Source organism: Microbacterium sp. NPDC090014 (assembly GCF_044748285.1).
Lineage (GTDB): Bacteria > Actinomycetota > Actinomycetes > Actinomycetales > Microbacteriaceae > Microbacterium.
Genome location: NZ_JBIVFS010000001.1, coordinates 1,128,322 through 1,579,344, shown reverse-complemented (window position 1 = coordinate 1,579,344; position 451,023 = coordinate 1,128,322). Strand labels below are relative to the sequence as shown.

The 451,023-nt window shown below is 68.5% G+C and carries 412 protein-coding genes, 6 tRNA genes and 1 riboswitch (2 of these 419 cut by a window edge); of the genes, 169 read left to right on the top strand and 249 right to left on the bottom strand.

Annotated features, from left to right (window positions below; all coding sequences use genetic code 11):
* From ACIPV5_RS07435 to ACIPV5_RS07425, 3 genes are all read right to left on the bottom strand, one after another.
* Positions 1 to 1,511, bottom strand: partial view of a DUF222 domain-containing protein gene (locus ACIPV5_RS07435; protein ID WP_400340569.1) — the 5' portion only. The gene continues 31 nt to the left of window position 1, outside the view; only the first 1,511 of its 1,542 coding nucleotides appear in the window; it begins with the start codon at positions 1,509 to 1,511; its stop codon lies beyond the left edge, outside the window.
* A 293-nt stretch (positions 1,512 to 1,804) separates the two neighbouring features.
* A complete protein-coding gene (locus tag ACIPV5_RS07430) occupies positions 1,805 to 2,620 on the bottom strand; it encodes an SDR family NAD(P)-dependent oxidoreductase (RefSeq protein WP_053095450.1) in 816 nt (271 codons plus the stop codon).
* A 72-nt stretch (positions 2,621 to 2,692) separates the two neighbouring features.
* Complete coding sequence (locus ACIPV5_RS07425; RefSeq protein ID WP_400340567.1) at positions 2,693 to 3,439, bottom strand: SDR family NAD(P)-dependent oxidoreductase; 747 nt, start codon at positions 3,437 to 3,439, stop codon at positions 2,693 to 2,695.
* Positions 3,440 to 3,682: 243 nt separating this feature from the next.
* Here ACIPV5_RS07425 and ACIPV5_RS07420 point away from each other — a divergent pair, with 243 nt between their 5' ends.
* Genes ACIPV5_RS07420 through ACIPV5_RS07410 form a run of 3 tightly spaced genes read left to right on the top strand, consistent with a single transcriptional unit; the run spans position 3,683 to position 7,658 of the window.
* On the top strand, positions 3,683 to 5,140 hold the full coding sequence (locus tag ACIPV5_RS07420) for an APC family permease (protein ID WP_400340565.1): 1,458 nt from the start codon (positions 3,683 to 3,685) through the stop codon (positions 5,138 to 5,140).
* A gap of 33 nt (positions 5,141 to 5,173) precedes the next feature.
* A complete protein-coding gene (locus tag ACIPV5_RS07415; protein ID WP_400340563.1) occupies positions 5,174 to 6,013 on the top strand; it encodes a molybdenum cofactor biosynthesis F family protein in 840 nt (279 codons plus the stop codon).
* A 1-nt stretch (position 6,014) separates the two neighbouring features.
* Positions 6,015 to 7,658 (top strand): amidohydrolase, encoded by a 1,644-nt coding sequence (locus ACIPV5_RS07410; RefSeq protein ID WP_400340561.1) that lies wholly within the window; start codon positions 6,015 to 6,017, stop codon positions 7,656 to 7,658.
* 182 nt (positions 7,659 to 7,840) lie between these two features.
* Here the strand turns inward: ACIPV5_RS07410 and ACIPV5_RS07405 are convergent, their stop codons facing one another.
* The 3 genes from ACIPV5_RS07405 to ACIPV5_RS07395 form a co-directional block, all read right to left on the bottom strand.
* Positions 7,841 to 9,304, bottom strand: coding sequence for a GMC family oxidoreductase (locus tag ACIPV5_RS07405; protein WP_400340559.1), 1,464 nt, complete (start codon positions 9,302 to 9,304; stop codon positions 7,841 to 7,843).
* Positions 9,301 to 10,746, bottom strand: coding sequence for an aldehyde dehydrogenase family protein (locus ACIPV5_RS07400; protein ID WP_400340558.1), 1,446 nt, complete (start codon positions 10,744 to 10,746; stop codon positions 9,301 to 9,303). The genes ACIPV5_RS07405 and ACIPV5_RS07400 overlap by 4 nt, the downstream gene beginning before the upstream one ends.
* 134 nt (positions 10,747 to 10,880) lie before the next feature.
* Positions 10,881 to 11,318 carry an Lrp/AsnC family transcriptional regulator gene (locus tag ACIPV5_RS07395; RefSeq protein WP_187250130.1) on the bottom strand — a complete coding sequence of 146 codons (438 nt, stop codon included), beginning with the start codon at positions 11,316 to 11,318 and terminating at the stop codon, positions 10,881 to 10,883.
* 151 nt (positions 11,319 to 11,469) lie between these two features.
* Here ACIPV5_RS07395 and pdhA point away from each other — a divergent pair, with 151 nt between their 5' ends.
* The 4 genes from pdhA to ACIPV5_RS07375 all read left to right on the top strand — a co-directional run bounded on the left by pdhA (position 11,470) and on the right by ACIPV5_RS07375 (position 16,461).
* The gene (gene pdhA, locus ACIPV5_RS07390) at positions 11,470 to 12,570 is read left to right on the top strand and encodes a pyruvate dehydrogenase (acetyl-transferring) E1 component subunit alpha (protein ID WP_056277509.1); all 1,101 of its coding nucleotides are present in this window, start codon (positions 11,470 to 11,472) and stop codon (positions 12,568 to 12,570) included.
* Positions 12,567 to 13,595: an alpha-ketoacid dehydrogenase subunit beta gene (locus ACIPV5_RS07385; RefSeq protein WP_187250128.1), complete on the top strand. Its 1,029-nt coding sequence runs from the start codon at positions 12,567 to 12,569 to the stop codon at positions 13,593 to 13,595. The genes pdhA and ACIPV5_RS07385 overlap by 4 nt, the downstream gene beginning before the upstream one ends.
* Positions 13,592 to 14,992 carry a dihydrolipoamide acetyltransferase family protein gene (locus ACIPV5_RS07380; protein ID WP_400340556.1) on the top strand — a complete coding sequence of 467 codons (1,401 nt, stop codon included), beginning with the start codon at positions 13,592 to 13,594 and terminating at the stop codon, positions 14,990 to 14,992. Before ACIPV5_RS07385 ends, ACIPV5_RS07380 begins: the two co-directional genes overlap by 4 nt.
* A gap of 149 nt (positions 14,993 to 15,141) precedes the next feature.
* Positions 15,142 to 16,461, top strand: coding sequence for an MFS transporter (locus tag ACIPV5_RS07375; RefSeq protein ID WP_056277770.1), 1,320 nt, complete (start codon positions 15,142 to 15,144; stop codon positions 16,459 to 16,461).
* Positions 16,462 to 16,514: 53 nt separating this feature from the next.
* Here the strand turns inward: ACIPV5_RS07375 and ACIPV5_RS07370 are convergent, their stop codons facing one another.
* The 4 genes from ACIPV5_RS07370 to dhaK form a co-directional block, all read right to left on the bottom strand.
* A complete protein-coding gene (locus tag ACIPV5_RS07370; protein WP_400340554.1) occupies positions 16,515 to 17,804 on the bottom strand; it encodes a hypothetical protein in 1,290 nt (429 codons plus the stop codon).
* A gap of 145 nt (positions 17,805 to 17,949) precedes the next feature.
* A complete protein-coding gene (gene ptsP, locus ACIPV5_RS07365; protein WP_400340552.1) occupies positions 17,950 to 20,415 on the bottom strand; it encodes a phosphoenolpyruvate--protein phosphotransferase in 2,466 nt (821 codons plus the stop codon).
* The gene (dhaL, locus tag ACIPV5_RS07360; RefSeq protein WP_083569288.1) at positions 20,415 to 21,056 is read right to left on the bottom strand and encodes a dihydroxyacetone kinase subunit DhaL; all 642 of its coding nucleotides are present in this window, start codon (positions 21,054 to 21,056) and stop codon (positions 20,415 to 20,417) included. Before dhaL ends, ptsP begins: the two co-directional genes overlap by 1 nt.
* Positions 21,056 to 22,048, bottom strand: a complete 993-nt coding sequence (gene dhaK, locus ACIPV5_RS07355; protein WP_056277499.1) for a dihydroxyacetone kinase subunit DhaK — start codon at positions 22,046 to 22,048, stop codon at positions 21,056 to 21,058. Before dhaK ends, dhaL begins: the two co-directional genes overlap by 1 nt.
* Before the next feature lie 158 nt (positions 22,049 to 22,206).
* Between dhaK and ACIPV5_RS07350 the strand changes: the two genes are divergently transcribed.
* A complete protein-coding gene (locus ACIPV5_RS07350) occupies positions 22,207 to 22,974 on the top strand; it encodes an IclR family transcriptional regulator (RefSeq protein WP_053099028.1) in 768 nt (255 codons plus the stop codon).
* Between the two features lie 6 nt (positions 22,975 to 22,980).
* On the opposite strand, the gene ACIPV5_RS07345 is transcribed toward ACIPV5_RS07350, so the two are convergent.
* Positions 22,981 to 23,592, bottom strand: a complete 612-nt coding sequence (locus ACIPV5_RS07345; RefSeq protein WP_053095438.1) for a TetR/AcrR family transcriptional regulator — start codon at positions 23,590 to 23,592, stop codon at positions 22,981 to 22,983.
* Between the two features lie 111 nt (positions 23,593 to 23,703).
* Between ACIPV5_RS07345 and ACIPV5_RS07340 the strand changes: the two genes are divergently transcribed.
* From ACIPV5_RS07340 to paaK, 6 genes are read left to right on the top strand one after another with little or no spacing between them, the layout of a single operon-like run.
* On the top strand, positions 23,704 to 24,891 hold the full coding sequence (locus ACIPV5_RS07340; RefSeq protein WP_400340549.1) for a thiolase family protein: 1,188 nt from the start codon (positions 23,704 to 23,706) through the stop codon (positions 24,889 to 24,891).
* A complete protein-coding gene (locus ACIPV5_RS07335) occupies positions 24,888 to 25,616 on the top strand; it encodes an enoyl-CoA hydratase/isomerase family protein (RefSeq protein ID WP_363522028.1) in 729 nt (242 codons plus the stop codon). Before ACIPV5_RS07340 ends, ACIPV5_RS07335 begins: the two co-directional genes overlap by 4 nt.
* Positions 25,613 to 26,479 (top strand): 3-hydroxyacyl-CoA dehydrogenase family protein, encoded by an 867-nt coding sequence (locus ACIPV5_RS07330; protein ID WP_400340547.1) that lies wholly within the window; start codon positions 25,613 to 25,615, stop codon positions 26,477 to 26,479. The genes ACIPV5_RS07335 and ACIPV5_RS07330 overlap by 4 nt, the downstream gene beginning before the upstream one ends.
* A complete protein-coding gene (gene paaZ, locus ACIPV5_RS07325; RefSeq protein ID WP_400340545.1) occupies positions 26,476 to 28,557 on the top strand; it encodes a phenylacetic acid degradation bifunctional protein PaaZ in 2,082 nt (693 codons plus the stop codon). Before ACIPV5_RS07330 ends, paaZ begins: the two co-directional genes overlap by 4 nt.
* A gap of 5 nt (positions 28,558 to 28,562) precedes the next feature.
* Positions 28,563 to 28,946 carry a hydroxyphenylacetyl-CoA thioesterase PaaI gene (gene paaI, locus ACIPV5_RS07320; RefSeq protein WP_082297754.1) on the top strand — a complete coding sequence of 128 codons (384 nt, stop codon included), beginning with the start codon at positions 28,563 to 28,565 and terminating at the stop codon, positions 28,944 to 28,946.
* A 44-nt stretch (positions 28,947 to 28,990) separates the two neighbouring features.
* Positions 28,991 to 30,286, top strand: a complete 1,296-nt coding sequence (gene paaK / locus ACIPV5_RS07315) for a phenylacetate--CoA ligase PaaK (RefSeq protein ID WP_072590916.1) — start codon at positions 28,991 to 28,993, stop codon at positions 30,284 to 30,286.
* Between the two features lie 24 nt (positions 30,287 to 30,310).
* On the opposite strand, the gene ACIPV5_RS07310 is transcribed toward paaK, so the two are convergent.
* Positions 30,311 to 32,431, bottom strand: coding sequence for a RecQ family ATP-dependent DNA helicase (locus ACIPV5_RS07310; RefSeq protein WP_400340544.1), 2,121 nt, complete (start codon positions 32,429 to 32,431; stop codon positions 30,311 to 30,313).
* A 94-nt stretch (positions 32,432 to 32,525) separates the two neighbouring features.
* On the opposite strand from ACIPV5_RS07310, the gene ACIPV5_RS07305 reads away from it, so the two are divergent.
* The 8 genes from ACIPV5_RS07305 (at position 32,526) to ACIPV5_RS07270 (ending at position 39,250) form a co-directional block, all read left to right on the top strand.
* The gene (locus ACIPV5_RS07305) at positions 32,526 to 32,945 is read left to right on the top strand and encodes a pilus assembly protein CpaE (RefSeq protein WP_394195366.1); all 420 of its coding nucleotides are present in this window, start codon (positions 32,526 to 32,528) and stop codon (positions 32,943 to 32,945) included.
* Between the two features lie 122 nt (positions 32,946 to 33,067).
* Positions 33,068 to 34,045 (top strand): 1,2-phenylacetyl-CoA epoxidase subunit PaaA, encoded by a 978-nt coding sequence (paaA, locus tag ACIPV5_RS07300; protein WP_400340542.1) that lies wholly within the window; start codon positions 33,068 to 33,070, stop codon positions 34,043 to 34,045.
* Positions 34,045 to 34,350, top strand: a complete 306-nt coding sequence (paaB, locus tag ACIPV5_RS07295; protein WP_400340540.1) for a 1,2-phenylacetyl-CoA epoxidase subunit PaaB — start codon at positions 34,045 to 34,047, stop codon at positions 34,348 to 34,350. Before paaA ends, paaB begins: the two co-directional genes overlap by 1 nt.
* Positions 34,347 to 35,189, top strand: coding sequence for a 1,2-phenylacetyl-CoA epoxidase subunit PaaC (gene paaC, locus ACIPV5_RS07290; protein WP_400340539.1), 843 nt, complete (start codon positions 34,347 to 34,349; stop codon positions 35,187 to 35,189). Before paaB ends, paaC begins: the two co-directional genes overlap by 4 nt.
* Positions 35,183 to 35,689, top strand: coding sequence for a 1,2-phenylacetyl-CoA epoxidase subunit PaaD (gene paaD / locus ACIPV5_RS07285; protein ID WP_295102221.1), 507 nt, complete (start codon positions 35,183 to 35,185; stop codon positions 35,687 to 35,689). Before paaC ends, paaD begins: the two co-directional genes overlap by 7 nt.
* Positions 35,689 to 36,867, top strand: coding sequence for a 1,2-phenylacetyl-CoA epoxidase subunit PaaE (gene paaE, locus ACIPV5_RS07280; protein WP_053095426.1), 1,179 nt, complete (start codon positions 35,689 to 35,691; stop codon positions 36,865 to 36,867). Before paaD ends, paaE begins: the two co-directional genes overlap by 1 nt.
* Before the next feature lie 10 nt (positions 36,868 to 36,877).
* The gene (locus ACIPV5_RS07275; RefSeq protein ID WP_400340537.1) at positions 36,878 to 37,648 is read left to right on the top strand and encodes an enoyl-CoA hydratase/isomerase family protein; all 771 of its coding nucleotides are present in this window, start codon (positions 36,878 to 36,880) and stop codon (positions 37,646 to 37,648) included.
* Between the two features lie 78 nt (positions 37,649 to 37,726).
* On the top strand, positions 37,727 to 39,250 hold the full coding sequence (locus tag ACIPV5_RS07270; RefSeq protein WP_400340536.1) for an ATP-dependent DNA ligase: 1,524 nt from the start codon (positions 37,727 to 37,729) through the stop codon (positions 39,248 to 39,250).
* 6 nt (positions 39,251 to 39,256) lie between these two features.
* Here ACIPV5_RS07270 and ACIPV5_RS07265 read toward each other — a convergent pair whose 3' ends face one another.
* The 4 genes from ACIPV5_RS07265 to ACIPV5_RS07250 are packed head-to-tail and all read right to left on the bottom strand — an operon-like array spanning position 39,257 to position 43,271.
* Positions 39,257 to 39,766 (bottom strand): phosphoribosyltransferase, encoded by a 510-nt coding sequence (locus ACIPV5_RS07265; protein WP_053099026.1) that lies wholly within the window; start codon positions 39,764 to 39,766, stop codon positions 39,257 to 39,259.
* Between the two features lie 48 nt (positions 39,767 to 39,814).
* Positions 39,815 to 40,660 carry a transglutaminase family protein gene (locus tag ACIPV5_RS07260; RefSeq protein ID WP_053095423.1) on the bottom strand — a complete coding sequence of 282 codons (846 nt, stop codon included), beginning with the start codon at positions 40,658 to 40,660 and terminating at the stop codon, positions 39,815 to 39,817.
* Positions 40,657 to 41,583, bottom strand: coding sequence for an alpha-E domain-containing protein (locus tag ACIPV5_RS07255; RefSeq protein ID WP_053095422.1), 927 nt, complete (start codon positions 41,581 to 41,583; stop codon positions 40,657 to 40,659). Before ACIPV5_RS07255 ends, ACIPV5_RS07260 begins: the two co-directional genes overlap by 4 nt.
* On the bottom strand, positions 41,577 to 43,271 hold the full coding sequence (locus ACIPV5_RS07250; protein ID WP_400340534.1) for a circularly permuted type 2 ATP-grasp protein: 1,695 nt from the start codon (positions 43,269 to 43,271) through the stop codon (positions 41,577 to 41,579). Before ACIPV5_RS07250 ends, ACIPV5_RS07255 begins: the two co-directional genes overlap by 7 nt.
* 204 nt (positions 43,272 to 43,475) lie before the next feature.
* Here ACIPV5_RS07250 and ACIPV5_RS07245 point away from each other — a divergent pair, with 204 nt between their 5' ends.
* From ACIPV5_RS07245 to ACIPV5_RS07235, 3 genes are read left to right on the top strand one after another with little or no spacing between them, the layout of a single operon-like run.
* A complete protein-coding gene (locus tag ACIPV5_RS07245) occupies positions 43,476 to 45,239 on the top strand; it encodes a thiamine pyrophosphate-binding protein (RefSeq protein WP_400340532.1) in 1,764 nt (587 codons plus the stop codon).
* 27 nt (positions 45,240 to 45,266) lie between these two features.
* A complete protein-coding gene (locus tag ACIPV5_RS07240; RefSeq protein WP_400340531.1) occupies positions 45,267 to 46,121 on the top strand; it encodes a PhzF family phenazine biosynthesis protein in 855 nt (284 codons plus the stop codon).
* A gap of 52 nt (positions 46,122 to 46,173) precedes the next feature.
* Positions 46,174 to 46,614 carry an NUDIX hydrolase gene (locus ACIPV5_RS07235; RefSeq protein ID WP_187250114.1) on the top strand — a complete coding sequence of 147 codons (441 nt, stop codon included), beginning with the start codon at positions 46,174 to 46,176 and terminating at the stop codon, positions 46,612 to 46,614.
* A gap of 19 nt (positions 46,615 to 46,633) precedes the next feature.
* Here the strand turns inward: ACIPV5_RS07235 and ACIPV5_RS07230 are convergent, their stop codons facing one another.
* Positions 46,634 to 47,014 (bottom strand): VOC family protein, encoded by a 381-nt coding sequence (locus tag ACIPV5_RS07230; protein ID WP_053095417.1) that lies wholly within the window; start codon positions 47,012 to 47,014, stop codon positions 46,634 to 46,636.
* A 212-nt stretch (positions 47,015 to 47,226) separates the two neighbouring features.
* Positions 47,227 to 49,098 (bottom strand): FAD-dependent monooxygenase, encoded by a 1,872-nt coding sequence (locus ACIPV5_RS07225; protein WP_400340528.1) that lies wholly within the window; start codon positions 49,096 to 49,098, stop codon positions 47,227 to 47,229.
* A gap of 132 nt (positions 49,099 to 49,230) precedes the next feature.
* Between ACIPV5_RS07225 and ACIPV5_RS07220 the strand changes: the two genes are divergently transcribed.
* The gene (locus ACIPV5_RS07220) at positions 49,231 to 49,932 is read left to right on the top strand and encodes an IclR family transcriptional regulator (RefSeq protein ID WP_053095415.1); all 702 of its coding nucleotides are present in this window, start codon (positions 49,231 to 49,233) and stop codon (positions 49,930 to 49,932) included.
* A 92-nt stretch (positions 49,933 to 50,024) separates the two neighbouring features.
* Here the strand turns inward: ACIPV5_RS07220 and ACIPV5_RS07215 are convergent, their stop codons facing one another.
* The gene (locus ACIPV5_RS07215; RefSeq protein WP_053095414.1) at positions 50,025 to 51,404 is read right to left on the bottom strand and encodes an MFS transporter; all 1,380 of its coding nucleotides are present in this window, start codon (positions 51,402 to 51,404) and stop codon (positions 50,025 to 50,027) included.
* Between the two features lie 154 nt (positions 51,405 to 51,558).
* Here ACIPV5_RS07215 and ACIPV5_RS07210 point away from each other — a divergent pair, with 154 nt between their 5' ends.
* The 8 genes from ACIPV5_RS07210 to ACIPV5_RS07175 are packed head-to-tail and all read left to right on the top strand — an operon-like array spanning position 51,559 to position 60,041.
* Entirely contained in the window at positions 51,559 to 53,013 is a 1,455-nt protein-coding gene (locus ACIPV5_RS07210) for a fumarylacetoacetate hydrolase family protein (RefSeq protein WP_320491365.1), read from the top strand.
* Positions 53,010 to 53,696 (top strand): GntR family transcriptional regulator, encoded by a 687-nt coding sequence (locus ACIPV5_RS07205; protein ID WP_053095412.1) that lies wholly within the window; start codon positions 53,010 to 53,012, stop codon positions 53,694 to 53,696. Before ACIPV5_RS07210 ends, ACIPV5_RS07205 begins: the two co-directional genes overlap by 4 nt.
* The gene (gene hpaE / locus ACIPV5_RS07200) at positions 53,693 to 55,189 is read left to right on the top strand and encodes a 5-carboxymethyl-2-hydroxymuconate semialdehyde dehydrogenase (RefSeq protein WP_053095411.1); all 1,497 of its coding nucleotides are present in this window, start codon (positions 53,693 to 53,695) and stop codon (positions 55,187 to 55,189) included. The genes ACIPV5_RS07205 and hpaE overlap by 4 nt, the downstream gene beginning before the upstream one ends.
* A gap of 13 nt (positions 55,190 to 55,202) precedes the next feature.
* Positions 55,203 to 56,366, top strand: a complete 1,164-nt coding sequence (gene hpaD, locus ACIPV5_RS07195; RefSeq protein ID WP_053095410.1) for a 3,4-dihydroxyphenylacetate 2,3-dioxygenase — start codon at positions 55,203 to 55,205, stop codon at positions 56,364 to 56,366.
* A gap of 50 nt (positions 56,367 to 56,416) precedes the next feature.
* Positions 56,417 to 57,202, top strand: coding sequence for a fumarylacetoacetate hydrolase family protein (locus ACIPV5_RS07190; protein ID WP_295102880.1), 786 nt, complete (start codon positions 56,417 to 56,419; stop codon positions 57,200 to 57,202).
* Positions 57,187 to 57,990, top strand: a complete 804-nt coding sequence (locus ACIPV5_RS07185) for an HpcH/HpaI aldolase/citrate lyase family protein (protein ID WP_285363156.1) — start codon at positions 57,187 to 57,189, stop codon at positions 57,988 to 57,990. The genes ACIPV5_RS07190 and ACIPV5_RS07185 overlap by 16 nt, the downstream gene beginning before the upstream one ends.
* Positions 57,991 to 58,048: 58 nt before the next feature.
* Positions 58,049 to 59,296: an MFS transporter gene (locus tag ACIPV5_RS07180; RefSeq protein ID WP_400340524.1), complete on the top strand. Its 1,248-nt coding sequence runs from the start codon at positions 58,049 to 58,051 to the stop codon at positions 59,294 to 59,296.
* Positions 59,297 to 59,318: 22 nt separating this feature from the next.
* Entirely contained in the window at positions 59,319 to 60,041 is a 723-nt protein-coding gene (locus tag ACIPV5_RS07175) for a DUF6882 domain-containing protein (RefSeq protein WP_400340522.1), read from the top strand.
* Positions 60,042 to 60,061: 20 nt separating this feature from the next.
* Here ACIPV5_RS07175 and ACIPV5_RS07170 read toward each other — a convergent pair whose 3' ends face one another.
* On the bottom strand, positions 60,062 to 60,538 hold the full coding sequence (locus ACIPV5_RS07170) for a DUF4188 domain-containing protein (RefSeq protein WP_230101193.1): 477 nt from the start codon (positions 60,536 to 60,538) through the stop codon (positions 60,062 to 60,064).
* Positions 60,539 to 60,603: 65 nt separating this feature from the next.
* Here ACIPV5_RS07170 and ACIPV5_RS07165 point away from each other — a divergent pair, with 65 nt between their 5' ends.
* Together ACIPV5_RS07165 and ACIPV5_RS07160 are read left to right on the top strand one after the other, a co-directional pair.
* A complete protein-coding gene (locus ACIPV5_RS07165; RefSeq protein ID WP_261987829.1) occupies positions 60,604 to 61,164 on the top strand; it encodes a TetR/AcrR family transcriptional regulator in 561 nt (186 codons plus the stop codon).
* A 61-nt stretch (positions 61,165 to 61,225) separates the two neighbouring features.
* Entirely contained in the window at positions 61,226 to 61,780 is a 555-nt protein-coding gene (locus ACIPV5_RS07160; RefSeq protein WP_056277411.1) for a hypothetical protein, read from the top strand.
* Positions 61,781 to 61,882: 102 nt separating this feature from the next.
* On the opposite strand, the gene ACIPV5_RS07155 is transcribed toward ACIPV5_RS07160, so the two are convergent.
* Together ACIPV5_RS07155 and glyA are read right to left on the bottom strand one after the other, a co-directional pair.
* Positions 61,883 to 62,761, bottom strand: a complete 879-nt coding sequence (locus ACIPV5_RS07155; RefSeq protein WP_056277410.1) for a bifunctional methylenetetrahydrofolate dehydrogenase/methenyltetrahydrofolate cyclohydrolase — start codon at positions 62,759 to 62,761, stop codon at positions 61,883 to 61,885.
* A complete protein-coding gene (gene glyA, locus ACIPV5_RS07150; protein WP_053095402.1) occupies positions 62,758 to 64,032 on the bottom strand; it encodes a serine hydroxymethyltransferase in 1,275 nt (424 codons plus the stop codon). Before glyA ends, ACIPV5_RS07155 begins: the two co-directional genes overlap by 4 nt.
* Before the next feature lie 35 nt (positions 64,033 to 64,067).
* A riboswitch (ZMP/ZTP riboswitch) is annotated at positions 64,068 to 64,152 on the bottom strand.
* Positions 64,153 to 64,204: 52 nt separating this feature from the next.
* On the opposite strand from glyA, the gene ACIPV5_RS07145 reads away from it, so the two are divergent.
* From ACIPV5_RS07145 to ACIPV5_RS07120, 6 genes are all read left to right on the top strand, one after another.
* Entirely contained in the window at positions 64,205 to 65,734 is a 1,530-nt protein-coding gene (locus ACIPV5_RS07145; protein WP_400340519.1) for a family 20 glycosylhydrolase, read from the top strand.
* The gene (nagA, locus tag ACIPV5_RS07140; RefSeq protein WP_372984374.1) at positions 65,731 to 66,897 is read left to right on the top strand and encodes an N-acetylglucosamine-6-phosphate deacetylase; all 1,167 of its coding nucleotides are present in this window, start codon (positions 65,731 to 65,733) and stop codon (positions 66,895 to 66,897) included. The genes ACIPV5_RS07145 and nagA overlap by 4 nt, the downstream gene beginning before the upstream one ends.
* 428 nt (positions 66,898 to 67,325) lie before the next feature.
* Positions 67,326 to 69,590: a sigma-70 family RNA polymerase sigma factor gene (locus ACIPV5_RS07135; RefSeq protein ID WP_400340517.1), complete on the top strand. Its 2,265-nt coding sequence runs from the start codon at positions 67,326 to 67,328 to the stop codon at positions 69,588 to 69,590.
* Between the two features lie 30 nt (positions 69,591 to 69,620).
* A complete protein-coding gene (locus ACIPV5_RS07130) occupies positions 69,621 to 69,992 on the top strand; it encodes a YrdB family protein (RefSeq protein ID WP_053095398.1) in 372 nt (123 codons plus the stop codon).
* A complete protein-coding gene (locus ACIPV5_RS07125) occupies positions 69,989 to 71,353 on the top strand; it encodes an FAD-linked oxidase C-terminal domain-containing protein (RefSeq protein WP_320491164.1) in 1,365 nt (454 codons plus the stop codon). Before ACIPV5_RS07130 ends, ACIPV5_RS07125 begins: the two co-directional genes overlap by 4 nt.
* Positions 71,346 to 71,753 carry an NUDIX domain-containing protein gene (locus ACIPV5_RS07120; protein WP_187250104.1) on the top strand — a complete coding sequence of 136 codons (408 nt, stop codon included), beginning with the start codon at positions 71,346 to 71,348 and terminating at the stop codon, positions 71,751 to 71,753. Before ACIPV5_RS07125 ends, ACIPV5_RS07120 begins: the two co-directional genes overlap by 8 nt.
* Positions 71,754 to 71,765: 12 nt before the next feature.
* Here the strand turns inward: ACIPV5_RS07120 and nagB are convergent, their stop codons facing one another.
* The 5 genes from nagB to ACIPV5_RS07095 all read right to left on the bottom strand — a co-directional run bounded on the left by nagB (position 71,766) and on the right by ACIPV5_RS07095 (position 79,291).
* Positions 71,766 to 72,545, bottom strand: coding sequence for a glucosamine-6-phosphate deaminase (gene nagB / locus ACIPV5_RS07115; protein ID WP_053095395.1), 780 nt, complete (start codon positions 72,543 to 72,545; stop codon positions 71,766 to 71,768).
* On the bottom strand, positions 72,538 to 73,503 hold the full coding sequence (locus tag ACIPV5_RS07110) for an ROK family protein (RefSeq protein ID WP_171821895.1): 966 nt from the start codon (positions 73,501 to 73,503) through the stop codon (positions 72,538 to 72,540). The genes nagB and ACIPV5_RS07110 overlap by 8 nt, the downstream gene beginning before the upstream one ends.
* Before the next feature lie 58 nt (positions 73,504 to 73,561).
* Complete coding sequence (locus ACIPV5_RS07105; protein ID WP_056277392.1) at positions 73,562 to 74,749, bottom strand: ROK family transcriptional regulator; 1,188 nt, start codon at positions 74,747 to 74,749, stop codon at positions 73,562 to 73,564.
* Positions 74,750 to 74,828: 79 nt separating this feature from the next.
* Positions 74,829 to 78,083, bottom strand: coding sequence for a family 20 glycosylhydrolase (locus ACIPV5_RS07100; protein WP_400340513.1), 3,255 nt, complete (start codon positions 78,081 to 78,083; stop codon positions 74,829 to 74,831).
* Complete coding sequence (locus tag ACIPV5_RS07095; RefSeq protein WP_235567439.1) at positions 78,074 to 79,291, bottom strand: alanine racemase; 1,218 nt, start codon at positions 79,289 to 79,291, stop codon at positions 78,074 to 78,076. Before ACIPV5_RS07095 ends, ACIPV5_RS07100 begins: the two co-directional genes overlap by 10 nt.
* A 25-nt stretch (positions 79,292 to 79,316) precedes the next feature.
* Between ACIPV5_RS07095 and ACIPV5_RS07090 the strand changes: the two genes are divergently transcribed.
* Both ACIPV5_RS07090 and ACIPV5_RS07085 read left to right on the top strand, forming a co-directional pair.
* Positions 79,317 to 79,724, top strand: a complete 408-nt coding sequence (locus ACIPV5_RS07090) for a RidA family protein (protein ID WP_053095391.1) — start codon at positions 79,317 to 79,319, stop codon at positions 79,722 to 79,724.
* 100 nt (positions 79,725 to 79,824) lie between these two features.
* Positions 79,825 to 81,339 carry a L,D-transpeptidase family protein gene (locus tag ACIPV5_RS07085; RefSeq protein WP_400340510.1) on the top strand — a complete coding sequence of 505 codons (1,515 nt, stop codon included), beginning with the start codon at positions 79,825 to 79,827 and terminating at the stop codon, positions 81,337 to 81,339.
* Between the two features lie 116 nt (positions 81,340 to 81,455).
* Here the strand turns inward: ACIPV5_RS07085 and ACIPV5_RS07080 are convergent, their stop codons facing one another.
* Complete coding sequence (locus ACIPV5_RS07080) at positions 81,456 to 83,675, bottom strand: NADP-dependent isocitrate dehydrogenase (RefSeq protein WP_056277754.1); 2,220 nt, start codon at positions 83,673 to 83,675, stop codon at positions 81,456 to 81,458.
* 179 nt (positions 83,676 to 83,854) lie between these two features.
* Here ACIPV5_RS07080 and ACIPV5_RS07075 point away from each other — a divergent pair, with 179 nt between their 5' ends.
* The 7 genes from ACIPV5_RS07075 (at position 83,855) to ACIPV5_RS07045 (ending at position 92,544) form a co-directional block, all read left to right on the top strand.
* Positions 83,855 to 84,313 (top strand): GNAT family N-acetyltransferase, encoded by a 459-nt coding sequence (locus ACIPV5_RS07075; RefSeq protein ID WP_053099400.1) that lies wholly within the window; start codon positions 83,855 to 83,857, stop codon positions 84,311 to 84,313.
* A 211-nt stretch (positions 84,314 to 84,524) separates the two neighbouring features.
* The gene (locus tag ACIPV5_RS07070) at positions 84,525 to 85,538 is read left to right on the top strand and encodes a LacI family DNA-binding transcriptional regulator (protein WP_400340508.1); all 1,014 of its coding nucleotides are present in this window, start codon (positions 84,525 to 84,527) and stop codon (positions 85,536 to 85,538) included.
* Positions 85,539 to 85,661: 123 nt separating this feature from the next.
* Complete coding sequence (locus ACIPV5_RS07065; protein ID WP_295102591.1) at positions 85,662 to 86,969, top strand: ABC transporter substrate-binding protein; 1,308 nt, start codon at positions 85,662 to 85,664, stop codon at positions 86,967 to 86,969.
* 58 nt (positions 86,970 to 87,027) lie between these two features.
* On the top strand, positions 87,028 to 87,993 hold the full coding sequence (locus tag ACIPV5_RS07060; RefSeq protein WP_157538122.1) for a carbohydrate ABC transporter permease: 966 nt from the start codon (positions 87,028 to 87,030) through the stop codon (positions 87,991 to 87,993).
* Positions 87,993 to 88,880: a carbohydrate ABC transporter permease gene (locus ACIPV5_RS07055; protein WP_198032385.1), complete on the top strand. Its 888-nt coding sequence runs from the start codon at positions 87,993 to 87,995 to the stop codon at positions 88,878 to 88,880. The genes ACIPV5_RS07060 and ACIPV5_RS07055 overlap by 1 nt, the downstream gene beginning before the upstream one ends.
* Positions 88,880 to 91,114, top strand: coding sequence for an alpha-xylosidase (gene yicI, locus ACIPV5_RS07050; RefSeq protein ID WP_400340505.1), 2,235 nt, complete (start codon positions 88,880 to 88,882; stop codon positions 91,112 to 91,114). The genes ACIPV5_RS07055 and yicI overlap by 1 nt, the downstream gene beginning before the upstream one ends.
* On the top strand, positions 91,111 to 92,544 hold the full coding sequence (locus ACIPV5_RS07045; RefSeq protein WP_400340503.1) for a GH1 family beta-glucosidase: 1,434 nt from the start codon (positions 91,111 to 91,113) through the stop codon (positions 92,542 to 92,544). Before yicI ends, ACIPV5_RS07045 begins: the two co-directional genes overlap by 4 nt.
* A gap of 53 nt (positions 92,545 to 92,597) precedes the next feature.
* Here ACIPV5_RS07045 and ACIPV5_RS07040 read toward each other — a convergent pair whose 3' ends face one another.
* Positions 92,598 to 93,401 carry a hypothetical protein gene (locus tag ACIPV5_RS07040; RefSeq protein WP_320491146.1) on the bottom strand — a complete coding sequence of 268 codons (804 nt, stop codon included), beginning with the start codon at positions 93,399 to 93,401 and terminating at the stop codon, positions 92,598 to 92,600.
* Positions 93,402 to 93,700: 299 nt separating this feature from the next.
* On the opposite strand from ACIPV5_RS07040, the gene ACIPV5_RS07035 reads away from it, so the two are divergent.
* Positions 93,701 to 94,549 carry an endonuclease domain-containing protein gene (locus tag ACIPV5_RS07035; RefSeq protein ID WP_400340500.1) on the top strand — a complete coding sequence of 283 codons (849 nt, stop codon included), beginning with the start codon at positions 93,701 to 93,703 and terminating at the stop codon, positions 94,547 to 94,549.
* A 125-nt stretch (positions 94,550 to 94,674) separates the two neighbouring features.
* Here the strand turns inward: ACIPV5_RS07035 and ACIPV5_RS07030 are convergent, their stop codons facing one another.
* The 7 genes from ACIPV5_RS07030 to gabT form a co-directional block, all read right to left on the bottom strand.
* The gene (locus tag ACIPV5_RS07030; protein ID WP_053099015.1) at positions 94,675 to 96,489 is read right to left on the bottom strand and encodes an ABC transporter ATP-binding protein; all 1,815 of its coding nucleotides are present in this window, start codon (positions 96,487 to 96,489) and stop codon (positions 94,675 to 94,677) included.
* On the bottom strand, positions 96,486 to 98,417 hold the full coding sequence (locus ACIPV5_RS07025) for an ABC transporter ATP-binding protein (RefSeq protein WP_053099014.1): 1,932 nt from the start codon (positions 98,415 to 98,417) through the stop codon (positions 96,486 to 96,488). The genes ACIPV5_RS07030 and ACIPV5_RS07025 overlap by 4 nt, the downstream gene beginning before the upstream one ends.
* A gap of 271 nt (positions 98,418 to 98,688) precedes the next feature.
* Complete coding sequence (locus ACIPV5_RS07020; protein ID WP_400340497.1) at positions 98,689 to 99,186, bottom strand: methylated-DNA--[protein]-cysteine S-methyltransferase; 498 nt, start codon at positions 99,184 to 99,186, stop codon at positions 98,689 to 98,691.
* A complete protein-coding gene (locus ACIPV5_RS07015) occupies positions 99,183 to 100,682 on the bottom strand; it encodes a DNA-3-methyladenine glycosylase 2 family protein (protein WP_400340495.1) in 1,500 nt (499 codons plus the stop codon). Before ACIPV5_RS07015 ends, ACIPV5_RS07020 begins: the two co-directional genes overlap by 4 nt.
* A gap of 81 nt (positions 100,683 to 100,763) precedes the next feature.
* The gene (locus ACIPV5_RS07010; RefSeq protein ID WP_400340493.1) at positions 100,764 to 102,212 is read right to left on the bottom strand and encodes an aldehyde dehydrogenase family protein; all 1,449 of its coding nucleotides are present in this window, start codon (positions 102,210 to 102,212) and stop codon (positions 100,764 to 100,766) included.
* A complete protein-coding gene (locus tag ACIPV5_RS07005) occupies positions 102,209 to 103,393 on the bottom strand; it encodes an acyl-CoA dehydrogenase family protein (protein ID WP_400340491.1) in 1,185 nt (394 codons plus the stop codon). Before ACIPV5_RS07005 ends, ACIPV5_RS07010 begins: the two co-directional genes overlap by 4 nt.
* Entirely contained in the window at positions 103,390 to 104,715 is a 1,326-nt protein-coding gene (gene gabT, locus ACIPV5_RS07000; RefSeq protein ID WP_400340489.1) for a 4-aminobutyrate--2-oxoglutarate transaminase, read from the bottom strand. The genes ACIPV5_RS07005 and gabT overlap by 4 nt, the downstream gene beginning before the upstream one ends.
* Before the next feature lie 89 nt (positions 104,716 to 104,804).
* Between gabT and ACIPV5_RS06995 the strand changes: the two genes are divergently transcribed.
* Positions 104,805 to 106,154 (top strand): PucR family transcriptional regulator ligand-binding domain-containing protein, encoded by a 1,350-nt coding sequence (locus ACIPV5_RS06995; protein ID WP_400340488.1) that lies wholly within the window; start codon positions 104,805 to 104,807, stop codon positions 106,152 to 106,154.
* Here ACIPV5_RS06995 and ACIPV5_RS06990 read toward each other — a convergent pair.
* Both ACIPV5_RS06990 and ACIPV5_RS06985 read right to left on the bottom strand, forming a co-directional pair.
* Positions 106,151 to 107,302, bottom strand: coding sequence for a CaiB/BaiF CoA-transferase family protein (locus tag ACIPV5_RS06990; protein WP_222839402.1), 1,152 nt, complete (start codon positions 107,300 to 107,302; stop codon positions 106,151 to 106,153). The two genes, ACIPV5_RS06995 and ACIPV5_RS06990, sit on opposite strands and share 4 nt — an antisense overlap.
* Positions 107,299 to 108,318, bottom strand: a complete 1,020-nt coding sequence (locus ACIPV5_RS06985; protein ID WP_072590876.1) for a LacI family DNA-binding transcriptional regulator — start codon at positions 108,316 to 108,318, stop codon at positions 107,299 to 107,301. The genes ACIPV5_RS06990 and ACIPV5_RS06985 overlap by 4 nt, the downstream gene beginning before the upstream one ends.
* Before the next feature lie 141 nt (positions 108,319 to 108,459).
* Between ACIPV5_RS06985 and ACIPV5_RS06980 the strand changes: the two genes are divergently transcribed.
* Genes ACIPV5_RS06980 through ACIPV5_RS06935 form a run of 10 tightly spaced genes read left to right on the top strand, consistent with a single transcriptional unit; the run spans position 108,460 to position 119,041 of the window.
* Positions 108,460 to 110,487 carry a primary-amine oxidase gene (locus tag ACIPV5_RS06980; RefSeq protein WP_400340485.1) on the top strand — a complete coding sequence of 676 codons (2,028 nt, stop codon included), beginning with the start codon at positions 108,460 to 108,462 and terminating at the stop codon, positions 110,485 to 110,487.
* A gap of 37 nt (positions 110,488 to 110,524) precedes the next feature.
* Complete coding sequence (locus tag ACIPV5_RS06975; protein WP_400340484.1) at positions 110,525 to 112,135, top strand: ABC transporter substrate-binding protein; 1,611 nt, start codon at positions 110,525 to 110,527, stop codon at positions 112,133 to 112,135.
* A 1-nt stretch (position 112,136) separates the two neighbouring features.
* Complete coding sequence (locus ACIPV5_RS06970) at positions 112,137 to 113,102, top strand: ABC transporter permease (protein WP_187250087.1); 966 nt, start codon at positions 112,137 to 112,139, stop codon at positions 113,100 to 113,102.
* Complete coding sequence (locus ACIPV5_RS06965; protein WP_400340482.1) at positions 113,099 to 113,983, top strand: ABC transporter permease; 885 nt, start codon at positions 113,099 to 113,101, stop codon at positions 113,981 to 113,983. The genes ACIPV5_RS06970 and ACIPV5_RS06965 overlap by 4 nt, the downstream gene beginning before the upstream one ends.
* Entirely contained in the window at positions 113,980 to 114,975 is a 996-nt protein-coding gene (locus ACIPV5_RS06960; RefSeq protein ID WP_400340480.1) for an ABC transporter ATP-binding protein, read from the top strand. The genes ACIPV5_RS06965 and ACIPV5_RS06960 overlap by 4 nt, the downstream gene beginning before the upstream one ends.
* Positions 114,972 to 115,745, top strand: a complete 774-nt coding sequence (locus tag ACIPV5_RS06955) for a dipeptide/oligopeptide/nickel ABC transporter ATP-binding protein (RefSeq protein WP_072590872.1) — start codon at positions 114,972 to 114,974, stop codon at positions 115,743 to 115,745. Before ACIPV5_RS06960 ends, ACIPV5_RS06955 begins: the two co-directional genes overlap by 4 nt.
* Entirely contained in the window at positions 115,742 to 116,761 is a 1,020-nt protein-coding gene (locus ACIPV5_RS06950; RefSeq protein WP_400340478.1) for a P1 family peptidase, read from the top strand. The genes ACIPV5_RS06955 and ACIPV5_RS06950 overlap by 4 nt, the downstream gene beginning before the upstream one ends.
* Positions 116,731 to 117,408, top strand: coding sequence for an FMN-binding negative transcriptional regulator (locus tag ACIPV5_RS06945; RefSeq protein ID WP_187250083.1), 678 nt, complete (start codon positions 116,731 to 116,733; stop codon positions 117,406 to 117,408). The genes ACIPV5_RS06950 and ACIPV5_RS06945 overlap by 31 nt, the downstream gene beginning before the upstream one ends.
* Positions 117,405 to 118,505 (top strand): C45 family peptidase, encoded by a 1,101-nt coding sequence (locus tag ACIPV5_RS06940; RefSeq protein ID WP_187250082.1) that lies wholly within the window; start codon positions 117,405 to 117,407, stop codon positions 118,503 to 118,505. Before ACIPV5_RS06945 ends, ACIPV5_RS06940 begins: the two co-directional genes overlap by 4 nt.
* Positions 118,502 to 119,041: a hypothetical protein gene (locus tag ACIPV5_RS06935; RefSeq protein ID WP_394195330.1), complete on the top strand. Its 540-nt coding sequence runs from the start codon at positions 118,502 to 118,504 to the stop codon at positions 119,039 to 119,041. The genes ACIPV5_RS06940 and ACIPV5_RS06935 overlap by 4 nt, the downstream gene beginning before the upstream one ends.
* Before the next feature lie 29 nt (positions 119,042 to 119,070).
* Here the strand turns inward: ACIPV5_RS06935 and purH are convergent, their stop codons facing one another.
* The 3 genes from purH to ACIPV5_RS06920 are packed head-to-tail and all read right to left on the bottom strand — an operon-like array spanning position 119,071 to position 122,744.
* Positions 119,071 to 120,678 carry a bifunctional phosphoribosylaminoimidazolecarboxamide formyltransferase/IMP cyclohydrolase gene (gene purH, locus ACIPV5_RS06930; protein ID WP_053099011.1) on the bottom strand — a complete coding sequence of 536 codons (1,608 nt, stop codon included), beginning with the start codon at positions 120,676 to 120,678 and terminating at the stop codon, positions 119,071 to 119,073.
* Positions 120,679 to 120,718: 40 nt separating this feature from the next.
* Positions 120,719 to 121,306 carry a phosphoribosylglycinamide formyltransferase gene (purN, locus tag ACIPV5_RS06925; RefSeq protein WP_056277354.1) on the bottom strand — a complete coding sequence of 196 codons (588 nt, stop codon included), beginning with the start codon at positions 121,304 to 121,306 and terminating at the stop codon, positions 120,719 to 120,721.
* A 43-nt stretch (positions 121,307 to 121,349) separates the two neighbouring features.
* The gene (locus tag ACIPV5_RS06920; protein WP_400340474.1) at positions 121,350 to 122,744 is read right to left on the bottom strand and encodes a DUF6350 family protein; all 1,395 of its coding nucleotides are present in this window, start codon (positions 122,742 to 122,744) and stop codon (positions 121,350 to 121,352) included.
* A 91-nt stretch (positions 122,745 to 122,835) separates the two neighbouring features.
* Here ACIPV5_RS06920 and ACIPV5_RS06915 point away from each other — a divergent pair, with 91 nt between their 5' ends.
* Positions 122,836 to 124,293, top strand: coding sequence for an NCS2 family permease (locus tag ACIPV5_RS06915; RefSeq protein ID WP_053099008.1), 1,458 nt, complete (start codon positions 122,836 to 122,838; stop codon positions 124,291 to 124,293).
* A gap of 138 nt (positions 124,294 to 124,431) precedes the next feature.
* Here the strand turns inward: ACIPV5_RS06915 and sucD are convergent, their stop codons facing one another.
* Complete coding sequence (gene sucD / locus ACIPV5_RS06910) at positions 124,432 to 125,334, bottom strand: succinate--CoA ligase subunit alpha (RefSeq protein ID WP_400340473.1); 903 nt, start codon at positions 125,332 to 125,334, stop codon at positions 124,432 to 124,434.
* A gap of 27 nt (positions 125,335 to 125,361) precedes the next feature.
* Positions 125,362 to 126,528: an ADP-forming succinate--CoA ligase subunit beta gene (gene sucC / locus ACIPV5_RS06905; protein ID WP_400340472.1), complete on the bottom strand. Its 1,167-nt coding sequence runs from the start codon at positions 126,526 to 126,528 to the stop codon at positions 125,362 to 125,364.
* A 164-nt stretch (positions 126,529 to 126,692) separates the two neighbouring features.
* Here sucC and ACIPV5_RS06900 point away from each other — a divergent pair, with 164 nt between their 5' ends.
* The 8 genes from ACIPV5_RS06900 (at position 126,693) to ACIPV5_RS06865 (ending at position 131,935) form a co-directional block, all read left to right on the top strand.
* Positions 126,693 to 127,106: a YbaB/EbfC family nucleoid-associated protein gene (locus ACIPV5_RS06900; protein ID WP_056277348.1), complete on the top strand. Its 414-nt coding sequence runs from the start codon at positions 126,693 to 126,695 to the stop codon at positions 127,104 to 127,106.
* Positions 127,106 to 127,435, top strand: a complete 330-nt coding sequence (locus ACIPV5_RS06895) for a type VII secretion target (RefSeq protein WP_053099004.1) — start codon at positions 127,106 to 127,108, stop codon at positions 127,433 to 127,435. Before ACIPV5_RS06900 ends, ACIPV5_RS06895 begins: the two co-directional genes overlap by 1 nt.
* Positions 127,432 to 128,892, top strand: a complete 1,461-nt coding sequence (locus ACIPV5_RS06890) for a glycohydrolase toxin TNT-related protein (protein ID WP_285364889.1) — start codon at positions 127,432 to 127,434, stop codon at positions 128,890 to 128,892. Before ACIPV5_RS06895 ends, ACIPV5_RS06890 begins: the two co-directional genes overlap by 4 nt.
* Positions 128,889 to 129,173, top strand: coding sequence for a hypothetical protein (locus tag ACIPV5_RS06885; protein WP_056277343.1), 285 nt, complete (start codon positions 128,889 to 128,891; stop codon positions 129,171 to 129,173). Before ACIPV5_RS06890 ends, ACIPV5_RS06885 begins: the two co-directional genes overlap by 4 nt.
* The gene (locus ACIPV5_RS06880; protein ID WP_320491136.1) at positions 129,170 to 129,613 is read left to right on the top strand and encodes a hypothetical protein; all 444 of its coding nucleotides are present in this window, start codon (positions 129,170 to 129,172) and stop codon (positions 129,611 to 129,613) included. Before ACIPV5_RS06885 ends, ACIPV5_RS06880 begins: the two co-directional genes overlap by 4 nt.
* Entirely contained in the window at positions 129,610 to 129,870 is a 261-nt protein-coding gene (locus ACIPV5_RS06875) for a hypothetical protein (protein ID WP_053099000.1), read from the top strand. Before ACIPV5_RS06880 ends, ACIPV5_RS06875 begins: the two co-directional genes overlap by 4 nt.
* A gap of 91 nt (positions 129,871 to 129,961) precedes the next feature.
* Positions 129,962 to 130,624 (top strand): TetR/AcrR family transcriptional regulator, encoded by a 663-nt coding sequence (locus ACIPV5_RS06870; protein WP_053098999.1) that lies wholly within the window; start codon positions 129,962 to 129,964, stop codon positions 130,622 to 130,624.
* 75 nt (positions 130,625 to 130,699) lie between these two features.
* Positions 130,700 to 131,935 carry an acyl-CoA dehydrogenase family protein gene (locus ACIPV5_RS06865; protein WP_400340468.1) on the top strand — a complete coding sequence of 412 codons (1,236 nt, stop codon included), beginning with the start codon at positions 130,700 to 130,702 and terminating at the stop codon, positions 131,933 to 131,935.
* A gap of 30 nt (positions 131,936 to 131,965) precedes the next feature.
* Here ACIPV5_RS06865 and ACIPV5_RS06860 read toward each other — a convergent pair whose 3' ends face one another.
* Positions 131,966 to 132,451 carry a hypothetical protein gene (locus ACIPV5_RS06860; protein WP_053098997.1) on the bottom strand — a complete coding sequence of 162 codons (486 nt, stop codon included), beginning with the start codon at positions 132,449 to 132,451 and terminating at the stop codon, positions 131,966 to 131,968.
* Between the two features lie 41 nt (positions 132,452 to 132,492).
* On the opposite strand from ACIPV5_RS06860, the gene ACIPV5_RS06855 reads away from it, so the two are divergent.
* Both ACIPV5_RS06855 and ACIPV5_RS06850 read left to right on the top strand, forming a co-directional pair.
* Positions 132,493 to 133,944 (top strand): NAD(P)/FAD-dependent oxidoreductase, encoded by a 1,452-nt coding sequence (locus tag ACIPV5_RS06855; RefSeq protein WP_053098996.1) that lies wholly within the window; start codon positions 132,493 to 132,495, stop codon positions 133,942 to 133,944.
* Between the two features lie 50 nt (positions 133,945 to 133,994).
* The gene (locus ACIPV5_RS06850; protein WP_400340466.1) at positions 133,995 to 135,038 is read left to right on the top strand and encodes an ATP-dependent DNA ligase; all 1,044 of its coding nucleotides are present in this window, start codon (positions 133,995 to 133,997) and stop codon (positions 135,036 to 135,038) included.
* A gap of 3 nt (positions 135,039 to 135,041) precedes the next feature.
* Here ACIPV5_RS06850 and ligD read toward each other — a convergent pair whose 3' ends face one another.
* The 4 genes from ligD to ACIPV5_RS06830 form a co-directional block, all read right to left on the bottom strand.
* Positions 135,042 to 136,094: a non-homologous end-joining DNA ligase gene (gene ligD / locus ACIPV5_RS06845; protein WP_056277321.1), complete on the bottom strand. Its 1,053-nt coding sequence runs from the start codon at positions 136,092 to 136,094 to the stop codon at positions 135,042 to 135,044.
* Positions 136,095 to 136,135: 41 nt separating this feature from the next.
* Entirely contained in the window at positions 136,136 to 137,269 is a 1,134-nt protein-coding gene (locus ACIPV5_RS06840) for an SseB family protein (RefSeq protein WP_400340464.1), read from the bottom strand.
* A gap of 26 nt (positions 137,270 to 137,295) precedes the next feature.
* The gene (locus tag ACIPV5_RS06835; protein ID WP_400340462.1) at positions 137,296 to 139,758 is read right to left on the bottom strand and encodes an ATP-dependent helicase; all 2,463 of its coding nucleotides are present in this window, start codon (positions 139,756 to 139,758) and stop codon (positions 137,296 to 137,298) included.
* A 98-nt stretch (positions 139,759 to 139,856) separates the two neighbouring features.
* Entirely contained in the window at positions 139,857 to 142,700 is a 2,844-nt protein-coding gene (locus tag ACIPV5_RS06830; protein ID WP_400340460.1) for a lamin tail domain-containing protein, read from the bottom strand.
* Between the two features lie 165 nt (positions 142,701 to 142,865).
* Here ACIPV5_RS06830 and ACIPV5_RS06825 point away from each other — a divergent pair, with 165 nt between their 5' ends.
* Both ACIPV5_RS06825 and ACIPV5_RS06820 read left to right on the top strand, forming a co-directional pair.
* Positions 142,866 to 143,261 carry a YccF domain-containing protein gene (locus ACIPV5_RS06825; protein ID WP_053098990.1) on the top strand — a complete coding sequence of 132 codons (396 nt, stop codon included), beginning with the start codon at positions 142,866 to 142,868 and terminating at the stop codon, positions 143,259 to 143,261.
* Positions 143,262 to 143,290: 29 nt separating this feature from the next.
* On the top strand, positions 143,291 to 143,752 hold the full coding sequence (locus tag ACIPV5_RS06820; RefSeq protein WP_400340458.1) for a hemerythrin domain-containing protein: 462 nt from the start codon (positions 143,291 to 143,293) through the stop codon (positions 143,750 to 143,752).
* 6 nt (positions 143,753 to 143,758) lie between these two features.
* Here the strand turns inward: ACIPV5_RS06820 and ACIPV5_RS06815 are convergent, their stop codons facing one another.
* A complete protein-coding gene (locus ACIPV5_RS06815) occupies positions 143,759 to 144,745 on the bottom strand; it encodes a glycerophosphodiester phosphodiesterase family protein (RefSeq protein ID WP_056277746.1) in 987 nt (328 codons plus the stop codon).
* Positions 144,746 to 144,832: 87 nt separating this feature from the next.
* Between ACIPV5_RS06815 and ACIPV5_RS06810 the strand changes: the two genes are divergently transcribed.
* Both ACIPV5_RS06810 and ACIPV5_RS06805 read left to right on the top strand, forming a co-directional pair.
* Complete coding sequence (locus tag ACIPV5_RS06810) at positions 144,833 to 145,759, top strand: Bax inhibitor-1/YccA family protein (protein WP_053098988.1); 927 nt, start codon at positions 144,833 to 144,835, stop codon at positions 145,757 to 145,759.
* Positions 145,760 to 145,918: 159 nt separating this feature from the next.
* The gene (locus ACIPV5_RS06805) at positions 145,919 to 146,191 is read left to right on the top strand and encodes a GlsB/YeaQ/YmgE family stress response membrane protein (RefSeq protein WP_053098987.1); all 273 of its coding nucleotides are present in this window, start codon (positions 145,919 to 145,921) and stop codon (positions 146,189 to 146,191) included.
* A 77-nt stretch (positions 146,192 to 146,268) separates the two neighbouring features.
* Here the strand turns inward: ACIPV5_RS06805 and ACIPV5_RS06800 are convergent, their stop codons facing one another.
* The 11 genes from ACIPV5_RS06800 to ACIPV5_RS06750 all read right to left on the bottom strand — a co-directional run bounded on the left by ACIPV5_RS06800 (position 146,269) and on the right by ACIPV5_RS06750 (position 157,477).
* Positions 146,269 to 147,558, bottom strand: coding sequence for an RNA polymerase sigma factor (locus tag ACIPV5_RS06800; RefSeq protein ID WP_400340456.1), 1,290 nt, complete (start codon positions 147,556 to 147,558; stop codon positions 146,269 to 146,271).
* Between the two features lies 1 nt (position 147,559).
* Positions 147,560 to 147,988, bottom strand: a complete 429-nt coding sequence (locus tag ACIPV5_RS06795; protein ID WP_053098985.1) for a YciI family protein — start codon at positions 147,986 to 147,988, stop codon at positions 147,560 to 147,562.
* 113 nt (positions 147,989 to 148,101) lie between these two features.
* Positions 148,102 to 149,040 carry an L-lactate dehydrogenase gene (locus tag ACIPV5_RS06790; protein ID WP_400340453.1) on the bottom strand — a complete coding sequence of 313 codons (939 nt, stop codon included), beginning with the start codon at positions 149,038 to 149,040 and terminating at the stop codon, positions 148,102 to 148,104.
* A gap of 81 nt (positions 149,041 to 149,121) precedes the next feature.
* Positions 149,122 to 150,708 (bottom strand): glutamine-hydrolyzing GMP synthase, encoded by a 1,587-nt coding sequence (guaA, locus tag ACIPV5_RS06785; protein ID WP_072590861.1) that lies wholly within the window; start codon positions 150,706 to 150,708, stop codon positions 149,122 to 149,124.
* Positions 150,705 to 151,175: a DUF3817 domain-containing protein gene (locus ACIPV5_RS06780; RefSeq protein WP_053098982.1), complete on the bottom strand. Its 471-nt coding sequence runs from the start codon at positions 151,173 to 151,175 to the stop codon at positions 150,705 to 150,707. Before ACIPV5_RS06780 ends, guaA begins: the two co-directional genes overlap by 4 nt.
* Before the next feature lie 40 nt (positions 151,176 to 151,215).
* Positions 151,216 to 152,193 (bottom strand): class I mannose-6-phosphate isomerase, encoded by a 978-nt coding sequence (locus ACIPV5_RS06775; RefSeq protein WP_400340451.1) that lies wholly within the window; start codon positions 152,191 to 152,193, stop codon positions 151,216 to 151,218.
* Positions 152,190 to 153,386 carry an ADP-dependent glucokinase/phosphofructokinase gene (locus ACIPV5_RS06770; protein ID WP_400340450.1) on the bottom strand — a complete coding sequence of 399 codons (1,197 nt, stop codon included), beginning with the start codon at positions 153,384 to 153,386 and terminating at the stop codon, positions 152,190 to 152,192. Before ACIPV5_RS06770 ends, ACIPV5_RS06775 begins: the two co-directional genes overlap by 4 nt.
* A 30-nt stretch (positions 153,387 to 153,416) precedes the next feature.
* Entirely contained in the window at positions 153,417 to 154,280 is an 864-nt protein-coding gene (locus ACIPV5_RS06765; RefSeq protein ID WP_053098979.1) for a ketose-bisphosphate aldolase, read from the bottom strand.
* A 46-nt stretch (positions 154,281 to 154,326) separates the two neighbouring features.
* On the bottom strand, positions 154,327 to 155,172 hold the full coding sequence (locus tag ACIPV5_RS06760) for a carbohydrate ABC transporter permease (RefSeq protein WP_053098978.1): 846 nt from the start codon (positions 155,170 to 155,172) through the stop codon (positions 154,327 to 154,329).
* 2 nt (positions 155,173 to 155,174) lie between these two features.
* Positions 155,175 to 156,098: a carbohydrate ABC transporter permease gene (locus ACIPV5_RS06755; protein WP_053098977.1), complete on the bottom strand. Its 924-nt coding sequence runs from the start codon at positions 156,096 to 156,098 to the stop codon at positions 155,175 to 155,177.
* 83 nt (positions 156,099 to 156,181) lie between these two features.
* On the bottom strand, positions 156,182 to 157,477 hold the full coding sequence (locus tag ACIPV5_RS06750) for a sugar ABC transporter substrate-binding protein (RefSeq protein WP_056277298.1): 1,296 nt from the start codon (positions 157,475 to 157,477) through the stop codon (positions 156,182 to 156,184).
* Positions 157,478 to 157,726: 249 nt separating this feature from the next.
* Here ACIPV5_RS06750 and ACIPV5_RS06745 point away from each other — a divergent pair, with 249 nt between their 5' ends.
* Complete coding sequence (locus ACIPV5_RS06745) at positions 157,727 to 158,533, top strand: DeoR/GlpR family DNA-binding transcription regulator (RefSeq protein ID WP_053098975.1); 807 nt, start codon at positions 157,727 to 157,729, stop codon at positions 158,531 to 158,533.
* Between the two features lie 9 nt (positions 158,534 to 158,542).
* On the opposite strand, the gene ACIPV5_RS06740 is transcribed toward ACIPV5_RS06745, so the two are convergent.
* The 6 genes from ACIPV5_RS06740 to ACIPV5_RS06715 all read right to left on the bottom strand — a co-directional run bounded on the left by ACIPV5_RS06740 (position 158,543) and on the right by ACIPV5_RS06715 (position 166,176).
* Positions 158,543 to 158,893: a hypothetical protein gene (locus ACIPV5_RS06740; RefSeq protein ID WP_400340447.1), complete on the bottom strand. Its 351-nt coding sequence runs from the start codon at positions 158,891 to 158,893 to the stop codon at positions 158,543 to 158,545.
* Positions 158,890 to 159,030, bottom strand: a complete 141-nt coding sequence (locus ACIPV5_RS06735; RefSeq protein ID WP_162253849.1) for a hypothetical protein — start codon at positions 159,028 to 159,030, stop codon at positions 158,890 to 158,892. The genes ACIPV5_RS06740 and ACIPV5_RS06735 overlap by 4 nt, the downstream gene beginning before the upstream one ends.
* A complete protein-coding gene (locus ACIPV5_RS06730; RefSeq protein ID WP_400340444.1) occupies positions 159,027 to 159,236 on the bottom strand; it encodes a WXG100 family type VII secretion target in 210 nt (69 codons plus the stop codon). Before ACIPV5_RS06730 ends, ACIPV5_RS06735 begins: the two co-directional genes overlap by 4 nt.
* Before the next feature lie 128 nt (positions 159,237 to 159,364).
* Complete coding sequence (locus tag ACIPV5_RS06725; protein WP_400340442.1) at positions 159,365 to 163,999, bottom strand: ExeM/NucH family extracellular endonuclease; 4,635 nt, start codon at positions 163,997 to 163,999, stop codon at positions 159,365 to 159,367.
* A 245-nt stretch (positions 164,000 to 164,244) separates the two neighbouring features.
* A complete protein-coding gene (locus ACIPV5_RS06720; protein ID WP_400341248.1) occupies positions 164,245 to 165,003 on the bottom strand; it encodes an SURF1 family protein in 759 nt (252 codons plus the stop codon).
* Between the two features lie 57 nt (positions 165,004 to 165,060).
* A complete protein-coding gene (locus tag ACIPV5_RS06715; RefSeq protein ID WP_053098967.1) occupies positions 165,061 to 166,176 on the bottom strand; it encodes a GuaB3 family IMP dehydrogenase-related protein in 1,116 nt (371 codons plus the stop codon).
* Between the two features lie 76 nt (positions 166,177 to 166,252).
* Here ACIPV5_RS06715 and ACIPV5_RS06710 point away from each other — a divergent pair, with 76 nt between their 5' ends.
* Positions 166,253 to 167,332 carry an FAD-dependent oxidoreductase gene (locus ACIPV5_RS06710; protein WP_400340440.1) on the top strand — a complete coding sequence of 360 codons (1,080 nt, stop codon included), beginning with the start codon at positions 166,253 to 166,255 and terminating at the stop codon, positions 167,330 to 167,332.
* Between the two features lie 2 nt (positions 167,333 to 167,334).
* On the opposite strand, the gene ACIPV5_RS06705 is transcribed toward ACIPV5_RS06710, so the two are convergent.
* The 8 genes from ACIPV5_RS06705 to ACIPV5_RS06670 form a co-directional block, all read right to left on the bottom strand.
* A complete protein-coding gene (locus ACIPV5_RS06705) occupies positions 167,335 to 169,023 on the bottom strand; it encodes an ABC-F family ATP-binding cassette domain-containing protein (RefSeq protein WP_400340438.1) in 1,689 nt (562 codons plus the stop codon).
* A gap of 65 nt (positions 169,024 to 169,088) precedes the next feature.
* A complete protein-coding gene (locus tag ACIPV5_RS06700; protein ID WP_056277283.1) occupies positions 169,089 to 170,873 on the bottom strand; it encodes a cell wall metabolism sensor histidine kinase WalK in 1,785 nt (594 codons plus the stop codon).
* Complete coding sequence (locus tag ACIPV5_RS06695) at positions 170,870 to 171,217, bottom strand: response regulator transcription factor (RefSeq protein ID WP_053098963.1); 348 nt, start codon at positions 171,215 to 171,217, stop codon at positions 170,870 to 170,872. Before ACIPV5_RS06695 ends, ACIPV5_RS06700 begins: the two co-directional genes overlap by 4 nt.
* Positions 171,214 to 171,357 (bottom strand): hypothetical protein, encoded by a 144-nt coding sequence (locus tag ACIPV5_RS06690; RefSeq protein WP_171821987.1) that lies wholly within the window; start codon positions 171,355 to 171,357, stop codon positions 171,214 to 171,216. The genes ACIPV5_RS06695 and ACIPV5_RS06690 overlap by 4 nt, the downstream gene beginning before the upstream one ends.
* Entirely contained in the window at positions 171,354 to 172,841 is a 1,488-nt protein-coding gene (locus ACIPV5_RS06685; RefSeq protein ID WP_400340435.1) for a glycosyltransferase family 2 protein, read from the bottom strand. The genes ACIPV5_RS06690 and ACIPV5_RS06685 overlap by 4 nt, the downstream gene beginning before the upstream one ends.
* Positions 172,841 to 173,554: a PHP domain-containing protein gene (locus ACIPV5_RS06680; RefSeq protein WP_072590852.1), complete on the bottom strand. Its 714-nt coding sequence runs from the start codon at positions 173,552 to 173,554 to the stop codon at positions 172,841 to 172,843. Before ACIPV5_RS06680 ends, ACIPV5_RS06685 begins: the two co-directional genes overlap by 1 nt.
* Positions 173,551 to 174,540: an ATP-grasp domain-containing protein gene (locus tag ACIPV5_RS06675; RefSeq protein WP_400340433.1), complete on the bottom strand. Its 990-nt coding sequence runs from the start codon at positions 174,538 to 174,540 to the stop codon at positions 173,551 to 173,553. Before ACIPV5_RS06675 ends, ACIPV5_RS06680 begins: the two co-directional genes overlap by 4 nt.
* Positions 174,540 to 175,583 carry a response regulator gene (locus tag ACIPV5_RS06670; protein WP_053098960.1) on the bottom strand — a complete coding sequence of 348 codons (1,044 nt, stop codon included), beginning with the start codon at positions 175,581 to 175,583 and terminating at the stop codon, positions 174,540 to 174,542. Before ACIPV5_RS06670 ends, ACIPV5_RS06675 begins: the two co-directional genes overlap by 1 nt.
* A gap of 217 nt (positions 175,584 to 175,800) precedes the next feature.
* On the opposite strand from ACIPV5_RS06670, the gene ACIPV5_RS06665 reads away from it, so the two are divergent.
* Complete coding sequence (locus tag ACIPV5_RS06665; protein WP_400340431.1) at positions 175,801 to 176,214, top strand: hypothetical protein; 414 nt, start codon at positions 175,801 to 175,803, stop codon at positions 176,212 to 176,214.
* Between the two features lie 61 nt (positions 176,215 to 176,275).
* Here ACIPV5_RS06665 and guaB read toward each other — a convergent pair whose 3' ends face one another.
* Entirely contained in the window at positions 176,276 to 177,778 is a 1,503-nt protein-coding gene (gene guaB, locus ACIPV5_RS06660; RefSeq protein WP_053098958.1) for an IMP dehydrogenase, read from the bottom strand.
* 300 nt (positions 177,779 to 178,078) lie between these two features.
* Here guaB and ACIPV5_RS06655 point away from each other — a divergent pair, with 300 nt between their 5' ends.
* Genes ACIPV5_RS06655 through ACIPV5_RS06640 form a run of 4 tightly spaced genes read left to right on the top strand, consistent with a single transcriptional unit; the run spans position 178,079 to position 182,151 of the window.
* Entirely contained in the window at positions 178,079 to 179,395 is a 1,317-nt protein-coding gene (locus ACIPV5_RS06655; protein WP_042539449.1) for a branched-chain amino acid ABC transporter permease, read from the top strand.
* A 5-nt stretch (positions 179,396 to 179,400) separates the two neighbouring features.
* The gene (locus tag ACIPV5_RS06650; protein ID WP_053098957.1) at positions 179,401 to 180,378 is read left to right on the top strand and encodes a branched-chain amino acid ABC transporter permease; all 978 of its coding nucleotides are present in this window, start codon (positions 179,401 to 179,403) and stop codon (positions 180,376 to 180,378) included.
* 46 nt (positions 180,379 to 180,424) lie between these two features.
* Complete coding sequence (locus tag ACIPV5_RS06645; protein ID WP_400341246.1) at positions 180,425 to 181,390, top strand: ABC transporter ATP-binding protein; 966 nt, start codon at positions 180,425 to 180,427, stop codon at positions 181,388 to 181,390.
* The gene (locus ACIPV5_RS06640; RefSeq protein WP_053098956.1) at positions 181,387 to 182,151 is read left to right on the top strand and encodes an ABC transporter ATP-binding protein; all 765 of its coding nucleotides are present in this window, start codon (positions 181,387 to 181,389) and stop codon (positions 182,149 to 182,151) included. The genes ACIPV5_RS06645 and ACIPV5_RS06640 overlap by 4 nt, the downstream gene beginning before the upstream one ends.
* Before the next feature lie 141 nt (positions 182,152 to 182,292).
* On the opposite strand, the gene ACIPV5_RS06635 is transcribed toward ACIPV5_RS06640, so the two are convergent.
* The 3 genes from ACIPV5_RS06635 to groES form a co-directional block, all read right to left on the bottom strand.
* Positions 182,293 to 183,570 carry an ABC transporter substrate-binding protein gene (locus ACIPV5_RS06635; RefSeq protein WP_053098955.1) on the bottom strand — a complete coding sequence of 426 codons (1,278 nt, stop codon included), beginning with the start codon at positions 183,568 to 183,570 and terminating at the stop codon, positions 182,293 to 182,295.
* A 144-nt stretch (positions 183,571 to 183,714) separates the two neighbouring features.
* A complete protein-coding gene (gene rarD / locus ACIPV5_RS06630) occupies positions 183,715 to 184,653 on the bottom strand; it encodes an EamA family transporter RarD (protein ID WP_400340428.1) in 939 nt (312 codons plus the stop codon).
* Positions 184,654 to 184,796: 143 nt separating this feature from the next.
* On the bottom strand, positions 184,797 to 185,093 hold the full coding sequence (gene groES / locus ACIPV5_RS06625) for a co-chaperone GroES (protein ID WP_039394204.1): 297 nt from the start codon (positions 185,091 to 185,093) through the stop codon (positions 184,797 to 184,799).
* Between the two features lie 143 nt (positions 185,094 to 185,236).
* Here groES and ACIPV5_RS06620 point away from each other — a divergent pair, with 143 nt between their 5' ends.
* Positions 185,237 to 186,445 carry an SAM-dependent methyltransferase gene (locus ACIPV5_RS06620; RefSeq protein WP_400340426.1) on the top strand — a complete coding sequence of 403 codons (1,209 nt, stop codon included), beginning with the start codon at positions 185,237 to 185,239 and terminating at the stop codon, positions 186,443 to 186,445.
* 14 nt (positions 186,446 to 186,459) lie between these two features.
* Here the strand turns inward: ACIPV5_RS06620 and ACIPV5_RS06615 are convergent, their stop codons facing one another.
* From ACIPV5_RS06615 to coaA, 11 genes are all read right to left on the bottom strand, one after another.
* Positions 186,460 to 187,683: a hypothetical protein gene (locus ACIPV5_RS06615; protein ID WP_400340424.1), complete on the bottom strand. Its 1,224-nt coding sequence runs from the start codon at positions 187,681 to 187,683 to the stop codon at positions 186,460 to 186,462.
* Positions 187,667 to 188,728: a hypothetical protein gene (locus tag ACIPV5_RS06610; RefSeq protein WP_400340422.1), complete on the bottom strand. Its 1,062-nt coding sequence runs from the start codon at positions 188,726 to 188,728 to the stop codon at positions 187,667 to 187,669. The genes ACIPV5_RS06615 and ACIPV5_RS06610 overlap by 17 nt, the downstream gene beginning before the upstream one ends.
* A 3-nt stretch (positions 188,729 to 188,731) precedes the next feature.
* Positions 188,732 to 189,244, bottom strand: coding sequence for a hypothetical protein (locus tag ACIPV5_RS06605; RefSeq protein ID WP_400340420.1), 513 nt, complete (start codon positions 189,242 to 189,244; stop codon positions 188,732 to 188,734).
* Positions 189,244 to 190,314, bottom strand: coding sequence for a tRNA (adenosine(37)-N6)-threonylcarbamoyltransferase complex transferase subunit TsaD (gene tsaD, locus ACIPV5_RS06600; protein WP_053098949.1), 1,071 nt, complete (start codon positions 190,312 to 190,314; stop codon positions 189,244 to 189,246). Before tsaD ends, ACIPV5_RS06605 begins: the two co-directional genes overlap by 1 nt.
* Positions 190,311 to 190,817 (bottom strand): ribosomal protein S18-alanine N-acetyltransferase, encoded by a 507-nt coding sequence (gene rimI / locus ACIPV5_RS06595; RefSeq protein WP_053098948.1) that lies wholly within the window; start codon positions 190,815 to 190,817, stop codon positions 190,311 to 190,313. Before rimI ends, tsaD begins: the two co-directional genes overlap by 4 nt.
* Positions 190,814 to 191,437 carry a tRNA (adenosine(37)-N6)-threonylcarbamoyltransferase complex dimerization subunit type 1 TsaB gene (tsaB, locus tag ACIPV5_RS06590; protein WP_295104128.1) on the bottom strand — a complete coding sequence of 208 codons (624 nt, stop codon included), beginning with the start codon at positions 191,435 to 191,437 and terminating at the stop codon, positions 190,814 to 190,816. Before tsaB ends, rimI begins: the two co-directional genes overlap by 4 nt.
* A 20-nt stretch (positions 191,438 to 191,457) precedes the next feature.
* Entirely contained in the window at positions 191,458 to 191,955 is a 498-nt protein-coding gene (gene tsaE, locus ACIPV5_RS06585; protein WP_053098946.1) for a tRNA (adenosine(37)-N6)-threonylcarbamoyltransferase complex ATPase subunit type 1 TsaE, read from the bottom strand.
* Positions 191,952 to 193,058 carry an alanine racemase gene (alr, locus tag ACIPV5_RS06580; protein ID WP_295104133.1) on the bottom strand — a complete coding sequence of 369 codons (1,107 nt, stop codon included), beginning with the start codon at positions 193,056 to 193,058 and terminating at the stop codon, positions 191,952 to 191,954. Before alr ends, tsaE begins: the two co-directional genes overlap by 4 nt.
* Positions 193,055 to 193,414 carry a holo-ACP synthase gene (locus tag ACIPV5_RS06575; protein WP_053098944.1) on the bottom strand — a complete coding sequence of 120 codons (360 nt, stop codon included), beginning with the start codon at positions 193,412 to 193,414 and terminating at the stop codon, positions 193,055 to 193,057. The genes alr and ACIPV5_RS06575 overlap by 4 nt, the downstream gene beginning before the upstream one ends.
* A gap of 110 nt (positions 193,415 to 193,524) precedes the next feature.
* Positions 193,525 to 195,372, bottom strand: a complete 1,848-nt coding sequence (gene glmS / locus ACIPV5_RS06570; protein WP_053098943.1) for a glutamine--fructose-6-phosphate transaminase (isomerizing) — start codon at positions 195,370 to 195,372, stop codon at positions 193,525 to 193,527.
* Between the two features lie 56 nt (positions 195,373 to 195,428).
* A complete protein-coding gene (gene coaA / locus ACIPV5_RS06565) occupies positions 195,429 to 196,373 on the bottom strand; it encodes a type I pantothenate kinase (RefSeq protein WP_053098942.1) in 945 nt (314 codons plus the stop codon).
* A gap of 36 nt (positions 196,374 to 196,409) precedes the next feature.
* On the opposite strand from coaA, the gene ACIPV5_RS06560 reads away from it, so the two are divergent.
* Positions 196,410 to 197,354 carry a Ppx/GppA phosphatase family protein gene (locus tag ACIPV5_RS06560; protein WP_053098941.1) on the top strand — a complete coding sequence of 315 codons (945 nt, stop codon included), beginning with the start codon at positions 196,410 to 196,412 and terminating at the stop codon, positions 197,352 to 197,354.
* Between the two features lie 34 nt (positions 197,355 to 197,388).
* Here ACIPV5_RS06560 and glmM read toward each other — a convergent pair whose 3' ends face one another.
* The 8 genes from glmM to ACIPV5_RS06520 all read right to left on the bottom strand — a co-directional run bounded on the left by glmM (position 197,389) and on the right by ACIPV5_RS06520 (position 204,786).
* Positions 197,389 to 198,747 carry a phosphoglucosamine mutase gene (glmM, locus tag ACIPV5_RS06555; RefSeq protein ID WP_053098940.1) on the bottom strand — a complete coding sequence of 453 codons (1,359 nt, stop codon included), beginning with the start codon at positions 198,745 to 198,747 and terminating at the stop codon, positions 197,389 to 197,391.
* A gap of 14 nt (positions 198,748 to 198,761) precedes the next feature.
* Positions 198,762 to 199,247: a 30S ribosomal protein S9 gene (gene rpsI, locus ACIPV5_RS06550; protein ID WP_042539158.1), complete on the bottom strand. Its 486-nt coding sequence runs from the start codon at positions 199,245 to 199,247 to the stop codon at positions 198,762 to 198,764.
* Between the two features lie 27 nt (positions 199,248 to 199,274).
* Entirely contained in the window at positions 199,275 to 199,721 is a 447-nt protein-coding gene (gene rplM, locus ACIPV5_RS06545) for a 50S ribosomal protein L13 (RefSeq protein WP_045253410.1), read from the bottom strand.
* A gap of 177 nt (positions 199,722 to 199,898) precedes the next feature.
* Positions 199,899 to 200,567 (bottom strand): endonuclease/exonuclease/phosphatase family protein, encoded by a 669-nt coding sequence (locus ACIPV5_RS06540; protein ID WP_053098939.1) that lies wholly within the window; start codon positions 200,565 to 200,567, stop codon positions 199,899 to 199,901.
* A gap of 19 nt (positions 200,568 to 200,586) precedes the next feature.
* Positions 200,587 to 201,882 (bottom strand): hypothetical protein, encoded by a 1,296-nt coding sequence (locus ACIPV5_RS06535; RefSeq protein WP_400340414.1) that lies wholly within the window; start codon positions 201,880 to 201,882, stop codon positions 200,587 to 200,589.
* Complete coding sequence (gene truA, locus ACIPV5_RS06530; RefSeq protein ID WP_053098937.1) at positions 201,879 to 202,727, bottom strand: tRNA pseudouridine(38-40) synthase TruA; 849 nt, start codon at positions 202,725 to 202,727, stop codon at positions 201,879 to 201,881. Before truA ends, ACIPV5_RS06535 begins: the two co-directional genes overlap by 4 nt.
* 55 nt (positions 202,728 to 202,782) lie before the next feature.
* The gene (locus ACIPV5_RS06525) at positions 202,783 to 204,321 is read right to left on the bottom strand and encodes an APC family permease (protein WP_053098936.1); all 1,539 of its coding nucleotides are present in this window, start codon (positions 204,319 to 204,321) and stop codon (positions 202,783 to 202,785) included.
* 90 nt (positions 204,322 to 204,411) lie between these two features.
* On the bottom strand, positions 204,412 to 204,786 hold the full coding sequence (locus ACIPV5_RS06520; protein ID WP_053098935.1) for a helix-turn-helix domain-containing protein: 375 nt from the start codon (positions 204,784 to 204,786) through the stop codon (positions 204,412 to 204,414).
* Between the two features lie 94 nt (positions 204,787 to 204,880).
* On the opposite strand from ACIPV5_RS06520, the gene ACIPV5_RS06515 reads away from it, so the two are divergent.
* Positions 204,881 to 205,726 (top strand): SDR family oxidoreductase, encoded by an 846-nt coding sequence (locus tag ACIPV5_RS06515; RefSeq protein WP_320491044.1) that lies wholly within the window; start codon positions 204,881 to 204,883, stop codon positions 205,724 to 205,726.
* A gap of 85 nt (positions 205,727 to 205,811) precedes the next feature.
* On the opposite strand, the gene ACIPV5_RS06510 is transcribed toward ACIPV5_RS06515, so the two are convergent.
* The 7 genes from ACIPV5_RS06510 to ACIPV5_RS06480 all read right to left on the bottom strand — a co-directional run bounded on the left by ACIPV5_RS06510 (position 205,812) and on the right by ACIPV5_RS06480 (position 211,336).
* Positions 205,812 to 206,165, bottom strand: coding sequence for a hypothetical protein (locus tag ACIPV5_RS06510; RefSeq protein ID WP_187250043.1), 354 nt, complete (start codon positions 206,163 to 206,165; stop codon positions 205,812 to 205,814).
* Positions 206,162 to 206,785, bottom strand: coding sequence for an Asp23/Gls24 family envelope stress response protein (locus tag ACIPV5_RS06505; RefSeq protein ID WP_053098932.1), 624 nt, complete (start codon positions 206,783 to 206,785; stop codon positions 206,162 to 206,164). Before ACIPV5_RS06505 ends, ACIPV5_RS06510 begins: the two co-directional genes overlap by 4 nt.
* Positions 206,782 to 207,348: an RNA polymerase sigma factor gene (locus ACIPV5_RS06500; RefSeq protein ID WP_400340410.1), complete on the bottom strand. Its 567-nt coding sequence runs from the start codon at positions 207,346 to 207,348 to the stop codon at positions 206,782 to 206,784. The genes ACIPV5_RS06505 and ACIPV5_RS06500 overlap by 4 nt, the downstream gene beginning before the upstream one ends.
* A gap of 123 nt (positions 207,349 to 207,471) precedes the next feature.
* Positions 207,472 to 207,939 (bottom strand): Asp23/Gls24 family envelope stress response protein, encoded by a 468-nt coding sequence (locus tag ACIPV5_RS06495; protein WP_400340408.1) that lies wholly within the window; start codon positions 207,937 to 207,939, stop codon positions 207,472 to 207,474.
* A 159-nt stretch (positions 207,940 to 208,098) separates the two neighbouring features.
* Positions 208,099 to 209,292 carry a M20 family metallopeptidase gene (locus ACIPV5_RS06490; protein WP_400340406.1) on the bottom strand — a complete coding sequence of 398 codons (1,194 nt, stop codon included), beginning with the start codon at positions 209,290 to 209,292 and terminating at the stop codon, positions 208,099 to 208,101.
* Positions 209,289 to 210,731, bottom strand: a complete 1,443-nt coding sequence (locus ACIPV5_RS06485) for an MFS transporter (RefSeq protein WP_400340404.1) — start codon at positions 210,729 to 210,731, stop codon at positions 209,289 to 209,291. The genes ACIPV5_RS06490 and ACIPV5_RS06485 overlap by 4 nt, the downstream gene beginning before the upstream one ends.
* Entirely contained in the window at positions 210,728 to 211,336 is a 609-nt protein-coding gene (locus ACIPV5_RS06480; protein WP_400340402.1) for a TetR/AcrR family transcriptional regulator, read from the bottom strand. The genes ACIPV5_RS06485 and ACIPV5_RS06480 overlap by 4 nt, the downstream gene beginning before the upstream one ends.
* Positions 211,337 to 211,443: 107 nt before the next feature.
* Here ACIPV5_RS06480 and ACIPV5_RS06475 point away from each other — a divergent pair, with 107 nt between their 5' ends.
* Together ACIPV5_RS06475 and ACIPV5_RS06470 are read left to right on the top strand one after the other, a co-directional pair.
* Positions 211,444 to 212,055: a TetR/AcrR family transcriptional regulator gene (locus ACIPV5_RS06475; RefSeq protein WP_285364993.1), complete on the top strand. Its 612-nt coding sequence runs from the start codon at positions 211,444 to 211,446 to the stop codon at positions 212,053 to 212,055.
* The gene (locus ACIPV5_RS06470; RefSeq protein WP_187250040.1) at positions 212,056 to 213,735 is read left to right on the top strand and encodes an MDR family MFS transporter; all 1,680 of its coding nucleotides are present in this window, start codon (positions 212,056 to 212,058) and stop codon (positions 213,733 to 213,735) included.
* Positions 213,736 to 213,794: 59 nt separating this feature from the next.
* On the opposite strand, the gene ACIPV5_RS06465 is transcribed toward ACIPV5_RS06470, so the two are convergent.
* The 10 genes from ACIPV5_RS06465 to ACIPV5_RS06420 form a co-directional block, all read right to left on the bottom strand.
* Positions 213,795 to 213,977: a hypothetical protein gene (locus ACIPV5_RS06465; protein ID WP_053098926.1), complete on the bottom strand. Its 183-nt coding sequence runs from the start codon at positions 213,975 to 213,977 to the stop codon at positions 213,795 to 213,797.
* A gap of 198 nt (positions 213,978 to 214,175) precedes the next feature.
* Positions 214,176 to 214,249: transfer RNA gene (locus ACIPV5_RS06460), tRNA-Met, on the bottom strand.
* Positions 214,250 to 214,283: 34 nt separating this feature from the next.
* Positions 214,284 to 214,355 (bottom strand) — tRNA-Thr (locus tag ACIPV5_RS06455).
* Positions 214,356 to 214,422: 67 nt separating this feature from the next.
* On the bottom strand, positions 214,423 to 215,706 hold the full coding sequence (locus tag ACIPV5_RS06450; RefSeq protein WP_400340399.1) for a peptidoglycan DD-metalloendopeptidase family protein: 1,284 nt from the start codon (positions 215,704 to 215,706) through the stop codon (positions 214,423 to 214,425).
* Positions 215,707 to 215,829: 123 nt separating this feature from the next.
* Positions 215,830 to 216,624 carry an inositol monophosphatase family protein gene (locus ACIPV5_RS06445; protein WP_053098924.1) on the bottom strand — a complete coding sequence of 265 codons (795 nt, stop codon included), beginning with the start codon at positions 216,622 to 216,624 and terminating at the stop codon, positions 215,830 to 215,832.
* Positions 216,621 to 217,640, bottom strand: a complete 1,020-nt coding sequence (locus tag ACIPV5_RS06440) for a hypothetical protein (RefSeq protein ID WP_157538099.1) — start codon at positions 217,638 to 217,640, stop codon at positions 216,621 to 216,623. Before ACIPV5_RS06440 ends, ACIPV5_RS06445 begins: the two co-directional genes overlap by 4 nt.
* Before the next feature lie 78 nt (positions 217,641 to 217,718).
* Positions 217,719 to 218,513 carry an enoyl-CoA hydratase/isomerase family protein gene (locus tag ACIPV5_RS06435; protein ID WP_056277204.1) on the bottom strand — a complete coding sequence of 265 codons (795 nt, stop codon included), beginning with the start codon at positions 218,511 to 218,513 and terminating at the stop codon, positions 217,719 to 217,721.
* A gap of 45 nt (positions 218,514 to 218,558) precedes the next feature.
* Positions 218,559 to 219,050 carry an FBP domain-containing protein gene (locus tag ACIPV5_RS06430; protein ID WP_372984325.1) on the bottom strand — a complete coding sequence of 164 codons (492 nt, stop codon included), beginning with the start codon at positions 219,048 to 219,050 and terminating at the stop codon, positions 218,559 to 218,561.
* 261 nt (positions 219,051 to 219,311) lie between these two features.
* Positions 219,312 to 221,954: a LuxR C-terminal-related transcriptional regulator gene (locus tag ACIPV5_RS06425; RefSeq protein WP_400340396.1), complete on the bottom strand. Its 2,643-nt coding sequence runs from the start codon at positions 221,952 to 221,954 to the stop codon at positions 219,312 to 219,314.
* A gap of 120 nt (positions 221,955 to 222,074) precedes the next feature.
* Positions 222,075 to 222,782 (bottom strand): FadR/GntR family transcriptional regulator, encoded by a 708-nt coding sequence (locus ACIPV5_RS06420; RefSeq protein ID WP_400340394.1) that lies wholly within the window; start codon positions 222,780 to 222,782, stop codon positions 222,075 to 222,077.
* A 138-nt stretch (positions 222,783 to 222,920) separates the two neighbouring features.
* Here ACIPV5_RS06420 and ACIPV5_RS06415 point away from each other — a divergent pair, with 138 nt between their 5' ends.
* From ACIPV5_RS06415 to ACIPV5_RS06405, 3 genes are read left to right on the top strand one after another with little or no spacing between them, the layout of a single operon-like run.
* The gene (locus ACIPV5_RS06415) at positions 222,921 to 224,330 is read left to right on the top strand and encodes a GntP family permease (RefSeq protein ID WP_372984322.1); all 1,410 of its coding nucleotides are present in this window, start codon (positions 222,921 to 222,923) and stop codon (positions 224,328 to 224,330) included.
* Between the two features lie 10 nt (positions 224,331 to 224,340).
* Positions 224,341 to 224,856 (top strand): gluconokinase, encoded by a 516-nt coding sequence (locus ACIPV5_RS06410; RefSeq protein ID WP_372984381.1) that lies wholly within the window; start codon positions 224,341 to 224,343, stop codon positions 224,854 to 224,856.
* A gap of 31 nt (positions 224,857 to 224,887) precedes the next feature.
* Positions 224,888 to 225,388 carry a hypothetical protein gene (locus ACIPV5_RS06405; protein ID WP_400340393.1) on the top strand — a complete coding sequence of 167 codons (501 nt, stop codon included), beginning with the start codon at positions 224,888 to 224,890 and terminating at the stop codon, positions 225,386 to 225,388.
* On the opposite strand, the gene ACIPV5_RS06400 is transcribed toward ACIPV5_RS06405, so the two are convergent.
* Genes ACIPV5_RS06400 through ACIPV5_RS06390 form a run of 3 tightly spaced genes read right to left on the bottom strand, consistent with a single transcriptional unit; the run spans position 225,378 to position 227,020 of the window.
* On the bottom strand, positions 225,378 to 225,851 hold the full coding sequence (locus ACIPV5_RS06400) for a heme-binding protein (protein WP_400340391.1): 474 nt from the start codon (positions 225,849 to 225,851) through the stop codon (positions 225,378 to 225,380). The two genes, ACIPV5_RS06405 and ACIPV5_RS06400, sit on opposite strands and share 11 nt — an antisense overlap.
* Positions 225,852 to 225,877: 26 nt before the next feature.
* Positions 225,878 to 226,741, bottom strand: coding sequence for an FHA domain-containing protein (locus ACIPV5_RS06395; RefSeq protein ID WP_053098915.1), 864 nt, complete (start codon positions 226,739 to 226,741; stop codon positions 225,878 to 225,880).
* Positions 226,742 to 226,753: 12 nt separating this feature from the next.
* Positions 226,754 to 227,020 (bottom strand): hypothetical protein, encoded by a 267-nt coding sequence (locus ACIPV5_RS06390; protein ID WP_053098914.1) that lies wholly within the window; start codon positions 227,018 to 227,020, stop codon positions 226,754 to 226,756.
* Positions 227,021 to 227,238: 218 nt separating this feature from the next.
* Here ACIPV5_RS06390 and ACIPV5_RS06385 point away from each other — a divergent pair, with 218 nt between their 5' ends.
* Positions 227,239 to 227,832, top strand: coding sequence for a fasciclin domain-containing protein (locus ACIPV5_RS06385; RefSeq protein ID WP_056277191.1), 594 nt, complete (start codon positions 227,239 to 227,241; stop codon positions 227,830 to 227,832).
* Between the two features lie 380 nt (positions 227,833 to 228,212).
* Here ACIPV5_RS06385 and ACIPV5_RS06380 read toward each other — a convergent pair whose 3' ends face one another.
* The 7 genes from ACIPV5_RS06380 to ACIPV5_RS06350 form a co-directional block, all read right to left on the bottom strand.
* Positions 228,213 to 228,587: a hypothetical protein gene (locus ACIPV5_RS06380; protein ID WP_400340388.1), complete on the bottom strand. Its 375-nt coding sequence runs from the start codon at positions 228,585 to 228,587 to the stop codon at positions 228,213 to 228,215.
* A gap of 54 nt (positions 228,588 to 228,641) precedes the next feature.
* Positions 228,642 to 229,616 carry a hypothetical protein gene (locus tag ACIPV5_RS06375; RefSeq protein WP_400340386.1) on the bottom strand — a complete coding sequence of 325 codons (975 nt, stop codon included), beginning with the start codon at positions 229,614 to 229,616 and terminating at the stop codon, positions 228,642 to 228,644.
* Positions 229,613 to 230,221 carry an RNA polymerase sigma factor gene (locus ACIPV5_RS06370; RefSeq protein ID WP_400340384.1) on the bottom strand — a complete coding sequence of 203 codons (609 nt, stop codon included), beginning with the start codon at positions 230,219 to 230,221 and terminating at the stop codon, positions 229,613 to 229,615. The genes ACIPV5_RS06375 and ACIPV5_RS06370 overlap by 4 nt, the downstream gene beginning before the upstream one ends.
* A 26-nt stretch (positions 230,222 to 230,247) precedes the next feature.
* Positions 230,248 to 230,700 carry a hypothetical protein gene (locus ACIPV5_RS06365; RefSeq protein ID WP_150115158.1) on the bottom strand — a complete coding sequence of 151 codons (453 nt, stop codon included), beginning with the start codon at positions 230,698 to 230,700 and terminating at the stop codon, positions 230,248 to 230,250.
* Between the two features lie 343 nt (positions 230,701 to 231,043).
* Positions 231,044 to 231,262, bottom strand: coding sequence for a hypothetical protein (locus tag ACIPV5_RS06360; protein ID WP_400340382.1), 219 nt, complete (start codon positions 231,260 to 231,262; stop codon positions 231,044 to 231,046).
* Positions 231,263 to 231,546: 284 nt separating this feature from the next.
* Positions 231,547 to 231,631, bottom strand: a tRNA-Tyr gene (locus tag ACIPV5_RS06355).
* Between the two features lie 86 nt (positions 231,632 to 231,717).
* A complete protein-coding gene (locus ACIPV5_RS06350; RefSeq protein WP_400340380.1) occupies positions 231,718 to 232,647 on the bottom strand; it encodes a carbohydrate kinase family protein in 930 nt (309 codons plus the stop codon).
* Positions 232,648 to 232,732: 85 nt separating this feature from the next.
* Here ACIPV5_RS06350 and ACIPV5_RS06345 point away from each other — a divergent pair, with 85 nt between their 5' ends.
* Positions 232,733 to 233,323, top strand: coding sequence for a hypothetical protein (locus ACIPV5_RS06345; RefSeq protein WP_053098903.1), 591 nt, complete (start codon positions 232,733 to 232,735; stop codon positions 233,321 to 233,323).
* Between the two features lie 91 nt (positions 233,324 to 233,414).
* Here ACIPV5_RS06345 and rpoC read toward each other — a convergent pair whose 3' ends face one another.
* The 6 genes from rpoC to ACIPV5_RS06315 form a co-directional block, all read right to left on the bottom strand.
* The gene (gene rpoC, locus ACIPV5_RS06340; protein WP_053098902.1) at positions 233,415 to 237,290 is read right to left on the bottom strand and encodes a DNA-directed RNA polymerase subunit beta'; all 3,876 of its coding nucleotides are present in this window, start codon (positions 237,288 to 237,290) and stop codon (positions 233,415 to 233,417) included.
* A gap of 85 nt (positions 237,291 to 237,375) precedes the next feature.
* Complete coding sequence (locus tag ACIPV5_RS06335) at positions 237,376 to 240,879, bottom strand: DNA-directed RNA polymerase subunit beta (protein WP_053098901.1); 3,504 nt, start codon at positions 240,877 to 240,879, stop codon at positions 237,376 to 237,378.
* A gap of 268 nt (positions 240,880 to 241,147) precedes the next feature.
* A complete protein-coding gene (locus ACIPV5_RS06330) occupies positions 241,148 to 242,848 on the bottom strand; it encodes an ABC transporter ATP-binding protein (RefSeq protein ID WP_400340377.1) in 1,701 nt (566 codons plus the stop codon).
* The gene (locus ACIPV5_RS06325) at positions 242,845 to 243,810 is read right to left on the bottom strand and encodes an ABC transporter permease (RefSeq protein WP_053098899.1); all 966 of its coding nucleotides are present in this window, start codon (positions 243,808 to 243,810) and stop codon (positions 242,845 to 242,847) included. The genes ACIPV5_RS06330 and ACIPV5_RS06325 overlap by 4 nt, the downstream gene beginning before the upstream one ends.
* Positions 243,811 to 243,844: 34 nt before the next feature.
* A complete protein-coding gene (locus ACIPV5_RS06320; protein WP_053098898.1) occupies positions 243,845 to 244,849 on the bottom strand; it encodes an ABC transporter permease in 1,005 nt (334 codons plus the stop codon).
* A gap of 86 nt (positions 244,850 to 244,935) precedes the next feature.
* On the bottom strand, positions 244,936 to 246,609 hold the full coding sequence (locus ACIPV5_RS06315) for an ABC transporter substrate-binding protein (RefSeq protein WP_053098897.1): 1,674 nt from the start codon (positions 246,607 to 246,609) through the stop codon (positions 244,936 to 244,938).
* A gap of 169 nt (positions 246,610 to 246,778) precedes the next feature.
* Between ACIPV5_RS06315 and ACIPV5_RS06310 the strand changes: the two genes are divergently transcribed.
* A complete protein-coding gene (locus ACIPV5_RS06310; protein ID WP_400340374.1) occupies positions 246,779 to 247,699 on the top strand; it encodes a sugar kinase in 921 nt (306 codons plus the stop codon).
* Positions 247,700 to 247,768: 69 nt separating this feature from the next.
* On the opposite strand, the gene ACIPV5_RS06305 is transcribed toward ACIPV5_RS06310, so the two are convergent.
* Genes ACIPV5_RS06305 through ACIPV5_RS06285 form a run of 5 tightly spaced genes read right to left on the bottom strand, consistent with a single transcriptional unit; the run spans position 247,769 to position 253,272 of the window.
* Positions 247,769 to 248,635 (bottom strand): MurR/RpiR family transcriptional regulator, encoded by an 867-nt coding sequence (locus ACIPV5_RS06305; protein ID WP_053098895.1) that lies wholly within the window; start codon positions 248,633 to 248,635, stop codon positions 247,769 to 247,771.
* 14 nt (positions 248,636 to 248,649) lie between these two features.
* The gene (locus ACIPV5_RS06300) at positions 248,650 to 250,161 is read right to left on the bottom strand and encodes a glycoside hydrolase family 3 N-terminal domain-containing protein (RefSeq protein WP_400340372.1); all 1,512 of its coding nucleotides are present in this window, start codon (positions 250,159 to 250,161) and stop codon (positions 248,650 to 248,652) included.
* Positions 250,158 to 250,991: a carbohydrate ABC transporter permease gene (locus tag ACIPV5_RS06295; protein ID WP_053098893.1), complete on the bottom strand. Its 834-nt coding sequence runs from the start codon at positions 250,989 to 250,991 to the stop codon at positions 250,158 to 250,160. Before ACIPV5_RS06295 ends, ACIPV5_RS06300 begins: the two co-directional genes overlap by 4 nt.
* On the bottom strand, positions 250,988 to 251,965 hold the full coding sequence (locus ACIPV5_RS06290; protein WP_053098892.1) for a carbohydrate ABC transporter permease: 978 nt from the start codon (positions 251,963 to 251,965) through the stop codon (positions 250,988 to 250,990). Before ACIPV5_RS06290 ends, ACIPV5_RS06295 begins: the two co-directional genes overlap by 4 nt.
* A 14-nt stretch (positions 251,966 to 251,979) precedes the next feature.
* Positions 251,980 to 253,272 carry a sugar ABC transporter substrate-binding protein gene (locus ACIPV5_RS06285; protein WP_053098891.1) on the bottom strand — a complete coding sequence of 431 codons (1,293 nt, stop codon included), beginning with the start codon at positions 253,270 to 253,272 and terminating at the stop codon, positions 251,980 to 251,982.
* Positions 253,273 to 253,494: 222 nt separating this feature from the next.
* Between ACIPV5_RS06285 and ACIPV5_RS06280 the strand changes: the two genes are divergently transcribed.
* The 3 genes from ACIPV5_RS06280 (at position 253,495) to ACIPV5_RS06270 (ending at position 255,538) form a co-directional block, all read left to right on the top strand.
* The gene (locus tag ACIPV5_RS06280) at positions 253,495 to 254,355 is read left to right on the top strand and encodes a spermidine synthase (RefSeq protein WP_400340369.1); all 861 of its coding nucleotides are present in this window, start codon (positions 253,495 to 253,497) and stop codon (positions 254,353 to 254,355) included.
* Positions 254,356 to 254,455: 100 nt separating this feature from the next.
* The gene (locus ACIPV5_RS06275; RefSeq protein ID WP_056277172.1) at positions 254,456 to 254,983 is read left to right on the top strand and encodes a hypothetical protein; all 528 of its coding nucleotides are present in this window, start codon (positions 254,456 to 254,458) and stop codon (positions 254,981 to 254,983) included.
* A gap of 66 nt (positions 254,984 to 255,049) precedes the next feature.
* On the top strand, positions 255,050 to 255,538 hold the full coding sequence (locus tag ACIPV5_RS06270; protein ID WP_053098888.1) for a SprT-like domain-containing protein: 489 nt from the start codon (positions 255,050 to 255,052) through the stop codon (positions 255,536 to 255,538).
* A 51-nt stretch (positions 255,539 to 255,589) separates the two neighbouring features.
* On the opposite strand, the gene ACIPV5_RS06265 is transcribed toward ACIPV5_RS06270, so the two are convergent.
* The 11 genes from ACIPV5_RS06265 to ACIPV5_RS06215 form a co-directional block, all read right to left on the bottom strand.
* Positions 255,590 to 256,108 carry a DUF3054 domain-containing protein gene (locus ACIPV5_RS06265; protein WP_320491008.1) on the bottom strand — a complete coding sequence of 173 codons (519 nt, stop codon included), beginning with the start codon at positions 256,106 to 256,108 and terminating at the stop codon, positions 255,590 to 255,592.
* A gap of 137 nt (positions 256,109 to 256,245) precedes the next feature.
* Positions 256,246 to 256,902: a 2-phosphosulfolactate phosphatase gene (locus ACIPV5_RS06260; RefSeq protein ID WP_400340366.1), complete on the bottom strand. Its 657-nt coding sequence runs from the start codon at positions 256,900 to 256,902 to the stop codon at positions 256,246 to 256,248.
* Between the two features lie 80 nt (positions 256,903 to 256,982).
* Positions 256,983 to 258,455, bottom strand: a complete 1,473-nt coding sequence (locus ACIPV5_RS06255) for an FtsX-like permease family protein (protein WP_400340364.1) — start codon at positions 258,453 to 258,455, stop codon at positions 256,983 to 256,985.
* Positions 258,452 to 259,213: an ABC transporter ATP-binding protein gene (locus ACIPV5_RS06250; RefSeq protein ID WP_053098885.1), complete on the bottom strand. Its 762-nt coding sequence runs from the start codon at positions 259,211 to 259,213 to the stop codon at positions 258,452 to 258,454. The genes ACIPV5_RS06255 and ACIPV5_RS06250 overlap by 4 nt, the downstream gene beginning before the upstream one ends.
* Positions 259,214 to 259,307: 94 nt before the next feature.
* On the bottom strand, positions 259,308 to 259,943 hold the full coding sequence (locus ACIPV5_RS06245; RefSeq protein ID WP_053098884.1) for a response regulator transcription factor: 636 nt from the start codon (positions 259,941 to 259,943) through the stop codon (positions 259,308 to 259,310).
* On the bottom strand, positions 259,940 to 261,115 hold the full coding sequence (locus ACIPV5_RS06240; RefSeq protein WP_400340363.1) for a sensor histidine kinase: 1,176 nt from the start codon (positions 261,113 to 261,115) through the stop codon (positions 259,940 to 259,942). The genes ACIPV5_RS06245 and ACIPV5_RS06240 overlap by 4 nt, the downstream gene beginning before the upstream one ends.
* Positions 261,116 to 261,178: 63 nt before the next feature.
* Entirely contained in the window at positions 261,179 to 261,970 is a 792-nt protein-coding gene (locus tag ACIPV5_RS06235; protein ID WP_285365041.1) for a class I SAM-dependent methyltransferase, read from the bottom strand.
* A gap of 43 nt (positions 261,971 to 262,013) precedes the next feature.
* Entirely contained in the window at positions 262,014 to 263,174 is a 1,161-nt protein-coding gene (locus ACIPV5_RS06230; RefSeq protein WP_400340361.1) for an AMP-binding protein, read from the bottom strand.
* Between the two features lie 16 nt (positions 263,175 to 263,190).
* Positions 263,191 to 264,102 (bottom strand): 1,4-dihydroxy-2-naphthoyl-CoA synthase, encoded by a 912-nt coding sequence (locus ACIPV5_RS06225; protein WP_187250008.1) that lies wholly within the window; start codon positions 264,100 to 264,102, stop codon positions 263,191 to 263,193.
* A gap of 79 nt (positions 264,103 to 264,181) precedes the next feature.
* A complete protein-coding gene (locus tag ACIPV5_RS06220) occupies positions 264,182 to 265,141 on the bottom strand; it encodes a permease prefix domain 1-containing protein (protein WP_400340359.1) in 960 nt (319 codons plus the stop codon).
* A gap of 1 nt (position 265,142) precedes the next feature.
* Positions 265,143 to 265,475, bottom strand: a complete 333-nt coding sequence (locus tag ACIPV5_RS06215; RefSeq protein WP_082586537.1) for a PadR family transcriptional regulator — start codon at positions 265,473 to 265,475, stop codon at positions 265,143 to 265,145.
* Between the two features lie 78 nt (positions 265,476 to 265,553).
* Here ACIPV5_RS06215 and ACIPV5_RS06210 point away from each other — a divergent pair, with 78 nt between their 5' ends.
* Both ACIPV5_RS06210 and ACIPV5_RS06205 read left to right on the top strand, forming a co-directional pair.
* Entirely contained in the window at positions 265,554 to 266,573 is a 1,020-nt protein-coding gene (locus tag ACIPV5_RS06210; protein WP_053098877.1) for a GNAT family N-acetyltransferase, read from the top strand.
* Positions 266,574 to 266,631: 58 nt separating this feature from the next.
* The gene (locus tag ACIPV5_RS06205) at positions 266,632 to 267,609 is read left to right on the top strand and encodes an o-succinylbenzoate synthase (RefSeq protein ID WP_056277139.1); all 978 of its coding nucleotides are present in this window, start codon (positions 266,632 to 266,634) and stop codon (positions 267,607 to 267,609) included.
* Between the two features lie 19 nt (positions 267,610 to 267,628).
* Here the strand turns inward: ACIPV5_RS06205 and ACIPV5_RS06200 are convergent, their stop codons facing one another.
* Positions 267,629 to 268,252 (bottom strand): TetR/AcrR family transcriptional regulator, encoded by a 624-nt coding sequence (locus ACIPV5_RS06200; protein ID WP_053098875.1) that lies wholly within the window; start codon positions 268,250 to 268,252, stop codon positions 267,629 to 267,631.
* 121 nt (positions 268,253 to 268,373) lie between these two features.
* On the opposite strand from ACIPV5_RS06200, the gene ACIPV5_RS06195 reads away from it, so the two are divergent.
* The 3 genes from ACIPV5_RS06195 to ACIPV5_RS06185 all read left to right on the top strand — a co-directional run bounded on the left by ACIPV5_RS06195 (position 268,374) and on the right by ACIPV5_RS06185 (position 273,802).
* The gene (locus ACIPV5_RS06195) at positions 268,374 to 271,175 is read left to right on the top strand and encodes an MMPL family transporter (protein WP_400340356.1); all 2,802 of its coding nucleotides are present in this window, start codon (positions 268,374 to 268,376) and stop codon (positions 271,173 to 271,175) included.
* A complete protein-coding gene (locus ACIPV5_RS06190; RefSeq protein ID WP_400340354.1) occupies positions 271,172 to 273,055 on the top strand; it encodes a YhgE/Pip domain-containing protein in 1,884 nt (627 codons plus the stop codon). The genes ACIPV5_RS06195 and ACIPV5_RS06190 overlap by 4 nt, the downstream gene beginning before the upstream one ends.
* Positions 273,056 to 273,220: 165 nt before the next feature.
* Entirely contained in the window at positions 273,221 to 273,802 is a 582-nt protein-coding gene (locus tag ACIPV5_RS06185; RefSeq protein WP_083569431.1) for a 2'-5' RNA ligase family protein, read from the top strand.
* 15 nt (positions 273,803 to 273,817) lie between these two features.
* On the opposite strand, the gene ccsB is transcribed toward ACIPV5_RS06185, so the two are convergent.
* The 5 genes from ccsB to ACIPV5_RS06160 form a co-directional block, all read right to left on the bottom strand.
* Positions 273,818 to 274,804 carry a c-type cytochrome biogenesis protein CcsB gene (gene ccsB / locus ACIPV5_RS06180; protein ID WP_072590806.1) on the bottom strand — a complete coding sequence of 329 codons (987 nt, stop codon included), beginning with the start codon at positions 274,802 to 274,804 and terminating at the stop codon, positions 273,818 to 273,820.
* Positions 274,805 to 274,808: 4 nt separating this feature from the next.
* Positions 274,809 to 276,644 (bottom strand): cytochrome c biogenesis protein ResB, encoded by a 1,836-nt coding sequence (locus ACIPV5_RS06175; protein WP_400340352.1) that lies wholly within the window; start codon positions 276,642 to 276,644, stop codon positions 274,809 to 274,811.
* 28 nt (positions 276,645 to 276,672) lie between these two features.
* On the bottom strand, positions 276,673 to 277,452 hold the full coding sequence (locus tag ACIPV5_RS06170; protein ID WP_400340350.1) for a cytochrome c biogenesis CcdA family protein: 780 nt from the start codon (positions 277,450 to 277,452) through the stop codon (positions 276,673 to 276,675).
* A gap of 16 nt (positions 277,453 to 277,468) precedes the next feature.
* A complete protein-coding gene (locus ACIPV5_RS06165) occupies positions 277,469 to 278,122 on the bottom strand; it encodes a TlpA disulfide reductase family protein (protein WP_082297998.1) in 654 nt (217 codons plus the stop codon).
* Between the two features lie 64 nt (positions 278,123 to 278,186).
* Positions 278,187 to 278,591: a MerR family transcriptional regulator gene (locus tag ACIPV5_RS06160; RefSeq protein ID WP_400340348.1), complete on the bottom strand. Its 405-nt coding sequence runs from the start codon at positions 278,589 to 278,591 to the stop codon at positions 278,187 to 278,189.
* 61 nt (positions 278,592 to 278,652) lie between these two features.
* Here ACIPV5_RS06160 and ACIPV5_RS06155 point away from each other — a divergent pair, with 61 nt between their 5' ends.
* Positions 278,653 to 279,552 (top strand): NAD(P)/FAD-dependent oxidoreductase, encoded by a 900-nt coding sequence (locus ACIPV5_RS06155; protein ID WP_400340346.1) that lies wholly within the window; start codon positions 278,653 to 278,655, stop codon positions 279,550 to 279,552.
* A 30-nt stretch (positions 279,553 to 279,582) separates the two neighbouring features.
* On the opposite strand, the gene ACIPV5_RS06150 is transcribed toward ACIPV5_RS06155, so the two are convergent.
* Both ACIPV5_RS06150 and ACIPV5_RS06145 read right to left on the bottom strand, forming a co-directional pair.
* Positions 279,583 to 280,212 (bottom strand): histidine phosphatase family protein, encoded by a 630-nt coding sequence (locus tag ACIPV5_RS06150; protein ID WP_187249997.1) that lies wholly within the window; start codon positions 280,210 to 280,212, stop codon positions 279,583 to 279,585.
* A gap of 1 nt (position 280,213) precedes the next feature.
* Positions 280,214 to 280,588 (bottom strand): DUF5684 domain-containing protein, encoded by a 375-nt coding sequence (locus ACIPV5_RS06145; RefSeq protein WP_400340343.1) that lies wholly within the window; start codon positions 280,586 to 280,588, stop codon positions 280,214 to 280,216.
* A gap of 116 nt (positions 280,589 to 280,704) precedes the next feature.
* Between ACIPV5_RS06145 and aspS the strand changes: the two genes are divergently transcribed.
* On the top strand, positions 280,705 to 282,486 hold the full coding sequence (gene aspS, locus ACIPV5_RS06140) for an aspartate--tRNA ligase (protein WP_053098865.1): 1,782 nt from the start codon (positions 280,705 to 280,707) through the stop codon (positions 282,484 to 282,486).
* Positions 282,487 to 282,740: 254 nt separating this feature from the next.
* Here aspS and ACIPV5_RS06135 read toward each other — a convergent pair whose 3' ends face one another.
* Positions 282,741 to 283,568, bottom strand: a complete 828-nt coding sequence (locus ACIPV5_RS06135) for a TSUP family transporter (protein WP_056277117.1) — start codon at positions 283,566 to 283,568, stop codon at positions 282,741 to 282,743.
* Positions 283,569 to 283,737: 169 nt separating this feature from the next.
* Here ACIPV5_RS06135 and ACIPV5_RS06130 point away from each other — a divergent pair, with 169 nt between their 5' ends.
* From ACIPV5_RS06130 to ACIPV5_RS06110, 5 genes are all read left to right on the top strand, one after another.
* Positions 283,738 to 284,877 carry an ABC transporter substrate-binding protein gene (locus ACIPV5_RS06130; protein ID WP_053098863.1) on the top strand — a complete coding sequence of 380 codons (1,140 nt, stop codon included), beginning with the start codon at positions 283,738 to 283,740 and terminating at the stop codon, positions 284,875 to 284,877.
* Complete coding sequence (locus ACIPV5_RS06125; RefSeq protein ID WP_285365078.1) at positions 284,874 to 285,824, top strand: ABC transporter permease; 951 nt, start codon at positions 284,874 to 284,876, stop codon at positions 285,822 to 285,824. The genes ACIPV5_RS06130 and ACIPV5_RS06125 overlap by 4 nt, the downstream gene beginning before the upstream one ends.
* Positions 285,821 to 286,615 carry an ABC transporter permease gene (locus ACIPV5_RS06120; RefSeq protein ID WP_053098861.1) on the top strand — a complete coding sequence of 265 codons (795 nt, stop codon included), beginning with the start codon at positions 285,821 to 285,823 and terminating at the stop codon, positions 286,613 to 286,615. Before ACIPV5_RS06125 ends, ACIPV5_RS06120 begins: the two co-directional genes overlap by 4 nt.
* Positions 286,612 to 287,691: an ABC transporter ATP-binding protein gene (locus ACIPV5_RS06115; RefSeq protein ID WP_056277111.1), complete on the top strand. Its 1,080-nt coding sequence runs from the start codon at positions 286,612 to 286,614 to the stop codon at positions 287,689 to 287,691. Before ACIPV5_RS06120 ends, ACIPV5_RS06115 begins: the two co-directional genes overlap by 4 nt.
* Positions 287,692 to 287,777: 86 nt before the next feature.
* Positions 287,778 to 287,954, top strand: a complete 177-nt coding sequence (locus ACIPV5_RS06110) for a YegP family protein (protein ID WP_082297996.1) — start codon at positions 287,778 to 287,780, stop codon at positions 287,952 to 287,954.
* Positions 287,955 to 288,038: 84 nt separating this feature from the next.
* Here ACIPV5_RS06110 and ACIPV5_RS06105 read toward each other — a convergent pair whose 3' ends face one another.
* From ACIPV5_RS06105 to ACIPV5_RS06095, 3 genes are read right to left on the bottom strand one after another with little or no spacing between them, the layout of a single operon-like run.
* The gene (locus ACIPV5_RS06105) at positions 288,039 to 288,794 is read right to left on the bottom strand and encodes an amino acid ABC transporter ATP-binding protein (protein ID WP_053098859.1); all 756 of its coding nucleotides are present in this window, start codon (positions 288,792 to 288,794) and stop codon (positions 288,039 to 288,041) included.
* Positions 288,791 to 289,588 (bottom strand): amino acid ABC transporter permease, encoded by a 798-nt coding sequence (locus ACIPV5_RS06100; RefSeq protein WP_053098858.1) that lies wholly within the window; start codon positions 289,586 to 289,588, stop codon positions 288,791 to 288,793. The genes ACIPV5_RS06105 and ACIPV5_RS06100 overlap by 4 nt, the downstream gene beginning before the upstream one ends.
* A 34-nt stretch (positions 289,589 to 289,622) precedes the next feature.
* Positions 289,623 to 290,438, bottom strand: coding sequence for a transporter substrate-binding domain-containing protein (locus ACIPV5_RS06095; protein ID WP_053098857.1), 816 nt, complete (start codon positions 290,436 to 290,438; stop codon positions 289,623 to 289,625).
* A 239-nt stretch (positions 290,439 to 290,677) separates the two neighbouring features.
* On the opposite strand from ACIPV5_RS06095, the gene ACIPV5_RS06090 reads away from it, so the two are divergent.
* The 3 genes from ACIPV5_RS06090 to ACIPV5_RS06080 are packed head-to-tail and all read left to right on the top strand — an operon-like array spanning position 290,678 to position 296,542.
* Positions 290,678 to 291,325 (top strand): hypothetical protein, encoded by a 648-nt coding sequence (locus tag ACIPV5_RS06090; RefSeq protein ID WP_400340338.1) that lies wholly within the window; start codon positions 290,678 to 290,680, stop codon positions 291,323 to 291,325.
* Positions 291,315 to 295,244, top strand: a complete 3,930-nt coding sequence (locus tag ACIPV5_RS06085; protein ID WP_400340337.1) for a Pls/PosA family non-ribosomal peptide synthetase — start codon at positions 291,315 to 291,317, stop codon at positions 295,242 to 295,244. The genes ACIPV5_RS06090 and ACIPV5_RS06085 overlap by 11 nt, the downstream gene beginning before the upstream one ends.
* Complete coding sequence (locus ACIPV5_RS06080) at positions 295,241 to 296,542, top strand: M1 family metallopeptidase (protein WP_400340335.1); 1,302 nt, start codon at positions 295,241 to 295,243, stop codon at positions 296,540 to 296,542. Before ACIPV5_RS06085 ends, ACIPV5_RS06080 begins: the two co-directional genes overlap by 4 nt.
* A 12-nt stretch (positions 296,543 to 296,554) precedes the next feature.
* Here the strand turns inward: ACIPV5_RS06080 and ACIPV5_RS06075 are convergent, their stop codons facing one another.
* The 7 genes from ACIPV5_RS06075 to ACIPV5_RS06045 all read right to left on the bottom strand — a co-directional run bounded on the left by ACIPV5_RS06075 (position 296,555) and on the right by ACIPV5_RS06045 (position 299,360).
* Positions 296,555 to 297,199: a hypothetical protein gene (locus ACIPV5_RS06075; RefSeq protein WP_400340334.1), complete on the bottom strand. Its 645-nt coding sequence runs from the start codon at positions 297,197 to 297,199 to the stop codon at positions 296,555 to 296,557.
* A 26-nt stretch (positions 297,200 to 297,225) separates the two neighbouring features.
* Positions 297,226 to 297,525 (bottom strand): Dabb family protein, encoded by a 300-nt coding sequence (locus ACIPV5_RS06070; protein WP_053098852.1) that lies wholly within the window; start codon positions 297,523 to 297,525, stop codon positions 297,226 to 297,228.
* Complete coding sequence (locus ACIPV5_RS06065; protein ID WP_053098851.1) at positions 297,522 to 297,812, bottom strand: glutaredoxin family protein; 291 nt, start codon at positions 297,810 to 297,812, stop codon at positions 297,522 to 297,524. The genes ACIPV5_RS06070 and ACIPV5_RS06065 overlap by 4 nt, the downstream gene beginning before the upstream one ends.
* Complete coding sequence (locus tag ACIPV5_RS06060) at positions 297,809 to 298,111, bottom strand: rhodanese-like domain-containing protein (protein WP_053098850.1); 303 nt, start codon at positions 298,109 to 298,111, stop codon at positions 297,809 to 297,811. Before ACIPV5_RS06060 ends, ACIPV5_RS06065 begins: the two co-directional genes overlap by 4 nt.
* 81 nt (positions 298,112 to 298,192) lie before the next feature.
* The gene (locus ACIPV5_RS06055) at positions 298,193 to 298,291 is read right to left on the bottom strand and encodes a 30S ribosomal protein bS22 (protein ID WP_003792170.1); all 99 of its coding nucleotides are present in this window, start codon (positions 298,289 to 298,291) and stop codon (positions 298,193 to 298,195) included.
* A gap of 135 nt (positions 298,292 to 298,426) precedes the next feature.
* Positions 298,427 to 298,618 (bottom strand): helix-turn-helix domain-containing protein, encoded by a 192-nt coding sequence (locus ACIPV5_RS06050; RefSeq protein ID WP_053098849.1) that lies wholly within the window; start codon positions 298,616 to 298,618, stop codon positions 298,427 to 298,429.
* Positions 298,619 to 298,943: 325 nt separating this feature from the next.
* Entirely contained in the window at positions 298,944 to 299,360 is a 417-nt protein-coding gene (locus ACIPV5_RS06045; protein ID WP_053099390.1) for a helix-turn-helix transcriptional regulator, read from the bottom strand.
* 104 nt (positions 299,361 to 299,464) lie between these two features.
* Here ACIPV5_RS06045 and ACIPV5_RS06040 point away from each other — a divergent pair, with 104 nt between their 5' ends.
* Together ACIPV5_RS06040 and ACIPV5_RS06035 are read left to right on the top strand one after the other, a co-directional pair.
* The gene (locus ACIPV5_RS06040; protein ID WP_053098848.1) at positions 299,465 to 300,895 is read left to right on the top strand and encodes a TrkH family potassium uptake protein; all 1,431 of its coding nucleotides are present in this window, start codon (positions 299,465 to 299,467) and stop codon (positions 300,893 to 300,895) included.
* Entirely contained in the window at positions 300,888 to 301,559 is a 672-nt protein-coding gene (locus tag ACIPV5_RS06035; protein ID WP_047520565.1) for a TrkA family potassium uptake protein, read from the top strand. Before ACIPV5_RS06040 ends, ACIPV5_RS06035 begins: the two co-directional genes overlap by 8 nt.
* A 21-nt stretch (positions 301,560 to 301,580) precedes the next feature.
* Here the strand turns inward: ACIPV5_RS06035 and ACIPV5_RS06030 are convergent, their stop codons facing one another.
* Positions 301,581 to 301,868: a DUF1905 domain-containing protein gene (locus ACIPV5_RS06030; protein WP_053098847.1), complete on the bottom strand. Its 288-nt coding sequence runs from the start codon at positions 301,866 to 301,868 to the stop codon at positions 301,581 to 301,583.
* A 1-nt stretch (position 301,869) separates the two neighbouring features.
* Positions 301,870 to 302,709 carry a pyrroline-5-carboxylate reductase gene (gene proC, locus ACIPV5_RS06025; RefSeq protein WP_400340329.1) on the bottom strand — a complete coding sequence of 280 codons (840 nt, stop codon included), beginning with the start codon at positions 302,707 to 302,709 and terminating at the stop codon, positions 301,870 to 301,872.
* Positions 302,710 to 302,769: 60 nt separating this feature from the next.
* Here proC and ACIPV5_RS06020 point away from each other — a divergent pair, with 60 nt between their 5' ends.
* Complete coding sequence (locus tag ACIPV5_RS06020) at positions 302,770 to 303,741, top strand: cation diffusion facilitator family transporter (RefSeq protein WP_072590790.1); 972 nt, start codon at positions 302,770 to 302,772, stop codon at positions 303,739 to 303,741.
* A 23-nt stretch (positions 303,742 to 303,764) separates the two neighbouring features.
* On the opposite strand, the gene tadA is transcribed toward ACIPV5_RS06020, so the two are convergent.
* On the bottom strand, positions 303,765 to 304,220 hold the full coding sequence (gene tadA / locus ACIPV5_RS06015) for a tRNA adenosine(34) deaminase TadA (protein ID WP_056277087.1): 456 nt from the start codon (positions 304,218 to 304,220) through the stop codon (positions 303,765 to 303,767).
* A gap of 81 nt (positions 304,221 to 304,301) precedes the next feature.
* Between tadA and upp the strand changes: the two genes are divergently transcribed.
* Positions 304,302 to 304,934 (top strand): uracil phosphoribosyltransferase, encoded by a 633-nt coding sequence (gene upp / locus ACIPV5_RS06010; RefSeq protein ID WP_042538962.1) that lies wholly within the window; start codon positions 304,302 to 304,304, stop codon positions 304,932 to 304,934.
* Here upp and ACIPV5_RS06005 read toward each other — a convergent pair.
* Complete coding sequence (locus tag ACIPV5_RS06005) at positions 304,919 to 305,899, bottom strand: LysR family transcriptional regulator (RefSeq protein ID WP_056277084.1); 981 nt, start codon at positions 305,897 to 305,899, stop codon at positions 304,919 to 304,921. The two genes, upp and ACIPV5_RS06005, sit on opposite strands and share 16 nt — an antisense overlap.
* Positions 305,900 to 306,021: 122 nt before the next feature.
* Here ACIPV5_RS06005 and ACIPV5_RS06000 point away from each other — a divergent pair, with 122 nt between their 5' ends.
* The gene (locus ACIPV5_RS06000) at positions 306,022 to 307,029 is read left to right on the top strand and encodes a putative oxygenase MesX (RefSeq protein WP_400340326.1); all 1,008 of its coding nucleotides are present in this window, start codon (positions 306,022 to 306,024) and stop codon (positions 307,027 to 307,029) included.
* Positions 307,030 to 307,049: 20 nt separating this feature from the next.
* The gene (locus tag ACIPV5_RS05995; RefSeq protein ID WP_400340324.1) at positions 307,050 to 308,087 is read left to right on the top strand and encodes a methionine synthase; all 1,038 of its coding nucleotides are present in this window, start codon (positions 307,050 to 307,052) and stop codon (positions 308,085 to 308,087) included.
* A 28-nt stretch (positions 308,088 to 308,115) separates the two neighbouring features.
* Here ACIPV5_RS05995 and ACIPV5_RS05990 read toward each other — a convergent pair whose 3' ends face one another.
* From ACIPV5_RS05990 to nadE, 3 genes are all read right to left on the bottom strand, one after another.
* Positions 308,116 to 308,730, bottom strand: coding sequence for a hypothetical protein (locus ACIPV5_RS05990; protein ID WP_400340323.1), 615 nt, complete (start codon positions 308,728 to 308,730; stop codon positions 308,116 to 308,118).
* A 199-nt stretch (positions 308,731 to 308,929) separates the two neighbouring features.
* Entirely contained in the window at positions 308,930 to 312,400 is a 3,471-nt protein-coding gene (locus ACIPV5_RS05985; protein WP_400340321.1) for a TM0106 family RecB-like putative nuclease, read from the bottom strand.
* Between the two features lie 68 nt (positions 312,401 to 312,468).
* On the bottom strand, positions 312,469 to 313,287 hold the full coding sequence (nadE, locus tag ACIPV5_RS05980) for an ammonia-dependent NAD(+) synthetase (RefSeq protein WP_053098839.1): 819 nt from the start codon (positions 313,285 to 313,287) through the stop codon (positions 312,469 to 312,471).
* A gap of 112 nt (positions 313,288 to 313,399) precedes the next feature.
* Between nadE and ACIPV5_RS05975 the strand changes: the two genes are divergently transcribed.
* A complete protein-coding gene (locus ACIPV5_RS05975; RefSeq protein ID WP_400340319.1) occupies positions 313,400 to 313,957 on the top strand; it encodes a nucleoside phosphorylase in 558 nt (185 codons plus the stop codon).
* A 26-nt stretch (positions 313,958 to 313,983) separates the two neighbouring features.
* Here ACIPV5_RS05975 and ACIPV5_RS05970 read toward each other — a convergent pair whose 3' ends face one another.
* From ACIPV5_RS05970 to ACIPV5_RS05955, 4 genes are all read right to left on the bottom strand, one after another.
* Positions 313,984 to 316,980 (bottom strand): AAA family ATPase, encoded by a 2,997-nt coding sequence (locus tag ACIPV5_RS05970; protein ID WP_400340317.1) that lies wholly within the window; start codon positions 316,978 to 316,980, stop codon positions 313,984 to 313,986.
* A 51-nt stretch (positions 316,981 to 317,031) separates the two neighbouring features.
* Positions 317,032 to 318,186: an exonuclease SbcCD subunit D gene (locus ACIPV5_RS05965; protein WP_053098836.1), complete on the bottom strand. Its 1,155-nt coding sequence runs from the start codon at positions 318,184 to 318,186 to the stop codon at positions 317,032 to 317,034.
* Between the two features lie 109 nt (positions 318,187 to 318,295).
* Entirely contained in the window at positions 318,296 to 319,741 is a 1,446-nt protein-coding gene (locus ACIPV5_RS05960) for an MFS transporter (protein ID WP_056277063.1), read from the bottom strand.
* Positions 319,742 to 319,894: 153 nt separating this feature from the next.
* Positions 319,895 to 320,203 carry a GNAT family N-acetyltransferase gene (locus ACIPV5_RS05955; RefSeq protein WP_053099389.1) on the bottom strand — a complete coding sequence of 103 codons (309 nt, stop codon included), beginning with the start codon at positions 320,201 to 320,203 and terminating at the stop codon, positions 319,895 to 319,897.
* A 328-nt stretch (positions 320,204 to 320,531) separates the two neighbouring features.
* Between ACIPV5_RS05955 and ACIPV5_RS05950 the strand changes: the two genes are divergently transcribed.
* The 3 genes from ACIPV5_RS05950 to ACIPV5_RS05940 are packed head-to-tail and all read left to right on the top strand — an operon-like array spanning position 320,532 to position 322,463.
* Positions 320,532 to 321,233 (top strand): winged helix-turn-helix domain-containing protein, encoded by a 702-nt coding sequence (locus tag ACIPV5_RS05950; protein ID WP_053098834.1) that lies wholly within the window; start codon positions 320,532 to 320,534, stop codon positions 321,231 to 321,233.
* Between the two features lie 34 nt (positions 321,234 to 321,267).
* Entirely contained in the window at positions 321,268 to 322,227 is a 960-nt protein-coding gene (locus tag ACIPV5_RS05945; protein ID WP_056277061.1) for a DNA-3-methyladenine glycosylase, read from the top strand.
* Between the two features lie 38 nt (positions 322,228 to 322,265).
* A complete protein-coding gene (locus tag ACIPV5_RS05940; protein WP_053098832.1) occupies positions 322,266 to 322,463 on the top strand; it encodes a hypothetical protein in 198 nt (65 codons plus the stop codon).
* Positions 322,464 to 322,466: 3 nt separating this feature from the next.
* On the opposite strand, the gene ACIPV5_RS05935 is transcribed toward ACIPV5_RS05940, so the two are convergent.
* The 4 genes from ACIPV5_RS05935 to ACIPV5_RS05920 are packed head-to-tail and all read right to left on the bottom strand — an operon-like array spanning position 322,467 to position 326,280.
* A complete protein-coding gene (locus tag ACIPV5_RS05935; RefSeq protein WP_400340314.1) occupies positions 322,467 to 323,222 on the bottom strand; it encodes an ABC transporter ATP-binding protein in 756 nt (251 codons plus the stop codon).
* Positions 323,219 to 324,244, bottom strand: a complete 1,026-nt coding sequence (locus ACIPV5_RS05930; RefSeq protein WP_320490924.1) for an iron chelate uptake ABC transporter family permease subunit — start codon at positions 324,242 to 324,244, stop codon at positions 323,219 to 323,221. Before ACIPV5_RS05930 ends, ACIPV5_RS05935 begins: the two co-directional genes overlap by 4 nt.
* On the bottom strand, positions 324,237 to 325,235 hold the full coding sequence (locus ACIPV5_RS05925) for an iron chelate uptake ABC transporter family permease subunit (RefSeq protein ID WP_400340312.1): 999 nt from the start codon (positions 325,233 to 325,235) through the stop codon (positions 324,237 to 324,239). The genes ACIPV5_RS05930 and ACIPV5_RS05925 overlap by 8 nt, the downstream gene beginning before the upstream one ends.
* A 52-nt stretch (positions 325,236 to 325,287) precedes the next feature.
* Positions 325,288 to 326,280, bottom strand: a complete 993-nt coding sequence (locus tag ACIPV5_RS05920) for a siderophore ABC transporter substrate-binding protein (RefSeq protein WP_056277055.1) — start codon at positions 326,278 to 326,280, stop codon at positions 325,288 to 325,290.
* A 102-nt stretch (positions 326,281 to 326,382) separates the two neighbouring features.
* Between ACIPV5_RS05920 and ACIPV5_RS05915 the strand changes: the two genes are divergently transcribed.
* The 3 genes from ACIPV5_RS05915 to ACIPV5_RS05905 all read left to right on the top strand — a co-directional run bounded on the left by ACIPV5_RS05915 (position 326,383) and on the right by ACIPV5_RS05905 (position 327,993).
* A complete protein-coding gene (locus tag ACIPV5_RS05915; RefSeq protein ID WP_187249977.1) occupies positions 326,383 to 327,150 on the top strand; it encodes a siderophore-interacting protein in 768 nt (255 codons plus the stop codon).
* A gap of 33 nt (positions 327,151 to 327,183) precedes the next feature.
* Positions 327,184 to 327,588 (top strand): VOC family protein, encoded by a 405-nt coding sequence (locus ACIPV5_RS05910; RefSeq protein WP_400340309.1) that lies wholly within the window; start codon positions 327,184 to 327,186, stop codon positions 327,586 to 327,588.
* A gap of 147 nt (positions 327,589 to 327,735) precedes the next feature.
* The gene (locus ACIPV5_RS05905; protein WP_072592217.1) at positions 327,736 to 327,993 is read left to right on the top strand and encodes a hypothetical protein; all 258 of its coding nucleotides are present in this window, start codon (positions 327,736 to 327,738) and stop codon (positions 327,991 to 327,993) included.
* Positions 327,994 to 328,024: 31 nt separating this feature from the next.
* Here ACIPV5_RS05905 and ACIPV5_RS05900 read toward each other — a convergent pair whose 3' ends face one another.
* Positions 328,025 to 329,479: an MFS transporter gene (locus tag ACIPV5_RS05900; protein ID WP_400340307.1), complete on the bottom strand. Its 1,455-nt coding sequence runs from the start codon at positions 329,477 to 329,479 to the stop codon at positions 328,025 to 328,027.
* 58 nt (positions 329,480 to 329,537) lie between these two features.
* Entirely contained in the window at positions 329,538 to 330,881 is a 1,344-nt protein-coding gene (locus ACIPV5_RS05895; protein ID WP_053098825.1) for a M20/M25/M40 family metallo-hydrolase, read from the bottom strand.
* 87 nt (positions 330,882 to 330,968) lie between these two features.
* Here ACIPV5_RS05895 and ACIPV5_RS05890 point away from each other — a divergent pair, with 87 nt between their 5' ends.
* The 4 genes from ACIPV5_RS05890 to ACIPV5_RS05875 all read left to right on the top strand — a co-directional run bounded on the left by ACIPV5_RS05890 (position 330,969) and on the right by ACIPV5_RS05875 (position 333,252).
* Positions 330,969 to 331,979, top strand: a complete 1,011-nt coding sequence (locus ACIPV5_RS05890) for an FUSC family protein (protein ID WP_400340305.1) — start codon at positions 330,969 to 330,971, stop codon at positions 331,977 to 331,979.
* A 40-nt stretch (positions 331,980 to 332,019) separates the two neighbouring features.
* Positions 332,020 to 332,418 carry a DUF1801 domain-containing protein gene (locus ACIPV5_RS05885; RefSeq protein ID WP_053098823.1) on the top strand — a complete coding sequence of 133 codons (399 nt, stop codon included), beginning with the start codon at positions 332,020 to 332,022 and terminating at the stop codon, positions 332,416 to 332,418.
* 62 nt (positions 332,419 to 332,480) lie between these two features.
* On the top strand, positions 332,481 to 332,747 hold the full coding sequence (locus tag ACIPV5_RS05880) for a thioredoxin domain-containing protein (RefSeq protein ID WP_053098822.1): 267 nt from the start codon (positions 332,481 to 332,483) through the stop codon (positions 332,745 to 332,747).
* A 94-nt stretch (positions 332,748 to 332,841) separates the two neighbouring features.
* Positions 332,842 to 333,252, top strand: a complete 411-nt coding sequence (locus ACIPV5_RS05875) for a VOC family protein (protein WP_053098821.1) — start codon at positions 332,842 to 332,844, stop codon at positions 333,250 to 333,252.
* Positions 333,253 to 333,257: 5 nt separating this feature from the next.
* Here the strand turns inward: ACIPV5_RS05875 and thrC are convergent, their stop codons facing one another.
* A complete protein-coding gene (gene thrC / locus ACIPV5_RS05870) occupies positions 333,258 to 334,661 on the bottom strand; it encodes a threonine synthase (RefSeq protein WP_072592216.1) in 1,404 nt (467 codons plus the stop codon).
* Positions 334,662 to 334,839: 178 nt separating this feature from the next.
* Here thrC and ACIPV5_RS05865 point away from each other — a divergent pair, with 178 nt between their 5' ends.
* From ACIPV5_RS05865 to treZ, 4 genes are read left to right on the top strand one after another with little or no spacing between them, the layout of a single operon-like run.
* A complete protein-coding gene (locus ACIPV5_RS05865) occupies positions 334,840 to 335,124 on the top strand; it encodes a hypothetical protein (RefSeq protein ID WP_053098820.1) in 285 nt (94 codons plus the stop codon).
* Complete coding sequence (gene glgX / locus ACIPV5_RS05860; protein ID WP_400340302.1) at positions 335,121 to 337,331, top strand: glycogen debranching protein GlgX; 2,211 nt, start codon at positions 335,121 to 335,123, stop codon at positions 337,329 to 337,331. The genes ACIPV5_RS05865 and glgX overlap by 4 nt, the downstream gene beginning before the upstream one ends.
* Complete coding sequence (gene treY, locus ACIPV5_RS05855; protein WP_400340301.1) at positions 337,328 to 339,676, top strand: malto-oligosyltrehalose synthase; 2,349 nt, start codon at positions 337,328 to 337,330, stop codon at positions 339,674 to 339,676. Before glgX ends, treY begins: the two co-directional genes overlap by 4 nt.
* Positions 339,673 to 341,430 (top strand): malto-oligosyltrehalose trehalohydrolase, encoded by a 1,758-nt coding sequence (gene treZ, locus ACIPV5_RS05850; RefSeq protein ID WP_400340299.1) that lies wholly within the window; start codon positions 339,673 to 339,675, stop codon positions 341,428 to 341,430. The genes treY and treZ overlap by 4 nt, the downstream gene beginning before the upstream one ends.
* A 16-nt stretch (positions 341,431 to 341,446) precedes the next feature.
* Here treZ and ACIPV5_RS05845 read toward each other — a convergent pair whose 3' ends face one another.
* The gene (locus tag ACIPV5_RS05845; RefSeq protein ID WP_400340297.1) at positions 341,447 to 341,917 is read right to left on the bottom strand and encodes a GNAT family N-acetyltransferase; all 471 of its coding nucleotides are present in this window, start codon (positions 341,915 to 341,917) and stop codon (positions 341,447 to 341,449) included.
* A gap of 121 nt (positions 341,918 to 342,038) precedes the next feature.
* Here ACIPV5_RS05845 and ACIPV5_RS05840 point away from each other — a divergent pair, with 121 nt between their 5' ends.
* Both ACIPV5_RS05840 and ACIPV5_RS05835 read left to right on the top strand, forming a co-directional pair.
* The gene (locus ACIPV5_RS05840; RefSeq protein ID WP_053099385.1) at positions 342,039 to 342,374 is read left to right on the top strand and encodes a helix-turn-helix transcriptional regulator; all 336 of its coding nucleotides are present in this window, start codon (positions 342,039 to 342,041) and stop codon (positions 342,372 to 342,374) included.
* Positions 342,374 to 343,090: a cation transporter gene (locus tag ACIPV5_RS05835; RefSeq protein WP_400340295.1), complete on the top strand. Its 717-nt coding sequence runs from the start codon at positions 342,374 to 342,376 to the stop codon at positions 343,088 to 343,090. Before ACIPV5_RS05840 ends, ACIPV5_RS05835 begins: the two co-directional genes overlap by 1 nt.
* 206 nt (positions 343,091 to 343,296) lie before the next feature.
* On the opposite strand, the gene ACIPV5_RS05830 is transcribed toward ACIPV5_RS05835, so the two are convergent.
* Both ACIPV5_RS05830 and ACIPV5_RS05825 read right to left on the bottom strand, forming a co-directional pair.
* Positions 343,297 to 343,899 carry a response regulator transcription factor gene (locus ACIPV5_RS05830; RefSeq protein WP_053098815.1) on the bottom strand — a complete coding sequence of 201 codons (603 nt, stop codon included), beginning with the start codon at positions 343,897 to 343,899 and terminating at the stop codon, positions 343,297 to 343,299.
* Positions 343,896 to 345,116: a sensor histidine kinase gene (locus ACIPV5_RS05825; protein ID WP_295102089.1), complete on the bottom strand. Its 1,221-nt coding sequence runs from the start codon at positions 345,114 to 345,116 to the stop codon at positions 343,896 to 343,898. Before ACIPV5_RS05825 ends, ACIPV5_RS05830 begins: the two co-directional genes overlap by 4 nt.
* Before the next feature lie 154 nt (positions 345,117 to 345,270).
* On the opposite strand from ACIPV5_RS05825, the gene ACIPV5_RS05820 reads away from it, so the two are divergent.
* Positions 345,271 to 345,813 (top strand): hypothetical protein, encoded by a 543-nt coding sequence (locus ACIPV5_RS05820; protein WP_053098813.1) that lies wholly within the window; start codon positions 345,271 to 345,273, stop codon positions 345,811 to 345,813.
* Positions 345,814 to 345,879: 66 nt separating this feature from the next.
* Here the strand turns inward: ACIPV5_RS05820 and ACIPV5_RS05815 are convergent, their stop codons facing one another.
* The 4 genes from ACIPV5_RS05815 to ACIPV5_RS05800 form a co-directional block, all read right to left on the bottom strand.
* Positions 345,880 to 347,424 carry an Ig-like domain-containing protein gene (locus ACIPV5_RS05815; protein ID WP_400340293.1) on the bottom strand — a complete coding sequence of 515 codons (1,545 nt, stop codon included), beginning with the start codon at positions 347,422 to 347,424 and terminating at the stop codon, positions 345,880 to 345,882.
* A 250-nt stretch (positions 347,425 to 347,674) separates the two neighbouring features.
* Positions 347,675 to 348,361, bottom strand: coding sequence for a response regulator transcription factor (locus tag ACIPV5_RS05810; RefSeq protein ID WP_056277718.1), 687 nt, complete (start codon positions 348,359 to 348,361; stop codon positions 347,675 to 347,677).
* Positions 348,358 to 349,473: a sensor histidine kinase gene (locus tag ACIPV5_RS05805; protein WP_150115155.1), complete on the bottom strand. Its 1,116-nt coding sequence runs from the start codon at positions 349,471 to 349,473 to the stop codon at positions 348,358 to 348,360. The genes ACIPV5_RS05810 and ACIPV5_RS05805 overlap by 4 nt, the downstream gene beginning before the upstream one ends.
* Before the next feature lie 4 nt (positions 349,474 to 349,477).
* Positions 349,478 to 350,176, bottom strand: coding sequence for a DUF2306 domain-containing protein (locus ACIPV5_RS05800; protein WP_150115154.1), 699 nt, complete (start codon positions 350,174 to 350,176; stop codon positions 349,478 to 349,480).
* A gap of 131 nt (positions 350,177 to 350,307) precedes the next feature.
* Here ACIPV5_RS05800 and ACIPV5_RS05795 point away from each other — a divergent pair, with 131 nt between their 5' ends.
* Both ACIPV5_RS05795 and ACIPV5_RS05790 read left to right on the top strand, forming a co-directional pair.
* Entirely contained in the window at positions 350,308 to 351,324 is a 1,017-nt protein-coding gene (locus tag ACIPV5_RS05795; protein WP_400340290.1) for an NAD(P)-dependent alcohol dehydrogenase, read from the top strand.
* Between the two features lie 124 nt (positions 351,325 to 351,448).
* Positions 351,449 to 352,351 (top strand): PfkB family carbohydrate kinase, encoded by a 903-nt coding sequence (locus ACIPV5_RS05790; RefSeq protein WP_400340289.1) that lies wholly within the window; start codon positions 351,449 to 351,451, stop codon positions 352,349 to 352,351.
* Positions 352,352 to 352,368: 17 nt separating this feature from the next.
* Here ACIPV5_RS05790 and ACIPV5_RS05785 read toward each other — a convergent pair whose 3' ends face one another.
* Positions 352,369 to 353,952, bottom strand: a complete 1,584-nt coding sequence (locus ACIPV5_RS05785) for an SLC13 family permease (protein WP_400340287.1) — start codon at positions 353,950 to 353,952, stop codon at positions 352,369 to 352,371.
* Positions 353,953 to 354,260: 308 nt separating this feature from the next.
* Between ACIPV5_RS05785 and ACIPV5_RS05780 the strand changes: the two genes are divergently transcribed.
* The 3 genes from ACIPV5_RS05780 to hrpB all read left to right on the top strand — a co-directional run bounded on the left by ACIPV5_RS05780 (position 354,261) and on the right by hrpB (position 359,196).
* Positions 354,261 to 354,689, top strand: coding sequence for a MarR family winged helix-turn-helix transcriptional regulator (locus tag ACIPV5_RS05780; protein WP_053098809.1), 429 nt, complete (start codon positions 354,261 to 354,263; stop codon positions 354,687 to 354,689).
* A 249-nt stretch (positions 354,690 to 354,938) separates the two neighbouring features.
* Positions 354,939 to 356,540: an SPFH domain-containing protein gene (locus ACIPV5_RS05775; protein WP_053098808.1), complete on the top strand. Its 1,602-nt coding sequence runs from the start codon at positions 354,939 to 354,941 to the stop codon at positions 356,538 to 356,540.
* 103 nt (positions 356,541 to 356,643) lie between these two features.
* Positions 356,644 to 359,196 carry an ATP-dependent helicase HrpB gene (gene hrpB, locus ACIPV5_RS05770; protein WP_400340284.1) on the top strand — a complete coding sequence of 851 codons (2,553 nt, stop codon included), beginning with the start codon at positions 356,644 to 356,646 and terminating at the stop codon, positions 359,194 to 359,196.
* A gap of 7 nt (positions 359,197 to 359,203) precedes the next feature.
* Here hrpB and ACIPV5_RS05765 read toward each other — a convergent pair whose 3' ends face one another.
* From ACIPV5_RS05765 to ACIPV5_RS05745, 5 genes are all read right to left on the bottom strand, one after another.
* Entirely contained in the window at positions 359,204 to 359,938 is a 735-nt protein-coding gene (locus ACIPV5_RS05765) for an ABC transporter permease (RefSeq protein WP_400340282.1), read from the bottom strand.
* A complete protein-coding gene (locus ACIPV5_RS05760; protein ID WP_400340281.1) occupies positions 359,935 to 360,711 on the bottom strand; it encodes an ABC transporter ATP-binding protein in 777 nt (258 codons plus the stop codon). Before ACIPV5_RS05760 ends, ACIPV5_RS05765 begins: the two co-directional genes overlap by 4 nt.
* Before the next feature lie 95 nt (positions 360,712 to 360,806).
* Positions 360,807 to 361,403: a TetR family transcriptional regulator gene (locus tag ACIPV5_RS05755; protein WP_320490876.1), complete on the bottom strand. Its 597-nt coding sequence runs from the start codon at positions 361,401 to 361,403 to the stop codon at positions 360,807 to 360,809.
* Between the two features lie 34 nt (positions 361,404 to 361,437).
* A complete protein-coding gene (locus ACIPV5_RS05750; protein WP_056276942.1) occupies positions 361,438 to 362,190 on the bottom strand; it encodes an AAA family ATPase in 753 nt (250 codons plus the stop codon).
* Between the two features lie 52 nt (positions 362,191 to 362,242).
* Positions 362,243 to 363,736, bottom strand: coding sequence for an L-serine ammonia-lyase, iron-sulfur-dependent, subunit alpha (locus ACIPV5_RS05745; protein ID WP_400340279.1), 1,494 nt, complete (start codon positions 363,734 to 363,736; stop codon positions 362,243 to 362,245).
* A gap of 118 nt (positions 363,737 to 363,854) precedes the next feature.
* Here ACIPV5_RS05745 and ACIPV5_RS05740 point away from each other — a divergent pair, with 118 nt between their 5' ends.
* Positions 363,855 to 364,172, top strand: a complete 318-nt coding sequence (locus tag ACIPV5_RS05740) for a hypothetical protein (RefSeq protein WP_072592208.1) — start codon at positions 363,855 to 363,857, stop codon at positions 364,170 to 364,172.
* A 76-nt stretch (positions 364,173 to 364,248) separates the two neighbouring features.
* On the opposite strand, the gene ACIPV5_RS05735 is transcribed toward ACIPV5_RS05740, so the two are convergent.
* Positions 364,249 to 365,979, bottom strand: coding sequence for an FAD-binding protein (locus ACIPV5_RS05735; RefSeq protein WP_285365186.1), 1,731 nt, complete (start codon positions 365,977 to 365,979; stop codon positions 364,249 to 364,251).
* A gap of 71 nt (positions 365,980 to 366,050) precedes the next feature.
* Between ACIPV5_RS05735 and ACIPV5_RS05730 the strand changes: the two genes are divergently transcribed.
* On the top strand, positions 366,051 to 366,983 hold the full coding sequence (locus ACIPV5_RS05730; protein WP_056276933.1) for a LysR family transcriptional regulator: 933 nt from the start codon (positions 366,051 to 366,053) through the stop codon (positions 366,981 to 366,983).
* 6 nt (positions 366,984 to 366,989) lie between these two features.
* Here the strand turns inward: ACIPV5_RS05730 and ACIPV5_RS05725 are convergent, their stop codons facing one another.
* The 5 genes from ACIPV5_RS05725 to ACIPV5_RS05705 all read right to left on the bottom strand — a co-directional run bounded on the left by ACIPV5_RS05725 (position 366,990) and on the right by ACIPV5_RS05705 (position 373,842).
* Positions 366,990 to 368,036 carry a family 43 glycosylhydrolase gene (locus ACIPV5_RS05725; protein ID WP_400340277.1) on the bottom strand — a complete coding sequence of 349 codons (1,047 nt, stop codon included), beginning with the start codon at positions 368,034 to 368,036 and terminating at the stop codon, positions 366,990 to 366,992.
* Positions 368,033 to 370,657: a family 78 glycoside hydrolase catalytic domain gene (locus ACIPV5_RS05720; RefSeq protein WP_400340275.1), complete on the bottom strand. Its 2,625-nt coding sequence runs from the start codon at positions 370,655 to 370,657 to the stop codon at positions 368,033 to 368,035. The genes ACIPV5_RS05725 and ACIPV5_RS05720 overlap by 4 nt, the downstream gene beginning before the upstream one ends.
* 1 nt (position 370,658) lies before the next feature.
* Positions 370,659 to 371,564: a carbohydrate ABC transporter permease gene (locus ACIPV5_RS05715; RefSeq protein ID WP_230101259.1), complete on the bottom strand. Its 906-nt coding sequence runs from the start codon at positions 371,562 to 371,564 to the stop codon at positions 370,659 to 370,661.
* Positions 371,565 to 371,568: 4 nt separating this feature from the next.
* Entirely contained in the window at positions 371,569 to 372,453 is an 885-nt protein-coding gene (locus tag ACIPV5_RS05710) for a carbohydrate ABC transporter permease (protein WP_053098799.1), read from the bottom strand.
* A 63-nt stretch (positions 372,454 to 372,516) separates the two neighbouring features.
* Entirely contained in the window at positions 372,517 to 373,842 is a 1,326-nt protein-coding gene (locus ACIPV5_RS05705; RefSeq protein WP_400340274.1) for an ABC transporter substrate-binding protein, read from the bottom strand.
* Between the two features lie 168 nt (positions 373,843 to 374,010).
* On the opposite strand from ACIPV5_RS05705, the gene ACIPV5_RS05700 reads away from it, so the two are divergent.
* Positions 374,011 to 375,057: a LacI family DNA-binding transcriptional regulator gene (locus ACIPV5_RS05700; protein WP_315985304.1), complete on the top strand. Its 1,047-nt coding sequence runs from the start codon at positions 374,011 to 374,013 to the stop codon at positions 375,055 to 375,057.
* 218 nt (positions 375,058 to 375,275) lie between these two features.
* On the opposite strand, the gene ACIPV5_RS05695 is transcribed toward ACIPV5_RS05700, so the two are convergent.
* A tRNA-Arg gene (locus ACIPV5_RS05695) sits at positions 375,276 to 375,348 on the bottom strand.
* Between the two features lie 66 nt (positions 375,349 to 375,414).
* Positions 375,415 to 375,996, bottom strand: coding sequence for an asparagine synthase (locus ACIPV5_RS05690; RefSeq protein ID WP_072590748.1), 582 nt, complete (start codon positions 375,994 to 375,996; stop codon positions 375,415 to 375,417).
* 128 nt (positions 375,997 to 376,124) lie between these two features.
* Between ACIPV5_RS05690 and ACIPV5_RS05685 the strand changes: the two genes are divergently transcribed.
* Positions 376,125 to 376,964, top strand: a complete 840-nt coding sequence (locus tag ACIPV5_RS05685) for an SDR family oxidoreductase (RefSeq protein ID WP_187249955.1) — start codon at positions 376,125 to 376,127, stop codon at positions 376,962 to 376,964.
* A gap of 1 nt (position 376,965) precedes the next feature.
* On the opposite strand, the gene ACIPV5_RS05680 is transcribed toward ACIPV5_RS05685, so the two are convergent.
* The 8 genes from ACIPV5_RS05680 to ACIPV5_RS05645 form a co-directional block, all read right to left on the bottom strand.
* A complete protein-coding gene (locus tag ACIPV5_RS05680) occupies positions 376,966 to 377,829 on the bottom strand; it encodes a hypothetical protein (protein ID WP_400340272.1) in 864 nt (287 codons plus the stop codon).
* A gap of 10 nt (positions 377,830 to 377,839) precedes the next feature.
* Positions 377,840 to 378,085, bottom strand: a complete 246-nt coding sequence (locus ACIPV5_RS05675) for a hypothetical protein (RefSeq protein ID WP_072590746.1) — start codon at positions 378,083 to 378,085, stop codon at positions 377,840 to 377,842.
* 142 nt (positions 378,086 to 378,227) lie between these two features.
* Positions 378,228 to 378,887 (bottom strand): GntR family transcriptional regulator, encoded by a 660-nt coding sequence (locus ACIPV5_RS05670; RefSeq protein WP_400340271.1) that lies wholly within the window; start codon positions 378,885 to 378,887, stop codon positions 378,228 to 378,230.
* A gap of 138 nt (positions 378,888 to 379,025) precedes the next feature.
* The gene (locus ACIPV5_RS05665) at positions 379,026 to 379,667 is read right to left on the bottom strand and encodes an NAD(P)-binding domain-containing protein (RefSeq protein WP_285365206.1); all 642 of its coding nucleotides are present in this window, start codon (positions 379,665 to 379,667) and stop codon (positions 379,026 to 379,028) included.
* Between the two features lie 56 nt (positions 379,668 to 379,723).
* Positions 379,724 to 380,671: a GNAT family N-acetyltransferase gene (locus ACIPV5_RS05660; protein WP_400340269.1), complete on the bottom strand. Its 948-nt coding sequence runs from the start codon at positions 380,669 to 380,671 to the stop codon at positions 379,724 to 379,726.
* A 31-nt stretch (positions 380,672 to 380,702) separates the two neighbouring features.
* Positions 380,703 to 381,137, bottom strand: coding sequence for a Fe-S cluster assembly sulfur transfer protein SufU (gene sufU, locus ACIPV5_RS05655; RefSeq protein ID WP_056276906.1), 435 nt, complete (start codon positions 381,135 to 381,137; stop codon positions 380,703 to 380,705).
* Positions 381,134 to 382,456 carry a cysteine desulfurase gene (locus ACIPV5_RS05650; protein WP_400340267.1) on the bottom strand — a complete coding sequence of 441 codons (1,323 nt, stop codon included), beginning with the start codon at positions 382,454 to 382,456 and terminating at the stop codon, positions 381,134 to 381,136. The genes sufU and ACIPV5_RS05650 overlap by 4 nt, the downstream gene beginning before the upstream one ends.
* A gap of 56 nt (positions 382,457 to 382,512) precedes the next feature.
* Entirely contained in the window at positions 382,513 to 384,564 is a 2,052-nt protein-coding gene (locus tag ACIPV5_RS05645; RefSeq protein ID WP_400340265.1) for a sigma-70 family RNA polymerase sigma factor, read from the bottom strand.
* A 154-nt stretch (positions 384,565 to 384,718) separates the two neighbouring features.
* Between ACIPV5_RS05645 and ACIPV5_RS05640 the strand changes: the two genes are divergently transcribed.
* Positions 384,719 to 386,305, top strand: a complete 1,587-nt coding sequence (locus ACIPV5_RS05640) for a helix-turn-helix domain-containing protein (RefSeq protein WP_400340264.1) — start codon at positions 384,719 to 384,721, stop codon at positions 386,303 to 386,305.
* Between the two features lie 4 nt (positions 386,306 to 386,309).
* On the opposite strand, the gene ACIPV5_RS05635 is transcribed toward ACIPV5_RS05640, so the two are convergent.
* From ACIPV5_RS05635 to ACIPV5_RS05615, 5 genes are all read right to left on the bottom strand, one after another.
* Positions 386,310 to 388,214, bottom strand: coding sequence for a sigma-70 family RNA polymerase sigma factor (locus tag ACIPV5_RS05635; protein WP_400340262.1), 1,905 nt, complete (start codon positions 388,212 to 388,214; stop codon positions 386,310 to 386,312).
* Between the two features lie 259 nt (positions 388,215 to 388,473).
* The gene (locus tag ACIPV5_RS05630; RefSeq protein WP_053098786.1) at positions 388,474 to 389,067 is read right to left on the bottom strand and encodes a hypothetical protein; all 594 of its coding nucleotides are present in this window, start codon (positions 389,065 to 389,067) and stop codon (positions 388,474 to 388,476) included.
* Positions 389,064 to 390,026 (bottom strand): class C sortase, encoded by a 963-nt coding sequence (locus tag ACIPV5_RS05625; protein ID WP_056276889.1) that lies wholly within the window; start codon positions 390,024 to 390,026, stop codon positions 389,064 to 389,066. The genes ACIPV5_RS05630 and ACIPV5_RS05625 overlap by 4 nt, the downstream gene beginning before the upstream one ends.
* Positions 390,027 to 390,128: 102 nt before the next feature.
* Positions 390,129 to 391,610, bottom strand: a complete 1,482-nt coding sequence (locus ACIPV5_RS05620; protein ID WP_053098784.1) for a SpaH/EbpB family LPXTG-anchored major pilin — start codon at positions 391,608 to 391,610, stop codon at positions 390,129 to 390,131.
* Between the two features lie 67 nt (positions 391,611 to 391,677).
* On the bottom strand, positions 391,678 to 394,203 hold the full coding sequence (locus ACIPV5_RS05615) for a SpaA isopeptide-forming pilin-related protein (RefSeq protein WP_400340260.1): 2,526 nt from the start codon (positions 394,201 to 394,203) through the stop codon (positions 391,678 to 391,680).
* 210 nt (positions 394,204 to 394,413) lie between these two features.
* On the opposite strand from ACIPV5_RS05615, the gene ACIPV5_RS05610 reads away from it, so the two are divergent.
* A complete protein-coding gene (locus ACIPV5_RS05610) occupies positions 394,414 to 395,061 on the top strand; it encodes a LysE family translocator (protein ID WP_400340258.1) in 648 nt (215 codons plus the stop codon).
* 9 nt (positions 395,062 to 395,070) lie between these two features.
* On the opposite strand, the gene ACIPV5_RS05605 is transcribed toward ACIPV5_RS05610, so the two are convergent.
* The 4 genes from ACIPV5_RS05605 to ACIPV5_RS05590 all read right to left on the bottom strand — a co-directional run bounded on the left by ACIPV5_RS05605 (position 395,071) and on the right by ACIPV5_RS05590 (position 398,798).
* Positions 395,071 to 395,868, bottom strand: a complete 798-nt coding sequence (locus ACIPV5_RS05605; protein ID WP_053098781.1) for a DUF1206 domain-containing protein — start codon at positions 395,866 to 395,868, stop codon at positions 395,071 to 395,073.
* A 67-nt stretch (positions 395,869 to 395,935) separates the two neighbouring features.
* Complete coding sequence (locus tag ACIPV5_RS05600) at positions 395,936 to 396,568, bottom strand: GyrI-like domain-containing protein (protein ID WP_400340256.1); 633 nt, start codon at positions 396,566 to 396,568, stop codon at positions 395,936 to 395,938.
* Positions 396,569 to 396,675: 107 nt separating this feature from the next.
* Entirely contained in the window at positions 396,676 to 397,539 is an 864-nt protein-coding gene (locus ACIPV5_RS05595) for a GyrI-like domain-containing protein (RefSeq protein WP_400340254.1), read from the bottom strand.
* Positions 397,540 to 397,628: 89 nt separating this feature from the next.
* Positions 397,629 to 398,798 carry an ROK family protein gene (locus ACIPV5_RS05590; protein WP_400340252.1) on the bottom strand — a complete coding sequence of 390 codons (1,170 nt, stop codon included), beginning with the start codon at positions 398,796 to 398,798 and terminating at the stop codon, positions 397,629 to 397,631.
* An 86-nt stretch (positions 398,799 to 398,884) separates the two neighbouring features.
* Between ACIPV5_RS05590 and xylA the strand changes: the two genes are divergently transcribed.
* Both xylA and xylB read left to right on the top strand, forming a co-directional pair.
* Positions 398,885 to 400,072, top strand: a complete 1,188-nt coding sequence (xylA, locus tag ACIPV5_RS05585) for a xylose isomerase (protein ID WP_056276871.1) — start codon at positions 398,885 to 398,887, stop codon at positions 400,070 to 400,072.
* A gap of 5 nt (positions 400,073 to 400,077) precedes the next feature.
* Positions 400,078 to 401,364: a xylulokinase gene (gene xylB, locus ACIPV5_RS05580; protein WP_400340250.1), complete on the top strand. Its 1,287-nt coding sequence runs from the start codon at positions 400,078 to 400,080 to the stop codon at positions 401,362 to 401,364.
* Positions 401,365 to 401,549: 185 nt separating this feature from the next.
* On the opposite strand, the gene ACIPV5_RS05575 is transcribed toward xylB, so the two are convergent.
* Genes ACIPV5_RS05575 through ACIPV5_RS05565 form a run of 3 tightly spaced genes read right to left on the bottom strand, consistent with a single transcriptional unit; the run spans position 401,550 to position 404,466 of the window.
* The gene (locus tag ACIPV5_RS05575) at positions 401,550 to 402,611 is read right to left on the bottom strand and encodes a Gfo/Idh/MocA family protein (protein ID WP_400340248.1); all 1,062 of its coding nucleotides are present in this window, start codon (positions 402,609 to 402,611) and stop codon (positions 401,550 to 401,552) included.
* Positions 402,608 to 403,339 carry a cupin domain-containing protein gene (locus tag ACIPV5_RS05570; RefSeq protein ID WP_372983828.1) on the bottom strand — a complete coding sequence of 244 codons (732 nt, stop codon included), beginning with the start codon at positions 403,337 to 403,339 and terminating at the stop codon, positions 402,608 to 402,610. Before ACIPV5_RS05570 ends, ACIPV5_RS05575 begins: the two co-directional genes overlap by 4 nt.
* A complete protein-coding gene (locus tag ACIPV5_RS05565; RefSeq protein WP_400340246.1) occupies positions 403,336 to 404,466 on the bottom strand; it encodes a Gfo/Idh/MocA family protein in 1,131 nt (376 codons plus the stop codon). The genes ACIPV5_RS05570 and ACIPV5_RS05565 overlap by 4 nt, the downstream gene beginning before the upstream one ends.
* 99 nt (positions 404,467 to 404,565) lie before the next feature.
* On the opposite strand from ACIPV5_RS05565, the gene ACIPV5_RS05560 reads away from it, so the two are divergent.
* The 3 genes from ACIPV5_RS05560 to ACIPV5_RS05550 are packed head-to-tail and all read left to right on the top strand — an operon-like array spanning position 404,566 to position 406,941.
* A complete protein-coding gene (locus ACIPV5_RS05560) occupies positions 404,566 to 405,549 on the top strand; it encodes a LacI family DNA-binding transcriptional regulator (RefSeq protein ID WP_400340244.1) in 984 nt (327 codons plus the stop codon).
* 22 nt (positions 405,550 to 405,571) lie between these two features.
* Positions 405,572 to 406,507, top strand: a complete 936-nt coding sequence (locus ACIPV5_RS05555) for an NAD(P)-dependent oxidoreductase (protein WP_400340243.1) — start codon at positions 405,572 to 405,574, stop codon at positions 406,505 to 406,507.
* 38 nt (positions 406,508 to 406,545) lie between these two features.
* Entirely contained in the window at positions 406,546 to 406,941 is a 396-nt protein-coding gene (locus tag ACIPV5_RS05550) for a VOC family protein (RefSeq protein WP_053098770.1), read from the top strand.
* 9 nt (positions 406,942 to 406,950) lie between these two features.
* Here ACIPV5_RS05550 and ACIPV5_RS05545 read toward each other — a convergent pair whose 3' ends face one another.
* The 3 genes from ACIPV5_RS05545 to ACIPV5_RS05535 form a co-directional block, all read right to left on the bottom strand.
* Complete coding sequence (locus ACIPV5_RS05545) at positions 406,951 to 407,925, bottom strand: NAD-dependent epimerase/dehydratase family protein (protein ID WP_056276854.1); 975 nt, start codon at positions 407,923 to 407,925, stop codon at positions 406,951 to 406,953.
* 38 nt (positions 407,926 to 407,963) lie between these two features.
* Positions 407,964 to 408,620 (bottom strand): GntR family transcriptional regulator, encoded by a 657-nt coding sequence (locus ACIPV5_RS05540; protein WP_400340240.1) that lies wholly within the window; start codon positions 408,618 to 408,620, stop codon positions 407,964 to 407,966.
* Positions 408,621 to 408,719: 99 nt separating this feature from the next.
* On the bottom strand, positions 408,720 to 409,760 hold the full coding sequence (locus ACIPV5_RS05535) for an aldo/keto reductase (RefSeq protein WP_400340239.1): 1,041 nt from the start codon (positions 409,758 to 409,760) through the stop codon (positions 408,720 to 408,722).
* Between the two features lie 228 nt (positions 409,761 to 409,988).
* Between ACIPV5_RS05535 and ACIPV5_RS05530 the strand changes: the two genes are divergently transcribed.
* A complete protein-coding gene (locus tag ACIPV5_RS05530; protein WP_400340237.1) occupies positions 409,989 to 412,613 on the top strand; it encodes an excinuclease ABC subunit A in 2,625 nt (874 codons plus the stop codon).
* 37 nt (positions 412,614 to 412,650) lie between these two features.
* Here the strand turns inward: ACIPV5_RS05530 and ACIPV5_RS05525 are convergent.
* From ACIPV5_RS05525 to ACIPV5_RS05485, 9 genes are all read right to left on the bottom strand, one after another.
* A tRNA-Ser gene (locus tag ACIPV5_RS05525) sits at positions 412,651 to 412,739 on the bottom strand.
* Positions 412,740 to 412,942: 203 nt separating this feature from the next.
* Positions 412,943 to 413,944 (bottom strand): LacI family DNA-binding transcriptional regulator, encoded by a 1,002-nt coding sequence (locus ACIPV5_RS05520; RefSeq protein ID WP_056276845.1) that lies wholly within the window; start codon positions 413,942 to 413,944, stop codon positions 412,943 to 412,945.
* A 42-nt stretch (positions 413,945 to 413,986) separates the two neighbouring features.
* Complete coding sequence (locus ACIPV5_RS05515) at positions 413,987 to 414,664, bottom strand: hypothetical protein (RefSeq protein ID WP_400340235.1); 678 nt, start codon at positions 414,662 to 414,664, stop codon at positions 413,987 to 413,989.
* 2 nt (positions 414,665 to 414,666) lie between these two features.
* Positions 414,667 to 415,608: a carbohydrate ABC transporter permease gene (locus tag ACIPV5_RS05510; RefSeq protein ID WP_053098764.1), complete on the bottom strand. Its 942-nt coding sequence runs from the start codon at positions 415,606 to 415,608 to the stop codon at positions 414,667 to 414,669.
* The gene (locus ACIPV5_RS05505) at positions 415,605 to 416,606 is read right to left on the bottom strand and encodes a carbohydrate ABC transporter permease (RefSeq protein WP_053098763.1); all 1,002 of its coding nucleotides are present in this window, start codon (positions 416,604 to 416,606) and stop codon (positions 415,605 to 415,607) included. The genes ACIPV5_RS05510 and ACIPV5_RS05505 overlap by 4 nt, the downstream gene beginning before the upstream one ends.
* Positions 416,607 to 416,673: 67 nt before the next feature.
* Entirely contained in the window at positions 416,674 to 417,969 is a 1,296-nt protein-coding gene (locus ACIPV5_RS05500; protein ID WP_053098762.1) for an ABC transporter substrate-binding protein, read from the bottom strand.
* 163 nt (positions 417,970 to 418,132) lie between these two features.
* Positions 418,133 to 419,059 (bottom strand): hypothetical protein, encoded by a 927-nt coding sequence (locus ACIPV5_RS05495; protein WP_400340232.1) that lies wholly within the window; start codon positions 419,057 to 419,059, stop codon positions 418,133 to 418,135.
* The gene (locus ACIPV5_RS05490) at positions 419,056 to 420,147 is read right to left on the bottom strand and encodes a Gfo/Idh/MocA family protein (RefSeq protein WP_400340231.1); all 1,092 of its coding nucleotides are present in this window, start codon (positions 420,145 to 420,147) and stop codon (positions 419,056 to 419,058) included. The genes ACIPV5_RS05495 and ACIPV5_RS05490 overlap by 4 nt, the downstream gene beginning before the upstream one ends.
* Before the next feature lie 28 nt (positions 420,148 to 420,175).
* Positions 420,176 to 421,951, bottom strand: a complete 1,776-nt coding sequence (locus tag ACIPV5_RS05485) for an ABC transporter ATP-binding protein (RefSeq protein ID WP_320490808.1) — start codon at positions 421,949 to 421,951, stop codon at positions 420,176 to 420,178.
* A gap of 65 nt (positions 421,952 to 422,016) precedes the next feature.
* Between ACIPV5_RS05485 and ACIPV5_RS05480 the strand changes: the two genes are divergently transcribed.
* The 6 genes from ACIPV5_RS05480 to ACIPV5_RS05455 all read left to right on the top strand — a co-directional run bounded on the left by ACIPV5_RS05480 (position 422,017) and on the right by ACIPV5_RS05455 (position 428,990).
* Positions 422,017 to 422,982, top strand: coding sequence for a serine hydrolase domain-containing protein (locus ACIPV5_RS05480; RefSeq protein WP_285365260.1), 966 nt, complete (start codon positions 422,017 to 422,019; stop codon positions 422,980 to 422,982).
* A 95-nt stretch (positions 422,983 to 423,077) separates the two neighbouring features.
* On the top strand, positions 423,078 to 423,470 hold the full coding sequence (locus ACIPV5_RS05475; protein WP_053098757.1) for an L-rhamnose mutarotase: 393 nt from the start codon (positions 423,078 to 423,080) through the stop codon (positions 423,468 to 423,470).
* Entirely contained in the window at positions 423,467 to 424,633 is a 1,167-nt protein-coding gene (rhaI, locus tag ACIPV5_RS05470) for an L-rhamnose isomerase (RefSeq protein ID WP_400340228.1), read from the top strand. Before ACIPV5_RS05475 ends, rhaI begins: the two co-directional genes overlap by 4 nt.
* A gap of 75 nt (positions 424,634 to 424,708) precedes the next feature.
* On the top strand, positions 424,709 to 425,563 hold the full coding sequence (locus tag ACIPV5_RS05465) for an alpha/beta hydrolase (RefSeq protein ID WP_400340226.1): 855 nt from the start codon (positions 424,709 to 424,711) through the stop codon (positions 425,561 to 425,563).
* Entirely contained in the window at positions 425,560 to 427,596 is a 2,037-nt protein-coding gene (locus tag ACIPV5_RS05460; protein WP_400340225.1) for a bifunctional aldolase/short-chain dehydrogenase, read from the top strand. Before ACIPV5_RS05465 ends, ACIPV5_RS05460 begins: the two co-directional genes overlap by 4 nt.
* Positions 427,593 to 428,990: a rhamnulokinase family protein gene (locus ACIPV5_RS05455; RefSeq protein WP_400340224.1), complete on the top strand. Its 1,398-nt coding sequence runs from the start codon at positions 427,593 to 427,595 to the stop codon at positions 428,988 to 428,990. The genes ACIPV5_RS05460 and ACIPV5_RS05455 overlap by 4 nt, the downstream gene beginning before the upstream one ends.
* A 174-nt stretch (positions 428,991 to 429,164) precedes the next feature.
* Here ACIPV5_RS05455 and rhaS read toward each other — a convergent pair whose 3' ends face one another.
* From rhaS to ACIPV5_RS05435, 4 genes are read right to left on the bottom strand one after another with little or no spacing between them, the layout of a single operon-like run.
* Positions 429,165 to 430,208 (bottom strand): rhamnose ABC transporter substrate-binding protein, encoded by a 1,044-nt coding sequence (gene rhaS / locus ACIPV5_RS05450; protein WP_400340222.1) that lies wholly within the window; start codon positions 430,206 to 430,208, stop codon positions 429,165 to 429,167.
* A gap of 55 nt (positions 430,209 to 430,263) precedes the next feature.
* Positions 430,264 to 431,316 (bottom strand): ABC transporter permease, encoded by a 1,053-nt coding sequence (locus ACIPV5_RS05445; RefSeq protein ID WP_053098751.1) that lies wholly within the window; start codon positions 431,314 to 431,316, stop codon positions 430,264 to 430,266.
* A complete protein-coding gene (locus tag ACIPV5_RS05440; protein WP_053098750.1) occupies positions 431,313 to 432,344 on the bottom strand; it encodes an ABC transporter permease in 1,032 nt (343 codons plus the stop codon). The genes ACIPV5_RS05445 and ACIPV5_RS05440 overlap by 4 nt, the downstream gene beginning before the upstream one ends.
* On the bottom strand, positions 432,341 to 433,870 hold the full coding sequence (locus ACIPV5_RS05435) for a sugar ABC transporter ATP-binding protein (RefSeq protein ID WP_053098749.1): 1,530 nt from the start codon (positions 433,868 to 433,870) through the stop codon (positions 432,341 to 432,343). The genes ACIPV5_RS05440 and ACIPV5_RS05435 overlap by 4 nt, the downstream gene beginning before the upstream one ends.
* A gap of 150 nt (positions 433,871 to 434,020) precedes the next feature.
* Here ACIPV5_RS05435 and ACIPV5_RS05430 point away from each other — a divergent pair, with 150 nt between their 5' ends.
* On the top strand, positions 434,021 to 435,028 hold the full coding sequence (locus ACIPV5_RS05430) for a LacI family DNA-binding transcriptional regulator (protein ID WP_053098748.1): 1,008 nt from the start codon (positions 434,021 to 434,023) through the stop codon (positions 435,026 to 435,028).
* A gap of 92 nt (positions 435,029 to 435,120) precedes the next feature.
* Here ACIPV5_RS05430 and ACIPV5_RS05425 read toward each other — a convergent pair whose 3' ends face one another.
* Complete coding sequence (locus ACIPV5_RS05425) at positions 435,121 to 436,164, bottom strand: M24 family metallopeptidase (RefSeq protein ID WP_400340219.1); 1,044 nt, start codon at positions 436,162 to 436,164, stop codon at positions 435,121 to 435,123.
* Between the two features lie 74 nt (positions 436,165 to 436,238).
* On the opposite strand from ACIPV5_RS05425, the gene ACIPV5_RS05420 reads away from it, so the two are divergent.
* The 4 genes from ACIPV5_RS05420 to ACIPV5_RS05405 all read left to right on the top strand — a co-directional run bounded on the left by ACIPV5_RS05420 (position 436,239) and on the right by ACIPV5_RS05405 (position 440,650).
* Positions 436,239 to 437,243 (top strand): LacI family DNA-binding transcriptional regulator, encoded by a 1,005-nt coding sequence (locus ACIPV5_RS05420; protein WP_400340218.1) that lies wholly within the window; start codon positions 436,239 to 436,241, stop codon positions 437,241 to 437,243.
* Between the two features lie 85 nt (positions 437,244 to 437,328).
* Entirely contained in the window at positions 437,329 to 438,657 is a 1,329-nt protein-coding gene (locus tag ACIPV5_RS05415) for a Gfo/Idh/MocA family protein (protein ID WP_400340216.1), read from the top strand.
* Entirely contained in the window at positions 438,654 to 439,550 is an 897-nt protein-coding gene (locus tag ACIPV5_RS05410; protein ID WP_400340215.1) for an NAD-dependent epimerase/dehydratase family protein, read from the top strand. Before ACIPV5_RS05415 ends, ACIPV5_RS05410 begins: the two co-directional genes overlap by 4 nt.
* On the top strand, positions 439,547 to 440,650 hold the full coding sequence (locus ACIPV5_RS05405) for a mandelate racemase/muconate lactonizing enzyme family protein (RefSeq protein WP_400340214.1): 1,104 nt from the start codon (positions 439,547 to 439,549) through the stop codon (positions 440,648 to 440,650). The genes ACIPV5_RS05410 and ACIPV5_RS05405 overlap by 4 nt, the downstream gene beginning before the upstream one ends.
* A 23-nt stretch (positions 440,651 to 440,673) precedes the next feature.
* Here the strand turns inward: ACIPV5_RS05405 and ACIPV5_RS05400 are convergent, their stop codons facing one another.
* Positions 440,674 to 442,962, bottom strand: a complete 2,289-nt coding sequence (locus tag ACIPV5_RS05400) for a glycoside hydrolase family 3 C-terminal domain-containing protein (RefSeq protein ID WP_400340212.1) — start codon at positions 442,960 to 442,962, stop codon at positions 440,674 to 440,676.
* Between the two features lie 93 nt (positions 442,963 to 443,055).
* On the opposite strand from ACIPV5_RS05400, the gene ACIPV5_RS05395 reads away from it, so the two are divergent.
* The gene (locus ACIPV5_RS05395; RefSeq protein ID WP_400340210.1) at positions 443,056 to 443,652 is read left to right on the top strand and encodes a TetR/AcrR family transcriptional regulator; all 597 of its coding nucleotides are present in this window, start codon (positions 443,056 to 443,058) and stop codon (positions 443,650 to 443,652) included.
* Between the two features lie 68 nt (positions 443,653 to 443,720).
* On the opposite strand, the gene ACIPV5_RS05390 is transcribed toward ACIPV5_RS05395, so the two are convergent.
* From ACIPV5_RS05390 to serS, 4 genes are all read right to left on the bottom strand, one after another.
* Complete coding sequence (locus ACIPV5_RS05390) at positions 443,721 to 444,974, bottom strand: LCP family protein (protein ID WP_053098742.1); 1,254 nt, start codon at positions 444,972 to 444,974, stop codon at positions 443,721 to 443,723.
* Positions 444,975 to 445,024: 50 nt separating this feature from the next.
* A tRNA-Ser gene (locus ACIPV5_RS05385) sits at positions 445,025 to 445,109 on the bottom strand.
* A gap of 42 nt (positions 445,110 to 445,151) precedes the next feature.
* Positions 445,152 to 445,973 carry an HAD family hydrolase gene (locus ACIPV5_RS05380; RefSeq protein WP_053098741.1) on the bottom strand — a complete coding sequence of 274 codons (822 nt, stop codon included), beginning with the start codon at positions 445,971 to 445,973 and terminating at the stop codon, positions 445,152 to 445,154.
* Positions 445,970 to 447,253, bottom strand: a complete 1,284-nt coding sequence (gene serS, locus ACIPV5_RS05375; RefSeq protein WP_053098740.1) for a serine--tRNA ligase — start codon at positions 447,251 to 447,253, stop codon at positions 445,970 to 445,972. Before serS ends, ACIPV5_RS05380 begins: the two co-directional genes overlap by 4 nt.
* 74 nt (positions 447,254 to 447,327) lie before the next feature.
* Here serS and ACIPV5_RS05370 point away from each other — a divergent pair, with 74 nt between their 5' ends.
* A complete protein-coding gene (locus ACIPV5_RS05370) occupies positions 447,328 to 448,326 on the top strand; it encodes a diacylglycerol kinase family protein (RefSeq protein ID WP_363519593.1) in 999 nt (332 codons plus the stop codon).
* A gap of 28 nt (positions 448,327 to 448,354) precedes the next feature.
* On the opposite strand, the gene ACIPV5_RS05365 is transcribed toward ACIPV5_RS05370, so the two are convergent.
* From ACIPV5_RS05365 to ACIPV5_RS05355, 3 genes are all read right to left on the bottom strand, one after another.
* Entirely contained in the window at positions 448,355 to 449,095 is a 741-nt protein-coding gene (locus tag ACIPV5_RS05365) for a hypothetical protein (protein ID WP_053098738.1), read from the bottom strand.
* 51 nt (positions 449,096 to 449,146) lie between these two features.
* Positions 449,147 to 450,607, bottom strand: coding sequence for a cardiolipin synthase (cls, locus tag ACIPV5_RS05360; RefSeq protein ID WP_053098737.1), 1,461 nt, complete (start codon positions 450,605 to 450,607; stop codon positions 449,147 to 449,149).
* Between the two features lie 100 nt (positions 450,608 to 450,707).
* Positions 450,708 to 450,881: a hypothetical protein gene (locus ACIPV5_RS05355; RefSeq protein ID WP_171821981.1), complete on the bottom strand. Its 174-nt coding sequence runs from the start codon at positions 450,879 to 450,881 to the stop codon at positions 450,708 to 450,710.
* A gap of 120 nt (positions 450,882 to 451,001) precedes the next feature.
* Here ACIPV5_RS05355 and ACIPV5_RS05350 point away from each other — a divergent pair, with 120 nt between their 5' ends.
* Positions 451,002 to 451,023: the 5' end (the start) of a DUF4192 family protein gene (locus tag ACIPV5_RS05350; RefSeq protein WP_400340208.1), read on the top strand. Its footprint extends 1,097 nt past the window's final position; 22 of the gene's 1,119 nt are visible here — the first part of the coding sequence; its start codon is at positions 451,002 to 451,004; its stop codon lies beyond the right edge, outside the window.

Genomic DNA, 451,023 nt, shown 5'->3' with positions numbered 1-451,023 from the left:
GTGAGTCGCGCCACGCTGAGCCTCGGTGTGCGCCATCGTTCGTCGGGATCCCACCATCTCGGTCCTCGTACCTGCGGGACCCCGTCGTCCATGCGGATCTCCCACCCCGAGGTCCCGAGGGATCGGTGGTGCCACCAGCACAACGGGACCCCGTTATCCGTGTGAGTCGGACCACCCCTGGCATGCTCGACGACATGGTGGATCTCGCACCACGACGCGGGAACGTGGCACCCGGGAATGAGGCATTCTTTGTCGCGGGCGATGATCGCCCGGCGTTGGTGCACGGTGAAGACCCGGTCTGTGGTCGTGATCCCAATGATCCTGCCCTCATCGACCAGCACCCGTTGAATCGTCCCCGTGCATCCGACGTGCGCGGCGACGGAGACCGGGACGTGGGCACCGGATCCGGCGATCGTCGCCCACCCACCGTTTCCGCCCGCTCCGCCCATTCCGCCCTTTCCGCCCATTCCGCCCATTCCGCCCACGAGATCCCTCGCGTCGACGTTCACGACGAGGACCGGCGCCGCTCCACCGAGGGTGGGCATGTCGCTGTGTCGCGCGGCGATCCCGAACACCATCGCGAGAGCGTCGTGACGCTTCTGCGACGCGGTGCGGTCATCGAGCACACACCGCGGATCCGAGTTGAACGGATCCCTATCGTCACCGTCTGCACCAGCACCAGCACCCGCACCCGCTCCAGCGTGGGTGTCGGCGCCCTCGCTCGGGGCGAAGTGCACTCCGGGCATGGGCGCGCCGCCACCTTTGGGGTTGAGGATCGCGTCCAGGATCAGCTGCAACTGCGCCGCGACGTCCGGGGTCAGATACCCGCGGATCGCGTGCACGCCGTCCGTGAGACGACCGATCGTGATGCCCCGCCGGCGCCGGGAGTCCTCATCCTTGGGTTCTTCCCCGTCGGGGTCGAACATCGACGCGAGATCCTCGGCGAGAGCTTTCAAGTCCTGCGGGGTCGGCGCCGGACCCGGCTCATCAGTCTCCGGGCCGTCATCATCAGCGTCGACCACGACGCCGTGGCCGCGGGCACACCCCGCCAATGCGACATCCGCCGCCAACCGCTGATCCACCGTCAGCCGATCCCACACCTTCTCGATCGGCCCCGTCGCCGCAAGAAACCCGGCGACGCCGACCACCCCATCCAGCAACGCGAGACGCATCTCCGACCACCGGGCCGGCATCCTCTCCCCCGCCAGACTCACCGGACGCCGCACCAGATCGACGACCCTGTCGACCCGGGACGCGCCCCGCACATCCACCGACACCGCCCGCTGCAACAGCTCATTCAGGCCCCGACACCCCGCCGAATGCGGAAAGTCGGCGGCGTCGCCCGTCGCGATCGTCTCGACAATCACGGCCTCCGCGCGGCGGAAGACAGCACCCGCACCCTGCAGAACAGTCACCCGATCCGCATCCGACAACCCCGCGAGTGCGCCGTCGGACAGCACCGTGTCGAGGTCGGCGATGACCCGATCCAGAAGCTCCGCAGTGCTGTTCATACCCCCAGTCAACCCGGGGCCACCGACATTCGAGACCCGAAACCACCAAGAATTACCCCAGATCAGATCCGTATTCCAATCTCCCAGAATGGCACAGCGAGAGCGCCCAGATCGCACGCGGGATGGGGTGGAAATCGCCAGAGGCGCGACCGACAGGAGGAAGCGGGGAAGAGGCGAAAGACGGGATACGTGAGAACGGAGAACACAGCGGCGTCATCGGAGCGCTAACGACCGAACGGGAACGAGAGCGCCCATGCCGGGAACGACCGACCATGCACCCGAGCGACCGCCTCCTACATCCCCGCCCGGTCGAAGGCGATCGTCGGCACATCAACGACGTGTGACCCGCCATCCGCCACGATCACGGCACCGGTGACGTACGACGACTCCCCCGATCCCAGGAACCGCACGACCGACGCGATCTCCGCCGGCCGAGCCGGGCGCCGCAGCGGCACATCCGCCGTGACGGTCGCATACGCCTCTTCCCGCGAGCCCAGCCCGGCATGGGTGGCGAACTCGTCCATCTCGTCGTCGGCCATCGGCGTCTGCACCCACCCTGGGCACACCGCGTTGACGCGCACACCCTGCCTTCCGTAGTCGCGGGCGAGGGTCCGCGTCAGCCCGATCAGCGCGTGCTTGCCCACGGTGTATCCCGCCACCGACGGACCCGCGAAGAGACCTGCGAGAGACGACACGATCACGATCTGTCCTTTCGCCTCGATCAGCGCAGGCAACGCCTCTCGCGCCATGACGAACGCCGTGGTGAGGTTCGCCCGGATCGCCGCATCCCAGCTGTCGTCGTCGGTGTCGGCGACCGGCGAGAAGCCGTGTCCGCCGGCATTCGCCACCAGCACGTCGAGGCGCCCGAACGTCGCGAGCACCTCCGCCACCGCTGCCTGCGCCGATGCGGTGTCCGCGGCATCCGCGATGATCGGATGCGCGCCGACGGCGTCGGCCACGGCGCGCAGCGGCTCGGGCCGACGCCCCACGACCACGACGTGCGCACCTTCAGCGGCATACCGTTCGGCGATCGCCGCCCCGATGCCGGTACCTCCGCCGGTGATCACGATGACCCGCCCGGAGACCGTCGATCCCACTGCACTACCCATGTTCGCTCCTGTTCTCGCCGCGCTCACGCGCTCTCGCCGCGCTCATGCGCAGGTCCGTCGTCCCCGAGACCATCAGGCCGGGAATCCTGATCGGGCCGAGTACCCGAAATCACTGAGGATGGTCGTGCCGTTGATCGCTCTGCTGCGCGGCGACACGAGATACAGCACGTGTGAAGCGACGTCCTCGGGCGTCTGCACCTCGAAAGCCGGGGAGACGAACGCATACTCCCCGAGGTCTCCACGGCTCATCGGGGTGTCGACGATCGACGGCGCCACCGTGTTCACCCGGACATCAGAGCCGGCGAGATCCACCGACAACGATCGCCCCAGCTGCACGAGCGCGGCCTTCGATGCGCAATAGGGCGCCATGCCGGGTGACGACACGAACGCCGAGTCGCTCGCGAGCAGCACGACGGATGCCGAAGGCGACGCCCGCAACGCGGGAAGGACCTGCGCGAGAACCAGGAACGCCCCCGTGACATTGACCGCGAACACGGCGTTCCAGTCGTGAAGCGAGATCTGCTCGATCGTCGATCCGACCGGACCCGAGATCCCCGCGCAGCACACGACCGCATCCACCCCGCCGAGCTCCTCGACGGACGTGGAGACCGCCAGCGCGACCTGTGTCTCGTCGGTGACATCGACCACCCGGACCACAGCGTCACCGCATCCGCGTGCCGTCTCTGCGAGCGCAACGGCATCCCGATCGAGGAGCGCCACGCGCACCCCCTCCGCGGCGAGCGCGCGGGCGGTCGCGCGGCCGATACCGCTCGCGGCGCCGGTGATCAGCGCGGTCGTGCCCGTCAGCTGCAGGTCCATGATCTCCTCGAGACATCGCCGCGGCGCCGGCGGCGCTCCGCGAGGACGGCGGTGTCATCACCGTCATCCTGCTCCGCCGGATCCGGGCCGGGAACACGACCAGGACGGCTGTGCGCGCTGGCACCATCGTCCTTCGCTCAGGGTCAACCGCCGCGCTCCCGGCACGAGCAGACTCGCTGTATCGACGAACCCCTCGTCGTCGATGCCGTGCCGACACGGCCGTCACCGAGCAAAGGAGCCGACGTGGCAGACCCGATATCTGCGTCCACGACGCAGCAGGACCACACCTCTCTTCGACCCGGCGCGCTGGGCGTCGCCGGGATCGTCTTCCTCGTGCTCGCCGCCGTCGCACCACTGACCGGCATCGTCGTCGTCGCCTCGCTGGCGATCGCCCTCGGAAACGGCGGCGGCACGCCGATGGCCTTCTTCATCGTGGCCGCGATCCTGCTGCTGTTCGCCGTGGGATACGCGCAGATGTCGAAGCAGCTGGTCAACGCCGGCGGCTTCTACGCCTTCGTCGTGAAGGGCCTCGGTCGCACGGGCGGTCTGGTCGCCGGCCTCATCGCCACGCTCGGCTACAACTTCTTCGTCGTCGGCACGATCGGCACCAGCGGCTTCTTCATGCAGAACATCATCCGCGACCTCACCGGCCTCGACGTGCACTGGCTCATCTGGGGTCTGCTGTCGATCGTCGTGTGCTTCGTGCTCGCACGGGTCGGGGTGGACTTCTCGTCGAAGATCCTCGGTGTGTGCCTCGTGCTCGAGGTGCTGATGCTCGTGGTGTTCGACGTGTCGGTGCTCGTGCAGACCGGATACGACGTGGCCGCGTTCAGCCCGGAAGCCGTGTTCTCGGGGTCGCTGCCGATCGGCCTCCTCCTGGCCGCGACGGGCTTCCTCGGCTTCGAGGCGACCGCCCTGTTCAGCGAAGAGGCGAAGCAGCCGCTGCGCACGATCCCGCGGGCGACGTACACCTCGATCATCGCGATCGGCGTGATCCTCGGCGTCACCACCTGGGCGGTGGTGAGCGCGACCGGCGTCGCGCAGGCGCAGGCAACCGCTCTCGAGCACCTGCCGACGGGCGACCTGATCTTCATGCTGTCGCAGCAGTACCTCGGGGGCCCGCTGACGACCGTGATGATGATCCTGCTGCTGGTCAGTCTGTTCGCGGCGATGCTCGCGTTCCACAACTCCGCGACGCGCTATCTCTACTCCCTCGGGCGCTCGCGGATCCTGCCGCACGCTCTGGCCCGCACGCGCCGCAACGGCGCCCCGCAGCTGGCCGGGATCGTGCAGGCATCGTTCGCGGCGATCGTGGCGATCATCTTCGCGATCGCCGGTGCCGACCCCATCCTCACGCTCGTGCCGGCGATGCTCGGCTTCGGCACCCTGAGCGTGCTGATCCTGCAGGGGCTCGCCGCGATCTCGATCGTCGTGTACTTCCGCCGTGCCGGCGATCCACGATGGTGGAGCACGTTCATCGCACCCGGAATCGGATTCCTCGGCATCGCCACGATCTCGGTGCTGGCGATCGTGAACTTCAACATCGTCGCCGGATCCGAGGAGCTCGCCATCCGTCTCATGCCGCTGCTGCTCGTGGTGGCGCTGATCGGCGGCATCGTCTACGGCGCGTATCTCAAGCGCTCCCGGCCCGCCGTGTACGAGGGCCTCGCATCCGACCTCGAGCGCTTCAGCGACCGCTGACGCTCCCGCAACCCCACTCACCTGAGGAGAGACATGACGACCCTGAACCCCGCAGACACCTCCACCTGGCTCCCGCTCGAGGGCCTGGCTCCCGGCTTCGACGCGAACAAGGCTCCGCACACGACAGCGTTGAGCGGCCGGGAGATCACCGTCGTGGACGTCCGGGGAACCCGCATCTCGCACCGGTTCGCCGACACCACGGTCGCGTGGGACTACCGGCCCGGTGCCGACGACACGACAGCACCCGCCTCCGACACCGACGACTACGAGGCGTTCGAGGTCGACGACGACCTGTACTTCGTGCAGTTCCATCACGACTACCTGCCGAACGAAGCAGTGTCTCTGATAGTCGACCTGCGCCACGGCCGCGCCCTCGCCGTCATCTCGGTGATCCTGCCCGCGCCCGAGCAGGGACGCACCCGCGTGCAGCACGTCTTCGCGCCGAGCATCATCGACGGAGCGACCGTGACGGGTGCAGAGCCGGCGCCGACGACGACGCTCATCGGTCGCCGGGTCGAGTGGATCTACAGCGAGGAGCACGCCTACGAGCACGTGTACCTCTCGGAGCGCTGGTACTCATGGCAGTGTCTCGCCGGCCCCGAGCGCGGCCTCGCAGACACCGACGAGAACAGCGTGTGGGAGGTGCGCCCCGGGATCTACGTCTTCGCGTGGCGCGAGAAGGTCATCCCCTGCGCATCGGTCACGATCGCCGACCATCGCGACGCGAACGCGATCCGCTCGCACGGCGTGCTCTTCGGGCTCGACGAGTCGGGCGAGGTGCCCACGCACTTCACGTTCGGCGCTCACGGCCGACTGCTCTCGACGACCCATCACGCGAACGGCCTCGAGCCGGCGCTGTTCGGAACCCTCTGAGATGACGACGGCCGAGCTCATCGTGACGGGCTCGGTGATCCGCACGGCGGATCACCGAGCACCGACCGTCGAGGCGTTCGCGGTGCGCGACGGGCGGATCCTCGACGTCGGCACGCGGGCCGAGATGGACGCGTACCGCGGCCCGGACACGAGGATGCTGGATGTCGGCGATGCCGCGGTCTACCCCGGCTTCGTCGACGTGCACAACCACCACGCTCTCGCCGGGCGCACCGAGCTGTTCGAGCTCTCGCTGCCGCCCTCGCTGGGCCTCGACGACATCCTCGACCTCGTGCGCGAGAAGGCCAGCGCGCTGCCGCCCGACGCGTGGATCGTGGGCGGCCCGGTGTCGACCACTCTGCTGCCCAGCCTCGCGAACAGCGCGATCAGGCAGCGTCTCGATGAGGCGGCCGGCGGTCGCCCCGTCGTCCTGGTCGAGGACTCGAGGCACAACAGGTGGGCGAGCACGCGGGCGCTGCAGCTCGCCGGGATCACCGCCGACAGCATCCCCTCCGGCGGAGTCACCGTGCTCGATCCCGATGACGGCACGCCGACCGGGGTGCTGTTCGAGTCAGCGGGAATCCCGGTGCAGGAGGCCTACGATCGCAGCGGTGGGCTGACGGGCGAGCAGCACGTGGCCGCGTCGCGCCGCGGCGTCGAGATCCTCAACTCCTACGGCATCACGACCTTCCAGGACGCCGGAGTGTCGACCGACATCCTCGCCGCCCTCGCGACCCTCGACCGGTCGCACGAGCTCACGGCCTGGGTCGTCTCGTCGCTGCTGATCAACGATGAGATCTTCGGGTTCGATCCGATCGGCGCCCCACTCATCGACCTCGGTGAGCAGTTCCGCACCCCGCACCACCGGCCCGACTTCGTGAAGATCTTCCTCGACGGAGTACCACCCGCGCGCACGGCGTCGTTCCTCGAGCCGTATATCGCGGATGCCGTGCACGGTGCGCACTTCCACGGCGAGACGACGATGGACTTCGACGAGCTGCACACCTGGCTGCGGTCGGTGGCCGAGCGCGGACTCGGCGCCAAGGTGCACTGCACGGGAGACGGATCGGCGCGTCTCGTGCTCGACGTCGCCGAGCGCATCCGGTCCGACGGCTTCACCACCCCGATCCAGATCGCGCACGGCCAGTTCCTCGCCGACGACGACATCCCGCGCTTGCGAGCCCTCGATGTCTCGGCCGACATCTCGCCGTTCATCTGGTTCCCGGGTGTGATCCCGCAGGCGCTGGCCGAGGTCCTCGGCGACCGCGCCGAGCATTCGCAGCCCAACCGTGCCCTGCTCGACGCCGGCGCGCTCGTCGCCGGCGGCTCGGACTGGCCGGTGAGCGAATCGCCGAACACCCTCGAGGGGCTGCAGGGTCTCGTCACGCGCGCCGATCCTCTCGGCCGAGCGCCCGGCGTCCTCTGGCCCGAGCAGGCGATCACGGCGGAGGAGGCCCTGCAGGTCTTCACGATCAATGCCGCGACCGCGATGGGCCTCGGCGCGGAGACCGGCTCGATCACGCCAGGCAAATCGGCGGACTTCGTGGTGCTCGCTCGGGATGCGATCGCCGGCCCGGCCGACGAGATCGTGCACACTCCCGTGCGGTCGACGTGGTTCGCCGGTCGCGAGGTGTATTCCGCGGGCTGATCAGGTCGCATGCCGTGCGCGTCATTTCCCTGCGGGGTCGATGACGCACCGCTCAGGAGCGATTCGGATGCGTTGGTGACCCCGCATGCGGGACGACACGCAGGTTCGACCTCGCGCGCCGGATGAGACGCTGATGCCCCCTTCCACCTACTCGGCAGGAGGGGGCATCGCGAGCGTCGACGTCAGCGTCCGAGCAGGAACCTCGCCCCCAGCTCGCCGATCATCGCTGCGGGGGCGTTGGTGTTGCCCGTCGGAACGGTGGGGATCACCGACGCGTCGATCACGCTCAGCCCCTCGAGACCGCGCACCCGCAGCAGCGGGTCGACCACCGCCTCGGCATCCGATCCCATCCGGCAGGTGCCGACCTGGTGGTGGTAGGTGATGGCCGTGCGGCGCACCCAGTCGTCGATCCCGTCGTCCGACACGTCGGGGCCGGGGTACACCTCGGTCGCTCCCCATTCCTCGGCGAGCGCCGGCTGCGCGCCGATCCGGCGGCACTGACGAACCGATGCCGCGAGCGCTGCCACGTCCCTGTCGTCTTCGAGCGCGGCGAGGTCGATCAGAGGCGGGTCCGCGAGATCCGGACCGGACAGGGTGAGCCCACCGCGGCTGTACGGCGTCACGAGACCGGCCATGAGGGTGAATCCGTCATCCCCTCGAGGTTCGAGCTCGCCCCACATCGGCACCGAGAAGTGGATGGGCTGAGTGTCGGGCTCGGCGAGGTCGTCGCGGCTGCGCCAGAACAGGTGCGACTGCGTGACCGAGACGCCCGGCTGCGGCGGTCCGACCGGCCTCTCGGTGGTGAAGATGACCGGTGAGAGCAGATGGTCGTGCAGGTTCTTGCCGACGCCCGGTGCATCCAGCACGACGGGAATGCCGAGCGCGGCGAGCTCGTCGGCGGGGCCGATGCCTGAGCGCAGGAGGATCACGGGTGATCCGATCGCACCGGCCGACAGCACGACCTCGTCGGCGAAGACCTCCGCGGAGTCGGCGCCCGAGCCGAGTCGGACTCCGACGGCGCGGCCCTCCTCGACGATCACCGAATGCACCTCGCGCTCGGTGAGGATCGTGAGCCTGTCGACGACCGGCTGCGCGTAGGCCATCCACGTGTTCACCCGCCGGCCGTCGCGGATCGTCACCTGCTGCTGCGAGACGCCGTCGAGGGTGCCGCCGTTGTAGTCCGGGTTGCGGGGCAGCCCCTCTTCGACGGCTGCGCCGATGATCGAGGCCTGGATCGGCGAGAGCTCGTAGTCGTCGGTGACGGGCAGCACATCGTGCTCGAGCGCGGCGAAGACGGGTTCGACCGTGCTCCAGCCCCACCCCGTCGCGCCCGCGCGTTCCCAGGCGTCGTAGTCGGAGGCGGCGCCGCGCACCCAGATCATGGCGTTGAGCGCATGCGAGCCTCCGGTGACCTTCCCGCGCGGCAGGTGCAGTCGGCGTCCGCCGGCGTGCTTCTGCGGAACGGTGAAGAAGTCCCAGTCGTCGGCGGAGTGCCACAGCTCCCCCGCCCTCGACGGGTCGTGGATCGCCGGATTCGCGTCGTATCCTCCGGCTTCGATCAGCGTCACCTCGACGCCAGCGTCCACCAGGCGTCGCGCGACGATCGCGCCCGAGGTCCCGGCCCCGACGACGATCGCGGTTCTCATGCCTGCGCCTTGCGGCCCGGCCCCGACACGACCTGCGTCACGGCGACGGACTTGAGCCCCTCGACACCGAACTCCAGGCCGTAGCCCGAGCTCTTCACGCCGCCGAACGGCACCATCGGGTGCAGCCCGCCGTGCGAGTTGATCCACACCGTGCCGGACTCCATGCGCGTCGCGGCCTCGCGGGCGGCGTCCGGATCGCTCGACCACACCGATGCGCCGAGACCGACGTCGACCGAGTTGGCGAACGCGAACGCCTCGTCGACGTCGCTGTACCGGATCACCGGCAGCGCCGGGCCGAACTGCTCCTCCTGCACGAGGGCCGCGTCGTTGTCGATGTCGGCGACGATCGTGGGGCGATAGAAGAGCTCGCCGAGCTCAGGAGCCGCCTCGCCGCCCGTGACGACACGGGCGCCGCGTCCCTTCGCCTCGTCGACCAGGCGCGACACGATGTCGAACTGGGCGCGATTCTGCAGCGGACCCAGCACGTTGTCCTCGTCGAGCCCGTTGCCCATCGGGACGGATGCCGCGATCTCGGCGAGCGCGGTGACGACCTCGTCGTAGACGGAGTCGTGCACGTAGAGGCGCTTCATCGCGGCGCAGGTCTGACCGGTGTTGATGAAGGCGCCCCAGAAGAGGTCCTGCGCGATCGCCGACACATCGGTGCCCGGCAGCACGATCCCGGCGTCGTTCCCGCCGAGCTCGAGGGTGAGGCGGGCGAGGTTGCCTGCCGAGCTCTCGATGATGCGTCGCCCGGTGGCGGTGGATCCGGTGAACATGATCTTGTCGATGTCGGGGTGCGAGGCGAGGCGCGCACCCACCTCGCGATCGCCGGAGACACCGATCAGAACGTCGGCGGGCACCACGTCGTTCATCACCGCCAGCATCGCGAGGACGCTCAGGGGCGTGTACTCGCTCGGCTTCGCGACGACGGTGTTGCCCATCCGCAGCGACGGACCGATCTGCCAGATAGTGATCATGAGCGGCCAGTTCCACGGACCGATCGCGCCGACCACTCCGGCGGCCTTGTAGACGAGCTCGGCGTGCAGGGTCTCGTCGTCGACGAGCACCTGCGACTCGAGCGGGATCGACGCATTGGTGCGCAGCCAGGCCGAGCACGCACCCAGTTCGAAGCGCGCGTTGGGGCCGTTCAACGGCTTGCCCTGCTCGCGCGAGAGCAGGTGCGCGAGCGCCTCGGCGTTCGCGTCGATCGCATCGGCCGCAGCGATCAGCAGCTCGCTGCGCTTCGCGTGGCCGAGGGACTCCCAGCCGGGCTGAGCGGCTCGCGCTCGCGCGATCGCATCGTCGAGGTCGCTGACCGAGTGCTCGGGCGCACGACCCATGACCTCGCGTGTGGCGGCATCCGGGATGTCTCGCCCCGCGCCCTCCGGCGCCTGGATGCGGTCGAGCAGCGCGGCGGCTGCGGATGCGGCGGATTCGGACATCGGGACTCTCCTTCGAGCGGGACGCATGCCAAGGATCTGGCGGGTCGTCTCATTGTCGAACGCGATGCGACAACCCACTTGTCGCGGAGCGCGCCGCAGATGTCCGAGTGCGAAGGGATGACCTCCCCACCCGCTCAGATCAGGGTGAAGTCCTCGAAGATGAGGGTCGTGCGTGTGGAGCGGATCGAGGGGATCGCCTGGATGTCCTCCAAGACGATGCGGCGGAGGTCGCGCGCGTCGCTCGCCCGCACGAGCAGGATGACGTCGAAGTCACCGCCGACGAGCGCCATGTGCTCGATCTCGGGAATCATCCGCAGCCTGGCGCTGACCTCCTGCCAGGTGGCCTGCTCGATGGCGAGTGTCACGTAGGCGCTCGCATGGTGGCCGAGCAGCACGGGGTCGGTGCGCACCGAGTAGCCGGTGATGATGCCCGCATCGGTCAGCCGCTTGATCCGTGCGTGAGCGCCCGCTCTCGAGATGTGCACGGCCTCGGCGATGGCGGTCATCGACGCCCGGGCGTCGATGCGCAGCTGCTCGAGAATCGCGTGATCGGTGTCGTCCAGCGTGATCATGGAACCCCTTCGTCCTCTGCCTGAATTCTGACATTTCGTCACGGAGGTGAGCAAGTAGATCGCATTCGTCCACGATGCGCCGAATGTTCTTGGACGTCTGTCGCGAGGAGAGCATGCTGGCGTCATCGAGTTCGGCAAGGAGGGCGAACGGATGGAACACGCACACCTGCTCCCGCGCGACACGGCGGTGCAGCTCATCGACGCAGAGGGCCGTGTCGTCGACGACCCGCACTTCCCGCTGCCGGATACGGACACCCTGCTCGCCGCCTATCGCGGTCTCGTCGAGGGACGCCGCATCAACGATCAGGCCAGCGCTCTCGTCCGCCAGGGCCGCCTCGCCGTCTACCCGTCGTCGCACGGTCAGGAGGCGTGCCAGATCGGAGCGGCCCTCGCCCTCGACGCCGGCGACTGGCTCTTCCCCACGTATCGGGACTCGGTCGCGGTCATCGCCCGGGGTGTCGCACCGGCCGAGGCGATGGTGCTGCTGAAGGGCGACTGGCATTCGGGCTACGACGTGCGAGCGCACCACGTCGCGCCTCAGGCCACTCCGCTCGCCACACAGCTGCTGCACGCGGTCGGCTTCGCGTATGCCGCGAAGAAGCGCGGAGAGCAGACGGCCGTCCTGGCACTGTGCGGCGACGGTGCGACCAGTGAGGGCGACTTCCACGAGGCGCTGAACTTCGCCGCCGTCTTCCGTGTGCCGGTCGTCTTCCTCGTGCAGAACAACGAGTTCGCGATCTCGGTGCCGCTCAGCCGCCAGACCGCCGCGCCGTCGCTGGCCCACAAGGCGATCGGATACGGGATGCCGGGGCAGCGCGTCGACGGCAACGACGTCGCCGCCGTGCTGGCCGTTCTCGGCGAGGCCATCGCACATGCCCGCTCGGGCGACGGTCCGACGCTCATCGAGGCGCACACCTATCGGATGCAGGCGCACACGAACGCCGACGACGACACGCGCTATCGCGAGCGCGCCGAAGTCCAGGCGTGGGTCGAGCGCGACCCGCTGACGCGACTGCGAGCACACCTGACGAGCGCCGGCGTCCTCACGGCCGACCGTGAAGCCGAGTACGCGGCGGAGGCCGAGAAGACCGCCGCGGCGATGCGAGAGGCGCTCAACGTCGATGCCGAGATCGATCCCGAGGATCTGTTCCGCTTCGTCACAGAGACCCGCTCTCCGCAGCGCGAGGAGCAGTGGCAGATGCTGAGGGACGAGATCGCACGCAACCACGCAGCAGCCGGAGGTGCACGATGACCATCGCCCACGACGACATCCGGGTCGACACCGGCGCACTGTCCGTGTCGACCATGAGCATGGCCGCCGCGCTGAACCTCGCCCTCGCGGATGCGATCGAGAGCGATCCCGAGGTCGTCGTCTTCGGCGAGGACGTCGGAGCGCTCGGCGGCGTGTTCCGCATCACCGACGGACTCACGGCGCGGTTCGGCGAGGACCGCTGCTTCGACACCCCGCTCGCCGAATCCGGCATCGTCGGCACAGCCGTCGGCATGGCCATGAACGGTATGCGTCCCGTCGTCGAGCTGCAGTTCGACGCGTTCGCACTGCCGGCATTCGAGCAGATCGTCAGTCACGTCGCGAAGCTCGGCAACCGGACGCGCGGTGCGGTGCGGATGCCGCTCGTGATCCGCATCCCGTTCGGCGGCGGCATCGGCGGGGTCGAGCACCACTGCGACTCCTCCGAGGCGTACTACGCGCACACCCCGGGCCTCACCGTCGTGAGCCCGTCGACTCCCCAGGACGCCTATTCGCTGCTCCGGGCGGCGATCGCCTCGCCCGACCCGGTGATCTTCCTCGAGCCGAAGAAGCTGTATTGGACGAAGGGCGAGGTCGACACCTCCGTGACGGCGGACATCGGCTCCGCTCGCATCGCCCGCGAGGGCACCGACGTCACCCTGCTCGCCTACGGCGCCTCGGTGCCGCTCGCGCTCGAGGCCGCCGATGTGGCGGCATCCGAGGGGCGCAGCGTGCAGGTCGTCGACATCCGTTCGCTGTCGCCGTTCGACGACGCCACGGTCACCGCCGCCGTGCGCGCGACCGGACGAGCGGTCGTGATCGCCGAGGCTCCCGGATTCGCCAGCGTGGCCTCCGAGATCCAGGCGCGCGTCTTCGAGCGCTGCTTCGAGTACCTCGAGGCTCCGGTGCGCCGCGTCACCGGATTCGACACCCCCTACGCCCCGCCCAAGCTCGAGCACTGGTACCTGCCCGACGTCGACCGCGTGCTGGACGCGATCGACTCGCTGCACTGGGAGGACGAGTCATGACGGCGCTGACCACCCACGTCTTCCGGCTGCCGGACCTCGGCGAGGGACTCACCGAGGCCGGACTCGTGCAGTGGCTCGTCTCCGTCGGCGACACGATCGTCACCGACCAGGCGATCGCCGAGGTCGAGACGGCGAAGAGCGTGGTCGAGCTGCCGTCGCCCTTCGCCGGCGTCGTCACCGCACTGCACGGAGAACCGGGCGAGACCATCGACGTCGGAGCGCCGGTGCTCGAGGTCGCCGACGGCGCCTCTTCTTCTGCGGATCCTTCCTCGGCGGACGCTCCGGACACCCATGCGGGAGGAGATCTCCGTGCGGATGCCGGCGATCCGGAGCAGGAGGCGTACCGCGAAGAGGAGCGCGCAGGGTCCGGCAACGTCCTGATCGGCTATGGGACCTCGGAGCGCGGCGCGACCGGCCGACGGCGCCCGAAGGCGACGGCGGCATCCGAGATGCCACGCGAGAAGCCGGACCCGAATGCTTCGGAACGGCGGCCCGTGGCCGTCCGCTCTCCCCTGGTGCGACGACTCGCCCGCGACCTCGGACTCGACGTCCACGCCATCACCCCGACCGGCCATGACGGCGCCGTCACGCGCGCCGACGTGCTGGCGGCCGCTGTCGACGACGCCGTCGACGGGGCAGCGGCGCAGCATCGCCGCGATGATCACCAGCCGCAGTCCGCGAACGCCGAACGTCTCGATGGCCTCGCCGTCGTCTCCCGTGAGCGGATGTCCCCGCTGCGCAGGGCGGTCAGCGCACGACTGACCCGCAGCCGCTCCGAGATCCCCGAGGCCACGGTCTGGGTCGACGTCGATGCCACCGAGCTCTGGAATCTGCGCTCCGAGATGGTTCCGGCCGGCGGCAGGGCACCGTCGATCACTGCCCTCGTGGCACGCTTCGTCGTGCTCGCGCTCGCGGAGCATCCGGTGCTCGCCTCCCGCCTGAGCGACGACGGGTCGGAGATCATCTCCTTCGACGGCCTCAACCTCGGCGTCGCCGCCGACACCGAGCGCGGCCTCCTGGTGCCCGTCATCCCGCGGGCGCACGAGCTCACCGTCGAACAGCTCGATGTCGCGCTGCGCGAGCTGTCGGCGACGGCGCGTTCGGGGGCGATGCCTCCGGAGCGGCTGCGGGGGTCGACGTTCACCCTCAACAACTACGGCGGGCTCGGGGTCGACGGCTCGGCCGCGATCATCAACCACCCCGACGTCGCGATCCTCGGCATCGGTCGCATCATCGAGCGCCCGTGGGTGATCGACGGTCAGATCGTCGCCCGCCGCGTCGCTCAACTGTCACTGGTGTTCGATCACCGCGTGTGCGACGGCGGGTATGCGGCGAGCTTCCTCCGCCGCGTCACGGAGCTCATCGAGCATCCGCTGCGCGCGTTCGGCAAGGTGTGAGGGCGTCTGAGTCGCGCGGTCGCAGATGTGGGGCTTGGGTCGCCCGGCCACCGTGCGCTACTCTCGTCAATTACTGACCGATCATTCGGTAAGTAGCTCGGGGTGACGCAGCGTCGCTCCTCCGCACCCGCAGAACAATGGAGTTCTTCATGACGTCAGCAGTATCCGCGCGCACCTCGACGGCGCGAATGCCCGCCGAGGAGCGGCGAGTCCTCGCCAGCACCCTGGTCGGCACCTCGATCGAGTGGTACGACTTCTTCATCTACGCGCAAGCAGCCGGCCTCGTGCTCGCGCCGCTCTTCCTCGCCCCGATCGCTGAGGAGAACAAGGGGTTCGCGCAGATCCTCTCCTTCGCCACGATCGGGATCTCCTTCCTCTTCCGCCCCCTGGGAGCCATCGTCGCCGGGCACCTGGGCGACAAGCTGGGCCGCAAGAAGATGCTCGTCTTCACGCTCGTGATGATGGGACTCTCCACCTCGCTGATCGGCGTGCTGCCGACGTACGCCGCGATCGGCGTCGCCGCTCCGATCCTTCTCATCGTGCTCCGCATCCTGCAGGGGTTCTCGGCGGGCGGCGAGTGGGGCGGAGCGGCACTGATGGCCGTCGAGCACGCCCCCACGGCCCGCCGGGGGCTCTTCGGCGCCTTCCCGCAGATCGGCGTCCCGATCGGCATGATCCTCGCCACAGCCACGCTCTGGGTGCTGACGAGCTCGATGTCCCCCGAGGCGTTCCTCGAGTGGGGCTGGCGGATCCCGTTCCTGATGTCGATCGTGCTGATCGCCGTCGGCTACGTGATCAGGCGCGCCGTCGACGAGAGCCCCGTCTTCGAGGATCTCCGTCGTCGTCGTCAGGAGGCCTCCGCGCCGCTGGGTCGCCTGTTCCGCAAGAACACCAAGCAGGTCGTGCTCACTGCACTGATCTTCATCGGCAACAACGCCGCCGGGTACCTGCTCATCGCGTTCTTCGCGACCTACGCCGTCACCGCCCTCGGCATGGAGCGTCCTCCCGTGCTGCTGGCGACGACGCTCGCGTCGTTCGGCTGGCTCATCTTCACGCTCTGGGGCGGCCACCTCTCCGATCGTCTCGGACGCGTCCGCACCTTCCAGATCGGGTACATCGCGCTCGCGCTGTGGGCGGTGCCGATGTGGTTCCTGATCGACACGGCGAACATCTTCTGGTACTTCGTGGCGCTGTTCGTGATGACGTTCGCGCTCGGGCTCTCGTACGGCCCGCAGGCGGCTCTCTATGCCGAGATGTTCCCGGCCAACGTCCGCTACTCGGGCGTCTCGATCGGATACGCGCTGGGTGCCATCCTCGGCGGGGCGTTCGCACCGATGATCGCGGAGGCTCTGATGAACCAGTTCCAGGCGGCCTGGACGATCGGCGTCTACATCGCCATCACGGCGGTGATCTCCCTCATCGCCGTGTCGATGGTGAAGGAGACCAAGGGCGTGGATCTGCACGCCTGATCATCGTCTTCCCGGCATGCTGCGGGCCGGTCGGTCATCCGACCGGCCCGTCGTCAGCCGAAGACCAGCGGCGTGCGTGCCGTCGCGTCCTCGACCGTGATGCCGACGATCGTCGCCCCCTCCTCGAGCACCTCGCGATCGGCTTGGAAACGGAAGACCTGCCCGTCGCGCGTCGTGACGGCGTAGAAGTGATCGCTCGACGACACGACCTCGACCACGGTGCCTCCGGGGTATGCAGCCATCGCATCCGCCACGGGGGCGCCGAGGCGGATATCACCTCGCGACGGCAGCGCGGCTCCGTCACCGACGGTGTCGCCGAGGCTGCGGTCGCTCCCGACGGTGATCGACCCGACGGCATCGCCGGCCTCGACGGGGCGCACCAGGATCGTCCCCGCCTCCGGGGGGGCGATGAGGGTCCACGGGCCGCCGTCGTACTCGGGTTCGACGACCTGCGCGTCCTCGCCGGCGGCGGCGATCGCGGACTCGACCGAGTCGCCGAGTCGGAGCGGACCCACGCCGCCGACTCCGACCTGCCAGTCACTCCACGCGGTTCCGGGATCGCCGGAGGGGTCTGTCTCGGCGACGGGCGGGTTCTCGGTGAGCTCCTCGACCAGCCCGGACCGGGCCTCCTCGGCGCGTTCTCGAAGCAGCAGCGCCGCCGCCTCGGCGTCGAAGTCGCGATCGCCGCTGAAAGGCTGCCACAGCTGCACGATCACGTTCCCGGTCGAGGCGAACGCGCTGAACGACCGCCAGTCCAGCGCCGCATCGATCAGCGAGCCCGCGAAGACCCGGGTGTTCTCGGACGCTTCGGGGATCACGGCATCGAAGGAGACGGTTCCCTCTTTGACGAACTCGGCGCACTGCTCGGCCGCCTCGAGCAGCTGATCCATGCGGCCCTCGGCGTGAGCCTCGTCGGCGAACTGCATGATCGTCATCCGGCCGAAGCCGTTCGTGGGATCCGTCGGCACCTGCCACTCGATCGTCCTCGCCCCGACGCTGCCGAGTGACTGCTCGGCGTAGAGAGCGTCGCAGATCGGCGGATCCGCAGGGAGGCTTCCGCCGTCCGATATCTGTTCGAGCACCGGCGACGGATCGCCGACGTCGGTGGCGTCCGGAACGATCCCCACGATCTCCTCGGGGGCGAGCGCGAATGCGTCGAGCTCGTCGCCGACGAACACGATCGGTCCGGCATACGGCTCGGGCGCGGCGGTCGTCCGGGACGGCGATGGCGACGGAGGCGATGACGTCTGGGGACTCGGGGCGCAGGCGCTCACGGCGGCCACGGCACCGATCCCGATCAAGGCGAGCGTCACTCGCGCTCGACCCGTGATGAAGACAGCCATTGAATCCTCCGACCTCGTCATTTCGCCGATGCAGACGTCCCCTCCTGGAGCCTAGGCGCGCTGGGACGACCTCGACCAGGAGCCCGTACATGTCGAGATCAGAATGATGCCGGAGAGCGCATATGTCGTTGACGCGACGACCGCGTCACTCTCCGTTGAGTACGGCGGCTGCGGCGGCGCGGGCATCGACAGCCGTCGCTGCTCTCAGGACCGCTTGCGCAGCGGCATCGCACTGTTCGCCCGTGACGCCCGCGAGCGCCGCCGCGACTCGACCCAGCGCACGGGGTGTCATCGACAGCGACGTGACGCCGAGGCCCACGAGCACGGCGGCCAGAGCGGGATCGGCAGCGGCCTCGCCGCATACCCCCACCGGCAGGCCCCACCGGCGTCCGGCCGCACCCGCCTGCCTGATCAGTCGCAGCACGGCCGGCTGCCACGGATCGTTCAGATCGCCCAGCTCTCCGAGCAGTCGATCAGCCGCGAGCGCGTACTGGGCGAGGTCGTTGGTCCCGATGCTCACGAAGTCGACGACCTCGAGCATCTCCGACGCGAGGAGCGCGGCGGAGGGCGTCTCGATCATCACCCCCACAGTCTCCAGTCCGGCTTCTCGCGCACGCTCCGCGAAGTCGCGTGCCTCATCGACCGTGGCCACCATCGGAGCCATCACCTCGACGAGTGCCGACTCCGCCCCCGCGGCGAGCGCCAGTGCCCTGAGCTGATCGTCCAGCAGCTTCGGGGCCCGTCGCGCGATCCGGAGTCCCCGCACGCCGAGGGCGGGATTGTCCTCCGCGTCGGAGTTCGCGAAAGGCAGCGGTTTGTCACTGCCGGCATCGAGCGTGCGCACCACGACCCTCTGCCCCGGAAACGCGGCGAGGACACCTCGGTAGGCGTCGACCTGCTCGTCGATCGTCGGTGCGTCGGCGCGGTCGAGGAAGCAGAACTCGGTGCGGAAGAGACCGACGCCCTGGGCCTTCGAGGCAGCGGCCACGACGGCCTCGGCCGCTCCCCCGACATTGGCGAGGAGCGGGATGCGCCGTCCGTCGGCGAGCACCCCCTCGCCGTCGAACGGCACCACGAGCGACGCGGCCTTCGCCTCGGTGACTCGAGAGCTGCTCGGGTCGATCTCGACCGTGCCCCGATCGCCGTCGACGAGCACGACCGCACCGCGCGGGATCCCGGTCGCGCCGATGACTCCGACCACTGCGGGGATTCCGAGCGACCGGGCGATGATCGCCGTATGCGAGGTGGGGCCACCCTGCTCCGTCACGAGCGCGACGCAGTTGCCGCCTTCCAAGGCTGCCGTGTCCGCGGGGGCGAGATCCGACGCGACCAGCACGAAAGGCTCCTCACGCTCGGGAACGCCCGGCATCTCGACCTCGAGGATCTCCGCGATCATCCGATCACGGACGTCGCGGATGTCGGCCGCTCGCTCGGCCATCCGCCCACCGAGAGCCGCGAGTCCTCTCTCGTGCGCCGCCGATGTCTCCCAGATCGCCCGCGCGGCCGTTCGACCCCGCGACCGCACGAGGTCCGCCGCCTCGGCCACCAGTTCGGGGTCGGAGGCCAGCAGACGCGACGCGTCGAGGATCGCCCGAGCCTCGCCGGTCGCCGCCCTCGTGCGCGCCCGCAGCTGGTCTGCCACCGCCACTGCGGCCCACTCGATCGCAGATGCCTCGGCCTCCCGATCACCAGGCGCGACGACGGTGCTCTCGTCTGGCTCGCGCACGGGCGCGGCGAGGAGCACGGCCTCGGCGGCGACCCTGCCCGAGCTCACGCCGCGACCACGCAGCACGTCGCCTGCCCGGACGGGAGGGGAATCGGGGGCCGCCTCTGCAGCGTGCGCCCCGACCGACCCCGAGGCGACGGCGTCGACGTCCGTGCCTTCACCGAATCCGTCGTCGAACAGTGCCACCAGTCGGTCGAGCGCCCCCCCGGCGTCGCGCCCGAGTGCCGACAGCTCGATCCGGTCGCCCTGCCTGGCACCGAGGATCAGCAGGCGTGACAGGCTCGCACCCGACGCCTCAGCCCCGTCGGGCAGTCGACGCAGTCGCACATCGATGCCCGCAGATGCCTCGGCGATCAGAGCCGCCGGTCGCGCGTGGATACCGAGCGCATTGCGCACGACCACCGTCCGCGTCACGGCACCCGACCGGTCGGTCGATGCGGACTCGATCGGAGCGGCTTCCGTCGACGGGTCCTCGAGCTGGCTGCTCTTGGCGGCGAGCGCGATCGACGCCTCCCCCGCGACGACGTCCAGCGATGCGCCGGCAGCGGCCGACACGACGGCCGCCAGCAGCCCTTCCACGAACGGCGCGGGGGCGAGGCGCACCGGCACATCGCTCGTCCGCAGCTCCAGCGCGAGCTCGGCGCTCAGCACTGCGGAGCCGAGATCCATCAGCACCAGGACACCGTCGCAGTCGGCGGCCAGCTCGTCGATCGCCGCGGCGACAGCGACGGCATCCGTGCCGAGGACGGGCGCGCCGTCCGCATCCGTTCCGGCGCCTGCGGCGACTCTCACTCGCGCTCCCCCGCCCTGCACCATCTGCAGGGCGAGCTCCAGCGCCGCCTCCCCGAGTCGAGCACTGTGGGAGACGGCGACGATGCCGATCATCAGGAGGATTCCGCGGTCGCCTGGGCGAGGGACTCGAACAGCAGTGTCGTCGACGCCGCACCGGGGTCGAGATGGCCGGCGCTGCGTTCCCCGAGATAGCTCGCACGTCCCTTCCGGGCGACGAGCGGTTCGGTGGCATCCCGACCGGACGCGGCAGCCTCTGCGGCCGCCGCCGTCGCGGCAGACAGGTCTCCCCCTCCGGAGATCGCGGCGTCGAAGGCGTCCACCGCGGGCGCCATGGCGTCGAACATGGTCTTGTCGCCGGCCTCGGCCTTGCCGCGAGCGACGATGCCATCGAGGCCGGCACGCAGCGAGCCGCCGAGTCCGGCGCCATCGAGCTCGGTCACGGGCCCTGCAGCCATCCCCATCCGCAGGAACAGCGTGCCGTAGAGCGGCCCGCTGGCGCCTCCGACCGAGCTCACGAGAGTCATGCCGACGGTCTTGAGCAGCTCGTCGACCGTGTCGGGCACACCCGAGTCGAGCTTCGCCACGACCGCATCCATGCCACGGGCCATGTTCGCGCCGTGGTCGGCGTCTCCGATCGCCGAGTCCAGCTCGGTGAGCCATTCGCGCCTCTCGGCGATGACGTCGCGGAACCGCCGGATCCAGTCGGCCAGGGCCGCGGTGTCGATCGCCGCCATCATGCCCCCCACCGCAGTCCGGGGGTGTTGACGGGTGCGTCCCACAGCCTGAGCAGCTCGTCGTCGGCCTTCAGCACCGTGAGCGAGCAGCCGGCCATGTCGAGCGAGGTGATGTAGTCGCCGACCAGGTTGCGGGCGATCTGCACTCCCGCCTGCTCGAGCAGCGCGGCCACCTCGCCGTACATCAGATACAGCTCGATCAACGGGGATCCGCCCATGCCGTTGAGCATCACGATGGCGGGACCTGAGACGTCGAGATCGGCGAGGATCGGCTCCACGAGCTGCCGGGCGATCTCGGATGCCGGCGCCAGTGGCTCCCGGTGCCGACCGGGCTCGCCATGGATGCCGATGCCGATCTCCATCTGGTCCTCGGGCAGATCGAACGTCGGCTTGCCCGCTGCGGGAACCGTGCAGCTGGTGAGCGCCATGCCCATCGACCGCCCCTGTCCGTTGATGCGCTTCGCGAGGGCGACGACGGCATCGAGATCCTGCCCCTCCTCAGCCGCGGCGCCGACCAGCTTTTCGAGCAGCACCGTGAGTCCGACGCCACGACGCCCTGCCGTGTAGAGCGAGTCCTGCACGGCGACATCGTCATCGACGATCACGGTGCCGACCTCGATGCCCTCCATCGAGGCGAGCTCCGCCGCCATCTCGAAGTTGAGCACGTCTCCCGTGTAGTTCTTCACGATGTGCAGCACACCGGCCCCGCGATCGACGGCCTTCGTGGCGGCCTGCACTCGATCGGGGGTGGGCGAGGTGAAGACCTCGCCGGCGACGGCGGCGTCGAGCATGCCGAGGCCCACGTATCCCCCATGCAGCGGTTCGTGGCCGGACCCTCCACCCGAGACGATCGCGACCTTCCCCTCCGCCTTCGGCGTCGAGCGGGTGATCACGTGCGTCTCGAGGTCGACCGAGAGCTCCGGATGCGCGAGTGCGACGCCGCGCAGCGACTCGACCAGCACATCGGCGGGGTTGTTGATGAGCTTCTTCATCGTTCGATCTCCTTTGATCTCTACGGCGGCGCTCTTTCGCAATATTGGAAAGTTATTCGTCAATGTCGAATATGCTCGGGCGCAGTCGAGTTGTCAAGATCGACCTGACGACCGATGCGACCGCCCGGCTCGACGACGATCCGGAGAGAGGAGCCGCGATGATCCAAGCCATCGATCGCGCAGCGAAAGTGCTCGAGCTGCTGCAGGGTGCGCGCCATCTCGGCATCACGGATCTCGCGCTCGCCCTGAGCCTTCCCCCGTCGACCGTGCACGGGATCGTCAAGTCCCTGCGCGAGCACGGACTCGTCGCGAAGGAGCGTGGCGGGCAGCGCTACATGCTCGGTCCCACCCTGCTGCGGCTGAGCAACGTCTACCTCGACACCCTCGACGTCCGGGCCAGAGCCATGCGGTGGACGCAGGAGCTCGCACGCCGCACGAACCTGCCGGTGCGCCTCGGGGCGCCGCACTTCCACGAGGTGCTCGTGATCCACCACGACCTGCGTCCGGACGACAGCCAGCAGATGCTCGAGACCGGCGTGGCGATCCCCGCGCATGCCTCCGCGATGGGAAAGGTCCTGCTGGCGCACGACCTCGGCTTCCAGCGCACCGTCTTCGAGCGGCCGCTGCACAGCCTCACCGGGGACACGATCACCGACGTCGCCCGACTGCTGCTCGACCTGCCGGCCATCGCCGAGCGGGGCAGCGCCTCGGAGACCGATGAGGCCGTGCTCGGAGAGTCGTCCGTCGCCGCGCCGGTCGCCGACGCGTCGAACGACATCGTCGCCGCGGTCGCCGTCGTGATGCCCACATCGCAGGCGCCCGCCTCGGACGCGGTGCTCAACGCGCTGCGCGAGACGGCGCGCAACATCTCCCGCGAGCTCGGAGCGACCAGCTGGCCTCCCCGCGTGGCGCCGGCCGACGACTGAGCCCGCTCAGCGGGACTGCAGCCCGTCGAGGCTCACCCGCAGGATGTCCTCCCCCAGCTCGTCGGGATCGACGGGACCCCCGGGTCGATACCACTCGACGACCGAGTTGATCATTCCGAAGATGAGCCTGGTGGCGACCGCCGCATCGACGTCGTCACGGATCAGCCCCTCGGTCTGCGCTTCCGACACGATCGCGGTCACGCGCTGGTCGAACGCACGTCTGCGCACCAGCGCGGAGGTCTCGACATCGCCGTTCCCCCGCACGCGCAGCAGCAGCGTCACCGAGGGGAGCTTCTCGGTGAGCACCCGCACCGCGCCGCGGATGATCGCCCGCAGCCGGTCGGAGGCCAGCGAGTGCTGCGCGGTCGCATCATCGACGACGGCCTCGAGCGCATCGAGCGCATCGTTCAGCGCGAGCTCGAGGATCGCCGACTTCGATTCGAAGTGATGGTAGAGCGCCGACTTCGTCAGCCCCAGCGTCGCGCTGAGGTCGGCCACGCTCGTCGCGTCGTAGCCGTGCTCGTTGAAGACCTTGACGGCGACCGCGAGCACCTGCTCGCGGTCATAACCTGGCCGGCCGCGCTTGGGGGCCGGCGCCTGGATTCCGGGCTCTGCCATGGGCCCAGTCTGTCAGTCCGGATGAGTTGCCATTCGCGGAAGGATCTGAGATCGTATTCCTGACCGATCGGTCTGAAATTATCGCCAGCGTGGGCGTTCGAGAGGATGACGATGTCCGAGGCCTATCTCGTCGACGGGGTCCGCACCCCCGTCGGTCGCTACGGAGGCGCACTCGCCGGCATCCGTCCGGACGATCTGGCGGCCCTCGTCGTCGCCGCCACAGTCTCGCGAGCCACCATCCCCGCGGACGACATCGACGAGGTGATCCTCGGCGCCGCGAATCAGGCGGGCGAGGACAACCGCAACGTCGCACGGATGGCCGTGCTGCTCGCGGGCCTCCCCGATTCGATCCCCGGATTGACCGTCAACCGCCTCTGCGCCTCAGGGATGTCAGCCATCGCACTCGCCGCGAACGCCGTACGCGCAGGGGACGCCGACCTCATCGTCGCCGGTGGCGTCGAGTCCATGACACGCGCGCCCTGGGTGCAGGCGAAGCCCGAGCGGGCATGGGCCAAGCCCGGCGCGGCCTTCGACACATCGATCGGCTGGCGCTTCACGAACCCGCGGCTGAGCGCCCGCGACAAAGCCACGTTCTCGATGCCCGAGACCGCCGAAGAGATCGCACGCATCGACGGGATCACCAGAGCGGATGCCGACGCCTTCGCGCTCCTGAGCCATCAGCGCGCCATCTCGGCGATCGACGCGGGACGCCTCGCCCCGGAGATCGTGGGCGTCGAGACGGGCCGCGGACTCGTCGACACCGACGAAGGCCCGCGCCGGGACAGCACGCTCGACGCGCTGGCCGCACTCCGTCCGGTCGTCGCAGGCGGCCAGGTCGTCACGGCGGGCAACTCCAGTTCCTTGAACGACGGAGCCTCGGCGATCATCGTGGCGAGCGCCGAGGCGGTCGAGCGACATGGTCTTCGTCCGCGCGCACGGATCGTCGCCTCGGCGACCGCCGCGCTCGCCCCCGAGATCATGGGCCTGGGTCCCGTGCCGGCAACGCAGAAAGCGCTCGCGAAGGCGGGCCTGCAGGTCGGCGACCTCGGAGCCGTCGAGCTCAACGAGGCCTTCGCCACGCAGTCCCTCGCCTGCATCCGCCGCCTCGGACTCGACCCGTCGATCGTCAACGCCGACGGCGGAGCCATCGCACTCGGCCATCCCCTCGGCTCCAGCGGATCCCGCCTGATCGTCACACTGCTCGGCCGACTCGAGCGCGAGAACGCGCGCTACGGTCTGGCCACGATGTGCGTCGGCGTGGGTCAGGGCACCGCGATGATCGTGGAGCGTCTGACATGACTCTGCGCATCGAGGAGCATCGAGACCGGGTGATCGCCACGCTCGACCGGCCCGAGAAGCGCAACGCCATCGACCAGGCGACGATCGACGCGCTGCACGACCTCTGCGCGCTGCTCGAGCGGACGCCGCGCACGCTGATCATCACCGGCACCGACGGCGTCTTCGCGGCGGGCGCCGACATCGCCCAGCTGCGCGATCGCACCGCCGACGACGCCCGGCGCGCCATCAATGCGACCGCATTCATCCGCGTCCACGATCTCCCGATGCCGGTGATCGCCGCACTCGACGGATACGCGCTCGGGGGCGGAGCCGAACTCGCCTACGCCGCCGACATCCGCATCGCGACGCCGTCCCTCCGCATCGGTAACCCCGAGACCGGGCTCGGCATCATCGCCGCAGCCGGCGCGACCTGGCGCCTGCCCGAGATCGTCGGAGACGCGAGGGCGAGCGAGCTGCTCCTCACCGGCCGAGCTCTGGATGCCGAAGAGGCGCTGAGGTGGGGACTCGTGTCGTCGCTCCATCCGGCCGACGAGCTGCTCGCGGCCGCACACCGGATCGTCGATCGCATCGCGGCGAACGATCCCCTCGCGACGCGGCACACCAAACGCGCTCTGCGCACTCCGCGAGCAGGCCACCCGGCGATCGAGGTCGAACTTCAGGCCGAGCTGTTCGAGTCGCCCGAGAAGATCCGCCGCATGACCGACTTCCTGGAGAAGAGACGATGAGCGACATCGGCAGCGCCCCGAATCGGGTCGGCGTGCTCGGAGGCGGCCGCATGGGAGCCGGCATCGCACATGCGTTCCTGCTCGCCGGATCTCACGTCAGCGTGATCGAGCGCGATGCGGCGAGCGCCGAGGCGGCGCTGACCCGCATCGGCGGCAGCATCCGCAGATCCGTCGACCGCGACCCCTCTCTCGACGAGGCCGAATTGACCGCGCGCATCACGACCGGCGTCGATCCCGGAGCCTTCGCCGCGGTCGACCTCGCGATCGAGGCGGTTCCCGAAGACCGGGCCCTCAAGGAGGACGCACTGTCGCGGGCCGAAGCCGTGCTGCCCCCGTCGGCGGTTCTGGCGAGCAACACCTCGTCGATCTCGATCGACGATCTCGCTGCGGGCCGCAGGCATCCGGAGCGATTCCTCGGCCTGCACTTCTTCAATCCGGTGCCCGCGTCGGCCCTGGTCGAGGTCGTGCGCGGCGCAGCGACCGACCGGGCGGTCGTCGAGAGCGCCACCGCCTGGGTGGCCGCCCTCGGCAAGACGCCGATCGTCGTCAGCGACTCCCCGGGCTTCGCGTCGTCGCGGCTCGGCGTGATGCTGGGCCTCGAGGCGATCCGGATGCTCGAGGAGGGCGTCGCCTCGGCCGCCGACATCGATGCCGCGATGACGCTGGGGTATCGGCATCCGATGGGTCCGCTGCGCACCACCGACATCGTCGGGCTCGATGTGCGCCTCGGCATCGCCGAAGAGCTGGAGCGCACGCTCGGCGAGCGATTCGCTGCACCGGAACTGCTGCGCCGCATGGTCGCCGAGGGAAAGCTGGGCCGCAAGAGCGGCGAAGGGTTCTACGCATGGAACGAGGAGAGATGACCGAGTATCTGCCGAGCTACGTCCAGGGCGAGTGGTGGACGCCCTCGTCACCCACGCGATCCTCAGAGGTCCGCGATGCGTCCACCGGCGACGTCGTCGCCGTCGTGTCGACCGAGGGCCTCGACCTGGCCGGGTCACTGGAGTACGCCCGCTCGGTCGGGCAGAAGAGCCTCGGTGCGCTCACGTTCCACCAGCGGGCCGTGCTGCTGAAGCAGTTCGCTCTCGCTCTCACCGAGCGCAAGGACGAGCTGTATGCGCTGTCCGCCCGTACCGGCGCCACGAAGGCCGACTCGTGGGTCGACATCGACGGCGGCATCGGCGTGCTCTTCTCGTACTCGGGCAAGGGTCGCCGCGAGCTGCCGAACAGCCGCGTGCATGTCGACGGCCCCGTGGAGCCGCTGTCGAAGGACGGGTCGTTCCTGGGTCGTCACGTCTACACGACGCTCCCCGGGGTCGCTGTGCAGATCAACGCGTTCAACTTCCCGGTGTGGGGTTCGCTCGAGAAGTTCGCACCCGCGTTCCTCGCCGGCATGCCGACGCTCGTGAAGCCCGCGACGCCCACGGGCTACGTCGCCGAGGCGATGGTGCGCATCCTCGTCGAATCGGGACTGCTGCCCGACGGATCGCTGCAGCTCGTCAGCGGCAGCGTGCCTGACCTGTTCGAGAACCTGCGGCTCGGCGACATCGTCGGGTTCACCGGCAGCGCGTCGACCGCGGAGAGCCTCAAAGCCCACGCCGCAGTGCAGACCGGCGGCGTGCGGTTCACCGCCGAGACCGACTCGATCAACGCCTCGGTGCTCGGCACCGACGCGATCGAGGGCACCCCGGAGTTCGATGCCTACGTGCGCCAGCTCGTCACCGAGATGACGAGCAAGGCCGGCCAGAAGTGCACGGCCATCCGGCGTGCGATCGTGCCGGTGGGCTCGGCCGACGCGATCATCGGCGCCGTGCAGGCGCGCCTCGCTGAGAAGACCGTGCTGGGCGACCCCCGCGCCGAGGGCGTCACCATGGGTCCCCTGGCCTCGACGGGGCAGCGCGATGAGGTGCTGCGCCAGGTGGATCGCCTGCAGGCGGCGGGCGGGCAGGTCGTCGTCGGGACGACGGATGCTCCCGAGGTCCGTCGCGCAGACGGCAGCACCGGCACCGCACCCGACGGAGCCTTCGTGTCGCCGCTGCTGCTGCGCTTCGAGGACTCGCAGTCCGACGCGGCGCACTCGATCGAGGCCTTCGGCCCCGTGTCGTCGCTGCTCACCTACGACACCATCGCCGAGGCCGCAGCGCTCGTCGCCCGAGGTGGCGGCTCGCTGGTCACCAGCATCGCGACGCATGACCCGGCGCAGGCCGTCGAGCTCGCCACGCGCATCGCACCGTTCAACGGCCGGATGCTGCTGCTCGACCGCGACGATGCACGATCGTCGACCGGGCACGGATCGCCCCTGCCGAACCTCGTGCACGGCGGCCCCGGTCGAGCCGGCGGCGGCGAGGAGCTCGGCGGCATCCGTGCGGTGCTGCATCACATGCAGCGCACGGCGGTGCAAGGTTCACCCGAGATGCTGACTGCCTTGACGGGTGTCTGGCACGCGGGGGCCGCCGCGCGCAGCGACGGTCGGCATCCGTTCCGCAAGTCGCTCGCGGAACTCCGCATCGGCGACCAGATCGCCTCCGGCTCGCGCGAGGTGACCCTCGCCGACATCGAGACGTTCGCGCACTTCACGGGCGACACGTTCTACGCCCACATGGACGAGGCATCCGCCGCCGCGAACCCGTTCTTCCCCGGACGGGTCGCGCACGGCTACCTGCTCGTCTCGTGGGCCGCGGGTCTCTTCGTCGATCCGGAGCCCGGACCCGTGCTCGCGAACTACGGTCTGGAGAACCTGCGATTCATCACGCCGGTCTCCCCCGGCGACACGATCCGCGTCGAGCTGACCGCGAAGCAGATCACGCCGCGTGAGACGGACGAGTACGGAGAGGTGCGCTGGGACGCGGTGATCCGCAATCAGAGCGACGAGCTCGTCGCCACCTACGACGTGCTCACGCTGGTGAACAAGCAGCCGACACCCGAGGTCGTCGCCGCATGAGAGAGATGATGCAGCGCGATGCCGCATCGCAGATGCTCGGCATGACCGTCGAGGAGGACGCCCCCGGAGAGGCCGTCGTCTCGATGACCGTGCGCGACGACATGCTGAACGGGTTCGCCATCACGCATGGCGGACTGGTGTTCACCCTCGCCGACACCGCCTTCGCGATCGCCTGCAACGAGGACGATCGCGTCACGGTCGCGGGTGGTGCCGATATCACCTTCCTGAAATCCACGACCGCCGGCCAGAGACTGACAGCGCGCGCGGTGCGCCGTGTCGTCAGCGGACGCAACGGCCTGTACGACGTGACGGTGACCGACGAATCGGGCGATGTCGTCGCCGAGGTCCGCGGCCGCTCGCTCACGACGAACCGCTCGCACCCCGCCTGAGCGCACGCACGCTCACTGCTCTGCCCCCGACGAAGGAGTCGACGATGACCGCAACACATGCCGAGATCGGTGCCGAGGCCGAGCTGCATTCGCCTGAACGACTGGCGCGGCTGCAGCTGCAGCGCCTGCAGTGGACCGTCCGGCATGCCTACGAGAACGTGCCGACCTATCGCCGCAAGTTCGACGAGCACGGCGTGCACCCCGACGACGTGCGCACCCTCGACGACGTGCGGCGTCTGCCGTTCACCACCAAGGCCGACCTGCGCGAGAGCTATCCGTTCGGCATGTTCGCCGTGCCGATGGCCGACGTGCGACGCGTCCACGCGTCGTCGGGCACGACGGGGCGGCCGACGGTGGTCGGGTACACCGAAGGAGACCTCGACCGGTGGAGCGACCTGGTGGCGCGGTCGCTGCACGCCGCGGGCATCCGCGCGGGGATGAAGGTGCACAACGCTTACGGCTACGGGCTCTTCACCGGCGGACTCGGCGCGCATGCCGGGATCGAGCGTCTCGGAGCGACCGTGATCCCGGTGTCGGGAGGGCAGACCGCCCGGCAGGTGCAGCTGATCACGGATTTCGAACCGGATGCCATCCTCTGCACGCCGAGTTATCTGCTCACGATCGCTGACGCGATGGAAGCCTCGGGCATCGATCCGACGACCACGTCGCTGCGCGTCGCGGTGCTCGGCGCCGAGCCGTGGACGAACGAGATGCGTCGTGAGATCGAGCGGCGACTGAACATCGATGCCGTCGACATCTACGGGCTCAGCGAGGTGATGGGGCCGGGGGTCGCGAGCGAGAGCGTGCTCACGAAAGACGGCCCGCACATCTGGGAGGACCATTTCCTGCCCGAGATCATCGACGGAGAGACCGGGGAACGGCTGCCGGACGATGCGCTCGGCGAGCTCGTCTTCACGTCGCTGACCAAAGAGGCTTTTCCTGTGATCCGGTATCGCACGCGCGATCTGACGCGCCTGCTGCCGGGAACCACCTTTCCGGCGCTTCGACGCATGGAGAAGATCACCGGCCGCAACGACGACATGATCATCCTGCGCGGCGTGAACCTCTTCCCCACCCAGATCGAGGAGCTGGTGATGGGCATCGAGACGCTCACCCCGCACTTCGTGCTCGAGCTGCACCACGTCGGGCAGCTCGACACGATGACCGTGCGCATCGAGCGACACCCGTCGCTGAGTGCCGAGGACTGCGATGCCGCCGCTGCGGTGCTCACCCACCGCATCAAGATGCACATCGGCACCAGCGTCGACGTGACGGTCGAGGAGCCGGGCACGCTGCCCCGGAGCGAGGGCAAATACCAGCGGGTCTACGACCTGCGGTAGGGCTCGAGCCGGGTGTCCCCGCCGTCAGCCGCGCAGCGCGAGCACGAACGGGAGCACGTCGCTCACCCCCGCCTGGCGCAGCGTGCGCGCGGCGACCGTGAGCGTCCAGCGGCTGTCGGCGAGATCGTCGACGAGCAGCACGGGACCGGTCGGCACGTCGAGGCCCTGCGCGCTGAATCTGTCCCACAGACCTGCCAGCCGGAACACGCTGTTGCCACCGGGTTGGCCCGTCGGCCCGCCGTTCACGAGGTCGAGCGCACCGAGATACGGCAGGCGGCCGATCTCGGCGATCCCGCGGGCGAGCGAGTCGACGAGCAGCGGATGCGATCGCGACGGCATGGCGACGACCGCGACGGGGCGCTCGGCCCACCCCCAGTCGGCGAGCACGCGCACGCAGCCGCCGAGAACCTGGGGCGTCACCACCGCGTCAGGGGCGCCCGCCGCGAAGAGCTCGCGCAGCGTGCCGCCCCAGCCGAGGTCGGTGAGACGGGCGAGTGCGCGCCCTTCTCCGGCCTGCTCCCCCGCGGGGATGCGCCCCTTCACCGGCACGTCGAGCTTGTCGGCTCCGGTCGGCCAGGCGCGACGAGGCTCGACCGGGACACCGACGCGATCGAGCGATTCCGCGGCCTGCGTCGTCGCCGATTCGCCGATCTCGCTCGGGAACCAGATGCCGGCGCAGTTGTCGCATCTTCCGCAGGGCGCAGCCGTGTCGTCGTCGAGTGAGCGCTGGAGGAATTCCATGCGGCATCCGTTGGTCTGCTCGTAGTCGATCATGTGCTGCTGCTCGGCGCGACGCTCGGCCGCGATGCGCTCATAGCGCTCGGCGTCGTAGGCCCACGGCTGCCCCGTCGCGACCCACCCGCCCTGCACCCGGCGCACCGCGCCGTCGACGTCGAGAACCTTGAGCAGCAGTTCGAGCGGAGTACGCCGGATGTCGACCATCGCCTCGAGCGCGGGCGTCGAGATGGGCTGATCGCCGAGGGCGGCGATCACCCGCTCGGCGCGCTCCCGATCCGGCATCGACGCGGTCGCGAAGTAGTGCCAGATGTCGCGGTCTTCGACGCCGGGCAGCAGGAGCACGTCGGCGCTCTCGCTCGCACGACCGGCACGGCCGACCTGCTGGTAGTACGCGACCGGCGACGACGGCGCGCCGAGGTGCAGCACGAAACCGAGGTCCGGCTTGTCGAAGCCCATCCCGAGCGCGCTCGTGGCGACGAGGGCCTTGACCTCGTTGCGCTTCAGCATCCCTTCCGACTCGGTGCGCTCGTCGGTGTCGGTCTGTCCGGTGTACGCGCGCACGTCGTGCCCGTGATCGCGCAGCAGCCGGGCGGTGTCGACTGCGGCCGCGACCGTCAGGGTGTAGATGATGCCCGAACCGGGCAGGTCGTCGATATGACTGAGCAGCCATGCGAGCCGGCTGGCGGAGTCGCGCAGACGCAGGACGCCGAGACGCAGCGAGGTGCGCGCGAGCGGGCCGCGGATCGTGAGCACCTCGGAGCCGGCGGCATCCGACGCCCCTCCCGTGCCGAGCTGCTCGGCGACGTCGGCCACGACCCTGCTGTTCGCGGTCGCCGTCGTCGCGAGCACGGGCACCTCGGGCGGCATCTGCTCGATGAGGTCGCGCAATCGCCGGTAATCGGGGCGGAAGTCATGCCCCCAGTCGCTGATGCAGTGCGCCTCGTCGACCACCAGCATGCCGATCCGTCGAACGAGCGCCGGCAGCTGCTGCTCGCGGAACGCGGGATTGTTGAGTCGTTCGGGAGAGACGAGCAGCACATCGACCTCGTCTCGGTCGAGCTGCTCCATGACCTCCGACCACTCGTGCGCGTTGGTCGAGTTGATCGCCATCGCTCGAACGCCTGCCCGCTCGGCCGCGGCGATCTGATCGCGCATCAGCGCGAGAAGCGGCGAGACGAGGACGGTCGGCCCTGCCCCCTGGCGGCGCAGCAGCAGCGTCGCGACGAAGTACACAGCCGACTTGCCCCACCCGGTGCGCTGCACGACGAGCGCGCGGCGGCGCCCCTCGACCAGAGCCTCGATCGCCTCGTACTGACCGTCGTGGAAGTCGGCGTCCGGGCGGCCGACCAGCTCGCGCAGAGCCGAGAGCGCAGCAGTGCGGGTGTCGACAGAGGCGGGAGAAGTCATGTCTCCACTCTGCCCGATGCCTCCGACACCCGGTGCGCCACCATCCACAGGCGGATTCGAGCCGAGCCTCGGTGACGTCGTCTAGCGTGGGACGATGATCACCCGAGAACTGGCCGTATCCCTGCGCGACGCCGGACTCGTGTGGCATCCCGCCGAGGGCGACCGCTTTCAGCTCGATCTTCCGAACGATGTCGAGCTCGAGGCCGAAGCCGATGTCTTCACGGTCAGCGAGATGACGATCGAGGCCCGCCAGACCCCGAGCGGCACCGACCTCGCCTTCAACGGCACGACGGAGTGGGCGCTCGACGCCGTGACCCTCGCGGACGCGGTGTGGCTCCCCCGCGAGGATCAGCTGCGTGAGCTGCTGCGCGGCACCTTCCGGGCGCTGAGCCGCCTCTCCGACACCTTCGTGGTCGAGGTCGAGATCGCCGGCGAGACCCTGCGTTTCGAGCATCCGGATCCCGCCGAGGCGTACGGCAGAGCCCTCCTCGACCTCGTCTCCCGCTCGCGCTGAGCGACTCTCCGAGCATCTCGCCGAGCACCGCATCGGGGGTCTTCCTTGCGCCGCGACGACCTCCGTGTCAGAATTACCTAACGACCGGTCAGTAAAGCGGATCGGAAACCGAGGAGTCGATGATGACCAGCCCCGCAGATCTCTCCCTCGTCGACGGAGAGCTGTCCGACGACGAGCGCCTGTTCGACGAGCTCATCGCGAACGAGCAGCGCATCGAGCCTCGCGACTGGATGCCCGATGCCTATCGCAAGACGCTGATCCGTCAGATCTCGCAGCACGCGCACTCCGAGATCATCGGCATGCAGCCGGAGGGCAACTGGATCACCCGGGCGCCGAGCCTCAAGCGCAAGGCGATCCTGATGGCCAAGGTCCAGGACGAGGCGGGGCACGGACTCTATCTCTACTCCGCCGCACAGACGCTCGGCATCACGCGCGACGAGATGATGGATCAGCTCATCAGCGGCAAGGCCAAGTACTCGTCGATCTTCAACTACCCGACGCCCACCTGGGCTGACATGGGGGCGATCGGGTGGCTCGTCGACGGAGCCGCCATCTGCAACCAGGTGCCGCTGTGCCGCGCCTCCTACGGGCCCTACGGCCGCGCGATGGTGCGCGTCTGCAAGGAGGAGTCGTTCCATCAGCGCCAGGGATTCGAGATCCTGCTGTCGCTGATGCAGGGAACCGACGAGCAGAAGACGATGGCGCAGGATGCCGTGAACCGCTGGTACTGGCCGAGCCTGGCGATGTTCGGTCCGCCCGACGACCAGTCCCCCAACTCCGCGCAGTCGATGAAGTGGAAGATCAAGCGCTTCACGAACGACGAGCTGCGTCAGCGCTTCGTCAGCATGCTCGTGCCCCAGGCCGAGATCCTCGGCGTGACCCTGCCCGACCCTGATCTGCGCTTCGACGACGAGACCGGCCAGTACGTGATCGGCGAGATCGACTGGGACGAGTTCTTCGAGGTGCTGCGCGGCAACGGCCCGTGCAATGCCGAGCGTCTCGAACGCCGCCGCACGGCCCATGAGGACGGCGCGTGGGTGCGCGAGGCTGCGGCCGAGTACGCCCGCAAGCAGGCGCTGAAGACGAAGGCGGTGGCGTGATGGCGACGCCCGGTGCCGACGACCGCGAGCCCTGGCCGCTCTGGGAGGTCTTCGTCCGCGCGAACCGCGGCCTGAGCCACATCCACGTCGGGTCGCTGCACGCCCCGGATGCCGACATGGCCATCCGCAACGCCCGCGATCTCTACACGCGACGCGGCGAGGGCGTGTCGATCTGGGCGGTGCCCGCCGAGGCGATCACGACCAGCGACCCCGACGCGAAGGGCGCCTACTTCGAGAGCCCCGCCGGCAAGAACTATCGGCACGCCGTGTACTACACGGCGTCCGAGGGGGTGCCGCACCTGTGAGCCACATCCAGGGCGATATCCACGGCGACCCGCACGGGGACGTCTCGGTCGACGAGCTGCGGCTCGGTGACGAGCTCACCGGAACCGGCTCCGCGGCGGCATCCGCCGACATCGCCGAGTACGCGCTCTGGCTCGGCGACGATGCACTGATCCTGTCGCAGCAGCTCGGTGAGTGGATCTCCCGCGCGCCCGAACTCGAAGAGGACGTCGCCCTCGGCAACATCGCGCTCGACCTGCTCGGGCATGCCCGCTCGTTCCTGCACTTCGCGGGGTCTTTCGACGGACGCTCCGAAGACGATCTCGCGTACTTCCGCGACGAACCGGAGTTCCGCTGCGCCTGGATCGTCGAGCAGCCCAACGGCGACTTCGCGCAGACCATCGCCCGCCAGTTCGTCGTGTCGACCTACATGTTCGAGCTGTACTCGGCCGTGCGGGCGAGCAGCGACCCGACCCTCGCGGCGATCGCCGAGAAGTCCCTCAAAGAGGTCGACTACCACCGAGACCACGCGGTGCAGTGGGTGCTGCGGCTCGCCGGCGGCACCGACGAATCCCGGCGGCGGATGATCCGCGCGCTGGGCGACGTCTGGCCGTATGCCGACGAGCTCTTCCGCGACGAGCCCCTGATCGACCGCCTCGGGGACGCCGCGGCGCGTCCGTCGACGCTGCGAGCGGGCTTCGACGCCGTCGTCGCCGCCGTCTTCGCCGGGGCCGAGCTGACGCTTCCCGCCGTCGCGGCATCCTCGGCCGGAGGACGGCGAGGAGCGCACGCGAGTCCGTTCGGCCATGTCCTCGCGGAGATGCAGGTCCTGGCTCGACGGCATCCGGGAGCGTCATGGTGACCGGCACGCTGCAGACCGCGCCCCGGTCGACCGCCTGGCGGATCGCCGCGGCCGTGGCCGACCCCGAGGTGCCCGTGCTGACGATCGAGGACCTCGGCGTGCTGCGCGCGGTCAGCGTCGACGGCGACGTGGTGCGCGTCGACATCACCCCGACCTACAGCGGATGCCCGGCGATGGACACGATCCGCGACGACGTCATCCTCGCCCTGACCGCCGCGGGATATTCACAGGTCGAGGTCCGGCTCGTGCTCTCCCCCGCATGGACGACGGACTGGATGTCGGATGCCGGCAGGCAGAAGCTCGCCGAGTACGGCATCGCGCCTCCGACCGGGCGCTCGGCGATCTCGTCCGGCCCGATCCGCCTCGCGATCAGCGTGCGGTGCCCTCGGTGCGGCTCGCTGGACACCCGCGAGGTCTCGCGCTTCGGATCCACCTCGTGCAAGGCGCTGTTCGAATGCCGCGCCTGCCTCGAACCCTTCGACCACTTCAAGGTGCACTGATGTCGCTGTTCGCCCTCTCCGGTCCCGCGCCCGCGCCGTCGCCTCGTCGAGCCGCCGCGCCGACGAAGAAGCGCGCGCGCTTCCACACCCTCGCCGTCGAGGAGGTGCGGCCGCTGACCGACGACTCGGTCGAGGTGACCTTCTCGGTTCCCGCCGACCTCGCCGACGACTACGACCACCTGCCCGGCCAGTATGTCGCCCTGCGCACGTCGCTCGACGGCACGGAGGTGCGCCGGTCGTACTCGCTGTGCCGCGCACCCGAGCACCGCACGGCAGAGCAGATCTCCGCCGGTGTCCCGACCCGGCTCAGCGTCGCCGTGAAGCGCGACGAGGGCGGGCTCTTCTCGACCTGGGCGCAGACGGGCCTTCACCCCGGGTTCGAGATCGACGTGATGAGTCCGCAGGGCACGTTCACCTCCGGGCTCGACGATCTCGATCAGCGTCACGTCGTGGGCATCGCTGCCGGTTCCGGCATCACGCCGCTGATGGCTCTCGCCCACACCGTGCTGACGCGCTCCGACTCCTCCCGCTTCACCCTGCTCTACACGAACCGCTCGACGCTCGACGTGATGTTCCTCGAGGATCTCGCCGACCTCAAGGATCGCTACCCGACGCGCCTGACGCTGCACCATGTGCTGTCCCGCGAGCAGCGCACGGCCCCCGTGCTCTCCGGACGCATCGACGAGGAGAAGCTGCGCACCATCCTGCGAGCGCTCATCGATCCGACCGACGTCGACGAATGGTTCCTGTGCGGACCGCTCTCGCTGGTCGACCTGTGCCGAGAGGTGCTCGCCGACGTCGGTGTGCCGCGTGAGCACATCCGCTTCGAGCTCTTCACGACGGGTGACGAGCCGGCGCGCGCCGCCCGCCCTGTCGAGGTGCGCGCGGGCGAGAAGACGATCCGCATCGAGGTGAATCTCGACGGCGTCTCGTCGACCGTCGAGAGTCCGGTCGACGCGCACGAGTCCGTGCTCAACGCCGCTCTGCGGGTGCGACCCGATGCGCCGTTCGCGTGTGCGGGCGGCGTCTGCGGAACCTGCCGTGCGAGGGTCATCGAGGGCAGCGTGACGATGACGGAGAACTACGCGCTCGAGCCCGACGAGCTCGAGCGCGGCTACGTCCTCACCTGCCAATCCCACCCCACGAGCGACCGCATCGTGGTCGATTACGACGTCTGAGGAGCATCGGATGATCGATCTGACCGTCGCCGACGACGTCGCCACCGTCGTCCTGAATGCGCCGACGAAACGGAATTCACTCGACGAGCAGGCGCTCCGCGATCTCGGCCGCGCCTACGACGAGGCGGATGCCGCGGGAGTGCGCGCGCTGGTGCTGCGGGGCGAGGGCCGGGCCTTCTGCGCCGGTCGCGACATCTCGGGCGTCGACCCCCGTGACGACGACGTGATCGGGTATCTCGGCGGGCTCGTGACCCCGCTGCTGCAGCGGATGGCACGGTTCCCCGCCCCGACCTTCGCGGTGGCGCACGGCGCCTGTCTCGGCGTCGGCCTCGGACTCCTCATCGCCACCGACGTCGTGTACGTCGCAGAGTCGGCCAAGATCGGGTCACCGTTCGCCGCGCTCGGTGCCACTCTCGACTCCGGCGGCCACGCCCTCTTCGTCGAACGTCTCGGGGCGCACCGGGCACTCGACCTCATCTACACCGGTCGGCTGATGAGCGGCACCGAGGCCGTGTCGTCGGGGCTCTTCTCCCGGGTGCTGCCCGACGACGAGGTCGTGCAGGCGACGACGGATGCCGCAGCGACCGCTGCGCGTGGCGCCACCGCCGCCTTCCTGGCGAGCAAGCAGCTGGTCGCCAGGATCCGCGACGAGCGCCTGGCGCTGTGGGAGTCGATCGATCTCGAGAACGCCGCCCAGGCCGCCCTGTGCGACACCGACGACTACCGCGAGGGGTTCGCGGCGTTCCAGGAGAAACGCACGCCGGAGTTCCGCGGCCGCTGAGTCGCATCCGCTTACTGCGGCGGGACGGACGAACGCAAGGCCGTCGCCGATGTCGGATGCCGGTGCGAGACTGCCTGCATGTTGCTCTCGGAGCTCGTCTCCACCGCCGAAGAGGTCACCGCCACCGCATCGCGCCTGGCGAAGATCGACGCCGTGTCCCGGCTGCTCGCACGCGCTGACGCTGCCGACGTGCCCGCCCTCGTCGGGCTGCTGCTCGCGGCGCCGCGACAGGGACGGCTGGGTGTCGGCTGGCGCGGAGTGGCGGCGCTCGACGTGCAGCACGCTGCCGAGCCCTCGCTGTCGATCGGTGATGTCGATGACGCGTTCGAGGCCTTGACCGGCTCGTCAGGGTCGGGGTCGGCCGCGGCGCGTTCCGCGATCCTCTCGACTCTCGCGTCGCGAGCGACGGCTCCCGAATGGGACTTCCTGTCGCGGGCCATGCTCGGCGAGCTGCGCACGGGCGCGCTCGGCGGCGTCCTGCTCGATGCCATCGCCCGTGCCGCGGATCGCCCGGCGGCATCGGTGCGACGAGCAGCGATGCTCTCCGGCGACCTGGGCGAGACCGCCGTGCTCGCACTCACCGGCACGGAGGACGAACTCGATGCGGTCGGCCTGGTGGTCGGTCGCCCCGTGCTGCCGATGCTCGCATCGACCGCGGCCACCCCGACCGCCGCGCTCGACATCACCGGCACCGCGTCCGTCGAGTACAAGCTCGATGGCGCGCGCATCCAGGTGCATCGCCAGGGAGACGATGTGAGCGTCTACACCCGCAGCCTCGCCGACATCACCCACCGGGTGCCGGAGATCGTCGAGATCGTGCGCGCGCTCCCCGCACACGATCTGATCCTCGACGGTGAGACGCTGTCACTCGACGAAGACGGCGGCCCTCGGCCGTTCCAGCAGACGATGTCGCGGTTCGGGGCAGACGTCTCGCGCGAGCTCGTGCTGCGGCCCTGGTTCTTCGACATCCTGCACGTCGACGGACGCGATCTGCTCGACGAGCCCCTGTCCACCCGCCTGACCGAACTCGAGAGGGTCGTCGGCGAATGGCGTATGCCGGGCATCGTCACCGACGACGCCGAAGCGGCCGAGCAGCTGTCGCGCGAGGCTCTCGCCGCGGGCCACGAGGGGGTGCTCGTCAAAGGGATCGATGCGCCTTACTCGGCGGGACGCCGCGGCAAGTCCTGGGTCAAGGTCAAGCCCGTGCTCACCTACGACCTGGTCGTGCTCGCCGCCGAATGGGGGTCGGGTCGGCGCCAGGGGCTCCTGTCGAACCTGCACCTCGGCGCACTCGACCCGACCGGCGAGTTCGGCGAGCCCGGCGGTCTCGTCATGGTCGGCAAGACGTTCAAGGGGCTCACCGACGAGCTACTGCGCTGGCAGACGGAGAACTTCCCGCCGCTCGAGACGAGGCGCACGCAGGGCGCGGTGTTCCTGCGACCGGAGTTCGTGGTCGAGATCGCGATCGACGGCGTGCAGCGCTCGCCGCGATACCCCGGAGGCATCGCGTTGAGGTTCGCGAGAGTCAAGGGCTATCGACCCGACAAGAACCCCGCCGACGCCGACACGATCCAGACCCTGCGGGCGCTGCTGCGCGGGTGATTCCCGTCAGGCCGACGGAGCGAGACCGAGGTCCTCTTCGCGCACCGTGCCCTGGAACGACCAGGGGAAGTTGATCCACAGGTCGGTGTCCTTCCAGGCGTAGTCGGGCTGGATGATCGTCGACGGCTTGGTGTAGATCGTGACCGAGCGCACGTCGGCGCCCTTGTCCTTCAGCAGCTGCACGGCGAGGGCGAGCGTGCGACCCGAATCTGCGACGTCGTCGACCAGCAGCACGCGTCGACCGTCGAGATACGCCATGTCGAGTTCGGGCGGCAGCACCTCCGGCGCGTCGAGCACCGTGCCGATGCCGGTGTAGAACTCGACGTTGATCGCACCGCAGTTCTTCGCTCCGAGACCGTAGGCGATGGCACCGGCAGGCAGCAGACCGCCCCGCGCGATGGCCACCACCACCTCGGGCATGAAGCCGCTGTCCAGGATCCGGCGCGCGAGGTCTCGCGTCGCGGATCCGAAGCCGTCCCAGGTGAGCGTCTCGCGCTCGATCGATGCATCCGTCATCGTCTCATTCTCCTGCACCACCACTCGAACTCCCGCCACGCCGTCGCCTCAGCCGAGGCGCGTGACCTCGACCGAGACGAACAGCTCGGAGGCGCTGGGTCCCGCGTACACCCCGCGCAGCGGTGCGACATCGGCGTAGTCCCGACCGTGGCCGACATAGACGTGCGATTCGCCGATGTCGACGAGGTTGGTGGGGTCGTATCCGCGCCACTCGCCGGAGTACCACTCGACCCAGGCGTGCGACTCCCCCGTCACAGCCTGTCCGATCGCCGCCGTCGGATCGGGATGCAGGTACCCCGACACGTAGCGCGCCGGGATCCCCGCGGCGCGCAGCACGCCCAGCGCCACATGAGCGATGTCCTGGCAGACGCCGGACCGGGTGGGCCACGCGTCGCGGGCGGTCGAGCTCACGCCGGTGACGCCGCTGCGATACTCCATGGCCTCCCCGACGGTGCGGCAGATCTCCCGGGCCGTCTCGTCGACGCCACCACCCTCCGCTTCGATGTGCAGGGCGAGGTCGCGCATCTCGTCATCGGGAGCGGTGGCAGGCGTCTGCGCCACGCATTCCGCGAGTTCGAGCGATTGGGGTATCCGGGCTGCCAGTTCGTCCCAGTCGATGTCCGCCTCTCCCGTCGGCAGCGGCCTCACATCCACCACGCTCGTCGCGGTGACCGAGAGCATCTGATGCGGGGTCAGCAGCTCGAACGTCGAGACCCGGGTGTCCCAGTAGTCGGTGTACGAGTGCTGGGTCGCGGTCGGCGATATGTCGAGCGTCGCCTGCAGCACGAACTGTCCGTCCCGGGAGTGCGGCAGCATCCGCGCCTCGTTGTACGACGCCGTCGCCGGCTGCTCGTAGCGGAAGCCGGTGCGGTGAACGATCTTGAGCCGACTCACAGCGCCTCTCCGATCCACACCGGCATCGCGATCGAGGGGAAGTACCGCTCCCTGATCGCGTCACTCGCCACCGACATCCCCACCTGGACCTCCTCCATGCTCTCCGACAGCCGATGCACGGTGTCGCCGATCGGTCGGTATTCGAGCTCCGACCGCATGCGTCCCAAGACGCGATGCGCCCGATCGGGCACGCCGAACGCACCCGCCGGATCGATACCGCGCAGACACTCCTCGGCCTGGAGGATGCTCGAGAGCACCGATCGGGGGAACAGCCGGTCGATCAGGAGGAACTCCACGGCGGATGCTCCCGTGGGCACCGCCCGGTGGCTGCGCAGATGGGCTTCGTACGCCCCGCAGCTGCGCAGCAGCGTCGTCCAGCTCGGTCCGCCTGCCTCGGTCAGCGACCGCGTCGCCAGCAGCCGCGCCGTCATGTCCGCGCGCTCGATCGAGCGTCCGAGCACGAAGAAGTGCCAGGCCTCATCCCGGCTCGTCGAGGAGTCGACGACCCCGAAGGCCAGCGCCGACCGATCACGCACCCAGCGGAAGAACGGGTGCGTCTTGTCTGAGGCGATCCGCCGCGGCATCCGTGCGTTCGACTCGTTCAGCGTCTCCCAGAGGTCCGTCGAGATGATCTCGCGCGCTCGTCGAGCGTTCTCCCGCGCCGCCGCGATCGAATGAGCGATCGACGCGGAGTGCTCACGATCCAGCGCGAGCAGCCGCACGACGTCGTCCCGGCTCAGCACGGTGCCGGCATCCGCCGTCGTCCCCATCACCGACAGGAGCGCCCGACATGCGGTGTCCTCCTCGACCCAGGGATCCTCGAGCAGCAGCTGCAGGTGCACATCGAGGATGCGGGCGGTGCCGTCGGCCCGCTCGACGTAGCGGCCGATCCAGAACAGCGCCTCGGCGATGCGGCTCAGCATCCTGCGCCTCCCTGCTGCTGCTGCTGTTGCTGCTGTTGCTGCTGTTGCTGTTGGTGGTGACGCAGGTCCAGGTCTTCGTCCTGCGGAGACGAGAGGAAGGGCGGATGCGGTTCCTCGCGCGCCGGAGCGACCACGGCGATCGCCCCGGTCGCCAGCGACACCTCGTCTGCGGCGGCGTCCGGGTCGCCGTCCAGAGTCGACGTCGGCCCGGTGAAGAGCGACGGATCCAGCACCCAGGTGTCCTTCGACCCTCCGCCCTGGCTCGAGTTCACGACGAGCTGCCCCTCGGGCAGAGCGACGCGGGTGAGACCGCCGGGCAGCACCCAGATGTCGTGCCCGTCGTTCACGGCGAAGGGTCGCAGATCGACGTGTCTCGGGCGGAATCCGTCCTCCACGAGTGTCGGGATGGTCGAGAGCTGCACGACCGGCTGGGCGATCCAGCCCCGGGGATCCGCCCGCAGCGACCGACGCAGCTCGTCCAGCGTCTCGCGCGACGCGTCGGGGCCTACGACCAGCCCCTTCCCGCCGGATCCGTCGACGGGCTTCACCACCAGCTCGTCGAGCCTGTCGAGCACCTCCTCCAGCGCGTCCGGCTCCTCGAGCCGCCAGGTGTCGACGTTCGGGATCACCGGCTCCTCTCCCAGGTAGTAGCGGATCAGATCGGGGACGTACGTGTACACGAGCTTGTCGTCGGCCACGCCGTTGCCGACGGCGTTCGCGAGCGTCACGGTGCCGAGGCGCGCCGCGAGCATCAGCCCCGGCGCGCCCAGCACCGAGTCCGGACGGAACTGCTGCGGGTCGAGGAACTCGTCATCGACCCTGCGGTAGATCACGTCCACCCGCGTCGGCCCCGAGGTCGTGTGCATCCACACCCGACCGCCCGAGCAGAAGAGGTCGCGTCCTTCGACGAGCTCGATGCCCATCATGCGAGCGAGCAGGGTGTGCTCGTAGTACGCCGAGTTGTGCACCCCGGGGGTCAGCACGACGACGGTCGGATCATCGACGCCGTCCGGCGCCGCCGCACGCAGCGCCTGGAGCAGCCGCCCCGGGTAGTCGACGACGGGACGCACGCGCAGACTGGTGAACAGCTCGGGGAGCGTCTGCGCCATCACCCGGCGATTCGCGAGCACGTAGCTGACGCCGCTCGGCACGCGCACGTTGTCCTCGAGCACGCGCCAGGCTCCGAGCTCGTCGCGGATGACGTCGATCCCCGCGACATGGATGCGCACGCCGTTCGCTCCGACGATGCCGGCCGCCTGGCGGTGGAAGTGCGCGGAGGAGCTGATCAGCGACGAGGGGATCACTCCGTCCTGCACCGCGTGCTGCCGGCCGTAGACGTCGGCGAGGAAGGCCTCGAGCGCACGCACCCGCTGCTTCACCCCCGACTCGACATAGCGCCAGTCGTCGGCGGCGACCACGCGAGGCACCACGTCGAGCGGGAACGGACGCTCCTCCCCGGCGAAGTCGAACGTCACGCCCTGCGCGAGGTACGAGCTGGCGAGCGCGTCGGTCCGTGCCCTCAGCTCGGCGTCGTCCATGCTCGCGAGCGCGGGATACATGTCCTGATAGGGCAGGCGCACTCCCCCACCACCGGGCTGCGCATCGGCAGGGAACATCTCGTCCCACGGCGCGGCCCCCGCTCGCTGCGGCGACCGGCGCGAGGTGTATCCGTCGAACAGTGACTCCATGGCCGCATGTTTCCGTGTCGCGGTTTCGGCGGTGTTACGCGCGCAAGTCGGCGCCGCGTCGGCACGGGCGCGATAGGATCGACGCGTCCGGCGCTCTCCGACGCCGGTGCCTGAAAAAGAGGCACGAAGCTCCCCACGATGACGCGGGGGCGAGACACATACGGAATACGAACGTTCTCCGTCCCTGTCTCGAAAGGCTTTCGCATGCCCTCCGTCTCCGCGCACGTCGCACTCACTCTCGCCCAGCACATCGACGCCGTCTTCGGTGTGATGGGCAACGGCAACGCCTACTTCCTCGATGCGATCGAGACCCAGACGAATGCCGTCTTCACGGCCGTCCGTCATGAGCAGGGCGCAGTGGTCGCCGCCGATGCGCACTTCCGCGCGTCCGGCAGGATCGCCGCGGGCACCTCGACCTACGGCGCCGGTTTCACGAACACCCTCACAGCACTCCCCGAGGCCGTGCAGGCGCATGTCCCCCTCGTGCTGGTGGTGGGCGATGAGCCGACGTCCGGCCCTCGTCCATGGGATGTCGACCAGATCGCCCTGGCCTCGGCGGTCGGTGCCCGCACCTATACGGTCGGGCACGCGGATGCCGCAGCCACCACCGTCATCGCGATCGAGCACGCACTGACCTACCGCGTGCCCGTCGTGCTGGCGATCCCCTACGACGTGGCCTCACGCGAGGCCGGCCCGGTGCCCGAGGCTCCGCTGCCGCGCATCCCCGCGCCGCTCGCGCCGCGCGGCGAATTCGCCGAGGGCACGCTCGACGAGATCGCCCAGGCGCTTCACGGAGCATCGCGCCCCTTCCTGCTGGCGGGTCGCGGCGCCTGGCTCGCGGGGGCCGGTGCGGCGCTCGGCGAGCTGGCGTCCCTCACCGGCGCTCTGACGGCCTCCTCCGCGCTGGGGCGCGGCGTCTTCCCCGACACCCGGTTCGACCTCGGCGTCACGGGAGGATTCGGGGCCGACGGCGCCATGGAACTCGTGCGCACCGCCGATGTCGCCGTCGTGTTCGGCGCCTCGCTGAACCAGTTCACGATGCGATTCGGCGAACTCTTCGCACCGGGCACCAGGGTCTTCCAGATCGACATCGCGCCCGCAGCCACGCACCCGCACGTCGGCGGCTTCGTGCGTGCGGATGCTCGCGTGGCGGCCGAGGAGCTCGTCGCCCGGGTCGGCTCGCTCGGCTCCGGCGCCGCCCCTGAGAGCGGTTCTGCCGAGCACGGCCTCGGAGCGGAGGCACACCGCACCGAGACTCCGACTGTCCAGCACGGCGAGTCGCACCCGGCATCCGACGCTGTGCCCGCACAGCCGTGGCGCGAGACGGTCGACGTCGAGGCCGCACGCGCGTACGACGAGGGCGACGAGCTCGCTCCCGACGGACGCCTCGACCCCCGCTCCGCCGCGCGTCGCATCGCCGAGCTCCTGCCCCCCGATCGCGTCGTCGTCTCCGACGGCGGCCACTTCATCGGCTGGGCGAACATGTACTGGCCGGTCGAGGCCCCCGACCGCATGATGATGGTCGGCACCGCCTTCCAGTCGATCGGGCAGGGCTGGCCAAGTGTCGTCGGCGCAGCCCTCGCCCGCCGCGAGTCGACCGTCGTACTGACGTCGGGCGACGGCGGCGGACTCATGGCGATCGCCGACCTCGAGTCGGCAGTGCGCGCGGCAGCGGGTCGAGGCATCGCCGTGATCTGGAACGACGCCGCCTACGGTGCCGAGGTCAACCTCTACGGGCTCAAGGGGCTCGCCGAGGGCCCGATGCGCATCCCCGAGGTCGACTTCGCGGCGTTCGGCGCCGCGGTGGGCGCGGAGGGCGTCGTCGTGAAGACGCTCGCAGACCTCGATCGACTCGCCACATGGACGCAGGAGGATGCTGCGACGCGGCGGTTCCTGCTGCTCGACCTGCGCATCTCGGGTGACGTGATCGCGCCGTACCAGCAGGAGATCATCCGCGTGAATTCCTGACCTCGCCGAGTCGCTAGGCTCCTCGTCATGACCGAGAATTCCGGAGTCCTGCGATACAGCGCATTCGCCGCGACGCCCGATGGCGGCAATCCCGCGGGAGTCGTACTCGATGGCTCAGATCTGAGCGACGCGCAGATGCAGCGGATCGCCGTGGACGTCGGATTCTCCGAGACCGCCTTCCTCGTCGCACGCACCGATGGCGACGGTGTGCCGCGCTACCGGGCGCGTTACTGGTCACCGGCGGCTGAGGTGCCGTTCTGCGGACACGCGACCGTCGCGACGGCGGTCGCCCTCGCCGAGCGCGACGGGCCGGGCGATGTCGTGTTCGACACGAACGCGGGCGCCGTGACGCTGCGCTCGACGGTGGATCGGGATGGCGCGGTGACCGTGTCGTTCACGAGCGTCGAGCCGCAGGTGCGCGATCTCGACTCCGACGTGCTCGACCGGTTCCTCACGCTGCTCGGACTCACCCGGGCGGATCTCGATGAGCGCTTCCCCGCCAAGGAATCGTTCGCCGGCAACTGGCATCCGATCGTCGTGCTCCGTGATCGGGAGCTGTTCGACCAGTTCCGCTTCTCGCCCGCCGAGGTCGCCACGCTCATGCGCGAGCAGGGGTGGTTCGGCACCTCGACAGTGCTGCACGCGGCGAGCACCGCCGACTTCGATGCCCGCAACCTCTTCCCGGTGGGACGGATCACCGAGGACCCGGCGACGGGCTCGGCGGCTGCATCGGTCGGGGCGTATCTGCGCGACCTCGGACACCCGGCGACGACCGTCCGCATCCATCAGGGCGCTCACGTGCGTCGTCCGAGCCTCTTGACCGTGACGATCCCGCCGACCGGCGGCATCGAGGTCTCCGGCGGGGCGTCTCTCCTGACCTGAGCCCGTCCCTGACCTGAGCCCGTCGACGCACCCGCTGCGTTAGCCTTCCGAGATGCCTGCCATCCGCAACATCGCCGTCGGCCTGCCCGTCAAGGACGGACACCTGCTCGCGCTCGAAGGGCACGACGCCTCGCGCGGCCTGGACTTCCTCCGGGCGATCGGCGGCGGGATCGAATTCGGTGAGACCGCCGCAGAAGCTCTCGGTCGCGAGTTCATGGAGGAGCTCGGCGTCACTCTCGAGGGCGCCGAGCCACTCGGCGTCTTCGAGAACATCTTCACGTACGAAGGCGCGCCCGGTCACGAGATCGCCCATGTGTTCGCGGTGACATCCGCCCAGCTGGATGCGGTGCCCCTCGACGCCGAGCTTCACATCCTCGACGAGGGCAGCCCGGTTCGCTGGGTGCCGATCGACGACATCCGTGCCGGCACCCGCGTCCTGTTCCCCGAGGGCGCACCGGAAGCGCTGCTCACCCTCGTCGAGCGCGTCCGGTGAGCGTCCGGATCACAGCACGTCAGGACTGCGCGCCGTAGTCGGGAAGCTCCTGCAGTGTCCAGGTGTTGCCGTCGGGGTCGTCGAAGGTGACGAAACGGCCCCACGCCTGCTCATCCACCCCCTGCGCCTCAACGCCGAGGCCCGTCAGATGCGCCAGCGCCTCATCGGCATCCGGAACGACCACCTGGATCGTGTTCTGCTGCCCCGGCAGCAGTCCCTCGCCCAGGTTGGTGCCGAAGGCGATCGAGCAGGCCGACCCCGGCGGTGTCATCTGCACGAACCTCAGGCCCTCGTAGGGCACCTGATCATGATCGGCGTGGAAGCCGATCCTCTCGTAGAACTCCTTCGACCGGTCGACATCCGAGACCGGGACGAAGATCAATTCGATCTTCCACTCCATCGCGCACTCCTCCTGTCGGGGCGCCTTCGCCCATCGGCCCTCAGAGTACGCGGGGCCTCCGACACCCACCAGAGGCTCTCGCCCGACGCAGTCTGCGCTCGTCACTGACGCCCGATGGGGAGGAGATCTGCGATCGGGAGGGCGCCCTGCGCAGGAAGCACCTCCCGATCGCAGATCCCCTCCGGATCACAGATGCCCTCCGGATCGCAGGCTCAGGATGCCGGCAGCAGCGCCCCCTCGAAGAACGACGCCAGCTCGTCCGTCGCGTCGAGGGGCAGGATCGCGGCGACGTACTGATCGGGCCGCACCACGACGATGACGCCGTCGCGCGACAGCTCCCGCGCCTCGAAGATGTCGGTCTCGGTCCACTTCGACGGGCCGGCCGCGTAGACCTTCTCCCAGTCGGTGAGCCCGAGCGGACCGGTCTTCGGCTGGAACAGCGCAGGCGCCGAGGTGACCTCGACCTCCTCGTGCGGCTGCTGGTAGATCGCCTTGACGTCGAAGACGGCATCGGTGTCGGCATCCGCAGGCGTGAACCGGGAGAGCACCGGAGCCGCCGACTCGGCCCACGCGTCGAGCGTCGCCGCATCGCGACCCGCGAACGCGTAGACGCGCCAGCGCCCGTCCGCCTTGGCGTGGTGCCCGAGATGGATCGCGTTGCCGTCGCCCACCCGCACGACCTCGGCCGACTTGAAGCGCTTGCCGAGGGGGAAGCCGCCCGCGAGGGTCTGATGCTCGTCCGACCCGGTGATCATCGACGAGGTGTACTGCGTCATGAAGCCGGAGGGGAACTCCGCCGTCGCCAGGTAGTACGTCGCGAGGTCCGTGGGGTCGGTGATCTCCGACGGCTTGCGCGCCATCAGGGTCGACCACTCCCGATCGAAGTCGATGAGCTGCTGCGCGACGGGCCGACGCTCGGCGCCGTAGGTCGCGAGCAGCGCCTCGGGCGCCCGACCGGTCAGCACCGATCCGAGTTTCCAGCCGAGGTTGAACCCGTCCTGCATCGACACGTTCATGCCCTGGCCGGCCTTCGCGCTGTGGGTGTGGCAGGCATCGCCCGTGAGGAACACGTGCGGCGTGCGACCCGACCCGTCGATCACGTCGTCGAACCCGTCGGTGACCCGGTGGCCGACCTCGTAGACGCTGTGCCACGCGACCTCCTTCACGTCCAGCGTGTAGGGGCTCAGGATCGCGTTCGCCTTGGCGATGATGTCCTCGATGGGCGTCTGCCGCACGCGGTGGTCGTCGTCCTCGGCGACCTCGCCGAGGTCGATGTACATCCGGCTGAGGTACCCGCCCTCCCGCGGGATGTGCAGGATGTTGCCCGCCTCCGAGTTGATCGCGCACTTGGTGCGCCAGTCGGGGAAGTCGGTGTTCACGAGGACGTCCATGACACCCCAGGCATGCGCAGCGCTGCCGCCGACGTGCGTGCGGCCGATCGCCTGGCGCACGCCGCTGCGTGCGCCGTCGCAGCCGACGACGTACTTCGCGCGGATCGTGCGCTCTTCGCCGGTCCGCTCCCCTGCGACGTAGCGCAGGGAGACCTCGACCGGGTGCTCGCCCTCGTCGTGCACGGTGAGTCCGGCGAATTCGATGCCGTAGTCGGGCGCGATGCGGCCGGGACCGTTCGACGCCGCCTCGGCGAAGTAGTCGAGCACGCGTGCCTGGTTGACGATGAGGTGCGGGAACTCGCAGATGTCGTAGGCGTAGTCCGCCGTCCGCGACGTGCGGACGATCTCGTCGGGCTTCTCGGGATTCGGACCCCAGAAGTTCATCCAGCCGATGTTGTAGGCCTCGGCGATGATGCGCTCGGCGAATCCGAACGCCTGGAACGTCTCGACGCTGCGCGGCTGGATGCCGTCGGCCTGCCCGAGCACCAGACGGCCCTCGCGCTTCTCGATGATGCGCGTGGAGATGTCGGGATACTGCGACATCTGCGCCGCGAGCAGCATGCCGGCGGGACCCGAGCCGACGATCAGCACATCGATCTCGTCAGGGAGGTCGACGGGCCGGTCCGCGCCGAGCCCCGCGGCGTCCTTCACGCGGGGGTCACCGGAGACATAGCCGTGGTGGTGGAACTGCATCGTCGTCGATTCCTTCCGGACTTCTCTGTCAGGTATTGCCTTCGAACGGCACGTGTTCTATATTCGAACACGACGTTCTACTATTGAACACAGCTTAGGGACAGTCGTCTCGAAACGCAAGGGAGCGCACGCATGCCCGAAGGCACTCCGGCCTCGCAGACCCTGAGCCGCGGCATCCGCATCCTGGAGGTTCTCGCCGATGCGCGGATCCCCCTCACGATCGACGAGATCGCCGCGCGACTCGACGTGCATCGCTCGGTGGCGTATCGCCTGCTGCGCACCCTGGAAGACCACCGACTCATCGGAAGGGACGCCTCAGGCGCCGTGACCCTTGGACCGCGCATGGCCGCACTGGCAGCGGGCGTGGCTCACGATCTGCAGGCCGAGGCCATCCCCGAGCTGACCGCGATCGCCAACGAGCTCGGCATGACCTGCTTCCTCGGCGTGCTCGACGGCGATGACTGCATCACACTCGCGAGCATCGAACCCCGCCACGCGATCGCGAGCGTCGCCCAGCGACCGGGCGCCAGGCACTCCGTCACGGTCGGAGCGCCCGGCAAGGCGATCCTCACGCAGCTCCCGGTGTCCCAGTGGCCCGGAGAACCGGGGGCGACACTGCGCGCAGAGGTCGACCGGGCTCGCGCCCGCGGATATGCGACGAGCCATGACGAGGTCATCCCCACCGTGCAGTCCGTCGCCGTGCCCCTCGTGCTGCGCGGCCAGCGGCCCGCGGCGATCGCGGTCGTCCACGTCGCGACCGCCCTCGACGACGCCGAGATCGCGGACCGCCTGAGGCGCTCGGCATCCGCGATCCGCGACGCGCTCGACGGCTGAGCGCTCGGCGGCGGAGAACCGGACCGACGCTCTCCTGCACTCGCACGAACGCACGCCCGCCAGGCGGACGTGCGCTCGTGCGTGGATGCGGGTCAGGCCCTGGCGAGCCCGCGGATCGGGCTCACGGACTGCTCCTCCTCGTGATCCGGCCCCAGCGGGATGCCCGAGCGATCACGCAGCAGCAGCGTCGCCACGAGGCCGAGCAGCGTCATGCCGGCGAGATACCACGTGACGGCCTGCGTCGAGCCGGTCGCCTGCACGATGGCGGTCGCGATGGTCGGCGCGAACGCACCGCCGGCGATGGCGCCGATCGCATACGAGATCGAGACGCCCGAGAAGCGGATGCTGGCGGGGAAGAGCTCGGTGTAGAGCGCCGCCTGAGGCCCGTAGGTGAAGCCGAGACCGATCGTGAGGATCGCGAGGCCGGCGAACAGCAGTCCGACCTGGCCGGTGTTCACGAGCGGGAAGAGCGTGAACACACCGACGAGCTGCATCACCCAGCCGATGATGTAGGTCGTGCGCCGACCGATGCGGTCCGACAGCCACCCGGCGATGAGCGTCGTGATGAGCCAGGTGACGGCCGAGCCGGTGACCGCCCACAGCACCGGTCCGCGCTCGAGACCGATCGGGCCCTCGGGGTTGGTGGCGTAGCCCTGGATGTATCCGCCGGTCGTCATGTACCCGACCGCGTTGTTGCCGGCGAAGACGAGGGCGGCGACGATGACGAGCAGGAGGTGCTTGCGGAACAGCTGCACGATCGGCATGCTCGCCTTCTCCTTGCGCTCGGCGAGCTCGATGAACACCGGGCTCTCCTCGACCTTGCGGCGCACGTAGTAGCCGACCAGGATCAGGACGACGCTGAGCAGGAACGGGATGCGCCAGCCCCACTGGATGAACTGGTCTCCGGGGGCGATCGCCGTCATCAGCGCCATCACTCCCGACGCGAGCAGCAGACCGAGCGGCACACCGATCTGGGGCGATGCGCCGAAGATCCCGCGCTTCTTCTTCGGGGCGTGCTCGACGGCCATCAGCACCGCACCGCCCCACTCGCCTCCGGCCGAGATGCCCTGCAGGATGCGCAGCAGCACCAGCAGGATGGGTGCGGCGATCCCGATCGCGTCGTAGGTCGGCAGGACTCCGATGAGCGCGGTCGCCGCTCCCATCAGGATCAGCGTCCACATGAGAACGGTCTTGCGCCCGAGCTTGTCGCCGTAGTGTCCCGCGAGGAACGCTCCGAGCGGGCGGAAGAGGAAGCTGACGCCGACGGTGGCGAAGGCGATCAACGCGCTGTTCGCGCCGAGCGGCTCGAAGAAGAGCTGCCCGAAGACCAGCCCGACCGCCGTGGCGTAGATGAAGAAGTCGTACCACTCGACCGTGGTGCCGACGACGGTGGCGAACACGACCCGGCGCCGATCGGCCGGTGTCGCGATGGTTCCGGTGGGTGTGAACCCAGCCTGTGACTGCCCGCTCATAGGGGTGTCTCCTTTGATTGTGACCGCATTGTCACGGCTCGCGTCCGAGGTGTGTCGAGTTGCTTGCCGAGGGGTGACACGATGATATATGATTTCGAATACGACGCACAAGGCGTCGACGTGAAGCGCGAGGAGGCGCCCCGTGACGGCATCCATGACCCGCCCCGGCAAGATCATCGCGATCCATCTGAGCTACGCCTCCCGAGCCGATCAGCGCGGCCGGCGCCCCGCAGCCCCCTCCTACTTCTTCAAACCGGCGAGTTCCGTCGGCGTCTCCGGGGGCACGGTCGAGCGCCCGGCCGGCACCGAGCTGCTCGCCTTCGAGGGCGAGATCGCGCTCGTCATCGGCACCCCTGCCCGCCGCGTCTCGCTCGATGACGCGTGGAGCCATGTCGGCTGGGTCACCGCCTCGAACGACCTCGGCCTCTACGACCTGCGCGCCAACGACAAGGGATCCAACGTGCGCTCCAAGGGCGGCGACGGCTACACGCCTCTCGGCCCCGAGCTGATCGACGCGCGCGCAGTCGACCCCGCGGCCCTGCGCGTCCGGGCCTGGGTCAACGGAGACCTGCGTCAGGACGACACCACCGCCGGCCTCATCTTCCCCCTCGCCCAGCTGGTCGCCGACCTCTCTCAGCACTTCACGCTCGAACCCGGCGACGTCATCCTCACCGGCACGCCGGCGGGTTCCTCCGTGATCGTCCCCGGCGACGTGGTCGAGATCGAGGTGGATGCTCCGGATGCCGAGGGCTCCCCCTCCTCGGGACGCCTGGTGACCACCGTCACCCAGGGCGATGTGCCCTTCGACGCCGAGGTCGGCTCGCTTCCCGCCGTCGACGACCTGCAGCGCACCGAGGCATGGGGCTCCCGCGAAGACGCGGGTCTGCCGCCTGAGGCCACGTCCGCGCTGTCCCCCGAGCTCCGCGCCAAGCTGATGGAAGCTCCGACAGCCGGCCTCTCGTCGCAGCTGCGCAAGCGCGGACACCACTCGTGCTTCATCGATGGCGTCTCTGCGAACCTCCCCGGCAGCAAGATCGTCGGCACGGCCAAGACGCTGCGCTTCGTGCCGTTCAGAGAAGACCTGTTCGCGAGCCATGGCGGCGGATACAACGCCCAGAAGCGGGCGTTCGATGCCGTCGGCGAGGGCGAGATCATCGTGATCGAAGCGCGCGGCGACGCGACCACCGGAACACTGGGCGACATCCTCGCGCTCCGCGCCCGCGCCCGCGGCGCCGCCGGAGTCGTGACCGACGGCGGTGTGCGCGACTTCGACGCGGTCGCCGAGATCGGCCTCCCGGTCTTCTCGCAGGGCGCTCATCCCTCCGTCCTCGGACGCAGGCACGTGCCGTGGGACTCCGACGTCACCATCTCGTGCGGCGGCGCCACGGTCCAACCGGGCGACATCATCGTGGGCGACGGCGACGGCGTCATCGTGATCCCTCCCTCGCTCGCCGAGCAGGTCGCAGACGATGCTCTCGCGCAGGAGATCGAGGACGCGTGGATCGCCGAACAGGTCGCCGCCGGACATCCGGTCGACGGCCTCTTCCCGCTCAACGCCGCATGGCGGGAGAAGTACGAAGCCGCCACCGGCACCGGTGCCGGCTCATGACGACGGTGGCGAACTCCAGCAAGTCGGAGCAGGCGTACGCCTGGATCCGCTCGCGGATCTCGGGACACGTCTTCGGCCCCGGTTACCGTCTGGTGCTGGGATCGTTGGCGGAAGAGCTCGGGATGAGCGTCGTGCCGGTGCGTGAAGCGATCCGCCGGCTCGAAGCCGAGGGCCTCGTGACGTTCGAGCGCAACGTGGGCGCGCGGGTGACCCTCGTCGACGAGAGCGAATACGCGCACACGATGCAGACGCTCGGGCTGGTCGAAGGCTCGGCCACCGCCCTCTCCGCTCCCTTCCTCGACGCCGAGGCGCTCGACGCCGCGGAGGCGGTGAACGAGCGGATGATCCAGATGCTCGGTCATCTCGACGCCCACGCGTTCACCGAGCTCAACAGGCAGTTCCATTCGCTGCTCTTCGAACCCTGCCCGAATCCGCACCTGCTCGACCTCGTGCACCGCGGCTGGGCGCGGCTGTCCGGCATCCGGGATTCGACCTTCGCCTACGTGCCCGGCCGGGCTCAGCACTCGGTCGAGGAGCACGCGCAGATCCTCGAGCTGATCCGAACGGGCGCCGACCCGCTCGAGATCGAGCTCGCCGCCCGCAACCACCGCCTGCGCACGAGGGACGCCTTCCTCGACGCGCTGCACACCCGTTCTCACCACAACTCAGGAGACGAGTCATGACCGATTCCCGCATCCCCGCAGACCTGCCCGACCACATCCAGCACTACATCGACGGAGCGTTCGTCGACTCCGTCGACGGTGACACGTTCGATGTGCTCGATCCGGTGACGAACAAGACCTACACGACCGCAGCCGCCGGCAAGAAGGCCGACATCGAGCTCGCCGTCGCCGCTGCCACGCGCGCGTTCGACGAGGGCCCCTGGCCTCGGATGCTGCCGCGGGAGCGCTCGCGGGTGCTGCACAGGATCGCCGACATCGTCGAGTCGCGGGATGCCCGCCTCGCCGAGCTCGAGTCGTACGACTCCGGCCTGCCGATCACCCAGGCGCTCGGCCAGGCCCGCCGCGCGGCCGAGAACTTCCGCTTCTTCGCCGACCTGATCGTCGCCCAGTCCGATGACGCCTTCAAGGTTCCCGGCAAGCAGATGAACTACGTCAACCGCAAGCCGATCGGCGTCGCCGGGCTCATCACCCCGTGGAACACGCCGTTCATGCTCGAGTCGTGGAAGCTCGGCCCCGCACTCGCGACCGGCAACACCGTGGTGCTCAAGCCCGCCGAGTTCACGCCGCTCTCCGCCTCGCTCTGGGCGGGCATCTTCGAGGAGGCCGGGCTGCCGCAGGGCGTGTTCAACCTCGTGAACGGCCTCGGCGAAGACGCCGGAGACGCCCTCGTGAAGCACCCCGACGTGCCGCTCATCTCGTTCACGGGCGAGAGCTCGACCGGACAGCTGATCTTCGGCAACGCCGCACCGTTCCTCAAGGGCCTGTCGATGGAGCTCGGCGGCAAGTCCCCCGCCGTCGTCTTCGCCGATGCCGATATCGAGGCGGCGGTCGACGCGACGATCTTCGGCGTGTTCTCCCTCAACGGCGAGCGCTGCACCGCCGGCTCCCGCATCCTCGTCGAGCGCTCCATCTACGAGGAGTTCGTCGAGCGCTACGCCGCCCAGGCGAAGCGCGTGAAGGTCGGCTACCCGCACGACCCGGCCACCGAGGTCGGCGCGCTCGTGCACCCCGAGCACTACGACAAGGTGATGAGCTACGTCGAGATCGGCAAGACCGAGGGCCGCCTCGTCGCCGGCGGCGGCCGCCCCGAGGGCTTCGACGAGGGCAACTTCGTCGCGCCGACGGTGTTCGCCGACGTCTCCCCCGATGCCCGCATCTTCCAGGAGGAGATCTTCGGCCCCGTCGTCGCCATCACCCCGTTCGACTCCGACGACGAGGCGCTCTCGCTCGCGAACAACACGAAGTACGGCCTGGCCGCCTACATCTGGACGAACGACCTGAAGCGCGCCCACAACTTCGCGCAGTCCGTGGAGGCGGGCATGGTGTGGCTGAACAGCAACAACGTGCGCGACCTGCGCACCCCCTTCGGCGGCGTCAAGGCTTCGGGCCTGGGCCACGAGGGCGGCTACCGCTCGATCGACTTCTACACCGACCAGCAGAGCGTGCACATCACGCTCGGCGGCGCGCACAACCCGACCTTCGGCAAGAACTGAGCAAGGACCCGACATGACCGACAAGACTGCGAAGACGCTGACCTCCTCGGGCTACTACGTGAGCCAGGAGGCTCCGATCGAGACCGCCAACCCGATCGCGACGCCCGAGAGCACTCCCCCGGACGTGCTGCGCTGCGCCTACATGGAGCTGGTCGTCACCGACCTCGCGGCCTCGCGGGTGTTCTACGTCGACGTCCTGGGGCTGTATGTCACCGAAGAGGACGACGAGGCGATCTACCTCCGCTCGACCGAGGAGTTCATCCACCACAACCTCGTGCTGCGCAAGGGGCCGATCGCCGCTGTCGCCGCGTTCTCCTACCGCGTGCGCTCGGCTGAGGATCTCGACCTCGCCGTGGCGTTCTACACCGAGCTCGGCTGCGACGTGCGCCGCAACCCGGAGGGCTTCGTCAAGGGCGTCGGCGACTCGGTGCGCGTGGTCGACCCGCTGGGCTTCCCCATCGAGTTCTTCCACCAGTCCGACCACGTCGAGCGCATGTCGTGGCGCTACGACCTGCACATCCCGGGCGAGCTCGTTCGACTCGACCACTTCAACCAGGTCACCCCCGACGTGCCCCGCGCCGTGAAGTTCATGCAGGATCTGGGCTTCCGCGTCACGGAGGACATCCAGGACGACGAGGGCACCGTGTATGCGGCGTGGATGCGTCGCAAGCCCACCGTGCACGACACCGCGATGACCGGCGGCGACGGTCCGCGTATGCACCACGTCTGCTTCGCGACGCACGAGAAGCACAACATCTTGGCGATCTGCGACAAGCTCGGAGCCCTCCGCCGCTCCGACGCGATCGAGCGGGGCCCGGGCCGTCACGGCGTCTCGAACGCGTTCTACCTCTACCTCCGCGACCCCGACGGTCACCGTGTCGAGGTCTACACGCAGGACTACTACACGGGCGACCCCGACAACCCCGTCATCACCTGGGATGTGCACGACAACCAGCGCCGCGACTGGTGGGGCAACCCGGTCGTCCCGTCCTGGTACACCGAGGCCTCGCTCGTGCTCGACCTCGACGGCAACCCGCAGCCCGTCGTCGCCCGCACCGACGACTCCGAGATGGCCGTCACGATCGGCGCCGACGGCTTCTCGTACACGCGACCCGGCGACGACGAGGCCATGCCGGAATACAAGCAGGGCGAGTACAAGCTCGGCCACCAGCTCTGATCGATTCATCCGCAGGTTCGCACGCAGGTTCGCACACAGAGGAGAGACGGATGCTGTCACCTGACATCGTCGCGCAGATCGCCGGAGAGCTCGCCGAGGCCGACCGGACCCACTCGGTGATCCCCCGGATCACCGCCCGGTACCCGGACGCGACGGTCGAGGATTCGTACGCGATCCAGGGGGTCTGGCGCGACTCGCAGATCGCCGCAGGACGCCGTCTCGTCGGACGCAAGATCGGATTGACGTCGAAGGCGATGCAGCAGGCCACCGGCATCACCGAGCCCGACTACGGGGTGATGTTCGACGACACCGTCTACGAGTCGGGTGCCGAGATCCCGGTCGACCACTTCTCGAACGTGCGCATCGAGGTCGAGCTCGCGTTCGTGCTCAAGCATCCGCTCGAGGGGCCCGACTGCACGCTCGACGACGCCCTCGCCGCGATCGACTACGCCGTGCCGGCGCTCGAGGTGCTGAACTCGCACATCGAGCTCGAGGGCAGGACGATCGTCGACACGATCAGCGACAACGCCGCCTACGGGGCCATGGTCCTCGGCGATGTGCACAGGCGCCCGGACGAGATCGACCTGCGATGGGTGCCCGGCGTGCTCTCGCGCAACGGCGAGATCGAGGAGACCGGAGTCGCCGCCGGCGTGCTGGGCCACCCCGCCACCGGCGTCGCCTGGCTCGCGAACAAGTTCCACCAGCACGGCGCGCGTCTCGAGGCCGGCGAGGTCATCCTGGCAGGATCGTTCACACGCCCGATGTGGGTGTCTCGCGGCGATCAGGTGCTGTGCGACTACGGACCGATGGGAACGATCGAATGCCGCTTCATCTGAGCCCCTCCTTTCGCGAGCATCTCGCCGCCTCCGATCGCCCGCTCATCGGGATGTGGGCGTGCTCCGGCAGTTCTCTCGTGACCGAGGTGGCTGCGGGCTCGGGCCTCGACTGGCTGCTGATCGACATGGAGCATTCGGCCAACACGCTCGAGTCCACGCTGCTGCAGCTGCAGGTCGTCGCCGCCTATCCGATCACCCCGGTGGTGCGCGTGCCGTCCAACGACACCGTGGCGATCAAACAGGTCCTCGACCTCGGAGCACAGAACCTCATCGTCCCGATGGTCTCGTCGGCCGAGGAGGCACGCGCGGCCGTCTCGGCGACCCGCTATCCGCCAGAGGGTGTCCGAGGAGTCGGGAGCGCGCTCGCCCGCAGCGCCCGCTGGAACCGGGTCGACGGCTACCTGCGCGACTCGGCGCGGCACACCTCCCTCATCGTGCAGATCGAGACGGTCGCCGGGGTGGAGGCCGCCTCCGAGATCGCGGCGGTCGAGGGCGTGGACGCCGTGTTCGTGGGCCCGTCCGACCTCTCCGCGTCGATGGGCCTGCTCGGGCAGCAGACGCATCCGGATGTCGTCGCCGCCGTCGAGCAGGTGTTCGCCGCGGTCGCGGCCGCAGGCACGCCCGTCGGTGTGAACGCCTTCGATCCCTCCGCCGCCGATGCGTACACCGCCGCCGGCGCGGACTTCGTGGCGGTCGGTGCCGACGTGGCGATGCTGGCACGCGCATCCGAGGCTCTGGCCGCCCGCTTCATCCCGGCATCCGACGACACGACCCGCGCCAGCTACTGACGCCTGCCGCTGCCCTCGAGTGGCAGGATTGACGGATGCAGAGCAGCGACGAGCCGTCATGATCCGCGCCCTCGCAGCGATGCAGGACCGAGGATTCCGCTGGTTCTTCCTCGCCCGCGCCATCACTCTGATCGCAGGGTCGATGTCGTCGATCGCGCTGGCCTTCGCCGTGCTCGAGATCGACAACGACGCACGCTCGCTCTCCCTGGTCCTGGCCGCCTTCACCATCAGCAACATCGTCTTCCTGCTCTTCGGCGGCGTGATCGCCGACCGGCTGCCTCGCGCGCTGATCATCCAGTCCTGCTACGTCATCGACATCCTGACGGTGGGCGCGATGGCCGCCCTCCTGTTCAGCGGCACAGCCACGGTTCCCCTGCTCGCTCTGCTGTCGGTGGTGAACGGTGCGTCCACCGCGTTCGTCCTCCCCGCCATGCAGGGGATCATCCCGCAGCTGACCTCCCCCGAGCACCTGCAGCAGGCCAACGCGATGCTGTCGTTCGTGCGCTCGGCGACCACGATCGGCGGCCCGATCATCGCGGGCATCGTCGTGGCCGCGGCCGGCCCCGCCTGGGCCATGGTCGTGCAGGCGATCGGCTGGGTCATCGCGATCCCCGTCCTGGCGATGGTCCGACTGCCTCCGCCTGATCATGCGGGCGGAACCACGATGTTCCACGACCTCAGGATCGGGTGGCAGGAGTTCTGGAGTCGCACGTGGCTGTGGGTCATCGTTCTCGCCTTCATGGTCATGAACGCGATCCACATCGGCGCGTGGGGCGTCGTCGGTCCGTACATCGCCAAGAACGACGAACGGCTCGGCATCGCCGGCTGGGGGTGGGTCGTCAGCGCCGAAGGCGTCGGCATCCTGCTCATGACCCTCGTCCTGATGTGGTTCCCGCTGAAACGCCCCCTGCGCTACGGCATGATCGGCATGGCCGCGTTCGCGATCCCGCTCACCGTCCTCGGCGTGCACCCCGCGGTGGTGCTGCTCGCCATCGCCGCCTTCCTCGCCGGCGCCGGGGCCGAGGTGTTCAGCACCGGGTGGAACCTCGCGATGATGGAGAACATCCCGGGCGACAAGCTGTCCCGCGTCTCGAGCTACGACATGCTCGGCAGCTTCGTCGTGATGCCGATCGGCACCCTCGTCTACGGCTGGCTGATCACCCGCAGCGATGTCGAGACGGTGCTGGTCACCTCGGGGATCCTCTATGCCGTGCTCGCCGCCGTGACACTGGTGGTACCGAGTGTCTGGCGGATGGGCCGCCCCTCCGATGCACTGTCCCCGCGCTCGGAGTTGGCGGATTCATAGCAACCCGGGCGAGACTGTGGGCATGACCTTCGCCGCGCTCCAGCCGCTCGCAGACCGTGCCGCACTGTTCTCCGCCCTCCGTCAGGACTCCCTGGCCACCGCCCTCGAGGACCTCGGTGACAATCGATGGGATGCCGACATGGCGGCGGGCACCCTCACCTTCACCTCGAACGCCGATGCCACGCGCCGGCTCGTGGCCCGCGCCCACCTCGTCGCGACGATCGCCCCCGGTCCCCGCTCGCTGCTCTGGGCGTGGGCGCACCCGCAGGGCGACCCTGCCGGCATCGCCGGCCAGCTGCGCGATTACGGCAGGGAGCACGGCATCCCGGAGCTGAGCGAGCAGGAGCTCCCCTTCCCCGCGGACGCCGCCGGCGACGCCGACTGGATCACCGCAGCCGCCCACACGGTCGGCGCGGTCGCGGTCGAGCTCACCGGTCGAGCGCCCTACTACCTCGCGCCGGTCGGCGGCGGCACGTACGCCGTCTTCCTGCTCGATGCGCCGCTCCCCACCCTGACCGTCGCCGCAGCCTCCATCGCCCTTCCGCGGATCCTCTCGGGCCTGGCTCTGCCTGATGCCCGGACGGCGGTCTGGGACGCCGCCCGTCTCGCCGGGTGGAACCTCACGTGGACCGACGAGGCGTTCTCGGGGGCCACGGTCGCCGACGGCACGGGCACTGCGACCTTCCGCTTCGACGACCAGGCTCGCATCACGAACATCGAGAGCAGCCTGCACCCCCAGGGCTGAGCTCTGATGACGCCGGCGCGTCAGCGACCCATCCGCTGGCGCGCCGTCTTCATGCCCGGCCCCACGGGGACGTGCGCGGTCGCCGCCGCGAGTCCGAATGCCGGCATGTCGACGTAGACGGCCTCCAGATCCGCTGTCGGCACCTGATAGGTCTCATGCCACACGCCGACGCTCCCCGTTCCCTGCAGCGTGCGCATGAAGTCGCGCCAGGGCTGCAGATGGGGTGCGTCGCGGTCGGCGGCGAACCGCTGCAGATGCCCCGGACTCTCCCAGTACGACAGCAGGATCGTCGTGCGACCGAACCAGCTGTGCACTCCGAGCATCCCCGCCTCCGGGTGCGTCACGAGATGCTGCAACATCGGGGGCATCTTGCTGGCCGTCCGCCACACCCTGCCGAGCTGCCACCACCGATTGGCTCGCATCCCGATCAGGAAGACCGTCACATCCGATCGTTCCGGAGCGGCCGTGAACCTGCCGGGGAAGACGTGCTGAGTCATGCGCTCTCCTTGGAACATCGTTACGTAACTGCGTTATGCAACAACGTTACGATAAGATCGATCCCATGGCAAGACCTCCCCTGTACGACGACGCCCTGCGCGACCGCCTGCTCGACGCGACGGCCGAGATGGTCGACGACAAGGGACCCGAGCGGATCAGTCTCCGCGACATCGCACAGAACGCCGGCACCTCGACCTCAGCGGTCTACGCGCTGTTCGGCGGGAAGACCGAACTGCTCGTCGCGGTCATCGAGCACGGCTTCGCGTCGTTCGGCGAGGCGCAGGCCACGGCCGAACCGGAAGGGCTCCGCGCACTCGGATTCGCGTATCGGACGTGGGCTATGGAAAATCCCGCGCTCTACCGCCTCATGTTCGGCGGCGCAGTGGCGACCGAGGACTGCCGCCCCGATGACGCGACCATGAGCACGGCGATGGCGCCGCTCGTGCGCGCGCTCGCGGCCCGCGTCGACGAACCGCAGGTCATGGCCGCCGCTCTCACCGTCTGGGCGCAGGTGCATGGAGCCGTGAGCCTCGAACTCGCCGGGGTCACTCCCCCGCTCGTCCCGTGGGACTCCGTCTACGGCACCGTGGTCGATGCGGTCGAACGCGCGTTTCCCGCACGCTGATCCCCACCAGGCTCCGCACGGAGATGCCGCGGCATCCGAGAGTGTGTGGAATTCTGGTCAGATGAAGAACGGAATCGTCCGGTTCGCCGCACTCTACGTGTTCAACGTCGCGGTGCTGCTGCTCATCGGCCTGCTGTCGTCGGGTGTCTCTGTCGGGTTCACCGCGCTGTGGGCGGCCGTCATCCTGACGCTCGCGGCGCTCTTCGTGAAGCCGCTGCTCACCGCGGCGTTCCGCAACGCGGCGGCGAAGTCCGCGGCCGATCGCACGAGAACCGGCGAGAAGGTCGTCCAGTACGTCCTCGTCTATCTCGTCGAGCTGCTCATCTGGGTGGCCGTCGTCTGGCTGAGCGGCGTCCGAGCCTCGGGCTTCTGGAGCTACGCGCTCCCGCCGCTCTTCCTGCTGTTCGGCTGGATGATCTACGACCAGGTCGACGACAGGCTGCGGGCGAAGGCCGGCGAGCTGTACGACGCCGTGCAGGGCAAGGTGTCGCGCCGCAAGCCGGCGCCCGCAGCCTCCACGCCCGCCCCGGAGACGACCGCCGCCGCGGAGGCGCGGGAGGAGCTCCACGACGGTCTGACCCCGGAGCAGCGGCGGATGCTCGACGAGCTGGGCTGAACGCAGACGGTCCCGATCCCGGGCCTCACACCGATCCGCACGCGGATCGGAAGGGGAAGTCCACGGATCGGGACCGACGATGCAGATCGAGACCGGCGACGGTCAGACCAGGCGTTCCGCCGCCTCGACGACGTTGGTCATGAGCAGGGCGACGGTCATCGGACCGACTCCGCCCGGGTTCGGCGACACCCAGCCCGCGACCTCGGCGACATCCGGGTGCACGTCTCCGAAGACGAGGTTCTTGCCCGTCTCGGGGTCGGTCTCGCGGGTCACGCCGACGTCGAGCACGGCGGCCCCCGGCTTGACATCCTCGGCGCGGATGAGGTGCTTGACGCCCGCGGCGGCGACGATGACGTCGGCCTCCCGCAGGTACCGCGGCATGTCGACCGTGCCGGTGTGCGTGAGCGTGACCGTCGCGTTCAGGTCGCGTCGCGTCAGCAGCAGGCCGATCGAGCGACCGATCGTCACGCCTCGTCCGACGACCACGACGTGCTTGCCGGCGAAGTCGTAGCCGTTGCGCAGCAGCAGCTCGATGACACCGCGCGGCGTGCACGGCAGCGGGGTGTGGATCGGGTTGTTGACGTTGAGCACGAGTCGACCGAGGTTGGTCGGGTGCAGTCCGTCCGCATCCTTCGCCGGGTCGATCCGCTCGAGGATCGCGTCCGTGTCGATGTGCTTCGGCAGCGGCAGCTGCACGATGTATCCGTGGCAGTCCGGATCGGCGTTGAGCTCGTCGATCAGCGCCTCGACGTCGGCCTGGGTGGCATCGGCCGGCAGCTCGCGTTGGATCGAGTTCATCCCGATCGCCTCGGACTGACGGTGCTTCATACCGACGTAGAGCTGAGATGCCGGGTCGGCTCCGACGAGAACGGTCGCGATGCCGGGCACCACGCCCTTCGCCTTCAGCGCGGCGACCCGTTCGGTGAGCTCGGCCTTGATCGCGGCCGACGCCGCCTTGCCGTCGAGGATCTTCGCGGTCACTGCTGCAGGTCCGGGTAGAGCGGGAAGCCTGCGGCGAGCGCATCGACACGCGCACGGAGCGCCTCGACGTCGGCGCCGGGGAGCAGCGCGAGTGCGATCACGTCGGCGACCTCGGTGAACTCGGCGTCGCCGAAGCCGCGGGTGGCGAGTGCCGGCGTCCCGATGCGCAGACCCGAGGTGACCATCGGCGGGCGCGGGTCATTCGGCACCGCATTGCGGTTGACGGTGATGTGGATGTCGTGCAGCAGGTCCTCGGCCTGCTTGCCGTCGATCGCGGCGTCACGCAGGTCGACGAGCACCAGGTGCACGTCGGTGCCGCCGGAGCGCACTCCGATGCCGGCATCCTTCACATCCTGCTGCGAGAGACGCTCGGCGAGGATGGACGCTCCGCGCAACGTGCGCTCCTGGCGCTCCTTGAACTCCGGGGTGCCCGCGAGCTTGAACGCCGTCGCCTTCGCGGCGATCACGTGCATCAGGGGGCCGCCCTGCTGCCCCGGGAACACAGCCGTGTTGAGCTTCTTCGCGAGGTCGGCGTCGTTCGTCAGGATGAAGCCCGAACGGGGGCCGCCGATCGTCTTGTGCACGGTCGACGAGACGACGTGCGCGTGCGGCACCGGGTTCGGGTGGAGGCCGGCGGCGACGAGGCCGGCGAAGTGCGCCATGTCGACCCAGAGCAGCGCGCCGACCTCGTCGGCGATCGCACGGAAGGCGGCGAAGTCGAGCGTGCGCGGGTATGCCGACCAGCCGGCGATGATGACCTTCGGCTTGTGCTCGAGGGCGAGGCGACGCACCTCGTCCATGTCGATGGTCGAGGTCTCTGGGTCGACGCCGTAGGCGACGATGTCGTACAGGCGGCCGGAGAAGTTGATCTTCATGCCGTGAGTGAGGTGACCGCCCTGGTCGAGGGCGAGGCCGAGCAGCGTGTCGCCGGGCCGAGCGATCGCGTGCAGCACGGCGGCGTTCGCGGATGCTCCCGAGTGCGGCTGGACGTTGGCGAACTCCGCGCCGAACAGGTCCTTGGCGCGCTGGATCGCGAGCTCCTCCGCGACGTCGACCTCTTCGCAGCCGCCGTAGTAACGACGGCCGGGGTATCCCTCGGCGTACTTGTTCGTCAGCACCGAGCCCTGGGACTGGAGCACGGAGACGGGCACGAAGTTCTCGGATGCGATCATCTCGAGGAACGTCTGCTGCCGTGCGAGCTCTCGGTCGAGGACCTGTGCGATCTCGGGGTCGACCTCGGAGAGTGGGGCGTTGAAGTAACGGTCGGTCATGACATGCTCCTCTGACAACGGATTCGAAGGGTGTACCTATCGGCCCAGGCGCGCGGTCGAATTCCGTGGTCAGTCGCTCCCCGGTGGTAGTCCACCCAGACGCCAGTCGCGACGTGAGAAAGCATAGCGGATTTCCCTGTGCTGCCGACTCTGCGCACGGTAGGTTTTGTTCATGGTCCTTCCCCATTCCATGCCCCTTGTTCCTCTTCCCGCTTCCTCCATCGCCGTGGATGGTCGGCTGCCCGTCTCCGACGGCTTGCGAGTCATCGGCGCCTCCCCCGCGGCGGCCCAGCTGATCGACGCCGTCGCGCGCCGCAGCGGCATCCGGCTGTCGCACTCGACGGACAGCGACGGCGCCGGCGACGGCGTCGCGTCGACGATCGTCCTGCGGATCGACCCCACCACGGCGCCCGAAGGATACGGGCTCACAGTCGGCGACTCCGTCGAGATCGTGGGCGGCGACGAGGCAGGACTCTTCTACGGCATGCAGACGCTGCTGCAGCTGCTCCGCGAGGACGGCGAGGGATGGGCGTTCCTGCGCGCCGAGATCACCGACGCGCCACGATTCGCACGTCGCGGCGTCATGCTCGACGTCACGCGTCACTTCTTCGACGTCGATGAGGTCAAGAAGTTCATCGACAGCACCAGTGCCCTGAAGTTCAATCACCTGCACCTGCACCTCAGCGACGACCAGGGCTGGCGCATCCAGATCGACTCGTGGCCGAAGCTCACCGAGCTCGCCTCGTCCACGGCCTCCCTCGGCGACCCCGGCGGCTTCTACACGAAGGACGACTATCGCGAGATCGTCGCGTACGCCGCTGAGCGGCACATGGTCGTGATCCCTGAGATCGACCTCCCCGGTCACACGCACGCCATCGGCGTCGCGTATCCGGAGCTCGTCGAGGATCCGGTCATGAACGACAGCCTGATCGCCGAATCGGCGCGCCTGGGGCAGCCGCTCCCCGTCGCAGGCGAGCCCTATCTCGGGTGGGGCGTCGGGCACTCGAGCGTCCGCATCCATGACGAGCGCACCTACGAGTTCGTCCGTGACGTCGTGCGCGAGCTCGCCGAGATGACCCCGGGTCCGTACATCCACATCGGCGGCGACGAGTCCCTCGGCACCCCGCAGGCGGACTTCGATCTGTTCGTCGAGCGCGCCACCGCGATCGTGTTCGAAGAGGGCAAGATCCCCGTCGCCTGGCACGAGGTGGGCGCAGCGAAGGACATCGCCGAGGGGACGATCGGCCAGTACTGGGGCAAGACGACGCCCGAGGGATCGCACGCTGAGGAGGCGGCGCACTTCGTCGAGCGTGGCGGGGCGCTCATCATGTCGACCGCCGACGTCGCCTACCTCGACATGAAGTACACCGAGGATTTTCCGCTCGGACTCACCTGGGCCGCGATCATCGATGTCCGCAGGGCGTACGAATGGGAGCCGACCGCTGTGCTCGACGTCCCGGAGTCCGCGATCCTCGGCATCGAGGCTCCGCTGTGGAGCGAGACCACCCGCACCCTGAGCGAGGTCGAGCAGCTGGTCTTCCCGCGGGCCGCCGCTCAGGCGGAGGTCGCGTGGTCACCGCGCGACGCCGACGGCCGGGACTGGGAGTCGTTCCGCGGGCGACTCGGCGCACTCGCCCCGCTGTGGAAGGCTGAGGGCGTGGACTTCCACCCCGCAGACGAGATCCCCTGGAGCGAGCGATGACATCCGTTTCGACAGCGACGGGATCGGTCGTCATCCACTCGGCCCGACTGATCGACCACGGCGTCGAGGTCGCGGACGCCTGGGTTCGCATGGAACACGGGCGGGTCGCCGCTCTCGGCACCGGCCAGACGTGGGCCCCCGCCGATGAGGTCGTCGACGCGACCGTCGTCGCCGGGCCGGATGCCGTGCTCACACCCGGATTCATCGACATCCACTGCCACGGCGGCGCCGGAGCGTCGTTCGACGACGGGCCGGAGGCGATCCGCTCGGCTCGCGCTCTGCACCGCGCTCATGGCACGACACGATCGGTGATCTCCCTCGTCACCGCCCCCGTCGACGCCCTCGCTCGACGCGTGGCGCAGATCGCCGACCTGATGGAGTCGGATGCCGACATCCTCGGTTCGCATCTGGAAGGGCCGTTCCTCGACCCGGCGCACCACGGAGCTCACGAGCCGTCGCTGCTGCGCACTCCGACACGAGACGACGTCGCCCGCCTGCTCGACGCCGGCCGCGGGACGATCCGGCAGGTGACGATCGCACCGGAGCTCCCCGGCGGTCTCGAGGCGATCCGGATGATCGTGGACGCCGGCGCTGTCGCAGCGGTGGGACACACGAGTGCGGATGCCGCGACTGCGGACGCGGCATTCGAGACCGGCGCCTCCGTGCTGACCCACGCCTTCAACGCCATGCCCGGAATCCATCACCGAGCGCCGGGGCCGGTACTGGCGGCGGCGGCCGACCGCCGCGTGGTGCTCGAGGTGATCGCCGACGACATCCACCTCGACCCGCACGTGGTCAAGCTCGTGTTCGACTCGGCACCCGGTCGCGTCGCACTCATCACGGATGCCATGGCGGCTGCCGGCAGCGCCGACGGGCACTACGACCTGGGTGCGGTGAGCGTGACGGTCCTCGACGGCATCGCGCGCGCGGACGACACGGGATCGATCGCGGGGTCGACGCTCACCCTCGACGTGGCGCTGCGCAGGGCGACCGCGGCGGGCGCACCTCTCACGGAAGCCGTCCGGGCGCTCACCGAGACACCGGCGGGAGCGATCGGATACGGCGACCGGATCGGTCGCCTGGCGGTCGGGTTCGTCGCTGACGCGGTGCTGCTGAACGCACAGCTGCAGGTCGCTCGCGTGTGGATCGGCGACCGGCCGTAGCCCGGTGCGGGTGAGGGGCCGCCGTTCCCCAGATCGGCGACCCCGTCACAATTCCCCCCACGTTGCGAGAGCTGGCGGGCCGAGCGCTCCTCCCCCGAGGTGCCCGACCCACCATGCCGGTGCACTTACCCCTTGCACCAGCGCCTGAGCTCCGCCCCCCGGTGGAGCCCCATGGCTGTCTCTAGTGATGAGACGACGTCGACGCCGATTCATTACGCGATTTCTCAGATCTTTTTTCACGGTTCTTCCGCGCGCCCGACTGATCTGCCCGTGATCAGGTCTTTATTCGCCCCCGGTCTTCTGCGAGCACTTTTCGAGAAGGGGTGGCAAGCCTGAGAGATAGGAGAGAGAATGGAGATGACGCGTGATGAAAATGGGGTTCACGCGTCTCTTCATGTGGAGGCGCACTCGCGCTCCACGACAGATGGATGACAGTGGATCAGGACAGCACTTCACACGAGGAAACGATCGCCGACGCCGATCTCGTCCTGCGCACCCGCTCGGGTGACGCGGCGGCCTTCGGCGAACTGTGGAGGCGGCACTATCCCTCCGGCATGTCGGTCGCGCGATCGATCACGTCGTCGATCGACCCCGACGACCTCGTGCAGGAGTCCTACACCCGCATCTATCAGGCGATCATCAAGGGCGGCGGACCGAACGGATCGTTCCGCGCCTACCTGTTCACGAGCATCCGCAACACCGCCGCCGCCTGGGGCCGCTCTCGACGCGAGTCCGCCATCGACGAGCTCGACTCCGTCGCCGATCCCGACAGCACCGACCAGGCGGCCAACGAGGCCCTCGATCGCAGCCTGACCGCGCAGGCGTTCCGCAGCCTGCCCTCCCGCTGGCAGGAAGTGCTCTGGTACACAGAGATCGAGCAGATGAAGCCGCAGGAGGCCGCGACCCTGCTCGGTATGAAGTCCGGCGCCGTCTCGCAGCTGGCTTTCAGAGCGCGTGAAGGACTTCGCGAAGCGTGGATCCAGGCTCACCTCCGCAGCGCGGCCGAAGGTTCCGACTGCCGGTGGACCATCGAGCACCTGGGTGCCTACTCGCGCGGCAACCTCAGCACGCGAGACCACAACCGTCTCGAGCAGCACCTCGACCAGTGCGCACGCTGCATGATCGTCGCCGCTGAGGCGAAGGACGTCTCCAAGCGGCTGGCCCTCGTGCTGCTGCCCCTCGTCCTCGGAGTCACGGGTTCCGCAGGCTACCTCGCCACCCTCCAGGGTGGCGGTACGCCCATCGTCGCGCTCGCGGCCATGCCCTCGGGGATCACCGAGGGAGCTGTCGTGGCTGCGGGAGGCGGAGCAGCCGCCGCCGGATCGTCGAGCGGCACCGGTGGAGCCGGCGCGACCGGCGCAGGCACAGCGACCGGTGGCGGAGCCGGTGGCACGGCGACCGGAGGCATCTTCAGCGGAGTCGGTGCGCTCGTCAGCGCAGGATCGGCGGCCCTCGTGGTCGCCGGCGTCGTGGCGGCCGCCACAATCATCCCGAGCCTCACGGGCGCGACGCCCGCGGCATCGATGCCGAGCGCGGGCGACAGCGATTCCTCGTCGATCAGTGCAGACGTCGGGCCCGACGAGTCGATGTCCGACGACAAGACGCCGATCGTCGATGAAGCGGAGACCGAGCCCGAGCCCGTCACCCCGCCCGTCGAAGCACCCGTCACCCCCCAGCCCGCTGAGGACATCGCGCCGGCGATCGTCTCACCCCCGGCCCCGACCGAGTCGACCGCGCCGGCACTGCCCGAGTCCACGTCCCCTCCCGTGGACGAAGAGCCTGACGACGAGAACCCCGACGGCGAGAACCCCGATGGCGAGGTCCCGGGCGAGAACCCCGGAGAGACCCCCGGCGGCGAAACCCCCGGCGAGAACCCCGGAGAGACCCCCGGCGGCGAAACCCCCGGCGAGAACCCCGGAGAAACCCCCGGCGGCGAAACCCCCGGCGAGAACCCCGGAGAAACCCCCGGCGGCGAAACCCCCGGCGAGAACCCCGGAGAAACCCCGGGCGGCGAAACCCCCGGCGAGAACCCCACGGAACCGGCCGCGCCGACGACTCCGATCGAAGTGAGCCTCGCGAGCATCTGCCTCGACGCACGCGCTGTCACCTATGTGACCGTGAATGTGTCCGGCGAACCGGGCGCGGACATCGAAGCGCTGCTCGGCGGACGCCGCGGCGGCGTCGACGGCACATCGCTGAGTGACGCAGGGACCGGCACGATCGAGTTGCGCCCCGGTCTCGTCCAGATTCTCCTCGGCGCGCCCCTCGAGGTCCACTACGTGACGGCGTCCGGTCCGATGCTGCCGACGACCACGAGCCTCTCGGCTCTCGGGGTGACCCTCGGTTCCGTGGCCCTCGCTCCCTCGTGCGGAGGGCCGGCTGCGGATCCCGCCGAGACGGTACCCTCCGAGCCGACTCCGGACGACGCGATCGCGCCGATCCCCGAGCCGACGGACGAGGCAGCACCCGCTGCCCCGACCGAGTCCCCGGACGCCGAGGCGTCCCCTGAGACGCCGGCACCCGAGACGGAGGCCCCGGCCGCTCCCGTCGAGACCGCTCCTCCGGCAGAGCCCGTGACCGAGGACCAGACCGCCCTTCCGGCAGAGCCTGCCCCCGCTGACGACACCGCGCCCGCCGACGAGACCGCGCCGGTCGACCAGGTGGCCGCAGACGAGGCCGCGCCCGCGCTCTGACCCGCCATCGGCGGCGAATAGACTGGATCCATGTCCCAGGATCCCGCCTCCGTTCCCGGCGTCGACCGCCCCACCATCACCGCTCTCGACGTCGTCCGATCGGTCGTCCTGATCGTCGCAGTGGGCACCCTCGCTCTGTGGGGATTCGCCACCTGGCCCTTCCCGTACAACGTCATCCTCGGCATCGGGGCTCCGGTCGTCGTGATCCTGATCTGGGCGCTCTTCCTCTCGCCGCGACCCGTCCTGCGACTGCATCCGTTCCTTCGCGTCGTCGTCGAGCTGCTGATCTACGTCGGCGTCACGATCGCGTGGTGGCTGATGGACCAGCCCCTCATCGGCATCGCGTTCGCCGTGGTCGCCGTCGGCGCAGGCGTCGTGAGCGGCCGGCGTCGCATCCGATGAGCGCCCTCGACCTGCTCGTCGCCGCACTCGGCGACATCGTCGACACCGATGCGACGGTCCTCGAAGAAGCCCGCGCCGACAGATCGGGGCATGCGGCGCCCGGGCGGCCGCTCGCGGTCGTGCACGCCGAGACGGTCGAGCACGTCCAGACGGTGATGCGCATCGCGGCCGAGACGGCGACCCCTGTCGTGGTGCGTGGCGCCGGCACCGGTCTCGCCGGCGCGGCGAACGGCGGCGAGGGCGAGATCGTCCTGTCCACTCGCCGGATGACCGCGATCCACGAGATCCGGGCCGACGACCTGCTTGCCGTCGTCGAACCCGGAATCCTCAACGCCGACCTCAACGACGTGCTCGCGGAGCACGGACTCTGGTGGGCGCCGGATCCTGCGAGCCGCGCGATCTCGACGGTCGGCGGCAACATCGCCACCGGAGCGGGTGGGCTGCTCTGTGCGAAGTACGGCGTCGTGCGAGACGCGGTCCTCGGTGTCGATCTGGTTCTCGCCGACGGCCGACTGCTGCACCTCGGCCACCGCAGCGTCAAAGGCGTGACAGGACTCGACCTCACCTCGCTCGTGATCGGCTCCGAGGGCACGCTGGGCGTGGTCGTCGGCGCCACCCTCAAGCTGCGCCGACTGGTCGAGGGAACGACCTGCACCGTGACGGCCGTCTTCCCCGATGTGCGTGCCGCAGCGTCCGCCTCGGCCGCGGTCACCGCCTCGGGTGCGCAGCCGGCGATCATGGAGCTGATGGACTCCGCGAGCCTCGCCGCCGTCGCAGCCCTGCTCGACCTCCCCTCGCCCGTGGCCGGGAGCGCCCAGCTGACGATCCAGACCGATGGTCCGGCGGCAGTGGCCGAGGCGACGATGATCTCCGACATCCTGACGGCTCATCAGGGTGTGACCGAGGTCTCCCATGACCGCGAAGAAGGAGAGCGCCTCCTGGCCATCCGGCGTGCCATGCACCCCGCCATGTCGGCGCTCGGCACGACCCTCATCGAAGACGTGTCGGTGCCGCGCAGCGCCATGCCCGCCATGTTCGACGAGATCGCCCGCATCGAGAAGGCCTACTCGATGGCGATCCCCACGGTCGCTCACGCGGGCGACGGCAACCTGCATCCGAACTTCATCTTCGAGGGCGCAGAGCCTCCCGCTGAGGTCTGGGCGGCGGCGGACGAGCTGTTCCGGGCCGCGATCGCGCTCGGCGGCACGCTGACCGGAGAGCACGGCATCGGAACGCTGAAGAGCCGCTGGTTGGCCGACGAGCTCGGAGACGACCAGTGGGAGCTGCAGCGTCAGATCACTCGGGTGTTCGATCCGCTGGGAATCCTCAACCCCGGCAAGGTCTTCGCTCCCGATGCCTGACATCCACGTCAGCGCCGCGGTCATCGTCGATGACGCCGGCAGGGTGCTCGTCGTGCGCAAGCAGGGCACGACGCGCTTCATGCAACCCGGCGGCAAGCCCGAGCCCGGGGAGACCCCGTCGCAGACGCTGATCCGCGAGCTGCACGAAGAGCTCGGCCTTCGCCTGGATGAGGGCGATCTGGAGCCGCTCGGCACGTTCGTCTCCGAGGCGGCCAACGAGCCCGGTCACCGAGTCGTGGCCGACGCGTTCTCGGTGTCCATCGCCGCGGCGGAGGTCGTCGTCCAGGCGGAGCTCGCCGAGCTGCGATGGATCACACCCGCGGATGCCGAGACGCTGCCGCTGGCGCCGCTCAGCATCGAGCACCTGCTGCCGCTTGCGTGGCCGACGATTCGGCCCTGAGAGCCGACCGCGTCAGATCCCCTGCCAGCTCGGCTTGTTCGCGAAGGTGTAGCGGTAGTAGTCGGCGAGCTTCAGCCGGGACGCCGCGGCCTCGTCGACGACGACGGTCGCGTGCGGGTGCAGCTGGATCGCCGAACCCGGGAGGATGGCCGACAGCGGCCCCTCGACGGCATCCGCCACGGCCTGTGCCTTGCCCTCTCCGAAGGCGAGCAGCACGAGGTGCCGAGCGCGAAGGATCGTGCCGAGCCCCTGGGTGATGCAGTGCATGGGCACGTCGTCGATCGAGTCGAAGAAGCGGGCGTTGTCTTCGCGGGTCTGCTCGGTGAGGGTCTTCACGCGCGTGCGCGAGGCGAACGACGAGCCGGGTTCGTTGAAGCCGATATGTCCGTCGGTGCCGATGCCGAGGATCTGCAGATCCACTCCTCCGGCCGCGTCGATCGCGGTCTCGTAGTCGTCACCTGCGTGCTGGATGGTGGCCTGTGCGCCGTTGGGCACATGGATCCGTCGCGGGTCGAGCCCCAGCGGCTCGACGACCTCGCGGGTGATGACCGAGCGGTAGCTCTCGGGATGAGCGGGGTCGATCCCCACGTACTCGTCCAGGGCGAAACCGCGCACCTGCGAGACGTCGCGACCCGCGAGCCTGTCTCGCAACGCCTTGTAGACGGGGAGGGGCGTCGAACCGGTGGCGAGGCCGAGCACGGCATCCGCACGTCCGTCGATCAGCTCGACGATCTCGGCGGCGACGAGGGCGCCTGCCGCTTCTGCGTTCTCGACGATGACGACTTCAGCCATGGGAAACGGTCTCCTTAGAGGGGGTGGTTGCGCCGACGACCGCGGCCCCGAAGGCCGCGGCGGGAGAGCCGGCAGGGAGCAGTTCGATCCTGTCGTCCAGGTGGAGCGAGCGCATGAAGGGCGAGGCCTCGGCATCGGACCGGAGAGCGTCGCGGATGCCCGTGTAGAGCCTGTCGCCGAGCGAAGTGAGGCCGCCGCCGATGATCACGCGTTCGACGTCGGCGGAGAGCACGAGCGCACGCACCGCCGCGGCCCCGCCGTGGAAGAGATCGGCGCGGAGCGCGAGCGCCCGTTCGTCACCGGTGTCGGCTGCGTCGAAGATGTCGCGCACCGGGAGCGCACCGGGACGATCCCAGGCTCGGGCGAGCGCGCCTCCGCCGCAGAAGGTCTCGATGCAGCCGCGCTGTCCACAGCCGCAGAGACGGCCGTTCGGGTCGACCGAGAGGTGCCCGACCTCGCCGGCCGTGCCTCGCGCGCCACGCCAGATCGTGCCGTCGACGACGATCCCGGCAGCGACCCCGGTGCCGAGATTGAGATAGGCCATCGACCCGTCGACGCCGCGCAGCACCGCAGCGCCGAGGGCGGCCGCTTTCACGTCGTTCTCCACGCGGACGGGGATGCCCAGCTGTCGACCGGCGCGCCCGGCGAGATCCAGGGACTCGACGCCGAGATTCACGGCATGGAGCACCCGACCGGTGTCGGCGTCGACCAGCCCGGGGATCCCGACGCCCACCGATCTGACCGACGAGCGAGCGAATCCTCCCTCGTCGGCGAGCGCATCGACCGTCTCGAGGATGCTGACGACGACTGCCTCCTCACCCCAGCCGGTGGGTCGGCGCAGGCGCGCCAGAATGTCTCCGTCCGCGGACACCGCGACGGCATCGATCTTGGTTCCGCCGACGTCCAGGCCCACTCGTATGGGCCGACCGGACAGGTCGACGGCGAGCGCATCCGTCATCGGATGGTGCCCCTGCTCGTCTTCGGCTCGTGGACGCGGTCGCTCCCGCCGGTACGGATCACGAGACGCCCAGCTGGCTGGACAGCACCATCACGGCGGCACCGCGCAGGACGATGTCGTCCTGGTGTGTGCGGCGGATGAGCGCGTCCTCGAAGACGCCCTCGAGCGTGCGCGCGTGCAGGGTCTCGACCGCGGCGTCGATCAACACGCCGTCGAGCAGATCCTCAGGACCCGAGAGCACGACCTCGGACAGATCGAGTGCCGCGACGATCGGGGCGATCGCGATGCCCATGCGGGTGCCCGCATCGCGGAGGATCTCGTCGCGCGATCCGGGGGCGTCTGCGATGGCGGGACGCAGCCGCGTCTCACTCAGCCACGCTTCGAGGCAGCCGTCTTTGCCGCACGCGCAGCGGGGTCCACCGTCGGTGCCCACGACGACGTGGCCGATCTCGCCCGCTGCGAAACGACTGCCGAGCAGCGGCTGGCTGCCGGTGATGACGCCGGCTCCGACTCCGCGACCGATCTTGATGAGCATGAAGTCGGCCTTCGCCTCGCCGAACGTGTACTCGGCGAGCACCGCGGCGTTGGCGTCGTTGCGCACGAGGACCGGCAGATCGAGATCGACGCCCAGCTTCGCCTCGAGAGGGAGATTGCTCCACCCGAGGTTGGGCGAGCTGAGCACGACGCCGTCAGGACGCACGACACCGGGGCTGCCGATCCCGACGCCGAGGATGGGCTGCGTGGCCGTCTCGGCGAGCGCTCGGGCCAGCTCCAGCGTGGCGGCGTAGGCGGCGTCGCCGTCTGCGCTCTCGGGTCGCGGCACCTCACGGCGCTCGAGCACGTCGCCGTCGAGGCTGAGCAGAGCGCCGACGAAGGCATGGGGGCCGGAGAGATCGATCCCGATGATCTGGTGCCCGACTCGGTCGATGTCGATGAGGATCGGAGGCTTGCCCGGTCCGACCGTCTCGCGCACTCCCATCTCGACGACGATGCCGTCGGAGATGAACTCCGCGACGAGGTCGGAGATGGTGACCCGAGTGAGGCCGGTCTCGCGAGAGAGGTCCGCTCGACTCATCGCTCCCGAGTGATAGAGCGTCTGCAGCACGAGCGCGCGGTTGTGACCGCGAGCGTGTTCCGGGAGCACCTTCGAGCGAGAGCGCAGGTGGCGCCCCGGGCCGAAGGCGTGCGCGCTCGCGGCGACGTAATCTGGCGACGTCGAAGGACGCGATCCATCCGATACGGACATGTTTGTTAGTAGACCTTACGAACAAAAATTTCGCAACCCCTGCCACAGTTAGCACAGGGAGGGTTACGGAAACGTTACATTATGCCGAGAGTACTCCGGCGGCGGTGCCCGACGAGTCCGCCAGGCCTTCGACGAGGCCCGCGACTATCGCCTGCCGCGCCTCGCGTGTCAGAGGCTTCCCCGGCACTCCAGGACGCCTCTGCACGGGCGTCGGACCGTCGAGAGGACGATACCGCACACCGGACTCGGCGAGGCGTCTGAGATGGACGGGAAGACGTCGCGCGAACCCCTCATACGAGGGTGGTTCGCCGCCGTCCCACAGCCGTTCGGCGATCGCTGCGAGACGAGGGAACATCGCGAAGTCGACCCGATCTCTCGTCGGGAGGTGCTCGGTCCACACGTTGGCCTGTCCGCCGACCGCGCCGTCCTCGATGCGCAGCGTGTAGGCCTGCTCGATCGGCAGCGGCGGGCCGACCCGGATCGGCTCCTCCGCCGACTCCGACTGGGGGTAGTCGAGATACACCTCGAGGTCGGGGCACGCGATCACGGGGATGCCGCGCCTCAGCGCCTCGCGCATCGCGACGGGACCCCGCCACGCGAGGATCCGCACACCCTCGGGGACATCGCCCTCGAGCACCTCGTCCCATGCCAGGGCGATGCGCCCACGGCTGCGGAGGTGGGCGACGAAATGATCGGTGAACCAGGGCTGCACGTCGTGGGGAGTCGCGAGACCGAGCTCGCCCATCCGCTCGCGCGCAGCGGCGCTCTGCGCCCACTCGGTGACCGGCACCTCATCGCCGCCGATGCCGATCCACGCAGAGTCGAAGAGGTCGCACAGGGCGTCGATCGCCGCGCGCCCGAACGCGAGGGCGTCATCCGTCGGCGCGAGGGTGCGAGGGTTCACGCCGAAGCGCGACCACGGCGCGACAGAGCGCTCGCTCGCATCCGTATTGCCGAGCGCGGGGTACGCGGCGAGCGCCGCCTGGATGTGCCCGGGCAGTTCGACTTCCGGCACGACCGTCACGAATCGCTCCGCGGCGTAGGCGACCAGGTCGCGCAGCTCCGCATCCGTGTAATGACCCTCGTGCAGCCCCGGCACCACTGTGGCGTCCGGCCCGTGGCCCCGCTGTGTCTCCTCGCGGCGCGCGCCCACCTCTGTGAGCAGCGGATACCCCGGCACCTCGAAGCGCCAGCCCTGATCGTCGGTGAGGTGGAGGTGCAGCACCGTGAGATGGTGGTCGGCCATCAGATCGACGAGTCGCATCAGGTCCTCGACCGGGCGGAAGTGCCGCGCGACATCGAGCATGACCCCCCGCCAGGTGTGAGCCGGAGCAGACTGCCATGTTCCTGCGGGGATCCGAGCGCGATCGGAGCCGGGCTCGCGCAGCTGCCGGAGCAGCGTGACGCCCCGGAACACGCCCGCCGCACTCGCCCCCGCGACGTCGATTCCCTCGGCCGTCACCGTCACGCGGAATGCCTCGGCGCCGACACGCCCTCGAGCGAACGGCTCCCCCGCGAGAGACTCGTCGATCCTCAGCGTGATCGCGGGTGCCGCATTCGCGGTTTCGAGATGCTCGCCGAGACGGGATGCGCTCGCGACGAGGGCTTCCGGAGCCGACACCGGGGTGTGAACCGTCCACTCGAACGGCTCGGCAGCGGGATCGGTCACCGACGGGATGTTCGGGACCGGGGCACGATGCGCGGCGGGCGTCATTCGCAGCGCTCGACCCGGGGTCGCGCCGGACGCGTGCCCCGCCAGCACCACCGGCACACCGCCGACGAGCACCTCGTCGACGCCGATCGGCGCCTCGTGGGGAGCATCGAAGGTCGCCCCCGCCGTGATGGTCTCGGGATCGAACAGCACGAGGTCGGCCGTGGCTCCCTCGCGGATCACACCCCGCGGCGCATCACCCCGGTCGAGGCCCAGCCGCATCGCCGGCGTGCCGGACAGGTGCTGCACAGCCTGTTCGAGGGAGAGCACCCCGAGTTCTCGCACGTAGTGCCCGAGGTAGCGCGGGAAGGTCCCTCGGCCCCGCGGGTGCGGTCTGGCGCCGATCAGGATCCCGTCGCTGCCGCCGCTGTGCCGCGGGTGCCGCATGATCGTGCGGACGTTCTCCTCGTCGCCGATGTGCATCAGGATGCCGGTGGCCCCCGCATCCTCGAGGATCGTGTCCAGCACCACGTCGACCGAGCGCCTGCCGGACGACTCGGCGATCTCCGCGACGGTCCGTCCGACGAGGTCCGCGAGTTCGGGCGACGAGGTGCCGGAGATCTGGATGGCCGACCAGTCGGCACGCTCCCCGTGGAAACCGTCGCAGCCGATCTCCTCGAGCTCGACGCGGACGGTCTCGCGTCCGCTCTCATCGAGCGCAGCGAGGGTCGCGAGCAGGTCGCCGCTCTCGGCCAGTCGGCTCGGAAGCAGCGCCGCGAGCGTGGTGGCACCGGGAAGATAAGGGTAGGTGTCGAGGGTCACGTCGACGCCGTCGTCGAGGGCCTCATCGACCAGGGCGAGCAGCTCTGCCGCACGCCCGCGGTTCGGAGCGAAGTTCATGGTCGCATGCGTGAGATGGATCGGACACCCGGTGCGACGGCCGATGTCGAGCGCCTCCCGATAGGCGTCCAGGGCTCCCCCGCCGTAGCTTCGGGTGTGGGGCGCCCAGTAGCCGCCGCGTTCGGCGACGACTCGGCAGAGCGCTTCCAGCTCCGCCGTGTCGGCGTACATCCCCGGGGTGTAGGTCAATCCGCTCGACATGCCGAACGCGCCTGCGTCGAGCGCCGCGCCGAGGATGCCGGACATCGCTGCGATCTCCGCAGGTGTGGCCGCCCGGTTCTCGTGACCGACCACCATCATGCGCAGATTGCCCTGAGGCACCAGGACCGCCGCGTTGCCCACGGCGGCCGAGTCGATCGCAGCGAGCAGGTCATCCATCGAACGCCAGGGGACGGCGGGCGGCATGCCGTTCCAGCCCGCGATCTGAGCCGGGATCACCGCCGCCGTCGCGTCGTCGAGCGGGGCATAGCCGAGCCCGTCCTGGCCGAGCACCTCCGTCGTGACGCCCTGGAGGATCTTCGCGTCGTGGGCTGCTCCCTGCAGCACGGCCAGCTCGCTGTGCGCGTGCATGTCGATGAACCCGGGAGCCAGCACCCGCCCCGCCCCCGCGACCTCCACCGCATCCGCCGGCAGTTCCAGGACCCTCTCATCTCCGTCGCGGATCACCGCGACGATGCGGGCTCCTTCGACCGCGACGTCGGCCGCGAACCTCTCGGCTCCGGTGCCGTCGACCACGGTGACGCCTCGGTACACCCGCACGGGCTTCTCGGTGCTCAGAAGCATGTCGCGACCGCTCCGATCACCCGGGGGTCCGCCGCATCCGGGTCGTCGATGACCGCCACCACGCGCCATTTGTCGAAAGCCGTGCAGGGATGCGACAGCCCGAGACGCACGACGTCGCCGACGGAGACATCCGCCCCGTCTGCAAGAGCGAGGAAGGCGTGCTGGTCGTTCAGGGCCGTGATCCGCCCCTCGACCGATTGCGGGACCGGCAGGTCGAGGTCGAACGGCACATCTCGACGGCCCGCGTCCAGCAGTGCGAGTCCCTCTTCGGGCTGCGAGACGACGCGCGACCACGCGTGCATGGCGGAACGCAGCGGCGCCGTCGATGTCAGGGCGCCGAACGGCGACATGCGCGAGTAGAAGCCGTCGTCGTGAATCTGGAACGCACCCGACCGCAGCACGATGTCGGCATCCGCTCCGTGAGGGGCCAGGATCGCCGCTGCCCGGTCGGGGAAGGCGCTGCCTCCTGCGCTGAGCACGGGCCGAACGCCGGGCGGATACTCGAGGCGACGGTGCAGGTCGACGAGTGTGGACAGATAGGCGTCGACGGCGGCGACAGACGCCTCCGACCGGTCGGGACCGAACGGTCCTTCGTAGCCGGCGACTCCGGCGAGCCGCAGACCGGGGGCCGCGACGATCGCCTGGGAGATGCGCTCCCCCTCTTCCACGCTGCGTGCGCCCGTGCGCCCGCCCCGGCCACCGAGTTCGACGAGGACGTCGAGAGGACGCTCGGCGTCGTGAAGCGCGTCGGCGAGGATGCCGACGGTCTCGACGGAGTCCGCCCAGCAGAGGATCCGGAGATCGCCCGCCGCAGCGAGCAGAGCGCCGAGGTGGTGCGCGGCGCCACGATCCGTGACGGCGTTCGCGATGAGCACGGTGGAGACCCCTGCCTCCACCGCGACTTCGGCCTGCCACGGCGTCGCGACGGAGATCCCCCATGCGCCGGCATCGAGCAGCCGCTGCCAGAGCGCCGGCGCCATCGTCGTCTTGCCGTGCGGTGCGAGGACGACTCCCTGTTCCGCCGCCCAGGCGAAGACGGTCGATTCGTTGTGGGAGAGCGCCGCCTCGTGGACCGTCAGCACCGGCGTCACGAGATCGGACAGGTGCAGGCCCGCGTCGGGTACCTCCGACAGCCGCAGCCCCGCGGAACGCGGAGGGAAACCCTTCGCCCAGGTGCCGAGTACAGGATCCGGGATTTGTAGAGGCATCTAACAAGGCTACTAGGCTGGTCGCATGACCGCGAAGATCCGAGTGTCGACCGACGCCGCCCCCGCTCCCGCTCACACCTTCTCGCAGGGGATCCGAAAGGGCCCGATCGTGCAGGTCTCCGGGCAGGGCCCTGTCGACCCCCAGACGAGCGAATACCTCTTCCCCGGCGATGTCGCGGCTCAGACCACGCGGACGCTCGAGAACGTCAAGGCGATCGTCGAGGCATCCGGCGCGACATTCGACGATGTCGTGATGCTGCGCGTCTACCTGACCAAGCGCGAGGACTTCGCGATCATGAACGACGCGTATGGCGCGTTCGTGACAGCGCACACCACCAGCGGGGTCCTGCCTTCGCGCACGACCGTCTTCACGGGCCTCCCCCGCGAGGAGATGCTGGTCGAGATCGACGGCCTCGCCGTCATCAGCGACTGACGCATCGGGAATTTCCGCGGTCCACGGACCGTTGCCTCCTCGTTATCAGCGATCGCGTAGCATATCGCTAAGGACACGTGAGAAACCGGGGGGTGAGTTCGTGACCGATCTGATCTCAGCGCAGGATGCGAAGACCGAGAAGCTGACCGAGGCGACCGCCTCCGGCGACCAGCCGAATCCTGTCGCGCCCGCCGACTCCGGCAACGCACCCACCGACTCCCAGCCGCCGCGCAGCGGCGACCAGGAACTCGCCTGGGCGCCGATCGAACCGGCTCCCAAGAAGAAGCGCCTCGGCCTGTGGATCGGCCTCGGCGTGGGCGCGCTGGCCCTGGGCACAGCCGCCGCCTCGATGATCCTGATCGCGCCGGGCACCACGGTCGCCGGGATTCCCGTCGGCTGGCTCACGCCCGGTGCCGCGGCCGACACGATCCAGGCCCACGTCGCCGATGCAGAGGTCACTCTGACCGGAGCAGGCGGCGACACCGTGCTGACGGGAGCGGATCTCGGCGCCGAGATCGACGCGACCGCACTCGCGGACGCCGCTTTCGCGGAGCGTCCGCTCTGGAACGTGACCGCCTGGATGGGTGAACCCGTCGCCGGCGAGATCACTCTCGATCCCGCGACGGCCGAGGCCGCGTTGCGTGAGGCCGTGCCGTCGAGCTTCGAAGACGCGGTCGATGCCGGCGTCGTCTTCGACGCCGCAGGCGGTGGCTACGCGATCACCCCCTCAGCCACCGGGACGGCCGTCGACCTCGACGGTCTCACCGCCGCGATCGTCGACACGATCGCGGACGGTGGCACGAGCCTCGAGTTCTCCGGCGACCCGGCCGAAGCCGCGCCGGCGATCACTGATGAAGACGCCACGGCTTTCGCGACCTCACTGAACACGATGCTCGGCTCGATCGGCTTCTACATCGGCGAAGAGCGCACGGTGCCCGTCGACGCGGCGACCGCCTCGACCTGGATCTCCGTCGTCGACGACGGTGGCGAGCTCAGCGTGGTCGCCGACGAGGCTTCGATCCAGGCGACGATCGATGCTCTCCCTGCAGCCGTCGACCGGGCCCCGGTCAACGCGACGAACATCGTCGATTCGGCCGGCAAGATCCTCCGCACCGAGGCCGAGGGAGTGAGCGGTCGTGCGATCGGCGACACCTCTGCTCTCGCATCGGACGTCGCGACGAAGCTCGAGGCCGGCGAGGGCATCTTCCCCATCGAGGTCACCGAGACGCCGTTCGAGTCCGTCAACCTCGTGCGCAAGATCGATGTCGACCTCGGGTCGCAGACCGCGACCCTCATCGAGAACGGCGCGGTCGTGCGCTCCTGGGCGATCTCCTCGGGCAAGAGCGCGACACCCACCGACACCGGCAACTTCCGTGTCTACGCGCACGTGCGCGAGCAGACCATGAAGAGCCGCGAGCCGGACGGCTCGATCACCGAGACGCCCAACGTCCCCTGGGTCACCTACTTCAACGGCGACGAGGGCTTCCACGGCACGTACTGGCACAACGACTTCGGCAATCCCCGCAGCCACGGTTGCGTGAACATGCCGATCGATGTGGCTCGGTACGTCTACGAATGGTCGCCCGTGGGCCTCGAGGTCGCGGTCCACTACTGATCCCCGCTCTCACCGAGCAGATCCCCCGCACGCGACGCGTCGTCGATTCCGCGGAGGGATCACGCGAAGAAGGGGCCGGATGCTCTCGCATCCGGCCCCTTCTTCTGTGATCTGCGTCAGCTCAGCGCGTCGACGATGCCGTTCAGCGTGGTGGACGGGCGCATGACTGCGGTGACGAGCGCGTCGTCGGGGCGGTAGTACCCGCCGATCTCGACGGGCTTGCCCTGCACGGCGTTGAGCTCGGAGACGATCTTCTCCTCGTTCTCGGCGAGCGTGGCGGCGATCGGTGCGAAGGACGCGGCGAGCTCGGCATCCTTCGTCTGCTTCGCCAGCTCCTGCGCCCAGTACAGACCCAGGTAGAAGTGGCTGCCGCGGTTGTCGATCGTGCCGAGAGCGCGGCCCGGGGAGCGGTCCTCTTCGAGGAACGTTCCGGTCGCCGCATCGAGGGTCTCCGCGAGGACCCGGGCCTTCTCGTTCCCGGTGCGGTCGGCGAAGTGCTCGAGCGACGCGGCCAGCGCGAAGAACTCGCCCAGCGAGTCCCACCGCAGGTAGTTCTCCTCGACGAGCTGCTGCACGTGCTTGGGGGCCGATCCGCCGGCGCCCGTCTCGAAGAGGCCACCGCCGGCGAGCAGCGGGACGATCGACAGCATCTTCGCGCTGGTGCCGACCTCGAGGATCGGGAACAGGTCGGTCAGGTAGTCGCGCAGCACGTTGCCCGTCACCGAGATGGTGTCGAGGCCGTGGCGCATCCGCGCCAGCGTGTAGCGAGTGGCTTCCTCGGGAGCGAGGATCGTGATCGTGAGGCCCTTGGTGTCGAGCGTCGCGAGACCCTGGTGCACCTTGGCGATGATCTGCGCGTCGTGCGAGCGGTTGGCATCGAGCCAGAACACCGCGGGCACGCCCGTGGCGCGAGCGCGGGAGACGGCGAGCTTGACCCAGTCCATCACCGGGATGTGCTTCGTCTGCGTCGCACGCCAGATGTCACCCGCGCCGACCTCGTGCTCGATCAGCACTGTGCCCTCGCTGTCGAGCACCTGAACAGTGCCTGCGGCGGCGATCTCGAACGTCTTGTCGTGGCTGCCGTACTCCTCAGCCGCCTGCGCCATGAGGCCCACGTTCGGCACGGTGCCGATCGTGGCGGGGTCGAGCGGGCCGTTGGCGATCACATCGTCGATGACCGCCTGATAGACGCTCGCATACGAGGAGTCCGGGATCACCGCGAGCGTGTCGGCCTCCCCGCCGTCCTTGCCCCACAGCTTGCCGCCGTTGCGGACGAGCGCGGGCATGGAGGCGTCGACGATGACGTCGCTCGGGACGTGCAGGTTCGTGGTCCCCTTGTCGGAGTTCACGTACGAGAGACGCGGCCCCTCGGCGATGGCCCTGTCGAACGCTGCGGCGATCTCGTCGCCGTCGGCGATGTCACCGAGGCCCGAGAGGATCGAGCCGAGACCGTCGTTGGGGTTGAGTCCCGCGGCGGCCAGCTTGTCGCCGTACTGCGCGAACACGTCCTTGAAGAACACCCTCACGACGTGACCGAAGATGATCGGGTCGCTGACCTTCATCATGGTGGCCTTGAGGTGCACCGAGTAGAGGACGTCGTCGTTCTTCGCCGTCTCGAGCGTCTCGGCGAGGAAGGCGTCGAGGTGCGCGGCCGAGAGGAACGTCGCGTCGATGATCTCGCGCGGAAGGACCTTCAGCCCCTCCTTGAGGATCGTGACGGTGCCGTCTGCGGCGGTGTGGCGGAAGCTGAGGACGTCATCATGGGCCGCGACCCAGGAGCGCTCGTTGTGCTTGAAGTCGTCGTGACCGAGCGTCGCGACGCGGGTCTTCGATCCCTCGGCGAACGGCTTGTTGCGGTGCGGGTGCTTCTTCGCGTAGTTCTTCACGGCCAGAGGTGCCCGACGGTCGCTGTTCCCCTCGCGGAGCACAGGGTTCACCGCTGAGCCCTTGATGCGGTCGTAGCGGGCGCGGACGTCCTTCTCCTCGAGGGAGGTCGGCTCGTCCGGGAAGTCGGGGATGTCGTAGCCCTGGGCCTGCAGCTCGGCGATCGCGCCCTTGAGCTGCGGGATCGAGGCCGAGATGTTCGGCAGCTTTATGATGTTCGCCTCGGGGAGCGTGGCGAGGCCACCGAGCTCGGCGAGGGAATCACCGACCTGCTGCTCCGGGGTGAGCTTCTGCGGGAATGCCGCGAGGATGCGTCCGCCGAGCGAGATGTCGCGGGTCTCGACCTCGATGCCCGCCTGCCCCGTGTAGGCCTTGATGATCGGCAGGAAGGAAGCGGTGGCGAGAGCCGGAGCCTCGTCCGTGTAGGTGTAGATGATGGCGTCGTCGGTCACCAGGAGGTTCTCCGTTCGCGAGGGCATATTTGTCTCGATACCAAGATACCTGAGCCGCTCCCGACGCACGTTCGCCGGGAGGCGGGGTGCACATCGACTTCCGGCATTCCACAGAGCTGCACCCCTGACGAAAGTCGAGGTTTCTGCGCGGCGACCCGATGAGGGGCTAGCCTGTGATCATGTCCGAACTGCGCATGGTCGAACTCTCCGCTGCGACGATCGTCGCCGTGAACAACATGTCGCTCAAGCCCGGACAGGAGCAGTTCCTCGCTCCGGTGTCCTACGGCATCGCCGCGACCGTCATCAATCCCCAGACCTCCTGGCAGCGAGTCGTCCTCGACGACGACCAGGTCGTCGGTTTCGTCAGTGCGAACTTCGACGCCGACGCCCCGGAAGAGCACTTCCGCTCCGTGCTGTGGCGCATCAACGTCGACGCCGACGACCAGGGCAAGGGCGTGGGTCGCTTCGCGGTCGAGCAGCTCATCGAAGAGGCGCGAGTCCGCGGATTCGACCACGTCAACGTCATCTACGAGGCCGGAGAAGACGGCCCCGAGGCGTTCTTCCTGCGTGTCGGCTTCACCCCTGTCGGCGAGACCGAGTACTCCGAGGTCATCGCTCAGATCCGCATCCCTTCGTAGACCGGCGGCGGGGTCTCGAATCCCCTCCCCCATCGAGGCCCCGTCGCCCTGTCCGGTGAATCGATGGGACCGCTCCCGCGTCCTCCGCGATCGATTTGTTGCGAATGACCACAAAAAGGTTGCGCGCAGCGTCGAACCGTGCCTATCATCGCTGTCAGAGGCGAGAGCGAAACGCTTCGACGATGTACCGAAACACGACGATGGAGTCCTGATGACGACGATCCACGAGGTGGCAGAAGCCGCCGGAGTGTCGATCAGCACGGTCTCCTACGCTCTGAGCGGCAAGCGCCCCGTCTCCGAGAAGACGCGCCGCCGCATCGAGGACGCGGTGCACACGCTCGGTTACGAACCCGACGCCGGAGCACGGATGCTCGCCGGGCGCCGCACTCAGATCTTCGGGCTCACCGAGCCCCTCCGCGCCGACACGCACGCCCCGACCCACATGGCGTTCGTGCTCGCGACTGCGGTCGCCGCGCGGCGCCGCGGTTACGACATCCTCCTCCTGACCGACGAGCAGGCGTCAGAGGGCATGAACCGCGTCGCCGCGAGCAATCTGGTCGATGCCATCCTCGTGCTCGACGTCGCCCCCGACGATGAGCGCGCGGACATCGCCCGCTCCCTGCGCTCCCCCACCGTGTTCATCGGCATCCCCGACGAGGCCCGCGATCTGACCTGTGTCGACCTCGACTTCGAGGCGACGGGGCATCTCGCGGTGGATCGACTGGCCGATGCCGGACACACCTCGGTCACGCTGTTCGGCCAGACCGAGGTCTCCTACCGGAAGTCGAACTTCCCTCGTCGCCTGCTCCTCGGCGTACAGGAGCGAGCGGCCGAGCGGGGCGTCGACCTCGACTGGGTGACGACGGGCGTCACGACCACCGATGCCTCCTCCGTGCGCGCGGCCGCAGCGCTGGCGCTGGAGCGCGGCGTCCGCGCCTTCATCGTCCACGCCGTCGGCGACGTCCACGATGTCCTCCTCGAGACGATCTCGTCCCAGGGGCTGACGGTGGGAGAAGACGTCTCCGTCATCTCGGCGGCCGCATCGTTCGACACGTCTGCGCTCGTCGTCCCGATCGACACGATCCCGCTCGTGCCGCAGAGGTCGTGCGAGCTCGCCGTCGACCTCGCGGTGCGACGCCTGGAGGAACCGGGGCTGCCCGCGCAGATCCACCTGATCCCACCCGAATACCAGTCCGCCGGATCCGTCGCTCCCGCTCGGGAGTGACGGGCGTCGACCACGCAGCCGCATCGCGATCATCGAAACGCTTCGACGATCGACTCATCACAACTGAATACCCGACCCACTGAAGTGTCCGGCCCCAGGGCCACCGAGAAAGGAGTGCCGACGATGGCACGCACCACCCGCAGGACGAAGACGTTGGCGGCTCTCGCCGCTCTCACCGCGACAGGCATCGCCCTGAGCGGATGCACCGCCGGTTCCGGCGACGAGGGGGGCGGCGGCGACACCCTCAAGCTCTGGCACTACGAGGGCGCCGACAGCGCGATGGGCAAGGCGTGGGCCGAGGCGATCGCGATCTTCGAGGAGGAGACCGGCGCGAAGGTCGAGTTCGAGGAGAAGTCCTTCGAACAGATCCAGAAGACCGCCAGCCAGGTGCTCGACACGGACGCCGCCCCCGACCTCATGGAGTTCAACAAGGGCAACGCGACGGCCGGCTTCCTCGCCTCCACCGGCTTGATCGCCGACATCTCCGACGCCGTCGAGGAGTACGGGTGGGACGAGAAGCTCGCACCCTCTCTCCAGACCACCGCGAAGTACTCCGAAGACGGTGTGATGGGCGGTGACACGTGGTTCGGCGTCCCGAACTACGGCGAGTTCGTCGGCGTCTACTACAACCAGGACGCGTTCGCCGCGGCAGGGCTCGAGATCCCCACCACCTACGAGGAGTTCGTCGACGTGCTCGACGCGTTCGTCGCACAGGGAGTCACCCCTCTCGCCGAGGCCGGTGCGGAGTACCCGCTCGGACAGCTGTGGTATCAGCTCGCGCTGCTCGAGGGAGACCGCGACTTCGTCGACTCCTATCAGCTCTACGACGGAGAGGTCGATTGGCAGGGCCCGGAGGTCACCGCCGCCTCCGAGACTCTCCAGGAATACGTCGACAAGGGCTACATCGCCTCGGACGTCTCATCGGTCAAGGCCGAGGACGCCGGTGTCTCGTTCATCAACGGCACCTCGCCGATCTTCGTCTCGGGCTCCTGGTGGTTCGGACGCTTCGTCTCGGAGGCCACCGGCTTCGATTGGACGATGACGGCGTTCCCTGGAGCGGATCTCTCGCTCGGCTCGTCCGGCAACCTGTGGGTCGTCCCCGAGAACGCCGCGAACAAGGAGCTCGCGTACGAGTTCATCGACATCACGATGCGGCCGGAGATCCAGGCGATCATCGGCAACAACGGCGGCCTCCCCGTCGCGGCAGACACCGCCGACATCACCGATGAGAAGAGCGCGGCCCTGATCGAGACGTTCAACGGCGTGCTCGACGCCGACGGACTCTCGTTCTACCCCGACTGGCCCGCCCCCGGCTTCTACGACGTGATCGTCCAGGAGCTCCAGGGTCTGATCACCGGCACGCAAGACGCCGAGACGACCAACACCAACCTCGGCGAGCAGTACGACGAGGGCACGGCCGAATTCCGTTGATCCACTCGCGGGGGCGGCGACCGCGCGTCGCCGCCCCCGCATCCTCCTGGAGATGAACATGTCACTCGTCACCCGCCGCGAGGGCCGCACGAAGCTGCCGCCCGAAGAGCCGTCGATCCCGCAGCGCAGCGGTGGGACCGGCGCCTACTGGATGTACCTGCTCCCGGGCTTCGTCCTGCTCCTCGTCGTCGTCATCGTCCCGCTGATCTGGAACGTGTATCTGACCTTCACGAAGTGGAAGGGCGTCCGCACACCGGAGTTCATCGGTCTCGAGAACTGGCAGAAGATCCTCACCGACAGCGACTTCTGGACCTCGTTCACGAACTCGGTGTGGATGATCATCGCCATGGTCGTGGTGCCCACGATCGTCGGTCTCATCGTCGCCGCCCTTCTCTTCGACGTCGTCGGACGCAAGTTCGGCGGCAAGGTGGGCAGCTTCCTGCGGGCGACGTACTACCTCCCCCAGATCCTCCCGATCGCCGTCGCCGGCATCGTGATCGGCTGGATCGTCCGGCCGGGTGGCGACGGCGCGCTGAACCAGATCCTCGGATGGTTCGGCATCCCCGCCTACGACTGGCTCGGCCAGATGCCCTCGGCCCTCATCGTGCTGATGGTCGTCATGGTGTGGGTGCAGCTCGGCTACCCCGTGGTCGTCTTCATGGCGGCGCTGCAGCGCGTCGACCCTGAGCTCTACGAAGCCGCCGAACTCGACGGGGCGAACTGGTTCCAGCGATTCTCGGCGATCACGATGAGCATCATCCGCCCGGAGATCTTCGTCGTCACTCTGACCTGCACGATCGCGGCACTCAAGGTCTTCGGCCCCGTCTACATCATCACCCGCGGCGGCCCCGCAGGCGCCACCCTGGTGCCTGCGTACTACGCCTACCAGGAGTTCTTCACGAAGCGGAACGTCGGCTACGGCGCGACCATCGCCACCGTGCTGACCATCGTCGTGGTGATCGTGTCGATCATCTTCATCCGCGTGCAGAACTCGCTCGAGCGCAAGGAAAGGGCGGGTCTCTGATGCACGCCACCACCGCCATCGTCACCGGCAAGCCGGCCACCAGCCGTCCGCGCGGCGGCATGACCAAGAAGCGTCCGATCGACTGGCTCATGCTCGCCCTCGTCGTGATCGGTGCGCTGCTGATCATCGCGCCGTTCTACCTCGTGCTGGTCAACTCGTTCAAGTCGCCGGTCGACTACGCGACGTCGGGTCCGCTGGCGTTCCCCGAGACCCTCGACTTCGGCGGGATCATCAAGTTCTGGGAGAGGGTGAACTTCCCCGAGAAGGTCTGGAACTCGCTCTTCATCGCTGGCGTGGTCTCCGTCCTCGCCGTGGTCATCTCGATGCTCAACGCCTTCGCGATCGGCATCGGGCGAGTCCGCGGACGCAGCTGGATCGTGCTGCTCTTCCTGCTCGCGAACCTGCTGCCCCAGGAGGCCCTCCTCTACCCGCTCTACTACATGTTCAAGTCCGTCGGCCTGTACGACAACGTGTGGTCAGTGATCATCGTCTTCACCGTGATCCAGGCGGCGTTCGGCACGTATCTGCTGTCGTCGGTCTACGGGACGTTCCCGAAGGAGATCCTCGAGGCGGCGTCTCTCGACGGCGCGAGCCGCTGGCAGATCCTGTGGCGGGTCGTCTTCCCGATCAGCCGTCCGACCCTGTCGGTGCTGCTCATCTTCTTCTTCATCTGGACGTGGAACGAGTTCCTGATCCCGCTGACCTTCCTCGCGTCGAACGCCAACCAGACGGTCCCCGTGGCGATCAGCGTGCTGCAGGGCGACCGGCTCATGGACGTCACGACGACGAGCGCGTCCGCGCTGCTCGGCATCATCCCCACGCTCATCTTCTTCCTCATCTTCCAGCGCACCCTCACGCGCGGCATCACGGCAGGAGCAGTCAAGTAATGAAGTTCACCGACGGGTTCTGGCAACTGCGTCCAGGGGTCACCGCGCTGTACGCGCAGGAGGCCTATGACATCGCCGAGACCACCGACACCCCCGACGGGCGAGGGATCGTCATCACGGCGCCCACCATGGTGATCGCCAAGCGCGGCGACACCCTGAACCGTCCTGTGCTCACGACCACGCTCTCCTCTCCCGCCGAAGGGGTGGTGCGCGTGCGCATCGCGCACCACGAAGGCGGCCGCTGGCACGGCGGATTCGGCCTCCCCGGCGCAGGAGCGGGGGCCGCCTCCGTATCCGTGAGCGAGGCGGGCGGCGTCCTGGATGCCGGTTCGCTCGTGGCGCGGATCACCCACGGTGCGCCGTGGGGCCTGTCCTTCGAGGTCGACGGCAGGCGTGTGACCGGAAGCGGGCACAAGGCTCAGGGCTACGTCCGGCTCGCTCCGGACGCGCAGGTGGATGCCGGAATCGTCGACAACGCCCGCCAGGGCGGCTCAACCCCCAGCGGATCCGTCTTCATGCACGAGCAGCTCGACCTGGGAGTGGGCGAGCTCATCTACGGACTCGGCGAACGCTTCGGCCCGGTGGTGAAGAACGGTCAGTCGGTCGACATCTGGAACGCCGACGGCGGGACCTCGAGCGAGCAGGCGTACAAGAGCATCCCGTTCCATGTGTCGAACCGCGGGTACGGGGTTCTCGTGAACGATCCGGGTCACGTGTCGTACGAGATCGGCTCGGAATCGGTCGAGCGCGTGCAGTTCTCGGTCTCGGGCGAGGTGCTCGAGTACTTCGTCATCGCCGGTCCGACGCCGAAGGAGGTGCTCTCGCGCTACACCGCTCTCACCGGACGGCCGCCGGTGGTTCCCGCCTGGTCATACGGGCTCTGGCTGTCGACGAGCTTCACGACCGACTACGACGAGCAGACCGTCAATTCGTTCATCGACGAGATGGCGGCGCGGGAGCTGCCGGTGTCGGTGTTCCATTTCGACTGCTTCTGGATGCGGGAGTTCAACTGGACCGACTTCGTCTGGGATTCGCGGGTGTTCCCCGATCCCGAGGGCATGCTGTCGCGACTGCACGACAAGGACCTGCGCGTCTGCGTCTGGATCAACCCCTACATCGCCCAGCGCTCCCCGCTGTTCCGCGAGGCCGCCGATCAGGGCTTCCTCGTGCAGCGCCCCGACGGATCGGTCTGGCAGTGGGACCTGTGGCAGGCGGGTATGGGTCTCGTGGACTTCACGAACCCCGAGGCCACCGCCTGGTACCAGTCGAAGCTCCGCGGGTTGATCAACCAGGGCGTGGACTGCTTCAAGACCGACTTCGGCGAGCGCATCCCGACCGAGGTCGTCTGGGCCGACGGCTCCGACCCCGGGCGGATGCACAACCTGTACACCGATCTCTACAATCGCGCGGTGCACGACGTGCTCGTCGACGCCCGCGGCGCGGATGACGCCGTGCTGTTCGCGCGCTCGGCCACGGCAGGCGGACAGAGCATGCCGGTGCACTGGGGCGGGGATTCCACCTCGACCTATGCGTCGATGGCCGAGACCCTGCGCGGAGGGCTGTCGCTGGCGCTCAGCGGCTTCGCCTTCTGGAGTCACGACATCGGGGGCTTCGAGGGCACTCCGGATGCCGGGGTCTTCAAACGCTGGACGGCGTTCGGCCTGCTCGGCTCGCACTCCCGCTTCCACGGCTCGAGCTCGTACCGGGTGCCGTGGGCCTTCGACGAGGAGGCCGTCGACGTGACGAGGCGCTTCACCCACCTCAAGATGCAGCTCATGCCCTACCTCTATCAGCAGGGCATCATCGCCTCGAGAACCGGGCTGCCGGTGATGCGTCCGATGCAGCTGGAGTTCCCGGACGACCCGGCCGTCGGCTACCTCGACCGGCAGTACATGCTGGGCTCTGACCTGCTCGTCGCGCCGGTCTTCTCGGAGGACGGAACGGTGGAGTTCTATCTCCCGGAGGGCGAGTGGACGTCGCTGCTGACGGGAGAGACGGTCGTGGGCGGCGGATGGCGCCGGGAGACCCATGCCTTCGATTCACTGCCGCTGTACGTGCGCCCCGGCACCGCGCTCCCCTGGGGCGCCCGCACCGATCGGCCGGACTACGACTATCACGACGGCCTGCGACTGCGCGTGTTCCCCGGCGGATCGGGGTCGACGACGGTGACGGTCACGAGCCCCGACGGCCGTGAGAAGATCTACGAAACCGACCTGACGGAGGTGACCCGGTGACTCTCTCCCCCGCCGATGACTACCGCGGATCCGGACTCGTCCTCCCCGAGGGCTTCATGTTCGGATCGGCGACCGCCGCGTACCAGATCGAGGGTGCGGCAGACGAGGACGGCAGGACGCCGTCGATCTGGGACACGTTCAGCCGAACGCCGGGCAAGGTGTGGAACGGCGACACCGGCGATGTGGCCTGCGATCACTACCATCGCGTCGATGAGGACCTCGACCTGATGTCGGATCTCGGACTGCAGGCCTACCGATTCTCGATCGCCTGGCCGCGCATCGTCCCTGCGGCAGACGGACGAGTCAATCAGGCGGGCATCGACTTCTACTCGCGTCTCGTCGACGGACTCCTCGAGCGCGGCATCCGCCCCGTGGCGACGCTCTACCACTGGGATCTTCCGAAGTACCTCGAGGATGCGGGCGGGTGGACCTCTCGCGCCACGACCGATGCCTTCGAGCGATACGCGTCGATCGTGGGCGCAGCACTGGGCGACCGGGTGCACACCTGGACCACGCTCAACGAGCCCTGGTGCTCCGCCTACCTGGGCTACGGTCAGGGCGGTCACGCGCCGGGTCGGCACGAGCCCGCCTCCGCGCTGTCGGCCGTGCACCACCTGAACCTTGCGCACGGGCGCGCCATCCAGGCGCTCCGGGCGACGTCGACCGGTGACCCGGACTACTCGGTGACGTTGAACTTCCATGTCCTGCGGGGCGTCGGCGACGGCGCTGACGAGGCCATGCGCCGGATCGACGGTCTCGCGAATCGCGCCTTCACCCACCCGATGCTGCGCGGCGAGTACCCCGCAGACCTCCTCGACGACACGGCATCGGTCACCGACTGGTCGTTCGTGCAGGATGGCGACCTCGCCACGATCAACCAGCCGATCGACGTGCTCGGGGTCAACTACTACTCGACGGCGACCGTCCGCCTGTGGGACGGGGTGTCGGAGAAGCAGCAGAACGACGGGCACAAGGGCACGGCCGGAGGCACGGCGTGGCCGGGCAGCGATCAGCTGGTCGAATTCGTCGAGCAGCCGGGGCCGTACACGGCGATGGGATGGAACATCGCGCCCGAGGGACTGGAGGAGCTGCTCGTCTCGCTGTCGGAGCAGTTCCCGTCGCAGCCGCTCATGGTCACCGAGAACGGGGCGGCGTTCGACGACGAGGTGGCTGAGGACGGCTCCATCCCCGATCCCGAGCGCACCGACTACCTGCGCAGGCACTTCACGGCCGCTCATCGTGCGATCCAGCGCGGTGTCGACCTGCGCGGCTACTTCGTGTGGTCGCTCCTCGACAACTTCGAGTGGGGCTACGGCTATGCCAAGAGATTCGGCATCGTGCGCGTGGACTTCGACTCGCTCGAACGCACCGTCAAGGACTCGGGGCACTGGTATCGACAGCTGATCGCCTCACGGACGATCGGCGCCTGAGGCACGCACTCACGTGAGCATCGAGCGCCGTCTTCGCCCTGCGGAGGCGGCGCTCAGCGCTTGTCCGGGCGTTTGCGTTCGTTCCACGCGGCGAACGCCGATGCTGCGGCGCCGGCGGCACGGTCGATCGCCTCGGCCGACCGACTGATCACATCCTGCGCGGCATCCTGCCAGGTGGACGATGCCGAAGACGCCTCTCCCGCGTGCACCCGAGCGGCATGCTCGGCCGCTTCGAAGGCCCGCTCGAGATCGGCGACGGCGTCGCGGTACGCGGCGAAGTCCGCCGCGCTGACCCTTCCGGAGGCGGCACGGCGCATCTCGACCGCGTGCGCTGCCGCGCGCAGATACGCCGCAGTCGCCGGCTGTCGGACGTCGGTCATCTCCGGGTAGGCGATCTGCAGCCCCGGATCGGTCTCGTAGCTCATCCAGCGCACGACGATCGCCTCGTGCTGCGCCTGGAGCCGCTCCAGGGGGCGTGGTGCGGATGCCGGCGGGATCGCCGCACGGGCGGCGTTCAGGCGCACCTGCTTGGCGCGGACGTCGGCGGACGCGGCTTTGGCGTCGTTCTCCTTCGCCCGCAGCATCCGCTTGGCACCCGCGACCTGCTCCGGGGTCGCACGCCGCGCGCTGCGTTCGGCCGAGATGCGTGCGACGTCGGCGCGGGCCAGCTTGACGGCCATCCGCCTCTCGACCGCCGTCTGCCTGGCGGCTTTGAGATCATGCCGAGCCGCGTCGTACTCGAGTCGGCGTCCGCTCTTGATGCTGCGGCGACGCAGCCCGACCGCGCCGGCTGCGACACCCCCGGCTGCGGCGGGCGCGATCCACCACAACTCGACGGCGAGCAGCAGCGGATCCATACCTCGATGGTACCCAGAGCCAAGGCTCGTGTCCCTTCCCCCTCTCTCCTCCCTCCCCCTCTCCCCTCCTCTCCTGTCCTCCTCCCCATCTCCTCCCTCTTGTCCCCCTCCCCCTCCCCACATCTGCGGCTTTGGTCACCTTCTGCGGCCAGGGCCGAAGCTCACGGCCGCAGAAGCTCACCCGAGCCGCCGAAGTGGAGGGCGTGACTGCCCCTCCACATCCCGCTTCGGCAGTCGGTTCTCCTCAGGATGCGGGTAGCCGGCTTTCGAGGAGGTGGGCGGGGCGGCATCCTGAGGCGATGGACCTGAGGGAATGGCTCACTGCGCGAGGCGGCATCGCCCACCGATCGGACGCTGCCGAACACGGTTTCGCCCCGAGACAGGTTCGTGGGGCGATCCGCTCCGGAGCAGTGCGCCGCCTGCGCGCTCAGTGGGTGGCCCTGGCATCGGCGCCCGACGACCTGGTGGCGGCTGCCGCGGCATCCGCGCGGCTGACCTGCGTGTCGCTCGCACGTCGTCGCGGGTGGTGGGTGCCGGATCGAGCGCCGGGCGGTCTGCACCTGCAAGTCGGGCCCAATGCGCACCGCCACCGAGATGACGCGACCCTGCATTGGGGCGCGCCGCTCGTCGACTGCGGCCCGCGGCGACTCACGGCGTCCGTCGAAGACGCTTTGGCGCACATCGCCGGCTGCTGCCTCCACGAGGACGCACGGGTGATCTGGGAGTCGGCCGTCCGCATCGAGCGGCTCGACGTCGAAGCTCTTCGACTGGTGGAATGGCGTGAGCCGCGGTCGCGCGCACTGGCCGCGGAGGTCATCGGACTGTCGGACTCCGGCCTGGAGACGATGGTGATCGTACGGCTCAGTGGTTGGGGTGTGCCCCTGCGCCAGCAGGTCCGGCTCGCGGGTCGCCGGGTCGACATCGTGATCGGCTCGCACCTGGTCGTGCAGATCGACGGATACGCACATCACTCCTCGTCTGCGCAGCGGGGATCCGATGTCGCCCATGATGCCGAGCTGCGCCTGCGCGGGTACACCGTGTTGCGGCTGTCCTATGCGCAGATCGTGCACGGGTGGGAAGACGTCGAGCGCACTCTGCAGGCCGCGATCGCGCGGGGGCTGCATCTTCCACCCCGTCAGCGCCGATGATGGCCAACGGTTCGTGCGGCCACAGTGACCTTCTGCGGCCACGACTTCTCGTCGTGGCCGCAGAAGTGCGCCCTGGCCGCAGAAGACGCGGAGGGCGACAGCAGTCGCGCTCGCTCAGGCGACGGTCACACCAGCGTCTGCTGCCAGGCGGCGTGCAACTGAGCGAACTTGCCCGTGCCGCTGATGAGGGTCTCCGGGGTGTCGTCCTCGATGATCTTGCCGTGCTCCATCACGAGCACCCGGTCGGCGATCGCGACCGTCGACAGCCGGTGCGCGATGATGATCGCCGTGCGGTCCTTGAGGAGCGTCTGCAGCGCATCCTGGATCAGACGTTCCGAGGGGATGTCGAGCGACGCGGTCGCCTCGTCGAGGATCAGCACCGCAGGGTCCGCGAGGAACGCCCGCGCGAACGAGATCAGCTGACGCTGCCCCGCCGACACCCGGCCACCCCGCTTGTTGACGTCGGTGCCGTATCCGTCGGGCAGCGACGAGATGAACTCGTCTGCCCCGACCGCGCGGGCAGCCGCACGGATCTCATCCAGCGAGGCATCGGGCTTTCCGAGAGCGATGTTGTCGGCGACCGTGCCGCTGAACAGGTAGGCCTCCTGCGTGACCATCACGATGGCGCGACGCAGGTCCTTCGGATGCAGGCTGCGCAGGTCGACTCCATCGAGCGTGACCGTGCCGATCGACGGGTCGTAGAACCGGGAGATCAGCTTCGCCAGAGTGGACTTCCCCGCGCCCGTGGTACCCACCAGCGCGATCGTCTGCCCGGCAGGGATGTCGAGCGAGAAGTTCGGCAGGATGGTCTTCTCGCCGTTGTATCCGAACGTGACCTCGTCGAACCGCACGTGTCCGCGCGACTCCCACAGGTCGACCGGCTTCTCGGGATCCGGAACCGTCGGCACCTCTTCGAGCACTCCAGACACCTTCTCCAGGGCCGCGGTGGCGGACTGGTAGGAGTTCAGGAACATCGCGATCTCCTGCATCGGCGCGAAGAAGTTGCGCACGTACAGCACGGCCGACAGCAGCACGCCGACGGTGAGGGTCTCGTTCGAGACCCTGATGCCGCCCCACAGCACTACGATTCCGAGCACGAGCGCCGCGACGCCCATCAGGCCGGGCTCGAACGTGCCGAACAGCAGCATCGAGCGTCGGTTGACGTCCCGGTAGTCGCCGGCGATCTTCTGGAAGGTCACGTCGTTGCGAGGCTCCTTGCGGAAGGCCTTGACGGCACGGATGCCGGTCATGGTCTCGACGAACTGCACGATGACCTTCGCGCTGATGACGCGCGACTCACGGTAGACGAGCTGCGAGCGCGAGTAGAACCAGCGCATCAGGAAGAACAGGGGTACGCCGCCGATCGCGAGGATGAGCCCGGACTGCCAGTCCCACACGCACAGCGCGATGAAGGTGAACAGGCCGAACAGCACGCCGGAGACGAGCTCGTTCAGCCCGCCGTCGAGCAGCTCCTTGATCGAGTCGAGGTCGCTCGTCTGACGCGAGATGATGCGACCGGACGTGTAGGACTCATGGAATTCCAGACTGAGGCGCTGGGTGTGCAGGAAGATCCGCTTGCGGAGGTCGAGCAGCACTGCCTGCGTGAGCTTGGCCGCGATGATCACGTACCAGGCGATCATCGCCGCCGCGACGGCGCCGGCGAGAAGGTAGATCCCGCCGATCATGAAGGTCGGCATCCAATCGGCGCGCTCGAGTACGGCGGGCAGGGCACGGTCGAGACCGATGCTGATGAGGATCGGTCCCGCGACCTGGAGCGCCGTCGAGATGACGAGAACGATGGCCGCCAGAGTGATCTGCGGCTTCAGCGGACGCACGAGCGATCCCAGCAGTCGGAGCGACCGGCGACGGATGGCCCGGCTCTCCTCCTTGGTGTAGCTGGAGCGGTCTTCGTCCTGGGTTCCGGTGATCGCGGAGCTCATCGCTGCACCTCCTTCTCGGTGATGATGTCTTCGTCGGCGGCGTCCTGGCGGATCCCGTCCTGCACGACGGCGTCGATCTCGTCTTCCTCATCGCGGATGATCGGGATCGCGCCGGTGCGCGCCGCCTCCTCAGCCTCGAGGCTGGAGATGACGTGGCGGTAGTGACGACTCGTCTTCAGCAGCTCGCTGTGCGTCCCGACGGCGGTGACTCGGCCCGATTCGAGCAGCGCGACCCGGTCGGCCAGAGCCACGGTCGAGGGCCTGTGCGCCACGATCATGGCGGTCGTATCGGCCAGCACGTGCCGCAGCGCCTCCTCGACGAGAGCCTCGGTGTCGACGTCGAGCGCCGACAACGGGTCATCGAGCACGAGCACCTTCGGCTTGGCGGCGACCGCCCTGGCCAGTGCGAGACGCTGACGCTGTCCGCCGGACAGGCTCAACCCTTCCTCGCCGATGACGGTCTCGACCCCCTCGGGGAGCGAGTCCACGAAAGAGGCCTGCGCCACGTCGAGCGCTTCGCGCAGCACTCGTTCGGCCTCGTCGCTGTGCACGTCGAGATCGGCCCGTCCGAGCAGGACGTTCTCGCGCACGGTGGCCGAGAACAGCGTGGCGTCCTCGAACGCCATCGCGATGTGCTGACGCAACTCGGCGAGCGGCAGGTCGCGCACGTCGACGCCGTCGAGCGTCACGCGCCCGCCGGTGACATCGTAGAGGCGCGTGGGCAGGGTGGTCAGGGTGGTCTTGCCGCTGCCGGTCAGCCCCACGAGCGCCATGGTCTCGCCCGGGCGCAGCACGAGATCGATGCCGTCGAGCAGATCGCGCTCGTTCGCGCCCGCGTCCTGGTACCGGAAGTGCGCCTTGTCGAATGCGAGCTCGCCACGGGGTTCCGCGATGTGCACGGGGTTCTCGGGGTCGGTGATGCTGTTCGTCTCGGAGTAGATGTCGAACACGCGATCGGTCGCCGTGCGGGCGTCGAGCATGAACGAGAACAGGAACCCGATCGATTCGATCGGCCAGCGCAGCACGACGGCCATGGCGAAGAACGCGAACAGCTGAGCCTCGTCGATCTGTCCCTGCGAGATCAGCCAGATGCCGGACATCAAGCTCAGCCCGAACGCGATCTGCGGCATGAGATCGAGCCAGAACCAGATCGACGCGATCGCGCCGGCCTTGCTCATCTCGGTCTCACGCAGCGTCTCGGCCTGGCGGCTGAAGCGGCTCAGAGCGTGCTTGCCCCGACCGAACGCCTTGAGCACGCGGATGCCGTGCACGCTCTCCTCGACGCTGGTGGCGAGGTCGCCGGCCTGGTCCTGGCTGCGGCGAGTGAGCGCGCCATAGCGCTTCTCGAAGAGGTACCCGCGGATCCAGAGCGGAATGGCGGTGACGATGAAGATCACTCCGAGCAGCCAGTGCCAGCGGAACAGGAGCACGGATCCGATGATGATGGTCAGGACGTTGACCACCAGCAGGACGAGGCCGAAGGCCAGCCACCGGCGGATCAGGCCGATGTCCTGCATCATCCGGCTCAGCAGCTGCCCCGACTGCCAGCGGTCATGGAAGGAGACCGGCAGCGTCTGCAGGCGCGAGTAGAGCTCGGTGCGCATCTTGTACTCGACCTGTGTTGCGGGGTTGAGCACGAACTGGCGGCGCAGCCAGACCATGAGCGCCTCACCCAGCGCGAGGCCGAAGACCGCGAGCGCACCCCAGGCGATCGCATCGATCGCGCCCGTCCGCACAGGACCGCGGATGATCTGCTCGAGGACGATCGGAATCATCAGTGCGATGATCGCGGCGACGAGCGCGCTCGCGGCGCCTCCCGCGAGCCGCCAGATGACGGGCTTGACGAAAGGCTTCAGGCGCCACAGTGCGGCCGGTGTGGAAAGGGAGGAGGAAGGGGAGGCGTTCTGCGATGAAGGCGAGGAAGACATGTCTCTCAGACGAGTTTCGTATGGGGAAGCGGTTGCTGAAGGCGGCAGACGCAGCGAAGGACTCTCGGAGTCCGGCATCCGGTGGTCGTGCGTGTTGGAAAGTGGCTCTAGCGGAGCGGGCGCACCGGGGTCGAGCCGAGAGCGGCGATCTGCACAGCGGCGATCGATGTCATGGTGTCCTCCTCAGGGGCTCGGCTATGTCGTCCCGGTCGGTGCGACAGCCCACCAGCCTATTCCTGTGAACAAGCTGAGCACAAGAGAGATTCCCGATTCATCCCCGCGCGGCTTCTCGCTCCAGCAGGCTCGCCTTGACGTCGAGGCCCCAGGCGAACCCGCCGAGGGTGCCATCCGACCGCAGCACACGGTGGCACGGCACGAAGAGCGCGGGGGCGTTGCGGGCGCAGATCGATGCCGCGGCGCGCACCGCACGGGGGTTGCCGAGCCGCGCTGCGAACGAGGTGTAGGTCAGCGGCTCCCCCGGCTCGATCGACCTCAGCGCCGACCATCCGGTGAGCTGGAGCGCCGTGCCCGTCTGCTTCACGGCGACCGCGTCGATCGCCGAGAGGTCCCCGGCATAGAACGAGAGCGCAGCGGCAGCCGCATCCGTCTCGCCCTCGCGCACCTCCGTCGGCCGCACCGGGACGGCGAGCCGTGCGAGGATCGTCGCCTGGTCGGCCGTCCATCCAGAGGCGAGCACCCGCTGACGGTCGTCGGCGAGGATGGTGAACGGTCCGTCGAGCGTCTCGATGGTCTGGATGATGGCGTTCATGAGGTCTCCTTCACAAGGGCGGTGGTCTGTCTCGCGCTCGGCCGTCGAACCGGACGTGCGGGCGCTGCTCGCCAGAGGTGAGCACTGAGATAACTGCGCCACGGGGCAGCCCGCTCGGCCCACGCGACCAGCGGCAGCGGATCCGCCGGCAGTCCGGACGCGGCGGCCCCCGCACGAAGTGCGACGTCGCCGGGGAGCAGCACGTCGGGGTCGCCCAGCACCCGCATCCGGACATAGTCGGCCGTCCAGGGGCCGATGCCGGGCATCGCGAGCAGGGCAGCGCGCTGCTCGACTCCGTCGTCGCCGACCGTGAGAGCGAGGCTGCCGTCGGCGAGGGCCGTGGCTGCGCCGACGATCGCCCTGATGCGGGCGGCCGGTCCGCGCAGCACCGAGGCCCCGTGCTCGGCGATCGCCGCCATCGTCGGGAAGAGCAGCCCCTGCTCCGTGCGCTCCCCCAGCGCGTCGGCGAGCGCGGTGAGGGCAGTGCGCGCAGCGACGACGGTGATCTGCTGACCGACCATGGCACGGATCAGCATCTCGTGCGGATCCGCCGAGCCCGGCGCGCGGATGCCCGGAGTGCGCGCGACCAGCGGAGCGATCTCGGGGTGGGCGCTCAGCGCCTCGTCGACCGCGAGAGGGTCGGCGTCGAGGTCGAAGATCCGTCGCACGGTCGACACCAGCGGAGCGAGGTCGCCGAGCTGAGCGACGCGCGCCCGAAGGTGCAGTCGCTGCGTCGAGTCCTGATGCACTTCGAACCACGCGGGCCCGCCCGCCATACGCAGGTGCCGAGAGAAAGATGTGGTCGCGGCCTCTTCGACCCCCGATACCGCACGCGCAGCCATCCACTGGAAGATTCCGGACGCATCGAGCGGCCCGCGGTACGGGAGGACGAGGTCGATCGCACCGGGCGCAGCGGACGCCGGGGTCTTCCGTCGAGCCCGGAGCTCGCCCGGAGTCAGAGTGAACACCTCGCGGATCGTGTCGTTGCACTGCCGAATGCTCGCGAAACCGGCCGAGAAAGCGACATCCGAGATCTGCATGTCCGTGCCCACCAGCAGCATGCGCGCCGTGTGCGCGCGATGCGCCCGCGCGAGGGCGAGCGGACCTGCCCCCAGCTCGGTCGAGAGCAGTCGGGTCAGGTGCCGTGTCGAATAGCCGAGACGCACGGCGAGGCCCGACACTCCCTCGCGCTCGACGACGCCCGAGGCGATGAGACGCATCGCCCGCGCCGCGACGTCACTGCGCAGGTCCCACGCAGGCGAGCCCGGGGCAGCTTCGGGCAGACAGCGCTTGCACGCCCGGAAGCCCGCCTCGTGCGCCGCTGCGCTGGTGGGATAGAAGGTGACGTTCTGCGGCTTGGGCGTGCGCGCGGGGCAGCTCGGACGGCAGTAGATCCCGGTAGAGCGCACGGCGGTCACGAACTGCCCGTCGAAGCGGGTGTCACGCGCGCTGATCGCACGGTATCGCTCATCGAAGTCGGTCACGGGGAAGCTCATGCCTCCACTCTGCCACCGCCCTCCGACATGGACTGGCGGAAATCGGACATCACGGTGGAGACGCTCACCCCCGCTGAGAGATCAGCCCTTCAGATACACCGTCGCGGTCTCGGTGAAGAACTCCCGGGCCGCGGCCCCCTGCTCCTTCGGCCCGAGCGCACTCGCGCCGCTGCCGCCGAACGGCACGTGCAGGTCTGCGCCGGCCGACGCCGAGTTGATGTGCACGACACCCGCCCTGATGTCCTCGATCGCGCTGAGCGCATCCGCGAGACCGGTCGTGAAGACCGCGGTCGAGAGGCCGTAGTCGCTGTCGTTGACGAGCGCGATCCCCGCTTCGGTGCTCGACACCCTGCGCACGCCTATCACGGGGCCGAACAGCTCCTCCGTCCACAGCTCGCCCGGGTCGTCCTCATGCAGCTCGAACACCGACGGTGCGATGAAATAGCCGTCGTCGAGGTCGCCGGCCGCGTACGGCTCCGGAGCGACCACTGCTGTCGCAGTCGTTCGCGCGCGCGCGATGGCGGCCGCGACGCGGTCTCGCGCGGAGCCATCGACGACTGGCCCGACCTCGACGGCCTCGTCTTCGGCGTCGCCCACGACCATCCGCTCGGTCCGTGCGGCGAGCCGACGCAGGAACTCGTCGGCGACCGCGTGGTGCACGATCACCCGTGAGGTCGCGGTGCACTTCTGTCCTGCTGCCCGAAAAGCCCCGATCGCCACCTGCTCCACAGCGACGTCGAGGTCTGCGTCGGCGAGCACGAGCGAGGCGTTCTTGCCGCCCAACTCGCCCTGGAACGGGACACCGCGGGCAGCCAGCTGCGCTGCGATGATCCTGCCTACCTTCGTGGAGCCGGTGAAGGTCACCGCGTCCACATCCGGATGCGAGACGATCGCCTCGCCGACGGCGGCCGTGCCGTTCACGAGGTTCAGCACACCCCGGGGCAGTCCAGCCTGCTCGAGCGCCTCGGCGAATCGCATCGCGAGCACCGGCACGAACGTCGCGGGTTTCCAGACCACCGTGTTGCCCCAGACCAGGGCAGGAGCGAGCTTCCACGCCGGGATCGAGATCGGGAAGTTGAACGGCGTGATCGCCCCGACGACGCCCACAGGTCTTCTGATCACGAGGATGCGCTCCCCCGGAGTCGGCGACTCGAAGACACCGCCGCTCTGGCGTTCGACCTCTTGGGCGTGGAAACGGAGGATGTTCGCTGAATGCCCGGTCTCGGCGATCGCCTCTGCGAGCGTCTTGCCCTCTTCGCGGGCGAGCTCCCGACCCCACTCGTCACGATGCGCCTCGATGATGTCGGCTGCACGGAGAAGGATGCCGGCGCGTGCGCGTGCCGGCATGCGACGCCAACCGTCGAAGGCCGCACGGGCCGCGGCATAGGCGCGGTCAACATCGGCATCCGACGCTCCCGCCCCCTCGGCGACGATGTCGCTCGGTCGGCTCGGATTGACGTCGACGAGGGCCTCTCCCCCACCCTCGACCCAGGTCCCGTCGATGAAGTGGCGCAGGGCGATGACGGTCATGATGCTCCCTCGGTGATGGTGCTGCGGAAGGCGGAGAAGCCAGTGATGTGGGCCCCCAACACGAGTGTGTGCACCTCGTCGGTGCCCTCATATGTGCGGACCGATTCCAGGTTGGCGGCGTGGCGGAGCGGCGAGTAGTCACCGGACACCCCGTTTCCCCCGAGGACGGTCCTCGCCTCCCGGGCGATGGCGATGGCCGCCCTGGTGTTGCTGAGCTTGGCGACCGAGATCTGGTGCGGCGCGAGCTTTCCGGCATCCTTCAGCCTGCCGAGTCGCAGAGCGAGCAGCTGGGCCTTCTCGATCTCGATCGCCATGTCGACGAGCTTCTGCTGGGTGAGCTGGAACGCAGCGATCGGCTGGTTGAACTGGATGCGGGTGCGGGCGTACGAGAGGGCCGTGGCGTAGCTGTCGCGCGCGGCGCCGATCACACCCCAGCCGATGCCGTAGCGCGCCTCGTTGAGGCACGAGAACGGGGCGCGAAGACCGCGAGCCTCCGGAAGCTGCGCGGTCGCCGGCAGGCGCACGTCGGTGAGCGTGATGTCGCACTGGATCGATGCGCGCATCGACAGCTTGGGGGCGATCGGCGTCGCGACGAAGCCGTCGGAGTCCGTGGGCACGATGAAGCCGCGAACGCCGTCATCCGTCTGCGCCCAGATGATCGCGACCTGCGCGATGGAGGCGAGACCGATCCACCGCTTCGCGCCGTTGATCACCCAGCCGTCGCCGTCACGACGAGCGAATGTGGTCATGCTCGAAGGATCAGACCCCGAGTTGGGCTCGGTGAGTCCGAAGCATCCAATCACCTCGCCGCGTGCCATGCGAGGCAACCACTCCTGCTTCTGATCCTCGCTGCCGTGCTTGTGGATGGCGCTCATCGCGAGCGAACCCTGCACCGACACGAAGGTGCGCAGACCCGAGTCGCCCGCTTCGAGCTCCATCGCGGCGAGTCCGTACTCGACCGCGCTTCGACCGGCGCACCCGTATCCCGACAGATGCATGCCGAGCAGTCCGAGCTCGGCCAGCTCCGGCACGAGCTCGGTCGGGAAGATCGCGCGGTCGTACCAGTCGGCGATGTGGGGACGGATGCGGGCATCGACGAAGGCACGCACACGGTCGCGCGTCGCCCGTTCGTCGTCGCTGAGCATCTCGTCGAAGTCGAGCAGATCGGGAACGACGGTCATGCTGCGGCCTCCTCGGCGGCGATGGAGCGGATGGAACGGCTGAGGATCTCGAGCCCGGTGTCGAGCACGGCAGGGTCGATCACGAGCGGCGGCAGCAGGCGGATGACGTTGCCGTGCGTGCCGCAGGTCAGCGTGAGCACCCCCGCCGCGTGGCAGGCGGCGGTGACGCGCTGAGCGAGGTCGGCGCGCGGCACGAGAGAGTCGGGGTCGGCGAACTCGATGGCCATCATCGCTCCTCGCCCTCGCACCTCGGCGATCACCGGGAGCTCGGCGAGAAGCGGCTCGAGGTGGGCTCGGATGCTCTGTTCGATGCGCGCCACGCCCGGCAGCAGCTCAGGGTCTTCGAGCACGTCGAACACGGCGAGCGCCGCGGCGCAGGCGAGGGGGTTGCCCGCGTACGTGCCGCCGAGGCCGCCCGTGTGCGCGGCGTCCATGATCTCGGCGCGGCCCGTGACGGCGCTCAACGGCAGCCCGCCACCGAGGGCTTTGGCCGTGAGCGTGATGTCGCCCGCGACCCCCTCGTGCTCGCTCGCGAAGAGGCGACCTGTGCGGCCGAGGCCGCTCTGGATCTCGTCGATGACGAGCACGATCCCGTGCGTGTCCGCGATCCGGCGGAGCCCCGGAAGGAACCCTTCGGCAGGGACGATGAATCCGCCCTCGCCCTGGATCGGCTCGACGACGAGCGCGGCGAAGTGGTCGGCGCCGTGCTCGATGACGACCCGCTCGATCTCGGCGAGTGCGGCATCGGCGCCCTCTCCACGCAACGGGTTGGCGTTCGGCCCCCGCACGACGTCGTTCGGGAAGGGGCCGAACGTGGTCTTGTACGGGTGCTCCTTGGCGGTCATCGCCATGGTCAGCAGGGAACGGCCGTGGTAGGCCTCGTCGATCACGAGCACCCCTGGTCGGCCGGTGTACGCCCGGGCGATCTTCACCGCGTTCTCGACGGCTTCGGCCCCCGTGCTGAACAGGGCGGTGCGCTTGTCGAAGTCGCCGGGCACGTGGGCGTTGAGCCATTCGGCCACCCGCACGAACCCTTCGTACTCGGTCACCATGAAGCAGGTGTGGGTGAAGAGGTCGAGCTGGGCGGCGACGTTCTCACGCACTCGAGGATTCGCCGCACCGACGCTGGTGACGGCGATGCCCGAGGCGAGATCGATGAGCGTGTTGCCGTCGACGTCCTCGAGCGTCGAGGTGCCGGCGCGCGCGATGAAGACGGGAAGGGTGATTCCGAAACCGGAGGCGACGGCGGCGGCGCGCTGAGCGTGGAGCTCGCGCGAGCGCGGGCCGGGAATCTCGGTGATCAGATGCGGAGCGGAGGTCATGAGGTCGACGCTAGATCGCGCCGGAGGCGACAGGGGCAACACTTCGCCCAGTCTTGATGCCCACCCTGTGCGTACTGCACAATGGCGGCATGGTCTCGCTGGGTGAACTCGCTCTCGCATCGGGCGCCTCTTTGCGCCCGCTCGCACCGTTCGACGCCGCACGCAGCATCACCGGGGTGCATGTCTCGGAGCTCGACGACCCCGGCCGCTATCTCGACGGCGGCGAACTGCTGCTCACCACCGGCATCCCGTTGCACTCCCACTCGGCCGAGGCCTACGTCGACAGACTCGCCGAACAGGGCATCGGCGCGATCGGGATCGGTCTCGGCGAGGGGTGGGAGCACGCGCCGAGCGCGCTGGTGGAGCGCTGCCGCGCGACCGGCATACCGATCTTCGAAGTGCCGGACGGCGTCCCGTTCCTCGACGTCTCCCGAGCGTTCTGGTCGCTCGCGGGCCGCGGCGGCCAGGAGGAGGCGATGCGCACTGCGCATGCCCACACCCGTCTCGTGCAGGCCGCGGCCGGGCCTGATCCGATCACCGCGGTCGTGCGGGTGATGGCGCAGGCCATCGGGGGATGGGTCGCGTGGCTGCCGATCGGCCCTGGCGGGTCGACGGACATCCTGCACCCCCCGTCGCTCGAGGGGATGCTGCCCTCCGTGCGCACAGACGTGGAGAGGTCGCTGCTGCGCTCCGGCGTCGAGGCGGCCTCGTTCGTATCGCACGGTTCGACGGTCGTCGCCCATGCGGTGACAGACGGCGAACGCACCCGCGGTGCGCTCGCGCTCGGGGCGGGCAGACCTTTCGGCAGCTCGGATCGCCAACTCGCCCTCACCGCCACCGCATTGCTGCGGCTGCTGAGCGCGCGCGAGCGCGGGGGCCCGACGCCCGAGGAATGGATCGCCGAACTCGCGATTCGCGGCGAACCCGCGGCGGCCCGCGCGCTCGCCGGCGCCTCCGGCATCGAGATGCCGATGCTCTTCCGCGTCCTGGCCGGGGTCGGTGCGACCGTCGACGGAGGATTCGGCGCCGGGGCCCCGCATGCGGGCGTGCACCTCACCCTGCTCTCCGCCGAGGCAGACGCGACGCCCGATTCCGGAGTCCTGAGCGGACCGGTCGGTCTGGAAGACGTCGCTGCCGCGGCAGCCCGGGTCATCGCCCTCCACCGCGCCGATCCCGGCGCAGGAGCCCGCACCCATCCGGATTCGCGGTCACGCCGCTGGGCTGATCTGCTGGCGCACACCGAGCCGGAACTGCGGCGCACGGTCATCGCGTACCTGCGCAACCGTCATCAGGCCGAGCGGACGGCACGGGAACTCGGCGTGCACCGGAACACCATCCGGCCGAGGATCACGACCGCCGAGAAGATGCTCGACGCCTCGCTCGATGACCCGGATGTCGCGGCAGAACTGTGGCTCGCACTCCGCGATCGTGGGCTCTAGCGATCGGCATCCAACCAGGCCCGCACGGACTCGTCATGCTCACCGAGCCGTGGGGGTGCGGACGCCGTCACCGGGATCGCCGGGGACCAGGTGAGCGGTGAGCGGATCTGCCTCGACCGACGCCCGTCGCCACCGACGGCATCCCACACGGGCTCGAGGCCGAGCTCCTCGGCGAGCGCGATCCCGTCGCCGATCGAGTTGACGACACCGGCGGCCACGCCGATGCGATTCAGCCTCGCGGCCCACGCCGCCGCCGTGTCCGCAGCCAGCGCGGACTCGAGCGCGACGACGAGTTCCTCGCGATGCGCGACGCGGTCGGGGTTCGTGAGGAACCGCGGGTCGGCGGCGAGCTGCGCGCATCCGAGTTCCATGGTCATCCGGGCGAACTGTGCGTCGTTGCCGCAGGCGACAGCGATCGGCGCATCGGCGCACCGCAGCGATTCGTAGGGAGCGATCGACGGATGCCGGTTGCCCAGCCTTCCGGGCTCGGTACCCGCTCCGAGGTGCGCCGACATCTGATTGACCAGCGCCGCCTGCAGGCTCGACAGCAGGTTGACGTCGATCCTCGAGCCGCGCCCCGTCAGCTCCCGCCTGCGGAGGGCCGCGAGGATGCCGATCACCGCGTCCTTGCCGGTCAGCACGTCGACCAGGGCGACACCGGCCTTCATGGCATCGCCGCCGGTCTCGCCGGTGATGTGCATGAGGCCGCCGACCGCCTGGGCGACGAAGTCGTATCCGGGGAGCGCAGCGCCGTCCCCCAACCCGAAGCCGCTGACCGAGACGTAGACGAGACCGGGATGCTCGGCGGCGAGAGAGTCCCAGTCGAACCCGAGTTTCGCGAAGAGCCCCGGTCGGAAGTTCTCGATGACCACATCGCTTCTCGCGATCAGTTCGCGAGCGCGCGCCGCATCGTCCGGATCGGTGAGGTCGAGAGCCACGGACTCCTTGCCGCGGTTGGCGGATTCGAAATACGTCGTGATCCCTGACTCGGCATAGGGCGGACCCCACGCCCTCGTGTCGTCGCCCGTGCCGGGCCTCTCGACCTTGACGACCCGCGCCCCGAGATCGGCGAGGGTCATGGTCGCCAGCGGCCCCGCGAGCACGCGGGAGAAGTCCGCGACGACGATCCCGTCGAGCGGCGCGCTCACCGGCGCACCCGCAGCGCCTGCGAGGTGGACTCCCGTGCGACGACCGTGATCGGGAACTCCACATCGGTGCCGGATGCCACCCGGCCGTCGAGCAGGTCGATGAGGAGCTCGGCGCAGGCGACTCCCGAGTCGCGGGGGCGCAGATCGATCGAGGTGATCGACGGAGTCAGGAAGGGCAGCGACGGATGGTCGACGCACGAGACGACCGTGATGTCCTCGCCGACCGTGCGACCCAGGCGCCCGAGCACGGCGACGACCTCGATCGCACTCGAGTCCGGGCCGCAGATGATCACGTCGGTGTCGGGATTCGTCTGCAGCAGCCGTTCGGTCGACTCGCGCACCGCGTGCCATGGCGCCTCGAAGGAGATCGGCGCGATGACCGGATCGAGGCCGCGCGCCGCGCATCCTCTCCGATAGCCCGAGACGAGCTGGCGCGACCAGTCCGTCGCATCCGGGGCGACCAGCAACGCGGGATGCTGCGCCTCAGTGACGTCGATCTCGTCGAGGAGCCGGAGCATCGCCGCCTCGTGCGATGACCAGATGACGCCGTCGGGAACCCCCTCGATGTCGTCGGGCAGGTGCTCCTGCGTGACGATCGGGATGCCGGAGGCCATGAGCGACGGGAGTCCGGGATCCCCCGAGACGGGGTCGCCGATGATCAACCCGTCCGCCCGGATGGGCCGGGAACGGCCGGAAGACGCAGACGGGCTCACAATGGTCACGTCGATGTCGTGGGCCGCCGCGCTCGTGACGATTCCGAAGGTGAACGCCATGTAGTACGACGACCGGGACACGACCTCGGGGAGCACGATCCCGATCGTGCCGATCGCACCTCCGCGGAGGTGTCGCGCCGCCGTGTTGACCGAATAGCCGAGCTCGGCTGCCGCCGCCAGCACGGCCTCCCGGGTGGCCGAAGACACGCGACCGCCGCCGCTGAGCGCGTCGGACGCCGTGGTCTTTCCGACCCCCGCGCGCCGAGCGACATCGATCAATCTGGCGCGTCGTGGCTCTTGCATGCGGCCGAGTCTAGCCACACAGAGCAAGCCGTAATCCACTCGAAACACATCGGGTCTTGCGCCGTAACACGCTTTTCGCATACTTTTGCCGGAACGTTCCGGCACGCAGACGTTCCGGCACCGACTTCCGATGGAGACTCCATGAACTGCAGCTGTTCCTCGTCCGACCACGTCCAGCGCTCGCGCCGCCTCGGCGATGAGTCCGGTGCGCCGTACGCGACGCTCTCGGCGGACGAGCTGCAGCGCGCCGCCGAGATCCTCCGCGCTGAAGGCGCACTCGGCGACGAGCACCGCATCGCCTACATCGGGCTCGACGAGCCCGACCGCACCGAGGTCGTCGCCGGCCGATCCGTCCCCCGCCGCGCTCGCGTGCAGCTCCTCGACGTCGACAGCGGACGCGCTCGGGCGCTCTCGGTGGATCTCGGCTCCGGCACGCTCGTGAAGGACGTCGACATCGACCCCGAGATCGACGGCCAGGTGCCGCTGCTCCAGGAGGAGCACGTGATCATCCGCGAGCTCATCGGCGCCGACGTGCGCTGGGCCACCGCGCTCTCGGCTCGAGGAATCGACGACCCGAGCACCGTGGCGCTCGCCGGCCTGTCGGCGGGCCGCTACCCGATCGAAGGCGAGAGCGGACGCCGACTGGCGCGCGTGCTCGGGCACCACCAGCCGACCCCGCAGACCATGCCCTGGGCGCACCCGATCGACGGCCTCGTCGCGTACGTCGATCTCGCGAGCCGAACGGTCGTCGACGTCATCGACACGGGGGCGATGCCGATCCCTCAGGAGACCGCCGACTACCACGTGCCAGGCACCTTCGGCCCCGAGCGCACGACGCAGAAGCCGATCGTCATCACGCAGCCGGAGGGACCGAGCTTCTCGTTCGACGGCGACGTGATCTCGTGGGAGAAGTGGTCGCTGCGCATCGGCTACGACATGCGGGAGGGTCTCATCCTGCACGGCATCGGCTTCGAGGACGACGGACGTGTGCGTCCGATCGTGCACCGCGCCTCGATCGCCGAGATGCTCGTCCCTTACGGCGACCCGGGGCCGGTGCGCTTCTGGCAGAACTACTTCGACACCGGCGAATACCAGCTCGGACGACTGGTGAACTCGCTCGAACTCGGCTGCGACTGCGTCGGCGACATCACCTATCTCGACGTACCGATCGCCGATGCGCGAGGGAACGTCAAGGTTCTGCCCAACGCCATCTGCATCCACGAGGAGGATGCCGGTGTGCTCTGGAAGCACACCGAGCAGTTCACCGGCTCGAGCGATGTGCGACGACAGCGCCGCCTGGTCATCTCGTTCTTCGTCACCGTCGGCAACTACGACTACGGCTTCTACTGGTACCTCTACCTCGACGGCAAGATCGAGTTCGAGGCCAAGGCCACCGGCCTCGTCTTCACCGCCGCCTACGACGAGCGCACCAGCCGGTTCGCGAGCGAACTGGCACCGGGCCTTGCCGCCCCCTACCACCAGCATCTGTTCTGCGCCCGCCTCGACATGGCGGTCGACGGCGGCCCGGCCGTGATCGACGAGATCGATGTCGGAGCCCTGCCGATCGACGACCACAACGTGCACGGCAGCGCGATCGGCTTCACGACCACCCGGCTGCGGAGCGAGCAGGAGGGACGCCGTCGCGCCAACGCGACGGTCGATCGCACCTGGCGCGTGAGCAGCGCGACCGCGAAGAATCGTCTCGGCCGACCGACCTCCTATGTGCTGGCCCCTGAGGGCAAGCCCGTGCTGCTGGCGCAGCCCGAATCGGTGATCGCGTCGCGTGCAAGGTTCGCGATGTCCGATCTGTGGGTCACCGCCTACGACCCCGATGAGCGCTACCCGGCCGGCGACGTCGTCAATCAGAGCGCGCCCGAGCAGGGACTCCCCGCCTTCGTCGCCGACGACGCCTCGCTCGACGGCGCCGACCTCGTGCTCTGGCATACGTTCGGTCTCACCCATTTCCCCCGCACCGAGGACTGGCCGATCATGCCCGTCGACACGTGCGGGTTCACCCTCAAACCCCACGACTTCTTCGACCGGAACCCGACCCTCGACGTCCCGGCCTCCCCCACCGCATGCGCCTGCGCTCACGAGGACACGGGCACTGCGCACTCCGAGCACCACCCGCATCACCTCTCTGTCCGCCCGTCGTCGCACCACGGCTGATCAGCCGTCGTCCGGCATCCCGAAGGGAAACACCGACATGCACACAGCAGCTCGCGCGGGGGTGGCGATGTCCGCCATCGCCGTCCTCGCACTCACCGGATGCGCAGCCGGCGCCTCACCAGACACCGAACCGACACAGGAAGAGGCGGCACCCGGCTTCCTCGCCGTCGCCGACGACGCATTCGACGACGGTGGCGACCTCGTCGTCCAGGTCGACTACGACACCGCAGAGGCCGGCGGTCTCGACCCGCAGGGTGCGGCGACCGCGCGCTCGTGGATGCTGGAGGGACTGTCGTACGAGACCCTCACCACGATCGACGAGAATCTCGACGTCGCGCCGTCTCTCGCCACCTCGTGGAAGACGCCGAGCGACACCGAGTACGTCTTCACGCTCGCCGATGACGCGGTGTTCTCGAACGGCCGTGCCATGACGGCTGCCGATGTCGCCGGCAGCCTGCAGCGTCTCATCGACACCCCGACCACGTGGACGGGTCAGCTCGGCCCGATCGCCTCGATCGAGGAGACCGGCGATCTCGAGGTCACGGTCACCCTGTCTGAGCCCTACGCACCGTTCCTCGCCGCGCTGGCGAACACCCCCGCCGCCGTCCTGCCGATGGCCGAGATCGAGGCAGGCGAGATCGACATCACGACCGAGATGGTCGGCACAGGCCCCCTCGTCGCGACGGCGCACCGACAGGATGAGGAGTGGACGTTCGAGGCGAACGAGCACCACCCCGACGCCGCCTCGCTGGGCTTCTCGACACTGACGATCGACATCGTCGGCGATGAGGCCACCAGGGCCGCAGCCCTCCGCGACGGATCAGCCGACTTCGCCGTCCTCAACTCCATCGACTCTGCAGAGCTCCTCGCGAATGCGCAGGAAGTCGCTGTCGTCGGACAGAAGAACACCGACTTCCACTACCTGATGATCAACTCCCTCACGGGCGATGAGGCGCTGCAGGATGAAGACGTGCGCTTCGCCATCAACAGCGCGATCGACCGTGACGCGATCAACGAACTCGCATTCGGCGGCTCGACCGCGGCCACCGGGGTCACCCCCGCCGGTCTTCCCGACTCGTGCCTCGCCGCGGACCTCCCCTCGGCCGCACACGACGTCGCCGCGGCGAAAGCGGTGATCGACGAGGTCGGAGGCCTCGAGCTCGACCTCGTCGTGTACACCGATGAGCCGGTACTCGCCCAGATCGCTCAGGTCATGCAGCAGAACCTCGCCGAGATCGGCGTGACGGTCGAGATCCAGCAGGTCGATTACGCCACCTACTCCGATCAGGTGTACGGCAGCCCCGCGACATTCGACCTCGCTTTGAGCTGGTTCGCCGGCTACGCGGATCCTGCGATGGTCACGACCTGGTGGAACCCCGAGGTCGCCGGCTTCTCGGCCGTCTTCATGAAGGGCTCCGACGAACTCGACGGGCTGATCGCCGACGGATACTCGACCGAGCCGGGGGCCGACCGGGCCGCCGTGTTCGAGAACCTCTGCGCCGTCGCCGACGAGCAGAGCGAGATAGTGCCGCTGGTACTGCGTCCGTCCACGATCGGATGGAACACCGAGTCGTTGTCGCCGACGCTCAGCAGCGACGAGGGCTACGGCAACTTCCTGCGCTACATCACCCAGTTCCGCGCCAGCTGACATGGCCGTCGCTCTGTGGTCGCTCCGGCGCATCGGCGCCGCACTGGTGACGCTCGTCGTCGTCTCGGTGCTGATCTTCGCGTCCGTCCGTCTCATGCCGGGCGACTACATCGACCTCGTCCTGGGTCCGCTCGCCACCGAGGCGCAGCGGGCCCAGGCGGTGGCCGAGTCCGGGCTCGACGACCCGGTCGTCGCGCAGTACTTCCACTGGCTGTTCGGCGTTCTCACCGGTGACCTCGGCTACTCGTTCGTCTCGAACGTGTCGGTCACCGACGAGTTCGCCGCACGCCTTCCCGTCACGGCGACGATCGCGCTGCTGACGATCATCGTCACCCTGCTCGTCGGCATCCCGCTCGGCTTCTTCGCCGCCCTGCGATCGGAGGGTTCGGCCGGTGCCGTCGGCCGGATCGTCAGTGCGCTCGGCATCAGCATCCCCGAGTTCCTGCTCGCGGGCGTCGTGGTCTTCGCCGTCTCGACCCTCGGACTCGGGGTCTCGGTCGGCCGGTTCGCGCCGTTCGCCGTCGACCCTGCGCGCTTCTTCGGGGCGCTCGTGCTTCCGGTCACGGTCCTCGCCGTCGGCTGTGTCGCCGTCGTGGCGAGGAACACCAGGGATGCCGTCATGAACGTCCTCGTCGAACCGCACGTGCAGGCTGCCGTGGCACGAGGCGAGACCCCCTGGTTCATCATCCGTCACCACGTGCTCCGCAACGCGGCAGCCCCCATCCTGACGATCGTCGGCGCTCTGATCGCCGTCCTCCTCGGCGGCACAGTGATCGTCGAGTTCGTGTTCAACATCCCGGGCATGGGCTCGTACCTGCAGACGGCTCTCGGGCGGCGCGACTACGCGATCGTCCAGAGCGCGGTGCTGCTCGCCGCCATCGTGTTCATCGTCGCGAGCCTGCTCGTCGACCTCATCGCCAATGCGCTGGACCCCCGTCTGCGCCTGACCGGAGGGAGCCGCCGATGACCATCGCCCCCACAGCCACGCACCGCGTCCGCGCGGCGGGCGACGCGACGCGCGGCGCCTGGCGTCGCAGCGATGCCGTGCTGCGCACCGCGATCGTCGTGCTCGGTCTCGTCGTCGTGATCACCGTGATCGCCGTACTCACCGGCCTCGCCGGGTCGACGACCGCGACGGTCGGCGGCAGGCTCGAGAGCCCGTCGGCGCTCGCGCCGTTCGGCACCGACAACCTCGGACGCTCGCTCCTCCCCCGCCTCTTCCAGGGCACGGCGACCACCCTCGTCGTGTCGATCGTCGCCGTGGTCTGCTCGGCGGTGGTCAGCACCGTGCTCGGAATGCTCGCCGGCTACTACGGCGGGGCGGTGAACGAGGCGGTGATGCGCGTCGCCGACGTGCTCTACGCGTTCCCCGCTCTCGTGCTCGCCATCCTCGTCTCCGCCCTCCTCGGGCCCGGTCGGCCGGCGGCGATCATCAGCATCGTCGTCATCACCATCCCTCTCATGACCCGCGTGGTGCGCATCGCGACCCGGGCCGTGGCCGAGCGGGACTTCATCGTCTCTGCGCGCATCAGCGGAGTCCGAACCCCGGTGATCTTCGTCCGTCGACTGCTGCCGAACATCGCAGGGACCATCGCCGTGCAGGCGAGCTACGCGCTCTCCGTCGCGATCCTCGTCGAGGGAGGACTGAGCTTCCTCGGCTTCGGCGTGCAGGCTCCTGAGGCATCCCTCGGCCTTCTCATCCAACAGGGGATGCTGTACATGACCCAGGCCCCCCAGCTCGTGATCGTCCCCGGCGCCGTGCTGGTGGTCTCGATCCTGTGCATCAACATCATCGGCGACGGCCTCCGTGACCGATTCGAACCGCGAGAGACGAGGTCCCTCCGATGACCGCCGTACGCATCAGCGATCTGGCACTGGAGTTCACGGGCACCACCACTGTCAGGGCTCTCGACGGGGTCGACCTCGACGTCGCAGACGGCAGTTCGGTCGCGATCGTGGGTGAGTCGGGATCCGGCAAGTCGACGCTCGCCTCCGTCATCGGCCGCCTGCATCCGCGTTCGGCGCAGATCGTCAGCGGCCTGATCGAGGTCGACGGGATCGACGTGCTCGGTCTCGACGACGACGAGCTGCGCGGCTACCGACGCGACACCCTCGCCTATATCGCGCAGGATCCGATCGGCTCGCTCGATCCGACGATGCGCATCGGCGCCCAGCTGAAGCTCGTGCTCCGCGCGGTCGGCGACGACGGCTCTCCCCGCCGCCAGGTCGAGCTGCTGGAGGGCATGCAGATCGCCGATCCCGCGCGCGTCATCCGACTCTTCCCCCATCAGATCTCGGGCGGGATGGCCCAGCGTGTGGCCATCGCGATGGCCATGTGCCGCCGCCCCCGGCTGCTGATCGCCGATGAGCCGACCGCGGCGCTCGACAGCCAGGTGCGCGAAGAGGTCATCCGGCTGCTGTTCGCTCAGGCGAAGGAGCAGGGCACGACCATCCTCTGGCTCAGTCACGATCTGCCGGCCGTCGCGCGCTGGTGCGACGAGGTCGCCGTCATGTACGCCGGCCGGGTCGTCGAACGCGGTCCGGCATCCGCGGTGCTCGGCACCCCGGTGCACCCGTATGCTCGAGCGCTCGCGGCGACGGATCCCTCGCGTGCGAAACGGGGAGAGCGGCTCTCGAGCATCCCGGGCTCCCCTCCGGTGCTGCATGGCGAGGCGGAGGGCTGCGCCTTCGCCGCACGCTGCGCTCATCGGATCGATGCGTGCGAGGTCGTCAGGCCCGAGCCCGTGTCGCCACGGCACAGCCTCTGCATCCGCACCGCGGATCTCGTGCTGGCCGATCGGCGAGCAGGACTCATCCCCGACGAGGAGGTGTCGGCATGAGCGCGTCCTCGGCGACTCCGACCGTCGAACTCGACGACGTCAGCGTCGTCTTCCCATCGGGCTTCGGCGCGGGTCGACGAGAGGTCAGAGCCATGTCGGGAGTCTCGTTCTCGGTGGCGCCGGGTGAGACGCTCGGCCTCGTCGGCGAGTCCGGCTCGGGCAAGACGACGACAGGGACAGTCGTGCTCGGATTGCAGCACCCCGACTCCGGGGCCGTGCGGTTCCAGGGAGCGCCGCTCGCCAGGAGCCTGCGATCCCGCGCCGGGCGGATGCAGGCGGTCCTGCAGCATCCGCGATGGGCGCTCGACCCGCGCTCGACCGTGCTGTCATCGGTGCTGGAGCCCGTGCTCGTGCACGAACGTCGCACGTCGGCGACCGAGGAGCGGGCCCTGGCGATGCTCGAGAGCGTCGGACTGCCGGCCTCGTTCGCCACTCGCCGTCCCCACCAGCTCTCGGGAGGACAGCTGCAGAGAGTGAGCGTCGCACGTGCGCTCGTGACCCACCCCGCCTTCATCGTCTTCGACGAGGCCGTCAGCGCGCTCGACGTCTCGGTGCAGGCGCAGATCCTCAACCTCATCCAGGACCTGCAGGCGGAACACGGCTTCGCCGCCCTGTTCATCTCGCACGACCTGGCGGCCGTCCGCTACATCTCCCATCATGTGGCGGTGATGCGCGCCGGCGAGATCGTCGAGCACGCCCCGACCGAGGTCTTCTACGACCTGCCCAGCCATCCCTATTCGCGTCAACTGTTCCAGGAGCTCTCATCGTGACCGACACCCACCGTCTCGCCCCCGTCCTTGCCGCAGGACCACGTCGATCCAACGGCGACTACGCCCTCTCCCCTGTGCACGGCACCGATCGTGGGCAGGTCGAGTACGACTTCCCCGGCGTGCTCCTCGGAACGGCCGAATACACCGAAGGTCCGACCGGAGCGACGGTGCTGTCGATCCCAGCCGGCGCTCGGACATTCACCGACCGGCGCGGCGGCGCCGTGGGCGCCAGCGGACTGTACGGATACAACCACGCCATCTGCCTCGCCGGAGGTTCGGTGTACGGCCTCTCCGCCGTGGCGGGCGTGTCTGAGGCGCTGTTCGAGCGCGCCGAGCACCGCTCCGGTTTCGACCAGCTGCAGCTCGTGTCGGGCGCCATCATCTACGACTACTCGGTGCGCGAGAACTCCGTCTTCCCCGACACCGCGCTCGGCAAGGCCGCCCTGCAGGCCGCACGTCAGGGCGTCGTCGAAGTGGGCCGCGTCGGCGGCGGCGCCTCGGCCTCATCCGGAAAGGTCGACCCCGCCCGAGTGGAGTTCACGGGCCAGGGAGTCGCATTCCGCCAGGTGGGTGATGTGAAGGTCCTCGTCGTGACGGTGCTCAACCCCTACGGAGTGATCCTCGATCGCTCGGGCAGGATCATCCGCGGCAACTACGACGCGAGCACCGGCGAGCGCCGCCACCCGGCGCTGGACTACGAAGAGGCGATCGGGGAGTCCCGACTGGTCGACTCGATGTCGGGCAACACGACGATCACCGCGGTCGTGACGAACGTGCAGCTCACCGACACCGAGCTCAAGCAGTTCGGCCTGCAGGTGCACAGCTCGATGCACCGCGGCATCCAGCCCTTCCACACCCCGCTCGACGGCGACACGCTCTTCGCGCTGACGACCGACGAGGTCGCGCTGCCCGAGAATCCCAGCTCGTCCCGGGGCCGGCTCTCGCTGAACTCCACCGCCGTCGCCACCCTCGCGGGCGAGACGGCGTGGGACGCGATCCTCTGCGCGGCGGGCTGACCGTGTACGAGTTCGAGAAGTACCTCGCCCCCTCACAGCACGAGGTCAACGAGCTGGTCCGCCGACACCCGTTCGCGCTCATCGTGACGAACGGCGGCGGCGCGGCCGGCGCACCCACGGTCACGCACACCCCGGTGATCATCGAGCGGATGGCACCGGACGGCGGCTTCGTCGGCGGAGAGCTGCTCGGCCATATCGCGCGGAAGAACCCGCAGTGGCAGCAGATCACCGACGGCGACTCGGTGCTGCTGGTGTTCTCCGGCCCCCACGACTACGTGTCGCCGACGACCTATGCCGATGACCCCAACGTGCCGACGTGGGACTACGCGGCCGTGCACCTGACGGCCAGGGTGACCGTGCTCGAGGATGCGAGCGACGGCATGCATGTCGTCACACGAACCGTCGAGGAGCTCGAGAACCTCGAGCAGACGGCGTGGGACATGCAGAGCTCGCTGCCCACGTTCGAGCGCATCGTCGGGGGGATCGTGTCGTTCCGGTTCGAGATCATCGAGCAGCGCGCGGTCTTCAAGGTCAGTCAGGACAAGCCCCTCGAGGTGCGCGAGCGCGTCGCCGCCGCATCCCGTGCCCGCGGCTGCCCGTATGGCGACGTCGCCGAACTCGTCGAGCGCATCGGAGGAGACCGGTGATCGTCCACGAGTGGTCTGCGGAGGCAGGCGAGCCGCAGGAGGAAGGACGCCGGTTCGGTGCCCACTGGTCGCCTCAGCTGGCCGCCGCCCGCGACTCGTACCTGAGACTCTTCGCGCAATCGGGTGTTCCCGCCGAGCGCGCCCGAGCGGTCGCCGACGAGTGCCGGGCGATGACCGAGACCCACGCCGCCGAGATCGCCGACGAGTTCGTCGGGATCGCCGAGGGCAGCGGCCTGTCGCTGACCGACGTGCATCTGCTGACCGCTCGCACCGAGATCCTGGCGCGCATGACGCCGTCGATGGAGTGCTCGACGGTCGTGTACGCGCCCGATGACGCGAGCGCACCCCGCACTCTGCAGACCTGGGACTGGCACGAGACGCTGTCGAACGAGACCGTGGTGCGGCGCCTGCGATCGGCATCGGGAACCGGTGTCGTGACCTTCTGCGAGTTCGGGCAGCCGGCGAAGATCGGCGTGAACGATCGAGGCCTCGGACTCCACTTCAACATCCTCCATCACCGATCCGACGGATCGCAGGCCGGGGTGCCCGTGCACGTTCTCGCCCGCATGATCCTCGACCGTGCGTCGACGGTCGCCGACGCGGTCGAGATCGCCCGGAGCGTCCCGCTCGCAGCGTCCAGCGTCCTGACCGTCGCGGCCTTCGACGGCCAGGCGGCCGAGGCCGCAGCCGTCGAGGTCTCCCCCGCGGGGGTCGCGGTGCTGCCTGTTCCCCGCGGACGCACCTTGGCCCACACGAATCACTTCCTCGACGAGACCCTCGCCGCCGGCGAGTACTCGCCGTACGAGACCACGAGCGTGCCTCGATACCGGTGTCTGACGGAGGCAGCGGACCTTGCTCGGATCGTGGATGATCGCGAGCGGGCCCTCGCGTTCGGAGCCATCCCCGACGCACCGATCTCGGTGCGCGCGCGGCCCGATCAGCCGGAACACCTCCGCTGGGAGACGAAGCTCACGGTCGCTCTCGACGTCGCGACGGGTGCTCTGTCCTTCGCCGCCGCGGCGCCGGCCGACGTCGTCGACGCCGAGTGGCGTCGTGTGGGCATCCTGAGCGACGTGCGTCCCGCGTCCATCCGATGAACGACCTCCTGCACCTCGGCGCCTTGGCACTGGCGACGATCGGTGCGGGGTCGTTGATCGGCATGCGGCATGGAGTCGGTGCTCCCGAGATCGCGGCGGCCGTACTCATGCTGGCGGGCATGGGCGATGCCATGACGGTCGCGCTGCTGCCTCCCGTCGTGTGGTTCGCCCTGATGCTCCCCGCCGCGCTCGTTCTCGCGATCCGCTGCCGGGCGCCGGCTGTGCTCGGAGACCGGATCGCGCGCGCAGGCGGCAATCTGTCGGCCCACCTGGCACTCGGACTCGTCTCGACCGCCGCGCTGATCCTGCTGATGGCGGCGATTCCCGGGACCGACGTCACCGACGCGGCCGTCTCTTCCACGCACTCGCACGGTGGGGGCGCAGGGATGCCGCAGGTGCTCGGCGTGACTCTCGGACTCGGAGCGATCCTGCTCTCGACGATCGCACTGCGCTCGGAGCGGTCCTGGCTCCACCGAGTGCATCACACCACGATGGCGGCATCGACGGTGGCGATGTCCGCCATCGTGGTGTTCTGAGCGCCGGCCGTCATCGACGGCCGGACGACTCAGTGGAAGAAGTGACGCTCCCCGGTGAAGAACATCGTGACGCCGGCCTTGCGTGCGGCGTCGACGACCTCTTCATCGCGCACCGAGCCACCGGGCTGCACGATCGCGGTGACGCCCGCGTCGATGAGCACCTGCGCACCGTCGGCGAACGGGAAGAAGGCATCGGAGGCAGCGACAGAACCGGCTGCACGATCACCGGCTCGCTCGACCGCGAGGCGGCACGAGTCGACACGGTTGACCTGACCCATGCCGACACCGACCGTGGCGTTGTCCTTCGCGAGCACGATCGCGTTCGACTTGACGGCGCGGCACGCCTTCCACGCGAAGATGAGGTTCTCCATCTCCTCGTCGCTGGGGCGCTCGCCCGAGACGAGCTCCCAGTTCTTGGCGACCGAGACGATGTCGTCGGGGAAGCGATCGGCATCCTGCAGCAGAAGTCCTCCCGAGACGAGGCGCACATCCATGCGCTCCTGCTGCCAGTCCTCCGGCAGCTGCAGCAGACGCAGGTTCTTCTTCGCCTTGAACACCTCGAGGGCTGCGGGTTCGAACGACGGCGCGACGATGACCTCGGTGAAGATGTCCTTCAGATTCTCGGCCATCTTGAGGGTGACGGTGCCGTTCGCGGCGATCACTCCCCCGTAGGCCGACACCGGATCGCACTCGTGGGCGCGGATGTGCGCGCTCGCGATCGGGTCGAGGGCGTTCGGTGCGGTCGTGGCGATGCCGCACGGGTTCGCGTGCTTGATGATCGCGACGGCCGGCTTCACCATGTCGTAGGCGGCGCGCAGCGCGGCATCCGCGTCGACGTAGTTGTTGTACGACATCTCCTTGCCCTGCAGCTGCGTCGCCTGGGCGATGCCGTGGCCGCCGACACGGGTGTAGATCGCGCCGCGCTGGTGCGAGTTCTCGCCGTAGCGCAGCGTCGCCAGCAGCTCGGCCTGGATCGTCAGGTGCGTCGGCAGGTCCTCGCCCTCGCCGAGCGTGCCCTCCGCGAACCATGAGGCCACCGCGGTGTCGTAGGCGGCGGTGTGGGCGAAGGCGCGGGCCGCAAGCTCGCGGCGCTGGGTCAGCGTGGTGCCGCCGTTCTCGATGGCGCTGATGATGCCCGGGTACGACTGCGGCGAGACGACGATCGCGACGTTCGCGTGGTTCTTGGCCGCGGCGCGCACCATGGCGGGGCCGCCGATGTCGATCTGCTCGACCACGTCGTCGCCCTCAGCACCGGAGGCGACCGTCTCGACGAAGGGATACAGGTTCACGACGACGAGCTCGAACGGCGCGATGTCGAGATCCGCGAGCTGACGTTCGTGATCCTCGAGGCGCAGGTCCGCGAGCAGACCGCCGTGGATCTTCGGGTGCAGCGTCTTCACACGACCGTCGAGCATCTCGGCGACTCCCGTGACGGCGGCGACGTCGGTGACCTCGAAGCCCGCCTCGCGGATCGTGGAGGCCGTCGAGCCGGTCGAGACGATCTGCACGCCCGCGCCGGCGAGAGCGGCGGCGAGATCGAGCAGACCGGACTTGTCGCTCACCGAGACGAGTGCGCGGCGAACCGGGACGGTGTCGCGATCGCGGTACAGCGAGTGGTCGTGGCGGGGGCCGGCCATGATGGGCTCCTTCGTGCGAGGGGGGCGTGCGTGGATCGGTTCAGGATGCTGAGGTCAGCGAGAGCTCACCGGTCGCGATGCGGCGCACCACGTCGATGAGAAGTCGGCGCTCGACGGGCTTGATGCGCTCGTGGAGGCTGTGCTCGGTGTCACCGGCGACGACCGGCACGCGCTCCTGCGCGAGGATCGGGCCGGTGTCGACGCCGTCGTCGACGACGATCACGCTCGCGCCGGTCTCCGAGACGCCCGCGGCGAGCGCGTCGCGCACTCCGTGTGCGCCGGGGAACTCGGGCAGGTATGCGGGATGCGTGTTGATCAGTCGTGGCGAGAGGTCGGCGACGAGGGCGGCAGGAAGCAGACGCATCAGGCCGCTGAGCACGACGAGGTCTGCGTTCCAGACGGCGAGCTGGCGGCCGAGCTCTTCGCCCCAGGCTTCGCGCGATTCGTGCTCGTGCCACGGAACCGTGAAGCTCGGGATGCCGAACTCCTCGGCGTGAGCCAGGCCGTCGGCTTCGCGGTCGGCGCCGACGACCACCACCCGCGCAGGGAAATCGGGGTGGCGAGCAGCCTCGAGGAGGGCGCGAAGGTTCGAGCCGGTGCCCGAGATGAGAACGGCGACCGTGAGCACGCGCCCAGTCTACCGGGGCCGATGGGAGGCCCCGAGCCGCATGTCAGCCGACGGGATCGCGCGGATCGCGCCGCGGGAGCCGGAATCCGCCCGCGTCATCCAGCGGCGCCGTGTCATAGGTCGACGGTCCGTCCGGCCAGCCGACCGTTCCGTCGCTGGGATCCGTGCGTGCGTTCGACACCGCATCGGATGCCGTCATCTCGGCGACCCAGCGGTCGGTGCGCTCTTCCGCGAGCTCATCGCGATTGCGGGGCGACAGGAGCAGGATCGCTGCGCCGAGCAGGACCTCTCCCCCCAGCGCGAGAGCGAACGGCAGCGGGGCAGGCCCGGCTTCGGAGAGCCGCCCCGGCCCCATCGACCCTCCGGCGAACAGGGCGGCGATCGCGGCGACAGCGGCGGTCAGCACGCCGATCCCGATGGCGATCGTCGCACGGGGGGCGAGGCCGAGCGGCGTGCCCTCCCAGACGAGGCGGGACCGGACCGCCCATCCGGCGAAGGCACCGGCGCCGATCGGGAGGATGATGACGATGAGCATCCAGATCGACGTGCTCTCGGGAAGCAGCCCGAGCACGGGGATTCCGGGGACCACGCCGAGCTGGGTGCCCGCCGGGGACACCGCTGTGCCGACCCCCACGGCGAATCCGGGTCCGGCGAGCCAGGAGGCCGCCCAGACGATGATGGTGGGCAGATAGGCGAGATGCCCGAGAGTGATGACTCCGGCGCCGAGCGCATCGACCCGCGCCGCCTGGAAGAGGGCCACCATCTCGCCGCCTCGTGCCGCCGTGAGCACGGCGACAGCAACTGCGGAGACCGCGGTGGTCCCCACGACGGCGAAGGCCGCTCCGCGCACGGCCGCACTCGGAACCGGCCCCCAATCGCCCCACGAGTCGACGACGTCGTGGATCCGGTCGAGGAAGCCGCCGTCACCGTCCTCCCAGGCGATGCGGACGGCACCGCACACGGCGCCCACGAGATAGACGGCTGTCGGAAGCAGGATCGCCTCGACGACGGGCGTCTCGACGGCTCCGAGATGGGCGGTCAGTGCGACTCCGGTCGCGATCGCCGCGAACGTGAGGGAGCCGGAGAGCGAGCCGAGGAGCCAGGCCCCCGCGCGCGCGGCGCGGGTGCCGGAGCGGGCTGCGAAGAGCAGCGTGAAGATCAGGAACGCGAGCGGTGTCACCGAGAGCGTGAAGGCGGCGGCCGCCGGTGCGATGCCCGTCGTGCGGAGCACCTCGGTCGATACGTCGATGCTCAGCGGCACGCCGTGGCCGAACTGCCACAGGGTGCCGGTGAGCGGCCAGAGCGCTCCCCAGTCGGCCGTGACGCCGAACGAGAGCGTCCAGAGCAGGGTGAGCGGCGCCAGCAGGACCACGAGACCGACCGCCGCAGCGATTGCGGCATCGAAGGCGGCGAGGAGCGCGACGAGGAGGCGTTGCATATCGAATCGAGACTACGACGAGAACCCTGTCGTCGCCTGTGGGCGCGCGCGACTCGGGCGACACGATATCGTCTCCAGCGGAGGTTTCCCGATGACAACTGCCCCGTCCCCCACCCGCTCAGAGGCCCAACCCAAGAACGCCCTCGACCGCTTCTTCGAGATCAGCAAGCGCGGATCCACGATCGGCACCGAGATCCGAGGGGGCCTGGTGACCTTCGTCACGATGGCCTACATCGTGATCCTCAACCCGATCATCCTGTCCGGCTCGGCCGACGTCGCCGGCGACACGCTCGATTTCAGCGCCGTCGGCGCCGCCACCGCGTTGACCGCCGGCATCATGACGATCCTGTTCGGTCTCATCACCCGCCTGCCGTTCGGCTTCGCCGCCGGCCTCGGCATCAACGCCTTCGTGGCCTTCTCGGTCGTCGGTCAGGTCACCTGGCCCGAGGCGATGGCTCTCGTGATGATCAACGGTCTCGTCATCGTGCTTCTCGCGGCGACCGGCCTGCGCAAGATGATCTTCGACGCGGTTCCGTTCCAGCTGAAGATCGCGATCACGGTCGGAATCGGCCTGTTCATCGCCTTCATCGGGTTCGTGAACTCCGGCTTCGTCACCGCGACCGGCAGCGCATCTCCGCCGGTCGGTCTCGGCGTCGGCGGATCGGTCGCGACCGTGCCCACCGTGCTGTTCATCGTCACGCTCATCGTCACCGGCATCCTGGTCGCGCGCAAGGTCAAGGGCGGGCTGCTCATCGGCCTCGTCACCGGCACCGTCCTCGCGGTGATCGTCGAGGCGATCTGGCATCTCGGAGCCGCATCCGACGACAACGCGGGCGGCTGGGGGCTCACGGTTCCGACTCTCACGGGATCGCCGTTCGGTCTGCCCGACCTGAGCCTGGTCGGCGCGGTCGACTTCAGCTTTGACTTCAGCAAGGTGAGCCTGGTCGCGATCGTGATGATCGTCTTCACCCTCGTCTTCTCGAACTTCTTCGACGCCATGGGCACCATGACCGGTCTCGCCAAGGAGGCCGACCTCGCGAACGAGAACGGCGACTTCCCGCGCATCAAGTCGGCGCTGGTCGTCGAAGGTGTCGGCGCGATCGTCGGTGGTGGTACGTCCTCGTCGTCGAGCACCGTTTTCATCGAGTCCGGAGCGGGTATCGGCGAGGGTGCGCGCACCGGATTCGCCAACCTGATCACGGGTGGCATGTTCCTGCTCGCGATGTTCCTCACGCCGCTCACCTCGATCGTCCCGACCGAGATCGCGGCCGCCGCGCTCGTGATCGTCGGCGCGATGATGATGGCGCAGATCAAGTACATCGACCTCACGGAGTTCGACGTGCTGCTGCCCGTGTTCCTGACCGTGACCGTGATGCCGCTGACCTACTCGATCGCCAACGGAATCGGCGCCGGCTTCGTCAGTTGGGTGCTCATCCAGGCGTTCTCCGGTAAGGCCCGCAAGATCAGCCCGCTGCTGTGGATCGTCGCCGTCGGCTTCGTGATCTTCTTCGCCCGAGGTCCCATCGAGGCGCTCTTCGGCGTCGCCTGAGCGACGACGAACAACACGAAGGGCGGATGCTGCGGCATCCGCCCTTCGTCGTCCCTACGCACATGGCGTGTCGAAAGCGTCCGGGCATAGAAGAAGGCCCCGGAGTGGAGTCCAGGGCCTTCTCCTACAGTCTAGCGCTTACAGCGACTCGACGATCTCACGCATGAGTGCGGCCGTCTCGGACGGCGTCTTGCCGACCTTGACCCCGGCGGCCTCGAGGGCCTCCTTCTTCGCCTGGGCGGTGCCCGCGGAGCCCGACACGATCGCGCCGGCGTGGCCCATGGTCTTGCCCTCGGGAGCCGTGAAGCCCGCGACGTAGCCGACGACCGGCTTGGTGACGTGCGCCTTGATGTAGTCGGCCGCGCGCTCTTCGGCGTCGCCACCGATCTCGCCGATCATCACGATCGCCTTGGTCTCGGGGTCGGCCTCGAACGCGGCGAGCGCGTCGATGTGCGTCGTGCCGATGACGGGGTCGCCGCCGATGCCGATGGCCGTCGAGAAGCCCAGGTCGCGCAGCTCGAACATCATCTGGTACGTCAGGGTGCCCGACTTCGACACGAGCCCGATCGGTCCCTTTCCGGTGATGTTCGCCGGCGTGATGCCGACGAGCGCCTCACCGGGGGTGATGATCCCGGGGCAGTTCGGTCCGATGATGCGAGTCGTGTTGCCCTTGCTCTGGGCGTAAGCCCAGGCCTCTGCCGAGTCGCCGACGGGGACACCCTCGGTGATCACGACGAGCAGCGGGATCTCGGCATCGATGGCCTCGATCATCGCGTCCTTGGTGAAGGCGCCGGGCACGAAGGCGATCGACACATCTGCGCCGGTCTCCTTCATGGCCTCGGCGACCGAGCCGAAGACGGGGAGCTCGACGGCGTTGCCGTCCTTGGCGGTGTGCGCGACCGTGGTGCCGGCCTTGCGTGCGTTCACGCCGCCGACGACCTGGGTGCCGGCCTTCAGCATGAGCGCCGTGTGCTTGGTGCCCTCGCCGCCGGTGATGCCCTGGACGATGACCTTGGAATCCTTGTTGAGGTAGATCGACATTTCTCTAGTCCTTGTGTCTCTCTGCGATCAGGCGTTGGCGAGTTCGGCGGCCTTGTCGGCGCCTTCGTCCATGGTGCTGGCGAGCGTGACGAGCGGGTGCGCGTACTCGGCGAGGATCGCACGACCCTCGTCGACGCGGTTGCCGTCGAGGCGCACGACCAGCGGCTTGGACGCCGTGGAGCCGAGCGTCTCGAGTGCGCCCTTGATGCCGTTGGCGACGGCGTCGCACGCCGTGATGCCGCCGAAGACATTGACGAACACGCTCTTGACCTGCGGGTCGCCCAGGATGACGTCGAGGCCTGCGGCCATGACCTCTGCCGAGGCGCCGCCGCCGATGTCGAGGAAGTTCGCGGGCTTGACGCCGTTGTGGTTCTCGCCGGCGTAGGCGACCACGTCGAGCGTCGACATGACGAGACCTGCGCCGTTGCCGATGATGCCGACCTCGCCGTCGAGCTTGACGTAGTTCAGACCGCTCTTCTTGGCCTTCGCCTCGAGCGGGTCCGCTGCGTCCTTGTCCTCGAGCGCCTCGTGCTCGGGGTGGCGGATCTCGGAGGCGTTGTCGTCGAGCGTGACCTTGCCGTCGAGGGCGATGATGTCGCCCTCGACGGTGCGGACCAGCGGGTTGACCTCGACGAGAGTCGCGTCCTCGCCCTTGTAGACGTCGAAGAGCTTGACGAACACGTCGGAGACCTTCTCGATGAGGTCCTCCGGGAAGTTGGCGGCGCGAGCGATCTCGACGGCCTTCTCCTTGTCGATGCCGGTCAGCGGGTTGACCTCGACGCGCGCGAGCGCCTCGGGACGCTCGACAGCGAGCTCCTCGATCTCCATGCCGCCTTCGACCGAGCAGAGGCTCAGGTACGAGCGGTTGGCACGGTCGAGCAGCACGGAGAAGTAGAACTCCTCAGCGATGCGGGCACCCTGCGCGACCATGACGCGCTTGACGATGTGGCCCTTGATGTCGAGACCGAGGATGGCCTTGGCCGCCTCGTACGCCTCGTCGGGGGTCTTGGCGACCTTGACGCCGCCGGCCTTGCCACGACCACCGGTCTTGACCTGGGCCTTGACGACGACGACGCCGCCGATCTTCTCAGCGGCTGCCTTCACCTCCTCAGGGGTGTCGGCGACGATGCCGGCGAGGACCGGCACTCCGTACTTCTCGAAAACGTCTCGTGCCTGGTACTCGTACAGATCCACTGTGCTTCCTTCACTGGGCTGCGGCCTGGAATTCTCTCGATGTCGAGACATCGATCAATCCCCCAGCCTACTACCGCCGCCTGAGCGCCCCTACGTCCGCAGAGCGCGGGCGACGAGCCGATGTCGTCCGGTAGCATTCTTGTGCGTTGAATCAGGGGGAGACAATGACGGACACGTTCGACTGGTCGGATCCGATCGCCACACGGGCCCGCATCGAGCAGCAGGTCAGAGACGCAGAGCGCCGCGCGGCACAGGCCGAGCAGGTGCGCGACGACATCGCTGCCGTGCGTGAGCGGGCGACGTCGCCTGGCCGTGATGTCGCGGTCACGGTGGATTCCTCCGGTCGGCTCGCCGAGGTCACGCTCACGGATGCCGCATACGACCGATCCCCCGCAGCGCTGGGCGCTCTGATCGTCTCCCTCGCGGGAGATGCGCAGCGCGCGGCCGGCGCGAAGGCCGTCGAGATCGCCGCCGAGGCGTTCGGCGCGGACGACGCAGCCGTCGAGCACCTGCGTGAAGAGATCGCTCAGCTCCCCGACCCGAGTCAGGACGGCCAGCCACGGATCGAGTACCGCTGATGGCGGAGCTGATCGCGGTAGACACCGAGACGGTGCGCAGGCACGCGCAGCGCGTCGGCCAGATCGCGTCGGATGTCAGGCTCGCCGAGAACGCCGCCGGGTCGATGAACGTCGGCGGCGGGGCGTTCGGGGTGATGTGCGCATTCCTGGTTCCGCCTGCGCAACTCGTCTCGTCGATCGCCATCGGCGCGATCTCCGCCGCGGCGACCATGCTCGAGCAGTCCGAGGAACAGCTCAAAGGTCTCGCCGATGACTTCGATGAGGGCGAGCAGCGACAGCTCGACACGATCAGCGGTCTGATGGCATCGGTCGAGGGCGGCGTCCGATGACGCCGCCGAACCCGCTGGTGGCCGGACCGATCGATCCGACGACGCCGTTCAGCGGCGCAGGGCTGCTCGAGGACGGCTATGAGCTCGTCAATGCCATCGAGAGCGGAGACTGGGTGGCCGGAGGCCTCGCGTCGTTCTCCGCCCTGGCGAACACCGTCGCGACGGCGATGGATCCGCTCGGATCGCTGATCGCGGCGGGTCTGGGCTGGCTCATGGACCATCTCGAGCCGCTCAAAGGCTGGCTCAACGACCTGACCGGCGACGCGGGTGAGGTCGCCGGATTCGCCGCGACGTGGGGCAACATCGCCCAGCATCTGCAGCAGGCGGGCGAGACCCTCGATTCCCGACTCGCCGACGTGAGCTCGATGTCGGGCGAGGCGATCGCCGCGTACCTCCGACTCCAGGCGGACGTCGCCGCTCATATCTCCGCCGCGGGCGCGTGGGCGGGCGGCATGAAGACCGGCATGGAAGCGGCATCCATGCTCGTCCAGGTCGTTCATGAGCTCGTGCGCGACACGCTCTCGCAGCTCGTGGGCTCGCTGATCTCCTACGCGAGCACGCTGGTCATCTCACTCGGCACCGCCACCCCATATGTCATCGCGCAGGCGACGAGCCGCGTCTCGGCGATGACCGCCCGGATCTCCGGCACGGTGCTCAAGCTCGTCGACGCCGTCACGGCTCTCGCCAAGCACCTGGACGAACTCAAGGCGCTCTTCCAGCGCCTCGGAGACCTCTTCTCGCGCGGTCCGGGCGGCGGAAACGCTCCCTCCGGTCCCGGAGCACCGCACAGCCCGAACGGCACACCTCCCCACACCCCGCCCGACGGCACGACGCCGGACGGGCCCGCCTCGCCCGGTCCCAGCGTGCGCGACCAGAGCATGCTCACCGACGAGCAGCTCCAGACATATCTCGAGCGCAACTACCCGCAGTACGCCGACGACTTCGCCGACACCGGCACGCTCCCACCCGACGTGCAGATCCCCAAGGGGCCTGAGGTCCTTCAGCCGGATGGGAGCATCGACTGGAGCCAGGTGCCCGGCGGCGGGTACGTGCTGGATGCCAACGACAATCCGATCCGACAGCCGCACACGCCGCAGCCCGGTGACGTGCTCGACCGCTACGGTCCCCCCGACGGTCGATACACCTCACCGGTGCCGGATGACGGGCCGTACACGTACGACCAGCGTTCCCTGCCCTACGTCGAGAATCCCGCGCATTACCACCGCTACGAGGTCGTCGGCGATCTGTCCGATCTGCGTGGTGCGTTCGACAGCGCCCCTCAGCACGTCAAGGACGAACTCCTGGCGGGCGGTCTCAAGCCCGAATACCTCGGTTCACAGGGGTACCAGGGAGACATCGCGCCCGGATTCGGCTCGCCGGGTGGCGGCTCCCAGGTGCAGCTTCCGCTCACCGCCGAGCAGCTCATCGCGCTGGGCCTGCTTAAGGAGATCCCATGACGAACCTCACCGCCGCCGACGCGCAGCGCATCATCCAGGACGAACAGCTCACCGCCACCGCGAACTGGTTCGGGCGCACCGGCCGTCGCGAACGGTCGGCATGGATCGATCGCGACGGCGATGAGTGGATCGTGTGGGACACCGACGAGCGCGGCGACCGGTTCTTCGGCCCGTCGCGCTTCTCCTCCGAAGCCGAGGCTCTCGACCAGTTCCTGCGGATGGCACGGTCGCACAAGGCAGCGGATTCCACCGCTGTGCGCCGGATCGGGGACTCCGCATGACCGAGCTCTGGATCGGCCCCGACGGCCGCGCCCTCACTCGCGAGCCCGTGCCGGCCGGCGCGGAGGTCTGGGACATGTACGGCCCCGTGAACACCCGCTACGTCTACCTCGTCGAGAACGGGCAGCCCGCTGCGTATCCTGAGCGCTCGCTCCCCTGGGTCGAGAATCCGTCGGCGTACCACCAGTTCATCGTCCTCGGCGATTGCGTACACGTCCGTGCCGCATACGAGCGATCCGGCGATGCCGCGCTTCGCCGCGACCTGGATGATCTCGTGGACATCGGCTACTACCGCTGGGACGAGCCCATCTACAGCGGCAGGGTGGCTCCCGCATTCGGCGAACCCGGCGGCGCCACCCAGCTCGTGCTGCCCCTGCCGCTCTCGTTCTATCTGCGACTCGGACTCGTGCGCGAACTGAGCGTCCCTGGAGGACTGGCATGAACCGTGACACCGTGCTCGCCGACCTCCGCGCACGCGGCCATGCCGGGTACTCGCTCTTCGAGGACCCGCGCGGCAAGCCGAACGTCATCGTCCTGACCTTCGGCAGGAACGGTTTCCAGACCTGGATCCAAGACGAACGCGCACAACCCATCGCCGGTTCGCTCCGCGCCTTCGACGCGGAATCCGAGGCCCTCGCCGACTTCACCCACCGGGTGGAGATCTGGAACCGCGTCAGCGGCGTCCGTCCGACGGCATAGACGGCCACGCCTCCGTCCGGTCGCCACGGCCTCACGCCCTACGGCGACCGCCCATGATCGTCGACGACATCGACAGGTCTAGGCTCATTCCATGCACGAATCCGCAGAACTGCGCACCGGCGTCGTGGCCGCTGCACTCGAGCTCTTCGCGTCACAGGGCTTCGACCAGACCTCCGTCGAGCAGATCGCGAAGGCCGCAGGCGTCTCACGCTCGACCTTCTTCCGCCAGTTCGGCGGCAAAGAGGATGTGGTCTTCGCGGACCATGAGGTGCTGCTCGACCAGTTGCGGACCTTCCTCGCGGAAGGGCATGACGATCCCTGGCGTGCGGTCTGCGCGGCATCCGAGTCGGTCTTCGCCCACTTCGCGCACGATCCCGAACTCGCGCGTCGCCGCTATCAGATCGTCCGCCAGGTGCCGGTGCTCCGTGAGCGCGAGATCATCACGGTGTTCCGCTACGAGCGGCTGTTCGACGACTATCTGCGCAGCTCGCTCCCCGGGATCGATCCTCTCGATGCCGTCGGGTTCTCCGCCCTCGTCACCGCCGTGCACAACCATGTGCTGCGGCAGCTGCTGCGCGGCAAGAAGAAGGTGCCGCTCTCGACGCTGCAGACGGCGCTCGCCGACGTCCGCCGCCGCTACGGGGTGCCTTCCGACGCGGTCTCCGAGGCTCCGGATGACGTGGTCGTCGCCGTGTTCCCTCGCTCGATGCCGATCGCCGAGGTCACCCGGCGCCTGCGCTCTCAACTCGACTGAACCAGGACTCTCTCCACCGGAGTCGTGAAACCGAGTTTCAGAGCGTACGATACTTGGTGTCACGAAGGAGTCACCATGAGCACCGCAGCCTCTCCCCTGCCCGGCGAGCGCGTCTCGTCGTACGACATCACCGGGCGACAGGACAGCGATTACTACGCCGTCTTCGCCGACATCCCCGACGCCGACCGGTCGGCCTGGGATCGCGCCAAGGCCTACATCGACGAGGTCGGGCCTCAGATGGCGGACGCCTGGGATCGCGCGGAGTATCCGCTCGAGGCCGCGCGCCGAATGGGCGAGATGGATCTCGTCGTCGATGGCATCGAGCATCCTGCCCTCACCCGGCTCTCTCCCCTCGCTGCCGGGCTCGTGAACATGGAGATCTCGCGCGGCGACGGATCGCTCGGCACCGTGCTCGCCGTCCAAGGCGGGCTCGCGCTGCGCACCCTGGCGCTCTTCGGATCCCCCGCTCAGCAGGAGAAGTGGCTCACGGCTCTGGCCGACGGCTCGGTCTTCGGATCCTTCGCCCTCACCGAGCCCGACCACGGGTCTGACTCGGTATCGCTGGAGACCGTGGCCCGCCGCGATGGCGACGAGTGGGTCATCCGCGGCGCGAAGAAGTGGATCGGCAACGGCGCCTCGGGCGGCATCACTTTCGTCTGGGCCCGCGTCGACGACGAGACGGCGCCCGAACACGGTGCGGTCCGGTGCTTCCTCGTCGAACAGGACACCACTGGATACTCAGGGACCCCGATCCGCGGCAAGGCCTCGCTGCGGGCGATCCACCAGGCTCACATCGTGCTCGACGACGTCCGGGTGCCGCTCGACTCCGTGCTCCCTGGCACCAAGAGCTTCAAGGACGCGTCGGTCGTCCTCTACGCCACCCGCTCAGGGGTCGCGTGGTCGGCCCTCGGCCACGCGACGGCCTGCTACGAAGCGGCGCTGGCCTACTCGACCCAGCGCATCCAGTTCGGCAAGCCGCTCGCCAAGTTCCAGATGGTGCAGGAGCGCCTCACGCACATGCTCGAGGACCTCACGGCCATGCAGCTGTACTGCCGTCGCCTCGCAGACCTCGAGACCGCGGGTGAGCTTCGCCCCACGCAGGCCTCGCTGGCGAAGTTCCACAACACGCGAGCAGCTCGACGCGTGGCATCCGTCGCCCGCGACCTCCTCGGCGGCAACGGCATCCTGCTCGAGAACGGTGTGATGCAGCACATGGCCGACATCGAGGCGATCCACACCTACGAGGGCACCGAGAGCGTGCAGGCGCTGCTGCTCGGGCGCGACATCACGGGGATGAGCGCCTTCACCTGAGCGCTCACCACCGCGGTGCCGACGAGGACGTCAGTCGCAGCCGCAGCCGCCGGCCGGCGTCTTCACCATGAAGCAGACGTCGCACACGCCGTAGTCGCGCTCTTCCGTCTTGGTCGCGCGCTCGGCCTTCGGCGCAGCCGCGACACGAGGGGTCGTCGATCTCTTCGCCTTGACAGGCGCGATCGGGCGGAACTCGCTCGGGTGCGTCACGTAGAAGTACGGTGCGCGGCCCTCGCTCGGCTGCAGTCGCAGGGGCGTCGAGCCGATGACGATCGTCTCGTCCTCGGTGAAGCCGTTGGTGTAGGTCTTGCCGATGTGCAGCGGGGCGCCGTCGCCGCGGCGGATCGCCTCGATGTAGCGACCGCGGTCGATATAGGAGGAGATGCCGACGGCGTCGGTGATCGCGGAGATGAACTCGTGGTTCTCCTCGGCGATGCGATGCGCGCGGAGCGCCTCCGCGAGGGTTCGGTACGGACGGGAGTTGCCTGTGGGGGTCGGGCCCTGAACTTCATTCATTTCCTCAAGGATCTCACGCCCGGGCATGGAAGACTGGCCGAATGGCACGCGCGACGATCATCGGCTCCGGACCGAACGGCCTGGCGGCGGCTGTGTCCCTCGCGCGCGCCGGCTACGAGGTGCACGTGCTCGAAGCCGCCGACACGATCGGCGGCGGAGTCCGCACGACGGAATCGACACTCTCGGGCTTCCGGCACGACGTCTGCGCCGCCGTGCACCCGGCCGCGCTCTCCTCGTCGTTCTTCCAGGCGTTCGGCCTCGCCGAACGGGTGGACTGGATCCTCCCCGACATCTCGTACGCGCACCCGCTCGACGGCGGCAGAGCCGGAATCGCATGGCGCGACATCGAACGCACCGCGGCAGGGCTCGGCGTCGACGAGCGGGCCTGGCTGTCGCTCCTGCGCCCGCTCAGCACTCACGTCGAGGGTGTCGTCGACTTCACCGGCAATCAGATGCTCAGGGTGCCTCGCGAGCCGATCACGGCTCTCCGGTTCGCGCTGCGGATGCTCGACCAGGGCACGCCGCTCGCCCGGCGCAGCTTCCGCACCGAAGAGGCCGCCGCGCTGATGGCCGGTGTCCTGGCGCACGCGAACACCCCGCTCCCCTCGCTCGCCGGTGCCGCAGCCGGGCTGCTGCTCGCCGCGCAGGCGCACGCCGGCGGATGGATGTACCCGCGAGGCGGCGCGCAGCGCATCGCCGACAGCATGGTCGCCGATATCGAGGCCCATGGCGGATCCGTCGAATCGGGCATCCACGTCACCGACCTGGGATCGCTCGACTGGGGCGACCCCGCCCGTGGTGATCTGCTGATGCTGAACACATCGCCCCGCCTCACCCTCACCCATCCGGACATCCCCGCGGCCTACGCGCGGGCGATCCGCAACTACCGATACGGCCCCGCCGCTGCGAAGGTGGATTTCGCTCTCGACGGGCCGATCCCCTGGGCGAATCCCGACGTCGCCCAGTCGCCCACCGTCCACATCGGCGGATCGGCGGCAGAGACGTGGGCGAGTGAGAACGCTGTCGCCCGGGGACGGATCAGCGACCGACCGTACGTCCTGACGGTGCAGCCCTCGGTCTTCGACCCCAGCAGGGCGCCGGAGGGCAAGGCGGTGCTGTGGGCGTACATCCATGTTCCCCAGGACTCCGACCTCGACGCCACCGAACTCATCACGCGTCAGGTCGAGCGATTCGCACCGGGATTCCGGGACCTCATCCTCGCGCACCACTCGGTGCCGGCGTCGTCGCGCGAGGCGGTCAACCCGTCGGAGATCGGCGGCGACATCCTCGGCGGGGCGTTCACGATCCCGCAGGCGCTGCGGCGCCCGGTCCTCGGCATCGCGCCCTGGCGCACTCCGATGCACGGGGTGTACCTCGCGTCGGCGTCGACACCGCCCGGCCCGGGCGTCAACGGCATGGCGGGATGGCATGCCGCCCGCACGGCGCTCAAGGATGCCGGCATGCGCGTCTCCCTCGACGACCTCTTCTCCTGACGGGCGAAATCACCCTTCTGCCACGACGCGACCGACGCCAGGATGGATCCATGCGCTACGAGATCCCGTCCCCGATGCTGGCGAAGGCGGCAGCATCCGTCCCCGATCCCGCGAAGACCGCCGGAGGGCTGCTGTTCGAGCCCAAGTGGGACGGATTCCGCGGGCTGATCGCCTGGGACGGCGAGACCGTCGAGATCGGCTCCCGCGGCGCGAAACCGCTGACGAGATACTTCCCCGAGCTCGTCGAGGCGATCCCGCGACTGCTTCCGGGGCCGTGCCTGCTCGACGGAGAGATCGTCGTGGCCACGGGACACGAGGGGGCGCAGCGACTCGATTGGGAGGCGCTGAGTCAGCGCATCCATCCCGCGGCCTCACGAGTGGCGAAGCTCGCCGCGGAGACGCCTGCGATGTTCATCGCCTTCGATCTACTGGCCGTCGACGACGAAGACCTCCTGAGCACTCCGTTCGCCGAACGCCGCGCGCGCCTGGAGACCCTGATGGAAGGGGTCGAGCATCCCCTGCACATCACGCGCACCACCCGCGATCGGGACGCCGCCGTGCGCTGGCTCGCCGAGTTCGAGGGCGCAGGGCTCGACGGGGTCGTCGCCAAGCCACTCGATCAGCCGTACGCGCCCGGAAAGCGCACCCTCATCAAGATCAAGCATGCCCGCACCGCTGACGTGGTCGCGCTCGGCTACCGCGTGCACAAGTCCGGGTCGGGCGTCGGGTCTCTGCTCGTCGGCCTCTACGACTCCGACGGCACCCTGCGGCAGGTCGGCGGCGTGGCCGCATGGAGTGATGTGCGCCGCCGGGAGCTCGTCGAGGAACTCGCCCCGCTCGTGCAGCGCGACGACTCCGGCGAGGCCCTCACCGGCGAGGGTGAGCGTTCGCGCTTCAGCGGGTCCAAGGATGTCTCGTTCGTCCGGCTGCGCCCCGAGCTCGTGCTCGAGGTGCGCTACGACCAGCTCGAGGGTTCGCGGTTCCGCCATACGGTGCAGTTCGACCGCTGGCGTCCGGACCGGGATGCGCGGTCGTGCACCTACGACCAGCTCGACACCGTGGCCGGGTACGACCTGGCCGAGGTCATCGGCTGAGGCTCACTCCTCGACGGGATCACCGTTCGCATCCCAGTGGGCGTCGACCTTCTTGCTGGGCTGCACGCGTGGGGGCTCTCCGGGCATCTTGGGAAACTCGGGCGGGAACGACAACTCGCCGAGGCCCGCCGCCTTGTCCCGCTCCCACCACTCGAGAAGCGTGTCGATGCGCCCCGGCTCGTCCTGCTTGCCCGCCCAGGGATCACCGACCTCGGCGAGTCTCTTCGGGATGCTGCGGACGGTGAAGACCGCGGGGTCGAGACCGTCCAGCTCGTCCCAGTACACGGGCGTCGAGACCGTGGCCCCGGGAAGCGCGCGGGGGCTGTAGGCACCGGCCATCGTGCGGTCGCGGTTCGCCTGGTTGAAGTCGATGAAGACCCGCTGACCACGCTCCTCCTTCCACCAGCTCATCGTGACCTGCTCCGGCATCCGTCGCTCCAGCTCGCGGCCGGCTGCGATCACGGCGTGCCGCACATCGAGGAACTCATGAGTCGGTTCGATGGGCGCGAACACGTGCAGTCCACGGTTGCCGCTGGTCTTCACGAACGCGGTGAGACCGACCTCTTCGAGCACCTCTCTCAGCGCGTGTGCGGCGGGGATGGCATCCGCGAACCCCGTGCCGGGCTGCGGGTCGAGGTCGATCCGCAACTCGACGGGATTGTCCGGGTCGGTGGCGAGGGACGCCCAGGGGTGGAAGACGATCGTGTTCATCTGCGCCGCCCAGACGATCGCGCTCGGGCGATTCAGGACGATCTGCGGATGCCGACGCGCACTGTTGTAGGTCACGGTGACGGCGTCGACATAGTCGGGCGTTCCCTTGGGCGGGTTCTTCGAGAAGAACCCGTCGCTTCCCACGCCGTCGCGGAAGCGCTCGAGCGAGACGGGACGATTCCCGTTCGCCTCGAGGAACGGCACGCTGACGAGCTGGAAGTACTCCGCGAGCTCGGCCTTCGTGATGCCGTCCTTCGGCCAGACGACCCTGTTCGGGCTCGAGAGCGCGACCTCGCGCTCTCCATCGGGATCGATGACTGTCAGGGTCACGCGTTCTGAGGCCATGCTCCGACCCTAGAGGGCCGGTGCGACGCGGGGGAAGCCCGTCAGTCGTCGATGTCGATCGCGAGGATCAGCACCGAGGTGAGAGCGTCGCGCTCGACCACGATGCTGGGGCCGGCCGGATCGATGATGACCCCGGCCATATCGATGTGGCTGGAGAGGATCTTGGCCAGCTGCAGCGGCTCGAACGGCAGCGGTCGGTCGCCCCGACCGAGCGCGAGCACCTCGAGCGGGTGCGAGAAGAGCTGGAGGAACCGCTTGCCGTCGGGAGTCTGCGCTTCGGCGATCCCGACCTGTCCGCCGGGATTTCCCTCGTTGACGGCGACCCACATGCGCTTCGTCGCGAGCGCCTCACCGACCTTCGATTCGGTGTCCTGCTCACGCGGCGCGGCGATCAGCGACTTGACCGTCATGTCGACGTCTGCCTGCTCGAGCGCCTTCTGCAGGAGCTCGGACGGGAACACCACGCGGTGCGGCGCAGAGGCGTTGTCGACGATGAGGCCGGCGAAGTCACCCGAGACGACCTGCTGCAGAACGGACGTGACGGGCTGGGCGACGGCAGATGTCGCCGTCGGGTCCTTCTCGAGCTGCACGGAGTCTCGGACAGCGGCGGCCGAACTGAACGCGAGCATGAACTGACGATCGCCATCACGCACGACCGCGACAGCGAGAGGCTTGCCCTCACTGATCTGCGCGCGTGCGTCACCGTTGACGCGGATGTACATGTGCCCCTGCAGCGCCTGGCGGAGCACTCCGAGCAGCTGCTCGTTCGTGGCGCCCTGCTCGACCTCTTTCAGGGATTCACGCAGCAGGACGTTGTCCTTCATGCCCGGGACGGTCTCGGTCTGCTCGGGCGGCATCGCGGGCGCCAGCGGCAGTCGACGCTCGGGCTCGGCCACGGGGGCGGGTGCCGGCGCAGCGGGAACAGGGGCGGGTGCTGTCGCAGGCGCCGATGCTGCCGGCGCGTCAGGACCGGGCAGCTCGACCTCCGGTCCGGCCTGAGCACCGACCCCACGGAACGCCTGGACGGAGATACCGATGGTGGGCGTGGCCTCGGCGGCGTCCGCCGGCGCCTCCGCACCGTCCGGAGTCTCGTCGGCGGACTCCCCGGTCTCGGTGTCGAACTGGTCGGCGACGACGTCGTCGGCGGACTTCTTGCGGCGGGAGAACAGGGCCATATCAGCCAGCCTAACCCGCCAGAGGGCTAGATCTTCTCGATCGGCGCGACCTTGATCAGGAGCTTCTTCTGGCCGGCGGAATCGAAGCGCACGTGCGCGATGCGCTTGGCACCCTCGCCCGTCACCGCGTCGACCCGTCCGTCGCCGAAGTCCGTGTGGCGGATGCGATCCCCGGCGGCGAGTTCGAGGTCGCCGTTGTCACGCATCTTCGCCGTCACGCGGTTGGGGAACTTGTCCATCGCGGTCGAGAGCGGCTTGAGAGAGTCGCGCCCCGGCAGCTGCTTCACCGCGAAACGGTCGCCGGAACCGGAGCCGCCGGAGCCGCCGAATCCGCCTGCCCGGCGCGCATTGAGCGCACGGGACTGCATGCCTCCCCGGGAGTTGACGTCGCCGGGCGACTGGCGCCAGTCGATGAGTCCGGCGGGGATCTCCTGCAGGAAGCGGCTGGGCATCGCGACCGAGACCTCGCCGAACTGGGCCCTGGTCATCGCGAGCGACAGGTGCAGGCGCTTCCGCGCGCGCGTGATGCCGACGTAGAAGAGCCTCCGCTCCTCCTGAGGACCGCCCGGCTCCCCCGCCGAGATGCGGTGCGGGATCAGATCCTCTTCGACGCCGGTCACGAAGACCGCATCGTACTCGAGCCCCTTCGCGGTGTGCATCGTCATCATCGACACCGACCCTGATTCGTCATCGAGGTCATCGGCATCCGAGACCAGGGCGACCTCTGTGAGGAAGTCCACGATCGTCCCGTCAGGATTGTTGCGCGCGAAGTCCCGCGCGACGGCGACGAACTCGTCGAGGTTCTCGACGCGCGCCTCATCCTGTGGGTCGCGGCTCGCCCGCAGGGCGTCGAGGTAGCCGCTCTTCGACAGCAGCACGCTGAGCCCGTCGGCGACGGTCGTCGGAGCGGGAACCTCGCCGGACGCGGGGAGCATGATCTCCGTCGCCTCGGTCAGCACGGCGTCGAGCTGGGCGATGCCGGCCTGGATCTTCGGACCGAAGCCCAGCTGCTCGGGCACGGACAGGGCCTGCCGGAACGTGATGTCGTGGTCTTCGGCGAACCGGGCGATCGCCGTCTCGGTCACATCGCCGATGCCGCGCCTGGGCTTGTTCAGGATGCGGCGGACAGCCATCTCGTCGGCCGGGTTCGCGACGGCGACCAGGTAGGCGAGGGCGTCCTTGATCTCGGCACGCTCGTAGAACTTCGTGCCGCCCATGATCTTGTAGGGCACGGCGGAGCGGATGAAGATCTCCTCCAGCGCACGCGATTGCGAGTTCGTGCGGTAGAAGACGGCCATCTCGGAGTACGGCATGCCGGCGCGGTGCAGCGCCTCGACCTCGTCGGCGACGAATTGGGCCTCATCGTGCTGGGAGTACCCGGTGAAGCCGACGATCATGTCGCCGTCGCCCTTGTCGCTCCAGAGCTTCTTGTCCTTGCGGTCGAAGTTGTTGCCGATCACCGCGTTCGCCGCCGAGAGGATGTTCTGCGTCGAACGGTAGTTCTGCTCGAGCAGCACGACGCGAGCGCCGGGGAAGTCGCGCTCGAACTCGCTGATGTTGCGGATGTCGGCGCCGCGGAAGGCGTAGATCGACTGGTCGGAATCACCCACCACGGTGAGTGACGCGCCTTCGAGCTCCGGCGTGGTCTCCGGCTCGAAGATCATCATGCCGTCGGAGGCATACGGATCGGGCGAATCGCCCGAGACCGGACGCGTCAGCTCGTGGATGAGGGCGTACTGAGCGTGGTTCGTGTCCTGGTACTCGTCGACCAGCACATGACGGAACCTGCGCCGATAGGTGTCGGCGACCTGCGGGAAGGCGCGGAACAGATAGACGGTCTGGCCGATCAGGTCGTCGAAGTCGAACGCGTTCGCCTTCTGCAGCTGCCGCTGGTAGTCGGCGAAAAGCTCGACGAAGATCCGCTCGGCCGGGTCGTTCATGTTCGCCTGTCGCGCATACGCGTCGGCATCCGACAGCTCGTTCTTGAGCTTGGAGATGCGCGACTGCACGGCCCCGGGCGTGAGACCGTAGGCATCGGCCTCGTGCTGCTTGACCAGCCGCTTGATGAGCGCCCGCGAATCACCGGAGTCGTAGATCGTGAATGACTTGGTGAACCCGAACTGCTGAGCCTCACGCCGGAGGATCCGCACGCAGGCGGAGTGGAACGTCGAGATCCACATGCCCCGCGCCGCGTCGCCCACGATCGCCTCGACGCGCTCGCGCATCTCACCGGCGGCCTTGTTGGTGAAGGTGATCGCGAGGATCTGGCTGGGCCATGCCTCGCGTGACCTCAGCAGAGAGGCGATGCGCCGTGTCAGCACGCTGGTCTTGCCGGAGCCTGCGCCCGCGACGATCAGCAGCGCGGGTCCGCGGTAGGTCACCGCTTCGAGCTGCTGCGGGTTGAGGCCGGCGAGGAGGTCGTCCTGTCCCTGCGCTCCGGTGGAGCGAGGGCCGACGGATCCGGGGACGATGAGGGGGGCTTCGGTCATGGCTCTACGAGTCTAGGCCGCGCCACCGACACTGCCGGCGGATGGGGCGGATGCACGGGATCCCGTGCATCCGCCCCATCCTCGTCACGTCGCTCGTGTCAGCTGACGCGCCGGCGCCGACCGGCGACGAGCGCACCGCCGACGACGAGCATCAGGGCCAGAGCGATCAGGGCCACGGGCACCTCCGCGCCGGTCGCAGCGAGGCCGGCGGCACCGTCACGGTCGTCACCGGAAGGCGCGCCGCCGGGCTGGCTCGAGACCGGGCCCTCGCCAGGAGTCTGCCCCGGGTTCTCCCCGGGCCCTTCGCCGGGCGTCTCTCCGGTCACTCCGGGAAGGGTGCCGACTCGCAGCGCCTCGGCGGCGAAACCGTCGGCGAACCACCAGACCGGACGCTCACCGTCGACCGACAGCGAGGCCGGGGCGGTCGCGAATCCCTCGTTGTTGATGTCGGGCATGCCGGCAGGGCGGGCGAAGTGCGCGATGCCGGGCTGTTCGGTGCCGTTCAGCGTGATCTGGGCCGACTGCCCCTGGCAGCCGTCGTCGCAGACCGCCCACAGCACGTCGAGCACGCTGTCGTAGTCGAGCGCCATGACGCCGGGCAGACCGGGTGCGATCTCCGACACCAGCGTGGCCCGGCCGTCGGCGCCGAGCGCGAACGCGTAGACGTGACCGTTGTCCTCGACCGCGACGAAGAACAGGCCGCCGCCGTGTCCGGCGTAGTCTGCCGAGTCGTACGGGGCCGCGGTGTTGACGTCGAAGAGTGCGCCGTCAAGAGCGCTGTCCGGCACCCACTGCACCGCCTCCATGCCGAGGTTCGCTCCCACGGCGGGGAGCGACGAGGTCAGATCCCACTCCTGCTCGGCGACGAGGTCGTCGGCGGAGGCTTCAGGGTCGACCTTCAGGATGGTGTTCTGGTTCACGCCCTTGGCGCTGTTGTCACGCTCGGAGGCGACGTAGACCGATCCCTCGCCGTCGACGGTGATGCCCTCGGTGTCGGGGCCTGCGGCGTTCGGGTCGCCGGCATCCTTCTGGAATCGCACGCGCTTGCCCGACTCCCACCCGGCGATCTGCGAGAACGAGCCGTCGGCGTGGGCCTCGAGCTTCCAGATGCGCCCCTCGCCGTTGTCCACGGCCCAGAGGAACGATCCGTCCGACGTCTCCTGCACGTCGAGACCCGAGCTGTCCTCGAGGAACGTCGGCGCGGTGTCGAGCACCCGGACGTCGGCCGAACCCGGCCATGGCGAGACGGGGATCTCGCCGGCGCAGATGTTCGCCGCACCCTTCGTGCTCTCCGCGGTCGCCGCGAAGGTGCCGGCGATGTCCGGGCAGCGCCCCCACGTGGTGGCCGCGTGCCCTGCGCCCCACGTGGTGGAGTCGATGAGCAGATCTCCGTCGAAGACGCGCACGGAGTCGCCGTCACCCAGACCGAAGCCGAGGTCCGTGCCCTCGATGACGAGGTATCCGCCCGCGGCGATGGTGGTCGCGGCCGGAATGACGTAGGAGTGGGTGTCGTCGTCGTCCTTCACGACGACGCCGGAGACGTCGAGGGCGGATGCGGTCGGGTTGACGAGTTCGATCCAGTCACCGGGCGATCCGCCGTCGGACTCGACCTCGTTGATCCGCACCGGGTTGCCGCACGCGTTGCGCTGGCCCTTGGTCGAGACCGCGATGTCGGCGAACTCTCCAGCTCCGTCCGCGCATCGCGCGAGGACGCCCGCCGCATGCGCCGCGTAGACGTGCTCGTCGACGATGTTGAGGTTCGCGTCGCGCAGCGTGACGGTGTCGCCGTTGCCCAGACCGAACACGAAGTCCTTCGGCTGGTCGAAGACGAGGTACGCGCCGGGTTCGAGCACGGTGCCCGCGGGCAGCGGCGTCGTCTCCGCCGCGTGGCCGACCGGGTCGCCGTCCATGACGGTCCAGCCGGAGAGGTCGACCGGTGTGCTGCCCGAGTTGACGACCTCGACCCAGTCGGTCGCGTCGCCGTCGGACTCGATCTCGTTGATCACGACGTCCGGCATGACGCACGTGTTCGTCGCCCCCGGGGTCGCATATGCGAGCACGAAGGCGCCCTCTCCGTCGGGGCAGCGAGCGAGGGTCGCGGCGATGGCGTCGCCGTCGATGGCGGCATGGCCGCTCCATGCCTGCGTATCGTCGACCAGCACGCCAGCCGTGTCGAACAGGCGGATGCGGTCGGCGCTGCCGATTCCGATCGGATCGCGGAAGGCCGTCTCGACGCCACCGACGAGACCGATGGTGCCCTCCTCGACGACGAGGAACTCGCCCGCGGCGATCTCCGTGCCCGGCAGGAACTGCCAGCGGTGGTCGTCGGAGTTGTCGCGGATCTCGTAGCCCGAGATGTCGAGAGGGGCATCGCCCGCGTTGTGGAACTCCACCCAGTCCGCCGGCTGCGAGTCGACCTCATTGATCGCGATGGTGCCGCCCAGAGGTTCGTCGGATGCGAAGACGTTCGCCGCGCCCTTCGTGGACTCGGACGTCTCCGCCCATTCGACGATGCCGTCGACCTCCCGCGCTCCCCAGGTCACTGCAGCGTGAGCCGCCCACGATGTCTCGTCCACGAGCACGGCGCTCGGGTCGAACAGTCGCACCTGGTCTTCTTTGCCGAGGCCGAAGGCGAAGTCGCCCGCTCCGGCATCGGCCTGGTCGAGAACGAGATGCGCGCCGGGCTCGATCACCGATCCGTCCGGGAACGTGTACGCCTCATCTTCGCCGTCGTCCTTGACGACGAAACCGCTCAGGTCGACCGCGACGGCGGACGTGTTGACGAACTCGATCCAGTCGCCGGGTGCTCCCCCGCTCGACTCGACTTCGTTGATGCGGACACCGGGTTCGGCTCCGGTGGCGGCGAGCGGCACGGCGAGCAGGGCGGCAGCGCTGAGTGCGCAGACCGTCGTGACCGCAGCCGCAGAGTGCAGGCGGGACATAGGGCTCCTGAGGGAATCAGTCGGGTAGGACTCCACATCAGCGATTCCGCATGGCCGAACGACGGCGTGCAGGTGCACGGATGGTGAACGACCGGTGGCGGTTCGCCATCGGCCCGGGAGGCCGCGAACAGGCGGATGCTCAGACGTCGATGCGAGAATCGGCCCGTGCGCACGATCCTCAACATCATCTGGCTGGTCTTCGCCGGACTCGCTCTCTTCCTCGGCTACATGCTGGCCGGCATCCTGCTGTGCATTCCGATCGTGACGATCCCCTGGGCCATCGCCTCGTTCCGCATCGCCCGCTACGCGATCTGGCCGTTCGGGCGTGAGATCGTCAGCAAGCCGACCTCCGGAGTCGGCTCGTTCCTCGGCAACGTGCTCTGGGTCATCCTCGCCGGCTGGTGGCTGGCGATCGGACACATCGTCTCCGGCCTCGCGCTCTGCATCACGATCATCGGCATCCCGATGGGCATCGCCGACTTCAAGATGGTGCCCGTCTCGCTGATGCCTCTCGGCAAGGAGATCGTGTCGCGCCGCGGCGCCTTCGACCGCACGCTCTGACCGCGGATGCCGGCTCTAGAATTGCCGGGATGGATGCCGATCGCCTGATCGCCTGGGACGCAGAGCTGCGCCAGGCGCACACGAGACTCCGCGCCGCCCTCAAGGCCACGAGGGAGGCGGTGCAGGACGGTTCGGATGCTCCGGATGCCGCGCGCGAGCTCGCGCTGTTCTGCATCGGCTTCTGCTCGGCCCTCGATGGGCATCATCTGAGCGAGGACCGCGCCCTGTTCCCCGCGCTGCGCGACCAGCACCCGGAACTCGGCGACGTGATCGCCAAGCTGATGCAGGATCACTCGATGCTGGCCCACCTGCTCGGAGGACTCCGCACGGCCGTCGAGAGCGGAGAGGGCAGCGAGACGCTGAAGCGCCACCTCGACGGCATCGGCGCGATCATGGAGTCGCACTTCCGCTTCGAGGAGCGCGAGATCCTCGAGCCGCTGCGAGCGCTCCACCTCGATCGCCCCGTTCCGGACGTGCTCGGCCCGTTCTGATCGAGGTCAGCCGCGAAAGAATCCGACCCCGAGGTCGGGGTGATCGACGAAGACCCCGTCGACTCCCGTGCGAGCGATGACGCCCCATTCGGCCTCGTAGTCCCCGTAGGCGCTCTTGCCTCCGTGGCCGCGGAACTCCGCCGAGAGGAAGGCGTTCTCCGGCCGACAGGTCCATGTGAAGACCGTGAGCCCGCGCGCGTGCGCATCGGGGACGATCGAGTTGCCTGCGGCGAGCAGCATGCGCTTGTCGACGCTGATTCCGTCGACCCGGCCGACGAGCGCATCGAGTCCCTGCGGGGTGACGGTGGCCGCATACGTGGGCGCCTGCGTGCCCTGAGCGACGACCAGATCGTACGCGCGTCCCGACGCCTCGATCAGATAGACGTACGACGCCGCGATGCCTCGGGCCCTCAGCTGTCCGAGGATCGTCGACTCGAAGGACTCCACGATCAGCGGCAGCTCGCCCTCGGCCCACCCCGCCGCACGCAGGTCGCGTTCGATCAGCGGCGCGAGGTCGAGGCCGATGCTCGCGAAGTATGTGGCGTGCTTGACCTCGAGCACCACGCCGATCTCGCGTCCGTACTCGACCGAGCCGGCCCGGACGATGTCGAGCACGTCGGTCAACCGCAGGATCGCCTGCGAACCGTCGAAGCTCGCGCTCGACACGCGCACCTTCGGAAGGCGCTCCCGGCTGCGCAACGTCGTGAGCTCATCCCAGGTGAAGTCCTCGGTGAACCAGCCGGTGAGGGCCTCGCCGTCGACGCGCTTGGTCGTCTTCCGGTCGGCGAACTCCCGGTGCTCGGCCACATCCGTGGTGCCGGAGATCTCGTTCTCGTGCCGCACGATGAGCACGCCGTCCTTCGTGGCGACGACGTCGGGTTCGACCGCATCGACTCCCATCGCGAGGGCGAGCTCGTATGACGAGCGACTGTGTTCCGGACGATAGCCGGGCGCACCGCGATGCCCGATCACGAGAGGCGATTTCCTGGGCACGCTCTCAGCGTAGAACACCCTGATGACCTGCCCTTCCGGGTATCGTGGAGGAAAGCGACCTACAACCCACTTTGGAGTGAGGCCCACATGAGCAACTTCGCCTTCAACAACCCGGCGTTCCAGCAGCAGGATCCGCGCAACGTCGCGACCTACCCGGGTGCCCCGCAGGGAGCGCAGGGGGCGCAAGCCGCGTCGTTCCAGCACGGCACCATGGACGCCGCGGCGAACGCACAGCTGGAGGGCATGTACGCGGCTCCCCCGGCCGGCGCGATCGAGACCGACCGCATGTCCGTCGAGGACACCGTCTGGAAGACCGCCGGACTCTTCGCCATCCTGCTCGTCACCGCCGCCGTCGGCTGGTTCCTGACTCTGGGCGGCGTCGCCGCTCCCGAGCTGAACCCCTACAACCGCTTCGAGCCGAACCTCATGCCGTGGATCGTCGGCGCACTCGGCGGCTTCGTGCTCGCGATGGTCATCACGTTCACCTCGCGCAAGAAGGTCCGCCCCGCGCTGATCTTCGCCTACGCCGCATTCGAGGGCCTCTTCGTCGGCGGCATCTCGGCGTTCTTCGAGGTCATGTGGCCCGGCATCGTCGTGCAGGCCACGCTCGCCACGGTCTCGGTCGTCGGCGTGACCCTCGCTCTCTTCGCCAGCGGCAAGATTCGCGCGTCGAAGAAGGCCACCAAGATCTTCATGATCGCCATGGTCGGCTACCTCGTGTTCTCGCTGCTGAACCTCGTGCTCATGTGGACCGGCGTCCTCCCCCAGGGTCAGGCGTTCGGCCTCTACAGCCAGCCCATCTTCGGCATCCCGCTCGGTCTGATCATCGGCGTCCTGGTCGTCATCATGGCGGCCTACTCGCTGGTCCTCGACTTCGACCAGATCCAGCAGGGCGTGCGCAACGGCGCTCCCCGCAAGTACGGCTGGCTCGGCGCCTTCGGCATCATGGTCACGGTCGTCTGGCTCTACGTCGAGATCCTGCGCATCATCGCGATCGTCCGCGGCAACAACTGACCGCGAACCGCCTCACTCAGAGGCCCGTCCCTTCGGGGGCGGGCCTCTTGGCATATCCGAGGCCTCCAGCGCAAGGGGTTGGCTGATAATCAGCTGAGAGGGCACAGTGGATCACACGAGCCCTGGCACCCCAGGGCTCACGAAACAAAGGAGCTGAACATGAGCTTTCTCGGATTCCTTCTTCTCGGCCTCATCGCCGGAGCCATCGCGAAGCTGATCCTTCCCGGCAAGCAGGGTGGCGGATGGTTCATCACCCTCCTGCTCGGCGTCGTCGGCGCCCTCCTCGGCGGCTGGCTCGGAAGCCTGATCCTGAACCGTCCTCTCACGGAGTTCTGGGACCTGGGCACGTGGCTCCTCGCCATCGGCGGCTCGATCATCGTGCTGCTGATCTACGGCCTGATCGTCAACCGCGGCAGCAAGGCCCGCAGCTGACCTCATAGCAACACAGGAAACCGCCCTCTTCCCCAGCGACGCTGGTGAAGAGGGCGGTTTCTCTGTGTGCCGTCTGCTCAGCGCGCGTCGGCCTTGGCCTGCAGCAGCGCCCGCTCCCTGTCGTTGCCTGCGAGCGCTGCGGCGACGGCGAACTCGCTGCGCGCCTCCTCCGCGCGACCGAGTCGCAGCAGCAGTTCCCCCCGCGTCGCGGGCAGCAGGTGGTAACCGGCCAGCGCACCCGAGGCGCCGAGCCGGTCGATGATCTGCAGAGCGGATGCCGGGCCCGTCGCCATCGCGACGGCAGCCGCCCGGTTGAGCTCCACGACCGGCGAGGGAGCGATCCGACCGAGCGCCTCGTACAGGAGCACGATCCGCTCCCAGTCGGTGTCGTCGACGCCCGCGGCTGTCGCATGGCATTCCGCGATCCCCGCCTGAAGGCCGTAGGGGCCGCGACCCGAGCCGAGTGCGTCAGCGGCCGCGAGCGCAGCACGTCCCCGCGCGATGCGGCTGCGATCCCAGCGACGACGGTCCTGGTCGGACAGGAGCACCGGTTCGCCGTGGGCATCGATCCGGGCGGGGAACCGCGCGGCGGTGAGCTCCATCAGGGCCAGCAGGCTGTGCACGTCGCGCTCGCGCGGCATCAGCGCGGCCAGCACCCGCGTGAGTCTGATCGCCTCGAGACTCAGCTCGGGGCGCATCCAGTCGGGACCGCTGCTCGCGGCGTGCCCCTCGTTGAAGATCAGGTAGAGCACGCCCAGGATCGCTCCCAGGCGCTCTGCGTGCTCCTCCCGTGGTGGCATCTCGAACGGGACCTGCGCCGCACCGAGAGTCTTCTTAGCCCGCACGATGCGCTGCTGCACGGTCGCCGTCGGCACGAGGAACGCCCGGGCGATCTCTTCGCTCGACAGGCCGCCCACCACGCGGAGGGTGAGCGCCACCTGCGCCTCGCGCGAGAGCACCGGGTGGCACGAGATGAAGATCAGCCGCAGCACGTCGTCGTCGACCGCATCCGGGTCCCAGGGCGGCGCGTCTGCGGCATCCGCCTGCTCTCGCTCGAGGTCGTGGGCGAGCACGGCCATCCGGTCGTCGAGACGTTCGCGGCGCCGCCAGCCGTCGATCGCCTTGCGCTTCGCGACCGCCGTGAGCCAGGCGGCGCCGTTGCGCGGCACGCCCTCGACCGGCCACTGCCGCAGGGCATCGAGCAGCGCCTCCTGCGCGAGGTCCTCGGCGAGGCCGAAGTCGCCGACCACACGCGTCAGGGTCGCGACGATCTTCGCCGACTCGATGCGCCACACGGCGGCGACGGCCCGCCGCACGTCCTCGTCGGGTGCGTGGCGGACCGTCTCGCGGTGTGCGGAGTCGGTCATCTCACTGCTGGGCGCGACGCGCCTCTTCCTCTTCGCGCCAGCCCTTCTCCTTCTCGATCCACTCGTTGTCGGCCGGGAAGTCGGACTCGTCGGTCACACGCCGCACCTCGAGGAACGACCCCTTGCCGAGGGGAGCCCTGCTCGCCCACTCCGCCGCCTCTTCACGACTGGAGACCTCGAGGATCCAGAAGCCGTTGAACAGCTCCTTCGTCTCTCCGTAGGGGCCGTCGGTGATGAGAGGCTTCTCGGCGCTGAAGTCGACGACGAATCCCTCCGCCGCGTCGCTGAGGCCCTCGCCCGCAGCCAGCACGCCGGCCTTGATCATCGACTCGTTGTACTTGCCCATCGCCTCGATGACCTGCTCGAACGGCATCTCCTTGTACGCCTCGACCGCTTCGTCGTTCGAGCGCATGATCAGCATGTACTTCATGGTGTTCTCCTCGGTGGTGGGGCCGCCTGTCGACCCTCTCATTGAAGACGTCGAACGAAGGTGCCGCAGATCGACATCTCCGCGAAAAAACTCTGGGATTCTCCGGTGGCCGTTCAGTCGAGCTCGTCGACCGCAGCCCGGATCGCGTCGGCCGAGGCCCGCAGCAGTGCGAGTTCGTGCTCGCTCATGGGCGTCTCGGCCAACGGCACGGCCCCGGCAGCGCCCACCACCGAGGGCACCGACAGCGCGACACCGCGAAGCCCGTATTCGCCGTCGAGCACCGTCGCGACCGGAAGCACCGCCCGCTCGTCGTGCAGCACTGCCTCGGCGATGCGGGCGCAGCTGACGCCGATCGCGAGATTCGTGGCTCCCTTGCCGCGGATGACGGCATAGGCCGCATCGCGCACCTCGACGGCGATGCGGTCGAGCTCGTCGACGGTGAACGGCTCATCGGCGGGCCAGTCGAGAATCGGCACCGAGCCGATGGTCGCGTTCGACCAGAGCGGGAACTCCGTGTCGCCGTGCTCGCCCACGATGTCGGCGTGCACGCTCGCGGTGCTCACATTCGCGCGATGCGCGAGCCGCCAGCGCAGACGCGACGTGTCGAGCACGGTTCCGGATCCGAAGACGCGATGCGGCGGCAGGCCCGAGACACGCTGGGCGACGACCGTCATCACATCGGCCGGATTCGTGACGATGATGAAGACGGCGTTCGGCGCGCGCTCGACGAGCTGGGGCATGAGCTTCTCGAGCAGACGAGCGTTGATGCCCGAGAGCTCCATGCGGGTCTGTCCCGGCTGCTGCTTCGCTCCGGCGGTGACGACGATCACGTCGCTGCCCTCGACGACGGCGAGGTCGGAGCCGCCGCTCACGGCCGCGGAGGTGAACTGCGTCCCGTGCGCGAGATCGAGCACCTCGGCATCCACCTTGTCGGTGGCGATGTCGTAGAGCGCGAGCTCGGCCGCACTCCCCCGGATCAGCGCCGCATACGCGACGCTGACGCCCACACTGCCTGCACCGATCACCGTGATCTTCGTCCGCGCCTTGGTCATACGCTCATCCTGCCCGAAATAACGCGAACGGGCACGGACCGTGATGGTCCGTGCCCGTTCGAGATCAGGTGAGCGAGACGCTCACTCCCATTCGATGGTCCCCGGCGGCTTCGACGTCACGTCGAGCACGACGCGGTTGACGTCGCGCACGCCGTTGGTGATCCGGTTGGAGATCTTGGCCAGCACGTCATAGGGCAGGCGTGTCCAGTCGGCGGTCATGGCGTCTTCACTCGACACCGGACGCAGCACGATCGGGTGGCCGTAGGTGCGTCCGTCGCCCTGCACGCCGACCGAGCGGACGTCGGCGAGGAGAACGACCGGGCACTGCCAGATGTCCTGGTCGAGTCCGGCCTTGGTGAGCTCCTCGCGAGCGATGGCATCGGCCTCGCGGAGGATCTCGAGGCGGTCCTGCGTGACCTCGCCGATGATACGGATTCCGAGGCCGGGGCCGGGGAACGGCTGGCGCCCGACGATGGCCTCGGGGATGCCGAGCTCGCGGCCGATCGCACGGACCTCGTCCTTGAACAGCGCGCGCAGCGGCTCGATGAGCTCGAAGTCGAGGTCATCGGGAAGTCCGCCGACGTTGTGATGCGACTTGATGTTCGCGGTGCCTGCACCGCCGCCCGACTCGACGACGTCGGGGTAGAGCGTGCCCTGCACGAGGAACTTGACCGGGGCGCCGCCCGAGGCCTTCGCCTCGGCGACGAGGTCGAGCTGCACCTTCTCGAAAGCGCGGATGAACTCGCGCCCGATGATCTTGCGCTTCTCCTCGGGGTCGGTGACGCCCTTGAGATGACCGAGGAAGACATCTGCCGCGTCGACCGTGATCAGACGCACGCCGGTCGACTCGACGTAGTCCTTCTCGACCTGCTCGCGCTCGCCCTTGCGGAGAAGGCCGTGGTCGACGAACACCGCGGTCAGCTGGTCGCCGATCGCCTTGTGCACGAGCGCGGTCGAGACCGCCGAGTCGACACCGCCGGAGAGGGCGGAGATGACGCGGGCGTCACCGACCTGCTCGCGGATGCGCTCGACCTGCTCGGCGATCACGTTGTCGCTGTTCCAGTCGGAGGCGAGCCCGGCTCCCTTGTGCAGGAAGTTCTCGAGCACCTGCTGTCCGTGGTCGGAGTGCTTGACCTCGGGATGCCACTGCACACCGTAGAAGCCGCGCTCCTCGTTCGCGAACGCCGCGACCTTCGTCGCGTCGGTCGTGGCGAGCACGTCGAACCCCTCGGGCGCCTTGGCGACCTGGTCGCCGTGGCTCATCCAGACGTTCTGCGCTGCCGGCTGGCCGCCGAGCAGCGTGCCGCCGTCGCCGGAGATGACGGCATCCGTCGCGCCGTACTCGCGAAGCCCGGTGTTCGCGACCTCGCCGCCGAGCGTCTGCGCCATGTACTGGAAGCCATAGCAGATGCCCAGCGTGGGCACTCCGAGGTCGAACACGGCCGGGTCGAGGCGCGGGGCGCCCTCTTCGTAGACCGACGACGGACCACCCGAGAGGATGATGGCGACGGGGTTCTTCTCGGCGATCTCGGCGGCCGTGGCGGTGTGCGGCACGATCTCGCTGTAGACACCCGCCTCACGCACTCGGCGGGCGATCAGCTGCGCGTACTGCGCGCCGAAGTCGACGACGAGCGCGGGGCGCTGCTGGGTCTCGGACTGTTCGGTCACCGGACACCTTCCGTGGCAGGGGCGGGGGCCGCGGCGGCCTCCCGGGAAGCGAGGTAGGCCTTGACGTCGCGGGCGACGATGGCCTCCATGAAGAACGACAGCAGCGGGATGACGCCGCCGAGCGCGAGCAGGATGAAGCGCAGGAACGGCCAGCGCATCAGGCTCCACATCCGGAAGCACGCGAAGAGGTAGACGACGTAGAACCAGCCGTGCGCGACGAGGATCGAGAGCGAGATGTTGAGTCCGTCGCCGGTCGATTCGAGGCCCTCGGGTCCCTCGACCACGGGTGCGAACCACAGCAGACCGCCGGATCCCCCTGCGAAGAGCTCGAGTCGGATCGGCGTGTACTTCAGCACCATCTCGGCGACCAGCAGGAGCAGCATGACTCCGGTGATGATCGACGCGATCTGGTAGAACTTCAGCGCACCACGGATCGCCGGAAAGCTGGCGACTTTCGGTTCGGGCATGGCTCCAGTCTAGCCGGGGAGAGTCCGCGTCGATTCCGAGTCAGGGCGCGGGCGGGCGGGCGACGAGAAGCTCGCCCGCGCCCGTCGCCTCGAGCGCCCCGGCCGCATCCGGCACGAGCAGCGAGGAACCGATGCGGAGTCTCCGTCCGTCGATCTCGATGTCACCGCCGCTCACGATCACGATCGAGAAGCCGCGACCGACGACGGTCGAGCCGTCGACGGGGATCCGCTCGAGTCGGAAGTACTCGTCCGCGGCGGCTGGAAAGACGGAACCGGAATCGGGGGCGGTTCCGATCAGCGCATCCAGGTCGGCCGCCGAACGCCCACGGGTGTTCACCGCGGCGAGCGCCAGCTCAAAGCCGAGGCCGAGATGCCCGGCCTCCGCACCGTCGATCGCGAAGCCGTCCCACTCGAGAAGGATCGACAGATCTTCGGGCTGCTGGAGTTCGAGCAGCAGGATTCCGGCGCCGATCGCGTGCAGTTCGCCCGGCGGCACCCAGACGACGTCGCCCGCAGCGACCTCCACCTCGTGCAGCAGACCGAGCAGTGCGTCCACGTCCTGCCGATCCACGAGGTCGGCGAGCGCCGCGGCATCGACGTCCTGCCGCAGTCCGACATGCACCGTGCCGCCCTGCAGCATGTACCACGCCTCTGCCTTGCCGTGTGCTCGACCGAGATGCGTCGCTGCGAAGTCGTCGTGCGGGTGCGCATGCACCGGCAGTCGCTGCCCCGCGTCCAACAGCTTCACGAGCAGTCGTGTGTCCGCACCCCACCGTGCGACGTGGGCATCGCCCAGCCAGGCCGTCGGATCGTGCTCGATCACGTCACGCAGCACGCGGCCGTCCGGGAGCGTGGTGAGCCCGAGCAGGGGCTCGCCGTTGACCGTGGTCGTCGAGCCGATCCAGTCCTCCGGCTCGCGGGGAGCGTCACTGGCTTCGCCGCGGAAGGCGCTGATGCGCGCACCGCCGCGGTAGAAGCGCTCGGCGGGCCGGTTGGACGACAGCAGGATCGGGTTCACACGTTCTCCTTCGATCGCACGGCTCCGGCGAGGAAGCCGCCGACGAACGTGTCGCCGAGTCCGACGGTCGTCGGTGTGGCGACGTCGAGCGAGAATGCGGCGACCCCGACGGAACCGGGCAGACCGGCCTCGACAGCGGCGACGAGCGCCTCCCCTCCCCCGTGGCGGGGCATCGCATCGGTGTCGTCGACGTCCGCGGCGGTCAGGGCGTCGCCCACGCGGTAGCGGGTGGCGGCGACGCGGACGGCGGAGTCGAGGGCGGCACCGTGCCGGGCGGCATCCGGTCCGATGGCGATCGCCCAGTAGCGGGTGTGTACGACGAGTGCCCGCGCAGGGATGATCGCGTGCACCGCGCGGAGGGCGCGGATGACGTCGTCGGTGTCGAGGAGGTTCACCGCGCGTCCGAGGTACTCCTGCAGCTCATCCTCGTTCATGCCGTAGACATGGATCTGCGGCAGCAGATGGCGGCGCACGGTGTCGGCGAAATCGCGCGTGTAGAAGCCCGCGTCCTCGTAGTAGACGAGCGCGTCGTCGGGGAGGCTGCGCATCGCGCCCTGCACCTCGGCGAGCCGGAGCTCCAGCAGGTCGTGATCCTGCATCGTGTTGAATCCCGAGACGAGGAAGACGCCCGCGTCCGACAGCGTCGTCGGCAGATCGGTGGCGAGCAACATCCTCCGGTTCGGCGGATCGTTCGCGAAGATCAGCCGATTGGGCGCGGGCGACAGGACGTCGCCGTCCGTGAGGCGCACGTGCGCGCCGACCGGATACTGCACGATCAGATGCGGGTCGAGGGTGTCCTCGGTCGCCGAGCAGATGTACGAGATCGTGTCCGGCAGCAGACGACGGACGTTGTCGTCGATGCTGACGAGGTGCTGCACGCTCGGCATGCCGAGGGCGTCGAGCACGAGCCCCGCTCGCACACCGGTGCCCCCGAGCGTGATCGCGTGCTCGAAGTGCGATACGAAGTCCTCGATCACCTCGGACGAGGCGACGAAACGCTCCGCCCCGGTCCCCGAGGCGACGAACGCGAGCACCGCCACCAGCAACGACCGTTCGTCGGTGATCGGCGCCGTGGTGGTGAGCTCGTGCCGCCGCACTCCGTGCGCGTGCGCCAGCCTGTCGAACACCGACGAATCCCACTTCAGCTCGTAGTCGACGGTGCCGCCGAGTCCGAGTACGAGAGTTCTGCCCACGTCGCCGATCATCCTTCCGAGATCCGGGGTTCAGTACAGCGACGCCTTGCCGTCCGCACCGAACAGCTCGATCTTCTCAGCAGCGGTGGCTTTCATGGCCTCGAGCGCCGCCGGCTGGATCGCGTTCGGCTCGCGCAGACGCTGATCGGTGCCGAGGATCTCGCGCATGCGGTTGTGGTACGAGACCTTGATGTCGCTCGAGATGTTGATCTTGTTCACACCCAGCTCGACGGCGCGGCGGAGTTCCGCATCCGGGTTCGAGGATCCGCCATGCAGCACGAGCGGGATGCCGACCGCGGCCTTGATCTGCTCGAGCAGGTCGTGACGCAGCTCGGGGTTCTTGTCGCTCGGGTACAGGCCGTGCGACGTGCCGATCGCGATGGCTAGACTGTCGACGCCTGTCTCCTCGACGAAGCGCACCGCGTCTTCCGGGTTCGTGTAGATGATCTCGGCCGCTCCCGACTCGCCGTAGCTGTCGTTGGCGCCGATCGTGCCGAGTTCGCCCTCGACCTGGATGCCGACGGCGTGCGCCGCGTCGACCACCTTGCGCGTGAGCGCGACGTTCTCGTCGAACGGCAGCAGCGATGCGTCGATCATGACCGAGGTGAAGCCGGCCTTGATGGCCGAGATGATCTCCTCGTAGCTTCCGCCGTGGTCCCAGTGGATCGCGACGGGCACGCTCGACCGGTGGGCGCGGGCGTGCATCGCGGGGATGAGGTCGGTGGTGATGTGCGACACCTCGTCGGGGTGGATCGCGATGATGACCGGAGCGGCCTTCTCCTCGCTGATGTCCATGATTCCGTTGAACATCGCCCAGTCGCTGATGTTGAACGCCGGGATGGCGAAGTTGTTGGCATTGGCGACATCGAGGATGGATTTGCCGGTGTAGAGCACGTGATTTCTCCTGTTTCGTGGTGGTCGTGGATCCGTCGGGACGACGTCAGCTCTTCACGGACCCCGCCGTGAGACCGCTGATGAAGTACCGCTGGAAGATGAGGAAGAGGATGAGGACCGGGATCGAGCCGAGCACGCTCATCGCCATGATCTGGTTCCACTCGTACGAGTGCTGCCCCATGAGCAGCTGGATGCCGATGGGCACTGTGCGCATGTCGATCGTGCGGGTGAGGGTGAGAGCGAAGAGGTACTCGTTCCACGCGATCATGAACGTGTAGATGCCGACGGACACGATCCCGGGGATCGAGATCGGCACGAGGATGCGCCACAGGGCGGTCATGGATCCGGCGCCGTCGACGCGGACGGCCTCGTCGAGCTCCTTGGGGAGGGTGTTGAAGTAGCCGGTCATCATGATGATCGCGTAGGGCAGCGTGAACACCATGTAGGTGAGGATCAGCCCGAGGTACGAGTTGTACAGCCCGAGCGCCACCATCAGACCGAAGTACGGGATCAGCAGGGTGATGGGTGGTACGGCCTGCACGCTGACGATGACGACGTTGAGGATGCGCTTGCCCCGGAAGTCGAACCGGCTGAACGCGTACGCCGCCTGGATCGCGACCAGGAGGGTGAGGATCGTGACGGAGCCCGCGACGACGTAGCTGTTGAAGAAGAACCGCATCGTCTCGGGGTTCGTGAAGATCGCGATGTAGGCGTCGAACGAGAACGTGTCGGTGACCAGACGAGGAGGCAGTTCGAAGATCTGCGTGTTCGACTTGAACGAGCTCGACAGCATCCACAGCACGGGCCCTGCGGCGAACACCGCTCCGAGGATGAGGCCGATCATGACCCCGGTCTTGGCGACGCGGCGCTGGTTCTGCACGGTGAGAGCCATGGTCAGTCCCTCGCTTTCTGGTGACGGACGTAGAAGACGGCGAGCACCATCGACATGAGCAGGACCAGCACAGCGGAGGTCGCCGCGAGCGAGAAGTCGTACTTCGCGAAGGCGAGCTTGTAGGTGAAGGTGCTGAGCACCTCGGTCACGTCGATCGGTCCGCCACCCGTGGTCATCCAGATGAGCGCGAACTGCTGCGACGTCCAGATCAGGTCGAGCAGCACGAGGCTGACGATGATGGGACGCAGCTGCGGGATGGTGACGTTCCAGAAGCGCTGCACGGCACCCGCGCCATCGACGGTGGCAGCCTCGTTCAGCTCATTCGGGATGCCCTGGAGGCCGGCCAGCAGGCTGACCATGAAGAAGGGGTATCCCGCCCAGATGTTGATGAAGATGATGGTGCCGAGCGCGAGCTGCGGCGATGCGAGCCATTCGATGTCGGTGTTGAGCAGGAAGTTCACCACACCGTTCGGGGCCAGGAGCATCCGCCACAGCACGGCGATCACGGCGACCGTGAACAGCCACGGCAGCACGTACAGGGCCCGGAAGAAGGACCGTGAGAACCGACCGAGCAGCGGGCTGTTGAGCATCATCGCGAAGGCGAGACCGAGCACCAGGTGCGCCACCACGCTGGTCACCGTGAAGAGGATGGTGTTGCCCGTCGCCTTCCAGAAGCGCGGATCCGACAGGATCTCGACGTAGTTGCCGATGCCGACGAACTCGGGCGACTTGTTCAGGATCACGTTGTCCTGGAACGAATAGCCGATCACCATGACGATCGGCACGATCATCAGCACGAACAGCAGGATGATGGTCGGCGAGAGGAAGGCGTACGACTCGGTCGTCTTGCGCAGCTGCCGTCGGCGACGCGACAGCGCGACTCCGGTGACGATCACCTCGGTGTCGTCGGACGTTCTCAGGCTCATGGGAAGCGTGGCTCCTTGGTTGGTCGGGTGCCGCATCGCATCGGGAGCGATGCGGCACCCCGTTCAATGCGGGTCGTGGGAGATCAGAACTCCGCGACCCACGCGTCCTGCGCCTTCTTGAGCGCGTCGTCGATCGACTGCTGACCGTCGAAGGCCGACTGCAGCTGCTCGCCGAGCTGACGCATCAGCTCCTCCGCCACGGGGAGCCCGGTGAACTCGTTCGCCGGGTAGCCCGCCTGGTAGATCTCGAACGCCGTCTTGAACAGCTCATCGTCCTCGACGAACCCGGGGACCGACTTCGAGTTGCCGGGGAACGCGTTCGCCATCGTCGAGAGCTCCGAGTTGGTCTGCTCGCTCATGAGGAACTCGACCAGCTTGAATGCCGCCTCCTTGTGCTCCGAGTTCTCGGCGACGCCGATGCCCCAGGATGCGTAGGGGATGCCGCGCTCGCCGTCGTATCCGTCCTCGGCCGGCAGCGCCGAGATCGAGAACTTCAGATCGGGGTTCGTCTCGCGGATCAGGTTGATGTGCGCGAGCGAGTCGATCATCATGCCGACACGACCGTTGGTGAACTCCTCGACCTTGTCCTGCTCCTTCATCGTGAAGGAACCGGAGGCGATCGAGCCGTCATCCCACATGCCGCCGATGAAGTCGACCGCCGACGTCACATCGTCGTTCGTCAGATCGGGCTGACCGTCTTCGAGCATCGAGCCTCCGGAGGCCCACACCCACGACATGACGTCGTTCTGCACGCCGTTCGGCGCTTCCAGGGAGAGCGGGAGCACCCAGCCCGACACGTCGCCGCCGAGCGCCGAGACCTTCGATGCCGCGTCGGCGAACTCCGTGCGCGTGGCCGGCGGGGCGGTGACGCCCGCATCTGCCAGCAGCGTGTCGTTGGTGAACATCGGGTAGACGAAGTTCACCACCGGGATCATGTATGTGCTGTCGTCGACCTGGATCTGGCTCGCCAGCTCGCTGTCGTCGTAGTCGTACTCCTCCATGAGTGCGGTGAGGTCTGCGATCACTCCCTGAGAGGCGAAGTCGTTGACCCACGCGCCGTCGAGGCCGACGACGTCCGGCATGGTGCCGGAGGCCGCTCCCGCGAACAGCTGCTCCTTGGTCGATGCGTACGGTCCGCTCACGAGCTTGACCGTGACGCCCGGGTTGGCGTCCTCGAATTCGTCGATGAGCGCCCGGAACTCACCGTCGGGGAGCTCGGGCTCCCACCACTGGGCGAACTCGATGGTGACGTCTCCGCCATCCCCTCCATCGGTTCCGCTGTCGCCTGCCGCGCACCCTGCCACGGCCAGGACTGTCACGGCTGCTGTCGCTGCGCCGGCGAGCTTCAGAATGCGTCGCCCTCGCCCCACTGTGATCATCACTTCTCCTCTTCGAGATCGTGCCGCATTCGCGCTTCAATGCTTGTTCATGCGGTTTTGAGCAATGTTATGCCGTAGTTTGCGAGATGGTCAAGCATTCTCTGCATCTATTTCGACTTGTAACTACAGATTTCACGACTGTACCCGCATTGTCACGGCGAAAACCAAGTTGGTCGCGTGGATACGTCGGATGCCGATCTCTGCCGAAGTCTGCCGGTTTATCTGCGCACCTGTGCTAGAGATGTCTGCATGGAAGCAACTCCGTCGCCCAAGCGTCGACTCCCCGCCGGCCGCAAAGCCGACCTCGCCGCCTACGTCGAACAGGTCGGCGAAGTGACCGTCGGAGGTCTCGCAGAGCACTTCCACGTCTCGATCGACACGATCCGTCGGGACCTCGATCAGCTCGACCGAGAGGGCGTCGTCATCCGCACCCACGGCGGAGCGGTCAGCGCCGAGGGGCAGCTCAAGGACCGGGCGCTCGACGTCCGTCTCCGGCTGCAGACGGAGGAGAAGGAGACGATCGCGCGTCTCGCGGCGGGACTCATCGACGACGGAGCGGTCGTGATGCTCAACGCCGGAACGACGACGCTGGCTCTCGCTCGGGCGCTTCGCAACCATCGCGACCTGACGATCGCCACGAACAACCTGCGGATCCCCGCGGAGATCTCGCCCTCCGCCTTCCGCGACCTCTACGTGTTCGGCGGGGCCGTGCGGGCGATCACCCAGGCCACCACCGGACCCGTCGCGTTCATGATGACCCCGGGCGGCCCGGAAGTGGACATCCGCTGCGATCTGGCACTGATCGCCGTGGGCGCCATCGACGAGGCCGGGTTCTCGACGTCGAACATGGGGGACGCGAACATGATGGCCGAGATGATCCAGCGGGCCGAGCGCACCGCGATCCTCGCCGACTCGTCGAAGTTCGGCCGACGACTGTTCGCTCAGGTCACCACGCTCGACCGAGCCGACTACCTGGTGACGGATTCGTCTCCGGCGCCGGCGTTCGCCGCCGCTCTCGCGCAGGCAGAGGTCGAGGTCATCAGCCCCTCAGCCTGACCGCTCTCGTCATCGGGAGGCGACCGGGCCACCGGGGGTGGGGGGAACAGCCACGATCAGGCGCGACCCGGTGATCGCGGCGGCGACGATCGCCGCCGTGCCGGCGACCGGCAGCAGGGCGAGCGCGAACGCCGCGCTCGGACCGAAGGCGAACGCGAAGACCAGGAACGCCGCCCAGGCGACCACGCCGACTCCGACCCACGTCCACTGCATCCTGGTCGTCGCTGTGCGAAGTGCCGTGGCCGTGATCGGTCGCCCGTGATGGATGACGTTCTCCGTCCATTGGCGACCGTTCCACCACCTCTGGGTGCGTCGATGGACGTCGTACCAGCCCGGTGCAACGGGTCCGCCGCCGCTCATGAGGCGAACGAGGGCTGGGGCCACGAGGGCAGGGCGGTGCACGAGAGAACCCCCGAGAGCACGGATGCGCGAGACTCCGAGTCGCCTCGTCCGATGACAGCGTCGATGCGGGCGGTCAGGTCGTCTGAGGGAGTCATGCGTCGAGACTGTAGGCATGGTCCGCTTGCCACTGGTCGTGCCGACTCTCGTAGGCGTCTGCAGCTTCGCCGTCCCAACCTGCGAGCACCACCTGCGAAGCGCTGTCGAGAGCGGCACCCTCGGCCCGCAGATCGGAAAGCGACCCGAGCAGGACATCGATCATGGTCTGGATCTGGTCGAAATCGACCTCGACTGCTACCCCCATGCCAGCACCATAACATCCCTCCTCCGCGCTGCACGCGGCACCCTGACGAACCACGGGAACGACGAAGGCCGCCGGGATCACTCCCGACGGCCTTCGTGCGTGTCAGGCGGGCGTGCCGCCTATCGAGGTCAGAACCAGCCGGAGATGAGATCCCACAGCCAGTCGATGATGCCGCCGATGATGCCGCCCGCGCGGTTGACGGTGACGGTGGCCGTCGCCTCATCGCCGTCGGCCTGAGCGACCGCGACCGTGTACTTGCCCGGCTGCGTGCTCTTCGGCACCGTGACGGTGGTCGAGAACGTGCCGTCGGCGGTGACCTGAACGGTGCCGACGTCGAGGGCCGCGCCCTTCTTCGGTCGCAGCTGCACGGTCACCGTCTCACCCGGCTGGTAGCCCTCGCCGGTGATCGTGAGCTTCTTGCCCGCTGCCACCTTCGACGAGCCGAGGTCGATCGATCCTGCGAACTCGACCGGCTCCTCCCCCGCGATCGAGAACGGCACCTGCACGGTGGTCCCGGTACCGGCGACGGCGACGGTGAGCAGCTGCTCACCGAAGACACCCGCCGGAACCGTGAAGCCGAGCGACGCGCGCCCTGCCTCATCGGTCGTGTCGACGATCGTGGGATCGACGGCGCTCGCAGCGAGCTGGGTGCCGCCGAGCGACAGGGTCACCTCGCCGGGCGCCTGCTCCCCCGCACTGAACGCCAGCGACGAGAGAGCGACCGTCACCTGGTCGCCGGCGCTGTAGCCGTCGGCATCCGGTGCACTGACCGAGACTCCCACCGCGCGCTGCGCGAGGTCGGGGGTCGCCGTCTTGTTCGCATCGAACCAGTCGACCATCGACTGCAGGTCGATCTTGCCGGTGTCACGCTTGCTCGAGCCCTCCTTGAAGGTGAAGAAGTTGTCTCCACCCCCGGCGAGGAACGAGTTCGCTGCGACCGTGTAGTTCGCCGCAGGGTCGATCGGCGTGCCGTTGAGCGTGATCGACGTGATCCTCGATCCCTGAGCCGCGGCCGGATCGTAGGTGTAGACGAGACCCTCCGATACGCCGAGCTTCAGGAACGGACGGGCCGAGCCTGCCGGCTGCCACTGCTCTTCGAGCACGCCCTTGAGCTGCACGCCGCTCAGCGACAGGGTCACCAGCGTGTTGGCGAACGGCTGCACCGTGGCCGCCTCGCGGTAGGTGACATTGCCGTTCGGGTCGTTGGCGTTCGACGAGGCGTACGTCAGGTTGGCGCGGATGCCTCCCGGGTTCATCAGCGCGATGTCCGCACCGGTGGACCACTTCTGCACGTCGGCGACGAAGTTGCCGATGGTGGACTCCCCACCGCGGTTCTCCGAGCCGTTCGTCTGACGAGCGCGGTTGAAGTCGGCGGTGATGTCTCCGACCTTGACCGCGCCGAGCACGTCGGCCTCAGCCTTCGCCTTCGCGACGATGTCGGCGACCTCCGGGACGGCCGGGTAGAGCGCCTTCCCTGCCGAGGTGAGGGGCTTGATCTCGTTGGTGATCGAGATCAGGTCCTTCGTCTTCGGGTCGACCTGGATGTTCATCAGTCCGAGGTTCTCGCCGTACTGCCCGGCCGAGATGACCGGACGCCCGTCGATCACGTGGTTGTAGGCGAGGTGCGTGTGGGCCGAGACGATCGCGTTCACGTCATCGTCCACGCCGTAGACGATCTCGCCCAGGGGCGAATCCGGCGTGATGCTCGACAGCTCGACGCTCGACGCGCCCTCGTGAACGAGAAGGATGACGACATCCGCTTCGCCGTTGGACGCGTCTCCGTCACGCAGGTCGTCGGCCACGGCGTTCACCGAATCGACGATGCTGCGCACCTCGAGATCCGCGATGCCCTCAGGCGACACGAGCGAGTCGAGGTCTTCGGTGACGGCGCCGACGAAGCCGACGCGCACGCCGTCGAGCTCCTTCACCCAGGCCGGTGCGAGCGCGGGCTCGCCCGTCTCGGTGACGAACACGTTCGACGAGATGTACTCCCAGTCCGCGCGGTCCTGCACGCGGTCGCGCAGGTCCTCCCAGCCCTGGTCGAACTCGTGGTTGCCCGCGGCGCTGACGTCGAGGCCGGCGGCGTTGAGCGCGTCGATCGTCGGGTTGTCATCGTTGATGAAGGAGGTGAACGTCGATGCGCCGATCAGATCGCCGACACCGGCGAAGATCGTGTTCGGGTTCTCGGAACGGAACTGCTGCACGGCTCCGGCGACGACCGCCGCGCCTGCGGCAGCGCCGTCGGCCTCGATGCGACCGTGGAAGTCGTTCATGGTGACGACGTCGATGCTCACCGGCGGGACCTCGGAGGAGACGCCGACGATGATCGGGTCGTGGTCGCTGGAGCGGAACGGTGTTCCCGCCTCGGTGGCGCCGAACGCGTAGCCGCGGTCGCTCCACTCCGGAGAGTTGATGCTCCACACACCCGCGCCCGTGATGGATGCGGCGAGCGACGGCGACGCGAGCACGTGGTCGAGCGAGCCGAGCTCGCCGTCGAACGTGTACGTGTGCTGTTCCGGAGCCTTCTCGCGTGCGACGTCGCTCCACCCCTCGCTCGTGAAGACCTCGATCGGGTCCTCCTTCGCGTAGGCGTTGAAGTCACCGATCAGCAGGATGTCGCTGCTGCCGGTCGTCTCCTCGATCTCGGTGGTGAAGGTCTTGAGCGAGTTCGCCTGCTTCACGCGGTCGGCGTTGAAGAAGCCCTGGCCGTCTGCCGGCTCGGCGCCGCCGCCCTCGGGTGCCGACTTCGACTTGAAGTGGTTCGCCACCACCGTGACGACGCGTCCGTCGATGTCGAACGCCTGCGCGATCGGCTCGCGGGCGTTGCCCCAGACGCTCTCGTCCGTCACGGTCAGGCTGTCGCCGACCGTCTCGACCGCGTCCTTCTTGTAGATGATCGCGCTCGTGATGAAGTCGGTCGTTGCCGAGTCGTTCAGTTCATCGGGAGTGCGGACGTAGTCCCACTCCGCGCTGCCGAGTGCGTCGTTGAGCCCGTCGACCAGATCGGCAAGCGCCTCGTCGAGCGAACCGCCGAGCTTGATCGAGTTCTCGATCTCCATCAGCGACACGATCTCGGCGTCGAGGCCGTTGATCGCCGCGACGATCTTCGACTTCTGGATCTCGAACTGGGCAGCATTCGCCGCGCCTCGTGCGTTCGAGTTCTCGCTCTTCAGCGTGGTGAAGTAGTTGAAGACGTTGAACGACGCCACCTGCACGTCGCCGCCGACTGTCGGGGCGGTGTCCGTGCGAGGGTTCGTGGGCTGGAAGCCGACCTTCAGGTCGGCGGACGACGTGCTGTCGATCGGCACGACCGGCTGAAGACGCCAGTCGTCGAAGCCGTACTGGAGCACGTACCCGTTCTCGCTGAAGTCGACCGTGTCGCCGTTGCGGACGACGAGGTCCTTCGTGAAGTACGGCTGGTCGTTGGGGTGCCCGCTGTTCGAGACCTGGATCGACCACCCGTCGTCGAGCAGGATCCGGTTGGCGCGGTTCGCCGCGGTGATCGCCGCCGCCTCGGCTCCCGGACGCACAAGCTCCGTGCTCTTGACGTTGAGATCCGCCCCGGCGTTCAGCCAGAGGGTTCCGAAGTTGAAGAGCTGGTGGCTGGAAGCCAGGCGATAGGTGCCCGCCGGGGCCACGTACATGTTCTCGTACTGCTCACGGTCGCCGCCGACGGCGGCATCGGGAAGCGGGGTGACCTCGGGAACGCCCACCCCTGCCTGCAGGACCGAGATGCCGGTCAGCGCTGCCGGGTTGATCTGCGTCTGGCCGAAGTACTCGCTGACCGAGCCGGTGACCGAGACGCGATCGCCGATCGCGAGCGTGGGAGCGAGCGCGTTGAGGAAGACGAAGACGCCGTCCGATGCGCCGGGGGTCGCGTCGACCGCGCCGCCGGAGCCCTCGGTCTGGATCACGATGCCCTTGTAGCCGCCGGTCCGATAGTCGGCGGTGACGATGCCCTCGACCGTGACGGTCTGGCCGTTCAGCGGTGAGACGTCGGTCGTTCCCTGGACGTCGGCGATCGACACGTCGGTCGGCTCGGGCTCAGGCTCAGGATCGGGATCGGGGTCGGGAACCGTGCCCGCATTCTGCGGCGTGATGGTGGCCGACAGGCTGAAGTCCGCCTTGTTGTCGTCGGTGTCCTTGCCGCCCGTGCGGTTGAGCGACTTGACGTCGGTGTTGCCCGTGGGAGGAGTCGCGGCGGAGGTCTCGAATGTGTTCGAGGTGCCGTAGCCGAGCACGTCGATGACGCCGTCGACACCCGTGACCGAGCCGGGGGTCAGTGTGACCGCCGCGGTGCCCTCGACCAGCGCGAGAGTGCCGTTCGTTCCGCTCGGGTTGAGGGTGCTGACGACGTCGGCCGTCGGCAGTGCTGCGCCGTTGGCTCCGTTGCTGCCCGCCTGCACGAGATAGTGGCCGCCGGCGGGGATGACGCCGGTCAGCGGCGCGACGCCGTTCGAACCGCCCGTTCCTGTCGCGGATCGATACTGCAGCGAGAGCCCGTCGAGGGTGACGGGTGCCGCCGTGGGGTTGTAGAGCTCGACGAACTTGTTGGTGAACGCCGCCCCGGCACTGCCCCCGGAGAGGTAGGCCTCGTTGATCACCACCCCCGTTCCCGAGACGTCTGCGGAGGCTGGCGCGGCGATCAGGGCGCTGGCGCCCAGTGCGGCGACGCAGGTGGCGGCGAGAACGCCGAGACGCCCCCGACTTCTGCGGTCTGACCCGGGAACCTGATGGTTCGCGGCGTCGGGAGCGGACATCATCTGTGTTGTCTCCTCGGGTGTGTTCTGGCGACGGCTCTCGTGAAACCGGGCGGTGCGGGCTCTCAGCCGACGCACATGTGAGCGAGCATACGGAGGCCCTCCGACAACCTCAACGGAGTTTTCCGATTGGTAACCAACCCCTCACCGAACGTCCGGACCCGACCCTGACGAAGGTGGAATATCGGACCGCGAACCGCTCACATGCGCGCGCAGCGCCGCGCGGATGCGGGTCAGGTCACGCGGAATCAGACGGAGTCGCCGGCGGCGGTCGCTGCGTCCTCGAACTCCTCGACCTCACGCTCCCAGGCGTCCTTGGCGAGTCGATACCAGAGGTAGAAGGCGAACCCGGCGAAGATCGCCCACTCCGCGGCATAGAAGATGTTGAGCCAGTTCACCGGCGACTGCTCCTCGGGTGCAGGCGAGGAGATGTCCGTGAGACCTGCCGTCGCCGTGATCGAGGCGAGGTACGGCCGATACACGTCGAGCTCGTCGACGTCGTGCCAGTGGCTGAGCAGCGCAGCGGTCGACATGCGGTCCATGCGCTGGGGATCGTCCTTCGGCGGCACCGATGGCCCCTCGTCCGAGATCACCCGACCGACGAGGGATACGTCCTCTGCGCTCTCGTCGAGCTTCTCGACGGCCGCCTCGGCGACGGCACGGTCGGCGGTCCAGCCGATCGCGACCGCGATCGACGTGCGCTCCGCGACCCGCAGCTGACCGGTCACCCAGTAGCCCTCGACGCCGTCGTTGAACCGGCTCGACACGATGAGGAAGTCATCGCGGATCCAGGTCCCCGACGTCTCGACCTTCTGCCCGACCAGCGGCTCGGGGAGGTACGCACCCGGCTCGACCACATCGATCAGCGGTCGCACCTGCTCGGTCGCTCCTGCGGGCGGCGGATCGGTCTCGATCGCGCGCTCGAGCTGCCACTGCCCCAGCCACGCGAACACGCCGGCCACCACGAGGCACAGCACGAGCATCCCGATCCAGCGTCCCCGGAGCATGACCTCGCGGAGAGTCGGGGGGAACAGAGCAGCAGAAGTCACGGCGTGGTGCGGGCCTCAGGCCTCGTACGGTGCGAGGACGACCTCGACCCGCTGGAATTCCTTGAGGTCGGAGTATCCGGTGGTGGCCATCGACTTGCGCAGCGCCCCGATGAGGTTCGCCGTGCCGTCGACGACGGGCGCCGGACCGTAGAGGATCTCCTCGAGCGTGCCGATGCCGCCGACCTCGACGCGACGACCGCGCGGGAGCTTGGGGTGATGCGCCTCGGGACCCCAGTGGAAGCCACGACCCGGTGCATCGGTGGCGCGTGCGAGGGCGACGCCGAGCATGACCGCGTCAGCACCCATCGCGAGTGCCTTGACGATGTCACCGGACGTGCCGACGCCACCGTCTGCGATGACGTGCACGTAGCGTCCGCCGGACTCGTCGAGGTAGTCACGGCGGGCTGCGGCCACGTCCGACACGGCCGTGGCCATCGGAGCGTGGATGCCGAGGGTCGCGCGCGTGGTCGACGCCGCTCCCCCGCCGAAGCCGACGAGGACACCGGCCGCACCCGTGCGCATCAGATGCAGGGCCGCGGTGTACGTGGCTGCGCCTCCGACGATGACGGGCACGTCGAGGTCGTAGATGAACTTCTTGAGATTCAGTGGCTCGTCGACGCTCGAGACGTGCTCGGCCGACACGGTGGTGCCGCGGATGACGAACAGGTCGACCCCTGCGGCGGCGACCGTGTCGTAGAACTCCTGCGTGCGCTGCGGCGTCAGCGATCCGGCGACGGTCACTCCGGCTTCACGGATCTCGGCGAGACGCTGCGTGATGAGCGCGGGCTTGATCGGCTCGGAGTAGAGCTGCTGCATGCGCGCCGTCGCCTCTCCCTCACCGAGGGATGCGATCTCCGCAAGGAGGGGCTCGGGGTTCTCGTAACGGGTCCAGAGTCCTTCGAGGTCGAGGACGCCGAGTCCGCCGAGCTGCCCGAGCATGATCGCCGTCTGAGGGCTCACGACGGAGTCCATCGGTGCGCCGAGCACCGGGATCCCGAAGCCGAAGGCGTCGATCGTCCAGGCGGTCGACACGTCCTCCGGGTTGCGGGTGCGCCGCGAGGGCACCACCGCGATGTCGTCGAACGTGTACGCGCGACGCGCACGCTTGCCTCGGCCGAGCTCGATCTCCATGGTCACCACCCCAGACTACCGGGCGTACGCGATGACACCGACGGCTGGGAGACTGAGTGCGAGGTCGGGAGGCAATATGTCGGATTCGGTGGAGGTCGCCGTCGTCGGTGGCGGCGTGATGGGCCTTGCGACCGCGTGGGAGCTCACCCGACGAGGGATGAAGCCCGTCGTCTTCGAGCGCTTCGCCCGTGGCCACCACCAGGGCGCCTCGCACGGCGCTACGCGCAACTTCAACAACGCCTACGACGAGGACCACTATCTCGACCTGCTCGTCCGCGCACGCGCCGGATGGGACGCCCTCGGGCAGGCGGGCGGCGAGCCGCTGCTGCGTCTGCACGGCCTGGTCACCCACGGAGATGTCGACGTCGCCGCGATCGAACGGCGGCTGACCGAGCGCGGCATCCACGCCGAGATGCTGACGGCGCACGAGGCATCGTCGCGATGGTCGGGTATGCGCTTCGGCGACGATGTGCTCTTCTCCCGCGACGCGGGCGTCGCCCGCGCATCCGCCGCGCTGGGCGAGTTCGAGCGACGGATCGTCGCCGCGGGAGGCGAGGTGCGCTGGGAGACCCCCGTGACGCGGATCGACGAGACCGACGACGGCGTCGACATCGTGCTGCCTGGCGCCCTCGTGCGGGCGGACGTCGTCGTCGTCGCGGCCGGCGCCTGGACCGAGCGGATGCTTCCCGGCATCCCGCTGCCGCGCTTGGAGGTCACCGAGGAGTTCCCCGCGCACTTCCGCCCCGCCGCCGACTCGGTATGGCCCTCGTTCAATCATTACGTCGATCCCGGCCGCTACCCGGCGACGGTCTACGGGATGCCGACGCCCGGCGAGGGCGTCAAGGTCGGGTTCCACCGCGTGGGCGACGTCGTCGACCCGGATGCCCGCCCGCACGCGGTGACGCACGCGCAGGCCCTCGCCGACTATGTGGGCGAGTGGATGCCGGGCCTCGACCCGGCATCCGCGGAGCCGATCAGCTGCACCTACACCTCGACCGATGACAGCGCCTTCGTGCTCGACCGATCGGGGCGGATCGTCGTCGGCGCCGGCTTCTCCGGCCACGGCTTCAAGTTCGCCCCTGGCGTGGGCGCGACCCTCGCCGATCTGGCCCTCGATCCCTCCGCTCTCGCGGCGGAGCCGTTCCGACTGCGCTGAACTCAGCGGGCTCGCACCACGCGGCGCTCGTCCCACACGGGGGCATCGGCTTCGTACACCTCGCCGTCGGAGCCGAACACGAGGAACCGGTCGAACGAGCGGGCGAACCAGCGATCATGCGTGACCGCGAGCACGGTCCCCTCGAAACGACGCAGAGCGTCTTCGAGCGCCTCGGCCGACTCGATGTCCAGGTTGTCCGTCGGCTCGTCGAGCAGCAGCAGCGTCGCACCGGAGAGCTCGAGCAGCAGCACCTGGAACCGGGCCTGCTGGCCGCCCGACAGCGATTCGAAGGTCTGCTGCGCCTGCCGCACGAGTCCGTACCGGTCGAGCGCCGAGCTCGCGGCATCCCGCGGCATGCCGGCCCGTCGTTCGTCTCCCCTGTGGAGGATCTCGAGCAGCGTTCTGCCGACGAACTCGGGATGCGCATGCGTCTGCGCGAACAGCCCCGGCACGACGCGCGCTCCCAGCACGGCCTGCCCACGGTGATCGACCGTCGCGAGCTGCTCCCCGGTGGACGTCACGTGACCCAGCGTCGGGTCCGGATCGCTGCCCCCGCGTGCGAGGAGGCGGAGGAAGTGCGACTTCCCCGATCCGTTCGACCCGAGCACGGCGACCCGATCGCCGTACCAGACCTCGGCGTCGAACGGCCTCATCAGCCCGGAGAGCTCGAGCCCGTGTGCGACCACCGCGCGTTTGCCCGTGCGTGACCCCCGCAGCCTCATGTCGAAGTCCTGAGCCGGGGGTCGCTCCTCCGGCGGTCCGGCCTCCTCGAATTTGCGCAGTCGCGTCTGCGCCGCCTGGTACCGCGACGCGAATCCGTCGTTCGCCGACGCCTTCACCTTGAGGTTCGCGACGAGGGTCCGCAGCTTCTCGTGCTGCTCGTCCCACCGGCGGCGCAGCTCGTCGAGTCTGTCCATGCGGTCGCTGCGCGCCTGGTGGTAGGTCGCGAATCCGCCGCCGTGCACCCACGCCGAGGCCCCCGCGCCGCCGGGCTCGAGGGTGATCAGCCGATCGACCGCACGGGCCAGCAGCTCCCGGTCGTGCGATACCAGCAGCACGGTCTTCGGCGTCTGCCTGAGCTGCTCCTCGAGCCAGCGCTTGGTGGGAACGTCCAGATAGTTGTCCGGCTCGTCGAGCAGCAGCACCTCGTCGGGTCCGCGCAGCAGCGCCTCCAGAGCGAGTCGCTTCTGCTCGCCACCCGACAGCGTCGTGAGATCGCGGAAGCGGGCACGCTCGAAGGGCACTCCCAAGGCGGCGACCGTGCACTGGTCCCAGACCGTCTCGTGCTCGTAGCCGCCGGCATCCGCGTACTCCGCGATCGCCGTCGCATACGCCATCTGCGTGTCGTGCTCATCGCGCTCGATCAGCGCGTCCTCCGCAGCCTCGAGAGCCTGCGCCGCCTGCCGGATGCGATGGGGTGCGACCCGCACCAGCAGCTCGTGAACGGTCTGACCGGACTCGCCGTGGCCGACGAACTGGTCCATCACGCCGAGGCCGCCGTCGATCGTCACGACGCCGTCATCGGCGGGCTGGTCGCCTCGGATGATGCGGAGCAGCGTCGTCTTACCGGCCCCGTTGGGCCCGATGAGGGCACTCGTCGACCCGGCTCCGACGCGAAAGGTCGCCTCGTCCAACAGCGGTCTGCCGTCGGGAAGGGTCAGCGAGACCCCCGCAACATCTATGTATCCCACCGTGCGTGTCCGTCCTTCCGCCCGCTTGGCGAGCCGACCAGGCTATCAGCAATCGGGCCGACCGGTCAGCGAGTGCGGCCGACCACCTGGATCGCCTCGGTGCGCGGCGCCGCCGGGAGCAGCATCCGGAACTCGGTGCCGACGCCCTCTCTGCTCGTCACGTCCATCGTGCCGCCGTGGGCGAGCACGATCGCCCGGGTGATCGTGAGGCCCAGCCCGACGCCGGGCACGGCGTTGCGGGTCGCTGTCGACGCGCGGAAGAATCGGGTGAACAGCATGCCCTGCTCGTCTTCGGGGATGCCCACACCGGTGTCGCGCACGGAGAGCTCGACGCCTCCGTCGACGAGACGCACGCCCGCGGTGACCCGCCCGCCCGCAGCGGTGAACTTGATCGCATTCGAGAGCAGGTTGTCGAGGGCCTGTCCGATACGTCCCGAGTCGACCGAGAGCACGACGGGAGTCGCCGGGATCTCGGCCACGATCTCGATGCCCTCGCGCTGCGCATGCGGGCCGGACGATGCGACGGCGCTGCGCACCAGCTCGGTGACGTCGGCGTCTCGGCGCTCGAGCGGGAAGCGGCCCGATTCCACCTGGGCGGTGAACAGCAGGTCCCCGACGAGGTTGAGCAGGCGCTGCGCGTTGCGCTCGATGATGTCGACGAACTCCTGCTGGTCGGTCGTCAGAGGCTGCGCGGGATCGTTCTGCAGCAGGTCGAGGAAGCCGATGATGGCGCTGAGCGGTGTCCGCAGCTCGTGCGAGATCATGCCGACGAACTCGTCCTTCATGCGCGCGACCTCCACCGCCCTGGTCTCGTCGGTGATCACCAGCAGGTAGCCGTGTCGGGAGCCGTCGGAGTCCTGGTACGGAGTGACGGTGACGCGCGCGGGAACCGTCGATCCGCCAACGGTCGCCACGTCGATGTGCGAGTCCACCGGCAGACCGGCGTCGGCATCGTCGAACAGCGCACGCAGGCCGGGGTGGAGCCCGTCGTCAGCGTGGGCGGCGGCCTCGGTCGCGAACGGGGCGAGAGCGTGCGAGGGGAAGAACCGGTCGACCGGAACGGCGGCGAGCGCGTCCGGCACCGCCATGCCGAGCAGGCGCACCGCACCCGGATTCCATGCCGTGATCACCCCGCAGTTGTCGGTGGCGATGACCGCCTGGCCGGTGATGGAGTTCCACAGGCTCGTGAAGGACTCGGAGAGCGCGCGGTACTGCTGCTCGCTCGACTTCAGCTGCTCGAGCATCGCCTCGTTCGCGGCGAGAGCGGCCGTGCGCTCGACGACATGCGCCTCGGCCTGGGCCGTGCGCAGTCTCTGCAGTCGGGAGAGCTCGTTCACGATCGCACCGACGGTGGCGAACACCAGCGGGCCGATGACACCGCGAAGCCAGGCCACGGGGTCTTCCGGCGGATCGATGATGTTCGGCATGAGCAGCGCGATCGATGAGAACACACCGACGATCACGACCTGGCGGCGACCGGGGGCTGCGGCGATCCAGATGACCGGGAGGAGCACGAATGAGGAGAAGAGGGATGCCGGCCCGCCGGTACCCGCCCTGATCGCACCCAATCCGAGGATGTCGATCATCGGAATGAGCATCACGACCCAGCCGTCGTACACCCCGCGCACCGAGAGCACCGCCGCGAGTGCCGTCACCACCGCGATGGTGGCGAGGCCGAAGATCGCGACGCCGGTGTCGGTCACCGGGATGCCGGGGATCGTGAACATGAGGACGGAGGCGACCGCAACGGCGATCGCCGTGGGACCCTGCTTCATCAGCGGCGTCGGATTGTCGAAGTACCGGCGCCAGCTGCGCTCCATCGTCTGCTGGACGGTGCTGGTCGGAGTCATCGTGCCACTTCTCTGAGGAGTGCCCGCAGTTCGGCCCCGATGATCGGCTTGGGCAGTGCCGCGTCGGCGTCGGGGTAGTCGGCGACGTCGAGCACGGAACTCACGATCAGGAAGCACTCCGGGAAGCGGGTCTTGATGAGTCTCGCCAGCTCCGAGCCGCTGATGCCGGGCAGCAGCAGGTCGAGCACGGCGACGACCGGTGAGATCGTCGAGAATGCGGCGATCGCCGATTCGGCGTCCACCGCGGCGAACACGTCGAAGCCCTCGCGGTCGAGATAGCGCTTCAGGAGCGCCGTCTGGTCTGCGCTGTCCTCGACCACGAGGGCCAGCGGCCGCGCGGTCATCGCAGGAACAGCTCTCGCACGATCACGATGACGACGACGATGCCCAGGGCGAGGAGGGCCTGCGGGATCAGGAGCTTCTCCCGACGGGCGTCCGCGGCGATCTCCTCCTCCTCGGCGCTTCTCGAAGGTGCTTCGGTCATGAGTCGACCCGTCCGATCTTCTCGGTCTTGATCCATGCGGCGTCGGCGTGGCGCCACTCTTTGATATAGGAGTCCACCGTGATGGCGCAGAGCAGCGAGCCGTACCCGCAGACGTAGAGCAGCAGCCCGGCGAAGAACCGTCCTACCGGCAGGGGCTCGACGACACGGGCGAGCCAGATCCCGAGCATCGAGATCGGTCCCCAGAGGTAGAAGACGACAGCCCACATCAACCGCGTCTCGTCGGTGAGCGCGAGCCCGAGGTCGTTCAGGCCCGATTCGAACAGCCAGGGGAACAGGGCGATCGCCATCAGGATGAGGGCGCCGAGCCCGGGGAACATCAGCGCCTCACGCCACGACTGTCGGCCGATCCGCCCATCGAGCTGCACGGCGTAGAGCATCGAGAACAGATAGATGCACGCGGCGGCGATCCACATGAATCGGAACACGAACTCGGCGATGTCGCTGTGCAGGACCAGCAGCACGAGCAGCGCGGTGGCTGCGAGGATCATGAAGGCCGGCAGCAGCAGGATGGTGAACCACGCGAGCCCGAAGGCGAAGCTGCCGAGGTTGTGCACTCGGCTCGGGCGGAACCACAGATGCCGGTAGATCGACGTCAGCTGCACATTGCCGCGGGCCCACCGGAGGCGCTGCTTCCACAGACTGTCGATCGTGCGCGGCTCTTCGGCCAAAACGACCGCGTGCGGCTCGAACACCATCCTGCGCCCGGCCAGCTGCCCTTCGAAGGTCGTCATGGTGTCCTCGGCGAGCGTTCCCGTCGGGATCCGGCCGCCGATCGCCTCGAGATTCGCGCGTGAATGCAGCTGCGCACCTCCGGCGAGGCACGCGATCGCTCCCCCGACGTTCTGCGTCCGCCGGGCCGAGAGCTGCCCGATGACGTACTCGATCGCGATGAACCGGGTGAGGTAGTTGCGGTCGCGACTGCCCTCGGCGATATACGCGGTGACGGCGCCGACCTTCTCATCGGCGAGATGCCGGCTCATCTTGCGCAGCGAATCCCGCGCGAAGATCACATCGGCGTCCATGATCAGCACCGCTTCGGTCCACTCGTCCGCGAGCACGATGTCGAGTCCGTGGTTGAGCGTGTGCGCCTTGCCCTCGCCGCCCTTGTCCCGACGCAGATGCACGACCCGTCCGGGGAATGCCGCCGCCTTCGCGGCGACCACCTCGGGGGTGTCATCGGTCGATGCATCGTCGATGACGAAGATGCGCAGGCGGTCGGCCGGGTACTCGAGCTGCATCAGGCGTTCGATCGCCTGGCCGAGCACGAGGCCCTCGTTCCACGCCGGGATCAGCACCGCGACGCGGGGATGGTGCGGTGCCGCCTTGCCGTAGTGGTTGCGGAACGCGTGCACGGGCAGGGCGAGGAACTGCAGCCCGGTGTTGATCACCGGCAGGGTGCCGACCAGCACGCAGAGCAGGAGGATGACGACGACGACGGTCTCGACCCAGTTCAGTTCGGCCATCAGCTCGCCCTCCATCGGTCGAGGATCTCTGTCACGCGCGCGTAGCGTCCGACGTCGGACGCGATGTGGCTGTCCGTGGACGCGACGATCTCGGCGCCGGCGCTGCGCAGCGCGTCGAGCAGGGGGATGCCGGGGCAGCCCCACTTCTCGTTCACCTCGACCTGCGTGTCGGTCTCGGCCGCCGTCGTCGCCCACGCGGTGATGCGATCGGCACCGAGTTCCGCTTCGGAGAGACCGATCTTGGGCAGGATCGAGAAGCAGTGGGCGAGCTGATTGCCGGGGTGACGTCGCATCGCCGCGATCAGTGCTGACACGAGCTGATCGAGCGCGTCCTCGGCGGCCCAGCCGGCGTCGAGCCGTTCGCGGACGGCGCTCGGACCGAGGGGTCCGTCGATTCCGGGGAACTGGTGGTCGGCGATCAGGATGCGATCGATCCCGCTCGGCAGCTCGGGGATGTCCAGTTCTCCCGAGGCATCGAGGATCTTCGCCTCGACTCCCGTCAGTACCGTCAGATCCTCGGGCACGCGCAGCGCCCTCACCGCCGCGAGGTACTCGGGCACCCAGGGCGTCGACTGCCGCACATGGTCGACCAGGCGCACGGTCGTGAGACCGGCAGCGGATGCCGCGGCGACGTTCTCGGCGAGAGTGGAGACCGCGTCATCCGAGAACGTCGAATGCACGTGGTGGTCGCCTCGCAGCAGCGCGTGACTCACAGTTCCTCCTGATGTCCCGCGTGCGCGGAGACGAGGATCTCGTCGACCTCGACGATCACGTCCTCGAGGAAGCGCACCGACGCGATCTCGCGGAAGGCGACCGTCGACGGGATCCCGCGGCCCAGGAACAGGTCGGCGACGAGCGAGGGGATGTCTACTCCCGCGGCGATCGTGAGCGGAAGCGCGCCAGGGAATCGGGGATTCACCTCGAGGAGCACCGCTCGGCCGTCGCGGTCGCGCCGGAGCTGGACGTTGGCGACGCCGACGAGTCCGATCGCCCGGGCGATGGATGCCGCCGCGTTCTCGAGTTCGTCGTCGTGCACCGTGCGCCCCGCGATGGCCACACCGGAGTCGACCCTGGCTCGGGTCCGCGGCACCGCCGCGACGACCGAGCCGGAGGCATCTGCGATCACATCGACCGAGTACTCCTCGCCCGGGAGGAAGTCCTGCACGATGAGTCCTTCGTCCTGCGGCAGCGCTTCGAGCGCCGCCCGGTCGGGGACGAGCCGTACGCCGCGGCTGCCGGCCCCCTGACGAGGCTTGGCGAAGACGGGGAACTCCCAATCGACCGCCAGCGCATCGGGGCCCGCGAGGACAGTACGCGGCGTGAGACCGGTCGACTCGCACCGCTCGGCGAGCAGCAGCTTGTCGAGGGCGATGGAGAGCGTGTCCTGCGAGGGCGCGGCGAGCACAGCCGGAGCCAGCTCCTCGCGCCTGCCGGCGAGCGCGATCAGCTCGACATCGACGGTGGAGATCACGAGATCGAACCGGTCATCCTCGACCATGCGGGCTATCGCCGAGACGAAGTCGTCATCGCGCCCCGGCGGCACGAGACGGCGGTGCGTCGGCGGCACGAGGTAGATGCCACTCGCCCAGCCGTCCATGTCCGCGGCGAAGACCTCGAGGTCTTCACGACGAAGCAGCGAGCGGATGACGGCGACGCCCGCCGGGCCGCCGGCGCCCGTCACCAGTACGCGCGCGCTCATCAGCTCTCCCGTCGTGTGAGTTCGTGGGCGCCGATGAACTCGGCGGTCTCACGGACGACCTCGAGCGGCTCGACCGCCGATCCTCCGCCGAAGCGCGACCAGTAGCGAGCGGTGGCCGTCACGAACTCGGGTTCGAGGTAGTCCCGGGTCGCCGTCTGCGAGCCGAAGCATTCGAGCAGCCGCAGCTTCTGACCGATGTACTGGTCGATGCGGACAAACCGCGTCGGGCGGAAGTCGATCGTCGCCGAGGGGCTCTGGTAGCAGGCGACCGTTCCGACCCGCCGGGTCGCGGCGATCGTCGCCTCGCTCACCGCTCGGTGATCCTGGTGCCGATCGTTCGACGAGTGCGTGTAGACGATCGTCGGCTGGACCTCCTGCACGACCTCCTCGATCAACCGGACCGTGGCTCCGCCGCCGGAGATCTCGGTGTCGATGAGGTCTTTGACGAACAGTCGCGCACCGAGCATCTCCGCCGAGGCGAGCGATTCGTGCTGCCTGCTGTCAGCGTCTCCCCCACGCGCACCGCGCGAGAGGGTGAGGATCGTGATCGAGTCGCCCGCCTGGGAGTGCGCGGCGAGGAGTCCTCCGACGCCGATCTCGACATCGTCGGGGTGCGCGCCGATGGCGAGCACCACCTCTTTGGTGCGGTTGGCCTCGCGGCGCGTGCGGCCCTCCGTCACGAGCCGGGTGACCGCCTCGACGAGCTTCACGTTGTCGAGCGGCTTGGTGAGGAACTCGTCGGCCTGCGCGCGCAGAGCCGAGACGGCGTACTCGACCGAGACGTGCGCGGTCATGACGACCACCGGCAGGAGCGGGTCGTTCCGACGCAGCTGCGCGAGCAGCTCCAGCCCGTCGAGTCCGGGCATCTCGATGTCCGTGACGACCACGTCCGGCGTGAAGGTCTCGAGCCGCGCGACGGCGGACTCGCCATCGTGAGCGACCACGACCTCGCAGCCGGCCCGCCTCTCGAGCACGGTCTTGACGAGCAGGGCGACGTCTGGGTCGTCGTCGACGACGAGGACGCGGGGAGCATCCTGGGGCATATCTGCAGCTCTCAGTGGGGAAGTCCCCCTGCCGGTCAGCGGCCGGCGTGGCACTCCCTGCGCCCTTCGCGCCGGGAGCTCGAGGGGAAGTCGAGCGGGTGTCTCTAAATACTGGCATATCAACAGACCGCCGCGATGGCGGCCACGGCTGCTCCCTCAGTACTCTCGAGGATGAAAGCGGTCTGCGGACGGCCGCCCCTCTCGAAACGGAGCGACCATGACCGACTCGACGCGGCCCGAAGACCCGCAGTACAGCCCTCCCGCGTGGGACGGAGCGCGACCGGCGGATGCCGCCGTGGATCCTGCCGCCTACCCGATGGCCGGCGCGGGACAGCCCACGCCGTACACCTCCCCCGCCGGGCAGGGGCTGGCGGTCGCGGGACTCGTCCTGGCCTTCGTCATCGCTCCGCTCGGACTGATCCTGAGCATCGTCGCCGCCGTCAGGCTCGGCAAGGCCGGGGCACCGCGCGGCCTCGCCATCGCGGGAATCGCGGTCGGCGCCGTCATCAGCGTCATCTGGATCATCGGCATCATCGTGCTCGTGAGCGTCTTCGCGAACCTGTTCTCGATGTGCGCCGACCTCGGTCCGGGCGTGTGGCAGGTCGGCGGAGTCACCTACACCTGCAGCTGAGTTCGCAGCCGAACGAGAAAGGGGCCGGATGCGATCGCATCCGGCCCCTTCTCGATTCGTCTCAGCGCTTGTAGTTCGGCGCCTCGACCACGATCTGCACGTCGTGCGGGTGCGACTCCTTGAGTCCCGCCGCGGTGATGCGCACGAACTTGCCGCGCTGCTTGAGCTCTTCGATGGTGCGGGCTCCGACGTAGAACATCGACTGCCGCAGTCCGCCGACCAGCTGATACGCGACGGCCGACACGGGGCCGCGATACGGCACCTGGCCCTCGATGCCCTCGGGGATCAGCTTGTCGTCGCTGGGCACGTCGGCCTGGAAGTAGCGGTCCTTCGAGTACGAGGTCTGCTTGCCGCGGGTCTGCATGGCCCCGAGGGAGCCCATGCCGCGGTACTGCTTGAACTGCTTGCCCGACTGGAAGACGATCTCGCCCGGCGACTCGTCGGTGCCGGCGAGCAGCGAGCCGAGCATCACGGCGTCAGCACCCGCGACGAGCGCCTTGGCGATGTCGCCGGAGTACTGCAGACCGCCGTCGGCGATCACAGGGACGCCGGCCGGACGTGCGGCGAGCGACGCCTCGTACACGGCCGTGACCTGGGGCACGCCGACGCCGGCGACGACGCGCGTCGTGCAGATGGAGCCTGGCCCCACGCCCACCTTGACCGCGTCGACACCTGCGTCGATGAGCGCCTGAGCGCCCTCGCGGGTGGCGACGTTGCCGCCGATGACGTCGATGTGCGCGAAGCTCTCGTCCGCCTTGAGCCGCGTGACGAGGTCGATCACGCCCTGTGACTGGCCGTTGGCCGTGTCGACGACGAGGACGTCGACTCCGGCGTCGCGCAGCGCCTCTGCGCGCTCCCAGGCATCGCCGAAGAAGCCGATGGCCGCGCCGACACGCAGACGACCCTGGTCGTCCTTCGTGGCGAGCGGGTACTTCTCGCTCTTGTCGAAGTCCTTGATGGTGATGAGACCGGCCAGCTTGCCGTCCTCATCGATGAGCGGCAGCTTCTCGACACGGTGATGCGCGAACAGGGCGATGACCTCGCCGGCGGCGACGCCCACCGGTGCGGTGACGAGACCCTCCGACGTCATGACGTCCTTCACGAAGGTGGTCTGACGCTCGAAGCCCGAGACGAAGCGCATGTCGCGGTTGGTGATGATGCCGACGAGGCGGCCGTCGGGGTCGACGACCGGCAGACCGGAGATGCGGTACTTGGCGCAGAGCGCGTCGACCTCTTCCACGGTCGCGTCGGGCGACGTCGTGATCGGGTCGGTGATCATGCCCGACTCGCTGCGCTTGACGCGGTCGACGTGGGCCGCCTGATCGGCGATGGAGAGGTTGCGGTGCAGGATGCCGATGCCGCCCTCTCGCGCCATCGCGATGGCCATGCGGGACTCGGTGACCGTGTCCATGGCGCTGGAGAGCAGCGGAGTCGCGACCGAGATACGGCGAGTGATCCGCGACGAGGTGTCTGCCTCGCTGGGGATGACGTCGGTGTGCCCGGGAAGGAGCAGCACATCGTCGTACGTGAGTCCGACGAAGCCGAAGGGGTCGTGCTGGTCCATGGATAGTCCTCCTGCGGGCGCGATCTGGGGCGAGGGTGTACCAATTCTAAGTGCGGAGCGGCTGAGGAAATTCCCTGCGCCCGCTGACATCGCGCGCAGGACGCCCCGGGTGACCTATCGGTATTTCGCAACTTCGTGATGGGATCGTTCTCACCGTGAGCAGATCGTGCCTTGGTCGAAACAGAGCCGACACATTACGCTCATACCGTCGTACATCAGGGCCGATGAACAACTCCGTCATGGCCTGTGTACTGGGCTGGAGGTTCTGTGCGTCCGACGATCTCGGCGAATCGAAGCGGAATGCGGTGGGTCATCATCCTGCTCGCGTCGCTCCTCGCCATCGCTTTCCTGTGGTTGCAGCCTCCGGCTGCGGCTTCCGCCGAAGAAACGGACGACGGCCAGGAGATCACAGACTTCTACTTCGCCGGTGTCATCACCTTCGATGACGACCCCGTCGAAGGCGTCGTGATGACGATCGAGGGCGGCGGCTTCGAAGGCGAGACCGAGACCGACGCCGAGGGCAAGTGGCGCCTGTACGTGCCCGAGAAGGACACGTACACGCTCACCGTCGACGAGGAGACCCTCCCCGACGGCGTGATCGTCGATGCGGCGCAGCTGCCCGAGGGCACTCAGCCCATCGCCGGCACGACGGCGTCGTTCGAGGTCGAGTTCGGCCTGACCGGCACGAAGATCCTCAACCTCTTCCTCGGTGAGGGCGAGAGGATGACGACGTCCTTCATCGACCAGCTCCTCTCACGTCTCGTGGGCGGCCTGAACTTCGGTCTGCTGCTGGCGCTCGCCTCCATGGGCGCGGCGCTCATCTACGGCACGACGCGGCTGTCGAACTTCGCTCACGCCGAGATGGTCACGTGGGGCGGCCTGGTCGCCCTCGTGACGACGAGCTTCTGGCATCTGCCGCTGTGGCTCGGCATCATCGCCGCCGTGATCGGAGGCGGTCTCTTCGGCTGGGCCCTGGATGCCGGCATCTGGCGTCCGCTGCGACGACGAGGCCTCGGTGTCGTGCAGCTGATGATCGTCAGCATCGGTCTGTCTCTCGCCCTGCGCTATGCGTTCCAGTACATGATCGGTGGTGGCACGCGCCAGCTCCCCGGGGCCAGCCCCGAGCCGTTCCGGTTCGGTCCGATCTCGCTGTCCTACATCGACCTGATCGGCATCGTGGTCAGCATCGTCGTGATCGTGGGCGTCGCGTTCTTCCTCACCCGCACCCGCATCGGCAAGGCGACCCGCGCCATCTCCGACAACCCGCAGCTCGCCGCAGCATCGGGCATCGACGTCGACAAGGTCGTGCGCTACGTCTGGATCCTGTCCGGCACGCTCGCCGCCATCTCCGGCATCCTCTGGGCCTACTTCCGCCCCGGCGTGAAGTGGGACATGGGCATGCAGATGCTGTTGCTGATCTTCGCCGCCATCACCCTCGGCGGGCTCGGCACGGCGTTCGGTGCGCTCGTCGGCTCCCTCATCGTCGGCATCGCGGTCGAGGTCTCCACCCTCTGGATCCCCTCGGATCTGAAGTATGCGAGCGCCTTGGTCGTGCTCATCGTGATCCTCCTCGTCAGACCGCAGGGCCTGCTGGGACGCAGGGAAAGGTTGGGCTGATCGCCATGGACTTCGGAAGCATCTTCTCGAACACAGCCGTCTATCTGTTCAGCCCCGTCACCCTCGCCTACGCGCTGGCGGCGACCGGTCTGGCCGTGCACTTCGGCTATGCGGGCCTGCTCAACTTCGGCATGGCCGCCTTCATGGCGGTCGGCGGATACGGATACGCGATCTCCGTGCTGACCTTCGGGCTCCCCTGGTGGGTCGGCATGCTCATCGGTCTCCTGGGGGGCGCGTTCTTCGCAGTCCTCCTCGGCATCCCGACGCTGCGGCTCCGTGCCGACTATCTCGCCATCGCGACGATCGCCGCGGGTGAGATCGTACGACTGCTCTTCACCACCCAGATCTTCGACGAGTACACCAACTCGGCCGACGGTCTCGCGCAGTTCAACGGCGGGTTCCGCGACGCCAATCCGTTCCCGCCGGGCACCTACGGCTTCGGACCGTGGACCTACAGCGCGAACGACCTGTGGAACCGGGTGTTCGGACTCATCGTGCTGCTCGTCGCGATCCTGCTGGTCTGGTCGCTCATGCGCAGCCCGTGGGGGCGCGTCCTCAAGGGAATCCGCGAGGATGAGGATGCCGTGCGCTCGCTCGGCAAGAACGTCTTCGCGTACAAGATGCAGGCGCTCGTCGTCGGTGGCGTGATCGGCGCAGCCGGAGGAATCGTCTTCGTCCTCCCCTCGGCTGTCGTGCCGGGCAGCTACACGACCTCGCTCACGTTCTTCCTGTGGACGATCCTGCTGCTGGGCGGCGCGGCCACCGTGTTCGGCCCGACACTCGGGGCCATCCTCTTCTGGGTCGTCTTCGCTTTCATGGCGAACCTGCTCCCGGCGATGGCGCGGTCCGGAATCCTGCCCATGTCCGACAGCCAGGCCTCGACCCTGGTGTTCATCTTCGTCGGCATCGCCCTGATGCTGCTCGTGATCTTCCGACCTCAGGGCATCCTCGGAGACAAGAGGGAGATGACCTTTGTCAAATGAACTGACCCCCGACGAGAGCGCCCAGACGGCGCCCGCGACCGGGAGCATCCGCCGACCGAAGACCACCGGACTCGCCAAGGGCCCCGCGGCCCCCGGCGTGCCGAAGGTCGATCCCATCCTGATCGCGGATGCCGTGCAGCGGCGCTTCGGCGGTCTGACGGCCGTCGACGTCGACCACGTCGAGATCCCTCGCGGCGCCATCACCGCTCTGATCGGCCCGAACGGAGCAGGGAAGACGACCCTGTTCAACCTGCTCTGCGGTTTCGACAAGCCGAACAGCGGGACCTGGTCGTTCGACGGCACGAGCCTCTCGGGCGTCCCCTCCTTCAAGGTGGCGCGCATGGGACAGGTGCGCACGTTCCAGTTGACCAAGTCGCTGTCGCTGCTCACCGTGCTCGAGAACATGAAGCTCGGCGCTCCGGGACAGCGCGGCGAGGGCTTCTGGTCGAGCCTGTTCCCGTTCCTGTGGCGCAAGCAGGATCAGGAGATCGAGGTCAAGGCCCGCGAGCTGCTGGCCCGCTTCAAGCTCGACGCCAAGGAGAAGGACTTCGCCGCGGCGCTCTCGGGCGGCCAGCGCAAGCTCCTCGAGATGGCGCGAGCGCTCATGAGCGATCCGACCCTGGTGATGCTCGACGAGCCGATGGCCGGCGTCAATCCGGCGCTGACCCAGTCGCTCCTCGATCACATCCTCGACCTCAAGGGCCTGGGCATGACGGTGCTGTTCGTCGAGCACGACATGCACATGGTCCGCCACATCGCCGACTGGGTCGTGGTCATGGCCGAGGGCAAGGTCGTCGCCGAGGGCCCGCCCGACGAGGTCATGGAGGACCCGGCCGTGGTCGACGCCTATCTCGGCGCCCACCAGGACCTCGATCTCGGTGCCGTGACCGGTCGCATCCCCGTGATCGAGAACGCCACCGCCACCAAGCTCCGCGAGCAGATCGAAGCAGAAGCCGAGGCGGAGCTCGAAGCGACGAGCACGCCGGATCACGACCAGAAGGACAACGCATGAGCGCCGAGACCTCCGCTGCGGCACCGCGAACGGACGACATCGTCGTCGAGCTGAAGGACGTGCACGCCGGCTACCTGCCCGGTGTGAACATCCTCAACGGCGCCAACCTCGTCGCCCGACAGGGCGAGCTGATCGGCATCATCGGCCCCAACGGCGCCGGCAAGTCGACCCTGCTGAAGGCGATCTTCGGGATGGTGAACGTCCGCAGCGGCGAGATCACCGTGAACGGAGAGAGCATCATCGGGTTGAAGGCCGACAAGCTCGTCAAGCGGGGCGTCGCCTTCGTGCCGCAGACGAACAATGTGTTCCCCTCGCTCTCCATCGAGGAGAACCTGCAGATGGGGCTGTATCAGAACCCCAAGATCTACGCCGAGCGCCTCGAGTTCGTCACCGGCATCTTCGCCGAGCTCGGCAAGCGCCTCAAGCAGCGCGCCGGTTCGCTCTCGGGCGGCGAGCGGCAGATGGTGGCGATGTCGAGGGCACTCATGATGGATCCGTCGGTGCTGCTTCTCGACGAGCCCTCCGCCGGCCTCTCCCCCGTGCGTCAGGACGATGCGTTCATCCGCGTCTCCGACATCAACAAGGCGGGCGTGACGACGATCATGGTCGAGCAGAACGCGCGGCGCTGCCTGCAGATCTGCGACCGCGGCTACGTGCTCGACCAGGGCAAGGATGCGTACGAGGGCACCGGACGCGACCTGCTGAACGATCCGAAGGTCATCGGCCTCTACCTCGGAACTCTCGGCACCGACGCCGCCTGAGGGCTCCCACGACAGAGGGGCGGATGCGACTCGCATCCGCCCCTCTTCTGTCCCCCCGCGCAGCTCCGGACACGCGGCCGCAGCTCGGGGCACGCACACGACGAAGGCCCCGGATCGAGGATCCGGGGCCTTCGCTCGTGATCAGTTGGTGCGGGAGATCAGGTTGTCGGCGCCGTACTCGTACGTGCCGATCGATGCACCCTGCGGGTCGCCGTTCTCATCGAACGTGATCTCGCCGGAGTAGCCGTCGTAGTCGGCGGTTCCACCGTCGTTGATGATCGCCGCGCAGTCCTCGAAGCTGGTGCACTTCTCACCGTCTCCGCTGCCGCCCGAGACCTCGGCCATCTTCGCAGCGATGTCCGCGCCCTCGGTCGAACCGGCGGCGAGAGACGCGAGTGCGACGAGCACGACCGCGTCGTAGGCCTCGGCCGCGTAGGTGAAGTCGTTGACCTCGGGGTTGCCCTCACCGGTCCAGAACGTCTGCAGACGGTCGGTGAAGTCGTCCTCGAGCGCCGGTCCCGGCTTCGTGCCCTGTGCGCCCTCGAGCGAGAACGGGAAGTTCGTGTCGGGCGAGGAACCGTAGTCCGACAGGTTTCCGTCGACGAGGTAGAACTTGTCGGGCGAGATGCCGGCGTTGACCAGCAGCGGGGCGATCGTCTTGAACTGGTCGAACGACACGATCGCGACGGCGTCGGGGTTCTGAGCCTTGATCGTCTCGACCTGTGCGTCGAACTGACCGTCACCGACGTTGTACGACGCGTCAGCGACGACCTCGCCACCCGCGTTCTCGAACGTCGACTTGATGTTGTCGAACAGTCCGGTTCCGTAGGCGTCGTTCTGGTAGATCACGCCGAGGGTCTTGTGTCCGTCTTCGGCGATCAGGTTGCCGAGGACCTCACCCTGCAGAAGGTCGCTGGGCGCGGTGCGGAAGTAGAGACCGTTGTCGTCCCAGTCGGTGAAGTCCGGGCCGGTGTTCGAGGCCGAGATCTGCAGGATGCCGGCGCTGACGTTTCCGTCGAGGATCAGGCGGGAGACGCCCGACGCCGCGGCACCGACGATGGCGGTGACGCCCGCGCCCTGGAGCTTGCTGATCGACGTCTCGTAGGCCTTGGTGTCGGTGTCGCCTTCGTCTTCAGCCGTCAGGTTGATCGTGACGCCGGCAGCAGCATCGTTGACCTCCTTGACCGCGAGGCCGACGCCGGATTCCATGGGCGGGCCGAGGAACGACAGCGAACCGGTCTGCGGCAGCAGCGAGCCGAGCTCGAGCGTGAGGTCGGCCGACGATCCGCCGCCGCCGCCACCGTCGGACGGCTCCTCAGAGGGCGTGCCGCTGCAGCCTGCGACGACGATCGCCGAGACGCTCAGCAGCGCGACTCCGGCGAGAATCTTGGCGCTGCGCGAGCGCGTGAATGAGGTCATGATGCTCCCTTGCGTGACTGGCCGTGGATTGTGACCACGGTCGGGTGCTCTAACACTAGGACTGAAAGGCTTCGCGTAGGGGTCGCCGATGTTTCGGTGCGTTAACGATCCGACACCGAGTTTCCGGACGGGTGAACCGGGAGTTCAGACGAGTGTCGGCTGATCGATCCGGCGTCCGCGACGCGCGGCGAGCAGCAGGTCGATCAGGAACACGAGGATCGCGACCCAGACGATGATGAAGCCCGCCCACCGCTCGGGCGGCATCGGCTCGCCGAGCACGACCGCGCCGATGATGAACTGCATGACGGGGGTGATGAACTGGATCATCCCGATGACGGTGAGGTTGATGCGTCGGGTGCCCGCGGCGAAGAGCAGCAGGGGCACCGCCGTGGCCACACCGGCGAACGCGAGAAGCACCGCATGCCACACACCGTGGGAGCCCATCGTGATCCCGGCAGGGGTGGCGGCGACGAGGATCAGCTGCACGACGGCGATCGGGATCAGCCAGAACGACTCGAGCGTGAGTCCGCTGACCGCATCGACCGCGGGGCCGATCTTCTTCTTGATGAGTCCGTAGACGCCGAACGAGGCGGTCAGCGAGAGGGCGATCCACGGGAACTCGCCGTAGAAGAGGACGATCACGATCACGGCGGCCGCCGCGATGCCGATCGCCGCCCACTGGAGCCTGCGGATGCGCTCCTTGAGCACGAACACCCCGAGCAGCACGGTGGTGATCGGGTTGATGAAGTAGCCGAGGCTGGTCTCCACGATGTTCCCGGAGAGGGTTCCGATGAGGAACACCTGCCAGTTGACGTAGATCAGGACACCCGCCAGAGCCGTCCATCCCAGCAGCCTCGGCTGTCGGACGATGACGCCGAAGGCGGCCCAGCCGCGCATCACGGTGAGGAGGAGCAGGCAGAAGACGAACGACAGCAGCACGCGCCACGCGACGACCTCCCACGGACCGGTGGGCACGAGCAGCAGGAAGTAGAGGGGCAGCACGCCCCAGAGCAGATACGCTCCCCCCGCGTACGCGACTCCCGCCGTCTGAGTGGCTCGGGAGGCGGCGTTCGTCGGGGTCACCGCACAACCCTATGCCCGTCGCCGCGCCGCCTCCGACCCACGAGACCAGCCATCCGGACATTGGCAGGAATCGATGCACCGGTGGCCGAACACGCAGGAAGGCCCGGATGCGTGATGCATCCGGGCCTTCCGAAGACGTTGTCTCAGCGGACGACGACTGCGAGCACGTCGCGAGCCGACAGGACGAGGTACTCGTCTGCGCCGAACTTCACCTCGGTGCCGCCGTACTTGCTGTAGAGCACACGGTCGCCCACGGCGACGTCGAGCGGAACGCGGTTGCCGTTGTCATCGATGCGGCCGGGGCCCACGGCCACGACCTCGCCCTCCTGGGGCTTCTCCTTGGCGGTGTCGGGGATGACCAGGCCACTCGCGGTGGTCTGCTCGGCCTCGACCTGCTTGATGACGATGCGGTCCTCGAGCGGCTTGATGGAAACCGACACGGTCTACCTCTTCTTTCTTGACGCTGACAGGAAGACTTTTCGCACTCTCAACCCGAGAGTGCTAATCCAGTCTAGGCGTTCCGCTGGCACTCACGCAATGCGAGTGCCAATGCGGCGAACAGCCCGCCGCCTAAGCTGGGGCAGTGGAGATCTCCGAGCTGCGCGCACTGCTCACCCCCGAGGGCCTGAAGACGCTGGACGAACTCGGCCCCGTCGACGAGGTCGCCGACGTCGCTCGGATCGTATCCCGGCTGCGTGCGGCCGGCCACTCGCCCGAGCTCGTCTCGGCCGTGGTCGGACAGGCACGACTTCGCACCAAGGCGAAAGGCAAGTTCGGCGACTTCGCGGCCCGGATGCTGTTCACCCGGGCCGGACTCGAGCAGGCGACACGGCTGGGCGTGGCCGCCCGGCATGCCCAGCGGATGCGCCGCGCCGGCATCACTCGCGTCGCGGATCTCGGCTGCGGCATCGGCGGGGATTCTCTTGCCTTCGCCGGTGCAGGGCTCGACGTCGTCGCCGTCGACGCCGACGAGGTGACCTCGGCGATCGCGGCGTACAACCTGGCGCCTCTCGGAGACAGCGCGAGGGTGATCCACGGCACGGCCGAGGCGCACGTGCCCGTCGAGGGCCACGAGAACCAGGCGATCTGGATGGATCCGGCCCGCCGCACCGCCGGGCACAGCGAGACGCGCCGGGTCTCGTCCGATGACTACTCTCCGCCGCTGGACTGGGCCTTCGATGTGGCCTCGCGCACATCGACGGGCATCAAGCTCGGTCCCGGTCACGACCGCGATTCGATTCCCGTCGACGCCGAGGCGCAGTGGGTGAGCGCAGACGGCAGCGTGGTCGAGCTCGTGCTCTGGACGCGCGCACTCGCCCGCGACGGCATCCGCCGTTCCGCCCTCGTGATCCGCGGCGAGCGCTCACATGAACTCACCGCAGGCGCCGACGCCGTCGACGAGCCCGTGCGGGAACTCGGCGCGTTCCTGCACGAGCCGGACGGGGCGGTGATCCGGGCGCGTCTGATCGGCGATGTCGCGCGCAGCCTCGACGCGGGAATGCTCGACGAGCGCATCGCGTACCTCACCTCCGACGCCGCGGTCACCAGTCCGTTCGTGCAGTCGTTCCGGGTGCGCGAGACGATGCCGGCGAACCCGAAGGCGATCAGCGCCGTCCTCAAGGCGAACGACATCGGCTCCCTCGAGATCAAGAAGCGCGGCATGGACATCGACCCCGCGGCCTTCCGCAAGAAGCTGGCGCTGCGGGGCGAGCAGACCGCGACGCTGATCCTCACTCGCGTGGGTGATCAGCGACGAGCGATCCTCGCCCATCGGGTGCCGACAGCCGGCTGACGTCTACCCGGCGCCTAGCCCTCGGAGTCGTCGGACGGGATGTCGACCTGGATCGGATCCTGGTATTCGCCGCCGAGCTCGAGCGTCTCACCGGGCCTCACCGTCTGCTCTGCCGTCGCCGTCGTGCTGTCTCCGGACACCACGAGGTAGGGCATGCCGTTCGACGTGTACGCGAGACGCACGCTCCAGTCGGAGATCATCCCTCCGGCCTCGTCCACGATGGTTCCGGCGACCTCGATGACGTCCGCCGACGATTGTCCCTCGCTCGCCGGGCGGCATTCGACGGCCTGGACGGCATCGACGACGAGGCAGTCCTGGATGTCGTCGCTCTCGACGCGCTGTGCGCGCCAGACCGGGGCATCGCGGAAGTACCCGACGACCGAGAAGGAGAACTCTTCGAAACCCTCCTCGACCAGCTGCTCGGCGCGTTCCCGCTCGTCGCCCTGGAACTGCGACAACCAGGAGTTCTCGTCCGAACGCCATCGCTGGATGATGCCGACGACCTCCCCGTTCATCGCTCGCGCGGCCGACGCCCAGATCTCCTCGAGCCCCTCGTCCCCCTCCCCCGGCACCGCGACGCTCGCGTTCAGGCCGATGCCGTTCCCGTTGTCGAGATCGGCCGCGGGCTGGCACTGATCCGCCGACTTGTCGGCGGCGTCGAGCGTCAGGCACACCGTCTCGCCGTCGTCCTTCGTCGCGTACCAGACGAGGGCGTCCTCGTCCTGTCCGATCGCGCGCAGACTGCCCGGGTCGAACCCGCCCTCGGCCTGCAATTCCGCACGCCGCTCCTGCTGCGCGGAAGTCAACGCGACGGCATCGCCGGAACGCCCGAAGAGCGCCCAGCCGGTGCCGAGACCGATCACGAGCAGAAGTGCGGATGCCGCGGCGATCGCCTTCCAGTGCTGACGGAATGCCGCGCGGAGGCCTCCGGTCTCGGTGGACTGACTTCCGTCGTCCGCGTGTTCGACGGGCGCGCTGGGGGAAGCGTCGGCGACGGGTGCCTGACCGTCACGGAACGGCTTCTCCGACGTCGGCGGCTCGTGGGCCGGTCCCTGCCCGACCGGCGCGTCGACCCGGTCGCGCGGGCCAGGGTCGACCCGGTCAGGCCTGCCAGGCTCGCCGCGCAGCGATTCGAGCTCTCTCAGCCTCGCCGCCTCGGCCTCGGTCAGGCCGCCGTCGCGGCCGTACGCTTTGACCTGCAGTGCGCGCAGCTCAGCAGAGTCACTCTCCTGCAGCATCGTCGCCCTCCCAGCCCTTCGTCACGGTCAGGTACTGCTGACCGTAGCCGAACCGGTACTCGTAGCGGGTCGTCTTCCCCTCACCCACGACGTCGAGCACGAGCGTCCTGTCCGCGTCGGCGAGCATGATGCTGTCATCGCAGGCCATCGGAGGGTCGGGCATCGACCCGTCGTAGACGAGACAGTACCTCTGCGTGGACATGTCGATCCCCGTCCAGATCGGCACGTCATCGTCGTAGCCGGCGACCAGGATCGTCCGCCGGTCCAGTCCCGTCCGCTCGGCGAGGGCGGTCGCCGCCTCCGCCTCGTCGGGGCTGGCGAACATCGCCGTGGACTGCGGCGAGGTGATGTAGCTGCGGGTGACGACCGCCGGCTCGCCGGCCGGCGTGAGGAACATCTGCGCCTCGACGTCATAAGTCTGACTCTGGCTCACGGGTTTCGTGAGAGTGGCATTCACGCCCTGGACCACGGCCTGCTCCCGCGTCGTGCACGCGGGAGCCGTCGCGTCCTCGTGTCCGAGCACCAGGCACACGTCAGCGCGCTCGTTCTTCGTCGCGAACCAGATCACGACGCCTTCTTCCTCCGCCATGGCCCGCACCGACCCCGGGTCGAAGCCCCCCGATGCGACGATCGCGCTCTGCCACTCCTCCTGCTGGGCGCTGAGCTGCATCGGCGCGGGACCCCGGTCGGTGAAGAGAAGCCAGCCCAGCGCGAGGCCGATGACCGCGAAGGCCGTGGCGACCGCGACCGCGAGACGCCGATGGTGTCGCAGCGCGATGAGCGGGGACTCGCCCTGGCGCTCGACGTCCACGACCGGGTCGGCAGGTGACGCGCTCCCCTCCTCCTCGGCAACGCCCCGCGGAGCCTGCGCAGGGTCCGGCGCACGCGTCTCCGGACTTCTCGTCGCCGGCGGCCCCGCCAGACGCGTCTTCGCGGATTCCAGCTCGCGCAGCCGCGCTGCATCCGCCGCGCTCAACGCCCCCGCACGGCCGTACGCCCGCGCCTGGAGCGCGCGCAGCTCGACGGATCGGTCCGCGTCGAGCATCGGCTATCCGAGTCTCTCGAACTGCATCCCGGCCCAGACGAGCCAGCCGAGGCTGTAGACGGTCGCACACAGACCGAGAACGAGCGCCCAACGAGCGATGGCGCGGCTCTCGACCGGTCGGCGCAGCGACATGATCGACGCGATCACGGCGACGATGGCGATCGGGATGCCCCAACCGACGAAGAACGACGCGGCCAAGGCGACGACCGCCGCCATCAGCGCCCAGGGAGCGAGGCGGGTGTCGTCCACGGCGGACGTGCCCGTCGCCGGCTCCCAGTCGCTCTCCCGACCGATGTCCTCGGCGACTGGCCCCGTGACGACCACCGGCTCGACTCCGACCGGGCCGGTGGGGAGCTTCGTGTATCCCTCGCGGCGCGACCCAGGTATGCGCGCCGACCCCGCCGGATGCTCGACCTCGCCGCTCGGACGCTCGATCCTGGTCGGCGGCACCGCGGCACTCGAGGCGGTCCCCGGTTCTGCACCCGCCCTATCCGGAGTGCGAGGCACGTCGCTCATCACATCACCGCGACGCGCTCGTCGACCTGGATCTCGGTGACGGGAAGCGTCGAGTCGGCTCCGAACGCCAGCGTCGACGGGCGACGGCCGGACGCGATGAGCTCCGCGGCGAGCGCCGCGATCATCGCGCCGTTGTCGGTGCACAGCGACAACGGCGGGATGCGCACCGTCACGCCGGCCTTCTCCGCCCTCGCGAGGGCGACCTCGCGGAGTCGTCGGTTGGCGATCACTCCTCCACCGAGCAGCAGGCGGGGCACGCCGAGGTCTGCGCACGCGGCGAGCGCCTTCGTCACGAGCACATCGACGACCGCCTCACGGAAGCTCGCGGCGACGTCGGCGACGGGCACGGGAACGCCGTCTGCCTCGCAGCGCTCGACCCAGCGCGCGACAGCGGTCTTGAGCCCGGAGAAGGAGAAGTCGTAACGGTGCTTCGCGAGGTCGGAGGCGCGCGAAAGCCCTCGAGGGAAGCGGATCGCGTTCGGATCTCCGTCGAGTGCCGCTCGATCGATCTCGGGTCCGCCGGGGTACGGCAGCGACAGCAGTCGGGCGACCTTGTCGAATGCCTCCCCCGCGGCATCGTCCATGGTCTCGCCCAGCATCTCGACGTCGGTCGTGAGATCGCGCACGTGCAGCAGCGAGGTGTGCCCGCCCGATACCAGCAGCGCGATCGTCGGGTACTCCAGCGGCTCGGAGTCGGGAGTCAGGATGTCGGCGGCGATGTGTCCGACCAGGTGATTGACCGCGTACAGCGGCTTGTCGAGCGACACCGCCAGACCCTTGGCGGCGCCGACGCCGACCATGAGCGCTCCCGCGAGGCCGGGTCCGCTCGTGACGGCCACGGCGTCGAGGTCGCCGAGCCGCACCCCGGCCTCGGCCAGGGCGGCGTCGATCGAGGGTTGCAGGGCCTCGAGATGGGCACGGGCGGCGACCTCGGGAACCACTCCGCCGTAGCGGGCGTGCTCGTCCATGCTCGACGCGATCGTGTTCGAGAGCAGCCTGCGTCCGCGGACGATCCCGATGCCGGTCTCGTCGCAGCTCGTCTCGATGCCCAGCACCAGCGGCTCGGTCATGAGGTCGCCTCCTTCGCGGCATCCGACGCCGTCTCATCTCGATGCTCGGAGCGCGGATGCTGCAGGGCGAGGCGCATCACGATCGCGTCGACGTCGTCGGGCTGGTAGTAGCGGGGGCGACGTCCGATCTCCTCGAACCCCTCCGAGCGGTACAGCCCCTCGGCACCGGGGTTGTCTGCCCGCACCTCGAGGAAGACCTCTCTGGCTCCGCGTTCCACCGCGGCATCGAGAAGGGACCGCAGAAGCGCCCGGCCGCGGCCGCGACCGCGGTGCTCGACGTCGAACGCGATGGTCTGGATGTCGGCGTCACTCGACCCCTGCAGTGCACGGACTCCGCCGTAGCCGATGATCGCGCCGTCCTGCTCGTCGACCAGATAGCGTCCGTGCGGGCTCGCGAGCTCCAGGGCCATCGCCTCCGAGCTCCACGCGTCGGTGGGGAACGAGCGGTGCTCTATCGCCATGATGGCGTCGAGATCGTCGGGCGTCGCGTCGCGCAGCGTCATGACCCCACCTTCTTGGGCGCTCCCGGCACGGTGACGTCGGGCTGACGCAGATAGATCGGCTCGGTGCCCGCGAGTGTGCGCCCGGCAGCCAACGCCCTCGCGCCCACGCGAGCCAGATCGACGCCCGACAGCGTCTCCACATCGATACGGCGGATCCCCTGGAGGTGCTCGTCGGCGTCGACGCGTGCGACCAGCACGGTGTCGGTGATGACGTGCGGGATGCCGTCGGCATCCGTTCCGTCGAAGACGGTGATGGCGACCTCTCGGCGGCGGGCGTCCGTCACGATGGCGAACGGCCCGGTCACGGCGTGATGCTCGACGGCCGTGAGCGCTGCGGCGAAGTGGCTCGGCACGGGGACGACGGGGATGCCACGCCCCAGCGCGAACGTGCGTGCCGTCGCGATGCCGATGCGGAGTCCGGTGAACGGCCCCGGGCCCATACCGGCCACCACATGATCGATCGGGCCTGATCCGGGCGCGTCGAGGGCCCGCACGAGAAGCTCGCCGATGACCTCCGCGTGACGGAGCGGATCGGCGGCCGAGGCATCTGACAGACGAGTGCCGTCATCGTCGATGAGGGCGACGGCGGTGCCCAGGGAGGTGTCGACGGCGAGGATCACCTCTCCAGGGTAGTCGTCGTTCAGCCGGTGATCGCTGAGCGTCCGCCACGCGTGATCGACACGTGCCGCGGTGCGTCGGCGTCGAGCTCCGAGGGGTCGAGCTCGTCGTCACCGCCGACGGGACGCTCCAGCTCGATGTCCCACCAGGTCTCGGCCAGGTCCTCGGCCATCCCGCGTCCCCACTCGATCACCACGACCGATCGTGCGAGGTCGAGGTCGAGATCGTCGAGCTCTGCCCCTGAGCCGAGCCGGTAGGCGTCGACGTGCACGAGCGGCGCGCGTCCGACGAGCGAGGGGTGCGTGCGGGCGATCACGAAGGTGGGGCTCTGCACGGGGCCGCGTACGCCCAGACCCTCCGCGAGTCCGCGGGTGAACGTCGTCTTGCCTGCGCCGAGCGGGCCGGTGAGGATCAGCAGGTCGCCCGCTTCGAGCTGCTCGCCGATGCGGAAGCCGAGCTGCTCCATCGCGTCCGAGGTCTCGATCTCGCGGCGCCCCAGGAAGGACGGGTCGACGCTCATGCCGACCGCCGGGGCACACGGGCGCCGATGCGCGTCACGATCTCGTAGTCGATGGTCGATGCGGCGTTCGCCCACTCCGATGCCGAGGGCACGCCGAGCGTCGGGTCGCCGAACAGCACGACCTCGTCGCCGATCGACACCGGGGCGTCCCCGACGTCCACGACGAACTGGTCCATGGCGATGCGGCCGACGTTCGTGTATCGGCGCCCGGCGATCGATACGGGCAGGCGCCCGGATGCGTGGCGCGGCACGCCGTCGGCGTATCCCAGCGGGACGAGCACCAGGGTCGTGTCACGGGAGGTGCGGTGGTCGTATCCGTACGACACCCCGGCGCCGGCCGGCACGCGGCGGACGGCGGCGATCGCCCCCCGCAGCGTCATGGCCGGGCGAAGCCCCAGCTCCGCAGAAGAGCGGTCGTCGAACGGCGAGAGGCCGTAGATGCCGATGCCGATGCGCACGGCGTCCAGACGCATCTCCGGAAGGTCGATCGCGGCCGCCGTCGCCGCGATGTGCCGGATCTCGGGATGGATGCCGAACGACGCCGCCGCCGTGACCGCCTCCTCGAACTTCGCGAGTGCCGCCCGGTCGTCCTGGGGCGACGTGTTCGAGAGGTGGCTGAAGAGCCCGACGATGCGCAACCGCCCGATGCGTTCGAGGCGCGCGGCTTCAGCGAGCACACGACGCCAGTCCGCCGGGGCGATGCCGTTGCGCGACAGCCCGGTCTCGAACTTGAGGTGCACGCCGACCGGGCGGTCGACCGAGGCGACCGCTCCCGCCGCTTCGAGCTGATCGAACGACGAGATTCCCACCTCGATGTCGTGCGCCGCAGCCTGGTCGAAACGCTCGCCCGGCGCGTGCAGCCAGGCGACGATCGGAGCGGTGATGCCCTGACGACGGAGTTCGAGCGCCTCGGGGATCTCGGCGACCCCCAGACGAGTGGCACCCCCGGCGAGGGCGGCGACGGCGGCCGCGGCAGCCCCGTGGCCGTAGGCGTTCGCCTTCACGACGGCGATGACCTGCACGCCGGTGAGTCTGCGGAAATGGCGGACGTTGTCACTGATGGCATCCAGCTCGATGCGGGCCTCGCGGAACGGAACGGTCACAGCGGCTCTCCTTCGGCGACCACGAACGCTGCGGCGAGCCCCGCGTCATGGGTGAGGGTCAGGTGCAATCGGGTGATCCCGCGCTCTGCGACGACGTCGGCGGTGGAACCGGAGAGCACGAAATGCGGGCGGCCGGATGCCTCGGAGGCGATCTCGATCTCGATCCAGTGCACGCCGTCAGAGCCGCCGAGCGTCTTGATCAGGGCTTCCTTCGCGGCATAGCGCGCGGCGAGCGACGGCAGCCGGAGACCCCGCTCCCCCGGCGCGAACAGCCGCTCCCGAAGCCGCGGCGTGCGCTCCATCGTCCGCTCGAACCGCGGGATGTCCACGAGGTCGATGCCGGTCCCGATGATCACCAGTTCAGCCTAGTCGCGGCATCCCGAATCGGTCGGCCAGCCTCTGCACCGCGCCCGTGCCCCGGATGGGTGACGTGTCTCGATGAGCGGCCACTGGAGGCCGACGACGCTTACTCGACGGTGACGGACTTGGCGAGGTTGCGCGGCTGGTCGACGTCGAGCCCCTTGGCCGTGGCGAGCGCCATCGCGAAGATCTGCAGCGGGACGACAGCGAGCAGCGGCTCGAACATCGCGCCGGCGAGCGGGATGCGGATGACCTCGTCGGCGAACGGCAGCACGGCCGCATCGCCCTCTTCCGCCACCACGATCACCCGAGCTCCGCGAGCGCGGATCTCCTGGATGTTCGAGACGACCTTGGAGTGGACCACAGCCGAGTGTCGAGGCGACGGCACCAGCACGAAGACGGGCTGTCCGGGCTCGATCAGCGCGATCGGGCCGTGCTTCAGCTCGCCGGCGGCGAACCCCTCCGCGTGGATGTACGAGATCTCCTTGAGCTTCAGCGCGCCTTCGAGTGCGATCGGGAAGCCCACGTGACGACCGAGGAACAGCACCGAACGAGTGTCGGCCATCCAGCTCGCGAGCTGGGTGACATGCTCCTGCTCGCTCTCGAGGACCTTGGCGATCTTCTCGGGAAGGGCGGTGAGCTCGGCGACGTCGACCGACGCGTCCTGGACGGAGCCGCGCACGCGCCCCACGTGCAGGCCGAGCAGCAGCAGAGCGGTGATCTGCGCGGAGAAGGCTTTCGTCGACGCCACTGCGACCTCAGGGCCGGCGTGGGTGTAGACCACCGCATCGGACTCGCGAGGGATCGTCGCACCCTGCGTGTTGCAGATGGAGAGGGTGCGCGCGCCGCGCTCCCTCGCGTACTTGACGGCCATCAACGTGTCCATCGTCTCGCCGGACTGGCTGATCGAGATCACGAGGGTGTCGTCGCCGATCACCGGGTCGCGGTAACGGAACTCGTGCGCGAGCTCGACGTCGACGGGGACCCGCGCCCACTGCTCGATCGCGTACTTGCCGACGAGCGCCGAGTACGCGGCCGTACCGCAGGCGGTGATGATGATGCGGTTGATGCCGAGGAACAGGTCGTCGAGCCCGTCGAGCTCGGGGATCACGACCTGGTCGCCCTGGATGCGGCCACGGATCGTGTTGGCGACCGCCTCGGGCTGCTCGGCGACCTCCTTGGCCATGAAGCTCGACCAGCCGCCCTTCTCGGCGGCGGCGGCGTCCCACGAGACGTCGAACGGCTCGGCCTCGACAGGCGTGCCGGCGAAGTCGGTGACGGTGACGGCGTCCGGGGTGATCGAGACGATCTGGTCCTGGCCGATGGCCAGTGCCTTGCGGGTGTGCTCGATGAACGCGGCGACGTCGGAGCCGAGGAAGTTCTCACCCTCGCCGAGGCCGATCACCAGGGGCGAGTTGCGGCGAGCACCCACGACCAGGCCCGGGTGGTCCTGATGCATCGCGAGCAGGGTGAAAGCGCCCTCGAGGCGGTTGACGACGGCGCGGAACGCGCCCTGCAGGTCTCCGCCGTTGTTGCGGTACTCGCGGCCGAGCAGCGCGGCAGCGACCTCGGTGTCGGTCTCGCTGCGGAAGCTGACGCCATCGGCGAGCAGCTCGTCGCGGAGCGAGGCGAAGTTCTCGATGATGCCGTTGTGGATCACGGCGAGCTTGTCGTCATCGGCGAGATGCGGGTGCGCATTCTCGTCGGTGGGCCCACCGTGGGTGGCCCAGCGGGTGTGCCCGATGCCCGTGTTGCCGTCCGACAGCTCGGCATCCTTCAGCGAATCGCGCAGCATGGCGAGCTTTCCCGCCTTCTTGCGCATCCCGAGGGAACCGTCGCCGTCGATGACGGCGACACCCGCGGAGTCATACCCGCGGTACTCGAGACGGGCGAGGCCTGCGAGCAGGATGTCCTGGCTGGGCCGCGGGCCCACGTATCCGACGATTCCACACATGTCGTCAAGAGTAAGGCGGGCTTTTTGCGAAGGTTCCGAACGAAATAGCCGACCGGTCAGAGCTTCCGCAGGAGCACGCTCTCGACGCTGTGGTCGACGCCCTTGTTGAGCACGAGACGCGCGCGATGCTTGGTCGGCATAACGTTCTCGACCAGGTTCGGCATGTTGATCTCGTTCCAATAGCCGAGAGCCGTCGTGATCGCCTCGTCATCGGTCAGGTGGGCGAAGACGTTGAAGTAGGACGAAGGATTCGAGAACGCGCCCTGGCGCAGTGCGAGGAACCGATCGACGTACCACTTCTCGATGTGCGAGGTGTCGGCGTCGACGAAGATCGAGAAGTCGAAGAGGTCGCTGACGGCCACGTCATTGGGGGCGGGCGGCGGCTGGAGGACGTTCAGGCCCTCGACGATCACGACGTCGGGGCGACGGACGACCACATGGGCGTCGGGGACGATGTCGTAGCGCATGTGCGAGTAGAACGGCGCCCGCACCTCTGCCGCACCGCTCTTCACCTCGGTGAGGAACTCGAGCAGCGCCCTCCGGTCGTAGGACTCCGGAAAACCCTTGCGCTCCATCAGCCCCCTGCGCTCGAGCTCGGCATTCGAATACAGGAACCCGTCCGTCGTCACGAGCTCGACGCGAGGGGTGCCCGGCCAGCGGCTCATCAGCTCGCGCAGCAGACGGGCGATCGTCGACTTTCCGACGGCGACGGAGCCGGCGACTCCGACCACGAACGGGGTCGTGGAATCGTCCTCCTGAAGGAACGAGCTGGTCGCGGCGCCCAGACGCTTGGTGGCCGTCGCGTAGAGGCTCAGCAGTCGACTGAGCGGCAGATAGACCTCGCGCACCTCGGCGAGGTCGAGCCGGTCGCCGATGCCCCGGAGTTCGACGACCTCGGTCTCGGTGAGCGGCTGGTCGAGTCCCGCCGCCAATCGCGCCCATTCATCGCGCCCGATCTCGCGATACGGAGACAGCGGCAGCGTGGGGTCGGCGGTGGTCACGGATACATCGTAACGGCGCACGAGTAGTCTCTATCCGTGCGCCTGGGAGTACTCGACATCGGTTCCAACACCGTCCACATGCTCGCCGCCGACGTCCGCCCCGGCGGCAGGCCGCTGGCGACCACCAGCGACCGCACCGTCCTGCGCCTGATGCGCTACCTCACGGATGACGGATCGATCTCGGAAGAGGGGGTGCGCGCACTCGAAGCGGCCGTGGCCCAGGCGCGCGCGGTCGCGGAAGCCGAGCGGGTCGATGAGCTGCTCGCCACCGCGACGAGTGCGGTGCGCGACGCCCGGAACGGCGCCGACGTGATCGCCCGCATCGAAGCCGCCCTCGGCCAGCCTCTGCAGGTGCTCGATGGAGAGACCGAGGCCGAACTCACCTTCCTCGCCGTTCGGCGCTGGTTCGGCTGGTCGGCAGGCCAGCTCCTTCTCCTCGACATCGGCGGCGGATCGCTCGAGGTCGCGGCGGGCGGCGACGAGCTTCCCGACGCCGCGGCATCCGTCCCACTCGGAGCCGGTCGGATGACCGTGCAGTTCCTTCCGCAGGACCCGCCGGGCGAAGACGACGTCGAGCGGCTTCGCGAGCACGCGAGCGCCACCCTTGCCGAGGTGCTTCCCCGATTCACCGCGCTCCCGCGGCCCGATCACGTCGTCGGCTCCTCGAAGGCGATCCGATCTCTGGCTCGACTGGCCGGCTATCCGGTTCCCGGCTGGTCGGGGATCCAGCGCATGGTGCTGCCGCGAGCAGCGCTGGGATCGTGGATCCCTCGACTCGCTCGCCTGCCCGCATCCGCGCGGCAGGAGCTGCCCGGGATCACGGCGGATCGCACGTTCCAGATCGTCGCCGCCGCGGTATCGCTGCACACGGCCATGACGGCGCTCGACGTCGATGAGCTCGAAGTGTCGCCGTGGGCTCTGCGCGAGGGCGTGCTGCTGAGATACATCGAGCAGTTGAACTGGAGCGCGCCGCGCGACTGACCAGGGGTCGGTGCCGCACGGCGCGCTCGACGGTTCAGAGGGAGAGGCGCTCCCGCACCACATCGACGAGGCGGTCCGCGTACGACTGCGCGGATTCCGCATCCGGCGCCTCGACCATGACTCGGACGAGCGCCTCGGTGCCCGACTTGCGCAGGAGCACCCGGCCCGTCTCGCCGAGTTCGGCTGCGACCTCGCGAACGGCCTGCTGCACGACGGCATCGGACTCGAGCGCGTCCTTGTCGACGTCGCGGACGTTGATCAGCACCTGCGGGTAGACGGTCATCACGCTCGCGAGCTCGGCGATCGTCTTGTTCTGGCGCGCCATCTCGGCGACGAGGTGGAGCCCTGTGAGCAGACCGTCACCGGTGGTCGCGAACTCGCTCATGATGACGTGTCCGGACTGCTCTCCGCCCAGGGCGTAGCCGCCCCGGTTCATGTCCTCGAGGACGTAGCGGTCGCCCACCGCGGTCTGTCGAACCGTGATCCCCTGCTCGCGCATCGCGATGTGCAGACCGAGATTGCTCATCACGGTGGCTACGAGGGTGTCGTCGGTGAGGTGACCGCGTTCCTTCATCGCGACCGCGAGGATCGCCATGATCTGATCGCCGTCGATGACGTTGCCCTGAGCGTCGACAGCCAGGCATCGATCGGCATCGCCGTCATGTGCGATCCCGATGTCGGCACCGAGACGGACGACAGCCTCGGCGAGCTGGTCGAGGTGCGTCGAACCGACGCCGTCGTTGATGTTCCAGCCGTCGGGATCGGCACCGATCACGGTGACATCGGCCCCGGCATCGCGGAAGGTCTCCGGCGAGACGCCGGATGCGGCGCCGTGGGCGCAGTCGAGCACGACCTTGATGCCGTTGAGCCGGTTCGGCAGCGAGCCGAGCAGGTGGACGACGTAGCGGTCTTCGGCGTCGGAGAATCGGATGATCCTGCCCACGCCGGCACCGGTCGGACGCAGCTTCTCGCCGGCCATGGCCTCTTCGATCCGCTGCTCGACGACATCGGGCAGTTTCACGCCGCCGCGGGCGAAAATCTTGATCCCGTTGTCGGGTGCCGCGTTGTGCGAGGCCGAGATCATCACACCGAAGTCGGCGTCGCGGTCGGCGACGAGGAACGCGAGAGCCGGCGTCGGGATCACTCCGGCCTCGAGCACGTCGACGCCGGAGGATGCGAGTCCTGCGGAGACGGCAGCGGTCAGGAAGTGACCGGAGACGCGGGGGTCGCGGGCCACGACTGCAGTGAGTCGCTTGCCTTCGGCTTTACGAGCCTCCGCAGTACGGCCCTGGCCCAGGACGACAGCAGTCGCCTGGGCCAGGGTGAGCGCGAGGTCGGCGGTGAGGATGCCATTGGCAAGCCCTCGCACGCCGTCCGTGCCAAAGATCGGCATCGGAGCGGTGGACCTTAACGCTTCGAGTACTGAGGCGCCTTGCGGGCCTTCTTGAGTCCAGCCTTCTTGCGCTCCTTGACGCGAGCGTCGCGCGACAGGAAGCCGGCCTTCTTCAGGGTCGGACGGTTGTTCTCCTCGTCGATGCCGTTGAGCGAACGAGCGATGCCGAGACGCAGTGCACCGGCCTGGCCCGAGGGGCCACCGCCCGAGATGCGCGCGATGACGTCGTAGCCGCCGGCGAGGTTGAGGATGGTGAACGGGTCGTTGATCAGCTGCTGGTGCAGCTTGTTCGGGAAGTAGTCCTCGAGCGTGCGGCCGTTGACCGTGATCGTTCCCGAGCCGGGGACGAGACGCACGCGGGCGATGGCCTGCTTGCGACGGCCGACAGCGGCACCCGGGACGCTCAGCACGGGGCGGGGAGCCGCCTCGACTGCGTCGGTCTCGGGAGTCGACGTCGAGAAGTTCTGGGGGTTTTCGGTGGTGTCCTGGATGTCAGCCACGAGTATGTCCTTAAGTCTTTACGGCGCTTACTGGGCGACCTGGTCGAGGGTGTACGTCTTCGGCTGCTGAGCGGCGTGCGGGTGCTCTCCACCGACGTAGACCTTGAGCTTCGACAGCTGCTGACGGCCGATGCTGTTCTTGGGGAGCATGCCACGGATGGCCTTCTCGACAGCACGGACCGGGTTCTTCTCCATGAGCTCGGCGTAGGTGACCGACTTCAGGCCGCCCGGGTAACCCGAGTGGCGGTAAGCCAGCTTCTTCTGGAGCTTCTGACCGGTGAGCGCGACCTTGTCGGCGTTCACGATGATGACGAAGTCACCCGAGTCGATGTGGTTGGCGAAGGTGGGCTTGTGCTTGCCACGCAGGAGCGTAGCGGCGTGCGAGGCCAGACGGCCGAGAACGACGTCAGTGGCGTCGATGACGACCCAGTCACGCTGGACCTCGCCGGCCTTAGGAGTGTAAGTGCGCGTCACGATAGTGCTGCTTTCTTGTTCGAACGGAGAAGTTCGTGAATCCCACTCCGGGGTGGTTCTTCCCTACAGGGAGGAACACGCCAGTGGAGGGCTCACGTTCGTGGCACTCGGCAGTCGAGTACCAAAGTGACAGCTTACGTCATTCCGAGCGTTCTCCCAAACCGGGCCGGTCGGCGGTCAGTCGAAGCGGGTGGTCACCAGGATCGGACGGTGGTCGCTCATCCCCTGCGGGAGCGTGGTGACCCGCTGGATCTCGAAGCCGACAGAGGTGGCGAAGTCGTAGTGGCCGCGGAACACGCGGTACCGGGTGTAGGTGTGATCGTCGCTCAGTGTCAGCGCGTATCCGTGTTCGCGGATCGTCTGACCGAGGTTCTCCTTGAACACGGGGTAGTTGTAGTCGCCGACCATCAGCTGCGGCAGTCCCTCGCCGAGCGTCGCCAGCTCGGTGAGCGCCGCCCGGATCTGATGCCGCCGCAGGGAGTTCAGGGCCGTGAGCGGCGCCGCATGGAACGACGCGGCGATGAACTCGCGCCCCGCGTCGATGTCCCGCAGCCGTGCGCCCAGGACCCGCTCGTGCGCGGGCTTGGCGATGCGGTCGTGCAGCGACTTCTTCAGCTCGATCGTGCGGATGCCCTGCAGGTGGAACTCGCTCGCGCGATAGAACATCGCGAGTCCCAGCCGGTTGCCCTGTGTCGCATCTGCGAGGGTGAGGTCTCCGATGGTCTCCGGCAGGTCCGCGACATCGCACTCCTGCAGGCACAGGATGTCAGGATCGTGCGTCGAGGCCAGCGCCGCGAGCTCTCCTGCGGCGCGGTGCTTCTGCAAGTTGTACGAGATGACCTTCATCGCACTTCACGGTAGTGCGTCAGTCTTGGATTCCGGTGGCAATCGCCCGCCCTCGCGTCGTCGCGTCGCCGCGGCGTCCGACGTCGCCGGGGAACAGTGCATCCCGCGCGAGCTGGCGCTCTCTGCGACGTCGGCGCGAATCCTCCCAGCCGATGACGAAGCCCGAGGCGATCAGCACGACGGCGGCGACGAGGGGCCACCGTGCGTCCATCGCCGTCCAGTCCGCCCAGATCGCGCCGGTGCCCACGATGAGAGCACCCGCCCCGACCACGGACAGACCGATCTGCAGCCGGACCATCGACCGATTGCCCGAGAGCAGGGACTCGACCAGGCTCGTGTCGACGCGACGCGGCACGCCGTCCGAGACCCACCGCACCAGCGCGCGCTCGCGCGAGAACTGCAGGACGACTCCCCCGAGCCAGGCGACGATGCCGAGGGCGGCGCACATCGCGATCGCTGCGCCGCTGGTCAGGCTCAGCACATCGATGCCGTTCTCGATGGGCTCGTCCCAGTAGACCGGGTCGCAGGTGCGGCACTGCTGTCGCATGAACACCGACAGCATGAAGGCCGCGAGCGAGAGGAGCGTCGCCGTCAGCAGGATCTTCGCGATCCGGCCGACGGTCCGCGCGCTCGGCACCGCGAGCCAGCGGGGCACGACGGTGCGCATCGCCGCGTCCCTGCGGTCGGCGTCGCGCCTTTCCGCGAGCGGCACCAGCCGCTTCCACCGGCTCCACTGCGTGCTCATCCGCGGCCCATCGCGCTCGACGGCTCGTCGCCCGAGTCGTCGCACCGCCGCGGCGCCGGCGGCCAGCACGGCGATGACGAGGAGCGCGACCCAGCTCACCGCATCCTCACGGAGATCTTCCGTGAAGAGCACCCCCAGCGCGAAGAGGGCGCCGAGTCCCACCACGCACCAGAACACCACCGTGCCGGTCTTCTGCAGGAGTGCCGCCGGCGACGCCTGCAGCGTCTGGCGCAAGGAGTGCTGCGGCACGGCATCCGGGTTCTCGAGCGCAGCGGCTTCGACGGCGCGCAGTGCCGCGAAGCGTTCGGCGACCACGACGACGGGGACGAGGGCTGCCAGCAGCGCAGCCGCGAGCAGGAAGACGCCCATGCTCGCTCGGAACAGAGGGTCGAGGTCGATCTGCCAGTACAGGGACGACAGCGCCTCCTCCCCCACGATGCCGACCACGATGATGCCGACGAACGTGTAGAGCGTGCCGACGATCAGCCCGATGCAGGTGTCGACCAGCGCTCGCCAGAACGCCCAGCCCGGGGAGGTGACTTCGACGAACATCGCAGCCAGCCGACTCATGCGCTCGTGCCGTCACGACGGGCGCGCGTCTGCTCCGCCCTGGTCGACAGCAGATCGTCGGCGGGATAGCCGACCTCGGTGAGCGTGAGTCCCCGCGCCGCCAGGACCTTGAACTCGCTGGTGCGGGTGAGAGCGTCGCGCAGCACGACCAGATCGTCGATGTCGAGACGCCCTTCCCCCACGGCGACACACGCGCCCACGAGGGCCCGCACCATGCTGTGGCAGAACGCGTCGGCCTTCACCTCGGCGACCAGCACACCCTCGGCGTCCCTCGACCAGCGGTAGTCGAGGAGCGTCCGGATCGTCGTGGCCTCCTCGCGAGGTTTGCAGTAGGCCGCGAAATCGTGGAGTCCGATGAGCGTCCGCGCCGCGGCATCCATCGCCTGGTCGTCGAGAACGCCGCGGTGCGCGGTCGTGTCGTGGCGTCGAAGAGGGTCGTACCCCGCCGTCGAGTCGGCGAGACGGTAGCGGTAACGCCGCCAGACCGCAGAGAATCGGGCGTCGAATCCATCGGGAGCGATGGACGAGCGCGTGACGGTCGCATCGGGGTAGGCGCCGAGCACTCCCCTCATCCGTCGCGCGATCGACGCCGCAGGGTCCTGCGGCGCACGACCCTGACGCGACTCGATGCGGGCCCACTGCTCCTCGTCGAGGTCGACGTGCGCGACCTGACCCAGGGCGTGGACCCCGGCATCAGTCCGTCCTGCGACGACGAACTGCACCTCGGAGCCGACGATGCGAGCAAGCGCGGCCTCGAGAGTCCCCTGCACTGTGCGCAGGGTGGGCTGCTTGGCCCACCCGCGGAAGTGGGTGCCGTCGTAGGCGATGTCGAGCCGGATGCGCACGGATAAAGCCTAGGGCGTACCCGCGCGCGATCCGGCTCGGACAGGATGCCGCAGCTCAGATGCCGCCGTCGATCGAGCGGATCAGGCCCGGCTCGTCGGGCACCATCACCTGGGTGTCGCGGTTGAGGCTCTCGCCGCGGAAGAACCTCTTCGACCGCGGGAACAGGTACCAGACGAACATGAGCACGAGGCCGAACGCGAGCGCTCCGATGCCGATCACGAAGGTGCCGCCGATGCCGAAGAGCACCGTGTAGCCGTAGTCCACGTCCCACATGTCGATCGCCGACTGCACGAAGGCCCAGGTGAGCATGGCCGCGCCCAGCACCGGGAACAGCCCCTTGAAGAGGAAGTCACGCGCCGAGCGGGTGAGGTCCTTGCGGAAGTACCAGGCGCAGGCGAACCCGGTGATGGCGTAGTAGAACGCGATCGCCAGACCGAGCGACAGGATCGAGTCCTGGAGGATGTCGTCGCTGATCAGGGTCATGCCGATGTAGTACGCGATGGCCACGACCCCCATGACGATGGTCGAGAAGGACGGAGTCTTGTAGGTCGGGTGCACGTCCTTGAACTTCGCCGGCAGAGCGCGGTACACGCCCATCGCGAGGGTGCCGCGGGCGGTGGGGAGGATCGTGGTCTGCGTCGACGAGATGGCCGAGAGCACGACGGCGACCACGAGCACCCAGCCGAACGGGCCGAGCAGGCCGTCCTTGATCGCCAGGAAGAAGTCGTCGGCGTTGGCCTCGTTGCCGAGCCCGGTGCCCTCCGACCCGAGACCGGCGTACATCATCGCGGCGATCGTGACGCCGACGTAGGTGACGAGGAGGATGACGGTCGTCAGCAGCGCCGCGCGGCCGGGGATCTTCTTGGGATCCTTGGTCTCCTCGTTGAGCGCGAGGCACGTGTCCCAGCCCCAGTAGATGAAGAGAGCGAGCAGGATCGACTCGGTGAATCCGGGCCAGCTGGTGAACGCGAACGGGTTCAGCCATTCCATCTCGAACGGCGTCGGGTTCGGGGCGGTACCCGCGAAGAACTGCCAGAGAGCGGCGACGACGAAGATCGCCAGGGCGAGGTACTGGATGCCCAGCAGAACGTTCTGGATGCGCTCACCGATCTCGACGCCGCGCCAGCTGACCCAGGTCATCGCGGCGATGAACAGCACAGCGACGAGGACGATCCGCCAGTCGTTGTTCTCGAGATCGAACCCGATCAGGGACCAGAAGTAGACCGATGCGATCTGGGCGAGGTTGGCGAGCACCACCATGCCGGCGACTGCGACACCCCAGCCGCCCATCCAGCCGACCCAGGGACCGAACGCCTTCGTCCCCCACGTGAACGTGGTGCCGCAGTCGGGGACAGCGTTGTTCAGCTCACGGTAGGCGAAGGCGATCAGCAGCATCGGCACGAACGCGATGATGAACGCGATCGGTGCCTGAGCTCCGACGGCCAGCACCACATAGCCGAGCGTCGCGACGAGTGAGTAGACGGGGGCCGTCGAGGCCAGGCCGATGACGGTCGAGCCCCACAGACCGAGGGTGCCGGCGGCCAGGCCCTTGCCGTCGGGGCGTTCGAGATGGATCGGCGTCGTAGCTGACATGCTCAGAACATACGGGTACCGCGTATATCGCGTCAATCCTTTTCTTATACCGACGGATTCCGTGGGCGTCTGCGCAACTGAGCGACGGAATCAGTCGAGTGAGTCACGAACGATCATTCCGTCGGCGTGGTCGGCGACCCACTCGACGAGCGGCAGCATCCGCCCCATGAGATCCCGCCCGAGAGGAGTCAGGCTGTACTCGACGTGCGGAGGCACCGTCGGGAAGGACTCCCGACGCACCAGCCCGTCGTCGGCGAGGGTTCGCAGGGTCGAGGCGAGCATCTTCTCGCTGATGCCGCCGACCTCGCGGCGCAGTTCGCCCCAGCGATGGGTGCCGTCGGAGAGGGACGAGAGCACGAGCACGCCCCACTTGCTCATCACGTGGTCGAGGATGACGCGGGTGCTGCATCCCGGCTCGAAGATCTGCGGAGTCGACTCACGGATCTGTGCATAACTAACCGTCATGTAGGTACCTTACTTCAAAGTGGGTACCCGCAGTATGGAATGTTCCGACACGGTGGCCAGGTTATCGCCTCTGTCACCTACGAAAGGACACCCCATGACCATCCTCGTCACCGGTGCGACCGGCAACCTCGGACGCCTCGTCATCGCCAGCCTCCTCGAGCGCGGCGCCGACCCGCAGTCGATCATCGCCGGCGCCCGCGATGTCGCGAAGGCCGAGGATCTCGGCGTGCGGGTCGCGCGGCTCGACTACACCGACCCCTCCTCCGTCACCTCCGCCCTCGAGGGCGTGGACAGCGTCCTGCTGATCTCGGGTTCCGAGGTCGGGCAGCGCGTCGCGCAGCACCAGGCGGTCATCGACGCCGCCCGGTCCGCCGGTGTCACGAAGTTCGTCTACACCAGCGCTCCGAAGGCCACGACGAGCGATCTCGTGCTCGCCCCCGAACACAAGGCCACCGAGGAGCTCATCACGGCGTCCGGTCTCCCGGCAGTCATCCTGCGCAACAACTGGTACACCGAGAACTACGCCGCTGACCTCGCCCGTGCAGCCGAGACCGGAGTGCTCGCCTCCGGAGCCGGCGACGGCCGCGTCGCGTCGGCCAGCCGCAAGGACTTCGCCGAGGCCGCAGCCGTCGTGTTGCTCGAAGACGGTCACATCGGGCAGGTGTATGAACTCGGCGGCGACGTCGCGTGGGACTACACCGAGCTCGCAGCCGCGATCGCGGAGGTCTCCGGCCGCGACGTGACCTATCAGCCGCTCACGGCCGACGAGCAGCTCGCCGGACTCCAGGCGGCCGGTCTCGACGAGGGCACGGCGGGCTTCGTCGTCGCTCTGGATGCCGGCATCGCGTCGGGCGCGCTCTCCGAGTCGGACGGCACGCTCGCGCGCCTCATCGGCCGCCCCACGACGCCTCTCGTCGAGGGTCTGCGCGCCATCGCCTGATCCGCCGTTCGGCATCAGGCCGACCGCCCCACCAGGAGGCGCCGATCCTCACCCAGGACCGGCGCCTCAGCGCGCTCACGCGGACTCAGTCCGACGATGCCTCCCGAGGATGGACATACGCGATCGTGAGCACGATCTCGACGGGCCCCAGCCCGTCCTCCGCCAGGACCTTCCCCAAGGCCCCGCGGACGTCCTGCAGCAGCTCGACGGCACTCGCCGAGTACTCGATGCCGAGCGATGCCTCGACCACGACGCCCTCGTCGGCGACGCGAACCGCCACGAGCGGCTCGTCGACCCGGCTGATGCCGATCGCGACCGCACCTTCTCCGACGAGATTCGACACCAGTGAGCCCGCCCGGTAGACGCTGCGCACACCCGGCGTGGCCAGCACGGCCGCCTCGATCCTCTCAGCGAGTCCCGTGGGATCGGTAACGCTCATGGTGTCTCCTCCGCCGCGCTGCTGATTCTCTGGATGTCCCGCACGGTGACGTCGATCGCGGTCACCGTGAGGGACGTCTGCCGCCGCAGACGCTCGGCGACCTCTTCGCGGAGCCGGTCCACCGCCTGCGGGATCGACTCGCCGTAGACGGCGTTGACCTCGATCGCGATGCGGATCGGCTCGCCCACGGCGGTGACGTCGCCGTCGAGTGTCGACCGGCCGACCAGAATGCCGGGCACAGCGTTCTCCGCCGAGCGGATGAGGCCCCGGACGGCACCCTCGGTGATTCCGAAGTCGACCGCGGGGTCGGTCTCTGCGAACGGGATCCGACGCCCGGCGCGGGCGTCCAGGGCGATGCCCGAGAGGATGCGATCGACCCAGCTGTCATCGACCTCGGGCATGGCGGCGGCATCGGCGTCGATCAGCTGACCGCCGAGGCCGTGCAGCCGTTCGAGTGCGTCGAGCGCGAGCTGGCATCCCGGCGAGCCCTCGATCGACGGGTCGAGGGGAACCCTCCCGGCTTCGAGATAGTCGCTCAGCTCTTCGAGCGTGTGCCCGTCGAGATCGCCCGGTTCGAGACCGAGCTGACGGACGTCGGGGGTCGCCTGATCATCGCTCATCGCCAGGCCTCCATTCGCACGATCATGAATTTGCGGGCTCTGGCGAGAAGTCCACGGGCCGTCGACACCGATATGTCGAGCTCGGCGGCGATCTCGTCGTACGAGTACCCGCCCATCTCCCTGAGCACCCAGCACTCTCGCTGGGCGGCCGGCAGCTCCTGCAACGCCGCCCCCAGCGCCTCGATCCCCGCGCGGGCCTCGACGACGCGCGCCGGAGCACCCTGCGGCGGCGCGGCCTGCTCCGCGTCGTCGACGTCGATCATCGGTCGCAGTGCGCGGATGCGGTCCACCGCCTTGCGGCTCACGATGCGCATCAGCCAGCTCTTGACCTTCGCGGGGTCGTCGAGTTCGGAGAACCGCTGCCATGCGGTCACGAACGTCTCCTGGACGATGTCGTCGACATCGGCCGAGGCGTTCAGCATCCGCTGCGTGTACGCGCGCATCATCGGCGTGTACCTGCGCACCAGCACCGCGAATGCGGCGACGTCCCCATCCATCGCCCGACCGGCGACGATCCGGTCGTCGGCCTGCTCGAGTGCAGAGCGAAAGCGTTCCCCAGCCATGCGTCGACTCCCTTTTCCATTCCCCCGAATAGATTCGGAGCGGACCCGTGATCGGATCGGATCATCGACCCGATCACGAGGTCACGAGATGCTGATCCGATCACTCGTTCGCATCTCGATGGATCACAGGACACGCGTCTCCACGGCGTCGTCGGCGGCGACGCCGCCGTCGTCCGACGTGTCATCGGAGGGGATGTGGACGTCGTTGATGGTGACGTTGACCTCGACCGCCTGCTTGCCGACGAACTCGCTCATCGCGACGGAGATCGCCGCGCGGACATCGTCCGCGACCTTCTGCAACGACGCCGGGTACTCGGCGACGATCGTCACGTCGACCGCGACCTGCGTCTCGCCCACCTCGACGCTGACACCCTGGGTCAGGTCGGTGGAGTTGAGAGCATCACGGATGGCTCCGACGGCGCGAGCGGCCCCGCCACCGAGCGCGTACACACCGGGAACCTCGCGAGCCGCGATTCCCGCGATCTTCGCGACCACGCCGTTCTCGATGATCGTCGCACCCGTCGAGGCGACGGTCGAACCTGCCGGGGCGACCTGGACCTTGGGCTGCTGTGCGTTCGAGACGTTCGCCATCATGTGCTCCTTCGTCAGTGTGTTCCGATCCCCTGCGGGGAGGGCCGCAGTGCAGCGACACCACTAAGACGGATGCTACGAACGATTCGTCACAAATTGGTCGTCATTCATGACGGAGGCCGCTCCCCGACGGGGAGCGGCCTCCGCTGAGAGGGGACGTCAGCGAGCCGTGCGGGCGAATGCGACGGATGCCAGCGCCGCAGCCTGGTCGCCGAGCACCGCGTCGTCGAACAGCACCCTCGGCGAGTGGTTCCACTCGATCGTGCTCGGGTCCGCGTCGGGCGACGAGGTCATCAGCGCGATGAACGTGCCGGGCACCTCGTCGAGGACGAAGGCGAAGTCCTCTGATCCCATCATCGGCGTCGGCATGATGACGACGCGCTGCTCGCCGAAGACACCCTGCAGCACGTCGACGGTCTCGGCCGTCTCTGCGGGGTCGTTCACGGTCACCGGATACATCGTGTCGAAGCGCACGTCGGCGGTGAGGCCGTGCGCGGCCGCCACCCCCTCGATCACCCGAGGCAGCCCCTCCTGGAGGGTCGCGAGCGACGCGGGCGACATGTTGCGGACGGTCGCAGCGAGCTCGACCTGCTCGGGGATGACGTTGACCGCTCCCTCGCCCGTCGAGAGCCGGGTCACCGACAGCACCACGGGATCGAAGGCATCGAATCGCCGTGTCACGAAGCTCTGGAGCGCCAGCACGATCTCGGCCGCGGCGGGCACCGGATCGAGCGTCTGATGAGGCTGCGAACCGTGCCCTCCCCTGCCGTCGACCGTGACGAAGAGCTGGTTGGATCCGGCGGCCACCGCTCCGCTCCTCGTCGCGAAGAGGCCGCGCGGACCCGGTGCGACATGGATCGCGTACGCGGCGACCGGACGTTCACCGGCCGCGTCGAGCAGCCCCTCCTCGATCATGACCTTCGCGCCCCCGTGTCCCTCCTCCCCCGGCTGGAACATGAAGATCACCGAGCCGTGCAGCTCGTCGCGTCTCTCCGAGAGAAGCCTCGCCGCGCCCACGAGGCCCGCGGTGTGCAGGTCGTGCCCGCACGCGTGCATGGTGCCGTTGGTGGAGGCGAACTCCAGACCGGTCGTCTCCTCGATCGGCAGGGCGTCCATGTCACCGCGCAGCAGCACCGCAGGCCCCGGCCGCCCTCCGCGCAGAACCGCCACGACCGAGGTGGTGCGCGTGCCGGTGGTGATCTCGAGGGGCAGTCCTTCGAGCGCGTCGAGAACCTTCTGCTGCGTGCGCGGCAGGTCGAGTCCGAGCTCGGGGTCGGCGTGCAGAGCTCGTCGCAGGGCGACCAGGTCGGGCAGGATCGCGACGGCATCGGCCGCGAAATCGGGGGCGCTCACGAGTGGGCCTTTCGTGCGGAGGGGTCGGTGAGGCGCGGCATCCGCATGAATGCGAGCGCGAGGGCGGAGATGATGAACGCGCCGGCGCAGACGCTCCAGATGGTGATGTAACCGCCGATCGACGAGCTGAGGGATCCGGATGCGGTGAAGCCCGCGAGCAGCACGGCGAACACCGCGCCGGCAGCCGACCCTCCGAGGGTGCGCAGCGAGTTGTAGACCCCGGCCGCGATCCCGGTCGAATCGCTCGGGGCCAGTTCGGCGACGAGCGCGGGGAGAGCTCCGAGGAGGAAGCCCATGCCGATCCCGTTGATCGCCGAGATCATGAAGATCTGCCACAGCTCCTCGTGGAACGCGATCTGGATGAGCGATCCGGATGCCGCCAGGACCGCACCGGTGACCAGGACCGCGCGGATGCCGATTCTGCGAGCGATCGGCGCGAAGGTGGCGGCGCCGACCGTCGCGAGGATCGTCACGACCGCCGTCACGGCCGACGCTGTGCCGGCCGTCGCAGCGAAGCCGTAGCCCGAGACGTCAGGGTCGGCGGTGAGGAACGTCGTCGACGGCGCCTGCGCGCCGAACATGACCATGCCGAACAGGAATGCGGTCAGGTAGACAGGTCCGAGCCGGGGCGAGACGATCAGCCGCACATCGATGGCCGGAGAAGCCACGCGCAGCTCCCACAGCACCCACGACGCGAAGATCACGACCGCCGCGACCAGGGTGACGATGGTCGACATCGAACCGAAACCCTCGCTGGACGCGAGACGCAGGCCGAAGAGCAGCACGACCATCGCGAGACCGATGCCGATGAATCCGAGGACGTCGATCTTCGCACCGGTGCGCGACGTGGATTCGGGGACTTTGAAGAACACCGCGTAGACGCTGACCGCGACGAACACCACGGGCACGAGCAGGGTGAGGGTCAGCGAGGGCAGCACGGACGAGAACACGCCCGCCGAGATCGTGCCGAGAATCGCGCCACCCGTCAGGCAGGACACGAGCAGACCGATCGAGGTCCGCGCGGTTTCGCCCTTGATGCGGTTGTGCACGAGAGCGATCTCGAGCGGGAGCCAGACGGCGAGCGGCCCGACGAGGATGCGGGCGGCGAGCACCAGCGGATAGCTCGGCAGGAACGCGGTGACGAGGGTGCCGATCAGCACCGCGACCACGGCGATCCGCAGCATCCGGCGATGCCCGAAGATGTCTCCGAGCTTCGAGAGCAGCGGCACGCAGACTGCGGCCGCCAGAGTCTGGACCGTGAGGAACCAGGTGATGTCGGCGTCCGACACCTGGAGGTGTCCTGCGATCTCGCCAAGCAGAGGGGCGTAGAACCCCTGGACGAATCCGCTCGCGAGTTCGCAGAAGACGAGGAAGCCGACGACGGCGCGGGCGCTCACCTTCGGCAGGGATGCGGTCAGGGGTGGAGTGTCAGTGGTCAAGGGGAAGCCTGTTCATCAGCGTCTGCAATGCGACGCGGCGGGGTGCTGACGAGAGCGTCGATGATGTCGACGTAGTGGCGCTCATCGATGTGGATGCGCTTGACGGACTGCCGGTACAGGGTGAGCCCGGCGATCGTGTCGAGAAGGATGTCGTGGTGGACGTCCTCCGGGAGTTCGCCGCGGGAGATGGCGCGATCGATGATCTCGACACCCTGCCGACGGCGGTGCTGGAAGAAGGAGTCCCACAGGGTGGGAAAGACATCCGGCTCGAACATCGCGCGGAGTCCGTGACTCTGCTCCGGGGACAGCTCCTGGTTGCGCTGGTTCTGCAGCACGTGTTCGAGCAGATCAGCGCGGACGCTGCCCCGGTCGGGCATCGCCCCGATCTCGACCTGCGATCGGAGCACCGCGGCGACGAGCGCGCCCTTGTCCGCGTATCGGCGGTAGATCGCGGTCTTGCCGCAGCCCACGGCCTTGGCCACCTGCTCGACGCTCAGCGCCTGGTAGCCGCGCCCCCCGAGCATCTCGCCGGCCGTCGTGAGGATCCGTCGCGTGAGGTCCTCGTCAGTGGGGCGGCCGGGCTTCTCGGTCGAGTCGGATGTCATGGCCCAACGATACGATACGGAGTGTTTCGTAAATATTACGGATTCGACACGATCGGAGCACGGAGCTCACAGTGCACTCTTAGGTTCAGAGTGCAATATTGCACTTCATGAGCGAGAGTGCAGATTCATTGCGAGAGCAGCGCAAGAGGGAGACGTCCCGCGCACTCACCGACGAGGCTCGCCGACTGACGACCGAGCACGGTTTCGCCGGCTTCACCGTCGAGGAGCTCTGCTCTGCGGTCGGCGTCTCGCGGCGTACGTTCTTCAACTACTTCGAGAGCAAGGAGAACGCCGTCTTCGGGTTCGCCGCGATCGACTCGCGACAGGAAGCGCTCGAGGCCGCCTTCGTCGCGCAGGACGGCGAGCTGCTCGACGACTTCATCGGGTTGACGATCGCGCGATTCGAGCTCTTCAATCCCCTCGACGACGCACCGGCCCTGTTCGCGGTGATCGAGCAGGAGCCTCGACTGCTCAAGGCCGCATTCGAGCAGCTGGCGAAGAACGAGAGGCGCGACGGCGAGCTCGTCGTTCAGCGAAGCGGTGGAGGCGACGATGCCGCGCTGCGCGCCGAGGTCATGGTCCACACTGTCGGCGCCCTGGTGCGCCTGTGCATGGACCAGCTGCTGCACCACCACTCGACCGACTCCTTCAGCGACCTCGTCAGCCGACGCCTCGAGATCGCTCGCACCGTGTTCGCACCATCACAGAAAGCCCACTGAATGTCCGCCACCGCCACCAAGGATGCGCCCTTCCTGCTCACGAAGCGCCGCATCTGGATCATCTTCAGCGCCCTGATAGCGGGCATGCTGCTCTCGAGCCTCGACCAGACGATCGTTTCAACCGCCATGCCGACCATCGTCGGACAGCTCGGCGGCGTCGACCACCAGGTCTGGATCACCACGGCCTATCTGCTCGCGACCACCATCGTCATGCCCATCTACGGCAAGTTCGGTGACGTCCTGGGCAGACGCAACCTCTTCCTCGTCGCGATCGCGCTGTTCACGCTCGCGTCCGTCGGCTGCGCCTTCGCCACCGACTTCTGGATGTTCGTGATCTTCCGCGCACTGCAGGGCCTCGGCGGCGGCGGTCTGATGATCCTGTCGCAGGCGATCATCGCCGACATCGTCCCCGCGAACGAGCGCGGCAAGTACATGGGTCCCCTGGGCGCCGTCTTCGGTCTGTCGGCCGTCGCCGGCCCCCTGCTCGGCGGGTTCTTCGTCGACCACCTCACCTGGCAGTGGGCGTTCTACATCAACATCCCGGTCGGAATCGCCGCCTTCATCATCGCCCTCGTCGCGTTGAAGCTGCCCAGCAAGAAGGCCCAGAAGCCGATCGACATCTTCGGCGTCATCTTCCTCTCGATAGCGACGACCTGTCTGATCTTCTTCACCGACTTCGGCGGCGACAAGGAGTTCGGCTGGGATTCGCTCGCCACATGGGCCTGGGGAGCCGGGCTCATCGTGGCCGCGACCGCATTCGTCATCACCGAGGCCAAGGTGCAGGACCCGATCATCCCGCTGAGCCTCTTCCGCAATCCGATCTTCGTCAACGCGACCGCGATCGGTCTCGTGCTCGGCATCGGGATGTTCGCGGCGATCGGGTTCGTCCCGACGTTCCTGCAGATGTCGTCGGGCACGTCGGCCGCCGCATCCGGTCTGCTGATGATCCCGATGATGGTGGGACTGATCGGAACGTCGATCTTCTCGGGCATCGCGATCTCGAAGACGGGGAAGTACAAGATCTACCCGATCGTCGGAACGATCCTGACGGGCATCGCGATGATCTCGATGACCACCCTCTCGGCCGAGACGCCGATCTGGCTGATCTGCGCCTTCCTCTTCGTGTTCGGCGCCGGTCTGGGCCTGATCATGCAGGTCGTCGTGCTGGTCGTGCAGAACGCCGTCCCCGCCGGCGAGATCGGCACAGCGACGAGCACGAACAACTACTTCCGCGAAGTGGGTGCATCACTCGGAACCGCCGTCTTCGGCACGATCTTCACCACCCGCCTGACCGAGAACCTGCTCGGCGTCTTCGCCGACGCCGGAGCATCACCGGATGCCGCCTCGCAGGCGGCGTCGACGATCGACCCCGCGACGCTGAACTCGCTGCCGGACGAGGTCAGGGACGGCATCGTCACGGCCTACGCGGATGCCCTCGCACCGGTCTTCTGGTACCTGGTGCCCTTCATCGCTCTCGCTCTGGTGCTCTCGCTGTTCCTCAAGCAGATCCCGCTGTCGGATCAGGCGGGGCTCGTCGCTCGGGGCGAGGCCATCAGCGGCGAGGAGGCGGAGCGTCTCGAGGCGGAGCAGCGCGGCGGCTCCGGTCGAAGTGACGCCGCTCCCGGCGACGAGGACCGCATCGCAGCCGGTCGGCGCGACATCCCGCCCGCCGGTCGCTGACCTTTTCACGAAGACGGGCCCGCTCCTCAGATGAGGAGCGGGCCCGTCTTCGTGCGTGGTCAGGGGAGGTCGCCGACCTCGAGCTCGTCCGGGTGATCCGCATTGTCGCCGTCGGCCTTCTGGCTCTCACCCGGGGTGGCGGGGTCGACCTCGGGGTCCGGGTCGTTCGTCACGAAGTCGGCGTCCACGCCGGTCGCGTCGATCTCGGCGCCTTCGTCCGGTGCTGCCTGGGGGTCTGACATGAGTCGCTCCTATCGTCCGGGTACTGGACGACCAGTGTGACCGCCGCAGGCCTCGCCACGGCATCCCCTTGACATCGCGCACGCCGAACCTCACCCGATCGGGTGGGCACCGTGCGAACATCGTGCCCGGAGTGCGTGTCGGTCGATCGTGAGCCCGGGTACGCAAAAACCCCCGGGAATCCCGGGGGTTTTCATCTGTAGCAGGAGCGGGGCTTGAACCCGCGACCTCACGATTATGAGTCGTGCGCTCTGACCAGCTGAGCTACCCTGCCACACCGCATCCGCATCGCAGATACGAACGCTGTGAGCCCCGAGTCAGGATTGAACTGACGACCCCTTCCTTACCATGGAAGTGCTCTGCCACTGAGCTATCGGGGCGTGCTGCCCCTCGCGGGGCAACCACACGAGAATACCATCACTGTGGCGTCCTCATGAAATCGAGGTGTCAGTACGAGGTCCGACCCGCGTTCTCGCGCAACCACGGCAGCGGATCGATCGTGCCGCCGTTGATGATGATCTCGAAGTGCAGGTGCGCTCCGTAGGAACGACCGGTGTTTCCGGTGTGGCCGACGACGTCGCCGACCTTCACGGTCTGCCCGGGCTTCACCTGCAGCGAGCCGTACTGCATGTGCGAGTAGTGGCTCGTGACGATCTGTCCGTCGATCACGTGGTCGATGTACACGGTGACGCCGTAGGCGCCGCCCTGCTCGGTGGCGATGCGCACCACGCCGTCGGCGATCGCCTGGATGGGCGCTCCCTCACCGGGGACGAAGTCGATTCCCTCGTGCAGACGACCCCAGCGCATGCCGTATCCCGAGCTCATACCCACGCCGACCTTGAACGGCCACTGGATGGCAGCCTCGGCGTCGTTGGTGAAGACCTCGTTCGAGTAGTTGATGCCCTCTTCCGATGCCACCTGGATGAGAGACACGCTCGAGAAGCTGTCGGAGCGCGCGAGCGGCTCGTTCTGCACGTCGGAAGACGTGACGAACGCCTGGATCTCATCGTCGGATGCAGCCTTCGACGCCGTACCCGATGCAGCGACGAGGGACGTCGCCGCGAGCGACGGCGTTCCCTGCACTGCGGCGACGGCTTCGGCAGGAAGGGTCATGCCGACGGCGAGGAGACCGGCGAGGCTCATCACGCCGACGGTCGCGCCGACGGCGAGGAACTTGCGTGCAGACGGACGACGGCGCACGACATGCTCGACCGGAGTCTCGTCAGCCTCGGCGGCCTCCGTCGGGTCCTCAGCGGGCTCGGCCGCGGCCTCGGGTGCCACGCGACGGAATGCACGGGCAGCCGTCTCGAAGGCATCCTCGTCGCTCGAACGGTGGCTTGCGTCGTCCGCGCGCTCGGAGTCGGGCTGATCGTGCTCGGCTGCTGCGGGCATGGCAATCGGCTCGGCGACGATCGGCTCGATGACGATCGGCTCGGCGACGTCCGCGGGAGCCTCAGCGGTCTCGCTCACGACGACGTCGGCGGAGTCGGATGCTGCTGACGCCGCCGCGACCGCGGTCGCGGCGATGAAGACCTCTGCGGTGTTCAGTCGCTGGCGGGCGGCACGACGAGACAGGGGAGCCTCGGAGGGGACGGCCGTGGCCTCGGAGACGGGCGCGGCTTCGGAGACGGCTTCCGTCACTCCTGCCGCGGAGGCCTCGAAGGCCGCAGTGCGGGGACGGCTGGAGCGGCGCGTGGGCGCAGAGGCAGCCTGGGGATTCTCGAAGGGCAAATCAGATTCTCTCGGGTTCAAACGTCAAGCTCGGGGGCGCTTACGACCTTCACCGATTCGGGCCGATGAAAGTAACGATCGGATAAACCCTAGCCTGATCCACCTGTGAATGCCATGAATCGTTCACGTTTCATCTCGAAGAATATCGAGGACGCGCTGATGGACCTCAGTGCCACCCGCGATGAGCATGGGTCTCGCGGAGGCACGGTCGATCAGCGAGACATCGCCCCCCGCCTCGGTGACCAGCAGCGCGCCTGCCGCGTGATCCCACGGTTTCAGGCCGCGCTCGAAGTAGCCGTCCAGCCGCCCGGAGGCCACGAAAGCGAGGTCGAGGGCGGCAGAGCCTGCGCGGCGGAGGTCTCTCGCGATCGGCATGATCCTGCGCACGGTCGCGAGGTCGCCGTCATGCGTCGCGGGGTCGTAGCCGAATCCGGTGGCGAGCAGCGCTCCCGCCGGCGTCTCGGTCGTGACCGACAGCCGCACGTCGCCCAGGAAGGCGCCATGACCTCGAGCGGCGGTGAACATCTCGGCGGTTGCGGGCGCGTAGACGGCAGCGGCGAGCGCCTCCCACTCCCCCGCGACTGCGCTGCCCCTCACTGCCGCGATGCTCACGGCATAGGAGGGGATTCCGTAGGCGTAGTTCACCGTGCCGTCGATCGGATCGACGACCCAGGTGATGCCGGTCACGCCGGGTTCAGCCTCCGACTCTTCGCCCAGGAAGCCGTCGCCGGGTCGAGCGACCCTCAGCCGGTCGCGGACGAGCGCTTCGACTTCGCGATCGGCATCGGTGACGATGTCCGCCAGCGTCGACTTCGTGGCGGCGAGGTGCACGCCCTCGTCGCGACGGCGCCGCGCCAGGTCGCCCGCCTCGCGTGCGATCCGGCGGGCGAGGTCAGCCAGTTCGAGTTCGATGCTCACTGGGGAGGCAGCGGCGGAGCCGGCGGGTAGGCGTCGTGAGCAGTGGGAGCCGGCGGATAGGCGTCGTGAGCCGCGGGCGCGGGCGGAGCCGGAGGCGTCGCCGGGCCCTGCGAGTACGGCTCAGGCGCGGTCGGGAACGGCGCGACGGGAAATCCCTGCGGCGCGGGAGCGACAGGGAGCGCCTGCTGCGGCTGCGGCGACGGGTGGCCGGTGTAGTAGGCATTCCAGTCCGGCGAGCCGTCGGGCAGCACCGGCAGGGGCGTCACACCGTCTGCGTAGGTCGGCCATGCCGGAGCGGCTGCGACACTCTGCGCCGCGGCGGCGGCACGAGCGCCGGCCGGCTTGCGAGGAGCGAACAGGGCGTTGAGCAGCGGGATCAGCGTGGTTCCGACCGCGGCCAGGATCGTGAGTGCGACGACGATTCGCCAGTACAGCTCGCCGTAGTCGAAGGTGTGCGGGAAGGTGAGGAAGAAGATCAGCATGGCCACGAGGCCGCCGAGGAACACGATCGTCGCGATGTAGATGATGCGGGTGAACGTCGTCACGTGACGCTGCGCGGCCGGAGTGAACAGCCTCACATGCAGCAGGGCGAGCTGGAGGATTCCCACCACGAGCAGCAGCTGGAAGAAGCGCTCTGCACCGGTGAAGAACGCGTCGTCCTCGGGCAGCCAGATCTTGACCGCTCCGACCAGCAGAGCCACGATCCAGCTGACCATGCTCGACAGCGCGAGCCAGTCGGGACGGTTGGGGGCGAGTCCCGCCTCGAGGATCGCGATCCCTGCGAACGCGGCGAGCAGGAGGATCGTGAGGAATGCCCGCCCGATCAGCCCGTCCTGATCACCGATCAGAACCCAGACGACGCAGACGAGCGCCGCGGCGATGAGTGCGCCGATGGCGATCCAGATCGCCCCTCTGATGAGAAGGGACATGTTCTTCTTCTCGACCAGCGCGGGGGGCTGCTGGGTGATCTCCGGCTGCGACATCGCGTTCCTCTCGTTGAGCGGCGTTGCGTTCATCCTTGCATGCGCCGGCGCGGAGGCAGGAGCCTCGACATGATCCGTGGATACATCGGGGCGAACCGGCTCCTGCGGGAATCAGCCCTTGCGTGCGGATGCCGCGGCGAACGCGGCGATCCGGGCCTGAGCGTCCGGGGTCGCCAGGGAGGCGCCGATCGAGCGCGCCTCCTCGCTCAGCTGCTCGGCGAACGTCCGCTCGGGCTGAGAGCGGACGAGGCGCTTCGCGTGACCGTACGCTTCAGCCGCACCGGCGAGCCAGAAGCGGGCGATCTCTTCCGCACGCGCCCTCACCCGGCCGGCTTCGTCCGCAGAGTCGGCCCCGTCGACGGCCTCTGCGACGAGGCCCCATTCCACGGCTTCCGCGGCCGTCAGGAGGCGGTCCTGCAGCACCAGCTGCAGCGCGCGGCGCTGTCCGACCGCTCGAGCGAGCTGAGCCGAGACCGACAGGTCGGGTGTCAGCCCGATGTTCGCATAGAGGCTGCCCAGCCGAGAGCGTGAGCCGACCACGGCGTAGTCGCTGCTGAGCAGGATGCCGAGCCCGCCGCCGGCGGTCGTCCCGTGGGCTGCGGCGACGACCGGCACCGCAGACTCGGTCAGCGACCGGATCCCGGCGTTGATGACTTCGGCCAGGGCCGTTATCTCGTCACCCGATCCCATCGTCGTCGCCATCTCGATGACATCACCGCCGGCGCAGAACGCGGGGCCCGCCGCATCGATCAGGATCGCCTTCACATCCGTGCGCGACGTCGCCTCGGCCGTCGCGTCGCGCCACGCGTGCGCCAGATCGGAGTTGAAGGCATTCAGCCGTGCCGGACGGTTCAGCGTGAGCCGGGCCAGCCCCTCATCGACGGTGAACAGGATGGCATCGTTCATGGCTTCTCCTTCGAGCGCAGACGTATGCGACCAGGCTAACCGTGATCAGGCCTGCTGCCTCACGCGGCCCACGAAGGCCTCCATTCGCCGCCTCGTGCCGTCGAGACGGACGTCCACCTGTCCGGGGGCGAGGATCTCGTTCGGGGCGAGCGGGTGGGCGAGTCTCACGTTCTCGTGACAGGAGAGATCGGCGCACATGTAGGTGCCGACGGAGTCGCCCCGCTCACCGGCCTCGCCTGCGAGCCGTGCTGAGAAGAGCGCCACCTGGTTTCCCGGCTGCATGGTGTGGCAGATGTTGCACATGCCCGAACGACCTCGGCCGGGGTCCGAGACTCGCAGCACGAACCCCGAGACCTCACCGTCCTGCTGAGTGAGCACGTAGCCGCGCCGACCCGCACTCGGGTCTCGCCACGCGAAGAAGTCCAGGTAGTCCCAGTCGATCAGGACGAAGTCGTGGGGCATCTCCATGACCCGCAGCTCGTCGGCATCCGCATTGACGAACGAGGCACGGACGTCTGCTTCGGTGAGCGCTCGCATCGCTCCAGTCTATGAACACCGGTGCGCATGGGGTCGCGGCCAGGCGTCCGAGATCGCGTCGAGGCGCGGCCAGGGTGAGTTCCAGGGCGAAATACCGCGTGTTCGATGCGCTCCCTCACGACCCCGACGCGCCCGCACCTATCGTGAACACAGGTCGACGAGAGCACGAACCCCCAGGTTCACCCCTCCCACGCTCCCGACTCTGAGGCGCACCGCGCGTCACCCGAACTCGGGGTGCGCCTCGATCGACCGGTCAGTCGCTCAGTCCTCGAGCAGCCCCAGCTCTGCGGCGCGCAGAAGAGCCTGCTCCCTGTTCGACGCACCGAGCTTGCGATACGCGCTGCGACGTTGGACCTTCACCGTGTTCGGTGAGACGAAGAGTGCCGCGGCGAGCGCGTCGGTGGACGACGTCGTCCGCAGCTCTCGCATCACCGCGAGTTCTCTCGACGTGAGCCTGACCGGGGGCGGCAGCGCCGGGAACGGGCATCCGTCCGAGGCGCGCGCGAGATAGGAGTCGAGGAATTCCTGCTCGGTCGGCGCGCACAGTTCGCGCACCTCGCTCAGCACGTCACCGGCGAAGAGCGCGAGCGGAGCCTGAGAGCGCTGCTCTCGCATCACGGCGACGGCGCGAGACATCGCGCGGGCAGACGCCTCACGCCTGCCCAACCGTGCTGCCGCGGCTGAGGACGTGATGGCTGCGAGGCAGAGCCGGTCGAGGTCCGGGTCGCGTTCGGCCTGGGCGACCTCGGCCGCGGCGTAGGAACGCGCGTCGTCACCGGTGAGGAGCGCGACGAACGCCTCGACGGCGAGCCGAGCCGGATCATCGCCGGGGAGCCCTGCCGCAGTCCGTCGGGCCGCCGTCTGGTCGCCGAGCGCCAGCGACGCCATCGCCTGCGCGACAGTCAGCCGGGACGATCCGTAGTCGGAGACCGCCGAGTTCACGCCCCGTCCGAGCGAATGGGCGATGGCCAGCGATGCCTCGGCCGCGCGCCCCTCGCGCACCTCGATCTCGCTCTGAACGCAGACGAGGTAGGGCCAGAGCTCCGTCGTTCCCAGGTGGTGTGCGATCGAATCCGTACGGCGTCTGGCCTCGTCGAGATCGAGCGCCGCGACGGCGATGACGGCGTGGGCGATCTGCTCCAGTATCCCGAACTGCTCCGATCGCCAGGCGGGCGGCGGATCGACGCCGTCGATCTCGTCGAGGACCCGCCGCGCATCGGACAGCCGTCCCCGCAGGGCGTATACGCCGGCGAGAGTCGCAGCGCAGTGATACCAGCCGCCGTCGTCATCGGGCATCCGCAGACCGACACCGTCTTCGAGGATCATGACGGTATGCGCGACCTGAATCGTCATGCCGAGCTCCAGGACCTCGATGGCATCCGAGATCCGACCCAGCTGAAAGAAGCTGAGCCCGCAGTTGCTGAGCAGCAGCGCCGCGAATCCGGTGCACTCCGCACGCTGCTCGGCATCCATCGTGTGGAAGACCTGAACAACCAGATCGGCGGACATCCCGGATCGCCGGAACTGCCCGGCGAACCGCTCGGCCAGCGCCTTCGCGCTGAGCATCCAGAACCGCTCGACGGGGTCATCGTCGACGCCCCGGCGGCCGAGTGACAGCGCGGCGCCCTGGAAATAGGCGAACGCGCGCAGCCGTTGACCGAGACGCAGCAGGACCAAAGCCAGCAGCATGCCGAGCAGCGGATGACGCGCGAGCACGAGAGGATTCTCGCGACGCAGCAGCGTCTCGACTTCGCGCGGACTCGACCGGGAGAGGATGAACCAGGACTTGCGCCCGAGGCGCACCGCGAGGACGTAGTCCCTCGCTCTCATCGCGTTGGTCAGCGCCTCGAGATGGCGGCCGTGCTCGGAAGCCCACAGCGCGACTGTTCGGCGGATCGGTGCCACGGCGTCGAGTGGCCGCTGATCGAGTCGGCGCGCGAGCGCTTCGCGCAGCAGCGGGGTGTAGACGAACCCGAGACCGTCATCCGCCGGTTCCCACATGCCCAGTCCGTAGAGCTCGGCCCGATCGAGGTGCTCGTCCCCGCCATCCGGCCAGCCGAGACGCCGGACGATCTCGCGCGTCACTCTCCCCGGCACCGAAGTCCGAAGCAGGAACTCCTGGAAGTCGGCCGGAGCATCCGGACCGATCAGGCTGGCCATCAGAGCATCAGCGAGCCCTTGCACCTCGACGGCGGCGATCTCGACCGGGTCCCGATGGGTCGCGAGAGCAAGGCCCAACGCCCGGGCTGCGAGGGGCAGTGCGCTCTCCTCACCGAGCGGATGCGGGGGGAGCGCCTGACCGGATACGCGTTCCACCACCGCCCGAGCCTCGTCACACGTGAAGAAGAGATGCGCGGGTCCGACGACGCACACGTCCGCGGACGCGAGCATCTGCAGCGTCCGCGTCACCGTCGAGCGGCGCGTCGCCACGACGATCCGCAGGAGCGGTGCGGCGTCGAGAAGATCGAGAGCCCGCCCGAGAAGCGACCGCTCATCGGCCCGCTCCGCATTGTCGATCAGTAGGACGCACGGTCGATTCAGGTCGCCGAGCAGGCGCCCGAGTTCGCCGCCCGGATCCCGGACGCTGTCGAACCCACGCAGCGCCGAGCGAGCGGTGCTCCGATCAGCGATCAAGTCCTGGACGATGACCTTGGTCAGGATCTCGCGAAGCATGAGGTGCTCGTTCGTGACGCTCTCGTCGAACCCGAGTCGCACCGCAGCAGCCGCTCGTTCTTCCTGCATCGTCGCCCACTGGCTCAGCAGAACCGACTTCCCACCTCCGGCGGGGCCGCTGATGACGGTCAGGGCATGCCCTCGATCGAAGATCTCCGTCAGCCGCGGACGATCGAGCATGTGCAGGGGAAGACGCGCGCCGCGCGCACGTCCGCCTGTCCCCTGCTCCATCGCCGGCCTCCCCCGAGAACGCGAAACTCTCCGCGATCCGATCGTAGGTCTGCGAACGATTCCGGAATACTGCGAAAGCCGACGTATACCGAGATATCGGCTGAGTATGCGGCTCTTCGGCTATTCGGCAGCGCGCTGCATCGCCTCGTCGGCCTCCATGACGATGCTCCGCATCGCTGACGCGGCGGCATCGGCATCTCCGCCCGCAACCGCGAACGCGACATCCCGATGCCACTGCACAGCGCTCTGATTGGCCACGTGCGGCATGAGGTCATGCGCCGTGCGCCCCCTGAGCACTGCCTCGACCATGCCGCCCAGAGCGGCGAGCATCCGATTGCCGGACGAATCCAGCAGAAGACGGTGAAGCCTGATGTCCGCGCTGAGGTAGCGCTCTCGGTCGGCCTCGTGGTCCTCCTCGCTCATCGCGACGACGAGTGAGACGAGCTCGACCTTCTGTTCCGACGTCGCGTTCACCGCAGCGAGTCGTGCAGCGAGCGGTTCGATCACGGAACGGAGCTGGCTGAGCTCCCGAAGCTGCTCATCGCGACCGGGGCCCGCGAGTCGCCACGCGATCACCTCGGGCGCGTAGACGTTCCAATCGGCGCGCGGCCGCACCTCGACACCCGATTTCCGCCGCACCCAGACAAGACCGAAGGACTCGAGGACCCGCACCGCCTCACGGGCGGCGGAGCGGGACACTCCCCGCTCCTGAGCGAGCTCCACCGTCAGCATCCGCGAGCCCGGGGGGTGCTCGCCGTCGACGATCGCGCGACCGAGCTCGGCGACGAGCGAGTCGTGGACAGGGCTTGCAGGGCCGGCGACGGTCATATGTCGAGTATGCCCGCCACAGGGTCGTTGACGTGGGACGTCTCAGGCGATTGTTTCGGTTATGTTGCGCATGACGTGGTATGCGTGCTTATTATGTACGGCATAAGGTCGTAAACCACGCCCGGATCAAGGAAGCTCATGGCACTCTTCACCCCCGCCGCCGACGCGCTCATGACGGCAGTCGCCGACACGGCAGCCCCTGACCGCCCCGCCGGTCAGCTGATCACCGCCGCAGTGCTCGGGATCGCGATCATCATCGTCCTCATCACGTGGGTGAAGCTGCATCCCTTCCTGTCGCTCACCATCGGCGCGCTCGCCACCGGCGCGATCGCCGGCATGGACATCGCGGCATCGGTCACCAGCTTCTCGACCGGATTCGGCACCACGATGGGCGGGGTGGGAATCCTGATCGCCCTCGGTGCCATCTACGGAAAGCTCCTCGCCGACTCGGGTGGTGCCGACCGCATCGTCGATACGCTCGTCAGCCGTGCCAGCGCACGGTCGCTGCCGTGGGTCATGGGACTCATCGGTGCGGTCATCGGTCTCCCGATGTTCTTCGAGGTCGGCCTCGTGCTCCTCGTGCCGGTCATCATCCTCGTCGCACGGCGCTCCGGGGCGCCACTCATGCGCATCGCGATCCCGACGCTCGCCGGCCTCTCGGCCATGCACGGCCTCGTGCCGCCGCACCCGGGCCCGCTCGCCGCGATCGACGCGCTCGGAGCCAACCTCGGCCTCACCCTCGCCTTCGGTGTGATCGTCGCGATCCCCGCCGTGATCATCTCTGGGCCGCTGTTCGCCCGCTTCGCCGAGCGCTGGGTCGACGTCCCGGTCCCCGAGCTGTTCGTGACGGACGAGGACGAGGGCATCGAGCAGCGTCGCCGCCCGTCGTTCGGCGCGACGCTCTTCAGCATCCTGCTCCCCGTGTTCCTCATGCTCGCCAAGGCCGTCGCCGACATCTCGGCCGCAGGCTCCGACGCCCCGTGGAAGGTCGCGCTCGACTTCCTCGGCACGCCGGTCATCGCCCTGCTCATCGCCGTGCTCGCCGGATTCTTCATCCTCGGCCGCGGCGCCGGATTCGACCGCACGAAGATCAACGACATCGTCGGCTCGTCGCTCGGCCCGATCGCCGGCATCCTGCTGATCGTCGGCGCGGGTGGCGGATTCAAGCAGGTGCTGGTCGACACCGGCATCGGCAACGTGATCGCCCAGTTCGTCTCCGGGTCGTCCGTCTCCGTGCTGATCCTCGCGTGGCTGGTCGCCGTGGTCATCCGCATCGCCACGGGATCCGCGACCGTCGCGACGATCACCGCCGCCGGCATCCTGCAGCCGCTCACCGAGACCCTCGACTCCCCCATGGTCGCGCTGCTGGTGCTGGCGATCGGCTCGGGCTCGGTGTTCCTGTCGCATGTCAATGATGCGGGTTTCTGGCTCATCAAGGAGTACTTCGGCCTCAGCATCCCGCAGACTCTGAAGTCATGGACAGTACTCGAATGCCTCATCTCCGTCACCGGTCTCGCCGGCGTCCTCGTCCTGAGCATGTTCGTCTGAACGCGCCATGATGTCCGTCAACGCACCCGTCCTCGTCTTCATGGGCGTCGCCAGCACCGGAAAGTCGACCGTGGCAGCGATGCTCGCCGGCCGTCTCGGCTGGGCGTTCGAAGAGGGCGACGACCTGCATCCCGAGGCGAACGTCGCCAAGATGGCTGCCGGCCACGCTCTGAACGACGAGGACCGCTGGCCCTGGCTCGACCGCATCGCCGAGTGGATCGATGAGCGCATCGACGCCGGCGAGCCCGGCATCGTGACCTGCTCCGCCCTGCGACGCAGCTACCGCGACGTGCTTCGCCGGGATGCGGTCACGTTCGTGCACTTCGCCGGCGAGCGCGAGCTGATCCTCGAGCGGATGCTGCGCCGCCAGGGGCACTTCATGCCCGCCACACTGCTCGACTCGCAGTTCGCGACGCTCGAGCCCCTGGAGGCGGACGAGCGGGCCATCGAGATCGACATCGCTCTGACGCCGGCTGAGCAGGCCGCTCAGATCGCGTCACGGCTGCGGTTGCACCCGGACTACTGAGACGATGCCTCGGCCCGCGACACTCTGAGTCATGAAGAACTCGATGCGGCGCGCTGTGCGGATCCTGGTCGCGGCGACGACGGTCAGCGTCGGGCTGACTGGCTGCTCGCCCTCCTCCGGCGGAACTCAGCCTGCGAACGATGCGTCGACTGCGGAGACGACCCTTGGCGCCGGTTCGGTCAGCGACGCCCCTCGTGCGAGCCCTCTCAGCTGTGATGGCGTGGCTGTGATGTTGACGGTCGATCCGCTGTCAGCCACCGCCGGGCAGACGGTCTCCGTGTCAGTGCATCCCCCCGAGTGCCTCGACGAGCTCTGGGCGGGCGAGGTGATCATCCGCTCCCCCGAGGGCGATCTGCGCACCGGTTCACGTCTCGAGGTCGGAGCGACCTCGGTGTCGGTCGAGGTGCCGCCCGATCTCACGGGGACGCCGATGCTGATGCTCGTACCCGATCTCGATTGCGAGCGATCAGGTGCGACCGGCGACTGCCACTATCCATACGCGGAGATCGAGATCCGCGCCGCTACTCCGTGAGCAGACCCAGCCCTGCGATCCCCTCGACGACCAGGTCGTGGTCGTCCGATGACGCAAGTCCCGACACCGTCGCGACCGCGACGACACCCACACCGTCGACGCGGATCGGCACCGACCCACCCGCGACCGCGTAGACGACCGGATCGAGCCATCCCGGCTCGTACATGTCCCGGCCGCCATTCTCGATGCGCGCTTCGAGCAGGGCAGTGCTGGTCTCGAACCTGAGAGCGGTCGCCGCCTTCTTCGCCGCCCATGCGTCGTTGTCGGCCGTCGCGCCCGGCAGAGATGCGTGGAAGAGGACCCCTGACGGGGTGCGCACGTCCACCGCGACCGGGTGACCCTCGGCCAATGCCCGTTCTGCGATCGAGCGACCCAGCTCCCATGCGTCCCTGCGGTCGAAGCGGCGCAGGACGAGTTCGACGTGCTCCTTCTCGAGCTGCGCGATCCGTGTCTGGTCACTCATGTCCGGTACCTCTCGTGTGCGTCTGTTCAGCCGAGTTCCCCCGACCCGTACGGTCGAATCGGCTGCTGCCTCTGGAAGGCGTACTCGCCACCCTGACGCCCTCCGAAGGGGCGTCCGTGATCGGCGAACTCCTCACGATAGAACGCCAGCCGCCAGGATCCGATCTCGATCCGCGATCCGGTGCGCAGAATCCGGGCATCCTCCGAGCTGTGCGGCAGATTGGGCCGCCCGCCGCCGGTGGGGGCGTACGAATACAGGACGTACTCGTCGTCCTCGTTGTGGCGGACTTCGGCGTGCAGCGCCTCCACTCCCTCGAGCCGCAGGTCGGCGTCCTTGCCCGAGCCGATCGTCGTCCGTCCGGGAAGGAGATCGAACTCACGCGGCCTGGTGCTGTTCCAGTCGCCGTTCCCGACCGCGAAGATCAGCCGTGGTCGACCGGATCCGGGAAGGTAGTGGGTGGTCGTCACCCGCCGCGGCACCCGACGTGCCAACGTGGGAACGAGGGGGAAGAGAGTGGGCGGCGGGGCGGGGAGGCGGAACCGGCTGCCATCGTCCCGGTGCTTCACCTCCGAGAGCAGCGCCGACAGATGTCCGAGCCTGATGTGCGACGACCCGGCGATCGCACGGCCGACAGGCCCTGACCTGACGTCGCCGAGCTGGAGCAGAGTCCCCTTCGGCCCTTCCACACGCACGCTGAGGCCTCGTCGCGACAAGGCATCGGCGAGAGGTGCCAGCTGCGTGAGCTCGCGGCGACCCATGCCGGTGAGGCCCGCAGTGGACTCGAACGAGATGACGACCTCCCGACCCGCGGCACGCACCGTGAAGCGAGTCGGAGATGCGCCGTCCGAAGCGACGTGCTCGACCTTCAGGTCGATATCGAGACGGATCATGGTGGCAGGCCGTCAGGCCGGCCGGCTCTCGCCGGACTCGCTGTCGCTGGTCGTCACGCGCAGCGTGCCGTTGAACTTCCACGTCGCGCGAGGCGCATCCGGCCCGATATCCCGAGGGACTTCCACGGTCATGTCCTCGAACGTGTAGTTGACCGCCGCTCCGCGACCGGTCAGATAGGCCCACATCTCTCGGCCGAGATCCGTCCAGTCCGTGATCGATGCTCCACTCGGCCCCGAGGCCTCGGAGAACAGTTCGGACGTTTCCTTCTCATCACTCATGGGGTGCTCCTTCGCTGGTGCCCGGTGGTGTTGAAGCGATTATGCGCGCCCCCGATCACTCTGTCCATATGTTTTTGAATACAGTCCAGAAACTGTCTTCCGCTCTCCGAGGCAGCTCAGAGAAACTTCGCGGCCGGTGCATCCAAACGGTGGTGACCAGCGGAATAACCCTGTGTCACGACCCTCGCCGTGACTCCGATCGACAATGGAGTTGAACGATGACTGGAAAGATCCGCGCCTCCCTCGCAGGGGTGGCCGCACTCGCCCTCGTCCTGACCGCCGCGCCCGCACAGGCCGCAGAGACAGCACGCCCCTCGGGGAACATCGTCGATGTTCTCGTCACCGCCTCAGGAGGAGGCGCTCCAGACCGAAACGCCAACGACTACGACCTGCTCGTCCAGGCGGTGCTCGCCACCGGCCTCGACAGCACGCTCGCAGATCCGGCGGGAACGTTCACCGTCTTCACTCCGAACGATCGAGCCTTCCTGCGGCTGGTGTCCGACCTGACGGGCACCGCACCCGCATCCGAGGCGGCGGCACTGACCACGCTCACGACCGCCTTCACCACCGACCAGATCGCCGACATCCTGCTGTACCACGTCGTCGCGGGCAAGAAGCTGGGCCCGATCAAGGTCATCACGTCGAAGTCGCTCACCATGGCCAACGGCGGGGTCGTCCGGCCGCGCGGCGTCTTCTTGCGTGACGAGAGCCCCACCCTGCGGGACCCGGCCCTGGTGCTGTGGCGGGTGAACATCACCGCGAACAATGGAGTGATCCACACGATCGATCGCGTCCTGGTTCCTGCGATGTGAGCACGCCGTGAAAGAGAAACGCCCCCGAGGACGGGGGCGTTTCTCCGGCTCGTGGATCTCGTGATCGAGAACGACGAACAGGTGGTGGGGTTTTCCCGTATCTCCTCCCCGAGTCCTACCCTTTATAGGGATCGGGGCCCGCGATTCCTCGCGTTTCCCACGCGTTCCTTTCGCGATTCCCACGGATACCCCCGACTGCCCTACTCCTGCTTGAGGTGCCAGCGGGCGAAACTCAGGATTCGGCCGCGGCGCCGTCGTCCTCAGGTTCTGGCTCTCCCCAGGGCTGCAGCGCGAGGGCCGCAGCGATGGCACGGTCTCGGGCGGCCGTCCACCTCGCCGCTTCTTGCGACCCGAACGATGTCGCGACATCGCGGAGCTTGTCACCGACCAGAACGCAGGCCGCGCTCACCATCGCGGTCTTCGTCGGACAAGGAACGCAGCGCGGTCTCGATGACTGAGGCCATGTGTTGGCTCTGCTGCTCCAGGTTGTCGAAATGCAATTCTGTTCCCCGGGCACCGTGGAGGATCGCAGCTTGGATGACAGGGTCGTTGAATCGGTCGAAGTTCGCAGGCGACAGGACATGGCCGAACCCGGGCTGTTCGAACAGTGAGAACTCGGCGTCTTTTGAGTGACGTGCGCGATGCAGCACCGACGAGATGGTGAAGTACACCTCCGCGTGACTGGCGGTCGTCATGTCGCCGATCTCGGGCTCCCAGAACGCGAAGTTCGGATTGAGAGTCATCGGCAGCACCATGCCCGAAGTCCCGTAGTTGCTCGGTAGGAAACCGGACCGGTCACCGAGAGGCGCCTAATTGGCGTCCCAGAGTGTGTATCCAATGACGCCAGCGGGGATGAAATCCTGAGCAGCCGTCAGCTCGTTCTCCATGCCGACGATCCGGCCGGTGTCGCGGGAGATGAGAACCGTGTCTTGGTAGGTCGTTGCCGGGTCCGCGACGCGCAATCCGATGACATCGCGCCCCAGTCGGTCCGTTGACTCGCCCAGGACGGTGACACCACCGGCCTCGACCAGCCGGTCGATGAGGATGTTGTGCTGCTCATTCGTCAAGGTCCAATAGCTCAACAGCCGGCCGATGACGACGAGGACCTCGCCCGATGATGAGGACTCCGTCGCGCCGAGGCTGGTGAGTGCCTTGTCCATCGACTCGCGAGACCCGTCATTCAGGTTCATCACATCGGCGGGGATCTTCAGATCCTGTGGTGCCGTCACCAGCTGTGTGATGGTGTCACCCGGTTGATACGGGCTCTCCTCGATGCCTTCGGGTCGCACACCGGCTGGCCAGTGAGATTCCCCGGCGATGATGGTGCTGCGGGACCCGGTCTCGGGCGCCCACTCGAATGTGACCCTCTGGGGCACAGACTCGACGCGTTCTTTCGCCAGGTCGATACTCCACCCCCACACGAGCGAGGAGACTCGACGTTCCTGGACCACGCTCACCGTCGACCCGAGGCGCTCCTTCGCCTCCTGCACGACTGTCGCAAGCGGCTGAGCGTTGTCATACTGCAACGGCGGAGGTGTGAGCGCTGTGGCCCGTTGGGCCGGTGCGAGAACGTTGGTCGCGACGATCACAATGGCCACGATGGCCGCCACTGCGACGGCAAAGCGCCCCCACGCCCATCCTCGCCGTTGTCGCGCGGGGGCGTACGTGCCTCGGATGATGCTCTCGCGCACAGCGATGGCCTGAACACTGAGCTCGTCAGCGGACGCCGTGGCGGGGTTGACAGCACGGAGCAGGCGGTCGATCTCGTCGTCAGGAATGTTCACGATCTCCGCTCCCTCGGTTCAAGCTGTGCCCGCAGTTTCGCTCGTGCGCGAGTGAGGGTCGTCCACACAGCCGCCTGACTGGAACGAAGGACATCGGCGATCTCTCCGGCGCTGAGCTCATCCCAGTAGGTGAGGACAACGACCTGTCGCTCTCGGGCGCTGAGCGACTTCATCGCCTGTTGCAGCGCCAACGCGTCCAGCGGATGGATGTTGTCAGCTGCGCTGCGCAGTCCGCGGGTGAGAGCTTCCATCGCCCGCGCGCGAGAGTGAGCCTTTCGGTCGACGTCACGTAGCTTGTTGTCGGCGGTGCGGATGAACCATCGCAAGCCCATCGGCTTCACCGCGTCCAACTTCCGCCATGCGATGACGAACACCTCAGCTGCGATCTCGTTGACCTCGTCGGAGTTGTCGAGGTAGCACTCGAGATGCCGGTGCACCTTCGGCCAGTACTCGTTGAACAGCGACCGGAAGACCACGGCCTTGTTCGGGGCCGGTGCACCTGCAGCAATATGTGTCGGGCCGAATGGGAAATCTTCAGCGACAGCGAAGACGACACGGAGTCCGTCCCCGAACCCCCATCGCATCACTGCAGCCGCCTCACTCATCGCACGTACCTTTCAGGCTATCCCGACTAAAGAGTGCAGAGGAGGTTCGTCGTGCCGGTTCCCACATCGGTTGAACTGTTCGGACCGGCGGTCCCGAGGACGGTCGCGGCGGAGTTGCGCGCGCGAACCAAACCAGAACTGCGCCCGTTAGCGATAGACCCGACTGACCGAAGCGCCGAGGTGTTCACGTTCGTGCAGATGGTGAACGTCAGTTTCGATCCGCTCATCCCGCTCCCGCTGTACGCGCAGTACGTGCCCGTGGCGCAGTTTCCCACTGCGCGGGCTGAGGTCGACTCGGTGGTGAGCGTCATCCCTAGTTCGGGCCACACCACCGTGGTGTCGCTGAGGGCGATACCGCCCGGCACCGCCTCCAGCGCATACTCGACATCGGGATGGAAGTCGTCGGACGCGTGCGCGACGGCGGGGCTCAAAGTCGCGGCGACGAGCACTGCGACAGCGACGCTGAGGATTCGTTTCATGATGCCTCCGAGGCAGGCGGGCGTGGACCGCGTACACACACGGGTCAGGGCGTGGGTGCGCCCGTAATTCAGTATCTGCCGAGGCGTGTCCGCAGCCGGTGGCTAGGAGGCGCCCTTGCAGCTGCCGCAGAATCCTTACAAACATTTTCGGAGGGTGTCACCCCGGACAACGGTCCAGAGAAGACCTGGGACGCCAATCCCCATCTCGACACGATGTTCTGTGAGAAAAGCCAGAATCGGATCCGCGGCGGCAACAAGGTTGCCTCGTCCGGTGAGTCGTTCGTCCAAGGCGAGCGCTGTGCTGCCTGCAAGCGTCAGCTTCGACGCACCGGGGACGCGGTCTTCAAGCCGGGAACCGAAACAGGCCTCCCGTGAGACGGTCCAGCTCCGCGTCGATCCCCTTCACGATGTCTCGTGTCTCCATGCTCTCGCCACGGAACGCGACCTCGAAGGCGCCGGTCAGTGCCAGGCTCCGAACCGCGCAGACGACGAAGCCGAACAGGAGTGCTCTCGTGGGAGTGAGGACACGCAGGTAGGGCAAGGCCGCCGGATCGATTTCCACCTCGACACCCTCCGCTTCATACACCTGCTACGTCGAGACTGAGCTCGCTTTGCGACGCTCTCGTCGTGCTTGTTGTCTCATCGGGTGAGCTGCCACTGCCCGACGGTCGCGCACAGTGCGACCCAGCCAGCCCAGGGACTTCTGGGCGGCCTGCCGACAGCTCACGCAAGAAGCAGAACTGGCACCGAAACGAGGAAAGCCCCCGGTATTCCCGGGGGCTTTCCTCGTTTGACCTGGCATTCTGAGATACGAGAACAAGATCCTCGAGATCCGGGAATACCCCATGGTGGCGAGTGAGGGATTCGAACCCCCGAATGCTGAGCAGTCTGATTTACAGTCAGATCCCTTTGGCCGCTTGGGTAACTCGCCAGAGCGCACCCGTCCGACTTCGACAGCCAACCGGGGGCACGATAGATAATCATACCTGCCGAGGGCAAGCGTGAGAAATCGAACGCTCAGCTGCCGAACACGCCGCGATCGGCGTCAGCGATCGACTCCGGAGTCCGCAGCAGGCCGCCCTCGGCCCGGCACGTCGCAGCGGCCACATCCATGGCTCGATCGAGCAGGTGCTGCCAGCCTTCCGCATCGGAGGGTGTCCCCTGAGCAAGGCCGGCCGCCACGGCCGCGAGAGTCGCATCTCCGGCTCCCACGGTGTCGACGACGCGACCGGGCAGCGTCGAGATGGGCGCCGTGACGATGCCGGCATCCGACTCGAGGGCTGCACCATCGGCGCCTGCGGTCGCGAGCACCGCGCTCACCCCGAGCGCGCGCAGCCGCGCCCTCAGCGCATCGAGATCGCCGTCATAGAGGAGAGCCGCATCATCGGCGCCGATCTTGACGATCGACGCTCCTGCGGCGGCGCGTTCGAAGCCCTGCACGAACTCGGCACCATCGCTCAGCATCCCCGACCGTGGGTTCGGGTCGACAGCGAGACGAGTGTCGCCGACGGCGTCGAGCAGTGCGTCGACCTCACCGGGCACGTCGAAGGGGAAGCAGCTGACGGCTACGAGATCCGAATCGGCGATCGCACGGACAGCCTCGTCGGAATAGCGGATGCTGCGCCGCTGCGCGGCCTCGTTGAACACGTAGACGGGCTCGCCGTCGGGACCACGCTGCACGATCGCCCGGGACGAGCCCAGCGGCGCCTCACCGGCGATCAGCCGCACGTCGTGATCGTCGAGGTACTCGCGAATGTGCGCCCCCGCTTCGTCGTCCCCGACCATCGCGATCAGGGTGGTCGGCACACCGAGCCTGCGAAGACCGACGGCGACGTTCAGTGCCGCGCCGCCGACCAGCTCACGCACCCCGCCGACGTCGTGGATCTCGTCGATCAGCGCGTCTCCGACGACGACTGCACCGGGCATACGGGAGGAATCATCACTCATTCCGCCGACACTACCGCGAGAGCGGCTTCCGCGGCGGTTCGGTCAGCCTCCCTGCACGGGCTGGGCACAGCGCTACGGTGAGCGCATGAACGCTCGAATCGCCGCCGGCGCTGCGGCTCTCCTGCTCCTCGCCGTGCTCACCGGCTGCGATCCGACCGGTTCGGGCACCACGCCGTCGAACGATTCCGCTGAACCGTCGTCGAGTCCGGGACCGGACGAATCGGAGAGCCCGTCGCCCTCCCCCACACCGACAGAGACTCCGATCGCTCTGCCGACCGACTGCAGGGCGATCCTCTCGGACGACGTGCTCGCACAGCTCGAGGGAGTGCCACTCAATGACGCGGCCTTCGGACCGTCCGGGGTCGGAGACGATGGCGAGCTCACCTGCATCTGGGCGGATCCGAGGGCGGACACCACCCGGCTGGTCACCACCATCTCCCTGATGAACCGAGGGCCGGCCCTCGACATGCTGAACGCTCTCGTGGCCGACGAGGGCTACACGTGCTTCACTCCCGACGGCGGCACGCGCTGCGAGAAGACCTGGCAGAACGAGCAGTACCCTGTCACCGACGGTCGCACCCTCTTCTGGCGGGACGACGTGCTGATCGACTCCCAGTACTCGAATCTCGCGCCCGAGGGATACACCTCGAGCATCGTGGCGCACCTCTTCGACTAATCCGTCCCCCTGTCCACGGCAGGCACCCCGGATCCGGGCACGAAGAAGGCCCCGGGCGAATCGCCCGGGGCCTTCTCACTCACTCACTCGATCAGTTGTACGTACCCGGCGTGATGTCGTCCGTCGAGAACGCGTCGAAGTCGACGTAACCGAAGTCGCCGTCGGCGTACGCACCGTCGGATGCGAAGATCCGGTTCGGGTAGCGCTCGCTCTTGGCTTCCTCCGTCGCCTCGACCGTGACGTCGCGGTACTTCGAGAGACCGGTTCCGGCGGGGATGAGCTTTCCGATGATGACGTTCTCCTTGAGACCGACCAGCGGGTCGCGCTTGCCCTCCATGGCGGCCTGCGTGAGAACGCGGGTCGTCTCCTGGAAGGAAGCGGCCGACAGCCACGACTCGGTCGCGAGCGACGCCTTCGTGATACCCATCAGCTCCGGACGGCCGGACGCGGGGCGCTTGCCCTCTGCCACAGCCTCGCGGTTGATCGCCTGGTAGCGCTTGAGGTCGACCATCTCACCCGGGAGCAGGGTCGTGTCGGCGTGATCGACGACGGTGACCTTGCGGAGCATCTGACGGACGATGACCTCGATGTGCTTGTCGTGGATCGGCACACCCTGCGAGCGGTAGACGCCCTGGACGCCGCCGACGAGGTAACGCTGCACCTCGCGGGCACCCATGACGCGCATGACCTCCTTGGGGTCGAGCGTTCCGACCAGGAGAGGCTGACCGACCGTGACGTGCTGACCGTCCTCGACCAGAAGCGTCGCACGCTTCAGGACCGGGTAGATCACTTCCTCGTCACCGTTGTCGGGCGTCAGGATGACCTTCTTGGCCTTGTCCGTCTCGTCGATCGTGATGCGGCCATCGGCCTCGGCGATCGGCGATGCGGCCTTCGGGGTGCGAGCCTCGAAGAGCTCCTGCACGCGGGGCAGACCCTGCGTGATGTCATCTGCCGATGCCGAACCACCGGTGTGGAACGTACGCATCGTCAGCTGGGTACCGGGCTCACCGATCGACTGTGCCGCGATGATGCCGACGGCCTCGCCGATGTCGACGGTCTTACCCGTCGCGAGCGAACGGCCGTAGCACTGCGCGCAGACACCGACGGCGGAGTCGCAGGTGAGGACCGAGCGCACCTTGATGCTCTCGACACCGAGACCGACCAGCTTGTCGATGAGAACGTCACCCACGTCGTCGCCGGCAGAGGCGAGGACCTCGCCCTTGCTGTCGACCACGTCGGAGGCCAGCGTACGAGCGAACACCGAGTTCTCGACGTTCGCGTCGCGCACGAGCTCACCCTGCGAGTTCGGAGCGGCGATCGGGAGCTCGAGGCCCTTCGACGTGCCGCAGTCCTCTTCGCGGATGATGACGTCCTGCGAGACATCCACCAGACGACGGGTCAGGTAACCCGAGTCGGCGGTACGCAGAGCGGTGTCGGCGAGACCCTTACGGGTACCGTGCGTCGCGATGAAGTACTCCGCAACCGACAGACCCTCGCGGTACGAGGAGATGATCGGACGCGGGATGATCTCACCCTTGGGGTTGTTCACCAGACCACGCATACCGGCGATGTTCCGGATCTGCAGCCAGTTACCACGAGCACCCGACGACACCATGCGGTTGATGGTGTTGTCCTCGGGGAAGTTGGCCTTCATCGCAGCCTGGACCTCGTCGGTCGCCTCGGTCCAGATCTTGATGAGCTCCTGACGACGCTCGACGTCGGTCGTGAGGCCCTTCTCGTACTGGGACTGGACCTTCGCGGCCTGCTTCTCGTAGCCCGCGACGATCTCAGCCTTGTTCGGCGGCGTGAGGATGTCGCTCAGGGCGACGGTCACACCCGAGCGCGTGGCCCAGTAGAAACCGGCGTCCTTGATGCGGTCCAGCGACGCAGCCGTCTCGACCTTGGGGTACTCCTCGGCCAGCTTGTTGACGATCTGCGACAGCTTGTTCTTGTCAGCCTGCTCGCGGACGAACGGGTATCCCTTGGGCAGCGTGTCGTTGAAGATCGCCTGACCGAGCGATGCGTCGACGAGACCGTGACGCTCGTAGCCCTCGGGAGCTTCGCCCTCGAGGAACGTGAGACCCGGGATGCGGATGCGGACCTTGGCCTGCAGGTCGAGGGTTCCCTCGTCCTTCGCCAGGATCGCCTCGCCCACCGAACCGAATGCACGACCCTCACCGGCTGCGCCCGCCTTGACCGTGGTCAGGTGGTGCAGACCGATGATCATGTCCTGCGAAGGCAGGGTGACCGGGCGTCCGTCGGACGGCTTCAGGATGTTGTTCGACGCGAGCATCAGCACGCGGGCCTCGGCCTGAGCCTCGACCGACAGCGGCAGGTGGACAGCCATCTGGTCACCGTCGAAGTCGGCGTTGAACGCCGCGCAGACGAGCGGGTGCAGCTGGATGGCCTTGCCCTCGACGAGCTGAGGCTCGAAGGCCTGGATGCCGAGACGGTGCAGCGTGGGCGCACGGTTGAGCAGCACCGGACGCTCGCGGATGATCTCCTCGAGCACGTCCCAGACCTCGGGACGCGTGCGCTCGACGGCGCGCTTGGCCGCCTTGATGTTCTGCGAGTGACCGAGGTCGATCAGGCGCTTGATGACGAACGGCTTGAAGAGCTCCAGCGCCATCTGCTTGGGCAGACCGCACTGGTGCAGCTTCAGCTGCGGACCGACGATGATGACCGAACGGCCCGAGTAGTCGACGCGCTTGCCGAGCAGGTTCTGGCGGAAACGACCCTGCTTACCCTTCAGCATGTCGCTGAGGGACTTCAGGGCACGGTTGCCGGTACCGGTGACGGGACGACCACGGCGACCGTTGTCGAACAGTGCGTCGACGGCCTCCTGCAGCATCCGCTTCTCGTTGTTGACGATGATCTCGGGAGCACCGAGGTCGATCAGACGACGAAGACGGTTGTTGCGGTTGATCACACGACGGTAGAGGTCGTTGAGGTCGGAGGTCGCGAAGCGGCCACCGTCGAGCTGCACCATCGGGCGCAGCTCCGGCGGGATCACCGGAACGACGTCGAGGACCATGGCGGCCGGGCTCATGCCGGTCTCCAGGAACGAGTTGACGACCTTCAGACGCTTGATCGCGCGGATCTTGCGCTGGCCCTTGCCCTCGGAGATCTGCAGGTGCAGGCTCTCCGCCTCGGCTGCCAGGTCGAACGCCGCGAGGCGACGCTGGATCGACTCGGCGCCCATGTAGGCCTCGAAGTACTGACCGAAGCGGTCCTGGAGCTCGTGGAAGACGTCGTCCTCGGGACGCAGTGCGCCGACCTCGAGCGTGCGGAAGTCCTCCCACACGCGCTCGAGCTTGGCGATCGCCTCGTCGGCACCCTTGCGGATGAGCGACATCTCCTTCTCGGCGGCGTCCTTGACCTTCTTCTTCGCGTCGGCCTTGGCGCCCTCCGCCTCGAGGGAAGCGAGCTCCTCCTCCAGGCGAGCCAGGCGCTCGGCGATCTTCGCGTCGCGGCGGTCTCCGAGCGTCTTCAGCTCGAGACGGATGTTGTTCTCCTGCGTGCCCAGGTCGCGGTGACGAGCATCCTCGTCGACCGAGATGACCATGTAGGCGGCGAAGTAGATGACCTTCTCGAGGTCCTTCGGCGCCATGTCGAGCAGGTACCCGAGACGCGAGGGAACACCCTTGAAGTACCAGATGTGGGTGACGGGAGCGGCGAGCTCGATGTGACCCATGCGCTCACGACGGACCGAGGACTTGGTGACCTCGACGCCGCAGCGCTCGCAGACGATGCCCTTGAAGCGGACACGCTTGTACTTGCCGCAGGCGCACTCCCAGTCGCGGGACGGGCCGAAGATCTGCTCTCCGAAGAGACCGTCCTTCTCCGGCTTCAGGGTGCGGTAGTTGATGGTTTCAGGCTTCTTGACCTCGCCGTAGGACCAGGCGCGGATGTGGTCCGCCGTGGCCAGGCCGATGCGAAGCTCATCGAAAGTGTTTGACTCGAGCACAAATTCTCCTGTGTAGGAATTCTTCTGAAGAAATCGGGGAGGTGGGCCGCCGACCGGGCGTGACGCGCGGTCGGCGGCCTGGACCTTAGATCTCGTCGATCGAGGCGGCCTCGAAGCGGCTGGAGATGTTGATGCCGAGTTCCTCCGCAGCGCGGAAGGCCTCGTCGTCGGTGTCACGCAGGTTGACGAGCGTGCCGTCTGCCGAGAGGACCTCGACGTTCAGGCAGAGCGACTGCATCTCCTTCATGAGCACCTTGAAGGACTCGGGTATGCCGGGCTCCTGGATGTTCTCGCCCTTGACGATCGCCTCGTACACCTTGACGCGGCCGAGGATGTCGTCGGACTTGATCGTGAGGAGCTCCTGGAGCGCGTATGCGGCGCCGTAGGCCTCGAGGGCCCACACCTCCATCTCACCGAATCGCTGGCCACCGAACTGCGCCTTACCACCGAGCGGCTGCTGGGTGATCATCGAGTACGGACCCGTCGAACGTGCGTGGATCTTGTCGTCGACCAGGTGGTGCAGCTTCAGGATGTACATGTAGCCCACCGAGATCGGCGCCGGGAACGGCTCACCGGAGCGGCCGTCGAACAGCTGCGTCTTTCCGGTCGAGTCGATCAGGCGGATGCCGTCACGGGTCGGGGTGGTCGCGTCGAGGAGACCGGAGATCTCCTCCTCGCTCGCACCGTCGAACACCGGGGTCGCGACCTTGGTGCCGGGGGCAGCCTCGAACGCGTCCTTGGGGAGTCGCGCAGCCCACTCCGGGGTGCCTTCGACCTTCCAGCCCTGCTTCGCGATCCACCCGAGGTGGGTCTCGAGCACCTGGCCGAAGTTCATTCGACCGGGGATGCCCAGCGGGTTCAGGACGATGTCGACCGGGGTTCCATCCGCGAGGAACGGCATGTCCTCGATCGGGAGGATCTTGGCGATGACACCCTTGTTGCCGTGACGACCGGCGAGCTTGTCACCCTCGGTGATCTTGCGCTTCTGGGCGATGTAGACCACGACGCGGCGGTTGACACCGGAGCCGAGCTCATCGTCGCCGTCCTCGGCGTTGAACTCCTTGACGGCGATGATCGTGCCCTGCTCGCCGTGGGGCACCTTGAGAGAGGTGTCACGGACTTCGCGGCTCTTCTCGTTGAAGATCGCGCGGAGCAGACGCTCTTCCGCCGACAGCTCGGTCTCGCCCTTCGGCGTGACCTTGCCGACGAGGATGTCGCCGGGGCGGACCTCGGCGCCGATGCGGATGATGCCGCGCTCGTCGAGATCCTTCAGGAGCTCAGGGCTGACGTTGGGGAGGTCACGGGTGATCTCCTCCTTGCCGAGCTTCGTGTCGCGCGCGTCGACCTCGTACTCCTCGATGTGGATCGAGGAGAGGGTGTCGTCCTTGACCAGGTCCTGGCTCAGGATGATCGCGTCCTCGAAGTTGTAGCCCTCCCACGTCATGAACGCGACGAGGAGGTTCTTTCCGAGTGCCAGTTCGCCGTTCTCGGTGGCGGGGCCATCGGCGATGACCTCTCCGACCTCGACGCGGTCGCCCTCGTTGACGACGACCTTCTGGTTGTACGACGTGCCCTGGTTCGAGCGATCGAACTTGCGCAGGTGGTAGTCCTGCGTTCCACCCTCGTCGAGCATGACGGTGACGCGGTCTGCGGAGACCTCGGTGACGACACCCGGCTTCTCAGCCGTGAGCACGTCGCCGGCGTCGATGGCCGTGTAGCCCTCCATACCGGTTCCGACGAGCGGCGAGTCGCTGCGGAGCAGCGGCACAGCCTGACGCTGCATGTTGGCGCCCATGAGTGCGCGCTGTGCGTCGTCATGCTCGAGGAAGGGCACGAGCGAGGTCGCGACCGACACCATCTGGCGCGGCGAGACGTCGATGTAGCCGATCTCCTCCGGAAGGAAGAGGTCCACCTCACCGCTACCGCCCTTGGGGCGCGCGAGGACGTGGCTCTCGCGGAAGCGACCGTTCTTGTCGAGCGGGGCGTTCGCCTGCGCGATGTTGAAGTCGACCTCTTCGGAAGCGGTCAGGTAATCGATGTGCTCGGTGACGACGCCACCCTCGACCTTGCGGTACGGGGTCTCGATGAAACCGAACGAGTTGATGCGCGCGAACGTCGCGAGAGCACCGATCAGACCGATGTTCGGGCCTTCAGGGGTCTCGATGGGGCACATGCGGCCGTAGTGCGACGGGTGGACGTCACGGACCTCGACGCCTGCGCGGTCACGGCTCAGACCACCGGGGCCGAGAGCCGAGAGGCGGCGCTTGTTGGTCAGACCCGCGAGCGGGTTGTTCTGGTCCATGAACTGCGACAGCTGCGAGGTTCCGAAGAACTCCTTGATCGCGGCGACGACGGGGCGCACGTTGATCAGGGTCTGCGGCGTGATCGCCTCGATGTCCTGCGTGGTCATGCGCTCGCGGACGACGCGCTCCATGCGGGACAGACCGGTGCGGACCTGGTTCTGGATCAGCTCGCCGACCGCGCGGATGCGACGGTTGCCGAAGTTGTCGATGTCATCGGTCGCGATGCGGATGTCGGCCTTCTTGCCCGAGCGGATGCCGGGGAAGGTCTCTTCCGTGCCTGCGTGCAGACGCACGAGGTACTTGATCGTCGCGACGATGTCCTGAACCGTGAGGACCGAGTCGGTCAGCGGAGCGTCGAGACCGAGCTTGTGGTTGATCTTGTAACGACCCACCTTCGCGAGGTCGTAGCGCTTCGGGTTGAAGTAGAAGTTGTCGAGGAGCGCGCGGGCGGCCTCGGCGGCGACCTGCTCGCCCGGACGCAGCTTGCGGTAGATGTCGCGGAGCGCATCTTCCTTCGTGACGATCGTGTCCTTCGCGAGCGTCTCCTCGATCGAGGTGTAGCCGGCGAACTCCGTGAGGATCTCCTCGCTGGTCATGCCCAGCGCCTTGAGGAACACGGTGACCGACTGCTTGCGCTTGCGGTCGACGCGCACGCCGACCTGGTCGCGCTTGTCGATCTCGAACTCGAGCCATGCACCACGGCTCGGGATGACGCGAGCCGACACGATGTCCTTGTCGGACGTCTTGTCGGGGGTCTTGTCGAAGTACACACCGGGCGAACGCACGAGCTGCGAGACGACGACGCGCTCGGAGCCGTTGATGATGAACGTTCCCTTGTCGGTCTGCAGCGGGAAGTCGCCCATGAAGACCGTCTGGGTCTTGATCTCACCCGTGAGGTGGTTCATGAACTCGGCCTCGACGTACAGCGGAGCGGCGTACGTCTTGCCGCGCTCCTTGCACTCCTCGATCGAGTACTTCTCCGGCTCGAGGTAAGGGTTGGTGAACGACAGCTGCATCGTCTCGCCGAGGTCCTCGATCGGAGAGATCTCCTCGAAGATCTCGCCGAGACCGCTGTTCTCGTTCACGTCGGTGCGGCCGGCCTTCTTGGCCTCTGCGACTCGAGCCTTCCAGGCGTCGTTGCCGACGAGCCATCCGAAGGATTCCGTCTGCAGAGCGAGAAGGTCAGGGACCGTCAGCGTGTCGGAGATCTTGGCGAACGAAAGACGGGAAGCTCCGCGTCCGTTCTTGGTGGTGGTGGATGTGGATGCGTTGCGAGCAGCAGCCAAGGGAATAACCTCCGTGAGCCCCGCAGGGCTTCTCGATTCCTTTGTCGTCAGGTGGAGTATGCGCTCAAAGACTCAACGAAATGCCGACCACCATATGAGGGCACGGAGAAGCGAGCGCAACTACCAACTATACGCGCGATCTTGCGACATGGCAAGCGCAATCCTTGACCTTCTTCGGATGCTGCGGTAATGGCACCCGGAAGCGTCGTCCGTCGACCCGGTGCGCCCGCCCCGGAGCTCGCGCTCGGGGCGGGACGCATCGTCGTCGTCAGGAGGCGATGTTGAGTTCGTTCCCCGGGATCGACGCCAGCAGACGTCGCGTGTACGGGTCTCGAGGATTTGTGAAGATCTCCTCCGAGGATGCCGCCTCGACGAGCGAGCCGTCCTTCATCACGCACACGTAGTCGCTGATCAGCCGGACCACGGCGAGGTCGTGGGAGATGAAGAGATAGCTGAGTCCGTACTCGGTCTGCAGGTCGCCCAGCAGGTTCAGGATCTGATCCTGCACGAGGACGTCGAGCGCTGACACGGGTTCGTCGCACACGATCAGCTCGGGCGAGAGCGCGAGCGCACGGGCGATCGCGACACGCTGACGCTGACCGCCGGACAGCTCGGACGGATACCGGCGCAGCATCGACTGCGGCAGCGCCACGTCGTCGAGCAGCTGCCGGACGCGCTTGCGCCGATCGGCGCCGCTCCCCCGCTTGTAGAAGTCCAGCGGCTCGGAGATGAGGCGCTCGATGGTGAACATCGGATTCAGGCTCGAGTACGGATCCTGGAAGATCGGCTGCACCTTCTGCCGGAAGTCCCGGGTCTCCGCACGGGTGAGCGAGGAGACGTCCTTGCCCTCGTAGCGGATGAGACCGCTCGTCGGCTCGATGATCTTCAGCAGCATCCGCGCGGTCGTCGTCTTGCCCGAACCGGACTCGCCCACGATCGCCACCGTCTCGCCGCGCGGGATGGCGAGCGACATGTCGTCCACGGCGACGAAGTCCTCTTTCTGCCCACGGACCGGATAGACCTTGGTGAGGTTCTCGATCTCGACGATGTTGTCCGCTGTCGGCAGGGCGAGCGCGCTCGAGGCGTCCTCGGCTGCGTTCGGATCGGACGGACGCTCCTCGGCGTGGAACGCCTCCGGGCGCAGACGCGCGGCGGCCACCGACGGCGCCGCCTGCACGAGCGACTGCGTGTAGGGGTGCTGCGGATTCTCGAGGATCTGCTTCGCCGGCCCCTGCTCGACCACCTTGCCGCGGTGCATCACGATGACGCGCTCGGCACGCTCGGCCGCGAGTCCCAGATCGTGCGTGATGAGCAGCACGGCGGTGCCGAGCTCGCGCGTCATGTCGCCGATCTGGTCGAGGATCGTCTGCTGCACCGTCACGTCGAGCGCGCTCGTCGGCTCGTCCGCGATCAGCAGGCGCGGTTTGCACGCCAGGCCGATCGCGATCAGCGCGCGCTGGCGCATGCCGCCGGAGAACTCGTGCGGGTACTGCTTCGCGCGCTTCTCGGGATCCGGCAGTCCGGCGGCTGTCAGCGCCTCGACGACCTTCTGCTGCACGTTCTGCCTGGTGGCGAGTCCGTGGGCGAGCAGGGTCTCGGCAACCTGGGTGCCGATCTTCGCGACCGGATTCAGGTTCGACATGGGGTCCTGCGGCACGAGGCCGATGTCGCGCCCGCGGATGGTGCGCAGCTCGCTCTCGGGAGCGCGGGTGATGTCCTTGCCGTCGAGGCGGATGCTGCCGCCGGCCACGCGCCCGCCACCGGCGAGCAGGCCGATGATGGCCATGGCAGTCGTCGACTTGCCCGACCCGGACTCCCCCACGATCGCGACGGTCTGGCCCGGCGCGATCTCGAGGTCGACTCCCTCGACGGCGTGCACGACGCCGTCCATGGTGGCGAAGTCGACCGCCAGCCCTTCGACGGACAGCAGCGGAGCGTCCGTGGTCCGTGTCTCTTTCGCAGCGTTCATCGTGCTCTCGTCCTCGGGTCCATGGCCTCGCGCAGGGCTTCACCGAACAGGGTGAAGCCGAGCGCGGTGACCGCGATGCAGATGCCGGGCAGGAATGCCAGCCATGGCGCGATGGCCAGCTCAGCCTGCGCGTAGGTGAGCATGCGGCCCCACTCGGCCGTCTCGGGGCGACCGCCGCCGAGACCGAGGAACGACAGCGCCGCCGCATCGATCACCGCCGTCGCGAGCGTGAGCGTGCCCTGCACGATGACAGGTCCGATGGCGTTCGGCAGCACGTGCGACATGGTGATCTGCCCGCGACCGAGCCCCAGCGTCTGGGCCGAGAGCACGTAGTCGCTCGATCGCTGCTGCAGCATCGACGCCCGCAGGAGGCGGGCGAAGATCGGAACCTGGGATGCTCCGATGGCGATCATCACCGCGAAGGGCGTCTGGCCCAGGATCGCGGCGATCGAGACCGCCAGCAGCAGGTTCGGCACCGACAGGATGATGTCGACGATGCGCATGATGAGGGTGTCGACCCATCCGCCGAACGTGCCGGCGAGGAGTCCGAGGATCATTCCGCCGACCAGACCGAGCGCGGTCGAGATCACACCGATCAGCAGCGACGCCTGCGCGCCCCAGATGAGCTTGGAGAGCACATCGCCGCCGAAGCGGTCGAGCCCGAGGGGGAACTCCGGCAGCTCCCCCGGACCGGGGATGTGCGTCGGCGTGATGTACTTCGCGCCGGGCAACGCCGTCTCGGGGTACGGGGCGAGCAATGGCGCGAGCACCGAGACGAGGACGAACACCAGCACGATGCCGGCGCCGATCCAGGCCGTCGGGTTGCGGCGGAGGCGGCGGAACACGTCGCGCCAGAACCCCCCGGGCCCCTCTTTGAGGCCGGCCTGATTCACGGCGACCGTGTCGACGACCGAGCCGCTCGCCGCGGACGGTCCCTGCGCGGGTGGGAGCGAGATGGTCATGACGCCACCCCCTTTCGGAGAACGAGACGGATCATCACTGCACCCGCACTCTCGGATCGATGAAGCTGTACGACACGTCGACGGCCAGGTTGATCAGCGCGTAGGCGATCGCGATGAAGATGATGAACCCCTGCAGCACGGGGAAGTCCCGTGTGAAGATCGCCCTCGCGAGGAAGGACCCGATGCCGGGGAACGCGAAGACGGTCTCGGTGAGCACTGCCCCCGAGATCAGGAGCCCGGTCTGCAGACCGATCGTCGTGATCACCGGCAGCATCGCGTTGCGGAGGATGAAGCGACTGCGCAGCGTCGACGAGCCGACGCCCTTCGCCCGCCCCGTCCGCACGTAGTCCGCGTTCTGCACTTCGAGCACGCTCGCCCTGGTGATGCGGACGATGATCGCGAGCGGGATGGTGCCGAGCGCGAGTGCCGGGAGCACCAGGTGCATGAGGGCATCCCACGAGGCGTCGAACTCGCCGGTGATGATGCCGTCCCACACATAGAACCCCGTCGGATGGGTGGCGTCTATTCGTGGGTTCTGCCTGCCGTCCGACGGCAGCCAGCCGAGCTGCACGGCGAACACGTACTTGAGGATGAAGGCGAGGAAGAACACCGGGATGGTGATGCCGATGAGACTCAGCACGACCGACGCGTGGTCGGTGAACTTGCCGTGGCGGCGAGCGGCCCAGTATCCGAGCGGGATGCCCACGCCGACCGCGAAGATGAGCGCGACGACGCTCAGCTCGATCGTGGCCGGGAATCGGCGGAAGAACTCCTCAGTGACCGGCCGGTTGGTCTGGATCGATGTGCCGAAGTCGCCCTGCAGCAGGCGGCCGACCCAGATGAAGTACTGCTCGATGATGGGCTTGTTGAAGCCGTAGAGCTCGTTGACCCTCGCGATGGCCTCGGGTGTCGCCTTCTCGCCGAGAAGCGCGACGGCCGGGCCGCCGGGGAGGGCCCTGACCCAGGCGAACAGCAGGATGCTGAGGCCGATCAGGGTGGGGATGAGGAAAAGCAGTCGTCTGCCGATGGTGCGCAGCAAGAGGTCTCCGTTGATCAGAAGGTACGCCGGGCCCGGGTCCCCGCGGCGAGCGCGGGGACCCGGGTGGGCAACTCAGTCGGTCAGACCTACTCGGTGAGGACGATGTCCGTGAAGACCTCGTCGTTCACCGGGCTGGCGGGATAGCTCTCGACACGCGGGTCGAACGCCAGTGTGGGCGCCGGGTGCGCGAGCGGGACACCGGGGATGAACTGCGCGACCATCTCGTTGATCTCCTCGTAGAGGGCCGTCTGGTCCTCGAGGTTGGAGACGCCGCGAGCCTCGTTGAGCTTCTGGAACAGCTCCGGGTTGTCGAAGCCCCACTCGGAGCTCTGCTGCCCGAAGAAGACGCCGACGAAGTTGTCCGTGTCGTTGTAGTCACCGGTCCAGCCGAGCAGGTGGATGCCGTGGTCCGACGTGCCGGTGGTGCGGTCGAGGTACTCGACCCACTCCTCCGAGACCGGGGTGGTCTCGACGCCGACCTCGGCGAGCTGCGACGAGAGGACCGTGAAGATCTGCTCGGGGTCCGGCATGTAGGGACGCGAGACGTTGACCGGGTAGTTGAAGGTCAGCTTCAGCGGGTTGGCCTCGTCGTAGCCGGCCTCTGCCAGCAGCTCCTTGGCCTTCTCGGGGTCGTAGTCGTAGGTCGTGACATCGGGGTTGTAGCCGTTGACGGTGTCGGGCACGAACTCGATCGCCTTCTCGGTGCCCTCGGGCAGGACCTGGCTGATCAGGGCATCCTTGTCGACCGCGTACGAGAGCGCCTCGCGGACCTTCGGGTCCTGCAGCTCAGGGAGCGCCTGGTTGAACGCGAGGTACAGGATCGTGAACGGAGGACGGGAGACCATGGTGAAGCCGTCGTCCTCGAGTGCCTGCGTGTCGGCCGGACCGACGAGGTCGTAGCCGTCGATGGAGCCGGACTCGAGAGCCTGACGACGCGCGGTCGGGTCGTCGATCGTGCGGAAGATGATCTCGTCGATCTGACCCGCCTCGCCCCAGTAGTCGTCGTACGCCTTGAGCGAGACCTGCTCGCCCGGCGCCCACTCGTCGAACTGGTACGGGCCGGTGCCGACCGGGTGCCCCATCGCGTACTCCGAGAGGACGGGTGCCTCGGCCGAGCCGCTGACCTCGTCAGCACCGAACTCCTGCAGGGCCGAAGGGCTCTGCATGGAGAAGGACGGCAGCGACAGCGACGCCACGAACCCTGCGAACGGCTTGTTCAGGTCGATCGTCACGGAGTAGTCGCCGTCGGGGGTGCAGGATTTGTAGACGGCGTCAGCCGGGTTCTCCGCGTAGCCCTTGAAGAGCTTGTTGTAGTAGTAGCCGAACGCCTCGGAGGCCGCGAGGCCGGTCCAGTTGAACCAGCGGTCGAAGTTCGCGCATACGGCTTCGGCGTTGAACGGCGTGCCGTCGTGGAAGGTCACGTCCTCCTTCAGCGTGAAGGTGTGGCTCATGCCGTCTTCGGACGATTCCCATGACTCGGCCAGCAGCGGTGCCGGGTCGGCCGTGCCGGGCTCGGTGCCGACGAGGCCCTCGAAGATCTGACGCGAGACGCGGAAGCTCTCGCCGTCCTGGGCGAAGGCCGGGTCGAGGCTCGCCGGGTCGGAGGACGCCGCGAACACGAAGGTTCCGTCGACATCGCCGGACGCCTCTCCGCCGTCGTCGCCGCGCTCGCTGGCGACGCATCCTGAGAGGACCATCGCGGCGACTGCCGCTCCGGTGACGGCGATGAGACCTCGCCGACGCATGACTGAGTGGTGCATTGTGTGACCTTCCTGTCGAGCGCTGCTGTGCGCGTTCCGAAGACATCGTCGACTTCGGAAACGGTGATTCCTTGAAACTACCCAGTGCGCAGACCGATGCCAAACACCTGCAGGTTTCATTCCTGTTACGGATGTCCGGGGGTGTGGCCGATCCGGTAATCTCCAGAGCGTGCCCGACACGTCTCCCCTCGCCGTCTGCGTCGGCGAGGGCCTCGTCTCCTTCGTCCCGGCCATCGCCGCGCCCCTCGAGGACGTGCGGACGTTCCACCGCTCGCTCGCCGGAGCGGAGTGGAACACGGCGATCGCACTGGCCTCGGCCGGCATCCGCACCGCCGTCGTCTCCCGTGTGGGCGACGACGGGTTCGGGCGCTTCCTCACCGCCGAGCTGCGCCGGCACGAGGTCGACGACTCCGCCGTGGAGATCGACGCCGAGGCGCCCACCGGCCTCTACGTCAAGGAGCTGTCGCCGCGTCCGGACGGCTCCGTCGACGGGACCATGCACTACTACCGCTCGGGCTCCGCGGCCGCGGCCCTGTCGCCGGCGACGCTCGACTCCGACGCGGCATCCACGCTGCTGTCACAGGCCGCCCTCGTGCACACCTCGGGGATCACGCCTGCTCTCTCGGACACCGCCCACGCAGCGCAGAACGCCCTCTTCGATGCGCCGCGCGACGGGCGGCTGCTCAGCTTCGACGTGAACTGGCGACCTGCGCTGTGGCGCGGGCGACAGGACGAGGGGCGCGCGGTGATCGCGGACTACGTCCGCCGCGCCGACATCGCGTTCTGCACACGCCCCGACGCCGAGGCGGTCTTCGGCACCGGCGAGCCCGATCGACTGCGCGAGCTGTTCCCCGAACCGAGGTATCTGCTGGCCACGAGTCCAGACGGCGCTGTGGCCTTCGACGGCGCCGAGCGCACCGACAGCAGGTCGCTCGATGTCCCCGTCGTGGAGTCCATCGGCGCCGGAGATGCGTTCGCCGCCGGATTCCTGGCCGGCGTCCTGTCGGGACTCTCGCTCACCGGCAGCCTCGCTCGCGCGCACCGGATCGCGACCAGGGCACTGGTCAGCACCCGAGACCACATCGACTGATCAGCGGCGCTGTTCCTGCCGGTCGCCACGAGCACCGGTGACGGTCGACGGGTATCTCATCGCCTGCTTCTAGCGACGTCGACGTGGCGCCGCAGCGTCGTGCGTCAGCTGGAGCGGGATGACCACGGGTTCGCCCCGGTGCTGGACGACCCGGACGAAGAGGATGTCGACCAGCGCCAGCTGCGCGATGCGGCTCGACATCGCGGCCATGCGGAACGGCGACTCCTGCGCGTAGGTGATCAGCGAGACGTCTGCGGCGAGCGCGAGCGTCGAGTCGGAGGCGCTGGTGATGGCCACCGACAAGGCGCCCGCATCTCTGGCGATCTCGACAGCCCGGACGACCTCCTGCGTCTCGCCCCCGTGGGAGAACGCGATGACGACGTCCTCCGGGGTCCGCAGCGACGCCGTCGTGAGGGCGAGGTGCGGATCGGCGGAGTGCGCGACCGAGCACCCGATGCGCGCGAGCTTCTGCTGAAGGTCCTGAGCGGTCAACGACGATGCGGCCTGCCCGAACAGATCGACGTGGCGCGCCGCCACGACGGCCCTGGCGACGCGGTCGAGCGCGTCGGCGTCCAGTCCGAGCGCCGTCTTCTCGATCGCGTCGATCTCCTGTGCCGCGAGCTTCGCAGCGATGGCGGACGGCTCGTCATCGGGATCGATCGCCGTGGTGTCGAGGCCGAAGCGCGCCTGCTGCGCCTGGGCGAGCGTGATCGTGCGGGCGACCGCGACCCGCAGCTCCCGGTATCCGCTGAAGCCGAGCGACTGCGCGAAGCGAGCCACGGTCGACAGCGATGTGTGACAGAGCTGGGCGAGGTCGTTGATGGCGAGGTCGACGACGAGCGTGGGGTCTCCGAGGATCGTCTCCGCGACCCGTGCTTCTGCAGCACTCAGTCGGGGAACGGATCGGCGCACCAGCGCGAGAACATCGGCGTCCACGGTGTCATCCTGCCTCAGTCGGCGGCACCTGCGCTGTCGGGCGACGGATCGGCGCGGCGCGACGAGCCCCCGATCAGTCGATCTCTGGCGGCCTGGGCTCCGATCCGGCTCGCGGATCCGACCTCCACGAGCGCGAGGGGCAGAGGCTGCCGTGCCGCGAGTCCGACGTTGACCACGACCGCGTCGGGATCACGCAGAGCGGCGCGCTCGACGAGCGCACGCTGCCCGTCGTCGGTGTCTGGACGATCCAGGAGGACGACCGTCAGTCCGTCTGCGGCGACAGCCGCGTCGAGAGCCCCATCCTGCTCGTCGATCGTGGTCCGTGCGACGTCGACGCGCACGCGATGACCGTCTGCCGCCAGAGTCTCAGCCACGTACGCCGACGCGCTGTCGACCGCGAGCGTCGAACGTCGGCGAGCGTCGACGACGGCGAGCGCCTCGGCATCGCGCGTCACTCCTGTGATCGCGCGTCGGACGATGTCCGATCCGTCGTAGTCGACGGGAGTCGCAGTCTCGGCACGGACGCTCAGCGTCTGAGCCAGGCGGGAGACCCTCCCGGCCGCTTCGGCGAGTCGCTCGCGAGAGAGTGAGCCGTCGTCCACCGCCGCGAGGATCCCGTCGCGCGCGGCGAGGAAGTCTCGACGGTCCTGGTCGGGGAGCGTGGCCTCACCGCGGTTCGTCGGGTTGCCGATGCACAGCAGATCCGCTCCGGCCGCGAGGGCACGCGCGGCGCCTTCGCCGATGCCGACGGTCTCGCGGATGGCCGCCATGTCGAGGGCATCCGTGATGATCACGCCGTCGAAGCCCCAGCCACGGAGCAGCCCGAGCACTCGGGGGTTCAGCGTCGCCGGCTCGGCGCCCCAGGCGGGAACGACGATGTGCGCGGTCATGACGGCGTCGACACCTGCGGCCACCGCCGCGCGGAACGGCTCGAGGTGCACGCGCTCGAGCTCCTCGATCCCCAGCGAGATCTCGGGCAGTGCGTGGTGCGAGTCGGTGTGCGTGTCACCGTGCCCCGGGAAGTGCTTGACGCACGCCGCGACCGCCGTGCTCTGCAGTCCCTCCACCGCCGCCTGCACGTGTCGGGCGACGAGCTTCTGGTCGCTACCGAAGGAACGGACGCCGATCACAGGATTCCGCGGATCGGTGTTCACATCCGCGACGGGACCGAGCACGACGTTGCCGCCGATCGCGGCCACTCGTCGAGCCAGCTCGGCACCCGATGCCCGCGTCGCCTCGACGTCGTCGACGATGCCCAGCTGAGCCGCCCCCGGAAGCGTGGAGCCGGCTGCGGACTCGAGGCGTGTGACGTTGCCGCCCTCCTCGTCGATCCCGATCAGCGCGTCCGGATTGGCCCGGAGGATCTCGTCGCTCAGAGCCGGAAGTCCCTCGCCGACGTTCTGACTGAAGTACACGACACCCGCGAGGCCGTCGCGCAGCTCGTCGAGAAGCCATTCGGGGGCCTCCGTGCCGAGGAACCCCGGCCAGAGCACCCCGTTGGCGAGGCGGACGAGGTCGTCGGTCATCCCTTCACCGCTCCCGCGACCATGCCGGCCGAGAGACGACGCTGCACGATCACGAAGAACACCATCACCGGGATCGTGATGATCGTCGACGCGGCCATGATGCTGCCCCAGTCGTTGGAGTGCAGGCCGAAGAACGACTTCAGTCCGATCGAGACCGTGTACTGGTCGGTCGCGCTGCCGAGGATCGTCATGGCGAAGATGAACTCGTTCCAGGCCGTGATGAAGCTGAAGATGCTGGTCGCGACGAGACCGGGCATCACCAGCGGCAGCAGGATCGAGCGGAACATCCGCCACCAGCTGGCGCCGTCGATGTACGCGGCCTCCTCGAGCTCGACGGGAACGGCGGCGACGAATCCGCGCAGCATCCAGATCCCGAACGCCAGCGAGAGCGCGACGTACACGACCATCAGGCCGAGGATGCTGTTGAGCAGCCCGAGGCTCTTGACCTGCAGGAAGAGCGGGATGACGAGGGCCTCGAGCGGAACCATCTGCACGACGAGGATCATCATCAGGATGGTCGTGCGGAACTTGAAGCGGAACCGGGCGACCGCGACAGCCGCGAGCAGACACACGAGGGCGCTGACCAGGACGGTGACGAGAGCCACGATCGCGGAGTTGCGGAGGTAGGTGCCGAAACCGCCGTCGGTGAGGACGAAGGCGAAGTTGTCGAACGTGAACTCCTGAGGCAGCAGCGACTGCCCTCCGCTGGACGCCTTGGCGTCGAGCGCACTGGAGACCATCCAGTAGACGGGGAACAGCGTGAAGATCAGGACGGCGGCGATCGCGATGCCGGTGCCGACGCGCGACATGACAGACGGGCGGGGGTTCACAGCTCGTCCTCCTTCATGAGGGAGCGGATGTACACGATCGTGATGCCGATCAGCACGAGGGTGAGCAGCACGGCGAGCGCGGCACCGAAGCCGTAGCGGTTCTGGCCGAAGGATTCGACGTACGACCAGACGCCGAGGTTCAGCACCGACCGGTTGCCGCCGCCTCCACCAGGCATCAGGTAGACCTGCGCGAAGACCTTGAAGTCCCAGATCGTCGACAGGATGATCACGACCGAGAAGACGGGCTTGAGAGTGGGGAAGATGATCTTCCAGAACCGCATCCACGCGTTCGCGCCGTCGAGCGCGGCCGCCTCGAGCATCTCCTTCGAGACGCCGAGCAGGCCCGCGAGCACCGTGATGGCGACGAACGGGAAGCCGTGGTGCACGACGTTCAGCAGCACGATCGCGTAGAACGACCACTGATTGGTGAACCAGTTCACCGGGTCGTCCATCAGGCCGAGATCCTGCAGGACGGTGTTGAAGATGCCGCGGTCGGCATCGAAGATGAACGTCCAGACGTAGGTTCCGGTGACGGCCGGCATCGCCCAGGCCACCATGATGCAGCTCGAGACGATGGTGCGCCACACCGTGCCCAGCTTCGCGAGCAGCAGCGCCACGAGCGTGCCGACCGCGACCGTGACGAACACGGCGACGGCGGCGAAGCCGACGGTGTTCGGCAGGACGACGGTCCACAGGGTCGGGTTGGTGAGCGCCTCGACGTAGTTGTCGACGCCGATCCAGTTGTTCTCGCCGGTGTTGATCTCGCGAAGACCGTAGTCCTGCAGCGAGAAGATGACGACCTGGATGAGCGGCCAGAGCATGAGCACCGCGAGGATGACCAGCCCGGGGGCGAGAAGAAGCCAGGGGCGGGCCGTGATCAGCGAGAAACCCCGCTTGGGCGGCCGGCCGCCGGCCACGGAGGCGGAGGTGGACTCCGCCTTCGTGACCGGCAGTGGCGCTTGCACCATCGACATGAAGGGATACAGCCTTACTGGTTGAGCAGATCGGTCATCTCAGCAGCGGCATCCTTCGTCGCCGTGGCGACGTCCTTCTGCCCGCTGAGGATCGCCTGGATCATCGAGTTGGTGGTCTTCTTCGCCTGAACGGCACCGAAGTTCGGGGTGACCGGCACGGATGCGCCGCCCTCGACCATCTGCTGCGCGAACGGAGCGACGAGCGGGTCGGTCGAGGCCAGGGCCTCCTCCATCGCGGACTGCACTCCCGGGAAATATCCGGTCTCGTCAGCCCACTTCTCGGCGAACTCGCCCGTGGTCATCAGCTTGACGAACTCCCATGCGAGGTCGGCGTTCTCGGTCGTGTTGAAGACCGACAGGTGCGAGCCGCCGAGCACGGACGGAGCGATGCCGCCGTCCTCGCCGGGGATCACGGCGGCGCCGATCTTGCCCTCGAGCTCGGGGTTGGCCTCGATCAGAGCCTTCGGGGTCCAGGAGCCCGAGAGCATCATGGCGACGTTGCCCTGCGTGAACGAGTCACGGAGGTCCGTCTCCTTCCAGGTCGTGGCCCCGGCGGAGGAGAAGCCGTGCTCGGTCGCGAGTCCGGTGTAGAACTCGATGCCGGCCTGCGACTCCTTGCTGTCGAGTTCGCTCGTCCAGGTCTTGCCGTCGAGGGTCGCGACCTCGCCGCCGGCGCCCCAGACCCAGGGGTACACCTGGAACTCCGCGTCACCCGCGACGGGGAACGGCAGCATGTCGGGCTTGGCGGCCTTGATGGCCTCGCCAGCGGTGACGATGTCGTCCCACGTCTTCGGGGCCTCGAGACCGAGCTCCTCGAACACGTCGGTGCGGTAGACGATGGAGCGGACTCCGGCGTACCAGGGCATGCCGTACAGCTCGTCTTCGTAGGTGCCGGCGACCGCGAGGCCCTCGACGAGGTCGTCACGCAGGCCGTCTTCGGCGTCGACGTACTCGTCGAGCGGCTCGAGGGCACCCGCGTCCGCGAACTCCGCGGTCCAGGTGGTTCCGGTCTCGGCGATGTCGGGCGTGGTGCCGCCGGCGATCGACGTGACGAAGCGATCATGAGCGTCCGCCCACTGGATCTCCTCGATCTTGACCGTGGCGCCGGTCTCGTCTTCGAAGGCGCTCGAGACCTCGTCGTAGAACGCGCTCGCGTCCGGGTTCGTGCCCTTCATGATCCAGACGGTGAGCTCCTGGCCCTCTCCGTCGACGGCTCCGCCGGTGTCGGCTCCGCCGCCGGCACAGGCCGCCAGGCCCAGGGTGGCCACGGCGCCCAGCGCCACGACCGGAAGAATGCGCTTGTGCATCAGGGATCTCCTCTTTGAACGTCCTGGCGGCATCGGGTGCCTACCACGTAGGAAAAAGTATTCATCACTAACTAATTCCCTGCAAGTTATTCTCGGAAACGTCATGCGGCCGTAACATCGAGCCTCCGCGGCAGACTCGCGGCGAGTCAGCAGCCCTCAATCCTCCCATCGCGTGAGCCGACCACACGATGTCGAAGCGGAGTGAGCGCGTAGTCTCGGAGGATGGGCAGGACGCGAGCGAAGGACACCGAGCACCCGCAGGTCCGTCTCGACCACGGAGGCATCGCCCGCATCGTGCCGTCGGAGTTCACCAGCGGATTCGAGCTCATCGTCGACGACACCCCGCAGTCGCACGTCGACCTGGATGACCCCACGCACCTGCACTTCGAGTACATCGTGCGGATGGGCGCCGTGATCGACCAGCTCGCCGCCGGTCCCCTGACCGCGGTGCACCTCGGCGCGGGCGCACTGACGATCCCCCGCTACATCGATGCGACCCGCCCCGGTTCCCGGCAGCAGGTGATCGAGCTCGAGGCACCGCTGGCCACCCTCGTGCGCGAGCACCTCCCCCTGCCGCGAGGCGCGGCCATCCGGCTCCGCATCGGAGATGCCCGCGAGGGCGTCCGCCGCCTCCCCCCGGCGATCGTCGGCACCTGCGATCTGGTGGTGTCGGACGTCTACTCCGGAGCCCAGACGCCAGCTCACCTCACCAGCATCGAGTTCTACCGCGAACTCGCCGAACTGCTCGCGCCCGCCGGCGTGCTGCTCGTGAACGTCGCCGACGGGCCGGGCCTCGCCTTCGCCCGGCGACAGGTCGCGACGATCGCGGAGGTGCTGCCCGAGATCGGCGTCCTCGCCGACACCCAGGTGCTGAAGGGGCGCAGGTTCGGCAACCTCGTGATCGCCGCATCGGCGGCTCCCCTGCCCACCGAATGGCTGCCCAGGATGCTCGCCGCGGGGCCACATCCCGCCAAGATCGCGCAGGGTGCCGAGGTGACCGCCTTCGTGCGGGGTGCGCGCGTGGTGACCGATGCGGATGCCGTCGCCTCCCCTCGTCCGGACGCCTCGCTGTTCCTCCGCTGAGGCCTCAATCGAGATCGGATGCGGGGCCGTGGGGCGTGCCGCCCCGACGACTGCGCCGACGCGAGGCACACTTGACGGGGGACGCTGCGGAAGGAGAGCAATGAGTTTCATCCAGGGATACGACCCGGAGAGCCTTCGCGAGCTGGTCGACCTCGGTGAATGCGCCGCACGGCTGGAGGAGATCGAGAGCCAGCGGAGCCTTCCGGCACTGCTGGAGCGGGTCTGGCTGCTGAAGGTCCTCGACCGTCTGGACGAAGCGCTCCCCCTCGCCGATGAGGCCGTGCGCCAGTCGCGCATGGCGGGCACACGCAAGGACGTCCTGCGCTCGAGGGTGCTGCACGCCACGATCCTGCAGCACCGCGGCGCCCACGCCGCCGCCGAGCAGGAGCTCGCGACGTGCGCCGCCGAGGCCGAGGGACAGCGCTGGCTGTCGATCGCCGCGTTCGCGCACCACCATCACGGCAGGAACGCCTACGAGGCCGGCGACTACGAGACCGCTCGCGAGAGCTTCAAGCAGTCCCTCTTCCTGCGCCGCGAGGCCGGGGCCGAGGACCGAGAGCTCGAGACGGTGCTGCTCGCCATCGAAGCCGCCGAGCGGCGCCGCACGACGCAGCTCGTCGCGGGCTGACGGCAGCACACGCCCGCCGGTGCCCCGCTGAGGGGCGATGTCGGCGGTATGGCTTAGCCTGATCGCATGGCGGAACTTGACCGGGTGCGCGTCTGGGGCGAGGCACTGATCACGCTGCACCTCGACGACAGCTGGTCATTCGGCTTCGACCACGCGAAGCGTCGGGCGGGGCAGTGCGACTACACGAAGAAGCGCATCACCGTGTCGCGGTATCTGGCTGCGCGGTTCGAGGACGACGAGATCCATCAGGTGCTGCTGCACGAGGTGGCGCATGCCCTCGCGGGTCATGAAGCGGCCCACGGCCCGACCTGGAAGCGCGTGGCCCGAGACCTGGGCTACGTCGGCGGAACCACCCACCATGGCGAGACGGCGGTCGAACTCGCGCCGTGGGTCGGCCAGTGCCCCGCTGGTCACGTGACCTACCGCCACCGGCGTCCCTCACGCGCCACATCGTGCGCGCGCTGCTCCCGCTCGTACGACGCGCGCTACCTGTTCGACTGGACTCGGCGCGAGATCACGGCCGACACAAGGCTCGCGGCGCAGATGTCGCGCTGATCCGCGCACGACGTCGACCCGCCCCGAGCGCCGCGAACCCGCAGAGTGCGGTCAGCGCGCGTGAGGACCTGATTCCGGATCGGCCTCGGGCGAGGGTTCCTCCTGCGCTCGATCTGAGGCTGCCGCGTCGGCGGGTGCGTCCCGGTCGACGGGAGTGTCGTCATCCTCCCGCTCCTCAGGCCGCCCGCGCGCCGCACCGACGTCGCTCGCACGCCCCGCACGCCGACGCAGGAGCGCTGCCACGGCTCGCCACCCGACGAGGAAGACGCCGAGCACGAGGGTCGTGACGATGATGAACGCGATCTGCGCGGTGTCCCCCGCCACGACCCGCAGCAGCAGCCCGCCGACCACGGTGACGAGCCAGACGACGGCACCCCAGGCCAGCGACCACGGTCGACGCGGTCTCGCCGGCAGAAGCGCGGCCACGATGTGACCCAGCAGAAGGGCGACGATGAACGGCCAGGCGGTGAGCAGGAACCCGCCGGGATCTTCTCCGTGCGAGGCACGGCCGATCACGGCGAAGACGAGCACCAGGACGGCATCGACGATGAAAGCGGGGACGAACCTCATGCCATGACCCTACGTCGCGGAACACGAAACCCGTGCCGGATGCACGGCCTGTTGCCGAGCGCGTGCAGGGACGAGATCCACAGGCGCCTCACCCACGAGCGGGGATGGCCTGCGCGCCGGGGACGACCGCAGACCGCTCAGTCGAAGGCGACGAAGAGCCCGTCACGCAGCACGGGGACGACATCCAGGGCGTCGAGCTCGGCGGCGTCCGACACCGTCGTCGGCGCAGCACCGGATGCCCGCATCCGCTCGGTCGCGGCGACCCCGTCCGCGAGCTCACGCGCCGAACCGCTCGCGCTGACCATGTGGCGCAGCGCCCTCTTCAGCGCGCGGAATCCCTCGGCGGCCACGGCCGCGTCGGGCGCCGTGTGGTCGATGCCGAGTTCGGTGAGCGCGGCGACGATCGCGCCGGCTCCCAGGTGGTCCTCGACCGCGAAGCGCACGGCGCCCGCGGCGTCGGCTTCGCCCGCGGCGATCACGCTCACGGAAGTGCGTGACTGGTTGCGCTCCTGCAGCGTCGCGATCGCTCGTGCCACTGCCGCCGCGTTGCGGAGACTTCCGATCAGCACGACCGCTTCGCCGGCGCGGGCGGCGACCGCGGCGCCGTTGCGGGACCATTCACGCGCGTCGTCGAGCGAGACCGCGGAGCCCGACGCGACAGCGTCTGCCACCGTCGACGAGAAGCGGAGCACGTCGACCACGACGACGACATCGGCGGGCGCGAGGCGATCGAGCCCGTCGACGCCCCACTCGAGACGCACCTGATACGTGGACTGGTCGAACGGAGACGGCATCCGTCCAGCCTAGAACGACCGCCCGGGTGCCGATGCCCCGATGACGGATTCGGTCATCGGGGCATCCCCGGGCGTCGTCGTCAGTCGGCGGCCAGTGCCTCGACGGGCGCCACGCGGGTGGCGAGGCGGGTCGGCGTCGCGGCAGCCACCAGGGTCAGCACAGCGGTCGCCGCGACGATGATGACCACGGGCAGCCAGGGCACGTGCGGTGCGACGAGCCCGGCGGCCTCGAAGTCGGGCAGGGTCGGCACGGAGCCGAGCAGCGACTGCGCCGCGATCCATCCGTAGGCGATGCCCAGGATCAACCCGGTCAGCGTGGCGGCCACCGTGATGTGCGCCGCCTCGAGCAGCACCATGCGGCGCACCTGCCCATTGGACAGGCCGATGGACCGGAGGAGTCCGAGCTCGCGACGACGCTGCACGACGCCGATCGTCAGAAGGTTGACGAGACCGACCGCGGCGATCACCGCCGACACCGCCACGAGCACCATCATCACCGATGCGAAGGCGTCGAACGGGGTGAAGAACTCCGCGGGCGTCTCACCCTCGACCTGACCGATCAGCATCTGCTTGACCGATTCGAGCGCGACCGCGAACATCGTGACCAGTGTGACCCCCATCACGACGCCGATCGCCATGCGCGACGAGCGCTCGGGATAGCGGAGGGCGTTCTCGGCCGCGAGTCGTGCCGTGGCACTCGATCCGAACATCCGCCCGACCAGACGCAGCACGGGAGGCATGAACAGCACCGATCCGAGCGCGAGTCCGGTGAAGGAGAGCAGTCCGCCGACGAAGGCGACGACCACCCCGAGCGGGTGCACGAGGCCGACGACGACCCCTGCCGCCAGCAGCACGGTGCCGGAAACCAGCAGGATCCATGCGCCGATGTGCCGCCCGGGGCGGGACAGCTCGTCGTGAGTGCGCTCGACCGACCCGCCGATCGCCTGCAGCGGCGTGACGGCGAGGACGCGTCTGGAGCCCACCCATGCCGCCGCCCAGGTCGTGAGCGCGACGCCGACGACCGGCAAGGCGATGAAGGGCTGGGCGAGAGAGAACCCCTGCGGCACGTTCTCGATCAGTCCGGAACCGATCTGCACGCCGACCGCGGCGATCACGAGGCCGGCGAGAAGCCCGAGTGCCGCGCCGATGACGCCCACCGCGAAGCCCTGCCGGCCGACCACGGCCCGCTGGGACCTCGCGGTCGCGCCGATGAGCCGCATCAGGGCGATCTGACGCGTGCGCCCGGCGATGATCGTCGAGAACGTGTTCGCGGTGACGATCGCGGCGACGTACATCGCGACGCCCGTGAGCAGCACCGAGAGCAGTCCCACGATGAACGCGAGCGTCTCGCTGTCGCCGATGAAGGGGTCGGCCTGCAGCACGGCTCCGAGGTAGGCCGTGGTCTCGACCAGCACCACTCCGAAGGCGGCCGAGAGCGCTGCGACCAGGATGCTGGCGCCCATGCCCCGGTCGCGCAGCCAGGCGAGGCGCGGACCGGTCGCGGACGTCTGCGGTACGACGGCGAGAGTCGGAGACTCGATGACGGCGCTCATGCCGCGACCTCGGCGGCGAGCATGTAGGCCGAGATCTCCTCGGCGGTCTGGCGCGGGTGGTCGGCGACGATCCGGCCGTCTCCGAGGAACAGCACCCGGTCGGCATGGCTCGCCGCGATCGCGTCGTGGGTGACCATGGCGATGGACTGTCCGTGCTCGCGGCTCGCGGTGGCCAGCAGCTGCAGCACCTCGCGCCCCGTGCGGGAATCGAGATTGCCCGTGGGCTCGTCGGCGAACACGAGATCGGGCGCCGTGGCGAGCGCACGGGCGATGGCGACGCGCTGCTGCTGGCCCCCCGAGAGCTGATGCGGTCGGTGCTGCAGACGGGATCCGAGCCCGAGCGTCTGGATCAGTCCATCGATGCGCGCCTTCTCGATCGCGCTGGGTCGCCGCCCGTCGAGTTCGAACGGCAGCATGATGTTGCCGAGGGCGGTGAGCGTCGGCACGAGGTTGAACGCCTGGAAGATGAAGCCGACCCGGCGGCGGCGCAGGATCGTGAGATCGAGGTCTCCGAGCTCCGTGATCTCGGTGTCGCCGATCCAGCTCCTCCCCTGCGTCGGGGTGTCGAGGCCGGCCATGATGTGCATGAGCGTGGACTTGCCCGAACCGGACGGTCCCATGATGGCGGTGAACTGTCCGCGGCGGATGCCGACGCTGACGTCGTCCAGCGCGTGGACGGTGCCCTCGCCGGCGCCGTAGGTCTTCTTGAGGTGCTGGACGCGGGCTGCGAGCCCGAGGTCGGTGGTCGTGATCTCCATGCCTTCGACGCTACGGACGCCGGCTGCTCCGCCGCGTCGGCCTGACGGCGCATCCGCCTACATCGCAAGGATGATCCCGCGGACAGGAATCGGCTCAGGCGAGTCCGTGCTCGAACGCGAAGACCACCAGCTGCACCCGGTCGCGGAGGGTGAGCTTCGTCAGGATGCGGCTGATGTGGGTCTTGACGGTCGCCTCGCTGAGATATTCGCGAGCGGCGATCTCGGAGTTCGAGAGCCCCCGGGCGGCGAGCGCGAAGATCTCGCGCTCACGCTCGGTCAGCGCGGAGAACTGCACGGGCACCGGCTTCGGCTCCTCGGCGAAGTGCTCGAACAGCTCGCGGGTCGCCGACGCGGCGATGACGCTCGAGCCCGCGTGGACGGTGCGGATCGCGGCGAGGAGGAACTCGGGGTCGGCGTCCTTCAGGAGGAATCCGCTCGCCCCCTGACGTATCGCGCGAGCGGCGGCCTCGTCGAGGTCGAAGGTCGTCAGCATGACGATGCGCGGCGGGTCGGGCTGAGCGAGGATCTCGGCGGTCGCAGCGAGCCCGTCCATGACCGGCATCCTGATGTCCATCAGCACCACGTCCGGTCGAGTCGCGTGCACGAGAGCGACGGCTTCGCGGCCATCGCCCGCTTCTCCGACGACGTCGAGATCGGGCTGCGAGGCGAGCAGCATGCGGACTCCGGCGCGGAACAGCGCCTGATCATCGACGAGGACGACCCTGATCATGCGACTTCTCCGATCGGGAGCGAGGCGCGGACGACGAACTGCGCTCCCTGGCGCTCCGCCTGAAGGCTACCGCCGACGAGCTGCGCCCGTTCACGCATGCCGATCACCCCGTGACCGCCGCCGATCTGCGGCTGATCCCGTCCCACGGTGTTGCGCACCTGGATGTCGACACGGTCGGGAAGCCACGCGAGGTGCACGTCGACCGCGCCGTCGCCGTGACGGATGGCGTTCGTGAGCGCCTCCTGGAGGATCCGGTACACCGCGAGCTGGATCGCTCCCGGCGGCTCCCCCGGCGGCATCGGATCGACGGTGATCCGGGGCTCGACTCCTGCCTGACGCACCTGCGCGAACAGTGACTCGAGGTCTGCGAGCGTCGGCTGGGGACCGTCCCCCTGACGGTGGCGCAGCTGCGTGAGCAGCAGACGCACGTCGCTCAGGGCGCTGCGAGCGGTCTGGGCGATGGTCCCGAGTGCCTCGGTGGCCATCTCGGGCTTCGCGGCGGCCGCATACCTGGCGCCGTCGGCCTGCGCGATCACCACGGCCAGCGAGTGTGCGACGATGTCGTGCATGTCGCGGGCGATCCGCACACGCTCCTGCTCCTCCGCCGCGAGCGACTCCGCCTTCAGCTGCGCCGAACGGGTGCTCCGCGAGCGCAGCACCACCCGCCACAGCAGACCGCAGACCCACGCGAATCCGAGCGCGAGCACCGAGACGACCAGGAGCAGCGTGCCGGTCGTCAGCTGATCCCACCCGCTGGTGCCGGAGGTGACGCCCGTGACGACGACCAGGTAGACCGCCGAGACCAGAGCACCGAGCAGCGCCGAGCCGAAGCCCCACCACAGCACCGCGCGGGACCCCCAGGCGGCGGTCGCGTAGAGCACCAGGAGGATCGCCACATCGATCGGCAGCGGACCGAATCCGGACAGCATCTGCACGATCGCGCCCGCCCAGGCCGCGGCGAGCGCGAGTCCGGGGGCGAGCCTGCCGATCGCGACTCCGCCGAACATCAGGATGCCCGCGGTGACGATCGCAGCGACCGCCGCACCGCTGATCCCCTCGCCGACCGCCCCCGGCCCGTAGAAGACGACGGAGAACGGCGTGAGGATGACGAAGAGCAGCGCCGCCCCGACGATGTCGAGCACGAGCGCCGTACGGGAGAGCGGGCGGATCACTCCCCCACGCTACGCGGCACGGCATCCGCCTCGCATCCGCCTGCAGATGTATCCGCGGTCCGGTCAGGCGCGGGCGATGATCTCGCCGTGCGGCACGAGGTACCAGCCGTCGCCGTCGTCGGCCCAGCGCTTCCACGCGTCGCTGATCTCCTGCAGGTCGCTCGACGTCGCCATCTCGCTGTCGACCAGCTGCCGCGCGAGCGCCGATTCGAGGATGCGGTCGGCCCACATGCCGCCCCACCAGGCGCGATCCTCGGGATTCGCGTAGGTCCAGTTGGAGGTCGTCGCGGTGACGTCATCGAATCCGGCCGCGCGGGCCCAGGCGAGAAGGCGGCGCCCCGCATCGGGCTCGCCGCCGTTGGCCCTCGCCGCTCGCCGGTAGAGGTCGAGCCAGTGGTCGAGTTCAGGGAGCATGGGGAACCAGATGAAGCCTGCGTAGTCGGCGTCACGTGCCGCCACGACACCGCCGGGCGCTGCGACCCGGCGCATCTCACGCAGCGCCTGCACCGGATCGCCGACGTGCTGCAGCACCTGGTGCGCGTGGACGACGTCGAAGGTGTCGTCGGCGAAGCTCAGCGCGTGCACGTCTTCGACCGCGAAGTCGAGGTTCGTGAGCCCTCTGCTCGACGCGAGATCGCGCGAGAGTGAGAGCGCGTTCTCATCGATCTCGGTCGCCGTCACGTGGGCGACGACGCCCGCGAAGTCGACCGTGATGCTGCCGGGCCCCGCTCCGACGTCGAGAAGCCTGGTGTTCGCGGTGAGGTGGGGGCGCAGGTACTCCGCCGAGTTCGCGATGGTGCGGCTGCTGTGAGAGCGGAGGACGGTCTCGTGATGTCCGTGCGTGTAGGTGGCCATGCCTCACTCTGGCAGGAGAGTTCCCACTCCGGCGAATCGACCGTCAGTGCAGTTCGACGACGGCCCGTCTGATCGACTCGCGGTCGGGTTTGCCTGAGGCCAGCACGGCGAGTTCGTCGACCATGATCAGCCGCGCCGGCCTAGCGTGCCTGCCCAGCTCTTCGGCGACGAGATCCCTCGCGTGCGCGAGCTGCTCGGCCTCGCTGCGCCGCAGCGCCTCGCCTCTCGGGGCGACGATGACCGAGGCCTCGCCCCATCGCTCGTCCGGCACGCCGACCACGACCGCATCGGTGAGACCCGGAACGCCGCGCACCAACCGCTCGACCCGATCGAGCGAGATGTTGATGCCGCCGGAGACGATCACGTTGTCGGCACGACCGTGCACCCGCACGACGCCGTCGTCGTAGAGCCCGAGATCGCCGGTGTGATACCAGCGGATGCCGTGCTCGTCGCGCGAGAAGTTCTTCGCCGTGAGCTCCCCGTCGCCGAGATAGCCGTCAGCGAGCATCGGACCGGCGATGCGCAGCTCTCCGTCCACCGTGCGCACGGCGACGGTGTCGAGGGGGACGCCGTCGTAGACGCATCCCCCGCTCGTCTCGGTAGAGCCATAGGTGCGGACGAGTCGGATGCCGAGATCGGCGGCGCGGTCGCGCAGCGGTTCCGGCAGCGCCTGGCCACCCACGAGGATCGCCCGGTACGCCTGAAGGGCCGCACGCACAGGTCGGTCGTCTGCCGCATCGAGCAGCGTCGACAGCTGCGCGGGGACGAGCGAGGTGTACAGCTCGGGGATGCCGGCGGAACCGCCCGGCAGCGGGCGGAGCATCGACAGCGTCGCGTCGGCGAACGAATCGGGTGAGAACCGACCGCTCAGCGCGACAGGGTGCGTGCCTGCCATCAGAGACCGCACGATGACCTGGAGTCCGGCCACGTATCCGGCAGGCAGGGCGAGCAGCCAGCGCCCGCCGCCCACTCTCGACGCCGTCGCCTCGGCACTCGCCCGCAGCGCCTCGCCGCTCAACGCGACCCGCTTGGGGACCCCGCTGGAGCCCGAGGTGGCGATCACGACGGCCGTGCCGTCCGGCACCCATTTCGGGGCGTCTCCGAGCATCCCGAATCCGAGCGCCGGCCCGCCGTCGAGCGCGCGCGCCAGAGCGGCCCGCAGTTCGGCCGGATCCTCGGCATCCGTCGGCGTCAGCGCGACCATGTGCGTCTCGATCCGCTCAGTAGTGCCAGGGGAACGAGGTCCAGTCGGCGTCCCGCTTCTCGAGGAACGAGTCGCGGCCCTCGACCGCTTCATCGGTGCCGTAGGCGAGACGCGTGGCCTCGCCCGCGAACACCTGCTGCCCCACGAGCCCGTCGTCCACCGCGTTGAAGGCGAACTTCAGCATGCGGATCGCCGTGGGCGACTTGGTGAGCACGGTGCGCGCCATCTTCAGCGCCTCGCGCTCGAGCTCGGCATGGGGCACGACCCGGTTGACCGCCCCGGCCTCGTACGCCCGCTGCGCCGAGTACTCCTCGGCGAGGAAGAACACCTCGCGCGCGAACTTCTGCCCGGTCTGCCTCGCCATGTACGCCGATCCGTACCCCGCGTCGAAGCTGCCGACATCGGCGTCGGTCTGCTTGAACCGCGCCTCCTCGGCGGAGGCGATCGTGAGGTCGCACACCACGTGCAGCGAGTGCCCTCCGCCGGCCGCCCAGCCCGGCACGACGGCGATGACGACCTTCGGCATGAAGCGGATGAGGCGCTGGACCTCGAGGATGTGCAGGCGACCGGCGCGAGCCGGATCGTGCACGGTCGTCTCGTCATCGGAGTACTTGTATCCGTCGCGGCCGCGGATGCGCTGGTCGCCGCCCGAGCAGAACGCCCACCCGCCGTCCTTCGGACTCGGTCCGTTGCCGGTGAGGAGGACCGCGCCGATGCGGGGGTTCTGCCGTGCGTCGTCGAGTGCCCGGTAGAGCTCGTCGACCGTGTGCGGGCGGAAGGCGTTGCGCACCTCGGGGCGGTTGAACGCGATGCGCGCGACTCCGCCGTCCGTGCTCACGTGGGCGGTGATGTCGGTGTAGTCCTCGGCACCGGGCGCGAGCACCCATTCGTCCGGGTCGAACAGGTCTGAGACGAATGCGCTGGTCACAGCATCCAGCCTATTCCCGCCCGGGTTGCACACGGAGACGGCGTCGCCCCGAAGAGGCGACGCCGTCTGCGTGCGGTGATCAGCCGCGGCGAGCGCGAGCGGTCTTGATCCAGCCGTCGACGATGTCCCAGATCGGGAACGCGATGAGGGCGAACCCGGTGATCACGGTCAGGATGCGCATCGTCTCATCGGTCACGCCGTTGTCGGTGAAGACGAAGCGGAGGAACTCGGGGTTGAGCAGCTCGCCCTGCACCAGCAGCGTCAGCGACCAGACGGCGAACACCGCCGCGAGCACGGTGTTGACCACAGCGGCACCGATCGTCCAGCGGCGGCGAGCGTAGACCACCACCGTCAGCAGCGCCTCGGCGACGAAGAGCCCGAGGAAGAACGTGATCCCCCAGGGCCACAGACCCGGGTTCAGGATCGCGATCGGATCTCCTTCCGTCGGGAAGAAGCCGATGAATGCGTCCCAGAAGACCGCGCCCACCCCCAGGACGAGGAACACGAGCGACGCGATCGCATCCGCCCTGCCGGCTCCGTTCTGGGTCGGCTCGGGCAGCTGGTCGACGTCCCACTTCACCCCGGTGTCCGCTCCGGTGCGCTCGAGGATGAAGAAGACCAGGGTCACCCAGAAGCAGACGTGCACGATGACCGAGATGCCGACCGTGACGGCGGCGCCGATCATCGTTCCGATGGGTGCGCGCTCGATCGCCTGCGCGATCGCGACACCGCCCATCGCGCACACCGGCACGATGATGAGCAGCAGCTTGAGCAGCCGCCACCACACGAGGTAGTACCGGGGTCCGATCAGGTGCAGCGGCCGGTCGGCGTAGCCGGCGGCGAGGACGCCGGGGTCGCCCAGCTCTGTGAGGACCGCTCGTTCCGCCTCGGCCGGGTCGTCCCCCTGTTCGAGTCTCGCGTCGATCGCGTCGGCGATGGATCCTTCGAGCTCGGCGCGGACGTCGTCCTGCACCTCGGGTGTGAGGCTGCGGATCGTGGCGCTGATGTATCGCTCGGTGAGCGTGGCTGTCGAGGGCATGTCAGTTCTCCTCAGCTGTGAGGGTCGCGATCGCCGTCGTGAGCGATCGCCATTCTTCGGTCAGGGTGTCGGCGAGCCGGATGCCGGCTTCCGATGTGCGGTAGAACTTGCGGGGCCGCGCCTCGTCGGTGTTCCACTCGCTCGTCAGGTACTCCTGCTTCTCGAGACGCCGAAGCAGCGGGTACAGCGTGTTCGCATCGGTGGCGAAGCCGCGGCGCTCGAGGTCTTCGAGCAGCCCGTAGCCGTACCCCGCCGTGCGCAGCAGCTGCAGGCACGCCAGCACCACGGTGCCGCGGCGCAGTTCCTGCAGATGCGTGTCGAGGGTCTCGTTCATGTCCATCACATTACTGTGCGTCACACACCATTGTCAATCACACATTTATGTGAAGGACAAGGCGCGTACGGTGGTCGCATGGCGATCGAGATCCTCCGCATCGACGCGACCGATGACCGGTCCGTCGATGCGTGGTGGGATGCGTACGCCACCGCCGAACGCGCGGATCGCGGCGCGGATGCCGTCGTGTGGTCGCTCGAGGAGTCGCGCAGCGAGCTGCAGCAGGAGTCGGCCGTCGTCGATCGACGCGCCTATCTGCTGCGCCACGCCGACCGGATCGTCGGCTCCGCGAGCCTCGCGCTCCCCCTGAAGGACAACACCCACGTCGCCCATCTCGCGATCAGCGTGCCGCCCGAGCACCGACGGCGCGGCATCGGCTCCGAGGCCCTCGCGTTCCTCGAGGCAGAGGTCACGGCGTCCGGTCGGACGATCGCGCAGGGGGCGACGTCGTGGCGCCACGCACTCGGTTCGGAAGGTGCCGGATCGCCGGGGCGTGAGTTCGCACGCGCCCGCGGCTACAGCCTGGCCCTCGGCGACGTGCAGAGCAGGCTCGACCTCCCGGTCGACCCCGCACTGCTCGACCGGATCGAGAGCGACATCGCATCGGCGATCGCTCCGTACGAGATCCGCAGCTGGGTCGGCCGCATCCCCGATGAGGTCGTGGAACGCTGGACGATCCTCGACGCCGCCCTCGAGACCGAAGCCCCGACCGGCGAACTCGCCATCGAACCCCAGAGACCCGATGTCGACAGCATCCGCGAGAGCGAGGAACTGCTCGACCGCCAGAGGCGCGTGTCGTTCGGGGCCATCGCCCTCGCGGCCGACGGCGAGGCAGCGGCGTATTCGCAGCTCGTCGTGTCGACCGACGACGGCAACGCCTATCAGTGGGGCACGCTCGTGCGCACCGCGGACCGGGGGCACCGGCTCGGCATCGCGGTCAAGGCAGCCAATCTCCGGATGCTGCAGAGGGAGGCGCCGCAGACCCGCGCCGTCTACACCTACAACGCCGAGTCGAACGCGCACATGCTCGCCGTCAACACCGCGCTCGGGTTCCGCCCCAGCGAGCGGATGGGCGAACTGCAGAAGCGCCTGCGCTGAGGCGGACCCGTCGGCACGGCGGATCCCCGACGAGGCGTCGACAGAGCAGAATGAGCACATGCTCCCACCGCTCGCAGATCTGCTCGGCTCGGCCAGGGTCGTCTCGCTTCCGATGCACACCCGCTTCCGCGGGGTCGACAAGAGAGAGGCGCTGCTCGTCGAAGGGCCGGAGGGATGGGCGGAATTCTCTCCGTTCGTCGAGTACGACGATCTCGAGTCGGCCACCTGGCTCGCGGCGGCGATCGACTTCGCCTGGAGGACGCAGCCCGAACCTCTCCGCGAGCGCATCGGCGTGAACGCCACCATCCCGGCTGTCGAGGCGGCGCAGGTCGCCGAAGTGCTGGCCCGCTTCGCCGGCTGCCGCACCGCCAAGGTCAAGGTCGCGGAACCCGGGCAGACGCTCGCAGACGACATCGCCCGTGTGCGGGCCGTGCGCGAGGCCATGGGGCCGGAGGGTCGCATCCGCGTCGATGCCAACGGCCTGTGGAACGTCGACGAGGCCGAGCACGCCGTGCATGCGCTCAACGAGTTCGATCTCGAGTACGTCGAGCAGCCGTGCGCGACAGTGCCGGAGCTCGCCGAACTGCGCACCCGGGTGAAGTACATGGGCATTCCGGTGGCCGCCGACGAGAGCATCCGCAAGTCCTCCGACCCGCTCGCGGTCGCGCGCGAGAAGGCCGCCGACCTGCTCGTCATCAAGGCGCAGCCGCTCGGGGGCATCACGCATGCGCTGCAGATCATCACCGCCGCGGGCCTGCCCGTCGTGGTCTCCAGCGCGCTCGACACCGCGATCGGACTCTCCCAGGGTGCGGCGCTCGCCGCCGCCCTGCCGACTCTCGACTACGACTGCGGGCTCGGCACGGCATCCCTGTTCCTCGACGACGTCGCCGACCTGCGCCCGGTGGACGGCTCGATCCCGGCAGCTCGGGTCACCCCGGATCCCGATGCTTTGGCGCGGCTCGCCGCCTCGGACGACCGACGGGACTGGTGGCTCGATCGCCTCACGCGGTGCTACGCCGTGCTCGACGCGCGCTGACCGCCGTTCGTCTGCGAGGTCACTCCGCGAGCAGCAGCTGCACGAGGCGCCCCAGCTCCTCGCCGCTGGAATGCCGCAGCTGGTCGGAGTCCTGACCGGCCATCGCTCCGCGAACGGTCATGCCCTCCCAGATGATCATGAGCATGCGCGCGGCCTCTTCGGCGGGAACCTTCAGCTCGAGCGAGCTCACCGAGACGATGTCCGTGATGATCACGGCGATGCTCGACACCATCTCGCGCTCCTGCACGAGGTAGGCAGCGCCGAACTGATGGTCACGCAGAGCACGGATCCGGATCTCGCTCATCAGCATGACGCCGAGGCGGTCATCGCCGCCCGCGTCCATGATCCGCTGGACGAGCTCGACCGGGTCGCATCCCTCTGACAGACCGCCCTCGGCGGCGATCTCGTCGACGCGGTCACGCACCGCATTGACGCGCTGCTCGCCGACGCTGCCGGCGAGCACGAGGAAGAGCTCGTCCTTCGACTCGAAATTCGAATAGAACGCGCCGCGGGTGAACCCGGCGCGATCGCAGACCGCTTCGACGGAGGCGCCGTCGAGGCCGACCTCGGCGAAGACCTGCGCGGCCGCATCGAGAAGCCGGGCTCGCGTGTTCTCCCGGCTGCGGGTGGCGGGTGTCGTCATCGAATCCTCCTGCCTCTCATTCTCACACCCCGCACACAGACTCCGGGGCTCGGACCACCTTACGATACAGGTATGTATTGGATACACCTGTGTATCCAGCCCGTATTCCCTGAGGAGCCTCGTGTCCACACTCCTGTCCTCGCTCGGTCGCTGGTCCTACCGGCACCCGTGGCGCGTTCTCGTCTCCTGGTTGCTCGCCCTCGGCATCGCGGGGGCCGGCGCCCTCGTCCTCGGGGCTGGCACGGACAACTCCTTCTCGATCCCGGGCACCGAGTCCCAGGCCGGCCTCGAGCAGCTCAACCGCTCGTTCCCCGCGGTCAGCGGCACCAGCGCGCAGATCATCGTGGTCGCCGCCGACGGCGACTCGATCACGGATGACGCATATAAGACCGACATCGAGGATGCCGTCGACCAGCTCGCCGACCTCGACGACTCGGTGCTCTCGGCGACCTCCCCGTTCGACGAGATGGTCAGCGGCATGATCAACGACGACGAGACGGCCGGTATCATCCGCCTGCAGTTCGACGGCCAGGCCAGCGATGTCTCGGAGGAGACGCAGGATGACCTGCGAGCCGTCGTGGCCGAACTCGCAGATGAGCTGCCGGACGGATCACAGACCTCCCTCGGCGGAGAGCTCTTCGCCACCTCCATCCCCGGTGTCACGCTCACCGAGGCCGTGGGTCTGCTGATCGCGCTGCTGGTGCTGATCGTCACGTTCCGCTCGTTCGTCGTCGCAGGACTCCCGCTGCTCACGGCCGTGCTGGGTGTGGGCATCTCGATGGCCGGCATCTTCGCCGCCACCGCCTTCGCCACGGTCTCGTCGACCACTCCCCTCCTCGCCCTGATGCTCGGGCTCGCCGTCGGAATCGACTACGCACTGTTCATCATGGCCAGGCACCAGGATCAGGTCCGCGAGGGAGTCGACCCCGAGGAGTCGACAGCGCGGGCTGTGGGCACGGCAGGCTCGGCTGTGGTTTTCGCGGGCGTGACCGTGCTGATCGCCCTGATCGGACTCGGGTTCGCGGGCATCCCGTTCCTGACGACGATGGGCATCGCGGCCTCCGCCGCCGTCGCGGTCGCCGTCGCCATCGCCGTGACGCTCACCCCCGCTCTGCTCGGCTTCATGAAGGGCCGCGTCGCCGGTCGACCGCGCCGGGCTCCGAAGGCGAAGAAGGGCAAGGCAGCCCCCGCGCAGCGCCGTCGCTTCAGCGAGCGCTGGGTGACCGGCGTCACCCGGCGTCCGATCCTCGTATCCCTGGCCGTCGTGCTCGGGCTCGGCATCGTCGCCGTGCCCGCCCTCAGCCTGAATCTCGCGCTGCCCAACGCGGGCGTGCTGCCGCAGGACTCCGAAGCGCGGCAGAGCTACGACCTGGTCGGCGAGCAGTTCGGTCCCGGGTTCAACGGACCGTTGATCCTGACGGGCACGATCGTCACGTCGACCGATCCGCTGACCCTGATGGAGGATCTCGGCGACGAGGTCGCCCAGATCGACGGGGTCAAGGAGGTCGCCCTCGCCACCCCGAACGAGACCGCAGACACCGGCATCGTGCAGATCATCCCCGAGACCGCACCCGATGACCCCGCGACGGCCGATCTCGTGCGAGAGCTGCGCTCGCACCACGACGAGTGGCTCGACGAGTTCGGCATCGACCTGAAGGTGACCGGGTTCACCGCGGTGGGCATCGACATCTCCGACCAGCTGGGCAACGCCCTTCTCCCGTTCGGCATCTTCGTCATCGGCCTGTCCCTGATCCTGCTCACGATCGTGTTCCGCTCACTCTGGGTGCCGGTCACGGCAGCCGCCGGCTATCTGCTCTCGATCGTCGCCGCGTTCGGCATCGTGGGAGCCGTGTTCGAGTGGGGCTGGTTCGCCGACGCCCTCCATGTCGCGAAGGTCGGTCCGATCATCAGCTTCATGCCGATCATCCTGATGGGTGTGCTGTTCGGGCTCGCGATGGATTACCAGGTGTTCCTGGTGTCTCGGATGCGCGAGGACTTCGTGCACGATCCCGACGGCAGGAGCCCCGATCGCGCGACTCGCCGAGCCGCGGCACTGCGTGCCGTGCGCAGCGGCTTCACGGGATCGGCGAAGGTCGTCACCGCTGCCGGCCTCATCATGTTCGCCGTCTTCGTGGCGTTCGTCCCCGAAGGCGACTCGTCGCTCAAGCCGATCGCGCTGGGCCTCGCGGCCGGCATCGCGATCGACGCGTTCCTGGTGAGGATGACGCTGATCCCTGCACTCATGGCCATCCTCGGGGAGCGCGCGTGGGAGATCCCGGCCTGGCTGGAGCGGATCCTCCCGAGCGTCGACATCGAAGGAGAGGCGGTCGAACGCGAGCGTCACCTGGCGGGCTGGCCGGGCGACGACTCGATCGTCGCCGCCGACGACCTCACGATGACGGATGCCGGCATCGACGGCCTCCACCTGCGCCTGGCACCCGGGGCCTCCGCCGTGCTCACCGGATCGTCAGCCGGCGCATTGCGTGCGCTCGCTCTGACGATCGCCGGGCGTGCGACTGCGGACGACGGCCGCCTCCGGGTCGCAGGCCACCTTCTGCCCGGTCGATCCGCGTGGGTGCGGGCGCATGTCGGAGCGGTCATGGCCGTGGATGCCGCGAGCCTGTCGGCCGACCTCGCCGAGGCACTGCGCGGACGGCCGGCTCTCGTGGTGATCGATGGAGCCGACCGGCTCTCCCGCCCCGAACGCGATCAGCTCGCGGCGCGACTGCGCGACTCCCGCAGCACGACGGCGATGCTGCTCACCGCGCTCGATCCCCAGGCGGCCCTGGAGATCCTGGCCGATGCCGGCCGTTCATCGGCTGACACGATCGACATCGACGCGCCAGCCGCACAGTCGCAATCCGAGTCCCCGGTGCCCCGCATCGTCGACGGCACCACCGAATCGACCGAGGTGAACGCATGACCCTCCCCATCGAACGCGCCCGTTCGCGCAAGCCCATCACGTGGTTGACGATCCTCGGCGTCCTGCTGCTTCCCGCGGCAGTGGGCGGCATCCTGGTCGCTGCCCTGCAGAATCCCACCGAGCGTCTCGAGTCGATGACCGCGGCGATCGTCAACCTCGACGAGCCCGTCGAGATCGACGGGCAGCTCACTCCGCTCGGTCGACAGCTCGCCTCGGGGCTCGTCGAAGGATCGGACGAGCTCGATTCCAACCTCACCTGGGTGATCTCGAACGAGGACGACGCCGCCGACGGTCTCGCCGACGGCTCGTATCAGGCCGTCATCACGATCCCCGAGGAGTTCTCGGCCGCAGCGACCTCGGCGGGGCAGGCGATCTCGGACGGCGGCGGCGACGCGGAGCAGGCCACGATCCAGGTCACCACCCCGGAGGACGGGCTCGTCGCCGATGACCTGATCACGAGTCAGATCGCGAACGTGGCGGCCTCGAGCATGGGCACACTGCTGTCGGAGGCGACGACGGAGAACATCCTCGTCGGCTTCACCACGATCGGAGACCAGATCGGCGAGGCCGCGGACGGCGCCGGCGAACTCGCCACCGGCGCGCGGGATGCGGCCACGGGAGCCGCGGCGATCCCCGACGGCGCGACTCAGCTCGCCTCCGGTGCCACGGAGCTCGGAAACGGCGCATCCTCCTTGGCATCCGGGCTCGACACACTCGCGTCGAAGACCCGCGAGGCCGCGAACGGCGCGAGCCAGATCGGCACCGGGCTGACCGCAGGCGCGACGGAGCTGCAGAATCAGGCCGGTGGCGCCCAGCAGCTCGCCGCCGGGTCAGCGCAGCTGGCGACAGGCCTGCAGCAGCTCGCGGAAACCTGCGTGCCCAGCGGGTTCCCTCAGGAGTACTGCGATCAGATCGCCGCGCTCTCGGCCGGTGCCACGCAGACGGACGCCGGTGTCCAGCAGCTGGCCACGCTGCCCGCCACGCTCGCGGCCCAGCTCGGCGAGGCGGGTGCGGGGGCGACGGGTCTCGCGGACGGTCTGAACCAGTTGGCGTCGCAGGGTCTCGACGAATCGGCGAGCGGTGCACGAGCACTGGCGACGGGCGCATCCCAGCTGTCGGACGGAGCGACCGAGCTCGCGACCGGTGCCGACGAGCTCGCGACCGGCCTCGACACCCTCGCCACGGGAACCGGCGATCTCGCGAGCGGCCTGCACACCGCATCCGATTCGCTCCCCTCGTTCAGCGACTCCGAGTCGACCTCGCTCGCGTCGGTGATCGCCGATCCGGTGGCGTCCAAGGGCACCGACGGCGCCACGATCTTCGGCCCGACCGCGATTCCGCTGCTCGCCGCCGTGGTGCTGTGGTTCGGGTCTCTCGCCTCGTTCCTGGTCATGCGGGCCTACACCGCGCGCACCCTGACCTCCCGGCGCTCGTCGGCCGGACTCGCCCTGCGCGCCTTCGCCCCGGCTGCCGCTATCGGTGCAGCCCAGGGTCTGCTGGTGTCGCTCATCGTGCAGATCGTCGCCGGTTATGACGCTGCGGCCTGGTGGGCCTTCGCAGGAATCGCCGTGCTCTCCGGGGTCGCCTTCGCGGCCGTGAACCAGGCACTCGTCGCGGTCTTCGGCGGCGTCGGCCGCTGGGTCAGCGCGCTCGTCGGCGTGCTCGCGATCGCGACCGGTCTGATCTCGACCGTGCCGGGATGGCTGGCGGATCTCGGCGCATCGCTGCCGACCTCCCCCGCGTTCGCCGGGCTGATCACCGCGAACGGAGGCGCAGCCGCAGCCCTCATCGTCTGGGGCGTGCTGTCGCTCGTCGCGACCACCGTCGCGGTGGCGCTGCGGCGCACCACCTCCGTGAAGGCGGCCCTCGCGACGGCGTGAACCACCTCGCCGAGCACCGCTTCGGACCACGACGCAGGACGCGCCGCGCATCGATCACGATGCGCGGCGCGTCCTGTATCCGCTCCGAATCCGTGCCCGCTCGAGATCGAACGGTATTCGGACGTGTGCCCGCGCACGTACGATCAGAGGATGCGTCGCCCCTTCATGACCTCTCCCGCCCAGCTCGAGTCACTCGAGGGACAGCAGTATCTCGTGCTGCGACCCACGCGGGCCGTGTCGGACGTGTACCGGGCCGAGCAGAGGTCGGCGCTCGGCCGGATGGATGCTCCGCACCCGCACACCGAGCACGTCACCCTGCGCGCGTTCCATGAGCCCGAGCGCCGCGAAGAGCTGCTCGCGCTGATCCGCGAGTGGGCGGTGGCGCAGCGTCCGATCGAGGTCGTCGCCGAGGCCGTCGACGTGTTCCCCGCACCCTGGCAGGTCGTCATCCTGCGGCTGCGGCGCACCGCATCCATCGTGTCGGCGTACTCCACGCTCAGCGAAGCGCTCGAGGGAACGGACTTCCGCCGTCTCGACGAGCGCAGCACGGACGACTGGACGTTCCACCTGTCGGTGATCTATGCGAAGACGCTCGCGCCCGCGGCGTGGACGGAACTGTCGCACAAGTCGCGGCGCTCGCTCAGCTCGCGCCCCGCCGAGACCATCAGCGAAGTCGAGCTCGTCTGGTACGAAGACGGAGCCGAGCACTCCGAGGTCATCCCCTTCGGACTGCGCTCGTTCAGATGAGCCGCGCTCGGGCGCTCAGCTGAGGCCCGAGTATGCGTGCAGACCCTTGAAGAAGACGTTGACGATGGTGAAGTTGAAGAGCACAGCCGAGAAGCCGACGATCGCCAGCCACGCCGAGGGGTTGCCGCGCCAGCCGCGCGTCGCGCGAGCGTGGATGTATCCGGCGTAGAGAACCCAGATGACGAAGGTCCAGGTCTCCTTGACGTCGAAGCCCCAGAAGCGGCTCCAGGCGTAGTAGGCCCAGATGGAGCCGGCGATCAGCGTGAACGTCCAGAGGATGAAGCCGATGATCGTGAAGCGGTAGGCCATGCTCTCGAGCCGCTCGGACCCGGGGAACGTGCGCAGGAATCCGGGGCCGGTCTTCTCCGCGCCCTCGGAGATGAGGCGCTCGCGACGCGACTGCATCAGCTGGATCACCGAGAGGGCGAAGGCCAGAGCGAAGAACGCGGTGCCGAGCGAGGCCACGAAGACGTGGATCACCAGCCACACGCTCTTCAGCGGGTCCATCAGGGGCGAGACGTCGACGTAGAAGTTCGTGGCGGAGAGACCCAGCAGCACGACCACCAGACCGGTGATGAACGTGCCGAGGAAGCGCAGATCGATGCGCGTCAGCACCACCAGGAACACGGCGACGATCAGCAGCGTTCCCATCATCGCGAATTCGTAGAGGTTGGCCCACGGCACTCGCCCGGCCGCGAGACCACGGGTGAGCGTGGCGGCGAGATGGAAGATGAACGCGAGCACGGTCAGCGAGGTCCCGATGCGGGCCATCACGAAGCGCTGCGGAGCGACGTCGGATCCGGATGCCGCGGCAGCCGTCGCCGCCTTGCCGCCGCGCGAGCGGGTTCCGGCTCCGACGAGTTCGAACTCCTGCACGGTCGCCGCGTCCGCGGACAGCTGCGACCGACGGGCGAGGTCGAAGGCATAGGCCACGAAGGCCGCCGCATAGATCGCGATCGCCGTCCACAGCAGGATCGGCGAGATCACTTCGAGATCGAACATGGTGTCAGTCTACTTTCGGGGTGTCGGATGCGGGGCGCGCGGAGTCGCGGTCGGCGGGCGTCTCGGGTGCCGTCGCCGCCTGGTCGGAGCCATCGGCGTCGGAGCCGTCAGCCTCAGGGTCTTCAGCCTCTGAGGCGTCGGTGTCGGTGTCGGGCTCGTCGACCTCGACCGCCGTCGTGACCCCGGCCGCGTCCATCAGACGCGCATGACCTGCCACGAGGTCGTCGACGGCCGTCGCGAGCGTCGGGTCCTCGCCGCGAGCGAGACCGGCGTACTCGAGAGAGACGGCGCCGTCCTGTGCCGTCGCCTTGACCCACACCCGGCGTCGCGGGATGAACAGGGCGAGCATCAGACCGCCGAGCGCGAGAAGCGCGAAGCCGAGCACCCAGGGGCCAGACGCGTCGCGGTGGATCTGCAACGAGGCGAAGCGCTTGACCGATTGCGACGCGTCTGTCGCACCCGCCGGGGACTCGTCCTCGAAGGTCACGGTTCCCATGCCGTTCGGCAGGTCGGCCGTCTGTCCGGGTGCCAGCTCGATCGATTCGAGGTCCGTCGTGCGCCCGGTGACCTTGGTCATGCCAGTGGTGTCGAGCACGTAGACCGACCGCGGGATGCCCTCGTTGATGCCCAGGTCGCCGGTGTAGACGTCGAGCGTGAGGGTCGGGTTGGTGAGGTCGCCGAATCCCGAGAAGAACGCGCCGGTGTCGAGCACCCCCGTCGTCGGGTAGAAGAAGCCGACGAGGCCGACCTGCTCGCTGAGGCCGTCGGGGATCTTGATGACGCCCAGCGAGGTCATGTTGTTGTCCTGCGGCAGGAACGGCGTGCTGTTCGTGAACACCACGTCCCCATCGGGGTCGCGCACGGTGATCGTCGGCGCGTAGCCGTTGCCGAGCAGGAAGACGTTGTCGTCGGCGACGCCGAGGGGCTCGTTGACCTTGACCGATCCGGTGCGCTCCTCGCCGTTCTCCTGCACGGTGACGTTGGCCGAGAAGTCGCCGGCCTGGCCCGAGCCCGGCTCGCCGAACGGCTGGTACGTGACGTCGAAGCTGTCGAGACGCATCGAGTAGGGCGCGAGTGCTCCGTCGCTCACGAAGCGGCCGCGGTTCATCGAGTCGTAGTCGAGCAGGGTGTTCGCGAACGTCTCGCCCTCGACCAGGACACGCTGTCCGGTGTACGCGAACCCTCCCCCGACGCCCACCGTGATCAGGACGCCGACGAGAGCGAGGTGGAAGAGCAGGTTGCCCGATTCACGCCAGTAGCCGCGCTCGGCCGAGACCGACGACGATCGCTTGTCGTCGTACCGCTCGACCCGGTAGCCCAGAGCTTTGAGCTGCTTCTGCGCGATGTCGATCGATGCGGCGGCCTCTGCCGGAGCGTCCGTCGAGGCGCGCTCGACCGCGCGGAAGTCGGCGAGGCGCTTCAGACGTGCAGGGGTGCGCGGGGGGCGTGCCTGCAGGGCCTTCGCATGGTGGCGGATGCGCGGGATCACACAGCCGACGAGCGAGGCGAACAGCAGCAGGTAGATCGCCGAGAACCACGGCGAGAGGTAGACGTCGAACATCTTCAGCCCGTCGAGCACGGGGAAGAGATCGGGGTTGTCGCGCTCCCACTGCGTGACGCCGTTGGGGTCGGCCATCCGCTGGGGGAAGATCGAGCCGGGGATCGCCGCGATCGCGAGCACGAGGAGCAGGATCAGCGCGGTGCGCATCGAGGTCAGCTGACGCCATCCCCAGCGCAGCCAGCCAACGAATCCGAGGCGGGGCTGGGTGATCGACTCCTCGCCGTCGACGTGGTCGGACGGCCGGAGCGGATCGCTCGACCTCTCGGTTGTACTGCTCACGTCATCCTTCCGATGCGTCTTCTTCTGATCAGATCGGGAGGTCGACACTGCTCATCACCGCCGTCAGTCGGGACATGATGTCCGTCCAGAGCCCCGTGACCATCAGCAGGCCGAGGAGGATGAGCAGCACGCCGCCGATCACGTTCACGACGCGGATGTGCCGGCGCAGGAATCCGATCGCCTTCGTCGCCCATCCGAAGCCGAGCGCGACCAGCAGGAACGGGATGCCGAGGCCGAGCGAGTACGCCAGCCCGAGCAGGCCCGCCCGCACCGGGTCGCCGGCGTTGAACGAGAGGGCGAAGATCGCGGTGAGCGTGGGTCCGAGGCACGGCGCCCATCCGATGCCGAGGGCGATGCCGAGCAGCGGTGCGCCGATCAGGCCGGCCTTCGAGTCGACGTGGAATCGCAGCTCGCGCTGGGCGAACCCGAACAGACCGAGGAACACGAGGCCCATCAGGATGATCACGCCGCCGAGGATGCGAGTGATCAGCTCGCCCCACTGCAGCAGGAAGACGTTGGCGAGCCCGCCGAGCGCGGTGAGGGACACGAACACGAGGCTGAAGCCGAGGATGAAGAGCAGCACGCCCACGACGAGTCGGCCGCGAGCGGGGGCCTCGCCCGTCGACACCGCCGAGCCGTCCGTCGGGTTCGGGACGCGGCGGGGGGCGACCGCTCCCCCGAGGAATCCGAGGTAGCCCGGCACCAGGGGCAGCACGCACGGCGACAGGAACGACACGAGGCCCGCGAGCAGCGCGACGGGGATCGCGAGCCAGAGGGCTCCCGATCCGATGATGACTTCGGGGTTCACGCCGCTCCCGGGAGACTCACGAGTCCTCCGCGAGCGCGTCCTTGACGAGCGTCGAGAGGATCGAGGTGCCGTCGATGGGCCCGATGATGCGGGCGGCCACGCGACCCTGCTTGTCGAGCACGAGAGTGGTGGGGGTCGCCTGGATCGGCACCGACGACGCGAAGGCGAGCTTCGCCTCGGCCGTGTCGACGTCGATGAGGCTCGGGTAGGTCACACCGAACTCGGCGGAGAACGCCTTCGCGGTGTCGGCCTGATCGCGCGTGTTGATGCCCAAGAAGGCGACGTCGTCGCCGCCATGCTCCTGCCAGACGCTCTCGAGGTCTTCCGCCTCGAGGCGGCACGGGGCGCATCCGGCGTACCAGAAGTTGACGACCGTGACCTTGCCCGCGAGGTCAGAGCTGGAGAAGTCCTCGCCGTCCTCGGTGAGTCCGCCGAAATCGGTGACGGGTTCGCCGCGTTCGGCGACCGGAATCTCGACGATCGCTCCGTCTGCCGCGACATAGCCCGGGTTGTCACCGCTGAGGAACGAGTCGTTCACGGGATCGGGAGCGCAGGCGCTCAGACCGATGGCGAGCACCGCGGCGAGCGCGGCCCCGACCGCGCGGCGAGATGGCCGGATGCGGGAGGAGCGGCCGCTGCGGATCGGACGAACCGTCGAGGCGAGTGGCACGATTCCCAGTTTACGCGGGGGTTCCTATGCATGGGCCGGATGCCCCGGGGGTGCTCGCCCGCCGTCAGAGACGCGCGAGGACGTCCTCCACGCTGGCCCGGAAGCGCGGGCAGGTGGCGATGTCGTGCGACCGGCATCCCATCGCGTGCTCGGTCATCTCCCGCGAACGGCGCATGTCCTCCATGCGCCGATCGAGATCGTCGAGGTGCCGCTGCAGCACCTCGTGACGCCCCGCACTGCCGTCGTCGAGGAGCACGGCGATCTGATCGAGGGTCATCCCGGCTGCCTTGCTGCGCTGGATGACGGCGATGCGCACGACGTCGTCCTGGCCGTAGCGGCGCCTCCCTGCGGGGTCCCGCGCGGGGCGCAGCAGGCCGACCGACTCCCAGTGCCTGAGCACGTTCGTGGGCAGCTCGAAGCGTTCGGCGACCTCTCCCACGGACCACGGACTCTCGATGCTTGACTTCATGTTGACATGAAGTCACAGACTGAGGACGAACGCAAGCGAGCACCCCTCGGAAGGACCCCACATGTATGACGTGATCGTGATCGGCGCAGGCCCCGCCGGCCTCCAGGCGGCATTGACCCTCGGGCGGATGCACCGCCCCACGCTGCTTCTGGATTCGGGCGAATACCGCAACGGCGCCGTGCTGCACATGCACAACGTCGTCGCGAACGACGGGACTCCCCCGGCGGAGTTCCGCGCGACGGCGCGAGCTCAGCTCGCCGAGTACCCGGATGTCGAGCTCCGCGACGTCGGAGCACAGACGGTGACCGGCTCAGACGGCGGCTTCGTCGTACGACTCGCCGACGGCGAGACGGTCGAGACCCGACATGTCGTCCTCGCGACCGGCGTCGCCGATGATCTCCCCGACATCCCCGGACTTCAGGACCTCTGGGGCACGAAGGCCTTCAGCTGCCCGTTCTGCGACGGTCACGAGCACGCCGGTCGCTCGATCGGCATCCTCGGACCCGCTCCTCGCGCCGAGCACCTGATCGGGCTGCTCGGGCGCATCGTCGGCGACATCACGGTGTTCCCTGTCGAGCAGCCGTTCGCGGCCGACGAGACGCGGACTCTCGAAGGGCTGGGCGTTCGGGTCAGCGCGGAACCGGTCGCCGCCGTCGCGCCGGAGGGGGCTGATGTGCGCATCACCACCGCGTCGACCGCGCACACCGTGGCCGGCGTGTTCGTGGCATCCGGTTCACTGCGCCACCGTGCGCCGTTCGCCGATCAGCTCGGCCTGGAACTGCTGCCCTCCGGCTCGATCGAGATCGACGACTTCGGGCGCACATCGCAGCCCGGGGTCTTCGCGGCGGGCGACCTCGCGCACCGGGCGTCGCTTCCCGGACCCATGGCATCGGTGCTGCTCGCGTCCGCTGCCGGTCAGATGGCGGCGGTCGGCGTCATCCAGTCGCTGATGGCGCACTGACCGCAGCGGAAGGGAGACCGAGGCGAGGGGTCAGACTGCTCCCACGTCCACCGCACCGCCGGTCGCCGCAGGTTCGGCGTAATCGACCTCACGCCACACGTCGCCCACCAGCTCGAACGAGGTGACGCTCGACAGTGCGCAGCGCCGGGTGCGCGGGTCGTGCTGCAGGGGCAGACCCGCCACCCGGAGGTGGGTGATCCAGATCGGCGCCTGATGGGACACCATCACCAGATCGCCGTCGTCGACCGACCGCCACGCCTCGGCCATCATGCCCAGCATCCGCTCGGCGATCGACGCGTAGGGCTCACCCCAGCTGGGCAGCGACGGCTGCCGCAGGTGCCACCACTTGAGCGGGTTCAGAAGCGAGCGGCGCATCTGCGTGCCCTCGAACACGTTGGTCGGCTCGATCAGACGGATGTCGATCTCGGGCGAGAGGCCGAAGCGCTCGGCGAACGGCTCAGCAGACTCCTGCGCCCGCTCGAGCGGAGAGGAGTAGAGCCCCGCGACCGGACGATCGAGCCCGGCGATGTGATCGGCGGCGGCTCGAGCCATCTTCCGTCCCGCCCTGCTCAGGTGATAGTCGGGGAGCCGACCGTAGAGCACGCGCTTCGGGTTGTGCACCTCGCCGTGGCGGACGAGGTGCAGTCGCGATGCCACCACGTCACGCCCTGCTGTAGCGGGAGTCGCCGAAGCCGAGGATGAGATACCCGATATAGGGGAAGACGAAGAGCAGGAAGAAGGAGAAGAGCCCGCCCTTGCCGAACCGCTCGCCGAGTCGCACCGCCACGATGATCCCGAAGATGAAGCCGACGACGGGGATGAGATAGAGCAGTGCGAGCCAGCCGGACATCCCCGCGATCTTCACGAGGAACACCACGTTCACGATCGGGATGACGGCGAGGATGCCGGGGTACCCCGCCTTGGTGAACACCTTCCACAGACCGACCGCGACGAGGACGTAGAAGACGAGCACGATGAGTCCGGTCGTGCCGGAGAAGATCGACGCGTACAGGTCGGAGATGCCGTTGGAGTCCATGGTGACCCTTTCTGTCGTGGCGATCCTACTGACCGATATGCCGCGGGCAGAGGAGGCGACACCCGCCCACGTAGAATGGGCGGGTTCATCATTTCCCAGATCAGGAGGAATCCTCCGTGCTTCGCACCCACTCGGCAGGCTCACTGCGAGCCGAGCATATCGGTCAGACCGTCACCCTCTCGGGTTGGGTCGATCGCCGTCGTGATCACGGAGGAGTCGCGTTCATCGATCTTCGGGATGCGTCCGGCATCGCGCAGGTCGTCATCCGCGATGAGGAGATCGCGCACCCGCTGCGCAACGAGTTCGTCCTCAAGGTCACCGGCGAGGTCTCGCGTCGCCCCGAGGGCAACGCGAACCCCAACCTGCCCACCGGCGAGATCGAGCTCATCGCGACCGACGTCGAGGTGCTGAACGAGTCCGCTCCGCTGCCGTTCCAGGTGTCGACCGCCGTCGCCGACACCGAGACGGTCGGCGAGGAGGCGCGCCTCAAGTACCGCTATCTCGACCTGCGTCGCCCCGCCGCGGCATCCGCTCTGCGTCTGCGCTCGAACGTCTACAAGGCCGTCCGCGATGTGCTGCACGGCGAGGACTTCACCGAGGTCGAGACGCCGACCCTCACGCGCTCGACGCCCGAGGGCGCCCGCGACTTCGTCGTGCCCGCCCGTCTGCACCCGGGCAGCTGGTACGCCCTGCCGCAGTCGCCGCAGCTGTTCAAGCAGCTGCTCATGGTCGGCGGCGTCGAGAAGTACTACCAGATCGCCCGCTGCTACCGCGACGAGGACTTCCGCGCCGACCGCCAGCCGGAGTTCACGCAGCTCGACATCGAGATGAGCTTCGTCGACCAGGAAGACGTCATCACGCTGATGGAGTCGCTCATCGTCGCGATGTGGAAGACCATCGGCGTCGATGTGCAGACCCCGCTGCCCCGCATGACCTACGCCGAGGCGATGGCCAAGTACGGCTCCGACAAGCCCGACCTGCGCTTCGGACTCGAGCTGGTCGAGGCGACCGAGTACTTCGCCGAGACCCCGTTCCGGGTGTTCCAGGCCGAGTACGTCGGCGCGGTCGTCATGCCCGGCGGTGCGAGCCAGCCCCGCAAGCAGCTCGACGCGTGGCAGGACTGGGCCAAGCAGCGCGGTGCGCGTGGCCTCGCGTACGTCCTCTTCAACGAGGACGGCTCGCTCGGCGGCCCCGCCGCCAAGAACCTGTCCGAGGCGGAGCAGGCGGGCCTCGCCGAGTTCGTCGGCGCATCCGCGGGTGACTGCGTGTTCTTCGCCGCCGGATCGACGAAGGAGAGCCGTGCACTGCTCGGCGCCGCCCGCGTCGAGATCGGACGTCGTCTCGGCTTCCTGAACCCCGACGAGTTCGCGTTCACGTGGGTCGTCGACGCTCCGATGTTCGAGCCGGCAGCGGATGCCGTGGCGTCGGGTGACGTCGCCGTCGGCGCCGGAGCCTGGACGGCCGTGCACCACGCGTTCACGGGGCCGAAGCCCGAGTTCCAGGACACGTTCGACACCGACCCCGGTTCGGCTCTCGCCTATGCATACGACATCGTGTGCAACGGCTCCGAGCTCGGCGGCGGATCGATCCGCATCCACCGCGAAGACGTGCAGAAGCGCGTGTTCGAGGTCATGGGCATCAGCGACGAGGTCGCGCAGGAGCAGTTCGGCTTCCTGCTGGACGCTTTCAAGTTCGGCGCCCCGCCGCACGGTGGAATCGCCCTCGGCATGGACCGCGTGCTGCAGCACCTGTCGAAGACCGAGTCGATCCGCGACGTCATCGCCTTCCCGAAGTCGGGCAACGGGTTCGACCCGCTGACAGCCGCTCCGGCACCGATCACGGCCGAGCAGCGCGCCGAGGCCGGCGTCGACTTCGAGCCCGAGGACGACGAGGCCTGACGCCACATCGCCCGTCGCACCGAGACCCCGTTCCGCTCAGCGGAGCGGGGTCTCTGCGTATGCGCCAGGCCGGATCCCGGACGCATGCACCGCGCATCCCCCGCTCGGCCGAATGCGTCAGAATCGGCCGGACTCGCCGAATCCGGCCGATACACGCGCAGAACACCGCGCGGACGGCGAGCGGATGCCGGAGCGCAGGCGGATGCCGGAGCGCACGCGGAGGCGCGGGGGCGGAGGTGCGCCAGGGCGGATGCTCAGTGCAGCTGCGCGAGCGCCGGAACGATGTTCTCGTTCCACACGTCGACGCCGAGCTTGGCGATGAGGGCGACCACCACGACGAGGAACACGACGCGGATGAAGGTCGTGCCGCGCGAGATGGCCATGCGGGATCCGAGGTAGCTGCCGGCGACGTTCGCGACCGCGAGGATGCCGCCGAGCAGCCACAGCACGGCGCCGTGCGGGATGAAGAGCAGCAGGGCGCCGGTGTTCGTGGCCAGGTTGACGATCTTCGCCTTCGCGCTCGCCTGCAGGAAGTCGTAGCCGAGCAGCGCGACGAGCGAGATCACCAGGAACGTGCCGGTGCCCGGCCCGATCAGACCGTCGTAGAAGCCGATCACGAGACCTGAGAGACCCGCCATGATGTGGTGCTTGTGCCCGCTGAAGCGCAGCCGCGTCGCGGCGCCCATCTGCGGGCGGAAGGCGGTGAAGAGCGCGACGGCGAGCAGCGCGACCACGATGATCGGCTTGAAGGCGGCCGCCGGCAGAACAGTCGCGACGGCAGCGCCCCCGAACGATCCGACCAGGGCGATCGCGGCCATCGGCAGAGCCGTGCGGATATCGGGTTTCGCACGTCGGTAGTAGGTGACGCTGCTCGTGGCCGTGCCGAACACGGAGGCGAGCTTGTTGGTCGCGAGAGCCTGGATCGGCGAGATCCCGGGGATCAGCAGCAGGGCGGGGAGCTGCAGCAGACCGCCCCCTCCCACCACCGCATCGATCCACCCGGCAGCGAAGGCCGCGACGACGACGAGGATCAGCGTGCCCCAGGTGAGCTGTTCGAGCCCGAGCACACTGCCGATGTCCATCCGTCCAGGATGTCAGACCACGCGGCACCTCGAACGCCACTGCAGTCCGACCCGTCACACCCTCGACACCTGTCGTTCACCCGAGCCGCGATCATCGGCAACCCTCGGCTCATAGTGTCCTCTCGCAACCCGAATCCGGCTCACAGCGCCGGGCACCGAGAGGACCCTGATGACCAACTTCCACCGCCGCGCACGAATCGGCGCCGGCATCGCCCTGTTCACGACCGCCGCGCTGGGTCTCACCGCCTGCGCCACCGGCGCGGAGACCCCGGCCGCAGGCAGCGACGCTGTCGACGCCGCATCCGCGACCTCGGTCGAGGACTTCGGTTCCTTCTCCGACCTCGAAGAGGCCGCGAAGGCCGAGGGCCAGCTCAACGTCATCGCGCTTCCGCGTGACTGGGCGAACTACGGCGAGATCCTCGACCTCTTCGCCGAGAAGTACCCCGAGATCACGATCAACGAGGCCTCTCCCGACGTGTCGAGCGCCGAGGAGATCCAGGCTGCGAAGACGAACGAGGGCCTCGACACCGCGCCCGACGTGTTCGACCTGGGTCTGACCGTCGCATTGCAGAACACCGACGTCTTCGCGCCGTACCAGGTGCAGACGTGGGACGAGATCCCCGACGCTCTCAAGGAGCCGACCGGCCTCTTCGTCGGCGACTACGGCGGATACATGTCGATCGGCTACGACTCGTCGAAGTTCGACGCTCCCGAGTCGCTCGACGACCTGAAGGATGCCGCCTACAAGGGCGCCGTCGCCATCAACGGAGACCCGACGCAGGCCGGCGCGGCCTTCGCCGCCGTGGGCCTCGCGACCGTGCAGTCCGACGGCACCCTCGACGACTTCCAGCCCGGCATCGACTTCTTCTCCGACCTCCAGAAGGCCGGCAACCTGCTCAAGGTCGACGTGACCACCGCGACCGTGGCCAGCGGCGAGACCCCTGTCGTCTTCGACTGGGACTACCTGAACGCGGCGCACGCCACCGACAACAAGGACTGGAAGGTCGTCGTCCTCGACGGCACCGGCTACGCGGGCTACTACAACCAGGCGATCAACAAGGATGCTCCGAACCCGGCCGCCGCACGCCTGTGGCAGGAGTTCCTCTACAGCGACGAGGTGCAGAACCTGTGGCTGAAGGGCGGCGCACGCCCGGCCCGCATGGAGGCCATGACCGAGGCCGGCACCATCGACGCCGACCTGGCTGCTGCTCTTCCCGAGGTCCCCAGCGAGACGGTCGTCCCGACCGAGGAGCAGTCGACGAACGCCGGCACGCTGCTCGGCGAGAAGTGGGCCGCGGCGGTCCAGTGACGACTGCCACCGCAGCGGGGGCGGATGCCACGGCATCCGCCCCCGTCTCCCCCGCAGCGCACAGCGCTGGGCCTGCGACCTCGTCGCGGGCCCAGCGCTCCGCGCCGTCCGTCGCCTGGCTCGGTCTCGTGCCGTTCGCCGCTTACGTCGTGCTCTTCCTCGCCGTTCCCACCCTCCTCGCGATCGGCTCCGGCTTCTTCACGAAGGACGGGTCGTTCACCTGGTCGAACCTGTCGGCCCTGGCAGACCCCGTCGTCCTCACCACGTTCGCCAACTCCGCCGGCCTGTCGCTGCTGACCGCCGTCGTCGGCGCGATCGCGGGTGCTCTGGTCTGCTATGCCCTGCTCGGGATGAACCCGGACGGCGCCGTGCGCTCGACCGTGGATGCTGCGGCCGGCGTCCTCGCCCAGTTCGGCGGCGTGATGCTCGCCTTCGCCTTCATCGCCACGATCGGCATCCAGGGGGTCGTCACCCTCTTCCTCAAGAACGACCTCGGCATCGACATCTTCGCGAACGGCACGTGGCTCTACGAGCTTCCCGGGCTGATCCTCCCGTACATCTACTTCCAGATCCCGCTCATGGTGATCACCTTCATGCCCGCCCTCGCAGCCCTCAAGCCGCAGTGGGCCGAGGCGAACCTCACGCTCGGCGGCACGCGCGCGAGCTTCTGGCTGCGCATCGGCGTCCCCGTGCTCGCACCCTCGTTCCTCGCGAGCCTCCTGCTGCTCTTCGCGAACGCCTTCTCGTCGTACGCCACCGCCGCCGCCCTCGCCAGTCAGGGTTCGCAGATCGTGCCGCTGCAGATCCGCGCCGCCCTCACGAGCGAGACCCTTCTCGGCCGTGAGAATCTCGCCGGCGCGCTCGCGCTCGGCATGATCGTCATCGTGGGAGTCGTGATGGCCCTGTACTCGCTCATCCAGCGTCGGGCAGCGAGGTGGCAGTCATGAACCGTCTCGGCCCGTCACTCGCGACCCGCTGGATCATCGGCGTGGTCGTCGGCGCATTCTTCGCGATCCCGCTCGTCTCGACCCTGCTCTACACGCTGCGCCAGACCGACGGCAGTCTCGGCCTCGAGCGGTGGGCCGCGCTCTTCGATCCCGCGAAGTCGGCGGCGATCAGGCCGATCTGGATGGGCCTGGGCAACTCCCTGGTCCTCGCGGTCGTGACCGTCGCGATCGTGCTCCTGCTGCTCGCACCGACCATGATCCTGGTGAACCTGCGCTTCGCGAAGCTCACACCCGTCTTCGAGTTCGCCGTGCTGCTGCCGATCTCGATCCCCGCGATCGTGCTGGTCGTGGGTCTCGCACCGATCTACCTGCAGATCGGACGCACCCTCGGCACCGGCACGTGGACGCTGGCCTTCGCCTACGGCATCACCGTGCTGCCGTTCGCGTACCGCTCGATCCAGGCCTCCATCGACGCCGCCGACCTGCGCACGCTCGCCGAAGCCGCCCGATCCCTCGGCGCCGGCTGGCCTACCGTCGTGCTGAAGGTGCTCGCTCCCAACCTGCGTCAGGGACTCCTCGCGGCGTCTCTCATCTCGATCGCCGTCGTGCTCGGCGAGTTCACGATCGCCTCGCTCCTCAACCGCCAGGTGTTCCAGACGGCCATGGTCGTCGTGCAGAAGCAGGATCCGTACGCTCCGGCGATCTTCACCCTGCTGGCGCTGCTGTTCGTCTTCCTGCTTCTGCTTCTCATCGGCCGCGTCGCCCGCGGCACCGGAAAGGCCCGCTCATGACCCTCCCCCAGACCGCCGACAACATGCTGCTCGCCGAAGCCGGAGAGGGCACACGCGTGCAGCTGCAGGGCATCGTGAAGAGCTACTCGGGCAACACGGTGCTGCACGGCGTCGATCTCGACATCGCCCCCGGTGAGTTCGTCTCGCTGCTCGGCCCCTCCGGCTGCGGCAAGACGACGCTGCTTCGCGTGCTCGCCGGACTCGAGGGGCTCGACAGCGGTGCGGTGCTGCTCGGCGGCAACGATGTCTCCCGGGTGCCCACGAACAAGCGGGACATCGGCATGGTGTTCCAGTCGTACTCCCTGTTCCCGCACCTGCGGGTCGCGGAGAACACGGCGTTCGGGCTGCGTCGCCGCGGCGTCGGCAAGGCCGAGGCGGCAACGCGCGCCCTCGATGCCCTCGCGCTCGTGGGGCTCTCGGACTTCGCCGATCGCTACCCGCATCAGCTCTCCGGAGGTCAGCAGCAGCGCGTCGCGCTCGCCCGCGCTCTGGTCACCGAGCCGAAGGTCCTGCTTCTCGACGAGCCGCTCTCTGCCCTCGATGCGAAGGTGCGGGTGCAGCTGCGCGATGAGATCCGGCGCATCCAGCTGCGGCTCGGCATCACCACCGTGTTCGTCACGCACGACCAGGAGGAGGCCCTCGCGGTCTCCGACCGGATCGCCGTGATGAACGCCGGCACCATCGAGCAGATCGGTACCCCGGAGCAGCTCTACACGACGCCGTCCACGGCGGGCGTCGCCGCCTTCGTCGGACTCTCGAGCGTCGTCTCGGGCGTCGCCGAGGGTGATCACGTGGTCGTGTGGGGTCAGAAGCTTCCCCTGCAGTCGCCGGCCGACGGCCCCGTCGACGTGTATCTGCGCCCGGAGAACGTGCACTTCGCATCCGAGGCCGATGCCGCGACCGATGCGCTGGTGCAGGAGAGCACGTTCCTCGGCAGCATGCGCCGCACGCTCGTGCGCACCGAATCAGGCGAGCTGGTGCGCCTCCAGCACGCTCCGGGCATCCACCCGGCCTTCGGCGATCGCGTGCGGATCGCCGTCGCTCCCGAGCCCGTCGCCGTGCATCCGCGCGGCTGACCGAGCCCTATCGCTGGCGCAGTACTCCGAGATACCGTGATGCTCGAGGGCCTCGTGCCCTCCTCACCGTCGAGAAAGGACACCTCATGGCAGGCACGTTCGAGCTGTACACCGACAAGTCCGGCGAGTACCGGTTCCGCCTCAAGTCCGGCAACGGCGAGGTGATCGCGATCAGCGAGGGCTACTCGTCGAGATCGTCCGCGCTGAACGGCATCGACTCGGTGCGCCGCAATGCCGCGGATGCCGAGGTCGTGGAGGCCTGACCTCGCACAGCACTCTCCGCACACGAGACCCCCTCGCGCTGACTCAGCGGGAGGGGGTCTCGTCGTGACAGGTGAGACGCGAACTCAGAGGACGCGAGCCAGGAAGTCCTGCGTACGCGGATGCTGCGGGTTCGCGAGCACTTCGCGCGGGTCGCCCTCTTCGACGATGTAGCCGCCGTCCATGAAGATCAGACGTGATCCGACCTCGCGGGCGAAGCCCATCTCGTGCGTGACGACGAGCATCGTCATGCCCTCGTCCGCGAGCGAGCGCATGACCTGCAGCACCTCGCCGACGAGCTCGGGGTCGAGCGCCGACGTCGGCTCGTCGAACAGCATCATGTCCGGGTTCATGCACAGCGCCCGCGCGATCGCGACACGCTGCTGCTGACCGCCCGACAGGTGTCCGGGAAAGGCGTCCGCCTTCTCGGCGAGCCCGACGCGTCCGAGCATCTCCTTCGCGACCCGCTCAGCCTCAGCCTTGGACCGCTTCTTCACGCGCTGCTGCGCGATCATGAGATTGCCCATCACATCGAGGTGGGGGAAGAGGTTGAAGCTCTGGAACACCATGCCGATGCGGGTGCGCACCCGGTCGATGTCGACATCGGGATCAGTGATGTCGATCCCCTCGATGAGCACCTTACCGCCGGTCGGCTCCTCGAGCAGGTTCACCGAGCGCAGCAGCGTCGACTTGCCCGAGCCCGACGGGCCGATGATGCAGACGACCTCTCCGGCGGTGACGGTGAGGTCGATGCCCTTGAGCACCTCGTTGTCGCCGAAGCTCTTCACGAGCCCCTGCAGGTCGATCGCGGGGGCGTGGACGTCAATCAGATCGGTGATCATCGCTGCCTCGACATCCTTCGTTCCAGGTACGCGCTGAAGCGCGTGAGGGGGATCGTCACGATCAGGTAGAGGGCCGCCGCCATGATGAGCGGCGTTCCGTTCGCGTTCTGCGTGCTCGCGTCACGGGCGAAGTTCGTCAGCTCCTTCGACCAGATGAAGGAACCTGCCACGAAGAGCAGCGACGTGTCCTTCAGCAGCAGGACGAACTCGTTGGTCAGCGGCGGGATGATGATGCGGAACCCCTGCGGGACCACGATCCAGAACGTCGTCTTCATGGGCGACATGCCGAGCGAACGTGCCGCCTCGGTCTGCCCCTTCGGAACGGCCTGGATGCCGGCGCGGATCGTCTCGGCCATGTACGCCGATGCGACCAGGATCAGACCGATCAGGCCGAGCACGACCGGTCCGCCGAGCTTCGTGCCCGGCACGCCGAGTCCGATCGGCAGGATGAACGCGATGGCGAAGATCGTGAGGATCGCGGGAAGCCCGCGGAAGAGCTCGATCCACGCCGTCGCGATCCATCGGAAGGGTCCGATGGACGACAGCTTCAGCAGCGCGAGCACGACGCCGAGCAGCAGACCGCCGGCGAACGCGACGGCCGTGAACCACAGAGTGTTCACGAGCGCCGTGGTGATGATGCCCGGAAGCATCTTCGCCGCGACCTCCGGGTTGAAATACAGCTGCGCGATGCGGGCCCAGTCGGTGCTGACGATCAGCCAGACGGCGACCGCGATCAGCACCGCATAGACGGTGTACCGATACAGCTTGCTCTTCGTGGTGCGCCTCAACGCCATTGTCAAGGTCTCCCTGTCCTACGTCGCTCGCCGATTACTTCGCGGTGAAGTAGGTGTCGTAGATCGTCTGGTAGTCGCCGCTGTCGCGGAGATCCTGCAGCGCGCCGTCGATCGCCTCGCGCAGAGCATCCTTCTCGCCCTTCGCGTATGCGAAGCCGTACGACTCGCCGGTCTCGTACTCCTCGACGATCTTGTACGCGCTGTCGGCCTTCTCGTGCTCGAGGTTCACCGGCTGGTCCTGAAGGATCGCGTCGATCTGTCCGGCCTGCATCGCGGGCCACAGCTCTCCGTCGGAGGGGTACTGGACGAGTTCTGCGCCCTCGGCGTTCTCGGTCGCGTAGGCCTCTCCGGTGGTGCCCTGCTGCACGCCGACGTTCTTGCCCGAGAGATCGTCGATCGATTCGATGCCCGAGTCGGTGCGCACGAGCAGCGACTGCAGCGACTCGTAGTACGGCTCGGAGAAGTCGATGTTCGCCTTGCGCTCGTCGGTGATCGTCATGGCCGAGGCGCCGACGTCGCACTGTCCGGCGGCGAGCGTGGTGCCCGACTGCAGCGCGTCGAATCCGACGTCCTGCACCGAGAGCTTCAGGTCGAGCTCCTTCGCGATCGCGTCGAGCAGGTCGATGTCGAAGCCGGTGTAACCCGTGCCGTTGTCGCCGCCCTCGAACTCGAACGGTGCGTAAGGGATGTCGGAGCAGACCGTCAGGGTGCCCGCCTCGATGAGGTCGTACTCGTCGCCGGCCGCAGGCTCACCCGATCCCGCGTCACTGCCGCCGGTCGCGCATCCGGCGAGGGCGAGGGTGGCGGTCGCGGCGAGCGCGATCCCGGCGATGATGTTGCGACGCTGCATGTCAGCTCCTGAAGGACGAGGGTGTGGTTCCCCACGGACGGGTAGGAGAACATCTAAACATGCACCACCGGGCCGAACCCGCCGTCGGCCGCCTTCTGCGGATCACATTTGTGTTGCAAGTGTGACCGAATATGACGGGCGTGTTACGCACGATGCGGCACCGATTGTTCACCTTGCCTGAGTATCGTCTGTGCCGACAGCCCGAGCCGACACGCTCCGGACTCAGAGGAGACCCGATCATGGCAAAGAAGACCTCAGCACAGCGCACCGCCGAAGCCGCTCTCGACGCGGCGAAGGATGCGGCGAAGGACGCGAAGAAGCTGATCAAGTCCCTGCCCAAGAAGGACGCCAAGAAGCTGAAGCCTCTCGTCGAGGACGCGAAGGACGCGGCGAAAGTCTCGAAGAAGAAGGTCGCGGATCGGCCCAAGAAGGTCGCGAAGTCGGCGACCGCGGCGACCGCGCGCCTCACCCAGGCCACGGCACGCCTGGAGGCCGAGAAGAAGGCGTCGGACAGGAAGTCCGCGGCGAAGAAGGATCAGAAGAAGGCCGACAAGAAGTCCGCCGTCGAGCCGACGCCGGATGCGAAGCAGCCGGCCCCGAAGAAGGCCACCAAGAAGGCCGAGGCGAAGAAGGCCGTGGCCACGAAGGCCGTGGTCGCGGCTCCGACCGTCGAGCCGACGGTCACGATCACGACCCCGACGTCGGCACCGGCACTGGCACCAGCACCAGCACCAGCACCGGCACCGGTACCAACAGAGACCTCTGCAGCGGCACCGGAGCTCAGCGCGCTGACCCTGGTCCAGCTGCGCGCCCGCGCCCGCGCCGAGGGCCGCACCGGATACTCGCGCCTGACGAAGGCCGCTCTGCTCGACCTCCTTGCGCGCTGACGTGCAGGAGGCGCTCGACCGGGGCGCCGACGCGCCTCCTCCCCGCACGCTGATCGACATCCTTCAGGAGACGACCCGGCGATATCCCGACGCCTCGGCCATCGAGGACGCGGACGGGGCGCTCAGCTACGCCGAGCTGCTCGCGCACGTCTGGCGTACGGCGGCCCTGCTGCACGAGAGAGGCGTGCGCCGCGGCGACCGCGTCGGCATCCGCATGTCGTCCGGACACCGCGAGCTGTACATCGCGATCCTCGGCACCATCGCGGCGGGCGCCGCCTATGTCCCCGTCGATGCCGACGACCCGCAGGAGCGTGCCGATCTCGTGTTCCACGAGGCCCGCATCGCGGGCACGATCACCGACGCCGGCTACATGCCGGCCGGGGCGACCCAGGCGGTCGATCTCCTCGGCGGCGAGTCACCTCATCCGCGCACCTCCGCGATCCCGATCGTCGCGCCGCCGACGGCCGACGACGATGCCTGGATCATCTTCACCTCCGGGTCGACCGGCGTGCCCAAGGGCGTCGCGGTCTCGCACCGTTCGGCCGCGGCCTTCGTCGACGCCGAGGCACGTCTGTTCCTCCAGGCCGCACCGCTGAGTCCCGGTGATCGCGTGCTCGCAGGCCTCTCGGTCGCCTTCGACGCGTCCTGTGAGGAGATGTGGCTCGCGTGGGGCCACGGCGCCTGCCTGGTGCCCGCACCGCGAGCTCTCGTGCGCTCGGGCGAAGACCTGGGGCCGTGGCTGCTCGGCCACGGCATCACCGTCGTCTCGACGGTGCCGACGCTCGCCGCCCTCTGGCCGCAGGACGCGATCGAGAACGTGCGCCTGCTGATCTTCGGCGGGGAGGCCTGCCCGCCCGAGCTCGTCGCCCGATTGGCGTCGGACGGACGTGAGGTGTGGAACACCTACGGCCCGACCGAGGCCACGGTCGTGGCCTGCGCCTCGCTGATGGACGGTACGGGTCCCGTGCGTATCGGCCTCCCGCTCGACGGGTGGTCGCTCGCCGTGGTCGATGCTGACGGACAGCGCGTCGCCGAGGGCGAGACCGGCGAGCTGATCATCGGCGGAGTCGGTCTCGCCCGGTACCTCGACCCTGCGAAGGATGCCGATAAGTACGCGCCCATGCCCACTCTCGGCTGGGACCGGGCCTACCGCTCCGGCGACGTCGTGCGGGTCGAGTCCGAGGGACTGATCTTCCAGGGTCGCGCCGATGACCAGGTCAAGATCGGCGGCCGCCGCATCGAGCTCGGCGAGGTAGAGGCGGCGCTGCAGGCGCTGAGCTCCGTCTCGGCGGCGACCGTGGTGGTGCAGAAGACCGAGACGGGCATGCCGATCCTCGTCGGCTATGTCGTGCCCGACGAGGGGTTCGACCGGCAGGTGGCGCGTGGTGAGCTCTCGGAGACGCTTCCCGCTCCGCTGATCCCTCTGCTCGCCATGGTCGACGATCTGCCCGTCCGCACGTCCGGGAAGGTCGACAAGGCGGCTCTCCCCTGGCCGCTCGATTCCGGCGACGCGAACGACTCGTCCCTGTCCGGCACGGCGGCGTGGCTCGCCGAGCAGTGGTTCGCCGTGCTCGGCGTGCGCCCGGGCGACGAGGACGCCGACTTCTTCCAGCTCGGCGGCGGGTCGCTCGCGGCCGCCCAGCTGGTCTCCCGCCTGCGCACCCGGGCGCCGGAGTTCACGATGACCGACGTCTACGATCTGCCGCGGCTGCGCCAGATGTCGGATGCCGTCGACGATGAGGCCGATGACGAGGACGCCGAGGAACGCGTCTTCAGCCAGCCCGTCCCGACCCCCCGACGGATGCAGTGGGTGCAGACGATCGCGGGTCTCCCGCTGTTCGTGTTCTCCGGCATCCGCTGGCTGCTGTACCTGCTCGCCGCGAGCTGGCTCCTGCGGCTGTCCCCCGGATTCGAATTCCTGCCCGCTGTTCCGGTGTGGACGATCATCGTCGGCCTGCTGATCTTCGTCACCCCGGTGGGGAAGATGACGATCGCCGCCGTCGCCGCGCGTCTGCTGCTCGCCGGACTCCGCCCTGGCGACTATCCGCGCGGCGGCGGAGTGCATCTGCGTCTGTGGCTCGCGGAGCAGATCGCCCAGCAGGTCGACCCGGTCGGCCTGGCCGGTGCTCCCTGGGTCGTCTACTACGCACGAGCTCTCGGCGCCCGCATCCACAGAGATGTCGATCTGCACACCGTCCCGCCGATCACGGGCATGCTCGACATCGGCTCCGGAGCCTCCATCGAGCCCGAGGTCGACCTCACCGGCTATTGGATCGATGGCGACACCGTGCGCATCGGCGGCATCCGCATCGGCGCGGGAGCGACCATCGGCGCCCGCAGCACCCTCGCCCCCGGCACGAAGATCGGTCGCGGCGCCGAGATCGCGCCCGGCTCAGCCGTGTTCGGTCGGGTCCGCGCCGGGCAGCGCTGGGCAGGATCGCCGGCGGCACGCGTCGGCGGAGTGTCGCGGCCGTTCGAGGAGGGCCGCCCACCCAGCCGCACCCGGTGGTTGTGGGCCTACGCCGCCTCCTCCGCCGCGCTCGGCGTCCTCCCTGTCCTCTCGCTCGCCGCCGGCGCCTGGGTGCTCGCGCTGGGCATGCGCGGGTCCGACTCCCTGACAGCGGCCGTCCCGAGCATCCTGGCGCTGCTGGTTCCCGCAGTGCTGCTCGCCGGCTTCGTCTTCGCCGGTCTCGTGCTCGTCCTCGTGCGTGTGCTCGGAGCCGGTCTCGGCGAAGGCGTGTACCCGGTGCGCTCGCGCATCGCCTGGCAGGCGTGGACGACCGAGCGTCTGCTCGATTCCGCCCGTACCTTCCTCTTCCCGCTGTACTCGAGCAGTGCCACTCCCTTCTGGCTCAGGGCCCTCGGGGCCGAGGTCGGGCGCGACGTCGAGGCGTCGACCGTGCTGCTCATCCCGAAGCTCACGACCATCGCCGACGGAGCGTTCCTCGCCGACGACACCATGGTCGCGACCTACGAGCTGCAGGGCGGATGGATGCGGCTGGGCACCGCGCGCATCGGCAAGCGCGCGTTCCTCGGCAACTCCGGCATGGCCGCCGGCGGGCACAACGTGCCTCGCGACGGCCTCGTCGCCGTCCTGTCCGTCGCTCCGCCCAAGGCCAAGGCGGGCTCATCGTGGCTGGGCTCGCCCGCCGCGCGACTGCGCCGTGTGGTGAACGACTCCGATCTCGAGCGCACGTATCGCCCGCGCCCGGGACTCCGCCTCGCGCGGGCTCTGTGGGAGCTGTGCCGCATCATCCCGGTGTTCGTGACCTGCGCGATCGGAGTGAGTGTGATGCTCACGCTCGCCGCGGTGGTCGAGGCCTGGGGACTCGCATGGGCTGTGCTGCTCTCGAGCGCCGTGATGCTCGCCGCAGGCGCCTTCGCCGCTCTGATCACCACCGCCGCCAAGTGGCTGATCGTGGGGCCGATCCGTGCCGGCGAGCATCCGCTCTGGTCGAGCTTCGTGTGGCGCACGGAGGTGTCGGACACCTTCACGGAGATGGTGGCCGCACCCTGGTTCGCCAACGCCGCATCGGGCACTCCTGCACTCGCCATCTGGCTGCGCACCCTCGGCGCGAAGATCGGCCGAGGCGTCTGGACCGACAGCTACTGGCTGCCCGAGCCCGACCTGGTCACCCTCGGGGACGGTGCGACCGTGAACCGCGGATGTGTGGTTCAGACGCATCTGTTCCATGATCGAGTGATGAGCATCGACGCAGTGACCCTCGAGAGCGGTGCGACCCTCGGTCCGCACAGCGTGATCCTGCCCGCGGCCACGATCGGATCGGATGCCACGGTCGGGCCCGCCTCACTCGTGATGCGGGGAGAGTTCGTGCCGATCGGCAGTCGTTGGAGCGGCAACCCCATCGGGCCGTGGCGTGCCGTCAAAGTGCGCTCCTACCAGGCCTCGAACGCATGACCGTCGACCCCTACACCCCGCACAGCGGCGATCGGCGCTACGGGGTGCTGCACTACGACCTGGCCATCGACTATCGCGTGACCACGAACCGCATCGCGGGCACGGCGACGATCCGGCTGCAGATGCAGGAATCGGCGAAGCACGTCTCGTTCGACCTCGTCGGGCTCAAAGTCACGAAGGTGCGGGTCGTCGGTGATCGCGCCGCCTCGTTCAGACAGGACGACCGGCGGCTCAAAGTGGTCTTCGGGGGCGAGCGGGCGAGCGGTCAGGAGCTCACGGTTGCGGTCGAGTACTCCGGTTCTCCGTCGCCCCGGCGCACTCGATGGGGGCTCCTCGGGTGGGAAGAACTCGAAGACGGCGTGCTCGTCGCGTCGCAGCCGACCGGCGCGCCGACCTGGTTCCCCTGCAACGACCTGCCCTCGGACAAGGCGACGTATCGGTTGGAGTTCACGGCCGATCCCGAGTACACCGTGGTCAGCGGCGGCGCAGCCACGCGATCGACGCAGCGCGGTCGCACCCGATGGATCTTCGAGCAGCCGGTGCCGACCGCGACATACCTGATGACCGTGCAGATCGGCCAGTACGACGATGACAGGGTCGCTCTCGGCACGACTCCCGGGCGTCTGTTCCACCCGCGGGCTCTCGCGGGTCGCGTGCGCTCCGACTTCGCCCCGCTGCCGCACATGATGGAGACGTTCGTCGAAGCCTTCGGCACGTATCCCTACGAGTCCTACAAAGTCGTCATCACACCCGACGATCTCGAGATCCCCCTCGAAGCGCAGGGCATGGCGATCTTCGGTGCGAATCACGTGGACGGAGCCGGGGGCAGCGAGCGCCTGATCGCGCATGAGCTCGCGCACCAGTGGTTCGGCAACAGCGTCGGCGTCGCCCGCTGGCGGGACATCTGGCTGAACGAGGGATTCGCCTGCTACGCCGAGTGGCTGTGGTCGGAAGCGTCCGGCGCGTCGACCGCCCACGAGAACGCTCTGGCCCATCACGCCGCCCTCCGCGGCCTCGCCCAGGATCTGCTGCTCTCGGATCCCGGTCCGAACGACATGTTCGACGATCGCGTCTACAAGCGCGGTGCCCTCACCCTGCATGCCCTGCGACTCACGATCGGCGATGAGCGGTTCTTCGCTCTGACGCGGGAGTGGACCGCGCGGTTCGCGCGACTCGCTGTCACCAGCGACGACTTCCTCGGCCTCGTCGGCGAGGTGGCCGACGACCGGGCGCGCACCCTGGTGCGGACCTGGATCGACGAACTCCCGCTGCCCGCACTTCCTGCATCCCGGTCCTGAGACCGAGCGGGATTACCCCCGAGCGACGCTCAGCACGTACCCCGGTGGGCCGACCAGCGTCGTGACGTCGATCGTGGCGGCACGACCCGGAAGCGCTGCCGACCACACGCAGGGATCCGTGTTCTCGCGCAGTCGGAGGAGCACCTCTGACGGCTCTGTCTCGAATCCGCGACCATCCGCCTTGACCGCCGCCTCGATGCGCGTCCACCCCGCGAGATCCGGGGCGGCGCCGTCAGGGAACATCGTTCGCAGCTCGTCGACACGGCCGGCCGCAGATGCCTGCTCGACATCGACGCCGAGCGACGCCGCGGTCCCCACCGCTGCCGGAGCCACTGCGACGACGACGAGACCCTCCGCATGACTCACGCTGAGCAAGACGCCGTCGGCGCGCGGCCGACCATGGTCCGCCCCGCACCTGGCACAGCGGCTCGAGATGACCACGTCGTGCGTTCCGGTGATCCTGCGTACGAGGGCGCGCATCAGTGCCCTGCCGGCGAGGAACGCCTGGGCACGGCTGCCGCTCAGCTCGCGGAGGCGTTCCCGCTGACCCATCGCTGCGGCATCGGCTTCAGTGAAATCGTGCAGCTGCGAGGGCGATGCCCAGGCGATCGTGATGTCATGCCAGGTGGTCTCGCCTGCGATTCCCCCTGCGCTCATCACACCGAGAACCGCCGATCAGAGGTTCAGAGTTCGAAGTCGACGGCCACACGGGAGGCGACGACCGAGCGCACATACGCCACGACCTCTTCGTGCGCCGGGTGCACCTGATACTCCTCGAGAGCAGCGATCGAATCGACGTCCGCGACGAGGGTGACGTCCCAGTTCGCGTCGGGATAGGCGACGTTCGCGCCCGCGGTGATCGAGCGCAGCTGCGGCACGACGCCGTCGAGAGCGTTCAGACGACGGGCGACCTCGGCGGCCTGCTCGGCGCGTGTCGCCGCATCGTCGGCTGCGAGTTTCCAGGTGACGACGTGACGGATCATCGGGCTTCCTTCTCGAGTGCGTCCTGCTGCACGGCTGATTCGAGCGCGTCGCGCAGTCGGTCGGCGGACAGACGCCAGTGCGCGTGCAGGTCGCCGTCGATCAGGACGACGGGGATCTTCTCCCACCACAGCTCGTAGAGCACAGGATCGTCGGCGATCGAGGCCTCCACGATCTCGATGCGCTCGGCTGCCGCGTCAGGCAGGTCGGCGACGACGGCGTCGATGATCTCGGACGCGACATCGCAGAGATGGCAGTCCGGCTTGCCGATGAGGGTCAGCGTGGTCACGCCGACGGCACCTCGATATCGCGGCCCTGCGCGATCCACTCGCCCGTTCCGCCCTCGACGTTGGTGGCGTCGTATCCGCGGGACTCGAGCGCTTCGACGACGCGCGCCGACCGCCCACCCGCTTGGCAGATGACGTCGAACGACTCTGCGGGCAGCTCTTCGAGCCGGTTGCCGATCTCGGACATCGGGATGTTGACGGCCCCGGGCACGTGACCGGCGGCGAACTCATCCACCTCTCGGACATCGATGAGCGGGGTGTTCGACCGCTCGGCGAGCTCGGTGACGGTGATCGACTTCATGGCATGCTCCTGCGACGAGTGGGAAACCGGGGGCAGAGACACAAAGCGCCCGTCCGGAGACAGGCGCTCGTGTCTGGTCGCTTACTTCTTGTTGCGACGCTGGTGGCGAGTCTTACGAAGCAGCTTGCGGTGCTTCTTCTTCGCCATGCGCTTGCGGCGCTTCTTGATGACAGAACCCACGGAAACCTCACTAAGTCAGTGGCTGGGTGTCGTCGGTGACGGACACCCGGGTACGGGCACGGAAAAATGCCTCGGATCAGTCTAGCAAACCGTGGAGCTTCCGCTGCACGCGCTCACGAGACGACGCCGAGGACGTCAGCCGACGTCGGCTATCGGTCGCTGCAGGGCCTCGGCGACCGCGGATTCCGGAACACGGAAACTGCGACCGAAGCGGATGGCTGGCAGCTCCCCAGCGTGCACCATCCGATAGACCGTCATCTTCGACACACGCATGAGTTCGGCGACCTCGGCCACCGTAAGGAACCGGACATCTGGAACCTCGGGCATCCCACGTACCCCTTTCTGGATTGTGTGCACACTCTATGGGCAAGGTGGGACACGTGTAAACCCATGTGGCCTGTGTGATCAGTGTGCATCCCCGATGGTCGCGAAGGCGCGCACGGGAAAGGTCCCGAATCGGCGCATGGCCCGCGGAACGGGCGACGTCACAGCGGAGACATAGGAGGTATGCCGGAACCGCTCAGACTGCCCTGCGAGGCTGACCACACGACTCACGATGGCACCATCCGAGTCACGCGGGCTGGGGCCCGCGGCCTCGCCCCTGACGACACGCCCCCCGATCGTCAGGGGCGATGTGTGTCTCCGGCCGCGATCAGCCGCCGAGGCGCTTGAGGGCCGTCGCGACCACGTGCTTCGCCGATGCCGCGGCGCGGCCGACGACCTCGGCCGCGTGTGCGGCTCCGTCGGGCAGCGGCAGTCCGGGGTAGTCGATGTCGGGTGCGTCGTCGCCGTAGGCATCCATGAGGAAGGGCACGAGCCAGTCGTCGACGACCTCGAGCGGCTCGACGGCCAAGCTGTAGAAACGACGCTGCCCGTCTTCGCGGACGCTGACCAGCTCGGCCTCGCGCAGGACCTTCAGATGCTTCGAGACGGTCGGCTGGCTGATGCCGAGGTCGGCGACGATCTGGCTCACGCTCGTTCCGGCATCCCCTTCGGCGGTGCGTCGCAGGAGAAGCTGGAGAATGTCTCGCCTCGTACCGTCTGCGATCACGTCGAAGATGTCCGTCATGTGATCAGGGTAGTCGTCCCCGGCACGGAGTACCATGACGAAGGCTCGGCGATCAGCGCCGTGCATCCGCGCACGTCGGAGCAGGAAGATCGAAGGGGGACGCGATGTCGGGCATCGTTTCGGCGTCGTCGCCTCGACAGCGTCTCCAGAACGCCGCCTCCTGGGGCAAGCACATCATCACGTCGTCGCCCTCGCGCTTCGCGATCGTCATCTTCGCGCTGCTCATCCTGGTCTTCACGGTGCTGCTCTCGCTGCCGATCGCCTCGGCCTCGCGCACGGTCACGCCGTTGGCGGATGCACTGTTCACCGCGGTCTCCACCATCTGCGTCACGGGACTCGCGACCGTCGACATGGCGACGTACTGGTCGCCCTTCGGTCACGTGCTGATCTTCATCGGCGTCAACATCGGCGCGCTCGGCGTTCTCACCCTCGCCTCGTTGATGGGCATGCTCATCTCCAAGAGACTGGGACTCCGCGCCAAGCTCCTCGCCGCGGGAGACACCAACCCCCTTCGCGCGCACGGTGGCGTGGTGAACGAGAGCCAGACCGTCCGGCTGGGCGAAGTCGGTCAGCTCCTGACGACCGTGGCCGTCTCCGCGCTGATCATCGAGGGCGTGCTCGCGGTCCTCCTCTACCCCGCACTCGTGATGGCCGGGGTCGAGCCGATCGCAGCGCTCTGGGAGGCCCCCTACTTCGCCGCGATGGCCTTCACCAACACCGGCTTCGCGCCGAATGCCGGCGGAGTCGCCGTGTTCGCCGACGACTATCTGGTCCTCACGCTGCTGATGGCCGGCGTGTTCCTCGGCAGCATCGGCTTCCCGGTGATCTACACCCTGGCCAAGCACGTGTGGCACGTGAAGAAGTGGTCGCTGCACACCAAGCTCACCCTGGTCACCACGGTGCTGCTCTTCGTGCTCGGCGCCGCCGTCTTCCTGATCCTCGAGTACGCGAACCCGAAGACGTTCGGGTCGATGGATGCCGCGGACACGACCTTCCAGGCGTTCTTCCTGTCCGCGATGACGAGGTCGGGCGGCTTCAACGTGATCGAGATGGACGATCTGAACGGCTCATCCCTCCTCGCCGCGAGCATGCTGATGTTCGTCGGCGGCGGCTCGGCCTCCACCGCAGGCGGAATCAAGGTGACGACCCTGGCGGTGCTCGCGATCGCGGTGTGGTCCGAGGCCAAGGGCCGTCAGTCCGTCGAGGCGTTCGGCCGTCGCATCCCCAGCGACGTGCAGCGCGTCGCGTTGAGCGTCGTCGCCTGGGGAGCCACGATCGTGGCACTCTCGACGATCATCATCGCCCAGATCACCAAGGCGGACATCAGCCACGTCCTCTTCGACGTCATCTCGGCTTTCGCCACCGTCGGACTCTCGACCGGCCTCACCGCCGATCTCCCCGACGCCGGTTCGTACGTCCTCGCGACCACCATCTTCATGGGGCGCGTTGGTACAGTGACTCTCGCCGCGGCCGTCGCCGCGACATCGCGAACGCAGTACTACTCACTGCCCGTGGAAAGGCCGATCGTTGGTTGAAGTCCTCCGGGGCGACGCTCCCGTCCTCGTCATCGGTCTCGGCCGGTTCGGTGCCGCCTGCGCAGGCGAACTCGATCGTCTCGACCGCGAGGTCCTGGCGATCGACGACAACCTCGAGCTCGTGCAGAAATGGTCGGACCGCGTCACGCACACGGTGCAGGCCGACGCCAAGAACATCGACGCCCTGCGGCAGATCGGCGCGCAGGACTTCCAGGTCGCCGTCGTCGCCGTCGGCTCGTCGATCGAGGCGTCGGTGCTGATCACCGCGAACCTCGTCGACCTCAAGGTGCCGCAGATCTGGGCCAAGGCGGTCTCGCAGTCGCACGGCAAGATCCTCGCCCGCGTCGGCGCCAACCACGTCATCTACCCCGAGCGAGAAGCCGGTGAGCGCGTCGCGCACCTCGTCTCCGGCCGGATGCTCGACTTCATCCGCTTCGACGACGACTTCGTGCTGGCCAAGATGTACCCGCCGAAGTTCATCCGCGGCGTGGGTCTGAACGAGTCCGGCGTGCGCAGCAAGTACAAGGTCACGGTCGTGGGAGTGAAGAGCCCGGGCAAGCCGTTCCGCTACGCCGAGGCGAACACGATCGTGACAAACCACGATCTGATCATCGTCTCGGGCACCAACAGCGACATCGAGCGCTTCGCCGCCCTCGACCGCTGACCGGCATCCGCGCGACGGACGTCAGGCGTCGATGTCGAGCGCGATCTCGACGAGGTCGTCGACGCCGACGCCCTCACGGTCTTGCAGGGCCTTCTTGATCGGCACGATGTAGCCGCCGTCCTTGGGCCAGAGGGCGGTGGTCACGGTCGTGTCGCCGATCGTGACGGATGCGGGGATCATCCCCCATCCGTAGGTGACGACGCTCGCGACCTCACCGATCATCTCGCTCTCCGCCGGCGGCACGGTGACGAAATGGAACGGCGCGGGACCGCGCCAGAACCAGATCTCCCCGGAGAACCGCAGCTGCATGTCAGGCTCCGGCCGCGAGTTCCTTCGCGCGTGCGAGCGCGGCAGCGGCGGCATCCGCGAAGGTGCGATCGAGGTGCGCGTCCTGCAGCACCGCCACGGCCTTCTCGGTGGTGCCCTTGGGGCTCGTGACCCTGCGGCGGAGCTCGGACGGCTCCTCACCCGACGCATCGAGCAGCGCAGTGGCGCCGATAAAGGTCTGCTCCACCATGACCCGCGCGTCGCTCTCGCTGAAGCCCATTCCGACGGCTGCCTTCGTCAGCTCCTCGATGAGCAGGTAGACGTAGGCGGGGCCGGAACCCGAGATCGTCGAGAGTGCGTCGATCTGCGATTCGGGAACCTCGACGACCGCGCCCACGGTGGCGAAGAGGCGGTGCACGAGGGCGAGATCGTCGTCGGATGCCGCTGCCCCCGCGGCCAGACCGGTGACTCCCTTGCCAACTGTCGAGGGCGTGTTCGGCATCGATCGGATGACCCGCACGTCGGCGCCGAGGTTGTCGGCGAAGGTCTGGAGCGTGACTCCCGCAGCGAGGCTCACGACGATCGCGTCGTCGGCCAGATGCGAGGCGATCTCGCGCAGCAGATCGGGCACCATCGCGGGCTTCACCCCGACGAGGACGATGCGAGCCTTCGCGACCGCATCCGCGTTGCCGTCGGTGGTCTCGGACAGGGCGATGCTCCTGACCCCGTCGAGGTCGGCGAGGGCCGCCGCCTTCTCGGGCGTGCGGTTCGTCGCGGTGATTCCCCCGTCGACCTGGATGCCGGATGCGACCACCCCTCGGAGGATCGCGCCGCCCATCGATCCGGCACCGAGGAACGCGAGAGCGGGAAGCGAGTCAGCCATGTCGCCATCCTACGGCGGGCGCACCGGGCGACCACGGACGAGCCGATCTAGACTCGACGCATGAGTGCATCCGGCGGCGGCAAGGCCATTCTCGCGGCGTTCCTGGCGAACCTGGGCATAGCCCTGGCGAAGTTCCTCGCGTGGGCGCTGTCGGGATCCGCATCGATGCTCGCCGAGGCGATCCACTCGGTCGCCGACTCCGGCAACCAGCTGCTGCTCATGCTGGGCGGACGCAAGGCGAAGCGCGAGGCGGACAGGGCGCACCCCTTCGGCTACGGGCGGGAACGGTACGTCTACGCGTTCGTGGTGTCGATCATCCTGTTCTCCGTCGGAGGTCTGTTCGCGATCTACGAGGCGATCGACAAGCTCACGCACCCGCATGAACTCGACAAGACGTGGTGGTGGCTGCCGATCGTCGTGCTGGTGGTCGCGATCGGCCTCGAGTCGTTCTCGCTGCGCACCGCCGTCAGAGAGAGCAATCTCGTCCGTGACACGGGCCAGTCCTGGGTGTCGTTCGTGCGCCGCGCGAAGGCGCCGGAGCTCCCCGTCGTGCTCCTCGAGGACGTCGGGGCACTCACCGGTCTCACGTTCGCACTGCTCGGCGTCGGGCTCACCGTGATCACCGGAAACCCGCTGTTCGACGCACTCGGCACATTGATGATCGGCATCCTGCTCGTACTCATCGCGATCGTGCTCGGCGTCGAGACGAAGAGCCTCCTCGTGGGCGAGGGCGCCACGCAGGCCGATCACGATCGCATCGTCGACGCGATCAACGCGGGCGACGAGATCGAGAAGATCATCCACATGAAGACCCTCTACCTGGGCCCGGACGAGCTCATGGTCGCGGCGAAGATCGCACTCAACGCGAACAAGCCGCTGCGCGAGGCAGCTGTCGACATCGATGCGATCGAGGCCCGCATCCGCGAGGCTCTTCCGATCGCACGCGTGATCTACATCGAGCCCGATGTCTACCGGCCGTCGCTCGACCCCGAGCCGTCGACCGACGTCTTCGTGCTCAAGTCCTCCGACTGATCGCGCGCGGGGTGCCGTAGCCGTCAGCGCCGCTGCTCGAAGAAGCTCCGCAGCAGGGCCGTGGCGGCATCCGCTTCGACCCCGCCGACGACCTCGGCGCGGTACGGCAGCCGACGGTCGCGCAGCACGTCGTACATGGAGCCGGCGGCCCCCGCCTTGTCGTCCCACGCGCCGAAGACGACGCGGCCGATCCGCGCCTGCAGGATCGCCCCCGCGCACATGATGCAGGGCTCGAGGGTCACGACGAGGGTGTGGCCGTCGAGATTCCACGAGCCGACGGACGCCGCGGCCGACCGCAGCGCCGCGATCTCGGCGTGCCCCGTGGGGTCGTGGGTCGCCTCACGATGATTGCGTCCTTCGGCGATGATCCGGCCCTCTGCGTCGAGCACCACCGCGCCGACCGGGATCTCCGAGGCCGCCGACGCCTCGGCCGCGAGCTCGAGCGCGCGTCGCATCGCACGGGCGTCGGAGGCGGTCATGCATCGAGCCTACGACAGCCGCTCGGGCGGCCGACGGCATCCGATGTCGTACCGGAGCCCCCGGCGCATTAGCCTGTATCCATGCGTGTCCACGTCGCCGACCACCCTCTCGTCACTCACAAGCTCTCGGTGCTGCGCGACCATCGCACCCCGTCGCCCGTCTTCCGGCAGCTGACCGAAGAGCTCGTGACGCTTCTCGCGTATGAGGCGACCCGCAACGTGAAGGTCAGTCCGGTCGAGATCACCACTCCCGTGACGACGACGATGGGCGTGAAGATCTCGGAGCCCCGTCCGATCGTCGTGCCGATCCTGCGCGCCGGCCTCGGCATGCTCGAGGGCCTGGTGAAGCTGCTGCCGACGGCAGAGGTCGGGTTCCTGGGCATGGTCCGCGACGAGGAGACCTTCGAGCCGACCACCTACGCCGAGCGCCTTCCCGACGACCTGAGCGATCGTCAGTGCTTCGCGATCGATCCGATGCTCGCGACCGGCGGCTCGCTGGCTGCCGCCATCCAGTTCCTCTTCGACCGCGGGGCCAAGGACGTCACGGCGATCTGCCTGCTCGGCACTCCCGAAGGCCTCGCCGCCATCGAGGCGCTCGTCGGAGACCGCGATGTGACGATCGTGCTCGGGGCCCTGGATGAGCGCCTCAATGAGAAGGGCTACATCGTGCCCGGACTCGGCGACGCCGGCGATCGGCTCTACGGCACCGTCTGACGGATCTCCGGCTCGCGCGGTTCGTCTTCGAGAAGGGGCACGCCGAAGCTCGCCACCACGTCTCGCACCTCGCCGAGGTACTGCTGGGCCTGTTCGGTGAGCGGTATGGCCGTGCGTCCGATCCAGCCGATCTCGATGCGCTCGTCGACGTCGAGGGGCACGGCGACGATCTCGGGATCGAGATCGTCGCTGATGATGCCGGTCGAGATCGTGTATCCGTCGAGACCGATCATCAGGTTGAAGATCGTCGCTCGATCGGAGACTCGGATCTCCCGCGCACTCGAGAGGGTCGAGAGGATCTCCTCCGCGAAGTAGAACGAGTTGTTCGCGCCCTGGTCGAAGGTGAGACGCGGAAGGCCGACGAGATCGTCAAGGGTCGCACGGTCTCGCGACGCGAGTGCGTTCCGTCGTGAGACGAAGATGTGCGGCTCGGCGATGAAGAGCGGATGGAATGCGAGACCCGAGTCCCGCAGGAGCTTGTCGATCACGTTGCGGTTGAAGTCGTTGCGGAAGAGGATGCCGAGTTCGCTGCGGAGCGTCCGCACATCTTCGATGATGTCCCACGTGCGGGTCTCGCGGAGCGAGAACTCGTATTCGGCGGCGCTCGAGCGCTTGACCATCCGCACGAATGCGTCGACGGCGAAGGAGTAGTGCTGGGTGGAGACCCCGAGGAGTCGGCGCGACGGTGGCCGCCCGAGGTAGCGCTGCTCGAGAAGCTCGGCCTGCTCGACGATCTGTCTGGCATACCCGAGGAACTCCGTGCCGTCGCTCGTGAGCGTCACCCCTCGCGCCGACCGGGTGAGCAGATCGCGTCCGACTCGGCTCTCGAGGTCTTTCATCGCCGCGGACATCGTGGGCTGCGCGACATAGAGTACGTCGGCCGCCGCGGTGATCGACCCCTCCGCAGCGACCTCGATGAAGTACTGGAGCTGTTGCAGTGTGATCCCGCTCGATCGCCTAGGCATAGGAGAAGGCTATATCACCGCATAGCGGAGCCGAATTACCCGATAGCTCCGGCATCGCTGCACTATGAGAGCACCGCTTTCGCGAGGCCAGATCGGCCTCCCCTCTCCCGGATTGGCCCCTCATGGCGAACGAGATCACGTTCAGCATCACGACCACTCGCTTCGACGAGGACTATGCCCCGTCCGACAGCTCGCGCATCACCACGAACTTCGCCAACCTCGCGCGCGGCGAGCGCCGCCAGCAGAACCTCCGCAACGCCCTGGAGATGATCGACCGTCGCTTCAACGACCTCGCGGGCGGCGACGAGCGCTACACGGTCGAGCTCGACATCGTCTCGGTGCAGCTGCGATTCGCCGATGGCAACGACGAGGAGTTCCCGGTGCTCGAGGTGCTCGACGTCCACATCGTCGACCGGCTGACCGGCGAACGCCACCATGGGATCGTGGGAAACAACTTCTCCTCCTACCTCCGCGACTACGACTTCAGCGTCGTCCTGCCTGCGGCGAGCGCGGCCGCCGGCGGATTCTCCACTCCCGACGACTTCGGCGTGCTGCACGGCAAGCTCTTCCAGCATTTCCTCGAGTCCGAGGCGTACCAGGAGCGCTTCTCGACCCTGCCGGTGATCTGCATCAGCGTCTCGACCAGCAGGACCTATCACCGCAACGGCAACCACCACCCCGTGCTCGGCGCCGAGTACGTGCAGGACTCCTTCTCGCTCACCGACGAGTACTTCGGGAAGATGGGGCTGCAGGTCCGCTACTTCATGCCACGCGGCAGCGTCGCCCCCCTCGCCTTCTACTTCCGCGGCGACCTCCTGAGCGACTACTCCGATCTGCAGCTCATCGGCACGATCAGCACCATGGAGACCTTCCAGAAGATCTACCGGCCTGAGATCTACAACGCGAATGCGTCCGCCGAGAGCGTCTACCGTCCGAGCCTCGCCCACGACGACTATCGGCAGACCGAGATCACGTACGACCGCGAGGAGCGCAGCCAGCTCGCCGTCGTGCAGGGACGCTACGCCGATGAGCACTTCGTCACGCCGCACCGGACGGTGCTGGACCAGTGGGCTGCCGGGTATCCCGCTCCGTCCTCCCCCGCGTCCGCCTCCCCCGTTGCGGTCCGATGACCGGCCGCGGATCGTCGACCGTGCGAGAACTCCTCCCCACCTCGATCGTCGGAAGTCTGCCCAAGCCGGCGTGGCTCGCCCGGCCCGAAGTCCTCTGGTCGCCGTGGGAGCTGCAGGGCGATGCGCTCGCGGAGGGCAAGCATGACGCCCTGCGCGCCGCAGTGCACGAGCAGCGTCGACGCGGGATCGACATCATCAGCGACGGGGAGCAGACCCGTCAGCACTTCGTCACCACCTTCATCGAGCATCTCGACGGAGTCGACTTCGAGAATCGGGAGACGGTCCGCATCCGCGATCGCTATGACGCGAGCGTGCCGACCGTCGTCGGCGCAGTGAGCCGCCGCGCGCCCGTGTTCGTGGATGACGCGGCCTTTCTGCGCCAGCAGACCGACCAGCCGATCAAGTGGGCGCTGCCTGGCCCGATGACGATGATCGACACGCTGTCGGACCGCCACTACCGCAGCCGCGAGAAGCTGGCATGGGAGTTCGCGACGATCCTCAATCAGGAGGCGAAAGAGCTCGAGGCAGCCGGAGTCGACATCATCCAGTTCGACGAGCCCGCGTTCAACGTGTTCTTCGACGAGATGAAGGACTGGGGTGTGGCTGCTCTGGAGCGGGCAGCAGAAGGACTGCGTGTGGAGACCGCGGTCCACATCTGCTACGGCTACGGGATCAAGGCCAACAACGATTGGAAGGCGACCCTCGGAGCCGAGTGGAGGCAGTACGAGGAGTCGTTCCCCCTTCTGCAGCGATCCACCATCGACATCGTCTCGCTGGAGAGCCACCACTCCCACGTGCCGCTCGACATCATCGAGCTGATCCGCGGCAAGAAGGTGATGCTCGGCGCGATCGACGTCGCGAGCGAGCAGATCGAGACTCCGGAAGAAGTCGCCGACACCCTGCGGCGCGCGCTCGAGTTCGTCGATGCGGACCTGCTCATCCCCAGCTCGAACTGCGGGATGGCGCCCCTACCGAGGCGCGTCGCTCTCGACAAGATGAGCGCCCTGTCAGCGGGAGCGCGAATCGTGCGCGACGAACTCGGCGGCACCGGCGCCTGACCGCGCTCGAGCAGCCGCGTCGTGTGACTCACGCCCTCACGAGGTAGCAGCGCTCCTCGCCGTACTTCGTGAAACCCGCTCGCGCGAGGATCGGCGCGGAGGTGGCGGTGCGCCCCTTCACCAACGCCGTGGTCGCTCCCCGTGCCGCGCTCTGGCGAAGCCGCTCCACGAGGACGGCACGGTAGGCTCCTCGTCCCCGTGCCTGCTCGATCGTCGCCGCTCCCCACAGGCGTGCGAAGCCGTCGACGATCGTGCAGCCGCCCGTGCTGACCGCCTCGCCGTCCGCGCCGAGCCGGGCGAGAACACGCACCTGCGTGCCTGCGTCGTACGCCGATGTGATCTCGTCGAGTTCGATGCGCAGGCCTTCGTCATCGAGCGGCTGCTGCTTCCAGACCGGCACATTGATCGCGTCGACTTCGCGAACCTGCTCGAGCGTTCGCACGACCTCCGCCCTGACTTCAGGCGGGACATCGCTCGCGGCGCTGTCGATCGTGGCGCTGTCGATCCGGCTCGCGAAGACGGCTACGGTGTCGATGTGCTCGGCTCCGCGCCCGAGGAGATCGGCTTCGAGATCGGGGCGATCGGACGTTGGTCCAGAACCGCAGCTCGCTCTCGTCCCACGCCCTCGTGCGGTCGATGGCATGTTCTACGACGGTCGCGGCATCCGCATCCGAGTCGACCTGCGAGCCGCGCACTCCGCCACCGAATCGCGTCGGATACCGCACCAGCTGCAGATGGCTCCGCTGCTGCTCGCTGCCGCGGGGAAACCACACCCACGCCGCCGAGGCTCGCAGGACATCATCGATCGTGTGAGTCATCGCTCTCCTCTGCCGACGGCGACCTCAGCTCGCCGCTCCGACCAGACGCGCGAAGGCGCTCATCCGAGCGACCCCCTCGGGAGTGCGCGGAAGATCGTCGAGCAGGGCCGGTGAGTGGATGAGGTACGCCGCGACCTGCGCCCTCGAGATCGCCACGTTCAACCGATTCTGCAGCAGGAGGAACTCCGGGCCTCGCGGAGCATCGCGTCCGCTGGACGCCGCGAGCGAGGTGATCGAGACCACCGCCTCCTTGCCCTGGAAGTTGTCGACCGTGCCGACCGGGACGTCGTGGAAGCCCGCCGCGGCGAGCGCATCGTGCACGGTCTGACGCTGGGCGTTGTGCGGCGCGACGACGATGATGTCGTTCTGCGCCAGGGGGCGCGCCGTGGACTCCGCATCATTGTCGGTGAACGTGCGTCCGACGAGACCGCGTACCAGCGCCACCACTTCGGCCGCCTCTTCCGGCGACTCTGTGGCGTTGCCTCGATGCCGCAGCGGGACGACGTGGAGCCCCGCTTCGACGCCGTCGATCGACCGCCTCTCGGTTCCGGGTGCCGAGGCGAGCTGGCCCGCGTACGCGAGCCTGGACACCGGGGCCGCGACGAACGGATGCATGCGCCACGATCTCGCGAGGAAGTAGCCGTGATCGGGCTTGATGACCGCGTCGCCGTCCATGACCCAGCCGAGCGCCGAGGTGTCGACCGGCTCGGGGTGCGCGCCCTGACTGACCTGAGGAAGCTGCTGCGGGTCTCCGAGGAGCAGCAGGTTCTTCGCTCCGGCCGCGACGGCGATCGTCGACGCGAGCGAGAACTGCCCTGCTTCGTCGACCACGAGGAGATCGAGCCCTCCGCGCTCGACGCGGGCGGTGTTGCTGAAGTCCCACGCTGTGCCGCCGACGACCGCACCGTGCTCGGCCTGCTCGGCGAGGAATGACGCCATGCCGTTCTTGGGGATGACGGTGTAGCCCGGCTCGACGGAGGGGTCTTTCGGAGCCTTGCCGACCTGACTCGCCGGCACACCGTCGGCGACGACTCGTTCGAGGAGGTTCTCGATGATCGCGTGGGACTGCGCCACGACACCGATCCGGAATCCGTGCTCCTTCACCAGCCGGGCGATCACCTGCGAGCCCGTGTAGGTCTTGCCGGTCCCCGGGGGGCCCTGCACGGCGAGGTAGCTGCGGTCGAGATCGAGCACGCCTCGGACGATGGCGTCGATCACGTCGTCGCCCTGCTCGGGCAGCGGACGACCGGACAGCGTGCGCGGAGGGATGCGACGAAGCACGTCGGTGGCCGCGTCACGCGGGAACCCGGGGGCGGCCGCGTGGACGGAGTCCGCCCACTCATCGATCGCGCCCTGCAGCGAGACGACGCGTGGCGGCGCAGCCGGAGTGAGAGCGAGGGGAAGCTCGTCCCAGGTCTGCCCCTGGATCGCCGTCTCGGTGATCAGGTAGCCGTCGTCGAGCACCTCGGTGATCGTGACGGTGTGAGGGACATGCACCGCTCGTGACGGTGCCTCGGTGTCGAAGGGAGCCGGCACGGGATACAGGGCGAACGGCTGCGCCCCGGCGCCCAGAGTGGTGCCCGGCGACACCTCGCCGCGGATCTCGATGTCGCGCGACATCACCCGTCGGCCCTCGCCGATGCTCCAGTCCCTCTGCACGCGCGATGAGGCGCGGTCGATGCGCACGACGTCACGCGTGCCGTCCCACATCGTGACGGGTTCGCGCAGTCGCTGGAAGTGCGAGACCCAGAAGCTCTTCGCCTCGCGCGGGAAGTAGTCGATCGCCGCGGCCGCGATGCGATGCACCTGACCGTCGTCGCCTGCGTCGACCGCGCGCTCCGCATCGGCGAGCAGTGACACCGAGCGCGGTGACGGCTCGTAGATCACCTCGTCCGCTTCATCCGGCGGCGCCGGAGTCACGCCCTCAGCCCTCGCGATGTCGATCAGCCAGTTGCGGAGGCGCCGGGTGGAGACGCAGTCGTAGCGGTTGTAGTCGGCGAGGTCGGCGAACACGGCATCCGCTTCTTCCTGCTCCCCCGCCGCCGCGAGCTCTCGAGCCGCGACGTACTGCACGATCGAGTCATCGCCCTTCTGGACGTCGCTCGTGCGCACATCCGCGCCCATGTAGAGAGGCTCGAGCTTCTTGATGGAGTACGACCTCGTGCCGACCCGCACGGTCCGCAGCACGAGCGGATACAGGTCGACGAACACTCCTTCACGCAGCAGTCGATCGATCTCACCCTCACGGACGCCGTGCCGCGCCGCCATGGCCACGAGGTGCGAGGTCTCATACGGGGCGTAGTGATAGATGTGCATGCCCGGATGAGCCGCGCGCCGCAGCTTCACGAAGTCGAGGAACCTCTCGAACGCCTCGCGTTCCGCCGCGAAATCGTGTGCCCAGAGCGCGGTGTACTGATCGGAGTTGTCGACCCATCCGAAGAGGTAGTCGATCCCCCAGTGAGCCTGGCCGTCCGGCGCCGGCTCGGTGTAGAGAGGGTCACCCTCGAAGTCGAAGAAGATGTCTCCGTGGCTCGGCACCGGGAGCGTATGGATCGCGGCCGCGTAGTGCACGTCATAGGTCGGCGCACCGTCGGCATCCGCCTGGATCTGCAGTCGGGCCTGTGCCCTCAGAGTCTCGAACGTGTCGGTGTTCATGCCGTCAGGGGGCGTGGGCGCTTCTGCCAAGGCGTCGATGGTCTCGATGCCGGCGGCTCTCAGTCGCGCACGCTGCACGGGCCGCATGCGGGCGACCATGAGGAGATCTCGGTGCGCGATCACCTGTTCCTCGCAGGTGGCGCAGCGCCCGCACGCCACGACCTCGAGATCGCCGCGGTCGTCGCCCCACGCCAGCGCCGCCCCGGCGGAACCGTCGCCGATGCGACGATCTGCGATGAGCGCGCGCAGACGCGCCCGTCGCACCTGGAACAACGGGAGGAGGTCGTCGACGGAGTGGGTGCTCACTGAGCCGTCGCCGAGGATGAGGTCGACCTCGTCGGATCGTGGGATGCCGAGCCGATCGAGCTGATCGACATATGCCGCGAGCTGCATGAGGGCCGTGACCCGCGCTTTTCGGGCGAGCTTCGAATCCTGCACCCGCCAGCGACCGTCGTCGTCGCGCTTCAGGAAATCTGCGAATCCCACGAACTCGGGTGTAGCGAAAGCCGCCTGGAAGACGACGACAGCGTCGGAGCCGAGTGCCTGGACCGTCTCTTCGACCGCCGCCGCCAGGGCAACTGCGTCGACGGACGACACCTTCTCGACGAGATGCACCCGATCGGCGCCGAGATCATCGAGATAGCGCGCCAAGACGTTCCGCTCATGCACGTCTCCGAGCAGCGCCGCCCGCGCCAGCGTCGCGTCTTCGGGCTCGTCGACGGCGGGGACCCGCCCCAGCTTGGCGTCGATCGCGCGGCACCACGCGAACTCGCATTCGGCGGCCGCCTTGAGGTCGCTCGCGCTCCAGATGACGCGCTGCGCCTGAGTGTCGATCCGCACGATGCTCCCGTTCTGTCGGACACTTCGACACTAGCCGCGGCATCCGACACGGGATCACGATGGGCCGCTCAGCGCCACCAGGAGTCGTCGGGCGTCACGGGCAGGTTGCGCTTGTGCTGGGTGGCGAGATAGCGCGACTCGATGCGCCCGGCGACCTCCGGGTCGACCTGGCGCCCCTCGAGGAAGTCGTCGATCTGCTCGTAGGTGAGTCCGAGCTCGTCCTCATCGGCGCGACCGGGCTGACCGTCGAGCAGATCGGCGGTGGGCACCTTGTAGGCGAGCTGGTCGGGAGCGTCGAGGAGCAGGAGAAGCGAACGCCCCTGCCTCTTGGTGAGTCCGGAGAGCGGGAGGATGTCGGCGGCCCCGTCGCCGAACTTCGTGTAGAAGCCCGTCACGGCCTCAGCTGCGTGGTCGGTGCCGATCACGAGCAGACCGTCGTGGCCGGCCAGCGCGTACTGCGTCACCATGCGCACTCGCGCCTTGATGTTGCCGCGATTGAAGTCGCTGATGTCGCTCGTGACGGCGAACTCGATGTCCTCCTCGACGCCGTCGACGCCGTTCTGGATGTTCACCTCGACCGACGCATCCGGCTCGATGAACTCGAGTGCTGCCTGGGCATCCGCCGCGTCCTTCTGGATGCGGTACGGCAGCCGGACGGCGAGGAACTTCGCCTCCCCGCCCTCTGCTCGCACCCGCTCGACGGCGAGCTGCGCCAGACGACCGGCGAGTGTCGAGTCCTGACCGCCCGAGATGCCGAGCACGAAACCTTTCGCGCCGGTGGTGCGCAGGTAGTCGACGAGGAACTGCACGCGGCGCTCCACCTCGATCTCGGGGTCGATCTCGGCCCTCACGCCGAGCGCTTCAGAGATCTGCTGCTGCAGGGTCATGTGTTCCTCCGGTCTACCCGACGTCAGTATCCTCCTCCAGTGTTACATCGAGATGACGTGGATCGCACGCTCGGGACTCCGCGGCGGCCGCTGCACCTGAGAGGATGGGGGAGTGAAACTTCTCGTCGCAGCCATGGCCTCCGAACTCGCAGCGTTCCCGGAGGAGCTCGAGGGATTCGACCAGCTCGTGACCGGCGAGGGCAAGATGCAGGCCGTCTACGCCCTGACCCGTGCGCTCGACGCCAAGGATTACTCCGAGGTCGTGGTCGTCGGCACCGCCGGTGGGATCGACCCTGAACTCGAGGCGACGGTCCACGAGATCGGCAGCGCGCTGCAGCATGACGTGTTCGACCTCGACGGTGTCGCAGGGCAGCACGTCTCCCTGCCGGCGCGCGTGTCGACGGGCCGCGAGGGTGTGCTGATCGCGACCGGAGACAGCTTCGTCGGCGATGCGGGGATCACGGCCGTCATCCGGCCGTCCGGTGCGGGACTGGTCGACATGGAGACCTATGCATACATCTGGGTCGCCGGGAAGTTCGGGGTGCCGATCCGTGCTTTCCGAGCGATCTCCGATCGAGCCGAGGACGGTGCGCTCGTCGACTTCCGCGAGGCGATCGCCCGCTGCAGCGTGCAGCTGCGCGAGGTGATCCGTCGGGAGTACGGCGTCTGAGACACGCACCGCGTCGGTGCGGGGTCTCAGCGCGTCTCGATGACGCTCGGCCCGTTCGGCGTCGCGCGTACGGAGAGCTGCGCGGGGATCTGCTCCTGCATCGCCTCGACGTGGCTGATCACCCCGACGGTGCGACCGCCCTGTCGGAGCTCGTCGAGGGTGCGCATAGCGACGTCGAGCGTGTCGCCGTCGAGGGATCCGAACCCCTCGTCGATGAAGAGGGTGTCGAGACGGATGCCGCCGGCTCGCGCCGTGACCACCTCGGCGAGTCCGAGAGCGAGGGCGAGCGAACTCAGGAACGTCTCGCCGCCTGACAGGGACTGCGCTGGCCTTGTCTGGCCGGTGAATGCGTCGAACACGACGATCCCGAGCCCGGATGCCGCGCCGCGCGCGGCGAGCGCGTCGGAGTGACGCAGTTGGTAGCGCCCGGTCGACATGTCACCGAGGCGTCGATTGGCCGCCTCGACGATCTCCTCGAGCTCCGCGGCCAGCACGAACGTCTCGAGGGTCATCTTGCGCGTGTTCGCACCGCGCCCGGCGATGGTGTCGGCCAGGTTCTGCAGGACTTCGTACTCGGCGGCGTCCTCCGCGGTGCGCGCGTGCTCGGCGGCGGCGGCCTCGAAGAGTGCCGCGAGCTGCTCCGCCACGGCGGCAGCTCGCCCGGCTTCGTCGACCGCTGCCGACCAGCGCTGCCGAGCGGCGAGGGACCTCAGCTCGGCGGGATCGAGATCGATCGGCTCCTCGGGCAGCGTGCGCAGTTCGAGGTCGAGGAGGATCGCGCGCTCCTTCTCTCTGAGCACGGCATGCTGCGTGATCCGGCTCTCGAGCGCCGCCTGGGAAGCGGCGGAGCGCAGCGCCCGCTCGACAGCGGCCACGTCGGGAAACTCGGACGCGGCGAGTGCGGCGTCCCGCTCGAGCATCGCCGCGGTCGCCGCCTCTGCTCTGCGCTCACGTTCGGCCGACGCCTCGACCAGCGCGAGAGCAGCCTGAACTTCATCGAGCGTCGCAGCGAGCCGCGCTGCCACGGAGTCGAACGGTCCTTTCGCATCGGCGATCGCCTGACGCGCCTCGGCCATGCGCTGAGCCACGAGCGAGTGCTCCTCGCGGGCTGCGGCCAGCGCGGCGGTGTCACGTTCGCGATCGATCTCGAGCCGCCGGATGCGTTCGATCAGGGCGTCGCGCCGCTGTTCGAGCCTCGTCCGCTCGTGCGAGGCCTCGACGCTCTCCGCGTGTGCGGCGGTCGCGTCGTGCAACTCTGTGGCCGCCTCATCGACTGCTCGGCCGTCGGCCCGGGTGACTGCGGCGGCGAGATCCGCACGCAGCGAGGACACGTGCTCGGCGGCGTCCCGCTCACGCCCGGCGATGATGTCGCGCTCGGTCTCGGCTTCGTCGACGTCGTCGGCGGACACCGGATCCGTGTGCACCGCGGGAGCGGGATGCTCGGGGGATCCGCATACCGGACACGCTTCGTCGTCCTGCAGGGAAGCCGCCAGCTCTCCCGCGATGCCGTCGAGGCGGCGCTGTCTGAGCTGAGCCAGCGCCGTCTGGGCCGCGGCGAGCGCGGCGCTGGCCTCAGCGAGCTCTCGCTCCGCTCCGCCGTGCGCGACACGGAGGCGTTCCGCCTCGAGCGCCGCGGCATGCCGCACGGCGGCACCATCTCGCGCTGCAGCCAGATCCGCGACGCGATCGGCACGCTGCCTCGCGGCGTCCCGGTCGAGAGTGAGCTGTTCGAGCTGTCCCGGAAGAGCGACGCGATCGGCCTCCGCGGCCTCGATCCGCGCGGTCGCCGCCGCCACGGCATCCGCGGCCGCCGTGAGCTCGGCGTCGAGAGCGGATGCGGAACCCTCCAGTTCCGCCGCCCTCTGCCACGCGCCCGTCTGCCTGGTGCGCTCAGCCGCCCATTCCGCGAGATCGTCCGTGACGATGTCGTGAGCCGCCCACACGGCGCGTGCGCGCTTCTCGGCTTCGATCGACGCATCGAGCGCAGAAGACGCCGTCGCCGCGGCCGTGATCGGGCCCCGAAGAAGCTCAGCAGTCCGAGCCTCGTATAGTTCCGTCCGCGCGTCCGCGATCCGAGGCTCCTCGGCCTCGAGACGATCGAGCGCTGCCCTGGCACGATCGCGCTCGATCTGCGCCCTCTGCTCGTCTCGCAGCGTCGCGAGCGCCGCGTCCGCGGCATCCGACTCCTTCTCGGCGTCGACACGCTCCGCCGCGCGACGCTCGGCGCGGTAGTCCGCTCGAGCCTGAGCGCGACGCAGACGGTCGAGACGCTCGTCCGTCGTCATCACGAGGGACTCCGCCTCACTCGAAGCGGTGTCGCCTCCCTGCGCGTCGCTGTCATGCCCGAGGTCGGCGTTGTCGACCAGTCGCTCGCCTTCGTCGAGGCGGGCTGACGCGGTGGCGAGACGGGCTCCGAGCGACCGCTCCGCCGCCTTGCGTCGCTCGTCGAAACGTGTCTGCACGTCCTCGAACCGCTCGGTGCCGAACAGCCGCCGCAGCAGTGCCTGCCGCTCACGGCTGCCGGCGAGCAGGAACTCCGAGAAGCGGTTCTGCGCGAGCAGGATCACCTGCAGGAACTGCTCACGGCTGAGCTGCAGGATCTCGTCGAGTTCGTAGGCTGCCTCGCGCTCCTTCGCAGCGAGTCCGATCCACTCGCCGCCGACCAGCGTGTCGAGCTGCACGGCTGCCGACTGCACCGTCATCCCGCCGCCACGCTTCTTGGGCCGCTCGTACTCGGGCGAACGTGTGACCCGGTATCGGCCGGCCGGAGTGCTGAACTCGACGACGACCTCGGTGACGTCGTCGGGCTCGCAGTGGTCGCTGCGCAGTCGCTTCTCGCCACCCTCGTACCGTGGCACCCCACCGTAGAGAGCGAAGCAGACCGCATCGAGGATGCTGGATTTGCCTGCTCCCGTGCGACCGGCGATCAGGAAGATGCCGTCGTCTGCGAAGGCGTCGAAGTCGACGACCTGACGATCGCGGAACGGCCCGAAGCCCTCGACCTCGAGGAGGTGCAGCTGCATCAGAGCGCCTCCTTCGCTGTCGGAGAGTCTTCGCGTCGAGCGGCCACCGGACTAGACGAGGGCTTCTGCACGAACGCGGTCATCGAGCACCTCGCGGATCAGCTCGGCCTCGCGCTCGGTCGCCCCGTGTCCTGAGCGGACGTGCTCGAGGAAGGCCTCGATCCGTTCAGGATCGGTCACGGCACCCTGCAATCTCTCGACGTACGACCGCTCGATCGTCTCCGAGGTCTGGGACGGCTGATGCTGCACCATCGCGCAGTGCGGATACCGCTCACGGAGTCGGCGCATCGGCTCTGTCTGGGCGAGCGCGTCGGTGTAGACCGCGCAGACCCAGTCCTCCGCGTGAGCGGCGACGTTCTCGGTCGACAGGATCTCCTCGAGGGTGCCCGTGAGCGTGACGAGACGGCGAGGCACGGGGAGCTCGAGCCACTCGACCGATGCCAGTCCGGTCGCGTCGAGCTCGACCAGCCAGGACCCGCGCGGCTTGTTCTGCTCGCCGAAGCTGTAATGCAGGGGGGCGCCCGAGTAGCGCACGCGCTCGCTGATCTGCTGGCGCCCGTGGATGTGACCGAGGGCGACGTAGTCGGGACCGTCGAACACGGTCAGCGGCACGACGTCGAGACCGCCCTGCCGGACCTCGCGCTCGAGGCCCACCGTGGCGTCGACCCCGGCGGAGAAGCAGTGGGCGATCGCGACGGACCGGCCGGGGTGTTCATTCATACCGACCCGTACGAGGTCCATGGCGTGCGCCAGCGTCTGCGCCTGCGTGCGCAGTTCGGCCCCGTTCCAGTGCTGTCGGACGATGGCGGGCTCGAGGTAGGGGATGCCGAAGAAGTGCACGGGGCCGTCGGCGTCTGTCAGTGTCACCGGAGTGCCGATCGCGAGGGGGTCGGTCAGCACGTGGATGCCGTCACGCAGCAGTCGCGCCTGGAACCCCAGCCGCGCGGCGGAGTCGTGGTTGCCGCTCGTGACGATCACACGGGCCCCCGTCTCGTGCAGCGCCACGAGAGCGTCACCGAGAAGCGTGTACGCGGGGCCGGCGGGGGTCGCCGAGTCGAACACGTCGCCGGCGACGATGACGACGTCGACCGCGTGGTCGCGAACCTGCGCCGTGAGCGCCCCGAGCACCTCGGCCAGCGCGTCCATGGTCGAGTTGCCATGGAAGGTGCGGCCGATGTGCCAGTCGGAGGTGTGCAGGATTCGCATACTCACACGCTACGAACCCCCACCGACATTCGGTCCGAGGCGTGCCGTGGCGCCCGTTCCCCGCATCGAGATCTCCGCGATCCGGCCGAGAGAGGACGCCACGACGACGTCAGTGCGCAGCGACGGCCAGTCCCGGCTGCGCCGGCATCAGCTCGTCCTTCGTGCCCCGCACCATCACCGCGGCGATCACGGCGGCGACGAGCATGAGGATCGACGCGACGATGAAGACCCAGCCGTAAGCGTCGGTCAGCTGCCCGGGGTCGAGATCCGCCTGGGCGTGCCCTCCGACCGACGCGGCGTACACGGCTGTGAACACCGACAGGCCGATCGATCCGCCGATCTGCATGGCCGAGTTGGCGACTGCCGACGCGATGCCCGCGTCGTGCGGAGCCACTCCGGTGAGAGCGAGGTTCTGCAGCGGGATGAAGACGAAGCCCATGCCGACGCCGAGCAGCACGAGCGCCGGGGCGATCTGCACCAGGTAGGCGCCGTCCGGGGTGATGCCCGACAACAGGAACAGACCCGCCGCGGCGATGAGCGGTCCGACGATCATCATCGGCCGCGGTCCGATCACTCCGAGCAGCTTGGTCGCGATCGGGGCGATGATCATCGTGGCGATCGGCAGCGGCAGGGTCGCCGCGCCCGCCTGAAGCGCGCCCATCCCGAGCACGAACTGCAGGTGGAAGGTCAGGTAGAGCGTCGCGCCGATCATGATCGCTCCGGCCACGCCCTGGATCAGGAACGCACCACCCCTGACCCGGTCCGCGACGACCCGCAGCGGAAGGAGCGGCTGGGCCACGCGGCTCTCGACCCAGACGAACGCGGCGAGCAGCACGACTCCGAGCACGAGGAAGGTGATGGTGAGCGGGTCGCCCCAGCCGTTCTCGGCGAGGCTGAACCCGTAGACGAGGGAGCCGAGACCGAGGGTCACGGTGATCGCGCCCCAGACGTCGTAGCGGTTGTCGCCGTCCGCCCTGCTCTCCGTCAGGAAGAGCGCTCCGCCGATCAGTCCGATCGCGACGAAGAACAGGTTGACGAGCAGGCACCAGCGCCAATCGGTGAACTCGGTGAGGAATCCGCCCAGGAGCAGACCGACGGCCGCGCCTGTTCCTGCGACCGTCCCGAAGACGGCGAACGCCGTGTTGCGCTCCTTCCCGGAGGGGAAGGTCACGGTGAGGAGAGCGAGGGCGGCGGGAGCGAGGAGCGCGGCGAAGACCCCCTGGAGGCCGCGCGCGAGGATCAGCTCCCAGCCGGACTGCGCGAGGCCGCCGAACAGGGACGCCGCGCCGAAGCCCACCATCCCGATCATGAAGGTGCGCTTGCGACCGAGGTAGTCGGCGATGCGTCCTCCGAGCAGAAGCAGCGCGCCGAAGGCGAGGGCGTAGGCCGTGACCACCCACTGACGCTGGCCGTCGCTCAGACCGAGCGATGCCTGCGCCTGCGGCAGGGCGATGCTGACGATGGTGCCGTCGAGGACGACGATCAGCTGCGTGAGGGAGATGACGACGAGCGCCCACCACCGTGTCTGGGGGCGGGCGCGCAGGGACGATGACATGGAAGAACCTCCGGTGTCGGGGACGATGCCGGAGGTTTCGAGCCTCGGACCAGCGCGCGTCAGCGCCTGACCACCTCAGCCGACGGGGCTGAGCAGAGCATCCATATTACCGGAGGAACGACGCCGCGTAACACAGCGTCACACGTCGATGCATCAGCGCGAGCGCAGCAGGGACGCGTGCTCGGGATGCGCCTGGAACCAGTCGGCGACATACCAGCACACGGCGTCGACCTTGCGATCTCCGCGCTCCTCGATCTCGGCGACCGCTCCCTCCACGACGACGCCCGCGTAGCCGTGGCCGCGGAAAGTCGGGATGGTGAAGGCTCGCGTCAGGGCGATCGTGTTCCCGTCGTCGCGATAGTCGAGCACGCTGACGAGCTGCCCGTCGCGCGTCAGCGTGTACCGCGAGGCGTCCTTCTCATCAGTGAGGATGAAGCCGGCAGCGAGGGTGGAAGTGGTCACCTTCTCCACGTTACGCCTCGCTCCCCGACCGGCGGCCGTTTTGACACGCGCGGACTTCTTCCGACATAATCCCCCCATGACTACCAACGCAAGCCCTTTGTCCGCCCAGGAGGCGAACAGGACTGCCGGGATGATGATGCCCGGTCGCGTTGGCATGTGTTGCCGAATGTGTCGCTGAACGAACAGCCACTCCGTCTGACCTGACTTCTCGCGATCTGCGAGGACTGGTCTCCGAGCACCCACCCCGTGCTCGCTTCCCGGCTCGCCCGGTCATTCATGCAACGCATCAGAGCCTTCTTCCGGCTCACGTCCTGAGGACTACATCATCATGTCGAACATCGCACTTCTCGAGCGTCCCGCCGCCGCCACCGCCGTCCGCACCGTCTCGTCGGAGCCCGCCGCACCGCTCGATGCAGATCTTCCCGCCGTCCGCTCGCCGCGAGGATTCGCCCTCTACGTCGGTCTCGACGAGATCAAGGCGGCCGAAGCCGGCGTCAGCCTCCCGCTCCTGGTCGACGCTCTGCGCCGCACCCTCGCCGAGCTCGCACCGGGTGCCGAGACGCACGCCACCGTCGCCCTGGCCCCGCACGGCTCCGGCGGCCGCGACCTCGACGTCGTCCGTCTCGCACTGCACGAGCCGGGTGCGATCGCACGCACCAAGGCCGCTGCCGAAGAGGAGGCGACCGACGAAGAAGGCGGCGTCGTGGTCGACATCTCGCGCAAGCGCGTGCTGATCGACGGCGAGTCCGCGGCGTTCACCTACAAGGAGTTCGAGCTGCTGCAGTACCTCGTGCTCCGTGAAGGACGGACGATCGAGCGCAGCGAGCTGGTCTCCGCGCTCTGGCAGGCGCAGGACGACGAGACTCCCGGCGAGCGCACGATCGACGTGCACGTGCGGCGTCTGCGCGCGAAGCTCGGCCGCTACGAGGACATCGTCCGCACCGTGCGCGGCATCGGCTACCGCTTCGACCGGCACGCCGACGTCGTCATCCGCTACGGCCACGGAACGCCCTCGCCCGACCGCTTCTGATCCGAGTGTCAGCCCCGCCACGTATGGTGGGCGCATGACCCTGACCGCGGATGCCGGAGCCGCCGATGCGGCCTCCCGCGGCGCGCCGCGCGAGACCGTGTATCGGCCGGCCGCACCCGTCGATCTCCGCGCGACGGTGGGCATGCTGCGACGGGGGCCCGGCGACCCGACCATGGTGTTCGACGGCCCGGTGATCTGGCGCACGCTGCGAACGCCGCTCGGTCCTGCCGCACTCGCGCTGCGCGCCCGCGGCGACGAGATCATCGCCACGGCGTGGGGCGACGGAGCGGAGCACGCGCTCGACAGCGTCCCGGAGCTGTGCGGCGCGAACGACGACCCCACCGGCTTCGATCCCTCCCATCATCCGCTGATCGCCGACGTCGCACGCCGGTCGGTCGGCATCCGCCTGGCTCGCACGGGCGTCGTGTTCGACGCTCTCGCGTGCGCGATCATCGAGCAGAAGGTGACCGGCCTCGAGGCGTTCCGCGCATGGAGACAGCTCGTCACGAAGTTCGGCGAGCGCGCACCCGGTCCCACCCCGAGGCCGATGTACACCGCCCCCACCGCCGCGCAGTGGCGCCGCATCCCGTCGTGGGACTGGCACCGGGTCGCGGTGCAGCCGCCGCAGTCGAAGACCGTCGTGCGCGCCGCCGAGCGCGCTGAGAGCGTCTCGCGCGCACTTCTGGCCGCCCCCGCCGGCGAGGAGCGCGATCGCGTGCTGACGAGCTTGCCGGGCGTCGGCATCTGGACCTCGGCCGAGACCCGCATCAGAGCCCTCGGCGATCCTGACGCCGTGAGCGTCGGGGACTACCACCTGGCCCATCAGGTCGGCTATGCCCTCACGGGCCACCGCACGGATGACGACGGGATGCTCGAGCTGCTCGCCCCGTGGGCCGGCCACCGGCAGCGAGTGATCCGCCTCATCTTCGCGAGCAGGGTGAGCGAACCCCGTCGTGGGCCGCGGCTCTCCCCCGAAGATCATCGGAGTCGCTGACCCTGCCGCACGGCGCGGATCGCCCCTAGGCTGAGGCCATGTCCCGCAACGCACTCCGCTTCTCCGTCACGGCAGGGCTGCTCATCGTCGGTGTCGTGATCGGCCTGATCTTCCAGAACGTCTGGCTCGGCATCCTGCTCGCCGCGATCGTCTGGCTCGGCTGGTTCATCGGCTACGAGTCCCGGCGCGGCCACAACACCGGCGTCAACGACGAGGACCACGGCGTCGAGCTCTGAGCGTCAGTAGTAGACCGCCAACGGACCGGACGGCCCCTCGACCACCCGCACGGGCGTATCGAACACCCGGGTGAGCACGTCGCCGGTCATGATCTCGGCGGGCGCCCCGAACTCGATGACGGCTCCGTCCTTCATGGCGCAGATGTGGTCGGCGTAGTGCCCCGCGAAGTTGATGTCATGCAGCACGATGACGATCGTGCGCCCCAGCTCCTCCGACGCCCGGCGCAGGTGCCTCATCATCTGCACGGCGTGCTTCATGTCGAGGTTGTTGAGTGGCTCGTCGAGCAGAACGAACTCGGTGTCCTGCGCCAGGACCATGGCGACGTAGGCTCGCTGTCGCTGGCCGCCGGAGAGCTCGTCCAGGTATCGACCTTCGAGGTCCCCGAGATCGAGGAAGTCGATCGCTCTGCTGATGAGCTCCTCGTCGGCGCGCGTCAGCCGGCCCTTCGAATGCGGGAAGCGCCCGAAGCCCACCAGCTGGCGCACGGTGAGACGGGTGACGAAGTGGTTCTCCTGCCGCAGCACCGAGACGATCTTGGCGAGATCCTTCGACTTCGTGGTCGCCACGTCGTATCCGGCGATCTCGATCGCTCCGGCGTCCATGCCGCCGAGCCGGCCGATCATCGTCAGCAGAGTCGACTTTCCCGCGCCGTTCGGACCGATCAGTGCCGTGATGCCGCCGGAGGGGATCCGGAGGTCCACAGGGCCGATCGCGACCTGGTCGCTGTAGTCGCGGCGGACGCCGTCGAGTGTGATCACAGCCTGCCCTTTCTGAGGATGACGACGAGGAACACGGTTCCTCCGACGAGTTCGATGAGGATCGACACCATGCCCTGCGCGTAGAAGACGTTCTTCATGACGAAGTACGCCCCGGCGAGGATCGTGAAGGCGGTGAGCACCGCCACCGGGAAGATGAGCCGGTGGTCGTATGTATCGGCGAACTGGTACGCGAGGGTCGCGACGAGGAAGCCGAGGAACGTCATCGGGCCCACCAGCGCGGTGGAGGTCGCCATCAGCACGGCGACGAGGAAGAGCACGGCGTAGAGCTCGCGCTTGTGGTCGAGTCCGAGCGAGCGCGACACGTCGGGTCCGAGCGCGAGGAGATTCAGCCGCCGTGCCCGCAGCCACAGCAGCGCGGACGCGGCGATGCACAGCGGGATCGCGAGCGGCAGGTAGGACGCGTCCGCGTTGGAGACGTTGCCGAACAGGCGAGCCGCCAGCACGTCGAACTCGCTCGGTGTGAGCAGCCGCTGCATGAAGGTCGAGATCGCCCCGAGTCCGCCGCCGATGATGATCCCGATCAGGAGCATGATCTGGAGGTTTCCGTAGCGCCCCGACAGCAGCCATCCGTAGAGCGCCATCGCGAGCCCCACCATGATGACGACCTGCAGGCCGAACTGCCAGACGCCCTGGATCGCGACGAGCCCTGCGACGCCGAACAGGTAGACCGTAGTCGTCTGCACCACCCGATAGAGCGATTCGAACCCCATGATCGACGGCGTGATGATGCGGTTGTTCGTGACCGTCTGAAAGCTCACGGTCGCGATCGCCTGCGCCACCGCGACCACTGCCATCACGGTCACATTCGTCACGCGGAGCTTCGCGATGCGCCAGAACCCAGGCGAGCCGATCGGCATGGGGTTGTCCCAGGCGAGCAGGGCGAAGGCGAAGGCCGCGGAGAGGACGATGAGGACGCCCAGCACCAGGGCGTAGCGACGGCGCGCACGCGCGGATGTGAAGGATCCGGAGGTGCGGGCATCGACCGCGAGTGCGCTAGCCACGACGACGCTGCCTCAGCAGGAGGAGGATGAAGACGATCGCGCCGACGATCCCGAGGATCAGCGAGACCGGGACCTCGAACGGCATGATGATCGTGCGGCCGATGATGTCGCAGACCGTGACGATCGCGATGCCCAGCAGACACACCCACGGCAGGTTGCTGCGCAGGTCGTCTCCTCGGACCATCGAGACGATGTTGGGCACGATCAGTCCGAGGAACGGGAGGTTGCCGACGACGACCGTGACGACTCCGGTGGTGACGGCGATCAGCACGGTCCCGAGCAGGATCACGCGGTTGTAGTCGACGCCGACGTTGGTGGCGATCTCCTCCCCCAGTCCGGCGATCGTGAGGCGGTCCGCCACGATGAAGACGACGGCCCCGACGACCGCCACGATCCAGAGCATCTCGTACTGCCCGCGGAGCACCGAGGTGAAGCTGCCGGCGAACCAGACGCCGATCGCCTGGAGCGAGTCGGTGACGAGCGCGAAGTACGTCGACACCGATCCGACGACGGCGCCGAGCATGATCCCGACGATCGGGACGATGAGCGACGACCGGAGCGAGACGCGACGCAGGAACGCGAAGAAGACCATCGTGCCGATGAAGGCGGCGATGATGGCGCCCGTCATCCTCAACGGGATCGACGGGTTCGGCACCAGCACCATGACGGTCAGCAGACCGAGCCCTGCCCACTCGGTCGTGCCGGTGGTCGTGGGTTCGACGAAGCGGTTCTGGGTGAGGAGCTGCATCACGAGTCCGGCCATCGCCATGGCGGCTCCCGCGAGGACGAGCGCGATCGTGCGCGGCACGCGGGTGATCTGGAACATCTCCGCGCCATCCGCGGCCCCCGCGATGTCGTATACGCCCGTGAAGAGCGACACGACGAGGAGTGCGACGACGACGAGGATGCCGACGAGCAGCTTCACGTCGAAGAGCCGCCCGACGGAACGGGGCGACTCGATGGATGCGGTGCGGGTGTGGGTGCGGGTCATCATGCGACGCCGGACGGCGGCATCCGCTCGGAGCGGATGCCGCCGGTCGGCCCTACTTCTGCGCGGCCTCGAGCGCGTCGGCGAGGTCCTCGAGGAACGTGGTGTACGTCTGGATGCCCTCGTTCAGGTAGGTGTCCGTGGGCATGTAGACGATCTGCTCGTCAGCGACGGCGGTGACGCCGGCGAGCGCCTCCGAGCTCTCGAGGATCTCGGACGCCTGCACGTAGTCGGGGGTCTCGGCGGCGAAGACCGCATCGCGGTCGAGCACGAGAAGCCAGTCGGGGTTGGAGGAGGCGATCGCCTCGACGGAGATGTCGTCGCCCTGGTGGTCGTCGGAGGCGTCATCGACCTCGAGCGCCGGCGTCAGACCGAGGATGTCGTAGATCGGTCCGAGCGAGCGCCCGACGGTCGGCGCGAGGTACCCGATCTCGCCGCCGGAGGTGTTCACCGCCATGACGGTGTCGGCGTCGTCGTATGCGGCCTTGGCCCGCTCGACGGCCGCGTCGAAATCGTCGACGAGCGCCTGCGCCTCGTCCTGCTTGCCGAAGATCTCGCCGAGGACGGTGGTCTGACGCTTGAGCTCCTCGTCGAAGGGCTCGCCCTCGCGCGGCTCGAGGTCGATGATCGTGGCGTCCGGCACGAGCTCGGCGATCGCCTCGTTGTGCTGGGTGAATCGCTGGCCGCTGATGATGAGGTCGGGTTCGACGGCGACGATCGCCTCGAGGTCGGGCTCGCTGTGCAGGCCGATGTCGACGATCGACTCGTCGTCGAGGTACGACACGGTGTCCGGCATGAGCGCGACAGCGCCGGCCGAGAGCTCGACTCCCCAGTCGGAGAGGGTCTGGAACGTGCGGTTGTCCAGTGCGACGACGGATGCAGGGGGCGTGGCGATCTCGTGCGATCCGCTGTTGTCCTCGACGGTGACCGAGTCCGCTGCGGCTGCGGTCCCCTCCGGCTCGGCGTCGGAGCCGGAGGCGCAGCCGGCGAGGGTGAGGAGGCCGACGAGACCGACGCTCGTAGCGGTGAGGATTCTGGGCATGGACATGGAGAGACTCCTGTTCTGCGGTGATGGGTGCGCGGAAACGGCGCGGGAACGGTGGACTTAGGATGCCCTAACTCCACCTCCAAGATAGGTTAGCCTTACTTTATGAGCGATACGAAATCCCGCTTCTCCATCGAGCGCCGCGGCCTCGATCTGCGCTTCCGCACCGTCACGCTGACCGCCCGGGAATGGCTGGCCCCTGGCTACGTGCGTGTCCGACTCAGTGGCAGTGACCTCGAGGGCTTCGACTCTCCCGGCTCCGACGACCACATGCGCCTCTTCTTCCCGTCCGGTCCCGTGGAGTCCCTCGAGCAGATGCGGGAGGCGCCGAGTCGCGAGTACACACCTCTCGCCTGGGGCGACGACTGGCTCGACGTCGAGTTCGCGGTGCACGGCGACGCAGGGGTCGGCGCCCCGTGGGCCGCGACCGCTCCGCTGGGTGCATCGATCGGAGTCGGTGGCCCCCGCGGTTCGGCCGTGCTCAGCGGCAGCCCCGGATCCTGGCTTCTCGTCGGAGACGAGACCGCCATCCCGGCGATCCGACGCTTCGCCTCGTCGATACCCGCCGGGGTGCCCGCCCGCATCGTGATCGAGACGGCCTCCGTCGGCCGGGAGATCGAGATCGACACCCCGGTGGACGTGGAATGGCTGCACCGTGGCGACGCCGCCGAAGGCTCCGCCCTCATCGCATTCCTCGACCGCCTGACCGCCGACGATTCGGTCGGCGACGACCCGTTCGTGTTCATCGCCGCCGAGCAGTCGGTCGTGAAGCCCGGGCGCGCGCTGCTCAGCCGGTGGGGCGTCGACTCCGCGAACGCGGTGGTCAAGGGCTATTGGAAGCGGGGCGAAGCGGAGTACCACGCTCCGCACTAGTGCGATCCGGGCGCCGACTGGAAGACTGGACGCATGGCTCTTCTGGATCACCTGGGCATCACCGTCGACGAGCTGGAGCGCGGTCGCGCGCAGTTCCATCCCGTGCTGACGGCCCTCGGCTATCAGAGCGGCGGCGAGGACGACCACTCGATCTCGTGGCACAACGGCGACGAGACCGAGATCATCCTGTACGCCTGGGATGAGGAATCCGGGCCCCATCGTCACGGCCGCGTGGGATGGCAGCACATCGCTTTCTCGGTGTCGACGCGAGACGAGGTCGACCGCCTTCACGCCGTCGCGCGCGATGCGGGATGGTCGGCCGTGCGCGAGCCCAAGGAATATCCGCGATACACGGAGCGCTACTACGCCTCGTTCGTGGAGGATGCCGACGGCATCCGTATCGAGTTCATGCACAACCCGCCGCGCGAGTCCGAGTGACGCGCGCGCTCTGCGGCGCGTGAGCCCGGCTCTCCTGCACACCGAGGCCGGAACACGAGTTCCTCCCACTGTTCGGGATGGCGGTATACAGCGACGCCTCTTCCGATTCCTCGTCTGGAACGATGCGAGGATGACACGGTGCACCTCATGAACGACGCTCAGATCTGGACCATGATCGGGTGCTTCACCGCGCTCATGTTCGGCATGCTCACGGTCGTCTCGACGTTGTTCATCCGCGTGGTGCGCACCGAGATCGGCGGGCTGCGCGGGGAGATGAACGCACAGATCGGCGGACTCCGGGGCGAGATGAACGCCCGCTTCGATGCCGTGAACACGCGGATCGACGGACTCGACCGCGACATGCAGGCCGTCGTCAAGCGCTCATTCGGCCTCGACCGCGACTGACGACTGACACCGGCAGCCGGCCGCCCGCAGCTCAGACCACGGGTGCGGCGACGGCCTCGGCATCCGTGCGGTCGGTGAAGGCCTCTTTCGGAACGAAGACGAGGATCGCGGCGGCGATCAGCGCGGTCACACCGCAGACCACCCACACGGTGATGTACCCGGCGAATGATCCCGCAGTGCCTTCGACCGCCCCGCTCACGCCGTTGAGGAGCGCGATCCCGAAGATGCACGAGGCGATCGCTCCGCCCACGGTCTTGACCGAGTTCGTGAGGCCTGTCGCGACGCCCGTCTGGGTCGCCGGAGCCGCCGATGCCGCAGCCGCGGGAAGGGCGGCCACGAGAGCACCCGAGCCGAGGCCGACGATGACCATGTTGGTCACCACCTGCACGTACGAATCGTGGAACGGAAGGAACAGCAGGAAGCCGAGGCCGACGAGCAGAGATGCGCCCATCAGGGTGATCCGCGGAGTCAGCAGACGAGCGATGAGCGGGAACAGCAGGGCTCCCGCGATCATCGCGATCAGGTAGAGCCCGATGATCAGGGACGTCGCGAAACCCGTGGTTCCGAGCCCGTAGCCGTAGACACCGGGGTCGGTGCGGGCGAACGTCGACAGCGGCGCCTGTGCACCCAGCACGCTCACCCCGAACAGGCCGGCGGTGAGGAAGACCGGGCCGAGTGCCGGCGAGCGGAACATGCGCACGTCGATGAGCGGGTCGTCGCAGCGCAGCTCCCAGAGCACGAACGGGATGACGAGCAGAAGGCCGAGGACGACGACGGCCCAGGACCAGGGGTTGACGAGTCCGCCCTCGAGACGGAGCAGGCTGAGACCCCCGGTGAAGCAGATCAGGGCGAGCGAGATCAGCACGACGCCGACAGTGTCGAAGACACCGCCGGTGGGATCGGGAGACTCCTTCACCCCGAACAGGATCACGAAGAAGCACACGACGATGAGCACGGCGGGGATGAGCAGCACCACCGTCAGGGGCAGGACATCGATCAGGGCTCCGCCCACGAGCGCACCGATGATCGCGCCGCCTTCGAGCGCCGCGACGAGGAGTCCCGCGGCCTTCGCCGTGATCGACGAACGCCCCTCCATGCGACGGGAGCGCGACCAGATGAGCGCGATCTCGAGCGGCAGCCAGACGACGTAGAACCCCATCAGCGTCCAGCCGATCAGGAACACGGGGAACGAATCGGTGAAGGGCAGGACGAGCGCCGCCGCGGCGGTGAGCGCCGTCGAGATGAGCAGCATCCGCTTGTGGCCGACCATGTCGCCGAGCTTCGCGAAAGCGGGCACCACCAGAGCCGACAGCATGAGCTGGGTGCCCTCGAGCCAGTTGACATCGGCGTCGTGGATGCCGAGGTGCCGCGCGATGTCCGTGAGCATGGGCGTGTAGTAGCCCTGCAGCACGCCGCTGGTGAACTCGACGAAGGCGAGGAAGCCGACGACGGTGGCGAGGGTTCCCAGAGTTCGGGTGCGCGTCATCGCGGCTCCTCGATGAAAGGACTGGATCGGGCGCCGAAGCGCCCGCGGAGGGGTGAGATCACCCTAGCCGCTCGAGGAGCGCCCGATGGAACCGCTCCCCCCGCTCGAGCGCGACGATCTCGACGTTCTCATCGACGCCGTGGATCGACGCCCGCTGTGCGTTCGACATCTCGAGCGGCGCGAAGCGGTAGACGGCGGGGGCGAAACGGTGGAAGTGGCGGGAGTCCGTCGCCGCCATCATCACGTACGGCACCGCGGGGACTCCCGGGTGAGAGACGGCGAGAGCGTCGGCGAGCAGCGTGAACTGGGCGTTGTCGGTCGCGGACTCGGGCGACGGTTCGCTCGCCTCCTCGACGGATACGGTGATGAGCGGATCCCGGATGCGCCGACGCACCCGCAGCACCGTCTGCTGCGTCGTCTCACCCAGCGCGATGCGCAGGTTGACCGTCGCCGAGGCCTGCGACGGCAGGACGTTCGCGGCAGTGCCGCCCGACTGCATGGTCGGAGCCACCGTTGTGCGCACGAGTGCTGCGGGCTCGCCGCCGAGCGCGGCGAACAGCCGGCCGGTGACCGGCGGGGCCGAGCCGAGCAGCCTGAGCAGATGCCCTGCCGGACCGGGAGTCTGAGCTCCGAGCTGCGACAGCATCCGTCCGATCGCCTTCGACGGACGCGGTCGGAACGTGCGGGGGCCAAGCCGATCGACGGCCCTCGCCACGCGCCGGACCGCTGTGAGAGCGGGCGGTGCCGAGGCGTGACCGCCCTCACCACGCGCCGAGAGCGTGAGCGTCATGACGCCCTTCTCCCCCACGCCGATCATCGCCGCCCGTCCCGGAACGAAGGGCAGCGGCGCATCCACGACGGCGCCGCCCTCGTCCACCACGAGCCACGGGATGATGCCGCGATCGCGCAGGACGCGGGCGATCTCCTCGGCTGCTCGACCGAAGGTCTCCTCATTGCCCCCGAACGACAGGTAGACGTCCCGTGCGGGGGTGAACCCGTCGGCGAGCAGGTTCTCGACCGCCTCGAGCACGACGATCAGCGGACCCTTGTCATCGAGAGCACCACGACCGTAGACGACTCCGTCGGCGATGACGCCCTCGAACGGGGGATGCGTCCATGCGTCGCTCTCGTCGACGGGGACGACGTCATAATGCGCCATCAGCACGACCGGCCCCGCAGCGCCGGCGTCCCTGCCCGTCCAGTGGAAGAGCAGCCCGAAATCGGTGTGCCGTTCGAGTGCGAGATGCTCGTGGACGAGCGGGTAGAGCTGCGCGATCAGAGCGACGAACGACTCGAACGGCTCGGTTCCGCGCTCCTCGACCTCGGCCGACACGGTCGGCAGCTGGATCATCTGCGAAAGCCGTTCGGCGATTCCCGGTCGAGGTTCCGTCACGTCGGCCATCGTATCGCCGGGGCGATTCCCGCCGGCTCGCCGTACTCCGGTCGACGTCCGTCCTGCTCGGCGCCGGCGCCGCGAGACAATGGAGGGATGAGCCTGTTCGCCCTGGCACCCAAGCGCGGTCCGCGCTGGCATCTCGCCACCCAAGCGGCGCTGGGCATCGCGGTGCCGATAGCGGTCATGACCGTGCTCGGCGAGCCGTCGCTCGGCTACGTCGCGGCCTCGGGCGCGTTCACGGTCCTCTTCGCCGGGACGGCACCGGTGATCGATCGGGCGAGGATCCTGCCGTTCGTCGCCGCGGGCCTCATCGTCAGCGCCGCTCTCGGAGTGGCTGTCTCCGCCAACGCCTGGCTCGTGAGCATCGGCGTCGTGGTGGTCGCGGTCGTCAGCGCTGCCCTGGCGTTCGGGTTCCGGCTCGGCCCGCCCGGACCGCTCTTCTTCGTGCTGGTCTTCGGCCTGTCGGCGCACGTCGTGGCGAGCTCGCCCCTGGCACCGCTGACCTATCTCGGGGCACTCGCGGCCGGCTGCGTGTTCTCCTATCTGGTCGCGATGGCGCCGCTTCTGCGTCCTCGAGCGCGCTCGATCTCCGCTCGGCCGCTGAGCGAGCTGCTCCCGGGCCCCGCATTCACCCCCGATTCGCGCATGCTCGTGATCCGGGTCGCGATCGTCGCCGTCATCGGCGTCCTGCTGGGACTGGTGATCGACCCCACCCGGACGTACTGGATCGTGGGGTCGGCGGTGGCGGTGATCGGCGTGGCCGCCGCCCGTCGCGCCGCCGTCCAGCGCGGACTCCATCGCATGCTCGGAACCGTGGTCGGGGCCGGCGTGTACGCGCTGCTCGCGCTGCTGCATCCGTCGGGGCTGTGGCTCGCTCTGCTGCTGGGCGCGCTGCAGTTCACGATCGAGCTCGTCGTCGTCAGGCACTACGCTCTCGCGCTCGTCTTCATCACCCCTCTGGTGCTTCTGCTGACGGGCGCAGCGACGGGCGAGATCGGTTCGATGGACGTCGCCGGGGAGAGGATCGTCGACACCCTCGTCGGAGCTGCTCTGGGTGCGATCTCCGGCTTGCTGCATCCGCGCGCGACCACGTCTTCCGTGTGACTCTCTCGACGTCTGCCGTCGCACGCGCCATACTCGCAGCATGACCCGTGCGCCTGAGATCGCCGACTACCACCGCAGGCTCAGCTCGGAGGATCGGCTGATCTGCGACCTCCTCGCGGACGAGATCGACCGAGCACTCCCCGACGCCGCCGCAAAGGTCTGGCACGCGCACCCGGTCTGGTTCCTCGACGGCAATCCGATCGTCGGATACGACCGCTTGAAGGATGCCGTCCGACTGATGTTCTGGAGCGGCCAGTCGTTCGCAGAGCCCGGACTCGTCGCCTCAGGATCCTTCGAGGCCGCCGAGAAGAGATTCACCTCCGCCTCGGAGATCGACACCGACCGGCTCGCCGTCTGGCTGTCGGAGTCGCGGGTCGTGCAATGGGACTACGAGCACATCCGCACGAACCGGGGCCTCGTCAAGCGCACCTCGTTCTGATCGCGGCTCGGGAACACCGCGAGACGGTGCGCGGTTGCACCTCGAGAGCCGAGAGGAGAGCCATGGAACTGACGCTCGTGACCTCCGCGTTCTGCGGAGCGTGCTCGCGCACCCGCTCGGTCGTGGAGGACGCCGTGCGCTACCTTCCCGACGCGACCGTCACCGAGATCGACGTCGCGAGAGAACCGGATGCCGCGGAGGCGCTCGACATCCGCTTCACCCCGACCGTCATCATCCGCGATGATTCGGGCGCAGAAGTGTTCCGCGCCGAAGGTGTGCCGACGGTGCCTCAGGTGCTCACGGCGGCGGTGAAGGCCCTCCCCGCCTGAGCGCGACGTCGCTCTTGCGGATGTCCGACCCCCGGCGCAGAATGAGCCGCAGCGGGACCGACGGCGGCCCCGCCTGACAAGGCTGGGGGCAGTCATGGCCAATCTCAATCCCTATCTCTCGTTCCGCACCGAGGCGCGACAGGCGATGGAGTTCTATCAGGGCGTGCTCGGCGGTGATCTCGAGATCAACGTGTTCGGCGAGTTCCCCGACATGGTCCAGAACCCGGATCAGCACGATCTCGTGATGCATGCGCAGCTCACGACGCCGGACGGCCTGGTGCTCATGGCCTCAGACACCCCCGACGGCATCCCGTTCGAGCCGCCCCAGGGATTCTCGGTCTCACTCAGCGGCAACTCGCAGGAGAAGACGCAACAGGTCTGGGACGCCCTGTCCGACGGTGCGGCGATCACCATGCCGCTCGACACCCCGCCGTGGGGCGGCACGTTCGGAATGCTCGTCGATCGTTTCGGAGTGCCCTGGATGCTGCACGGCGACCCCGAGTGAGTCGCTCAGCGCAGGGCTTCGGCCTCGATGAACGCTCGGAGCTCGTGCTCGTCGTCGGCCATCTCGGTCCTGCGCTGCGGAGCGTCGAGCATCGCGCGCAGCTCTGAGGAGTACTCGAGCTCGACGCCGATCGCCTCGCGGATCGTCTCGGCGAACTTCTGCGGCTTCGCCGTCTCGAGCACGAGCATGGGCACACCGGGCTCGACGTTCTCGCGAGCGACCTTGACTCCGTCGGCCGTGTGCGGGTCGATGATGTCCCCCGTCGCCTCATAGACGGACCTGATCGTCGCGAGCCTGTCGTCGTGCGTCGAGGTGCCGCTGACGATGCCGAACTCCTCGACGAAACGCGCCAGATCGGAGGTGAAATCGAAGAAACCCTGGGTGTCGAGCTCCTGCCAGGCCTTCACGACGCGGCTTGCGTCACGACCCACGAGTTCGAAGATGAAGCGCTCGAGGTTCGACGCCTTCGAGATGTCCATCGACGGGCTCGAGGTGGCGAGCGTCTGCGCGGCGCTCCGCGGCCGGTAGACGCCGGTGCGGAAGAACTCGTCGAGGACGTTGTTCTCGTTGGCGGCGAGCACGAGGCGACGGATGGGCAGCCCCATCTCCTTTGCGAAGAACCCCGAGAGGATGTTGCCGAAGTTTCCGGACGGCACCGTGAACGACACCTCGGTCCATCCGCCGGCGTCCGTCGCACGCAGCCACGCCCAGAAGTAGTAGACGACCTGGGCGGTGATGCGGGCGAGGTTGATCGAGTTGACCGCACCGAGGTGCTGAGCGCGCTTGAAGTCGAGGTCGCCGGCGAGGGACTTGACGAGGTTCTGGCAATCGTCGAACACGCCGTCGACGACGATGTTGTGGATGTTGTCATCGTCGAGCGAGAACATCTGCGCGCGCTGGAACGCACTCATGCGCCCCTTCGGGGACAGCATGAACACCGAGATGCGGTCCTTGCCGCGAAGAGCGTGCTCGGCAGCCGAGCCGGTGTCTCCCGAGGTCGCGCCGAGGATGTTCAGGACAGAGCCCTTGCGCTCGAGCGCGTACTCGACGACCTGCCCGAGGAACTGCATGGCCATGTCCTTGAAAGCGAGGGTCGGCCCCTCGGAGAGACCCACCAGGGTGAGATCGTCGCCGATCGACCGCAGGGGCACGACCTCTTCAGGGAACGGCTCGTAGGCGGCCTCCGTCATGCGGGCGAGATCGGCCCGCGGGATGTCCGTGGCGAAGAGACCGAGCACCTCGGTGGCGAGCTGCGGATACGTCAGGGCACGCCAGCGCTCGAGCGTCTCTCCGTCGACCGTGGGCATCGTCTCGGGGACGGCCAGTCCTCCGTCGGGCGCGAGCCCCTCGAGCAGGGTCTCGCAGTACGGCAGCGGCTGCATGCCGCCTCGGGTGGAGATGTACTGCACGGGAGCTCCTCGGTTCGGGATCGGCACGGGGCTTCCATTGTCGCAGGTGGGCGCGGGGTGATTTCACGATCAGGATGCGCGTCTCACGACATAGCGCGTTCATCGCGCGGAGGCAATGGTGTTCCGCTGTGAACTCGTATCTCTTAGCGTGGACCCCATCAACAGAACAGGAGCCCTCATGACTGCGAAGACCCATACCGCGCATGACCACAAGCCCGCGGACGGCCAGGCTCCCACGACAGCCTCGACGCCGGCCGAACCCCTCTACGAGCGTGTCGACCTCGATCGCTACGTCGTGCTGCACGACGGCCCCGTCGGATACGTCGAGCACGTGCATCCTGTCTTCGTCTGCTACGTCGGCCACCCTTACCCGCACGCCGACGAGATCGCTCAGGTGCATGACTTCCACGACGCGGTGAGGACTGTCCTGCACCGCGCCGTCTCGAAGCGGCGCGCTCAGTGAGCCACGAGATCTGGCCCGGTTCCCCCTACCCGCTCGGCGCGACCTTCGACGGCCAGGGCACGAACTTCGCCCTGTTCAGCGAGGGCGCCGAGAAGGTCGAACTGTGCCTGTTCGACGACGACGGCAGCGAGGAGCGCGTCCCGCTCGAAGAGGTCGACGCGTTCGTCTGGCACGGCTATCTGCCCTCCGTGCAGCCCGGACAGCTCTACGGATACCGCGTGCACGGACCGTACGACCCCGCGCAGGGAAAGCGATTCAACCCGAACAAGCTCCTCCTCGACCCGTACGCGAAATCCGTGGCCGGCCGGGTCGACTGGGGGCAGCCCCTGTTCGGCTACGACTTCGGCGACCCCGATTCCCGCAACGATGAAGACTCCGCCGCGACGATGGTCAAGGGCGTCGTCGTGAACCCGTTCTTCGAGTGGGCGGGCGACCGACTGCCCAAGACCCCTTACGCACAGAGCGTGATCTACGAGGCGCACGTCAAGGGACTGACCCAGCTGCACCCGGACATCCCCGAGGAGCTGCGGGGCACGTATGCGGCCATCGGCCACCCGTCGGTCATCGAGCACCTGGTGCACCTCGGCGTCACCGCGATCGAGCTGATGCCGGTGCATCAGTTCGTCTACGACTCGACCCTCGAGGAAAAGGGCCTCACGAACTACTGGGGCTACAACACGCTCGCCTTCTTCGCGCCGCACAACGACTACTCCTCCAGCGGGCAGCACGGTCAGCAGGTGCAGGAGTTCAAGGCCATGGTGCGCGCACTGCACTCGGCGGGGATCGAGGTCATCCTCGACGTGGTCTACAACCACACCGCCGAGGGCAACCACATGGGGCCGATGCTGTCGATGCGGGGCATCGACAACGAGGCGTACTACCGCCTCGAAGAGGACCGTCGCTACTACACCGACTACACGGGCACGGGCAACAGCCTCAACGCCGGCAACCCGCACGCGCTGCAGCTGATCATGGACTCGCTGCGGTACTGGGTCACGGAGATGCATGTCGACGGCTTCCGCTTCGATCTCGCCTCGACTCTCGCGCGCGAGTTCTACGACGTCGACCGTCTCGCGGCCTTCTTCGAGCTGGTGCAGCAGGATCCGATCGTCTCGCAGGTGAAGCTCATCGCCGAGCCGTGGGATGTGGGCCCCGGCGGATACCAGGTCGGCAACTTCCCTCCGCAGTGGACCGAGTGGAACGGCAAGTACCGCGACACCGTGCGCGACTTCTGGCGCGGTGAGCCGCAGGCGCTCGGCGAGTTCGCATCGCGTCTCACCGGTTCCGCCGACCTTTACGAGCACTCCGGTCGGCGTCCCGTGGCGTCGATCAACTTCGTCACCGCTCACGACGGCTTCACGCTGCGCGACCTCGTGTCGTACAACGAGAAGCACAACGAGGCCAACGGCGAGGACAACAACGACGGCGAATCCCACAACCGCTCGAGCAACAACGGCGTCGAGGGGCCCACCGACGACGAGACGATCAACCGCGTCCGCGCCCGACAGCAGCGCAACTTCCTCGCAACACTGCTGCTGTCGCAGGGAGTGCCGATGATCGCGCACGGCGACGAGCTCGGTCGCACCCAGGACGGCAACAACAACGGTTACGCGCAGGACAACGAGCTCACCTGGGTCGATTGGGAGGCGGCGGATCGTCCTCTCGTCGAGTTCACGGCAGCGGTGGCGAGACTGCGCCGCATGCACCCGACGTTCCGCCGCAGCCGGTTCTTCGACGGCCGGCCGGTGCGGTCGGAGGACGGCGAACGAGTGCCGGATGTGGTCTGGCTGCGACCCGACGGCCGCCGGATGGAGCCCGAGGACTGGGATTCCGGATTCGGTCTCGCGATCGGCATGTTCTTGAACGGACAGGGCATCCGCGAGAAGGACCGCCGTGGACAGCCGGTGACGGATCAGAACTTCCTCGTCTACTTCCACAGCGGGACGGAGGCTATCGACGCCGTGCTCCCCGACGAGCGCCACGGGCGTGCGTGGGAGGTCGCCGTCGACACCGCCGGCGACCGTGCCGGAGGCGACGCGATCGACGCCTGCGCTCCGGTGACCCTCGAAGCCAACTCGATGCTGGTGCTGCGCGAAGTCGATCAGACCGAGGTGCCGACGGACGACTCCGTCGAGGCCTCGCTGCGCATCCAGACCGAGCGCGCCGAAGCTCCGTCACCCGCCCCGACCCCGGAGCTGCCTCGATGACCCACCGCCCGCTCTCGACCTATCGTCTGCAGATCCGAGCGGGTTTCACGCTCGACGACGCGGCATCGATCACGGAGTACCTCACCGAGCTGGGTGCCTCGTGGGCGTACCTCTCACCGCTGCTCGCGGCCGTGCCGGGGTCGGACCACGGCTACGACGTCGTCGATCATTCCCGGGTCGACGATGCCCGCGGTGGCCCCGAGGGGCTCGAGCGCTTCTCCGCCGCGGCCCGCTCAGCGGGGCTCGGGGTCCTCGTCGACATCGTCCCGAACCACGTCGGCGTGGCCGTCCCGCGCGCGAACCTCTGGTGGTGGGATCTGCTGCGACTCGGGCGCTCATCGCGCCATGCGCTGGCATTCGACGTCGACCCGCGACTGTCCGACGGACGGGTGCGACTGCCGATCCTCGGGTCGTCGCTCGCGGAGGTGCTGTCAGCCGATGAGATCGTCGTCGACACGACCCCGGCCGACGATGCCCCCGACGGAACGCTGTCGTACTTCGACCACGTGCTTCCCCTGGCACCGGGATCGGGAGAGCTCGCAGACGATCTGCCTGCCCTCCTCGACGCCCAGCACTACGAGCTGCGGTTCTGGGAGGACCAGAACACCGACCTCGACTACCGTCGGTTCTTCGCCGTGTCCGAGCTCGCCGGCATCCGCGTCGAGATCCCGGATGTCTTCGAGGAGTCGCACCGCGAGATCGCCCGGTGGATCACCGACGGTCTGGCCGACGGACTCCGCGTCGACCATCCCGACGGGCTGACGGATCCCGGCGAGTACCTCGAGCGACTCGCCGACATCACCGGCGGCGCGTACACGGTCGTCGAGAAGATCCTCGAACCGGGTGAGCAGCTGCCGTCCTGGTGGCGCACCGACGGCACGACCGGCTACGACGCGATGGGCGAGATCGACCGCGTGCTGATCGACGGCGACGGAGTCGCAGCCCTCGACCTCCTCGACTCGCGGCTGCGGGACGAGACCGGTCTGCCGGCCGCGAAGTCATGGGCCGACCTGATCCACTCCACGAAGCGGATGATCGCCGACGACCTCCTGCAGTCCGAGGTGCGACGCCTCGTCAGGGCTCTGCCGTTCGGCGTGGTCGGCGCCGAGGACGCGCTCGCCGAGATCGTGGCGAGCTTCCCGGTCTACCGGTCCTACCTCCCGGCGGGACGCGAGCATCTGCAGCACGCGATCGACGACGCCGCACGGCGCCGCCCCGACCTCGCGGGATCGATCGCCGAGCTGACGCCCCTGCTGCTCGACACCTCGCTCGAGGTCTCGCAGCGCTTTCCGCAGGTGACGGGAGCGGTGATGGCCAAGGGCGTGGAGGACACCGCGTTCTACCGCCACACCCGCCTCGGCACCCTCACCGAGGTCGGCGGCGATCCCTCGATCGCCTCCGTCTCGGTCGACGAGTTCCATGACGCCCAGCAGGCGCGGCTCGCGTCGTGGCCGTACTCGCTCACCGCTCTGTCAACCCATGACACCAAGCGATCCGAGGACGTCCGTGCGCGTCTGTCGGTGCTCTCCGAGATTCCGGACCGCTGGGCGCAGGTGCTGACCGAGCTCCGTGCCGTCGCCTCGACAGGACACGGGCCACTCGATTCCCTTCTCTGGCAGGCCGCGGTCGGAGCATGGCCGATCTCGTCGGAGCGCCTGCTCGCCTACGGGCTGAAGGCCGCGCGCGAGGCTGCGGAGTCGACCGGATGGCAGCATCCGGACCTCGAGTTCGAGAAGGGCGTCGACGCGATCGCCGAGGCGGCGAACGGGCGGGCTCGACCGATCCTCGAGGGATTCGTCGGCGAGATCGTCGACCCCGGTCGAGTCAACTCGCTGTCCGCGAAGCTCCTGCAGCTCGCAGCTCCCGGTGTGCCCGACGTCTACCAGGGCACCGAGCTGTGGGACCACTCGCTCGTCGACCCCGACAACCGGCGGCCGGTCGATTTCGCAGCGCGTTCGGCGATGCTGGGTCGACTCGATGCCGACGTCTCTCGCGGCATCCTTCCTCCCATCGACGACTCGGGCCTCGCGAAGATGCTCGTCACGTCGCGCACGTTGCGTCTGCGCCGGGACAACCCCGAGCTCTTCTACCGGTATCGCCCGGGCGGTGTCGCCGGTGAGGCGTCGGATCATGTGGTCGCGATGGACCGGGGCGGTGTGCTGGCGGTGGCGTCGCGTCTGCCCGTCGGACTCGAGCGCCGCGGCGGATGGGGCGACACCGTGCTGCTGCGCCGCGAACTGCCGGCGACGGACGCGATCACCGGTCGCCGCTTCGGCCGCGGTCCGATCCGGCTGGCCGACCTGCTCGACACGTATCCGGTCGCGCTGCTGGTGGACGAGCGATGATCTCGGTCTGGGCTCCCCGCGCCGACAGCGTGCGGCTGCGTCGTCTGACACCCGCGTGCACCACGATCTCGGAGCACGACCTCACGTCGGCTGATGACGGTTCGGGATGGTGGAGCACCGACGTGGCGATGTCCGAGGGCGAGCGCTATGGCTTCCTCCTCGGCGACAGCACCGACCTGCGCCCTGATCCGCGGTCGCTGCGGCAGCCGCGGGGCGTGCACGGGCCCTCGGCTCTCTTCGATCCGGCCCGCTTCGAGTGGACCGACGGGGACTGGCGCGGTGCGCCGCTCGACGGTGGCGTGATCTACGAGCTGCACGTCGGGACATTCACACCGGACGGCACGCTCGACGCGCTCATCGGGCATCTCGATCACCTCGTCGAACTCGGCATCACGCATGTCGAGCTGCTCCCGGTCAACGCGTTCAGCGGCGACTGGAACTGGGGTTACGACGGCGTGCTCTGGTACGCCGTGCATGAGGGGTACGGCGGACCCGCCGCATACCAGCGGTTCGTCGACGCCGCCCACTCACGCGGCATCGCGGTGATCCAGGACGTCGTCTACAACCACCTCGGACCCAGCGGCAACTACCTGCCCGAGTTCGGTCCGTATCTGCGCGAGGGCCGGCACACGGCGTGGGGCGACTCGGTGAACCTCGACGAGCCGGCCGTGCGCGAGTACATCATCGAGAACGCGCTGATGTGGCTCCGTGACTTCCACGTCGACGGGCTGCGGCTCGACGCCGTGCACGCACTGCACGACGAGAGCACCCCGCACCTCCTGCACGAGCTGTCCGAGCGCGTAGATGCGCTCGCTCGCGAGGTCGATCGCCCGCTGAGCCTGATCGCCGAGTCGGATCTGAACGACCCGGTCATGGTCCTCTCCCACGAGGAGGGAGGGAACGGCCTCACCGCGCAGTGGTCAGACGACTGGCATCACGCGGTGCACGTCGCGCTCACCGGCGAGACCGACGGGTACTACGCCGACTTCGCCGCGCCGGACGCGCTGGCGAAGGTCACTCAGACCGGGTTCTTCCACGACGGGACGTACTCGTCCTTCCGCGGGCGCACGCACGGCGCGCCGCTGCCGCCGAGCGTCCCTGCCTGGCGACTGGTCACATTCGCGCAGGACCACGACCAGATCGGCAACCGTGCAGCGGGAGATCGGCTGACCGCTTCGCTCTCCTCCGATCGACTCGCCGTCGCCGCGGTTCTCACCCTGACCGCACCGGGCACCCCCATGCTGTTCATGGGCGAGGAGTGGGCTGCGTCCACCCCGTGGCAGTTCTTCACGTCGCACAAGGAACCGGAGCTCGCGAAAGCCACCGCGGAGGGGCGGATCGCGGAGTTCGCGCGCATGGGATGGGACCCGGCCGCCGTGCCCGACCCACAGGACGCGGCTACGTTCGAGCGATCGCGGCTGGACTGGAGCGAGCTCGCATCGGCATCGCACGCCCGCATCTTCGATCTGTATCGACGCCTGATCTCCCTGCGGCGCGAGGTGCCCGAGTTGACCGATCCCGAGATGTCGCACAACCACGTCATCGTGTCGAAGACGGAAGGCGCACCGGAGAACCGGGCCTACCGGATCGAACGAGGCGAGGTGTCGGTGCTCGTGAATCTCGCCGAGCAGGAGGTGGAGTTCGATCTCGCCCCCGACTCGCGGATACTGCTGGAGACGGCGCCCGTGCGGACGATCGCGCGGACCGTCGTGCTCGCACCCGAGTCCGCGGCGATCGTCGCACCTGCGCGCTGATCGCCTTTCGGCCAGGTCAGAGAGACTTGGCGAAGCACAGGGACAGACCGCTGCCGATGTAGTGGCCGAACAGCGGGATCGGTCCGTAGCCCTCGCGTTCGTAGAAGCGCACGGCATCCGGCTGAGCGGTGCCCGTCTCGAGCACGAGGGACCGGATGCCGAGCAGGCGCGCTTCTCCCTCGAGTGCGCGGAGCAGCGCCACAGCCGCGCCCGTCCCGCGCGCGGAGGGAGCCGCGTACATCCGCTTGATCTCTGCGACGTCGGTTCCGAGCACGGCCGGATCGAGGGGTCGGAGACCGCCGCATACGATGGCGAGCCCGCTCTCCTCTCGTGCGACGAGGAAGACGGGCACGTCGTCCGCCGAGGGGATGACGCCCGGCTCATGGTCGTCGCTGCCGTACCGCGCATCGAGTTCGCTGCGCTGCGCGGCCCTGAGCCGCTCCGCATCCGGATGCGACCATGCCACCCGCTCGACCGTCACTCCCATGTCGCCCTCTCGATCCGATGTCGCCGCCCGATTCACGGTACCGAGCGAAGATGTCGGGGATGTTGCCGCGCGTCACCATAGATTCACGATTCTCTTAATTCACGCTTCTCTGTACAGTTGCATCGTGACCCTCGCCGCCTCGCCCACCCATACCGCCGCCGTCGCCCGCCTGGGTCATGCCCTGTCGGACTCGACGCGCGCAGCCATCCTGCTGGCGCTTCGAGCGGCGCCGGCGTACCCGTCCGACATCGCGGACGAGCTCGGGGTCAGCCGACAGCTCCTGTCGAACCATCTCGCGTGCCTTCGAGGATGCGGGCTCGTCGAAAGCGTCCAGGACGGACGCCGCAGCCGCTACGCGCTCGCCGACCCGCATCTCGCGACCGCGCTCGACGAGCTCATGCGCATCACGCTGATCGTCGAACCGGACTGCTGCGACGGCGAAGGATGCAGCTGCTGATGTCGACGAGCACTCTCACCGCCGAACGGCGCGCGACTCTGCACCGCCGCATCCGCCTCATCGTGGCGTTCACGATCGTCTACAACGTGATCGAGGCGGCCGTCGCGATCGCCGCAGGGTCAGTCGCATCGTCGGCCGCGCTGATCGGGTTCGGGCTCGACTCGAGCATCGAGGTGCTCTCGGCAGCGGCCGTGGCCTGGCAGTTCACGCGACGCGACCCCGAGCGCTGGGAGACGCCCACCCTCCGTGTCATCGCCGTCGCGTTCTTCGCTCTCGCGGCCTATGTCGTCACGTCGTCGGTGCTGTCGCTGCTCGGCGATGATCGGCCGGAGCACAGCACGGTCGGTCTCGTGCTGACCGCGGTCAGTGTGATCGTGATGCCGCTCGTGTCGTTCGCCGAGCGACGCGCCGGCCTCGAGGTCGGGTCGACCACGGCCGTCGCCGACTCGAAGCAGACACTGATCTGCAGCTACCTCTCGGCCGCCGTGCTCATCGGACTCGGCGTCAACAGCCTGTTCGGGTGGTGGTGGGCGGATGCCGTCGCCGGCCTCGTCATCGCGGTCTTCGCGGTACGCGAGGGTCTCGAAGCCTGGAAGGGCGACGCCTGTGCCACTTCGATCGGCATGATCCTCGAGGACGAGCACGAGCACCACGACCACGACCACGAGCACGTGCACGACGACCACCGTCACGACGACGCGCGTCACATGCACTGACGACCACGGAGTTCCAGAAAGAATTCCCGCCCGCGTCACTTTCCGTCGAGTTCGGGGTCTTGCATACGAGACCTGAAGTCGGCCTGGGGGGATACGAGCCGGTTTCGGGTCTGAGCCGCACTCTCCCCTTTGAGCGGCTCGCGGGTGGGGCAACTCCCACGGCCCCACCCGCCCTTCCGGGCTTCACGGGTCAGGCGTCCGCGCAGTCAGATCCAGCCGCGCTCCTCGGCCATCAGCACCGCCTGCTGGCGAGTGCCGACCGACAGCTTCGCGAGCACCGCCGAGATGTGGTTGCGCACCGTGCCGGGCGCGAGCGAGAGGGTCCTGGCGATCTGGGTCGTCGTCTCACCGCGGCGCCCGGCGCGGAGCACGTCCAGCTCCCGATCCGTGAGGGGCGACCGTTCGTCGCTCAGCGCGTCGGCCGCGATCTCAGGGTCGACGTAGCGGGCACCCGCGGCGACCCTGCGGATGACATCGGCGACCTGATCCGCTCCTCGTGACTTCGGCAGGAAGCCCGCGACACCCGATGCGAGAGCCCGCCGAAGCACCCCGGGCCGCGCGTGACGGGTGACCACCACGCAGCGCGTGACGATGGCTCGGTTCAATCGCTCCGCGACCTCCACACCGTCGAGACCGGGCATCTCGAGATCGAGCAGGCACACGTCGGGCGTCAGAGCGAGCGCGGCCGCGAGCGCCTGCTCACCGTCGGCGCACTCGGCGACCACCTCGATGTCTCCTTCCAGACGCAACAGGGCGGCGAGCGCCGAACGGATCATCCCCTCATCGTCAGCGAGGAGCACACGGATCATCGGCTCTGCCCATCTGCGGTCGACACATCGGATCGCGGAACCGTCACCGAGACGATGAACTCGTCGGCATCCTCGCGGATCTCCAGGGTTCCTCCCGCCTCCGAGATCCGGCGTCGCACTCCGTCGAGGCCCGACCCGACGGGGTGTGTCGCCACGCCGGTCACCACATCGTTCGCGACCTCGTAGCGCCACCCGTCGTCGACCCTGCGAAGGTCGAGCCGAGCCCGTCGCCCGGCCCCGTGCCTCAGGACATTCGTGGTCGTCTCCCTGATGACGGGACCGAGAGCCGATGACGGCGCCTCATCGGCGTCGGGTGCGATGTCGGCCTCGACGGAGAGTCCGGCCGCGGCGAGAAGGTCTCGGGCATTCGCCACCTCGTCACCCAGCGGCACCGAGCGGAAGCGCGTCGCCAGATCTCGGGTCCCCTGCCTGGCTTCGTCGACGCTGACCCTCGCGGCCCGGAGCTGCTCGAGAGCGGCGTCGGGATCGATCCTCATCAGGCGCTCGGCCAGTTCGAGCTGCAACGCGATCACCTGCAGGTGGTGCCCCTGGAGGTCGTGCACGTCGGTCGCCACGCGCAGACGCTCCTGCGTCGCGGCGAGGCGGGCCTCCGACGCCCTCGCACGATCGACGGTGACCAGCACATCCCACCACCACAGCGAGCTCACCGACATCGCCGGGATGAGGATCGCGTACAGCGCAGGGATCCAGCCGGGGAGCGCGATCTCGGTCGCGCCCCGAGCGGCGTCGGCGACGGCGACGAGCACGAGCACCACGGTGGTCAGGACGACCATCCGCAGGCGCACCCCCTTGGGCCAGTTGAGCAGCAGCACCGACTGAGCGATGGGCATGAGCGCGAGCAGCCAGCTGTCGAGCACGAGGCCGCCCGCGATCCCGTAGCCGACCGCGATGAGCAGCGGAAGGGCGATGCGCGTCCACGCGATGCCCGGCTCGGCATCCAGCCGGTGCCGATAGTCCGCGAGCAGCACGATGGTGGAGCCCCACCAGAGCAGGCCGCCCACGCCGACGACGAGCGCCGCCGTCGCATCGCCGGGCACGGCGAGCGCCTGCAGCGTCCAGACCAGCACCAGGAAGAGCTCGAGGAAGGCCACGGCCGACACCGTGTACCACCAGGTCGCGGTGATGCCTCGGGCGAGCTGGCGGGCTCCCGGGGGTGGGTCGTCGGCAGGATCGACGACCGGAGAAGTGCTGCGCATGCCCCCACGATACGGGCGTGACACATGTCATGGATGCCGCGGGCGAACCACCCGGAAAGCAGTGACGGTTCGGCACTGCCGCAGCGCGACATCAGACGGTGGACTGGATGCATCGCGACGGAGACACCGTCGCTCAGACCGGCAGGAGCCACCCATGAATCTCATCGAGACCTTCCAGGGCTTCGTCGCCCAGGTGCCTGAACTCATTCAGCCGCTCATCGTCGCCCTCGCGGGCGCCATCCCCTTCATCGAGGGCGAGGGAGCCGTGTCGATCGGCATCATCGGCGGCATCAATCCGGTGATCGCGGCCGTCGCGGCGATCGTCGGCAACTTCCTCTGCGTGGCCGTGCTCGTCATCGCGAGCTCCGGTGCACGCACCGCGATCGTGAACCGGTCCCGCAGCCGGCAGGCCGTTGCGGCCGGTGGCGGAGCCGTCGAGGCGGCACCCGCAGACACGATCGACTCCGACCGCGGTGGCGCCCGCCGCGAGAAGTTCCAGCGGGCGTTCGAGCGCTACGGCGTGCCGGGGGTCAGCCTGCTCGGTCCGCTGCTGCTGCCGACGCAGTTCACCGCCACGATGCTCGCCGCGGCGGGTGTCGGCAAGGTCCGCATCCTCATCTGGCAGGCTGTCGCGATCATCGGCTGGACGACGATCGTCGCGGTGATCGTCGGCAGCGCCGTCTACGCGATCCGCTGAGACAACGACGTCGAACGCACGGAAGCCCACTCGCCGAACGCGAGTGGGCTTCGGTGCGTGTCGGGGTCAGCGACGTCCGGCGCTCGAACGGCGCCTGGCGGCGATTCCGGTGGCCAGTCCGCCACCGACGATCAGTGCGACCGCCAACGACAGGAATGCCGCGCCCGATTCGCCTCCCGTCAGAGCGAGCTCGCCGGGAGCCGCGACCGGGGTCTGCGTCGGCGCCGGAGTCGGTGCCGGAGTTGCGACCGGCGTCGGGGTCGGGGTCGGAACCGGCGTGGCCGGGGTCGGCGTCGGAGTCGGCGTCGGCGTCACGACGGGCACCGGGTTGGCGATGTTGGTGAGGGTGAGCTCGATACCGGCCGTGGTTTCCGGCGTGACCTCGAAGGTGCCGTCTCCGACGTCGACGACGCCGTCGCCGGTGATCGTCCACTCACCCCAGGTCACACCCTGGATCTCAGGCAGATCGATCTCCTCGATCACGAAGGTCGAACCGAGCGGAGCACGTCCGCTGAGCACCGACTCCCCCACCGGAACCGTCATCGTGGTGGCTGCCGCATCCGAACCCTCGACCGAATAGCGCACGGTGTAGGTCGCATCCCGAGCGGCATCCGCCTGCGCGCCGGTGAGCTCCTTCGTGATGCCGAACGTCGTGTACGAGACACCACTGCCGTCGCCACCACCCGTTTCGACGACCGTGTGGGTCGCCGAGGTCGCGAACGTGTTGACGATCGCGTGGTTGCCGAAGACATCTCCCTCGGACACCGGCGCATCCGCCTGCGTGAAGTACACGAGCTCGTAAGCGAATCCGCCGGTCGGCAGATCGGTGACGGCGAACTCGAATGAGCGCCCGTCGTCGGCGAGATCGATCACGTAGGCCGACGAATCGACCGCGCTCCAGTCGCCGACCACTGCACCGTTCTCGACAGCGCGTCGCGCCAGATGGAACTCCCCGGTGTAGCGGTGCTCGGTCAGTCCGGCATCGAGGGTGTCGGTGATCGTGAAGGCGCCATCGTCGACATAGCCGCTCGGAATCCCGATGACCCATCTCAGCAGCCCGTCGGTCGCGGTCGCGCCGCCGAACTTGTAGGGCTCGTCCTCTTCCGCCGAATCTCCCGGTACGACTCCACCGTCACCGGGCAGGTCGACGATCTCGATCGTGTCGCCCAGGTCGAACTCGACGGTCTCGCTGGTCGTCGACTGCGAAGCCCGCGCCTCCATCCAGAACGAGCCGCCGACCTCCTCGAGGCCGTCGACCGCTGCGGTCAGAGTGCACACCATGTCCGGCCCCTGGCCGGCAGCGACGACGCAGTTCGCCATGACCAGACCCGTCACGGGGTCTGTGATCGTGAACTCACCGGCCGACTGACGGCTGAACTCCGCGGGCAGGGTCATCCCGAAGGTCTCCCCTGCCTGCGCCCCGGTCGGGACGGCCCACTCGCCCGTGATCCGCACGGTCTGCCATTGCACCAGCGGGCCACCGCCGTTCACGTTCTCGAGCGAGACGCTGCCGATCGCCCCCGGATAGGTCACGGACGGAGCCGCCATCGCGGGCGCGGTGGAGCCGAGCAGCCCCGCGATCGCCAAGACCATCCCCACGATGATCGCCACGATGCCGCGCTGTCGCGGCCTCGCTCCCCCGGCTCTCCTGGCCTCATTCATCCTCTTCGTCCGTGCACGCACGACACCACGCTCCCCAGTCATCGTTCTCCCCATCCGATTCGCGTCGCTCCCAATGCGACACATCTAAGAGATCAGGAAAAAGCGGGGGGATTACGCGGCAACCGGTATACAACTCCGATATACCGGGATGCGGTGTTGGCTGCGGCGTACCGGGGACTGCCTCGACGCGTCCCGGCCGTCATCGATTCCGGTGTTCCCCGCCCGTGGCTCGTGGGCTCATGCGCCCCGTCTGATGCGCCCAGATGGCGATCTCGACGCGATTGCGGACCCCGAGCTTGGTCATGAGGCTCGCCACGTGCGTCTTCACCGTGCTGAGGGTGATGAACAGCTCGCGCGCGATCTCGCCGTTGCTCAGACCCGCAGACACCTTCGCGAGCACCTGCTCCTCGCGCTCGGTCAGCGACTCGACCGGCGGCGGCGATGGTGCGGCGGCGGCCGATCCGGCGAAGGCCTCGAGCAGGCGCACCGTCACGTTGGGGGCGATCAGGGCATCACCGCTCGCTGCGGCGCGGATCGCCTGGGCGAGCAGCTCCGACCCGGCGTCCTTGAGCAGGAACCCTCTGGCGCCGGCCCGCAATCCCGCGAAGACGTACTCGTCGAGGTCGAAGGTCGTGATGAGGACGACCGCCATGGGATCGGGCACCCCTGGGCCGGCGAGCATCCGGGTCGCCTCGATGCCATCGAGGCCGGGCATCCGGATGTCGAACAGGCACACGTCCGGTCGCAGACTGCGGGCGAGGGCGACCGCTTCGGTGCCGTCGGCCGCCTGACCGACGACTTCGATGTCGGTTTGGGCGCCGAGGATCATGCTCAGTCCGGTGCGCACGAGTTCCTGATCGTCGGCGACGAGCACTCGGATCATCATGGCGCCCACCCGGCGCGGGGCAGCACCGCGTTGACGATCCATCCGCCGCCTGACGCCGGACCCGCCTCGCAGGCACCGCCGAGGAGGGCAGCACGCTCCCTCATGCCGATGATGCCGAAGCCGGGAGTCGGCGACGCGGCCACGTCTCCGTCGTTCGTCACTCTCAGGCGCACACCACCCGCGTCTGCCTCCACGCGGACGTCGACGCGGGTGACCTGTCGCGCGTGACGGAGGGCGTTGGTCACCGATTCCTGCGCGAGACGGAAGACGGCGGCAGCCACGGGTGGCGGGATGCTGTCGTCGTTGCGCGCGACCTCGACGACGACGACCGTTCCGCCCGGCCGCGTTCCGGCGAGCTGCGCGATGTCGTCCAGCTGGGCGCTCGGCGCAAGCTCGGCCGTCTCGCCCTGCCGCAGGACTCGCACCATCGACCTCAGCTCGCTCAGCGTCCTGGCCGCCTCCGCCTCGATCACGCCGAGCGCATCCTGCGCTGCGCGCGAGTCCCGCCCGGCCACCGCGATGCCCGCCTGGGCGCGGATCGCGATCGCCGAGACATGGTGGGCGACCGTGTCGTGCAGGTCGCGAGCCAGGTGCTCGCGCTCCAGCATCCGGATCCGGTCGAGGCTTCGTCGTCTCGATCCCGCCCGGTAGCGAAAGGCGATGCCGAACAGGGCGACCGTCAGCAGCAGCGCGAACCCCCCGACGAGTTCATCGAAGCCTTCCCCGCGGACGAATGTCAGCGCGAGGCTCGCCAGGAGGATGGCCGACCCGATCACGAGGTCGCGACCTGCCCCCCACCGGTACACGGCGTACACGTTCACCATCACGAAGAGACTCGAGTACAGCGCCGAGTCGGGCAGGAGCAGATCGACCGGCACCATCACGATGATGAGCATGAGAAGCGGCTTCGTGCGGCGCCACAGCACGGTCGGCAGCACGACGAGGAGGGCGATCACCGCGAACAGCGGCTGCGTCAGGTCGGTGCGGACGATGCCCTCGACCACGGCCAGGACGGCGACGAGGGCCAGGAGCACCCAATCCCGCCAGACTCGGGACGGCGGAGGGGGCACAGCGCTCGGCGCACTCCACACGGAACGCACGAGCCCGGTCACGCTGTCATGATACAAGCGCACCACGGCGCGACACCCCGCGCGTCCGCCGGCGAGAGCGGCGCCGGATGAGCAGCTCCGCCACGGCACTGTTGATCATGAACGCGGCGGCGACGAGCCATGCCTCACCGAAGGCGTCGACCTCACCGAGGGGGATCGTCCACAGCGCGAAGACGAGCGCCTGGGTTCCTCCCGACACGGCGGTGGCGTAGGCGCGGGTCATCCAGGCTCCGTGCGCCACGAAGTCGCGTCGTGTGATCGCGATCACGCCCCGCACGAGGAACAGGGTCATCGCCACGGCGAAGACGAGACGAACCATCGCGAGCGCGAGTTCATCCGGTGGACCACCGAAGAAGACCGCGAGCCAGGCCGCTGAGAGGGCCGCGACGAATCCCGCGGGAATCAGCACGCGGCCGGCCACGCGGTGCCAGGCATGCCGCGTTCGCAGCGCGGGTGAGAACTGGAACGCCCCGAGAACGCAGTAGACGGTCATCGCCACGATGTGCGCGACGATCGCGACCGTCGACGCCAGGAGGAGAGTCCTCACGGGTTCCCCGCTCACCTCCTGCAGACGAAGCACTCCACCGATCACGGGAAGCACGCTGAGCAGCAGAAGTCCGGTGATCGCCGGCCACCCGCTCTTCGATCGCCGACGCCGCTCCTTCTGCTCGGGAGTCGATCGGGCGGCTTTCATCTGCTGCGACATGTCTCGATGCTCGTCTCATCGACAATCGGGGGCATCGGCCGTCAGCACGGACTCGGAACCGTACTTTCGGCCGAGCGGATCCGGGCTTCCTGGCCGATGACGAGCATCCCCGGGACGACAAGCATCGAGACATGACCACTGACACGACCATGACCGCGGCCGTCTACCACCGCTTCGGCGCCCCTGAGGAGGTCCGCCTCGAACAGCGGGCGGTCCCCACGCCCCGGCCCGGCGATGTGCTCATCCGCGTGCACGCGAGCACCGTGAGCGTCGGCGATCATCGCGCCCGCGCTCGGGACATCCCGGCCGGCCTCGGGGTGCTCGCCGCAGTCGGACTCGGCGTGTTCCGTCCCAGTCGGCCGATCCTGGGCATGGATGCCGCGGGCGTCGTCGCGGCTGTCGGCTCGGGCGTCACCGCCTTCGCACCCGGCGACAGGGTGATCGCCTCGACCGGCGGAGCGTTCGGCGGTCATGCCGAGTACGTGCGCCTGTCTGCCGACGGCCCGATCACCAGAGCTCCCGACACGATGAGCTTCGAAGAGGCGGTGACGCTGGTGTTCGGCGGCATCACCGCGCAGTGCTTCTTCGCCCAGGTCGCGATCGGCCCCGGCACCTCCGTGCTCGTCAACGGAGCATCCGGCGCGGTCGGCACTGCCGCGATACAACTCGCGAAGCAGCTCGGAGCAGACGTCACCGCCGTCACGAGCGGCGGCAACGTCCCACTGGTCGCGTCCCTCGGCGCCGATCGGGTCATCGACTACACCCGCGAGGAGTTCGCGGCGGGGGGCGACACGTACGACGTGATCGTCGACTGCGTCGGCAATGCCCCTTTCAGCCGGGTGGAGACACTCATCAACCCCGGCGGTGCGCTGCTGCTCGTCATCAGCGATCTGCGGTCGATGCTGACGAGCCGCGGGCACACTCGCCGGTCGGGAAAGCTCGTCACCTGGAACGTCGGCACGCCGGGCGCGGAGGACCTCGCCCACCTCGTGAGCCTCGCGGATTCCGGTCGCTTCCGGGCCGTCATCGACAGGACCTTCGAGCTGGCCGACATCGTCGAGGCGCACCGCTATGTCGACACCGGCCGCAAGCGGGGAAACGTGGTGCTGCGCATCCCCCAGCCCGGAGCGAACCGAGCGCATCGGTGATGACCCGCAGCATCGCGCTCGACATCGCGGCTAACAGCGGCGCCCCGCTCGCGCAATGCCCTCTCGGTCGGCGTCGTCGACGCTTAGCCTCGTGCTGTCACGACGGTCGAAGGGCGGCGCACGCATGTCGGAGAGAAGAGACCGCTTCGCGGTGTTCGGCCAGATCGCCCAGGATCTGGTCCTCAGGGGCGATGCGCTCCCCGAGCCGGATGAGTCCGTCAGCGTCTCGGAGCTGCGACGGCTCCTCGGCGGCAAAGGCGCGAACCAGGCCGTAGGCCTTCGTCAGCTCGGGGGTTCGGTCGCGATCGTCGGCGTGGTCGGAGAGGACGACATCGGAGAGCGGCTCGTCACCGCCCTGCTGCACGACGCGATCGATGTCTGCGGGGTGGTGCGGCGCGGGGGCTCGGCCGTGCTGGTGGACGTCGTCGATCCGGCATCGCGGCGCATGCTGCTCGAGCACGTCCCGCCGACGTCGCTGTTGACCGTCGCGGATGTCGAGGCATCGGCGAGCGCGGTCAGCCGTGCAGGCACGATCTGTCTGCAGTCTCAGCAACCGGGCGATGCACTGTCGGCCGCTCTGATGATCGCGCGACGAGCGGACGCGACGGTGGCGCTCGACGGAGCGCCCGAGCCGGAGGTTCGCGACGAACTGCTCGCCGGAGCGGACGTCGTGCGTGCCGACGCCACGGAAGCCGAAGGACTGACGGGGATCGCCGTGTCGAACCTGGACTCGGCTCACGAGGCGTGCCGGTGGCTGCTCGCTCGCGGACCCCGCATAGCGGCCGTGGAGGTGGCAGGCGAAGGCGACCTCGTCGTCTGGGAGGACGGCAGCGCCTACCGCGCACATGACGATGAGGAGACCGTGGTGGACCGCACGGGAGGCGGCGACGCATTCTTCGTGGGACTCGTGCGGGGTATCGCGAACGGGTGGTCGATGGATCGCGTCGCGGATCTCGCTGCACGGGCTGCCGCGTCGACCGTGGCACGGCTGGGCGGTCGGCCGGAACTCGCGCACCTCGTGCGGTGACGCCGCGTGATCGGGAGTCAGAACGGCCAGATGAGCGGGACGTAGAGCACCGCGACGGCGACGTAGATCGCGACGAGTGGAAGACCGAGACGCCAGTAGTCACCGAATCGGTAGCCGGCGGGCTGCATGACCATGAGATTCACGGGTGTCGCGATCGGCGTCAGGAACGCAGCCGCTCCGACGACCGTGAGCGCCATCATGAACGGCTGCACGCTGACGCCCATGCTCGATGCGACCGACACCGCGATCGGCGCGATGACGAGCACGGTCGCCACGTTCGAGATGAACTGCCCGAGGATCACCGACGCGACGCAGATGGTGAGCAGAGCGAGATGGGGCGAGGTGTTGCCGACCAGCTGGAGAACCGCGTCGCCGACGAGATCGGCGGCGCCGGTGGAGACGAACGCCGATGACAGCGGGATCATCCCGGCGATGAGCGTGACAGTGGGCCACGAGATCGCCGAGAAGGTCTGCGTCACGGTGAGCACCCGCGTGACGATGAGGGCACCGGCCGCGAGAAGGCCAGCGATGACGGGCGGGACGACACCCGTGGCGAGGAGCACGACCATCGCTCCGAGGATCACCAGCGCGCGCCGCGCACCCCGGCCGAGCGGCACTGTCCGCTGCATCTGCTGGGGCGAGCTGACCGGAATCACATCGGGTGAGCTCGTATAGCGGTGCAGTGCCTCCCACGGCCCCTGGACGAGCACGGAGTCACCCGCCTGCAGCGTGACCGCGCCGGTCGCCCTTCCGCCCACATCGCCCGGACGGCTGCCGTGCCGGAGCGCGAGGATCACCAGGTCCTCCTGTCGCGTCGTCATCCCGGGCGAGACGACCCGGCCGATCAGGCTCGACCTCGGCCCGATGAGCACCTCCGCGACGCCCTCGCCGACCGTGAAGAGGCTGCCCGTATCGAGCGCGACGTCATACGTCTCGCGCCAGGCGCGTGCATCGTGACTCGGGTCGGCGGGCTCCTCGAGACGGTCCGGAACGCGCTCGGGCAGGAGCCTGTCTCCGAGCGCGAGCACGAGCACGACCGTCAGGACGACCATCGGGATGCCGACGATCGCGAACTCGAAATACCCGAACGCACGCCCACCGGCCTCCGCAGCCGCCTCGGACACGAGGATGTTGACCGGCGTTCCGGTGAGCGTGAGGAGCGACCCCGCTCCGGCGGCGAATGCGAGCGGGAGGAGCATGCGCGACGGCGCGATGCCTGCCCGTACCGCGACGAGCACCACGATCGGAAGGAGGGCAGCCACGGCACCGTTGATGCTGATCACCGCCGACAGCACGGCGGCCAGCAGACACACGATGAGCAGCAGGCGCGAACGGCTCTTGCCGGCGCGGCGCATGAGCTGCCGTCCCACCCACGACGTGACGCCCGTGGCATCCAGCGCCTCACTGACGATGAACAGAGCGACGATGAACAGGACGATGGGATCGCCGAACCCGGCGAAGGCGTCGCCGAGCGAGAGCACTCCCGTCGCCCACAGAGCGACGGGCACCGCCATCGCGACGATGACCATCGGGATGCGGTTCGACACGAACGCGATCACGGCCGCACCGAGTATGAGGAAGGTGATGATCTCGGGGTTCATCGTGTGTCTCCGGTGTCGGGGTGCGCATGAGAGCGAATGGGAAGGCTGTCGGCGGCGAGCGCGTCGTCCCCTGTTCAGGAGACATCACCATCTTCGCCTGCCCTCAGCCGGATCGCTGCGCAGGCCCTTCGAGATTTCCGTGACCAAACCGTTGCATTCGTTATCTCGCCGTTATAGAGTGATCGCACGGTGAATGTTTGCTGTGGCATACACCGCATGTGATTGCAGGACACTCTTGGTGCAAGGGACAAGGGCCGGTCGGGAGCCTCTCCGACCGGCCCTTTACTGTTGCCAGTACGCTGTTCTCCATGACCGATCGCAAGCTCGCCCTCGAGGCCTGGGAGAGCCTGTTCCGTGCACAGCACGAGCTGTTCACGGAGATGAACACCGACTTCGATGACACCGATCTCGGGCAGGCGGAGTATGACGTGCTACTCACGGTGACCCGCTCCCCCGGCATGTCGGCCCGCCTGCGCGACGTCACGGCGAACATGCTGATCAGCCAGCCGAGCGTCTCGCGCCTCGTCGACCGCATGGTCGCCCGCGGACTCGTCTCGAAGTGCCCCGACCCCGACGACGGGCGCGGTGCGCTGATCAGGGCCACCGACGCGGGTGTGCGCCAGTTCCGCAGCGTCGCCACGGTGCATGGCCGGTCGATCGCCGAGCGGATGTCGCGCCTCGACGACGCCGAGCTGAAGACGCTCCGCGATCTGGCGGAGAAGCTCCGCGGTCGCTGACCCCGACGCACGCTCCAATCCGCGGTCGCTGACCGAACGAGCTCGGCGCATACGGAGGGTTTCCGCCGCACGGAGGATGTCGCGGCGCTGAGCCTCCTCCGTATCGCAGATCTCCTCCGCATCGCCGAGATCCGGCGGCATCCCGCCCCGACACCCTCCCCTCTTTTCTGGCAGGGTGGAGCGTGAACGCCCGCGCGGCCGCGCCGGCATCCACGACCGCCCCCTCGGGGGGAACCAGGGAGGTCATCCATGGAGATCGCCGGAATCGTCGGCATCCTGATCATCGTCGGGATCGGCATAGCCATCGCTATCGTCGTCCTGCTCATCCTGCTGCTGTTCGCACGCAGCTGGATCAAGGTGGCTCGCGCCGATGAGGCGCTCGTCATCTCGGGGCGCAAGCAGAAGGTGCAGCGGGCCGTCATCTCGGCCGACGGCACGACCAGAGACGAGATGTCGGAGTCGCCCGTCACGGTCATCGTGAACGGCAAGTCCCTCGTCAACCCGATCACCCAGCGCCACGAGATCATCTCGCTGCGCTCGCGTCAGGTGTCGCTCAACGCCGAGGCCCAGTCGCTCGACAGCGTCACCCTCAACGTCGACGGCGTCGCCATCGTGAAGATCGGCTCCGACCCCATCCTCGTGCGCCGCGCCGCCGAGCGTTTCGCCTCGCAGGACAAGGCGATCGAGCAGTTCACCACTGAGCAGCTCGAAGGTGCGCTCCGTGGAATCGTCGCGACGCTGTCTGTCGTCGAGCTCATGCGCGAGCGCAAGAAATTCTCCGACCAGATCGCCGCCGACGTCTCGCAGGAGCTCGCCGAGCAGGGTCTGATCCTCGACTCGTTCCAGATCAAGGGCATCACCGACAAGGTCGGCTACATCCAGTCGCTCGGTGCTCCCGAGATCCAGGCGAAGCGTCAGTCTGCCGAGATCTCGCAGACCAACGCCGACCGCGCGATCAACCAGAAGAACATCGCCAACCAGGAAGCCAACCTGGTCGAGCAGACGGCTCTCGACACGAACACCGCCAACGCCAACGCCGGCATCGGTCGGGCTCGCGCCGAGGCCGAGCAGGCCGAGAATCTCGCCCGCGAGCAGGCTCAGCAGGCCGTGCTGCAGCAGCAGGCGGAGAACCGCCAGGCCCAGCTCGACGCCGACGTCAAGCGCGTCGCCGACGCACAGCGCTATGAGGCAGAGACCCGGGCACAGGCCGAGCTCTACACGCGTGAGCGTGCGGCGGAGGCCGGAGCGATCGAGCAGGTGAAGCAGGCCGAGGCCCGCACCCGCATCGCCGAGCAGCAGGCGCAGGCCGACAAGGCCAAGGCCGACGGTGAGGCCGCAGCCGCGATCGCCCGAGCCACCGGTGAGGCCGACGCACTGCGTGCGCAGGCCGAGGCCGAGTCCGAGGCCCGCCGACTGCGCGCGAACGCCGAAGCAGACGCCATCCGCGCCGAGGGTGAGGCGCGAGCCGCCGCCGTCGAGGCAGAGGCGAAGGCCATCGCCTCGAACCAGGACGCGTTCCTGTCGCAGCGGGTGCTCGACACCCTGCCGTCGATCATGGCCGAGTTCTCGAAGGGCTACGCCGCGATCGGCAGCGTCTCGATCATCGGCGGCTCCGGCGAGGACGGCGCGTCGAGCGTCGTCGGCGCCGACAGCGCGAAGGCACTCAAGTCGGTGTTCGACAGCGTCAGCGCGGCGACGGGCCTCGACCTCGCGTCGATCATCCAGGGCCAGGCCGTGGGTCGCGGGATCGGCGAAGGCGTGGCTGCGGCATCCGCACCGTCGACGCCGACCCGCCAGTCTGCGCCGACCACCCCGCCGCCGCCGGCACCTCCGGCTCCCGCAGCGGAGTAGTCAGCACACAGCGCACAGCGGATGCCGCGGCCGATTCGGTCGCGGCATCCGTCGTCTCCGCCACCCGTGCTCGATGACTCCGGAGACCAGGCAGACTGAGGGAATGACCGCCGCCGCCTTCGACCTCGCCGCCATCGGCGCCGGGCTCTCGTTCGCGGCCGCGCTGGACGAACTCGGGGCCGCGCTCGACGGGAGCGGATCAGTGGTCGTGAGCGCCCCGCCCGGCACGGGCAAGACCACTCTCGTGCCGCCGCTGCTGGCGTCACGGTCGTCCGGGCGCGTGATCGTCACCCAGCCTCGCCGCGTCGCGGCTCGCGCCGCAGCCCGCCGCCTCGCTCATCTCGACGGCTCGACGCTCGGCACCCGCGTGGGCTTCACCGTGCGCGGCGAGCGCTCGGCAGGTGCGGCGACCCGCATCGAGTTCGTCACCGCCGGAGTGCTGCTGCGTCGCATGATCGACGACCCCGGCCTCGACGGTGTGGATGCCGTCATCCTCGACGAGGTGCACGAGCGCGCACTCGAGACCGACCTGCTGATCGGCCTGCTCTCGGAGGTCCGCGAGCTGCGCGACGACCTCGTGGTCGTCGCCATGTCGGCGACGCTGGATGCCGCGCGCATCGCCTCCGTCCTCGGCACCGACGACCTGCCCGCGCCGATCGTCGACCACGCTGTGCCGGCGTTCCCTCTCACCGAGCGCTGGGCTCCCAGCCCGACGCCGCGCCTGGATGAGCGCGGTGTCACCTGGGGCTTCCTCGACCACGTCGCACGCACGACGACAGCGGCCGCACTCGAGCTGGTCTGCGAGCACCCTCGGGCCGATGTGCTGGTGTTCGCCCCGGGCGCGCGGGAGGTGTCGGAGATCGCCCGCCGCATCCGCGATGCGAGCGCGGCGTTCGACGTGCGAGAGCTGCACGGTCAGATCCCCGCGGCGGAGCAGGATGCCGTGATCCGCGGGCGTCGACCGGATGAGCCTCCGCGCATCATCGTGACGACCTCGCTCGCGGAGTCGTCGCTCACCGTGCCCGGAGTGCGCCTCGTCGTCGACAGCTGTCTGTCGCGGCATCCGCAACGTGATGCCGCGCGCGGCATGACGGGTCTGGTCACGACTGCCGCGTCGCGCTCGTCATGCGTGCAGCGCGCCGGTCGCGCCACGCGCCAGGGCCCGGGCATCGTCATCCGCTGCGTCGACGAACGCACCTATGCGGCCGCCCCGGCCCGCCCGACACCCGAGATCGCGGTGACCGACCTCGCGGATGCCGCCCTGCTGCTCGCCTGCTGGGGTGCCCCGGGTGCAGAAGGCCTGCGCATGATCGACCCGCCGCCCCGAGACAACCTGGCCGATGCCGTCTCGGTGCTGCGCGGTCTCGGCGCGATCGACGACGAGGGCCGCGCCACGGCCGAGGGTCGAGCTCTCGCCCGGATCCCCGCCGACCCCCGGCTCGCCCGCGCTCTCCGTGACGGCGGCTCGGTCGTCGGCAGCCGTCTCGCCGCAGAGGTCGTCGCCGTGCTCGGCGGCGACCTGCGCATCGCCGAGGCCGACGTCGCACAGGCGCTCATCGCCCTGCGCGGCGGACGGACACCGGACGTTCGCCGCTGGCGTGACGACGCGAACCGCCTCGAGCGCATGGTCGCTCCGGCGGGGGACGTGCGATCGAGTCTCGACGGCGTCGGACTCGTGATCGCACTCGCGTTCCCCGACCGGATCGCGCATCGCGTCGAGCGCACCGCCGACGGAGCGGTCTTCCTCCTGGCGTCCGGAACCCGTGCCGGAGTGACTGGCCCGCTCGCCGCAGTCGAGTGGCTCGCGGTCGCCGACGTCGCGCGGGCCACGGCGCGAGTGGCGGCAGGGTCAGGCGCGATCATCCGATCCGCGGCTGTGCTCACGGAAGCCCAGATGGAACGCGCTGCGAGCCACCTGCTGACCGACCGAGTCGAGGCGGAGTTCACGGGAGGTCGCGTGCAGGCCCGCCGTGAGCGCCGCGTCGGTGCGATCCTGCGTTCGTCCTCGCCCGTGCGCCCCTCTGCTCAAGAGGGGCGGGATGCCGTGCGCCGCGCGGTCCTGCGCGACGGGCTCGGCAGGTTCGCCTGGTCGGATGCCGCGACCGCGTTCCGACGCCGATTGGCCCTGCTGCGGCGAGAGCTCGGCGGCCCGTGGCCCGACGTGTCGGATGCCGGGCTGCTCGGCACTCTCGATGACTGGCTCGCTCCCGAGCTCGACGCCCTGGCGGGCGGCACCCCCGCAGCGCGAGTGGATCTGTCCTCGGCTCTGCGTCGACTGCTGCCCTGGCCCGAGGCGGCGCGCCTCGACGAGCTCGCACCCGAGCGCCTCGCGGTGCCGAGCGGATCCCGTATCCGCATCACCTACCCCGACCCGGACGACACCTCGGCACCCCCGGTCGTCGCCGTGAAGCTGCAGGAGTGCTTCGGCTGGGCCGAGACCCCTCGACTGGTCGACGGACGCGTGCCGGTGCTGTTCCACCTGCTGTCGCCCGCGGGGCGCCCTCTCGCGGTCACCGACGACCTCGCCTCGTTCTGGTCGGGCCCCTATGCCCAGGTTCGCGCGGAGATGCGAGGGCGCTACCCGAGGCATCCTTGGCCGGAGGACCCGTGGGCGGCCGCGCCCACGAAGCACACCAAGAACCGCGCCGCGCACTGACCCTGCCTCACGCGGTGCGACGTCGCAGGGTCAGCGATGCGAGGACGAGCGCCCCGACTCCGAAGGCGACGACGACCAGCAGGGGTCCGTACACGTCCCACCCCTCGTCGCCGGCCGTGACGGCGTTGATCGTGTCGATCGCATAGCTCAGCGGCAGCCAGTCCGAGATGGCGTACAACGCGTCGGGCATCTGATCGCGCGGCATGAAGAGCCCGCCGAGGATGATCTGCGGGAAGACGAGCAGCGGCATGAACTGCACCGCCTGGAACTCGGTCTGCGCGAACGCGCTCGCGAGGAGCCCAAGCGCGGTGCCCAGGAGAGCGTCGACGACGGCGACGAGCCCGAGCTGCCAGAGCTCACCCTCGACGTCGAGCCCGCAGACGCCGACCGCGAACGACACGGTGATGATCGCCTGCAGCAGCGCCATCAGCCCGAACGCCAGGGCATAGCCGAGAATGAAGTCGGCCTTGCCGAGCGGAGTGGTCATCAGACGTTCGAGGGTGCCGGAGCGTCGCTCCCGCAGGGTGGTGATCGAGGTGATCAGGAACATCACGATGAATGGGAACAGCGCGAGGATCGCTCCCCCGAACTGATCGAACACGCCGTCCTGATCGCTGAAGAGCCACGCGAAGAGTCCGACCAGCAGGCTCGGCGCGATCAGCATCAGCGCGATCGAGCGAGGATCGTGCCGCAGCTGTCCGAGCACCCGGGCGGCGGTGGCGAGCATCCGACCGCCGTTCATTCCGAGGCCTCCCGCCGTGCGCGCCGGGTGCTGCCCGCCGCTGGACCCCCGGTCGCTCGGCTGTCCCGCTCGATCAGGGCGAGGAACGCCGCCTCGGGCTCCGTCGTGCCCGTGTCGGCGAGGAGTCCGGATGGGTCCGTGTCGGCGATGATCCGCCCGCCCCGCATCAGCACGAGCCGATCGCATCGCAGCGCCTCGTCCATCACGTGACTCGAGACGATCATGGTGACGCCGCGCGCGGCGAGGCCGCGGAACAGGTCCCACAGTTCGGCGCGCAGCACGGGGTCGAGGCCGACCGTGGGTTCGTCGAGGACGATGAGCTCGGGGGATCCGATCAGTGCCATCCCCAGCGAGATGCGCGTCGCCTGGCCACCGCTGAGCGAGTCGACGAGCTGGGCGGCCTGCGCCCGAAGCCCGACCTCGTCGAGCACCCGGTCGACGTCGCCCTTCGGTGCTTTCAGCACCGCCGCGAAGTACGAGAGGTTCTGCCGGACGGTGAGATCGCCGTACACGGCGGCACCCTGTGTTCCGTACGCCACCCGATGCCGCAGCCGCGGCGATCCGCCCGGTTCTCCCAGCACCGTCACCGTGCCGGCGGCGATCCGCTGCACACCCACGATCGAGCGCATCAGCGTGGTCTTGCCGCATCCCGAGGGACCCAGCAAGCCGGTGATCTCGCCCCGGGGGATCACCAGGTCGACACCGTCGAAGACCTGCGTCCTTCCCCGTCGCACTCGCAGCCCCGAGATCTCGACCGCCGCTTTATTCATCATGTGATGAATTATGCGCCGCGCGAGTCGCGGGGTCAACGGGTACTCGTGCCGAAGCCGAGGCGGGATGCAGGCGGCAGTGCGGCGCGTGGCCCGCGCTATTCGAAGAGGTAGCGCTGCACGGTCGGTCCGACCCGCGAGACGATGTCATCGACGGATGCCGAGGCGATCGGCGCGAGCCGCAGCACGTAGCGCGTGAGCAGCAGGCCGGCGATCTGCGAGGCGACGAGTGTGGCACGCAGCTCGGCATCCGCGACGCCGAGCGTCTTCGCGATCCGGCCGATGAGTTCGCGCGAGAGGAACCCCGCGAGAAGGGGCGTGGTGAGCCGGCTGCCGATCGCCGTCCGAATGAGCATGACGCCGCGGCGACGGATGTCGGGCTGCTCGAAGGCCTCGAGCACGTACCGCACGAGACGCTCGCCGACGGCGTCACGCGGACCCGCGACGATGGCCGGCACGTCGATGTCGGGGCGCAGCGGAATGCCGACCGCCTCAGCGAAGAGGTCTGCCTTCGTGCCGAAGTAGTGGTGCACGAGCGCCGAGTCGACGTCGGCACGAGCCGCGATCGAGCGCACCGTCGTGCCGTCGTATCCGTGCTCGCCGAACTCGTCGACTGCGGCGGCGATGATGCGTTCGCGCGCATCGGACACGCCACGCGGACGCCCGCGCTTCTTGGGCGCACGCTGCTCGGTCATGGCGCCAGCCTACGACCAGATCTGCGCGCTCCCCTCAGTCGAGCAGATGCCGCAGGTACCGCGGCGGGTCCTGCAGGAACGACCGCCAGTGGTTCACCAGCTCGAGGTCGTTCCACTCGGCGGGACGGATGCCCCACTCCCCCACTTCGAGGATGCGAGCTCCCGGCAGCGCGGCGAGCACCGGCGAGTGCGTCGCGCACAGCACCTGACCCCCGTCGTCGACGATGCGCTGCAGCACCGCGATGAGGGCGAGGGTGGACTGGAACGAGAGCGCTGCCTCTGGCTCGTCGAGACAGTAGAAGCCGGGTTCATCGAATCGGCTGTCGAGCAGAGCGAGGAAGGACTCGCCGTGGCTCATCTCGTGGAACGCCACGTCGCCCCTCGCGGAGGGATTCTCTTCGAGGTAGGTGTAGAACGAGTGCATCGTCTCGGCTCGCAGGAAGAATCCCCAGCGGTTGGCTCCGACTCCGCGCTGCAGCTGCAGCCACTCCGACAGCGGCGACTCGCTGGGGCGCGTGCTGTGCATCGCCTGGCGGGACCCTCCCTCGGGCGAGAGCCCGTAGGCGACGGCGATGCCCTCGACGATCGTCGACTTGCCGCTGCCGTTCTCGCCGACGAGGAAGGTCACCCCGGGAGCGAGATCGATGCCTTCCTCGAGCACCTGGGCGACGGCGGGAATGGTGGTAGGCCACATGCGGCCGGAATCCGGCGCGTCACCATTCGCGCGCACGGCGACGATGGGCTGCTCCCGCCGCCTGCGACTGCCCGGGGTCCAGATCGATTCCATGCGCGCCTCCTCAGAGGAGGCTATCCGCAGCCACCGACGCGCTCGGAGTGACTCAGCACTCGATGACGTTGACCGCGAGACCACCCTCGCTGGTCTCCTTGTACTTGGTCGACATGTCGATTCCGGTCTGGCGCATCGTCTCGACCACCGCGTCGAGGGAGACGTAGTGGCTGCCGTCGCCGCGCAGCGCCAGACGGGCGGCAGTGACCGCCGTCGACGCGGCGATCGCATTGCGCTCGATGCACGGAATCTGCACGAGGCCGCCGATCGGATCGCAGGTGAGCCCGAGGTGGTGCTCCATCGCGATCTCGGCGGCGTTCTCGATCTGCCGGTTGGTGCCGCCCATCACGGCGGTGAGCCCTCCGGCAGCCATCGCGCAGGCCGAGCCGACCTCGGCCTGGCAGCCGCCCTCGGCCCCCGAGATCGAGGCGTTGGCCTTGAACAGCGAGCCCAGCGCCGTGGCCGTGAGGAGGAACCGACGGATGCCACGGCGGCGGTTCGCGTCGGCGACGGCGTCGTCATCCTCGGCCTGCGCCGCCTCGATCGCCCGCGTGCCGTCGAAGCCGAGCAGCGCACTGCCGACGAGTTCTCCGTACGGCGTCACGGCATTGCCCGCACCGAGGCCCGAATCCGCCAGGAACCGCCACCAGTACATCGCGACGGCGGGGAGGATGCCGGCCGCGCCGTTGGTCGGCGCCGTGACGACGCGACCGCCCGCCGCGTTCTCTTCGTTGACCGCGAGCGCGAAGGCACCGAGCCACTCTCCCGGCAGCTCGCGATGACCGTCGGCCTCCGCCTCCTCGAGCTGCGCGCGGATCATGCTCGCCCGCCTCTTGACCTTGAGCATCCCCGGCAGGACGCCGTCCGAGTGCAGTCCGTTCTCGACGCACGCAGCCATGGCGTCCCAGATCGCATCGAGTCCGGCGGCGACCTCTTCTTCCGAGCGCTCAGCGGTCTCGTTGAGTCGCGCGATCTCGGCGATCGACAGTCCGTGCTCGTCGCACAGTGCGAGCAGCGACGCGGCGTCGGCATACGAGTAGGGCAGTGGGGCCGAGGCGAGCTTCGCCTCCTCGCCGTCCCGGCGGATGAACCCGCCGCCGACGGAGTAATAGGTCTCTTCGGCGACGACACCGCCGGCATCGTCCCGGGCGGTGATGGTCATCGCGTTCGGATGACCGGGCATCCGGGTTCGCGGCTCGAAGACGATGTCGGCCTTCGAGAACGGGATCTCATGGACCCGGTCGACGCGGACCGTGGCGCCGTCGCGAAGGTCGGTCCAGGCGGCGCGCACGTCGGCCGGGTCGCAGCTCTCCGGCGACAGCCCGCGAAGGCCCGCGACGACCGCATCCGGCGTGCCGTGACCGATTCCGGTGGCGCCGAGAGAGCCGTACAGCGTGCATGCGATGCGGGCGACGCGATCGAGAGCTCCGGACGAGCGCAGGCGCTGAGCGAACGCGAGGGCCGCCCGCATCGGCCCGACCGTGTGGGAGCTCGAGGGGCCCACTCCGATGGAGAAGAGATCGAAGGCCGAGACGTACGCTGTCACCTCCTCAGCCTACGTCGTGCGCAGGAAGACGGACGCTCCGGAGGCTGTCGTCAAGGCCCTTCTCGCCTCGCAGCCGCGGACGGATGCTGGGGGTGCACTCGATGCGAAAGGGACGATCATGACGAACAGCACGCCCGAGCAGGACCCGACCTCCGGCCTCGACCCCGAGGCCCAGACTCCCACTCCGACGCCCTCGTCCGGCGATGCCGGCGAGTTCAAGGATCCGGCGAACACCGCCGAGAAGCCGGCGGAGGCGGAGTCCCCCGAAGACGCGGATCCGTCGGAGGTTCCGAGCAACGACGAACTCGAAGAGCCGAGCACCGAGAAGGAGCCCTCGGAAGAGCCCAAGGCTCCGTCGCGAAACGACCCCGAGCCCGACCATGAGGCGGTCGGGATCGGGGTCATCGACGGTCCGGAGACCGACGAGGGCGACTGAGCGACTCCTACCTCGCTCGACCACCCCACCGCTCCCGTCGCGATGCACCCTGCGACGGGAGCGAGTTCGGATGCGGCTATTCGACGAGCTTGCCCTCGGTGTCGACCTCGCGCATGAGCTCGGCGATCTCGGCGGGGATCTCCGGGATCGACTCGCGCGTGACTCCGCCGGTCGGCGACCAGACGAGGTTGACCTGCAGCGTCGGGTCGGTGTCGGGGTAGTCGCTGCGGTTGTGACATCCGCGCGTCTCCCGACGCTCCAGCGCCGCCTCGAGAGTGGCTCGGGCGGCGAGCGCCGATGCCTTGAGGTCGAAGGCATGCGCGAGATCCTGGAATCCGGCGATGTCCGGGTGGATGCCGATGTCCTCCATCCGCCCCTCGATCATGTCGAGTTCGGCGAGGCCGGCACGGAGTCCGTCCTCCGACCGCACGACACCGGCGTGCTGGGTCATGGTGTTGCGGATCGCGCGCTGCAGGGCTCGCACATTCTCGCGACCGTCGGCCGTGAGGAGGTCATCGATCTCGGCGCGGGCCTGGGCGACCGCGTCCGCCGAGCGGCGCTGAGCGTCGAGCCCCGCGGCATGCGCCATGGCCGCCTGCCCGACGATGCGCCCGTAGACGAGCAGCTCGATGAGCGAATTGCCGCCGAGGCGGTTGGCTCCGTGCAGGCCGCTCGATGCCTCGCCGATCGCGTAGAGCCCGTCGACGTCGGTCTGGTGGTCGTCGGGACGCACCCACACGCCACCCATCGAGTAGTGCGCGGTGGGCGCGATCTCGATCGGATCGGTCGTGATGTCGAGCATCTGCAACTCCATCATCGTCTGGTAGACGCGGGGCAGACGGGTCATGATCGTCTCGCGCGGCAGATGCGAGACGTCGAGCCAGACGCCGCCGTTCTCGGTGCCCCGCCCTTCGGCGATCTCGGTGTACGCGGCGAGCGCGACACGGTCGCGTGTCGAGAGCTCCATGCGCTCCGGATCGTACTTCGACATGAAGCGCTCACCGAGGGCGTTGCGCAGGATCCCGCCCTCGCCGCGGGCCGCCTCCGAGATCAGGGTCCCGGCGGCGTTCTCGGGCTCGATGATCCCGGACGGGTGGAACTGCACGAGCTCCGGGTCCCGCAGGCGGGCGCCCGCATCGACCGCGAGCCGGAACGAGTCTCCGGTGTTCTCGTCCCGTCGTGACGAGGTGCGGCGCCAGATGCGGTTGTGCCCGCCCGCGGCGAGGATCACGGCATCCGCGTGGATGAGGTAGCGCGTGCCGTCCGACTGGTCGAAGCCGTAGGCGCCGAAGACGACGTTGTCGCGCACGAGCAGACGCGTGATGTAGACGTGGTCGAGGATCGGCACCTCGAGCTGTTCGGCCTTCGCGACGAGGGTGCGCTGGATCTCGAGACCCGTGTAGTCGCCGGCGAAGGCCGTGCGACGGAAGGTGTGCGCCCCGAAGAACCGCTGCGAGATGCGGCCGTCGTCCTCGCGGGCGAAGTCCATGCCCCAGCGCTCGAGATCCCGGATGCCGCGCTCGGCCCCCTGCGTCACGATCTCGACCGTGTGCGGGTTGGCGAGCAGGTAGCTCTCCTTGATCGTGTCGGCGGCGTGCTGCTGCCAGCTGTCGGCCTCGTCCATGGTGCCCAGCGCGGCGTTGATGCCGCCGGCGGCGAGCGAGGTGTGCGCGTCCTGGCGCGGGCGCTTGCCGACGGCAAGGACGTCGATGCCGTGCTCGGCGACCTCGATCGCCGCCCGCAGCCCGGAGCCGCCGGTGCCGATGACCAGGACCGTGGTGGAGATCTGACGTTCGCGAGTGCTCATGCCTTCCACGCTAAGTACGGCGCCCCGATAACTCCAATGCATTGTTCTACTGGTATCGATACACTGAAAACATGAACCTCGAGCAGCTCCGCGGGTTCGTCGAGGTCGCCCGCCTCGGCCATTTCACCCGCGCCTCCGAGCACCTGCACCTCGCCCAGCCGTCGCTGAGCCGACAGATCTCCACACTCGAACGCGAGCTCGGCGCCGAGCTCTTCCACCGGGCGCGCGGGCACATCGGACTCACCGCCGCCGGAGAGGCCCTGCTCCCCCGCGCTCAGCGCATGCTCGCCGAGTCCGACGCGATCCGCGAGGAGATGGCCGAACTCGCCGGACTCCGCCGTGGCCGCGTGCGACTCGGCGCACCGCCCACCCTCTGCATCAGCCTCGTCGCCGAGGCGATCAGCACCTTCCACGCCGCCCACCCGGGCGTCGACCTGCACCTCACCGAGAGTGGGTCGAGGCTGCTCGTCGATCAGCTGGCCGTGGGTGCCGTCGACATCGCGCTCATCACGGAGTCGGAAGGTCCGCCGCCGTCGGGCTTCAGCCTGACGCGCATGCCGCTGCTGACCGAAGAGCTGGTGGTCGTGTCCGCGGCATCCGAGCCTCCCGTCTCGACCTCCACGGTGATGAGCCTCGCCCACCTCGCCACCCTGCCGCTGATCGCGCTCGACGAGACCTATGAGCTGCGGGCGACGACAGATGCAGCCTTCCGCTCGGCAGGGCTGACCCCGAACTTCGTCCTCGAGGGCGCCGAGATGGACGCGCTGCTCCGCTTCGTCGAACGAGGCGTCGGCGTGGCCGTGGTTCCGGCGATGGTGCTGCTCGATCAGCCGGCGCTGCGGTCGGTCAGGATCTCGCACCCGATGATGAGGCGCACGGTGAGCCTGGCCCACCGTGCGGACGTCACGCCGGCCGTCGCGGTGGCCGCGATGCGTCACGTGATCGTCGGCACGGCCGCTGAGGTCGCCCGCCGAGACCCTGCCATCACGAGCCTGCTCGACTGAGGTCGCTCAGGCGTCCTCGTACTCGTCGGGAGACCACTCGTCGCGCCAGTCGATGATCGGCCGGTCGCCCTCGAATCGGATCGGCAGCCAGACGTAGTCGGCGATCGAGGTGTCGACGTAGGCGAATTCCTCCATCGGCTCGTCGCCGTCCCTCCCCGGTGCGAAATGCTCGATGAACGCCTGTCGCGCGCGGTCGCCGTGCTCGAGATACCGCGGCAGCCACCGATCGGCGACGGCGATATAGAGGTCCTTCTTTCCTGGATGCCGGAACACCGATGAGATCTGGGAGTGGTACGAGGTGCGCGACTCGTCGCCCGGATGCAGGTCGCCGAGCACCTCGAACGGACCGTGATAGCTTCGCGCCACCGCCGACTCGGACGGGTTCGGGTAGTACCCCGTGGTGCCGGAGGTCAGCAGGTAGTGCAGTCCGCCGCGCTGGAAGTGCGCCGGAGCCTCGCGCACGTACGGCGGCTGCGGCTGCGGGAAGTGGGTCGAGTAGTACCCGGTGACATCGGTGTAGTCGCTGGTGAGGTCGGCGCAGATCATCTCGAAATGCACCCGTTCGAAGTAGTAGTACCCCTTGCCGTCGTGCGGATCGACGACCAGATCGAAATCCCCGGCGCTCATGTCGAGCGGACGCAGCCAGGTGCGCTGGATCTCGTACGGACCGAGGATGCTGTCACTGGTGAGCACCGTCGAGCGCTGAACCGATCCCTTCGTCATGACCTTGACCCAGCACACGTACGTGCGGGTCTCGGCGTTGAAGATGATGTGCGGTCGGTCGAGCCCCTGAGTCGGATGCAGCGGTGAGGACTCGTCGTCCTCGTCCGGCGGGATGATGACACCCCGGTCGTCCCAGTTCACGAGGTCGATCGACGAGTAGCACCGCACTCCCCAGTGCCAGATCCCGCTCCCCGGCGTCGAGAACTCCTTGTTCTCGCCGTACCAGTAGTGCACGCCGTCGACGGTGATGACGGATCCGCCGTGGGCGTGGATGCGCTCGCCTTTCGTGTCGAGCCACACCTGCCCCGGCCGGATGTGCTGCTGAGTCATGCTGCTCCCTCGGTCTCGAGAACGGGCTCCGGTCTGCGCCAGCCGAAGAACGGCCGTTCGGGGTCGTCCTCCACGGCGCGGAACGTCGTGGTGAACGAGTGGCGCCCGGGGCCGACGGGGATCTCCTCCGCGGATCCCGGAAGAACGAGCACGCCGACGGATGCCGCGGGCACCTCGACGTCGATGGACAGGCGCTCGCCGTCACGCCGCCACGCGATCGACGCCGTGCCGCGAACGCTGTCGTACCGCGCCCTCGCGTGCTCGAGACGACCGCCCGGCCGCGGCTCGAAGCGGATCCTCTCCCACCCGGGCGCATCCGCCGCGAGCCCCGCGACCACCCGGTGCAGGAAGTCGGCGACGGCTCCGAGCGCGTAGTGGTTGAACGACGTCATGTCGCCGGGGTTGATGGATCCGTCCGGCAGCATGCTGTCCCAGCGCTCCCAGATCGTCGTCGCTCCCATGCTGACCGGATACAGCCAAGACGGCAGCTCGTCCTGCAGCAGCAGGTGATAGGCGTAGTCCATGCTCCCGGCGCGCACCAGCGCATCGCAGATGATCGGGGTGCCGACGAAACCGGTCGAGATGTGGAAGCCGCCCGCTCCGACGAGCTCCTGCAGCCGCGAACCGGCCCGCCGCACCTGCTCCTCGTTCTCGAAGAGCTCGAACACCAGCGCGACGGCGATCGAGGTCGGAGTGTCGCTGACCACGCGGCCGCTGTCGCTGAGGAATTCATCCTGGAAGGCCCGGGACGCTCGTTCCGCGACACCGCGATAGTGCGCGGCATCCGCCTCCTCGCCGAGCAGAGCAGCCGCGTCGGCCACGATGCGCGCCGTGCGCACGTGATAGGCCGTCGCGACCAGGTACTTGTCGGTGTGGGACTTGCCGGGGTCCTCCGGTGGTGCGGTCGGGTCGAGCCAGTCGCCCAGCTGGAAGCCGGTGTTCCAGAGTCCTGTGTGATCGGTGAGCTCGTCGACCAGGTCGACCCAGGCGCGCATGCTCGGGTACTGGTCGGAGAGGATCCGGATGTCGCCGTCGTTGCGGTACATCTCCCACGGCACGATCACGGCCGCATCGCCCCACGCGGCCGTCGGGAAGTTCGGGAAGCCGCACTCGACCCACGGTACGAAGTTGGGTACGTGCCCCTGATCAGCCTGCTCGACAGCGAGGTCGCGCAGCCATCCGGTGAGAGTGCCGTGGGCCGCGAACAGGCGCAGCGCGGTGGGCGCGAACACCTGGATGTCGCCGGTCCACCCCACGCGCTCGTCACGCTGCGGGCAGTCGGTCGGCAGATCGACGAAGTTGTCGCGCATGCTCCACACGACGTTCGAGTGCAGCCTGTCGAGCCCGTCGTTCGACGACTCGAACCAGCCGGTGCGCCGCATGCCGGTGTGGATCACCACCGCCTCGACGTCTCCGTCGCGGAGCTCGCCCGGCCAGTTCTCGAGCTCGGCGTACTGGAAGCCGTGGATCGTGAAGCGAGGGGTGTAGATCTCCTCACCCGAACCCGCGGCGGTGTAGCTGTCGACCGATGTCGCCGCCCGGAGCGGACGGATGCCGAGTTCGCCGTTCTCGATGACCTCCGCGTGGTGGAGCGTCACGGTGTGACCGGCATCCGCTCGCACCCGGATACGGAGCACCCCCGAGATGTTCTGACCGAAGTCGAGGCGGATGCGGCCGCTCGGCTGACGCTCGACCGTGACCGGGCGCAGCGTCTCGGTCTCCTGCACCGGCAGAGCGGTCGGCGGTTCGATCGCCGCCGGGAAATCGGTTCGGGGCAACATGGCCGCCGGACTCCAGCTGGAGGCGTCGAATCCCGGCGCGGACCAGCCGTCCTCCGTCAACCGCGCATCGAAGCTCTCGCCCTCATACAACCCGACCGCGGTGATCGGCGACGGCGCCGTGAGCCACTCGAGGGCCACCTGTCGAGTGACACCGTCCGCCGTGGTGACCTCGAGCTGCGCGAGCAGCGCGACATCCGATCCGTAGATGTCCCACACGCCCCCGTCGAACCCGATGTGGCCGCGGTACCAGCCGTCGGCGAGCCATGCGCCGATCACGTTCTCTCCGGCACGAAGCGCCGCGGTGACGTCGTGCGTCTGGTAGCGCAGACGATGGCCGTAGCTCGTCCACCCCGGTGCGAGCACGTCGTCCCCGATGCGCTCGCCGTTGACCTCGAGCTCGTACACGCCGTGCGCCGTGGAGTGGATCCGGGCCCGCACGATGTCGCCGGGCAGTGCACCCTCGGCGATGGCAGCCCGCAGCAGATACGCGGGCCGCGGTGCCGTGCGGTCGGCCACGACCGAGGGCGAGGCGAAGTCGACCTGCCAGTCGTCACCGAGCCCGGACTCGATCCGCACCGTTTCGCTCCAGGGGCCGGAATCGAGGGCGCGGATGCGCAGGTCTCCCCCGGCGCGTGGCGCGAGAGGCGCGAACGGCCAGGCGACGCGCTGCGTCGACGTCGTGCGCTCGGCGCGCACCGTTCCGTCGTCGGCGACGAACTCCAGTTCGAAGGCGTCGGCCGCAGCATCCGCCACGAAGGAGATCCGTGGTTCGGTTTCGCCGATGCCGAGAGTCTTGCCTCCGCGCCTGTTCTCCAGCCAGATCTCGATGATGTTCGTCATGTCAGCCCTTCACCGATCCGGCGGTCAGGCCCTTCATGACCTGCTGGTTGAGGAACACGTAGATGAGCAGCGTCCCGAGCACGTTGACCGAGATCGCGGCGAAGGTCGGCCCGTACTGCACCGCTCCGTACTCTCCGGTGAAGTTGAGCAGTCCGACCTGGATCGTGCGCAGGTCGCTGCTGTTGGTGAACGTCAGGGCGATGAGCAGGTCGTTCCAGAGGAAGAAGAACTGCACGAGACCGATCGTGAACAGGGCGTTCTTGACCAGCGGGAGGCCGATCGAGAAGAACGAACGGAAGATGGATGCGCCGTCGAGTGTCGACGCCTCGAAGATCTCCCGAGGCACCGAGCGGAAGAAGGTCGCCATCATGAACACGGTCAACGGCATCCCCAGCGCCACGTAGGTGATGATGAGCGGCCACAGCGTGCCGGTCATGTTCGTGCGGAAGTAGATCGTGAACAGCGGCAGCAGGATCATCTGCGCAGGCACCATGATGCCCGCGAGGAAGAGCAGCAGCACCGTGCCGCGCCCCTTCCAGACCATGACCTCGAGCGCGAAGCCGGCTGCGGTGCCGAAGACCAGGATGATCGCCAGCGACGGGAACACTGCGACGACGCTGTTGAGGATGTACTTGCCGAACTCGCCGGTGGTGAACACCTCGATGTAGTTGACGATGTCCCACGACTGCGGCAGAGCCCAGAACGGCTCGTTGAGGAACTCGTTCTGCGTCTTGAACGACCCGAGCAGCATCCACAGGATCGGATAGACCTCGACGATGAGCAGCACGGCGATGAGCAGCCGGATCGGCAGCCGTCGGAAGAAGTCTCTGGCGCCTCGACGGTTCGGATCGACGTCGCGGCGGGTGGGCAGCGGGGTGCCCGTGACGATGGCGGTTGTCGCACTCACTGGTTCAGTCCTTCGTCAGATCGCGGCGGGTGGAGCGGAAGATGAAGACCGTGAACAGCAGGCACAGGATCGTCAGCATGAGGGCGATCGTGCTCCCGTACCCGTAGTCGCCGTAGGCGAACGAGGTGCGGAACATGTACAGGGTCAGCGGCGTGGTCGCGTTGCCGGGTCCGCCGTTGGTCAGCGCCACGACCGTGTCGAAGACCTTCAGCGTGCCGTTGATGCTGAAGATGATCGATGACAGCAGCACGGGCAGCGACAGCGGCAGGACGATCGTGCGGATGAGCTTCCAGCCGGATGCCCCGTCGATGCGCGCCGATTCGATGAGCTCGTCAGGGATGTCGACGAGTCCGGCGTACAACAGCACGGCATAGAAGCCCATCGACCGCCAGAGGTCCATCGCGATGATCACCCAGAAGGAGGCATCAGGAGTGCCGAACCAGTCGAGGTTCTGCCCGCCGAGGATCCCGAGGAACGAGTTCACCGGTCCGACGGTCGGCGCGGCCTCGAACAGTCGCTGGAACAGCAGCGCGACCGCCACCGTGGGGAGCACCACGGGGAAGAACACGATCGTGCGGATGATCCCCGATCCCTTGCGCAGCCAGAAGACGTACATCAGAGAGAGCAGATAGCCCACGATCACCTGCAGGGCGGTGAGGATGAGCGCGTACTTCAGGGTGAAGAAGATCGCGTCCCAGGCGGCGGGGTCCTGGAAGAACTTGGTGAAATTGTCGAACCCGTTGAAGGTGAAGCCCGTGATGGGGTTGCCGTCCTGCACCGTGTAGAACAGCGACCACACGATCGGGACGAGCATGACGAGGGAGTAGACGAGCAGCGCGGGTCCGAGCAGGACGAAGATGGCGCGCTTGTCACCGAGGACTTTGTGCATGGTGGATCTCCTGATGCGACGAGGACGGTCTCGGGGCGGGCGGATGCCCGCCCCGAGAGTGGGTCAGCCTTCGTCGTTGGCGGCCTGGACGAGCGTCATGAACTCTTCGCCGGAGAGGCTGCCGTTGGCGAGACCTGCACCGTTGTTCTGGCTGATGCCGGTCGCCTTCGGGGTGAAGAGCGCCTCGAACCAGAGCACGCTCGACGGAGCGTTCGCGATCTCGTCCTGCACGGTCTGCGTCGTCGAGGGCAGATCGGCGGGAGGGTTGTCGACCACGAAGCCCGAGACGACACCGCTCTCGTTCAGCGCCGTGTCGCCGTAGCCCTCAGCGATGCACTTCAGCCACGCGGCCGCTTCATCGTCGTAGTTCTTCTCGGCGAACATCACCGGGATGCCGACGTTGGCCGGGATCTGGTCGATGCTGCCCTCGCCGCCCTCGACTGCGGGGAAGCGCGCGAAGCCGACGTTGTCGACCCCGATCTGGTTCTGCTCCTCGTCGTTGAAGTTCGCCAGCGCCCAGCTGCCCATGTAGTAGAAGGCGGCTTTCCCGCTGAGGAACAGGTTCATCGAGGCGTTGTAGTCGATCGAGCCGACGGCGTCACCGAAGTATCCGGCCTTGCCGAGTTCAGCGACCGCGTCTGCGGCGGCGACGTATTCGGGGTCCGTCAGCTTCGCATCGCCGTCCGCGACCTTCTGGAGTGCGTCGGGGCCGAGCGCGCGGAAGATGTAGTCGCCGACGAGGCGGGTGACGGGCCAGCCGTCCTTGCCCGCGGTGGCGAACGGCTGGACGCCGGCGTCCTTGAGCGTGGCTGCGGCATCGACGAGGTCGTCCCACGTCTCGGGCACCTCGATGTCGTTCTTCTCGAGAAGCTCCTTGTTGTACCAGAACCCCTCGATGTTGAACTCGGTCGGCAGTGCGTACAGCGCACCGTCACCATAGAGCGCCTTGACCGTCGATTCAGCCGCGGGCAGCAGCCGGTCGGAGACGCCCAGGTCGTCGAGCGCCTGGGAGAGGTCGAGCACCTTGCCCCCGTCGATGAACTCCGACATGAGCGCGGGGGTGCCGGCAGCCATCTGCATGTCCGACAGACCGTCCTGACTCGCGAGCAGCTGGAGCTGCTGGTCCCACTGCGTGCCCGAGATGTCATCGGACGTCAGCGGCGCCGCGTCGGCCGCAGCCTTGCACTGGTCGCCGGCGAGGGTCTCGAGCGTGCTGATGATCGTGGTGTTCTCGGTCTGGCCGAGATAGGTGAATTCGCCGGAACCGGCGCCGGACTCGGAGCCCGATCCTCCGGAGCCGCCGGAGCAGGCGGAGAGCGCGAGAGCGCCGACGCCGATGAGCGCGATTGCGGGGGCCAGGCGACGGGCGCGCCTCATTGCTGTGGTCACTGTTCCTCCTTGAAGAGCGACGCCTCTTTTGAAGCGCTTCATTCACACCATGCCATAGAAAAAAAGGCATTGTCAAGAGAGTTACGCATCACAAATGAAGCGCTTCACGAATAGTGATGCTCTAGAGTTGAAGAGCCAGGTCATGGCGACGATGCCGAGGAGGATGACGTGACCGACACTCCCCCGCCCGGGCGGTCGAAGCCCAGCATGGCGGACGTCGCCGCTCACGCGGGAGTCGCCCTCGGCACTGTGTCCAACACCCTCAACAATCCCGAGAAGGTGCGAGAGGCGACCCGCCGCAAGGTGCTGTCATCCATCGCCGAGCTCGGATTCGTCCGCAATGATGCTGCGCGCTCTCTCGCCGCGGGAAACAGCACCTCGGTCGGCCTGGTGCTGGCCGACCTCGGCAACTCCTTCTTCGTCGACATCGCGCGCGGCGCCGAGAGAGCGCTGCGGCGCCACAAGATGGACGTGCTGATCGTCAACTCGGACGTCGACCCCGATCGCGAGGTGCACAACCTCGAGCTGCTCGACCGTTCGCGCGTGGCCGGCATCATCCTCGCCCCTCTCGACACGGCGCTCGCGAAGTCACCGCACCCCGAGAACCGCACCACTCCGACCGTGCTGGTGAACTTCGAGTCCCCGTCTCTCGCGTACCCGGGAGTCACCGTCGACGAGCGCCACGGCGGGGCGCTCGCCGCATCGCACCTGATCGCGCTCGGGCGCCGACGACTTCTCTTCGTAGGCGGTCCGCGTTTCCTCACGGCCGTCAACCAGCGCTGGGAGGGCGCCGAGCAGGCGACCGCCGCGCACCCCGACGCGCGCATCGAGATCCTCGAGACGCGAGGCGTGAACATCAGGCACGGACGGGATGCCGGACGGCAGATCCTCGCCCGCGGTGCGGGCACCTACGACGCGATCGTCGCGGCATCCGATCTCGTGGCCATCGGCCTCATCCAGATCCTCAACGAGGTGACCGGATTCTCGGTTCCGAACGACATCGCCATCACCGGCTACGACAACAACCACTTCGCGTCCGAGAGTGCGATCCCGATCAGCACGGTGAGTCAGCCGGGCGAGGAGATGGGCGCCGTCGCAGCAGATCTCCTGCTGGAGCGCATCGCCGACCCCGGTGCGGCGGCGCGCAGCGTCACCCTCGAGCCGCGCCTGCTCCCCCGCACGTCCACCCTCGGCGAGATGTGGCGCAGGGACTGACCCGCAGTCTTGTCCCCGCTCGCTCGCTGCGACGGAGATCACCCGTGCCGAAGGTCTGAAACTCGCATCCGCTCCTTCACAGCGTGAGTTCTCCTTCGCTGGACGGGCGTTCGCTGGACGGGCGTGAGGGCCGAAAAGTGGAGCCGAAGATGGAGACCGCATGGATGCCGGACAACGCAAAACCCCCGCCGCTTTCGCGACGGGGGTTTCAGCTGATGTGCGCCCGAAGGGACTCGAACCCCTAACCTTCTGATCCGTAGTCAGATGCTCTATCCATTGAGCTACGGGCGCTCCTGGACCGCTCAGCGGGCCGTAGAACAGCCTACAACAGACGAGACGCGAAAGCGAAACGAGCGCTCACTCGTCACTGTCGGGCGTGTTCTGCTTGTTCTTCCGCTTCGCTTTCGCACGCTGCAGAGACGACAGCGCCTGCAGGTCGACGAGTCGCAGCGCCTGCATCCGCGCCTCGCGCATCCGGTCGTAATCGGGGTCCTGATCGGGTCGCATGCCCTCGACGCGCAGCCGACGATCGAGGTTGTGCCGCACGTCAGCCCAGGCGCCTTCGCGCGCCTCTTCGACGATGACGCGCAGGGCGGCCTCGTCCTCCATCATGTCGCGCAGCTTGGTCGCGACCCCGTGCGACTGCTTGGCCCTCCGACGCAGGTTGCGCACGTCGCGGTCCCGGTAGTCATGGGTTCCCGAGGGGTCGGAATGGCGACCGCGAGCGCGTTTGCGCAGCTCGGTCAGGTTGCGCTCGACCTCTTCGGACTCCTCGGCCATCGCCCGCAGCGCTTCCCGCGCATCGGCGACGTACTTGTCCGTGTCGAAGACGCCGTTCTCGGCGATCGTGCCGATGAGGATGTGATTCTTCACGGCGAGGCGCGCCGCAGCGGTCGCGATCGCAACGCCTTCGGCGATGGCATCCGCTGTTCGTCCCACCCCTACCTCCTCCCTTCGAGAGTACCGGTATCGCTCGGGGATGCAGTGGGCCAGAATGGATCGGAATCGGGTCTCTCCGACCCACTCCACGACCGGCTGCTCTCCCGATCGCCGCCAGGAGGGATGCGATGAAGCGTCTCACGCTCACCGGAAGCACGACGGTCATCACGGGCGCTGCGAGCGGGATGGGTGCCGACATCGCCCGGCTGCTCGCTCGCCGACGCGTGCATCTGGCGCTCATCGACCACAACGCCGACGGCCTCGCAGCCATCGCCGCCGAGCTCACGGGCGCCATCGTCACCACCCATGTGGTCGACCTCCGCGACGACGACGCCGTCTTCGCCACGGCCGCGGAGATCACCGCGGCGCACCCCAGGGCGAATGCTCTGATCACGTGCGCAGGCTCCTCGATGCTCGGCGACCTCGACCAGCTGACCATGGAGGAGATGCGCTGGCTGACGGATGTGAACCTCTGGGGCACGGTGTCGATCACGAAGGCGCTGCTCCCCGCCCTGCGCGCGGCGCCGGCCGCCCACATCACTCACCTCGCCAGCGTCTACGCGCTGGCAGCCCCCGCGGGACGCATCCCCTACTCCCTGAGCAAGTTCGCGGTGCGCGGGTTCTCCGAGGCCCTGCGCCACGAACTCGACGGCACCTCGGTGACGGTGGGAGCGGTGTATCCCGCCGGCGTGCGCACGGGCATCATCCTGCACGGACGGTATGCCGCGGCGATCGAGCCGGCCGTCGCCGCGCGAGCCGCGGCCGCCCAGGCGGCGATGTACCACACGGAGCCCGCGGATGCCGCGGCGCTGATCGTGCGCGCGACCGAACGTCGCCGCGCCCGCACGATGGTCGGACGCGAGGCGCGACTGATCGATGTGCTCACCCGCGTCGCCCCGTCGAGCTACTGGCGGGTCATGCGGCGTCCCCTGCGCGAGGCCATCGATACGACGACGCCGATCGCCTGAGTCAGCCGACTGCGCCGACCCAGATCCCGGACGCCCACGCCTGCTGGTCGGCGTCGCACCCGACAGATCCCGGATATCCGCGAACCACCGCCATGCAGTTCGCAAGGAACTCGGCGTCTCCTCCGAACGCGGAGTAGTAGGCATCTGACGACGTCAGGGCGCCCCACACCCGGAATTGGTAGATGTGCGCCAGCTCATGCGCCATCGCCCAGTACAGTCGGTCGGCACTCCAGTCGACGATGTCGGCGCGGTACTTGATGAAGCCGCCACTGTTCGCGCACGCCGGCGCGGTCCCTCCCGCACAGGAAGCCGATTCGTAGAGCCCGACTGCCCCGCCGCCGACCTGGTCGAGAGCGGCACGCACGCGCGCGTACCCGTCCGGACCGCTCGATGCCCACGCGGGGCCCGAGGGAGCGGCGTACTGCGCCGTCTCCCAGCTGCCGATGTCCTGACCCACCTTGTCGATGAGGGCATGCACGGTGGCGGTGGCGGCGACCACGGTCGCCGGGTTCTTGCGCTCGTCGAGCACGGACTGCTGGGCCGACTGCGCGGAGGCCCTGTGTGCCGAGGTGTCGACCTTGCCGGCTGCTCCCTCGATCGCCGCAGTCAGCGCCGCGATCTCGTCGACGAAAGCGGGCCGCACCTCGAGGACTGCGGCTCGCGCGGCGGTGTCCTTCTCGGCGATCGCGATCGATCCGTCGAGGTGGTCCGTGCGCATCTCCGCCGTACGGATCGACTGCGCCAGCGACTGCAGCTCGGCGATCGCCTCTGCCCTGTCCTCGTCCAGGGCCGCGGCGCGACCGACGACGCCCGCAGTCAGCATCACTGCTGCGACGATCGTGACGGAGAGGAACCGCCGGATCACAGCGTTCGCCTCACGGCAGGAACCCGGAGGTGTCGGTGAGCAGCGTCTCCTGTTCGGCGATGGTGGTGCGCAGTGCCGTCAGCTGCTCGGCAAGACGGAGGTTCACCTCGCGCGCGAGCTCGAGCCGCTCTTCCGCCTGGACGACAGCCGCCCTCGCCTCGGCGAGGGCATCCACACGCTGCTGATCCGCGACAGCGATGAGCACCGTTCCGCCGAGGAGCAGCAGTCCCCCCGCGACGACGGCGACGCCTCTCATATCGCTCCCCAGGACACGACTCTCCGGAACCATTCCGTATGGCCAATATATCCCCGCGGGAGACCGCTCTCCAGGCCGGTCGGTGGTCGGCCGCGCGGCGCGGTCGTGCGCTGCGTTCGCGCCGCACGCCGGGCCGGGACGCTCAGATCGAATAGGCCTGGTCGCTGAGGCGTCGCTCGGCGGCTTCCTGCCCGCTGGCCAGATGGCGCGGGACCATCACGCGCAGGGCGTCCGTGTCACGTGCGGCGACCGCTTCGAGGATCAGCCGATGCTCCTCGGCCATCGCGAGCAGATCGTCGTGCTGCCCGAAGAGCCAGCGCAGCCGTGTGACGAACACCGCGATGAGTTCGCCCAGCATCTCGTTGCCGGCGAGCTCGGCCGAGATCTCGTGGAACTCGCCCGCAGCGATTCGCGCTGCCTCGATCTCGCCCGCGGATGCTGCGGCGAATTCGCGCTCGTAGGCCGCCCGAAGCCGCGCGATCCCCTCGTCGGTGTGACGTTCGGCGGCGAAGACGAAGATCAGGGTCTCGATCGCCTCGCGGACCTCCCCGAAATCCCGGATGTCCCGATGCGTGAACTCCCGCACGACTGCCCAGGTCCGCGGGCGTGCGACGACCACTCCCTCGCCGACGAGAGTGCGGATGGCCTCGCGCACCGGAAGCCGCGAGACGTTGAGCTCGGCCGCGATATCTCGTTCGACCAGCCGGGAACCGGGGGCGCGCCGACCGAGCACGATGTCATCGCGAAGAACGCGCGTCACCCGCACCGACTCGAGTTCGCCGGTAGTCCCCACCCCCGCCATGACCGAATTGTCTCACTCGGAGCACCACCCGACAAGTTTGGTATCCCAACGCGGCGCATATGTTACGGGTGCTTCATCGGGGGCGGACAGAGAAAAGGGGAGCGAATGCCTCGGCATCCGCTCCCCTCGTCCGTGTCGTCAGGGCAGACGGTTGGCGATCGCGAGGTTCGCCGTCAGCTCGTCGGCGTTCTGGCGCACGACGTATGCCGGGCGATCGCGCTCGACCCTCCAGGACTCGCTGAGGGGTCCGACGTTGACCGTGTCGAAGCCGGCCTCGTCGTAGAAGCGGGTGACGAAGGCGACGGCCTCGGCGTCATCGCCCGCTGTGGCGAGGGCGCGTCGATCGGGTGTGCCCGCGGGCGATCCGTCGGTCGTGATGTCGGCCGCGAGGATGTGGTTGAACGCCTTGGCGATGCGCGACGTCGGCAGCTGCGCCTGCAGAAGCTCCGATGTGGTGGTCTCTCCGCGGTCGAGGGCCTCGATGTGCCCATCGCGCTCGAAGTAGTAGTTGTTCGTGTCGAGCACGATCTTGCCCGCGAGCTGCTCGACCGGCAGCTCGTCGATCTTGCCCAGGGGGACGGTGACGACCACGGCGTCTCCGGCCGCAGCGGCATCCACCGCGGTTGCGGCAGTCGCTCGATCGCCGAGTTCTGCGACGAGATCCGAGAGCGTCTCCGGTCCACGGGAGTTCGCGATCACCACGTCGTAGCCGTTCGCCACGGCGACCCGTGCGATCTGGCTGCCGATGTGTCCTGCACCGATGATTCCGAGAGTAGTCATGTGGGGCCCAACGCCCGTCCCGCGCCGCTATTCCCGCGCGACCCCGCGTGTCGCGATCACACCGTGAGCAGGAAGCGCTCCTCGACCCGCCGATAGCCGAGGCTCTCGTAGAGACGGATCGCGGAGGCGTTGAAACCGAAGACATGCAGCCCGATCGAGTCGGCACCTAGTCGTGCGGCCTCGCGCTCGGCCGCGAGCATGAGATCACGACCATAGCCCTTGCGGCGCTGGTCCTCGGCGACCTCGATGTCGAGGATGAACCCGTGCGGGCGCCCTCCTCGCCGACGGATGCCGATCCACAGCACCCCGACCTCGATGCCGTCCACGTGGGCGGTGAACAGCTCCTGCCCCTCCGAATCGATGCCGTCCGGCAGCTCGAGCTCCATCTGCCGGTGCGACTCGACGACGGCATCCTCCGCCGAATACCGACCGGATGCCACCAGGTCTTCCGCGAAGGCCGCCTCGGACGCGGCAGCGAAGCTCGCGAAGCGCTCCGGGGTCATCGGCGCCACGACGAACGCGCCGTCTGACGGCTGTGCCGCCCGAGACGGCAGCGGTTCGAGAAGCATCTGGATCGACGCGACCTCGAATCCCCGCCCCTCGACGAAACCGCGACCAGCGGTGTCGGACGAATGCAGGGCGACACTCAGACGACCGACCTGCTGCCTCCGCGCGAGCGTCGTCAGCTCGTCGAGGAGGCCGTCGAGCTGTCGGCCACTCGGCTCGGTCGCGAACGCGAGATCGACGATGAACAGCACGCCGTTGTTCGCGGCGAGCCAGACGGTGCCGATCCGGGCGTCGCCGTCATCGATCGTGAGGATGAGCGAGGTCTCGGTGTCGTGCCCTGCGGGGAGCAGCTCGTCGAGCACGGCGTCCACGTGCGAGACGGCATCGTCGCCGACGTGCATCCCGGACTCCTGCCGCAGCGACACGAGTCGTGCTCTCGTGGCCTCGCGCCAGTCGTCGAAGGCGTCTGCGGTGAGAGGAGTCAGTTCAAGAGGCATGATTCCATCCTGCACCGCATCGCCTCGGTGCTCAGGACTTGTGGAGTGCATCCTCCGCAGCGACCCAGGCGAGCATGGCGCACTTCACCCGTGCCACGTATCGCGAGACGCCCCCGAGAGCAGCGGCATCGCCGAGCAGCTCTTCATCCGGTTCGATCTTGCCGCGCGAACGCATCGCCTCGCGGAACGCGGCGATGCGGATCTCGAGCTCGTCGACCGTGAGCCCCTCGGCGAGCTCGGCGAGCAGCGACGCGGATGCCTGCGAGATGGCGCATCCGTGCCCTTCCCACGCGATCGCCTCGATGCCGCCGTCGGCGCCGCGGTGCACTTGCAGAGTCACCTCGTCACCGCAGGTCGGGTTCACCTGGTGCGACTGCGCGGCGATCTCACCCCGGAGCCCGAACCCGTGCGGGGTGCGGGAGTGATCGAGGATGAGCTCTTGATACAGGTTCTGCAGGTCGCTCATGCGCCCCTCCGGAAGAAGTCGATCGCACCCTGGACGCCGTCGATCACGGCGTCGATCTCGTCATCGGTCGTGTACAGGTACGTGCTGGCCCTCGTCGAGGAGGTGACGCCGAGGCGACGATGCAGCGGCTGTGCGCAGTGGTGTCCGACACGCACCGCGATGCCGCGATCATCGAGGAACTGCCCGACATCGTGCGAGTGGATGCCCTCGACGTCGAAGCTCGCCAGGCCCACACGCGGCAGATCGATGCCGGCACCGAGCACGCGCACCCCATCGATGGCCGTGAGCCCCTCGACGAGTCGCGCGCCGAATGCGGCCTCGTGCGCCGCGATGCGCGGCATCCCCACCGCGGTCAGATAGTCGATCGCCGCGGCGAGCGCGACCGCCTGGGACACCCGCTGGGTGCCGGCTTCGAACCGCTGCGGCGGCGGCAGGTACGCCGCCTCCGTCGTGGTGACGGTGGTGATCATCGATCCACCCGTCAGGAACGGCGGCATGGCCTCGAGCAGCTCGCGCCGCCCGTAGAGCGCGCCGATTCCCGTCGGCCCGAGCATCTTGTGACCGGACACCACGGCGAAGTCGACGTCGAGTGCGCGGACATCCAGCGGCAGATGGGGTGCCGACTGGCAGGCGTCGAGCACGACGAGCGCGCCGACGGCGCGCGCACGCGCCACAAGATGCTCGACCGGATTGATGACGCCGAGCACGTTCGACACATGCGTGACGGCGATGAGCTTCGTGCGGTCGGTGATGAGATCTGCGGCGGCGTCGAGCCGGAGGGCACCGTCGTCGTCGAGCGGGATGACCCGCAGGGTCGCTCCTGTGCGGGCCGCGAGCTCCTGCCACGGGATGAGGTTGGCGTGATGCTCCATCTCGGTCGTGACGATCTCGTCGCCCTCGCGCAGACGCAGGCGCTCGGCTGCCGCTCCCCCGCGGCCGAGCGAGGCGTTCGAGATCGAATACGCGATGAGGTTGAGCGCCTCGGTGGCGTTCGACGTCCACACGATCTCGCCCTCGTCGGCACCCACGAACCGCGCGACGGCGGCCCGAGCGTTCTCGAACACCTCGGTGGCCTCGGCCGCGAGAGTGTGCGCACCACGGTGAACGGCCGCGTTGAGAGTGGTGGCGAACTCGCGTTCGGCGTCGAGCACGGCGAGCGGACGCTGCGACGTCGCACCCGAATCCAGATACACGAGCGGGTGCCCGTTGACCTCGGAGCGCAGGATCGGGAAGTCCTCGCGGAGTCGCCTCACCTCGACATCGGTCAGCGGGCCGCCCCCGGTCGGGGCGATCACGTCGGATTCGCGGGAGATGCTCATCCTTCTAGCTTCTCATCTGGCGCACCCCGCGGGGCCCTGCGCACACGGGGCGACGGTCAGGGAACGACGAGGATGTAGTCCGTGTCCGAGATGCCGAGGATCCCCGTCGCCGGGTCGACGTAGCGCAGGGTGATCCGATGGAGCCCGGGCCGGATGTCGATGAACGACACGATGGTCGAGGAGTCGTCGAGCAGCGCGAGCGACGCCGTCTCCCCGTCCAGGGACACGGATGCCGTCGAGCCGGCGACGCCGCGGACGTCGAGCGAGAGGTCATCCCGTCGCCCGTCGCCGTCGGAGTCGACGCGGGAGATCCCACCGTCCGAGTCTTCGGCGAGCCCCGGGACCGGGAAGTAGAGGCGCCCCGTCGGATCACTCACCGTCCGCACGCCGGTGGTCCGGGATGTGTGGCGCATCGAGATCGACATGCCCTGGTGAAGCGTGTCGACATCGGGGCGCACCGAGAAATCTCCGTCAGGACCGACGAGGGTGGAGGCGATCACGAGGCCGGTCTCGTCGATGATCTGCACCGCTGCTCCCGGAGTTCCCGTGCCGGTGATGGTCGGGGGAACAGTCGTCCCCGGCAGGATGCTCCAGTCCATCGTCACCGGCTCGACGACGGGAGGCTCGATGACCGGAGGGTCGATCACCGGAGGGTCGACGACCGGAGGGTCGACGACCGGAGGGTCGATCACCGGAGGGTCGACGACCGGCGGCTCGACGACCGGCGGGTCGACGACCGGAGGGTCGATCACCGGAGGGTCGACGACAGGAGGGTCGACCACCGGCGGGTCGACCACCGGAGGGTCGACGACCGGAGGGTCGACGACAGGAGGCTCGACCACCGGAGAGTCGACGACAGGAGGGTCGACGACCGGCGCCTTCACGACGGGAGGCGCGATGACCGAGGGGCCGCCGGCGGGAGGCGCGACCACGGACGGGTCGACCACCGGGGGAACCACGATGATCGGGTCGATGACGACCTCGGGGCCGGCGTGCTCCTCGGGAACGGTCACGGGCGTCTGCGGGTCGACACCCGTCTCGGCCTCCTCCGCCGGCGCGATCGGGCTCGGGACCGCCGTCGATTCGGGCGACATGATCGGCGCCGGAGATGCGACGACGAGCGCGGACGACGGTGTCGACGACTCCTCGGCGTTCGGCGCGCCCACGGGCGCCAGCTGTGCGGCCACCGCTGCGACCGCGACGACGGCCCCGGCTGCCGCGACGGATCCGCCGACGACCAGCCACCGAGCGGTACCCCTGGGCATCCAGGCCGGCGCAGACGCAGCCGTCGCAGGCGCAGGAGATCCGGCCGAATAGGCTAACGCCGCCGGTCCGCCGATGATCACGGGAAGCAGCACGGCGCGCAGCTTCGATGACGCCTGCTCGATCTCGGCGCTCGCCATCGTGCACCGCTGGCAGCGCTCCAGGTGCGCGTCGAATCGCGTTCGGTCGGCACGCGCCACATGGCGCCTGCGCCCCTGCGCCACGATGCGCGCGCAGACCCACCGGCATTCCGGGTCACGTCCCGGTTCCTTGATGTGGGCCTGCAGCCAGGCGAGCTTGAAGCCCTCGCGCGCCCGGGCCGCCAGCACCGAGACGGCGTTGGGAGTCATGCCCATGAGCGGCGCGATCTCACGCGGCTTCATGCCCTCGACCTCGAGGTACCAGAGCAGTGTGCGCCACCGTTCGGGGAGGTCCTTGAACGCCACCGTCAGCAGCGCCTTGTCAGAGAGCAGGTCGAGCGAATCCTCCGTGTGCTCGGTCGGAAGCTCCTCGATGTACTCGAGCGCGACGACGTCCTTCTGCTTTCCTCCCCATGTGGCGGCCGCGCTGCGCACGGCCGCGAAGATGTAGGGACGGAACGCATCCGTCGGACCTCCGCCATTGCGGATCGCGCTGAAGGTCTTGGCGAACGCCTCACTGACGAGATCCTCGGGGTCGATCGAGCTCGTGATCGAACGCGCCGCGCGGAGGGCTGCCGGCGAGTGACGATCCCACAGCACGCCGAACGCACTGCTGTTCCCCGCTCGGGTCGCGAGGACGAGCTCGTCGTCACTCGTCTCGGGATCGATCCGCGTGCGCCGCTCGCGCACTGTCGACGAGCTCATGGCGCGACCCGTTCGGCGCGAATCGAGGCAGGAGCAACGGACGGGTCGTTCACAGGGATCCCTTTCGACTTCTTACTGTCAGTCTCGCGACATCGCGATCTGACCGGTATGTAGATTCATACGAGAGTTCTTGACACCGAATAGAGAAGATTCCATGGCCTTCGATGACATCCGCGCCGAAGCCCCGACGTTGCGCGACGCGCTTCGCCTGAGCGACGGGAGGCTCTTCTCCCCCCGTCGAAGCACGCGGCTCGATGCCAGGACGTACGTGGGCGTGGAGTTCTACGATCCGTCGGCATCCGCATCCGACTACACCGATCGCATCGTCCTCGGGGCCGGTGTCGCGACGACGAGCGTTCCGGCCCTCGTCGCCGAGCTGGCCGATGTCGGGGCGGCCGCGCTTGTGGTGCGCCCTCCCGATGACGGCGATGGGCTGGAGCGCATTGCCCTCGATCTGCACGTCGCCCTGCCTGTCCTCCACCACAGTGACGGGGACTGGGCACAGCTGGCGAACGTCCTGCGGTCGCTGCTGAGCGGTCACTCGATCGGCCGGGTCTCGGGTGTGCGACTGGGAGACCTCTTCGGCCTCGCCAACGCCATCGCCACCCTCGCGGACGGTGCCGTCAGCATCGTCGACTCGACCGGTCAGATCGTCGGCTACTCCACGCACAGCGAGCAGCCGATCGACGACGTCCGTCGACGCACCACTCTGCTGCTGCAGGAGGACATCTCGATCGCATCCGACTCGCGCTACCGGTCGCTGCTCCGCGCCAGCGAGGCACGGCACTTCCCCTCGAGCACCGACGAGTTCGGACGCGTCGGGATCGCCGTGCGAGCGTCCGGCGAGCTGCTCGGCTCTCTCTGGGTGATCCAGATCGATCCATCGCCGGCTGCCCGGACCCGGTCCCTGCTGGAGGAGATGGAACCGATCGTGGCCCAGCATCTGCTTCGTGCTCGAGCGGAGGCGGGCGACCGGGACCGTCGGACATCCGACCTGCTCCGCACGCTTCTCGAAGATCGACGGCATGCCCGCGGCGCGGCGTCGCAGCTCCTCATCCGTCCCGAAGCCGGATGCACGGTCGTGTGCTTCCGGATCACCACGTTCGACGAGGTGGAGGCGATGCGCGGTCTGCAGCGAGTACTCCATCTGGCGATGAGCGTGTCCGGCGCCGCTTTCCCCGGCTCCCACAGCGCGGTGGTCGGCTCGGAGGTCGTGACGCTCATCCCGGGCCCGAACGCGGCTGCGGTCGAGACCTTCACCCAGGCGGTGATCCGGATCGACGACGCGTTGATCGCCGGCATCGGCACGCGCGCGTACGACATCAACGGCATCGGCCGTTCCTATCGTGAGGCCGGGGCCACGGCCGGCGTGCTCGTGAGTTCGTCGCTCCGCGACGACCATGAGCTCCGCATCGCGACCTTCGACGAGATGCGCGATCGCCTGGCGATCCTCCAGGTCGCCGACCTGATCGACGGCCTGGATGCCACGGTCGGCGACGCCGCGAGCATCCTCGCCGAGCATGATGCCGCGCAGGGCACCCGTCTGACGCACACCATGCGGGTCTTCCTCGACCAGCTCGGCAGTGTGCGTGAGACCGCCAGCGCACTGCACGTTCACCAGAACACCGTCCGGTATCGGCTCGATGTCGTGCGCAACGAGCTCGGGATCGACATCGATTCGCCGGCCACGCGACTCTGGCTCTGGCTCCGGCTGTCGGCGACCGCGCGCAGCGCAGTGTGAGGACTCATTCGATCGCCGCCGGCAGCAGCACGGTCACTCCGGCACGACCCGTGGACGGCTCGATGTACCGGGCGGCGACGAACGGCTCACCGACACCGGATCGGACGACGATCCCGTCGATGTCGTCGGTCGCGAGCCGCACAGTGCGCGATCGCCCCTGTTCATCGAGCAGCTCGACCCATGCATCCGGTGCGGCGCTCAGATGCAGACAGCTGACAGCGCCGAGGGACGCCTCAGGACAGGCATCCTGGTCCGCGGCCGCGATCGTGGGCGTCGCGAAGGTGAGCGGCCCCATCGCCTCCGCCCACTCGGTGACTCCGGTCGCCGCGTCGTACTGCCTCACGCTGAGCGTCATGCCCTGACGCAGGGCTTCGCCCGAGACGTCGAGCACGAATGCGCCGTCTTCGTCGATCACCCCGGTGTCGAGCATGACGCCGCTCTCGTCGGTCACCGTGACGACCGCGCCTGCAGCGCCGACCCCCTCGATCAGATCCGGCACGAGAGAGTCCTGGGCGATCGACCGGGTGATGCGGAACTCCGCCAGGTCGACGGGCGGCGGTGTCTCCGACGCAGCGTCGGTCGGGGTCGGAGTCGGGGTCGGAACCGCTGTCGACGGGGCCGGGGCCGGGGCGATACTGAGCGGGGTCAGTGGGGGCTGACTCTCGCCGGGTCCTGGAGTCTCCGGTTCACGGCTCGCATCCGAATCGGGCTCCAGTCCCGCATCGGCCTCGGGCTCCGGCGACGGCAGGGGCTGCGGTTCGGGCATCGGCTCCGATGCGGGCGGCTGAGTGGGGAAGCGCGGCAGATCTTCGAGAACCGGGCCCGCCTCACCGGAGACCGACGCCTCGGAGATCGACCGGGTGAGTTCCGAATCGTCCGATTCCTCGGCGGACAGACTCAGGACGCTGCCCGCCAGGATGACGGCTCCGACCACGACGACGGCGGTCGCCGCCAAGGCGGCCAGGCCACCGGCCGGTACCACCGCCGCTGCTCCGTGCGCGGCGACAGGCGCCCCCGCGCCGATCGAGGAGGTCGCCGCATCGGCCCAGCCAGACGAGCCTGTGGACCCCACCACGGAGCTCGCGCCCATGACCTGCGCCTCCGCGGAGGCATCACCGGTGTAGATCGCCGCCGCCACGCCTCCCAACAGCGCGGCAGGCAGGATCGCCCGCAGCCGCTGCGAGACGGTATCGATCTCCGCGGCGACGATCCGGCATCCGCCGCACACGCTCATGTGCTCTCTGAAACGGTCGGCGTCGCCGACCGCGACCGGACGACCGCGACGGTCGACCACGCGCTCGCAGAACCACCTGCAGTCCTCAGACCGCGAGGGATCGTGGATGTGCGCCTCGAGCCAGGCGCGTTTGAAGCTGTCGCGTGCGCGCGCCGCCAGAGCGGAGACCGCATTGGCCGTCATCCCCATCAGGGGCGCGAGCTCTCGCGGCTTCATGCCCTCGACCTCGAGATACCAGAGCAGCGTGCGATGCCGAGCCGACAGCGTGCCGAACACGGCCGCGATGCTGGATCGCTCGGCGATGCGCTCGAAGGCATCGCCGCCCTCCGACGACAGATCGCCCTCCGAGATCAGGTCGATCGACAGGTCGGTCCCGTTGCGGGACCAGCGCGCGGCCGTGTTGCGCAGCGTGGCGAGGAGATACGGCCGGAACGCGTCGCTCGGCCCGCCGCCCGCCTTGGTCACCCGGAGTATCGACGCGAACGCCTCGCTCACGAGATCGTCGGGATCCGCCGAGGGCGAGATCGCTCGCGCGGCTCGGCGCGCGGATTCGACATGCCGGCGCCACAGGAGGGCGAAGTCGCCGATGTCGCCACCCCGCACCGCCTCGATGATCTCGGCATCGGACGGCTCACCCGAGATGTCGTCGTCGTCGAGATACGTACCGAGGATCATGCTGCTCCGGATGCTGTCGAGTCCGGCATCGCGAGCGCAGCGCCGGAGACGGTTGAGGGACGAGGCAGTGGGGATGCCTCGTCCCTCCGACTCTCGTAAGGGTCGAATCCGCTCTGAGAAGGTTCGGCCGGGGAGTGGTCGACCTCTGCTGTGCGGGCGTCGGCCGGGAACCCGACGCGAGGCCGATGGCCATACCTACAAGACCGGTATGACTGGAAATCGTGACGGTCAGAACCCGAGATTCTCGCTGTGCAGGACATCAGCTGCCGCTCGCCGCCGGGTCCACGGGCGCGAGCGACAGGAAGCGCATCTTGTTCTCGCCGTAGAAGCACGTCTGGACCATGAACTCCCCCGTCATACCGGTGAGTTCTTCGACGTTCGACCACTTGGGCGTGTGCCGCTCCTCGACCACCTCGTAGATCACGTCGGAGCCCTCGACGGTGACCCGCTGACCGAGCTCCCAGCCGAGGATCACGTCTCCCCCGCAGTTGTTGTGTGCGGCGAACAGCGGCAGCACGTCGTCGATGCGGTAGCTGACCATCTCAGTGAACGTGCCGTCGCATCGGTCGAGCTCGACCATCCCGCCCTCGACCCCGAGCCTGATGACGGGAAGCTCGTCGGGCGCGAAGACCTCATGGAACGTCTTCAGCACCGAGACTTTGACGTCACCGGTCACTTTGTCGACCGCATCGGGGGCGAGCACGGATGCGGAGAGGAAGGATGCTCCCAGTCCGACGAGCAGGATGCTGGTCGACAGCAGACCGATACGTCGCCGCGGGCGGCGGCGTGTCACGGGCTCGCCGGGTTCGTCGCCGTTCGCGGCGGTGCGGTCCACTGCGACGTCGACCGTCATGAGTCGGAGCCAGCGGACACGTGCGTCGCTCGTCGGCCGCTGCGGTTCTTCCGGGCACGGCGAGGCTTGACGACGATGAACGTGAGTGCCGGCACCCCGACGACGAGCAGCGCCCACCACGGGAAGCCGGCGGGGTCGGTGGTGTCCGCGATGGTCGTCACGGCGGAGTCCTCGGTCGGAGCATCGATGCGCTCTGCGCGCACGAGCAGGCGGTGCGTGTTGACGCCGGTGGGCGTGCACGTGACGAGCGTGAGGTAGTCCTTGCCGGCGACCTGACGCAGGTCTTCCGCGTCGTCGGGAAGAACGGTCTTGGTCTGATCGACCTCGTAGTAGAGGTCTTCGCCCAGTGCGCTGACGATGATGACGTCGCCCTCGACGAGTTCATCGATGTCATCGAAGAGGGTGGCCTGCACGAAGCCGTTGTGGCCGGTGAGCACCGAATGCGTCCCCGGTCCACCGACAGGAAGCGATGAGCCGTAGAGATGCCCGATACCGCGAGACAGTGTGTCTTCATCGGTGCCGTGGAAGACCGGCAGATCGACGTGGATGCTCGGAATGCGAATCCGCGCCATCGTGTCGGTTCCCTCGGTGGTCAGAGTGTCGAAGTACGCCGAGGCCCCCTCGCCGATCGCCGTCTGCTGTCCGTCTGCTCCGAGGGCATACGGGTCGCGCAGCGGCCCGGTCGGAAGATTCTCGTTGTACTCCTCAGCGGCGGCGAGCATCTCGTCTACCGCCTCATCGGGGATCTGCTCGACGGACTGGATGTACCCGTCGACGTCGGTGTCGTGAGACCAGGCCGAGAACCAGGAGGCCGCGGTCGGGTAGACGAGGACCACGATGCCGATGGTCGCGATGAGCATGACGATCGACTGGCTCCATCCCCACCGCGCCTTCTGGGCGGTGGCACCCGTAGCGGGTCGCGCTGGGGCGTCCGGTGCGGACGCGTCGATGAGGGTCATGCTGCGCTTTCTGATCGGAGCTGGAGAAGAAGTAGGTGGAAACGAATGGGCCGTGCGGGGGAAGGGATCTCTTCACCTCCCCCGCACGGCCGGTCTTTCGGGTTACGCCTGTGCTGCGGCCTTGCGACGGCTGCGGATGGCGAGCAGGACCGCTCCACCGAGCAGCATGACGCCGCCGGCGAGGAACAGGGTCGTGCCGGTGCCACCGGTCAGCGGCAGGGTGAAGCCGGCGTTCGAGGGAACGTTGACGACCTCGAGGTCGACGCCCACAGCCGAGGTGGCGGCGGTGACGGTGAACTCGATCGGAGCTGCGAGCAGCTCGAATCCGTCGGGTGCGACGATCTCAGCGAGCCAGTACGACTGGTAGCCGTCTTCGCCCACGGCGACGGTGGCGTTGTCAGCCCAGTCGGAGTAGCGCAGACCCGAGATGGTCACGGTGCCGTCAGCGGCGACCGCGAACTCGGTCGAACCGGCGAGAGCGATGGCGTTGGTGCCGTCGATCGCGTCCTGCTGGGTCGGGTACACCGAGAACACTGCACCGGTGAGCGGTGCGCCGGCCTTGTCGGTCTTCTCGACCGTGATGTCGCCCCACTTGGTGATGACCTCGGGGGTGACGGTGGGTCCGCCGGGCTCGCCCGGTGCGACCGTGTACGAACCGGCGTTCGGGTAGAGCACTGCCGTGTTGGCGATCTCGCCGACCGTGTTTACCTCGGCGGTGATGACGACCTGAACCTCGGTGGCCGGGTGAGCCGCGAGAACTGCGCGACCCGCGGCGGTGAACTCGACCGTCACCGCGTTGGTGGCGGCGTCGTGGACGACCGTGTAGTCACCCGCAGCGAGCGGGGTTCCGTCGACGAGCGTCACAGCGGCGCTCACGTAGTCGAGCTTGGCGTCCAGCGTGTCGACGATCTTGTAGCCGTCGATGACTGCGACGTTGGGGATGCCTGCCGTGATCGTGAAGTCGATCTCGTCGCCGAGCTTGATGTCGGCCGAGTCCTCGACGGTCTTGGTCGCCTCGGTGAGGGCGTTCTTCGGGTAGACGTGCACGTCGTACAGCCACGTGCTGTCATCGGCCGGGTCCGTCAGCGGGACCGTCACGAGGAACGGGGCCACGCCGGTGGAGCCAGCGAGCGGAGCGGTCTCCACCACGAAGTAGAGGCCGAGGTCGAGGTTCGCCAGGGCGATCTCACCGTTCGCGTCGGTCAGGGTCTGACCGCCGATCGCGCTGGCCGTGTATCCGGCAGCCGTGATGTCAGCGACGCTGTCGGGGTTCAGGTCGGCGAGATCGTTCGCGTCGACCCAGCCCTGGTTGCTCGTCAGGTCGATCGTGTCGACCTTGTAGACCGTGAAGCCCACGCCCGGCAGCGGTGCCAGTGCGACGTTCTGCTCGGTGCCGTCGTTCGGCAGGCCGGTGGGCGTCTCGGGTGCCTCGAACTTGTGGATCGTCAGCGAACCGACAGCGTCCGGGTCGACGAGGTTGGGCGTCGCGGCGCTTGCAGGCGCTGCGAGGGTCAGCGCGGCGACGCCTGCGACGAGCAGACCTGCCGCGACGCGGGATCCGCGTCCGTTGTTGGGAGTGTTCACTGTGTCTCTCTCTAGGTGGCCAGGTCGCCCTGGTGGGTTACAGATGGTGGATTGTGAGAAGTGCAGATCAGATCTGCGGGTCTGTGGTGTCGGCACGTGCGTTGCGTCGGCGGACCCAGAGGGCCAGCCCGCCCGCGCCGAGCACGGTCAGGGAACCGGCGAGGATGTAGGGCAGTGCGCCCGTCCCTCCGGTGGTCGGAAGGGTCAGCGCCGGCACGTCGCGCACCGTGATGATCTGACCGGTGGAGGTCACCGCCTGATCGCCGCCTGCGGTGATGCTCACCGTGCGGTCCGGGTTGATGACGAACTTCACGGGAGCGGCGAGCAGGCTGAACCCGTCGGGTGCCGTCAGCTCGCTCAACCAGTACGTGCCGGCCGGGATGCTGTCGATCTGGAACAGACCGGTCTCGACCCCGTTGATGGTGAAGGGAAGCGCCGTGCCCGGCTGCCCGTTCGCGTCTGCGAGCACCGCGAACGAGGAGCCGTCCATGCGCACCCAGGTGTTCGCTGCCGCTTCGCCGACCTTCTCGATCTTCAGCGGGATGCGGAACGGCTCGACGGGGGTCTCGGTGCTGTCGTTGTTCGAGCGCACCGGACCGCCCTTGGGGTCGGTTCCCGTGGAGTAGGCCGTGTTGATGACCTTCTTCGCGTCGACGTCTGCCTGGCCTATGACGTACGGCGCATTCGCGGCGCACGTCGAGATCTGGGTCGGCGCGATCGTCGTGGGCGTGCAGGTGACGGTGATGTTGCGCTGCGTCAGGCGGTCATCGACCACGGTGATGTTCGCGACCGTGATGTTTCCGGTGTTGGTGACGGTGAACGCGAACATGATGTGGTCGCCGAGCCCGGTCACGCCGTCCTGATCGATGTCGACGACCGAGGCGGTCTTGTCGAGCACGAGAGCGGGCGTCCAGGTGGCGGGGATGATCTCGTCATCGGTGTCCGTGACGTTCGGTCCGACCGCCGGCGTTCCGGTGGCCCGTGCGACGTTCGTCAGCGGGGCGCTGTCGAGGTCCGCCTGCTGCACCACGTAGGTGGCCGTGCAGGTCATCTTGGCGCCACTGGCGAGTGTGGATCCCTGAATCGGTGTGCAGGACAGCGTCGTCATGTCGCCCGCACCCGAGAACGTGTCCTCGGTGATCCGCACGTTCGTGAGGTTCGTGTTGAGCGTCGTGTTCGTCGCGGCCTTGGGAGTCGTGTTGGTCGCCACGAAGCTGTAGGTGATGACGTCGCCGACCTTCGAGTACACCTTGTCGGGATCGGTGTCGCTCGTCACGGCGACGCCGTTCACGGCGGTGATGCTCTTGACGATGTCGATCGACGGCTGGATGACCTCGAGCGACGCGTTGGCCGGCGGGTTCAGGTTCGTCGTGATGTTGGCGGGACCGTTGATGTAGGTGCCGTTCACCGTCGACGTGACATCGACCGTGATGGTGCACGATGCCTGCCCGAGGGCGAGGTCGCCGCCGGTGACCGACACCGAGGTTCCGCCGGCCGGCGCCGTGACCACATAAGCCGCACCGGTGCGCTGCGTGCAGGTGCCGCCGACGTTCGGGGCCGCCGCGATCTTGAGGTTCGTCGGCAGCGCGTCGGTGATGGTCCAATCGCTCTTGGCCATCAGGTCGGTCGTGTTCGTGACGGTCAGCGTCATCTTCGACGTCGAGCCGTTGGTGATCACGGTCGGGCTGAACGCCTTGTCGAGCTGCGGGGTCACATCGACGATCTGCGGCAGATCGAAGGCGACGTCGTTGCCCGCGCCGGTGGCCGTCGCGTTGTAGAGCATCAGACCGAGGTTCGCCGTGGTTCCGACGGGCACCTGGTAGGCGGCCGACTGCAGCTTCGCGATCTGCGTCTCCCAGACCGTGTTGTTCGTGCACGGGTTCAGTCCTGTGCTGAGCACGATCGGGGTGCCGTTCACGAGGAGGCTGAAGGTCTCCTTCGGCTGGTTCGCTCCGCCGGCTGCGGGGCAGTTGACCGCAGCGAAGTATGCGGAGACCGCGTAGTAGTGACCGCCGATGGCCGGGATGGTGTTGACCGTGCGGAACTGCGTGCCCGCGGCGATCGCTCCGTTCGTCGCATTCGTGTACGACGTCAGCACCTGATTGGTCGCGGCCTGCGTCGTCGTCTGGCCCTGCGCGACTCCGAGTGCACGAGCCATCTGCTGCAGCGTCGTCCACGTCGTGCTGACGTTGTTCAGGCAGCCCAGGTCAGTGACGGGCGCCGTCGGAGTCGCACCGCTCATGATCCAGCCGTTGCACTGGTTTCCGGCCGGGGTGTACTGCGTCGAAGCCGTGTACGTCGAGTTCGCGGCTGCCGCACCGCCGACGTAGGTGGTGATCGACCGTGCGGCGAGTGCTGCACTCTGGTTCGAGAAGTCCTCGGTGTACACCGGAGTACCCGGCTGAGGCGTTCCCGGTGTGCCGGGCACCGTCGCCGCGGCTGTGATTCCGCTGTTGGGGGCGAGCGTCGCTCCGGCGACGAGCACGCCGGCGATGGCGAGCACGCCGAGCAGCCGCGTGATCGCCCGTCGGCGAGGCGCGACTGCGGAGCGTAATGGCCGCTCCGTCGTGCGGTGGTGCGAGCGAATGCTCATGAATGTCCCAATCCCGGCATGCCCTCGGCCCGCCGGATACGGCGGAGCGCGAGAGGCGGATGCCTGTCCCCGAAAGTCGTGTGTGTCCCCAGTGCGAGACAGGAAGCAGAAGCCGCCCGTCACATACCCAGACCCCGGCGCGGACTTTTTATGACGGGCGCGGGAGAAAACTTTTCGGGGGGCCTCTTCGGGCTGCCCTAAGCTCGCACCATGTTCAGCGCCGAGACCCTCGCGACCTTCGTCGTGGCCGCGTTCGTCATGGTCGTGATCCCCGGACCGACAGTGCTGTTCACGATCGGCCGGGCGATGGCCCTGGGGAGACTGGGCGGGTTCCTCAGCATCCTGGGCACGGCGCTCGGCTCGATCCTGCTCGTCATCGCCGTCGCCTTGGGCGTCGGCACCGTCGTGGCGCAGTCGATCGTGCTGTTCACGATCGTGAAGGTGCTGGGCGCCGGCTACCTCGTCTTCCTCGGCGTCCAGGCCATCCGGCATCGAAAAGATGCCGCGGCCACGGTGACAGGACCTGTGGCACGGCGATCAGGCGTGCGTCTGCTCGGTGAGGGGTTCGTCGTCGGGGTCACCAACCCCAAGTCGATCGCCTTCTTCCTGGCGATCCTTCCTCAGTTCGTCGACCTGCACGCAGGGTCGGTGCCGATGCAGCTCTTCGTGCTCGGCACGATCGTCGTCGCGATCGGAGTGGCCTGCGATGCGATCTGGGTGCTGCTGGCGAGCTCCGCGCGCGAATGGTTCGGACGCTCTCCGCGACGCATCGAGGCGATGGGCGCCACCGGCGGCCTGCTCATGATCGGGCTCGGCGCGTTCCTCCTGCTGTGGAACGACAAGCCTGCGAACGCCTGAGGCCGAGACTCACATACGCGCGAAGCGGGCGCGGACCATCGAGAAGACGCCGTAGATCGCGAGTCCGACCCCGACGAGCCAGAGGATCGCTCGGCCGAGGGGCAGGTCGACGAGGCTCCGCAGAGCCGCGTCGAGACCAGCGGCCTTCTGCGGATCCTGCGTCCACGCGGCCACCACGAAGAGCGCACCGGTGACCGCGATCGCGATTCCCTTGGCGATGTAACCGGCGACCCCGAGGGCGATGATCCCGGGCCGCGACGGGCCCGTCGGGACATCCATCGTCTTCTCGAAGCCCCGAGTGAATCCGATGACGATGAATCCGATGCCGACACCCGCGACGGTCAGACCGAGGAGGATGAGCGCCACGATGCCACCCGGCGCCGAGAGCACGACGGCGCTGAGCGCCCGAGAGGTGTCTTCGGATTCGACGTGCCCGCCGAAGGCGAAGATCAGGGCCAAGCCGGCGATCACGAGGTACGCGCCCGCGATGCCGATCAGCTTGATCCTCATCCCCCACTTCCTGGTCTCCTTGCCGCCGGTGAGGAGACCGCTGGCGACCTGCCAGACCGCGAGCGCGATCAGGGCCACCGCGATCACGCCGAGGACCAGCCCGCCGACGGGAGTCGAACGGATCTGCTCCATCGCGCCGTCCTGATCGGCGTCTCCGCCGCCGCCGCTGGCGATCGACACGGCGATCGCCCCGATGATGATGTGCACGAGGCCGATCACCACGAATCCCGCCCGCGCCACGCGCCGGAAGGCATCGGATCGCTGCGCCGTGCGCGCGGCACCCTTCGCTGAGGTCATCCGAGCAGGATATCTGTCGGCGCGAAGACGTCGGAGGGGGTTGCGTCGTCGCTGAGAGCCGCCCTCGTCAGGTCGCCCTCTCGACGGGTTGGCGCAGGATCGTCCGGAGCTTCGCCGGTTCGACCCGTCGGACATCGCTGAGGTAGATCTCGTGGTGCAGGCCCGTCATCGACAGGCCGTTCTCGGGGATGAATCGATGGTGCAGCTCGTCGAGCACCGGGGCCTCGTCGTCGTAGGAGCCGACATGGAGCGTCTGCACGCTGAGCCCTTCGTCGAGGGTCTCGAGACGCACGGAGCGGAGGGCGGGTGCAGGCTGCTTCTTCTTCGCCAGCTTCGCCTCGACCGTGTCGACCGCGTGGTCGAACATCTCCGGGGCGATGTGGTCGGGCACCATGATCAGGAGAGTCCACCGCCACGCCGATTTGTCGCGGCGCGATGTGAACGACTCCATGTCGGGCGCGTGCCACTGCCCCTCGAGCGGCATCACGACCGTGTCGATCCCGAGCTGCTCCCTGCTCGCGAACTTGAGCGCGTAGGCGATAGGGAAGAGTGCGGACACTGCGTCCTGGTATGCCTGGGCGGTGTTGGGATCGCCCGCCCCGTCGACCATCAGGTACTGCATCGAGGGAACATCGAGGATGCGGAACTCCCCGTGCTTCGCCTGATAGGCGTCGAGGGTCTTCTTCGGGTCGAGCGCCATCGCGGGTCCTCTCACGGCGGAATCGGCATCCGACCGTCGGCACAGTGTCGCACGGGCGACAGACGTCGGGTGGTCGGCGCGCATCCGCGCCGACCACCCTGACGCGCTCAGGCGGGCTCGACCGCGAGCCACAGCTCGCAGGACGCGTGCGTCCCGGTGAACTCGAGGTACCGGACGATCGAGGGCGCGGGCCGCAGCCGCCACGGATTCGACGGGAACCACTCCGTCGCCGTCGCGGCCCACAGCGTCTGCAGGGTCTCCGGGAACGGACCCGTGGCGGCGAAGACCGCCCAGGCGCCCGCCTCGACCCTCACGACATCGAGATCGTCGGGCACCGAGGAGGTCGGCCGCACGGAGACTCCGTGCAGGTAGGTGAGCTCGGTGCCCTCCGGCGCATCCTGAGCGATGTCCCCCGTGATGGCCAGGATTCCCTCGGGCTGCGCATCGCTCAGCGCCTTGAGGCGAGCATGCTCCTCCGGGGCGATCGAGGAGATGTGCGCCTGGATGTGCGGATTGGTGCCCTCGTGGATGAGCGGCACTCGTGCGGCATGGCCGACGAGGACGAGCTCGGGGGTGGTGGTGATGGTGACGTGCATCGGGGTGCTCCCTTCGACGCTCAGGCGGAACCGAAGCGTGGGTTGTGTGCGGAGAGGACCCCCGTCTCGGCGCGCATCGACCGGGCTGATCCCGTGCACGGCGCGGAACGCCCGGCCGAACGCCTCGATCGAGCCGTACCCGTGTCGCACGGCGACGTCGAGCACGTTCGGGGCGCCGGCGGCGAGTTCTGCGCCGGCCAGCGTCATCCGCCGACGGCGGACGTATTCCGACAGCGGCATCCCCGCCAGAGCCGAGAACATCCGGCGCAGGTGGTACTCCGTCGTGCCGTGCACGCGAGCGAACCCGGCGACGTCGATCTCGTCGCCGGTGCCTGCCTCGACGAGATCGACCAGTGCGTTGAGCGTTCCGATCATGAGGTCCTCCTTTCCCCACCATCGTGCGGCCCGAGGGCGATCTGCGACCCGACTTTCCGTGTCGGATCCGATCGATCGCCTCTCGGAGGTCAGCTCCGCTCGCCCGGATCGGCGAGCAGGTCGGCGAATGCCAGCTCGGCCGCGCCGATCAGCAGCCTGTCAGCGCCGAGAGCGGCCGGGCGGATCTCGAGCGCCTCGGCGCTCTCCGACATCGCGAGCGCCGTCACATCGTCGACGATCTGATCCGCCCGCAGATCGGCGAGGGTGGCGAGGAATCCGCCCAGCACCACGAGAGCAGGATTGAGCACGTTCACGGCATTGGCCAGCGCGCTCGCGAGCACATGCGCCTGACGCGTGATCTCGGCGGCCACCACCGGCGAGTCGGATTCGGAGAGCTCGGCGGCGAGCGTCTCATCGTCGGCGGAGTCGAGGCCGACCGCATCGAGAAGCAGCCGGCGGCTCACCTCGGCCTCGAGCACACCGTCGCGAGTGCGGCGGTCGGCGTCTGCCGAGATCCGGGGTCTGTTCTGACCGAACTCCCCCGCGTACCCACCCGCCCCGGCGACCGGCCTCCCGTGGATGATCAGTCCGCCTCCGATACCCGACGCACCTCCGTTCAGGTAGACCACGTCGTCGATCCCCCGGCCGGCGCCGTAGCGGTGCTCGGCGATGGCTCCGAGCGTGGCGTCGTTGTCGACGAAGGCCGCAGACGCCGTCGCCGAACGGACGAGTTCGGCGAGCGGCACATCGGTCCAGCCGAGATGAGGCGCATTGCGCACGACACCGTCGGATGTTCGCACGAGGCCGGGGACCGCGACACCGATCGCCGCGATCCGTGCCGCGGCGAGCGCCCCTTCGCGCCAGGCGACGATGCGCTCGGCGATCGTCGACACCACCGCACCCGGCGTCGGAACGGTCGCGTTCGGCAGTCGCTCGCGCAGGACGATGCTGCGGTCGAGGCCGATCGCAGCGATCTCGATCGCGTCGACCTCAGGGTTCACCGCGATGGCGACGACGCGAGCCGACGCCGTCACGACCGGTGAGGGGCGCCCCACACGGCCGGGTACGTCGGGTATGCGCTCGTCTACGAGACCGCGTCTGACGAGCTCTGCGACGAGGTCGGCGATCGTCGAGCGGTTGAGCCCGGTCTGCTCGGTCAGCGCGGCTCTCGACTGCGCGCCGTTCTCGTGCACGAGCCGCAGGAGGAGGGCGAGGTTGTGCGGGCGGGTGCCCAGCGCGGGGCTCGGCTGCGTCGGCATCCCTTCACTGTAGGGGGTGGACGCACCTTCTGTCATGAGATATGTTGTGAATCACAACTTATTCGATGACCTGCACAGGAGCAGCCATGACCACCCCCACCCGTGACGACAAGTTCTCCTTCGGCCTGTGGACCGTCGGCTACAACGGCGCCGACCCGTTCGGCGGCCCCACGCGCCCGGCGCTCGACGTGGTGCACGCCGTCGAGAAGCTCGCCGAGCTCGGCGCGTACGGCCTGACCTTCCACGACGACGACCTGTTCGCCTTCGGCTCGACCGATGCCGAGCGCCAGACTCAGATCGACCGTCTGAAGGGAGCGCTCTCCGACACCGGCCTCGTCGTGCCGATGGTCACCACCAACCTCTTCAGCGCGCCGATCTTCAAGGACGGCGGTTTCACCTCGAACGACCGCGACGTGCGCCGCTATGCACTCCGCAAGGTGTTCCGTCAGCTCGATCTCGGTGCTGAGCTCGGGGCCAAGACCTTCGTCATGTGGGGTGGCCGCGAGGGTGCCGAGTACGACTCCGCCAAGGACATCCGCCAGGCGCTCGAGCGCTACCGCGAGGCCGTCAACCTGCTCGGCGACTACGTCACCGACAAGGGCTACGACATCCGCTTCGCGATCGAGCCGAAGCCCAACGAGCCGCGCGGCGACATCCTGCTGCCGACGCTGGGCCACGCCATCGCCTTCATCGACTCGCTCGAGCGCCCTGAGCTCGTCGGCGTGAACCCCGAGGTCGGGCACGAGCAGATGGCAGGACTCAACTTCACCGCGGGCATCGCTCAGGCGCTGTTCCACGGCAAGCTCTTCCACATCGATCTCAACGGCCAGCGCGGCATCAAGTACGACCAGGACCTCGTCTTCGGACACGGCGACCTGCACAACGCCTTCTCGCTCGTCGATCTGCTCGAGAACGGCGGCCCCGGTGGAGTGCCCGCCTACGACGGCCCCCGTCACTTCGACTACAAGCCGAGCCGCACCGAAGACGAGAAGGGCGTGTGGGAGTCGGCCGCCGCGAACATGCGCACGTACCTGCTGCTCAAGGAGCGGGCGGCCGCATTCCGCGCCGACCCCGAGGTGCAGGAGGCGCTCGCCGCCGCCCGCGTCGACGAGCTCTCGACGCCGACCCTCAACCCCGGAGAGAGCTACGACGACTTCCTCGCCGATCGCTCGGCATACGAGGACTTCGACGCGAACTCGTACTTCGGCGGCAAGGGCTTCGGGTTCGTCCGGCTGCAGCAGCTCGCGACCGAGCACCTGCTCGGCGCTCGCTGATCGTCATGCCACTGGTTCTCGGGGTCGACTCGTCGACCCAGTCGTGCAAGGTCGTCGTCGTCGACACGTCGACCGGGGCGGTCGTCCGCTCCGGTCGCGCGTCGCACCCGGAGGGGACGTCGGTCGACCCCGAAGCCTGGTGGCAGGCGCTGAACGCCGCGATCGCGGAGGCGGGGTCGCTCGGCGACATCGCCGCGTGGTCGATCGGCGGGCAGCAGCACGGCCTCGTCGCGCTCGACGAGTCGGGCGCGGTGATCCGCGACGCGCTGCTGTGGAACGACACACGTTCCGCCGGTGCGGCGCAGGATCTGATCGGCGAGTTCGGTGCGTCCGAACTCGCCGACCGCACCGGCCTCGTGCCCGTCGCCTCGTTCACGATCACCAAGCTGCGCTGGCTGCGCGACCACGAACCGGACAACGCGGCACGGGTCGCCGCCGTCGCTCTGCCGCACGACTGGCTGACGTGGCGTCTACGCGGGTTCGGACCCGACAACCCCGTGCTCGACGAGCTGGTGACCGATCGGTCCGACGCCTCCGGCACCGGATACTGGAACCCGTCGACGGGCGACTATGACCGCGAGCTGCTGGTGGCGGCGCTCGGCCATGACGCGATCCTCCCCCGGGTGCTCGCCCACGGCGAGTGGGTGACGGATGCCGACGACCGGCGCGTCGGTGCGGGAGCGGGTGACAACGCGGCCGCCGCGCTCGGACTCGGCGCCGTGCCGGGTGATGTGGTCGTGTCGATCGGCACCTCGGGCACGGTCTGCGCCATCAGCACCACTCCTCTGAGTGACCCGACCGGGACCGTCGCGGGCTTCGCCGACGCCTCAGGCAACTTCCTGCCTCTCGTCGCCACGCTCAACGCCGCGCGGGTGGTCGATGTGACCGCTGCGCTGCTCGGGGTCACGCACAGCGAGTTCAGCGACCTCGCGCTGCGGGCCGCCCCCGGCGCGGGCGGCCTCACTCTGCTCCCCTACTTCGAGGGCGAGCGCACCCCGAATCTGCCGGATGCCACGGCCTCCCTCTCGGGGATGACACTCGCCTCGACGACGAGGGAGAACCTCGCCCGCGCCGCCGTCGAGGGGATGCTCCGAGGACTCGGCGCCGGGCTCGATGCACTGCGCGATCTCGGCATCCCGCTCGAACGCGCCCTGCTGATCGGCGGCGGAGCGCAGTCGGAGGCCGTGCGTCGCATCGCGCCGGAGATCCTCGGCCTGCCGGTCGATGTGCCCGAGCCCGGCGAGTACGTCGCGCTCGGCGCCGCCCGGCAGGCATCACAGCTCGTCGGCTGATCCCGCCGGAACGCACCCCGCCGGAACGCACCCCGCCGGAACGCACCCCGCCGGGAGGAGATCTCCTTGTCGGGAGGAGATCTCCTTGTCGGGAGGACGAATTCGCCGCAGCCGTCCTCCCGAAGCGCAGTTCTCCTCCCGAGCGGGCGACCGAACGACCGAGCACACGAGCGAGGCGGATGCCGTCAGCCGGCCAGCACCCTGGCGTCCCGCTGGGCGATGATGCTCAGCTCCGCCGCCGCGAAGGCGTGCGCCTGTGTCATCGCGTGCTCGGTGCGGTCGATGCAGTCGCGGATCAGCTGACCGAAGAAGGGGAACCCCGTCTTGCCTGTCGCGTCGAAGCGGACCTGTCCGTCCTGATCGACGAGCAGCACCTGTCCGCCGCCGTTGTCGGTCGTGATGTCGGTGTACTTGCGCAGCTCGATGTATCCGTCGGTGCCGAGCAGCACGGTGCGTCCGTCGCCGAAGACGTCGAGCCCCGCCGGGGTGAACCAGTCGACGCGCACGTAGCCGGTGGTGCCGTTGTCGAGCACGACGTGGGCGTCTCCGAAGTCCTGCAGGCCCGGAGTGTCGGGGTGCGCGTAGTTGGCGACGGTCGAGCTCACGATCTCGCCGGTCGTCGCGCCCGTGTAGTACAGCATCTGCTCGAAGTTGTGACTGCCGATGTCGCAGATGATGCCGCCGTACTGCTCGGGGTCGTAGAACCAGTCGGGCCGCCCCGTGCCGATGCGATGGGGGCCGAATGACGCGACCTGCAGCACGGTGCCGATCGCGCCCCGATCGATCAACTGGCCGGCGAGGATAGCCGCCTCGGAATGCACGCGCTCGCCGTAGTACACGGCGAACTTCCGCCCGGTGCGCTCGACGGCGTCTCGAGCGGCATCGAGGTCGTGCATCGTCGTGATGGCGGGTTTGTCGGCGAAGAAGTCCTTGCCCGCGTCGAGCACGCGCACGCCGAGTGGAGCCCGCCGATTCGCGATCGATGCACTGGCGACGAGCCGCACCTCCGAGTCGTCGAGCACCTCCCGCTCGCTCGCGGCGGCACGCGCCTGCGGGAAGCGTTCGAGGAAGTCGGCGATCTTCACCGGGTCCTCGTCGAAGACCAGCGAAAGGGTTGCGCCGGCCTCGATCAGCTGCTCGACCATGCCGACGATGTGACCGTGGTCCAGTCCGATCGCGGCGAAGACGAACTCGCCGGGTGCGACGACAGGTTCGGGGAGCGGATCGAAGGTGTAGGTGCGGGTCATCGCCGGGTCTCCTCGTGGTTCATGTCATAGGTGCGCAGGCGTCCGCACATGCCGAATCCGCGGTCTCCCCCCGAGGGTACGGCTTCGTGCACGCGAGCATCGGCCAGGTGCGCCACCGAACCGGATGCCACGGCATCGGCGAGCGCCACCGAGCGCTCGGCCTGAGCCAGCGGACCCTGGCGCACGAGGTCGCCCCACGCCTCGGCGCGGTGGCGTACGAGCACACCGGCGGCGGCATGGAACGCGCGGAGCGCGCCGTGATCCGCACCCGAGACGGCATCCCGCAGCGTCTCGAATCCCGTCACGGCGAGATCGCGTCGTCGGGCCGCTCGCTCGGCGCGTTCATCTGCATCGTCTCCGAGCGAGGCCGCCGCCGCATACGCGTCGGGGTCGCCCACGATCTCGGCGGGGAACGTCATCACCGCATCACCCGCCTCGGGGAGTCCGGCGTCGCTCATCAGCACGACGACCCGCAGGTCGCCGCCGTTCACGGCACGGTGGATGGTGCCAGGGGTGAACCAGACGACGGACCCCGACCTCAGCGGGGTCTCATGGAACCCGGCGGCGTCGATCGTCTGCAGGGCTCCCTCACCGGAGATCACGACATAGGCCTCGGTCGAGACGAGGTGCATGTGAGGGCTGCCGCCGCAGATGCCGTCCGGCGCGGCATCCGGGTAGACGTCGAGGTGCGAGAGCGATGTGCCGCCGGGGAACGAGGATGCGGTCACGATGCCGCCTCCACGAGCGACGCGGTCTTCTCGAAGAAGTGCGGGGCGTTCGCCACCAGCTGTCCCGCCCGATAGTAGGGATTGGACGCCGTGATCGGCAGCGAGACGAACTGGCGCTCGAAGCCGGACTTGTAGATCGCGGTCACCACCTCGACCGCATCGCGGCCGTCCTGTCCGCCGGCGATCGGGACTCTCCCCTCACGGATCGCGCTGAGCAGGTCGCCGATCTGGCCCTCATGCCCGAGGTGGGCGAGCGGGGCACGGCCGGCGACGAGCTCCTCGATGCGTGCGACGGCCTCGGGGTCTCCGCCGTCAGCGGGAAATCCGTCGCGTCGGGACTGCTCGGCGACGACGGAGAACGGCTGGGACACCCGGGCGTTCGCCCCCTGGATCACGATCGCCTGCTCCTCCCCGTGGTGCACCACGGAGCTGGTCAGCTGCGCGAGCCCCCGTTCGTAGCGGAAGACGGCGACCGAGAGATCCTCGACTTCGGCGTTGTCGTGCTGCGCGTTGGCGAGCATGGCCGTGATCTCGGCCGGGCGTCCGAGCAGCCACAACAGCAGGTCGATGTGGTGGATGGCGTGGTTCAGCGTGCAGCCGCCCCCCTCTTTCTCCCAAGTGCCGCGCCACCAGAGGTCGTAGTACGGCAGCCCACGCCACCACGCCGAGTCGACCCGGACGTGCGAGATCGATCCGAGCAGACCCGAGTCGACGACCTCCTTCAGCGCGGCGAGATCGTCGCGGAAGCGGTTCTGCGCGACGACGGACAGCACACGGCCCGAACGCTCCTGCGCGGCGAGCATCGCATCGCACTCCTCGAGGGACGGAGCCATGGGCTTCTCGACCAGCACGTGGATGCCGGCATCGAGCGCAGCGGTCGCGAGCGAGGCGTGCGTCGACGGCGGGGTCGCGATGCTCACCAGGTCGACGAGACCCGAGGCGATCATCGCGAGCGGATCATCGAACGTCGCCGCCCGCGTGAGCCCGAACGCCTCGGCCTTCTGCGCGGCCCGCCCGGGGATGACGTCGGCGAGCGCGGCGATCTCGCAGTCGCCCGCGAAGGCGAGGTATCCGCTGATGTGCGCGTCGGCGATCCCGCCGGTGCCGATGATGCCGATCCTGAGCATTCGCTGCCTCCCCGATGAGGTGTTACTACGTATTACTAAGACGTAGTAGATACTATCGAGACAGACACCCGCCACGTCAAGCCCGGAAAGGAGGATGCCGTGGAGAAACGCCCGACCAGCCACGACGTCGCCCACCTCGCCGGGGTCTCGCAGTCCACCGTCTCTTTCGTCTTCACCAGGCGGCCGGGGATCTCCGAGGCGACGCGCGAGCGGGTGCTTCGCGCAGCATCCGAGCTGAACTACCGACCCAACCTGGCCGCCCGGTCCATGCGCACCCAGCGCACCGGCCGCCTCGCCGTCGTCGTGCCGATCGCCACGATGAATCCGCTCACTCTGCTCTCCGGCGCGATCTCCGCCGCGCGCGAGGCAGGCTACGTCGTGGAGGTGGTGAGCCTGCCCGAGGAGGCGACCGCGCGCGACGATCGCCTCGCCGATCTCATCGGGTCGGGGCAGTACGAGGGCGTGCTCGCGTTCACGCCGCTGCCCGCCACCGACTCCCCCGCCGACGGCCCCGTCGTGCTCTCGGTCGGCGAGTTCGATGACGCGATGCACATGACCGGCGCATTCACCGATTCGCGACCCATCACCGAGATGATCGAACGCCTCGCAGCACAGGGACATCGGAGATTCGTGCATCTGGCCGGCCCCGACGACTTCCCGTCGGCACGAGCCCGTCGCGCGGCCTACCTCGAAGCGATCGAGCGTCTCGGACTCGAGTCGCTCGGTGTGTTCGGAGAGGAATGGAGCGGCAGCGCCGGTGAGGCCGCCGTCGACCGGCTGCCCGCAGACGCACCGCCGCTCGCCGTGATCGCCGCCAACGACGTGATCGCGACCGGAGCCATCCGAGCGGCGACACGACGCGGATGGACGCTGCCCGACGACGTCGCCGTCACGGGGTGGGACGATCACCCCCAGAGCGCGTTCCTCGTGCCGTCGCTGACGAGCGTGTCGCAGGACCGCGAGAGACTGGGCGCCTACTCGATGCACCGTCTGATCGCAGCCGTCCGCGGCGGCGATGAGCCGATGAAGCCCGACGGTCTGCTGACCGTCATCTGGCGCGAGTCGACCGATTCTCCCCACTGACCGCCGAGACCTGGAGGCGCACATGAAGATCCTGATCCCGAACACCATCGAGCTGCCGGTGACCGCAGACGTCGAGACCGTCGTCTATGACATCGACGCCGAGATTCCCGCCGAGCACCGTGACGCCGAAGCGCTCGTCGTCTGGCACAACTCCTCGTCGTGGCTCCGGGAAGCCGCCCGCGCACTGCCCCGCCTGCGTCTCGTCCAGGCCCTCGCCTCCGGCGCGGATGCGGTTCTCAACGCCGGGTTCGGCGCCGACGTGCTCATCTGCTCCGGTCGCTCGCTGCATGACGGACCCGTCGCCGAGCATGCGCTGACCCTGATCCTGAGCGCCGTTCGACGTCTCGACCGGCTGCGCGACGCTCAGCGCGAGCACGTCTGGGACGAGGCGTTCAACGAGGAGCAGAGCGCCGCGCCCACTCGCGCGCTCTACACGCTGTCCGGCGCCCGCGTGACCATCTGGGGATTCGGTTCGATCGCCTCGACGCTCGCGCCGTTCCTCACCGCACTCGGCGCGGAGGTGCAGGGCATCGCCCGCACCGCCGGAGAGCGATCCGGGTATCGGGTGCACTCGGATGCCGATGCAGCCGCCGTGCTGGCTGACACCGACGTGCTCGTCTCGATCCTGCCCGCCACCGACGAGACCGCCGACCTGTTCGACGCCGAGCTCTTCCTCGCGCTCAAGCCAGGCGCGGTGTTCGTGAACGTCGGTCGTGGTGTGACCGTCGACGAGGCTGCGCTGATCGCGGCGCTGGAGTCGGGACAGCTGCGCGCCGCGGCGATCGATGTCGCGAAGTCCGAGCCGCTTCCGGCATCCGACGTGCTGTGGGACGCACCGAACCTGCTCATCACCCCTCACATCGCCGGCAACCGTCCGGTCGGAGCGGCACGCCTGGTCGACCAGAACGTGACCCGCCTCCTCGCGGGCGATGATCTCCTCAACCAGGTGCACCCCTAGGTCTGGACACCGCGGGGCGAGCGGCGCATGCTGAGGGCATGACCGCCTTTCAGACCACACACGCGTTCAGCGGGTTCAGCGTCGACGACATCGACGCCGCCCGCTCCTTCTACGGCGACACCCTCGGCATGGACGTCACCACCAATGCCATGGGGTTCCTCGACATCAGCCTGCCCGACGGCGGATCGATCCTCGTCTACGGCAAGCCGAACCATGAGCCCGCGAGCTTCACGATCCTGAACTTCCCGGTGGACGACGTCGAAGCAGCCGTCGACGAGCTCAACGAGCGGGGCGTCGTGACCAAGATCTACGACGACTCGGAGTTCGCCACCGATGAGAAGGGCATCCTGCGAGGCGGTCCCGATCGAGGGCCCGACATCGCCTGGTTCACGGACCCCGCCGGCAACGTCCTCGCCGTGCTCGCCGCCGGCTGAGCGCCGCTCTCAGGCGAGGAGCGAGTCGAAGAGCTCGTTCACGGCCGGGTCGACTCGCTGCAGCTCGGGATGCGCGTCGTGCCAGTCGATGATCTCGCGCGCCGCGGTGTGCAGTGGCACGAGCGGGGCGAAGTCCGGCACGAGGCGGCGGACCTTGGTGTTGTCGAAGACGACGGAGTGCGCCATGTCACCCGTGAGCTGCCCGGCGCGGTCGGGTGCGGCATCCTCGATCGCCGCACTCGTGGCGTACCGGATCTTCGGCTCTGCTCCCGCCGCGCGACCGAGGATCGCGTAGATCTCGTTCCAGGTGTAGACGAAGTCGCTCGTGATCTGGAAGGTGTCGCCGTAGGCGAGCGGGTTGCCGAGCAGCCCCGCGAAGCCGACCGCGAAGTCGCTCGAGTGCGTGAGCGTCCACAGCGACGTGCCGTCGCCGTGGACGATGATCTCCTCACCCCGGCGGATGCGGTCGATCGCCGTCCACCCTCCGAACGCCGGGATCGTCCACTTGTCGTAGGTGTGCGAAGGCCGCAGCACCGTGACCGGGAATCCGCGATCCCGGTACGCGGCGGTCAGCAGGTCCTCGCAGGCGATCTTGTCGCGCGAGTACTGCCAGTACGGATTGCGCAGCGGTGTGGACTCGGTGATCGGAAGACGAGAGACCGGCTTCTGGTAGGCGGATGCCGAACTGATGAAGACGTACTGTCCCGTCCGGCCCTCGAAGCGGTCGATGTCCCGCTGCACCTGATCCGGCGTGAAGGCGATCATGTCGGCGACGACATCGAACTCACGACCGGCGAGGGCGGCGTCGACCGCTGCTGCATCCGACACATCCGCCGTCAGCACCTCGACGCCGTCAGCGGGCTCGCGCTGCGACTGTCCGCGATTCAGCAGAGTGACCTCCATCCCCCGGGACGCCGCGAGCGCACTCGCCGCCGAGGAGATGATTCCGGTTCCACCGATGAACAACACCGTCGTCGCAGTCATGCATCCGACTCTAGCGACGGGTCAGGCGGGGAGGCCGCCTAGGCGAGGTGCTCGAAGAGCGCGCGGACGGCCCCTTCGACGGCATCCGGATCTTCCGCACGGATCGCGTGGGCGACGGCTTCGGCCGCAGCGATCAGCCCGGGTGTCGCGTCGTCTCCGGGTACAGTCTCGGAGAACTGCAGCGCGCATTGAGCGAGGATCGTGGCCTCGACCAGGTGCATCGCCTGTCGCGGATGCCGCACGAGATCGTCGACGGCGGTGAGGAACGCGATGGCCGCGGCGTCGCGGTCGGCTGCGGCCTGCGCGCGACCGATCTCCTCGGCATACGCCGCGAGATCGGAGCGGACGCCTTCCGCGGCCGTGGGCAGCGCCGTGCGGAGCGCCGTCCCCGCGAGCACGCCGGCGTAGCTGATGACGGCACGCGACTCGCGTGCGGTGAGGTCCGCGACCTTGGTGTAGCGCGCGGGAGTGACCTCGACCAGTCCGATGTCACGCAGCCGGATGATCGCTTCGCGGATCGGGTTGAGCGACATGTCGAGCTCTCGGGCGAAGCGCATCGTGTTGAGCGTGTCGCCCGACCGATAGTCCCCCCGCAGGATCGCCCCGAGGATGTGCTGGAAGGCAACTTCGGGCAGCGGCACGGCACCGCGATGGGTCCAGTGGTGCGTCCGTGGATCCGCGTAGGCGATGGTCATTGGTGCTCCCCAGGTCCGTTGTGTACGCCCCCTGTGACAGGGGCCCCCACTAGACAGACTCGCTGCCGCCCGGAATATTACGCAGCGCCAGGGAAAAAGTCAGACGACGCTGGCGCCGGGCGCCGCAGCGAACTCCTCGAGAGCGGTGACGACGTCGTCGGAGAGCTCGACCTGGCTGGCCGCCACCGCGTCGTCGATCTGGCCCGTGCGCGATGCACCGATGATCGCGGTGGTCACCACGGAGTCCCGCAGCACCCACGCGACGGCGAGCTGGGGAATCGAGAGGCCCGCGTCCTTCGCGACGCGGTCGATGCCGCGGATGCGCTCGAGGTAGCTGTCGGTGAGCGCGGACCCGTTCAGGAAATGGCTGTTCGCGGCACGCGAGTCGGCCGGGACGTCACCGTCGATGTACTTGCCGGTGAGCAGGCCCTGCGCGAGCGGCGAGAACACGGCGCTGCCGATCTCCAGCTCGCGCAGCGCCGGGAACAGCTCGGCCTCGGGAGTGCGGTCGAACAGCGAGTACCGCGGCTGGTGCAGCAGCAGCCTCACGCCCTGATCCGCGAGCAGCTGATACGCGCGACGCGCCAGCTCGGCCGGGTAGTTCGAGATGCCCACGTACAGCGCCTTGCCGCTGCGCACGATGTCGGCGAGCGCCGTGACCGTCTCCTCCAGCGGGGTCTCGGGGTCGGGGCGGTGCGAGTAGAACACGTCGACGTAGTCGGTGTCCATGCGCTGCAGACTCTGCTCGAGCGAGCGCATGAGGTACTTGCGCGATCCGCCGTCGCCGAACGGCCCCGGCCACATGTCGTAGCCGGCCTTGGTCGTGACGAACAGCTCGTCTCGGTAGCGGGCGAGCCCGCTGTCGAGAACGGCCCCGAACGTCGACTCGGCGGACCCGTACGGCGGACCGTAGTTGTTCGCGAGGTCGATGTGCACGACACCGCGGTCGAACGCGTGCAGCACGATCTCGCGCTGACTGTCGAAGGTGCGGTCACGACCGAAGTTCTGCCAGAGTCCGAGCGACACCTTCGGCAGCTTCACCCCGCTGGCGCCTGCGCGTTGGAACGGCACGTCGGTGTAGCGGGTGGCCGCAGCCTCGTAGGCATGCGTCAGGCGGGGGTCATCGGCGGCGATGGGCATGAGGGACGCTCCTGGATCCGAGGCGGGAAGAGCTTCAGGATAGCGCTTTCTCGCACGGCGGGACCAGGACTCCGATGCATGCTGCGCCGGCATACGGGTGTCCGCGCTCGCAGGCCCGACCGACCGCTGTCAACCACACCGACGAAGTCCGACGGTCGGGGTAGCGTGACGGAGAGACGGCGATCATCGCATTCACCCCCGCTCCCCGCGGGAAACGAGAAGAGGTCCATGATGGGCGGGACCCCACCGTCGAAGCTGTCCGGCACGTCGAACGCCATCGTCGTGACCGGAGCACGGGTGCACAATCTTCGCGACGTGAGCGTCGCGATACCCCGCGACGCCCTCGTGGCCTTCACCGGCGTCTCCGGCTCGGGAAAGAGCTCCCTCGCATTCGGCACGTTGTACGCCGAGGCGCAGCGTCGGTACTTCGAGTCGGTGGCGCCCTACGCGAGGCGCCTGATGAGCCAGGTCGACATCCCCGACGTCGACGCCATCGGCGGGCTGCCTCCGGCGGTGGCCCTCCCCCAGCAGCGCACCGCGGGAAGCGCTCGATCGACCGTCGGCAGCGCCACGTCGATCGGCAACGTCATCCGCATGCTGTTCTCGCGAGTGGGCACATACCCCAGTGGGGCGGAGCCGCTGTTCGCCGAGGACTTCTCCGCGAACACCGTGCAGGGCGCGTGCCCGCGCTGCCACGGGATCGGGCAGGTGTACGACGTGCCGCTGCACCTCATGGTCCCCGACGAGTCGCTGTCGATCCGCGACCGTGCGCTCGACGCCTGGCCGCGCGCCTGGCACGGCAAGCAGCTCATCGACAGCCTGATATCGCTCGGCTACGACATCGACATCCCGTGGCGCGATCTGCCTGAGAAGCAGCGTCAGTGGGTGCTCTACACCGAGGAGTCCCCTCAGGTTCCGGTGTTCACCGACCGCGGCCCGGCGCAGGTGCGCAAAGCCGTCGCGGCCGGCATCGAGCCCTCGTACATGAGCACGTTCGTCGGCGTGAGGCAGTACGTGCTCAACACCTTCGCCAACTCGAAGAGCGCGAAGATGCGCGAGAAGGCGGCGAGCTTCATGGTCAGCGTCCGCTGCCCGATGTGCGACGGACGCCGCCTGAAGCCCGAGGCGCTCGCCGTGACGTTCGCCGGTCTCGACATCACCGAGATGGCCGCGATGCCACTCGCGGACCTCGAGGCACTCCTCGAGACGGCACTCGACTCATCCGGCAACGGAACGGATGCCGCCGGCCCCGGTGGCGAAGCGCTCCCACCCGAGAAGAAGCTCGCGGCGCACCGGCTGGTCGACGAGCTGCGCGATCGGATCTCCCCCATCATCGAGCTCGGTCTGGGCTACCTCTCGCTGGATCGCTCGACCCCGACGCTCTCGTCGGGTGAGCTGCAGCGTATGCGGCTCGCGACCCAGGTGCTGTCACAGCTGTTCGGGGTCATGTTCGTGCTCGACGAGCCGTCTGCCGGCCTCCACCCCGCCGACGGCGAAGCGCTCGTGCGCATCCTCCGCTCGTTGCGAGACTCCGGAAACACGGTCTTCTTCGTCGAGCACTCCCTCGACGTGATCCGGCATGCGGACTGGATCGTCGACATCGGCCCCGGAGCGGGATCCACCGGCGGTGAGATCGTCTATTCCGGCCCGATCGACGGGCTGCGGGACGCGGAGCGCTCCCAGACGAGACGATATCTGTTCGCCGACGACCTGCGGGCCGAGCAGCCGACGGCACAGCCGCGGGCCCCTCGCGAGCCCGATGCCGAACTGGTGCTCGTCGACGTCTCGCGGAACAACCTCCGCAGCGTCTCCGTGTCGGTCCCCCTCGGCTGCCTCACCGCCGTCACGGGCGTCTCCGGTTCGGGCAAGTCGTCTCTCGTCACCCAGGCCCTGCCCGACCTGCTGCAGAGCAGCCTCTCCAGCGAGGTGGACGGCTCGTCGACCGACACGTCGACGAGGGAAGAGCAGGGCAGCGCAGCAGCTGATCCGCTGTTCTCCGCACCGATCGCCCACACGACGGGTCGCGCCTCCGGTCCCGCCGACCGCGTGCGACGCGTGGTGCAGGTCAGTCAGAAGCCGATCGGCCGCACCTCTCGATCGAACGTGGCGACGTACACCGGGCTCTTCGACCGCGTCCGCGCGCTGTTCGCCGCGACACCAGAAGCACGTCGGAGGCGCTACGCCGCGAGCCGCTTCTCGTTCAACCTGGCGAGCGGGCGATGCCCCACCTGCAAGGGCGAGGGCACGGTCGAGGTCGAGCTGCTCTTCCTCCCCACCGTCCACGCCCCCTGCGGCACCTGCGGCGGCACGCGCTACAACCCGGAGACCCTCGAGATCGAGCTCCACGGGCACACCATCGCCGACGTCCTCGCCCTGAGCGTGAACGACGCGCGTGTCCTCTTCGAGGACGATGCCGACGTCGCGCGACACCTCGATGCCCTCCTCGACGTGGGGCTCGGGTATCTGCCGCTGGGCCAGTCGGCGACCGAGCTCTCCGGCGGCGAGGCGCAGCGCGTGAAGCTGGCGTCCGAACTGCGGCGCGCCCAGCACGGCGACACCCTCTACCTGCTCGATGAGCCCACCTCAGGACTGCATCCGTCGGACACCGATCGGCTGCTCGTCCATCTTCAGCATCTCGTCGACGCCGGCAACACGGTCGTGATGGTCGAGCACGACATGCGCGTGGTCGCACAGGCCGACTGGGTGATCGACATGGGACCGGGAGCCGGAGAGCTCGGCGGCACTGTCGTGGCGCAGGGAACTCCGCGTTCCGTCGCCTCCGCGAGCGGAAGCACCACGGCGTCGTACCTCGCGGATGCCATCGCGGCTCAGGAACTCGGAGTCAGCGCCTGAGAACAGAAAATCCCTGCCGAGGCAGGGATTCTTTCTGCGGAGACGAGGGGATTTGAACCCCTGGTCCCCGTGAGGGGACTCCACCTTAGCAGGGTGGTGCACTCGGCCGGACTATGCGACGTCTCCAGGCATCCGAACCGTGAAGAGCGGATGCACCTTGCAATCATAACGGGTTCCCGTGGCTGGAACGAATCGGGGCTCAGGGTCCTCGGCCGGGCCGCCTGCAGGACGAAAGCACATCTGCAGGACGAGACCCGACGGATGCTCCCGCATCCGTGCTCCGGTCATGCACACGGCACGGGTGACGGCGCGTGACCCGAGACGATCCCTCAGCCGGCGCTCGATTCGCGCACCACGAGTTCGGGCTGGAACCGCACGCGACGGTCGTGCTCGACGCCGTCGAGCTCCTTCAGCAGCAGATCCACCCCGGTCCAGCCGAGCAGCCTGGCCGGCTGGCGCACGGAGCTCAGCGGCACGACGGTCGCCGAGGCGAAGTCGATGTCGTCATAGCCGACCATGGCGATGTCCTGGGGCACACGGATGCCGGAGCCGAAGCTGAACGCCTGCAGCAGCCCGACGGCGAGCAGGTCGTTCGCGGCGAAGACGGCATCCGGGCGCGATTCAGGCCCACGCGCCGCGATGGCCTCGCCCGCAGCCCTGCCCTGGAGCACCGTGAGCGCGGACTGCTCGAAGATCTCGAGAGTGACATCGGGGTGAGCGGCGACGGCCGCCTGCACGCCGCGCAGACGATCGGCGACCTGCTGCACCGACTGCGGTCCTCCGACGAATGCCAGCCGGCGACGTCCCGAAGCCAGCAGGTGATCGGCAGCCAGGCGTCCGCCTTCGACGTCATCGACCGAGACCGACGGCAGCAGCCCCTCCTCGACCTCGCGGTCGACGAGGATCACCGGCATGCCGCCCGCGGCGAATCGATGCACGGCCGAGAGGTCGTCGGTGGCGGGTGTGAGCAGCACGCCGTTGACCCGCTGCTCCTGGAAGAGCTCGAGGTGCGCGACCTGGCGCTCGTCTCGCTCGTCGCTGTTGCCGAGCAGCACCGTCATGCCGGCATCCGCTGCCCGGTCCTCCGCGCCGCGCACGACCTCGGCGAAGAACGGGTTGCCGATGTCGGGCACCACGAGTCCGATGCTGCGGCTGCGACCCGCGCGCAGCTGCCTGGCGGCGTCGTTGCGCACGAAGCCGAGTTCCTGGATCACCCGCTGCACGCGCTCGACCGTCTTGGCGGACACGCGCTCGGGCTGATTGAGCACGTTCGAGACGGTGCCGACCGAGACGCCGGCCGCAGCCGCCACGTCCTTCACCCCTACCGCCATGGCCTGCCTCCGTCCGTCCGCGCGTGCGCCACGACTACCTTCTCATTCCGCGGGGTGAACTCCGCGCCGGCGACGCCCGGGAACCGCGACGACGGCGAGCGCCGCGCAGCCGATGCCCGCGATGAACAGGGGCGCGAGCGCCCAGGTCACGACGCCGGTGAAGACGGCCGCGGCCGCGATGTACGCGGCGCCGGCGGCATCCGCTGTGATCATCCCCGGCACCGCCCGCACCGCGGCGGTCCACCCGGTCGCCGGCGACCAGGCGCCGGCGGCGAGCAGCACGGCGACCGCGAGAGCGAGCAGCCCCGCCCAGCCGATGACCGCGATGATCTCGCCACCGGGCAGTGCGCCCGAGCCCGCGAGCACGACGTCGACCGTGAGCACGGCGGCGATCAGCGCCGCCGGCACCCCGACGCGGAGCGAGGGCAGGATGCCGGTGCGCACGTCGTCCCAGAACAGGGCCGTGCGCGAGTCCTCCGCGGCGACGAAGCGACGCAGGTGACGTATGCCGGCAGCCAGGGCGATCGGCAGCGTGACGACGCCGAGGGCGATGATCGTCATCAGCAGCCCGACCGTGAGCACCTCGCCGAACAGACCGAACTTGGCGGTCGCTCCGGGGTTGACCCCGGGCTCGACACCGGCGACCGTCGGGCCGGCGCCCGACCGCGCCTCGCGCTTCGCCGCCCGGTGCGCCCGACGCTCTGCGTTGATGACCGACATGACTAGCCCTTCAGTCCCTGCGTGGCGACTCCGTCGACGAGGAAGCGCTGGAAGACCACGAAGAACAGCAGCACCGGCACGAGGGCCACGAACGACGCCGTGACCGTCGCGCCGTAGTCGGACGACGAGGTCTGGTCGTTGTAGAGGCGCAGCGCGATCGGCAGCGGGTAGTTCTCGGGGCTCGTCAGGTAGAGCAGCGGGCCGAGGAAGTCGTTCCACGCCCAGATGAACGAGAAGATCGCGCAGGTGATCAGGGCGGGCTTGATGAGCGGCAGGATGATCGACCAGAAGATCCGCAGGTGGCCTGCTCCGTCGATGCGCGCCGCTTCATCCATGTCACGGGGCATCTGGCGGATGAACTGCACGAGAAGGAAGACGAAGAACGCCTCGGTGGCGAGGAACTTCGGCAGGATCAGCGGGATGAAGGTGTCGACCCATCCGAGCTGGTTGAAGATGATGTACTGCGGGATGATCACGACGTGGAAAGGCAGCAGCAGCGTGCCGATCATCGCGGCGAACAGCACGCCGAGTCCCTTGAACTGCACTCGTGCGAAGGCGTAGGCGGCGAGCGCCGACGAGAGCACCGTGCCGACGACGGCCGAGACCGCGAGGATCAGCGAGTTCAGGAAGAAGCGCCACATCGGCACTCCGGCGATGCCCTCCATGACCTTGCCATAGTTGTCGAGCGTCGGCGCCTGCGGCAGCAGACCGGGGTTCTGACCGAACTCGGAGTTCGGCTTGAACGTCGACAGGAACAGCCACAGCAGCGGGTAGAGCACCACCGCGGTGAGCACGAGGAGACCGATGAACCAGATGACGGTCTGCCAGGTCTTGCGCTTGATGCGGCGACGCGGGGCGGGCGGACCGACGGGCGTCGTCTGCTGCGCGGCGAAGACCGGAGTGGATGCGGCGCCGGACGTGGTCGCCTGATTGGAGGTGCTCATTTGTCGTCTCCCGAGTAGTGCACCCACGACCTCTGAGTGCGGAAGAGGATGAAGGCGATGATCGCGACGACGACGAGCAGGACCCACGCGATCGCGGCCGCGTAGCCCATCTGTCCGTCGGAGAACCCTCGCTTGTACAGGTACACGGTGATGAAGTTCGTCATGCCGGCGGGGCCGCCGGTGCCGTTCGAGATGATGTACGCCGAGGCGAACACCTGGAACGCGCCGATGAGACCGAGCAGCAGGTTGAAGAACATCACCGGGGAGAGCATCGGGATCGTCACCGCGCGGAACCGACGGTAGGCGTTCGCGCCGTCCATCTCTGCGGCCTCGTACAGCTCCTTGGGGATCTGCTTGAGACCCGCGAGGAAGATCACCATCGTGGCTCCGAACTGCCAGACGGCGAGCAGGATCATCATCGGGAGCACGAGGCTCGGGTTGCCGATCCATCCGCCGAGATCCACGCCGAAGATCTGCAGACCGCTGTCGACCGGACCGTCGGAGGAGAACATGGCCCGCCACACGATGGCGACCGAGACCGAGCCGCCGATGAGGGACGGCGCGTAGAAGGCGGAACGGAAGAAGCCCGCGCCCTTGTCTCGGTAGTTCAGGAGCATCGCGACGCCGAGGGCGGCCGCGAGGGTGATCGGAGTGCCGATGAAGACGTAGACGAGCGTGATCTGCGCCGACTGGATGAAGTTCGGGTCGCTCGTGAAGAGTCGGATGTAGTTGTCCAGCCCGATCCACTTGGGCGGCTGGAAGATGTTGTACTTCGTGAAGGAGAGGTACAGGGAGTAGATCATCGGCACGGCGGTGAGACCGAAGAAGCCGATGAGCCACGGGGTGAGGAACGCATAGCCGGTCGCCGTCTCACGCCGCAGACGTGCGCGCTGGCCCGGCCGCGCGAGTTCGTTCTCGGGGCGGCGGCCGCTGCGCAGCGCCCGCCCTCGCCCGGACTTCTTGCCCGTGACGATCGTCCTGGTCGCCGTCGTGCTCATGACAGCTCCTTCCGAAGTGGATGGGATGCGGTGGGCCGGGCGGATGCCACCCGGCCCACCGACGGGATCACTGGTTGAGGACGACGTCCATCTCGGAGAAGAACTGCGTCACGGCCTCGTCGACCGTCGTGGTGCCGAAGTTCAGCTCGGTGCCCAGCACCCGGAACTTCTCCTCGAGGGTGCCGTAGCCGACGATCGGCACGGGCGGAGCGTCGCCGAGGCGGTCGGCGATCGACTCCTCGTAGTCCTTGACGAGCTGGCTCATGGGATCGAGCTCTGCGGCCTCGAGAGCGGTCTCGGATGCGGGGAGGCCACGGTTGGTGCCGAAGATCTCGCCGGACTCGGGCGAGTTGACCAGGAAGTTGACGAGCGTCGCCGCCGCCTCCGGGTGCTCGGTCTTGGCCGAGATCGTGTGCAGCATCGAGGGCTTCAGGTACAGATCCTTCGCGCCCTCCTTCGTGACCGGCGGGGCGACGAGGCCGAGCTCGGTGTAGCTCTCGCCGAGGTTGGCGAGGTAGCCCGCACCGAAGTTGTCCCACGTCAGCTCGCTGGCGTTCTTCGCGGCGTCGAACGCGGTGAGGGGGTTGAGCTCCTCGACGACCTGCTGCGGAACGACGACTCCGTCGCGGATGTCGTCTCCGGCCTCCCAGAACTCCTTCAGACGGTCTTCGTCGAAGCCGGGCGTGCCGTCTTCGTCGAACAGGTTCTTGCCCTCGCTGCGCAGCTGCAGCTCGAAGTTCTGGATGCGCCCCGTCCAGTCGGACCCGCCCCAGAACTCACCCGCGCCGGCATCGGTGATCTCGCCCATCCACTCGTCGTAGTCCTCCCAGTCGCCCCCGGGGAACTCCTCGACGCCTGCGGTCTCGAGCAGCTGGGGGTTGGTGAAGACGCCCCACGCGTTGGTCGAGGTGGTGATGCCGTAGGTCGTGTCATCGACGACGCCGATGCCGAGGATGTTCTCGGAGAGCGGCTCGGTGTCGATGACCGAGCCGAGGTAGGGCTCGAGGTCGAGCAGCAGGCCGTTCTCCGAGTACTGACGCAGGTACGAGTAGTCGAACTGCATGACGTCGGGGAGTCCGCCGCCGGCGGCCTCGGTCTGGCGCTTCTCCCAGAACTCCGGGAACCCGAGGAACGTCGCGTTCACCGTGATGTTCGGGTACTCCTCGTTGAACGCCTCGATCGCCTGGTTGTAGAGATCGGCGCGGACGTCGTTGCCCCAGAACGCCAGGTCGAGGGTGACCTTCTCGTCGGGGTCGTACGTGGGCTCGCCCTCGGGGCTGCCTCCGCCGGCGCAGCCGGCGAGTACCAGCGCTGCGCTGGTGGCGACGGCCGCTGCGGCCGCCAGACGCTTCTTGCTGAACATCGTTGTCCTCTCTGATGAACGTCCTCGTTCGGCAGGGCCGCGGAACGCCTGTGTCCATGTGGTGCGGGATGCGATCTCCATCGTGCGGGGAAAACGCTTACCTGCACGCTAATCCAGATTGAAACGTTTCGCAACCGGCAATTCGCGGCGGGGATTACATCGATTACCGCGGGGTCTTCGATCCTCTCACGATCAGCTTCCCGCCCTCGACCTCGAGCCCCACGCGACGGACGGCGGATCGCCTCTGCTCGCCCGTCGCAGAGTGGGCCGGAGCCCCCTCCGCGGCGGCGAAGAAGTAGAACCACAGGTCGTCGCCGACGCGCACCTGCGCGCCGTGACTGCCGTGCCCTCCGGTCGGCAGATCAGCGAGGATGACGGCATCCGCATCACCCTGACGCGTCCAGCGCGTGCCGTCGTCGGAACGATAGACGCCCATCCCCCGCCACTCGTCCACGATCAGCCACCAGAGACCGCCGAGCTCGAACACCGTCGGCCCCTCGTGCGGCCGCCCTCCGACAGCGACGCCGTCGAGGGACCAGTCCGCGAGGTCGGGCGATGACGCGACCATGGTCACCGAGTCCGCCGCCTCATCCTTGTACCAGAGGCGCCACAGTCCGTCGGGCGTGCGCGCGACGGCCGCATCGATCACACGATCGCTGCTCAGCACGAGCGGGCCGCATCTCGACCAGTGCCTCAGGTCGTCGGAGGCGTACTCGACGATGGCGCGAGCGAACCCCGGCCAGCGGTCGGGGATGCCGTCGATCTCGGTGAGATGCATCCGCCAGCGCGCACCGTCCCAGAAGACCTCCGGGGCCCAGTGGGTGCGGTCGACCTCGGCGGGCGGCGGGCCGGTCTCGAGGACGAGATCGGATGCCGTGGGCTCGAGCGTTCCGTCGTAGCGCCAGTCCAGACCGTCGGTCGATGTCGCGACCCCGATCCGGCTGCCGTGCACCCACGACACCCCCGGTCCCGCATCGGCGAGGCTCGCCCGACGCTGGGTGTAGAACATCCACCACAGCCCGTCGGCGTCGACCACGACCCGCGGGTCGGTGGCTCCGTCGTAGACGGGGTCGCGGTAGAGCTCTCTCATCTGCGGAGATCGGTGACCGGGCTCGCGAAGCCGGCCCGGTGCGTGGGGTGCGAGCCCAGCAGCTCGGGGGTGATCACCGTGCCGTCCGCAGCGGCCGAGGCGTAGATGGCCGCCACGATCTCGAGCGAGCGTGCGGGTGCATCAGCAGTAGGAGGCAGGGGTGCTCCCTCCAGCAGAGCGTCGAACACGTCGCGCAGCAGCGGCTCGTGGTCGCTGCGCTCCTCGCCATCCGGGAACGCCCATCCCTCGGCCTCCGACTCGAAGCCGGGCGCCGGGGTGATCCGCCAGTTCTCATGACCGTGGCCGTAGACGTGGTCGACCGTGACCGTGGCCTTCTGGGTGTCGATGCGGATCGAGCTCGTCTCTCGCGGCGACACGGCACTGGTGACGAGCTGCGCGACCACTCCCTGGCCGAAGACGATGGTCGCGGTCGAGACGTCCTCGGTCTCGGTCTCGCGGTCGAGCCGCCAGAGCCTGCCCTGCACCGACGACCAGTCGCCCAGCAGGTGCGCGAGCAGGTCGATCTGGTGGATGCCGTGGCCCAGGGTCGTTCCGCCACCCTCCGTCTCCCACTTGCCGCGCCACGGCACCGCGAAGTAGTCGGCGTCACGGAACCAGAGCGTCTGACACACGGCGACGAGCGGGCGCCCGAGGGCTCCGCTCTGCAGCAGCCCGCGCACGTGCGCCGCGGCCGTGCCGGTGCGCTGCTGGAAGACGACCGCCAGCTGCCTGCCCGCGGCCTCGGCCCCCGCGCGCATCTCGTCGAGCTCATCGAGCGACGGCGCCGGCGGCTTCTCGACGATCACATGCGCGCCGGCCGCGAAGGCTGCGAGCGACTGCGAACGGTGCGGCCCGGGCGGCGTGCAGATGAGCACGACGTCGGGGTGCTCGGCGGCGAGCATCTCGTCGAGGTCGCCGTAGGCGGCATCGATGCCGTATCGGTCGGCGAACTCCTGCGCCTTCTCCCGGCTGAGGTCGGCGACGGCGACGAGTTCGGCGCGCGGGTACGCGGCGACCGCGCGGGCGTGCGCGTTCGCCACCGCCCCGGTGCCGACCAGGGCCGCGCGAAGGGTCTTCTCGGTTGTCATCGTTCCTCCTCAGGACGCTGAGCCGGGGTCATCTGATGCCGTTCTGCACCAGGTGCAGGCGGGCGTATCGCCCGTCGGCGGCGAGCAGCTCGTCGTGCGAGCCCTGTTCGACGATACGTCCGTGCTCGAGCACGACGATGCGATCGGCCTGCCGGATCGTCGACAGCCGGTGCGCGACCACGAGCGTCGTGCGACCGCGCATGAGCCGTTCGAGGGCCTCTTTGACGAGTCCCTCGGACTCGGGGTCGAGCGCGCTCGTCGCCTCGTCGAGCAGCAGGATCCGCGGATCGCGGACGAGCGCGCGGGCGATGGCCAGACGCTGGCGCTGACCGCCCGAGAGGCGCGCTCCGCGCTCGCCGACCACCGTGTCCCACCCCTGCGACTGCTCGCTCACGAACTCCCACGCGTTGGCGTCTCGCAGCGCCTGTTCGACGCGATCGGGCGTGACGTCGGGCATGCCGTAGGCGATGTTGTCGAAGACCGATCCCTCGAACAGCACCGACTCCTGCGGCACGACCGAGATCGACCGGCGCACTGTGCGCAGGTCGAGCTCCTGCATGTCGGCGCCGTCGAGCACGATGCGGCCGCTCGTCGGACGGACGAATCCGAGCACGAGGTTCAGGAGGGTCGACTTGCCCGAGCCCGACGATCCTACGAAGGCGACCGTCTCGCCGGGGGCGATCCGCAGATCGATCTCGAACAGGGCGTCGTCGTCGGCATCCGCGTAGCGATGCGTCGCAGAATCGAGCACGATCTCGCCGGCGACCGCCGAGACGACGCGCTTGCCGGAGTTCTGCTCGATGTCGGGCTCTTGCAGCACCTCGGCGATCGAGCGCACCGACTCGAGCCCGCGGGCGCCGACGGGAATGAGCATGAGCAGCTGGGTGAGCCCGCCGGTCAGCAGCGTGAAGTAGCTCGAGAGCATCACGACCTCGCCCGGCGTGATCGGGAGGAAGCCGGTGAGCGCGCACACGGCGGCGAGCATGAGGCAGGCGACGCCGAGCAGCTGCATCGCGACCCAGGAGATCGAGGCCACCCGGCCGTTCAGCAGGTCGAGGTCGAGTCCGGCGCGGCGCACGCCATCCGCCCCGCCCGCGACGCGGTTGATCGCCGTCTCCTCGAGCCCGTGAGCGCGTGTCACCGGGATCAGCGACGCCATCTCGCCGACGCGGGCCGACAGCGTCTCGATCTCGCGCCGGAAGACCTCGTTGCGACGCTGCGATCGATTGCGCATGCCGTAGCGGATGCCGATCGCGATCGGCACGGCGAGGGCGTACACGGGAAGGAACTGCGGCACGGTGACCGCCGTCATGCTGAGTGCGCCGAGCATCACCATGGTCGACGACAGGAGCGGATGCGTGACCTGCTGCAGCATGAGCTCGACGTTCTCGACGTCGCGCACCACCTTCGTCTGCACGATCGAGGAGCTCATCCTCGTGTGGTACCCGATCGAGAGGCTCTGCAGTCGCGCGGTGAGGGCGTTGCGGAGATCGGCACCGAGGTCTCGCACCACGGTCATGAAGTTGCGGGTGTAGATGATGTGGTTCGGGTAGTTCTGCAGCAGCAGCACGGCGGCCAGCGCGAACCACCACAGCACCTCGGTGACATCGCCGTCGCTCGCCACGACGTCGATGATCGCGGCGGTGATCACCGGCAGGAACCAGAGCGGGATCTCCTTGATCGCGAAGGCCGTGATCGCGAAGGTCAGTCGCCAGGGACGGCGGGCGACGAGGCGCAGCACGGAGCGGGTCGGGTGATCACCGTCGATGAGCGCGGCCGGATGGGAAAGCGCTTTCTGTGCCATGGTCCTATCGTAGAGTCACCGCACCCGTCTGGGAAGCGGGACCATCCGAATCAGCAGGAGCAGCCATGACCTTCGACGCAGCATTCGACTGGGCACGTGGTCACGTGCAGGCGGAGCGCCTGCCGACAGCCGTGCTCGGCATGGCCACCGCCGACGGGATCGTCGACCTCGAGGGCTTCGGGGCCGCGACGGATGCCGTGTATCCGCTGTTCTCGATCACGAAGGTGCTCACCGGCATCACGGCGACGCGCGCCATCGAGAGGGGTCTGCTCACCCCGAACACTCCGCTCGCCGACGCCCTGCCGCAGTTCGGCACCTCTCGTGACGACATCGTGCGGCTGTGGCACCTGGCATCCCACACCTCGGGGATCTCCGAGCCGGCTCTCGACACCGCGCTTCCGCTGCGCGACGAGCTGCTCAGCCAGGGGCGGGACTTCGCCGCCGGCACCGCGTCGCGGTATTCCACCCTGGCCTTCGAGGGGATCGCGGCGCTGATCGAGCACGCGACCGGTTCAACCTGGGATGCCGGCACATTCGACTGGGCGCATCGCATCGGCGCGATCGGCCTGACCCTCGACCCGAGCAAGTCCCTCGGGGTTCCGGATGCCGCGGCCGGCGGACTCGACCTCGACCGGTTCCACGCCACGCGTGCTCCCGGCGCAGGACTCCTGGGCAGAGCCGAGGATCTCCTGCACCTCGGCGCCGAGCTGCTGCGCATCGGCCAGGGCGCGAAAGACGGCATCCTGTCTCCGGCGGGACTGGCCATGATGCTCCGCCCGCTGACCGGCGCGATCCCCCGCCTCGACCCGTACCCCTCTGAGCGCGGTCAGGACTGGGGCTTCACGTTCAACCTGCGCTCACGAGCGCCGGGGCTGGTGGACCGTGACGTCTTCGGCCACGGCGGGTGGGCGGGCACGGAGTTCTGGGTGCACCCGACGGCGGGCGTCTGCTGGGTGCTGCTCACGAACGCGGCCGTGCGCCCGGGCGTGGACGCCGATCAGCTCGACAACGCGGTCATCACCGCGGTGTGACCGCCGACGCTCGCTTGACACGTCGCCCGCCCGTGTCTAGGGTTGAGACATTGAATGAAACGATTCAAAACCCGCTCGATGAAGAGAGAACCAACATGACCCGCGTCGCGTTCCAGTTGCAGGTGCGTCCTGAACTGCTCGACGAATACCTCGCCCGTCACTCGCCGGTCCGGCCCGAGATGCTGGCCGAGATCGCGGCCGCCGGCCGCCGTAACTACTCGCTGTTCCTTGCCGAGGGCGGCACGCTCGTCGGCTACTACGAGACCGACGACGATGCCGCCGCCCAGGCGTATCTCGCCGCCTCCCCCGTCGCCGCGCGCTGGGAGTCCGAGATGAGCCGATTCTTCATCGGTCTCGACGGACGCCCCGACCAGGCCGCCACCGCACTCGCCGAGGTGTTCCACCTCGAAGACCAGCTCGCCGACGCCGGCGACTCCCCCGCATCAGACATCGACAACCGCACCGACACCGAAGGCAGCGCCTCATGAGCATCCTCTCGTCCGACAACCTCGCCGCCCTCGAACAGCAGGGCATCGAACTCCCCAGCTGGGCGTTCGGCAACTCCGGCACGCGCTTCAAGGTGTTCGGCACGCCCGGCACGCCCCGCGACCCGCGGGAGAAGATCGCGGATGCCGCGCAGGTGAACAAGTACACGGCGCTCGCACCCTCGGTCGCCCTGCACATCCCGTGGGACCTGGTCGACTCGTTCTCCGACCTGCGCAAGCACGCCGAGGACCTCGGCGTGACCCTGGGCACCATCAACTCCAACACGTTCCAGGACGACGACTACAAGTTCGGCGCGCTGACCCACGAAGACCCGTCGATCCGCCAGAAGGCGATCGACCACCACCTCGCCTGCATCGACGTGATGGATGCCACGGGCAGCCGCGACCTGAAGATCTGGCTCGCCGAGGGCTCGAACTACCCGGGGCAGGCCGACCTGCGCGGCCGTCAGGACCGCCTGCAGGAGTCGCTGCAGCAGATCTACGCACGCCTCGGCGACGACCAGCGCCTCGTGCTCGAGTACAAGTTCTTCGAGCCGGCGTTCTACCACACCGATGTTCCCGACTGGGGCACGTCCTACGCCCAGGTCTCGTCCCTCGGCGACAAGGCCATGGTGTGCCTCGACACGGGCCACCACGCACCCGGCACCAACATCGAGTTCATCGTCATGCAGCTGCTGCGCCTCGGCAAGCTCGGGTCGTTCGACTTCAACTCGCGCTTCTACGCCGACGACGATCTCATCGTGGGCGCGGCCGATCCCTTCCAACTGTTCCGCATCCTGTTCGAGGTCGTGCGCGGCGGCGGCCTGAACAACCCCGATGTGGCGTTCATGCTCGACCAGTGCCACAACGTCGAGGACAAGATCCCCGGTCAGATCCGCTCGGTGCTCAACGTGCAGGAGATGACGGCGCGTGCGCTGATCGTCGACCGCGACGCCCTGACCGCGGCGCAGAAGTCCGGCGACGTGCTCGCCGCCAACGCCGTCTTCATGGACGCGTTCTACACCGACGTGCGCCCCGCGCTCTCCGAATGGCGAGAGTCGCGCGGCCTCGCAGCCGACCCGATGGCGGCCTACGCCGAGTCGGGCTACCAGCAGAAGATCGCCGCCGACCGCGTCGGTGGCGTGCAGGCCGGCTGGGGCGCCTGAGCCCGCACCCCGACCCGTCGGGATGCGGGAGCCGATCCCCGCATCCCGACGCCCCCCGACAGAACGGATGACACCGTGAACGAGCAGGTGCTCGACGGACCGCACGGACCGCTGCGCGTGCGGGTGTACACCCCGACCTCTCCCGTCGGCCCCGGACTCGTCTGGGTGCACGGCGGAGGGTTCGCCGCCGGTGAGATCGACATGCCGGAGGCCGACTGGGTCGCGCAGAGCTTCGCCGAGCGCGGCATCGCCGTGGTGTCGGTCGACTACGCGCTGGCTCCCTTCCCTCGCACCTGGGCTGCGGCAGCCGGGGCACCCGAGCGAGAGGGCGTGCACTACCCGGTCGCCTCCGAGGAGGTCGAGGCCGCATTCCGCTGGGCGGTCGACTCCGGCCTCACCGAGGGGCCGTGGTCGATCGGCGGAGCGAGCGCCGGCGGCAACCTCGCGACCGGCGCGGCACTGCGCCTCAGTCACGGTCCCGGGCCCTTCCCTGCGCTCGCGGTGCTCGCCTATCCGACGCTCCACGCCGTGCAGGCAGCCCCGGATGCTGCGCTGCGCGCCACTCTCGACGCGGACCCCGATGCCGACGTGTTCGGCCCCGACCCGGTGCGCGGCATGTACGAGAACTACCTCGGCGGGCCGGTCGACGGTGGCGACGTCTACGCCGTGCCCGGCACCGCGTCCCCCGCCCAGCTCTCGCATTTCCCCGCCACGATCATGATCAACGGCGAGGTCGACGAGCTCCGTGTCTCCGGCGAGGCGTTCGGCGCCCTGCTGCGCGACGCGGGCGTCGAGATCGACATCTCGACCGAGCCGGGCACCCGCCACGGCCACCTCAATCAGCCCGAACTCGCGGCAGCGACAGCATCGATCGACCGCTTCGCCGCCCGCATCCTCGCCACGTCTCCACAGAACAGGGAACAGCCATGACCAACCCCACCGCCGCCGCCCTCATCGAGCGGTCGAACCGCCTGGGCGCCGACCCGAAGAACACCAACTACGCCGGTGGCAACACGTCGGCGAAGGGCACCGAGACCGACCCCGTCACGGGTCAGCCCGTCGAGCTGATGTGGGTCAAGGGTTCGGGTGGAGACCTCGGCACGCTCACAGAGCAGGGTCTCGCCGTGCTGCGCCTCGACCGCATGCGCGCACTCGTCGACGTCTACCCGGGCCTCGACCGTGAGGACGAGATGGTCGCCGCGTTCGACTACTGCCTGCACGGCAAGGGCGGTGCAGCTCCGTCGATCGACACCGCGATGCACGGGCTCGTCGACGCCGCGCACGTCGACCACCTGCACCCCGACTCGGGCATCGCGATCGCCACCGCGGCCGACGGGGAAGAGCTGACGGCGAAGATCTTCGGCGACAAGGTCGTGTGGGTTCCGTGGCGTCGCCCCGGATTCCAGCTCGGACTCGACATCGCCGCCATCAAGGCGAAGAACCCGCAGGCCATCGGCACGATCCTCGGCGGCCACGGCATCACCGCCTGGGGCGACACGTCGGAGGAGGCCGAAGCCAACTCCCTCTGGATCATCGACACCGCGGCCGCCTACATCGAGGCCAACGGCAAGGCCGACCCGTTCGGCGGCGTCCGCGCCGGCTTCGAGGCACTCCCCGAGGCCGAGCGGCGTGAGCGCGCTGCGGCCCTCGCCGGCACGATTCGCGGGATCGCGTCGACCGACAAGCCGATGGTCGGCCACTTCACCGACTCCGACGTCGTCCTCGACTTCCTCGCCTCCGAGCGCGCCCCTGAACTCGCGGCTCTCGGCACCAGCTGCCCCGACCACTTCCTGCGCACCAAGGTCAAGCCGCTGATCCTCGACCTGCCGGTCACGGCATCCGCCGATGAGCAGATCGCCCGCCTGCACGAACTGCACACCGAGTACCGCGCCGACTACCAGGCCTACTACGACGCGCACGCGACCGCCGAGTCGCCCGCGATCCGCGGCGCCGACCCGCTCATCGTGCTCGTGCCCGGCATCGGAATGTTCTCCTACGGCGCCAACAAGCAGACCGCCCGCGTCGCCGGTGAGTTCTACGTCAACGCGATCAACGTCATGCGCGGCGCCGAGGCACTGTCGACCTACTCGCCCATCTCTGACGCCGAGAAGTTCGACATCGAGTACTGGGCGCTCGAAGAGGCCAAGCTGCAGCGCATGCCGAAGCCGAAGTCGCACCAGGGACGCATCGCCTTCGTCACCGGAGCCGCCAGCGGCATCGGCAAGGCCATCGCCACCCGCCTCGCCGCAGAGGGCGCCTGCGTCGTCATCGCCGACCTCGACCTCGAGAAGGCACAGGCGGCCGCCGCCGAGCTGGGCAGCACCGACGTCGCGATCGGCGTCGCGGCGAACGTCGCCGATGCGGATGCCATCCAGGCGGCGCTGAACGACGCCGTGCTCGCGTTCGGCGGCGTCGACCTCGTCGTCAACAACGCCGGTCTCTCGCTGTCGAAGCCGCTGCTCGAGACCACCGAGAAGGACTGGGATCTGCAGCACGATGTCATGGCGAAGGGCTCGTTCCTCGTGTCGAAGGCCGCGGCCCGCGTGCTAATCGACCAGAAGCTCGGCGGCGACATCATCTACATCTCGTCGAAGAACTCCGTCTTCGCCGGCCCCAACAACATCGCCTACTCGGCGACCAAGGCCGACCAGGCCCACCAGGTGCGGCTGCTGGCCGTCGAGCTCGGCGAGTTCGGCATCCGCGTCAACGGCATCAACCCCGACGGTGTCGTGCGCGGCTCGGGTATCTTCGCCTCCGGCTGGGGCGCGAACCGTGCCGCGACCTACGGTGTCGCCGAAGAGGACCTCGGCCAGTTCTACGCCAACCGCACGATCCTCAAGCGCGAGGTCGTTCCCGAGAACGTGGCGGATGCCGTCTACGTGCTGACGGGTCCCGAGCTGAGCCGCACGACCGGTCTCCACATCCCGGTCGACTCCGGCGTCGCTGCGGCGTTCCTGCGATGACGGTGCGGTCCGTCGCCGCCGTCGACCTCGGAGCGACCAGCGGTCGCGTCATGATCGGCCGGATCGGCGACGGCCGGCTCGACCTCGAACTCGTCTCGCGGTTCCCGAACGGGCCCGTCGAGCGCGAAGACGGTCTGCACTGGGACTTCGGCGCTCTCTACGAGCACGTCGTCGCAGGGCTCGCCGAGGCGGTACGGCGCGAACCGGCGATCGAGAGCGTCGGCATCGACTCGTGGGCCGTCGACTACGGCCTGCTGCGAGACGGCGAACTCCTCGCCGAGCCGTTCCACTACCGCGACGCGCGCACGGCGCGCGGCGTCGACGAGGTGCACACGGTCGCGCCCTTCGCCGAGCTCTACGGCCGCAACGGACTGCAGTTCCTGCCGTTCAACACGCTGTACCAGTACCGCGTCGATGCCCGCCTCGCCGACGCCGACACCGCGTTGCTCATTCCCGACCTCATCGCGTTCCTGCTCACCGGAACAGCGGTGGCCGAGCGGACGAACGCCTCGACCACCGGGCTCCTCGGCGTCGAGTCGGGCGAGTGGGACGCCGAGCTCGCCGAGCGCATCGGCATCCCGACGCACATCCTGCCGACGCTCGTCGATCCGGGCGAGACGATCGGCACACTCCGCGCGGACCTGGTCGAGCGCATCGGCAAGAAGCTGCCGGTGATCGCGGTCGGGTCGCACGACACAGCATCCGCCGTCGTCGCCGCTCCCCTGTCGACCCCGCACTCCGCCTACATCTCGTGCGGCACCTGGGGGCTGGTCGGCATCGAGCTGACCGAGCCGGTGCTGACGGATGCCGCGCGCGAGGCGAACTTCACGCACGAGCTCGGCGTCGACCGTCGCTACCGCTTCCTGCACAACGTGACGGGGCTCTGGCTGCTGAGCGAGACCGTGCGCGCGTGGGAGGCGGAGGACGGCTCGCGGATCGACCTGCCCGAGCTGCTGGCCGCGGCCTCCGCCGTGACGGACGACGTGCCCCTCTTCGACGCGAACGACGCGTCGCTCAGCGCACCGGGAGACATGCCCGCGCGCATCGCGACACTGCTCGGGCCCGAGGCTCCGACGACGCGACCCGCCTTCGCCCGATCGATCGTCGAGTCGATCGCGACCGCCTTCGCGGATGCCGTGCAGACGGCAGCCGATCTGTCAGGGCGCGCACTCGACAGCATCCACCTCGTGGGAGGCGGCTCGCTGAACCGTCTGCTGTGCCAGGCCACCGCGGATCGCACCGGCCTTCCCGTGCTCGCCGGCCCCGTCGAGGCCACAGCTCTCGGCAACGTGCTCGTGCAGGCACGGGCTCTCGGCGCCGCCCCGGCATCCCTCGAGGAGCTGCGCGCCCTCGTCGCCGCGACGCACGAACCGGAGCGCTTCGACCCGCGCTGACTCCCTCACGCCCGTCGCAGCCCCTCATCCGACCGCCCGTATCCCCGATGGATGCCGGTGTGAATCCCTGTGCGGCTGCGGATGCCCGCCCTGTCAGGCGCCGGAGAACGCACACCGCGGCGCACACGGAAAGGGGCGCCGAGGCCGAAGCCCGACGCCCCTCACGAACTCGACTCAGAAGTCGAACTCGCCGATGTTGTCTGCGTTGAACTCGAACGGGTCGCCGAGAAGAACGACGCCGTCGGCGCCGACCGTGTACTCGCCGAGGTCTCCGGCCTCGAAGGTGTCGCCCTCTTCGCCGGTGATCTCACCCTCGATCAGCGCCTTGGAGGCGAACGCGGCCAGGTAGCCGAGGTCGGCAGGGTTCCACAGCGCGAACCCGGTGACGGTGCCGTCTTCGACGTACTCGCGCATCTGGTTCGGCGTGCCGAGACCGGTGATGGCGACCTTGCCCTTGTAGTCCGAGGTGGACACGTACCGCGCCGCAGCCGCGATGCCGACCGTGGTGGGCGAGATGATGCCCTTCAGGTTCGGGTGGCTCTGCAGCAGCGCAGCGGTCTTGTCGAACGACGTCTGGTCGTCGTCGTCACCGTAGACGGTCTCGACGATCGTGATGTCGGGGTACTCGCTGGCGACGTACTCCTTCATCAGGTCGATCCAGGCGTTCTGGTTGGTCGCGTTGGCGGATGCCGACAGGATCGCGACCTCGCCGGCTCCGCCGATCTGGTCGGCGATCAGGTCGACCTGCACCTTGGCGATGCCCTCGGAGTCGGCCTGGTTGATGAACAGGTCGCGGCACTCGGGGTTCGTGTCGGAGTCGAAGGTGACGACCTTGACGCCGGCGTCACGGGCCTCGTTCAGCGCGTCGCAGATCGCCTTCGGGTCGTTCGCCGAGACGACGAGCGCGCCCACGGCCTGCTGCGTCGCGGTGTTGATGTAGCTGACCTGGGCGTCGGGGGTGGCCTCGGCCGGGCCGACCTCGGCGAACGTGCCGCCGAACTCGTCGACGGCGGTCTTGCCGCCCTCGCTCGAGGTGTCGAAGTACGGGTTGCCGAGGTTCTTGGGCAGGAACGTGATCGCGAGGTTGTCGGATCCGCCTTCACCCTCTGAACCCGAGCCTCCGGATCCGCCGCTGGTGTCGGCGCAGCCGCTCAGCACGAGCGCTGCGGCCACGGCGACCGCCGCGAACCCCGCGATCTTCTTACGTGCAAACGTCATTGTTCTTCCTTTCGTGATGATCACCGCTGGCGGGTGCCGGCGATGAGAGGCTGCCTCATGGTGCGGGAGAGGCTGCTACGCGCAGTGGCGGACCGGCCTTCGCGCGGACGCGCTGCGCCCAGGCGAGGACGCTCGCTGCGACGACCGAGAAGATCAGCAGCCCGCCGGTGATGATGTTGATGACGTCGGACGTGACTCCGGCGAGGCGCAGGCTGCTGCCCAGCACCCCGATCAGGAGAACGGCGGCGACGACGCCGTGCAGGTGTCCCCGCCCGCCGAACACCGACACTCCGCCGAGCACCACGGCCGCGATGACCTGCAGTTCGAGCCCGGTGGCGTTGTCGCCTCGGGCGCTGCCGAACCGCAGCGTGTAGAAGATGCCTGCGAAGGCGGCGACCACGCCCGAGAGCACGAACAGGATGAACTTCGTCCGTTCGACGTCGACGCCCGAGAACCGCGCGGCGTCCTTCGACAGACCGATCGCGAAGACACCACGGCCGAAGGGCGTGAAGTGCAGCAGCACGGCGAACAGCACCAGCAGGATCAGGAACGGGATGACGATGTACGGAATGGTCGTCCCGGCGATCTTCGCCTTCGCGAGCGCCGTCCATGTCTCGGGGAAGTCCGTGACGGCCGTGGTGCCGAGCAGGCCGACCGCAAGCCCGCGGAAGAGTGCGAGTGTGCCGATCGTGACGGCGAGCGACGGCAGCCCGACGATCGTGACGAGGAACCCGTTGAAGGCTCCGCCGACGACGCCGACGAGGAGGGCCGCAAGGGCGGCGACCTCGAAGGGAGCACCCGACTCGGTGAGGACTCCGGTGACGACGCTGGCGAGCCCCACCATGGATCCCACCGACAGGTCGATCTCGCCCGTGATCATGACGAGCGTCATGGGCAGCGCGATGAGCAGGATCGGTGCGACGTCGAGCAGGAGGTAGTTCGCGGTGATCGGCTGGGCGAAGCCGCGGATCGTGACGGCCGCCACGATCGTCACCAGCACGAGGAGCGCGATGATCGCGAACTCGCGGTTGATGAAGATGCGCCGCCACAGCGGACGGTCGTAGTCGCGGATGACGCGGGTCGACGTCGTCGTCGTTGTCGTGGTCATGATTCGTCCCTCGCCTCGATGAGCTGGCGTCTCTGTCTGACCGCGAGCACCCGGTCGAGCACGATGGCCCCGATGATGAGCACACCGACCACGGCACGCTGCCAGAAGTCCGGGATGCCGAGAATCGGCAGCGCGCGGTTGATGGTCATCAGGAGCATCGCGCCGATGGCCGCGCCCCAGACCGTGCCGACACCGCCGGTGATCGCGATGCCACCGATGACGGCTGCGCCGACGGCATCCAGCTCCCAGCCGCTTCCCGCCTGCGAGCTGATGGATCCGTATCGCGCGGCGTAGAAGACGCCGGCGAGACCTGCGAGTGCACCCGAGAGGACGAACGCGGAGAGCACCCGACGGGTGACCTTGAGGCCGTAGAGCTCGGCCGCCGAGGGGTCGGAGCCGATCGCGTAGTACTCGCGTCCGCCCCGGATGTTGCGCAGATACCAGGCCGCGAGCGCGAGCACGATCACCGCGATGATCGTCAGCACAGGGATGAACAGGATCTGCTGCGTGCCGAGTGCGAGGAAGTCCTTGGGCATGTCGGAGGCGTTGATGCGATCGCTGCCGGTCCACAGCACGTTGATGCCGCGGTAGGCATAGAGCGTGCCGAGCGTGATCACCATGGCCGGCACCTTCGCGAAGGCGACCAATGCGCCGTTGACCAGGCCGAGGAAGGCACCGAGCAGGACGGCCGCGATCACGACGACCACGATCGGGATGCCGGGGACGTCGACGAAGAGGCGTCCGGTCAGGTAGGCCGTGAGGCCCATCACCGAGCCCACCGACAGATCGACGTTGCGCGTGATGATGACGATCGCCTGGCCCACCGCGACGAGCATGAGGATCGACGGCGTGAGCAGCAGATCGCGCCAGCCGTCGGAGCTGAAGAGGAACGCCGGGTTCTTGACGGTCGCGGCGATCACGACGAGCACGAGCGCGGCGAGGATGCCGAACTCGCGTGCACGGCCGATGCCGCCGGGCTTCTTCGCGATCGCCGGAGCGGCGGCCGCGGGTGCGGTGGTGGTGCTCATGAGTGCAGCTCCGATGAGTGGGTGGCGGCGAACATGACGTTCTCGCTGGTGGCGTCGTCGCGGGAGATCTCGGCGGTGATGCGTCCTTCGCGCATCACGAGCACGCGATCCGCCATGCCGAGCACCTCGGGCAGCTCGGACGAGATCATCAGGATGCCCATGCCCTCGCCGGCGAGCTGCGACAGCAGTCGGTGCACCTCGGACTTGGTGCCCACGTCGATGCCCCGGGTCGGCTCGTCGATGATGAGGACGCGCGGGTCGGTGGCCAGCCACTTGGCCAGCACGACCTTCTGCTGATTGCCGCCCGAGAGCGTGGACGCCACGGTGTCGAGCGCGTGCGTCTTCACCTCGAGGCGCGACGCCCACTCCTTCGCCGCACGGTTCTCGATGCCGCTCGTGATGAGTCCCCACTTCGAGAGGCGCCGGCGGATGGCGAGCGTGATGTTGCCTCCGACGCTCGCGTCGATCACGAGGCCCTGCTTGCGGCGGTCCTCGGGAACGAGCGCGAGTCCGCTGCGCATCGCGGCGGTCGGGTTGCGGCGGGCGACGCCCGCGCCGAGCATCCGCACCTCTCCCTCGTCGTAGGGATCGACGCCGAAGATCGCGCGGGCGACCTCCGAGCGACCGGCGCCGACGAGACCTGCCAGTGCGACGATCTCGCCCGCGCGCACCGTGAACGAGATGTCATGGAAGACGCCGGGACGGGTGAGCGCTGTGACCTCGAGCAGCGGCTCGCCGATGGCGGCCTCCTGCTTGGGGAACAGCTCGGTGACGTCGCGGCCGACCATCTGGCGCACCAGTTCGTCGACCGTGGTCTCGGCGATGGGAGTGGTGTCGATGTATGCCCCGTCACGCATGACGGTGACGGTGTCGCACAGGTCGAACACCTCGTCGAAGCGATGCGAGATGAAGAGGATCGCGCGTCCCTCGTCGCGGAGGCTCCGCGCGACCGCGAAGAGTCGGTCGACCTCGACGCCGCTGAGTGCGGCCGTCGGCTCGTCCATGATCAGCACGCTCGCGTCGAGGGAGATGGCCTTGGCGATCTCGATGATCTGCTGGTCGGCGATCGACAGACCCTCGGTGATGCGGTCGGGGTCGAGCGTCACGCCCAGGCGGCGGAAGATCCGGTCGACTTCGGTGCGCATGGCCTTGCGGTCGATGCGGCCGAGGAAGCCGGTGGGCTGACGTCCCATGAAGATGTTCTCGGTGACCGAGAGATCGGGGAACAGCGTCGGCTCCTGGTAGATGACCGCGATGCCCGCGGCCTTCGACTGGGCGGTGCTGGTGAAATCGACATCGTCGCCGTGCAGACGGAAGTCGCCCGAGTCGCGGCGGTACAGACCGGCCATGATCTTCACGAGCGTGGACTTGCCCGCGCCGTTCTCGCCGATGAGGGCGTGGATCGAGCCGGGGCGGAGCGTCAGGCTGCCGGAGCGGAGTGCGACGACGGGGCCGAAGGACTTCACCACCCGATGCAGCTCGAGCGCGGTGGGGGGAGCGCTGCGGGCGGAGGCTGCGTCTACCACTGGCTTTCCTCTCCGTTGAGGGGGATGATGATCGGAATGAACTTTACCTGAATCGATTCAAGCTCGTTTCAGGCTAGTGTATGTGATGCCGGTCTCAGGTCAACCCCCGATGCCGAAGCGTGATCCGCCCGACGACGAGAGGACTGCCGAATGCCGGTCAGCATCCGCGATGTCGCCGTTCGCGCTGGCGTCTCCGTCGGCACCGTCTCGAACGTCCTGAACCGACCGGACGAGGTCTCCAGCGAGTCGGTCGAGCGAGTGACGCAGGCGATCGAAGAGCTCGGCTACGTGCGAAACGACGCCGCCCGCAAGCTCAGAGCGGGCGTGAGCACGACCGTCGGATTCGTCGTGCTCGACGGCCAGAACCCCTTCTACAACGATGTCGTGCGCGGTGCCGAAGACGAGGCGTCCAGCCACGGCATCGCGATCCTGTACGGCAACACCGACGACGACCCGTCCCGCGAGAAGGTCTATCTCGACCTGTTTCGCGAGCAGCAGGTGCGCGGCCTGCTCATCGCCCCCTACGGCGACGTCATGACGCAGCTGCGCAAGTTCCGAGCGAGCGGGATCGCGACGGTTCTCGTCGACCGATTCAGCGCCGACAGCGGGTTCTCGTCGGTGTCGGTCGACAGCGTCGCGGGTGGGCGGCTGGCGGTCGAGCACCTCATCGAGGGCGGTCGGCGGCGGATCGCCTTCGTCGGCGGCCCCTTCGACATGCGTCAGGTCACCGACCGTCTCGCGGGCGCTCGCGCGGCGGCCGAGAACGCGGCGGTGCACGTCGAGCTCGAGGTCGTGCCGACGGCGGCGATGACGGTCGAAGAGGGCGTCGCCGCCGGAGCGCGCCTGCTCACCCGCCCTCGGCGCGAGTGGCCCGACGCGCTCTTCGCCGCCAACGATCTGCTCGCCCTCGGCCTGCTGCAGTCGCTCGTGTCGGGCGGACGCCTGCTCGTCCCCGACGAGATCGCGCTGATCGGCTTCGACGACAATCCGTTCGCGGCCGCCGCCGCGGTGCCGTTGTCATCCATCCGTCAGCCCAGCCGCATGATCGGTCGCACGGCGCTGCGGATCGTGCTCGAAGAGGCGGCCGACCCCGAGAGCATCCCCCGCCAGACCGTGTTCCCGCCCGAGCTGATCGTGCGCAGCTCGACCGGCGGCTGACCCGGGGCCGCCTTCCCCGGACCTCGACGGCTCACGTGCATCCGCAACCTGAGCATGCATTTCGGCCCGGAGCCCCGCCATCGAGCCCCCGATCAGGTCCCGTACGCCCTCGAGACCGGCCGGTGCAGCCCCTCGTACTCCACCGACGGCCAGCGCTCATCGACCGTGAGCACCTCCCAGTCGTCATCTGTGCGCAGCAGGGTGTCTTCGACTTTGCGGCCCGGTGCGGTCGGGTTCCAGGCGAACGCCTGATCCTCGACGATCAGATCCGCAGTGGATGCCGTGGCGCGGGGATCGCGACCGGCATACCCGGTCGGTCCGCCCTGGTGGTGGCGCTGCCATTCGTCGGCGTCGAACCCATAGCGGGCGTACGCCGCGATGCCCGCCATGAACGCGTCGTTCAGACGGGCTCCCGGCACTGACGCATCGAGGAGAGCCCGCTCCACGCCCCAGATCGGCTCGTCATCGACGGATGCGCCGACCCAGCGTGTCGCGTTGGCGATGAGCCCGTTCCGACGCCCGCACACGACGATCATCGCCCGCTCTCCGAGCAGCCCGACGGTCGGAAGCGGATGCCGGAACGCAGTCCGATCGGAACCGGCGACCAGCACGACCAGCGGATCGATCCCTCGGGCGAGGAGCTCGGCGGAGACGATCGCGGCGACCGTCCGCTCGCTCTGCTCGGGACCGACGCGGGCGAGCGCATCCGTCAGCGACTCTGCCGTCTCCCGTCCGAGAAGTCGATATCTGGCACGCTCGGCCGGCAGCAGGCGCGCGCGAGCCGCGCGCAGTTCAGCCGCCACATGCGATTCGGCGACGCCGGCCTCCTCAGCCGCGGCGGCAGCGGGTGGGATCCACCACGGCACGCGCACCACGCGCGCGGCATCCTCCGGCAGCAGCTCCTCGGCGATCAGCCGATCGGCCTCGTTCTCGGCGATGAAGAGCACATCGCCCTGCGCCTCCGCCCGCACCGCGAGCACCGGAGGACCCGCGAGCGACACATGCGTGCGCACGCCCTCGAGGTACCACGACAGCGATTCGTGAGAGACGAGCACCACGGGCGCCCCGTCGACCTCTCGGCGCACGCGCGCCAGCCGATCCTGCTTCTCGGCGCGGTCCTCGGATGCTCCAGCCATGAGACCCTCCCTGAAGAACGTTTTCTCGTAGTATGACGACAGCCGCGACCTCTCGCGGACACGAAGGGATGCCGATGGCACGCGAATCGACACGCCCCGGCATCACCGACGTCGCGAAACTCGCCGGTGTCTCGCTGTCGACGGTGTCCCGCGCGATGAACGGCAACCCGACGGTCGATCCGGCGCTCGCCGAGCGCGTGCAGGCAGCCGCTGCGCAGCTCGGCTACACGGCGAACCCCGTCGCACGGAGCCTGGTGCTCGGCCGCACCCAGACCATCGCCGTCGTCATCCCCGACCTCGAGAACCCGACGTTCCAGGCGATCCTGCGTGGCCTCAGCCGCGCGGCGGCGGCCGAGGGTTATCACGTGCTGGTCGCCGACTCGCGTGAGGATCTGGATGAAGAGCAGGCGCTCGCCCGAGCGACCAGGCTGCGCACCGACGGCGTGATCCTCTGCGCCCCTCGAATGCCCGAGGAGGACCTCGGCCGACTGCTGCCGACGCTCTCCCCCGCCGTCGTGATCAACCGCGGCCCGCAGACGAGCACTCCCGTGGTCGGCGCCGACTACGGATCCGGCATGCGCGAGATCGTCGGCCACCTCGCCTCGCTCGGCCACCGCCGGCTCGTCTATCTCGCCGGCGCCACCCGCAGCGTGACGCACAGGGCGCGGCAGGATGCGATCGCGGCGGAGCTCTCCCGGACCGACGGGCTCGAAGTCGAGGAGATCACCGCAGGCGTCGACTTCGACAGCGGCACCGCGGTCGCCGACCAGGTTCTCGCGAGCGGGGCCACCGCAGTGATCGCCTACAACGACCTCGTCGCCATGGGGCTGCTCTCGGCCCTGACCGTGCGCGGCGTCGACGTGCCGGAGCAGCTGTCGATCACGGGTTTCGACGACATCCCCTTCGCCGCCTACACCTCACCCCCGCTCACGACCGTGGCCGTTCCCGCGGTCGAGATCGGCGCAGCCGCATGGGCTGCGATGCACGACCAGCTCACCGGCGGCGATCCCACGGCAGCGCTCACCTTCACGCCGAGCCTGATCGTGCGCGGCAGCACCGCCACCGTGCACACGCCCTGAACCGTCGGCGGTCCCGGGGCCCGACACCTCCCCTGTGCTATCGTCGAGAAAACGTTTCCTGACCGGAGATCGAAGAGAGATCACGATGACGAAGACCCGCTACGCCCTCGCCGGTGCCGGAGCCCGCGCGCAGATGTACGTCGAGGGGATCATCGGCACGCACCGTGACCGCGCCGAGCTCGTGGCGATCATCGAGCCGAACCCGGTGCGGGCCGGGCACTACGCCGACCGCATCGCGGAGGTCGGCGCGCCGGCGCCCCGCCTCGCCACCCCCGACGAGCTCGAGCAGGTGATCAGCGACGAGCGGGTCGACCGGGTCATCATCTGCTCCCGCGACGACCTCCACGCCGAGCTGATCGTCCGGTCGCTCGAAGCGGGCGCCGACGTCGTCGTCGAGAAGCCGCTCACGATCGACGCGGCGAGCGCCGCCCGCATCGAAGACGCCGTCGAGCGCACCGGTCGCCAGGTCGTGCTGACGTTCAACTACCGCTACTCGCCCCGCAACAGCGCACTGCGCCAGGTGATCCAGGACGGCACGATCGGCGACGTCACGTCCGTGGACTTCTCGTGGATGCTCGACACGAACCACGGCGCCGACTACTTCCGCCGCTGGCACCGCGAGAAGAAGAACTCGGGCGGTCTGCTCGTGCACAAGTCGAGCCACCACTTCGACCTCGTCAACTGGTGGATCCGCTCACAGCCGACCCGCGTCTTCGCGTCCGGCGGCCTGCGTTTCTACGGAGCCGAGAACGCGGCCGGCCGTGGCCTCGGCGAGCGACCGGCGCGAGGCACCCACGACGACGGCGACCTGTTCGAACTCGACCTGCGCACCGATGAGCGTCTCACCGCGCTCTACCTCGACGCCGAGGAGCACGACGGGTACCGGCGCGATCTCGACGTGTTCAGCGAAGGCATCACGATCGAGGACAACCTCGCACTCGTCGTCGACTATGCGTCCGGCGCGACGATGTCGTACTCGTTGAACGCGCACTCCCCCTGGGAGGGCTACCGCGTCGCCGTCAACGGCACCCTCGGCCGGGTCGAGCTCGAGGTGGTCGAGCGCGGCGCCGTGCTCGCGGCCGAGGGACTGCACCCGCACATCGACCCCAGCCTCTCCGGCGGCCACGGCACGACCGCACTGCGCCCTGAGAGCGAGCGTCTGATCGTGCAGCGCCACTGGGAAGAGGCCTACGAGGTGCCGATCGACGGCGGCGACGGAGGCCACGGCGGTGGAGACGAGCTGCTGCTGTCCGATGTCTTCGAGGGCCCCGGGGACGACCCCCTCGCGCGTCCGGCCGACTGGACCGACGGCATCCGCTCGATCGCTGTGGGCATCGCGGGCAACCGCTCACTCGAGACGGGCCTTCCCGTGACGGTCGACGAGCTCGGGATCGCCCTGCTGGCGCGGCCATGAGGATCATCGTCACCGGCGGTTCGGGCAGACTCGGACGCACCCTGGTGACGGGCCTCGCAGATGCCGGGCACGAGATCGTCTCGATCGACCGGGAGCCGAGCGCGGCCCTCGACCGGGACGGGATCACGCAGGCGTCCCTCGACCTGACGGACGCGGATGCCACGGCATCCGCTCTCGCCGCGACGTCGGCGGATGCACTGATCCATCTCGCGGCGATCGCGGTGCCCTTCAGCGCACCCGAGGACGTGATCATCCGCACGAACGCGGCTCTCGCCCAGTCGGTGCTGGGCGGAGCCGTACGGGCCGGCATCCACCGCGTCGTCGCGGCGTCGAGTCCCACCGTGGTCGGCTATGGCGCACCTCGCGGCTGGACCCCTGAGCGCCTCCCCCTGGACGAGACGTCGCCGACCGAGCCCTGGAACGCCTACGCCCTGTCGAAACTGCTCATCGAGCAGACCGTCGACATGCTGCGGCGTCAGGCCGGCGACGACGTGCGCTTCGCCTCCTTCCGCCCCTGCTACGTGATCGCCCCGGAGGAGTGGGCCGGCGCTCTCACCCAGCAGGGCCACACCGTTCTCGATCGTCTCGACGATCCGGCGCTCTCCGCGCCGGCGCTCTTCAACTATGTCGACGCCCGCGACGTCGCAGCCTTCACCGACACCCTCCTCGCCGCGCTCGACCACATGCCGAACGGCGAGAGATTCTTCGTGGGAGCCGACGATGCCCTCGCCCGCCGCCCGCTGAGCGAGCTGCTGCCCGAGTTCCACCCCGGCACCGAGCACGCGGCCGCGGCGCTGACCGGCACTTCCCCCGCCTTCTCGTCCGACAAGGCCGCCCGACTCCTCGGCTGGCGCCCGTCCCGCACCTGGCGTGCAGAGCTGGCACTGCTGTGACCACGATCCGGAGCCTGTCGACTCGTCTGCAGAGGGTGCCGCTGACTCGTCCGTGGGCTGCCGACGTCACCTCCGTCGGCGTGATCGCGACTCATGTCGTGCGCTCCGACGGTGGCGAGGGATGGGGCTTCTCGTGGAGTCCGCAGATCGGCGCGCCGGCCGTGCAGGCGCTGCTCGAGCATGACATCGCTCCCGCCGCGGTCGGCCGCTCCGCCACGCCCGCCGAGAGCTGGCAGGGGATGTGGGAGCACCTGCACGAAGCCGGAGGCGGGGGGATCACGACGATCGCACTCGCCGGTCTGGACCTGGCGCTGTGGGATGCGGAGGCGAGGTCGACCGGCGTCTCGGTGTCGGAGTCGATCGGCCGCCGCCGCGAACGGGTGCGCGCCTACGGCTCAGGCGTGAACCTGCACTACTCGCTCGACGAACTGCTCGCCCAGGTGCAGCGCTGGATCGATGCGGGGTTCGAGGCGGTCAAGATCAAGGTCGGAAAGCCCGACATCGCCGAGGACGCCGATCGCGTCGCCGCCGTCCGCGAGCTGCTCGGCCCTGATCGGGGGCTGATGATCGACGCGAACCAGCGGTGGGTTCTGGCGCGGGCGACCGCATCCGTCGAGGTCCTGTCGCGCTTCGACCTCGCCTGGATCGAAGAGCCCCTGCGCGCCGATGACCTCGACGGACATAAGGAACTCGCACGGCGCATCGACGTGCCTATCGCGCTCGGCGAGAATCTGCACACCGCGCACCGTTTCGGCGACTTCCTGCGCGCGGGTGCGGCGCAGATCCTGCAGCCCAACATCGTGCGGGTCGGCGGGATCACGCCGTTCCTCCGCATCGCCGAGCTGGTCGCCGCGCACGGTGCGACCCTGCACCCGCACCTTCTGCCCGAGCTCTCGGGTCAGCTCGCGCTGACTCTGCCCGACACCGGCCACGAGGTCCTGGTCGAAGACGTCGAAGACGCCGGCTTCGGTGCACTGGGAGCTCTCGCCGACCCCTCGCCGGTGACGATCGCCGACGGCCACCTCACCGAGAACCCGCACCACGGCCTCGGGCTCCGCTTCGCTCCCCTGCTCGACGACGGGGCCCGCCTCGGCGCCTGAGTTCTCGGCGCCGAGGCGTGCGGTCAGGCCTGCGGCAGCGCGCCGGCGTTCGCTCCGGCGAGCAGCTCCTCGACCTGCTCGTGCGTCACGTCCACCCCCGGGAATCCGATGAGGCGGCCGATCGGGAACGACGCCATCATCTTCTCCATGGCCTCGTCGTTGGGCATCATCGATGCCGCCGACGGATCGGCGCCGCTCAGTTCGCCCAGGAAGCCGCCGAGCGCGCCCATCATGATCGGCCCCGCGACGGGGTGCGCCATCACATCGCCGATCGAGGAGTTCATGGTGAGGGGCAGCGAGACCACATCACCCGCCACCTCGACGGTCGCGGTGGAGCGGATGTCGCGGCTCGATGCCGCGACATCGATGCGGTACTCGCCGGGCTCGACGATCCAGCGGTCGACGCGGACGTCCCAGTAGGCGAGGTCCTCGCGACGGATGACCAGCTCGACCGTCCGGGTCTCGCCCGCGGCGATCGCCACCGAGGCGAAGGCCTTGAGCTCGCGAGGCGCGCGCTGGACGACCGAGGACACCGGAGCGGCGTACACCTGCACGATCTCGCGGCCGTCGCGGGTTCCGGTGTTGGTCACGTCGACGCGCACGGCGATGTCACCGTTCTCGGCCGCTTCGACCGTTGCCTCGCCGTACGAGAAGGCCGTGTACGAGAGCCCGTGGCCGAACGGGAACGTGACATCGAGTCCCTTGGCGTCGTACCAGCGGTAGCCGACCAGCACTCCCTCGCCGTAGCGGACATGACCGAACTCGCCGGGGAAGCTGCCGAACGACGGGTTGTCCTCCACACGCACCGGCACCGTCTCGGTGAGCTTGCCCGACGGGTTCACGGCGCCGTAGAGCACGTCGGCGACCGCTCCGCCGCCCGCCTGTCCGAGCAGCCAGGTCTCGACGATCGCGGGCACCCGGTCGGCGAAGGGCAGCGCGACGACGCCACCGTTCGAGAGCACGACGACCGTCGCGGGATTCGCCTCGATCACGGCGTCGAGCACCGCCAGCTGAGCCGCCGGAAGGTCGATGTGCTCGCGGTCGAAGCCCTCCGACTCCTCTGCGGCGGGGAGGCCGAGGAACACGACCGCGACATCCGCTGCGGACGCGGCGGCGACCGCCTCCGCGCGCAGGTCGTCAGCGGAGCGACCGGATGCGGCGGTGTCGCCGCCTTCCACGGCGAAGCCCGGCGCATATGCGACGTCGTCCCCACCGATCGCGCGCAGCTCGTCCAGCGCCTTGTCGACCCTGGTCGGGTTGATGAGCGACGATCCTGCTCCCTGGAATCGCGGCTCGGTGGCGAAGGCGCCGATGACCGCGATGCGCTGCTCGGGGGCGAGCGGCAGCAGGTCTCCGTCGTTCTTGAGCAGCACGATCGAGCGACCGGCCGCCTCCCTGGCGAGCGCATGGTGCGCGTCGACGTCGAGCGGGCCGGAGACGGCCGGACGCCGCTGCGCCTTGCGGACCAGATCGATCGCGCGGTCGGCCGCTGTGTCCAGCACGCTCTCGGCGAGCTCGCCGGCGCGCACGGCAGCGACGATCTGCGCATCCGTCCGACCTCCCGACGACGGCATCTCGAGATCGAGGCCGGCGGCGACGCCCGCCACACGATCGTTCACGGCGCCCCAGTCCGACACGACGAGGCCGTCGAAGCCCCAGTCGTCGCGGAGCACCTGGGTGAGCAGCCAGGGGTCCTCCGATGCGTAGACGCCGTTGATGCGGTTGTACGAGCACATGACCGTCCATGGCTGAGCGTCCTTGACCACGCGCTCGAAGCCACGCAGGTAGATCTCGTGCAGCGGTCGCGGGTCGACGTCGGAGCTCGCCCGCATCCGGTCGAACTCCTGGTTGTTCGCGGCGAAGTGCTTCAGCGACGTGCCGACGCCCTGCGACTGCACACCGCGCACCGAGGCGGCACCCAGGGTTCCCGAGACGATCGGGTCTTCGGAGAAGTACTCGAAGTTGCGGCCGCACAGCGGCGACCGCTTGATGTTGATGCCGGGGCCCAGCACGATCGCGACGTCTTCGATGGCCGCCTCGACTCCGATGGCGGCTCCGACCCGCTCGATGAGCTCGGGGTCGAACGACGATCCGATGCCGACGGCCGGTGGGAAGCACGTCGCCGGCACGCTGCTCGAGAGGCCGAGGTGGTCGGTTCCCCCCGACTGCTTGCGCAGGCCGTGCGGCCCGTCGGTCATCATGATCGACGGCAGACCGACGCGATCGATGGCCTTCGTGGTCCAGAAGTCCGCGCCGCTCGTGAGCGACGCCTTCTCCTCGAGGGTGAGATCGGATGCCGAGGTGTCGGTCATGGTCTTCCTTTCGCGCGCGACAACGGTGTCTTGCGAAAACTATATGCCAGTAAGTATTGGATCTCAAACGTTGTTCAGGATTACTCTCGAGGAATGGCACGACGAGGTTCATACGCGAAGGGCGTCGCCAGGCGCGAGGAAATCCTCGAGAGCGCTCTCGATGTGATCGGCCGCAAGGGGTATCAGAACGCCTCACTCAAGCAGATAGCCGAACTCGTCGGCGTCACCCCGGCCGCCCTGCTGCACTACTTCGGCAGCAAGGAGGAGCTGTTCACCGAGGTGCTGCGCACGCGCGACGAACACGACGGGATGGCGCCGCAGACCTCGAACCCCGAAGACGCGAAGTCCGCGTTCGTCGACGTCATCCGCCACAACACCGAGGTCCCGGGCGTCGTGGAGCTGTTCTCCCGACTCTCGGTCGATGCCGTCGACCCCGCGCATCCCGCGCATCAGTACTTCCTCGAGCGCAGCGAGCGACTCCGTGAGAGCATCACCGACGCCTTCGCCCACGATGCCGGCCGTCGAGCCACTCTCGATCCGGACACCATGGCGCGCGTGATCCAGGCGGTCGCCGACGGACTCCAACTGCAGTGGATGATCGATCGCTCGGTCGACATGCCCGGCATCATCAGCGCTCTGATGGATGTGCTCTACCCGCCGACCGATCAGCCCGACGCGCAACAGGGCTGAATGCGGAGAACCGCCCCTCGCGCTGTAGGCGAGGGGCGGTTCTCCATGACGGTCAGCTCGTCAGCTCGTCAGCGCACGTTCCCGTTCGAGCAGGTCTGCTGTGCGGCCGAGTTGCCCTTGATCGTGTCGGGCAGCGCCACCACGTTCTCGGGTGCGGCCGAGGGGTCCGGCGTCGCCGCCTCCGCTCCCGGCTCCGCCGGTGCCTGCGTTCCCGGGTCCGTGACGACGACGCCGTCGTTCTCGGTGTTCTGATGCGTGACCTGCAGCTGAGCGTTCTGGTTGATCGCGTCCCACATGGCCTCTGCTGACGTCTTGTCCGGCACGACGCGGTTGGGGTCGTCCGGGTCCGTGAAGGTCGGGTACTGCAGGAAGACGATGTCCTCGAAGGGCACGGACTTCACCGCGAGCGCGATCTGCACGATCTTCATCGGGTCGGCCAGCGACGTGCTCGCCTCGACGTTGTCGAGACCGGTCGTCGCCAGCTTCAGCATCATCGGCACGTTGCCGAGCGTCTCGCCGCTGATGAGCGTGCGCGCGAGGCTCGACATGTACTGCTGCTGGTTGCCGATGCGGCCGAGGTCGCTTCCGTCGCCGACTCCGTGTCGGGTCCGCAGGAACTGCAGCGCGGTGATGCCCTCGATCACATGGTTTCCGGCTGCGAGGTCGAGGCCCGTGTACCGGTCCTTGATCGGGGAGGCGAGGCACACCTCGACGCCGCCGATCGCGTTGGTGATCTCGATCACGCCGCCGAAGGTGACCGAGGCCGCGAACTGGATGTCCTGACCGGAGAGGTCGGAGACCGTCTTCGCGACGCAGTTGAGTCCTCCGTCGGTGTAGGCGACGTTGATCTGCTGCTTGTTCATCGCGGAGTGCACCTCGCCCTCTGCGTCCTCGCACTCGGGGATCGGGACCATCATGTCGCGCGGAAGGCTGACGACGGTGATCCGGCGCGGCTCCTCCGACACATGCATGAGGAGGTTCACGTCGTTGAGGGTGCCTTCGGAGTCCGCGCCCGTGCAGCGGTCGCCGAAGTACTGCGCGTACGCCTCTTCGCACGTGTCGACACCGGTGAGCAGCAGATTGAATCCGCCCTTGTACTCACTGATGTCGGGCGGCAGCTCCTCGGTGCTGTCGAGTTCGACAGCGTTGGCCGAGACGGTGCTCGAGAGGTCGTAGACGATGTAGGAGACGACGCCGAAGCCGCTCACCAGGACGACGGCGAGACCGATCGCGATGAACTTGAGCAGTTGGCTGAGGGGGCCCGGCGTGTGGAGCTGACCGTGGCGCGCGATGGTGCGGCGGCGTCGCGTGGTGGGACTCACTCGGGGCCTTTCGGTTCAGCGTACGGCGCGGAGGCACCGTCCCTGGAATGCGGAGGGTGTGGGATTCGAACCCACGAGACATCTCTGCCCACTGGTTTTCAAGACCAGCTCCATCGGCCACTCGGACAACCCTCCCGACAGACGAATCTGCCGACAAGCCGTGAGTCTAGCCGAGTTCTATTCTCCCGCGCTGACCTGGGCGGCCGCTGGAAGCGTGTTCAGCGCCATCGCGAGACCGCCGTCCTCGACGTCGCCGGTCACCTCGCCCGCGGCATCCTTCACCTCTGTCGGCGCCTGCCCCATGGCGACCGCCCGGCCGTCGAGACCCAGCGCCCAGCCGAACATGCCGATGTCGTTGCGCCCGTCGCCGGCCACGAAGACGTGCCCGCGCTCGAAGCCGAGCTCGGTGCGCACGCGCTCCAGCGCCGTGCCCTTGTCCACTCCCTGCGGTGCGATGTCGAGCCAGGCCGTCCAGCCGATCGCGTAGGAGACCTCATTCAGCCCGGCGTCCGCGACGAGGCGGTGGAAGTCCTCCTCATCGTGCCCGGGAGAGACGACGACGACACGGGACACCGGTTCGGCGACGAGCTCTTCGAAGCCGACCTGCCGTCCGCCGTCGAGCGTCCAGTCGTCCAGGTGCTCGGTGTAGAGCCGCAGCCCTGACCCGAGCTCGACCATGTAGCGGGCTTCCGGGAGCCGCTCGCGCAGCAGAGCGAGCACAGGAGACGGATCGAACGTCTCGATGTGCCACCGCTCCCAGTCGTCTCCCACACGGCGCATGGTCACCGCACCGTTCGAGCACACCACGAAATCGGCGGTCAGCTCGAGCTGCTCGACATAGCGACGCGTCGCCATCCAGCTGCGTCCGGTGGCGATCGTGACCACATGGCCGGCGTCTCGCAGGCGCGCGACCGCCTCGGGAACACCGGGACTCATCGTCTCGTCCTGCAGGATTATCGTGCCGTCGACGTCGAGCCCGACGAGCCAGGGAGCTGTCACGCGGTCGGCTCCAGAACCTCGAGCCCACCGAGGTACGGGCGCAGCACCTCCGGCACGCGGACCGATCCGTCGGCCTGCTGGTGCGTCTCGAGCAGCGCGACGATCCATCGGGTCGTCGCGAGGGTGCCGTTGAGGGTGGCGACCGGCTGCGTCTTCGCGGTCTGCCCCTCCTGAGCCTCGGGTCGGTGGCGGATGTCGAGACGACGCGCCTGATACGTCGTGCAGTTCGAGGTGGAGGTGAGCTCGCGGAACGCTCCCTGCGTCGGGACCCACGCCTCGATGTCGTACTTGCGTGCGGCGCTGGAGCCCAGGTCGCCGGCGGCGACGTCGATCACGCGGTAGGCGAGACCGAGCGAGGTCAGCATCTCCTCCTGCAGCGCGACGAGGCGCAGGTGCTCGGCCTCGGCGTCCTCCGGGTTGGTGTAGACGAACATCTCGAGCTTGTTGAACTGGTGCACCCGGATGATGCCGCGGGTGTCCTTGCCATGGGAGCCCGCCTCGCGGCGGTAGCAGGTCGACCATCCGGCGTACCGCAGCGCGCCTTTGCCGAGGTCGAGGATCTCGTCCTTGTGGTATCCGGCGAGTGCGACCTCGCTGGTGCCGACGAGGTAGAGGTCGTCGTCCTTGTCCAGGTGATACACCTCGTCGGCGTGCTCGCCGAGGAATCCGGTGCCCTGCATGATCTCGGGCCGCACCAGGGTGGGCGTGATCAGCGGGATGAAGTCGTTCTGCAGCGCCTTGTCGAGGGCGAGGTTCATGAGCGCGATCTCGAGCCGCGCTCCGATCCCGCGCAGGAAGTAGAAGCGGGCGCCCGACACCTTCGCGCCGCGCTCCATGTCGATCGCGCCGAGGATCTCGCCGAGCTCGAGGTGGTCTCGCGGCTCGAAGTCGAATGCGGGGACCTCGCCCACGCGTCGCAACTCGACGAAGTCCGCCTCGCCGCCCGCGGGGACGCCGTCGACGACGACGTTCTCGATGCGTGCGAGAGCCACCGCCAGGGCGTCTGCCGCCTCGTTCGCGGCCTGCTGCGCCTGCTTGACGCGCTCGGCGAGGTCTTTGACCTGAGCGACGAGCGCCGCCTTCTCCTCCTTGGGAGCCTTCGCCACCAGCTTGCCGAAGGCGTTCTGCTCGGCGCGCAGCTCTTCGAACGCGGCGAGCGCCGCTCGGCGCGATCGGTCAGCCTCGAGCGCGGTGTCGACGGTGCCCTGGTCGTTGCCACGGGCGGCCTGAGAGCGGCGGACGATCTCCGGATTTTCGCGGAGGAGTGCGAGGTCGATCATCCATCAAGTCTATGGTGCGGCCCGGGCGCGTCCGCCGCGTCCGGGCGGGCCGACGCCCGGGCTAGAGTAGCGCCATGACCACGAGCGCCACCGGCCGACGCCAGGCAGCGCTCGTCTACAACCCGATCAAGGTCGACGGGAAGCAGCTGCGGGCGCGAGTCCGCGCTCTCTCGCACGAGGCCGGGTGGGAGCATCCGGCCTTCTATCCGACCACGATCGAGGATCCAGGTCAGGGTGCGACGGCCGAGGCCCTCGCACGCGGCGTGGATGTCGTGCTGGTGGCCGGCGGAGACGGCACGGTACGCGCTGTCTCCGAGGCCATCGCGAACACCGGGGTGCCGCTCGCGATCCTGCCGAGCGGCACGGGCAACCTGCTGGCGCGCAATCTCGGACTCCCGCTGGCCGACCCCGACGAGATGATCCGCGCGGCGCTGGGCGAATTCCGCCACGCGATCGACATCGGCTGGGCGCGTCTGACGAGAGAGAGCGGGGAAGACGAGGAGCACGCCTACGTCGTGCTCGCCGGCGTCGGGCTGGATGCCGACATGATCGCCAACACGCGCCCGGACCTCAAGAAGTCGGTCGGCTGGATCGCGTACGTCGACGGCGCGGCGAGGTCGCTCGTGAGCGCCGAGCCGTTCCGATCCGTGTTCCAGATCGACGACGGCCGCCTGCACTCGACGAAGGTGCACAGCATCCTGTTCGCCAATTGCGGGACCCTGCCTGCGGGAATCGCGCTGATCCCCGACGCCTCCATCACCGACGGCGTCCTCGACGTCGCCGTGATCCAGCCGACCGGCGTCTGGGGCTGGCTCGGCGTGTGGCGCAAGATCTGGTGGGACAACTCGGTGCTGCGACGCTCGCGCGCCGGCCGTCGCGTGCTCGAGCGACGGGGCCGGGACGCATCGGTGCACTACTTCCGCGGAGCCGTCGCCGAAGCCGCGGTGACGTCTCCCACCCCGATCGAGCTCGACGGCGACGAGTTCGGGACAGCGGTGCGCGTCACGTGCCGGGTCGATCCCGGGGCTCTTCTGCTGGCGCTCCCCGCCGATCACCCGGTCGCATCGCTCTGATCCACCGGGGCGCGCACTTCTTACAGCGTCAGCTGCGCACCTCGACCGTGCCGTCGAGGTTCCCGCCGACGAGCGTGAGGGTGAAGGCGTCATCATCGACGGCGTCCTCGCCGAATTCCAGGATCGTCGCGCGCGGTGCCATGTCCATGGTGCACACCTGATCGTCGTCGGTCGTGAAGGTCGCGGTGCCCGATGCACCAGATCCCTCGAGGCTCTCGACCACCGGGGGGCAGCCTGACGAGCCCCACGTGAGCAGCACCAGCGAGCCGTCATCGAACCAGCCGGCACTCGGCGCGTACTCCGTCGATGAGCCGGGGGTGCCGGTGAACGACGGGTCGCCGTCGAGCTCGACGTCGTCGACCATGTCGCCGTACGTCACCTGCAGAGTGATCTCCTTCGTCGGGTCGACTCCCTCGGGCAGTGCGCCGATGCTCGCGCGGGAGGCCAGGTCAGCGGTGCACGCCTTCTCGCCGTCCGTCTCTGACTCCGGCTCGACCAGCGTCACCGATACCGTCTGCCCCTCGGCCGTCACCGCGTCGACCTGGGGAATGCACGTCGAGGAGCCCCACGTCACCACGGCGAACATGCGGCCGTCGTCGAGCAGCGTGCCTTCGACGTCGTCCGAATCGTCGGTGCTCTGCCCGGGCCCGCTCGACGGGTTCGAGGTCGCCTGCGATCCTGTGGCCCCGGGGCCGATCGTGCACCCCGCGATCAGCAGCAGAGCGGCCAGGGACGAGAGAGCGGCGACGACACGCGACGGGGAAGCCATGCACACAGGGTACCGGCCGCGGTCTGCCGAAAGCACCCCCCTATCGGCGCCCTATTGCAGCGCCGAGGTGAGACGGGCGAGGTTGTCGAGGACCGTCGACCGGAGCGGCTGCTGCATCCACTCCTCGAGAGTGAGCTCCCGGCTGAGCGAGCGGTAGACGTCTTCGACCGCGCGCATCTCGAGGACGAACTCCTCGCCGCGGACGAGCATCGACACCTCGAGGTTCAGACCGAACGAGCGCATGTCCATGTTGCTCGAGCCGATCACGGCGACCTGGTCGTCGATGGTCAGACTCTTCGTGTGCAGGATGTACGGCTTGCGATACATCCAGATCCGCACCCCGGCCTTCAGCAGCGCCTCGTAGTAGCTGCGCTGGGCGTGGTACACCATCGCCTGGTCGCCCTCTTCGGAGACGAACAGCTCGACCGCGACCCCCCGGTCGACCGCTGCGGTGACCGCGAGCAGCAGCGCTTCATCCGGCACGAAGTACGGGCTGACGATCATGATCTTCTCTTTGGCCGCGTAGAGCAGCCCGAGGAACAGACGCAGGTTGTTCTCGACCTCGAACCCCGGTCCCGACGGCACGACCTGGCAGTCGAGGTCGCCCGAGCCGGCCTCGGCGTGCGAGATGTCGATCTCCTGCAGAACCTCGTCGGTCTCGCTGTACCAGTCGCTGAGGAAGATGGCGTTCACGCTCAGCACGACCGGCCCGTCGATGCGGACCATGAGGTCGACCCAGTGCAGACCCCGCTTGATGTTCTTGGGAAGGTTGTAGGTCGAGTCGGTGACGTTCTGGGAGCCGAGGAACGCGACCTTGCCGTCGACCACGAGGAGCTTGCGGTGGTTGCGCAGGTCGGGCCGCTGCATGCGTCCCTTCAGCGGCTGCACCGGCAGCATCAGGTGCCAGTTCGCGCCCATCCGATTGAGCCTGGCGACGGTCTTCCGGTACTTCGGCTTCCACCTGTTCGCCCAGTGGTCCAGCAGCACGCGGACATGCACGCCGCGTTCTGCCACCTCTTCCATCGCGCGGAAGAAGTTGTCCGTCGACGCATCGGACTGGAGGATGTAGAACTCGATGTGGACGTAGTCCTGGGCCTTGCGGATCTCGTCGGCCATCGCGTCGAGCGAGTCCTGATAGTCCGCGATCAGATGCGCGCCGTTGTCGCCGGAGATCGGCAGCGCTCCGAGACGGTGGTTCATCTCGACGAGCGGGGGGAACCAGCTCGGCGCATTCGGGCGCAGGGTGCCGAAGTGGAGGTGCTCGCTCGTCTCGGCGATGTACTCGTTGATCTGATCCTGCTTGCGACGCCGCGCTCGCGGCAGCCGTGGATTTCCGATGAGCAGGAAGAGGAACACTCCGACGAACGGGATGAAGAAGACCGCGAGCAGCCAGGCCATCGCCGCCGTGGGACGCCGGTTGCGCGGGATGATGATGATCGCCGTGATGCGGATGGTCAGGTCGAGGGCGATCAGGAACGCCGCGGTCCACCAAGCCCAGATCTCGGGCGTCATCCCTCGTCCTCTCGGCCGCTCGGCACTTCGACGCCGGGCGCTTCAGTGGGCACCGATGACGGTGCGCTGGCTACACAGTAGCCGATGGTTCCGACGCCGCTCAGGAGCGCGGCGGCAGACCGCGTGCGGCCCGCTCCTCGGCTTCGATCCGTGCGTGCACCTTGCGTTCGGTGCGATCGAACCGCAGGATTCCGCGGAGCACGAAGAAGAACACGACGCTCACCCCGATGGTCGGGATGAGCGACCATGCGGCTGCGAGCCAGAAGTTCTCCATGGCTCCATGGTACGCGACTCACTACCCCACTGCTCCTCCACACTCGGGCGCAGAAGGGGGATAGACCATCTGCACTGTGGAGACCGACCGCGAGCGTGCTCGTGCGATGAGACTCGCCGGATGACAACACTGCTCCGCGCTT

What these genes read in the sequence shown, in the direction of transcription:
- ACIPV5_RS07430 (WP_053095450.1), bottom strand. Translation starts at nt 2,620, where the DNA reads ATGGGTAGTGCAGTGGGATCGACGGTCTCCGGGCGGGTCATCGTGATC.
- ACIPV5_RS07425 (WP_400340567.1), bottom strand. Translation starts at nt 3,439, where the DNA reads ATGGACCTGCAGCTGACGGGCACGACCGCGCTGATCACCGGCGCCGCG.
- ACIPV5_RS07415 (WP_400340563.1), top strand. Translation starts at nt 5,174, where the DNA reads ATGACGACCCTGAACCCCGCAGACACCTCCACCTGGCTCCCGCTCGAG.
- ACIPV5_RS07410 (WP_400340561.1), top strand. Translation starts at nt 6,015, where the DNA reads ATGACGACGGCCGAGCTCATCGTGACGGGCTCGGTGATCCGCACGGCG.
- ACIPV5_RS07405 (WP_400340559.1), bottom strand. Translation starts at nt 9,304, where the DNA reads ATGAGAACCGCGATCGTCGTCGGGGCCGGGACCTCGGGCGCGATCGTC.
- ACIPV5_RS07400 (WP_400340558.1), bottom strand. Translation starts at nt 10,746, where the DNA reads ATGTCCGAATCCGCCGCATCCGCAGCCGCCGCGCTGCTCGACCGCATC.
- ACIPV5_RS07395 (WP_187250130.1), bottom strand. Translation starts at nt 11,318, where the DNA reads ATGATCACGCTGGACGACACCGATCACGCGATTCTCGAGCAGCTGCGC.
- pdhA (WP_056277509.1), top strand. Translation starts at nt 11,470, where the DNA reads ATGGAACACGCACACCTGCTCCCGCGCGACACGGCGGTGCAGCTCATC.
- ACIPV5_RS07385 (WP_187250128.1), top strand. Translation starts at nt 12,567, where the DNA reads ATGACCATCGCCCACGACGACATCCGGGTCGACACCGGCGCACTGTCC.
- ACIPV5_RS07380 (WP_400340556.1), top strand. Translation starts at nt 13,592, where the DNA reads ATGACGGCGCTGACCACCCACGTCTTCCGGCTGCCGGACCTCGGCGAG.
- ACIPV5_RS07375 (WP_056277770.1), top strand. Translation starts at nt 15,142, where the DNA reads ATGACGTCAGCAGTATCCGCGCGCACCTCGACGGCGCGAATGCCCGCC.
- ACIPV5_RS07370 (WP_400340554.1), bottom strand. Translation starts at nt 17,804, where the DNA reads ATGGCTGTCTTCATCACGGGTCGAGCGCGAGTGACGCTCGCCTTGATC.
- ptsP (WP_400340552.1), bottom strand. Translation starts at nt 20,415, where the DNA reads ATGATCGGCATCGTCGCCGTCTCCCACAGTGCTCGACTCGGGGAGGCG.
- dhaL (WP_083569288.1), bottom strand. Translation starts at nt 21,056, where the DNA reads ATGGCGGCGATCGACACCGCGGCCCTGGCCGACTGGATCCGGCGGTTC.
- dhaK (WP_056277499.1), bottom strand. Translation starts at nt 22,048, where the DNA reads ATGAAGAAGCTCATCAACAACCCCGCCGATGTGCTGGTCGAGTCGCTG.
- ACIPV5_RS07350 (WP_053099028.1), top strand. Translation starts at nt 22,207, where the DNA reads ATGATCCAAGCCATCGATCGCGCAGCGAAAGTGCTCGAGCTGCTGCAG.
- ACIPV5_RS07345 (WP_053095438.1), bottom strand. Translation starts at nt 23,592, where the DNA reads ATGGCAGAGCCCGGAATCCAGGCGCCGGCCCCCAAGCGCGGCCGGCCA.
- ACIPV5_RS07340 (WP_400340549.1), top strand. Translation starts at nt 23,704, where the DNA reads ATGTCCGAGGCCTATCTCGTCGACGGGGTCCGCACCCCCGTCGGTCGC.
- ACIPV5_RS07335 (WP_363522028.1), top strand. Translation starts at nt 24,888, where the DNA reads ATGACTCTGCGCATCGAGGAGCATCGAGACCGGGTGATCGCCACGCTC.
- ACIPV5_RS07330 (WP_400340547.1), top strand. Translation starts at nt 25,613, where the DNA reads ATGAGCGACATCGGCAGCGCCCCGAATCGGGTCGGCGTGCTCGGAGGC.
- paaZ (WP_400340545.1), top strand. Translation starts at nt 26,476, where the DNA reads ATGACCGAGTATCTGCCGAGCTACGTCCAGGGCGAGTGGTGGACGCCC.
- paaI (WP_082297754.1), top strand. Translation starts at nt 28,563, where the DNA reads ATGATGCAGCGCGATGCCGCATCGCAGATGCTCGGCATGACCGTCGAG.
- paaK (WP_072590916.1), top strand. Translation starts at nt 28,991, where the DNA reads ATGACCGCAACACATGCCGAGATCGGTGCCGAGGCCGAGCTGCATTCG.
- ACIPV5_RS07310 (WP_400340544.1), bottom strand. Translation starts at nt 32,431, where the DNA reads ATGACTTCTCCCGCCTCTGTCGACACCCGCACTGCTGCGCTCTCGGCT.
- ACIPV5_RS07305 (WP_394195366.1), top strand. Translation starts at nt 32,526, where the DNA reads ATGATCACCCGAGAACTGGCCGTATCCCTGCGCGACGCCGGACTCGTG.
- paaA (WP_400340542.1), top strand. Translation starts at nt 33,068, where the DNA reads ATGACCAGCCCCGCAGATCTCTCCCTCGTCGACGGAGAGCTGTCCGAC.
- paaB (WP_400340540.1), top strand. Translation starts at nt 34,045, where the DNA reads ATGGCGACGCCCGGTGCCGACGACCGCGAGCCCTGGCCGCTCTGGGAG.
- paaD (WP_295102221.1), top strand. Translation starts at nt 35,183, where the DNA reads ATGGTGACCGGCACGCTGCAGACCGCGCCCCGGTCGACCGCCTGGCGG.
- paaE (WP_053095426.1), top strand. Translation starts at nt 35,689, where the DNA reads ATGTCGCTGTTCGCCCTCTCCGGTCCCGCGCCCGCGCCGTCGCCTCGT.
- ACIPV5_RS07275 (WP_400340537.1), top strand. Translation starts at nt 36,878, where the DNA reads ATGATCGATCTGACCGTCGCCGACGACGTCGCCACCGTCGTCCTGAAT.
- ACIPV5_RS07270 (WP_400340536.1), top strand. Translation starts at nt 37,727, where the DNA reads ATGTTGCTCTCGGAGCTCGTCTCCACCGCCGAAGAGGTCACCGCCACC.
- ACIPV5_RS07265 (WP_053099026.1), bottom strand. Translation starts at nt 39,766, where the DNA reads ATGACGGATGCATCGATCGAGCGCGAGACGCTCACCTGGGACGGCTTC.
- ACIPV5_RS07255 (WP_053095422.1), bottom strand. Translation starts at nt 41,583, where the DNA reads ATGCTGAGCCGCATCGCCGAGGCGCTGTTCTGGATCGGCCGCTACGTC.
- ACIPV5_RS07250 (WP_400340534.1), bottom strand. Translation starts at nt 43,271, where the DNA reads ATGGAGTCACTGTTCGACGGATACACCTCGCGCCGGTCGCCGCAGCGA.
- ACIPV5_RS07245 (WP_400340532.1), top strand. Translation starts at nt 43,476, where the DNA reads ATGCCCTCCGTCTCCGCGCACGTCGCACTCACTCTCGCCCAGCACATC.
- ACIPV5_RS07240 (WP_400340531.1), top strand. Translation starts at nt 45,267, where the DNA reads ATGACCGAGAATTCCGGAGTCCTGCGATACAGCGCATTCGCCGCGACG.
- ACIPV5_RS07235 (WP_187250114.1), top strand. Translation starts at nt 46,174, where the DNA reads ATGCCTGCCATCCGCAACATCGCCGTCGGCCTGCCCGTCAAGGACGGA.
- ACIPV5_RS07230 (WP_053095417.1), bottom strand. Translation starts at nt 47,014, where the DNA reads ATGGAGTGGAAGATCGAATTGATCTTCGTCCCGGTCTCGGATGTCGAC.
- ACIPV5_RS07225 (WP_400340528.1), bottom strand. Translation starts at nt 49,098, where the DNA reads ATGCAGTTCCACCACCACGGCTATGTCTCCGGTGACCCCCGCGTGAAG.
- ACIPV5_RS07220 (WP_053095415.1), top strand. Translation starts at nt 49,231, where the DNA reads ATGCCCGAAGGCACTCCGGCCTCGCAGACCCTGAGCCGCGGCATCCGC.
- ACIPV5_RS07215 (WP_053095414.1), bottom strand. Translation starts at nt 51,404, where the DNA reads ATGAGCGGGCAGTCACAGGCTGGGTTCACACCCACCGGAACCATCGCG.
- ACIPV5_RS07210 (WP_320491365.1), top strand. Translation starts at nt 51,559, where the DNA reads ATGACCCGCCCCGGCAAGATCATCGCGATCCATCTGAGCTACGCCTCC.
- ACIPV5_RS07205 (WP_053095412.1), top strand. Translation starts at nt 53,010, where the DNA reads ATGACGACGGTGGCGAACTCCAGCAAGTCGGAGCAGGCGTACGCCTGG.
- hpaE (WP_053095411.1), top strand. Translation starts at nt 53,693, where the DNA reads ATGACCGATTCCCGCATCCCCGCAGACCTGCCCGACCACATCCAGCAC.
- hpaD (WP_053095410.1), top strand. Translation starts at nt 55,203, where the DNA reads ATGACCGACAAGACTGCGAAGACGCTGACCTCCTCGGGCTACTACGTG.
- ACIPV5_RS07190 (WP_295102880.1), top strand. Translation starts at nt 56,417, where the DNA reads ATGCTGTCACCTGACATCGTCGCGCAGATCGCCGGAGAGCTCGCCGAG.
- ACIPV5_RS07185 (WP_285363156.1), top strand. Translation starts at nt 57,187, where the DNA reads ATGCCGCTTCATCTGAGCCCCTCCTTTCGCGAGCATCTCGCCGCCTCC.
- ACIPV5_RS07180 (WP_400340524.1), top strand. Translation starts at nt 58,049, where the DNA reads ATGATCCGCGCCCTCGCAGCGATGCAGGACCGAGGATTCCGCTGGTTC.
- ACIPV5_RS07175 (WP_400340522.1), top strand. Translation starts at nt 59,319, where the DNA reads ATGACCTTCGCCGCGCTCCAGCCGCTCGCAGACCGTGCCGCACTGTTC.
- ACIPV5_RS07170 (WP_230101193.1), bottom strand. Translation starts at nt 60,538, where the DNA reads ATGACTCAGCACGTCTTCCCCGGCAGGTTCACGGCCGCTCCGGAACGA.
- ACIPV5_RS07165 (WP_261987829.1), top strand. Translation starts at nt 60,604, where the DNA reads ATGGCAAGACCTCCCCTGTACGACGACGCCCTGCGCGACCGCCTGCTC.
- ACIPV5_RS07160 (WP_056277411.1), top strand. Translation starts at nt 61,226, where the DNA reads ATGAAGAACGGAATCGTCCGGTTCGCCGCACTCTACGTGTTCAACGTC.
- glyA (WP_053095402.1), bottom strand. Translation starts at nt 64,032, where the DNA reads ATGACCGACCGTTACTTCAACGCCCCACTCTCCGAGGTCGACCCCGAG.
- ACIPV5_RS07145 (WP_400340519.1), top strand. Translation starts at nt 64,205, where the DNA reads ATGGTCCTTCCCCATTCCATGCCCCTTGTTCCTCTTCCCGCTTCCTCC.
- nagA (WP_372984374.1), top strand. Translation starts at nt 65,731, where the DNA reads ATGACATCCGTTTCGACAGCGACGGGATCGGTCGTCATCCACTCGGCC.
- ACIPV5_RS07135 (WP_400340517.1), top strand. Translation starts at nt 67,326, where the DNA reads ATGACAGTGGATCAGGACAGCACTTCACACGAGGAAACGATCGCCGAC.
- ACIPV5_RS07130 (WP_053095398.1), top strand. Translation starts at nt 69,621, where the DNA reads ATGTCCCAGGATCCCGCCTCCGTTCCCGGCGTCGACCGCCCCACCATC.
- ACIPV5_RS07125 (WP_320491164.1), top strand. Translation starts at nt 69,989, where the DNA reads ATGAGCGCCCTCGACCTGCTCGTCGCCGCACTCGGCGACATCGTCGAC.
- ACIPV5_RS07120 (WP_187250104.1), top strand. Translation starts at nt 71,346, where the DNA reads ATGCCTGACATCCACGTCAGCGCCGCGGTCATCGTCGATGACGCCGGC.
- nagB (WP_053095395.1), bottom strand. Translation starts at nt 72,545, where the DNA reads ATGGCTGAAGTCGTCATCGTCGAGAACGCAGAAGCGGCAGGCGCCCTC.
- ACIPV5_RS07110 (WP_171821895.1), bottom strand. Translation starts at nt 73,503, where the DNA reads ATGACGGATGCGCTCGCCGTCGACCTGTCCGGTCGGCCCATACGAGTG.
- ACIPV5_RS07105 (WP_056277392.1), bottom strand. Translation starts at nt 74,749, where the DNA reads ATGTCCGTATCGGATGGATCGCGTCCTTCGACGTCGCCAGATTACGTC.
- ACIPV5_RS07100 (WP_400340513.1), bottom strand. Translation starts at nt 78,083, where the DNA reads ATGCTTCTGAGCACCGAGAAGCCCGTGCGGGTGTACCGAGGCGTCACC.
- ACIPV5_RS07095 (WP_235567439.1), bottom strand. Translation starts at nt 79,291, where the DNA reads ATGCCTCTACAAATCCCGGATCCTGTACTCGGCACCTGGGCGAAGGGT.
- ACIPV5_RS07090 (WP_053095391.1), top strand. Translation starts at nt 79,317, where the DNA reads ATGACCGCGAAGATCCGAGTGTCGACCGACGCCGCCCCCGCTCCCGCT.
- ACIPV5_RS07075 (WP_053099400.1), top strand. Translation starts at nt 83,855, where the DNA reads ATGTCCGAACTGCGCATGGTCGAACTCTCCGCTGCGACGATCGTCGCC.
- ACIPV5_RS07070 (WP_400340508.1), top strand. Translation starts at nt 84,525, where the DNA reads ATGACGACGATCCACGAGGTGGCAGAAGCCGCCGGAGTGTCGATCAGC.
- ACIPV5_RS07065 (WP_295102591.1), top strand. Translation starts at nt 85,662, where the DNA reads ATGGCACGCACCACCCGCAGGACGAAGACGTTGGCGGCTCTCGCCGCT.
- ACIPV5_RS07060 (WP_157538122.1), top strand. Translation starts at nt 87,028, where the DNA reads ATGTCACTCGTCACCCGCCGCGAGGGCCGCACGAAGCTGCCGCCCGAA.
- ACIPV5_RS07055 (WP_198032385.1), top strand. Translation starts at nt 87,993, where the DNA reads ATGCACGCCACCACCGCCATCGTCACCGGCAAGCCGGCCACCAGCCGT.
- yicI (WP_400340505.1), top strand. Translation starts at nt 88,880, where the DNA reads ATGAAGTTCACCGACGGGTTCTGGCAACTGCGTCCAGGGGTCACCGCG.
- ACIPV5_RS07040 (WP_320491146.1), bottom strand. Translation starts at nt 93,401, where the DNA reads ATGGATCCGCTGCTGCTCGCCGTCGAGTTGTGGTGGATCGCGCCCGCC.
- ACIPV5_RS07035 (WP_400340500.1), top strand. Translation starts at nt 93,701, where the DNA reads ATGGACCTGAGGGAATGGCTCACTGCGCGAGGCGGCATCGCCCACCGA.
- ACIPV5_RS07030 (WP_053099015.1), bottom strand. Translation starts at nt 96,489, where the DNA reads ATGAGCTCCGCGATCACCGGAACCCAGGACGAAGACCGCTCCAGCTAC.
- ACIPV5_RS07025 (WP_053099014.1), bottom strand. Translation starts at nt 98,417, where the DNA reads ATGTCTTCCTCGCCTTCATCGCAGAACGCCTCCCCTTCCTCCTCCCTT.
- ACIPV5_RS07020 (WP_400340497.1), bottom strand. Translation starts at nt 99,186, where the DNA reads ATGAACGCCATCATCCAGACCATCGAGACGCTCGACGGACCGTTCACC.
- ACIPV5_RS07015 (WP_400340495.1), bottom strand. Translation starts at nt 100,682, where the DNA reads ATGAGCTTCCCCGTGACCGACTTCGATGAGCGATACCGTGCGATCAGC.
- ACIPV5_RS07010 (WP_400340493.1), bottom strand. Translation starts at nt 102,212, where the DNA reads ATGACCGTCATCGCCCTGCGCCACTTCATCGACGGGACCTGGGTCGAG.
- ACIPV5_RS07005 (WP_400340491.1), bottom strand. Translation starts at nt 103,393, where the DNA reads ATGACCGTCGTTCCCGATCTGCTCGACTTCGACGAGATGCTCAGCGAC.
- gabT (WP_400340489.1), bottom strand. Translation starts at nt 104,715, where the DNA reads ATGACCTCCGCTCCGCATCTGATCACCGAGATTCCCGGCCCGCGCTCG.
- ACIPV5_RS06995 (WP_400340488.1), top strand. Translation starts at nt 104,805, where the DNA reads ATGGTCTCGCTGGGTGAACTCGCTCTCGCATCGGGCGCCTCTTTGCGC.
- ACIPV5_RS06985 (WP_072590876.1), bottom strand. Translation starts at nt 108,318, where the DNA reads ATGCAAGAGCCACGACGCGCCAGATTGATCGATGTCGCTCGGCGCGCG.
- ACIPV5_RS06980 (WP_400340485.1), top strand. Translation starts at nt 108,460, where the DNA reads ATGAACTGCAGCTGTTCCTCGTCCGACCACGTCCAGCGCTCGCGCCGC.
- ACIPV5_RS06975 (WP_400340484.1), top strand. Translation starts at nt 110,525, where the DNA reads ATGCACACAGCAGCTCGCGCGGGGGTGGCGATGTCCGCCATCGCCGTC.
- ACIPV5_RS06970 (WP_187250087.1), top strand. Translation starts at nt 112,137, where the DNA reads ATGGCCGTCGCTCTGTGGTCGCTCCGGCGCATCGGCGCCGCACTGGTG.
- ACIPV5_RS06965 (WP_400340482.1), top strand. Translation starts at nt 113,099, where the DNA reads ATGACCATCGCCCCCACAGCCACGCACCGCGTCCGCGCGGCGGGCGAC.
- ACIPV5_RS06960 (WP_400340480.1), top strand. Translation starts at nt 113,980, where the DNA reads ATGACCGCCGTACGCATCAGCGATCTGGCACTGGAGTTCACGGGCACC.
- ACIPV5_RS06955 (WP_072590872.1), top strand. Translation starts at nt 114,972, where the DNA reads ATGAGCGCGTCCTCGGCGACTCCGACCGTCGAACTCGACGACGTCAGC.
- ACIPV5_RS06935 (WP_394195330.1), top strand. Translation starts at nt 118,502, where the DNA reads ATGAACGACCTCCTGCACCTCGGCGCCTTGGCACTGGCGACGATCGGT.
- purH (WP_053099011.1), bottom strand. Translation starts at nt 120,678, where the DNA reads ATGGCCGGCCCCCGCCACGACCACTCGCTGTACCGCGATCGCGACACC.
- ACIPV5_RS06920 (WP_400340474.1), bottom strand. Translation starts at nt 122,744, where the DNA reads ATGCAACGCCTCCTCGTCGCGCTCCTCGCCGCCTTCGATGCCGCAATC.
- ACIPV5_RS06915 (WP_053099008.1), top strand. Translation starts at nt 122,836, where the DNA reads ATGACAACTGCCCCGTCCCCCACCCGCTCAGAGGCCCAACCCAAGAAC.
- sucD (WP_400340473.1), bottom strand. Translation starts at nt 125,334, where the DNA reads ATGTCGATCTACCTCAACAAGGATTCCAAGGTCATCGTCCAGGGCATC.
- ACIPV5_RS06900 (WP_056277348.1), top strand. Translation starts at nt 126,693, where the DNA reads ATGACGGACACGTTCGACTGGTCGGATCCGATCGCCACACGGGCCCGC.
- ACIPV5_RS06895 (WP_053099004.1), top strand. Translation starts at nt 127,106, where the DNA reads ATGGCGGAGCTGATCGCGGTAGACACCGAGACGGTGCGCAGGCACGCG.
- ACIPV5_RS06890 (WP_285364889.1), top strand. Translation starts at nt 127,432, where the DNA reads ATGACGCCGCCGAACCCGCTGGTGGCCGGACCGATCGATCCGACGACG.
- ACIPV5_RS06885 (WP_056277343.1), top strand. Translation starts at nt 128,889, where the DNA reads ATGACGAACCTCACCGCCGCCGACGCGCAGCGCATCATCCAGGACGAA.
- ACIPV5_RS06880 (WP_320491136.1), top strand. Translation starts at nt 129,170, where the DNA reads ATGACCGAGCTCTGGATCGGCCCCGACGGCCGCGCCCTCACTCGCGAG.
- ACIPV5_RS06875 (WP_053099000.1), top strand. Translation starts at nt 129,610, where the DNA reads ATGAACCGTGACACCGTGCTCGCCGACCTCCGCGCACGCGGCCATGCC.
- ACIPV5_RS06870 (WP_053098999.1), top strand. Translation starts at nt 129,962, where the DNA reads ATGCACGAATCCGCAGAACTGCGCACCGGCGTCGTGGCCGCTGCACTC.
- ACIPV5_RS06865 (WP_400340468.1), top strand. Translation starts at nt 130,700, where the DNA reads ATGAGCACCGCAGCCTCTCCCCTGCCCGGCGAGCGCGTCTCGTCGTAC.
- ACIPV5_RS06860 (WP_053098997.1), bottom strand. Translation starts at nt 132,451, where the DNA reads ATGAATGAAGTTCAGGGCCCGACCCCCACAGGCAACTCCCGTCCGTAC.
- ACIPV5_RS06855 (WP_053098996.1), top strand. Translation starts at nt 132,493, where the DNA reads ATGGCACGCGCGACGATCATCGGCTCCGGACCGAACGGCCTGGCGGCG.
- ACIPV5_RS06850 (WP_400340466.1), top strand. Translation starts at nt 133,995, where the DNA reads ATGCGCTACGAGATCCCGTCCCCGATGCTGGCGAAGGCGGCAGCATCC.
- ligD (WP_056277321.1), bottom strand. Translation starts at nt 136,094, where the DNA reads ATGGCCTCAGAACGCGTGACCCTGACAGTCATCGATCCCGATGGAGAG.
- ACIPV5_RS06840 (WP_400340464.1), bottom strand. Translation starts at nt 137,269, where the DNA reads ATGGCCCTGTTCTCCCGCCGCAAGAAGTCCGCCGACGACGTCGTCGCC.
- ACIPV5_RS06835 (WP_400340462.1), bottom strand. Translation starts at nt 139,758, where the DNA reads ATGACCGAAGCCCCCCTCATCGTCCCCGGATCCGTCGGCCCTCGCTCC.
- ACIPV5_RS06830 (WP_400340460.1), bottom strand. Translation starts at nt 142,700, where the DNA reads ATGTCCCGCCTGCACTCTGCGGCTGCGGTCACGACGGTCTGCGCACTC.
- ACIPV5_RS06820 (WP_400340458.1), top strand. Translation starts at nt 143,291, where the DNA reads ATGGATGCCGATCGCCTGATCGCCTGGGACGCAGAGCTGCGCCAGGCG.
- ACIPV5_RS06810 (WP_053098988.1), top strand. Translation starts at nt 144,833, where the DNA reads ATGAGCAACTTCGCCTTCAACAACCCGGCGTTCCAGCAGCAGGATCCG.
- ACIPV5_RS06805 (WP_053098987.1), top strand. Translation starts at nt 145,919, where the DNA reads ATGAGCTTTCTCGGATTCCTTCTTCTCGGCCTCATCGCCGGAGCCATC.
- ACIPV5_RS06800 (WP_400340456.1), bottom strand. Translation starts at nt 147,558, where the DNA reads ATGACCGACTCCGCACACCGCGAGACGGTCCGCCACGCACCCGACGAG.
- ACIPV5_RS06795 (WP_053098985.1), bottom strand. Translation starts at nt 147,988, where the DNA reads ATGAAGTACATGCTGATCATGCGCTCGAACGACGAAGCGGTCGAGGCG.
- ACIPV5_RS06790 (WP_400340453.1), bottom strand. Translation starts at nt 149,040, where the DNA reads ATGACCAAGGCGCGGACGAAGATCACGGTGATCGGTGCAGGCAGTGTG.
- ACIPV5_RS06780 (WP_053098982.1), bottom strand. Translation starts at nt 151,175, where the DNA reads ATGCCCGAACCGAAAGTCGCCAGCTTTCCGGCGATCCGTGGTGCGCTG.
- ACIPV5_RS06760 (WP_053098978.1), bottom strand. Translation starts at nt 155,172, where the DNA reads ATGGCTCTCACCGTGCAGAACCAGCGCCGCGTCGCCAAGACCGGGGTC.
- ACIPV5_RS06755 (WP_053098977.1), bottom strand. Translation starts at nt 156,098, where the DNA reads ATGAGCCTGAGAACGTCCGACGACACCGAGGTGATCGTCACCGGAGTC.
- ACIPV5_RS06750 (WP_056277298.1), bottom strand. Translation starts at nt 157,477, where the DNA reads ATGATCACAGTGGGGCGAGGGCGACGCATTCTGAAGCTCGCCGGCGCA.
- ACIPV5_RS06745 (WP_053098975.1), top strand. Translation starts at nt 157,727, where the DNA reads ATGGAAGCAACTCCGTCGCCCAAGCGTCGACTCCCCGCCGGCCGCAAA.
- ACIPV5_RS06740 (WP_400340447.1), bottom strand. Translation starts at nt 158,893, where the DNA reads ATGAGCGGCGGCGGACCCGTTGCACCGGGCTGGTACGACGTCCATCGA.
- ACIPV5_RS06735 (WP_162253849.1), bottom strand. Translation starts at nt 159,030, where the DNA reads ATGACTCCCTCAGACGACCTGACCGCCCGCATCGACGCTGTCATCGGA.
- ACIPV5_RS06730 (WP_400340444.1), bottom strand. Translation starts at nt 159,236, where the DNA reads ATGGGGGTAGCAGTCGAGGTCGATTTCGACCAGATCCAGACCATGATC.
- ACIPV5_RS06725 (WP_400340442.1), bottom strand. Translation starts at nt 163,999, where the DNA reads ATGATGTCCGCTCCCGACGCCGCGAACCATCAGGTTCCCGGGTCAGAC.
- ACIPV5_RS06720 (WP_400341248.1), bottom strand. Translation starts at nt 165,003, where the DNA reads ATGCTCCGGGGACGCTGGATCGGGATGCTCGTGCTGTGCCTCGTGGTG.
- ACIPV5_RS06715 (WP_053098967.1), bottom strand. Translation starts at nt 166,176, where the DNA reads ATGGAGATCGAGCTCGGCCGAGGCAAGCGTGCGCGTCGCGCGTACACG.
- ACIPV5_RS06710 (WP_400340440.1), top strand. Translation starts at nt 166,253, where the DNA reads ATGTCGGATTCGGTGGAGGTCGCCGTCGTCGGTGGCGGCGTGATGGGC.
- ACIPV5_RS06700 (WP_056277283.1), bottom strand. Translation starts at nt 170,873, where the DNA reads ATGACTCCGACCAGCACCGTCCAGCAGACGATGGAGCGCAGCTGGCGC.
- ACIPV5_RS06695 (WP_053098963.1), bottom strand. Translation starts at nt 171,217, where the DNA reads ATGACCGCGCGGCCGCTGGCCCTCGTGGTCGAGGACAGCGCAGACCAG.
- ACIPV5_RS06690 (WP_171821987.1), bottom strand. Translation starts at nt 171,357, where the DNA reads ATGACCGAAGCACCTTCGAGAAGCGCCGAGGAGGAGGAGATCGCCGCG.
- ACIPV5_RS06685 (WP_400340435.1), bottom strand. Translation starts at nt 172,841, where the DNA reads ATGGCCGAACTGAACTGGGTCGAGACCGTCGTCGTCGTCATCCTCCTG.
- ACIPV5_RS06675 (WP_400340433.1), bottom strand. Translation starts at nt 174,540, where the DNA reads ATGAGCGCGCGCGTACTGGTGACGGGCGCCGGCGGCCCGGCGGGCGTC.
- ACIPV5_RS06670 (WP_053098960.1), bottom strand. Translation starts at nt 175,583, where the DNA reads ATGCCCCAGGATGCTCCCCGCGTCCTCGTCGTCGACGACGACCCAGAC.
- ACIPV5_RS06665 (WP_400340431.1), top strand. Translation starts at nt 175,801, where the DNA reads ATGACCGACTCGACGCGGCCCGAAGACCCGCAGTACAGCCCTCCCGCG.
- guaB (WP_053098958.1), bottom strand. Translation starts at nt 177,778, where the DNA reads ATGGACCAGCACGACCCCTTCGGCTTCGTCGGACTCACGTACGACGAT.
- ACIPV5_RS06655 (WP_042539449.1), top strand. Translation starts at nt 178,079, where the DNA reads ATGCGGTGGGTCATCATCCTGCTCGCGTCGCTCCTCGCCATCGCTTTC.
- ACIPV5_RS06650 (WP_053098957.1), top strand. Translation starts at nt 179,401, where the DNA reads ATGGACTTCGGAAGCATCTTCTCGAACACAGCCGTCTATCTGTTCAGC.
- ACIPV5_RS06640 (WP_053098956.1), top strand. Translation starts at nt 181,387, where the DNA reads ATGAGCGCCGAGACCTCCGCTGCGGCACCGCGAACGGACGACATCGTC.
- ACIPV5_RS06635 (WP_053098955.1), bottom strand. Translation starts at nt 183,570, where the DNA reads ATGACCTCATTCACGCGCTCGCGCAGCGCCAAGATTCTCGCCGGAGTC.
- ACIPV5_RS06615 (WP_400340424.1), bottom strand. Translation starts at nt 187,683, where the DNA reads ATGCTGCAGGAGAGTGACTCTGCTGAGCTGCGCGCACTGCAGGTCAAA.
- ACIPV5_RS06610 (WP_400340422.1), bottom strand. Translation starts at nt 188,728, where the DNA reads ATGCTCGACGCGGACCGATCCGTCGAGCTGCGCGCGCTCCAGGCGCGG.
- ACIPV5_RS06605 (WP_400340420.1), bottom strand. Translation starts at nt 189,244, where the DNA reads ATGAGCGACGTGCCTCGCACTCCGGATAGGGCGGGTGCAGAACCGGGG.
- tsaD (WP_053098949.1), bottom strand. Translation starts at nt 190,314, where the DNA reads ATGACCGAGCCGCTGGTGCTGGGCATCGAGACGAGCTGCGACGAGACC.
- rimI (WP_053098948.1), bottom strand. Translation starts at nt 190,817, where the DNA reads ATGACGCTGCGCGACGCGACGCCCGACGATCTCGACGCCATCATGGCG.
- tsaE (WP_053098946.1), bottom strand. Translation starts at nt 191,955, where the DNA reads ATGAGCGTCGACCCGTCCTTCCTGGGGCGCCGCGAGATCGAGACCTCG.
- glmS (WP_053098943.1), bottom strand. Translation starts at nt 195,372, where the DNA reads ATGTGTGGAATCGTCGGATACGTGGGCCCGCGGCCCAGCCAGGACATC.
- glmM (WP_053098940.1), bottom strand. Translation starts at nt 198,747, where the DNA reads ATGCCGATCTTTGGCACGGACGGCGTGCGAGGGCTTGCCAATGGCATC.
- ACIPV5_RS06540 (WP_053098939.1), bottom strand. Translation starts at nt 200,567, where the DNA reads ATGAAGGTCATCTCGTACAACTTGCAGAAGCACCGCGCCGCAGGAGAG.
- ACIPV5_RS06535 (WP_400340414.1), bottom strand. Translation starts at nt 201,882, where the DNA reads ATGAGTCGGCTGGCTGCGATGTTCGTCGAAGTCACCTCCCCGGGCTGG.
- ACIPV5_RS06525 (WP_053098936.1), bottom strand. Translation starts at nt 204,321, where the DNA reads ATGTCAGCTACGACGCCGATCCATCTCGAACGCCCCGACGGCAAGGGC.
- ACIPV5_RS06520 (WP_053098935.1), bottom strand. Translation starts at nt 204,786, where the DNA reads ATGACGGTTAGTTATGCACAGATCCGTGAGTCGACTCCGCAGATCTTC.
- ACIPV5_RS06515 (WP_320491044.1), top strand. Translation starts at nt 204,881, where the DNA reads ATGACCATCCTCGTCACCGGTGCGACCGGCAACCTCGGACGCCTCGTC.
- ACIPV5_RS06510 (WP_187250043.1), bottom strand. Translation starts at nt 206,165, where the DNA reads ATGAGCGTTACCGATCCCACGGGACTCGCTGAGAGGATCGAGGCGGCC.
- ACIPV5_RS06505 (WP_053098932.1), bottom strand. Translation starts at nt 206,785, where the DNA reads ATGAGCGATGATCAGGCGACCCCCGACGTCCGTCAGCTCGGTCTCGAA.
- ACIPV5_RS06500 (WP_400340410.1), bottom strand. Translation starts at nt 207,348, where the DNA reads ATGGCTGGGGAACGCTTTCGCTCTGCACTCGAGCAGGCCGACGACCGG.
- ACIPV5_RS06495 (WP_400340408.1), bottom strand. Translation starts at nt 207,939, where the DNA reads ATGGCGAACGTCTCGAACGCACAGCAGCCCAAGGTCCAGGTCGCCCCG.
- ACIPV5_RS06480 (WP_400340402.1), bottom strand. Translation starts at nt 211,336, where the DNA reads ATGACATCCGACTCGACCGAGAAGCCCGGCCGCCCCACTGACGAGGAC.
- ACIPV5_RS06475 (WP_285364993.1), top strand. Translation starts at nt 211,444, where the DNA reads ATGAGCGAGAGTGCAGATTCATTGCGAGAGCAGCGCAAGAGGGAGACG.
- ACIPV5_RS06470 (WP_187250040.1), top strand. Translation starts at nt 212,056, where the DNA reads ATGTCCGCCACCGCCACCAAGGATGCGCCCTTCCTGCTCACGAAGCGC.
- ACIPV5_RS06465 (WP_053098926.1), bottom strand. Translation starts at nt 213,977, where the DNA reads ATGTCAGACCCCCAGGCAGCACCGGACGAAGGCGCCGAGATCGACGCG.
- ACIPV5_RS06440 (WP_157538099.1), bottom strand. Translation starts at nt 217,640, where the DNA reads ATGAACGCAACGCCGCTCAACGAGAGGAACGCGATGTCGCAGCCGGAG.
- ACIPV5_RS06435 (WP_056277204.1), bottom strand. Translation starts at nt 218,513, where the DNA reads ATGAACGATGCCATCCTGTTCACCGTCGATGAGGGGCTGGCCCGGCTC.
- ACIPV5_RS06430 (WP_372984325.1), bottom strand. Translation starts at nt 219,050, where the DNA reads ATGCGAGCGCTCACCGAAGCAGACGTCCGTGCCTCGTTCGTCAATGCG.
- ACIPV5_RS06425 (WP_400340396.1), bottom strand. Translation starts at nt 221,954, where the DNA reads ATGGAGCAGGGGACAGGCGGACGTGCGCGCGGCGCGCGTCTTCCCCTG.
- ACIPV5_RS06420 (WP_400340394.1), bottom strand. Translation starts at nt 222,782, where the DNA reads ATGACCGTCGCCGGCCCTGCAAGCCCTGTCCACGACTCGCTCGTCGCC.
- ACIPV5_RS06415 (WP_372984322.1), top strand. Translation starts at nt 222,921, where the DNA reads ATGGCACTCTTCACCCCCGCCGCCGACGCGCTCATGACGGCAGTCGCC.
- ACIPV5_RS06410 (WP_372984381.1), top strand. Translation starts at nt 224,341, where the DNA reads ATGTCCGTCAACGCACCCGTCCTCGTCTTCATGGGCGTCGCCAGCACC.
- ACIPV5_RS06405 (WP_400340393.1), top strand. Translation starts at nt 224,888, where the DNA reads ATGAAGAACTCGATGCGGCGCGCTGTGCGGATCCTGGTCGCGGCGACG.
- ACIPV5_RS06400 (WP_400340391.1), bottom strand. Translation starts at nt 225,851, where the DNA reads ATGAGTGACCAGACACGGATCGCGCAGCTCGAGAAGGAGCACGTCGAA.
- ACIPV5_RS06395 (WP_053098915.1), bottom strand. Translation starts at nt 226,741, where the DNA reads ATGATCCGTCTCGATATCGACCTGAAGGTCGAGCACGTCGCTTCGGAC.
- ACIPV5_RS06390 (WP_053098914.1), bottom strand. Translation starts at nt 227,020, where the DNA reads ATGAGTGATGAGAAGGAAACGTCCGAACTGTTCTCCGAGGCCTCGGGG.
- ACIPV5_RS06385 (WP_056277191.1), top strand. Translation starts at nt 227,239, where the DNA reads ATGACTGGAAAGATCCGCGCCTCCCTCGCAGGGGTGGCCGCACTCGCC.
- ACIPV5_RS06380 (WP_400340388.1), bottom strand. Translation starts at nt 228,587, where the DNA reads ATGGTGCTGCCGATGACTCTCAATCCGAACTTCGCGTTCTGGGAGCCC.
- ACIPV5_RS06370 (WP_400340384.1), bottom strand. Translation starts at nt 230,221, where the DNA reads ATGAGTGAGGCGGCTGCAGTGATGCGATGGGGGTTCGGGGACGGACTC.
- ACIPV5_RS06365 (WP_150115158.1), bottom strand. Translation starts at nt 230,700, where the DNA reads ATGAAACGAATCCTCAGCGTCGCTGTCGCAGTGCTCGTCGCCGCGACT.
- ACIPV5_RS06350 (WP_400340380.1), bottom strand. Translation starts at nt 232,647, where the DNA reads ATGAGTGATGATTCCTCCCGTATGCCCGGTGCAGTCGTCGTCGGAGAC.
- ACIPV5_RS06345 (WP_053098903.1), top strand. Translation starts at nt 232,733, where the DNA reads ATGAACGCTCGAATCGCCGCCGGCGCTGCGGCTCTCCTGCTCCTCGCC.
- ACIPV5_RS06330 (WP_400340377.1), bottom strand. Translation starts at nt 242,848, where the DNA reads ATGAACGCTGCGAAAGAGACACGGACCACGGACGCTCCGCTGCTGTCC.
- ACIPV5_RS06325 (WP_053098899.1), bottom strand. Translation starts at nt 243,810, where the DNA reads ATGACCATCTCGCTCCCACCCGCGCAGGGACCGTCCGCGGCGAGCGGC.
- ACIPV5_RS06315 (WP_053098897.1), bottom strand. Translation starts at nt 246,609, where the DNA reads ATGCACCACTCAGTCATGCGTCGGCGAGGTCTCATCGCCGTCACCGGA.
- ACIPV5_RS06300 (WP_400340372.1), bottom strand. Translation starts at nt 250,161, where the DNA reads ATGACCGACGACCTCGTCCGCCTCGCCAACGGGGTGCTCTGGCCGGGG.
- ACIPV5_RS06290 (WP_053098892.1), bottom strand. Translation starts at nt 251,965, where the DNA reads ATGTCGATGGTGCAAGCGCCACTGCCGGTCACGAAGGCGGAGTCCACC.
- ACIPV5_RS06285 (WP_053098891.1), bottom strand. Translation starts at nt 253,272, where the DNA reads ATGCACAAGCGCATTCTTCCGGTCGTGGCGCTGGGCGCCGTGGCCACC.
- ACIPV5_RS06280 (WP_400340369.1), top strand. Translation starts at nt 253,495, where the DNA reads ATGGGCAGGACGCGAGCGAAGGACACCGAGCACCCGCAGGTCCGTCTC.
- ACIPV5_RS06275 (WP_056277172.1), top strand. Translation starts at nt 254,456, where the DNA reads ATGAGTTTCATCCAGGGATACGACCCGGAGAGCCTTCGCGAGCTGGTC.
- ACIPV5_RS06270 (WP_053098888.1), top strand. Translation starts at nt 255,050, where the DNA reads ATGGCGGAACTTGACCGGGTGCGCGTCTGGGGCGAGGCACTGATCACG.
- ACIPV5_RS06265 (WP_320491008.1), bottom strand. Translation starts at nt 256,108, where the DNA reads ATGAGGTTCGTCCCCGCTTTCATCGTCGATGCCGTCCTGGTGCTCGTC.
- ACIPV5_RS06260 (WP_400340366.1), bottom strand. Translation starts at nt 256,902, where the DNA reads ATGCCGTCTCCGTTCGACCAGTCCACGTATCAGGTGCGTCTCGAGTGG.
- ACIPV5_RS06255 (WP_400340364.1), bottom strand. Translation starts at nt 258,455, where the DNA reads ATGAGCGCCGTCATCGAGTCTCCGACTCTCGCCGTCGTACCGCAGACG.
- ACIPV5_RS06250 (WP_053098885.1), bottom strand. Translation starts at nt 259,213, where the DNA reads ATGGAGATCACGACCACCGACCTCGGGCTCGCAGCCCGCGTCCAGCAC.
- ACIPV5_RS06245 (WP_053098884.1), bottom strand. Translation starts at nt 259,943, where the DNA reads ATGATCAGGGTCGTCCTCGTCGATGATCAGGCGCTGTTCCGCGCCGGA.
- ACIPV5_RS06235 (WP_285365041.1), bottom strand. Translation starts at nt 261,970, where the DNA reads ATGGCCACCTACACGCACGGACATCACGAGACCGTCCTCCGCTCTCAC.
- ACIPV5_RS06230 (WP_400340361.1), bottom strand. Translation starts at nt 263,174, where the DNA reads ATGGTCGCGCTGACGCCGACGGATGCCGAGGATCCGGCCGAACTGCGG.
- ACIPV5_RS06220 (WP_400340359.1), bottom strand. Translation starts at nt 265,141, where the DNA reads ATGCCCTCGACAGCCACGCTCACCGAGCGATACATCAGCGCCACGATC.
- ACIPV5_RS06215 (WP_082586537.1), bottom strand. Translation starts at nt 265,475, where the DNA reads ATGAACGAGACCCTCGACACGCATCTGCAGGAACTGCGCCGCGGCACC.
- ACIPV5_RS06210 (WP_053098877.1), top strand. Translation starts at nt 265,554, where the DNA reads ATGGCGATCGAGATCCTCCGCATCGACGCGACCGATGACCGGTCCGTC.
- ACIPV5_RS06205 (WP_056277139.1), top strand. Translation starts at nt 266,632, where the DNA reads ATGCTCCCACCGCTCGCAGATCTGCTCGGCTCGGCCAGGGTCGTCTCG.
- ACIPV5_RS06200 (WP_053098875.1), bottom strand. Translation starts at nt 268,252, where the DNA reads ATGACGACACCCGCCACCCGCAGCCGGGAGAACACGCGAGCCCGGCTT.
- ACIPV5_RS06190 (WP_400340354.1), top strand. Translation starts at nt 271,172, where the DNA reads ATGACCCTCCCCATCGAACGCGCCCGTTCGCGCAAGCCCATCACGTGG.
- ACIPV5_RS06185 (WP_083569431.1), top strand. Translation starts at nt 273,221, where the DNA reads ATGACCTCTCCCGCCCAGCTCGAGTCACTCGAGGGACAGCAGTATCTC.
- ccsB (WP_072590806.1), bottom strand. Translation starts at nt 274,804, where the DNA reads ATGTTCGATCTCGAAGTGATCTCGCCGATCCTGCTGTGGACGGCGATC.
- ACIPV5_RS06160 (WP_400340348.1), bottom strand. Translation starts at nt 278,591, where the DNA reads ATGAAGTCAAGCATCGAGAGTCCGTGGTCCGTGGGAGAGGTCGCCGAA.
- ACIPV5_RS06155 (WP_400340346.1), top strand. Translation starts at nt 278,653, where the DNA reads ATGTATGACGTGATCGTGATCGGCGCAGGCCCCGCCGGCCTCCAGGCG.
- ACIPV5_RS06145 (WP_400340343.1), bottom strand. Translation starts at nt 280,588, where the DNA reads ATGGACTCCAACGGCATCTCCGACCTGTACGCGTCGATCTTCTCCGGC.
- ACIPV5_RS06135 (WP_056277117.1), bottom strand. Translation starts at nt 283,568, where the DNA reads ATGGACATCGGCAGTGTGCTCGGGCTCGAACAGCTCACCTGGGGCACG.
- ACIPV5_RS06130 (WP_053098863.1), top strand. Translation starts at nt 283,738, where the DNA reads ATGACCAACTTCCACCGCCGCGCACGAATCGGCGCCGGCATCGCCCTG.
- ACIPV5_RS06120 (WP_053098861.1), top strand. Translation starts at nt 285,821, where the DNA reads ATGAACCGTCTCGGCCCGTCACTCGCGACCCGCTGGATCATCGGCGTG.
- ACIPV5_RS06115 (WP_056277111.1), top strand. Translation starts at nt 286,612, where the DNA reads ATGACCCTCCCCCAGACCGCCGACAACATGCTGCTCGCCGAAGCCGGA.
- ACIPV5_RS06110 (WP_082297996.1), top strand. Translation starts at nt 287,778, where the DNA reads ATGGCAGGCACGTTCGAGCTGTACACCGACAAGTCCGGCGAGTACCGG.
- ACIPV5_RS06105 (WP_053098859.1), bottom strand. Translation starts at nt 288,794, where the DNA reads ATGATCACCGATCTGATTGACGTCCACGCCCCCGCGATCGACCTGCAG.
- ACIPV5_RS06100 (WP_053098858.1), bottom strand. Translation starts at nt 289,588, where the DNA reads ATGGCGTTGAGGCGCACCACGAAGAGCAAGCTGTATCGGTACACCGTC.
- ACIPV5_RS06095 (WP_053098857.1), bottom strand. Translation starts at nt 290,438, where the DNA reads ATGCAGCGTCGCAACATCATCGCCGGGATCGCGCTCGCCGCGACCGCC.
- ACIPV5_RS06090 (WP_400340338.1), top strand. Translation starts at nt 290,678, where the DNA reads ATGGCAAAGAAGACCTCAGCACAGCGCACCGCCGAAGCCGCTCTCGAC.
- ACIPV5_RS06080 (WP_400340335.1), top strand. Translation starts at nt 295,241, where the DNA reads ATGACCGTCGACCCCTACACCCCGCACAGCGGCGATCGGCGCTACGGG.
- ACIPV5_RS06075 (WP_400340334.1), bottom strand. Translation starts at nt 297,199, where the DNA reads ATGAGCGCAGGGGGAATCGCAGGCGAGACCACCTGGCATGACATCACG.
- ACIPV5_RS06070 (WP_053098852.1), bottom strand. Translation starts at nt 297,525, where the DNA reads ATGATCCGTCACGTCGTCACCTGGAAACTCGCAGCCGACGATGCGGCG.
- ACIPV5_RS06060 (WP_053098850.1), bottom strand. Translation starts at nt 298,111, where the DNA reads ATGAAGTCGATCACCGTCACCGAGCTCGCCGAGCGGTCGAACACCCCG.
- ACIPV5_RS06050 (WP_053098849.1), bottom strand. Translation starts at nt 298,618, where the DNA reads ATGCCCGAGGTTCCAGATGTCCGGTTCCTTACGGTGGCCGAGGTCGCC.
- ACIPV5_RS06045 (WP_053099390.1), bottom strand. Translation starts at nt 299,360, where the DNA reads ATGACGGACATCTTCGACGTGATCGCAGACGGTACGAGGCGAGACATT.
- ACIPV5_RS06040 (WP_053098848.1), top strand. Translation starts at nt 299,465, where the DNA reads ATGTCGGGCATCGTTTCGGCGTCGTCGCCTCGACAGCGTCTCCAGAAC.
- ACIPV5_RS06030 (WP_053098847.1), bottom strand. Translation starts at nt 301,868, where the DNA reads ATGCAGCTGCGGTTCTCCGGGGAGATCTGGTTCTGGCGCGGTCCCGCG.
- proC (WP_400340329.1), bottom strand. Translation starts at nt 302,709, where the DNA reads ATGGCTGACTCGCTTCCCGCTCTCGCGTTCCTCGGTGCCGGATCGATG.
- ACIPV5_RS06020 (WP_072590790.1), top strand. Translation starts at nt 302,770, where the DNA reads ATGAGTGCATCCGGCGGCGGCAAGGCCATTCTCGCGGCGTTCCTGGCG.
- tadA (WP_056277087.1), bottom strand. Translation starts at nt 304,220, where the DNA reads ATGACCGCCTCCGACGCCCGTGCGATGCGACGCGCGCTCGAGCTCGCG.
- upp (WP_042538962.1), top strand. Translation starts at nt 304,302, where the DNA reads ATGCGTGTCCACGTCGCCGACCACCCTCTCGTCACTCACAAGCTCTCG.
- ACIPV5_RS06005 (WP_056277084.1), bottom strand. Translation starts at nt 305,899, where the DNA reads ATGCCTAGGCGATCGAGCGGGATCACACTGCAACAGCTCCAGTACTTC.
- ACIPV5_RS06000 (WP_400340326.1), top strand. Translation starts at nt 306,022, where the DNA reads ATGGCGAACGAGATCACGTTCAGCATCACGACCACTCGCTTCGACGAG.
- ACIPV5_RS05990 (WP_400340323.1), bottom strand. Translation starts at nt 308,730, where the DNA reads ATGCCATCGACCGCACGAGGGCGTGGGACGAGAGCGAGCTGCGGTTCT.
- nadE (WP_053098839.1), bottom strand. Translation starts at nt 313,287, where the DNA reads ATGACCCTGCAGCAGCAGATCTCTGAAGCGCTCGGCGTGAGGGCCGAG.
- ACIPV5_RS05970 (WP_400340317.1), bottom strand. Translation starts at nt 316,980, where the DNA reads ATGCAGCTGCACCTCCTCGAGGTCGAGGGCTTCGGGCCGTTCCGCGAT.
- ACIPV5_RS05965 (WP_053098836.1), bottom strand. Translation starts at nt 318,186, where the DNA reads ATGCGAATCCTGCACACCTCCGACTGGCACATCGGCCGCACCTTCCAT.
- ACIPV5_RS05960 (WP_056277063.1), bottom strand. Translation starts at nt 319,741, where the DNA reads ATGTCATCGTCCCTGCGCGCCCGCCCCCAGACACGGTGGTGGGCGCTC.
- ACIPV5_RS05950 (WP_053098834.1), top strand. Translation starts at nt 320,532, where the DNA reads ATGTCGAACATCGCACTTCTCGAGCGTCCCGCCGCCGCCACCGCCGTC.
- ACIPV5_RS05945 (WP_056277061.1), top strand. Translation starts at nt 321,268, where the DNA reads ATGACCCTGACCGCGGATGCCGGAGCCGCCGATGCGGCCTCCCGCGGC.
- ACIPV5_RS05940 (WP_053098832.1), top strand. Translation starts at nt 322,266, where the DNA reads ATGTCCCGCAACGCACTCCGCTTCTCCGTCACGGCAGGGCTGCTCATC.
- ACIPV5_RS05925 (WP_400340312.1), bottom strand. Translation starts at nt 325,235, where the DNA reads ATGACCCGCACCCACACCCGCACCGCATCCATCGAGTCGCCCCGTTCC.
- ACIPV5_RS05920 (WP_056277055.1), bottom strand. Translation starts at nt 326,280, where the DNA reads ATGTCCATGCCCAGAATCCTCACCGCTACGAGCGTCGGTCTCGTCGGC.
- ACIPV5_RS05915 (WP_187249977.1), top strand. Translation starts at nt 326,383, where the DNA reads ATGAGCGATACGAAATCCCGCTTCTCCATCGAGCGCCGCGGCCTCGAT.
- ACIPV5_RS05910 (WP_400340309.1), top strand. Translation starts at nt 327,184, where the DNA reads ATGGCTCTTCTGGATCACCTGGGCATCACCGTCGACGAGCTGGAGCGC.
- ACIPV5_RS05905 (WP_072592217.1), top strand. Translation starts at nt 327,736, where the DNA reads ATGAACGACGCTCAGATCTGGACCATGATCGGGTGCTTCACCGCGCTC.
- ACIPV5_RS05900 (WP_400340307.1), bottom strand. Translation starts at nt 329,479, where the DNA reads ATGACGCGCACCCGAACTCTGGGAACCCTCGCCACCGTCGTCGGCTTC.
- ACIPV5_RS05895 (WP_053098825.1), bottom strand. Translation starts at nt 330,881, where the DNA reads ATGGCCGACGTGACGGAACCTCGACCGGGAATCGCCGAACGGCTTTCG.
- ACIPV5_RS05890 (WP_400340305.1), top strand. Translation starts at nt 330,969, where the DNA reads ATGAGCCTGTTCGCCCTGGCACCCAAGCGCGGTCCGCGCTGGCATCTC.
- ACIPV5_RS05885 (WP_053098823.1), top strand. Translation starts at nt 332,020, where the DNA reads ATGACCCGTGCGCCTGAGATCGCCGACTACCACCGCAGGCTCAGCTCG.
- ACIPV5_RS05880 (WP_053098822.1), top strand. Translation starts at nt 332,481, where the DNA reads ATGGAACTGACGCTCGTGACCTCCGCGTTCTGCGGAGCGTGCTCGCGC.
- ACIPV5_RS05875 (WP_053098821.1), top strand. Translation starts at nt 332,842, where the DNA reads ATGGCCAATCTCAATCCCTATCTCTCGTTCCGCACCGAGGCGCGACAG.
- ACIPV5_RS05865 (WP_053098820.1), top strand. Translation starts at nt 334,840, where the DNA reads ATGACTGCGAAGACCCATACCGCGCATGACCACAAGCCCGCGGACGGC.
- treY (WP_400340301.1), top strand. Translation starts at nt 337,328, where the DNA reads ATGACCCACCGCCCGCTCTCGACCTATCGTCTGCAGATCCGAGCGGGT.
- treZ (WP_400340299.1), top strand. Translation starts at nt 339,673, where the DNA reads ATGATCTCGGTCTGGGCTCCCCGCGCCGACAGCGTGCGGCTGCGTCGT.
- ACIPV5_RS05845 (WP_400340297.1), bottom strand. Translation starts at nt 341,917, where the DNA reads ATGGGAGTGACGGTCGAGCGGGTGGCATGGTCGCATCCGGATGCGGAG.
- ACIPV5_RS05835 (WP_400340295.1), top strand. Translation starts at nt 342,374, where the DNA reads ATGTCGACGAGCACTCTCACCGCCGAACGGCGCGCGACTCTGCACCGC.
- ACIPV5_RS05830 (WP_053098815.1), bottom strand. Translation starts at nt 343,899, where the DNA reads ATGATCCGTGTGCTCCTCGCTGACGATGAGGGGATGATCCGTTCGGCG.
- ACIPV5_RS05825 (WP_295102089.1), bottom strand. Translation starts at nt 345,116, where the DNA reads ATGCGCAGCACTTCTCCGGTCGTCGATCCTGCCGACGACCCACCCCCG.
- ACIPV5_RS05820 (WP_053098813.1), top strand. Translation starts at nt 345,271, where the DNA reads ATGAATCTCATCGAGACCTTCCAGGGCTTCGTCGCCCAGGTGCCTGAA.
- ACIPV5_RS05810 (WP_056277718.1), bottom strand. Translation starts at nt 348,361, where the DNA reads ATGATGATCCGAGTGCTCGTCGCCGACGATCAGGAACTCGTGCGCACC.
- ACIPV5_RS05800 (WP_150115154.1), bottom strand. Translation starts at nt 350,176, where the DNA reads ATGTCGCAGCAGATGAAAGCCGCCCGATCGACTCCCGAGCAGAAGGAG.
- ACIPV5_RS05795 (WP_400340290.1), top strand. Translation starts at nt 350,308, where the DNA reads ATGACCACTGACACGACCATGACCGCGGCCGTCTACCACCGCTTCGGC.
- ACIPV5_RS05790 (WP_400340289.1), top strand. Translation starts at nt 351,449, where the DNA reads ATGTCGGAGAGAAGAGACCGCTTCGCGGTGTTCGGCCAGATCGCCCAG.
- ACIPV5_RS05785 (WP_400340287.1), bottom strand. Translation starts at nt 353,952, where the DNA reads ATGAACCCCGAGATCATCACCTTCCTCATACTCGGTGCGGCCGTGATC.
- ACIPV5_RS05780 (WP_053098809.1), top strand. Translation starts at nt 354,261, where the DNA reads ATGACCGATCGCAAGCTCGCCCTCGAGGCCTGGGAGAGCCTGTTCCGT.
- ACIPV5_RS05775 (WP_053098808.1), top strand. Translation starts at nt 354,939, where the DNA reads ATGGAGATCGCCGGAATCGTCGGCATCCTGATCATCGTCGGGATCGGC.
- hrpB (WP_400340284.1), top strand. Translation starts at nt 356,644, where the DNA reads ATGACCGCCGCCGCCTTCGACCTCGCCGCCATCGGCGCCGGGCTCTCG.
- ACIPV5_RS05765 (WP_400340282.1), bottom strand. Translation starts at nt 359,938, where the DNA reads ATGAACGGCGGTCGGATGCTCGCCACCGCCGCCCGGGTGCTCGGACAG.
- ACIPV5_RS05760 (WP_400340281.1), bottom strand. Translation starts at nt 360,711, where the DNA reads ATGATGAATAAAGCGGCGGTCGAGATCTCGGGGCTGCGAGTGCGACGG.
- ACIPV5_RS05755 (WP_320490876.1), bottom strand. Translation starts at nt 361,403, where the DNA reads ATGACCGAGCAGCGTGCGCCCAAGAAGCGCGGGCGTCCGCGTGGCGTG.
- ACIPV5_RS05750 (WP_056276942.1), bottom strand. Translation starts at nt 362,190, where the DNA reads ATGGAATCGATCTGGACCCCGGGCAGTCGCAGGCGGCGGGAGCAGCCC.
- ACIPV5_RS05740 (WP_072592208.1), top strand. Translation starts at nt 363,855, where the DNA reads ATGACGAACAGCACGCCCGAGCAGGACCCGACCTCCGGCCTCGACCCC.
- ACIPV5_RS05735 (WP_285365186.1), bottom strand. Translation starts at nt 365,979, where the DNA reads ATGAGCACTCGCGAACGTCAGATCTCCACCACGGTCCTGGTCATCGGC.
- ACIPV5_RS05730 (WP_056276933.1), top strand. Translation starts at nt 366,051, where the DNA reads ATGAACCTCGAGCAGCTCCGCGGGTTCGTCGAGGTCGCCCGCCTCGGC.
- ACIPV5_RS05725 (WP_400340277.1), bottom strand. Translation starts at nt 368,036, where the DNA reads ATGACTCAGCAGCACATCCGGCCGGGGCAGGTGTGGCTCGACACGAAA.
- ACIPV5_RS05720 (WP_400340275.1), bottom strand. Translation starts at nt 370,657, where the DNA reads ATGACGAACATCATCGAGATCTGGCTGGAGAACAGGCGCGGAGGCAAG.
- ACIPV5_RS05710 (WP_053098799.1), bottom strand. Translation starts at nt 372,453, where the DNA reads ATGCACAAAGTCCTCGGTGACAAGCGCGCCATCTTCGTCCTGCTCGGA.
- ACIPV5_RS05685 (WP_187249955.1), top strand. Translation starts at nt 376,125, where the DNA reads ATGAAGCGTCTCACGCTCACCGGAAGCACGACGGTCATCACGGGCGCT.
- ACIPV5_RS05675 (WP_072590746.1), bottom strand. Translation starts at nt 378,085, where the DNA reads ATGAGAGGCGTCGCCGTCGTCGCGGGGGGACTGCTGCTCCTCGGCGGA.
- ACIPV5_RS05670 (WP_400340271.1), bottom strand. Translation starts at nt 378,887, where the DNA reads ATGGCGGGGGTGGGGACTACCGGCGAACTCGAGTCGGTGCGGGTGACG.
- ACIPV5_RS05665 (WP_285365206.1), bottom strand. Translation starts at nt 379,667, where the DNA reads ATGACTACTCTCGGAATCATCGGTGCAGGACACATCGGCAGCCAGATC.
- ACIPV5_RS05660 (WP_400340269.1), bottom strand. Translation starts at nt 380,671, where the DNA reads ATGCCTCTTGAACTGACTCCTCTCACCGCAGACGCCTTCGACGACTGG.
- sufU (WP_056276906.1), bottom strand. Translation starts at nt 381,137, where the DNA reads ATGAGCGACCTGCAGAACCTGTATCAAGAGCTCATCCTCGATCACTCC.
- ACIPV5_RS05650 (WP_400340267.1), bottom strand. Translation starts at nt 382,456, where the DNA reads ATGAGCATCTCCCGCGAATCCGACGTGATCGCCCCGACCGGGGGCGGC.
- ACIPV5_RS05645 (WP_400340265.1), bottom strand. Translation starts at nt 384,564, where the DNA reads ATGAGCTCGTCGACAGTGCGCGAGCGGCGCACGCGGATCGATCCCGAG.
- ACIPV5_RS05640 (WP_400340264.1), top strand. Translation starts at nt 384,719, where the DNA reads ATGGCCTTCGATGACATCCGCGCCGAAGCCCCGACGTTGCGCGACGCG.
- ACIPV5_RS05635 (WP_400340262.1), bottom strand. Translation starts at nt 388,214, where the DNA reads ATGATCCTCGGTACGTATCTCGACGACGACGACATCTCGGGTGAGCCG.
- ACIPV5_RS05630 (WP_053098786.1), bottom strand. Translation starts at nt 389,067, where the DNA reads ATGACGGTCGACGTCGCAGTGGACCGCACCGCCGCGAACGGCGACGAA.
- ACIPV5_RS05625 (WP_056276889.1), bottom strand. Translation starts at nt 390,026, where the DNA reads ATGACCCTCATCGACGCGTCCGCACCGGACGCCCCAGCGCGACCCGCT.
- ACIPV5_RS05615 (WP_400340260.1), bottom strand. Translation starts at nt 394,203, where the DNA reads ATGAGCATTCGCTCGCACCACCGCACGACGGAGCGGCCATTACGCTCC.
- ACIPV5_RS05610 (WP_400340258.1), top strand. Translation starts at nt 394,414, where the DNA reads ATGTTCAGCGCCGAGACCCTCGCGACCTTCGTCGTGGCCGCGTTCGTC.
- ACIPV5_RS05605 (WP_053098781.1), bottom strand. Translation starts at nt 395,868, where the DNA reads ATGACCTCAGCGAAGGGTGCCGCGCGCACGGCGCAGCGATCCGATGCC.
- ACIPV5_RS05600 (WP_400340256.1), bottom strand. Translation starts at nt 396,568, where the DNA reads ATGGCGCTCGACCCGAAGAAGACCCTCGACGCCTATCAGGCGAAGCAC.
- ACIPV5_RS05595 (WP_400340254.1), bottom strand. Translation starts at nt 397,539, where the DNA reads ATGATCGGAACGCTCAACGCACTGGTCGATCTCGTCGAGGCAGGCACC.
- ACIPV5_RS05590 (WP_400340252.1), bottom strand. Translation starts at nt 398,798, where the DNA reads ATGCCGACGCAGCCGAGCCCCGCGCTGGGCACCCGCCCGCACAACCTC.
- xylA (WP_056276871.1), top strand. Translation starts at nt 398,885, where the DNA reads ATGACCACCCCCACCCGTGACGACAAGTTCTCCTTCGGCCTGTGGACC.
- xylB (WP_400340250.1), top strand. Translation starts at nt 400,078, where the DNA reads ATGCCACTGGTTCTCGGGGTCGACTCGTCGACCCAGTCGTGCAAGGTC.
- ACIPV5_RS05575 (WP_400340248.1), bottom strand. Translation starts at nt 402,611, where the DNA reads ATGACCCGCACCTACACCTTCGATCCGCTCCCCGAACCTGTCGTCGCA.
- ACIPV5_RS05565 (WP_400340246.1), bottom strand. Translation starts at nt 404,466, where the DNA reads ATGCTCAGGATCGGCATCATCGGCACCGGCGGGATCGCCGACGCGCAC.
- ACIPV5_RS05555 (WP_400340243.1), top strand. Translation starts at nt 405,572, where the DNA reads ATGAAGATCCTGATCCCGAACACCATCGAGCTGCCGGTGACCGCAGAC.
- ACIPV5_RS05550 (WP_053098770.1), top strand. Translation starts at nt 406,546, where the DNA reads ATGACCGCCTTTCAGACCACACACGCGTTCAGCGGGTTCAGCGTCGAC.
- ACIPV5_RS05545 (WP_056276854.1), bottom strand. Translation starts at nt 407,925, where the DNA reads ATGACTGCGACGACGGTGTTGTTCATCGGTGGAACCGGAATCATCTCC.
- ACIPV5_RS05540 (WP_400340240.1), bottom strand. Translation starts at nt 408,620, where the DNA reads ATGACCATCGCCTACGCGGATCCACGGACGCACCACTGGACCCATCGC.
- ACIPV5_RS05535 (WP_400340239.1), bottom strand. Translation starts at nt 409,760, where the DNA reads ATGCCCATCGCCGCCGATGACCCCCGCCTGACGCATGCCTACGAGGCT.
- ACIPV5_RS05530 (WP_400340237.1), top strand. Translation starts at nt 409,989, where the DNA reads ATGATGGGCGGGACCCCACCGTCGAAGCTGTCCGGCACGTCGAACGCC.
- ACIPV5_RS05520 (WP_056276845.1), bottom strand. Translation starts at nt 413,944, where the DNA reads ATGGCGGTAGGGGTGAAGGACGTGGCGGCTGCGGCCGGCGTCTCGGTC.
- ACIPV5_RS05515 (WP_400340235.1), bottom strand. Translation starts at nt 414,664, where the DNA reads ATGTCGGTCATCAACGCAGAGCGTCGGGCGCACCGGGCGGCGAAGCGC.
- ACIPV5_RS05510 (WP_053098764.1), bottom strand. Translation starts at nt 415,608, where the DNA reads ATGAGCACCTCCAATCAGGCGACCACGTCCGGCGCCGCATCCACTCCG.
- ACIPV5_RS05505 (WP_053098763.1), bottom strand. Translation starts at nt 416,606, where the DNA reads ATGAGCACGACGGCGACCAGGACGATCGTCACGGGCAAGAAGTCCGGG.
- ACIPV5_RS05500 (WP_053098762.1), bottom strand. Translation starts at nt 417,969, where the DNA reads ATGTTCAGCAAGAAGCGTCTGGCGGCCGCAGCGGCCGTCGCCACCAGC.
- ACIPV5_RS05495 (WP_400340232.1), bottom strand. Translation starts at nt 419,059, where the DNA reads ATGAGAGAGCTCTACCGCGACCCCGTCTACGACGGAGCCACCGACCCG.
- ACIPV5_RS05490 (WP_400340231.1), bottom strand. Translation starts at nt 420,147, where the DNA reads ATGACAACCGAGAAGACCCTTCGCGCGGCCCTGGTCGGCACCGGGGCG.
- ACIPV5_RS05485 (WP_320490808.1), bottom strand. Translation starts at nt 421,951, where the DNA reads ATGGCACAGAAAGCGCTTTCCCATCCGGCCGCGCTCATCGACGGTGAT.
- ACIPV5_RS05480 (WP_285365260.1), top strand. Translation starts at nt 422,017, where the DNA reads ATGACCTTCGACGCAGCATTCGACTGGGCACGTGGTCACGTGCAGGCG.
- ACIPV5_RS05475 (WP_053098757.1), top strand. Translation starts at nt 423,078, where the DNA reads ATGACCCGCGTCGCGTTCCAGTTGCAGGTGCGTCCTGAACTGCTCGAC.
- rhaI (WP_400340228.1), top strand. Translation starts at nt 423,467, where the DNA reads ATGAGCATCCTCTCGTCCGACAACCTCGCCGCCCTCGAACAGCAGGGC.
- ACIPV5_RS05460 (WP_400340225.1), top strand. Translation starts at nt 425,560, where the DNA reads ATGACCAACCCCACCGCCGCCGCCCTCATCGAGCGGTCGAACCGCCTG.
- ACIPV5_RS05455 (WP_400340224.1), top strand. Translation starts at nt 427,593, where the DNA reads ATGACGGTGCGGTCCGTCGCCGCCGTCGACCTCGGAGCGACCAGCGGT.
- rhaS (WP_400340222.1), bottom strand. Translation starts at nt 430,208, where the DNA reads ATGACGTTTGCACGTAAGAAGATCGCGGGGTTCGCGGCGGTCGCCGTG.
- ACIPV5_RS05445 (WP_053098751.1), bottom strand. Translation starts at nt 431,316, where the DNA reads ATGACCACGACAACGACGACGACGTCGACCCGCGTCATCCGCGACTAC.
- ACIPV5_RS05440 (WP_053098750.1), bottom strand. Translation starts at nt 432,344, where the DNA reads ATGAGCACCACCACCGCACCCGCGGCCGCCGCTCCGGCGATCGCGAAG.
- ACIPV5_RS05430 (WP_053098748.1), top strand. Translation starts at nt 434,021, where the DNA reads ATGCCGGTCAGCATCCGCGATGTCGCCGTTCGCGCTGGCGTCTCCGTC.
- ACIPV5_RS05425 (WP_400340219.1), bottom strand. Translation starts at nt 436,164, where the DNA reads ATGGCTGGAGCATCCGAGGACCGCGCCGAGAAGCAGGATCGGCTGGCG.
- ACIPV5_RS05420 (WP_400340218.1), top strand. Translation starts at nt 436,239, where the DNA reads ATGGCACGCGAATCGACACGCCCCGGCATCACCGACGTCGCGAAACTC.
- ACIPV5_RS05415 (WP_400340216.1), top strand. Translation starts at nt 437,329, where the DNA reads ATGACGAAGACCCGCTACGCCCTCGCCGGTGCCGGAGCCCGCGCGCAG.
- ACIPV5_RS05410 (WP_400340215.1), top strand. Translation starts at nt 438,654, where the DNA reads ATGAGGATCATCGTCACCGGCGGTTCGGGCAGACTCGGACGCACCCTG.
- ACIPV5_RS05400 (WP_400340212.1), bottom strand. Translation starts at nt 442,962, where the DNA reads ATGACCGACACCTCGGCATCCGATCTCACCCTCGAGGAGAAGGCGTCG.
- ACIPV5_RS05395 (WP_400340210.1), top strand. Translation starts at nt 443,056, where the DNA reads ATGGCACGACGAGGTTCATACGCGAAGGGCGTCGCCAGGCGCGAGGAA.
- serS (WP_053098740.1), bottom strand. Translation starts at nt 447,253, where the DNA reads ATGATCGACCTCGCACTCCTCCGCGAAAATCCGGAGATCGTCCGCCGC.
- ACIPV5_RS05370 (WP_363519593.1), top strand. Translation starts at nt 447,328, where the DNA reads ATGACCACGAGCGCCACCGGCCGACGCCAGGCAGCGCTCGTCTACAAC.
- ACIPV5_RS05365 (WP_053098738.1), bottom strand. Translation starts at nt 449,095, where the DNA reads ATGGCTTCCCCGTCGCGTGTCGTCGCCGCTCTCTCGTCCCTGGCCGCT.
- cls (WP_053098737.1), bottom strand. Translation starts at nt 450,607, where the DNA reads ATGACGCCCGAGATCTGGGCTTGGTGGACCGCGGCGTTCCTGATCGCC.
- ACIPV5_RS05355 (WP_171821981.1), bottom strand. Translation starts at nt 450,881, where the DNA reads ATGGAGAACTTCTGGCTCGCAGCCGCATGGTCGCTCATCCCGACCATC.